The 461,373-nt window shown below is 59.5% G+C and carries 408 protein-coding genes, 13 tRNA genes, 7 rRNA genes, 1 other RNA gene, 10 pseudogenes and 4 riboswitches (2 of these 443 only partly in view); of the genes and pseudogenes, 209 read left to right on the forward strand and 230 right to left on the reverse strand.

Translation table 11 applies throughout. From position 1 onward, the window contains the following. The 5 genes from recR to AARI_RS18395 form a co-directional block, all read right to left on the reverse strand. On the reverse strand, nucleotides 1–97 hold the 5' portion of the coding sequence (recR, locus tag AARI_RS01980; protein WP_013347704.1) for a recombination mediator RecR. 716 nt of this gene lie to the left of the window's left edge; only the first 97 of its 813 coding nucleotides appear in the window; it begins with the start codon at nucleotides 95–97; its stop codon lies off the left edge, out of view. Nucleotides 98–187: 90 nt separating this feature from the next. After that, nucleotides 188–3,715 (reverse strand): DNA polymerase III subunit gamma and tau, encoded by a 3,528-nt coding sequence (locus AARI_RS01985; RefSeq protein WP_065763523.1) that lies wholly within the window; start codon nucleotides 3,713–3,715, stop codon nucleotides 188–190. A gap of 9 nt (nucleotides 3,716–3,724) precedes the next feature. Further along, the gene (gene gluQRS / locus AARI_RS01990) at nucleotides 3,725–4,645 is read right to left on the reverse strand and encodes a tRNA glutamyl-Q(34) synthetase GluQRS (protein ID WP_013347706.1); all 921 of its coding nucleotides are present in this window, start codon (nucleotides 4,643–4,645) and stop codon (nucleotides 3,725–3,727) included. 26 nt (nucleotides 4,646–4,671) lie between these two features. Next, an RNA gene (ffs, locus tag AARI_RS18910) (signal recognition particle sRNA small type) lies at nucleotides 4,672–4,768 on the reverse strand. A 107-nt stretch (nucleotides 4,769–4,875) separates the two neighbouring features. Beyond that, nucleotides 4,876–6,408, reverse strand: coding sequence for an HNH endonuclease signature motif containing protein (locus AARI_RS18395; protein ID WP_013347707.1), 1,533 nt, complete (start codon nucleotides 6,406–6,408; stop codon nucleotides 4,876–4,878). 188 nt (nucleotides 6,409–6,596) lie between these two features. On the opposite strand from AARI_RS18395, the gene AARI_RS02000 reads away from it, so the two are divergent. Both AARI_RS02000 and AARI_RS02005 read left to right on the forward strand, forming a co-directional pair. Further along, nucleotides 6,597–6,684: transfer RNA gene (locus AARI_RS02000), tRNA-Ser, on the forward strand. Nucleotides 6,685–6,815: 131 nt separating this feature from the next. After that, the gene (locus AARI_RS02005) at nucleotides 6,816–7,181 is read left to right on the forward strand and encodes a VOC family protein (protein ID WP_013347708.1); all 366 of its coding nucleotides are present in this window, start codon (nucleotides 6,816–6,818) and stop codon (nucleotides 7,179–7,181) included. A 106-nt stretch (nucleotides 7,182–7,287) separates the two neighbouring features. Here the strand turns inward: AARI_RS02005 and AARI_RS02010 are convergent, their stop codons facing one another. Then, entirely contained in the window at nucleotides 7,288–8,328 is a 1,041-nt protein-coding gene (locus AARI_RS02010) for an isopenicillin N synthase family dioxygenase (RefSeq protein ID WP_013347709.1), read from the reverse strand. A 275-nt stretch (nucleotides 8,329–8,603) separates the two neighbouring features. On the opposite strand from AARI_RS02010, the gene AARI_RS20020 reads away from it, so the two are divergent. Both AARI_RS20020 and AARI_RS02020 read left to right on the forward strand, forming a co-directional pair. After that, entirely contained in the window at nucleotides 8,604–8,906 is a 303-nt protein-coding gene (locus AARI_RS20020; RefSeq protein ID WP_013347710.1) for a type II toxin-antitoxin system VapB family antitoxin, read from the forward strand. 78 nt (nucleotides 8,907–8,984) lie between these two features. Continuing rightward, entirely contained in the window at nucleotides 8,985–9,608 is a 624-nt protein-coding gene (locus AARI_RS02020; protein WP_081461072.1) for a LytR C-terminal domain-containing protein, read from the forward strand. Nucleotides 9,609–9,612: 4 nt separating this feature from the next. Here the strand turns inward: AARI_RS02020 and AARI_RS02025 are convergent, their stop codons facing one another. Further along, nucleotides 9,613–10,302 (reverse strand): DsbA family oxidoreductase, encoded by a 690-nt coding sequence (locus AARI_RS02025; protein WP_013347712.1) that lies wholly within the window; start codon nucleotides 10,300–10,302, stop codon nucleotides 9,613–9,615. Nucleotides 10,303–10,424: 122 nt separating this feature from the next. On the opposite strand from AARI_RS02025, the gene AARI_RS02030 reads away from it, so the two are divergent. Then, the gene (locus AARI_RS02030; RefSeq protein ID WP_157867064.1) at nucleotides 10,425–11,147 is read left to right on the forward strand and encodes a YoaK family protein; all 723 of its coding nucleotides are present in this window, start codon (nucleotides 10,425–10,427) and stop codon (nucleotides 11,145–11,147) included. 64 nt (nucleotides 11,148–11,211) lie between these two features. On the opposite strand, the gene AARI_RS02035 is transcribed toward AARI_RS02030, so the two are convergent. After that, on the reverse strand, nucleotides 11,212–12,618 hold the full coding sequence (locus AARI_RS02035; protein WP_013347714.1) for an amino acid permease: 1,407 nt from the start codon (nucleotides 12,616–12,618) through the stop codon (nucleotides 11,212–11,214). Between the two features lie 186 nt (nucleotides 12,619–12,804). Between AARI_RS02035 and AARI_RS02040 the strand changes: the two genes are divergently transcribed. After that, entirely contained in the window at nucleotides 12,805–13,371 is a 567-nt protein-coding gene (locus AARI_RS02040) for a histidine phosphatase family protein (protein ID WP_041648331.1), read from the forward strand. A gap of 6 nt (nucleotides 13,372–13,377) precedes the next feature. On the opposite strand, the gene AARI_RS02045 is transcribed toward AARI_RS02040, so the two are convergent. From AARI_RS02045 to AARI_RS02065, 5 genes are all read right to left on the reverse strand, one after another. Beyond that, nucleotides 13,378–14,442 carry an alpha/beta hydrolase gene (locus AARI_RS02045; protein ID WP_013347716.1) on the reverse strand — a complete coding sequence of 355 codons (1,065 nt, stop codon included), beginning with the start codon at nucleotides 14,440–14,442 and terminating at the stop codon, nucleotides 13,378–13,380. A gap of 131 nt (nucleotides 14,443–14,573) precedes the next feature. Continuing rightward, on the reverse strand, nucleotides 14,574–16,211 hold the full coding sequence (gene aceB, locus AARI_RS02050) for a malate synthase A (RefSeq protein ID WP_013347717.1): 1,638 nt from the start codon (nucleotides 16,209–16,211) through the stop codon (nucleotides 14,574–14,576). Nucleotides 16,212–16,291: 80 nt separating this feature from the next. Continuing rightward, nucleotides 16,292–17,605, reverse strand: a complete 1,314-nt coding sequence (gene aceA / locus AARI_RS02055) for an isocitrate lyase (protein WP_013347718.1) — start codon at nucleotides 17,603–17,605, stop codon at nucleotides 16,292–16,294. Nucleotides 17,606–18,131: 526 nt separating this feature from the next. Continuing rightward, the gene (locus tag AARI_RS02060) at nucleotides 18,132–18,734 is read right to left on the reverse strand and encodes a HutD family protein (protein WP_013347719.1); all 603 of its coding nucleotides are present in this window, start codon (nucleotides 18,732–18,734) and stop codon (nucleotides 18,132–18,134) included. A 9-nt stretch (nucleotides 18,735–18,743) separates the two neighbouring features. Continuing rightward, a complete protein-coding gene (locus AARI_RS02065; RefSeq protein WP_013347720.1) occupies nucleotides 18,744–19,364 on the reverse strand; it encodes an AAA family ATPase in 621 nt (206 codons plus the stop codon). Nucleotides 19,365–19,600: 236 nt separating this feature from the next. Here AARI_RS02065 and AARI_RS02070 point away from each other — a divergent pair, with 236 nt between their 5' ends. Beyond that, nucleotides 19,601–21,064, forward strand: a complete 1,464-nt coding sequence (locus tag AARI_RS02070) for a helix-turn-helix transcriptional regulator (RefSeq protein WP_013347722.1) — start codon at nucleotides 19,601–19,603, stop codon at nucleotides 21,062–21,064. A gap of 10 nt (nucleotides 21,065–21,074) precedes the next feature. On the opposite strand, the gene AARI_RS02075 is transcribed toward AARI_RS02070, so the two are convergent. From AARI_RS02075 to AARI_RS02105, 7 genes are all read right to left on the reverse strand, one after another. After that, a complete protein-coding gene (locus AARI_RS02075) occupies nucleotides 21,075–21,737 on the reverse strand; it encodes an alpha/beta hydrolase family protein (protein ID WP_013347723.1) in 663 nt (220 codons plus the stop codon). Between the two features lie 54 nt (nucleotides 21,738–21,791). Beyond that, the gene (locus AARI_RS02080) at nucleotides 21,792–22,583 is read right to left on the reverse strand and encodes a hypothetical protein (RefSeq protein ID WP_102598663.1); all 792 of its coding nucleotides are present in this window, start codon (nucleotides 22,581–22,583) and stop codon (nucleotides 21,792–21,794) included. A 167-nt stretch (nucleotides 22,584–22,750) separates the two neighbouring features. Continuing rightward, a complete protein-coding gene (locus tag AARI_RS02085) occupies nucleotides 22,751–23,170 on the reverse strand; it encodes a GNAT family N-acetyltransferase (protein ID WP_013347725.1) in 420 nt (139 codons plus the stop codon). A gap of 29 nt (nucleotides 23,171–23,199) precedes the next feature. Further along, a complete protein-coding gene (locus AARI_RS02090; protein WP_157867065.1) occupies nucleotides 23,200–23,541 on the reverse strand; it encodes a VOC family protein in 342 nt (113 codons plus the stop codon). A 102-nt stretch (nucleotides 23,542–23,643) separates the two neighbouring features. Beyond that, entirely contained in the window at nucleotides 23,644–24,141 is a 498-nt protein-coding gene (locus AARI_RS02095) for a GNAT family N-acetyltransferase (protein WP_013347727.1), read from the reverse strand. 171 nt (nucleotides 24,142–24,312) lie between these two features. Continuing rightward, nucleotides 24,313–26,871: an ATP-dependent Clp protease ATP-binding subunit gene (locus AARI_RS02100; protein ID WP_013347728.1), complete on the reverse strand. Its 2,559-nt coding sequence runs from the start codon at nucleotides 26,869–26,871 to the stop codon at nucleotides 24,313–24,315. Between the two features lie 129 nt (nucleotides 26,872–27,000). Further along, nucleotides 27,001–27,675, reverse strand: coding sequence for a response regulator (locus AARI_RS02105; RefSeq protein ID WP_013347729.1), 675 nt, complete (start codon nucleotides 27,673–27,675; stop codon nucleotides 27,001–27,003). Between the two features lie 328 nt (nucleotides 27,676–28,003). On the opposite strand from AARI_RS02105, the gene AARI_RS02115 reads away from it, so the two are divergent. Together AARI_RS02115 and AARI_RS02120 are read left to right on the forward strand one after the other, a co-directional pair. Next, nucleotides 28,004–29,176, forward strand: coding sequence for a sensor histidine kinase (locus tag AARI_RS02115; protein ID WP_013347731.1), 1,173 nt, complete (start codon nucleotides 28,004–28,006; stop codon nucleotides 29,174–29,176). 353 nt (nucleotides 29,177–29,529) lie between these two features. After that, nucleotides 29,530–30,150: a malonic semialdehyde reductase gene (locus AARI_RS02120; RefSeq protein ID WP_013347732.1), complete on the forward strand. Its 621-nt coding sequence runs from the start codon at nucleotides 29,530–29,532 to the stop codon at nucleotides 30,148–30,150. A gap of 68 nt (nucleotides 30,151–30,218) precedes the next feature. Here the strand turns inward: AARI_RS02120 and AARI_RS02125 are convergent, their stop codons facing one another. Beyond that, the gene (locus AARI_RS02125; RefSeq protein ID WP_013347733.1) at nucleotides 30,219–31,424 is read right to left on the reverse strand and encodes a hypothetical protein; all 1,206 of its coding nucleotides are present in this window, start codon (nucleotides 31,422–31,424) and stop codon (nucleotides 30,219–30,221) included. Between the two features lie 17 nt (nucleotides 31,425–31,441). Next, entirely contained in the window at nucleotides 31,442–31,645 is a 204-nt protein-coding gene (locus AARI_RS19530; protein ID WP_157867066.1) for a hypothetical protein, read from the reverse strand. A gap of 84 nt (nucleotides 31,646–31,729) precedes the next feature. Here AARI_RS19530 and AARI_RS02130 point away from each other — a divergent pair, with 84 nt between their 5' ends. Together AARI_RS02130 and AARI_RS02135 are read left to right on the forward strand one after the other, a co-directional pair. Then, nucleotides 31,730–33,025, forward strand: coding sequence for an NAD(P)/FAD-dependent oxidoreductase (locus AARI_RS02130; protein ID WP_013347734.1), 1,296 nt, complete (start codon nucleotides 31,730–31,732; stop codon nucleotides 33,023–33,025). A gap of 326 nt (nucleotides 33,026–33,351) precedes the next feature. Further along, nucleotides 33,352–34,659 (forward strand): ISL3-like element ISAar23 family transposase, encoded by a 1,308-nt coding sequence (locus AARI_RS02135; RefSeq protein ID WP_013347735.1) that lies wholly within the window; start codon nucleotides 33,352–33,354, stop codon nucleotides 34,657–34,659. Between the two features lie 59 nt (nucleotides 34,660–34,718). Here the strand turns inward: AARI_RS02135 and AARI_RS02140 are convergent, their stop codons facing one another. Further along, complete coding sequence (locus tag AARI_RS02140) at nucleotides 34,719–35,573, reverse strand: NAD(P)H-binding protein (protein WP_013347736.1); 855 nt, start codon at nucleotides 35,571–35,573, stop codon at nucleotides 34,719–34,721. 115 nt (nucleotides 35,574–35,688) lie between these two features. Here AARI_RS02140 and AARI_RS02145 point away from each other — a divergent pair, with 115 nt between their 5' ends. From AARI_RS02145 to AARI_RS02165, 4 genes are all read left to right on the forward strand, one after another. Continuing rightward, the gene (locus AARI_RS02145) at nucleotides 35,689–36,894 is read left to right on the forward strand and encodes an MFS transporter (protein WP_013347737.1); all 1,206 of its coding nucleotides are present in this window, start codon (nucleotides 35,689–35,691) and stop codon (nucleotides 36,892–36,894) included. A gap of 270 nt (nucleotides 36,895–37,164) precedes the next feature. Further along, nucleotides 37,165–37,581, forward strand: a complete 417-nt coding sequence (locus tag AARI_RS02150) for a LexA family protein (RefSeq protein WP_013347738.1) — start codon at nucleotides 37,165–37,167, stop codon at nucleotides 37,579–37,581. Further along, nucleotides 37,571–38,863, forward strand: coding sequence for a Y-family DNA polymerase (locus tag AARI_RS02155; protein ID WP_013347739.1), 1,293 nt, complete (start codon nucleotides 37,571–37,573; stop codon nucleotides 38,861–38,863). The genes AARI_RS02150 and AARI_RS02155 overlap by 11 nt, the downstream gene beginning before the upstream one ends. A 72-nt stretch (nucleotides 38,864–38,935) precedes the next feature. Further along, nucleotides 38,936–40,255 carry a glycoside hydrolase family 3 N-terminal domain-containing protein gene (locus AARI_RS02165; protein ID WP_013347740.1) on the forward strand — a complete coding sequence of 440 codons (1,320 nt, stop codon included), beginning with the start codon at nucleotides 38,936–38,938 and terminating at the stop codon, nucleotides 40,253–40,255. 37 nt (nucleotides 40,256–40,292) lie between these two features. On the opposite strand, the gene AARI_RS02170 is transcribed toward AARI_RS02165, so the two are convergent. After that, the gene (locus AARI_RS02170) at nucleotides 40,293–43,574 is read right to left on the reverse strand and encodes a S8 family peptidase (RefSeq protein WP_013347741.1); all 3,282 of its coding nucleotides are present in this window, start codon (nucleotides 43,572–43,574) and stop codon (nucleotides 40,293–40,295) included. Between the two features lie 353 nt (nucleotides 43,575–43,927). Further along, a complete protein-coding gene (locus AARI_RS02175) occupies nucleotides 43,928–44,416 on the reverse strand; it encodes an FBP domain-containing protein (protein ID WP_013347742.1) in 489 nt (162 codons plus the stop codon). Nucleotides 44,417–44,828: 412 nt separating this feature from the next. Between AARI_RS02175 and AARI_RS02180 the strand changes: the two genes are divergently transcribed. Then, nucleotides 44,829–46,106, forward strand: coding sequence for an ISL3-like element ISAar13 family transposase (locus AARI_RS02180; RefSeq protein ID WP_013347743.1), 1,278 nt, complete (start codon nucleotides 44,829–44,831; stop codon nucleotides 46,104–46,106). Nucleotides 46,107–46,202: 96 nt separating this feature from the next. Here AARI_RS02180 and AARI_RS02185 read toward each other — a convergent pair whose 3' ends face one another. From AARI_RS02185 to AARI_RS02195, 3 genes are all read right to left on the reverse strand, one after another. Further along, nucleotides 46,203–47,024, reverse strand: a complete 822-nt coding sequence (locus tag AARI_RS02185; protein WP_013347744.1) for a hydroxymethylpyrimidine/phosphomethylpyrimidine kinase — start codon at nucleotides 47,022–47,024, stop codon at nucleotides 46,203–46,205. A gap of 41 nt (nucleotides 47,025–47,065) precedes the next feature. Continuing rightward, nucleotides 47,066–47,680: a hypothetical protein gene (locus tag AARI_RS02190; RefSeq protein ID WP_013347745.1), complete on the reverse strand. Its 615-nt coding sequence runs from the start codon at nucleotides 47,678–47,680 to the stop codon at nucleotides 47,066–47,068. Nucleotides 47,681–47,813: 133 nt separating this feature from the next. Further along, nucleotides 47,814–48,521, reverse strand: a complete 708-nt coding sequence (locus AARI_RS02195) for a TetR/AcrR family transcriptional regulator (protein WP_013347746.1) — start codon at nucleotides 48,519–48,521, stop codon at nucleotides 47,814–47,816. A 358-nt stretch (nucleotides 48,522–48,879) separates the two neighbouring features. Between AARI_RS02195 and AARI_RS02200 the strand changes: the two genes are divergently transcribed. The 4 genes from AARI_RS02200 to AARI_RS02215 all read left to right on the forward strand — a co-directional run bounded on the left by AARI_RS02200 (nucleotide 48,880) and on the right by AARI_RS02215 (nucleotide 52,409). Beyond that, nucleotides 48,880–49,590 (forward strand): queuosine precursor transporter, encoded by a 711-nt coding sequence (locus tag AARI_RS02200; RefSeq protein ID WP_013347747.1) that lies wholly within the window; start codon nucleotides 48,880–48,882, stop codon nucleotides 49,588–49,590. A 111-nt stretch (nucleotides 49,591–49,701) separates the two neighbouring features. Continuing rightward, the gene (locus AARI_RS02205; RefSeq protein WP_049862540.1) at nucleotides 49,702–50,352 is read left to right on the forward strand and encodes an ABC transporter ATP-binding protein; all 651 of its coding nucleotides are present in this window, start codon (nucleotides 49,702–49,704) and stop codon (nucleotides 50,350–50,352) included. Beyond that, entirely contained in the window at nucleotides 50,342–51,925 is a 1,584-nt protein-coding gene (locus AARI_RS02210; RefSeq protein WP_049862541.1) for a DUF6297 family protein, read from the forward strand. Before AARI_RS02205 ends, AARI_RS02210 begins: the two co-directional genes overlap by 11 nt. Nucleotides 51,926–51,953: 28 nt before the next feature. Next, the gene (locus AARI_RS02215; RefSeq protein ID WP_013347750.1) at nucleotides 51,954–52,409 is read left to right on the forward strand and encodes a GNAT family N-acetyltransferase; all 456 of its coding nucleotides are present in this window, start codon (nucleotides 51,954–51,956) and stop codon (nucleotides 52,407–52,409) included. Nucleotides 52,410–52,480: 71 nt separating this feature from the next. On the opposite strand, the gene tgt is transcribed toward AARI_RS02215, so the two are convergent. Continuing rightward, nucleotides 52,481–53,779 (reverse strand): tRNA guanosine(34) transglycosylase Tgt, encoded by a 1,299-nt coding sequence (gene tgt, locus AARI_RS02220; protein ID WP_013347751.1) that lies wholly within the window; start codon nucleotides 53,777–53,779, stop codon nucleotides 52,481–52,483. Nucleotides 53,780–53,912: 133 nt separating this feature from the next. Here tgt and AARI_RS02225 point away from each other — a divergent pair, with 133 nt between their 5' ends. Further along, nucleotides 53,913–55,010, forward strand: a complete 1,098-nt coding sequence (locus AARI_RS02225) for an FUSC family protein (protein ID WP_013347752.1) — start codon at nucleotides 53,913–53,915, stop codon at nucleotides 55,008–55,010. Here AARI_RS02225 and AARI_RS02230 read toward each other — a convergent pair. Then, nucleotides 55,007–55,546 (reverse strand): NUDIX hydrolase family protein, encoded by a 540-nt coding sequence (locus AARI_RS02230; RefSeq protein ID WP_013347753.1) that lies wholly within the window; start codon nucleotides 55,544–55,546, stop codon nucleotides 55,007–55,009. The two genes, AARI_RS02225 and AARI_RS02230, sit on opposite strands and share 4 nt — an antisense overlap. A 208-nt stretch (nucleotides 55,547–55,754) precedes the next feature. Here AARI_RS02230 and AARI_RS02235 point away from each other — a divergent pair, with 208 nt between their 5' ends. Both AARI_RS02235 and AARI_RS02240 read left to right on the forward strand, forming a co-directional pair. After that, nucleotides 55,755–57,203 carry an MDR family MFS transporter gene (locus AARI_RS02235; RefSeq protein ID WP_013347754.1) on the forward strand — a complete coding sequence of 483 codons (1,449 nt, stop codon included), beginning with the start codon at nucleotides 55,755–55,757 and terminating at the stop codon, nucleotides 57,201–57,203. 148 nt (nucleotides 57,204–57,351) lie between these two features. Then, nucleotides 57,352–58,128, forward strand: coding sequence for a 3-hydroxyacyl-CoA dehydrogenase (locus AARI_RS02240; RefSeq protein WP_013347755.1), 777 nt, complete (start codon nucleotides 57,352–57,354; stop codon nucleotides 58,126–58,128). A 24-nt stretch (nucleotides 58,129–58,152) separates the two neighbouring features. Here AARI_RS02240 and AARI_RS02245 read toward each other — a convergent pair whose 3' ends face one another. Next, nucleotides 58,153–58,569 carry a hypothetical protein gene (locus AARI_RS02245; RefSeq protein ID WP_013347756.1) on the reverse strand — a complete coding sequence of 139 codons (417 nt, stop codon included), beginning with the start codon at nucleotides 58,567–58,569 and terminating at the stop codon, nucleotides 58,153–58,155. Nucleotides 58,570–58,608: 39 nt separating this feature from the next. On the opposite strand from AARI_RS02245, the gene AARI_RS02250 reads away from it, so the two are divergent. Next, nucleotides 58,609–60,252 carry a recombinase family protein gene (locus AARI_RS02250; protein ID WP_013347757.1) on the forward strand — a complete coding sequence of 548 codons (1,644 nt, stop codon included), beginning with the start codon at nucleotides 58,609–58,611 and terminating at the stop codon, nucleotides 60,250–60,252. Here the strand turns inward: AARI_RS02250 and AARI_RS02255 are convergent. From AARI_RS02255 to AARI_RS02285, 7 genes are all read right to left on the reverse strand, one after another. Beyond that, a complete protein-coding gene (locus tag AARI_RS02255) occupies nucleotides 60,236–60,436 on the reverse strand; it encodes a hypothetical protein (RefSeq protein WP_041648345.1) in 201 nt (66 codons plus the stop codon). The genes AARI_RS02250 and AARI_RS02255 overlap by 17 nt on opposite strands. Then, nucleotides 60,429–60,998, reverse strand: a complete 570-nt coding sequence (locus tag AARI_RS02260) for a hypothetical protein (protein ID WP_013347758.1) — start codon at nucleotides 60,996–60,998, stop codon at nucleotides 60,429–60,431. Before AARI_RS02260 ends, AARI_RS02255 begins: the two co-directional genes overlap by 8 nt. Nucleotides 60,999–61,007: 9 nt before the next feature. Then, a complete protein-coding gene (locus AARI_RS02265; protein ID WP_013347759.1) occupies nucleotides 61,008–61,469 on the reverse strand; it encodes a single-stranded DNA-binding protein in 462 nt (153 codons plus the stop codon). Between the two features lie 85 nt (nucleotides 61,470–61,554). Continuing rightward, a complete protein-coding gene (locus tag AARI_RS02270; RefSeq protein ID WP_231849425.1) occupies nucleotides 61,555–63,300 on the reverse strand; it encodes a type IV secretory system conjugative DNA transfer family protein in 1,746 nt (581 codons plus the stop codon). Nucleotides 63,301–63,317: 17 nt separating this feature from the next. Continuing rightward, nucleotides 63,318–63,857, reverse strand: coding sequence for a hypothetical protein (locus tag AARI_RS02275; protein ID WP_013347761.1), 540 nt, complete (start codon nucleotides 63,855–63,857; stop codon nucleotides 63,318–63,320). After that, nucleotides 63,854–65,410, reverse strand: coding sequence for an ATP-binding protein (locus AARI_RS02280; RefSeq protein WP_013347762.1), 1,557 nt, complete (start codon nucleotides 65,408–65,410; stop codon nucleotides 63,854–63,856). Before AARI_RS02280 ends, AARI_RS02275 begins: the two co-directional genes overlap by 4 nt. After that, complete coding sequence (locus AARI_RS02285) at nucleotides 65,407–66,222, reverse strand: hypothetical protein (RefSeq protein ID WP_013347763.1); 816 nt, start codon at nucleotides 66,220–66,222, stop codon at nucleotides 65,407–65,409. Before AARI_RS02285 ends, AARI_RS02280 begins: the two co-directional genes overlap by 4 nt. 360 nt (nucleotides 66,223–66,582) lie before the next feature. Between AARI_RS02285 and AARI_RS02290 the strand changes: the two genes are divergently transcribed. Continuing rightward, complete coding sequence (locus tag AARI_RS02290; RefSeq protein ID WP_322786097.1) at nucleotides 66,583–68,217, forward strand: ABC-F family ATP-binding cassette domain-containing protein; 1,635 nt, start codon at nucleotides 66,583–66,585, stop codon at nucleotides 68,215–68,217. Between the two features lie 35 nt (nucleotides 68,218–68,252). Here AARI_RS02290 and AARI_RS02295 read toward each other — a convergent pair whose 3' ends face one another. The 4 genes from AARI_RS02295 to AARI_RS02310 form a co-directional block, all read right to left on the reverse strand. Continuing rightward, nucleotides 68,253–69,227: a zinc-dependent alcohol dehydrogenase family protein gene (locus AARI_RS02295; protein WP_041649257.1), complete on the reverse strand. Its 975-nt coding sequence runs from the start codon at nucleotides 69,225–69,227 to the stop codon at nucleotides 68,253–68,255. Nucleotides 69,228–69,298: 71 nt separating this feature from the next. Further along, nucleotides 69,299–70,774, reverse strand: a complete 1,476-nt coding sequence (locus AARI_RS02300; RefSeq protein WP_013347766.1) for an SCO6880 family protein — start codon at nucleotides 70,772–70,774, stop codon at nucleotides 69,299–69,301. A 6-nt stretch (nucleotides 70,775–70,780) separates the two neighbouring features. Next, entirely contained in the window at nucleotides 70,781–72,211 is a 1,431-nt protein-coding gene (locus tag AARI_RS02305; protein ID WP_013347767.1) for a hypothetical protein, read from the reverse strand. A gap of 43 nt (nucleotides 72,212–72,254) precedes the next feature. Then, entirely contained in the window at nucleotides 72,255–72,527 is a 273-nt protein-coding gene (locus AARI_RS02310) for a DUF6112 family protein (RefSeq protein WP_049862703.1), read from the reverse strand. A gap of 189 nt (nucleotides 72,528–72,716) precedes the next feature. Between AARI_RS02310 and AARI_RS02315 the strand changes: the two genes are divergently transcribed. Beyond that, the gene (locus AARI_RS02315) at nucleotides 72,717–73,322 is read left to right on the forward strand and encodes a class I SAM-dependent methyltransferase (protein ID WP_013347769.1); all 606 of its coding nucleotides are present in this window, start codon (nucleotides 72,717–72,719) and stop codon (nucleotides 73,320–73,322) included. Here AARI_RS02315 and AARI_RS02320 read toward each other — a convergent pair whose 3' ends face one another. The 20 genes from AARI_RS02320 to AARI_RS02410 form a co-directional block, all read right to left on the reverse strand. Beyond that, nucleotides 73,323–73,589, reverse strand: a complete 267-nt coding sequence (locus AARI_RS02320; protein WP_013347770.1) for a DUF6112 family protein — start codon at nucleotides 73,587–73,589, stop codon at nucleotides 73,323–73,325. It lies immediately after the preceding gene. Nucleotides 73,590–73,591: 2 nt separating this feature from the next. Then, the gene (locus AARI_RS02325) at nucleotides 73,592–75,205 is read right to left on the reverse strand and encodes a M23 family metallopeptidase (RefSeq protein WP_041648350.1); all 1,614 of its coding nucleotides are present in this window, start codon (nucleotides 75,203–75,205) and stop codon (nucleotides 73,592–73,594) included. A gap of 15 nt (nucleotides 75,206–75,220) precedes the next feature. Beyond that, nucleotides 75,221–75,901, reverse strand: a complete 681-nt coding sequence (locus AARI_RS02330; RefSeq protein ID WP_041648353.1) for a hypothetical protein — start codon at nucleotides 75,899–75,901, stop codon at nucleotides 75,221–75,223. A 42-nt stretch (nucleotides 75,902–75,943) separates the two neighbouring features. Continuing rightward, entirely contained in the window at nucleotides 75,944–77,041 is a 1,098-nt protein-coding gene (locus tag AARI_RS02335; protein ID WP_157867067.1) for a ParB N-terminal domain-containing protein, read from the reverse strand. Continuing rightward, nucleotides 77,034–77,960: a hypothetical protein gene (locus AARI_RS02340; protein ID WP_013347774.1), complete on the reverse strand. Its 927-nt coding sequence runs from the start codon at nucleotides 77,958–77,960 to the stop codon at nucleotides 77,034–77,036. The genes AARI_RS02335 and AARI_RS02340 overlap by 8 nt, the downstream gene beginning before the upstream one ends. A 6-nt stretch (nucleotides 77,961–77,966) precedes the next feature. Continuing rightward, nucleotides 77,967–78,401, reverse strand: a complete 435-nt coding sequence (locus AARI_RS19535; protein ID WP_013347775.1) for a hypothetical protein — start codon at nucleotides 78,399–78,401, stop codon at nucleotides 77,967–77,969. Continuing rightward, nucleotides 78,398–79,129 (reverse strand): DUF2637 domain-containing protein, encoded by a 732-nt coding sequence (locus AARI_RS02345; RefSeq protein ID WP_013347776.1) that lies wholly within the window; start codon nucleotides 79,127–79,129, stop codon nucleotides 78,398–78,400. The genes AARI_RS19535 and AARI_RS02345 overlap by 4 nt, the downstream gene beginning before the upstream one ends. Next, nucleotides 79,126–80,031 carry a bifunctional DNA primase/polymerase gene (locus AARI_RS02350; RefSeq protein ID WP_013347777.1) on the reverse strand — a complete coding sequence of 302 codons (906 nt, stop codon included), beginning with the start codon at nucleotides 80,029–80,031 and terminating at the stop codon, nucleotides 79,126–79,128. The genes AARI_RS02345 and AARI_RS02350 overlap by 4 nt, the downstream gene beginning before the upstream one ends. 1 nt (nucleotide 80,032) lies before the next feature. After that, nucleotides 80,033–81,124: an ArdC-like ssDNA-binding domain-containing protein gene (locus tag AARI_RS02355; RefSeq protein ID WP_013347778.1), complete on the reverse strand. Its 1,092-nt coding sequence runs from the start codon at nucleotides 81,122–81,124 to the stop codon at nucleotides 80,033–80,035. 234 nt (nucleotides 81,125–81,358) lie between these two features. Further along, nucleotides 81,359–82,315, reverse strand: coding sequence for a helix-turn-helix domain-containing protein (locus tag AARI_RS02360; protein WP_013347779.1), 957 nt, complete (start codon nucleotides 82,313–82,315; stop codon nucleotides 81,359–81,361). A gap of 4 nt (nucleotides 82,316–82,319) precedes the next feature. Further along, a complete protein-coding gene (locus AARI_RS02365) occupies nucleotides 82,320–83,627 on the reverse strand; it encodes an MFS transporter (RefSeq protein ID WP_013347780.1) in 1,308 nt (435 codons plus the stop codon). A 78-nt stretch (nucleotides 83,628–83,705) separates the two neighbouring features. Next, nucleotides 83,706–85,292, reverse strand: a complete 1,587-nt coding sequence (locus tag AARI_RS02370) for an ABC transporter ATP-binding protein (protein WP_013347781.1) — start codon at nucleotides 85,290–85,292, stop codon at nucleotides 83,706–83,708. Next, nucleotides 85,289–86,896: an ATP-binding cassette domain-containing protein gene (locus AARI_RS02375; protein ID WP_006822428.1), complete on the reverse strand. Its 1,608-nt coding sequence runs from the start codon at nucleotides 86,894–86,896 to the stop codon at nucleotides 85,289–85,291. Before AARI_RS02375 ends, AARI_RS02370 begins: the two co-directional genes overlap by 4 nt. Then, nucleotides 86,896–87,780, reverse strand: a complete 885-nt coding sequence (locus tag AARI_RS02380; protein WP_006822427.1) for an ABC transporter ATP-binding protein — start codon at nucleotides 87,778–87,780, stop codon at nucleotides 86,896–86,898. The genes AARI_RS02375 and AARI_RS02380 overlap by 1 nt, the downstream gene beginning before the upstream one ends. Continuing rightward, nucleotides 87,777–88,856 (reverse strand): FecCD family ABC transporter permease, encoded by a 1,080-nt coding sequence (locus AARI_RS02385; protein ID WP_006822426.1) that lies wholly within the window; start codon nucleotides 88,854–88,856, stop codon nucleotides 87,777–87,779. The genes AARI_RS02380 and AARI_RS02385 overlap by 4 nt, the downstream gene beginning before the upstream one ends. Then, nucleotides 88,853–89,911 carry a FecCD family ABC transporter permease gene (locus AARI_RS02390; protein ID WP_006822425.1) on the reverse strand — a complete coding sequence of 353 codons (1,059 nt, stop codon included), beginning with the start codon at nucleotides 89,909–89,911 and terminating at the stop codon, nucleotides 88,853–88,855. The genes AARI_RS02385 and AARI_RS02390 overlap by 4 nt, the downstream gene beginning before the upstream one ends. 80 nt (nucleotides 89,912–89,991) lie before the next feature. Continuing rightward, on the reverse strand, nucleotides 89,992–91,056 hold the full coding sequence (locus tag AARI_RS02395) for an ABC transporter substrate-binding protein (RefSeq protein ID WP_013347784.1): 1,065 nt from the start codon (nucleotides 91,054–91,056) through the stop codon (nucleotides 89,992–89,994). A gap of 44 nt (nucleotides 91,057–91,100) precedes the next feature. Continuing rightward, the gene (locus AARI_RS02400) at nucleotides 91,101–92,189 is read right to left on the reverse strand and encodes an ABC transporter substrate-binding protein (RefSeq protein WP_013347785.1); all 1,089 of its coding nucleotides are present in this window, start codon (nucleotides 92,187–92,189) and stop codon (nucleotides 91,101–91,103) included. Then, nucleotides 92,186–93,373, reverse strand: a complete 1,188-nt coding sequence (locus AARI_RS02405) for an MFS transporter (RefSeq protein WP_013347786.1) — start codon at nucleotides 93,371–93,373, stop codon at nucleotides 92,186–92,188. Before AARI_RS02405 ends, AARI_RS02400 begins: the two co-directional genes overlap by 4 nt. 90 nt (nucleotides 93,374–93,463) lie before the next feature. Beyond that, nucleotides 93,464–94,285 carry a siderophore-interacting protein gene (locus AARI_RS02410; protein WP_013347787.1) on the reverse strand — a complete coding sequence of 274 codons (822 nt, stop codon included), beginning with the start codon at nucleotides 94,283–94,285 and terminating at the stop codon, nucleotides 93,464–93,466. 593 nt (nucleotides 94,286–94,878) lie between these two features. Between AARI_RS02410 and AARI_RS02415 the strand changes: the two genes are divergently transcribed. After that, a complete protein-coding gene (locus AARI_RS02415; RefSeq protein WP_231849428.1) occupies nucleotides 94,879–96,039 on the forward strand; it encodes a helix-turn-helix domain-containing protein in 1,161 nt (386 codons plus the stop codon). Nucleotides 96,040–96,140: 101 nt separating this feature from the next. Here AARI_RS02415 and AARI_RS02420 read toward each other — a convergent pair whose 3' ends face one another. After that, nucleotides 96,141–97,316 carry a DNA cytosine methyltransferase gene (locus AARI_RS02420; protein ID WP_013347789.1) on the reverse strand — a complete coding sequence of 392 codons (1,176 nt, stop codon included), beginning with the start codon at nucleotides 97,314–97,316 and terminating at the stop codon, nucleotides 96,141–96,143. A 230-nt stretch (nucleotides 97,317–97,546) separates the two neighbouring features. On the opposite strand from AARI_RS02420, the gene mobF reads away from it, so the two are divergent. After that, nucleotides 97,547–101,092: a MobF family relaxase gene (gene mobF / locus AARI_RS02425; RefSeq protein WP_013347790.1), complete on the forward strand. Its 3,546-nt coding sequence runs from the start codon at nucleotides 97,547–97,549 to the stop codon at nucleotides 101,090–101,092. Nucleotides 101,093–101,155: 63 nt separating this feature from the next. Here the strand turns inward: mobF and AARI_RS02430 are convergent, their stop codons facing one another. From AARI_RS02430 to AARI_RS02440, 3 genes are all read right to left on the reverse strand, one after another. Further along, nucleotides 101,156–102,265, reverse strand: coding sequence for a DNA-processing protein DprA (locus tag AARI_RS02430; RefSeq protein ID WP_322786099.1), 1,110 nt, complete (start codon nucleotides 102,263–102,265; stop codon nucleotides 101,156–101,158). Next, nucleotides 102,217–102,561 carry a hypothetical protein gene (locus AARI_RS02435; RefSeq protein WP_013347792.1) on the reverse strand — a complete coding sequence of 115 codons (345 nt, stop codon included), beginning with the start codon at nucleotides 102,559–102,561 and terminating at the stop codon, nucleotides 102,217–102,219. The genes AARI_RS02430 and AARI_RS02435 overlap by 49 nt, the downstream gene beginning before the upstream one ends. A gap of 607 nt (nucleotides 102,562–103,168) precedes the next feature. Then, nucleotides 103,169–103,525 carry a helix-turn-helix domain-containing protein gene (locus tag AARI_RS02440; RefSeq protein WP_322786100.1) on the reverse strand — a complete coding sequence of 119 codons (357 nt, stop codon included), beginning with the start codon at nucleotides 103,523–103,525 and terminating at the stop codon, nucleotides 103,169–103,171. A 39-nt stretch (nucleotides 103,526–103,564) separates the two neighbouring features. On the opposite strand from AARI_RS02440, the pseudogene AARI_RS02450 reads away from it, so the two are divergent. The 4 genes and pseudogenes from AARI_RS02450 to AARI_RS02465 all read left to right on the forward strand — a co-directional run. Then, nucleotides 103,565–104,553, forward strand: a pseudogene (locus AARI_RS02450) (IS3 family transposase); the annotation flags it as partial. A gap of 91 nt (nucleotides 104,554–104,644) precedes the next feature. After that, nucleotides 104,645–105,727 carry a tyrosine-type recombinase/integrase gene (locus AARI_RS02455; protein ID WP_013347793.1) on the forward strand — a complete coding sequence of 361 codons (1,083 nt, stop codon included), beginning with the start codon at nucleotides 104,645–104,647 and terminating at the stop codon, nucleotides 105,725–105,727. Next, entirely contained in the window at nucleotides 105,693–107,612 is a 1,920-nt protein-coding gene (locus AARI_RS02460; protein ID WP_049862542.1) for a tyrosine-type recombinase/integrase, read from the forward strand. Before AARI_RS02455 ends, AARI_RS02460 begins: the two co-directional genes overlap by 35 nt. A 350-nt stretch (nucleotides 107,613–107,962) precedes the next feature. Further along, a pseudogene (locus AARI_RS02465) lies at nucleotides 107,963–108,208 on the forward strand (integrase core domain-containing protein); the annotation flags it as partial. Here AARI_RS02465 and AARI_RS02470 read toward each other — a convergent pair. The 4 genes from AARI_RS02470 to AARI_RS02485 form a co-directional block, all read right to left on the reverse strand. Then, nucleotides 108,192–108,872 (reverse strand): hypothetical protein, encoded by a 681-nt coding sequence (locus AARI_RS02470; RefSeq protein WP_322786101.1) that lies wholly within the window; start codon nucleotides 108,870–108,872, stop codon nucleotides 108,192–108,194. The pseudogene AARI_RS02465 and the gene AARI_RS02470 sit on opposite strands and share 17 nt — an antisense overlap. A 167-nt stretch (nucleotides 108,873–109,039) precedes the next feature. Continuing rightward, nucleotides 109,040–109,921 (reverse strand): hypothetical protein, encoded by an 882-nt coding sequence (locus tag AARI_RS02475; protein WP_013347796.1) that lies wholly within the window; start codon nucleotides 109,919–109,921, stop codon nucleotides 109,040–109,042. Next, nucleotides 109,918–110,631, reverse strand: coding sequence for an ABC transporter ATP-binding protein (locus AARI_RS02480; protein ID WP_013347797.1), 714 nt, complete (start codon nucleotides 110,629–110,631; stop codon nucleotides 109,918–109,920). The genes AARI_RS02475 and AARI_RS02480 overlap by 4 nt, the downstream gene beginning before the upstream one ends. 2 nt (nucleotides 110,632–110,633) lie before the next feature. Beyond that, nucleotides 110,634–111,338 (reverse strand): hypothetical protein, encoded by a 705-nt coding sequence (locus AARI_RS02485; RefSeq protein WP_013347798.1) that lies wholly within the window; start codon nucleotides 111,336–111,338, stop codon nucleotides 110,634–110,636. A 151-nt stretch (nucleotides 111,339–111,489) separates the two neighbouring features. On the opposite strand from AARI_RS02485, the gene AARI_RS02490 reads away from it, so the two are divergent. From AARI_RS02490 to AARI_RS02500, 3 genes are read left to right on the forward strand one after another with little or no spacing between them, the layout of a single operon-like run. Next, nucleotides 111,490–112,734: a sensor histidine kinase gene (locus AARI_RS02490; RefSeq protein WP_013347799.1), complete on the forward strand. Its 1,245-nt coding sequence runs from the start codon at nucleotides 111,490–111,492 to the stop codon at nucleotides 112,732–112,734. Further along, a complete protein-coding gene (locus AARI_RS02495; protein WP_013347800.1) occupies nucleotides 112,731–113,405 on the forward strand; it encodes a response regulator in 675 nt (224 codons plus the stop codon). The genes AARI_RS02490 and AARI_RS02495 overlap by 4 nt, the downstream gene beginning before the upstream one ends. Further along, complete coding sequence (locus AARI_RS02500; RefSeq protein WP_013347801.1) at nucleotides 113,402–113,962, forward strand: hypothetical protein; 561 nt, start codon at nucleotides 113,402–113,404, stop codon at nucleotides 113,960–113,962. Before AARI_RS02495 ends, AARI_RS02500 begins: the two co-directional genes overlap by 4 nt. Nucleotides 113,963–114,443: 481 nt before the next feature. Here AARI_RS02500 and AARI_RS02505 read toward each other — a convergent pair whose 3' ends face one another. Genes AARI_RS02505 through AARI_RS02520 form a run of 4 tightly spaced genes read right to left on the reverse strand, consistent with a single transcriptional unit; the run spans nucleotide 114,444 to nucleotide 116,944 of the window. Beyond that, complete coding sequence (locus AARI_RS02505) at nucleotides 114,444–114,986, reverse strand: hypothetical protein (RefSeq protein WP_013347802.1); 543 nt, start codon at nucleotides 114,984–114,986, stop codon at nucleotides 114,444–114,446. Then, entirely contained in the window at nucleotides 114,983–115,225 is a 243-nt protein-coding gene (locus AARI_RS19835; RefSeq protein ID WP_041648364.1) for a hypothetical protein, read from the reverse strand. Before AARI_RS19835 ends, AARI_RS02505 begins: the two co-directional genes overlap by 4 nt. 9 nt (nucleotides 115,226–115,234) lie before the next feature. Beyond that, entirely contained in the window at nucleotides 115,235–115,855 is a 621-nt protein-coding gene (locus tag AARI_RS02515) for a hypothetical protein (RefSeq protein ID WP_013347804.1), read from the reverse strand. 42 nt (nucleotides 115,856–115,897) lie between these two features. Then, nucleotides 115,898–116,944 carry a pseudouridine synthase gene (locus AARI_RS02520; protein ID WP_041649270.1) on the reverse strand — a complete coding sequence of 349 codons (1,047 nt, stop codon included), beginning with the start codon at nucleotides 116,942–116,944 and terminating at the stop codon, nucleotides 115,898–115,900. Nucleotides 116,945–117,010: 66 nt separating this feature from the next. Here AARI_RS02520 and AARI_RS02525 point away from each other — a divergent pair, with 66 nt between their 5' ends. Continuing rightward, nucleotides 117,011–117,847, forward strand: coding sequence for a PhzF family phenazine biosynthesis protein (locus tag AARI_RS02525; RefSeq protein ID WP_013347806.1), 837 nt, complete (start codon nucleotides 117,011–117,013; stop codon nucleotides 117,845–117,847). A gap of 21 nt (nucleotides 117,848–117,868) precedes the next feature. Here AARI_RS02525 and AARI_RS02530 read toward each other — a convergent pair whose 3' ends face one another. The 6 genes from AARI_RS02530 to AARI_RS02555 form a co-directional block, all read right to left on the reverse strand. Continuing rightward, a complete protein-coding gene (locus AARI_RS02530; RefSeq protein ID WP_013347807.1) occupies nucleotides 117,869–118,693 on the reverse strand; it encodes a DNA-formamidopyrimidine glycosylase family protein in 825 nt (274 codons plus the stop codon). Nucleotides 118,694–118,717: 24 nt separating this feature from the next. Then, nucleotides 118,718–123,382: an ATP-dependent helicase gene (locus AARI_RS02535; protein ID WP_013347808.1), complete on the reverse strand. Its 4,665-nt coding sequence runs from the start codon at nucleotides 123,380–123,382 to the stop codon at nucleotides 118,718–118,720. 39 nt (nucleotides 123,383–123,421) lie between these two features. After that, nucleotides 123,422–123,724, reverse strand: a complete 303-nt coding sequence (locus AARI_RS02540) for a transcriptional regulator (protein WP_013347809.1) — start codon at nucleotides 123,722–123,724, stop codon at nucleotides 123,422–123,424. Beyond that, a complete protein-coding gene (locus AARI_RS02545) occupies nucleotides 123,708–124,169 on the reverse strand; it encodes a hypothetical protein (RefSeq protein ID WP_013347810.1) in 462 nt (153 codons plus the stop codon). The genes AARI_RS02540 and AARI_RS02545 overlap by 17 nt, the downstream gene beginning before the upstream one ends. 4 nt (nucleotides 124,170–124,173) lie before the next feature. Next, nucleotides 124,174–124,638, reverse strand: a complete 465-nt coding sequence (locus AARI_RS02550; protein WP_013347811.1) for a hypothetical protein — start codon at nucleotides 124,636–124,638, stop codon at nucleotides 124,174–124,176. Between the two features lie 63 nt (nucleotides 124,639–124,701). Next, nucleotides 124,702–125,160: a 23S rRNA (pseudouridine(1915)-N(3))-methyltransferase RlmH gene (locus AARI_RS02555; protein WP_013347812.1), complete on the reverse strand. Its 459-nt coding sequence runs from the start codon at nucleotides 125,158–125,160 to the stop codon at nucleotides 124,702–124,704. Between the two features lie 63 nt (nucleotides 125,161–125,223). Between AARI_RS02555 and AARI_RS02560 the strand changes: the two genes are divergently transcribed. After that, nucleotides 125,224–125,937, forward strand: coding sequence for a phosphatase PAP2 family protein (locus AARI_RS02560; protein ID WP_013347813.1), 714 nt, complete (start codon nucleotides 125,224–125,226; stop codon nucleotides 125,935–125,937). Here AARI_RS02560 and AARI_RS02565 read toward each other — a convergent pair. Together AARI_RS02565 and AARI_RS02570 are read right to left on the reverse strand one after the other, a co-directional pair. Beyond that, nucleotides 125,906–126,877: a D-2-hydroxyacid dehydrogenase family protein gene (locus AARI_RS02565; protein WP_013347814.1), complete on the reverse strand. Its 972-nt coding sequence runs from the start codon at nucleotides 126,875–126,877 to the stop codon at nucleotides 125,906–125,908. The two genes, AARI_RS02560 and AARI_RS02565, sit on opposite strands and share 32 nt — an antisense overlap. Before the next feature lie 96 nt (nucleotides 126,878–126,973). Further along, nucleotides 126,974–128,821: a calcineurin-like phosphoesterase C-terminal domain-containing protein gene (locus AARI_RS02570; protein WP_013347815.1), complete on the reverse strand. Its 1,848-nt coding sequence runs from the start codon at nucleotides 128,819–128,821 to the stop codon at nucleotides 126,974–126,976. 180 nt (nucleotides 128,822–129,001) lie between these two features. On the opposite strand from AARI_RS02570, the gene AARI_RS02575 reads away from it, so the two are divergent. Further along, nucleotides 129,002–130,129, forward strand: a complete 1,128-nt coding sequence (locus tag AARI_RS02575; RefSeq protein ID WP_013347816.1) for a hypothetical protein — start codon at nucleotides 129,002–129,004, stop codon at nucleotides 130,127–130,129. 49 nt (nucleotides 130,130–130,178) lie between these two features. Next, nucleotides 130,179–130,610 carry an acyl-CoA thioesterase gene (locus tag AARI_RS02580; protein ID WP_013347817.1) on the forward strand — a complete coding sequence of 144 codons (432 nt, stop codon included), beginning with the start codon at nucleotides 130,179–130,181 and terminating at the stop codon, nucleotides 130,608–130,610. Here AARI_RS02580 and AARI_RS02585 read toward each other — a convergent pair. Then, nucleotides 130,607–131,488, reverse strand: a pseudogene (locus AARI_RS02585) (helix-turn-helix transcriptional regulator). The gene AARI_RS02580 and the pseudogene AARI_RS02585 sit on opposite strands and share 4 nt — an antisense overlap. Before the next feature lie 213 nt (nucleotides 131,489–131,701). Here AARI_RS02585 and AARI_RS02590 point away from each other — a divergent pair. Both AARI_RS02590 and AARI_RS02595 read left to right on the forward strand, forming a co-directional pair. After that, nucleotides 131,702–132,997 (forward strand): benzoate/H(+) symporter BenE family transporter, encoded by a 1,296-nt coding sequence (locus tag AARI_RS02590; protein ID WP_013347818.1) that lies wholly within the window; start codon nucleotides 131,702–131,704, stop codon nucleotides 132,995–132,997. Nucleotides 132,998–133,118: 121 nt separating this feature from the next. Next, nucleotides 133,119–133,910: an aspartate dehydrogenase domain-containing protein gene (locus AARI_RS02595; RefSeq protein ID WP_013347819.1), complete on the forward strand. Its 792-nt coding sequence runs from the start codon at nucleotides 133,119–133,121 to the stop codon at nucleotides 133,908–133,910. 16 nt (nucleotides 133,911–133,926) lie between these two features. Here the strand turns inward: AARI_RS02595 and pcaC are convergent, their stop codons facing one another. The 7 genes from pcaC to AARI_RS02630 all read right to left on the reverse strand — a co-directional run bounded on the left by pcaC (nucleotide 133,927) and on the right by AARI_RS02630 (nucleotide 140,313). Further along, the gene (pcaC, locus tag AARI_RS19930) at nucleotides 133,927–134,334 is read right to left on the reverse strand and encodes a 4-carboxymuconolactone decarboxylase (protein WP_013347820.1); all 408 of its coding nucleotides are present in this window, start codon (nucleotides 134,332–134,334) and stop codon (nucleotides 133,927–133,929) included. 18 nt (nucleotides 134,335–134,352) lie between these two features. After that, on the reverse strand, nucleotides 134,353–135,150 hold the full coding sequence (locus AARI_RS02605) for an alpha/beta fold hydrolase (RefSeq protein WP_041648367.1): 798 nt from the start codon (nucleotides 135,148–135,150) through the stop codon (nucleotides 134,353–134,355). Continuing rightward, nucleotides 135,132–136,538, reverse strand: coding sequence for a lyase family protein (locus tag AARI_RS02610; protein ID WP_013347822.1), 1,407 nt, complete (start codon nucleotides 136,536–136,538; stop codon nucleotides 135,132–135,134). The genes AARI_RS02605 and AARI_RS02610 overlap by 19 nt, the downstream gene beginning before the upstream one ends. Nucleotides 136,539–136,683: 145 nt before the next feature. Next, nucleotides 136,684–137,262, reverse strand: a complete 579-nt coding sequence (pcaG, locus tag AARI_RS02615; protein ID WP_013347823.1) for a protocatechuate 3,4-dioxygenase subunit alpha — start codon at nucleotides 137,260–137,262, stop codon at nucleotides 136,684–136,686. Between the two features lies 1 nt (nucleotide 137,263). Continuing rightward, a complete protein-coding gene (gene pcaH, locus AARI_RS02620) occupies nucleotides 137,264–138,112 on the reverse strand; it encodes a protocatechuate 3,4-dioxygenase subunit beta (RefSeq protein ID WP_013347824.1) in 849 nt (282 codons plus the stop codon). Between the two features lie 40 nt (nucleotides 138,113–138,152). Beyond that, nucleotides 138,153–139,349 (reverse strand): 4-hydroxybenzoate 3-monooxygenase, encoded by a 1,197-nt coding sequence (locus AARI_RS02625; protein ID WP_013347825.1) that lies wholly within the window; start codon nucleotides 139,347–139,349, stop codon nucleotides 138,153–138,155. Nucleotides 139,350–139,566: 217 nt separating this feature from the next. Further along, on the reverse strand, nucleotides 139,567–140,313 hold the full coding sequence (locus AARI_RS02630; RefSeq protein ID WP_013347826.1) for an IclR family transcriptional regulator: 747 nt from the start codon (nucleotides 140,311–140,313) through the stop codon (nucleotides 139,567–139,569). A 284-nt stretch (nucleotides 140,314–140,597) separates the two neighbouring features. On the opposite strand from AARI_RS02630, the gene AARI_RS02635 reads away from it, so the two are divergent. The 5 genes from AARI_RS02635 (at nucleotide 140,598) to AARI_RS02655 (ending at nucleotide 144,819) form a co-directional block, all read left to right on the forward strand. After that, entirely contained in the window at nucleotides 140,598–141,230 is a 633-nt protein-coding gene (locus AARI_RS02635; RefSeq protein ID WP_157867070.1) for a DUF6318 family protein, read from the forward strand. 175 nt (nucleotides 141,231–141,405) lie between these two features. Beyond that, the gene (locus AARI_RS02640) at nucleotides 141,406–142,617 is read left to right on the forward strand and encodes a thiolase family protein (RefSeq protein ID WP_013347828.1); all 1,212 of its coding nucleotides are present in this window, start codon (nucleotides 141,406–141,408) and stop codon (nucleotides 142,615–142,617) included. Nucleotides 142,618–142,636: 19 nt separating this feature from the next. Beyond that, nucleotides 142,637–143,308, forward strand: coding sequence for a 3-oxoacid CoA-transferase subunit A (locus AARI_RS02645; protein WP_013347829.1), 672 nt, complete (start codon nucleotides 142,637–142,639; stop codon nucleotides 143,306–143,308). After that, complete coding sequence (locus tag AARI_RS02650; RefSeq protein ID WP_013347830.1) at nucleotides 143,308–143,955, forward strand: 3-oxoacid CoA-transferase subunit B; 648 nt, start codon at nucleotides 143,308–143,310, stop codon at nucleotides 143,953–143,955. The genes AARI_RS02645 and AARI_RS02650 overlap by 1 nt, the downstream gene beginning before the upstream one ends. 81 nt (nucleotides 143,956–144,036) lie before the next feature. Next, nucleotides 144,037–144,819 carry an IclR family transcriptional regulator domain-containing protein gene (locus AARI_RS02655; protein WP_041648369.1) on the forward strand — a complete coding sequence of 261 codons (783 nt, stop codon included), beginning with the start codon at nucleotides 144,037–144,039 and terminating at the stop codon, nucleotides 144,817–144,819. Between the two features lie 88 nt (nucleotides 144,820–144,907). Here AARI_RS02655 and AARI_RS02660 read toward each other — a convergent pair whose 3' ends face one another. Then, complete coding sequence (locus AARI_RS02660) at nucleotides 144,908–145,300, reverse strand: VOC family protein (RefSeq protein ID WP_013347832.1); 393 nt, start codon at nucleotides 145,298–145,300, stop codon at nucleotides 144,908–144,910. A 94-nt stretch (nucleotides 145,301–145,394) separates the two neighbouring features. Further along, nucleotides 145,395–146,276, reverse strand: a complete 882-nt coding sequence (locus tag AARI_RS02665) for a lipase family alpha/beta hydrolase (protein ID WP_013347833.1) — start codon at nucleotides 146,274–146,276, stop codon at nucleotides 145,395–145,397. Nucleotides 146,277–146,746: 470 nt separating this feature from the next. Between AARI_RS02665 and AARI_RS02670 the strand changes: the two genes are divergently transcribed. Together AARI_RS02670 and AARI_RS02675 are read left to right on the forward strand one after the other, a co-directional pair. Next, on the forward strand, nucleotides 146,747–147,397 hold the full coding sequence (locus AARI_RS02670; RefSeq protein WP_013347834.1) for an alpha/beta hydrolase: 651 nt from the start codon (nucleotides 146,747–146,749) through the stop codon (nucleotides 147,395–147,397). 49 nt (nucleotides 147,398–147,446) lie between these two features. Continuing rightward, nucleotides 147,447–147,740 carry a DUF6966 domain-containing protein gene (locus AARI_RS02675; protein WP_013347835.1) on the forward strand — a complete coding sequence of 98 codons (294 nt, stop codon included), beginning with the start codon at nucleotides 147,447–147,449 and terminating at the stop codon, nucleotides 147,738–147,740. Between the two features lie 41 nt (nucleotides 147,741–147,781). Here AARI_RS02675 and AARI_RS02680 read toward each other — a convergent pair whose 3' ends face one another. Then, nucleotides 147,782–148,888 carry an ABC transporter permease gene (locus AARI_RS02680; protein ID WP_013347836.1) on the reverse strand — a complete coding sequence of 369 codons (1,107 nt, stop codon included), beginning with the start codon at nucleotides 148,886–148,888 and terminating at the stop codon, nucleotides 147,782–147,784. Between the two features lie 72 nt (nucleotides 148,889–148,960). Between AARI_RS02680 and AARI_RS02685 the strand changes: the two genes are divergently transcribed. Next, a complete protein-coding gene (locus AARI_RS02685) occupies nucleotides 148,961–149,392 on the forward strand; it encodes a MarR family winged helix-turn-helix transcriptional regulator (protein WP_013347837.1) in 432 nt (143 codons plus the stop codon). A 24-nt stretch (nucleotides 149,393–149,416) separates the two neighbouring features. On the opposite strand, the gene AARI_RS02690 is transcribed toward AARI_RS02685, so the two are convergent. The 5 genes from AARI_RS02690 to AARI_RS02710 are packed head-to-tail and all read right to left on the reverse strand — an operon-like array spanning nucleotide 149,417 to nucleotide 152,102. After that, complete coding sequence (locus tag AARI_RS02690; protein WP_013347838.1) at nucleotides 149,417–149,626, reverse strand: DUF1653 domain-containing protein; 210 nt, start codon at nucleotides 149,624–149,626, stop codon at nucleotides 149,417–149,419. Nucleotides 149,627–149,664: 38 nt separating this feature from the next. Next, complete coding sequence (locus AARI_RS02695) at nucleotides 149,665–150,168, reverse strand: MogA/MoaB family molybdenum cofactor biosynthesis protein (protein ID WP_157867071.1); 504 nt, start codon at nucleotides 150,166–150,168, stop codon at nucleotides 149,665–149,667. Next, complete coding sequence (moaC, locus tag AARI_RS02700) at nucleotides 150,146–150,622, reverse strand: cyclic pyranopterin monophosphate synthase MoaC (RefSeq protein ID WP_013347840.1); 477 nt, start codon at nucleotides 150,620–150,622, stop codon at nucleotides 150,146–150,148. Before moaC ends, AARI_RS02695 begins: the two co-directional genes overlap by 23 nt. Next, complete coding sequence (locus AARI_RS02705) at nucleotides 150,615–151,847, reverse strand: molybdopterin molybdotransferase MoeA (protein ID WP_013347841.1); 1,233 nt, start codon at nucleotides 151,845–151,847, stop codon at nucleotides 150,615–150,617. The genes moaC and AARI_RS02705 overlap by 8 nt, the downstream gene beginning before the upstream one ends. 3 nt (nucleotides 151,848–151,850) lie before the next feature. After that, complete coding sequence (locus AARI_RS02710; RefSeq protein ID WP_013347842.1) at nucleotides 151,851–152,102, reverse strand: MoaD/ThiS family protein; 252 nt, start codon at nucleotides 152,100–152,102, stop codon at nucleotides 151,851–151,853. Nucleotides 152,103–152,139: 37 nt separating this feature from the next. On the opposite strand from AARI_RS02710, the gene AARI_RS02715 reads away from it, so the two are divergent. Genes AARI_RS02715 through AARI_RS02725 form a run of 3 tightly spaced genes read left to right on the forward strand, consistent with a single transcriptional unit; the run spans nucleotide 152,140 to nucleotide 154,190 of the window. Next, nucleotides 152,140–153,321, forward strand: a complete 1,182-nt coding sequence (locus AARI_RS02715) for a ThiF family adenylyltransferase (protein ID WP_013347843.1) — start codon at nucleotides 152,140–152,142, stop codon at nucleotides 153,319–153,321. Continuing rightward, a complete protein-coding gene (locus AARI_RS02720) occupies nucleotides 153,318–153,725 on the forward strand; it encodes a molybdenum cofactor biosynthesis protein MoaE (RefSeq protein WP_013347844.1) in 408 nt (135 codons plus the stop codon). The genes AARI_RS02715 and AARI_RS02720 overlap by 4 nt, the downstream gene beginning before the upstream one ends. A 48-nt stretch (nucleotides 153,726–153,773) precedes the next feature. Continuing rightward, nucleotides 153,774–154,190 (forward strand): hypothetical protein, encoded by a 417-nt coding sequence (locus AARI_RS02725; protein ID WP_013347845.1) that lies wholly within the window; start codon nucleotides 153,774–153,776, stop codon nucleotides 154,188–154,190. A gap of 132 nt (nucleotides 154,191–154,322) precedes the next feature. Here AARI_RS02725 and AARI_RS02730 read toward each other — a convergent pair whose 3' ends face one another. Beyond that, nucleotides 154,323–155,279, reverse strand: coding sequence for a helix-turn-helix transcriptional regulator (locus AARI_RS02730; RefSeq protein WP_013347846.1), 957 nt, complete (start codon nucleotides 155,277–155,279; stop codon nucleotides 154,323–154,325). 104 nt (nucleotides 155,280–155,383) lie between these two features. On the opposite strand from AARI_RS02730, the gene AARI_RS02735 reads away from it, so the two are divergent. Then, nucleotides 155,384–155,932, forward strand: a complete 549-nt coding sequence (locus tag AARI_RS02735) for a DinB family protein (protein ID WP_013347847.1) — start codon at nucleotides 155,384–155,386, stop codon at nucleotides 155,930–155,932. Here the strand turns inward: AARI_RS02735 and moaA are convergent. Then, on the reverse strand, nucleotides 155,929–156,969 hold the full coding sequence (gene moaA / locus AARI_RS02740; RefSeq protein WP_013347848.1) for a GTP 3',8-cyclase MoaA: 1,041 nt from the start codon (nucleotides 156,967–156,969) through the stop codon (nucleotides 155,929–155,931). The two genes, AARI_RS02735 and moaA, sit on opposite strands and share 4 nt — an antisense overlap. Nucleotides 156,970–157,101: 132 nt before the next feature. Between moaA and modA the strand changes: the two genes are divergently transcribed. The 4 genes from modA to AARI_RS02760 are packed head-to-tail and all read left to right on the forward strand — an operon-like array spanning nucleotide 157,102 to nucleotide 161,540. Then, nucleotides 157,102–157,872: a molybdate ABC transporter substrate-binding protein gene (gene modA, locus AARI_RS02745; RefSeq protein WP_013347849.1), complete on the forward strand. Its 771-nt coding sequence runs from the start codon at nucleotides 157,102–157,104 to the stop codon at nucleotides 157,870–157,872. After that, a complete protein-coding gene (locus AARI_RS02750; protein ID WP_013347850.1) occupies nucleotides 157,865–158,671 on the forward strand; it encodes an ABC transporter permease in 807 nt (268 codons plus the stop codon). Before modA ends, AARI_RS02750 begins: the two co-directional genes overlap by 8 nt. Next, nucleotides 158,668–160,665, forward strand: a complete 1,998-nt coding sequence (locus AARI_RS19085; RefSeq protein WP_013347851.1) for an ATP-binding cassette domain-containing protein — start codon at nucleotides 158,668–158,670, stop codon at nucleotides 160,663–160,665. The genes AARI_RS02750 and AARI_RS19085 overlap by 4 nt, the downstream gene beginning before the upstream one ends. Continuing rightward, nucleotides 160,662–161,540 carry an NTP transferase domain-containing protein gene (locus AARI_RS02760; RefSeq protein ID WP_013347852.1) on the forward strand — a complete coding sequence of 293 codons (879 nt, stop codon included), beginning with the start codon at nucleotides 160,662–160,664 and terminating at the stop codon, nucleotides 161,538–161,540. The genes AARI_RS19085 and AARI_RS02760 overlap by 4 nt, the downstream gene beginning before the upstream one ends. 88 nt (nucleotides 161,541–161,628) lie before the next feature. Here AARI_RS02760 and AARI_RS02765 read toward each other — a convergent pair whose 3' ends face one another. The 3 genes from AARI_RS02765 to AARI_RS02775 all read right to left on the reverse strand — a co-directional run bounded on the left by AARI_RS02765 (nucleotide 161,629) and on the right by AARI_RS02775 (nucleotide 164,712). After that, entirely contained in the window at nucleotides 161,629–162,528 is a 900-nt protein-coding gene (locus AARI_RS02765; RefSeq protein WP_013347853.1) for a cytochrome c biogenesis CcdA family protein, read from the reverse strand. After that, nucleotides 162,528–163,277, reverse strand: coding sequence for a DsbA family protein (locus AARI_RS02770; protein WP_013347854.1), 750 nt, complete (start codon nucleotides 163,275–163,277; stop codon nucleotides 162,528–162,530). Before AARI_RS02770 ends, AARI_RS02765 begins: the two co-directional genes overlap by 1 nt. Before the next feature lie 328 nt (nucleotides 163,278–163,605). Next, complete coding sequence (locus AARI_RS02775; protein ID WP_049862544.1) at nucleotides 163,606–164,712, reverse strand: TDT family transporter; 1,107 nt, start codon at nucleotides 164,710–164,712, stop codon at nucleotides 163,606–163,608. 71 nt (nucleotides 164,713–164,783) lie between these two features. Here AARI_RS02775 and AARI_RS02780 point away from each other — a divergent pair, with 71 nt between their 5' ends. Continuing rightward, complete coding sequence (locus tag AARI_RS02780) at nucleotides 164,784–165,677, forward strand: LysR substrate-binding domain-containing protein (RefSeq protein ID WP_013347856.1); 894 nt, start codon at nucleotides 164,784–164,786, stop codon at nucleotides 165,675–165,677. A gap of 173 nt (nucleotides 165,678–165,850) precedes the next feature. Here the strand turns inward: AARI_RS02780 and narI are convergent, their stop codons facing one another. The 4 genes and pseudogenes from narI to AARI_RS02800 all read right to left on the reverse strand — a co-directional run bounded on the left by narI (nucleotide 165,851) and on the right by AARI_RS02800 (nucleotide 172,665). Continuing rightward, nucleotides 165,851–166,621: a respiratory nitrate reductase subunit gamma gene (gene narI / locus AARI_RS02785; protein WP_013347857.1), complete on the reverse strand. Its 771-nt coding sequence runs from the start codon at nucleotides 166,619–166,621 to the stop codon at nucleotides 165,851–165,853. After that, nucleotides 166,618–167,316 (reverse strand): nitrate reductase molybdenum cofactor assembly chaperone, encoded by a 699-nt coding sequence (gene narJ / locus AARI_RS02790; protein WP_013347858.1) that lies wholly within the window; start codon nucleotides 167,314–167,316, stop codon nucleotides 166,618–166,620. Before narJ ends, narI begins: the two co-directional genes overlap by 4 nt. Next, the gene (gene narH, locus AARI_RS02795) at nucleotides 167,313–168,950 is read right to left on the reverse strand and encodes a nitrate reductase subunit beta (protein WP_013347859.1); all 1,638 of its coding nucleotides are present in this window, start codon (nucleotides 168,948–168,950) and stop codon (nucleotides 167,313–167,315) included. Before narH ends, narJ begins: the two co-directional genes overlap by 4 nt. Beyond that, nucleotides 168,947–172,665, reverse strand: a pseudogene (locus tag AARI_RS02800) (nitrate reductase subunit alpha). The gene narH and the pseudogene AARI_RS02800 overlap by 4 nt, the downstream one beginning before the upstream one ends. 366 nt (nucleotides 172,666–173,031) lie before the next feature. Here AARI_RS02800 and AARI_RS02805 point away from each other — a divergent pair. The 3 genes from AARI_RS02805 to AARI_RS02815 all read left to right on the forward strand — a co-directional run bounded on the left by AARI_RS02805 (nucleotide 173,032) and on the right by AARI_RS02815 (nucleotide 175,910). Next, nucleotides 173,032–174,114, forward strand: a complete 1,083-nt coding sequence (locus AARI_RS02805) for an MFS transporter (RefSeq protein ID WP_226910602.1) — start codon at nucleotides 173,032–173,034, stop codon at nucleotides 174,112–174,114. A gap of 79 nt (nucleotides 174,115–174,193) precedes the next feature. Further along, nucleotides 174,194–174,736, forward strand: a complete 543-nt coding sequence (locus AARI_RS02810) for a YaeQ family protein (protein ID WP_013347861.1) — start codon at nucleotides 174,194–174,196, stop codon at nucleotides 174,734–174,736. Nucleotides 174,737–174,833: 97 nt separating this feature from the next. Beyond that, a complete protein-coding gene (locus AARI_RS02815) occupies nucleotides 174,834–175,910 on the forward strand; it encodes a glycerophosphodiester phosphodiesterase family protein (protein ID WP_013347862.1) in 1,077 nt (358 codons plus the stop codon). Nucleotides 175,911–176,181: 271 nt separating this feature from the next. Here AARI_RS02815 and AARI_RS19540 read toward each other — a convergent pair whose 3' ends face one another. From AARI_RS19540 to tadA, 4 genes are all read right to left on the reverse strand, one after another. Beyond that, nucleotides 176,182–176,454, reverse strand: a complete 273-nt coding sequence (locus AARI_RS19540; RefSeq protein WP_146040999.1) for a hypothetical protein — start codon at nucleotides 176,452–176,454, stop codon at nucleotides 176,182–176,184. A 42-nt stretch (nucleotides 176,455–176,496) separates the two neighbouring features. Continuing rightward, a complete protein-coding gene (locus AARI_RS02820) occupies nucleotides 176,497–176,889 on the reverse strand; it encodes a hypothetical protein (RefSeq protein ID WP_013347863.1) in 393 nt (130 codons plus the stop codon). Nucleotides 176,890–177,491: 602 nt separating this feature from the next. Then, nucleotides 177,492–177,582, reverse strand: a tRNA-Ser gene (locus AARI_RS02825). A 94-nt stretch (nucleotides 177,583–177,676) separates the two neighbouring features. Further along, nucleotides 177,677–178,153, reverse strand: coding sequence for a tRNA adenosine(34) deaminase TadA (tadA, locus tag AARI_RS02830; RefSeq protein ID WP_013347864.1), 477 nt, complete (start codon nucleotides 178,151–178,153; stop codon nucleotides 177,677–177,679). Nucleotides 178,154–178,322: 169 nt separating this feature from the next. On the opposite strand from tadA, the gene upp reads away from it, so the two are divergent. Continuing rightward, complete coding sequence (upp, locus tag AARI_RS02835) at nucleotides 178,323–178,970, forward strand: uracil phosphoribosyltransferase (RefSeq protein ID WP_013347865.1); 648 nt, start codon at nucleotides 178,323–178,325, stop codon at nucleotides 178,968–178,970. A 36-nt stretch (nucleotides 178,971–179,006) separates the two neighbouring features. Here upp and AARI_RS02840 read toward each other — a convergent pair whose 3' ends face one another. After that, nucleotides 179,007–180,518, reverse strand: a complete 1,512-nt coding sequence (locus tag AARI_RS02840) for a sensor histidine kinase (protein WP_013347866.1) — start codon at nucleotides 180,516–180,518, stop codon at nucleotides 179,007–179,009. After that, nucleotides 180,515–181,255: a response regulator transcription factor gene (locus tag AARI_RS02845; protein WP_013347867.1), complete on the reverse strand. Its 741-nt coding sequence runs from the start codon at nucleotides 181,253–181,255 to the stop codon at nucleotides 180,515–180,517. Before AARI_RS02845 ends, AARI_RS02840 begins: the two co-directional genes overlap by 4 nt. Nucleotides 181,256–181,869: 614 nt before the next feature. On the opposite strand from AARI_RS02845, the gene AARI_RS02850 reads away from it, so the two are divergent. The 4 genes from AARI_RS02850 (at nucleotide 181,870) to AARI_RS02865 (ending at nucleotide 186,228) form a co-directional block, all read left to right on the forward strand. Then, on the forward strand, nucleotides 181,870–182,655 hold the full coding sequence (locus AARI_RS02850; protein WP_013347868.1) for a winged helix-turn-helix domain-containing protein: 786 nt from the start codon (nucleotides 181,870–181,872) through the stop codon (nucleotides 182,653–182,655). Between the two features lie 69 nt (nucleotides 182,656–182,724). After that, nucleotides 182,725–183,252: a SixA phosphatase family protein gene (locus AARI_RS02855; protein ID WP_013347869.1), complete on the forward strand. Its 528-nt coding sequence runs from the start codon at nucleotides 182,725–182,727 to the stop codon at nucleotides 183,250–183,252. Nucleotides 183,253–183,478: 226 nt separating this feature from the next. Then, the gene (locus tag AARI_RS02860) at nucleotides 183,479–184,606 is read left to right on the forward strand and encodes a hypothetical protein (RefSeq protein ID WP_013347870.1); all 1,128 of its coding nucleotides are present in this window, start codon (nucleotides 183,479–183,481) and stop codon (nucleotides 184,604–184,606) included. 8 nt (nucleotides 184,607–184,614) lie between these two features. Continuing rightward, a complete protein-coding gene (locus AARI_RS02865; protein WP_013347871.1) occupies nucleotides 184,615–186,228 on the forward strand; it encodes an ABC transporter transmembrane domain-containing protein in 1,614 nt (537 codons plus the stop codon). Here the strand turns inward: AARI_RS02865 and AARI_RS02870 are convergent. The 3 genes from AARI_RS02870 to AARI_RS02880 are packed head-to-tail and all read right to left on the reverse strand — an operon-like array spanning nucleotide 186,225 to nucleotide 189,949. Beyond that, nucleotides 186,225–186,836 carry a TetR/AcrR family transcriptional regulator gene (locus AARI_RS02870; RefSeq protein WP_013347872.1) on the reverse strand — a complete coding sequence of 204 codons (612 nt, stop codon included), beginning with the start codon at nucleotides 186,834–186,836 and terminating at the stop codon, nucleotides 186,225–186,227. The genes AARI_RS02865 and AARI_RS02870 overlap by 4 nt on opposite strands. Continuing rightward, entirely contained in the window at nucleotides 186,833–189,163 is a 2,331-nt protein-coding gene (locus AARI_RS02875; RefSeq protein ID WP_013347873.1) for a YhgE/Pip domain-containing protein, read from the reverse strand. Before AARI_RS02875 ends, AARI_RS02870 begins: the two co-directional genes overlap by 4 nt. 3 nt (nucleotides 189,164–189,166) lie before the next feature. Beyond that, nucleotides 189,167–189,949, reverse strand: a complete 783-nt coding sequence (locus AARI_RS02880) for a hypothetical protein (RefSeq protein WP_013347874.1) — start codon at nucleotides 189,947–189,949, stop codon at nucleotides 189,167–189,169. A gap of 221 nt (nucleotides 189,950–190,170) precedes the next feature. On the opposite strand from AARI_RS02880, the gene AARI_RS02885 reads away from it, so the two are divergent. The 7 genes from AARI_RS02885 to AARI_RS02910 all read left to right on the forward strand — a co-directional run bounded on the left by AARI_RS02885 (nucleotide 190,171) and on the right by AARI_RS02910 (nucleotide 198,414). Further along, the gene (locus tag AARI_RS02885; protein ID WP_013347875.1) at nucleotides 190,171–192,087 is read left to right on the forward strand and encodes an ExeM/NucH family extracellular endonuclease; all 1,917 of its coding nucleotides are present in this window, start codon (nucleotides 190,171–190,173) and stop codon (nucleotides 192,085–192,087) included. A gap of 327 nt (nucleotides 192,088–192,414) precedes the next feature. Then, nucleotides 192,415–192,663, forward strand: a complete 249-nt coding sequence (locus AARI_RS20390; protein WP_404813066.1) for a hypothetical protein — start codon at nucleotides 192,415–192,417, stop codon at nucleotides 192,661–192,663. Continuing rightward, complete coding sequence (locus AARI_RS02890; protein ID WP_404813067.1) at nucleotides 192,660–193,742, forward strand: ABC transporter substrate-binding protein; 1,083 nt, start codon at nucleotides 192,660–192,662, stop codon at nucleotides 193,740–193,742. The genes AARI_RS20390 and AARI_RS02890 overlap by 4 nt, the downstream gene beginning before the upstream one ends. A gap of 96 nt (nucleotides 193,743–193,838) precedes the next feature. After that, nucleotides 193,839–195,002 (forward strand): carbohydrate ABC transporter permease, encoded by a 1,164-nt coding sequence (locus tag AARI_RS02895; protein WP_013347876.1) that lies wholly within the window; start codon nucleotides 193,839–193,841, stop codon nucleotides 195,000–195,002. Next, nucleotides 194,995–195,882: a carbohydrate ABC transporter permease gene (locus AARI_RS02900; protein ID WP_041648380.1), complete on the forward strand. Its 888-nt coding sequence runs from the start codon at nucleotides 194,995–194,997 to the stop codon at nucleotides 195,880–195,882. The genes AARI_RS02895 and AARI_RS02900 overlap by 8 nt, the downstream gene beginning before the upstream one ends. Beyond that, nucleotides 195,882–197,300, forward strand: coding sequence for a GH1 family beta-glucosidase (locus AARI_RS02905; protein ID WP_013347878.1), 1,419 nt, complete (start codon nucleotides 195,882–195,884; stop codon nucleotides 197,298–197,300). Before AARI_RS02900 ends, AARI_RS02905 begins: the two co-directional genes overlap by 1 nt. A 94-nt stretch (nucleotides 197,301–197,394) precedes the next feature. After that, nucleotides 197,395–198,414, forward strand: a complete 1,020-nt coding sequence (locus tag AARI_RS02910) for a LacI family DNA-binding transcriptional regulator (protein WP_013347879.1) — start codon at nucleotides 197,395–197,397, stop codon at nucleotides 198,412–198,414. A 78-nt stretch (nucleotides 198,415–198,492) separates the two neighbouring features. On the opposite strand, the gene AARI_RS02915 is transcribed toward AARI_RS02910, so the two are convergent. The 3 genes and pseudogenes from AARI_RS02915 to AARI_RS02925 all read right to left on the reverse strand — a co-directional run bounded on the left by AARI_RS02915 (nucleotide 198,493) and on the right by AARI_RS02925 (nucleotide 199,380). Beyond that, nucleotides 198,493–198,566: transfer RNA gene (locus AARI_RS02915), tRNA-Arg, on the reverse strand. 178 nt (nucleotides 198,567–198,744) lie between these two features. Continuing rightward, a pseudogene (locus AARI_RS19090) lies at nucleotides 198,745–199,056 on the reverse strand (GNAT family N-acetyltransferase); the annotation flags it as partial. A 247-nt stretch (nucleotides 199,057–199,303) separates the two neighbouring features. Further along, a tRNA-Arg gene (locus AARI_RS02925) sits at nucleotides 199,304–199,380 on the reverse strand. 317 nt (nucleotides 199,381–199,697) lie between these two features. On the opposite strand from AARI_RS02925, the gene AARI_RS02930 reads away from it, so the two are divergent. The 3 genes from AARI_RS02930 to AARI_RS02940 all read left to right on the forward strand — a co-directional run bounded on the left by AARI_RS02930 (nucleotide 199,698) and on the right by AARI_RS02940 (nucleotide 203,305). Then, nucleotides 199,698–201,530, forward strand: a complete 1,833-nt coding sequence (locus AARI_RS02930) for a phosphoenolpyruvate carboxykinase (GTP) (protein WP_013347881.1) — start codon at nucleotides 199,698–199,700, stop codon at nucleotides 201,528–201,530. A 168-nt stretch (nucleotides 201,531–201,698) separates the two neighbouring features. Then, complete coding sequence (locus tag AARI_RS02935; protein WP_013347882.1) at nucleotides 201,699–202,226, forward strand: PadR family transcriptional regulator; 528 nt, start codon at nucleotides 201,699–201,701, stop codon at nucleotides 202,224–202,226. Beyond that, the gene (locus AARI_RS02940) at nucleotides 202,223–203,305 is read left to right on the forward strand and encodes an alpha/beta fold hydrolase (RefSeq protein WP_013347883.1); all 1,083 of its coding nucleotides are present in this window, start codon (nucleotides 202,223–202,225) and stop codon (nucleotides 203,303–203,305) included. The genes AARI_RS02935 and AARI_RS02940 overlap by 4 nt, the downstream gene beginning before the upstream one ends. 67 nt (nucleotides 203,306–203,372) lie before the next feature. Here AARI_RS02940 and AARI_RS02945 read toward each other — a convergent pair whose 3' ends face one another. The 4 genes from AARI_RS02945 to AARI_RS02960 all read right to left on the reverse strand — a co-directional run bounded on the left by AARI_RS02945 (nucleotide 203,373) and on the right by AARI_RS02960 (nucleotide 207,137). After that, nucleotides 203,373–204,548: a globin domain-containing protein gene (locus tag AARI_RS02945; protein WP_013347884.1), complete on the reverse strand. Its 1,176-nt coding sequence runs from the start codon at nucleotides 204,546–204,548 to the stop codon at nucleotides 203,373–203,375. A 145-nt stretch (nucleotides 204,549–204,693) separates the two neighbouring features. Next, on the reverse strand, nucleotides 204,694–205,152 hold the full coding sequence (locus tag AARI_RS02950) for an RrF2 family transcriptional regulator (protein ID WP_013347885.1): 459 nt from the start codon (nucleotides 205,150–205,152) through the stop codon (nucleotides 204,694–204,696). Between the two features lie 77 nt (nucleotides 205,153–205,229). Next, the gene (locus tag AARI_RS02955; protein WP_013347886.1) at nucleotides 205,230–205,700 is read right to left on the reverse strand and encodes a hypothetical protein; all 471 of its coding nucleotides are present in this window, start codon (nucleotides 205,698–205,700) and stop codon (nucleotides 205,230–205,232) included. Nucleotides 205,701–205,712: 12 nt separating this feature from the next. After that, complete coding sequence (locus tag AARI_RS02960; protein ID WP_013347887.1) at nucleotides 205,713–207,137, reverse strand: phosphomannomutase/phosphoglucomutase; 1,425 nt, start codon at nucleotides 207,135–207,137, stop codon at nucleotides 205,713–205,715. A 176-nt stretch (nucleotides 207,138–207,313) separates the two neighbouring features. Between AARI_RS02960 and AARI_RS02965 the strand changes: the two genes are divergently transcribed. After that, on the forward strand, nucleotides 207,314–209,434 hold the full coding sequence (locus AARI_RS02965; RefSeq protein WP_013347888.1) for a RecQ family ATP-dependent DNA helicase: 2,121 nt from the start codon (nucleotides 207,314–207,316) through the stop codon (nucleotides 209,432–209,434). 30 nt (nucleotides 209,435–209,464) lie between these two features. Next, nucleotides 209,465–210,373 (forward strand): hypothetical protein, encoded by a 909-nt coding sequence (locus AARI_RS02970; protein ID WP_013347889.1) that lies wholly within the window; start codon nucleotides 209,465–209,467, stop codon nucleotides 210,371–210,373. A gap of 390 nt (nucleotides 210,374–210,763) precedes the next feature. Here the strand turns inward: AARI_RS02970 and AARI_RS02975 are convergent. Together AARI_RS02975 and AARI_RS02980 are read right to left on the reverse strand one after the other, a co-directional pair. Further along, a tRNA-Ser gene (locus AARI_RS02975) sits at nucleotides 210,764–210,852 on the reverse strand. 63 nt (nucleotides 210,853–210,915) lie between these two features. After that, nucleotides 210,916–213,003, reverse strand: coding sequence for a prolyl oligopeptidase family serine peptidase (locus tag AARI_RS02980; protein WP_013347890.1), 2,088 nt, complete (start codon nucleotides 213,001–213,003; stop codon nucleotides 210,916–210,918). A 56-nt stretch (nucleotides 213,004–213,059) separates the two neighbouring features. Here AARI_RS02980 and AARI_RS02985 point away from each other — a divergent pair, with 56 nt between their 5' ends. Next, nucleotides 213,060–215,075 carry an FAD/NAD(P)-binding protein gene (locus tag AARI_RS02985; protein WP_013347891.1) on the forward strand — a complete coding sequence of 672 codons (2,016 nt, stop codon included), beginning with the start codon at nucleotides 213,060–213,062 and terminating at the stop codon, nucleotides 215,073–215,075. 47 nt (nucleotides 215,076–215,122) lie between these two features. Here AARI_RS02985 and AARI_RS02990 read toward each other — a convergent pair. Continuing rightward, nucleotides 215,123–215,210: transfer RNA gene (locus AARI_RS02990), tRNA-Ser, on the reverse strand. A gap of 62 nt (nucleotides 215,211–215,272) precedes the next feature. Between AARI_RS02990 and AARI_RS02995 the strand changes: the two genes are divergently transcribed. The 6 genes and pseudogenes from AARI_RS02995 to AARI_RS03020 all read left to right on the forward strand — a co-directional run bounded on the left by AARI_RS02995 (nucleotide 215,273) and on the right by AARI_RS03020 (nucleotide 220,310). Next, nucleotides 215,273–216,250 (forward strand): NAD(P)H-quinone oxidoreductase, encoded by a 978-nt coding sequence (locus tag AARI_RS02995; RefSeq protein ID WP_041649291.1) that lies wholly within the window; start codon nucleotides 215,273–215,275, stop codon nucleotides 216,248–216,250. Nucleotides 216,251–216,455: 205 nt separating this feature from the next. Beyond that, nucleotides 216,456–217,341, forward strand: a pseudogene (locus AARI_RS03000) (IS982 family transposase). 37 nt (nucleotides 217,342–217,378) lie between these two features. Next, nucleotides 217,379–217,570, forward strand: a complete 192-nt coding sequence (locus tag AARI_RS03005) for a YbdD/YjiX family protein (protein ID WP_013347893.1) — start codon at nucleotides 217,379–217,381, stop codon at nucleotides 217,568–217,570. A 153-nt stretch (nucleotides 217,571–217,723) separates the two neighbouring features. Then, the gene (locus tag AARI_RS03010; protein WP_013347894.1) at nucleotides 217,724–218,173 is read left to right on the forward strand and encodes a hypothetical protein; all 450 of its coding nucleotides are present in this window, start codon (nucleotides 217,724–217,726) and stop codon (nucleotides 218,171–218,173) included. 201 nt (nucleotides 218,174–218,374) lie between these two features. Further along, nucleotides 218,375–219,446: pseudogene (locus tag AARI_RS19095) on the forward strand (IS1595-like element ISAar1 family transposase). 21 nt (nucleotides 219,447–219,467) lie between these two features. Beyond that, entirely contained in the window at nucleotides 219,468–220,310 is an 843-nt protein-coding gene (locus AARI_RS03020) for an aldo/keto reductase (protein ID WP_013347895.1), read from the forward strand. Nucleotides 220,311–220,510: 200 nt separating this feature from the next. Here AARI_RS03020 and AARI_RS03025 read toward each other — a convergent pair. From AARI_RS03025 to AARI_RS19100, 5 genes and pseudogenes are all read right to left on the reverse strand, one after another. Then, nucleotides 220,511–220,585: transfer RNA gene (locus AARI_RS03025), tRNA-Thr, on the reverse strand. A gap of 82 nt (nucleotides 220,586–220,667) precedes the next feature. Next, nucleotides 220,668–222,203: an alpha/beta hydrolase gene (locus tag AARI_RS03030; RefSeq protein WP_231849430.1), complete on the reverse strand. Its 1,536-nt coding sequence runs from the start codon at nucleotides 222,201–222,203 to the stop codon at nucleotides 220,668–220,670. A gap of 23 nt (nucleotides 222,204–222,226) precedes the next feature. Beyond that, nucleotides 222,227–223,381 (reverse strand): DNA polymerase III subunit delta', encoded by a 1,155-nt coding sequence (locus AARI_RS03035; RefSeq protein ID WP_013347897.1) that lies wholly within the window; start codon nucleotides 223,379–223,381, stop codon nucleotides 222,227–222,229. Continuing rightward, nucleotides 223,378–224,031, reverse strand: a complete 654-nt coding sequence (gene tmk / locus AARI_RS03040) for a dTMP kinase (RefSeq protein WP_013347898.1) — start codon at nucleotides 224,029–224,031, stop codon at nucleotides 223,378–223,380. Before tmk ends, AARI_RS03035 begins: the two co-directional genes overlap by 4 nt. A 128-nt stretch (nucleotides 224,032–224,159) precedes the next feature. Next, nucleotides 224,160–225,230 (reverse strand): annotated as a pseudogene (locus AARI_RS19100) (IS1595-like element ISAar1 family transposase). Nucleotides 225,231–225,403: 173 nt separating this feature from the next. On the opposite strand from AARI_RS19100, the gene AARI_RS03050 reads away from it, so the two are divergent. From AARI_RS03050 to AARI_RS03065, 4 genes are all read left to right on the forward strand, one after another. Beyond that, nucleotides 225,404–226,561: a trans-sulfuration enzyme family protein gene (locus tag AARI_RS03050; protein ID WP_013347899.1), complete on the forward strand. Its 1,158-nt coding sequence runs from the start codon at nucleotides 225,404–225,406 to the stop codon at nucleotides 226,559–226,561. Nucleotides 226,562–226,632: 71 nt separating this feature from the next. Continuing rightward, nucleotides 226,633–226,950, forward strand: coding sequence for a DUF2516 family protein (locus AARI_RS03055; RefSeq protein ID WP_013347900.1), 318 nt, complete (start codon nucleotides 226,633–226,635; stop codon nucleotides 226,948–226,950). A 132-nt stretch (nucleotides 226,951–227,082) separates the two neighbouring features. Then, a complete protein-coding gene (locus AARI_RS03060) occupies nucleotides 227,083–227,829 on the forward strand; it encodes a phosphoglyceromutase (RefSeq protein ID WP_013347901.1) in 747 nt (248 codons plus the stop codon). A 198-nt stretch (nucleotides 227,830–228,027) separates the two neighbouring features. Beyond that, on the forward strand, nucleotides 228,028–228,330 hold the full coding sequence (locus tag AARI_RS03065; RefSeq protein WP_013347902.1) for a DUF4193 domain-containing protein: 303 nt from the start codon (nucleotides 228,028–228,030) through the stop codon (nucleotides 228,328–228,330). 244 nt (nucleotides 228,331–228,574) lie between these two features. Here AARI_RS03065 and phoU read toward each other — a convergent pair whose 3' ends face one another. Next, complete coding sequence (gene phoU / locus AARI_RS03070) at nucleotides 228,575–229,228, reverse strand: phosphate signaling complex protein PhoU (RefSeq protein WP_013347903.1); 654 nt, start codon at nucleotides 229,226–229,228, stop codon at nucleotides 228,575–228,577. Between the two features lie 236 nt (nucleotides 229,229–229,464). Between phoU and AARI_RS03075 the strand changes: the two genes are divergently transcribed. Together AARI_RS03075 and AARI_RS03080 are read left to right on the forward strand one after the other, a co-directional pair. Beyond that, nucleotides 229,465–230,670, forward strand: a complete 1,206-nt coding sequence (locus AARI_RS03075) for a sensor histidine kinase (RefSeq protein ID WP_013347904.1) — start codon at nucleotides 229,465–229,467, stop codon at nucleotides 230,668–230,670. Further along, nucleotides 230,667–231,347, forward strand: coding sequence for a response regulator transcription factor (locus AARI_RS03080; RefSeq protein ID WP_013347905.1), 681 nt, complete (start codon nucleotides 230,667–230,669; stop codon nucleotides 231,345–231,347). The genes AARI_RS03075 and AARI_RS03080 overlap by 4 nt, the downstream gene beginning before the upstream one ends. Nucleotides 231,348–231,431: 84 nt before the next feature. On the opposite strand, the gene AARI_RS03085 is transcribed toward AARI_RS03080, so the two are convergent. Beyond that, nucleotides 231,432–231,971, reverse strand: coding sequence for a hypothetical protein (locus AARI_RS03085; RefSeq protein WP_013347906.1), 540 nt, complete (start codon nucleotides 231,969–231,971; stop codon nucleotides 231,432–231,434). A gap of 355 nt (nucleotides 231,972–232,326) precedes the next feature. Here AARI_RS03085 and AARI_RS03090 point away from each other — a divergent pair, with 355 nt between their 5' ends. The 11 genes from AARI_RS03090 to AARI_RS03140 all read left to right on the forward strand — a co-directional run bounded on the left by AARI_RS03090 (nucleotide 232,327) and on the right by AARI_RS03140 (nucleotide 246,075). Next, complete coding sequence (locus tag AARI_RS03090) at nucleotides 232,327–232,812, forward strand: CarD family transcriptional regulator (RefSeq protein WP_013347907.1); 486 nt, start codon at nucleotides 232,327–232,329, stop codon at nucleotides 232,810–232,812. Between the two features lie 83 nt (nucleotides 232,813–232,895). Further along, complete coding sequence (gene ispD / locus AARI_RS03095) at nucleotides 232,896–234,158, forward strand: 2-C-methyl-D-erythritol 4-phosphate cytidylyltransferase (protein WP_231849431.1); 1,263 nt, start codon at nucleotides 232,896–232,898, stop codon at nucleotides 234,156–234,158. 87 nt (nucleotides 234,159–234,245) lie between these two features. After that, nucleotides 234,246–235,697 carry a cysteine--tRNA ligase gene (cysS, locus tag AARI_RS03100; RefSeq protein WP_013347909.1) on the forward strand — a complete coding sequence of 484 codons (1,452 nt, stop codon included), beginning with the start codon at nucleotides 234,246–234,248 and terminating at the stop codon, nucleotides 235,695–235,697. Between the two features lie 50 nt (nucleotides 235,698–235,747). Further along, complete coding sequence (rlmB, locus tag AARI_RS03105) at nucleotides 235,748–236,695, forward strand: 23S rRNA (guanosine(2251)-2'-O)-methyltransferase RlmB (protein WP_013347910.1); 948 nt, start codon at nucleotides 235,748–235,750, stop codon at nucleotides 236,693–236,695. 560 nt (nucleotides 236,696–237,255) lie between these two features. Next, nucleotides 237,256–238,781, forward strand: a 16S ribosomal RNA gene (locus tag AARI_RS03110). Between the two features lie 621 nt (nucleotides 238,782–239,402). Further along, a 23S ribosomal RNA gene (locus AARI_RS03115) occupies nucleotides 239,403–242,536 on the forward strand. A gap of 153 nt (nucleotides 242,537–242,689) precedes the next feature. After that, a 5S ribosomal RNA gene (gene rrf, locus AARI_RS03120) occupies nucleotides 242,690–242,806 on the forward strand. The 16S, 23S and 5S rRNA genes sit together here, the layout of an rRNA operon. 192 nt (nucleotides 242,807–242,998) lie before the next feature. Then, entirely contained in the window at nucleotides 242,999–243,208 is a 210-nt protein-coding gene (locus AARI_RS03125) for a hypothetical protein (protein ID WP_013347911.1), read from the forward strand. A gap of 442 nt (nucleotides 243,209–243,650) precedes the next feature. Then, nucleotides 243,651–245,054: an FAD-binding oxidoreductase gene (locus AARI_RS03130; RefSeq protein ID WP_231849432.1), complete on the forward strand. Its 1,404-nt coding sequence runs from the start codon at nucleotides 243,651–243,653 to the stop codon at nucleotides 245,052–245,054. A 108-nt stretch (nucleotides 245,055–245,162) separates the two neighbouring features. Beyond that, nucleotides 245,163–245,239: transfer RNA gene (locus AARI_RS03135), tRNA-Pro, on the forward strand. Nucleotides 245,240–245,439: 200 nt separating this feature from the next. Beyond that, on the forward strand, nucleotides 245,440–246,075 hold the full coding sequence (locus AARI_RS03140) for a hypothetical protein (protein WP_013347913.1): 636 nt from the start codon (nucleotides 245,440–245,442) through the stop codon (nucleotides 246,073–246,075). Nucleotides 246,076–246,080: 5 nt separating this feature from the next. On the opposite strand, the gene AARI_RS03145 is transcribed toward AARI_RS03140, so the two are convergent. Together AARI_RS03145 and AARI_RS03150 are read right to left on the reverse strand one after the other, a co-directional pair. Continuing rightward, nucleotides 246,081–246,443 carry a hypothetical protein gene (locus AARI_RS03145; protein ID WP_157867072.1) on the reverse strand — a complete coding sequence of 121 codons (363 nt, stop codon included), beginning with the start codon at nucleotides 246,441–246,443 and terminating at the stop codon, nucleotides 246,081–246,083. 317 nt (nucleotides 246,444–246,760) lie between these two features. Next, a complete protein-coding gene (locus AARI_RS03150) occupies nucleotides 246,761–247,291 on the reverse strand; it encodes a hypothetical protein (protein ID WP_157867073.1) in 531 nt (176 codons plus the stop codon). A 177-nt stretch (nucleotides 247,292–247,468) separates the two neighbouring features. On the opposite strand from AARI_RS03150, the gene AARI_RS03155 reads away from it, so the two are divergent. Beyond that, a tRNA-Gln gene (locus tag AARI_RS03155) sits at nucleotides 247,469–247,540 on the forward strand. A 48-nt stretch (nucleotides 247,541–247,588) separates the two neighbouring features. Continuing rightward, nucleotides 247,589–247,664 (forward strand) — tRNA-Glu (locus tag AARI_RS03160). A 186-nt stretch (nucleotides 247,665–247,850) separates the two neighbouring features. Here AARI_RS03160 and AARI_RS03165 read toward each other — a convergent pair. Further along, nucleotides 247,851–249,050: an IS256-like element ISAar5 family transposase gene (locus AARI_RS03165; RefSeq protein ID WP_013347915.1), complete on the reverse strand. Its 1,200-nt coding sequence runs from the start codon at nucleotides 249,048–249,050 to the stop codon at nucleotides 247,851–247,853. Between the two features lie 304 nt (nucleotides 249,051–249,354). Here AARI_RS03165 and AARI_RS03170 point away from each other — a divergent pair, with 304 nt between their 5' ends. The 7 genes from AARI_RS03170 to rrf (AARI_RS03200) all read left to right on the forward strand — a co-directional run bounded on the left by AARI_RS03170 (nucleotide 249,355) and on the right by rrf (AARI_RS03200) (nucleotide 257,901). Further along, on the forward strand, nucleotides 249,355–249,870 hold the full coding sequence (locus AARI_RS03170; RefSeq protein WP_081461081.1) for a GtrA family protein: 516 nt from the start codon (nucleotides 249,355–249,357) through the stop codon (nucleotides 249,868–249,870). Nucleotides 249,871–250,389: 519 nt separating this feature from the next. Beyond that, a 16S ribosomal RNA gene (locus AARI_RS03175) occupies nucleotides 250,390–251,915 on the forward strand. Between the two features lie 621 nt (nucleotides 251,916–252,536). Next, nucleotides 252,537–255,670, forward strand: a 23S ribosomal RNA gene (locus AARI_RS03180). 153 nt (nucleotides 255,671–255,823) lie between these two features. Then, nucleotides 255,824–255,940 (forward strand): 5S ribosomal RNA (gene rrf, locus AARI_RS03185). A gap of 334 nt (nucleotides 255,941–256,274) precedes the next feature. Further along, complete coding sequence (locus AARI_RS03190) at nucleotides 256,275–256,562, forward strand: hypothetical protein (RefSeq protein ID WP_146040985.1); 288 nt, start codon at nucleotides 256,275–256,277, stop codon at nucleotides 256,560–256,562. Between the two features lie 295 nt (nucleotides 256,563–256,857). Further along, nucleotides 256,858–257,640: an SDR family oxidoreductase gene (locus AARI_RS03195; RefSeq protein ID WP_013347917.1), complete on the forward strand. Its 783-nt coding sequence runs from the start codon at nucleotides 256,858–256,860 to the stop codon at nucleotides 257,638–257,640. A 144-nt stretch (nucleotides 257,641–257,784) separates the two neighbouring features. Next, nucleotides 257,785–257,901 (forward strand): 5S ribosomal RNA (gene rrf, locus AARI_RS03200). A 129-nt stretch (nucleotides 257,902–258,030) separates the two neighbouring features. On the opposite strand, the gene AARI_RS03205 is transcribed toward rrf (AARI_RS03200), so the two are convergent. The 3 genes from AARI_RS03205 to AARI_RS03215 form a co-directional block, all read right to left on the reverse strand. Further along, nucleotides 258,031–259,098, reverse strand: coding sequence for an ABC transporter ATP-binding protein (locus tag AARI_RS03205; protein WP_013347918.1), 1,068 nt, complete (start codon nucleotides 259,096–259,098; stop codon nucleotides 258,031–258,033). 65 nt (nucleotides 259,099–259,163) lie between these two features. Beyond that, on the reverse strand, nucleotides 259,164–259,943 hold the full coding sequence (gene otsB, locus AARI_RS03210) for a trehalose-phosphatase (protein WP_013347919.1): 780 nt from the start codon (nucleotides 259,941–259,943) through the stop codon (nucleotides 259,164–259,166). A 42-nt stretch (nucleotides 259,944–259,985) separates the two neighbouring features. Then, a complete protein-coding gene (locus tag AARI_RS03215; protein ID WP_013347920.1) occupies nucleotides 259,986–261,449 on the reverse strand; it encodes an alpha,alpha-trehalose-phosphate synthase (UDP-forming) in 1,464 nt (487 codons plus the stop codon). A 399-nt stretch (nucleotides 261,450–261,848) separates the two neighbouring features. Between AARI_RS03215 and AARI_RS03220 the strand changes: the two genes are divergently transcribed. The 5 genes from AARI_RS03220 (at nucleotide 261,849) to AARI_RS03240 (ending at nucleotide 266,768) form a co-directional block, all read left to right on the forward strand. Beyond that, complete coding sequence (locus AARI_RS03220) at nucleotides 261,849–262,715, forward strand: DsbA family protein (RefSeq protein WP_013347921.1); 867 nt, start codon at nucleotides 261,849–261,851, stop codon at nucleotides 262,713–262,715. Nucleotides 262,716–262,888: 173 nt separating this feature from the next. Beyond that, nucleotides 262,889–262,962 (forward strand) — tRNA-Thr (locus tag AARI_RS03225). A gap of 166 nt (nucleotides 262,963–263,128) precedes the next feature. Further along, nucleotides 263,129–264,079, forward strand: coding sequence for a DUF808 domain-containing protein (locus AARI_RS03230; RefSeq protein WP_013347922.1), 951 nt, complete (start codon nucleotides 263,129–263,131; stop codon nucleotides 264,077–264,079). A gap of 113 nt (nucleotides 264,080–264,192) precedes the next feature. Next, nucleotides 264,193–265,839 carry an HsdM family class I SAM-dependent methyltransferase gene (locus tag AARI_RS03235; protein ID WP_041649302.1) on the forward strand — a complete coding sequence of 549 codons (1,647 nt, stop codon included), beginning with the start codon at nucleotides 264,193–264,195 and terminating at the stop codon, nucleotides 265,837–265,839. Further along, nucleotides 265,836–266,768 (forward strand): hypothetical protein, encoded by a 933-nt coding sequence (locus AARI_RS03240; RefSeq protein ID WP_013347924.1) that lies wholly within the window; start codon nucleotides 265,836–265,838, stop codon nucleotides 266,766–266,768. Before AARI_RS03235 ends, AARI_RS03240 begins: the two co-directional genes overlap by 4 nt. Nucleotides 266,769–266,772: 4 nt before the next feature. Here the strand turns inward: AARI_RS03240 and AARI_RS03245 are convergent, their stop codons facing one another. Continuing rightward, nucleotides 266,773–267,390, reverse strand: coding sequence for a GNAT family N-acetyltransferase (locus AARI_RS03245; RefSeq protein WP_013347925.1), 618 nt, complete (start codon nucleotides 267,388–267,390; stop codon nucleotides 266,773–266,775). A gap of 45 nt (nucleotides 267,391–267,435) precedes the next feature. Between AARI_RS03245 and AARI_RS19545 the strand changes: the two genes are divergently transcribed. Both AARI_RS19545 and AARI_RS03250 read left to right on the forward strand, forming a co-directional pair. Further along, the gene (locus tag AARI_RS19545; protein ID WP_157867074.1) at nucleotides 267,436–267,810 is read left to right on the forward strand and encodes a hypothetical protein; all 375 of its coding nucleotides are present in this window, start codon (nucleotides 267,436–267,438) and stop codon (nucleotides 267,808–267,810) included. Then, nucleotides 267,801–267,877: transfer RNA gene (locus AARI_RS03250), tRNA-Val, on the forward strand. Before AARI_RS19545 ends, AARI_RS03250 begins: the two co-directional genes overlap by 10 nt. Before the next feature lie 57 nt (nucleotides 267,878–267,934). Here the strand turns inward: AARI_RS03250 and AARI_RS03255 are convergent. Continuing rightward, complete coding sequence (locus tag AARI_RS03255) at nucleotides 267,935–268,981, reverse strand: LLM class flavin-dependent oxidoreductase (protein WP_013347926.1); 1,047 nt, start codon at nucleotides 268,979–268,981, stop codon at nucleotides 267,935–267,937. 200 nt (nucleotides 268,982–269,181) lie between these two features. Between AARI_RS03255 and AARI_RS03260 the strand changes: the two genes are divergently transcribed. Continuing rightward, nucleotides 269,182–270,852, forward strand: a complete 1,671-nt coding sequence (locus tag AARI_RS03260) for a threonine/serine exporter family protein (RefSeq protein ID WP_013347927.1) — start codon at nucleotides 269,182–269,184, stop codon at nucleotides 270,850–270,852. Here the strand turns inward: AARI_RS03260 and AARI_RS03265 are convergent. Continuing rightward, nucleotides 270,849–271,523: a uracil-DNA glycosylase gene (locus tag AARI_RS03265; protein WP_013347928.1), complete on the reverse strand. Its 675-nt coding sequence runs from the start codon at nucleotides 271,521–271,523 to the stop codon at nucleotides 270,849–270,851. The two genes, AARI_RS03260 and AARI_RS03265, sit on opposite strands and share 4 nt — an antisense overlap. 255 nt (nucleotides 271,524–271,778) lie before the next feature. On the opposite strand from AARI_RS03265, the gene AARI_RS03270 reads away from it, so the two are divergent. From AARI_RS03270 to groL, 3 genes are all read left to right on the forward strand, one after another. Continuing rightward, complete coding sequence (locus tag AARI_RS03270) at nucleotides 271,779–272,069, forward strand: DUF3263 domain-containing protein (RefSeq protein WP_013347929.1); 291 nt, start codon at nucleotides 271,779–271,781, stop codon at nucleotides 272,067–272,069. A gap of 42 nt (nucleotides 272,070–272,111) precedes the next feature. Further along, nucleotides 272,112–272,717 carry a LytR C-terminal domain-containing protein gene (locus tag AARI_RS03275; RefSeq protein WP_013347930.1) on the forward strand — a complete coding sequence of 202 codons (606 nt, stop codon included), beginning with the start codon at nucleotides 272,112–272,114 and terminating at the stop codon, nucleotides 272,715–272,717. A gap of 298 nt (nucleotides 272,718–273,015) precedes the next feature. Beyond that, on the forward strand, nucleotides 273,016–274,653 hold the full coding sequence (groL, locus tag AARI_RS03280) for a chaperonin GroEL (protein WP_013347931.1): 1,638 nt from the start codon (nucleotides 273,016–273,018) through the stop codon (nucleotides 274,651–274,653). 103 nt (nucleotides 274,654–274,756) lie between these two features. On the opposite strand, the gene AARI_RS03285 is transcribed toward groL, so the two are convergent. The 5 genes from AARI_RS03285 to AARI_RS03305 form a co-directional block, all read right to left on the reverse strand. Then, entirely contained in the window at nucleotides 274,757–275,647 is an 891-nt protein-coding gene (locus AARI_RS03285; RefSeq protein WP_013347932.1) for a DUF4031 domain-containing protein, read from the reverse strand. A 43-nt stretch (nucleotides 275,648–275,690) separates the two neighbouring features. Further along, nucleotides 275,691–275,981, reverse strand: coding sequence for a WXG100 family type VII secretion target (locus AARI_RS03290; RefSeq protein WP_013347933.1), 291 nt, complete (start codon nucleotides 275,979–275,981; stop codon nucleotides 275,691–275,693). 113 nt (nucleotides 275,982–276,094) lie between these two features. Continuing rightward, nucleotides 276,095–277,633 (reverse strand): sensor histidine kinase, encoded by a 1,539-nt coding sequence (locus AARI_RS03295; protein WP_013347934.1) that lies wholly within the window; start codon nucleotides 277,631–277,633, stop codon nucleotides 276,095–276,097. Nucleotides 277,634–277,685: 52 nt separating this feature from the next. Then, the gene (locus AARI_RS03300) at nucleotides 277,686–278,393 is read right to left on the reverse strand and encodes a response regulator transcription factor (protein ID WP_013347935.1); all 708 of its coding nucleotides are present in this window, start codon (nucleotides 278,391–278,393) and stop codon (nucleotides 277,686–277,688) included. Nucleotides 278,394–278,451: 58 nt separating this feature from the next. Further along, entirely contained in the window at nucleotides 278,452–278,670 is a 219-nt protein-coding gene (locus tag AARI_RS03305; protein ID WP_013347936.1) for a hypothetical protein, read from the reverse strand. A gap of 252 nt (nucleotides 278,671–278,922) precedes the next feature. Between AARI_RS03305 and AARI_RS03310 the strand changes: the two genes are divergently transcribed. Both AARI_RS03310 and AARI_RS18420 read left to right on the forward strand, forming a co-directional pair. Beyond that, nucleotides 278,923–279,306 (forward strand): cold-shock protein, encoded by a 384-nt coding sequence (locus AARI_RS03310; protein WP_013347937.1) that lies wholly within the window; start codon nucleotides 278,923–278,925, stop codon nucleotides 279,304–279,306. A gap of 3 nt (nucleotides 279,307–279,309) precedes the next feature. After that, nucleotides 279,310–279,921: a DUF3027 domain-containing protein gene (locus AARI_RS18420; protein ID WP_013347938.1), complete on the forward strand. Its 612-nt coding sequence runs from the start codon at nucleotides 279,310–279,312 to the stop codon at nucleotides 279,919–279,921. Nucleotides 279,922–279,997: 76 nt separating this feature from the next. On the opposite strand, the gene serC is transcribed toward AARI_RS18420, so the two are convergent. Further along, complete coding sequence (serC, locus tag AARI_RS03320) at nucleotides 279,998–281,119, reverse strand: phosphoserine transaminase (RefSeq protein ID WP_013347939.1); 1,122 nt, start codon at nucleotides 281,117–281,119, stop codon at nucleotides 279,998–280,000. Between the two features lie 261 nt (nucleotides 281,120–281,380). Between serC and AARI_RS03325 the strand changes: the two genes are divergently transcribed. From AARI_RS03325 to AARI_RS20395, 4 genes are all read left to right on the forward strand, one after another. Next, nucleotides 281,381–282,076 carry a metal-dependent transcriptional regulator gene (locus AARI_RS03325; protein ID WP_013347940.1) on the forward strand — a complete coding sequence of 232 codons (696 nt, stop codon included), beginning with the start codon at nucleotides 281,381–281,383 and terminating at the stop codon, nucleotides 282,074–282,076. A gap of 107 nt (nucleotides 282,077–282,183) precedes the next feature. Continuing rightward, nucleotides 282,184–282,334, forward strand: a riboswitch (cyclic di-AMP (ydaO/yuaA leader). Between the two features lie 4 nt (nucleotides 282,335–282,338). Continuing rightward, nucleotides 282,339–283,385 (forward strand): M23 family metallopeptidase, encoded by a 1,047-nt coding sequence (locus tag AARI_RS18425; protein WP_013347941.1) that lies wholly within the window; start codon nucleotides 282,339–282,341, stop codon nucleotides 283,383–283,385. A 123-nt stretch (nucleotides 283,386–283,508) separates the two neighbouring features. Next, a riboswitch (cyclic di-AMP (ydaO/yuaA leader) is annotated at nucleotides 283,509–283,679 on the forward strand. A 3-nt stretch (nucleotides 283,680–283,682) separates the two neighbouring features. Beyond that, nucleotides 283,683–284,510 carry a C40 family peptidase gene (locus AARI_RS03335; RefSeq protein ID WP_013347942.1) on the forward strand — a complete coding sequence of 276 codons (828 nt, stop codon included), beginning with the start codon at nucleotides 283,683–283,685 and terminating at the stop codon, nucleotides 284,508–284,510. 429 nt (nucleotides 284,511–284,939) lie between these two features. Then, the gene (locus tag AARI_RS20395; protein ID WP_396231223.1) at nucleotides 284,940–285,236 is read left to right on the forward strand and encodes an HNH endonuclease; all 297 of its coding nucleotides are present in this window, start codon (nucleotides 284,940–284,942) and stop codon (nucleotides 285,234–285,236) included. A gap of 37 nt (nucleotides 285,237–285,273) precedes the next feature. On the opposite strand, the gene AARI_RS03345 is transcribed toward AARI_RS20395, so the two are convergent. Continuing rightward, nucleotides 285,274–285,672, reverse strand: a complete 399-nt coding sequence (locus AARI_RS03345; protein ID WP_226910898.1) for an NUDIX hydrolase — start codon at nucleotides 285,670–285,672, stop codon at nucleotides 285,274–285,276. A 200-nt stretch (nucleotides 285,673–285,872) separates the two neighbouring features. Between AARI_RS03345 and AARI_RS03350 the strand changes: the two genes are divergently transcribed. Continuing rightward, on the forward strand, nucleotides 285,873–287,102 hold the full coding sequence (locus tag AARI_RS03350; RefSeq protein WP_013347945.1) for an ROK family transcriptional regulator: 1,230 nt from the start codon (nucleotides 285,873–285,875) through the stop codon (nucleotides 287,100–287,102). A 122-nt stretch (nucleotides 287,103–287,224) separates the two neighbouring features. Here the strand turns inward: AARI_RS03350 and AARI_RS03355 are convergent. Next, nucleotides 287,225–287,298: transfer RNA gene (locus tag AARI_RS03355), tRNA-Arg, on the reverse strand. A gap of 66 nt (nucleotides 287,299–287,364) precedes the next feature. Next, nucleotides 287,365–288,027 carry a hypothetical protein gene (locus AARI_RS03360; protein ID WP_013347946.1) on the reverse strand — a complete coding sequence of 221 codons (663 nt, stop codon included), beginning with the start codon at nucleotides 288,025–288,027 and terminating at the stop codon, nucleotides 287,365–287,367. Between the two features lie 84 nt (nucleotides 288,028–288,111). On the opposite strand from AARI_RS03360, the gene pcrA reads away from it, so the two are divergent. The 4 genes from pcrA to AARI_RS03380 all read left to right on the forward strand — a co-directional run bounded on the left by pcrA (nucleotide 288,112) and on the right by AARI_RS03380 (nucleotide 293,608). Then, nucleotides 288,112–290,490 (forward strand): DNA helicase PcrA, encoded by a 2,379-nt coding sequence (gene pcrA, locus AARI_RS03365; protein WP_013347947.1) that lies wholly within the window; start codon nucleotides 288,112–288,114, stop codon nucleotides 290,488–290,490. A 242-nt stretch (nucleotides 290,491–290,732) separates the two neighbouring features. Next, the gene (gene sucC / locus AARI_RS03370; RefSeq protein ID WP_013347948.1) at nucleotides 290,733–291,905 is read left to right on the forward strand and encodes an ADP-forming succinate--CoA ligase subunit beta; all 1,173 of its coding nucleotides are present in this window, start codon (nucleotides 290,733–290,735) and stop codon (nucleotides 291,903–291,905) included. A 16-nt stretch (nucleotides 291,906–291,921) separates the two neighbouring features. Beyond that, nucleotides 291,922–292,824 (forward strand): succinate--CoA ligase subunit alpha, encoded by a 903-nt coding sequence (gene sucD / locus AARI_RS03375; protein WP_013347949.1) that lies wholly within the window; start codon nucleotides 291,922–291,924, stop codon nucleotides 292,822–292,824. A 280-nt stretch (nucleotides 292,825–293,104) separates the two neighbouring features. Then, complete coding sequence (locus tag AARI_RS03380) at nucleotides 293,105–293,608, forward strand: hypothetical protein (RefSeq protein ID WP_013347950.1); 504 nt, start codon at nucleotides 293,105–293,107, stop codon at nucleotides 293,606–293,608. A gap of 89 nt (nucleotides 293,609–293,697) precedes the next feature. Here the strand turns inward: AARI_RS03380 and AARI_RS03385 are convergent, their stop codons facing one another. The 3 genes from AARI_RS03385 to AARI_RS03395 form a co-directional block, all read right to left on the reverse strand. Beyond that, complete coding sequence (locus tag AARI_RS03385) at nucleotides 293,698–295,230, reverse strand: MFS transporter (protein WP_013347951.1); 1,533 nt, start codon at nucleotides 295,228–295,230, stop codon at nucleotides 293,698–293,700. Between the two features lie 578 nt (nucleotides 295,231–295,808). After that, complete coding sequence (locus AARI_RS03390; protein WP_102598477.1) at nucleotides 295,809–296,045, reverse strand: hypothetical protein; 237 nt, start codon at nucleotides 296,043–296,045, stop codon at nucleotides 295,809–295,811. Nucleotides 296,046–296,255: 210 nt separating this feature from the next. After that, a complete protein-coding gene (locus AARI_RS03395) occupies nucleotides 296,256–299,603 on the reverse strand; it encodes a DEAD/DEAH box helicase (protein ID WP_013347953.1) in 3,348 nt (1,115 codons plus the stop codon). Between the two features lie 206 nt (nucleotides 299,604–299,809). Between AARI_RS03395 and AARI_RS03400 the strand changes: the two genes are divergently transcribed. Beyond that, nucleotides 299,810–300,880 (forward strand): LOG family protein, encoded by a 1,071-nt coding sequence (locus AARI_RS03400; RefSeq protein ID WP_049862551.1) that lies wholly within the window; start codon nucleotides 299,810–299,812, stop codon nucleotides 300,878–300,880. A gap of 62 nt (nucleotides 300,881–300,942) precedes the next feature. On the opposite strand, the gene AARI_RS03405 is transcribed toward AARI_RS03400, so the two are convergent. Both AARI_RS03405 and AARI_RS03410 read right to left on the reverse strand, forming a co-directional pair. Then, nucleotides 300,943–302,046: a VIT1/CCC1 transporter family protein gene (locus AARI_RS03405; RefSeq protein ID WP_013347955.1), complete on the reverse strand. Its 1,104-nt coding sequence runs from the start codon at nucleotides 302,044–302,046 to the stop codon at nucleotides 300,943–300,945. A gap of 55 nt (nucleotides 302,047–302,101) precedes the next feature. After that, the gene (locus tag AARI_RS03410; RefSeq protein WP_013347956.1) at nucleotides 302,102–302,368 is read right to left on the reverse strand and encodes a hypothetical protein; all 267 of its coding nucleotides are present in this window, start codon (nucleotides 302,366–302,368) and stop codon (nucleotides 302,102–302,104) included. Nucleotides 302,369–302,384: 16 nt separating this feature from the next. Then, nucleotides 302,385–302,498, reverse strand: a riboswitch (SAM riboswitch). Between the two features lie 282 nt (nucleotides 302,499–302,780). Here AARI_RS03410 and AARI_RS03415 point away from each other — a divergent pair. From AARI_RS03415 to AARI_RS03430, 4 genes are all read left to right on the forward strand, one after another. Next, on the forward strand, nucleotides 302,781–303,344 hold the full coding sequence (locus AARI_RS03415) for a cupin domain-containing protein (protein WP_013347958.1): 564 nt from the start codon (nucleotides 302,781–302,783) through the stop codon (nucleotides 303,342–303,344). Between the two features lie 137 nt (nucleotides 303,345–303,481). Continuing rightward, nucleotides 303,482–303,898, forward strand: coding sequence for a hypothetical protein (locus tag AARI_RS03420; protein WP_013347959.1), 417 nt, complete (start codon nucleotides 303,482–303,484; stop codon nucleotides 303,896–303,898). Between the two features lie 301 nt (nucleotides 303,899–304,199). Beyond that, nucleotides 304,200–305,186 (forward strand): agmatinase, encoded by a 987-nt coding sequence (gene speB / locus AARI_RS03425; protein WP_013347960.1) that lies wholly within the window; start codon nucleotides 304,200–304,202, stop codon nucleotides 305,184–305,186. Then, entirely contained in the window at nucleotides 305,186–306,829 is a 1,644-nt protein-coding gene (locus AARI_RS03430; protein ID WP_013347961.1) for a thiamine pyrophosphate-binding protein, read from the forward strand. The genes speB and AARI_RS03430 overlap by 1 nt, the downstream gene beginning before the upstream one ends. 93 nt (nucleotides 306,830–306,922) lie before the next feature. Here the strand turns inward: AARI_RS03430 and AARI_RS19550 are convergent, their stop codons facing one another. Beyond that, nucleotides 306,923–307,075, reverse strand: a complete 153-nt coding sequence (locus AARI_RS19550; protein WP_013347962.1) for a hypothetical protein — start codon at nucleotides 307,073–307,075, stop codon at nucleotides 306,923–306,925. Between the two features lie 136 nt (nucleotides 307,076–307,211). Continuing rightward, nucleotides 307,212–308,072: an inositol monophosphatase family protein gene (locus AARI_RS03435; RefSeq protein ID WP_013347963.1), complete on the reverse strand. Its 861-nt coding sequence runs from the start codon at nucleotides 308,070–308,072 to the stop codon at nucleotides 307,212–307,214. A 102-nt stretch (nucleotides 308,073–308,174) separates the two neighbouring features. On the opposite strand from AARI_RS03435, the gene AARI_RS03440 reads away from it, so the two are divergent. From AARI_RS03440 to AARI_RS03470, 7 genes are all read left to right on the forward strand, one after another. Continuing rightward, entirely contained in the window at nucleotides 308,175–308,687 is a 513-nt protein-coding gene (locus AARI_RS03440) for a MarR family winged helix-turn-helix transcriptional regulator (RefSeq protein WP_013347964.1), read from the forward strand. Beyond that, a complete protein-coding gene (locus tag AARI_RS03445) occupies nucleotides 308,674–310,233 on the forward strand; it encodes an MFS transporter (RefSeq protein WP_013347965.1) in 1,560 nt (519 codons plus the stop codon). The genes AARI_RS03440 and AARI_RS03445 overlap by 14 nt, the downstream gene beginning before the upstream one ends. Before the next feature lie 45 nt (nucleotides 310,234–310,278). Further along, on the forward strand, nucleotides 310,279–310,998 hold the full coding sequence (locus AARI_RS03450) for a GntR family transcriptional regulator (RefSeq protein WP_013347966.1): 720 nt from the start codon (nucleotides 310,279–310,281) through the stop codon (nucleotides 310,996–310,998). A 143-nt stretch (nucleotides 310,999–311,141) separates the two neighbouring features. After that, nucleotides 311,142–312,287 (forward strand): CaiB/BaiF CoA transferase family protein, encoded by a 1,146-nt coding sequence (locus AARI_RS03455; RefSeq protein ID WP_013347967.1) that lies wholly within the window; start codon nucleotides 311,142–311,144, stop codon nucleotides 312,285–312,287. 27 nt (nucleotides 312,288–312,314) lie between these two features. Next, nucleotides 312,315–313,493 carry an acyl-CoA dehydrogenase family protein gene (locus AARI_RS03460; RefSeq protein WP_013347968.1) on the forward strand — a complete coding sequence of 393 codons (1,179 nt, stop codon included), beginning with the start codon at nucleotides 312,315–312,317 and terminating at the stop codon, nucleotides 313,491–313,493. Nucleotides 313,494–313,524: 31 nt separating this feature from the next. Further along, nucleotides 313,525–314,982 (forward strand): aldehyde dehydrogenase family protein, encoded by a 1,458-nt coding sequence (locus AARI_RS03465; protein ID WP_013347969.1) that lies wholly within the window; start codon nucleotides 313,525–313,527, stop codon nucleotides 314,980–314,982. Nucleotides 314,983–315,019: 37 nt separating this feature from the next. Beyond that, nucleotides 315,020–315,877, forward strand: coding sequence for a 3-hydroxyacyl-CoA dehydrogenase family protein (locus tag AARI_RS03470; protein WP_013347970.1), 858 nt, complete (start codon nucleotides 315,020–315,022; stop codon nucleotides 315,875–315,877). A gap of 88 nt (nucleotides 315,878–315,965) precedes the next feature. Here AARI_RS03470 and AARI_RS03475 read toward each other — a convergent pair whose 3' ends face one another. Continuing rightward, entirely contained in the window at nucleotides 315,966–316,400 is a 435-nt protein-coding gene (locus AARI_RS03475) for a pyridoxamine 5'-phosphate oxidase family protein (protein ID WP_013347971.1), read from the reverse strand. A 97-nt stretch (nucleotides 316,401–316,497) separates the two neighbouring features. Here AARI_RS03475 and AARI_RS03480 point away from each other — a divergent pair, with 97 nt between their 5' ends. The 3 genes from AARI_RS03480 (at nucleotide 316,498) to AARI_RS03490 (ending at nucleotide 318,971) form a co-directional block, all read left to right on the forward strand. Then, complete coding sequence (locus AARI_RS03480) at nucleotides 316,498–317,583, forward strand: App1 family protein (protein ID WP_013347972.1); 1,086 nt, start codon at nucleotides 316,498–316,500, stop codon at nucleotides 317,581–317,583. A 2-nt stretch (nucleotides 317,584–317,585) separates the two neighbouring features. After that, complete coding sequence (locus AARI_RS03485; RefSeq protein ID WP_013347973.1) at nucleotides 317,586–318,053, forward strand: acyl-CoA thioesterase; 468 nt, start codon at nucleotides 317,586–317,588, stop codon at nucleotides 318,051–318,053. Between the two features lie 63 nt (nucleotides 318,054–318,116). Then, entirely contained in the window at nucleotides 318,117–318,971 is an 855-nt protein-coding gene (locus AARI_RS03490; protein WP_013347974.1) for a siderophore-interacting protein, read from the forward strand. A 330-nt stretch (nucleotides 318,972–319,301) separates the two neighbouring features. On the opposite strand, the gene AARI_RS18430 is transcribed toward AARI_RS03490, so the two are convergent. Both AARI_RS18430 and AARI_RS03500 read right to left on the reverse strand, forming a co-directional pair. Next, nucleotides 319,302–320,135 (reverse strand): DNA-3-methyladenine glycosylase family protein, encoded by an 834-nt coding sequence (locus tag AARI_RS18430; protein ID WP_157867076.1) that lies wholly within the window; start codon nucleotides 320,133–320,135, stop codon nucleotides 319,302–319,304. A 10-nt stretch (nucleotides 320,136–320,145) separates the two neighbouring features. Further along, nucleotides 320,146–320,739 carry a DNA-3-methyladenine glycosylase I gene (locus tag AARI_RS03500; RefSeq protein ID WP_013347976.1) on the reverse strand — a complete coding sequence of 198 codons (594 nt, stop codon included), beginning with the start codon at nucleotides 320,737–320,739 and terminating at the stop codon, nucleotides 320,146–320,148. Nucleotides 320,740–320,820: 81 nt separating this feature from the next. On the opposite strand from AARI_RS03500, the gene AARI_RS03505 reads away from it, so the two are divergent. The 5 genes from AARI_RS03505 to AARI_RS03525 all read left to right on the forward strand — a co-directional run bounded on the left by AARI_RS03505 (nucleotide 320,821) and on the right by AARI_RS03525 (nucleotide 325,929). Continuing rightward, on the forward strand, nucleotides 320,821–321,192 hold the full coding sequence (locus AARI_RS03505) for an ArsR/SmtB family transcription factor (RefSeq protein ID WP_013347977.1): 372 nt from the start codon (nucleotides 320,821–320,823) through the stop codon (nucleotides 321,190–321,192). 2 nt (nucleotides 321,193–321,194) lie between these two features. Then, nucleotides 321,195–322,121, forward strand: a complete 927-nt coding sequence (locus AARI_RS03510) for a cation diffusion facilitator family transporter (protein WP_013347978.1) — start codon at nucleotides 321,195–321,197, stop codon at nucleotides 322,119–322,121. A gap of 120 nt (nucleotides 322,122–322,241) precedes the next feature. After that, nucleotides 322,242–322,991 (forward strand): ABC transporter ATP-binding protein, encoded by a 750-nt coding sequence (locus tag AARI_RS03515; RefSeq protein WP_013347979.1) that lies wholly within the window; start codon nucleotides 322,242–322,244, stop codon nucleotides 322,989–322,991. A gap of 3 nt (nucleotides 322,992–322,994) precedes the next feature. Then, on the forward strand, nucleotides 322,995–325,490 hold the full coding sequence (locus AARI_RS03520; protein WP_013347980.1) for an ABC transporter permease: 2,496 nt from the start codon (nucleotides 322,995–322,997) through the stop codon (nucleotides 325,488–325,490). A 94-nt stretch (nucleotides 325,491–325,584) separates the two neighbouring features. After that, nucleotides 325,585–325,929, forward strand: coding sequence for a DUF6176 family protein (locus AARI_RS03525; protein WP_013347981.1), 345 nt, complete (start codon nucleotides 325,585–325,587; stop codon nucleotides 325,927–325,929). A gap of 75 nt (nucleotides 325,930–326,004) precedes the next feature. On the opposite strand, the gene AARI_RS03530 is transcribed toward AARI_RS03525, so the two are convergent. From AARI_RS03530 to AARI_RS03540, 3 genes are read right to left on the reverse strand one after another with little or no spacing between them, the layout of a single operon-like run. Next, nucleotides 326,005–329,331, reverse strand: coding sequence for an ATP-binding protein (locus AARI_RS03530; RefSeq protein ID WP_013347982.1), 3,327 nt, complete (start codon nucleotides 329,329–329,331; stop codon nucleotides 326,005–326,007). Between the two features lie 3 nt (nucleotides 329,332–329,334). Next, complete coding sequence (locus AARI_RS03535) at nucleotides 329,335–330,021, reverse strand: DUF4194 domain-containing protein (protein WP_013347983.1); 687 nt, start codon at nucleotides 330,019–330,021, stop codon at nucleotides 329,335–329,337. Beyond that, nucleotides 330,018–331,478: a DUF3375 domain-containing protein gene (locus AARI_RS03540; protein ID WP_013347984.1), complete on the reverse strand. Its 1,461-nt coding sequence runs from the start codon at nucleotides 331,476–331,478 to the stop codon at nucleotides 330,018–330,020. Before AARI_RS03540 ends, AARI_RS03535 begins: the two co-directional genes overlap by 4 nt. Before the next feature lie 259 nt (nucleotides 331,479–331,737). Between AARI_RS03540 and AARI_RS03545 the strand changes: the two genes are divergently transcribed. Continuing rightward, complete coding sequence (locus AARI_RS03545; protein WP_102598459.1) at nucleotides 331,738–332,961, forward strand: polysaccharide deacetylase family protein; 1,224 nt, start codon at nucleotides 331,738–331,740, stop codon at nucleotides 332,959–332,961. Between the two features lie 21 nt (nucleotides 332,962–332,982). On the opposite strand, the gene AARI_RS03550 is transcribed toward AARI_RS03545, so the two are convergent. Continuing rightward, on the reverse strand, nucleotides 332,983–336,438 hold the full coding sequence (locus tag AARI_RS03550; RefSeq protein WP_013347986.1) for a TM0106 family RecB-like putative nuclease: 3,456 nt from the start codon (nucleotides 336,436–336,438) through the stop codon (nucleotides 332,983–332,985). Nucleotides 336,439–336,515: 77 nt separating this feature from the next. Next, complete coding sequence (locus AARI_RS03555) at nucleotides 336,516–336,836, reverse strand: hypothetical protein (RefSeq protein WP_013347987.1); 321 nt, start codon at nucleotides 336,834–336,836, stop codon at nucleotides 336,516–336,518. Nucleotides 336,837–336,994: 158 nt separating this feature from the next. Here AARI_RS03555 and AARI_RS03560 point away from each other — a divergent pair, with 158 nt between their 5' ends. Continuing rightward, nucleotides 336,995–337,714 (forward strand): M50 family metallopeptidase, encoded by a 720-nt coding sequence (locus AARI_RS03560; protein WP_013347988.1) that lies wholly within the window; start codon nucleotides 336,995–336,997, stop codon nucleotides 337,712–337,714. Here AARI_RS03560 and AARI_RS03565 read toward each other — a convergent pair. Then, on the reverse strand, nucleotides 337,697–338,875 hold the full coding sequence (locus AARI_RS03565; RefSeq protein WP_013347989.1) for a YihY/virulence factor BrkB family protein: 1,179 nt from the start codon (nucleotides 338,873–338,875) through the stop codon (nucleotides 337,697–337,699). The genes AARI_RS03560 and AARI_RS03565 overlap by 18 nt on opposite strands. Nucleotides 338,876–339,498: 623 nt before the next feature. Here AARI_RS03565 and rpf point away from each other — a divergent pair. After that, entirely contained in the window at nucleotides 339,499–340,245 is a 747-nt protein-coding gene (gene rpf, locus AARI_RS03570) for a resuscitation-promoting factor Rpf (RefSeq protein WP_013347990.1), read from the forward strand. Between the two features lie 112 nt (nucleotides 340,246–340,357). Further along, nucleotides 340,358–341,728 (forward strand): CoA transferase, encoded by a 1,371-nt coding sequence (locus tag AARI_RS18915; RefSeq protein WP_013347991.1) that lies wholly within the window; start codon nucleotides 340,358–340,360, stop codon nucleotides 341,726–341,728. Here AARI_RS18915 and AARI_RS03580 read toward each other — a convergent pair. Next, nucleotides 341,725–342,564, reverse strand: coding sequence for a PaaX family transcriptional regulator (locus AARI_RS03580; RefSeq protein ID WP_013347992.1), 840 nt, complete (start codon nucleotides 342,562–342,564; stop codon nucleotides 341,725–341,727). The genes AARI_RS18915 and AARI_RS03580 overlap by 4 nt on opposite strands. Continuing rightward, nucleotides 342,554–343,420 (reverse strand): tryptophan 2,3-dioxygenase, encoded by an 867-nt coding sequence (gene kynA / locus AARI_RS03585; protein WP_013347993.1) that lies wholly within the window; start codon nucleotides 343,418–343,420, stop codon nucleotides 342,554–342,556. The genes AARI_RS03580 and kynA overlap by 11 nt, the downstream gene beginning before the upstream one ends. A gap of 150 nt (nucleotides 343,421–343,570) precedes the next feature. On the opposite strand from kynA, the gene AARI_RS03590 reads away from it, so the two are divergent. The 4 genes from AARI_RS03590 to AARI_RS03605 all read left to right on the forward strand — a co-directional run bounded on the left by AARI_RS03590 (nucleotide 343,571) and on the right by AARI_RS03605 (nucleotide 347,469). Next, entirely contained in the window at nucleotides 343,571–344,254 is a 684-nt protein-coding gene (locus tag AARI_RS03590; RefSeq protein ID WP_013347994.1) for a CE1759 family FMN reductase, read from the forward strand. 240 nt (nucleotides 344,255–344,494) lie between these two features. Next, nucleotides 344,495–345,280: a 2-oxo-hept-4-ene-1,7-dioate hydratase gene (gene hpaH, locus AARI_RS03595; protein WP_013347995.1), complete on the forward strand. Its 786-nt coding sequence runs from the start codon at nucleotides 344,495–344,497 to the stop codon at nucleotides 345,278–345,280. Next, on the forward strand, nucleotides 345,265–346,074 hold the full coding sequence (locus AARI_RS03600; protein ID WP_013347996.1) for an aldolase/citrate lyase family protein: 810 nt from the start codon (nucleotides 345,265–345,267) through the stop codon (nucleotides 346,072–346,074). The genes hpaH and AARI_RS03600 overlap by 16 nt, the downstream gene beginning before the upstream one ends. 105 nt (nucleotides 346,075–346,179) lie before the next feature. Continuing rightward, complete coding sequence (locus AARI_RS03605) at nucleotides 346,180–347,469, forward strand: cell division protein PerM (RefSeq protein WP_013347997.1); 1,290 nt, start codon at nucleotides 346,180–346,182, stop codon at nucleotides 347,467–347,469. 18 nt (nucleotides 347,470–347,487) lie between these two features. Here the strand turns inward: AARI_RS03605 and AARI_RS03610 are convergent, their stop codons facing one another. Both AARI_RS03610 and AARI_RS03615 read right to left on the reverse strand, forming a co-directional pair. Further along, entirely contained in the window at nucleotides 347,488–348,126 is a 639-nt protein-coding gene (locus AARI_RS03610) for a hypothetical protein (RefSeq protein ID WP_041648413.1), read from the reverse strand. A gap of 104 nt (nucleotides 348,127–348,230) precedes the next feature. Further along, the gene (locus tag AARI_RS03615) at nucleotides 348,231–348,761 is read right to left on the reverse strand and encodes a DinB family protein (RefSeq protein ID WP_013347999.1); all 531 of its coding nucleotides are present in this window, start codon (nucleotides 348,759–348,761) and stop codon (nucleotides 348,231–348,233) included. A gap of 150 nt (nucleotides 348,762–348,911) precedes the next feature. On the opposite strand from AARI_RS03615, the gene purN reads away from it, so the two are divergent. Next, nucleotides 348,912–349,481: a phosphoribosylglycinamide formyltransferase gene (gene purN / locus AARI_RS03620; protein WP_013348000.1), complete on the forward strand. Its 570-nt coding sequence runs from the start codon at nucleotides 348,912–348,914 to the stop codon at nucleotides 349,479–349,481. A 32-nt stretch (nucleotides 349,482–349,513) separates the two neighbouring features. After that, nucleotides 349,514–351,028, forward strand: coding sequence for an SDR family NAD(P)-dependent oxidoreductase (locus AARI_RS03625; RefSeq protein WP_013348001.1), 1,515 nt, complete (start codon nucleotides 349,514–349,516; stop codon nucleotides 351,026–351,028). Nucleotides 351,029–351,195: 167 nt separating this feature from the next. Here AARI_RS03625 and AARI_RS03630 read toward each other — a convergent pair whose 3' ends face one another. After that, nucleotides 351,196–354,216 (reverse strand): alpha-mannosidase, encoded by a 3,021-nt coding sequence (locus AARI_RS03630; protein WP_013348002.1) that lies wholly within the window; start codon nucleotides 354,214–354,216, stop codon nucleotides 351,196–351,198. A 108-nt stretch (nucleotides 354,217–354,324) separates the two neighbouring features. Then, a complete protein-coding gene (locus AARI_RS03635) occupies nucleotides 354,325–354,993 on the reverse strand; it encodes a histidine phosphatase family protein (protein WP_013348003.1) in 669 nt (222 codons plus the stop codon). Nucleotides 354,994–355,202: 209 nt separating this feature from the next. Between AARI_RS03635 and AARI_RS03640 the strand changes: the two genes are divergently transcribed. Then, nucleotides 355,203–355,772, forward strand: a complete 570-nt coding sequence (locus AARI_RS03640) for a TetR/AcrR family transcriptional regulator (RefSeq protein WP_013348004.1) — start codon at nucleotides 355,203–355,205, stop codon at nucleotides 355,770–355,772. Between the two features lie 4 nt (nucleotides 355,773–355,776). Here AARI_RS03640 and AARI_RS03645 read toward each other — a convergent pair whose 3' ends face one another. Further along, a complete protein-coding gene (locus AARI_RS03645; protein ID WP_013348005.1) occupies nucleotides 355,777–357,114 on the reverse strand; it encodes an MFS transporter in 1,338 nt (445 codons plus the stop codon). A gap of 187 nt (nucleotides 357,115–357,301) precedes the next feature. Here AARI_RS03645 and AARI_RS03650 point away from each other — a divergent pair, with 187 nt between their 5' ends. From AARI_RS03650 to AARI_RS20250, 3 genes are all read left to right on the forward strand, one after another. Further along, the gene (locus AARI_RS03650) at nucleotides 357,302–358,039 is read left to right on the forward strand and encodes a hypothetical protein (protein WP_041648418.1); all 738 of its coding nucleotides are present in this window, start codon (nucleotides 357,302–357,304) and stop codon (nucleotides 358,037–358,039) included. Between the two features lie 97 nt (nucleotides 358,040–358,136). Then, the gene (purH, locus tag AARI_RS03655; protein ID WP_013348007.1) at nucleotides 358,137–359,807 is read left to right on the forward strand and encodes a bifunctional phosphoribosylaminoimidazolecarboxamide formyltransferase/IMP cyclohydrolase; all 1,671 of its coding nucleotides are present in this window, start codon (nucleotides 358,137–358,139) and stop codon (nucleotides 359,805–359,807) included. Nucleotides 359,808–360,165: 358 nt separating this feature from the next. Next, complete coding sequence (locus AARI_RS20250) at nucleotides 360,166–360,297, forward strand: hypothetical protein (RefSeq protein WP_013348009.1); 132 nt, start codon at nucleotides 360,166–360,168, stop codon at nucleotides 360,295–360,297. Between the two features lie 104 nt (nucleotides 360,298–360,401). Here AARI_RS20250 and AARI_RS03660 read toward each other — a convergent pair whose 3' ends face one another. The 3 genes from AARI_RS03660 to AARI_RS03670 form a co-directional block, all read right to left on the reverse strand. Then, complete coding sequence (locus AARI_RS03660) at nucleotides 360,402–363,017, reverse strand: ABC transporter permease (protein WP_157867077.1); 2,616 nt, start codon at nucleotides 363,015–363,017, stop codon at nucleotides 360,402–360,404. 296 nt (nucleotides 363,018–363,313) lie between these two features. Continuing rightward, nucleotides 363,314–364,039 carry an ABC transporter ATP-binding protein gene (locus AARI_RS03665; protein WP_013348011.1) on the reverse strand — a complete coding sequence of 242 codons (726 nt, stop codon included), beginning with the start codon at nucleotides 364,037–364,039 and terminating at the stop codon, nucleotides 363,314–363,316. Then, on the reverse strand, nucleotides 364,036–364,635 hold the full coding sequence (locus tag AARI_RS03670) for a PadR family transcriptional regulator (RefSeq protein ID WP_041648421.1): 600 nt from the start codon (nucleotides 364,633–364,635) through the stop codon (nucleotides 364,036–364,038). The genes AARI_RS03665 and AARI_RS03670 overlap by 4 nt, the downstream gene beginning before the upstream one ends. A 225-nt stretch (nucleotides 364,636–364,860) precedes the next feature. Here AARI_RS03670 and AARI_RS03675 point away from each other — a divergent pair, with 225 nt between their 5' ends. Next, complete coding sequence (locus AARI_RS03675) at nucleotides 364,861–366,078, forward strand: NRAMP family divalent metal transporter (RefSeq protein ID WP_013348013.1); 1,218 nt, start codon at nucleotides 364,861–364,863, stop codon at nucleotides 366,076–366,078. 13 nt (nucleotides 366,079–366,091) lie between these two features. Beyond that, nucleotides 366,092–366,901, forward strand: a complete 810-nt coding sequence (locus AARI_RS03680) for a putative hydro-lyase (protein WP_013348014.1) — start codon at nucleotides 366,092–366,094, stop codon at nucleotides 366,899–366,901. 139 nt (nucleotides 366,902–367,040) lie between these two features. On the opposite strand, the gene AARI_RS03685 is transcribed toward AARI_RS03680, so the two are convergent. The 10 genes from AARI_RS03685 to AARI_RS03720 form a co-directional block, all read right to left on the reverse strand. Further along, nucleotides 367,041–367,988, reverse strand: a complete 948-nt coding sequence (locus AARI_RS03685) for an IS481 family transposase (protein WP_049862557.1) — start codon at nucleotides 367,986–367,988, stop codon at nucleotides 367,041–367,043. Between the two features lie 181 nt (nucleotides 367,989–368,169). Beyond that, nucleotides 368,170–369,162 carry an adenosine deaminase gene (locus AARI_RS03690; RefSeq protein WP_013348015.1) on the reverse strand — a complete coding sequence of 331 codons (993 nt, stop codon included), beginning with the start codon at nucleotides 369,160–369,162 and terminating at the stop codon, nucleotides 368,170–368,172. A gap of 378 nt (nucleotides 369,163–369,540) precedes the next feature. Continuing rightward, entirely contained in the window at nucleotides 369,541–370,218 is a 678-nt protein-coding gene (locus AARI_RS03695; protein ID WP_013348016.1) for a GntR family transcriptional regulator, read from the reverse strand. 52 nt (nucleotides 370,219–370,270) lie between these two features. Beyond that, entirely contained in the window at nucleotides 370,271–372,010 is a 1,740-nt protein-coding gene (locus tag AARI_RS03700; RefSeq protein WP_013348017.1) for an acetyl/propionyl/methylcrotonyl-CoA carboxylase subunit alpha, read from the reverse strand. Between the two features lie 8 nt (nucleotides 372,011–372,018). Further along, complete coding sequence (locus AARI_RS03705) at nucleotides 372,019–373,623, reverse strand: 5-oxoprolinase subunit B/C family protein (protein ID WP_013348018.1); 1,605 nt, start codon at nucleotides 373,621–373,623, stop codon at nucleotides 372,019–372,021. Beyond that, nucleotides 373,620–374,378, reverse strand: coding sequence for a LamB/YcsF family protein (locus AARI_RS03710; protein ID WP_013348019.1), 759 nt, complete (start codon nucleotides 374,376–374,378; stop codon nucleotides 373,620–373,622). Before AARI_RS03710 ends, AARI_RS03705 begins: the two co-directional genes overlap by 4 nt. 207 nt (nucleotides 374,379–374,585) lie before the next feature. Continuing rightward, nucleotides 374,586–374,732: a hypothetical protein gene (locus AARI_RS19555; protein ID WP_013348020.1), complete on the reverse strand. Its 147-nt coding sequence runs from the start codon at nucleotides 374,730–374,732 to the stop codon at nucleotides 374,586–374,588. Between the two features lie 161 nt (nucleotides 374,733–374,893). Continuing rightward, nucleotides 374,894–376,576 carry a formate--tetrahydrofolate ligase gene (locus tag AARI_RS03715; protein WP_013348021.1) on the reverse strand — a complete coding sequence of 561 codons (1,683 nt, stop codon included), beginning with the start codon at nucleotides 376,574–376,576 and terminating at the stop codon, nucleotides 374,894–374,896. Between the two features lie 80 nt (nucleotides 376,577–376,656). Then, nucleotides 376,657–376,794: a hypothetical protein gene (locus AARI_RS19560; RefSeq protein WP_157867078.1), complete on the reverse strand. Its 138-nt coding sequence runs from the start codon at nucleotides 376,792–376,794 to the stop codon at nucleotides 376,657–376,659. Nucleotides 376,795–376,911: 117 nt separating this feature from the next. After that, on the reverse strand, nucleotides 376,912–378,372 hold the full coding sequence (locus AARI_RS03720; protein ID WP_013348022.1) for an MDR family MFS transporter: 1,461 nt from the start codon (nucleotides 378,370–378,372) through the stop codon (nucleotides 376,912–376,914). A gap of 148 nt (nucleotides 378,373–378,520) precedes the next feature. On the opposite strand from AARI_RS03720, the gene AARI_RS18445 reads away from it, so the two are divergent. From AARI_RS18445 to AARI_RS03740, 4 genes are all read left to right on the forward strand, one after another. Continuing rightward, nucleotides 378,521–379,114 carry a TetR/AcrR family transcriptional regulator gene (locus AARI_RS18445; protein WP_013348023.1) on the forward strand — a complete coding sequence of 198 codons (594 nt, stop codon included), beginning with the start codon at nucleotides 378,521–378,523 and terminating at the stop codon, nucleotides 379,112–379,114. A 213-nt stretch (nucleotides 379,115–379,327) separates the two neighbouring features. Continuing rightward, entirely contained in the window at nucleotides 379,328–381,550 is a 2,223-nt protein-coding gene (locus AARI_RS03730) for an NADP-dependent isocitrate dehydrogenase (RefSeq protein WP_013348024.1), read from the forward strand. A gap of 133 nt (nucleotides 381,551–381,683) precedes the next feature. After that, nucleotides 381,684–381,959 carry a type II toxin-antitoxin system prevent-host-death family antitoxin gene (locus AARI_RS03735; protein ID WP_013348025.1) on the forward strand — a complete coding sequence of 92 codons (276 nt, stop codon included), beginning with the start codon at nucleotides 381,684–381,686 and terminating at the stop codon, nucleotides 381,957–381,959. Further along, nucleotides 381,946–382,683 (forward strand): type II toxin-antitoxin system RelE family toxin, encoded by a 738-nt coding sequence (locus AARI_RS03740; protein ID WP_013348026.1) that lies wholly within the window; start codon nucleotides 381,946–381,948, stop codon nucleotides 382,681–382,683. The genes AARI_RS03735 and AARI_RS03740 overlap by 14 nt, the downstream gene beginning before the upstream one ends. A 222-nt stretch (nucleotides 382,684–382,905) precedes the next feature. Here the strand turns inward: AARI_RS03740 and AARI_RS03750 are convergent, their stop codons facing one another. After that, nucleotides 382,906–383,400 carry a hypothetical protein gene (locus AARI_RS03750; RefSeq protein ID WP_013348027.1) on the reverse strand — a complete coding sequence of 165 codons (495 nt, stop codon included), beginning with the start codon at nucleotides 383,398–383,400 and terminating at the stop codon, nucleotides 382,906–382,908. Between the two features lie 15 nt (nucleotides 383,401–383,415). Continuing rightward, nucleotides 383,416–383,901, reverse strand: coding sequence for a hypothetical protein (locus AARI_RS03755; RefSeq protein WP_157867079.1), 486 nt, complete (start codon nucleotides 383,899–383,901; stop codon nucleotides 383,416–383,418). A gap of 218 nt (nucleotides 383,902–384,119) precedes the next feature. Here AARI_RS03755 and AARI_RS03760 point away from each other — a divergent pair, with 218 nt between their 5' ends. Next, nucleotides 384,120–385,145: an RNase H family protein gene (locus tag AARI_RS03760; protein ID WP_013348030.1), complete on the forward strand. Its 1,026-nt coding sequence runs from the start codon at nucleotides 384,120–384,122 to the stop codon at nucleotides 385,143–385,145. Nucleotides 385,146–385,218: 73 nt separating this feature from the next. Here the strand turns inward: AARI_RS03760 and AARI_RS03765 are convergent, their stop codons facing one another. Further along, nucleotides 385,219–386,751: a deoxyguanosinetriphosphate triphosphohydrolase family protein gene (locus tag AARI_RS03765; RefSeq protein ID WP_013348031.1), complete on the reverse strand. Its 1,533-nt coding sequence runs from the start codon at nucleotides 386,749–386,751 to the stop codon at nucleotides 385,219–385,221. 134 nt (nucleotides 386,752–386,885) lie between these two features. Further along, entirely contained in the window at nucleotides 386,886–387,791 is a 906-nt protein-coding gene (locus tag AARI_RS03770) for a 2-hydroxyacid dehydrogenase (RefSeq protein WP_041649326.1), read from the reverse strand. Between the two features lie 184 nt (nucleotides 387,792–387,975). Between AARI_RS03770 and AARI_RS19565 the strand changes: the two genes are divergently transcribed. After that, entirely contained in the window at nucleotides 387,976–388,167 is a 192-nt protein-coding gene (locus AARI_RS19565; protein WP_157867080.1) for a hypothetical protein, read from the forward strand. A 43-nt stretch (nucleotides 388,168–388,210) separates the two neighbouring features. On the opposite strand, the gene AARI_RS03775 is transcribed toward AARI_RS19565, so the two are convergent. Then, complete coding sequence (locus tag AARI_RS03775; RefSeq protein WP_013348034.1) at nucleotides 388,211–388,780, reverse strand: YdeI/OmpD-associated family protein; 570 nt, start codon at nucleotides 388,778–388,780, stop codon at nucleotides 388,211–388,213. A 283-nt stretch (nucleotides 388,781–389,063) separates the two neighbouring features. After that, on the reverse strand, nucleotides 389,064–390,362 hold the full coding sequence (locus tag AARI_RS03780; RefSeq protein WP_013348035.1) for a helix-turn-helix transcriptional regulator: 1,299 nt from the start codon (nucleotides 390,360–390,362) through the stop codon (nucleotides 389,064–389,066). A gap of 161 nt (nucleotides 390,363–390,523) precedes the next feature. Between AARI_RS03780 and hxlB the strand changes: the two genes are divergently transcribed. Further along, nucleotides 390,524–391,120: a 6-phospho-3-hexuloisomerase gene (gene hxlB / locus AARI_RS03785; protein WP_013348036.1), complete on the forward strand. Its 597-nt coding sequence runs from the start codon at nucleotides 390,524–390,526 to the stop codon at nucleotides 391,118–391,120. Nucleotides 391,121–391,177: 57 nt separating this feature from the next. Then, nucleotides 391,178–391,801, forward strand: coding sequence for a 3-hexulose-6-phosphate synthase (gene hxlA / locus AARI_RS03790; RefSeq protein WP_013348037.1), 624 nt, complete (start codon nucleotides 391,178–391,180; stop codon nucleotides 391,799–391,801). A gap of 311 nt (nucleotides 391,802–392,112) precedes the next feature. On the opposite strand, the gene AARI_RS03795 is transcribed toward hxlA, so the two are convergent. After that, nucleotides 392,113–392,316 carry an SDR family oxidoreductase gene (locus tag AARI_RS03795; RefSeq protein WP_041648428.1) on the reverse strand — a complete coding sequence of 68 codons (204 nt, stop codon included), beginning with the start codon at nucleotides 392,314–392,316 and terminating at the stop codon, nucleotides 392,113–392,115. 917 nt (nucleotides 392,317–393,233) lie between these two features. On the opposite strand from AARI_RS03795, the gene AARI_RS19570 reads away from it, so the two are divergent. Beyond that, the gene (locus AARI_RS19570) at nucleotides 393,234–393,416 is read left to right on the forward strand and encodes a hypothetical protein (protein WP_157867081.1); all 183 of its coding nucleotides are present in this window, start codon (nucleotides 393,234–393,236) and stop codon (nucleotides 393,414–393,416) included. A gap of 81 nt (nucleotides 393,417–393,497) precedes the next feature. After that, entirely contained in the window at nucleotides 393,498–393,890 is a 393-nt protein-coding gene (locus tag AARI_RS03800; protein WP_197280913.1) for a ZIP family metal transporter, read from the forward strand. Between the two features lie 84 nt (nucleotides 393,891–393,974). Here the strand turns inward: AARI_RS03800 and AARI_RS03805 are convergent, their stop codons facing one another. Further along, nucleotides 393,975–394,658 (reverse strand): Crp/Fnr family transcriptional regulator, encoded by a 684-nt coding sequence (locus tag AARI_RS03805; RefSeq protein WP_013348038.1) that lies wholly within the window; start codon nucleotides 394,656–394,658, stop codon nucleotides 393,975–393,977. Between the two features lie 170 nt (nucleotides 394,659–394,828). On the opposite strand from AARI_RS03805, the gene AARI_RS03810 reads away from it, so the two are divergent. From AARI_RS03810 to AARI_RS03820, 3 genes are all read left to right on the forward strand, one after another. After that, nucleotides 394,829–395,068 (forward strand): heavy-metal-associated domain-containing protein, encoded by a 240-nt coding sequence (locus tag AARI_RS03810; RefSeq protein ID WP_013348039.1) that lies wholly within the window; start codon nucleotides 394,829–394,831, stop codon nucleotides 395,066–395,068. Nucleotides 395,069–395,162: 94 nt separating this feature from the next. Beyond that, nucleotides 395,163–397,166: a heavy metal translocating P-type ATPase gene (locus AARI_RS03815; protein ID WP_013348040.1), complete on the forward strand. Its 2,004-nt coding sequence runs from the start codon at nucleotides 395,163–395,165 to the stop codon at nucleotides 397,164–397,166. A 105-nt stretch (nucleotides 397,167–397,271) separates the two neighbouring features. Further along, the gene (locus AARI_RS03820; protein ID WP_013348041.1) at nucleotides 397,272–397,697 is read left to right on the forward strand and encodes a cupin domain-containing protein; all 426 of its coding nucleotides are present in this window, start codon (nucleotides 397,272–397,274) and stop codon (nucleotides 397,695–397,697) included. Between the two features lie 466 nt (nucleotides 397,698–398,163). On the opposite strand, the gene AARI_RS03825 is transcribed toward AARI_RS03820, so the two are convergent. From AARI_RS03825 to AARI_RS19115, 5 genes are all read right to left on the reverse strand, one after another. Further along, on the reverse strand, nucleotides 398,164–399,039 hold the full coding sequence (locus tag AARI_RS03825; protein WP_013348042.1) for a F510_1955 family glycosylhydrolase: 876 nt from the start codon (nucleotides 399,037–399,039) through the stop codon (nucleotides 398,164–398,166). Between the two features lie 84 nt (nucleotides 399,040–399,123). Further along, nucleotides 399,124–399,729 (reverse strand): DUF305 domain-containing protein, encoded by a 606-nt coding sequence (locus AARI_RS03830; protein WP_013348043.1) that lies wholly within the window; start codon nucleotides 399,727–399,729, stop codon nucleotides 399,124–399,126. 121 nt (nucleotides 399,730–399,850) lie between these two features. Beyond that, complete coding sequence (locus AARI_RS20025; protein ID WP_041648432.1) at nucleotides 399,851–400,360, reverse strand: DUF6153 family protein; 510 nt, start codon at nucleotides 400,358–400,360, stop codon at nucleotides 399,851–399,853. A gap of 63 nt (nucleotides 400,361–400,423) precedes the next feature. Next, complete coding sequence (locus AARI_RS03840; RefSeq protein ID WP_231849435.1) at nucleotides 400,424–402,496, reverse strand: copper-translocating P-type ATPase; 2,073 nt, start codon at nucleotides 402,494–402,496, stop codon at nucleotides 400,424–400,426. A 277-nt stretch (nucleotides 402,497–402,773) separates the two neighbouring features. Next, nucleotides 402,774–403,181 carry a four-helix bundle copper-binding protein gene (locus AARI_RS19115; RefSeq protein ID WP_038992381.1) on the reverse strand — a complete coding sequence of 136 codons (408 nt, stop codon included), beginning with the start codon at nucleotides 403,179–403,181 and terminating at the stop codon, nucleotides 402,774–402,776. A gap of 335 nt (nucleotides 403,182–403,516) precedes the next feature. On the opposite strand from AARI_RS19115, the gene AARI_RS03850 reads away from it, so the two are divergent. Beyond that, nucleotides 403,517–403,783, forward strand: a complete 267-nt coding sequence (locus AARI_RS03850; RefSeq protein WP_041648435.1) for a type I restriction endonuclease subunit R, EcoR124 family — start codon at nucleotides 403,517–403,519, stop codon at nucleotides 403,781–403,783. A gap of 235 nt (nucleotides 403,784–404,018) precedes the next feature. Here the strand turns inward: AARI_RS03850 and AARI_RS03855 are convergent, their stop codons facing one another. Together AARI_RS03855 and cmtR are read right to left on the reverse strand one after the other, a co-directional pair. Next, a complete protein-coding gene (locus AARI_RS03855; protein ID WP_013348047.1) occupies nucleotides 404,019–405,959 on the reverse strand; it encodes a heavy metal translocating P-type ATPase in 1,941 nt (646 codons plus the stop codon). Beyond that, nucleotides 405,956–406,324 carry a Cd(II)/Pb(II)-sensing metalloregulatory transcriptional regulator CmtR gene (gene cmtR / locus AARI_RS03860; protein WP_013348048.1) on the reverse strand — a complete coding sequence of 123 codons (369 nt, stop codon included), beginning with the start codon at nucleotides 406,322–406,324 and terminating at the stop codon, nucleotides 405,956–405,958. The genes AARI_RS03855 and cmtR overlap by 4 nt, the downstream gene beginning before the upstream one ends. A 215-nt stretch (nucleotides 406,325–406,539) precedes the next feature. On the opposite strand from cmtR, the gene AARI_RS03865 reads away from it, so the two are divergent. Genes AARI_RS03865 through AARI_RS03875 form a run of 3 tightly spaced genes read left to right on the forward strand, consistent with a single transcriptional unit; the run spans nucleotide 406,540 to nucleotide 408,253 of the window. Beyond that, nucleotides 406,540–406,785 (forward strand): antitoxin VbhA family protein, encoded by a 246-nt coding sequence (locus AARI_RS03865; RefSeq protein ID WP_013348049.1) that lies wholly within the window; start codon nucleotides 406,540–406,542, stop codon nucleotides 406,783–406,785. Nucleotides 406,786–406,838: 53 nt separating this feature from the next. Then, complete coding sequence (locus AARI_RS03870) at nucleotides 406,839–407,582, forward strand: Fic/DOC family protein (protein ID WP_231849437.1); 744 nt, start codon at nucleotides 406,839–406,841, stop codon at nucleotides 407,580–407,582. Continuing rightward, a complete protein-coding gene (locus AARI_RS03875) occupies nucleotides 407,579–408,253 on the forward strand; it encodes a recombinase family protein (protein WP_013348051.1) in 675 nt (224 codons plus the stop codon). Before AARI_RS03870 ends, AARI_RS03875 begins: the two co-directional genes overlap by 4 nt. A gap of 296 nt (nucleotides 408,254–408,549) precedes the next feature. Here the strand turns inward: AARI_RS03875 and AARI_RS03880 are convergent, their stop codons facing one another. Further along, complete coding sequence (locus AARI_RS03880) at nucleotides 408,550–408,945, reverse strand: hypothetical protein (protein WP_013348052.1); 396 nt, start codon at nucleotides 408,943–408,945, stop codon at nucleotides 408,550–408,552. 251 nt (nucleotides 408,946–409,196) lie between these two features. Here AARI_RS03880 and AARI_RS03885 point away from each other — a divergent pair, with 251 nt between their 5' ends. The 5 genes from AARI_RS03885 to AARI_RS03905 all read left to right on the forward strand — a co-directional run bounded on the left by AARI_RS03885 (nucleotide 409,197) and on the right by AARI_RS03905 (nucleotide 414,347). Then, complete coding sequence (locus AARI_RS03885) at nucleotides 409,197–409,607, forward strand: MobC family plasmid mobilization relaxosome protein (protein WP_231849468.1); 411 nt, start codon at nucleotides 409,197–409,199, stop codon at nucleotides 409,605–409,607. Further along, nucleotides 409,604–411,319, forward strand: a complete 1,716-nt coding sequence (locus tag AARI_RS03890; protein WP_013348054.1) for a relaxase/mobilization nuclease domain-containing protein — start codon at nucleotides 409,604–409,606, stop codon at nucleotides 411,317–411,319. Before AARI_RS03885 ends, AARI_RS03890 begins: the two co-directional genes overlap by 4 nt. A 15-nt stretch (nucleotides 411,320–411,334) precedes the next feature. Then, entirely contained in the window at nucleotides 411,335–412,195 is an 861-nt protein-coding gene (locus AARI_RS03895; protein WP_013348055.1) for a hypothetical protein, read from the forward strand. A gap of 311 nt (nucleotides 412,196–412,506) precedes the next feature. Next, entirely contained in the window at nucleotides 412,507–413,865 is a 1,359-nt protein-coding gene (locus AARI_RS03900; RefSeq protein ID WP_013348056.1) for a DUF3238 domain-containing protein, read from the forward strand. 38 nt (nucleotides 413,866–413,903) lie between these two features. Beyond that, nucleotides 413,904–414,347 carry a hypothetical protein gene (locus AARI_RS03905; protein WP_146041028.1) on the forward strand — a complete coding sequence of 148 codons (444 nt, stop codon included), beginning with the start codon at nucleotides 413,904–413,906 and terminating at the stop codon, nucleotides 414,345–414,347. Nucleotides 414,348–414,507: 160 nt separating this feature from the next. Here AARI_RS03905 and AARI_RS03910 read toward each other — a convergent pair whose 3' ends face one another. The 8 genes from AARI_RS03910 to AARI_RS03950 form a co-directional block, all read right to left on the reverse strand. Next, nucleotides 414,508–414,870, reverse strand: a complete 363-nt coding sequence (locus AARI_RS03910) for a hypothetical protein (RefSeq protein WP_013348058.1) — start codon at nucleotides 414,868–414,870, stop codon at nucleotides 414,508–414,510. Nucleotides 414,871–414,904: 34 nt separating this feature from the next. Further along, nucleotides 414,905–415,654, reverse strand: a complete 750-nt coding sequence (locus AARI_RS18450; protein WP_013348059.1) for a DUF4913 domain-containing protein — start codon at nucleotides 415,652–415,654, stop codon at nucleotides 414,905–414,907. Then, complete coding sequence (locus AARI_RS03920; protein ID WP_231849438.1) at nucleotides 415,651–417,222, reverse strand: type IV secretory system conjugative DNA transfer family protein; 1,572 nt, start codon at nucleotides 417,220–417,222, stop codon at nucleotides 415,651–415,653. The genes AARI_RS18450 and AARI_RS03920 overlap by 4 nt, the downstream gene beginning before the upstream one ends. After that, the gene (locus tag AARI_RS18920) at nucleotides 417,137–417,511 is read right to left on the reverse strand and encodes a GNAT family N-acetyltransferase (protein WP_065763524.1); all 375 of its coding nucleotides are present in this window, start codon (nucleotides 417,509–417,511) and stop codon (nucleotides 417,137–417,139) included. The genes AARI_RS03920 and AARI_RS18920 overlap by 86 nt, the downstream gene beginning before the upstream one ends. 338 nt (nucleotides 417,512–417,849) lie before the next feature. Next, a complete protein-coding gene (locus AARI_RS03930) occupies nucleotides 417,850–418,458 on the reverse strand; it encodes a GNAT family N-acetyltransferase (protein ID WP_013348060.1) in 609 nt (202 codons plus the stop codon). Nucleotides 418,459–418,658: 200 nt separating this feature from the next. Continuing rightward, entirely contained in the window at nucleotides 418,659–419,780 is a 1,122-nt protein-coding gene (locus tag AARI_RS03935) for a hypothetical protein (RefSeq protein WP_013348061.1), read from the reverse strand. Between the two features lie 616 nt (nucleotides 419,781–420,396). Further along, nucleotides 420,397–420,921 (reverse strand): hypothetical protein, encoded by a 525-nt coding sequence (locus tag AARI_RS03945; RefSeq protein WP_013348062.1) that lies wholly within the window; start codon nucleotides 420,919–420,921, stop codon nucleotides 420,397–420,399. Nucleotides 420,922–421,148: 227 nt separating this feature from the next. Next, nucleotides 421,149–421,934 carry a hypothetical protein gene (locus AARI_RS03950; protein ID WP_157867083.1) on the reverse strand — a complete coding sequence of 262 codons (786 nt, stop codon included), beginning with the start codon at nucleotides 421,932–421,934 and terminating at the stop codon, nucleotides 421,149–421,151. A gap of 900 nt (nucleotides 421,935–422,834) precedes the next feature. Here AARI_RS03950 and ltrA point away from each other — a divergent pair. Continuing rightward, entirely contained in the window at nucleotides 422,835–424,244 is a 1,410-nt protein-coding gene (gene ltrA, locus AARI_RS03955; RefSeq protein ID WP_231849439.1) for a group II intron reverse transcriptase/maturase, read from the forward strand. Nucleotides 424,245–424,478: 234 nt separating this feature from the next. After that, a complete protein-coding gene (locus AARI_RS03960) occupies nucleotides 424,479–425,186 on the forward strand; it encodes a hypothetical protein (protein ID WP_013348065.1) in 708 nt (235 codons plus the stop codon). A gap of 23 nt (nucleotides 425,187–425,209) precedes the next feature. Here the strand turns inward: AARI_RS03960 and AARI_RS03965 are convergent, their stop codons facing one another. Both AARI_RS03965 and AARI_RS03970 read right to left on the reverse strand, forming a co-directional pair. After that, nucleotides 425,210–426,487, reverse strand: coding sequence for an ISL3-like element ISAar15 family transposase (locus tag AARI_RS03965; RefSeq protein WP_013348066.1), 1,278 nt, complete (start codon nucleotides 426,485–426,487; stop codon nucleotides 425,210–425,212). 80 nt (nucleotides 426,488–426,567) lie between these two features. Then, the gene (locus AARI_RS03970; RefSeq protein WP_013348067.1) at nucleotides 426,568–427,647 is read right to left on the reverse strand and encodes an IS110-like element ISAar16 family transposase; all 1,080 of its coding nucleotides are present in this window, start codon (nucleotides 427,645–427,647) and stop codon (nucleotides 426,568–426,570) included. A 391-nt stretch (nucleotides 427,648–428,038) separates the two neighbouring features. On the opposite strand from AARI_RS03970, the gene AARI_RS03975 reads away from it, so the two are divergent. Then, complete coding sequence (locus tag AARI_RS03975; RefSeq protein WP_013348068.1) at nucleotides 428,039–428,299, forward strand: LPXTG cell wall anchor domain-containing protein; 261 nt, start codon at nucleotides 428,039–428,041, stop codon at nucleotides 428,297–428,299. 80 nt (nucleotides 428,300–428,379) lie between these two features. On the opposite strand, the gene AARI_RS03980 is transcribed toward AARI_RS03975, so the two are convergent. The 3 genes from AARI_RS03980 to AARI_RS03990 are packed head-to-tail and all read right to left on the reverse strand — an operon-like array spanning nucleotide 428,380 to nucleotide 430,966. Next, entirely contained in the window at nucleotides 428,380–428,922 is a 543-nt protein-coding gene (locus AARI_RS03980; RefSeq protein WP_013348069.1) for a flavin reductase family protein, read from the reverse strand. Then, on the reverse strand, nucleotides 428,915–429,955 hold the full coding sequence (locus AARI_RS03985) for a methionine synthase (RefSeq protein WP_013348070.1): 1,041 nt from the start codon (nucleotides 429,953–429,955) through the stop codon (nucleotides 428,915–428,917). Before AARI_RS03985 ends, AARI_RS03980 begins: the two co-directional genes overlap by 8 nt. An 18-nt stretch (nucleotides 429,956–429,973) precedes the next feature. Beyond that, nucleotides 429,974–430,966, reverse strand: a complete 993-nt coding sequence (locus AARI_RS03990; RefSeq protein ID WP_013348071.1) for a DUF1852 domain-containing protein — start codon at nucleotides 430,964–430,966, stop codon at nucleotides 429,974–429,976. Between the two features lie 122 nt (nucleotides 430,967–431,088). Here AARI_RS03990 and AARI_RS03995 point away from each other — a divergent pair. From AARI_RS03995 to AARI_RS19575, 4 genes and pseudogenes are all read left to right on the forward strand, one after another. Further along, a pseudogene (locus AARI_RS03995) lies at nucleotides 431,089–432,031 on the forward strand (LysR family transcriptional regulator). Between the two features lie 232 nt (nucleotides 432,032–432,263). Further along, nucleotides 432,264–432,354: riboswitch (SAM riboswitch) on the forward strand. Nucleotides 432,355–432,442: 88 nt separating this feature from the next. Next, a complete protein-coding gene (locus tag AARI_RS04000) occupies nucleotides 432,443–433,756 on the forward strand; it encodes an O-acetylhomoserine aminocarboxypropyltransferase/cysteine synthase family protein (RefSeq protein WP_013348073.1) in 1,314 nt (437 codons plus the stop codon). Further along, on the forward strand, nucleotides 433,753–434,976 hold the full coding sequence (locus tag AARI_RS04005) for a cystathionine gamma-synthase (RefSeq protein ID WP_013348074.1): 1,224 nt from the start codon (nucleotides 433,753–433,755) through the stop codon (nucleotides 434,974–434,976). The genes AARI_RS04000 and AARI_RS04005 overlap by 4 nt, the downstream gene beginning before the upstream one ends. Before the next feature lie 210 nt (nucleotides 434,977–435,186). Then, the gene (locus AARI_RS19575) at nucleotides 435,187–435,498 is read left to right on the forward strand and encodes a hypothetical protein (protein ID WP_231849440.1); all 312 of its coding nucleotides are present in this window, start codon (nucleotides 435,187–435,189) and stop codon (nucleotides 435,496–435,498) included. A gap of 65 nt (nucleotides 435,499–435,563) precedes the next feature. Here the strand turns inward: AARI_RS19575 and AARI_RS04010 are convergent, their stop codons facing one another. From AARI_RS04010 to AARI_RS04025, 4 genes are all read right to left on the reverse strand, one after another. Further along, on the reverse strand, nucleotides 435,564–436,082 hold the full coding sequence (locus AARI_RS04010) for a gamma carbonic anhydrase family protein (protein ID WP_041649335.1): 519 nt from the start codon (nucleotides 436,080–436,082) through the stop codon (nucleotides 435,564–435,566). A 148-nt stretch (nucleotides 436,083–436,230) separates the two neighbouring features. Further along, complete coding sequence (locus tag AARI_RS04015) at nucleotides 436,231–436,596, reverse strand: hypothetical protein (RefSeq protein WP_013348076.1); 366 nt, start codon at nucleotides 436,594–436,596, stop codon at nucleotides 436,231–436,233. Nucleotides 436,597–436,598: 2 nt separating this feature from the next. Next, nucleotides 436,599–437,441 (reverse strand): formyltetrahydrofolate deformylase, encoded by an 843-nt coding sequence (gene purU / locus AARI_RS04020; protein ID WP_013348077.1) that lies wholly within the window; start codon nucleotides 437,439–437,441, stop codon nucleotides 436,599–436,601. A 175-nt stretch (nucleotides 437,442–437,616) separates the two neighbouring features. Then, nucleotides 437,617–438,555 (reverse strand): flavin-containing monooxygenase, encoded by a 939-nt coding sequence (locus AARI_RS04025; RefSeq protein WP_231849441.1) that lies wholly within the window; start codon nucleotides 438,553–438,555, stop codon nucleotides 437,617–437,619. Between the two features lie 149 nt (nucleotides 438,556–438,704). On the opposite strand from AARI_RS04025, the gene AARI_RS04030 reads away from it, so the two are divergent. Beyond that, nucleotides 438,705–439,568, forward strand: coding sequence for a bifunctional methylenetetrahydrofolate dehydrogenase/methenyltetrahydrofolate cyclohydrolase (locus tag AARI_RS04030; RefSeq protein WP_013348078.1), 864 nt, complete (start codon nucleotides 438,705–438,707; stop codon nucleotides 439,566–439,568). Between the two features lie 138 nt (nucleotides 439,569–439,706). Here the strand turns inward: AARI_RS04030 and AARI_RS04035 are convergent, their stop codons facing one another. Next, nucleotides 439,707–441,092 carry an MFS transporter gene (locus AARI_RS04035; protein WP_013348079.1) on the reverse strand — a complete coding sequence of 462 codons (1,386 nt, stop codon included), beginning with the start codon at nucleotides 441,090–441,092 and terminating at the stop codon, nucleotides 439,707–439,709. 127 nt (nucleotides 441,093–441,219) lie between these two features. On the opposite strand from AARI_RS04035, the gene AARI_RS04040 reads away from it, so the two are divergent. After that, on the forward strand, nucleotides 441,220–442,119 hold the full coding sequence (locus tag AARI_RS04040; protein WP_013348080.1) for a LysR family transcriptional regulator: 900 nt from the start codon (nucleotides 441,220–441,222) through the stop codon (nucleotides 442,117–442,119). A 32-nt stretch (nucleotides 442,120–442,151) separates the two neighbouring features. Beyond that, nucleotides 442,152–442,508 carry a VOC family protein gene (locus AARI_RS04045; protein WP_013348081.1) on the forward strand — a complete coding sequence of 119 codons (357 nt, stop codon included), beginning with the start codon at nucleotides 442,152–442,154 and terminating at the stop codon, nucleotides 442,506–442,508. Here AARI_RS04045 and AARI_RS04050 read toward each other — a convergent pair. Further along, nucleotides 442,456–443,118, reverse strand: coding sequence for a response regulator (locus AARI_RS04050; protein WP_013348082.1), 663 nt, complete (start codon nucleotides 443,116–443,118; stop codon nucleotides 442,456–442,458). The two genes, AARI_RS04045 and AARI_RS04050, sit on opposite strands and share 53 nt — an antisense overlap. Continuing rightward, complete coding sequence (locus AARI_RS04055) at nucleotides 443,115–444,278, reverse strand: sensor histidine kinase (protein WP_013348083.1); 1,164 nt, start codon at nucleotides 444,276–444,278, stop codon at nucleotides 443,115–443,117. The genes AARI_RS04050 and AARI_RS04055 overlap by 4 nt, the downstream gene beginning before the upstream one ends. 118 nt (nucleotides 444,279–444,396) lie before the next feature. On the opposite strand from AARI_RS04055, the gene AARI_RS04060 reads away from it, so the two are divergent. The 5 genes from AARI_RS04060 (at nucleotide 444,397) to AARI_RS04080 (ending at nucleotide 448,216) form a co-directional block, all read left to right on the forward strand. Then, complete coding sequence (locus tag AARI_RS04060) at nucleotides 444,397–445,170, forward strand: GAP family protein (RefSeq protein WP_157867084.1); 774 nt, start codon at nucleotides 444,397–444,399, stop codon at nucleotides 445,168–445,170. Between the two features lie 69 nt (nucleotides 445,171–445,239). Continuing rightward, nucleotides 445,240–445,737 carry a hypothetical protein gene (locus tag AARI_RS04065; RefSeq protein ID WP_013348085.1) on the forward strand — a complete coding sequence of 166 codons (498 nt, stop codon included), beginning with the start codon at nucleotides 445,240–445,242 and terminating at the stop codon, nucleotides 445,735–445,737. A 102-nt stretch (nucleotides 445,738–445,839) separates the two neighbouring features. Then, nucleotides 445,840–446,679 carry an exodeoxyribonuclease III gene (locus tag AARI_RS04070; protein WP_013348086.1) on the forward strand — a complete coding sequence of 280 codons (840 nt, stop codon included), beginning with the start codon at nucleotides 445,840–445,842 and terminating at the stop codon, nucleotides 446,677–446,679. A gap of 8 nt (nucleotides 446,680–446,687) precedes the next feature. Beyond that, nucleotides 446,688–447,704: a tryptophan--tRNA ligase gene (trpS, locus tag AARI_RS04075; protein WP_013348087.1), complete on the forward strand. Its 1,017-nt coding sequence runs from the start codon at nucleotides 446,688–446,690 to the stop codon at nucleotides 447,702–447,704. Continuing rightward, the gene (locus tag AARI_RS04080) at nucleotides 447,704–448,216 is read left to right on the forward strand and encodes a 2'-5' RNA ligase family protein (RefSeq protein ID WP_013348088.1); all 513 of its coding nucleotides are present in this window, start codon (nucleotides 447,704–447,706) and stop codon (nucleotides 448,214–448,216) included. Before trpS ends, AARI_RS04080 begins: the two co-directional genes overlap by 1 nt. Nucleotides 448,217–448,261: 45 nt before the next feature. On the opposite strand, the gene AARI_RS04085 is transcribed toward AARI_RS04080, so the two are convergent. The 4 genes and pseudogenes from AARI_RS04085 to AARI_RS04105 form a co-directional block, all read right to left on the reverse strand. Further along, on the reverse strand, nucleotides 448,262–449,716 hold the full coding sequence (locus AARI_RS04085) for a catalase (protein ID WP_013348089.1): 1,455 nt from the start codon (nucleotides 449,714–449,716) through the stop codon (nucleotides 448,262–448,264). 178 nt (nucleotides 449,717–449,894) lie between these two features. Continuing rightward, a pseudogene (locus tag AARI_RS20030) lies at nucleotides 449,895–450,388 on the reverse strand (IS110 family transposase); the annotation flags it as partial. Between the two features lie 421 nt (nucleotides 450,389–450,809). After that, nucleotides 450,810–452,087 carry an ISL3-like element ISAar15 family transposase gene (locus AARI_RS04100; RefSeq protein ID WP_013348066.1) on the reverse strand — a complete coding sequence of 426 codons (1,278 nt, stop codon included), beginning with the start codon at nucleotides 452,085–452,087 and terminating at the stop codon, nucleotides 450,810–450,812. A gap of 80 nt (nucleotides 452,088–452,167) precedes the next feature. Continuing rightward, entirely contained in the window at nucleotides 452,168–453,247 is a 1,080-nt protein-coding gene (locus AARI_RS04105) for an IS110-like element ISAar16 family transposase (protein WP_013348067.1), read from the reverse strand. A 539-nt stretch (nucleotides 453,248–453,786) separates the two neighbouring features. Here AARI_RS04105 and AARI_RS04110 point away from each other — a divergent pair. Next, nucleotides 453,787–454,776 carry a YcaO-like family protein gene (locus AARI_RS04110; protein WP_041648459.1) on the forward strand — a complete coding sequence of 330 codons (990 nt, stop codon included), beginning with the start codon at nucleotides 453,787–453,789 and terminating at the stop codon, nucleotides 454,774–454,776. Here AARI_RS04110 and AARI_RS04115 read toward each other — a convergent pair. Then, entirely contained in the window at nucleotides 454,759–456,066 is a 1,308-nt protein-coding gene (locus tag AARI_RS04115; RefSeq protein ID WP_013347368.1) for an ISL3-like element ISAar19 family transposase, read from the reverse strand. The genes AARI_RS04110 and AARI_RS04115 overlap by 18 nt on opposite strands. A 330-nt stretch (nucleotides 456,067–456,396) precedes the next feature. Between AARI_RS04115 and AARI_RS04120 the strand changes: the two genes are divergently transcribed. Together AARI_RS04120 and AARI_RS04130 are read left to right on the forward strand one after the other, a co-directional pair. Beyond that, entirely contained in the window at nucleotides 456,397–457,374 is a 978-nt protein-coding gene (locus AARI_RS04120) for a hypothetical protein (protein ID WP_157867085.1), read from the forward strand. Between the two features lie 324 nt (nucleotides 457,375–457,698). Beyond that, nucleotides 457,699–458,961, forward strand: a complete 1,263-nt coding sequence (locus AARI_RS04130) for an MFS transporter (RefSeq protein ID WP_041648465.1) — start codon at nucleotides 457,699–457,701, stop codon at nucleotides 458,959–458,961. A 65-nt stretch (nucleotides 458,962–459,026) separates the two neighbouring features. On the opposite strand, the gene AARI_RS04135 is transcribed toward AARI_RS04130, so the two are convergent. Together AARI_RS04135 and sdhA are read right to left on the reverse strand one after the other, a co-directional pair. Then, on the reverse strand, nucleotides 459,027–459,809 hold the full coding sequence (locus AARI_RS04135) for a succinate dehydrogenase iron-sulfur subunit (RefSeq protein WP_013348091.1): 783 nt from the start codon (nucleotides 459,807–459,809) through the stop codon (nucleotides 459,027–459,029). Beyond that, on the reverse strand, nucleotides 459,809–461,373 hold the 3' portion of the coding sequence (gene sdhA, locus AARI_RS04140) for a succinate dehydrogenase flavoprotein subunit (RefSeq protein ID WP_013348092.1). Its footprint extends 223 nt past the window's final position; the window shows 1,565 of its 1,788 coding nt (coding positions 224–1,788); its start codon lies beyond the right edge, outside the window; it ends in the stop codon at nucleotides 459,809–459,811. Before sdhA ends, AARI_RS04135 begins: the two co-directional genes overlap by 1 nt.

A 461,373-nucleotide genomic window follows, 5' to 3' on the forward strand; every position in this document is an offset into this window, starting at 1 on the left:
CAAGAATGTGGAAAGCAATGCGCTGAGCCGATTTCGGGCCGATGCCAGGCAAGCGACCGAGCTCGTCGATCAGTTCCTGTACAGCACCTTCGTACACGTGCGCCTACTTTCTACCTTGCTTTAATACCGTGAAATTGTTCCTTGGTACACCCTAGTGTCTCACTGCGACAGTTGGCCGTGGTGCCGGCTACAAGCTTCGCTTGATCTCCACTACATTCCCGTTAACGTCGCGTTGCTCGATAACCATTCCGCCGAGCAAGCGTTCTACCGCAGGAACGCCGATCAGTGCCGAGTCCTCGACCTCGATGTCATCGTCGCTCGGGACGAATTCCTCGGGTTCCTGCACGGGAGCGGGAGCTGGCCTCGAAGCCTGTCCGCCCCAACCGGTAGCCGCTTGGGCAGGCGCTGGCGCACTGGGTGCGTTCTTCGCCTGATCCATCAGCTGCTGGTAGCGGCTCATCCGTCCCAATGGGGCCGGAGCCGATGCGGGTTCCGCCTCAGCCTGCGGCGCACCCCAGCTCGGAGCCGATTCCGGAGTCGCTGGCTGCTGCACCGGGGCACCAGGCTCTTGACGGGGCTGTTCCTGAGGGCGTGGCGCAGCAGGACGCTCAGGCATCGGTGCTGCGGCGGCAGAAGCCACCTCCGGCGAAGCCGGGGCCGAGGATGCCTGCGTCTCAGGTGCAGGAGCCGCCAGATTCTCGAAAGAGCCGGTGGTGCTTCCAGGGTGCAGCGGTGTCGACGACACCGGACGCTCGATATTCGGCATGCCGCCTTCAGCTTGGCGTGCCGTCATGCCAGCGGTCATCCGAGGCTTGGGAGCTACCGGAGGTCCACCGAAATTCCGTGGCGCGCCAGTTGCTGGAGCGGGGGCCACCGGGGAGGGCGGCGCAGCAGCAGCTGGTGCCGCAGCCTGTGGCTGTGGTTGCGCCGGAGGTGCTGGCGGAGCGCTGCCAGCGGGCTGGAAGTACGGGTCATCCGGGTATGGAGACTCGTCAAAGTAGGGCTCATCGGCAGGAGGCGGAACATCCTCGTAAGCGCTGGCGTACCCGTCATGGGCGCGTGGCGCAGGAGCCACCGGTGCCGAGCTAGGCGCGGCAACCGCCGGACGCTGCTGTGGTGCCGGAGCAGCGGCCTGGGCCCTTGCCGCGGCGCGCGCAGCAGCCCCAGCAGAACTTACAGCTTTGGTGAACTTAGTTGGTGCTGGAATTGGCGCCGGGATTGGCCGGCGCTCACCTTTTGGGGAACCACCACCGTTGGGGTTGGAACCACCTTCGGTGAGGACCACTTCCAGTGGCGAACCATGGACCTGGGAGAGGACCCCGGTCAAGGTACTCATCAAATCCGGCCGGTTGCGCAGATTCACGATGGGCCCGGTGTTGCTGAACGCCAAGGTCAAGGTGCGGCCATCGAAGCCTGCCACGGAGCCGTAAGTGGCAACCATGGAATGCAGGACGCGGGAGTTGCCCTGCAGCTGCTGCAGAATCATCGGCCAGGCCTGCTGGAACTTTGCTACCGGTGAGCCGGAACCCTGTGGTGCTTGCTGATGGTCTTGCGGCATTCCGTTTGGAGCAGCCTGCTGCGGTGCGTGCTGCTGTGGCTGGCCTTGCTGACGCTGCGCTTGTTCTTGTGCGGCGCGTTGCTGTGCTTCGCGCTCAGCCTGTTCATGCTGGGCTTGTTCACGCTGGGCTTGCTCTTGTGCGGCGCGTTGCTGTGCTTCGCGCTCAGCCTGTTCATGCTGGGCTTGCTCTTGTGCGGCGCGTTGCTGTGCTTCGCGCTCAGCTTGCGCACGCTGGGCATGCTCCTGCTGAGCATCTACGCCAGGTTGGCTGGCATTCTCAGCTGGCTGTGGCTGTGCGCCAGCTGGTGCTGGTGCTTGTGGTCCACGGTTGGCAGCGGCACGTCGCGCAAATTCGGCCATGGCAGGATTCTGCTTCACATCATCGATGGAAACACCGGTGCCGAAGGACAGATCCTCGCCGCTGGAAGGGTCAGGAACCAAGCTGAATGGGGCTACGCCTTCTGGACGAGCTGCCGGAGTGCTAGGGCCAGGCTGGACCTCGGTGGTTACCGGATGGACATCACCCTTAGGACCCCAAGTTGCGCCCCAGTCGGCAGCTTCGCCGGTGTTCAGCGAAGCTGCGGCTCCTGGATCCAGCGGAGCATTTGGATCACCATCCTCAGCCTGCTGCGGCTGTGCCGAGGCAGCAGGCTGAGCTGAACGCACTGGTTGCGCGGCAGTTGCCGAAGACGAGTTCTCCTCAGATTGCTCAGGGTGCTGGTTTTGAACGGGGGTTGCTTGCGCTGCAGGCTGTTGAGCCTGGGAAGACTGTTGCTGAGGCTGGGCCTGCTCTGGCTGCACCTGGGCGGGCTGCTCTTGAGCAGCTGGCGCGCCCTGGGATTCAGCCGGGGCTCCACCTAGGCGGGACTTGGCTGCAGCCAAGGCCTCGCGTACTGCGGCAGCTCCCTGACGCGCGGCAGCTGGGTTAGGAGCTGCGTTGATTGCGCCAGGAGCACCCGAAGCCTCGTCTTCATCAAGAGCTGGAAGCGCGCCGCCGGTCATCGCGTGGCGTTCCAAGCGATCCAACCGCGCTGCAAAGGAGCTGTCCGAGTTCTGCGAACCTGGCAGCATCAAACGCGCGGCCAGCAATTCCAGATGAAGTCGCGGCGAAGTTGCGCCGGTCATTTCGCTCAGTGCCTTGTTGGTGACATCTGCCCAGCGCGATAGTTCGCCGGCCCCAACCAAACCTGCTTGCAAGCGCAGGGCTTCGAGCTGGTCTTCAGGCACGCCGCGCAAGATCTTCTCCAAGCCTTCTGGCATGGCCTTGGCGATGATCAAATCACGGAAGCGTTCCAAAACGTCTTCCACGAAGCGCCGTGGATCCAAACCGGTCTGGATGATCCGGTCAATGGCGCCGAACAATCCCGCACCATCGGATTCATGCAGTGACAAGGTGACTTCATCGAGCAGCGTGGAGTGCGTGTATCCCAGCAGCGCAATGGCTGTTTCGTAGTCGAGATTCCCGTCCCGGGCGCCTGCGATGAGCTGATCGAGCACCGAGAGCGTGTCTCGGACCGAGCCGCCGCCAGCACGGATGACTAGCGGCAATACGCCTTCGGCTACCTGGACGTTCTCGCGCTCGCAGAGCAACTGCAGATATGCCAGCAGAGCTTCGGGCGGAACCAAACGGAATGGGTAATGATGGGTGCGCGAACGGATGGTGCCAATGACCTTTTCCGGTTCAGTAGTCGCAAAGATGAACTTGATGTGCGCAGGCGGCTCTTCAACAATCTTCAGCAGGGCGTTGAAGCCGGCAGCGGTGACCATATGAGCCTCATCGATGATGAAGATCTTGTAGCGGTCACGGGTAGGAGCGAAGGTTGCGCGCTCACGCAGATCGCGGGCATCATCCACGCCACCGTGGCTGGCCGCGTCAATCTCGATGACATCCAATGAACCAGGGCCGCCATTGGCCAAGTCCACACAGCTAGCGCAGGTACCGCAAGGAACCGGGGTAGGACCTTGCTCGCAATTCAAGCAACGGGCCAAAATGCGGGCAGACGTCGTCTTGCCGCAACCGCGCGGGCCGGAGAACAAGTATGCGTGGTTTACACGGTTCTTCTCCAACGCCGTCATTAAGGGCGCAGTAACGTGCTCCTGTCCGATGACGTCGCCGAACGTATCGGGACGATATCTGCGATATAGCGCTGTACTCACACCGGTTCCCTATCGGTTGCGTGATGCCGGAGGCATCAGCTGTTGGACAATATTCTCTGGATCGACGATCCACGGTTCACGTGGCAGAGCCGCCGGATCGAAAGCTTGTAGAGCTGCCTGCAAACTTGTGCTGGGCAAGCCCAATGACTCTAGCAAAATCGTCACAACGTTGGCTGGAAGCAGGCCTTGTTCGGTGATCTCTTCGAGTGTTACCGCGCCGTCGCGTTTAGCTAATCGCTGGCCCTTGGAATTCAGCGCCAGCGGCACATGTGCGTAGACCGGGACCTCGTAGTCCAAAAGTGTCGCCAAGTAAGCTTGCCGTGGCGCCGAGGAGAGCAAATCATCACCACGCACCACCTGGTCGATGCCTGAGAATGCGTCATCCACGACTACAGCAAGGTTGTAGGCAGGAGCGCCGTCGTTGCGAATCAGGACAAAATCATCAACCGCACCGGTGTAGTCGCCGAACAGTTCGTCATGAACAGAAAATTCGTTCACTTGCGAACGCAGGCGCAAGGCCGCAGGACGATTCTTAGCTTTGGCTTCGCGTTCGCTGGGACTCAGCTCACGGCAGGTTCCCGGGTAGGCTCCGGGGGCTGCATGTGGAGCGCTTCCGGCCTCGGCAATGTCTTTGCGCGAACAGAAGCATTCATAGACCAAGCCGCGATCCTTGAGCCGTTCAACGGCCTCAAGGTAAACAGGAAGGCGGTCGGACTGTCGGAGCATCTCGCCATCGAAGTCCAAACCCAAAGATGCCAATTCATTGATCTGAGTGGTCTCGGCGCCTGAACGTACGCGATCCAAGTCTTCAATGCGCAGCAAGAAATCACGGTCAGTGGAACGGGCGAAAAGCCAGGCAAGGATGGCCGTGCGCAAATTGCCAAGGTGGAGTGGCCCAGAAGGGCTAGGGGCGAAACGGCCAGCGCCCACGTGGACTCCATTCGGCTTGCGTAAAAGTAAAAGACCCCTCATGCACCTGCCAGAGCCCATCTACCCTTGCTACCTTCCGGTCCTGGGGGAGTTCAACAGGATGACACCACACGAGGGGTCACCAAAAATACTACCTGAGGTAGGCGCTTGGATAAAAATCGGCAGGCGTGCGCTTGCTCTCAACTGGCTGACCTCGGATCAAGAATGTTGCTCGCGCAGGAGTTTCGTGCTCAGCCCGTTTCCCTTTCTGGCGGTTCAACCCAGCCCAGCACGCGTCGAACCCTGTCGTCGAGTTGGGCAGTTGGCAGCATGGGCGTCTGTTCCTTTTCGAAATCAAAGTTCTGGACGGTGGTGACGCTGCCGGGGAGCTCAACGCACATCACGCCATTGGGGGAACGCCAATTAACGGACCCATCGGGAAGGTAGGTGGCCTGCCAGCCCATCACGTGCTTGAACATCTGGTGGCGCTTGCACAGCAAATGCGTATTGCTCCGCGTGGTGTGCCCGCCGTTGCCCCAAGCATCGATATGGTCGATCTCCGAAGTCTCTGCAGGACGATTGCACCCCGGGAAACGGCAGACAACATCTCGATGGCGCAACAGATCGCGAAGAGCTTTAGAGGGGCGGTACTTTTCGCGACCGACGTCTATGGCTGCCCCTGACCAAGGGTCGGTGAGCACCTTGATGAATGACGGGGCGTCTTTAGCAATCAACAGAGCGGTGCCCATTGGAATTGGCCCATAGCCTTCCAGATCAGCCAACGCTCGTTTTGGATCAGCCAGCATTTCCAATGCGGGAATCGTGACGGCAACGCGTGCTTTCAACGCAGTACCTTCGGTAGCTGGCCAGCCATCAAGCAGCGCGTCGCAAATGATGTCCAGCCGACGTTGCTGTTCGGTCCGCTCATCGGCCGAATCGAGATTGCGCACTGCATGCCAATTGACCGTGTTGATGATGCTTAGCGCTTTCTCTACCGGCATGTAGAGCTGGATGACGCTCATTCCGTTAGCTTCATGCCAGTAGGTGACCTTTCGATCCTCCGCGCCCTTCTTGTGCCGTTCCTCGATCGGCTTTGGATGGAGTCTTTCACGCATCTTCCGGGCACGTTGGATAATCGCGGAGTCGGTGGCATGCCGGGCTATTGGCAACAGCGTATGCTGCAGCAGCTTCACGTCCTCAGGTGCAAGATCCTGGCAGTGCTTGACGATTTCCTGCGCGGATTTGGTGGTTATCTCACCGATGCTCAGTGCCTCCAAAGTCTCTGCGCAAAGGTGACGCAGTCCCTCGGCGAAGAACAGCTTGTCCTGTGCCTTCTTCTCCGTGGTGCGCATTGCAGCAGCCACCTCGGCAACGAAACATGACCGGATCAATGACTCGTCTGATCGATTCACGCCGTAGTAGTAAGCGGATTGGCCTTCATCGCTTTCCTCGGGTTCCCCCAGCAGAGACTCTTGGGTTCCTTGGCTCACTGCATCGGCGACAGCGTACTCGTAGCTGTCAGCCAGCACAGCTGCCTCGGCCGCATCCAGCATGCTGCGCAACCGTGCGATCGCTTTCAGCCTGTCCAGCCCCTGGGCCGAACTGGTCACCGGGGATTGTTCGTAGAGCCTGGTTGCAGTGGCTGCGATTTGGGTGAAGAGATTATCCTTATCGAGATTCGCGGCCCAGAGGCCATCGACTCCGGGGATGTTCCTTGTCCCCGGAGGACTAATTGGCAGGCGGCGAGGATCATCGCTGCTGTGAAATACCTCTCTTTTGCTCATGTTTATAGTATTGATTCGTCCGGCTGGCCGAGTTTGAAGAAAAATACGAGCTGGTGAAAAGCGTCAAAATCACCGAATTTCAGGGGATGTGCGCCTTGGTGGCGCCTAGGGAAACGGCAAGGTAACGCCCGATTCGTGATTGAGCGAGAATTTAGATATGCTGGATCCTGCTCCACGGAGCAAACTGAGGAGGATTCGCCTAGCGGCCTATGGCGCACGCCTGGAACGCGTGTTGGGTTAACGCCCTCAGGGGTTCAAATCCCCTATCCTCCGCCAATGATAATGTCCCGGCTCGTCGTGAAAACGACGGACCGGGACATTATTTTTTTGCTCCCGCCCAAGTGCTGGCCGAATCTGGCGAGTAGTATCCATGGCAACTGTTCTGCAATTTTCAAGAAGGTATGGCCATGGCGAGTGTATTGGGCGAAATCTGCCTCGATTGCAACAATCCGATGCTCTTGGCGCGGTTTTGGTGCGAAGCGCTGAATTATGAAGTGCTGATGGAAGAAGCTGGACTAGTCAGCATCGGGCCCAAATTCCAAGGTGATGGGGGACTGTCACTGACCTTCGCGCAGGTGCCTGAAACCAAAAGCATCAAGAATCGCCTCCATTTGGATCTGCGTCCGCACAGCACCGCTCAGGCCGATGAAGCCGACCGGCTGCTGTCTCTGGGCGCGAGCTATGCCGATGTGGGGCAGCACGAAGACGAGGGCTGGATCGTGATGGCTGATCCTGAAGGCAATGAATTCTGCGTCCTAGCCGCGAACGACTGAAGCGCTGCGGGTTAAAAGACCGGTCGCGTCGAACCGGCATTTTCTGCCGGCTCGACGCCACGAATCTTGATGGTGCTAGCTCCTGATCCCTGCAGGAGCAGAACATCTAAGCGCTTTTGCGGTTCTTTGCCAGTTCCGGATAGTGGATGGCCGCGGTCTGCGGATGCGCACGCAACCAGCCCTTGAGCACATTCGCGCCGTAGGAAGCCAGCATCGGATTCTCCGGATCATCGGAGACACCGCGAGCTTCGGCCGCCAAGTCGGCTGGCAGTTCGACCTTGTCGATTACTGCATCCAGACGAGGGGAGTAGAAGAACGGTACCGAGTACCGGTCAACACCAGCTGGTGGTGCAATCACGCGGTGGATGGTGGCCATCAGGTAGCCGTTGGTGGCGACTTCGAGCATCTCGCCCAGGTTCACTACCAAGGCCCCTGGAGTAGGTGGCACCTCGATCCACTCTTCCTGGCCGTAGGGCTGCACCTGCAGCCCGCCGACCTGGTCCTGCAGCAACAGGGTGACGAAGCCGTAGTCGGCGTGCAGGCCAACGCCCTGGTTACCCGATTCTGGAACGACATCGCCGGAAACGTAATGCACCAGCTTGCCCATCCATGATGGTGTGTTGGCGAATGGCTCATCGAAGTGATCCTCCGGCAAGCCCAGCCCCACAGCGATGGCCGACAGCAGTTCGTGGCCGGTCTTGTTCATCAGCTCGGCCCACGCCATGGCGCGCTGTTCCAGCTGAGGGAAGTCCTCGGGGAACTGATTGGGGCCCTGCAGGTTCAAGTACGGCTTGTCCTTCGGGACAACCGCCAGGGTCTCGCGTTGTGGTCCGTAGTCGATCTGCTCGCGGGCATCGGCACGGCCTCGGGTGATTTCAGTGCCCATGCGGGTGTAGCCGCGGAACTGGGCGCTATTGCGGTTGTCGAGCTTGATCTTCTGCTCAACTGGCTTGCTGAAGAATTCTGCAATCGTGTCCAGCAGTTCCTGATCCTGTCCAAGCTGGGAGCTGTAGCCCACGATCTGGAAGAAGCCGACGCGGTGCGCAGCGTCGCGAAGCGCGGCAACGAATTCCTCGTTGAACGAGCCGTCAGCGTTGCGCGAGGTAGAAATATCGAGCAGTGGGATCTTGGTGACTACGTTATTCATAAACCTAGAGTGCACCTTGTGACGCGATTGTTACTAGCTAAAGTTACGCCCCGTTCCCCCAAGTTTCCCTTGGCGTAACAATCCTTGCTTTTTCGCGTTCTTCGTTTGAAAATACGCAACCGAGATGTAGCATCTGCCCGAATGTCCAGTGGTGGAGAATATTGCCGCTGGCACCAATCCGAAGCCGGAGGCGAAATTCACCGGCGTTGCAACTGAAATTGCTGTTTGATCTGTATTTCTGGGAGAAGCGGAGAGTTTATCCGTATGCTTGAATAGTGATCTTTCGAGCCGTAGGCGATGGCCGCCCCTATCCTGACCATGGCTATTCCTCGACCCGTGATTGGAGCGAGCTGCCTCCTCAGCAGGTGAAGCTAGCGGATCTTGTCACCACCAAATCCACTCTGGATCTTGAAACATTGCTCTCAGAGGATTCCACTTTCTACGGTGACTTGTTTCCGCATGTCGTGCGCTATCGGGACGTCCTGTACCTGGAAGACGGAATGCACCGTGCGTTGCGTTCGGCGCTTCATCATCGCTCAGTAATACATGCACGCATATTGGATCTGGACGCTAGTTAGATAAGCTAGCGCCACGAGGACGACGATGAGGTTGCCTTCGGGCCAGTGGCTGCCGAAGACTGACCAGAGCAAGGTGGAATGATGCGTGATCGCGAAGACCCGGGGCAGTGGCACGGGGCGCATATTGTTGACGAGCAGGAACTGAGCTTCAGCTCGGATGGCCAGGCTAAGAAGCGTGCTCGCAAACGCCAGAACATTGTTTTCACCGTGATGGCCCTGCTGGTCATCGCAGTATTGACCGGAGCGGTCCTCGTTTTCAATGGAACCTTGAAGCTCGGCGGCGAGCCCACTGCTGCCCAAAGCCCGACTCCCAGTGAAACAAAAATCGAAAACGCCAAGTGCCCGGCGGTCAATTTCAAATATCAGAAACCTGGAGATGTTGAAATACGGGTCCTGAACACGACCGACATTTCAGGACTGGCCAGCGATACCGCGAAAGCACTGGAAGAGCGCGGCTTCAAGATTTTCTCGCTGACTTCCGGTTGGAAATCGCTTGCCGGTACCACCGGGGCGGTCATTGCCGGACCTGATGGCTATGCTCAGGCATTCACCGTGCAGCGCCAGGTCCCCGGCACCGTCTTCATCTATGACGAGAAGAAGTGGGGAAGCCGAGTGGACCTGGCACTGGGCGAGAAGTACGAAGGCTTGGAAAAGGAACGCAAGCTCGATACTTCAGACGGCAAGTTGGTTTGCGCCAAGTAGCCGGTTAGGCGCCTTGCACGTTTCCTGAATGCACTTGCGTGAGCGCATTTGCGAACACCTCGGCAGGCTGCGCGCCGGAGATGCCGTACTTTCCGTCAATGATGAAGAACGGTACTCCGCTGATGCCCAGTTCTCGTGCCTGAGCGATATCCGCGTTGACTTCCTCGGCGTAGGCGCCGGAAGCCAGATTCGTGCGCAGCTCATCGGTATCCAGTCCTAGCTGGCCAGCGAGCTGGAGCAAGGTTTCTTCATCTCCGGTGTTCAGGCCCTTTTCGAAATGCGCAGAAAGCAGTGCTTCCTTCATTTCGTTCCCGGCACCATGCTGCTTGGCGTATTCCAAGACGCGCAGTGCGGTGAAAGAGTTCGCGACCTTCAGATTCTCGAAGTCGTAGTTCAAGCCTTCGCCGGCAGCCTGGGCGGTGACATGATCAAGCATTTGCATGACCTGTTCCTGTCCCAACCCCTTCATCTTGGAAAGGTATTCGGCCTCGCTGCCGTCGTAGTTATCGGGCAGGCTCGGGTCCAGCTGGTATGAATGCCAGTAGACATCCACGTTCTGCGAGTACTCGAAAGACTCGACACCCTTTTCGAAGCGGCGCTTGCCGATGAAGCACCACGGGCAGGCAATGTCAGAGAAGATGTCAACGCGGATTCGCTTGTCCTGCGCGGATGGGGCAGCTGTATTTTCGCTCATGCTGGGATAACAACTTTTGCTCCCCTTGCATTCCGCATTCTCGGCTACCCGGTTCGAGGCGGATAATGGAAGTGGCCTTGCAGGGCACTGCTGGTGTTGATGATCGAGAGAAAGCGGTACAGGTGGCAAAGAACCTTCGGTGGCGTGGAATCCTCTTCGCCGGGACGATTACGGCAATGGCGGGCTTCGTCGACGGCGTCGGGTTCGTCCACTTCGGCGGGTACTTCCTGTCCTTCATGTCCGGTAACTCCACCCGTTCCTCTGCGGCGCTGATGACTGGAGACTTCGCCGGATGGGGCATGGCGATGTCCCTGGTGGGTTGCTTTGTTGGCGGCGTAATCCTGGCAACCTTGATTACCTACCCACTGAAAAAGATGCGCCGCCCGGTGGCCATGTACTTCAGCGCGATGCTGCTGCTTGCCGCAGCCATCTCGGGATACTTCCTGCCGCAGCTGACGGCTTTGCTGCTGGCCGCCGCCATGGGCGTAGTCAACGTTTCCTATTCGCGTTCGGGCGAGGTGTCTTTGGGCCTGACTTATATGACCGGCACGCTGGTCAAGCTGGGGCAAGCACTGGGCGGGGCCATCATCGGTCTGGCTACAGGATCGGATCGCGGCGTCTACCGGCTGCTGTGGACGCGCTACGCCTTGCTGTGGCTGATGATCACCCTCGGGTCCTTGGGTGGAGTGCTGGCCTACTTGCGCTTGGGACTGGGCAGCTTGTGGATCGTCGCGGCCGGCATGCTCATCTGGGCCAGCCTGGCCATGATCCAAGAGCTACGCACGCCGGATGATCCGGACGAACCTTCGGGGCCGCGTGCCGGTACCTTGACCGAGATCAGCTAAATGAACATAAAAGTATGCCTGGCTTAGCTTTATGCGAAGCCAGGCATATTTTATTCGTGGGCGATCAGCCCAGCAGCGAGTCGCTGTCATGCTTGACCGGTGCAGCTGGACGAACCAGCAGCTTGAAGAGCAGGGCGAGCAGCACCAGCCATGCGATGCCGGTGTACAGGGCTACGCGCGTGGCTGGGCTCAGTGCCAGCAGCACTACAACGAAGACCATGAAGACCAACGCGATCCATGCGGCCACGGTGCCACCTGGCACAGCGTATTCCCGGGCGACTGCCGGTCCGCGGCCCGCCGCGGCTTCCTTGCGGCGCATCGCCAGGTACGAGGTCAGAATCATGATCCAGACCCATACGGTAGCGAAGGTGGCAATAGACGCGATGATGGTGAACAGCGCCTCTGGCAACAGGGCGTTGAGCACCACGTCCACCAGCAGCACGACGGCCATGATGACGACAGTCATCCAAGGCACGCCATTGCGCGAGATGCGTCCGAAGGATTTCGGCGCGTGGCCAATTTCAGACATTGCGTAAAGCATGCGTCCAGCACCGAAGGTGTCCGCGTTGATCGCGGAAACAGCTGCGGTAATGACCACGGCATTGAGCACGTGGGCAGCGGCAGGGATCCCCAAGCCGTCGAAGATCTGCACGAATGGCGAGGCCGAACCGTCGATCTGGCGCCAGTCGAAGAGCATCATGACTACGGCCAGCGAAGCTACGTAGAAGAGCAGGATGCGCCATGGCACGGTATTGATGGCCGCCGGTACCGCCTTGGCGGGATCAGCGGCTTCACCAGCGGTGATGCCGATGGTTTCAATGCCGCCGAAGGCGAACATCACCACAGCGAACGACAGCAGCAGGCCAACGAAGCCGTTAGGGAACAGCGTGCCGGCACTCATCAGGGTAGCCAGACCGGTAGCCGTCTCGGTATCGGGTGCGTTGAATCCGAAAATGATCAGGGCGGCGCCGCCAATGATCATGGCGATAATCGCGGTCACCTTGATGGCGGCCAGCCAGAATTCGGTTTCACCGAAGACCTTGACCTTCATCAGGTTGATCGAGGCGATCAGCAAGACGACGGCCAGAACCCAGATCCATTGTGCGACCTGAGGGAACCAGAAGCCCATGTAGATGCCGAAGGCGGTGACATCTGCGATGGCAACGATCGCCATTTCAAAGGCGAAGGTCCAACCGGTGACAAAGCCGGCGAAGCGACCCAGGTACCGCGAAGCGTAGTGAGCGAAGGATCCGGAAACCGGATGCTTGACAGCCATCTCGCCCATGGCGCGCATCACGATGAAGACGGCAGCGCCGCCGATGATGTATGCGAAGAGAACGGCAGGGCCGGCAGCCTGGATAGCGGAGGAGGAACCGTAGAAAAGGCCCGTTCCGATAGCTGAGCCGAGAGCCATGAAGCGGATGTGGCGGGCGGTCAGCCCGCGGGCGAGAGACGCCTTTATTTCGTTCACGATAGTAAAGCTCGGATCTTAGATGGGGTGCGTTGGGTTGGGATGCCCCGCATCTCGGGCAGGGCACAGCCGTGAAGAATCTTATGTGCTTTAGGGTTTTAAGATGCACTATAGTGTCACAGATCTATGGTGAGCTTGGCCACCAGCTTGTATCTTCCGCATTGGTTCCGGTGGGACAATGGCCGTATGAAACTTGGATTCGTCCGCCACGGACAGACACAATGGAACCTCGAAGGCCGACTGCAGGGCTCCAGCGATATTCCGTTGAATGACACCGGCAGGTCCCAGGCCCGCGAAGCTGTGGGCGTACTCGATGGCGGCCAGTGGGATGCGATCGTTTCCTCGCCACTATCGCGTGCCCGCGAGACGGCACAGATCATCGCCGAAGGGCTGGGCCTTGAACTGGGCCCGAGCTATGACCTGCTCATCGAGCGCGACTACGCGCAGGGCGAGGGCATGGTGGAAACCGAAGCGCTGGCCCTGTGGCCAGATAAGCACGGCGGCGGAATCGAACCGCTGGAATCCGTGGTCGACCGCGGGCTGCGCGCCATGGCACAGATTGCGTCCGACTACCCGGGCAAGAACGTTGCGGTGATCTGCCATGGCACCATCATCCGCTACACGCTCTCGCATTTCGCCGGCTACAAGCTGGACACCATCCGCAATGGCTCGGTGGCCATAATCGGCAATGAAACCGGCAAATGGCAGCTCGAATTGGTCAACGACCAGGTGCCTGAACAACTCGCGCGCTAAGCAGCATTAGCTGCTTGCGGGCACGATCCGGCGCACACTGGAAGCCAGCTGCGAATCGCGCTGCCTGTTCTTGACCACCGCAAGCCAGGAGCCCAAGGCCATATAGGCCTTGGAACGGATCTTCGGCGAGGAGAGGAACACATCGTGCAGCGCGCCGGGAAGGCGCACCAGATGCAATTCCCGGCCCAAGTCGATGCTCCGCTGGGCCACGGCCTGGACATTCAATGCCACATCGGCACGGGTGGCGGAATCGTTCCAGCGCGGCAGCAAATAGTCTTCTGCCGAGAGCATCACCAGGGTAGGCATCTGCAAGTCCAGCCCCTTCTTCACCTTGGCCTGCGCATTGAAGACCGCGGAAATGAACCCGGCGGTGAGCTTGAAGCCGTTGACCGGACGCCAACCCAGATCGTAATCCCACTCGCCGGAAAACTGGCTGGAGACCGTACGGGTATAGAACCCGGGATCCACGCTGGGCAAGAAGCGGTGCGGGTTGCGGGTGCTGGCCACCTGCATGATCCGGGCCAAGGCCGTGCGCCCGATTTCGCTGGCCTGGAATTCCAGCCAAGGGCTGTTCAATGCCAGCGCATCAACTTTCTGCGGGTCGGCTGCCGCGTACAGCGAAGCGCTCAACCCTCCGGTGGAATGGGCGAGCAGGACAAAGCGGGTGCCCGGGTGCGCGCTGGAAATGATGCGGTGGGCCGCGTCGAATTCCTCGAAGTACTCCTCCAGATCGGTGGTGAACCCGGGGCTGCTGAGCTCGGCGATTCCGGTTGCCCGGTCCACCGGCAGGTTCCGACCGTAGTGGCGCAGGTCCAGGGCGTAGAAATCGGCTCCGGCATCGGTGAGGAATTCAGCGAGCTCTTTTTGGAAGAAGTAGTCCGACCAGCCATGCACGTAGAGCACCGCGATGCCGCGCAAAGGCGGTGGCAGGCGCAGCGATTTGCGTGCGCGGTGCCGGATCAGCGTCGCGGTGGACCCGTCGGACATCGGCAGCGGACGCTGCGAGAACTGCTCGCCGAGCAGGTCGGGCTGCCAAAGATCTTCGGCCGGGTTCTTGAACTGGAAGGCCATGACTATAGGGTATCCATTTCCGGGCACAAAAAACGGCATCCTCCAGTTGGAATGGTTGCCAACTGGCGAATGCCGTTTCTCGTGGCCGGCGTTCAGGGACGACTGTTTTCTGCCGGCCGGGTCTTTACCACCTAGCCTGCCATTTCCAAGGTGCGTGCCGGCGCATCCAGGTAGCGCAGGTAGGCGTTCTTGGTCAGGAAGGTCGGGAAGTCATCGCGCAGTGCGCACGCTTCGAAGATCTCCACGGCTTCCTCGAAGCGATCGCCTTCGAAACGCTCCAGGTTATCCATGGTCTCTTCGGTCAGCTCCTGCACCCAGCGGCGGGTGATGATCTCGCCCTCATCGGTGATGGCCGACTGGTGGATCCACTGCCACAGCTGCGAACGGGAGATCTCAGCGGTAGCAGCATCTTCCATCAGGTTGCGCAGCGCCACAGCTCCATTGCCGCGCAGCCAGGACTCGATGTAACGGATGCCGATGTCGATATTGTCGCGGATGCCGCGTTCGGTGATCTTGCCGGTGACGCTTTCAACGTTCAGCAGGGCCGGGCCGGACACCTGAACATCTTCACGGGTGCGCTGCAGCTGGTTCGGGTTCTCGCCGAGCACTTCGTCGTAGACCTCGCGGGCCACCGAAACCAGGTCCGGGTGGGCCACCCATGAACCGTCGAACCCGTCAGCGGCTTCGCGGGCCTTGTCCTCGCGGACCTTGCCGAAGGCAATCTCGTTGATCGAAGCGTCCTTCCGGTTGGGAACGAAAGCGCTCATGCCGCCGATGGCCGATGCGCCGCGTCGGTGGCAAGCCCGCACCAGCTGCTCGGTGTAAGCCCGCATGAACGGAGCGGTCATGGTCACGGTGTCGCGATCCGGGAAGACGAATCGCGGGCCGCGGGAACGGAAGTTCTTGATGATCGAGAAGATGTAGTCCCAGCGACCTGCATTCAAGCCCGAGGAGTGCTCGCGCAGCTCGTACAGGATCTCTTCCATCTCGAAAGCAGCGGTGATGGTCTCGATCAGCACGGTCGCGCGAATGGTTCCGCGTTCGATATCCAGCAGGTCCTGGGCCATGTTGAAGACCTCGTTCCACAGCCGTGCTTCCAGGTGGTTCTCCAGCTTCGGCAGGTAGTAGTACGGACCGCGGCCGGCTGCCAGCAGGCGCTTGGCGTTGTGGAAGAAGTGCAGTCCGAAGTCCACCAGTGCCCCGGACATCGGGGTGCCGGCTACCAGCAGGTGCTTCTCTGGCAGGTGCCAGCCGCGGGGACGGACCACGATGGTAGGAAGCTCGGTCAGCTCGTAGCTGTTCAGCTTGTATTCGCGGCCATCGGGTGCGGTGAAGTCCAGTTCCTTGTCCAGGATGCGGATCAGGTTCACCTGGTTCTTGATGACGTTCTGCCAGGACGGCGAGGAAGCATCCTCCATGTCAGCCAGCCACACCTTGGCGCCGGAGTTCAGCGCGTTGATCGCCATCTTGCGTTCGATCGGACCGGTGATTTCCACGCGGCGATCTTCCAGCCCCGGAGCGATCGGAGCGACCTGCCATGAATCATCTTCGCGAATTGCCCGGGTCTCGTCCAAGAACTTCGGATCGCGTCCATTGGCAATGCGGGCCCGGTTGACCTGGCGGCGCTGCATCAATTCGGCGCGGCGCGGTTCAAACGCGGTGTGCAGAGCCGAAAGGAAGTCCAGGGCTTCGCTGGTCAGGATTTGCTCCTGGTAGCGAACGGGGGTAGCGGTAATGGTGATGTTGTTCAGGGTGATTGGGGAGTTCATGGCAGCGTCCTTAAAAACTTGAAAGTGGTGTTGGTGCCAGCCAGCGCCGTTGCCGGCTGGCACCATCGACCCGTCAGGGTCTAATGGAATTGGCCTTCTTCGGTGGATCCCACCAAAGCCAGGGTGGAGGCGTTCGGGTTCAACGCCGTGGAGATTGCGTCGAAGTAGCCGGTGCCGACTTCGCGCTGGTGCTTTGTGGCGGTGTAGCCGGCAGCTTCGGACGCGAATTCGCGTTCCTGCAATTCGACGTAGGCGCTCATGCCGTCCTTCGCGTAGCCCTGGGCCAGATCGAACATCGAGTGGTTCAATGCGTGGAAGCCGGCCAGGGTGATGAACTGGAAGCTGAAGCCCATGGCGCCCAGTTCGCGTTGGAACTTGGCGATGGTGGCATCATCCAAGTGCTTCTTCCAGTTGAACGATGGCGAGCAGTTGTAGGAGAGCATCTGGTCAGGGAAGTCCTTCTTGACCGCTTCGGCGAACTTGCGGGCCAGTTCCAGGTCCGGGGTGCCGGTTTCCATCCAGATCAGATCCGAATACGGGGCGTAGGCCTTTGCGCGGGCGATGCATGGCTCGATGCCGTTGCGGACCTTGTAGAAGCCTTCGGGGGTGCGCTCGCCGGTGATGAACTGCTGATCTCGTTCATCGACATCCGAGGTGATCAGGGTGGCTGCCTCGGCGTCGGTGCGGGCGATGACCACCGAAGGGGTGCCTGCCACGTCGGCGGCCAGGCGGGCCGCGTTCAGGGTGCGGATGTGCTGCTGGGTCGGAATCAGCACCTTGCCACCGAGGTGGCCGCACTTCTTCTCGCTGGCCAGCTGGTCTTCCCAGTGGACACCCGAAGCGCCGGCGGTGATCATGGACTTCATCAGCTCGTACGCGTTCAGCGGGCCGCCGAAGCCGGCTTCTGCGTCAGCGACGATGGGGACCATCCAGTCCTCGACGCTGTGGATGCCTTCGGAGAACTCGATCTGGTCGGCACGCTGCAGTGCGTTGTTGATGCGGCGCACGACCTGCGGAACCGAGTTGGCCGGGTAGAGCGACTGATCCGGGTAGGTCTGGCCTGAGAGGTTGGCATCTGCTGCAACCTGCCAGCCTGAAAGGTAGATGGCTCGCAGTCCGGCCTTGACCTGCTGGACTGCCTGGTTGCCGGTCAGGGCGCCCAGTGCGTTGGTGTAGCCGCCGGTCGGGGTTTCCTCGGTGAGCTGCTTCCACAGCTTCTCGGATCCGCGCTTGGCCAGGGTGTGCTCTTCCTGGACCCGGCCCTGCAGCTTCACGACGTCGGCAGCAGTGTAATCGCGAGTTACGCTGTTCCAGCGAGGGTTGTTTTCCCAGTCGGTCTCGATGGCTGCGATGCGGTTGTCGATCGAGGTTTCGTTGGTGTTCTCGGTAGTCATTGCCTTGGCTCCTTCGCACAAGCTGCGGGTTCATGCTGATCGGTTGGTGATCTTGTGAACTTCTTCGTGACAACTACTTTTCCGCAGGTGCAAGGGGTTCAACAGAGTTTTCAAGGATTAAGATTTGCACTTCTTCGCAGAAGCGGAAATTTTGCACTTCTTGCGGCAAAAGTGAGTCAAAGCATCGAAAAACGTTGAAATTAGCCGAAATCCCTGAGAAGAAGAATGAAACTTACCAGTCTTGTCGCCGGGGTGAGCAAGGAATATGGCCATTCAGGGATTCTGTGATAATCCCTGAATGGCTAGTGGGTTGGCTTTTCTTGGAGGAAGTCAAGTCCGCATGCGCCATTTGTGCCGGTATGGACCCAGTGGAAAACGTGAAGTTTCCGAGTCTGGGGGATTAGCGGGCGGTGCCAGGCGGATGTGAAAATCCGTTGCGGCCAATGGCTGATGGTGTTCATTGGAGCTGATTTTGGGCGCGAAGATTTACGGATCTTGCGAAATCAGCTGATTGAGCTGCGACGGGCTAGGGGAGGTCGAAAGAAACCACGGCCATGAAGCCGCGGCCTGTGATGCGGGGGTCGTCGGCGTCGGAACCAACGACGGTGTCGCGCAGATTCAGCGACTGCTCATTCTCGCCGAGTAAGAGCTTGGCGGAGCCTTGGACCAATACGCCTAGCTGTCCATCAAAGAGATGCTGTTCGCGCTTTTTGGACAGCTCGACAATGCGAACGGTGGGCCGTACCTGCTGTGGAGTGGCAGCTACGTGCACGATGAGCAGTTCCTCGGTGGGCTGGCTCGCCTCGACAGGATTTGCGGTTTCAAATTTCAGCGGACGCAGAGGTTCCAAACCGTGCTGCTGCCCGTCGACATCCAGCTGCACGAAGTCACCGGCGATCAGGGTGAAGACTTGGGCCGAAGGTGCCGGAGTGAAACTTGCGGCCTTCTCGATGGAGCGAATTGAAAGCTGCCAGGTGGCTTCGCGGGGTTCGCTAGGCTGCAACGTACCATCTTGCGCGAGAACGCCGCTGGCAATGAGCCGGACCTGTCCCAGCTCCCACTGCTTCTTGGTGCTCTGCGCCAATTCGAAAATGGAACCTGGTGCAAAAGATGCCTGTGCTTCGCTCATAGTAAGAGTCTACTTGCCGATGACCAGGCGAAGTTGTTCCACTAGCAGGGAGGTGGACAGGGAGGCATCGAGGATTATCCAGCCGTGCAGTTGCGCCAGGCGAAGGTATTCATCTCGGCTTTCGCTGAGATACTCCAGAGTTTCGTGGTCCTTGCCCCGAGAAACGATTCGCTCATAGGCAAGGTGCGGATCAATATCTAGAAGGATAATTCGCGCGCACTCGGTACTTTTGGCCGCCAACCAGGGCAGGAGTAGTCCCGATGGATGGCCGCGCAAGCGCCGAAGCACCAATTGGCAGTACAGGTGCCGGTCCATCACGCTGAGCCCGCCAGAGTGGGCAGCGGAAACCATGTTGCGTGCAACGTTGAAGCCACGGATGGAAGTTTCGAAAAAATCTTGGGTGAAAGTCGGGAACGTGATTCCCGATCTGCGGCAAAATTTGGTAAGCCAGCTGCGGGCGGCGGCATTGGCAAGCCTTCGCGCGCGAATGCGTTCGTTGAGCAGTTGCCGTGTCAGGGCTTCGATGAGGGTACTTTTGCCTGCACCATCTGGGCCGAGGATTACCAAAGTCTGGGGTGGATCGTGGCCATGGCTTGTGGCCGGTAGCGGGCGGGTGGAAATTGCGTGCATGGTGCTCCTTCTTTAAGGTCGTTGTCCTTTCAACGTATGGGTTGCGGTGAAGATTCCGCTCGGTCGCTGTGCGTTTGATGGGAGAAGCGCAGCGAGAGAACAGCGAAGAATCGGAATTATTTGACTCTGAAGCTTTGAAAAACGGCGGACTGGCTGATTTGAAGATGAAGATCTAGAAATTTTCCTGATTCTTGGCGTAGCCTTGTCGTGTGACTGCAACCACATGGAATCGCTCAGTGAATTTTTCCGGCAACGGCGCTGGCAGCGAGGATACAGAACTTGATGCCATTGCTCTGGGGCGGAGAATCCGTTTTCTGCGCAAGAGCAAGCAACTGACCTTGGATGATGTCTCGACGCTGGTTGATACCGCGCCGAGCCAGCTGTCGTTGATCGAAAATGGCAAGCGCGAACCAAAGCTATCGCTGCTCAAGTCCTTGGCCGGGGCCTTGGGCGTGGGAGTCGATGACCTGCTGGGCACTGAACCGCCTTCGCGTCGCGCCGCTTTGGAAATTGAGCTGGAACGCGCCCAACGCGGTCCGCTGTACGAGTCCTTGGGGTTGCCTACCGTTCGTGTGGGAACACGGTTGCCGATGGACGTTCTGGAATCCTTGGTGGGACTTCAGCATGAATTGGAACGCCGCCTCAATGAGCAGGCCGCTACCCCTGAGGAAGCACGTCGGGCCAACACAGCGTTGCGCCATGAGATGCGCCAACGCAACAACTACTACAAGGACATTGAGCAGGAAGCCACCAAGGTCCTCACGGCTGTTGGCCACGATTCGGGACCGCTCTCGCATCACCGTGCAGCGGACATCGCCGAGCATCTGGGGTTCAGCCTGCGCTTCGTGGGGAATCTTCCGCATTCCACGCGTTCGGTCACTGATCAGAAGAACAAGCGCATCTATCTCACGCAGGCGAACCGCTCGGAACACGACCCGCGATCAGTGTTATTGCAGGCGCTGGGGCATCATGTGCTGGGGCATAAGACCCCAACCGATTATTTTGATTTCCTCTCGCAGCGAGTGGCGACGAACTACTTCGCCGCGGCGTTGATGATGCCCGAAAAATCTACCGTGGAATACCTGCAGCGCGCCAAGAACAACCGTGAACTGGCCGTCGAGGATTTGCGCGATGCATTCGCTGTGTCCTATGAATCGGCGGCTCACCGGTTCACCAATCTAGCCACCGAGCATTTGGGAATGACTTGCCACTTCCAGAAGGTCCATGAATCAGGCATCTTGCACAAGGCCTATGAGAACGATCGGGTGAACTTTCCTGCCGACCATACCGGTGCCATTGAGGGCCAGAGCATCTGCCGGTATTGGACCAGCCGTGTCGTCTTCGAGCAGATGGATAAGTTCCGCTCCTTCGAGCAGTACACCGATACCGTTAACGGGACCTTCTGGTGCACGGCGCGTACCGAACGCCATTCCTCGGGGCTGTATTCATTGTCCATCGGGGTGCCCTTCGAACACGTGAAGTGGTTCCGCGGGCGCGACACCAAGGAGCGTTGCCAGTCCACCTGCCCAGATGAGAATTGCTGCCGCCGTCCACCGGCTGACCTGTCCAACCAGTGGTTTGGTAATGCGTGGCCAGCTATGCGCGCCAATACCCACCTGTTGGCGGCCATGCCAACTGGTGCGTTCCCTGGCGTTGACGAAACCGAGGTCTACCGCTTCTTGCAAAAGCAGATGGGCTAGAGCCGCAGAGCTAGTCGGTGTGCTTGGCAATAAAGGCGGTAGCCGCATCAGCCAGCCACGCGCCATCCTGGGCAGCGCTGCGTCCTGAGCGGGCCACCTTGAATGAGTGGTTGCCGCCTTCAAACCAGGAAAGTTCGCTGTGCTGGTTCAGCTTGCTGGCAACTTCTTCCATCTTTTCGGGGGTGGCAAAAGGATCGCGGGTACCTTCCAGGAAGAGCATCGGCAGATCCAGTGGATACAGGTGCTCATCGCGCAGCTTCTCTTCCTTCTTAGGCGCATGCAACGGGTAGCCCAAGAAGATCAGCCCTTGCGCGGGCATGCCCTCGGCAACGGCTAGCGAAGCCATGCGCCCGCCGAAGGATTTTCCTGCAGCGAAGATCGGCAGGCCTTCAGCCATGTTTTCTTCAACCCAGTCGCGGACTTGGCGCCACACGGCTATGGCTGTGGGCGCCTTGTCCGGGAACTTCTTTCCAGCATCCATATACGGAAAATTAAAGCGCAGGACGCTGGCGTCGAGATTTGCCAGGGCCAGCGCAAAACCGGCCATGAATTCATGGTCCTTGCCGGCGCCCGAACCGTGGGCGAGCACCACTACGGCTTTCGCGTTTTCGGCGGGGTCCCAGAGGGCGCTGAGTTCCAGCTCTTCGAATGGAATGGAAAGTTCTTGGGTCATGCTTTCCAGCCTAGGGGGCCGAAGGGCCGGGGGCTGCCCATGACAGGAGAAGTACTACATTTCCCAGTCTTTGCGCAGTGCGACATCCACGTCTTCCCCGTCCCGGGCAACGACCTTGAGCTTCTGGACTTTTTCGCCGGTTGCTGCCTTGCTGTTGATCTTGATCATCATGTTCGAGGAGACAAAGCTGGAGGCAGGCATATCGTAGGTCCCGTCCATCCAGGGGCCGTCGTCGATAGTGACCACCAGTTCCCCGAATGCCGGTGAATGGACCTTCGAGATGTAGGCGTGGGGGTCATCGGGTATGCAGCTGCGGTAGATCTCCAGCTTGGTGATCTCGGCGCCGCAGAATGATTCGTAGGTATCGTTCATGGCCGTAATCCACTGCGTGTATTTCTCATCCGCCCAGGCTTCGCGGTCCTTGGGATCAGCCCCGGTCCTGGCTCGGGAATAGGTTCCCGAATTCTTCCCATCCTCAGTGGAGAACGTCACCGATTCCAGCTCCGGGGAGGCTTCGCCCACGCTTTCAAACATGATTCGACCCATGAGGCGCAGCTCATCTTCACGGGTTTGGTGAGGCTCAGGTGATTGAACGCCGAACTCCATGCTGTTGTCCAAGTAGATGTTGAGGGCACCGGGCTCCGGCGATTCCCACGAAGTCATCAAGTTGTAGGGGTACAAGAATCCCTTGGTCGATTTGATGCCAGAGTTCTCTTTCCACATTTCAATCTTCGAATCGGCCCATGCTTGGCCGGAACTCGGCGAGGCAACAACCGGGGAGCTCTCCGGCGCGGCAGGGGTCGCAGCTTCTTCAGCCAGCGTGGAGGAGGCAGCTGCCGCACTCATGGATTTGGTGGGCGTCGGCGTGGATGGATTGTGCGAAGATCCGGCTGCGGAACAGCCGGCAAGGAACACAATAAGTGCACAGATGGCAAGGACCGACCGAACGCGCAAGAGAACTCCCTAACTTGTCATGAACGGCCAGTCTATACAGGTGAAGTGACGGTTTGGGGCTACTGCGCGAATCTGGCGAAGACCCGGATCACGCCATGCTCGAATTCTGCTCCTTCGGTCAGCCCCATCGACTCGTAGAAAGCCCGCTGCTGCGGCATGTCATCGGTGATCAGCACCAGCTGGCGCACGTGCTGGAATTTTTGCAGCACGGCATCGAACAGGGCACGGCCGATCCCGCTGCGCTGTGCGGAGGGGCGGACCAAGATGTCCTGAACGTAGCAGATGGTTGCGTTATCAGAGATGACGCGGATCAGCCCAGCGAGCTGTTGCTGTTGGTCGTAGGCGTAAACGGCGAAGGTGGAGTTCGACAATGCCTGGATCAGCACTTCTGGATCATCGGTGTACGCGCTCCATCCAACGGAGTCATACAGCGAAAGGATCTGTTCTCCAGGCGGGAGCTTGGTGGTGGACAGTTCCAAATGCGTTCCTTTTGCAAAACAAGTGAGGGCTATTGATCATGCGGGTCGGAAATGCAGAAGACAATACCGTAGGGATCGCGCAGCACGCTCCACCCGAAGTCTGGATCATCGCAGTGCTCTTCGAGCCGGGTGGCACCGGCCTTGACGAAGATCTCGACTTCCCGGGCACGATCGCTGGTGGCCGACAAATCCAGATGGACCCGATTCTTTCCTGCGGTCACTTCCGGCACCTTCTGGAAACCCAGCATCGCGCTGAATCCGGGAACGCGGATCATGGTGAACCCCGGGTACTGTCCCGCGTACTTTCCGCCCAGCACCGCGCGCCACCATGCGGCCGCGGATTGCTCGTCAACTGTATCGAGGGTAATCATGCCGATTTGAGCCATGCACCAAAGCTACCGGGAGTTCTCAGGCTTAGCTAGAGGTCACCGGCAAAATGCGGCCGACAGGGATGGACGGATCACGAGGCGAACCTAGGGAATCGGGAGGAAGCCGGCCTGTGCATAGAGGCGGTGGGCCGCGGGCGAGGTCCCCTCACCGACGCGCAGGCTCAGCGTACGCGCACCCTGCTCTTTGCAGGCGAGCATCGCAGCGGCGATCAACGACCGGCCCAGCTGATGGCCCTGGTGCGCAGGTGCGGTAAACAGATCGATGATGAACGGGCCGGAGAGCTGTTCCTCCCAGATTGATTCAGCAACCACCATGATTGCGCCTACCGCTTTCCCTTTTCGCACGGCCATGAATGATGCGTTTTCCAGGACCTTGCCGTATTCCTGGGTGAAAGTGGATGCCATTTCTTCGCGTGCCTCGGCACGTGAAGCTGCGGCCATACCGGGCGGATAAGCGGTGAAGTAGGCGTCCGCCAGATCCAGTGCGCGGGCAGGATCCAGCGGGAGAAGCTGGGCGTAGGAGCACTCGGGGGAGGAGATGGCAGTGTGCTGCAGGTGAGCCTGCAAAAGGTCTGAAGGCATGGCAATTCCGTTCATGGTTCTTCGAAAAAGGGAAAGCAAGAAGCGCTATGAACGGAACATGGCAACAACCTACCATCGCGCTCGCCGGAGGCTCAATAGGTGCAAAAAACGGGCTTGCCCGGCCCGGACGGCAGTCCAAGCCGGGCAAGCCCGTTTCCCAGTTCTTCTGGATCAGTTGCCGAAGTAGCTCGGCACCTGCTCGCTGTGCGCAGGCGGAGTCGGCATTTCGGCCTTCTTCTGCACGCTCAGCTTGTTAGCGGCGTAGTCCACCAAAACGGTGTCGCCGGCAGCCAGCGAATCATCGATCAGCAGATCGGCGATGGCATCTTGCACCTTGCGCTGCACCAAACGGCGCAGCGGGCGGGCACCGAACTCGGGATCGTATCCTTCGCTGGCCAGGAACTGCACGGCAGCGTCGCTGATTTCCAGCTGCAGTTCCTGATCATTCAACCGGGCCTCGGTTTCAGCGATGACCAATTTGACGATCTGGCTAATCTCGGACTGCGAGAGCTTGGAGAAGAGCAGTACCTCATCCAAACGGTTCAGGAACTCGGGACGCATGAACTCGCGTACCTTGCCCATGACCTTGGCGCGGACCTCGTGGGCCTCGCTGGTGGCGTTGGTGGAGGTGAAACCGAAGTTTCCGGCCTTATTCGCCAAATATTCGCCGCCGAGGTTGCTGGTCATCAGAATCAGCGTGTTGGAGAAGTCCACGGTGCGTCCGGCCGAGTCGGTCAACCGGCCGTCATCGAGTACCTGCAGCAGCACGTTGAAGACATCCGGGTGCGCCTTCTCGATTTCATCAAGCAGGATCACCGAGTACGGGTTGCGGCGAACCTTCTCGGTCAGCTGGCCGGGCTCATCGTGGCCGATGTATCCCGGAGGGGCACCGATCAGGCGTGCGACCGTGTGCTTTTCTCCGTATTCGCTCATGTCGACGCGAAGCAGCGAGTCGGCTGAACCGAACAGGTTGGTGGCCAGGGCCTTGGCCAGCTCGGTCTTGCCGACACCGGTAGGACCCAGGAAGAGGAACGAGCCGATCGGGCGGCCGGCAGGGGACATGCCGGTGCGGTTGCGGCGTACCGCGCGGGCCACGGCAGACACCGCGTCCTTCTGGCCGATCACCGAGGCATGCAAGGACTCTTCCAGCGAAGCCAGCCGGGTCTTGTCATCTCCGGTGATCCGCGAGGTCGGGATGCCGGTGGAGCGGGAGATGACCTCGGAGATCTGGGCTTCATCCACCACGCGGGTGATTCCCGCGTCGCCGGCTTCCTCGGCGGCCGTGATCCGGGCAGTCAGCTCGGTGATGTGGTCGCGCCAGGCGCTGGCATCCTCATAGCGTTCTTCCCCGATGGCCCGGGACTTCTCGCGTTCAGCATCCACCAGCTCCGCACGCAGGGACTGCACGTCTTCGGTATCGCCAGCGGCAATCGAGCGCCGTGCACCAGCAATGTCGATCAGGTCGATCGCCTTGTCGGGCAGCTGACGGTCGGTGAGGTATCGGGCCGAGAGTGCCACCGCGGCCTTCAGAGCCGCAGGGGTGTACTGCACCTGGTGGTGGTCTTCGTAGGATTCACGCAGGCCTTCCAAGATGGCCAAGCTGACTTCCTCGGACGGTTCGGCAACGGTGACCTTGCCGAAGCGGCGGGCCAGAGCGCTGTCCTTCTCCACCTTGCGGAATTCATCCAGCGTGGTGGCGCCGATCAGGTGCAGCTCTCCACGAGCCAAGCGCGGCTTGAGGATGTTAGCGGCATCCATATTTCCGGATTCTCCGGAGCCGGCGCCAACCAGCAGGTGCATTTCGTCGATGAACACCAGGACTTGGCCCTCTGCGTCTGCGATTTCCTCCAGCAGCCCGGTCAGGCGCTGTTCAAAGTCACCGCGGTAGCGCGTTCCGGCCAGCATGCCCGGGAGGTCGATGGAGATCAGGCGGGATCCGCGGATCTGTTCCGGGACCTGGTCATCCACGATGGCGCGGGCCAGGCCTTCGGCGATGGCTGTCTTGCCTACGCCGGCCTCGCCGATCAGTACCGGATTGTTCTTGGTGCGGCGGGCCAGGATTTCGACAACCTGGTCCAGCTCGTCGTCACGGCCGATGACCGGATCGATCTGCCCATCAGCGGCAAGCGCGGTCAAATCAGTTCCGTAGCGTTCGAGCATGGAAACATCTGACTCCTCCGAGCCCTGTTCCTGCCCGCCATTTTGGGCCCGCTGAGCCTGCTCCATGGCAGCTTGCTGCAGGGACTGGCCGGTAATACCGTGTTGCGCGAGCAACTGGCTGACCGGCGACTCCGGGTTGAAGACAAACGCAAGGAAGAGGTGATCCGGGTCGATATAGGTCGAGCCATAGTTTCGTGCCACTTGGTATGCGTCGAAGAGGCTGCGCTGGGCAGAAGAGGAAAGGCGGGTTGGCTTCTCTGCCTTTTCCTGGGACTTGGGCATGCGAGCGATGGCGTCTGCACCTAGAGCATCGATGTCCACGCCCATGGCACCGAGGTGTTCGCCGATTGGTTCGGTGCGCAACAGTGCCATGAGTAGGTGCAGGGAATCAATCTCGTCATGGCCGTGCTCATGGGAGATTGCGGCCGCGGTGGCTACGGCTTCGTGGGTTCGAGCCGAAAGCAGGCGGGTAATGTCGATGGGACGTGCTGCCTGGGCCCGAGCAGAGAGGAACCGAGAGAGGAATTCCTCGAACGAGCCATCTGACGGTGCGCCGAAAAATGCTGGCAAGTGAGCCTCCTTGTAGAAACTTGAGCGGTCTATGCTCATGTTCAACGCATATGGCGCGCAATTATTCCCGCATCATGCGCGCTGAGGTGTGGAAGAGGCTGACTTCACAGGTGGGGTGGGATTCGATGGCTAGTCCCTTGGGATTTCAATAAGTCCCATGCGCGTAGCTGCGACCAGTGCTTGGACTCGGTCGCGAACATCCAGCTTTACGAAGATCTTCGCCATATGCGTTTTAACCGTTGTCTCTGAAATGGCCAACGTTTTGGAAATCTCCGGGTTATTAAGCCCCTTGGCTAGTAGCTTTAGAATCTCAAATTCACGATTAGTGATTCCCAAGTCGTATACGAGTTCCTGAATATCTCCAGAATTATCCCGATACGCTTCACGAACAGCAGAAACTAAATCGGAAGAGACTGACGGCGAAATGGCCGCGGTTCCCTGGTGGACGGCATGGATAGCACGAATAATTTCGTCTGGTTCAGAGTCCTTCACCAGATATCCACTGGCTCCCGCGGTTAATACCGGGACCAAATATTCATCAGAAGAAAAAGCAGTAATAGCAAGGACCGAAGGGCTGTCTTGTACGGATTTGATTATCTTGGTTGCACTAACTCCGTCCATGATTGGCATCTGTAAATCCATGAGAACAACGTCCACATGATTGTCCTTGCAATAGTCGACTGCGGCCTGGCCATTTTCTACAGAATTAACCATTGCAATTCCGTGAGCTGTTGCTAGGATTGTGCCCAACGCGTGCCGAATTAGAGGTTCATCATCGACAATAAGGACCTTTATTTTTTCCATCTGATTCCTTTGTTTCGATGCCTTATAGGCCAACGATCGGCCCGCTCACCTGAAAGTATATAAGTTGATCTGAACTGGGGTTTGTTATGAAGGGTTTGAAAATGCTGGCAGTAGCCGCATTAGTACTGGCACCATTGACCGCTGTGGCAGCTCCAGCATCTGCTGCGACCTCATCCGCTCAGAGCAGCGGCGCCGTGGCGACGCCGGCTGGTTTTGGATCTGCTTTCTCGGAATGGATCTGCAATCGCTATGGCGTCGGCTGCCCATAAAGCAGTGTATTTGACTTGATCATCAGCGCCGGGGGATTATTCGGCATATGAATGGACGAGTGAATGGCACCCTGACCAAGCTCTTCGCTGGTCGGGGTGTCATTGTTTGGACCGGTATTACTGTTCTGGTTGCAGTCTCCAGTAGTGAGTTCGTGACCCTGTTGGAAGAAGGGTTCAGCGGTTCGTCCGACGTCTCGGTTCGAGGCGCGTTGCTGGGGTTGGGGCTCTGCGTGATCCTTGCGCTGGGCCTGCGATGGCCTGCAGTATCCATCGGATTGTTCGTGGCTGTTGCCTATTTCTTCCTCACCGATAGCTCCCTGTTTTTCTGGACTATCGTTTCGTTCATGATATTCTCGTCCCTGGCGGCGACGGCCAGGGCATTAAGTGTTAGGGCCTTGTTTCTGACCTTGTCTGCAGCCTGGATGGTGCAATTCGGTATTCAGTCAGGAAAAGATGCGGTCTTGCTCGTGGCGCTTGCCCCATTGGCGGCAATGGCCTTTTTCCTCACGAGGAATATTTACTTGCTGCGCGAGAAGAATGCTGTTGCCGTGCATCAAATGCAAGCAGTCAGGGAGCAGACGCGCCTTGCGGTCGACCGGGAGCGCAAGAACATCGCACGGGACCTGCACGATATCGTCGCGCATGACATTACTGTTGTGGCCATGCAGTCGAAAGCTGCGAAATTCGCTAACGACGGCCAAAAGGCCCTTGAAGCCCTCGATGTCATCGCCAAGTTGAGTACCGAGACCTTGCATGACCTCCGCCTGATGCTCAATGTCCTTCGTGCTGACGGGACCATGGCGGACTCCCTGACGCAGAATGTTGATAAACCAGCCGCCACGACTGTTTATGCACTGCAAGGGGCTGAACTGTTCGTCCAGCGTCTTAGAGATGCTAATTTCAAGGTGACCTCCGCCACGGACGAAAAAATTTCTGACTTGCCTCGTTCTGCGCAGACCGCGATTTATCGAGTCATGCAAGAAGGTACAACAAATGTGATAAAGCATGGTCTGACTGGTGGAACCTGCACCTTCAATCTCATAGTGAGCGGCTCGGAGGCAATTCTTGAAATTGCTAATCAGATGAGTAATTCAAGGAAGAAGTCCGGTGACCTTCCAAGTGGCGGCACGGGCCTGATTGGCATGGGCGACAGGATGAGTGCGTTTGGTGGAAAGTTTGCAACTAACGCCGAAGATGGGATTTGGAAGCTGCGGGCAAGCATCCCGCTCTAGCCCTTGCCCTCCTACTAAAGTATGATTTCGGATTTTCGCAGGACAGGATAAGTTAGACATGTATCGGTGAAGACCGATCACCAAGGAAGGTACTTGGTGGTGTTTTGCGAGTGGCATCACGAAGGATCCCAAAGGTGATTAAAAGGTACGTTGCATTAGTGAGAACGGACTGATCTTTCATCGGCGCTGTGCCCCCATCGCACGCCGTTGTCCGTCAGCAATGCAACGTACCTTTTATAACTTAACTTCCACTGACTCTACTGAGAGCTGTCTCGCGCCTGGGGTCGGAATGAGCTTGAATGGCGGGGCGTTGAGCCTAGAGAGAGAATTTCCCGTCTTGAAAGCGAGCGAGCATGAGCATCCAGGTAGAAACCAATCACTATGAGTCGTTGACAATTCCTCAGGATGCTGCGGACCAGCTGTTCTTCGATGCTCGTAGTGCGAACTCATTCAGCGATGAACCGGTTTCTGACGAAGTGCTCGATGCCATCTACGAAGCAACGAAGATGGGTCCGACGATGATGAATAACCAGCCGCTGCGCATCACCTGGATTAAGAGTGAGCAGGCGCGTCAGGCCATCGCAGGATCCATGGCCGGCCGCAACGCTGAGAAGGCTCTTTCGGCCCCGGCTCTGGCCGTTCTGTCTTTCGACACCGAATGGCATGAAGAGTTCGAGAATTTCTTCCCTCATGCACCGGAACGCAAGGAAATGTTCCAGGACCTCGCGATGCGCACCGCGGTTGGCAACAATAACGCGTGGCTACAGGCGGGGTACTTCATCATGGGTGTGCGTGCCGCCGGTCTGGCAGCTGGCCCGATGGGCGGCTTCGACAGCACCGTCGTTGACGCAGCGATTAATGCTGAGAACAACCACAAATCATTCTTGATCGTGAATGTTGGCAAGCCAGGGGAGAACGCGTGGCATGATCGCCTGCCACGGCACGATGCATCTTTGGCCACACGCAGCGTCTAATCCATCAGCAAAAACGCCATGAGCGCGATAACTTTAATAGTTCTCGCGCTCATGGCGTTTTTGAAGCGTTAAGCGTCGGCGTCGCTGTCTTGCTGGGAATCGTTCAGGACGTGATCCGAAACCTTGGTCAGCGCACGCTCCAGCGAGGAGCGCAGTGCGACCGGGACGGTGATTTCTTCGTTGATCTCGACAAGGCCTTCGCGTTCAAAGACGCGTAGCAGCGATTCAACCTGAGGGACCACCTCTTCAAGACTGGCAATCAGGTGATGCTGTTCTGCAGGCAGATCATCCTCGCTAGGAACCTGCAGTGCAAACTCGGTACGTGGAGGAGTCGAAGATGCTGCATTGCTCAATACCCCGGCAACCATCTCGGCAATCTGTGCCTTGCCTGGCTTCTGAAGAGTATTAATCAGAATGTGCGAGTAGAGAACCTCCGCGATCAATTCCTTGACCAAGCGTGCTCCTTGGCCGCTGGAAGCCAGCAAGGCATCACTGAGCGACTCGGTTGGGGTCGCATTCGGTGCCTGGTAGCGCAGCATGGCCGTGCCAATCAGCGCATCCCAGTAAGCCGAGAGACGGGGGATATCTGCCAAGGAAGGAACGACCGTACCGTCTTCTGGCTCCCACTCAGACTCCTGTGGAACCTCCGCGGATTCATCTACCTTGACGAATAGTCCGAGTGCGCCGGCAGCGTCTTGCAACGTTGCGCCGGTCAGAACGCCAGCCGGGGTAGTTGGCTTTCCGTCGCCAACCCAGCTGATCAATTCGCGAGCGGCGAAAACGAATGGCATCGATTCCAAGATGCCATTGGCCTCTTCATCTTCGAGGTACGGCGCGACGATGGGTGAATCTCCGGCCATACGCGAGAGGAATTCGAAGGTCTGCTTGAAGTCATCTACGCTGCCGCCGAAATTGGCGGTGGTCCCCAGGAAAGTCAAGTAATGCTTGAGGATCGCGGCGCTGGCTTCCGAAACCTCTTTACCCAGTGAAGTCAGGTGGCCAAGCTGTTCGCCCAAAATGCTGGGGTCCAAGGTTTTGACGTCAACGCTCTTGCGCAGCTGGGCATGTACCGTCAGCAAAGTAGTCAGTCCCTCAAGTGCTGCGCGGGTCTCGCTGGCTGCTTGTCCTTCTTCGTGGAAATGGCGGAAAAGCGAGGACTTGAAAGGCTGAAGAGCTTGGCGTACTTCGGATTCGAAGGGCACGTTACTGGCGCCTGAACGGCGGGCTGGGTGGCCCTGGGCTGGCTTCTTCTTGGCTGGTTTACGTGAGGCCATATGAGTGAGGCAGTTCCTTAGAAATGACTGATCGCTGGGTTTGGCAATTCGCTTCCTTCCAGTTTACGCAGGACGCGCATATCGGGTTGATAGCTTCCAAGAATAGTGACGCCACCTATGGGGAAAGTTCCCATGTATCTCAAAGTATCTGTTGGAAGTTCGGTGGGATTGGATATTTTCTGCAGAAAACACAAAAGTTCCGGTGGTGTGGTGACGCTCACCGTGGAATCATCAGAACGCGTTGATTTTCGACGCAGATCGCGCGACAGTGATCACATACGGGCTCGTGTGGAGAGGCCGTCAAAATGCTTGGAGGTTGGATTGTGGCTGGAGTAACCGTGCCAGATCATGTCGTTGTTGTTGGTGCTGGCTTTGTTGGCTTGTCAACCGCTTGGTACCTGCAGGAAGCTGGTGTTAAAGTCACCGTCGTGGACCGTGGTGGTGTAGCTGCCGGCTCTTCATGGGGCAATGCTGGCTGGCTGACGCCGGCATTGACTTTGCCTATCGCAGAGCCTGCAATTTTCAAGAACGGCCTGAAGATGATGCTCGACCCGGCATCTCCGCTCTACATCCCGTTGAAGGCGGATGCCAAGCTGCTGCGCTTCCTCATCGGCTTTGCTTGGCACTCGACCCCGAGGAAATGGGAAGAAGCCATGCGCGTCTACTCCGAAATCGGAGCAACCGGGCTGGATGCTTTTGACGAAATTGCTCAGGCAACCACTGCAGGGCCGGGTGTGCAAGAGCTAACCAAGCCAGCAGATCCTTTCTTGACCGGCTTTACCTCCTTGAAGGATCGTGACGGGTTGCTGCACGAGTTCGAGATGATTGAGAAGACCGGAGGCGAGGTCGACTACGAATTGCTCACCGGTGATGAACTGCGCGGCATTGAGCCGACCTTGTCCAACAAGGTTGCTGCCGGCGTAGCCATCAAGAACCAGCGCTACCTCAACCCACCAAAGTTCATGGAATCGCTGGCCGAATCCGTAGTCGCCCGCGGAGGTGACATCATCGGCAACTTCAACGTCACCGATGTGCGTGATAACGGAAAATCGGTAACCATCATCGGATCTGAAGGACGCTCGATCACTGCTGATCACGTCGTGCTGGCTACCGGCGCATGGATGACCGACATGGCCAACAAGTTCGGTGTGAATGTCGTGGTCCAGGCGGGTCGCGGCTATTCGTTCACCGTTGAGCCTGAGGACATGCCAACGCACCCGATCTACTTCCCGGCGCAGCGCGTAGCCTGCACCCCGCTGGGTGATCGCTTCCGCATCGCTGGCACCATGGAGTTCCGCGACGTCAACCACAAGCTGGAGCCCAAGCGTATTGAGGCCATCGTCGCCGCTGCGACCCCGGTCTACAAGGGCATCAACTGGGAAAACCGCAAGGAAGAGTGGGTTGGTGGACGGCCATGCACCGCCGATGGCATGCCACTGGTCGGCCAGACTGGCTCTGCGCGCGTCTCAGTCGGTGGCGGCCATGGCATGTGGGGCGTTGCGCTCGGTCCATTGACCGGCAAGATCCTCGCTGCCCAGATCACCGGCCAGCAGGCCCCTTCCATTGCTCGGCACTTCAACCCGCTGCGTAAGGGTTTCTAGGCGTTTCGGTCCACACCCGGAACGAAAAAGAGAACCGGCTTGCGGTGCATCATTTCGATGCACCGCAAGCCGGTTTGTCTTTTGGGGATTCAGGACCACAATTCGCACAAGCGCTTTCGCGCCTCTCTCTGTCGTGAACGAAGGGCAGTGCCACGGGGTATCCCGGCTTGATGGCTGGGGTGCCCTTAAGAGGCTCTTCAGGATTGAGAGTGTAGCCACCTAAACCCAACACCCCGGATCCCGGGCATGTCGTCAATGCATTAAAAAGTCGAGGCCTTCCAGAAGAATGGAAGTTACCACACTAACCATTTCTAGAGACCTCGACTGTGCACCATTCTATCTATACCCCCGCAAATCTCACGACTTTCACCAACCTTGACGGACTGGGACTCACCGCCATCGGGCAGCGCCTCACGCCGAAGAAAGCTGAGATCCTCTGCCAAGTGACCAACCCTGACCCATGGTGCCAAACGTGCGGAACGCCCGGAAATCCACGCGATACCGTCACCCGGCGCCTGGCCCACGAACCGTTCGGATGGCGGCCCACCGTCCTGGTGATCAAGCACCGCCGCTACCGCTGCAACCACTGCCAACGAGTCTGGCGTGAAGACCTCAGCCAAGCGGTAGCGCCACGACAGAAAATCAGCCGGACCGGGCTACGCTGGGCTTTGGCCGGGCTAGTCACCCAGCACCTGTCAGTCTCACGGATTGCCGAAGGGCTCGGTGTCACCTGGAATACCGCCAACGAAGCAGTGCTGGCCGAAGGCCAGCGCCTGCTGATAGATGACCCAACCCGGTTCAACGGAGTCAAAGTGTTGGGAGTTGATGAGCACGTGTGGCGGCATACCAAAAGTGGAGACAAGTACGTGACGGTCATTGTTGACCTCACCCCGGTGAAGGCTGGCACTGGCACCGCACGATTGCTCGACATGATTCCCGGACGTTCCAAGGCCGTGTTCAAGACCTGGCTTGCTGAACGCGGTGAAGCATGGAAAAACAATGTTGAGGTGGTCGCGATGGACGGGTTCACCGGCTTCAAAAGCGCTGCTGCTGAGGAACTGCCCCAAGCCGTAGAAGTCTTGGACCCTTTTCATGTGGTCAAGCTCGGCTCCGAGGCGTTGGACCAGGCCAGACAACGAGTTCAGCGTGAACAATATGGGCGGCGTGGCCGGAAAGATGATCCGCTGTATAAGTGCCGGCGTACGCTGACTACAGGTTTATCGCTGGCCACAGAGAAACAGAAACAGCGCGTTGAAGACCTGTTCAACGTTGCGAAGCACGAGCCTGTGCAATTGGTCTGGAGCGTTTACCAGAGGATGGTTGATGCCTACCGGCAGAAGAAGCCCGAGATCGGGCGGTGGGCCATGGAGCAACTGATCAACGAGATCGGTACGAAGGTGCCCAAGGGTTTACCGGAGTTGAAGAAGCTCGGTGGTACGCTGCGCAGGCGGAAACCGGATGTCCTCGCGTACTTTGATCACGTTGGCAGTTCCAATGGGCCTACTGAAGCGCTCAATGGGCGGTTGGAGCACCTGCGGGGTATCGCTTTGGGGTTCAAGAATTTGGCGCACTATATTGCACGGTCATTGTTGGAAACCGGTGGCTTTAGATCGCGTTTACACCCTGAATCCTGAAGAGCCCCTTAAGATACTCGGTGCGGATCCGAATTTCAGTTCATCGGCAACCAGCCAATTTACTGGTGGCGAGTGGAAGTTCCTTCGAGGATGTGGCGATATCCCTGGGCATAGCTGGGATATTCGAGCTGTAATCCGCTAGCTAACAGTCGAGCATTATCCAGCCGCCGGTCCGCAGCACTACGTGTCGGCGCTTCGGAGGCACCTGGCGGTACGGGTAGGTCGAGTTGCTTGGCAAGGAACTCGTAGACCTCGCCGAGCTGAGCCGGGGCGCTGTCGCTGGCCAGATACAGTTCCGCTGCCTGCTCGCCAAGAGCGGCGACATGGACTATGGCTTGGGCCAGATCATCGCGGTGGATGCGATTGGTCCAGTGCGACTGTATTGGCAGCTGCGCAGTGCCTGAGCGAACTATGTCGACCAGGCGGGTGCGTCCCGGTCCGTAAATTCCAGAGGCTCGCAAAATGGTCACTGGCAATCCGCTGCCGGCGAGCGCGATTTCGGTCTGCGCCAAGACCTTCGAAGTCTCGCGGGTTGGAGCCAACGGCGCGGATTCATCGACCCATTGACCTGCTTCACCGCCCATGACGGCGCTGGAGGAGACGTAGATGAAACGTCGCAGCTTCGGGCAGTCCGCCGCGACGCGGGTAGCCAGCTCCTTGGCCACGTTCAAGTAGCTGCGTTGGTAGCCTTCAGCGTCGCGCGTGACCGGAACGGGGGTCAGTACCACGATGTCGGTTTCCGGGTCGATGGCCGGCCACTTAGCAGGCACGAGCAAGTCCACGCTGTGGCCTGTGAATAGGCCAGGGAGCTTGTCTGCCTGGCGGCGCCAGGCAGTGACCTCATGGCCATGGGCGTGGAAACGCAGTCCGGCTTCGGTAGCGACATCTCCGCAGCTGACCAGTAATACCTTCACGAGACTCCTTGGGTGCGTTGCAGTAGGTGGCGTGAATTCTTCTGCCTCTAGACTAGGACTTTGGCGGGAGTCGATCGAGTTGGCCAACCGTCAAGTGGTCAAAGGCAGGAGGAGCATGGGTGCGTCAGCGCGTTGCGTGATCTTTGCTGCCGTGGCCTTCTTCTCCATGCTCGGCGAGGGCATGGCCGTTTTCGCTTTGACCCTTGCAACGGCAGACGAACTGGGGTCATGGGGCGTCACCGCATTATTCTTGGCAGGGCTGGTGCCTCCGGTGGTCTTTGCTCCTTGGGTGGGGCGCTGGGTGGACGGTTCTGCGCTTTGGCGCGTATGGATCATCAATCTAGGTCTGCACGTGCTGGTATTTGCAGCCATGGCGCTGGCCGGAAGCATCATTGCCAGCTTGGCTTTGTTGTCCGTGGCCAGCGTTTGCGCAGTCGTCAACGGTGCAGTGATCTTCAAACTCATCCCACGAATCCGCGGGGGATTCAGCGTCGCCCGGGCCAGCAGCTTTCTTGTGGTGGCGACCTCGCTGGCCGGCATCATTGCCCCTGCCGTTGCTTCCTTCGTTTTTGCAGCACGTGGCCTGGGTGTTGTGCTGTGGTGCGCGGCGTTAGGTTTCGTGATCCTCGCCGTGGCGGCGGTGCTGCTCTTTTCTTCGCAGCGCTCGAATCCGGATGAAACTGCTGCTTCCGCCGCGCCTACCGCGCCGCATGCGGCCGCTGCTGCACGAAGCACCGCGGTCTTGCTGCACGACTGGCGTCTGCGTGTGCTGTTGCTTCCAATGGCGGCCATTGTGTTGTTCACGGCTGCCGAGGGGGTGGCCGGGGTGTTCTATCTGCGTGAAGTGACCGCCACGGACACCGGGTACGCGGTACTGCTGGGGGCTTGGTCGCTGGGAGCTGTGGCCGGTTCGCTGGTTGGCGGCAACCAGCGGTTTGGCGCGCGCAGCGCGCTGCCGATCCTGCTCGGTGGTGCTGGAGTCGGAGCCGCAATTCTGGTTGAGGGGCTTTGGGCTAATCCTGCGGGTCTGGCTGTGGTCTTCTTACTGGGCGGAGTGGGCAACGGGCTGCATAATACTGGGGTGCGAACGGCGATCTACGACTACGTGCCAGAATCCCGGCATGGTGCGGCGTGGGCCCAGCTTCGGATGATGATCAACATCATGGTTGCGCTGGGATATCTTGTCGGGACCCCGGGGTTGTTTGTTGAGCCTGCCCAGCTGGTTATCGTCTTTTCCGGTGCCGGGACGCTACTGGCTATCGCCCTGAGCCTTGTATTGCTCAAGCGCAGGAACGGACAAAGTCCTATCTCGAATCGATGAGTCGCCGCTACGCAGCATTTCACTCCGGGCTGTTGCCTGAACCGAGCTCAGATCACTGAAATCATGGCTCAGCGCGCGAGCCAGGCATCAGGTAAAGGAGATCCTTCCTTCAACGGTTCCAATAATTTCTGCCACCTCTGACCCGTGGTGTTGAAGTACTGTCTTGCCGAACGCAAACGGGGAGTCCGCTGGAGGTGAAGTGCTGCGCCGCAACACGATACAATCAAGTATTCGAATATTTGTACTAGCTTTCAGCAGGGAGTGGTGGGTGTGGCTGACGAACAAGAAATGATGCCTCCGGGTGCCAGCCATGGACCGGTCCAAGCGGTCTCTGCAATGGGATTCCCCTCGCCAGCCCGCGATTATTTCGACGGCGGCCTGGATCTGAACCGTTTGCTGGTGCGTGACCGGGTTTCCACCTTCATCATGCGCGTCTCCGGCAACGCCATGCAATCAGCAGGAATCCATGACGGCGATGAAGTAATCGTGGACCGTTCGCTCTCCGTGCGCCATGGCTCTGTGGTGATCGTGAACCTCAACGGGCAGATGCTGGTGCGCCGCTGGCAGATCGATGGCCAAGAAGTCGGGCTGCTCAGCGATGAATCGCCGCTGCCTGTGGTGCTGACCGAAGGCGATGAAGTCAACGTTTTCGGCGTGATTACCAGGTGCCTGCATCATGTCCGCTGATCACGTGGCCCTGGTGGACGTGAATAACTTCTACGTCTCCTGCGAGCGGGCCTTCGACTATTCGCTGCGCAATCGCCCGGTTGTGGTGCTATCGAACAATGACGGCTGCGTGGTCGCTCGTTCCCAGGAAGCCAAGGATCTGGGTATTCCTACGGGGGAGCCGTTCTTCAAGGTCCAGCGCTATATGGACTCCCATAACCTTGCGGTGCGTTCGAGCAACTATGAGCTGTACGGCGACATGTCCGCCCGCGTCATGGAATTGCTAGGCCGTTATGGAACCTGGCACGAGGTGTACTCCATCGACGAGTCCTTCGTCGGGCTGGAAGGCAATCTGGAACAGGTGCGCAGTGTTGCCGCCCAAATCCGTGCTGCCATTGACCAGAGCATTGGCTTGCCGGTGTGTGTTGGCGTCTCATCAACCAAGACCCTGGCGAAGCTGGCCAACCATATCGCCAAACACAATCCGGGACTTGGCGGAGTTTGCGTCCAGCAGCTCATGGACCCCGAAGTGCTGGAGAATATTCTGCACCGAGTGCCGGTGACCGATGTCTGGGGAGTGGGCCGCAAGACCGGTGCCAAGCTGGCAGCGATGGGTATTGAATCCATCGCGGACCTGCAGGCAGCTGATCCGCTGGCGATCCGCAAGAAGTTTTCGGTCGTCTTGCAGCGAACGGTCTTCGAACTCAATGGGCAACGTTGCATCGGACCGGTGGAAGAACGAGCGGACCGCGGCCAAGTCATGTTCACCCGTTCCTTCTCCACTCCGGTACGAACCCATGAGGCAATGGAAGAAGTCATGTCGATCTATGCGCAAAAGGCCGCCAGCCGGCTGGCTCGCGAAGGCCGATATGCAGCACTGCTCACCGTGACCGCGGGAACGAGCCGATTCGCCCGGGGAGAAGCGTCCTTCCCGAGCGCACAGGTGCGCCTGCCCCGGCCGACACGGGATCCCATTCTGCTCAGCAAGCTGGCCATTGCTGCGATGCGCGACCTGATGCAGCCGGGAATTGACTACGTCCGCGGGGGAGTGATCCTTTCAGGGCTTAGTGATTCACCCGGAGAACAACAGCTGGATCTCTTTGGACAGAGCACGGATCCGGCTGCCGAAGAACAAGAAAATGTCTCCTCGGTAGTTCAAGATATTTCCGTTCGCTTCGGAGCCAAGTCCATCGGCCTGGGGCATGCAGGAATGGCTAAGAGCCCTGAATGGTCGATGAAACGTGAACACATTTCACAGCGCTACACCACGGACTGGGACGAGCTCTTGGTGGTTCAGGCCTAGGTCCAGCCAAAGGACAGCGCATCGTCGAGTCTTCTTCGGGAACCTCGCAGATTTCGATGGGAAGATGATCGCATGACAACACGTGCCAAGCAGCTCTTGTCAGCCGGAATGCTGATGACGCTGATGCTCGCTAGCTGCAGTGCGCCGAATGCAGGAAAACCGGCTCCGAGCACGCCAACGACCAGTGTCAACATCTCCAGTGGTCCGACGGCTCCTGCGCAGCCAACTGCTCCCAGCCAGACCAGCGCATCTAGCAGCCACCTCGACACGATGCCCACGCAGAGCCAGCAACCTTCACCGCGTGAGCAAGCCGAAGCATTGGCAAACGAACTAAGCGTCAGCGAACAGGCTTCCAGCCTCGTGATGGCTGGTGTCCCGGCGACGGGAGCGAGTGCAGCTGAAATTTCTGCGCTGAAGAAACAGGGAATTTCCAATGTGTTCCTGCGCGGGCGCTCGCAGTTGTCTGTGAAACAGACTTCCGTCAAGGTTCAGCAAATTACGCAGAGCTTGGAAGCCAACGTGCCGGCGGACTTGCCGGTATGGGTGGCTACCGACCAAGAAGGTGGTTTTGTTCGGGTGCAGCAGGGCCCGGGTTTCACCGAACTGCCAACCGCGTTGACGCAGGGAGGCTGGTCCCCCTCGAAGCTGAAACGTGAGCTCGGCGCAGTGGGCAAGCAGCTGGTTGAGGCGGGCATTAACGTGAACCTGGCTCCGGTGGCTGATGTGGTTCCTGCCGAACTCGGCACCGGCAATGCGCCTATCGGCTACTTTGGCCGCGAATACGCCCACGGTGCCACCGCGGTTGCCAAAACGATGGCAACAGTGAATGAAGCGCTTCATTCCCAAGGAGTGCAGCCGGTGGTCAAGCACTTCCCCGGGCTGGGCCGTGTCGCCAAAAACACCGATACCAATAGCGGGGTGGCCGATACGAAAATTGATGCGAACTCCAGTGATCTGCAGCCCTTCGAACGGGCTATCGAGCAGGACAAATCGTGGGTCATGGTTTCCAACGCCCGCTATGCCAAATTAGATGCGAAAAACGATGCACCGTTTTCATCGAAGATCATTACCGGCTTGCTGCGCGAGCAAATGGGATACGAGGGAATCGTGATTTCTGATGACCTCTGTGAAGCCAAGCAGGTGAGTTATCTTCAGGTGGGCGAGCGTGCAGTGAAGTTCGTTGCCGCTGGCGGAACCTTGCCTTTATGCGTGGAATCAGCTCCGGCGATCACCATGGCGAAGGCTCTGGCTGCCGAGGCTAAAGCAGATGGGAAATTCGCGGCCAAGGTAAAAGAAGCCGCCGTGAAGATCCTCGAGGAGAAGCTCAGCGCACGCCAAGCCGCACGGAGACAAATTAAAAGAGTAGGCCCGGGATGCTTCCTTACTCGCTAGGAAGCGTCCCGGGCCTGGTCTTGAGAGGTCGAGAGGCCTACTTCTTGCCCTTCACCTTTCCATCGGTTACTTCCAGCACCTGTGCACGATCGCCACTGGCGTTGTGCATGTGAAGCAGCAGGGCCTTGGAGGCCTTGCTGGAATCAGCAACGGTTACTGGAATCTTGGTGCCCTTCAGATCAGTGAACAGGCTGCCTTCCGCGCCGAAATCAACCTGTGGCTCAGCCACGTTGAACTCGATCCAGTCGGTCTGGTCAACTGGGATCATCGCACCGTTGTCATCGGTGTTGTACCAGGAGTAGCCAAGGACACGGTAGGAGATTTCCTTGGAGTCTTCATCCAGGCCCAGGGCCGAGAGGGAAACTGGCAGGATCGCCACGTTGGTGTCGTAGGTGTTGGTATCGACATCGCCGAGGACACCGTTCACCGGCTGCAGGTCGACCTGTTCTCCGGTAGCCAGGTTGAAGGTCGCAGCCAAATCGAGGTCTACTTCGTCGAATGCCGTGTTGAAGGTGACAAAGTCAGCCTCGCCGTCGCCATTGGTATCGATCTCGACATCCAGCTCGGTACCGCCAGCCAGGTGGGCCCAATTGTCCCAAGTGGAAATGCCGATGTTCAGCTGGCCGTCAGCAATGCCGGTTCGCGGAGCGGTGCTCGATGCGCCAACGTGCTTCAGGTCCATGGAACGGGCAGCAGGGATGTTGTCCAGCGAATCATCGCCGCGTTCGCTTGAAGCGCCCAGCTCGAATGCTCCGAGCAGGGAAGTGACCGAAGTGGCGCCTGCACCAGCGGTGATGTCATTGCCCTTCAGGCTCAGGGTGGTGGTATCCGCGCCCTTCTTCAGCTTCTTGAGCTTGCCTTCCATGTCTGCGCTAAGCTTTGGTGCTGCCTGGACTGGAATGCGCAGGGTAGGAACATCGCTTGCGCTCAGTTCCACGCGGCCGCTAACGTCGGCAACCCAAGCGCGAGCCAGACCCGACTGGGTGGTAGCCATGGTTGGATCGATGGTCTTGGCCCACTGCTGCGGGTCGACGCTCAAAGTGACGTTCAGCTTGGCGCTACCGCCAGCTGGAACCGTAACGCTGTTGCGATCCAGGGTGAAAGTCGCACCTGGGATCGTGGTCGCAGCGACGTAGTTGGCGTCGTAGGTCTGCGCCTTGTCGCTGGTGTTCTCGACGGTGATTTCACGCTTGGCACTGAAGTTCTTCTTGCCATCGACTTCGATGACACCGAAGACCACGCTGGTCAGATCCGCTGCTTCAGAATCGTACGCGAAGGCAGGGGTCTCAAGCGCTGCATCAGCCATGACACGGCCGGAACCAACACGGTTCGGGCCATAGGCGTTCCCGTTGGCATCCTTGATATCGGTTGCGGCGGTGTTCATGATGACGCTCTTAGCCTCGTATGGGCTGTAGTCGCTGTCCTCCAGAACCAATGCCGCGATACCTGCAACCAGCGGGGTTGCCATCGACGTACCGGTCATTACGGCAGTGCCCGTACCGGTACCAACGCCAACCGAACCGATCTGGGTGCCTGGAGCAGCCACATCTGGCTTGACCACGCCATTGGAACCGTGGACGCCACGTGAAGACGAGGAATTCAGCGTATCGGCAACGCCTGATTCGCTGGAGGATCCACCGACGAAATCAGGTGACAAGGTGACCTTCAAGGTGCCAGCTTCAGCTGCCGGACGCAGCTTGTTGGACTCATCCAGGGTGAACTGCGCACCTGGGATGGTCGCGTTGCCAGCGATACCTGCATCGAACAGGTTTAATTCTGCATCCAGCAGGACACCGGTGGCACCGGCGGCTTCAGCATTGTTGAAGCGAACGCCGGAACCACAAGGGAACTCGCCGTTTTCGCTCCACTGCAGCCAAACCCACTTGCCTTCCAATGAACCTGGTTCAAATGCGTCGCAACCGAAAGCGTTATCGGCAGGGGCCATGACGGCCTCGCCGGACAGCGCAGCTGGATCCGCGTTGGTGTAGTTGAAGTTAGCCGAGTACTGGCCCGAGGCTGCTCCGGCAACGTCTTCTGGACCATCGATCTGGATCTTCTCCAAGGTGACATGCGATCCAATGGAGTTGGCCACGGTCAGCGAGGAACGGGAGTTGCCTGGCGAACCGCCGACATCGGTGACATCGCCGGCGTTGCCGGAGGCGACAACCGAAAGGATGCCGGCCGCGCTCAAGGCATCGACAATGTCGTTTTCAGGGTCTTCCGTAGGGGAATGATCGGAACCAAGAGACATGTTGACCACGTCTGCACGGTCGGAGAAATCGCCGTCGCCGTTTGGATCCAGCACGTAGTCCAGTGCCTGGCCCACGACCGAGGAAGAACCGCCGCAACCGAAGACGCGGATGCCGATTAGCTGAGCGTTAGGAGCCGAGCCCGGGCCGACCTTCATCTCTGACAATGCATCGGCATCCAGCGAGGAGTAATCCCCGGTGAAAGTCGATCCATCGGCATTGACGCCGTAGCCTGCGGTGGTGCCGGCAACGTGGGAACCGTGTCCGGCAGCCTGGCAGTCCAGCGGGTTAGAGTCTGGATGAGGGATTGGCTGGTAGGTATCGGCCGAGGAATCAGCGTTGTAGTCATCGCCAACCAAGTCCCAGCCGCCAATGAACTTGTTGCTATCGATCAGACCGGAGTCTGCGCTTGGCAGTTCTTCAGAAGCCTGCGCTTCCTTGTAGCCTTCCAAGGTGCCTGGGCCGCCGAAGCTTGCGTGGGTGTAGTCCACGCCGGTATCCAAGACAGCTACCTTCACGCCGTCGCCGGTCTTGTCCAGGGACTTCCACGATTCCAGAGCACCGGTATCAACTACCGAGCTGCGGTTTGAAGGCTTCTTGGGAACAATGGAGCTGATCTTGGCAACGTCGCTACGCTGTGCAAGCTTTCGCAGGTCAGCGGCATCACCGGTCAGGGCTACACCCTTCAGTGCATTGTGCGTGGTGTAGATGACCTTGGAGTTGGCCTCGGCCGCCAGCTGCTTGCCCTTGGCCTTGACCTCCTTGCCGATCTTCTTGACCTTGGCGGCGTCCTTCTTCTTGCCTGACTTCTCTACAGTCTCGAAGGCGCCATCGCCTTGGAGCTGGACGTAGACAGAGACTTCACCGGTGGCTTTGGCCAGCGGTCCGGAGACTTTCAGGTTGGAAAGTGCTGATGAGCTGGTGATTGGCAAAGATGCGGCGTTTTCACCGTCACCTGGTTGGGGGATTCCTGCTGCGCTTGCCGGTCCTGACAAGGTAACAGCCAATGCAAGTGCAGTGGCTGATCCCAAAATCAGGTGCGGCACCTTCTGCGTGCGGCGAGTGACCATGATTCTCCTAGCTGGGCTGGATAGCGGTACTGCTCCCGTCATGGGCGGCCGATATTAAAGCGGTGCGAGCTTTGAAGATCGTCCGGGGTAAACCTCCGCTGGTGCGTATACCTCTAGCTGGAATCTTAGGTGACCTAGCTCATATATCAAGGGGTTATTGAACAGTTATCTTTGATTAGATACCGTGCTGGCTTGGGTGTTTCACAATAAATTCCGCGCACCACCGCAACAAACCCGCCCAGCAAGGCCTGGTGGGGGTGCATAATTTTTAGAAAAATTAAACACTTTGTTACTCACCAGTTCACTATTTGCTGGGCGGGTCGCAAGGAAATCAGGTTGCTCGAATTATCCGCTTAGAGTCGGCTCAAGAAGCTCTGCACTCGCTCGTCGAGCAGCTCAATGCGCTGGGCAACGACCACCATCGGATCCGGATAGATCGGATTCTTCGGAGGCGGAATGCGCACATTTCGCGAGCACTCGAAGTTCAAGCAGATCAGCGTTCCCAGCGTGTCGCCGTCACGTCCGGCTTGGCCGGCGCGCTTGGTCGTCCACATTCCTACGGCGCAAGGTATGTTCACGTCACGGCACATTTCGCACATGGCGGCGTTGGTCGGCTTGCGGCCGCCATCGGTGGGACGCAGCAGGATGCCGCGGGTTCGGCCAGAGTCATCGGTGTGGAAAAGATAGCCGCGCTGCATCATCTTCGGATCCCGCCAGCCCAGGTACTCCAAGGAGTCCCAGTCGAGGGAGTCGAAGTTTTCGGGCAACGTCAGTTTCTTGGCTTCCTGACGGCTGGCGTTGACGAAGGAAGAGCGAATGGTTTTTTCGGTTAATGGCTGCATGGAAAATCCTCAAATAGTCCGCGCGAACTTTCGGGCGCGCAGAATCATTAGTTTTCAAAAAGAGATGAGGTCTGCAGTGAGTCGAGGAATTAGTGGGTGCAGAAGAATTGCCCAGGGTACAGACCCTAAGCCGAGATTCCGGTTCCAACCCCGTTCGATACGCAGACGAACGGGCAGAGCGTCAAAGTGGCTTGCATAGCCGGCCGCCCTTCCCCGTGGATGTCCACGCATTAATTCTGGATAATTCCAGAACAACCATAACAAGTGCGCTTGGCTTGGGCCAATGGCTTAGCCCACAGTTAAAGCGGCTCTTCAAGTTTTAGCGTGGTGAGCCCGAAAAATAAGTAAGGCCCGCAGTCCTCTGCGAAAATGGATGTTGTCTAGACAAACCATCAGCAAGGAACTACGAGCCGTGTTTAAGGATACCGGTGGAAACGACGCTGCGTCGATTCTTCTCAACCTCACTGACTACCGCGTCATCGACGCAACCCAAGAACCAGCCGGACGACAAGTCCTTATCGAGCCCAAAGCCACAGAGGCAGCCTGTCCAACTTGTGGGGTGATCACCACCCGCATCCACGCCAGACCAGTGCACCGGGTCAAAGACCTCCCAACCGGTGGCAACGACATTAAGGTCCTGGTGCGCAAACGCCGGATGGCCTGCCAAGAGACCGCCTGCGAACGCCGCTCGTTCGTGCAAACCACCGAACAGCTACCGTTGAGGGCCAGAATCACTACCAGGCTCTCTCAAAAGCTCGTGGACGAGATGAGCTGCGAACTGCGAGCCGTGTCCAGGGTCGCTTCTGCGTACCAAGTTTCCTGGCCAACCGTGATGGCAAGAGCGAACATGGTCGGTGAGCTTGTAGGCAACGTGGACCGCATGTTCATCCGCCGCCTCGGTATTGATGAGCACCGTTTTCGTAAGGTCCGCTACGCACGCGGCCGCACCGGGAAAGTGGTCCGTATTGAGCCGTGGTCTATTGTCTTCACCGACCTGGATACCGGAAAAATTCTAGATATTGTGGACGGACGACGCTGTGCAGCGGTGAAGAAGTGGTTGAAGTCCCGGCCACGGTACTGGCGTCAACGAGTACAGTACGTGGCCATTGACATGTCTGCTGAGTTCCGCAAAGCGGTGCGGGAGAACCTGCCGAAAGCAAAGATCAGCGTGGACCATTTTCATGTCATTCAGCGGGCGAATCTCATGATTACTCAGGTGCGCCGGCGTCGCTCCCACGAGGTGCTCCAGCGCCGAGGAAGGGCCGCTGATCCGGCCTACAAGTATCGGAAACTGTTGACCTGCAATTTGGAGAACTTGTCGATTAGGCAAGTTGAGCGGCTGAAGTTGATCCTTGAAGCAGATCCTGAGCTGGGCGTGATTTATGGGATTAAGGAACACGTGCGGGAGCTGTTGAAAACCAGGGATATCCATGATTTTCAATCGAGGTGGGCGGTGCTGGAGAAATCGGTGAAGACAACGAAAATGGTGGAAGCGAAGTCGTTGTTCCGGACGCTGACTGCGTGGAGGCGCGAGTTGCTGGTGTTCATTCGTACGCGGTTGACGAATGCTCGGAGCGAGGCGGCGAACCTGACGGCGAAGAACTTGAAACGGATCGGTCGGGGTTATCGGAATCATGGTCATTACCGGGTCAGGATATTGTTATACACGGCGGGGCTACGGCCGTGCTGAGCATCCTGCACCACGCTTAAACTCGAAGAGCCGTTAAAGCAGTTTGCTGGCCAATTCCCAACGAAATTGGCCAGCAAACTGCGCAACCGCGAACGCTTAGCGGCGTCCGCCCTGCCAGAGCGCATCAAACGGGGTATTGCCAGAAACGCGATTTCGGATGCCTTCAGTAACAAAAGCCTTGGCAGTGCGGGCAGCCTCCAATGGGGTAGCTCCCTTGGCCAGCTCTGCAGTTACTGCAGCAGCTAGCGAACAACCTGCACCTGAGACCGCGACTTCGCCGATCTTCTTTTCACGCAGAACTTCCAAGGTGGTGCCATCGTAGAAGACATCGATGGCATCTTCGCCCGCGATACGAACCCCGCCCTTGGCCAGGACAGCTGCGCCGGAGACCTCATGGATCTTCTTGGCAGCCTCGATCAGATCACTTTCGGTGGTGATCTTGATTCCCGAAAGCTGTTCCGCTTCGAAGTGGTTTGGGGTGACGAAGGTAGCCAGCGGCAACAGGTTTGCCTTGAGCGCTTCGTCGGTATCCAGTGCGTGGCCTGGTTCCTGGCCCTTGCAAATCAGCACGGGATCGAGCAGGACGTTATCCCATTTCTGGGATTTCAGTGCGGTAGCAACGGTATTAATCGTTGCGGGCGAGCCCATCATGCCCAACTTTACGGTCCCCAACTTGTCTTCGTAGCAGGTCTGGATAGCTTCCAGCTGGTCTGCGATGACCTGCTGCTCAACAGGGACGAAGCGATGGTTCCACGAATCCTTAGGGTCAAAGGAGACGATGCAGGTTAAGGCCACGATGCCGTAGGTTCCCAGTTCCTGGAATGTCTTCAAGTCGGCCTGGGCGCCTGCGCCGCCGGTGGCTTCGGACCCAGCGATAGTCAAGGTCATGGCTGGGGAGGCAGTGTTTGTATTAGTCATAGTCTCAATTGTGGATAGTGCGGGTAGGGGAAGGGGCGGGGTTAGCAATGTTGCCAGAAGCTGAGCATGGTTGCTTTGGACCAGCCTTCAGGAAGCTGGTCGGCATGTTCGGCATTGGCTACTAACAGTAGCCAAGGAAGTCCGTGGCCAAAAGCGGCACCCGCGAAGTTAGCGAGAACTGCGCGGCGTGCGGTATCGGGGTCGGCAGGAGCGAAAAGGTCCGGGTCGGTGAGTAGCGCGTAGTTTTCACCGTAATGCATGCGGCCTCGGGCTACCGGGCGGTCGAAGTCAGTGACTTCAACGACGTCATAATTATCCATCGGCGCTTCAAAGAGCCCGGATGTATCTGCGAGCTTGACGACCTGTTCAACGTCATCTGGTTTTCCTGCCAGCAGATGCATGGTGGTCACCGGCTGCCAGCCGGACTCGGATAATGCCGCAGCGGTACTGTCGTTCGGTGCGCCCAAGAAGATCAGCCGCTGAGCGTCGGCCGGTGCGGTCCATGACGCCTCAGGCCAGTAGCGCAATATTTCCACGTCGTCGCCGTCCTGATTGACCGAACGAATCTCATATTGATTCGGAAAGGAAGCAAGACGATCACGCACGGTGGCGTAGTCGTGGGTCCAGCTAGGCAGTTCTCGCGCCATTGGGCTCATAGTGCTGCGTTCTCCTTTTGGTTCGCTAAGTGACCTTCTAGTGGCTATCGGCACCTTCGACTTTACGCCTTAAAACACTGTGATACGGAACTCTGTGTCCGGGGGTCATTCAGTAAGCAGGACGCACTGATTCCTAAGAGGCTTTTTGCTTTCTCAGCGGTACCGGTTTCGGGACCGCAGCTTCAGCAATTTCTGCAGGTCCAGGGTCCATGAGTGCCAGGACATCTTCAAAAAGGGAACGCACTACTGGTAAGCGGCAGAGCACCGCAAACTTGGCCACCACTGGAGCCATGTTCTTCATGAGAAGTCTGGAACGTCGTTGCTGTGGGGACTGGTCGAAGGCCCACGCTGAAAAGACCTGGCGGGAGACCAGTAACAAGAACTTTGGCAAGTCACGGCGGATGCCCAACGGGGGCAGCGGGCGGGACCCGGACACAACCTTCTCCCATAGTTCTAATTCAATGCTTGAAATTTCGTCATTGCTGAGATCGCGTGAGAGCAACAGGCGCAGGAATGGCGGGCCGAAATCGTGGTAGCCGGAAAGTGTTCGTACACCGGCGTCGAGTACTGTGCGGATGTTGGTTTCGAGGGTGTTTCCCTCATCGAGGATTCCAGAGCATTGGTCGTATTGCTCCTTGCGCAGGTTCAGCAGCAGCTGAGCCACAATGTCCTCTTTGGACTTGAAGTAGTAGTACGCATGGGACAGGGAAACCCCTGCGTTTGAGGCAATGGCGCGCATGCTCGAAGCTTTGTAGCCGTCCTGGGCGAAGCACTCCAGAGCGGTCGCTAAAAGCTTGGCTTGGGTCTGACGACCTTTTTCGGTGCGAGGTTGCGTGGTCATGTGGCCTTTTGGACAGGAGAACTTGAATTCGATTCTAGCAATAATTTGAACGCGTTCAAAAAATGAAAAAATTCATGCTGAAGTATGGGAGAGCAGTCACTGTATTATTTGTTTCCTCGATTTTATGGTTCGAAGATTCACAAGTGAGATACCAATTTAACAATTATTTGATTTCTGAAACATGATTGACGGATAAAGGTCAGATCTGTGTACATAGTGATGCATGGGATACTTGTTGCGTAAGTGCTAATACAGCGGGACAGCGCGTAGGCATAGCACCCTCACCCCTTTTAAAACTTGGGCTGGGTTGTGCCCCTTTAGCGACGTTCTGGCGAACCACTTTGACAAGGAAAAATTCATGGGCGACTCCAACGCCGACAACAAACTGATCCGAACCAAGAGTGCGGTATTCGCTTCTGCCGGTTCTCCCTACTTCTCCACGGTCCTCACCATGATGGGTGCGGTCGTGATTCTTTCGAATATTGGCGCTTCGAAAGGCGTCAGCTTCGGACCACTCATTACTGACGGCGGGTTCTTCCTCTTCCCGCTGGCCTACATTCTGGGCGACGTCATTTCCGAAGTCTATGGATTGAAGGCAGCGCGCCGCTCAATTCTGGTGACTTTTGCTTTGGCGTTCTTCGCCGTGTTCTGTTTCTGGGTCATGATCCAGCTGCCCTCGGCTGAGTTCTATGACGGGCAAGAAGCCCTGGAACGGACCCTTGGCCCAATCTGGCAAATTGTCGTTGCCTCCGCTTGCGGATTCCTGGTGGGCCAGCTTGCCAACTCCTGGGTGCTGGTTAAACTCAAGGAACGCTCGGGGGAGCGCGGACTGATTCTCCGATTGATCGGATCCAGCGGCGTGGGAGAATTCCTCGACACCCTGATTTTCTGCGCTATTGCTGCGCCGGTAATCGGCATCGCCGACGCACCCAGCTTCATTAACTATGTCGCGGTGGGCTTTGTCTATAAGACCGCCGTGGAGATTATATTTGTGCCGGTGACGTCAGTAGTCATCAGATGGTTCAAAAAGCGTGAACCAAGCTATGGCGAAACGGTAGCCACCAGCTAATTTTCCAGTGGGCATCATCCGTAAGGGTGATGCCCACTGCTGTACCCAGCGAATAAAGTTAGCGATATGCAGATGGGTCAACGCGCTAAAGGGCAATTAGAAGTACACAGCTTGACCATCGGCTATCCCAACCGCGTGATTTGCAGGCCGATAAACCTGCAACTGGCTCGGGGCACCGGTTTGGGAATTATTGGTGCAAACGGCAGCGGCAAGTCGACTTTGGTGCGCACGATCCTGGGACACCTTCCCCCGATTGAAGGCACCGTCGAATTCCAAGGGCTTCCGGTGGATGACAGCTCGGCACATTTTCGACGTACAGTCGCAGTACAAGTCACCGACGGCGCGTTCTTTGAAGAACTCACAGTGCGCGAACACCTCGAAATGGTGGCCCGCGGACATGGTGTTGCCGAATGGGGCCAAGCGGTCCAAAACGAACTCGACTTTTTCGAATTTTCTACCGTATCCGACCACCTGCCCAATGAGTTGTCCTCTGGTCAACGACGCAAGGTATTGCTGGCGGCCTGCCTGATCAGACCAGCAGAACTGGTGATTTTAGACGAACCGGAACAGCGTCTGGACCTGCGTATCAGGAATAAGCTGTATCAGCGGCTCGCTGCCATCCGCGCAAACGGGACAAGCGTTTTTGCAGTCACCCACGATCCGCTGATGCTGCGAAGCTGCATGGAGCAGGTGCTACTTCTGGATGAAGATGAGGGCCAGCTACTTGATCCGGACTCTGGAGCGCAGTGGCTTGAACGCTGAGAAGGACATGCCCCAGCTCATTGAATTCAACCCCAAGGAACTGCTCGCTCGGGCTAGGAGCCGAAGGAATTTCTCCGAACGCTTCGACAGCTTTTCCGACGCCTATATCTGGGTGCTCAGCGCGCTGGTTGCTCTCGCATATCTATTCAGTGCACTCTTTGGTGTCTTGTTCGTGCTTCTGGGCGAAGGGGTGCCGCACCAAGAACTGCCGACGGCTGTTTGGGGCATGCGGGATCTGTCGCTGGTGCTCTTAGTTCTTGCGGCCTTGGCGATATTCAGGGTCATGCTCTTCATCGGGCCATGCGGGCTCAGCGCCGCTAAAGCCCACTGGTGGTTGCCTTTGCCGATTAGGCTGCGAAACATCCGCAGGTCAACATGGCGCAACGCGGTGCTCGCAGGGCTTTTTGCCAGCAGTTTTCTCGGAGCACTGTGGCTGATCATCATGTTGGGTTTGGCCGGTTCTCTTCAATTGCCAGTAGCGGGCTTGGCGCTGGGTAGCTTTGCGGTGATGGGAATTGGCATTGCCAATGTGGCTACCGTGATTCAAAGCCTGAATATGCACGCTACGGCTCGACGAATCAGCGGTTGGGCGATGTCCACTATTGCGCTGGTCTTGGTCGTGTTGTGGCTGCTGATGATGGGAAAGGCTCAATGGGCGCAGGCACTGGTCGAAGAACTATCGTCCGCGACCTTGAATCAGCAAGTTTGGCTCAACGTGCTTCTGGTCCTTGTAGTGCTCTGTGTTGCGAGCAGCTACTGGGCCTATCGCCAATTTGAGCAGATCACAGGCCAAGCGTTGCGCGCTGCCGGCCAGCAGCAGCAATTCGCCATGGGCACCTTGATGCAGTTAGATTCCCGAGGCCTAGCTGCGCCGGCGCAAACTGCGATTCATCGACGACGTGCACACGGAGCAAGGCTCACGGCCAAACTGCCGGTCGCCTGGCGCATCCTTATACTGCGGTTGCTGCGCGGCGGCCGGTGGCAAGCGACGGCGCTTTGCCTGACTCTGATGCTGCTCCTGGCCGCTGCGGTCCAGCAAATCGCCAACCCGCTCAGCGCCGCGGCTTTCTACTTGCTTTTGTGCGTGGTGCTGCCGCTGAGCATTTCCCGGATTGTTGCACCGCTTTTGGGCGAACAGCAGCTAACCCAGATGCTAGGACTCTCTGAATCGCAACTCGCGCGAGCAGCGACCTGTTTTGCGCTCCTCTTCGCAGCAACAGCACTTGTCTTCCTCACCGGCGGACTGGGAATTCTGGACATGATCCAGATAGTCCATCCCTGGCAATGGGGTGCCGCGCTTTCTATTGCATCCTTGGGCTGTGCAGCAGCGAGCAGCGCACATGCCCAGCGTGGAGAACGCGATTGGGGAACATTGCTTGGCTCAGCATCCAACGAGATGACGATTGCCACCGTACTTTTCTTGGAAGCGGTGACCTACATCCGAGTGGCCGCTACGTTCTCGCCGCTCGTCGTTCTGGTTTTGAATCCGGCGGCAACGATCTCATGGGTGTTGTGGGCCTGCGCGCTGCTCTTGGGCGGAAGCGCACTGCTTCAGATATTCCGAAAGAACTGACGAGTCAGACGGTAGGTAGGCTTGGAACATGACCGTCTCGATTTCCATATTCAAACCCGCCGAGCTGCCGCAACAGCTGTTCTATGCCGTGCTGAAATTACGTGCCGATGTCTTCATTGTGGAACAGCAGTCCTGCTATCCGGACATCGACGGGCATGATCTAGATGAGGACACGGTCCACCTGTGCGCGTTGGAAGACGGAAAAGTGCTGTGCACGGTACGGATCATGGAAATCGGCAGCCCGAGTCCGCGGATTGGGCGAGTTGCCACAGCCAGCAGTGCCAGAGGGCGTGGGCTAGCCGGAGAATTGATGAAACAAGCGGTAGGGCTCTGCCAGCCCCACGCTCAAATCCAGCTCAGCGCACAGACCCAGCTCGAAAGCTGGTACGGGAAATTTGGGTTCCAGCGCTCCGGAGCCGACTATGACGATGACGGGATCATGCATCTGCCGATGATTCGCGACGGCGGAAAAGCCGCGCTCTAAGACAAAGCAAGGCCTCGATTCTGCACCTGGCGGTGACGAATCGAGGCCTTGAACGCTTTATGCCCTGAAGCTTATGCGGTTGCCGGCTTGCCCTGTGGATCTGGCGTGCCAGCGTAGTAGCTGGAAAGCACCTTGTCCTTGAGCTCGAAGAACGTACCGTCTTCGATCGCCTGACGTGCCGACTCAACCAGCGAAACAGTGAAATGTTCGTTGTGAATTGAGATCAGGGTGTGGCTGAGCAATTCTTTGGCCTTGTACAAGTGGTGAATGTAGGCACGGCTGAAGTTCTCGCAGGCATAGCACGGGCAACCTTCCACCAGCGGGGTGAAGTCGCGCTTGTAGCGTGCACCAGAAAGGTTGAAACGGCCCCATGGGGTGTAGAACGCCGAATTGCGTGCCACGCGGGTAGGCGAAACGCAGTCAAAGGTATCTGCGCCATTCTCAATTGCGGTGAAGATATCGTCTGGCTCGGAAATGCCTAGCAGGTGACGTGGCTTGTTCTCAGGCAACTCCTCGGAGCACCAGCCGACGATGGTGCCCAGATTTTCCTTTTCCAGTGCACCGCCAATACCGAAACCGTCAAACGCCATGGCACCAAGATCCTGGCAGGCCTTGCGGCGCAGATCTTCATACTGGGCACCCTGGATGACGCCGAACAGTGCCTGGTAGTCCTTGCCTACGCGCGAATCAGTCAGCGAGAAATGCTCGGCAATGCACCGCTCAGCCCAACGGCGAGTACGTTCAAGGGACTCGACCTGGTAGCCGCGCGAGTTCTGCAAGGTGGTCAGCTCGTCAAAGGCGAACATGACGTCCGCGCCAATCTGGTGCTGCACGCCCATGGAGATTTCGGGGGAGAAACGGTGCTTGTTGCCATCGAGATGGGACTTGAACCAAACGCCGTCTTCATCCACGTTAGCCAGACGCTCCTTGCCCGGAGCAACTGCATCATCGGGGCCGGACTGGTCAACCGATTTCATGTCGATGACCTTCTTGAATCCCGAACCCAAGCTCATGACCTGGAATCCGCCGGAATCGGTGAAGGTAGGGCCCCGCCAGCCCATGAACTTGCCCAAGCCACCAGCCTCATCGAGGATATCGGCGCCTGGCTGAAGGTACAGGTGATAAGCATTGGAAAGTACCGCTTGGGCACCGAGCTGCTCTACCTGCACTGGGGTGACAGCCTTCACCGTTGCTTTGGTGCCAACGGCGATGAACGCAGGAGTCTTGATCTCTCCGTGAGGAGTTCGGATAACGCCAGTGCGTCCTAGCATTGGTGAACCGTCGGTAGCGGTGAGGCGGGTTCCTACTTCAAAACCGAATTCATCCTGGCGGGCATGCGGGGCACTGGGGTCAAAGTTCTTTTCAGGCACGTACCAAGTGTGCCGTATTAACAGCTCGGTGAGGAAAACGACAGCCCTAATGTGCGCCGAAACCTAACGCTTCACAAGGCAAAGCGCGAATAATGAACAGTACGTGTTGTGTCCAACGCGACGAAAGGAAAACGTGGGCCTGGAAAAACTGAAGGACTCGGTTGCGGCACTGGTTAAGCTGGGGCCGGCTCGCAAGGACCACTGGATTGGGCTGCGCACCGGTGTTGGTGTCTTCGCACCGCTGATCACGCTATTCGCGGTTGACCGGTTAGACCTTGTTGTCTTCGCGGTTTTCGGCGCTTTTACCGGGGTCTATGGCCGTGTGGATGGCTATTGGAACCGACTGCGCATGCAGGTTCGTTCCGGAGCCCTGTTCTTCGTAGTGATCGCGCTGGCGTTGGCTGCTTCCTACTGGTGGATTGACCATGCAAACCCCGAGGTCAAGCAGTGGCAGATCGTTGGCGCCACCACGCTGGTCGCCGGAGCATGCTCGGTGCTGGTGGGCTTCATGCGGTTGCGTCCTGGCGGCTCGCTGTTCCACATCTTCGCCTTTGCCGCGATCGCTTCGATCCCTGAACCGGCTCCCTTCGGGGAGGCCTTGTTGGTTTCCGCGCTGACAGTCCTGCTTTCCATCGCCATTGGAGCTGCCGGAGCGCTAGGCCAGTGGGCAAACGTTTGGAAACGAACCCCGTTGCCGCCGCTTTCCGATAACGTCCGCAGAGCGATCTGGTGGGAAGGGCTGTTCTACATCCTGTCTGCCGGCGTGGCAGGCGCCTTGGCCAATACCGTGGGCAGCCGCTTGGAAGCAGGGCACAACTACTGGGCCATGGTGGCAGCGGTAGTGCCACTGGTCGGGCACACCACGACCTTGCGCATCCGCCGCGGCATGCATCGAATGCTGGGCACACTGGCAGGCATGATCTTGATGGCGATCTTGATCTTCCTGAACCCGCAGGTGTGGGTCTTGCTCGCCTTCAACGCACTGTGCCAATTCATGGCAGAGATGCTGGTCATGCGCAATTACTTCTTGGCGCAGATATTCATTACCCCGATGGCGTTGGTCGGCGTCTCGCTGGTCACCGGCCTCAGCGGTGCCGTCATGTACGACCGCGTCATCGAGACGTTGATCGGCTGTGCGGTGGGCATGCTCGGCGTGCTGCTCGGAAGCTGGGTCGGAACGATCCTCAAACGTCGGCGGGGGATTGTTCCAAAACGCGAAACTGAAATTTAGATATTCAGTCCGACATGGGCTAATGCCTGTCGGAGAATATTTTCACGTCCGCCAGCGAACTCGCCCTGGATGTCTGAGCTCAAAGCCTCGCTTGGCGAGAGCCAGGTCAGCTCCAAAGCATCCGAACGCGGGCTGGATTCGCCACGCACCGGCACGATGTAGCACATGGAAACGGCGTGCTGGCGGTCATCGGTCAGACCTGTTTCGCTTGGCGCAGGGAAGTATTCAGCCACAGTGAAAGGCACTGGGGACGCGGGCAGCTGCGGGAGCACCATGGTGCCCAGATCCTTTTCGATATGGCGGATCAAGGCAGCTCGAATGGTTTCCCGGTACATGACTCGGCCAGAGACGAAGGTCCGCAGCATCTGCCCGTCATCATCGCCGGTCAGCAGCAGCCCTACTTCATTGACATAGCCCAGCGGGTCCAAGCGCACGGGAATAGCTTCAACGTAAAGGATCGGCAGGCGCTGTCGCGCCTCGTAGAGGTCCTCTTCGGAGAGCCATCCAGGATATGGGTCAGGAGTGCGCACGTTCATGGTTCTATCTTGGTACACAAACCTCCGACATTCCATGAAGCTGAATCTGTGTTGCGGAACTCACCTCGCAGCCTAGCTGCGACTCTAGTGCGCAACAGCCGTAGGAGATAAAATTGGTTGAGCTATTTCAAGTTTTGTCTGGCAAGATCCTGCGGGCATTCGGATAGCATTTCCTTTTCCCAAATCCTCATGGAAGCAGATTCCTGCCGTGACGAACGCTCCAGAACGATTGAGCAAGCAAAACTTCACCACAATTGCGGTGCTGATTGTTTCCAGCTTTGTAGTGATCTTGAATGAAACCATCATGAACGTGGCCTTGCCAGTCTTGATGAACGAATTCAATGTCACCGCTGATGCAATTCAGTGGCTGTCGACTATCTTCATGCTGACCATGGCCGTCGTTATTCCAATGACTGGCTTCCTGCTGCAGCGAATGAGCATCCACAAGGTCTTCATCCTGGCCATGGGACTGTTTACCGTGGGCACCATCCTGGCAGCGGCCGCTCCGGGCTTGACCGTTTTGCTGGTCGCCCGAGTTATCCAGGCCAGCGGCACAGCCATCATGATGCCACTGCTGATGACTACCATCTTGCACCTGGTGCCGCCAGCACGCCGCGGCGTGCTGATGGGCAACGTATCCATCGTGATCTCTGTTGCTCCGGCTATCGGCCCCACCCTGTCTGGCCTGATCCTGCAGTACCTGTCGTGGCGCTTCATGTTCATCGTGATCGTTCCGATCGCTGTCGTGGCGCTGCTGGTTGGTTCACCGCGCCTGCCTAGGGACGTCGAAGGCGTGTCGACCCCGCTGTCCGTTCCTTCCTTGATTCTGGCAATCCCGGGCTTCGGCGGCCTGGTGTACGCACTGAGCGGCCTGTCGGCCGGGGTGACCCCATTGAACTTGGGCATCCTCATTGGCGCGGTGCTCTGCCTGCTGGCATTCGTCTTCCTGCAGCTGAACCTGCAGAAGGAAGACAAGGCTCTGCTGGACCTGCGTCCACTGGGCTACAAGAGCTTCAGCCTGTCGCTGGTGCTGATGATGTTCTCGATGATCGCCTTGTTCGGCGTGATCATCTTGCTGCCAATGTTCTTCACCAACGTGCTGGGTATTGAAACTTTGACCACCGGCCTGATCATGCTTCCTGGCGGACTGCTGATGGGTATCTTGGCCCCAATGGTCGGCAAGCTCTACGACAAGGTCGGTGCCCGCCCGCTGATCGTCCCTGGCGCTTTGGTGCTGCTGGCTTCGTTGCTGGGCTACGCGATGATCCTTGACGCGGACACCCCGATCTGGCTGCTGGTCGTGCTGCATCTGGTGATGAGCTTGGGATTGGCGTTCATCTTCACCCCTGCTTTCACCACCGCGCTGAATCCACTGCCCCACCACCTGCACTCGCACGGTTCGGCGTTGCTGTCCACCTTGCAGCAGTTGGCAGGAGCCATGGGCACCGCGCTGCTCGTTGGCGTCGTTGCTTCTGCTACCGCCGCGAAGATTGCAGCGGGAACCGATGAGCTCACGGCCATGGTTGAAGGCTTCCAGCCAGGCTTCCTGATTGGCGCTGCCTGCAGTGTCGGCATCGTTGTGATCGGTTTCCTGCTCGGAGGCCGGAAGCAAGCTGTGGCCGCAGAAGCTGAACCTTCAAAGGTTCCAAGCCACTAGGCACTAGCCGCTAGGCACTGAAGAACAAAGACGCCGTTGGACGCTCCCCAGAGCATCCAACGGCGTCTTTGCCTCCAGCGGTTACTTCTGCAGAAAGCAACTGGCCAGTAATGTAGGTCACAAGATTGTTTTCTATAAGGGAGTACACATGCAGTTGCAGGATTCAGTCGCCCTGGTTACCGGTGGACTGTCAGGTCTGGGCCGAGCCACCGCACAGAAATTAGCCAGTCAGGCTAAACATGTACTGGTCCTGGACTTGCCACGGGATGACGGCGATGAAATTTCCGCTCAGATCGGGGCGAATGTCCGTTTCGTGCCAGCCGACGTCACCGACGCTCAGCAGGTTGCCACCGCCATTGAACGCGCCAAGGAACTAGGAACCCTGCGGGTGCTGGTCAATTGTGCCGGCGTGGCAACCCCGGGCAAGGTGCTGGGCCGTGAAGGCGTGCTGCCGTTGGAGCGCTTCTCGAAGGTGCTGGAGATCAACGTCAACGGAACGTTCAACGTCATCCGCTTGGCTGCTGAAGCCATGGCGCACAGCGAGGCGGAAGTCGATGAGCACGGAACTTCCGAGCGTGGTGTCATTATCAATACCGCATCCGTGGCTGCCTTTGACGGCCAGATCGGACAGCCTGCCTATGCGGCGTCCAAGGGCGCAGTAGCTGCCATGACCCTGCCGCTGGCACGCGAACTGGCAAGCCACCAGATCCGCGTCATGACCATCGCTCCTGGCATCTTCCACACCCCGATGATGGCTGGCCTGCCGCAGGCTGCCCAGGATTCCCTGGGTGCCCAGGTGCCGCATCCATCGCGTCTGGGACGTCCGGAGGAGTACGCGGCATTGGTAGAGCACATCGTGGCTAACCCGATGCTCAATGGTGAGACCATTCGCCTTGATGGCGCCATTCGCATGGCTCCGCGCTAGACACCAGCTGCCGGTGCGGCGAGCCTAGAATTCGATGGGCTTGCCGCGCTGCGCGCGGTGTTCTGCATGGCTGATCTGGAAGCGGCGATTCTCAGCCAGGAGGAATACCAGCAAGGCCATGAAGATCCAGACCGCCGAAACCCAAAGCGGGGTCGACTCATGGAACCACCCCTGGATGGCGGCGGCAACCATGCTGATGCCGAAGCCGCTTGCCAGGGCATGGCGGCCACGCTCGGTATGGGCGAAGCCGGCAGCAATCAGGGATACTCCCACCGCCACCAACGCAACTTGCATGGCATGTTCACGGCCGGTCCACCCCGCTGTGGCGAACCACAGCTGCAAAGCGTAAACCATGCTGAATCCAGCGAAGAAACCCAAGGGCGCATCGGTAGCCCAACGCTCGAACTTGGTTCGTGCGGTGTGCTGATTCAGCTGAGGCACGGGATGGAAAGTGCACCTCCTTGAACAAGGAGGAAGCACATGAACACATCGCGACACCAGCCAGGCGTCAATGCTCGTCCAGGCCGGACAGGCCGTTCGACGGTTTACCCGGCCTACGCGCAGACCGGTCCTGAGTCCCCGACCCCGGGGACGAAGCCGATTTTTCTGTATCTGCGGTTGTCGAAGTACCACAAGGACAAGGCCGACGCGATCGAGCGGCAGAGGATCGACTTGACGCGCATGCTCACGGCCGAGGGCGGCTGGACGATCATGGGCGAGTACATCGACAACGACTCTGCAAGCTCCGCAGCGATCAAGACTCGAAAAGGGTGGCGTCAGCTCAACGCTGACATCAAGGCAGAAAAAATAGGGGCCGTTGCATTCTGGAAACTTGATCGAACGAACCGGATCGCTTCGCAGTGCATCGAATGGATCGGCGACTGTCAACGGGCAGGTGTTCAGCTGCGATCGCATCAGGACTCCACAGATGAACTGAACACTGCAACTGCCGGTGCCAAACTGGTGACGGGCATCAAGGCATTGCTTGCCGAAGTCGAGACAGACTCGATGAGTGAACGCCAACTGGCATCAAAGCGGCACCTTGCCGAGGCCGGATTCCATCATGGCGGAATGCGCCCATTTGGGTGGATGCAGGGCCCACGAGTGACGGACGCGATGGGGCGCACTGGCATCAGGTTGATACCTCACCCAGTGGAGCATCAGGCGTTGAAGGATGCGGTAGATCTCGTCCTAGCAGGCAAGAGCCTGGCGCAGATTGGCCGGTATTGGAAGGAGCAGTACGGAATCACCACAGCTTCGGGCGCGTACGTGTACGAGGCAACGATTTACCGATCGCTGGTCTCGCCGCGCATGATTGGGTATCGGATGCGTCAGGTTCCAGAACATCAACGCGGTGTGAAGATCGATCTCCTCGATTACATCGCTCGCGACGCCAGCGGAGAACCGGTGATCTCTCAGGAACCAGTCTGTGACCGAGCAACGTGGTTACGTGTACGGAGACTGCTTGAAGAAGCAAAAACTTCCAAGGCTCGTAAGCCTTGGGGTTCGCACGAGTGGTTGCTGACAGGGCTGATCTACTGCCAGTGCGGTGGGCGGCTGTATGGCCACCAGAAAACCCGCCATCGTGCCAGCGGGGAAAAGCAGGTTGAGTATGTGTATCGATGTTTGACGAATCGGCATCGTGGGGCGGGGAATTGTCCGGGCAGCTGCACGATCAATGCCAACAAGGCCGAAGCATATGTGTTGGGATGGTTCTTCTCACAAATCACCGATGAGGCTCTGGCGAAAGCTCGGGCGAGGCGACGAGCCGCCCGATCTGATGCTGCGGTTGATGATCTTCTCGCCCAACTTGATGAAGCCACGGCAGAGAAGAACGCGTTACTTGCAAAACAAGGCACGAGCGCCTATAAGGGTGCGATGGTGACTGTGCTCTTGGGCCTCATCGAGGATGCGCAGAACCGAATCGACGTACTGCAACGACGCGTCGATGCGGTCGAACTCGATCATCTGGTGATAACGGACGGTCCAGAGGTGATCCGTTCATGGGAGAGCAAGGGAATCAAAGAGAAGCGCAACTTCCTGCGACGCATGATCCAGCAGATCGATGCCCTCCCCGGTCGAGGCACGATTGACCAGCGCATCCAGATCACTCCGGTGGCGTGATCCGCTCAACCAAGGTCGAAGAGTCTAACAACAGAGCGAGATCCTCGATGACCTCGCTCGCTATCGGGTCGGTGGCGCGATGCACCTCACCATCGCGCCACCCAACCCGAAACGCTTCATAGTCGCTTGGTCGGATCATCCCGCGCACCGTGTCAATCGACGGGTAGTCGCTCGATTCAGTCATGATCGTCACCTGCAACATGTCGATAGAACGCTTCTTCTTCGGCTCGTCGCTGCGCGACCTCTGCCAGTACGAAATCCGTGAACTCGTCATCGCGGTCCTCGATGACGATGTCTTCGATTTGCGGTGCCGGTTCTTCGCCAGGCCAGGTGGTCTGCCGTGTCGGGCGATCTCGGTCGAGTCGGGTGCCGGAGGCTGCGACCCAGTCGCGAAGGCGTTGGCGGGCGTCCACGAAATCACGGTGCCATCCCAACGGCGCTGACCCGTTTTGTTCCGGATCGTAGGCACAGAGCCAGTGTAAGTGCAGTGCGGACAGTTCCCACACAAGTTCAGGGTGGTGGTGCCAGAACGGTGGAATCACGCTTGCCGGGAGGCCATAAGTTTTGCGGAGCCAGTCAACCCACCGGTTGAGTTCGAGCCATTCGGCTTCCAAGTCATCGGCACTAAGAAGGTTCCAGTTCACTGGATGCGGCGGACCCGCGGCCTCCAAGTCAGTAGCGGTCAGTTCGAAGTCCTCAATGGTGCTCTCATCCGGATCAATTTCAGGCAAAGGGTGATCGTTCATGGCTGTCTCTCACATCCCCATCGCCGGAGCACCCTGTGACCGGTCCGTTTGTTGCGGAGACTTGAACCCAGGCGTCTCACGGCTTGAACCTTCACGATCGACTGCTTGCGCTCGTGGAGAACGATCGACGTCGTAGCGTGTGCGGGCGGTGTCGTGACCGATCTTTTTGACGACAAATTCGGTGCCTGTGATTTGTTGCCCGTCGCGCTCGTACTCGTAGTCGTGGGTGTAGCCCTCAGCTACGAACTGATCGCCCTTGCTGAAGCGCTCGTAGGCGCGTTCGGCAGTGGCGCGGTACATGACGAGGTTGCCGAAATCCGGCTCCAGCTTGGTGAACGTGCCGTCCTGTTCCCGGCGGTAGTTCTCCTGCCCGAACCGAGCATAGAAACGTGCTTCGCCACGCTCGGTATAGGTGAGTTGCGGGTCTGTCGCAATAAACCCAGAAAGTGATTCTTGGGTACGAATAGCCATGAGAATGCTCCTGTCAGCTCCGGTGACTGCCTGGTGCAGTCGGCCTCAACAGACAGGTGCACGCCTGCTCCCGGTAATTTGCGGGTTATGGGCGTTGTTGGAGGAGGGTTTCGATCTCGGTGCGGTCGGCGCGTAGTGTTTTCGCGTCGTCACGTGTGACCCATGATCGGAGGTTGGTGACGATGGGTGGGGCGCTTCGGAGCATGGTGATTCCGGTACCAAACGGCAGGGTGCGGAGCCGGTCGGGTGGCAGGATCGGGACGCGGCGGATGGAGCGCTGGTTCGAGCGGGTGCCGTGATCTCCGATGGTGATGGAGTCAGTGTATTCGTCGCGCTCACCGATCAGCGTGGAGAGGTCTTGAAGATCACGGGAGTTGGAAGCACCGCCGAGGATGATTTTCACGATCGCGGCATCCCAGATCGCGTTCGCCGCGTTCTCACCCCACTTATCACGTGCCTGCGCCAACGACTGGAGCACCGGCATCGTGGTGATGCCCGTGCCGCCACCTTCGGCCATGAGTGTCGGCAGCGACGGGAGGGGTGCGAGGTTCCCGATCTCATCCAATGCGAGCAGCACGGGCGGGTCGAGACGCGCACCCGCGGAGCGCGCAGCCATGCGCCGTGCGGTCTCGATGAGGTCTTCCACGAGCGCTGCCACCAGCGCCGAGGACGCGCCTGCTCCTGCACCGGTTGCCAGCAAATACAGGGTGCCGGATTCAGTGAGAAACGCCTCGGGATCGAAGTGTTCACCCGCTCGTGGTGTGACGGCGTCGAGCACGCGTGGGTCAGCAAGCGCGGCAAGTGCGAGGGAGACGCCTTGCCAGATGGAGTCGCGGGTGCGCGGGTCGGCGTCGATCATCGCTTCCAGCGATTCGGCCCACCCGGCGGCAGCTTGGCTGCTGTTGGTGAGGATTGCGACGGCTTCGGCCGCAGCGGTGGGGTCGAGCGTCCAGCGGAACAATTCGGCCGGTGGCCGGTTGTCGAGGGCTGCGGCATGGAGGAGGGCTTGGAGGGCGGTGCGGGTTTTCCCTTCCCAGAACCCGCCCCCTTCAACTCCACCTGCCGACAGTCCAGTGCCGGATGCAAGGCCGGTGGCGCGGATCATCGCCGTTAGTGGGTCCTCGCACCCGCGTACCGGTGACCAGCGCAGCCCTGCTGGGAGGCCTTCGGCGAGATGTTGCGGATCGAACACCGCCACAGGGCCGATGCGTTGACGTGCCCTGAGTGTCGCGGTGAGGTTATCTGGACGGGTCGAGGTGGTCACGACCGCGCCGGGAGCATCCAAGATCGCGTTGATCACCACATGCAGGCCTTTGCCGGAGCGGGGTGGGCCGACGAGCAGGATCGAGTCTTCCACGCTCGCCCACACCCGTTTCCCGCGTGAGCGGCCGAGCAAGTATCCGACATCGGAGGGCTTCGGGGCACCTAGGGAGGGGCGCAGGGTACCTGCCCGCTTGATCAGTGCCGTGTCGGAGGCAACGCGAGAGACTTCGCCACTGGTGGCGATGCCTTGCAGTCGTCTCGGGTCAGTCTGCACACTCTGCGAGTGGTGACGCACCTTCGTCCACCCCCACCACACCCCAGCACCGAGAACGACGATCAGGAGTGTGGTGGTGATCCAGTACGCGATGGAGTTGAGCCCGTCAGCCTCTAGCGCAGGTGCTGGGTCGGCTGGATTCAGGAGCACCATGAGGCCTGCGGTGATGCCTGCTTGTGGTTGCGGGGTGCCGGTGAGGAACGCGGCGATCGTGCCCGCGACACGGAGGATCGCGGCGAGGCCTGCCGCCGCGATGAGCAGTCCGATGCCGAGGTTCGCGAGCCCGTCACTCATCGACGCTGCTTGCCGGTTCATGGGTGTCTCACGATCTCGTAGTTCCCGGAGACGCGACCGATCAGTACGACCTCTCCAGTGGGTGACGCATCGAATTGGGCTGTCTCAAGGAGCGCACGAGCATGCCCAGTGTGGGAGGCATCGGTGTGGGTGACGATGATCGCGACGCCGATGTCTTCACCCGGGATGAACCCTTCCGCGGCGACTTCCACAAGCTGTGGGGCGGCCGGAGTCTCAAGCGCTGTTTCTGTGTTCGCAGTTTCGGGTTCGGGGCGGGTGCGGCGGCTTGGGCTGGGGGTGATGATGTCGGTGAATGAGGTCCCGTCAGATTCGTGCACCTCCACTCGCACCGGGGTGCGGCGTTGATCGGTGATGCGGTCCATGATGCGTCCGAAGTCGCTGCGCCGCCACGCAGGCGCAAACGCCTCAGGTGCGAAAAGGGAACCGTCAACCGTGACGATTAACGTGCCTCCTTTTTCCACGGTCACGACCACGAGCGGAAGCGTCACCGGCGGCTGGCCCTGTTGCTGTTGGGCACGAATTTCTCGACGGCTCATACTCCCTCACCACCCCTGTTCAGGCTCAGCGAGGGCGAGGTTTCGTCAGCGTCGATGGACTTCTCACTTTTGGTGATCATGCGGGTGGTGGTGTCGAAGGCGTCGAGTTCTGCCGGGTGGAGCTGATGCTGGATCACGAACGAGCGGTCCTTGATCCGCCACAACCCCTGCCCAGTGCCAAGCCCGGGAAGTAGTTTCTGTTCAGTACCCGTTAAACCCAACGTGCGCGCGGTGATGCCGAGTTGGTCGGATTCTTGCCGGTAGATGATCCGCGTCTCCGCGTTCGCAAGCAGGCTGCTGGCGAGGGCGCGCATGGCGGAGCCGTGGTCGCCGACGTTGTCGAGGTCGGTGAGTTTGTGAAAGATCAGCATGTTCGCGATCCCGTAATGACGGGCGAGCCGCCACTGGGCATCCATGCGTTTCAGCAGTGCTGGGTGGGACATGAGTCGCCAGGCTTCGTCGTAGATCACCCACCGCTGCCCACCATTGGGGTCCATGAGCGCAGATTCCATCCACGCACTGGAGCAGGTCATCAGCACCGAGATCAGCGTGCTGTTTTCTGCGACCCGTGAGAGGTCCAGGCTGATCATCGGTAGCGACGGGTCAAAGGCCACCGTCGATGGCCCATCGAAGAGGCCCTGGAGGTCGCCTGCAACGAGGCGGCGCAGGGCGTGACCGACCATGCGGCCATCTTCAGCGAGCCGCCCATCTTCGTTATCTGCCGGGTCGGGCGTGAGAATCAGGTCAACCACCATGGGCAGGATTGGCACATCGTTACCTGCGACGACGGCGGTCAAGGCAACATCGATCGCGGTGTGCTCCAACGGGGTCAGCGAGCGTTCCAGCACGGTGGCGGCGAGAGCACCGATGAGATCACGACGACGAGAAGCAACCTGGGTGGCCCATTCATGATCCGACAATCCTGAGGGGCGATGGCCTTCATCAAGCGGGTTCAACCGATTCCGCAGCCCGTGGCCCAGAACGATGGCTTGCCCGCCGACCATTTCCGCAACCGGCGTATGCTCACCCTTCGGGTCCCCAGGGACGTAAACGCGGCGACCAAACGGGATCGACCGGGTGTAGAGGCTTTTCGCGAGGGAGGATTTACCGGAGCCGACAATGCCTGCGAGCACCACATTCGGTGCGGTGATCAGGCCGCGCTGGTACAGCACCCACGGGTCATACACGAAGCTGCCGCCCGAGTAGAGATCCTGACCCACAAACACGCCGTCAGAGCCGAGCCCACCTTCGGCAAGGAACGGATACGCACCCGCCAACGCAGCGGAGGTGTCTTGGTGGCGTGGAAGGCGGAACCTGCCCGGCGTGGCCAGCGCCGCGCGGCCAGGTTCACCCGCGGCCGGGAGGTAGCGGGTGCCACGACGTTCAGCACGTTCAACATCTGCGCGCGCTTTGGCTTCGGCAGCCCGTGCCCGGCGTTCTTCGGCGTGGAGAGCCGCGGCGGCATTCCGGCGGGCTTTGCGGTGCTTACGGCGTTCCCCGTCGGGGCCGACGAGCACGGACGTGTGCAGGCGTTCATCAGCGTGACGGTTCACAGCCCCAGCCCCCGACCCTGAATCACAGCACTGATATGCGCGGGGCGGAAGGGGTGGCCGAACGCATCCTCCCGCGCAGACGGCGCACCCGGAGCGTGACGGGCTGGAGGATCGTCAGGCCGTGCCGGTGCAATGTCGGTGGACACACCATCGGGTGTGGCCAGGACGTTGGTGTCGAACGCGGTTTTGCGGAGCAGGCTGACGTGGCCGAGGTGACGGTTTGCGACGAGCACATAGTCGCCGTGTTCAGCAGTCCAATCCAGTGCACCGGTCGGCACGGCGTCGTAGACGTGCCCGTGTGCGAGCGCCGTGTCGGTGGTTTCGTTCCCGTAGTCCCACCCCTGGAGGTGTTGAATGCCTGCGGTGATCCCGTCCGTCTCGATCTGGTCGAGCACCCGGTCGGCGTCCTCGCCTTGGAGGAACACCACACTCACATACCGCTGCACCGTTTCGGCCACCGAAGTAGCGGGGTGCCAGGCGATCCGCCCGGAGGCTTGCGACGCGGCATCGAGTCGGTCATTCGCCGCATCCAGTAGTGACCCGGCGTGATGGAGTTCATCGGAGGCCGCCAACGCGTCCCCGGCACCGATCTTGTGGTCGCCCGCGTCGTTGAAGGCACGGTTTCGGTGCGTGAGGTGGGTGGTGGCGAGCTGGTCGAACACTTGCCGGAGGGAGCGGAGCCCGGAGAGGAGGTCACCGATCACCGCATACGTGTCGGCCGGGTTGTCAAATGTGCGGGTCGCGTGGGCGAGGCCGCGCAACGCTTCGGATGCTTCGGCAGCATCACTGAGGGGGTTATCAAAAGTGGGCATGAGTCTGAACGCCTTTCACAGAACAGTGTCGGAGGGGCGTCAAACAGGTGCGCCAGCTCGCCCCGATCGTCAGTAGACGGCGGGTGTGACGAAGGTGATAGCGGCCTTTCGTGCCGCGTTCTAGATCACCTCTGATTCGTTCGACTTGAGCATGTGAGGAGTCTTGATAGGGTGGAGTCGTGAGCATCTGAACGTTTCCAGACCTGCGTCCGAGGCCGTCTGCCCGGCAGGTTTCGTCACGTCTTCAGGATTCTCTTCATGCCTCACCTACTTCCGACATCTTCGTTCACCGCTACCGGTTCACACTTACGAGTCGACGGCATCTCGTTCTCATACCCAGATCGGCGAGTCCTCACGGATGTGTCGTTTGTCGTATCTGCTGGCGACCGGGTTGGTCTGATCGGTGAGAACGGATCAGGCAAATCCACTCTGCTTCGAGTGATTGCCGGAGCCCTGGAACCAGCGACAGGCGCGGTCACGGTGAACGCGCCAGATAGTCATATGCCCAAGATCGGGCTCCTCCACCAGGAACCGCCGTTCTCAACGAGCGCCACTATTGCCGAAGCGCTTGAGCAAGCGGTCGCCCCCTTGCGTCGGGTAGTGGAAGAGGTGAGCGCGCTCGGAGTTGCCCTTTCATCCAGGCCCGAGGATCAGGCCGCCAGCGACGCGTACGCACACGCCCTGGATACTGCTGAGCGTCTTGGGGCATGGGACGTCGATGCGCGAATCTCGGCGATGCTGACTGGGCTTGGGCTCGATGGCATCGACCGCAACAGGCTCACCGGTTCTCTTTCGGGTGGGCAGCGTGCCCGGCTTGCCCTTGCGTGGCTGCTGTTGAAGGCTCCGGATGTACTGCTGCTTGATGAACCGACAAATCATCTTGACGATGCCGCCACCGCTTATCTTGTCGGCGTGCTGTCCTCGTGGCGCGGACCATTGCTCGTCGCTAGCCACGATCGCACATTCCTTGATGAGGTGGTCACATCACTGCTCGATCTCGACCCCTCACCGATTCCTCACGCAGTCGCAGGCCCGCTGGTTCAAGATGGCACCGGCACCGCCATTGGGGCCACCCGCTTCACCGGTAACTACACTGACTACCTCATCGTCAGCGCCGATGTGCGAAGAGGGTGGGAGCGACAGTATCGAGACGAGCAGGCCGAACTGTCCCGGCTCCGTGCGACCGTCAAGGATCAACAGACGGTAGGCCATGCTGACTGGAAACCACGATCCGAAGTTCGCATGGCACAAAAATTCTACGCCGACCGCAACGCGCAGGTCGTTGCCCGCCGTGTCAATGATGCTCGCGCACGCCTGGAAGAACTCGAAGACCGACAAATTCGGAAACCGCCACAAGAACTCGAATTCATGGGTCTCACCGCTGCCGGGGAACCACACATCGTGGGAGCGCTCGAACCCGTTTTTACCACCGCGAACGTGACGGTGCGGAATCGGCTCACAGCCACCTCGCTGAGCATCAGTCGAGGTGAGAAATGGCTCATCACCGGCCCGAACGGGTCAGGCAAATCAACCCTGCTGAGCCTACTCGCCGGAACCTTGGAACCCAGCGCTGGACAGGTGACCCGCTCCCCAAACGACCGCATACGTTTACTCGCGCAGGAGACCACCCTGCCCGACCCTCACAACCGCGGGCCCGGGCGCACAACGGGACAGACTTATGTGGACCTTGTCGGTGCTGAGCTGGCTGCGAAGGTGCCGCTGAGCACCTTCGGTTTGATTCCCGCCCGTGATCTGAACCGATCCGTGGTCGAACTCAGCGTCGGACAGCAGCGTCGCCTTGCTCTCGCCGCGCTTCTGGCCGACCCACCCGAAATCCTGCTCCTTGACGAACCCACGAACCACTTCTCGCTCAGCCTCGTCACGGCTCTCGAAAACGCGCTCACCGACTATCCCGGAACCATCGTGATTGCTTCGCACGATCGGTGGCTTCGCCGACGATGGACAGGGCGTCAATTCGAGATTCCGGCTCGATAGATGGGCTCCAATAGCGATCGGTCAGCAACGAACTGTTAAGCGTATGAAATCAGCACTTTCCCTGGAGTGACGCCGGACTGATCTGTGAGCATGGCCGGAAGCCCAGACAACGGAACGCTTGCGGCAATTTCGGTATGTAAACGTCCGGCCCGCATGTGCTCAAACACAGGTGTGAACAACGCAGGAAGGCGCTCTCGGGCGTGTGAGTGGATCGTGTCACGCAAACGAAACATCTCCACTCGCTTGCTTTCACCACTGGTAAAGCACTCAGAAGGTAGTGGTTCTCCCGACAATAGACCATAGTGAACGAGTACACCGCCAGGAGCCAGATGTCGCATGAGCGTCGCGCCGAGTTGTCCTCCTACGCAGTCAAAAATGAGATCGAACTTCTTCCCGTTATGTTTCTGTAACTGTTTCGCCCAGTTTGCATGACTGGTTTCGATGACATCGCTCCAGTGGTCACGATTGGCGACGGTGCTTCCGGGTGTGCCGCGGATGATGCCCACTGGTTGGATGCCACGGATGTAAAGAAATTCAGCGAGGTGGCTTGCAATCGTTGTCGTTGCACCAGTAATCGCTACTTGACCTGTTTGATCCGAGCAGTGTTGCTCAACCATGAGCCATGCTGTGAGCGGATTAATATAGGCGAAGCAAGCCTTGGTGTCGGGAATGTCATCGGGCACTGGAACGCACCACGAGTAGGCAGTCAATTTGACTTCTTGCCAGTTCCCAGCAGAACCAATCGGGAGTACTCGTTTTCCCAGAGCCTCAACGGGAACGCCAGGCCCGACGCTTTCGATAATGCCGACACCTTCAAACCCGGGGATGAAGGGGAACTGGGTGCGCGAACCGTACGCGCCAGAAACAGTGACCGCGTCTGAGGGATTTATCGTGCTGGCAATCATCCGAACAGTGACTTCTCCCTCGCCTGGCACGCCAGGATCTGGGATATTGTGCAAGGCTAAGACGTCGCTGAGTATTCCTGGTCTCTCCGCGAGAACCGCCTGCATCAGCACCGTCGCCTCCTACTCAGTTGCCACTCCCCAAATTCTAGTTCAGCACGTCTGAGACTGAGCCTTGGTTAGACGGTGCGCGCGAGCGGGAGGGCTGCGACGGTGAAGGCTTGGGCCTGATGCCCGACAAGGCGACGGGTCTCACACGATGCTTGGATTGCGGCCTGCTCGACGGCTGCGACCGCGGCTTCGAGGTCATCTTGTGAGGGGGCGGAGATGTTGATGAGGCCGGTGTAGCGCAGGATGCCGTGCCCGGAGGTGAGGTCGGCTTCTTGTTGGAGCACGTCCTGGTATTCAGCAGTTTGTCCGGCGTCTTCGATCTGCCCGATCTTCTGCCGCTGCGCCGCGTCACTGATGTATTCGGTCTTCTTCTTCCGAATATCCCGTGCCGCCTGATCCGACCTGATCGGTGTACACACCAGCGAGAACGAGCGCTGAATCCCCGTCGAGAGCAGTATCGGGGCGAGGAACCCCGGATAGACAAGTGAGCGTGGCCATTCGCTGATCCACAACACCGCATGATGCGCCGAGTCCGACCGCAGCTGGTCCCAGGTTTCGGTGACCGCGACCGGACCCGCGGTGGCAAGATCACGGCCCAGGTCACCATGACGTTCCAGCGTCGCGGCGATAGCCGGGTCATAGGCGCTGCGCAGGATGACGGCGATCTCACCGGGGGTGAGCCATTCCGAGGGGGTGAGGTCTGCTGCGCGCAGCGCGGCGACGAGGGTGGTCATTTCCTGCCGAAGCACTGCGGCAGCGCCGCGTAGGCCGCCGCCTGCGGTGCGGATTTGCCGGGCCGCGGTGCGCATATCGAGCGCGAGCGACAACGTGGTGGCATGGCGTTCCCCGGCGGGGCCTGCCCGTTCGATGAGTTCGGCATACGTAGTCGCCGTCCACGAATCGTCGTGGTGGCCGTGGGAGGCCCACCATTCGGCAAGCCCCGACCCGGAATCTGGGAGGGTGCGTTCGAGCACCTGCAAACGCGCGATCCGCCCGGAACGGCAAGTGGTAGCGAGGACGCGGCCCCAGGCGGTGACGCGGCGTTCTTGTTCACCGGGGTCGAGGAGCACGAACGCGGGATGCGAGAGGCCGATGATCGCGGTGAGGGTGTGTTGGTGCGGGTCGTGAATCATCGCTGCCCCCGTTTCTGGGTCCACATACTCCCGCAGCGCGGCGGCGTCACCGGGGAGGGCGAGTGTGCCCGCTGGGCGCGGTTTGACGATACGGCGGCGATACAACAGCTGCCCGATGCTGACCCGCCATACCCATCTGAATCCGACCGGCACCCACTCGATGAGTTTCCGGCCCCCAGCGGGCACCCACGTGAGCACGGCTGCAAGCAGCCAGATCGGTGCGGCGTACGCGATGAGGAGGCCGCCACCGGCATACAGCGCCGCGACGATCGAGAGGATACCGATGGCGAGGGTGATCAGTTGCGGCAGCGACAGGCCAAGGAGGATGCCGCGGCGGGTGAGCCGGGAGAATTTCACCGCCGACAACTCGTAGTCATCGCGGCGACGGTCGTGTTCGTGTTTGCGTGCCATAACGGGTTACTCCTTCGGTTTCGGGGACGACGGCGGTGCCGGTGGTGGTGTCGCCTTCGCAGGTGGCGCGGGCGGCGCAGGTGATGCTGAACGCGCCGTACCAGGTGTTGGCTGTGCCGGGGCATTCGGTGCGGGAGGCGGTGCCGTGTCTTGTGCTGCACCTGCGTGGGCCTCTGCTTGTCCACCGACCGCGGACCCGGCTTTGGGACCAGCGGTGGCGGCTCCCTTGACCACCTGCGCGCCGATCACTGCGGCTGCGGCAGGGCCAGCCGCAGCCGCCCCTGCGCCAGCACTGGCTCCCGCGCCTCCGGCTCCTGCACCCGCGCTTCCAGCTGACGCACCCGCCGAGGTGCCACCGGCGGCAGCGCCCTTCCCAGCCCCAGCGGCCGTACCCGAAGACGAACCACCACCACCGGTCCTTGCTGATGCCGATGATCCACCCCCAGACTTTCCGCCGGAGCTGCCAGCGTCATCAAGAACTTTCTTCGGCCCGTCCCCGGCCGGTTTCGCGACGGTTGGGACGGGACGGTTCATCGCCGATTTCGCTTCCTGCTCACTCGACATCGCGTGGTACATATCAAAGCCGACAAAGGAGATGAACTTGTACGCCATATAGGGTGCGAACGCGGCAATCAGCATGAGCACGATTCCCGCTATCGGGTCCGCAATGGACGCCAAGTCGAGGTCGATGGGGGCAGAGACTTGGGTGATCGCGACGAGGAAGATCACCACCAGCACAAGCTTCGAGGCAATCAGGGCGATGACGAAAGCTGCCCATTTGGTGAACCATCCCTTGGTGGCATCCCAGGATGCTCCGGCCAGGGCAATGGGGGCGAATACGATCGCCACCAATAGGAGCGCTTTGCGGATGAGCAGGCTGAACCAGACGATCGCCGCGGCACTGATCGCAAGCCCTGCGAGGAAGATCGTGATGATCGCCCCCACCCCTGGGGCGGCGATATTGATACCGACAAGCCCCGCGGCAAGCAGGGCGATACGGTCACCCATACCTTCCATCGTGTTGCCAGTGGCCTGCACGATCCCGATCGTGAGCTGATCGGTGATCTCCAACAGCAGTCCGGTGATGCTGATAGCGACAAACGATCCGAGGACGGCTTTGGCGAGCCCGAGGGCGGCGCGGCTGAGGGCGGTGGGATCGCGGCGGATGAGTCCGGTGATCAGTTGCAGACAGAAGAAGATGAGCATGATGAACACCGCCACACCGAAGAGCACGTTGTACACCCCGATATAGCCGGGGTCAGACACGTCCACCAGGGTGGTGGTGTCAAACACGCTCCAGACGGCCTCGAACAGCCATCCGGCGGCTTGGCCCATGGCTTGGGCGAGCCAGTCGAATGGTGCAGAGACGAGGGTGGCGGCCGCTTCACCGGCCACGTCGCACACGTTGGAGATGACGGGGATGTCGCAGATCGCCACCGCACATCACACCCTTCCTAAAAACAGTTGCTCGTGCTGGGGGTTAGACGGACTGGCCGACGTTCCAGAAGAAATTGATCAGCGTCACCGATGCGCCGCAGATGATCGCCGCCCCACAAGAGACGAGGACACCGATCTTCCCGCGACCAGCCAGGTGCGGGTTGCTGCTGTTTGCGCCGAATCCCCACACGATCGCCGACACAATCAGCGCCAACACGCTGAGGATGAGGCCAACGGTCATGACCGCGCCAACGATGGTGCGCAACTGGTTAATGCCCGGAAGCCCGGAACTGTTGGGATCGATATCGATCTGCATCGGCAACAGAGCCGAGAGGACCGGTGTGGCTTCTGCCAGGACGGTGAGGGTGTTCACGATGGAGGCTCCTTCAATCAGGGGAAGCACAGTGCTTCTCCCAAAGCAGGTGCACACCCGTCGCCCGCTGCACGTTCGGGTTTCTCCGTGTGGGAATGAGACGAGAAGGTTCAGGGTTCGTATGCTGAGGAGGTGACCGTAGACCGAGTTCGAGATGCTTACGCCTATAGGGCGAGTGAGTACATTGATCTGCTCGGCTCTATCGATGCCACCGCTACCGAGGATCAGGAACTGGTCGGCGCGTGGTCACAAAAGCGTGATGGACTCATTTTGGACGTGGGGTGCGGCCCTGGGCAGTGGACGAACTTCCTTCATGCCACCGGCGCAGAAGTAGTTGGCATCGACCCCGTGCACGAGTTTGTTGTGGATGCACAGGCCCGTTACCCGCAGGTGGACTACCGGCTCGGTCAGGCCGAAAACCTCGATGTGCCCGATGCGAGTGTCGCAGGGATTCTAGCTTGGTACTCCCTGATCCACACCAACCCAAGCGACCTCGGTGCAGTACTAGACGAGTTTGCCCGGGTATTGCGCCCAGGCGGGAGTCTGCTGCTCGGCTTCTTTGAAGGACCGGAACTCATGCCATTCGACCACGCGGTAACTACGGCGTATTTCTGGCCGATACCCGAACTGACACACCGGCTCGATCAGGCAAGATTCACCGTTACCGAGACACAGACGCGCACTGACGAAGGATCACGCCCTCACGGCGCAATCATTGCCCGAAGGGAACACGTTTAGCTACAAGGTGGAGCCGAGGTTGATGAGCCAATTCACCCAGGTCACTGCGCCACCGGCGAGGACCGCAGCACCCAGCGCAGTCCAGGCCCCGATACGGGCTTTCGATGCTGCACCGTGGTGACCGTTCGCGGTCGCGATCGCCCACGTGACGCCGCAGATGATGAGCATGAGCACGGCGATGATGAGTACAAACGTCAGCAGCGCACCGATCACTGCTGTGAGGCCGCCTGCACCGCCGACGCCACCGAAATCGGGAAACACATCCATGGTCAGGCTCCTTCTTTGACGGTGATGTGGAGGTGGTCGAAATGGCCCCCGGTGATATCGGCGGGGTCGTGCATGCCGCCACCGTGATAGGGCCGCCACCCTTCGACGTCTTGGGCGAGGGACCAGATGCGTCCCTGCCAGATCAGATACTCCACCCCGAGCGTTTCGGCGTGAGTTTTGAGCCAGTTGGTGACCGCCCACCCACTCTCGAGTGACGCCCCGGTAGCGGCTTGGCCGATGCGGTTGCCGAATGTCACATCACAGGCCCGTCCGAGCGGATGCTCGGATCGTGTGCCGGGGCGTGGCGAGTAGCAACCCCAGCCGGTGCCCGCGAAAGCGATTCGGGTGTGGGTCATGACGTGCAGCATCCGGGCCGTGATCTGCCCGCCACTGGTGGGATCATCCACCATGACATCCGGCTCACCGGCCATCCCGCCGGGTGCGGGGGCGTCTCCGCCTGCGGCGCAACCAGGGCCAGGGGTCTGGCCGCCGCCTGTTTCGGTTGCGCCGTGTTCTGACAGCCAGGCGTCCGCGTCAATGGTGTCGCTGCCCGTGCTGCCGGGACGAACCTCGAAATGCAGGTGCGCCCCCGTGGAGCGGCCAGACGATCCGACATCGCCGATGTGGGTGCCTGCGGTGACAGTCTGCCCGGGCGTGACGTGGATGCCGTGCTGCCACATGTGCGCATACGCGGTACGCAGCGCCTGCCCGCTGACGGTGTGCTCGATGATGATCAGTCCGCCGTACCCGCCAGTGAATTCTGCGACCGTGACCCGCCCGTCGGCGGCGGCATAGATCGGGGTGCCGTCGGCCGCGCCGTAGTCGGAACCGGAATGGAAGGAACGCTCTCCGGTGAAGGGGTCTGACCGCCACCCCCACGCACTGGTTCTCGTCCACGTTCCTGCCGGGAGCGGAAACACGATCCGGCTCGTCTCCGGCACCGACCCTGCCTCACCACCAGCACCTGGCGCAGGGCGCGTCAGTGCGGTGAGGATCGCTTCGGCGACCGGCTGATAGTTCTGGTACCGGTCCGGGTAGGCGGACACTTCGACGGCTTGGGCGGCTGCGCCCATATCCATCTGCTGCCAACCGGGAATATCGAGCAGCCCCCGCGGGGAGGGATAGTTCGGCCCCGTAGGCCCGCCATAGAAGGCGCGGGCCTGGTAGGTGGTGTCCATGAGGTCCGCGACCGTGCCCCATCCGGCCTGCGGGCGCATTTGAAACAATCCCAGCGAGTCGTGGTCGGAGCCGTTGCCGTCGTTCGGATAGTCCCCGGATTCGGGGTAGGTGCCGGTGTTCGCCAGTTGCCGGAGCGTGGACTCCGTGAGCGCTGCCATGAGTGCGATGGTCACCCCACGGGTGTCGATCCCGTCGGTTTGCCCGCCGACGGTGTTGATCGTTGCCGCATGGGTGAGCTGTTTCCGGTTCAGGGTGTACCGTTCACCGTTCTTTGTCGTCACGTCGAGCGAGTCCGGGATGGGTCCGACAGTTAAGGACATGCCGGGAAGACACGAGGCTTGCGCGGCGGGGTTCATCACCAGCCCAATGCCTAAGAGCACGACGGTGGGACCAAAGCACACGGCCGCAATGACGAGAGCGGCAAGGATTTTGCGCATACCGGACACCAGCCTTTACGTCAGGGGCTCGTCGACGCGGGACAAGCGCAGCAGACGGCAGTGATCGAAGGTCGGCTGGCAGGTGATGAACATCGTGAACGCCACTGGCCGCGAGGACTCCACCGGCTCCGTACCCCAGATGCCTTCACGGTGACGAGTGCCCGTCACGGTGTACGCAGTCGTGCCCGGGAGGAGCTGGCCGGGTGCGGCTTGGGCTTCGGCATCCGCCCACGCGGCGGGTATGTAGAGGTCGTCAATGGTCAGCCATTGGGACGTCTGATGGGTGCGCAGCTGTGCCCACTGCTCTGGGGAGGGCAGGTAGGTGCGCACGTCAGCGGCAAGCCCTGCGGTCTCGGTCCCGGTGGGATCCCCGACATCGACAATGACCTGCGCATATTCCGAGGACTGGTAACCACTGGCCGTATCCCACGTGAACAGTGCCAGTGCCACGTCACGCGCGAAATCCTCAGCACGGGTGGTGTCGCGAATCTCGTTCGGCCCAGTCTTCGTCGCCGGATGCCGTGGCGACGGGGCCACTGTGTCAGTCTGGCCGCTGGGTTCGGGGTCGAGGCTGCTGGTGTGGGGGCCGCGGATCAGGCCGTAGACGCCGATGCCTGCAAGCACCACGACGGCAAGGGCACCTGCGATGGCCGCGATGAGCACGCGGCGATGCTTCAAAACAGTGGAAGAGTTCATACCTCCCAGGTGCACTACCCGCCCACGAGCGATGGGTTTCAGCTAGGCGATGACCCTCGCCGCAGCATCCTGGGCGACGCGTGCTGTGGTGCGGTGTTCCGCGATCTGGCGGGCGAAGTTCACGGTGCCCTCGATCGTTTCTTGAAACGCCTCGTGTTCCTCATCCGTGAGAGCGTGCGCGATGTCGGCGACGTCGTAGTGCAGCCACCAGGCAGCCATTTCAGACCACATGACCCGGAATGCCCGCACCGGAAACTGCGGCACCGTTCCCTCATCGGGTTTGGGGGCGGGGCGAAGCGGCCTCGGCTTCTGTGTCTTGGTTTGTTCTTTCACCCGGCGCAAAGCTTCTACGGCCAGCCGTTCCAATTCGGCGGCCTTCACATCGGCGGGCGTCTCCCGAAGACTGTGGGCGGCAACCTGCGCGTGATGTCGCACGATCTCATCGACATCGGTGTCGTTGGCGATCCGTTCCAACTCCGCCACCGAAGTATGGGCATTGAGGCGTTGGAATGCTGGGGAGACCGGGGAGCCAGTATCGATGGCGGCAAGCTCGGCACGTGCCCGCTGCCGCACTTCCTCACTCTGATCGGGGTTCTCGGCCAGAGTCTGGAGATGGGCGATGCGTTCCAGCCGCTGCGAAGAGTCCGTCCCGGTGATCAGGCGGGCGGCCTGTTCCCGCGCATCACCCTTCATCCCGTACGGTCCCGGTGACTCACCGGCACCGGCCTGCCCAGGCTGTTTCCCGCCTGTGCCGAACTGCGTCGCTGCCTGTCGTTGTGCGGCTTCTTCAGCCATGATTTCTTTGAGTTCCCGATACAAGGTGGCTTGCTCGGTCGGGGTCAGCGGTTTATGCAGCAGGTTGTCGTCCTGCTCGGCAAGTAGTGCACCGAGCCGGTCCGTTATCCCCGAACGCACCCACACGTTCACGGTCCGCCAACCCAACTGTTTGATCGCCGCCAGCCGCCGCGCCCCGCACACGAGCACCCCGTCGGGGGTGATTGTCACCGGCTGTAAGAGCCCGTCACGCTTAATGGATGCGATCAGTTGCGCGAGATCGCCGTAGTCGGTGCGGTGCCGGGTACCGATGGTGATGGAATCGACGGTGCGTTCCAGGCCGATGAAACCGTTGCGTTCACTCACGACCACCACCCCTGACCGGGATAGACGCCGTGATCGTCAGCACCAGATCGTCATCCCGCAGCAGAACGGGCACTGGTTCACCGATGAGTAGCCGCAGCAACACCCCGCGCCCGTGGGAGGTACCGACATAGACAGGTTCGGGGTTCCCGAGCACCGTGCGCAGCAGCCCGTGCCAAGACGAGGCGGGAAGATCAAGGAGTGCACGAGCGTGTTTGTCACGGCGTAGCGCTTCAAACGCGGTGGCGCGGTTTCCGGCGCGGGCGAGCCGTTCACAGATGTAGTCGATGCTGGCTTTGACGGTGGGTTCGGGCCAGCCAAGCGCGGTGAACAGGGCGACCGTGTCACTTACCGCCGAGACGGCGAGCACCTGCTCACTTTCCGGGGAAACCGGATCATGACCGACCTCACTGTCGTGGTCGTGGTGGTGGAACGCGGGATGGTAATCGGTGAGTGGGTTCTCCCGGTCGCTGAATCGTTCGGCATCATGAAACACCGAAAACTGCGGGCGGCGAGCCTGGTGGGTGGAGCAGAGCATCCCGTTCGCGCGGGCTTCGGCAATGCAGGTGATCTGCACCGCCCGAGTGACCACACCCCAAGGGTCATTAGCCCGCAACACTGAGGGGGTGCGCATCACGTCGAATGCCGCTGAGGCTGCCTCCCACGCATCCAAGCCGTGCTTCCTGGCGAGGGGTGCGTATTTGGTGGCGGTGTAGTCCATGAGCGCAGGAACGTCACGGTCACTGCGCCAGGCGGCCTTACCTGCGTCGTGGATTCGTGTGAGAAGGCTGCGCAGGCCTTCTCCGGTAGTGAAATCTATATGTGCCGCTGCGGTTGTGGTCATGATGGTGGCACCTCCTGACAGACAGGTGCGCACCACCTCCCACAGATCCTGGTCCAGCACGATTGCGGTGCTCGTCATAACGCATCACCGGGCCATCCCCACACCCGACCGCTGTGGTGCCGATACTCCGTGGGGACGGGGGCGACCGAACGCCGATAGTGGTGGAAGCTTGCTGACACGGTTCGAGATCGCCGTTCGTGACGCTGCGACGGTCTGCACCGGGAATCGTCTGATCCGGCGGTGCAGTTCCGCTTCAAAACTGATCCCACGCCCCGCCAGCTGCGCAGTCGATGCCGACAACGCGTCGGACAGGCGCATCCAGGCGACGCTGCGCGGATCGAACCGATCCACACCACGCGCCGTGACCGTTCTGCTCTTCAGAGAAGGATCATTTCGGCGGGCCAGCTCCGACACATCCTCGTGCGGCGACCCTCCAGCCGTACCGGGTTCTGTTGCGCGCGATGTGGTTTGCGGGGGCTCGGTCTCATAAGTGACGTGGGCAGGTTGCTTGGTATTCATGGTGATGTCTCCTGTTCATTCGTGATGGAAAGCTGTTGGGGCAGCCAACGCCCCACAGTCGAGGGGTGCACCCCGAAATGTGTGGCGATGCGCTTGTTAGACCAGCCCTGCTCGCGCAGCCCAGCCGCAACCGCACGCCGGTCCAGCTCACCCGGATCGGGGCTGACTGCCGAGGCCTCATCAGTGGACGGCGGCGTCGCAGCGCTACAAGAGTCAGGAACGGGAAGCCACGCGGCATCCTCCTGGTCGTTATCGCTATCTGCTTCGTCGACGAGTTCCAGGGTGGTCGCGGCGGTGGACGGGAAATTGTTCGGGGCGATCGGGCGCGTGAGGATGACGGTCAGATGCGTGATCGCAAGGAGCACCAGTGGCGGCACTGCGGCAACAGCGGCGGCCAGTAGCCCTGGTACGCCGGCGTCGGCGGCGATGACAGCGTGCAACGCATTCGCGGTCACGGATACGAGCGCACCTGCGGCCAGTAGCATCCACGGATACCAGGCCGCACGGTGACCAGCTAAAGCAACGACGGAGACGGTGGCGACGACGATAATGCCGTCCACGATCAACGGCCACGCCCACGCTTGATCTTCACTAATCCCAGACCTGCGTGCGAGGTCTGCCAGTGCGGTGAATGACAACCAGAACGCGCCAAGGGCGATCAGCACGGTTCCTGCCACGGCGGTGCTCACCGCGAGCCGCCCACCACGCCGCAACATCGGGGTCGTCATGCAATCACCCGGCCCACAGCGGGTTGCGGTGGAGAACGACGCGGTGCCGGTTCATCGCTTGTTGATCGGTGATATGCGGGGTCGGTGGTGCGGTATGCGGAGCGGATCGTGGTGGTGATCTCTCGCGCTCCCAGTCCTGCGTGTGCCGCCGCAGGTCCCAGCACCGCGAGCGTGTCACCAACGGCAGTGTTGTTTTCGGCGAGACGGCACGCAGCCCAGAACAAGCCCAGGTTGCGTTCGCCCTCACCCAGGGCTGCGACCCACTGTCCGAGACGCTGCACATCTAGACCCCGACGCGTTGTCATCTGATCTCGGTGGGTAAGTGCGGGGCGTGGGTCAAGGAAGTTCCGCAGGCGAGACGCATCTACCGGCGAAGGCTCGACCAGGCCGGTGCTTTGCAGTTCATACGGTCTCAAGTGTCCATCGGGCTGGCGCACTTGTGACGGCGGGGCGAGAACATAGCCGCCGGTGCCGCGAAAATCGATATGCGCCATGGGTGCCTGCCACGAAGGCTGCTCCCGCGAGGTACCGGCGGGAAAATAGACGTGTAACCCGCCCGACGGGGTGCGCACCAGAGCCGCCCACCCGTGCACGAGTCCTTCGCGGCGTGCCCGCTGGAACGCCGGGACCCCAGAACCGGTTGAACCGATATCAATGTCTACGACATCGATGCCTGAGGCGGGCCCGGTGGGGATCGCGAGATTCGCGCTCGGCCACCGATCCCACCACGCCGATACCTGGTCCAGATCGTTGGCCGCGTCGTGGAAGCCACGTCTGGTCAGGGGACGTTTTTCACCTGGCACGCATGGAAACACCGGCACCCCGGCAGACGCGAGCGATCGCGCAGCATCCGGCAGCCGCAAATGCTGAATGCGGGCGAGAGCATTGAACACGGTCGCCATGTCACAGCCCCCTCACCGGTTCACGGCTACCTACAGCCGAAGACGGTGACGGTGACGGCTCAGGCAATGGTTGAGGGGCGAATCGCTGACGCGCTTCGCGTCGCGATGTATCCCGCACCAGGCCGGGTGGATCACCAGCGCCGACCTGTGCGGTGTTGAGCTGATCGAGAATCTCGGTCGCGGCCTTCCGCACCCGTTCACCGGCAGCCTGTACGACTTCGACCGGGGAGGAGTCCTTCACGGTGCTGGCCCAACCGGTCACGTACGGGATCGTGTAACCAGTGGTGTCCATTCCATGCGCGGCACCCACCATGAGGGCAACCGATTCGGCCTCCACCTCACCAACCCCGCGATGCCCGGACGCGTCAGGATTATTCGGCCCGTGGAGCATCACATGCGCCAACTCATGCGCCAGCGTCTTCACCTGCGCCGCGGGCGGCATGTTCTCCCGCACCGCGACGGTGTTCGCACCGTAGTCGGTGACCCCGTTCGCGCCGTGGATCATGCCCTCATGCGGCACCCGCAGAACGGTGAATCCGCGCGCCTCAATCTGCGCGGCAATGCCTTCCCAGAGTCCAGCGGGGGCTTCGCCTTCCAACAGCACCGGCATCGGGCGTTCGGGAATCGGCTCACCCGAGGTCTGCGAGACATCCCACACATAAGCGGGTTTCACCCCAACGATCTTCGAACGGGCGACCTCACCCGCTCGCGGTTTCTCACCGCGTTCCAACCTGCGCCACGACGCCGCATCGGCAGGAGTTGCCGAAGCGAATCGGGCGGTGACCGGGGCGAAGATCATGTACCCCGACTGGCCCTTATCCACCTGACGACCCAGAGTTTGCCACTGCCGGAACCCCGCCACATACGACGGCTCAGTAACCTGCACCCGGCCAGCCTCGAACGCACCGAGATGCTGGGACCAGATCAGCAAAATGTTATTGAACGACCGCGACCGAAACCTCGCAGCGAAAGCCATCGCACGCTGCCAATCCTCACCAGTCACGAGGCCATCAACCGCACTGGCCAAGCGCTCCTGCAAACCGTCGAGCTTCGCCTCACGCGCTACTCGTGCTTCCTCCCAGTTCTTCGCCATCGCGTCCGCCTCTCCCAGAAACCTGTAGTCACCAGCCACTGCTGTGAGCAGGGCCTGCGACTACCAGGTACGCCGGGAACACATAAGCGACGAGACGGAAGTCAAAGTACGGGACGACCGCCAGGAACAACACTGAACCCGACAGTCCTTACCGTCCTACCAGCCAAAAACCTGCGCCAGACGGCGGTGTCGAAGAAGACGTCCCGAAGGACACCGGAGATGTCCCGTTCCCGGTCATTTCTCGGAGCGGTGCATCCGGCGATATTCGCTCGGCGTCATACCCACACACTGTTGGAATGCCTCATTGGCGCGGCTCCGACTCGCCCAACCAACCCTGCGGGCGGAGGCATCGATCGTCAAGTGAGTTTCACGCAGGAGGTGGGCCATCTCCTCGACCCGCAGCATCGTCAAATATGCCAACGGGGTCTTGCCGTAGGCCTCGGTGAACACGCGCGAGAGTTGTTTCGGGGATAGATGCACCCGAGCTGACAAGACATCCAGGGTCCAGTTCGTGGCGATGTCACTGGCCAGAGTTGCGCGGGTTTGGTGGGCCTCATCTCTGGCCGGTGCGAAATTTCGGCACCTGGGTAGCGTCGGGCGGGAGTGAGCGCGCTGCGTGCGGCTTTGCCGTATCGGCGTGACCTTCACGAACGGAGTGACCACGTCAGCGATAGCGAACCACAGTGCCTGCATGCGATGGAAATGATGCGCGAATCCGCCATCGATGCTGCGCGCGACGAGTTCGTCCAGCCACGGCATCAACATGCCGGTGCGGTCTTCGCCAAGCCGGAGCACTTGCGAGGGTTCGCTGTAGAGAGCCTTAGTGAACCGCTGCGCATCTAAGCGATCGTGCAGCAGCCAGGCGTGTTGCCAGAACACCTGGTCGATCACATAGTCAGTGTCGAGGTAGATCGTGGTGGCGGTGATGTGACCTTCCGGTTCACTGCCACAGAGCACGTTCGCGCCGAGCACCACGACGTCACCGGCCGTGACGATCCGTTGCCCGAACTCACTGAACAGTAGTGCGCTGCCGTCCCGCACTATGATGACTTTCACGCAGTCGTAGGCGATAGGCCCGATTGGGCGATGCAAGGTGCGAGTTCTCGCCAGAACCGGATGGAATCCATGAGCTGACTCGCCTTGCCTGAACTCATACTGCGCCTTGGCAGACCAGGAGCATGCTGGGTCCATACCATCAAATACGCGCTTCGTCGTCGTGAACGGACTCGGGGGTGACGGCCAGCCGCCTATTTGTGGGACTAAACGTCATCACCAGCACAGTCGCAATAGCGGTGGCAATCAGCGGAACGAGGGGCGATAGCGCATACAAGGCAGTCGCGGCAGTGGGCGCAATGATGAACGTGAGCGCATTGGTGGCGGCGACGAGACCTGCCACGCTGCCTTGTTCTGAGGAACCAACTGCAAGCGACACCCCCGCAGCGACACCAGGGATGGCCATCCCAATGCCCACCCCTGTGATGAACATCGCCACCAGCACCGAGGAGGCACCCCAGTCTGGGACCAGGAATAGGATTCCGATGGCGCTGATGACAGCTCCGACACGGATATACCGAACTGGTTGCCACCGCAGGCGCGTCACAGCGATCGCCTGGCTGAGCAAAAGCCCCACCCCCGCGCATACGAATGCGATCCCCGTGACGAGCACTGCCTGTTCGGTGCCCAGGAATAACCGGTCCTGAACCAGGAACCCGACGAGGATCTGGATGAAGCCCAAAGCGGTGTATAGGCCGAAAGAAACAATCAGATACGGCCGCACCCGCGAATCCGTTGCGGAGACCTTCCGGGGTGGTTTTTCTTGAACAGGTACGGAGGTGCGCTTCATCCAGATAGTGACTATGGCGAGAGTCAGCACTAAGAGGATCGGGACTGCCCACAGCGCGACGGGCAGAGAAAATCCGCCGAGCAGGCCACCGATGATGGCACCTGCGATAGATGATGCGCCGACACCCGCACCGATCGCGGCCATGCCACGCACTCGTTCGGTGGGGTCTGGGGTTATGGAGGCAACATAGGCTTGTGCGGTCGGGAGGACGGCCGCTTCGGAAAGACCGAACCACACCCCTCGGACCAGCAGTAGAACCACGAAAACGACCCCAGCGGAAGCAATCCCAAGAAAACGTGCGTGTGCGACAGCTGCGAAGACCACCATCGCCAGGGTCGCGCTACAGATCGTCGAGGTCAAGATCAGTCGTGCACCGACCCGTTGGGATAGCCGCCCCCAAAACGGGCTGGCGACGGCAACGCACAAAGCCGCAACCGATACCCCGACCCCGATCTGCCATTCAGGCATACCGATGACCCGTGACAACGGTGCGATCAGCGGGTTCATGACCGTCATCGCGGTATATGTCAAGAAGACCGTGACAAAGATGATCGGTATCTGGGATGCTGATCGCCCGCGGGTCTTCATTATGGAATCCGGTTCAGCCGAAACGACCGCGTCGTAACCTGCCGCGGAATCACGGTCTTCAGGTTTCTGCATATCCAGCTCACCATCCGCCCATAACTTCAGCGAACTTTTCCGCGCACCATTCACTGCGGCTCAACAGCGGAAGGGATTTCATTTATTTGTGCCACTGGACTCTCCGAGTGCTATGCGAATCGTCGGCTGCCAGGTTGTCTCGGCATCGCGGTGGGTGACGACGATCTTCGTGCATGGAAGCGCGCGGATCGCCTTGGCGATCTTCGCTTCCGTGGCGGTATCGAGGGCGGAGGTCGCCTCGTCGAGAATGAGGATCGGTGCCTGCTTGAGGAGGGCTCGGGCGATCGCGACTCGTTGACGCTCACCGCCTGACAGTGCGTTTCCGTGGTGGCCTACTGATTGCTGAATCCCGAGCGGTGATTGTTCGATGACTTGACCGAGTGCGGCTTGTTTTGCCGCATGGATGATCTCTTCATCGGTGGCCGATGGGTCGCCGAGACGGATGTTGTCGGCCAGTGTTCCGTCGAACACGACGGGATCCTGCGGCACGTAGCCGATCTGTTTCGCGAGATCTTCGTATCGCATGTCTGTGAGGTCGACCCCGCCGAGTTCGATACGCCCATTGTCAGGATCATCGAACCGCATCAGCAGGGAAAGCAGGGTGCTCTTGCCGCTTCCGGTCGGACCAGTGATGATCGTCGTAGAGCCCTCGGGCACCTCGGTAGAGACCCCTTGCAGCACGGTAATGTGCGAGACATCATTCACTGTCATCGCATGGCCGACGCTCTGGACAGATTTGGTCGGCTCGGGTAAGACCGGGGCCGAGAGCACCGCACGGTACCGGTTGATCGTGGTGCGCAATTCGTTGATCGAGACCCCCGCCAGGGCGAGAGCATCCAAAGGTGCAGATGCACGGGCGGTGAGGATGATGAGCGCCAGTGCGGTAGCCGGGTTCTCCATGGCTGTGGACGCGATGAAGAGGAGGAGACCAGCGAGCGGCAGAATGCTCGCGAGACTAGAAACGAAGGTCGCGGGAGTCGATACTTGATTCGTACGCGCGAGCGCAGCCTCATGCGTGTCCCATGTGTCTTCCAGGCGTGACACCGCACGATCTGGCCCTGCGGCGGTCCGCAACAGTTCGAGATGATCGATGAATTCCAGGGATGCCTCCGTTGCGGCCTGCTCGACAGTGTTTCGGCCTGCGTCTGCACGGCTGAGGGCCCGTTGAGCGAACAGCTGCGCGACGAACGCGATGATCACAAGGCCTGCCACCAGAAGCATGGTGAGAGGGCCAGCGACGATCGCGATACCGACAAGCAAGAGAAGCGGGATGAGCGGCGAGAGAATGAACGTCTGCAGCTGATGGGCGGGAACGCTCATCAGGGCGGGGATTGATTGTCCGGCGACCGTGCCGACAAGAGTTCGGTTCTTCTCGGTGAACCACGAGAGTTTGGCGTGGGAGAAGGCCGCGCCAACTCCTTGGAAGAGATCTCCGGCCAGCCTTGCCCCGGTGAGGTAGCCGCTGCGCGAGACGAGCACGGTGATAAACAGGGCGACGGCCGCAGTCGCGATCACCATTCCCGGTGGCTGGTGCTTTGCGATCGCAAGGGCGAGCACGGTGTAGGCCGTCGCCTCGGCCAGCGCGACGAGTGCCCAGCCAAGTGATATGAGTACCAGTCTGCGGCGAGCCGCTGCAGGAAGGGTCTGGGTGTGCTGCGTGTTCATCGGGTTCCTCCGGCTACCGTGACCGAGTTGCCGGTGAGCTTGAGCTGTGCTGTGGCGCCCTCGGCCAGTCCATGATCGTGGGTGACAATCAAGAGCGTCTTCGATTCCTCCATGACGAATGTGTGTAGCTCGCTGACGAGCCGCCCGCTCGTGTCCTTATCCAGCGCGCTGGTGGGTTCATCGAGCAGGATCACACGGGCATCGGTGAGGAACGCGCGGGCGAGTCCGACTCGTTGACGTTCACCGCCCGACAGGGTGGTCGTCGCGGTATCCAGGGGGAGGTCGAGTTGCGCACGTCGAAGCGCGGTGCTGATCTCATCATCGGTGGCCTCTGGGGTCGAGAGCGCGATATTTTCGCGGATCGTCCCGGAGAGCACATCCCCACCTTGTGGAATGAGTAACACCGAGTCGGGTGACGTCTTCTCGCTGTTCGTCTCCCTGTGGGGGTACCGGATCACGCCGCTTTCGAGCGTTTCCAGCCCGGCAATAGTACGTAGCAGCGTGGTCTTGCCGCTGCCACTGGGGCCGGTTATCGCGGTGACTAATCCTGGTGAGAATGTGTGGGAAAGACTGTGGATGAGTGTGCGGTCGTCCTGACCGATCCGCACGTCGACGAGTTCAAGTCCAGGGTCGTCACTGTGATCGGTTGATCCCGTGACGGTCGGTTCGCGGAGTACCGCTGCGATGCGTTCGGCCGCGGCGCTGCCCGCTCGTACATAGTCCAGGCCATGCCCAAGGCGCAGCGCCGGGGTGACCACGGCGAGCCCGAACAGCAGCATGGCGGCGAGCACTGCCGGCTCTTGGTCGTAGCCGATGGCGTAGGCGATCGCATAGGTTGCGACGGCCTGGAGCAGCGCCACCGCTACGGAAGAGAGTGTCGCGACCCGTCGCACCCAGGCGACCATGTTCTCGGTGAACCGGCGTGCTGCGTCGGCATAGTTGGCGGTTGCCCCGGCCTGTGCGCTGTAAATGCGGGACACGCGAATGCCGCGTGCGTAGTCGTCGACAGCGGTCCTGATGTCCGTCATCACACGGACCGTTTCGGTTCCGTGTTTCGCTGAGCTTCGCGGCACGATGAACAGATAGTAGGCTGCGGCCAGCAGGCCAGGGATCAGCGCAATCAGGGTAAGGGGACCCGCCACTGCGACCAGCAGAGTTACTGTCGCGAGGGGCACCACCGCAAGGGTCGCGATTTCCGCGGGCAGATGTGCGACGGTGTGGTGTAGCGCGGCAATGTCTTCGCCTACCAGACGACGCAGCGCGTCAGCGCCATACCGTGAGACCGTGCTCATCGGCATGTGCGCGAGATGGCGAGCGGTATCGCGCCGTAGCCGTGCGGAGAATCTTGCCTCCCCGTGATGTGCGAGCCACGACGAGACGGACAGGAGCAGGCCTCCAATGAGCCAGCAGACACACGCCGAAATCGCATGCGTCAGTGTCACCGCAGCGACGACCTGCACGGTGAACCATAAGGCTCCGACCATCGTGAGGCCACCAAGCGCGGCGGCGGTAACCGCTGCTGTAAGCACAGGGATCGCGGGGCGCAGTGCGGCCGCAATGGGTGAGGCCGGTGCGGCCGCAGGGTCATTGTTGAGTGCGGGCACTATTCGGTGCCTCCTTCCTTGATCGGAGTTTCCTTGTTCCGATGCCGGTCTCGTCCGAGCGGCACCACCTGCGGGGTTCCTGCGACGGGATCAGGAACGACGAGACAGCGCAGACCGAACACCTGCTCGACCAGGTCGGAGGTCAGTACCTCAGCCGGTGGGCCCTCGGCGACGACACCTCCGTCCTTCATCGCGACGAGATGCGTTGCGTAGCGGGCAGCCTGGTTGAGGTCGTGAAGAACGGCGACAAGGGTGTGCCCGGCAAGGTGGAGGTCGGTGAATAGTTCCATCAGCTCGATCTGATGGGTCAGGTCAAGGAACGTCGTCGGCTCGTCCAGCAACAGGATTTCGGTCTGCTGTGCCAGCGCCATCGCGACCCAGACTCGCTGTCGTTGCCCGCCGGAGAGTTCGTCGACGAGCCGGTCTGAGAGTTCATGGATGCCAGTTGCTGCCATCGCGGTAGAGACCGCCTGCTCATCGTCCGGTGTCCACTGTCGGATCAGTTTCTGGTACGGATACCGGCCGCGAGCGACCAGATCAGCGACTCTGATCCCATCGGGAGCGAGCGAGGTCTGCGGTAGCAGTCCCAACTTGCGCGCAACCTCTTTGGCCTTGTAGGAATGGATGTCTTGTCCGTCAAGTACCACCCGCCCTGATCCTGGTTTCAGGAGCCTGGATAGCCCGCGCAGAAGGGTCGACTTGCCGCATGCATTCGGCCCGACGATCACGGTGAAAGACTCATCGGGAATCGACACCGACAGGTTCTCGTTGATGACGCGCTTGTCATAGCCGATCGTGGCATTCACCGTCCACAGTCGACTTGTCGGTACGGTCAACTCGGCGGTGTTAGCAGTGGCGAGGGGGTGAGTGTCCACTCGTGTCATATGCTTCTCCTTGTTTCACGAATAAGGAGCCAGATTAGGTAGAGACCACCCAGGCTCACGGTGATGAGGCCAACCGGAACAGGCCGGTAGACCTGCGCGATCACGAGCGACAGCAACTGCGCGAGAGACAAGAGCGCGGCTCCCATGAACGCGGACGCAGCCACGGTTACCCCGGGTGTCCGTGTCAATCGCCTCGCGAGCTGTGGCGCGGACAGTGCGACGAACCCGATCGGACCGGCAGCAGCTGTCACCAACGCGGTCGTCGCAACTCCCAGGATCAGCAGCAGCGGGCGAGCAACGGAAGCGTTCACCCCCTGAGCGAGTGCCGCGTCGTCACCAAGTTCCAGTTGTCGCAGAGCGGGAGCCAACATCGTCACTCCGATGAAGACAATCAGGCCCCCGATGATGACGGGGACAAGCGAGTGCCATCCGACGCGACTGAGCGACCCGGCCGCCCAGAAACCGACGCTCATCGCATCGGTGATCTCGGCGCGAGTGATGAGGTACGCGTTGATCGATCCCAGCATCGCGGAAACTCCGATGCCGACGATGATGAGGCGGAAACCCTGCACGCCTCCTCGATAGGAGAGCAGATACACCACGATTGCGGTGAGCAGCCCGCCGACCAGAGCTGCTGCGGCGATGTACCAGTACTGATTCGCGCCGATGACAAGGATTGTGAGCACCACGGCCGTGTACGATCCTGCGTCGAAGCCGATTACATCCGGAGATCCCAGGGGGTTGCGGGTCAGCGATTGGAAGATTGCACCGCCGATCCCCAGTAGCGCTCCGAACAGGATTGCCGCGATCGCGATGGGCAGACGCCATTCCGTCACGATCAGGCGATGGAAGTCATCGCCCTGGCCGAAGAGCGACTGGACAACCTGGGCAGTTGTCAGTGGATAGTCACCGATTCCGAGGGACATCACCGCAACGGTCACCGCAACTACGGCGAGGATCGAGTTGATCGCAATGCTCCGTGCGCTGAATCTCAGCGCGACGGCGCGCTGAGTACGGATTGTGCGGTTCCGGTAACCGAAATCGATCTGTCGTGGGATTTGAATAGTGGATTTCATAGCCCGGATGCCTTTCGCCGGCGCACAAGTGCGATGAGGACGGGGGCACCGATGAGTGCGGTGAGCACGCCGGCCTCGATCTCGCCGGGGCGGGTGATCACTCGTCCCAGCACGTCTGCGATGAGCACGATGGAGGGTGCCGCGAGGGCGGTGTAGGCGATGATCCATCGCTGGTCGGGTCCGGTGAACCAGCGCACGATGTGCGGGACCATGAGACCTACGAACGCGATACCTCCGGTGAGCGCTGTTCCGCCACCTGCGAGGAGCGTCACGGCAATGATCCCCAAAATACGAGTGCGGGTGACGCTTGCTCCGAGTGCGGTCGCTTGGTCGTCTCCCAGCGCGACCGCGTTCAAGGAGCTGCTGATCAGTGCGGCTAACAGGATTCCTACCGCCAGAAACGGGGCAACCGAAGCGGTGTCATCGAGTGAGGCGCGCGAGAGGGAACCCAACCCCCAAGCCCGGAAGGAACGGAACGTCTCCTGATCCATCAGTGTCAGAAACGTTGAGAAAGCTGAGAGGACAGCGGCAAGTGCGATGCCTGCGAGCACGAGTGTGACGGGAGATGAGGCGCCTCGTCCCGCTGACCCGATCAGGTAGACGAGCACCGTGGCAAGGATCGCACCGATGAACGAAAACCAGATGTACCCGGTGATTCCTCCGACTCCGAACAACGTCACGCCAACGACAATGGCGAACCCCGCTCCGGCATTTACGCCGAGAATACCGGGATCGGCAAGCGGGTTGCGTGTGATCGCCTGGATGAGCGCGCCCGAAACACCGAATGCCACACCAGCAGCAATCCCCACAACCGTGCGAGGTACTCGTAATGTCCAGACAATGGAGCTTGCCTCGGAGCTATCTGGGGAGAGTACGACCCGCCAGATCTCGCTGATGGGTAACGGGTTCGCGCCGAATGACAGGCTTGCTGCCAGAACCACCACAAGCAACGCGAGCAGCACAATCACACCCGATATTCGACGGTTGCTTGTTGGGAGGTGCCCTTCTCCCAGCGCACTGCACGCCTCGCGCGCACCTACTAACGAAACAGTCATGACCGATCTTTCGTGTTGTTCAGCTATCGCGGCACCACGGACTGCTAGACCCGTGGTGCCGCGATAGTCCGTGACCCGAGTTAGAACACGTCCGCAATCTGGGGAACGACGCGTTCGACCGCCCAAGCATTGCCGATGGGTCCGCCGCTGGTGATTGCCCACAAGAGATCGCCGCCGTCGTCAGTTTTCGGCGGCAGCTGGACAAACTGACCGGACGATACCGCTCCCAGGTTTTGGAACAGGTCGCGACCTGTCAACTCCTGCATTTCGGCTTCGCTCGCGGCTGCGCTCTGTCCAAGGATGAGGACGTCGGCGTCAATCTTCGATAGAAGTTCATCACTAACCTTGGTATCCGTCACGAATTCCGTGGCGTTCGGGTTCTCGCTGAAACCGAGGTCGGCCAGGAATGCAGCGGGCGCGGAGCCAGGCTGTGAGAAGTACTGCAGTCCGTTTGTTGGGCCGTAGTAGATCGCCCAGGTCGCGGTGAGCCCGTCGAACTCGGGATGATCTGCACGCACTTGCGCGAAGCGTTCATCGTGTTCCGCAATGACAGCTTCGGCCGCGCCGCTAAGGTCTAGCGTCTCACCTAGGACGCGGATCGAGTCCTGCCAGGGAATGATGCGTTGAGACGATTCCGGGCTTGTCACCACCGGGGCTATCTTGGAGAGTTGCTGGTAGTAGTCACGCAGTTCGCCGTAACCGGGCACCCAGCCTACGGTGACGATGAGGTCGGGGTTGCTCGCTGCGATGGCCTCGATGGGGATGTCTTCGCCCATCATGAACTCGTAGGTGTCCAGCTCGGCTGACCCATGCTCTTCGAGGTAGCCGCCCTCGCTTACGAAGTTCGAGGTCAACACAGGCGTGACCCCTAAGGAAAGCAGCAACTCGGTGTCGATCGCGTTCGGGACGATCGCTGCGATCCGCTCAGGGCGCTCCTCGAGGATCGTCTCTCCGTACGGTGATTCGAGCGTCAGAGGGTAACTGGTCTTGCCTTCAGCGGCAGGGAGCAGGCTTGATTCGCTTGCGCCGGGCTCTTCAGGACTGCCGTTGGAGTCCGGACTGGTAGAACAGCCCGCGATGAGCAGTATTGTCGCAAGGGTCGCCCCGATACTGGCAATGACGCGGGAGCGTCTGGTCTTCTTCATTCGTGTTCGCCTTTCTATAGTTCGGAATGTTCATTGGTGGGTGGTCACGAAGTCTTCGTGAGGACATCGGCGATGCGCGGAACGAGATAATCTGCTGCCCATTCCTGTCCGATCGGCCCGCCTACCGTGACCGTCCAAAGTAGGTCTCGGTCGTCTTCGGTCTTCGGTGCCAGCTGGACGAGATGTCCGGACATCACAGCGCCCAGATTCATGAAGAGGTCGTTCTCGGTGACAAGCTCGTGCATCTCTTCGTCACTCGCGTTTACGGTCTGGCCGAGCAAAAGCACATCCGCATCAATTTGCGTCAGCAGTTCATTGCTGACCCACGGGTCACCTACGAACTGTTCCGCTTTTGGGTTGGGAATGAACCCAAGCTCGCTGAGGAAGAGTTCTGTACCCGATCCCGATGGAGACATATAGCGGAGGTTATTTGCGGCCCCGAAGTGGAGAACCCAGCTGGCGGTGAGACCCGCGAATTCCGGGTGTTCATTCCGTATCTCCGCGAAATGTTCTTGGTGATGTGCGATGACTTGTGTTGCTGCGTCTTCGAGGTCGAGCGTCGATCCCAGGAGGCGAAGAGAGTCTTGCCAAGGGATGAGCTGTTGCGACGACGTGTCGGGACTGGTCAGCACTGGGGCGATTGATGTCAATCGGTCGTAGTAGTCGCCAAGGTTGACGCCACTCAACCCGTCTGTCCATCCCACCGCTACGATAAGGTCAGGGTCGCTAGCTGCGATGGTTTCTATCGGAATGTCTTCACCGGATATGAACTCGTAGGTTTCGATTTCTGCTGCCCCGTGATCGTCGAGATAACCGCCTTCACTCACGAGACTTGACGTGAGAATGGGGGTCACCCCGAGGGCGAGAAGCAACTCAGTGTCGATCGCAGTCGGGGCGACCGCTGCAATGCGTTCAGGACGTTCCGGCAGAACAGTCTCACCGAAAGGTGATTCGAGTGTGAGCGGATAGCTTGTTGTCTGCTCGGCCGCTGGCAGTAAAGATGCTTGTTCAGAGGGTCTCGTTGCGGCATCAGATTCGGGCTTTGCCGAGCAACCTGCAGCGAACAAGGAAATGGTGAATACAACACAGATGCTGCTGAGGATGCGAGAATGCTTAGCTTTCGAACGGCTCATGGTGTCCCTATCTGGATTGAGGATGGTCGCGTTCGGGCGACCGGGCTGAGGAAGATGGAAACGAAGAGCACGAGGAGGGGAATGATGAGCGCTCCGCGTAGCCCGGCACGTTCGCCGATGAAACCAAGTAGGGGTGGAGCAACGAGAAACGCGACATATCCGATGACGGTCACGAAAGCAACACGCGTTGCCGGGTTCTCTCCTGACGCCCCAGCCGAGGAGATCGCTACAGGGAACCCGAGAGACGCGCCTAGCCCCCACAACACGACTGCAAATCCCGCCACGAGCGAATTGTCAACAAAAGCAACGAGCGAGATGCCAATAACGGCGCTCAGAGCGCTCGCTCCGAGCACCCAGGCGCGCCCGAACCGTTGAACAACCGGTCCTCCCAAGAACCGTCCGAGCGTCATTGCTGCCGCGAAGACCGCGAAGACCGTCGAGCTGAGCGTCGGATTCAGACCATGCCCGTCGACCATGATGAGGGGTAGCCAGTCGTTTGCCGTACCCTCAGCAAATGCCATTGCCAGAACGATGACTCCGATGAACCAAACAGAAGAGTCGCGCCATACGGCTCGCTCAGCACGGTAAACAGGACTCTTCGGTTTCTGTCGGCGACCAGTCGCGGGTGGTAGGAAGCGTATGCAAACTATCAGGATCAGAACGCCGCATAGCCCGACCGTCAGCAGATGCACGATAACTGAGAAGTCCGCAGCGGTAGCAACAATTCCGAGTATCGCGCCGATAAGGGTGCCCAAGCTAAACGAGCCATGTAGCGCTGGCAGGAATGGTCTGCCAGTGATGGCTTCGACATCAGCGCCCTCTACGTTCATTGCGATCTCGCTACCGCCCATGCTCAGGCCGAACAACCCCAACGCTGCGATGACGACCCCATCGATCTGAGCTGCCGCACCAAGAGCGATGAGGGGCACGCTCACGGCGACGCCCAACGTGCCGAATGCGATCAGTGGCTTCGCGCCAAGTCGTGCCAACAACGGCCCTGAACCGAGAATCCCCACCATCGCTCCGAGCGCCAGGCCGAAAATCACGAGCCCCATCTGCGCGGTCGAAGCTCCGAGCAAGTCGCGAATTGCTGGCGTGCGCGTGACCCAGGAAGACATGGCCAGACCCGGCAACAGGAACAATGCACAAAGCGCCAAGCGGCGTGCCGTGAGGGTGTTTGACATTGACTGCCTTTCTCTTGATTGCTGGGGTGTGTCCGAAAATGACTGAGCGGGTGGGTAGATCGTGGGTGAGGGAAGCGTGTTCGCCCCGACTCAGCTGCCGACGAGTCCTGCCGCACCCCGCTTCCAGTAGCCCGTGAAATCGATATCGGACTTTGGAACAGCGCGTTCTTTGACCAAGAAGCGGCGCATCTTCTGCACCTCGGCCTGTTCGCCAGCGAGCCATGCAAACGGCTCACCTTCTGGCCACCTCAAGTTTTGTATCGCGTTGAGCAACGGGTGCCGCGTGCCAGCATGGCGAGGAATCCAGGAGATCTCGATTCCCTCAGGGGCAATGAGTTCCTGCCGATGATCGTCGTCCGCCACATCAATAAGGACCTGACCACGCGTATCGTGGGGTAGTTCTTCGAGGAGCCGCGAAATAGCAGGAATCGCAGTATCATCACCCGCTACCAGAAACCAATCTCGACCGGTAGGTAGGCTCTGGGTCTTGCCCGGTCCCGCGATATGGATCGGGTCGCCTGGCCGTGTCCGCCGTGCCCAGTCGGCTGCAACGCCGTGCCCATGCAGCACGAAATCAACATCCAGCTCACGCGATTGCGAGTCGTATCGGCGCACCGAGTATGCCCGTGCGAGGGGACGTCTTCCCTCAGCGAACGTTACGCGGCCATCCTCAATCACAGGCAACACAGGCTCGATCTCACCCGGATAAGGGAACAGCAAACGGATATCGTCATCGAACCCCGGTGAAGCAAAAGCGGGCTGTGGTTCCCCCGCGGGCGAGGTGAACTCTCCCAACTGGCCGCCCGAGAGCGTGATCCTTTTCATCCCCGTAGTCACGTCCACCACGCGGCCTACAACAAGCTGACGTAACGCTACTGGAACCAAGCGCAACGTGCGCGCAGACACACTCATAGACGATCTCCTTACAGACCGGGAACAGATCACCCCCACAAGCCTCGATACACATGGGTTCACTAACTAAGTGTATCCTTACTTATGTCCGATGTTTTATCCGTGAGCGCAGAGTTCGCACACTCCGACGCTGGCGCGCGACTTGTGAACGGAGGAACAAGCCCGTGCTGTTCGACCCGCCCCCAGTTCCCGCTTCCCAAACAGTGGCTGTACGCAACACGCGTGACCCCTCCCTCTTATGGGTGCACGCGGGAACCGCCGAGGTTCGTGCAGCGCAACAGCAATACCCGCTGTCTTCTGGGCAGGGCATATGGTTGCCTGCTGGCATCCCTTACACCTTGGAGGTGGGCGCTGACTCAGTCGCATTCCCGATCTTTCCGGCCGCAGGGACTCGCGCACCGACCCTCGACCGGCCACAGCGCATCGACCTACCAAGCAGCTGGTCCGAGTGGCTGATCTACCAGTTCGCACGGAGCATCGGCTATCTTCGTGGCGCGACCTCTGACACCAGCCTCCTTGATCTGGTTGCCGGGTCCCATTACTCGACCCCGAGGGAGGCCGATCGGCCTTTTGAGCAGGTACCACTGCCTCCGATGCCCCGCTCACTTGAGGCTGTGACAGTCGGGCGCTCTCTGCTCCAGAGACCTGATGATCCCGCCGACACCGCAGACCACGCACGGTCGGTCAATAACAGCGTGCGAACCCTGCAGCTTCAGTTTCTGCAAGAAACCGGCCTTCCATTCGTGCGGTGGCGCACGGCTGTACGTGTAGCCGCCTCAGCCGCCTTGATGGATGCTGGCCACACGATCGGCCAGGCAGGCAGGCAGGTCGGCTTTTCCACTCCTGCTGGCTTCACGAGAGCATTCCACACGCGAACTGGAATGACGCCGCGCCAGTACAAGCAGGCGCGGCCTGCCATTGCCCGACGCGACGGCAACTTCCCTGGCACTCTCGGTGAGCTGATGCTGCCCCAACTGCAACCACAGGAGGCTCCAAATGAGGCCTCCCCGCCGCCCATCCCCGCAGCGCAGACCTGGAACCGGATTAATGATTTTCACGTCCTGGTATGGGTTTACCGGGGTACGGCGCGAGTAACGGTCGGCGAACGCACACGCCGACTCCGACGCGGCGACGCCATCTGGCTTCCCGCAGGCGTTCGCAACAGCGTTACTCTTTCACGCGGCGCACTGCTACTCCCTCTCGGATCACGCCACGGCACTCCGGAAACGCGCCTTCCTCGAAACCTCGTCCAGCGGTTCCCAGATGAGGCTGAGCTCTACCTGCTGCACACCTTCGTCGCCAATTACAGCCTTGTTCGCCCTAGGTCGCACGATCCCAACGGGATCACGCACTCATTTCTCAAGCATGCCACGAGGACGCGAGCCCGAGCAGCCGAAGACCCAGCGGGTACTACGCCCGTTTACAAGATCATCCGTGCCGTGCGCAACGATCCGGCGGATCGACGAACTCTCACACAGTGGGCGCAAGTACTCAATGCCGACGCAAGAGACCTCGGCCGCGCTTTCCTCGCGACTACGGGACAAAATTATGTGGCCTGGCGATCGGAGGTACGCATGACCGAAGCACGCCGCTACCTAGAGGAAGGACTGGGGGTCGCGCAAGTATCTCGAAAACTCGGCTACGCACATCCGTCAACATTCACCACGGTCTTCACCCGAGCCCACGATATGTCCCCGCGTGAATATCAACGCCATGGTTGGCAACACACTGACGAATCCCTCATTATCCGGTAGGGTCCTACGCGTGATGTTCGCTGAAGGCTGCCCACCATGTGCCGCGTGCCAGTAGACGCACGGATGCTTAGTTGTAGATAACGATAGAAACGCCGGATATGTCAGTCGCCTAATCCTGTGCAAGAGCGCACCACTGCGATCGCAGTGGTCGCTTGTAGTAGTAGAACGCCGTTCCCAAGGGTCATAAGCTGCTCGTTTGCTGTTAGTTTGTGCCCCACGTCGGTGACCCACCCTCTCGGTAATCCCATCAACCATTCCACGAATTCGGGAGCCGGTCGTGGCTTGTCGAATTCATCCAGGAGTGCGGGAGCGGGAGCGTCATGTCCGGTCACGTGCTTCCATCGCGTAATGGCCGGTGCATATTTTCCCCACTGTCGAATATCTGCTCGACCAGTGTCCACAACGTGTCCGATTCTGCTGGTCTGATCGGTGAGCCATCCGGTCCGTGGAGTGCGAAGTCGATGATCTGGTGTGAGAGTGCAATCGTTCCTCGTCTGGCTTTCACCCGATCCAAGGTCTCTCTGCCGCGAGAGGAGTCCGAAGCCAGCGGGGTTCGGAAGAGTTTGCCGGTGGGCAAGGATGAAGATGCGGAAGCGGTGATGGGGAGCGCCAATGAGTGACGCGGGTAGACCAACCCATTCCGCATTGAACCCGAGGTCGGCCAGATCGCCGAGTACGGAACCAAGCGCGCGAAGAGATCGGGCTGACTCGTCTCCCAGACCCCACGGGTCGGATTCCACTTCGCAAAGGGTTGTGGCCCCCAGGGTTGCGGTGAAGGGGTTGCGTTCGCCATCGGGTGCTCCTTGCGTCGGGGGTCTGGTTGCAGGTGCAGACAGTAGTCCGCGTACGTTCTCGATCACGACCCATTCGGGTTGTAACACCTCGATCGCGGCGGCCATGTTCGCCCACAATCCGGAGCGGGTACCGGGTGCGAGCCCTGCCTGTTTCCCAACGGTGGAGACGTCTTGGCAGGGGAACCCGCCGCAGACAATGTCCACCGAAGGCACAGTCGTCCAGTCGATGGCGGTGATATCGCCGAGGTTTGGCACGTCGGGCCAGTGATGGGAGAAGACGCGAGCGACGGGTTCGTTGATTTCGGAGAACCAGATGGTTTCGGCAATAAATTGGTATTCGACGGCGAGGTCGAGACCTCCGTATCCAGAGAATAATGATCCGACGCGCAGTCGTCGGCCAGTTGTGGAATCGTGCATACGAGGCTCCGGATGATTGGTGAGTTCCAGCCGAAGCCACTCGGTGCTAGCTGCTGGATTGATCACCTGTCAGGTGCACCACGAACACCCCTGTCCTCACCGCCCTTCTTCCCGGCACGCGCGGACCCACATCGCGGAGCCATGCCTCGTCCTCCCGCGCGCTCCACCGTCGAGATCCCCGCTCTAAGGAGCCACGCGTCTTGCAGAAGAGGCGCGAAGCCCGCGAATCCACCCCGAGCTGACGCGGCAGCCGGAGCGGTCACTGAGGCCTACCTGTCGTTCAGGAGGTAGGAGCGATGACGGTTTCGATGCGGGTGATGTCCGCCGGTGACGGCTACAAATATCTGCTGCGCACCGTGGCGGCCGGTGATGGCGATAGGTCGCTCTCGACACCCTTGACCCGCTACTATACCGAGAAAGGATCACCTCCCGGGCGCTGGATCGGGCAAGGCCTCGTCGGGGTCGGTGCAGGTCAACTCAGCACTGGTGACCAGGTGTCCGAAGCACAACTCCAGCTGCTAGTTGGGATGGGCCGTGACCCAGTGACCGGTGACCCCCTCGGTCGCGCCTACCAGTCCTTTACGCCTGTTACAGAGCGCATCGAGCACCGAGTATCAGAGCTGGATGCGTCGTTGTCGCCCGCCGCCCGTGCGGAAGAGGTCGCGCAGTTCGAGGCCGAGGAAACCGAACGTGGCACACGCCGCGCAGTGGCTGGATTTGACTACACGTTCTCGATACCGAAGTCGGCGTCTGTGTGGTGGGCGGTTGCGGACGCAGGGACGCAAGGCTTGATTGCGCAGGCGCATCATGCGGCGATTGCGGAGGTGGTTGCGTTCATCGAACGTGAAGTTGCGAGCACCCGGGTGGGGGCAACCGGCCCCGACGGGGCAGCCGCTCAAGTCGATGTCACTGGTGTGATCGCCACCGCGTTTGATCACTACGATTCCCGTGCCGGTGACCCGCACTTGCATACCCATGTAGTGATCTCAAACAAGGTCAAGACCGCTCAAGACGGCAAATGGAGATCCCTCGACGGCCGTCCTATGCACGCCGCCGTGGTCGCACTCTCAGAACTGCATGAGGCCGTATTCGCTGATCACATGACCCGCACCTTTGGCGTCGAATGGGAGGCACGAGAAATGGGGCGCGACCGTAACCCGGCATGGGCGATCAGCGCCGTGCCCGAGACTCTAGTGTCGGAATTCTCGACCCGTTCCCGCCATATTGAGGTCGAGAAGAACCGACTCATTGAGGCCTATGTGCAAAGGCAAGGCAGACAGCCGTCCACGGCGACGATCTTGAAACTTCGCGCGCAAGCAACCCTTGCAACCCGGCCCGAGAAGCAGGTGCGCTCCCTGTCAGAACTCACCACAGACTGGCGCACCCGCGCAACCCGTCTGCTCGGTAACGACGCACCCCTCTGGGCGCAAGGCGTTGCAGTGAACCCACCTGCGATGCTGTTACGCGCTGACGATGTACCACTCGATACCGTTGCCGAGATCGGTCAAAGCGTAGTGGAGGTGGTGGGTGAGAAGCGGTCGACGTGGCGGCGCTGGAACCTGCACGCCGAGGCATCCCGGCAACTCATGGGCTGGCGCTTCGCATCCATGTTAGATCGTGAAGCGATCACCGGGCTTGTGGTCGATGCCGCCGAGAACGCATCGCTCCGGCTCACCCCGCCAGAACTGGCATCGAGCCCGATCGTGTTCCAGCGAGCCGATGGCACGAGCCGGTTCCGACCAAAGCACTCCACATTGTATTCCTCCGAGACACTGCTACAAGCAGAAGACCGTCTGCTGACACGTTCCCGCACCACTACCGCACCAACTGTTCCTCTCGCAACTGTCGAACAGATCACGCAACGGCCCGATGCTGATGGACGGATGTTGAGCGACGATCAATCGGTAGCACTCGCCGCAATCGCGGTCTCGGGCCGAGGTATTGATGTGCTTGTGGGGGCAGCCGGGGCTGGCAAGACCACCGCCATGAATGCGCTCCGCCGCGCATGGGAACTAGAACATGGCGCTGGTTCCGTAGTCGGGCTCGCACCGTCAGCGGTCGCGGCGCAGGTGCTCGCTGATGATCTTGGGATCGCTACGGAGAACACTGCGAAGTGGTGGCACAGCCACCTCACCCACGGCACCACGTTCACGGCTGGTCAGCTTGTGATCATTGACGAAGCGAGCCTTGCCGGTACTCATTCACTCGATCGCATCACAGGACTTGCCGAAACAGCGGGCGCGAAGGTACTGCTCGTGGGCGACTATGCGCAACTGCAATCCGTAGACGCCGGTGGTGCGTTCGCGCTGCTGGCCGGTGACCGGGACGACGCACCCGAACTGATCGATATTCACCGGTTCACCCACGAGTGGGAAAAGACCGCATCCCTTGATCTACGGCACGGCCGCACCGACATCATCGACACCTACCTCGACCAGGGCCGCATCCACGACGGTGACGAAGACACGATGACAGACGCCGCTTATGCGGCCTGGCGTGAAGACACCGCAGCGGGACTCGTGTCCGTGTTGATCACGGAGACCAATGAGACCGTCACCGCACTCAACAATCGCGCCCGCGCCGATCTGATTCTTGACGGTTCGCTGCACCCAAGTCGTGAGGTGGAACTCAACGGCGGGTCGCTAGCCGGTATTGGGGACACGATCATTACTCGACGCAACGACCGGCGACTACGCACGAAGGACACATGGGTACGCAACGGAGCACGTTGGCAAATCACCCAGGTCCGCGACGACGGCTCACTCACCGTACGAGCCGTCGGACGTCGTTTTGGCGGCGCGCTCGTGCTGCCTGCCACGTACGTCGCAGACCATATTGATCTGGGGTACGCCGTCACGGCACACCGGGCACAAGGAATCACGACCGACACCGCACACACCGTCGTAACCGCGACAACAACGCGGGAAAATTTCTATGTCGCGATGACCCGCGGGCGAAATGCCAATCACGCTTACGTCACGGTCAACCGAGCCGACGATGCTCACAGCCAACCCCACCCAGGCGATAACACCGATGCCACCGCCAGGTCCGTACTCTACGGAGTCATGCAACACGTCGGCGCTGAACTCTCCGCCCGCGAAACCATCACGGCAGAGCAGGAACTGTGGGGCTCGATCGCGCAGCTTGCCGCGGAGTACGGGACGATCGCGCAAGCCGCCCAACACGACCGCTGGGCGGCCCTTCTACATGCGAGCGGCCTCACACCCGAACAGACCGAAGACGTGCTTACTTCCGATGCATACGGTGCGCTATCGGCGGAGTTGCGACGGGCAGAAGCGAATCACCACGATGTTGACCGGCTCCTGCCACGCCTCGTGCAGGCACGCAGCGTCGAGGACGCCGATGACATCGCCTCGGTACTGCATGCCCGACTCATCAAAGCCAGCGCCCGCCCAGCCGGGTCAGGACGGACGCGCAAACAACCCCGCCTGATCGCAGGACTCATCCCACACGCAGACGGAACCATGAGCCCAGAAATGCGGCAGGCACTCAACGAACGACGCGAGCTGATCGAGCAACGCGCCGATGCACTCGTTGACCAAGCCGTCGATGAAGCAGCCGATTGGATGCAGCCGCTCCTCCCGCAAGGTCAGAGCGAGGACATGATGGCTGGTTGGCGGCGGCGTGCACGCGTCATCGCTGCCTACCGCGACCGACACCAAATCACCGCCGGTGACCCACTTGGCCCAATGCCTGAGCGCACTGCGCAGAAGATTGACTATGCCCGGGCACAAGCAGCGGTCAGGCAACTTCGCCCGTCGGCTGAACCGCCTCAGCACCGCGAACCGCGCCGCCAGGTCGGTCGTTCTCTCGGTCTTTGAGGCTTCACATAGAAAAAGGAGGGGATGCCGTCATCGCGGCATCCCCTCCCGAACAGTGAGTGCCTATAATCCTGGCGGTTGCGATGTCACAGCCTGTGACGTTTGCATCGTTTGCGCGAACTCACGTGATTGGCGCAATTCCGACTGGGCGTGCTCGTCGAGCAGCTGGCGTACATCGCCGCTGCCCGTCACGAGCCGTGCGCTCTGGTCCCGTAACAGGCCGTTTGTTCCAGAACTTGCGGCGCTGGTCACCGGCCCTGGTACAGCACCCAGGCTGCGGCCAAGAAGCCTCGCCTGCAACGCCGTATGTAACGTGCCAGAACGTGCACCGGCTTCGACCAAGACTGTCGTTTGAGACAACGCCGCCATCAACCGTCCCCGCGCAAGGAATCGATGACGTGTGGGCGTCGCACCCGGAGGCATCTCACTGACGACAAGTCCGGTATCAGCGATTCTGCCGAGGAGTTCGCTATGCCCGGCGGGGTAGGGGCGATCCACACCACCCGCGAGCACCGCAATCGTGTCCCCACCCGATGCGAGCGCGGCCCGGTGGGCTACACCCTCGATGCCGTACGCGCCACCGGCGACGATGACGCGTTCCTCCTGGGCAAGGTCACCGGCGATTTCAGCCACTACGTGTTCTCCATATGAGGTCGCTGCACGCGCCCCTGTGACTGTCACCAGGTCACTAGGTGGCCGAGCCAAGAACGACGCAGCACCCTGGGTCCACAGAACGAACGGCGCACTATCACCCAGATCATCCACGCTCGCAGGCCAATCCTGATCCCCAGGGATCAGAACGCCGATACCGAGCCGGTCAACCTCTCGGAGCCGTTCGGTGACGGACTCCGCAGAAACTCGCGAGCCATGCCGCTCCCGCCACATCGTGCCATCCACGCGGCCAAGCACAGGAACCATGCTGTCGGCCTCAAGGAGGCGAATAGTTTCAACGGCCCCCACCCGTGTGAGGAGTCGGCCAGTTGTGGAATCGTTTGGCTCCGCAATCATCGACAGCGCCATCCGTGCGGTGCGCTCGTCGGTAGCCAGATCAGCTAGGTTCGCCACGAGTTGGTCCTCTCGGTTGAAGTCACCGAGAAGGTGCGCTCGGCAGCGCACCCGACGCCTCAAGTCACAGACGAAAGCACCTGAGGTTCGGTGCGACGTACGCGCCATTCGTGCGCACGTACCCGAAGTAAAAGAACGACGCTGATTGGCCCCATAATGACGAATTTCGCAGTGTTCCAGTAAGATAACAACACCAGCAGATAGAACCAGCCAGGACCGCCGTCCATGGCAAGCAGGTTGAACAAGCTCGCGAGGTACAAATACGGGAGGGCCAGCAGCATCGCGGGCAGGCCCCACTTCAAACCTCGTCGCGAACGGATCAGGTCAAGCAGGATATTCGTCGGCATGAAGCGACGCAGGAAGTAGCGGGTATGCACGCTGGCGATCCACAGTAGACGGAACATGAGCGCAGTCCTCTCCTTGTCACTGGCGACAAGGAATCAGAACGACTGCTCTGGCCGAGACCAAGAGCTAACTCACCACATCTTGTGGTGTTCAAGCAGGTAGAGGCCGCCACTCCCAGGGTACCGTCTTCCCATGAGCCACGAAAGTGCTACCTCGATGAAGCCTTATCGTCGCACAGCACCCACGCAGAGACGAGCATGAGTTTGCCCCTATCCACCTTGCCAGATAACCACCAGGTGAATTGTGGATAACTTCCCGGACCTCTACCGGGAGATCGTATGCTGGGTTCATGTTCACTTCCGGTTCGGAGGACTACCGCACCTGCGCACAGTGCGGTGCTGATTGCAGCCCCGAACCTTTCGATGCCGGAGGGGACAGAGGTATTCGCATCGCGTTCTCTTGTCAGCAATGTGGCCTTCACAGCATCATCGACCCATTCGAGAACCGCTCGCCTTCTACGTACTGATGCTGACCCATAAACGTAATCTCCGCGAACTAATTAAGTCTGGGTGAATAGTTCTTCAATGCTGGACACACTCCACCTCGATGGCCTCTAGGTGAAAGCGTTTCGCATCTCTCCAACGGCAACAGAATTGGGTTACGGATTCACCCTGGGACGGTGGTTCCGCTTCCACGGGCAAGGTGCATCCGTCGGTAGTCGCTCGGGGTCATGCCCACGCACTCTTGAAAAGCGTCATTGGCGCGGCTTCTACTAGCCCAACCGACCTTGCGGGCCGCAGCGTCGATGGTAAGGCCAGTTTCGCGGAGCAGGTGCGCCATCTCTTCAACCCGCAGCATCGTCAGGTACGCCAACGGAGTTTTCCCATACGTATCGGTGAACACCCGTGACAGTTGCTTCGCGGACAGATGCACCCGTGCCGCCAGTACATCCAGCGTCCAGTTCACGGAAATGTCACTTGCGAGCGTTGCAAGTGAGGCTACCCTCGAATAGTGGACACCCAAGTTAGCGGGATTCGCAGTCCTGCTGGAAGGATGTTCAATATGTCAGATCAGAAGCGACAGCGTCGCTCTTATACCCCGCAATACCGGATCGAGGCCGCGAATCTCGTCATCGACACCGGCAGGTCCATCGCCGCGGTGGCGAAGGAAATCGGAGTCGGTGAACAGACCCTGGGCACCTGGGTCAAAGCTGAGAAAGACCGACGTCGCGTCGACGGGGAATCCACGGGCCCGTTGAACGAGGACGAACGGGCTGAACTGGCACGGTTGAGGCGGGAGAACTTCGATCTGAAACAGGACAACGAGTTCCTGGGAAAAGCAGCCGCCTTCTTCGCGTCGAAGCCTCGAAACAAGAGAAATTCGAACTGATGGACTCGGAGAAGGCCCACTATGCGATTCGCCGGATGGCCAGGCTCCTCGAGGTGACGAAATCCGGGTACTACGCATGGAAGAAACGTCGGCAGACCGGACCATCGAAGAGAGCCAGAGCGCAACGGAGCCTTGACGGGCAAGTCGCAGAGATCCATGCGGACTCCGACGGTGTCTACGGGGCACCGCGGGTGGCAGCGCAACTGGCTCGACAAGGCGTGAGCGCGGACGAGAAGACAGTCGCGGCATCGTTGCGCAGGCAGGGCCTTGAAGGCATCAGTCCGCGTCGGTTCCGGCCGGTGACGACACTGCCTGGAGTGGCGACTCATCACATTCCTGACCTCGTGAAACGGGTCTGGGATCGAGGCGAGTTGGATGCTGTGTGGATCAGCGATATTACGTATCTGCGCACCTGGGAGGGGTTCGTGTATTTGTGTGTGATCCGCGATGGGTGCTCACGTCGAGTGCTTGGTTGGGCGATGGATTCCAGGCAGGATTCCGACCTCGTCGAGCGGGCGTTGAGGATGGCTCATACGCTGCGCGAAATGGTTCCAGGTGACGTCATTTTTCATGCCGACAAAGGAGCGCAGTACACGTCGGCGCAGTTGCATCAGGCGTCTATCGAGCTGGGGCTCAAGCAGTCTGTTGGGCGGACTGGAGTGTCCCTGTTAACCGGCTAATCCACGTTTTATACCCTTGAATTCCCCCGGAAACTCTTGACTTTCCAAAGGATGAGGTCGATGCTCATGTGTCATGAACACCCAGCAAGAGTTGGTTTTGTTGCCTTCACACGGAGCATGGAACCTCCATGGGTCGGCAGCAGCGAGGTTCTCCCAGGCTAATGATTACCTCGGCTATCTGAGTGACCGCAACTACTCTCCAGCCACGACACGAGCCTACGGTTATGACCTGTTGGCGTTCTGCCGCTGGCTACACGAACAAAATCTGACTATCGAAGCAGTTGACACCAACACGCTGATCAACTATTTGAAGTTCTGCAAGCAATCATCCGTACCAGGACGTCCAGGCCCGAATGTAATGACTTTAGACGGTCAAAGAGCCGATGGATATGCACCTGCAACGGTGAATCGCCGGATGGCAGCAGTGTCCGGGCTGTTCACATTCTTGGCGATGCGGGATCCGTGTCTACCCAATCCTATGCCGAAAGGTCAGGAGTCCCGTTGGGTATCTTCCGCCCAGCGTTCCGGGCTTCTGGGGCATCTGGCTACACCAGCTGCCAGGTCGCCGCTACGTGTTCGCGAACCCCGCCGGCTACCAAGATCCTTGGAATCTGACGAAGTCATTGCCCTGTTTCAAGGTCTGCGGACGTACCGGGATCGTGCCATGGCAGGGCTAATGCTCTATTGCGGGCTACGTGCTGGCGAGGTACTTGCCTTGCGGATACGCGATGTGGACATCGGTGGGCGGTGGCTACTGGTGCTGGGCAAAGGATCCAGGGAACGACGAGTTCCATTAGACGTGGACGTCGCCGGAGTCATCCAAACTTACCTGCTCGCTGAACGCCCGGAATCGGATGAGCAACGGCTATTTCTCGTTGCCAAAGGAGCCAACCGCGGCCTGCCCTTGACAGCAGCTGGCCTGCGTACGATCTTCCGGTACCACCGCGAAATTTCAGGGGTTCCTGACGGCCACCCACATGCATTGCGCCATACCTTCGGCAGTGCCTTAGCAGCTTCAGGGGTGGACCTGTCCATCATGAGAGAGCTCCTGGGGCATGCCCACGTGAACACGACCGCCCGCTACATCCACCTTGTTCCTGCCCACGTGAAATCAGAATACGATGCCGCGATCAACCGCCAAAAACAATCACATTGAACCGCCTCTGGATCTCGTTGGCGCTTACCGCACCTACTTATCCTCCACTCACCGCGGGTCGGAACCGTATTTTTCAGCAGCAAGAACGTTCATGCTCCGATATTCAGACCCGGCGAAGTGGAGCCAAGAGCCGCTGGAGCGGCGGCTGGAGGAGAACAGCAGCACTAGAGCTTTCATCCTTTATCTGATGGTCACCAAAAGGATCCGCGGGGACTTCCCGTATCTGCTTGAGCGGAAATTAGCCAACATCTTCGTTGAGGTCCAGGGAACTGATTACGAAGATGATCTCAGATTTTTCTCTGCTCAAGCCCGCAAGGTGGGGTTCAGCGAACGCGTCAGTGCGGCGATGACGACCAGCGTCATCGCTAAGATCCTGCTGCGGACTCAACAGCCACTTACACAGATCACGAGTGCTGATTTAGAGGAATTTGAAACTTGTTGCCGAGCCCGAGAAGCCCAGACCGGCATGTCAGCCCGTCCATTACTCGTGCTGAGTTCTTCAACCCGCCAGGTCTTGTTCCATGCACACCTGCTTGCCAATCCACCTCTGAGCAGGACCCAGCGGGTACCGCTCAAGGATAGGGTCGGCGCAGTGAACGGTCCCTTTGCACAGTTTCTTCTGCGGTATTTGGAACGTAAGGAAGTGACCTGCACTAGGAAAACGGTCAGTAGCCTGGCAACACGATTAGCGCATTTCGGGCAGTTCGTCACCGAAGCAGATCCATCATTAGCTTCACCGGCTGAGCTAACTCGTCGTTCTCATATTGAACCGTATCTGGTGTCTTTGCCTCGAAGCCCCAATACGAAGAGCTCCGGCACGCTTTCCGTAGCGGAACAATCACGACGGGTCAGGGCTGCCGGTAACTTCTTACGTGAAATTACCGAGTGGGGATGGCCCGAAGCTCCTCCACGGCAGTTGTTCTTCCGTTCTGATGTTCCTAGGCTTCCTCGGCCACTGCCACGTCATTTGCCCCCGGATGCCGACCGGCTCCTAGCCCAAGAGCTCCTGGCCTCGGACTATCGTCAGGCTGCCGATGCGCTGCTGCTTCAACGAGCGTGCGGGTTGCGCATTGGCGAGTTGCTGGACTTGGAACTGGACTGTGTTCATGAGATTCCCGAGGCAGGGACTTGGCTGAAGATTCCGCTGGGAAAGATGAAGACCGAGCGTATGGTTCCGCTGGACCCGGACACCCTGGCTTTGGTTGATCGCATCATCGCAGAACGTTCGCCGGGCCAGCCGTTGGCTCATCCACGCACGGGGAAGCCCGCCCAGTTCCTTTTCACTCATCACGGACGCCGGTTGGGAGAAAGCGCTGTTCGGCTCGAACTAAACCGAGCTGCGCAAGCCGCCGGCCTGGGAAAGATCACTCCTCACCAGCTTCGTCATACTTATGCGACTGCGTTGATCAATGCCGGGGTCACCCTCCAGTCCTTGATGGCTCTCTTGGGCCATGTCTCAGCGGAGATGAGTTTGCGCTATGCATCCTTATTCGATTCAACTGTCCGCACCGAATACGAGCGTGCTTTGGACTTGGCGAAGTCACGCATCGGATTACCTGACCTGAAAGAACACCGTTCGCTGCTTCCGTTGAGTGATGTTTCTGTTGGCTCTTGGCACGATACCGCGACAATTAAGTCACGGCTTGCTGGCGGGCATTGCCTGAGGTCCCCAGCCCAGCAGGCGTGCCAGTATGCGAATATATGCGAGCACTGTCCGAGCTTCCGCACTGAGGATTCGAATCTTCCAGTGCTCGAAGCACAACGTAAGGACGCTCTGATCTTGGCGCAGGACGCAAAACGCCGAGGCTGGGACAGCGAGGTGCAACGGCATGAAGCATTGGTGACTCAATTGGATCTGCTCATCGAGAGGACACGCACGGCGTGAAGCGAAGCGAGTCTCAACGAGTTGTTGATAAGGCCCTGCTGACATTGCGAATGCAGGGACGTACGGTGACGTTTCGGGCGGTAGCTGAACTCGCTGGGCTTTCCCGTTCCACGCTCTATCGTTCTGCTGGGCTTCGTGAGCTGATCCAGGCGTGCCGAGAGGGATCCGCGCGGCTAGGTGGCCGTGCGATTTTGCTTGGATCTCCTGCTCGGGTTGACGTGTTCGGTTCGGGTTCTTGGAATCAGGGGAAGCCGCTCCTGCAGAGTGATGACCGGGCGTGCAACAGGGAGTGCAGAGAAAAATAGAATTAGCCGGATAAGGCGTAGCCTAGCTATTTTTTAGCCGGTTAATGTTGGGATAACGCGATGTCGGAGTCGTTCTGGTCGTCATTGAAGACTGAGTTCTTCGAGCGGCGAGTCTGGCAGACTCGGGCTGAGGTGATGCGGGAAGTCGCTCGGTGGATCGAGGTGGTCTATAACCGGCGGAGGTTGCACTCGGCGTTGGGGATGGTTCCGCCGGTGGAGTTTGAGGAGAAGTTCCGGGCTGGCCAGAGTGCTGGTCCGGTTCAGGAGGAAGCGTCTACGCAGGCTGCGTGACGTGGTTCACGTGTCCACGACTTGCGGGGAAGCTCACAAGCGTTTGGCGGGCTTCGTTCCTGGCGGGAGCGAATCGTCGGTACCGTGGCAGGGTCGGACGGGAGTGCGCCCGCTGGGTGCGGGACTGACGCATCGGCGAGACACTCACGAACGGGGTCACCACATCAGCAATCGAGAACCAAAGTGCCTGCATTCGATGAAAATGAGCACCGAACCCGCCATCGATGCTGCGAGCGACGAGTTCATCTAACCACGGCATCAAGATTCCGGTGCGGTCCTCGCCGAGCCGGAGTACCTGAGCAGGATCGCTGTAGATGGCCTCAGTGAACCGCTGCGCATCCAAACGATCATGAAGTAGCCACGCGTGCTGCCAAAACACCTGATCGATCGCATAATCAGTGTCGAGATAGATCGTCGTCGTAGTGATGTGCCCTTCTGGTTCACTCACGCACAGGACGTTCGCGTTCAGCACCACAACATCACCGACCGTGACGATTCGCTGCCCAAACTCGCTCAACAGCAACGCACTGCCATCCCGCACAACGACCACCTTCACACAGTCGTACGCAACTGGCCCCACCGGGCGATATAACGTCTGGGTGCGCGCCAGAATCGCGTTAAGTTGTTTCTGATTTGATGTATAAATTACCGGCTCGCTCATCATGCAGATCTGCGGTCTGGGTAGCCCAGGAGGTGGGTAGAGAAGTTCTGGTCCCGAACGCTAAAATCTTTGACGACATGGTTGCTGCAGAAGAGTGATTCTTCTGAGTAAATTTCGTTCCTTTGCCGCGCCAAGTGTGAGGCTTGGTTGACTAACAACAAGTTGTCTAGTCACGTGCTCGATGGGATATCGGTGCGAGCAAATCTGAAGACCGCGAGACCAACTACTGCACCTGCCCACAGTGTGAGTGTGACGAGTGCAACGAGGCTGCTGAGGCTCGCCGTCAGTGAGGCGCTGGTACCGAGGACGGCAAGAGGGTTACTCCCGATAATGTCGGGCACCAAGCCGAATGGCAGGTAGAGCGTTGGATTAATTCCGCCGAATATGAGAAGTGCGAGGGGTCGGAGGATGCTCTCACCGACAATGACGGCAAAAATTACACTGACCGTCGCAACTTGATTACGAACGAGCAGTCCGAGTCCGAGCCCAAGTAAGGAGTAGGCCAGGAGCGCGATGATGCCACGAGCCCACACAGTGAGAAGTTCAGGCATCTCTATGAGCAAAGGTTCGCCCTGCACGGCTAGTCCGATTGCCAAAACCCCTCCTCGAACAACGATGAGGACGATCGCCGCTGCGAATGCTGTTGCTGCGATAGCCGTCGCTTTGGTGAGGATGAGTTTCGCCCGGAGAGGTTGATGGAGAGCCGCGTTGGTGACTGACCCTCGCCGGAATTCTCCTGTGATCGTGAGCGCGCCAAACAGAGTTGCTGCAATTACGGGCAGGCTCGTACCAATGCCTGTGTTTCCGAGTACGTCGCTGATGAGCACCTGAAAGGGTGAGCTTGCAAGCGTGAGTGCGGCCAGTTGTTCGTCACTAAATTGGTCCGCATTAGTTGCGTTCGGGATGACCTCGTTGAGTGCGATAACTCCATCAATGAGGCTGGGGAGAAACGCGAGAAGCAGCCCAACGAGCAGTGCCTCAAGAAGAACGAGGGTGAGGAGAATCTTGCTAGTCAGTGAATAGCGGATGCGGAGTAGCTCGCTTGTGATCATGAGTTCTCCTGGTTCATGTGGCGGAGTGTGTCGAGGTAGAAAGCTTCGAGATTGGCCCCCGTGGGTAGGTCGCTGAGAGTGACCTGAGCAGAGATTTTCCCTCCGGTGATGATGACGATGTCGTCGATGAATCGTTCGAGTTCATTCAGGACATGGCTGGTTACCAGTACGGTCGCGCCAGTTTTCGCGTATTCACTCAGCAGGTTTCGAAGCCAAATCATTCCTTCTGGGTCGAGGCCGTTGGCAGGTTCGTCAAGAATGAGGAGACGAGGGTTCGCTAACAGCGCGAGAGCAAGGCCGAGTCGTTGACGCATTCCTTGCGAGAATCCGCGTACCTTTCGGGTGGCAGCATCAGTCAAGCCGACCTCGTCAATGACTTCTGTAATTCGCCCCTGATGGGTGTGGGTTGCTGCCGCTGCGATTCTGAGGTGCTGCACCGGGGTCAGGCCCGGGTGTAAGCCTGAGTTCTCAAGCAGTACCCCGACCGATGATCCCGGTTGCGTGAGCATCCGGAATGGGTGACCCGCGAACAGTGCAGTGCCCGCCTCGGTATTTGCGAGCCCCAGGGCAACCCGCACTGTCGTGGTTTTCCCTGAACCGTTCGGTCCCAGAAATCCCGTGACTCGGCCAGGAGTCGCGGTGAAAGATACCGCATCTAACACCTTTCGGGTCCCGTAGCTTTTTGTGAGGTTCTCAATGACAAGCGGCATCTTCAATTCTGATTCTCCTGTTCGGACTGTGAAACTTTGACGAGCGCGATAATCCAGGGCACCAGCCACAACGCGACAGCGCTTATCACGCAGAGTGCGAAGAGCCAAAAACTCGAGGCCCAAGTGCCCGTGACGATGAGTACGATGCCAAGGGTGCTTGTCCCGTATTTTTGTAGGGGCGCGGATCGTGCGAATTCTTTCGTGACCTCGGCGGTAAAGGGCAGCGGCCCGTCATAGTCTGGGCCGCCAGGTGGATAACCGATTCCGATGGCGACCAGCAGGAGACCAAGCCCCAGAAACACCGTCCCAGTGATCGAAATACCCCACGGTTCCAAGAGACCGATCAAGCCGGCATATGCAATGAGAGCAAACACGGTCAACCCCGAGAGAAACCAGTTCAGGAACCGCCTCAGTTGAGTAGCTGTACCGTAGAAGAGGGGTGAGCGTAGCTGAGGAAATTGCCGAACCATCAGCGGCACCACGCAGATAAGCGCGCTCACGATAAGAAGAGCCAACGCGAACATCAACCCAGACGGCGCGAAAGCTCCAGCCCAATCAGCCTGTGGGCTTTCTGCCTTCCACCCGAACAGTGGCAGCAGCATTGTCACCGCTGAGATAGTCAGTACTCCTCCAAGAGACACGGCAGCGCCAGCCCAGGGGATGATGCTGGTAGCGGCATCACGGCGTCTTACAGAGTGGTTGGTCATGCCTTCTAGTCTTCAGAGGCTTTGGCCTGTGCACATCTGCCTCAAGACAGAGATGTACGTCGTTCTCGGTAGCGGAGCTGTTCACGGTGAGCTGTGAAGATCTGCCCTCCGACAGAGGCACCGCACGACCTCCTCGAACAGAATGGATCGTATGAACTCTTCGCTGCCCCAACTGACTGGCCTCGATCCCAAGCCTGCTGAGCGCTCGCGAGTCCTGACCGTGACGATTGTTGGCGGACTGAGCGTGTTGGTCGGTGGGTTCTACATCTGGGCGATCCAGCTCGCTGCACAAAGCGACGCTCAACTCGTGACGCCCCAGGTGTGGGCATATGTTGTCTGGGCGGCAGGTACCGTGATCGCAGCCGGGCTTTTGTGGTGGCACCAGCGGTACCCGATTATCGTGTTCGCAGCAGTCTTCGCCCTGCATCTCACGGGGGCAGTGCTCCTCGGTAACGGGGGTCTCGGCGGTGTTGCGTTGCCGTTGTGGTTCAGCGTCTACGCGCTTGCCGCGTTCGCGCGCCCCCGCATTGCCTTGACCTTGGTCGCCGGGGCGTGGATCATCGCAGCACTCGTGCAGTTTCTGCTCGCCGCAGCTGCCGGGCTGTCCCTCACCGCGCCAGAGGCGGTGGTTGCGGCGCTTGGTCAGGGATTCTTTTTCGTCGCCTGCTTCATGATTGGGCTTGGGATGCGCGCCCAACGGCATCGCGCCCGAGACGCGGCAGAGCGTGCCGAGTTAGCCGAGGCTCGCACGCGGGCTGAAACCGCCGAAGCCATCTCACGAGAACGCAACCGCATGGCCCGAGAACTGCACGACCTCGCGGCCCACCAGATCATGGATGTGCTGCTCACCACCCGCGCGGCCCTGCTCACCGACCCACACCCTGTCTTGGAATCGATCGAACATAGAACTGCCGAGGCCTTGGACAACGTCCGATCTGTTGTCGGTGCGCTCAGAGAAGCAGATGCTGACACACCAGATCAACCGCTCGCCGACGGTGCAACACACGTCATTACCCAGGTAGCACGTGAGCGGAACCTGCACGTGGAGCACAACATCCAGGCCGTGCATGAACCTCCACCCGCGTTGATCGCCACGACTCTGAGTGTGCTCACTGAGGCACTCGTGAACGCCGCCACGCATGCGCCCGGCATGCCCGTAACCGTCACTCTGCACAGCAATATTGACGCAGTCACCCTGCACGTACGAAACTCACTGGCTCCGCATGCAATAACTACCGAATCCGATCCACCGGATTCTGGATACGGACTTATAGGAGCGGCAGAACGCGCCCACATTCTCAATGGATCTGTAACAACCGGAATTGATACGAACGGTGACTGGGTGCTCTCGCTGACCTTGCCGCACCTGCACAACGCAGCGGAGGTGAGTCAATGATCACCGTACTCATTGCTGATGACCAGCCCAGTGTTCGCCGTGCCTTGCGCACATTTCTTGAAACCCAGCCAGATATCAAGGTGATCTCTGAAGCATCGAGTGGACCTGAAGCGGTCACACAGGCCAGAATACGTCGCCCTGACGTGGTGCTCATGGATGTGAGAATGCCCGCAGGCGACGGCATCACCGCAACCGCAACGCTTGCAGGCCCCGACGCCACCGACCCGATCCCAGTTGTTGTCATCACTACGTTCGATCTTGACGAGTACGTGTTTGGGGCTCTTGAAAACGGGGCCATCGGTTTCCTGCTCAAAGATGCGCCCCCAACGCATATCATCGATGCGGTTCGTGCTGCTGCAACCGGCGAAGGGCTCGTCGCACCAGCGGTCACCCGACGAGTGATCAGCGAGTTCGCTCGCCGCCGAGCCCCGGCTGCCCGCGAGTCAGCTGATGCGGATCTCACGCCGCGCGAACGTGAAGTACTGGCTGCACTCGCCGAGGGAAGCAGCAATGCCGAGATCGCTGAGCAGCTGTTCATCGAGATCGGCACGGTGAAAACCCACGTTTCCAGCATCATCCTCAAACTCGGTGTACGTGACCGAGTTCAAGCCATCGTCTGGGCCTACCAGCATCACGGATGGCAAACCAAGCTCGAAGGAGAAGACCCATGACATCGACACCCCAGACTCAGTCACGCCCATCACGCACGGGGGCGATCATCACCCTCGTCATCGGCGCAATCCTGACGATCACCGGCCCCATCTTCGGTGTGCTTGCAGGAGCCTTCTCAATGGTTCCTGCCGCAATAGAAGTCGGTGACAACACCGCAGAGATTTCACCGAGCGGTATCGTGGCCCTCGACGCTGAAGCATCAGTCTTTCTGCTCGCGCCCGTCGCAGAACTCGAACATCTCAACCACGATATATGTTCGGTGACGGGGCCAAACGGTGAAGCAGCACCCGTCTCATTTGCGCCAGCCAGCGCGCTCAACACGCTCGTCAACGGGCAACGTTACGAATCATTCGCGCAAGTCACCGCTGCCACAACAGGACCACATGACATCACGTGTGACACAGATAGTATTCCTGTTGTTGCAGTCCCGCCGTTTACCGGCCTCTTTGGAACATTTGCATGGTGGTCGATCGGTGGGCTCGCTGTCTCCCTGATCGGTGTTGTGTTAGTCATCATCGGAATTGTCCGCGTGGCACGAAAACCATCCATACAGTAATACTTCAAACCCAAAATACCGGGGCACTCAAGCAGCCCCACCAACACTGAGTGATTCTACCGGCGGAGTTGAAGTTTCAAACGTATCTGTTTTGCTAGGGATTCGCTGAAACCGCTGCTAGTCAGAACATTCACAAAGCATTGCACCATCGATAGAGGACCCGTCACAGCGCATTGGACACACCGGGCGGAGGCCTTGCCAACTTGCCATCGGTCGTGAAGTTTAGTCATGACTGACCCCATTAACCAGCCGCTTCAACTCTTTGATGCACGTGGGCTACGAGGCCGCAAGTGAGGTGATAAAGGTCGGGTACACTTTTGTTGTAGACTCGGGTGTACTTTCCATTGGGTGCTGAGGCACGCATAATGACTAGTACACCCCGAGATATGGCTCTCGAGTGGGAGTTCAAGCGGGCGCAGCTTGATGGCCGATGCCCCTAGGAAAACCTTCCTAAGGGCATCAGCGTTAAGGTTCCTATTGCTTAGGAACCTAGCTTTCGGACGTAAAAGCAGTCGGGGAAGCGAGTTGAGGCGGGTACCCATCCTTCAGACGCTGAAGGTAATGGTCGCAGCGAAAAAATAGATACTCTCTTGACTTGCCAGTTGTTGTTATCGAGCTCAAGAACATGTTCGCCGTGCAGCGATTTGATGAGTTTCCAGTTTTGCTTGCCAGCAGCATTGATCTGCTCGATTTCTTTATCCCGTGAAACAGGGCCCACGATACGGATGGCGGGGGATTCCTGAATCGCATCGGCTCGACGGCTATCAAAGCGCTGCTGGGCCGCTTGGCGGGAGATGCCAAGTGCGTTACCGATCTTTGCCCAACTTAGCCCCGACTCTTGAGCGGCAGATACTGCCTGCGCCTGTAGCAGCGCAGATACGCGAGCAATGTCACCAAATGTAGCTACTGAATGCAAGAAGATCTCGGGTGATTGGTCGGATTCTTCAGCTGGCAGCGCTGCGCCCATCGCGGCGGCGAGCTTTGAAAGCTGTACCGAAAGCGCGGCATCTGATGCGAGGCTCACTGTTTGTCCTTGTCTGCGGGACGCCAGGCGTTCGTCCGGGAAGCAGCATTGGATTTCTGGATGAGCATTGCAACGAAGCCGACCAGGCCGGCAATAAGTGCGATCCATCCTGCCACGCTGATAATGAAACCTGGGAGCCCGAGCCCGACGAGCGCAGCGAATACAACTAGAAATATGCCTAGTATCAGGAGGATCAAGAGGAGAGTTCTTGTATTGCGAATCTTTGTCGATGTTGTCATGCGTCAATGCTACGTTGACACTACTGTAATGTCAAGTATTCGTTGACGCTTGAGTTGTGTGATGTATTTGTGACAGGTTGAGCAGGGCACCGCGGTAAACTTAAGATCCAAGCCACGGGGTGCACTTTCCATTGGGGGCTGATGCACGCAATATAAAGCCAACAGGGCAGATATCGTGGCCAGCACTGCAGAACCTGCGGTGAGGAAGCTGGATGCCAGGGTAATTGCGCACGCCATCAGGGCAACTGCAGCAGTAGCGATGATGGCGACCTTGCGTTGCCTGCGAGCTGAGCGCTGGTCGCGGCGTAGCGAAAACGCTGCGCTGAGAATCAGTGCGATGGCTATTGCCGGCCACAGAATCGATTGCACCAAACTGGGATCGAGCAGGTTCTGCCGGCTGCGGCCATCCAGGCCGAAGGAAAAGGCCAGCGAGGTGCACAGCAGCAGTACCGACGAAGCGCCAAAGAGGTATGAGCGGACCTTGTCAAAGGGTTCTACCGCAGGGTTGGGCCGAAGATCCGGTGCCGCGTAGGGCAATTCGAAGGTCGGTTGCCGGGACCCGGCGGTCAGCGCCTCCTGAGCGGACTCCACGAGTGATTTAAGTTGCGGGGTCGGCTGTTGCTCGGCCATCTTTCTTCCGTCCTTATAGGTCACCGGATAATAGGCTCCAGCCTATGGCAATTCACCGCCGTTGAGAAGCGCTGAGGATAGTTGCGGAGATTCCAGCAACTGCTGTTCCGAGCTGAAACTACGCTCAATGCCGGTCAAGGGGTCAGTGAAGGAAATCGTGTGCGCCAGCAACTGCAGCGGACGCTGGTAATCGTCGGGAGCCAAGTCCCATAGACGTGGGTAGAAAGCATCATTGATGATGCCCAGGCCCAAGGAAGCCAGGTGGACGCGCAGCTGATGGGTCTTTCCTGATCGCGGTTCCAGATCCATCAACGCAACTTCCAAGCCCGCATGGAAGCCGCTGCTTGTGCCGATCGCTTCGACATTGATCAAGGTCTGGGCGTTCGGGTGGCCATCCTCGACCACCGAACGCAGCTGGCCCTTGACCTTGGTCATCCGATTTTCAAAGGCCAGTGGCATCCCAGCGAGCAGCTCTCGCAGCTCGGACTGAGACTTGACCTGCGAATGCTCGCCGTTGGGTTGCAGCACCCGTCCGGTTTCCAGGCCTTCGCCCGGTTGCAAAGCGACAACCGCCTTGTATCGCTTGGCAATTTCACGGCGCTCGAAAAGCATCTGGTAGTCGCCGCGGGTCTGCGGATTCACCGCGAACAGAATGACTCCAGCCGTGGCCCGGTCCAGCCGGTGCATCGGCACCAAGTCATCAATGCCGGTCTGGTTGCGCAAGCGAACCAGCGCCGATTCCTGGATGAAGCGCCCACCTGGAGTGGTTGGCAAGAAATGCGGCTTGTCCACGACCAACAGGTGCTCATCTTGATGCAAGATTCTTGCTTCAAAGGGAATCGGTGTTTCTACCGGCAGAGACCGGTAGTACCAAATGAATTCGTGCTCTCCCAAGGGCGTCTGGCGGGTGAGGGGAACCCCGCCCAAGCCGACGATTTGCTGATCATCGAAGCGGCGCAGGATGCCTTCTGGATCAACGTGGCCGAAGCGCTCCAGCAAGTACTCGGCGACAGTTGCCCACGAACCGGTCCGCGGAAGACGCAGACGAGTTGCATTGACGCCGTTGCGAACGGGAAGCGGGGATTGCATAGCCATAAGGGCTATTCTCCCATCTTTGCCACAGGGGTGCAGGACTGCGCCTGCTAGGTTGGTTCAATGGTTCTGCGTAATTACAGCGAAGTCGATGTCTTTTCCCCCACTGCATACCGCGGCAACCCCTTGGCTGTCGTCCACGATGCACAAGGGCTGACCAGCGAGCAGATGCAGGGCTTTGCCAAGTGGACCAACTTGGCCGAGACGACGTTTCTGGTGCAACCGGAGAATCCCGCCGCCGACTACCGGGTGAGGATCTTCTCGGCCACCCAGGAATTCCCCTTTGCCGGGCACCCGACGCTGGGTTCCGCCTTTGCCTGGCTGAAGGCCGGAGGCGTGACGAAGGACCCGGGACGCATCATCCAAGAATGCGGTGCGGGGCTGGTGGAAGTGCGCGTTGAGCAGCAGCGGCTTTGGTTCGCTGCCCCGCGATTGACCCGCTATGAACCGGTTGCCGAATCGTTGGTGCAGCGCATTGCCGAGATTTTGGGGGTATCCCGGGAACGGATCCAAGACACTTCGTGGCTGGTCAACGGCCCGGAATGGATCGGAGTGCGCCTAGCCAGCGCGCAGCAGGTGCTTGAGCTGGCCCCTGACCCCAACGCCCTGGGGGAGCTGTCCATCGGGGTGGCAGGCCCGCATCAACCGGGAGCTGAAACTCAATTCGAGGTGCGTGCCTTTGTCGGCGGGGACCCGGTCTGGGAAGATCCCGTCACCGGCAGCCTCAATGCGGGGCTGGCCCGCTGGCTCACCGATTCCGGGATGGCCCCTGAGCGCTACGTCGCCGCACAGGGCACCGCTATCGGCTACCAGGGCCGGGTGCATATCCGCGTCGAGAACGGTGGCATCTGGGTGGGCGGCGATGTCTCCAGCTGCGTGCAAGGCGAAGTGGACCTCTAGTTCTGGATTGGGGGCGGCCGTTTAGCCTGCCGGCTGGCAGGAAGGGCACAAATAGCAGTCCCGTTCGATCCCGGTGGGCGTCGAGGCGATGCGCAGCAGCTCAATGCGCGTTCCGCAGCGCAGGCAGGGCTTTGCGGCCCGGCCGTAGACCCACAAGGGGTCGCGGGTACCTGGCTGCCCGGTGGTCACCCGTCGTGGACGGTCCTTGTTCACCACCAGCAAGCGATGGGCCAGATCGATCAGCGCAGGAAGATTCTGGACCTCGCGTACCGCGGTAAGCGGATGCACTCGGCTCAAGAACAGGATCTCGCTGCGGTAGACGTTGCCCACCCCGGCCATGATCCGCTGGTCCAGCAGTGCTTGGCCGATGCCCAGCTGCGGTTCGGCCCGCAGGTTTTCCAGCGCCACTTGCGCATCCCAGTCGACTCCGAGCAGGTCTGGACCCAGGTGGCCCACCACATCGGCCTCCTGCTCTGTGGGCAGCAGCTTCACCTGGGCGATATCGAAGCCCACTGCTGTAATCCGTGCTGTTTGAAGTACCACTCGGGCGGTGTGGGCTGGGCGTTTCCAGCGTTCGCCCGGTGCGTAGAGATCCCAGCGGCCTTCCATCAGCAGATGGGAATGCAAGGTCAGCGCAGGCTGAGCGAAATCCGGATTCGCACGAGCTGGCGGCTGCAGCCGCATCAGCAGATGCTTGCCCCGGGGGATGACCTCGCGCACCTCATACCCGGCAACATCCACGGTAGCCAGGGCCGGGACGCGCAAATCGGAGGCCAGCAGGACCTCGCCGGCCAGGGCCTGGTGCAGCCGGGCGGTGGCACGGTAGACGGAATCGCCTTCGGGCATGGGGAGCGCTCCTTGATCGGTGGGTCAGCGGCGGAAACGGATGCCTTGGGGTGTGGAATAGAACCCGGCTCCCTGCAGCGCGATGCCAACCGGATGGTCCTGCACCGGCTGTCCGTCCACCGTGGCGATGGCTATCTTGTCGACCTGGGCGGTGCGCAGCGTGGCCACCAGCTGCATGGCAATGATGTTCCATGCCGGTTCGGAAAGCTCGCCGAAAGTCAGCACGGTGCGTCCGCCACGCTCCAGATAGAGGCTCAGGGCCCCATCGAGCAGCCCGACGATTGCGCCGGCCTTGCGCCCGGGGCGGTGCCCGGTTTCGGTGGCAGGCCAAGCCAGCGCCGCGCCATAGGGGTTCGCCGGATCGGTGGAAGCCAGCACCGTGGCCACCGGCTGGCGCCGCGGGTCATCGGCCAGCTGGAATCCGCGTAGCCGGTCAATGGTGGTGGAGGTGGAGAACTGGGCGGCGCCGAGCTTCTCGACGAAGTAGCCGCGCCGGGCATGGCCAGCTTCTTCCAGCTTCGAGAGCACCCGGTAGAGCTGGCCGAAGCCGCCGGGCACCGACTCGGCGGCCACCGAGCCGCGGGTGAGCACCCCGTAGCGTTCCAGCATGATTTCCGCGGTGGCGTGGGCGCTGATCGTGGGGTCCGCTACCGGTGCGGGCAGCAGCGACCAGCGGGCCGCGCCGCGCGAGCCGCGCGCCGGCCCGCCGGCTTGTTCCCGGGCCAGCCGGTTCAGTCCGGACAGGCGGTTCAATCGTGCGGCGCGGGCCCGAGGTGCAGGCTTGGCGATTTTGTGCGCGGTGCTTCCGCCGGCCAGGTAGCCGCGGATCGGCGCCATGGTATCCGGTGAAATGTACCCGGCCCAGAACAGCCTCCAGCAGGATTCGGCGACCTCGTGGCTGCTGGCCGCCGGCTCATCGCTGCGGTGGATGCGTCCGGCCAGTTCCTCGGCGAAGTAGGCGCCGGTGGACTCGAAGGCCTGGAGTACGCGCAGGTCAAGAGCCTGCAGCGTGCTGGCATCGGGCTGGGGAAGGCTCAGCGCTGCATGCTCGGCTGTGTGCAGCGACAGCCAGCCGTCCTTGCCGCCGGCGGCTCCGGCTCCGCAGATAAGGATGTCCCCGGAGCTGCACAGCTCGTCCAGCCAGGAATTCTGGTAGCCCTTCATCCTTGCCGGGAGCACGAAGGATTCCAGGGCGGAAGCGGGGACCTCGGCGCCGGCGAGCTGGGCAACGATTTCATAGGCGCCGTCGGCGCCCTGCAGCGAAGAACCGATCTGCTGCCAGGCTGGCAGGAAGCGCCCGTAGGTGTCCTGGTCCACCGGTTCCACCTCGGCTCGCAGCGCGGCCAGCGAACGGGTGCGGATGGTGCGCAGGACTTGGACATCGCAGTATTCATCACCGCTCACGCCAGCGGGAACGATCTCCAATGGACGGAACGCTCCCAAGGACAAGCGTCCAGCGGCTACCAGCTGGTCGAGCACCGGGCGCAGGACGGCCACGCCGAGTCCCAGCTGCGCGGCCATTTCACCAATCGTGAAGGGACCATGGGTGCGGGCGAATCGAGAGGCCAGATCTTGGATTGGTGAGGCTGCTGGCTCCAGGAATGCCGCAGGGATGCCGGTTGGCAGGGGCGTGCCCAGCGCATCGCGCAGCTTGCCGGCATCTTCGATTGCCGCGTAAGCCAGTTCTCCTGATTGGCGCAGGGTGAAAGCGCGGCGGGTAGAGACCAGGGCTTCGGCATGTGCGCGGGCGCTGTCGATATCCAGTGCCGTTTCCTCGTCGGCGGGATCGCGCAGCCTTTGCGCCAGTTGTTCAGCGCTCAAGGGACCGAGCAGGCGCAGCAGATCTGCGCAGCCTTCCATGCCGGCCAGACGCCGGTTCGGCGCCAGATGCTGCAGCTGCTCCTGCAAGGTTGCAATGACCTTGGGATCCAGGACTTCGCGGACATCGTTGCGCCCGAGCAATTCGCCCAGCAGCACCGGATCCAGGCTCAGGGCGGCGGCGCGGCGTTCGGCCAGCGGCGCGTCGGATTCGTAGAGGAACTGCGCCACGTAGCCGAAAAGCAGGGATTGGGCGAAGGGCGAAGGCAGTTCGGTGGTGACTTCCACCAGGCGGATGGCCCGCGAGGAGATGCTGGAGAGGATCCTGGACAGCGCCGGCAGATCGTAGACATCATTCAGGCATTCGCGCACGGTTTCCAGGATGATCGGGAAGTCCGGGTAGTTGCGGGCCACATCCAGCAGCTGGCTGGCACGCTGGCGCTGCTGCCACAGCGGGGTGCGCTTGGTCGGGTTGATCCGCGGCAGCAGCAGCGCGCGGGCGGCGCATTCGCGGAAGCGGGAGGCGAACAACGCGGAATTGGCCACCTGCGAGGTGACCACCTCGATGATCTCGTCGGCTTCGAAGGCGAAGAGGTCCGCCCCGGGCGGCTCATCGTCCATGGCGGGGATGCGCAGCACGATCCCGTCGTCGGCGGCCATCGCGGAGGCGTCCAGCCCCCAGCGTTCGCGGACCCGCGCGCCGACGGCCAGCGCCCACGGGGCGTGCACGGCCAAGCCGAACGGGGAGTGCAGGATGACCCGCCAGTCGCCCAGCTCGTCGTGGAAGCGCTCGATCACGAAATTCTGGTGGTTGGGCACCTGGCCGGTGGCCCGGCGCTGCTCGTCCAGGTAGTTGAGCAGATTGTTCGCGGCGAACGGATCCAGCCCGCTGCCGTGCAGCACTTCGGCCGCTTCGGCGCGTTCGCTGGCCAGCAAGCTGGTGGTGAATTCGCCCAGCGCCGCCCCGAGTTCCACCGGGCGTCCCAGCCCGTCGCCGTGCCAGAAGGGCAATTTGCCCGGCTGGCCGAAAGCCGGGGTGACCAGCACCCGATCATGGGTGATGTCTTCGATGCGCCAGCTGGTCGCACCGAGCGCGAAAATGTCTCCGACGCGGGATTCATAGACCATTTCCTCGTCCAGCTCGCCCACGCGCTTGGGAGCTTTGTCATCTTCGGAGCCGGCCAGGAACACGCCAAAGAGCCCGCGGTCGGGGATGGTGCCGCCGGAAATCACGGCCAGGCGCTGGGCGCCGGGGCGGGCGGACAGGGTTCCGGCATCCCGGTCCCAGATCAGCCTCGGCTTCAGGGTGGCGAATTCATCCGAAGGGTACTTGCCCGAGAGCATGTCCAGCGTGGCCAGGTAGGCGCTGCGCGGCAGCTGCTGGTAGGGCGCGGAGCGGCGTACGGTGTCGAACCATTGCTCTACGTCCAAGTCATCCATGGCTACTGCGGCCAGGGTCTGCTGCGCCAGAACATCCAGCGGGTTGGCCGGGATGACCATCTTCTCGATGGCTCCCTGGCGCATGCGGGTAACCACCAAGGCGGTGGAGAGCAGGTCGGCGCGGTGCTTGGGGAAGAAAATGCCCTGGGATACCGAGCCGACCTGGTGGCCGGCACGGCCCACACGCTGCAGTCCGGAGGAGACCGAGTTGGGGGATTCGACCTGGATCACCAGATCCACCAGTCCCATATCGATGCCCAACTCCAGTGAACTGGTGGCGACCACGGCCCGCAGCTTGCCCAGCTTCAGATCTTCTTCGATCTGGGCACGGGAGTCCTTGGATACCGAGCCGTGGTGGGCACGGGCCAGTAACGGAGCTTCCGGGTGCGCGGCAGCGGTGGAGCCGGCCTGGGCCATCAGCGCGGCGGGGGTGGAGGTGGAAGCATTCTCGGCGCTGAATCCCTCGCGTTCGGCGTAGATTTCGTTCAGCCGTCCGGTCAGCCGCTCGGCCAGCCGGCGGGAGTTGGCGAAGATGATGGTCGAATGGTTGTCCAGCACCAGATCCACCAGCTGGTTCTCCACATGCGGCCAGATGCTCGCCGACGCCGTGGGGGAGGAACCCGGACCCAGATCATGCGCTCCGGCCGCGGAAGGCAGGTCGGTCATGTCTTCCACCGGGACGCGCACCGCCAACTCCCATTTCTTGGTGGACGGCGGGCGCACGATGTTCACCGGGGCGGAGCCGGCCAGGAAGCGGGCCACTTCTTCGGGCGGCTCGACGGTGGCAGAGAGCCCGATGCGCTGGGCCGGGGCGGGCAGCAGCGCGTCGAGCCGTTCCAGGGACAGGGCCAAATGGGTTCCGCGCTTGGTACTGGCAATCGCGTGGACCTCATCGATGATTACGGTGTGCACCTCGGCAAGGGTCTTGCGTGCCTGGCTGGTGAGCATCAGGTACAGCGACTCGGGCGTGGTGATCAGGATTTCGGGCGGGTCCTTGAGCAGCTTGCGCCGGTCATTTGCCGGGGTGTCTCCCGAGCGCACTCCCACCGACACCGACGGCTGGGACAAGCCCATTTCGTGCGCGGTGGCGCGGATGCCAGCGAGCGGAGAACGCAGGTTGCGCTCCACGTCGACCCCGAGGGCCTTCAGCGGAGAAATGTAGAGCACCTTGGTGCCATTGCCCGTTGGATGATCGGCATCGGAGTCCATCCCCGGCAATGTTGGAGCGTCAAGTTCCGCGTGGTGCAGCCGGTCCAGTGCCCAGAGGAACGCGGCCAGGGTCTTGCCAGAGCCGGTTGGCGCGATGACCAGGGTGTGCTTCCCGTCCGAGATGGATTCCCAGGCGCCACTCTGGGCAACGGTGGGCGCGGAGAAGACGTCGGTGAACCACTTGCGGGTGGCTGCGCCGAACCGGGACAGGACATCGCTCATGGAATCGATACTACGGTCTGCGAACGACAAGATCGGCCATTATCCGCCCGCCGTGATCTCCCGCAGGGCCGCCACATGGCTGACATAGGCCTGGCGTCCGGATTTGGTCAGCGAAACGCGCATATGGCTGCGCCCCAGCTTGGTGAACCGCTCGATGCCGATATACCCGGCATCGGCGAGCTGCTTGAGGTGCTTGCTCAAGACGGAGTCGGCGACATCGAGGATGCCGCGAAGGTGCGCGAATTCTGCCCACTGCACCGGGGCGAGGCTGGCGCAAATGCGCAGCCGGATGGGTGCATGGATCAGCTCGTCGAATTGCGCATTGCTAGATGGCTTGTTCATTTCCATCCTTGATGCGGGATTTGATGGTTTCGCGGCGCATGATCCACAGGGAACCGGTGAAGACAGCGGCCAATGCGAGGAATTTGGGTATCGCGAACAGCCAAGTCTGGGGAATCCAGAAGGTGCACAATTGCAGGGCGAGCATCATGAACAGCATGACAGCGATGTATTTGCCCGAGTGCCTCAATGCGGGACGGCGCTTGGGCCGCTGGCGCGACCAGTAGGCGTACCAGGCGATCAATGGCACAAAGAGCACCGGCGACCAGTACCAAAGGGCGATGTCGATGACTCCGTAGAGCGAAAAGATTGCCGCCGTGACGAGGCCCAGGACAATCATGAATGCCCCGGGGGCTTCGGTGGCGCTGACGGTGCCGCTCGCGGCTTCTTCGGCCGCGGCGAGTTGGGAAGCGGCTTCGCGCTCCGAGGGGATCTGCGAATTGTTCACCTGGCTAGCCCGCCATTTCCTGGGCATCTTGCACACGGTCCTTGTCCCATGCCGTTTGCGCGGCGGAAAGCAAATGCCATAAGGCGGTGCAGGAGACGACTAGTTTCGCACCGATGCTCCAAGGGTCCTCGGCGACCCAAAAGCGCAGGCACATCACGATCATTGACGCCAGGAACGCGTACCAGCCGTAGGTTGCCGAGCTGCTGAGCAAAGGGCGCATCGTGGCGCGGCTGCGCATAATCATGTAGTGCACGAGGGCTGCAACGACAGCCACCGCGAATAACCCCAGAGCCATCTTTGGCGAAAGGACATGTTCAAGACTCATCGCGATGCTCCCGAGCACCACGTACACGAAGAGGGTGGCCCGGGAAGAAGTGCCGGCAGCGACCATCTTGTTCGAGGCCTGGTCCGCGGAGGCCAGGCGCTCCGCGGCGGTCAGCTTGTCGATTCGTTCTTGCCCATCAGCCATGATTTCCCCACTTTCCGTTATGGAAAGTCTTGTCTTTCCAAGTTGGAAAGTCAAGGGAATGGCTTAAACGTGATGGTACTTCCCGCCTGCCAGGATGTCCTGCGCGCGGTAGAGCTGCTCGGTGAGGATCAAGCGCACCAGCTGGTGCGGGAAGACCAGCTTCGAAAGCGACCAGATGAAATTGGCCCGCGCATGCACGGATGCGTCCACGCCGTACGCGCCGCCGATGATGATCACGACGTTGCGCGAAGCATCAATCGGGGTGCGCAAAGTATTGGCCAGCGCGGGGGAGTCCACGTTCTTTCCGCGCTCGTCGAGCAGCACCACGAAATCGCGGTCATCGATTTTCGCCAGGATGCGGGCGGATTCCTCGGTGCGGGCAGCATCGTTTTCGCGCGAAGAATGGTTCAGCAGCTGCCAAGTGAGGTTGAAGGGCTTCTTCAGCCGCTTCTCGTAGCGGGAAATTCCCTCGTCCACCCAGGATTCGTGTTTCTTGCCAACTGCCAGCACCTTGATTGTCATGCTTCCATTGTTCCGCATCCATTGAGTTCAGCGCTTCGCTCCCGTCCCGATACGATGGAGTGCATGCGATCTTCTTGGTACTTCCGGCAAGGTGGACGGTCCCGCGGCACTCAGGCGTTGTGGATGGTCTTCGGCCTGATCGTTGCCATGTTCTACTTCACCCGCCGTGTGCTGGTGTCCCTGCATGCAGGCGGCTGGGCCCGGGATCTGGATGAGCCGGTCTACCGGTGGATCGCGGAGAACCAGTCGCCCTTCCTGTTCTCTGCCTCGGATTTCCTGTATTTCTGGGGATCAACCCCGGGCATGATCATGATCATGCTGGTGATCATCGCGCTGCTGAGTTGGAAGACGCGCAGCTTCTGGCCATTGGCCACGGTGGCATTCACCGCGCTGGTCTCGGTCCTGCTGACCGTTATTCTCAAGACAAGCCTCCAGATGCCGCGTCCCCAAGGCGTTCCCGGAGGCCCGGCGCCGCCGCAGACCTTTTCGTTCCCCAGCGGGCATACGCTGAACTCGGCGGCGCTGATCGGCATCTCCTGCTACCTGGCGATCGTCTACGGATTGCGCCGCTACGCCTACCTGATTTCCATCGTCGCGGCGCTATTCGTCCTGGCGATGGGCGCTTCACGCATCTACATCGGACACCACTGGGTTTCAGATGTCCTGGTGGGGTTGCTGATCGGCGCCGCGTGGGCCGCGGTGGTGGCGATCTTGCACTACTACTTCGTGCCGCGTCCGCGCGTTACTAGCTCAGTACGCGGATCGGTGCGCCGCTAGCCCATGCGCGGATGTCTTCCACCGCGTCGCGGTAGAACATCTCGAACTGCTCGATGGTCACATAGCCGATATGCGGAGTGGCAATCACGCCCCGGGTAGCGGCCAGCCGGTCCTTGGCCGGCAGCGGTTCCACGTCGAAGACATCCACGGCGGCCAGGTGCAGCTGCCGGCTGTCCAGTGCGTCGATGAGCGCGTCGGTCTGCACGATCCTGCTGCGCGAGGTGTTGACCAGGATGGAATCGGGACGCATCCACGCCAGCTGCTTGGGTCCGATGACCCCGGTGCTGCGCTCCGAGAGCTTCAGGTGCACGGTGACGATGTCGCTGGTGGAAAACAGCTCGGCTTCGGAGACCAGCTCCACGCCCACTTCGGTGGCGCGGGCCTTGGTGAGATTCTGGCTGTAGGCGATGACCCGCATGCCGAAGGCCAAGCCGACCTTCGCAACCTTCGCTCCCAGATTTCCCAGGCCGTAGACGCCCAGGGTCTTGCCGGACAGGCCCAGTCCGAAAGTGGTCTGCCAGCCCGTGCCAGCGGCCAGCGGGCGGTCCGCGGAAAACAGCTCCACGTCCAGTCGGCGCGCGGCGCTGAGGATCAGCGCCCAGGTGTGCTCGGCGGCATCGGTAGCCACATAGCCGGTGTGGCTGACCACGATGCCCTGGTTCTTGGCAGCCTGCAGGTCGATGGATCCGTTGCGGCGGCCGGTGGTGACCAGCAGCTTCAGGTTGGGCAGCGCAGCCAGCCGGGCGGCCGGGAAAGGCGTGCGTTCGCGCATGGCGACGATGGCGTCGAAGGGCTGCAGCGCCTGGACGACGGTACTGTCCTCGTGGCCCAGGTGCTCGGTGAAGACCGTGACTTCGGCGTCCAGGGCGACGGCGAGGCCGTCGAAATCGGCCAGCGAGCGGGCCACGTTGTGGTAATCATCCAGGATTGCAATGCGCATGGATTCATCCTAGGCACCTGCAGCCGATGCTGTCCCACTGCGGGCGTAACAAAAAGCTGGTGCCTGCCCATGCAGGCATCAGCTCGAAGGATGACGCTACCCGATGACCGTGAAATCCAATTCCTCGGTGAAAGAACGCCCATGCACGTCGGTGGCAGTCACCGTGGCGGTGTGCGCCCCGACGGAGAGATCATCTGGCAGTTCCAAGCGCCACAAGTGGCTTGTCTTCTCGGCGAAGCCGCCGCCATGGACGAATTGCTCGGCGATGGCCGCCGGATCCGAGTACTCGGCGCCTGACAGCGGGCGTTCGCCGGCCATTTTCTGCGTCCGCTCGGCCGCAACCGGGTCCTGTCCGTCGATGGAGACCTCGACAGCGGAGCCGGTGCTGCCCATCCAGAAGTTCGTGGTCAGCCAGGTGTCCTCGGCCAGTCCCTGCCGGCTCACCGCCAGCGGGTCATCCAGGGCCGGAACCGTGCCGCGCTCCTTTTCCAGATTCTCCTCGTACCACTGCCGGTACGCCGGGGTGTTCAAACCCAGGGACATCTGCTTGCTGGAATCTCCACCGGTAACGGTGAAGCTCTCGGTGATCTTGGTGTTCTTGATATCCAAGGTGAGCACTCCAGGAGGGGTGCCGTCGCGCTGGATGGAAGTCGGGTAGCCGTTCTCGGTGACCCGGCCGTCGTACCACTGTCCCGAAATAGCCGGGACGGTCAGATGGGTGAAGGGCAATCCCTCTTCACCGACTTTCTCGCGCCAGCCATCCATCAGATCACCGGCACGCAGGTTCTCGGACATGTGGGTGTGCCCGCCCAAAGCGATGACTTCGCGTCCGTCAAGCAGCTTGTAGATCTCCTTGAGCTGCTTGGTGGAGTGCTCATCGCTATAGAAGAATTCAAGCAGGGGACTGTGCCCGGCCAGCACGATGGCCTTGTTCTTCGGAACCTCGGCAAGGTCCGCGCGCAGCCATTGCAGCTGGCGCTTGCCCAGACCGTAGGTGTAGTCGCTCTTCTTGGCCGGAACCGCAGTGGGGTATTCAATGGTGCTCAACGCAATGACATGCGTTTTGCCGGTGTCATAGGAGTAGTACTCCGGGCCGAACTGGGCGCGGAAGGAATCGAACTCGTGCTGGCCGTCCAACGAGTCGTAGTCAATATCGTGGTTACCGGGCAAGAAGCGAGCCGGTCCGTTGAGCATGGACGCCAGCTCGCGGGTCTGATGGAAGAAAGTCAAGTCATCTCCCACGAGGTCGCCGATGAACAAGGCGCCGCAGCCGGTGTAGTCGGTGCGGGCCGCCAGATCGGCGAAAGCGCCTTCCCTGGCGTACTCGACTTCCTGCTGGGTATAGGTCTGCACATCGGCACCGATGACGCAGCTCTGCTCGGGCGATTGCGTGGCGCTGCTGGCCACCAGCGGGAAGTTGACTGCCTCGGGCAGCGGCCCGGTCGGGGCGATGCCGTCGTACTTCAGGTCCGGGGAGCCTTCAGGCAGGTGGGTGTAGAAGAATTGGGCGACGTGGTCGTCGTCGACCGGAACCTGGAATCCGCGTGGCTGGGTGAGGAACGCGGTCATGTTGTTGTATGCCGGAAGTTCGTAGCGTCCCTGCCCATCGGTGGCCACGACGTCGCGGCCGTTGGAAACCGTGACGTTCGGTAGGCCAGGCTCGTTGGCATCCTGCGTGGAGTTCTTGTTGCGATCCTCGAAGACCACTCCGTCGAGCGTCTCTTGCGCGGTGCCGCTGCGGCCAGTTCCTGCCGGGATCACCTCGACTGACCCGCGGTAGGTCGAGGAGCTCCAGTCCGCGGCGGACTTGGCTGCCGGCACTGCCTCGAGTTCCGGGGTGGCGCCGATGAATGCGGTGGAAGCTGCAATGGCAACTAGGCTTCCGGCGGTGAGATGCAGTGGGGTGAGATGATTGGTTTTGCCGGGTCGAGCGAAGATTTTCACGAACGTTCCTCCGGGTGGGGACAATCTGCCGGCCCCTTGGCCGGCCGTCTTCCACGGTCGCCAATGGCAGGTGAATTGCAACCCCTGTTCAGGTAATGTCTAATAATCGATCCCGTAAATAGTTATCGACTGTCTTGGCGGGATTTACTGTTTTCGAACCAGTGAAATGAAGTGGCGCGGATGGAACTAGTGCAGGCGCTCATGGCAGGCGCGCGCGGGCGCAGGATGCTGTGGGAGTTCGCCACTGCCAGCGAAGAGAAGCTGCTACCGGCGTTCGGGGAGCATCCGCTGCATGCGGCGATGTTCTACGCCGCGTATCACGTAGCGGTAGAACGCGGCGAAAGCGTTGGCCTGTTTGGCGCGGATGAATCCAGCATGCCCGAAACCAGCGTCCAGCAGATCGCCCGGCGCCTGGACAGCACCACTTTGGTTCCGGCCACAGCAGCGCTGCTGCAGCAAGCGCTGGTCCGCTCGGTCGACAGTGCCCGCTATTGGCAGGAACCGGATGGGGAAGACACCCTGCTGGCGTTGCCGGAACTGGCCGCGCCGCTTGAGCGCGTGGCCCGGCACTTGGCGGACAGCGGGCTCGCGGCCGGGTGGATGGATCCCGTGGATCTGCGCAACCAATTCCAGGTCGAATTCGACCAGCATGACCCGCAGGGCAGGACGCAGGCTCCCGGCAGCAATGCCCTGGGCCTACTGCAGGAGTGGAGGGCCGGCATCCTGGCGACCGAAGCCCGCGATGCCGCCGAAATGAGCAGCACCCCGCTGGGCAGCTTCAGCGGGGAATGGTGGTCCAAGCCCAGCAGCCGCCTGCCCTCCACTACCGGTGTGTTCCCAGACCGGGAGCCAGTGGGCCTGAGCTGCGTGGAGGACGGTTTCGGATGGGAGCAAGCCAGCGTCAGGTTCACGAGCGTGCCTCCCGCAGCCAAGGTGCTGGAGATCGCCACGGCCGAGGACTGGATCCGGCTCTGCCGCGAGCACGGCATCGAGGTCACCGCGCACAAGCGCCACGACTGGTACCTGTCCACCGGGCGCGACGGCGCATGGAAGATCCCCGACTGGCTGGCCGTGGCGCGCGATTACGACGGGGTGCATCTGGGTATCGGCGCCTATCTGGCGCTCGCCGGGCAGTGCCTCGACATCGATGAAGAATACGCCAGCGTGATTGCCGGGTGGGACCCGGACCAGACGTTCTGGTTCACCGATGAGCTGCGGTGCTACGGGCCGGCCCGGGAATGGATCTGCAAGGACGCCAACAACGAGGATGCACGGTGGTTGCCTGCTGGCAATGACCCAAGTTCATGAGCCGTCACGGGCGCAGTAGCCAGCCCGGGTTTCTGGTGCAATGGGTTCCATGAGTGAAACGACAAACGATGAACTGGCCGCGGCTACCGAAGTCATCTTGCAGCTGCGCTGGTCGGACCAGGATGCTCTGGGACATGTGAACAATGCGCGCATCGTGACCCTGATGGAAGAAGCCCGCATCCGCTGGACGCGCGAGGACGGGACAACAGGCCGTTTCGAATTCGGCACCGTGGTGGCATCGATCCAGATCGACTACCTGCGCCCGCTGTACTACCAGCCCGAGATGCTCATCCGCATGGGCATCAGCCGGCTGGGCAACAAGTCCTTCACCGTGCGGGGCATCGGTTACCAGGACGGGCAGCCGGTATTCGACTCGACCACGGTCATGGTGCCGCTGGCAGCCGATGGCATCTCGTCGCGCCCGCTCAACGAGCTGGAGCGCAGCTGGCTCGGCAAATCGCTGATCCCAGCACGCAGCTAGGCTTCGGGCACCGGTCCCTGGCCGTTGAGCAGCGCGGCCAGATCGCGCAGCTTCGCTTCGGAGTCCGAGCCTGGCTCGGTGGTGTAGATGAACAGGGTCTGGTCCGGTGCCCCGGTCACGTCCAAGGCCTCGTAGTTGACCTCCAGATAGCCCACCTGGGGATGGTTGAACCGCTTGATCCCGTCCCGCCGCTCGACCACCCGGTGATCGGCCCACCAGGTGCGGAACTCTTCGCTGTTCATGGACATCTCTCCGACCAGCTGCGCGAGCAGCGGATCATGCGGATGGCGCCCGGCATCCAGGCGCAAGGTGCCGACCATCGAGGCGGCGATCTGCTCCCAGTCGGCCTAGCGCTGCCTGGCTTCGGGATCCAGGAAGGCCCAGCGGATCAGGCTGCGGTGGCGCACCGGCTTGACCAAGAAGTCGGTGAGCAGGCTGGCGGCCAGCGCATTCATGCCCAGCACCTCGGTACGCCGTCCGCGGATGAAGGCCGGATGCCCGGTGAAGGAATCCAGCAGCTGATGCAATGAGGGGCGTACCCGCTGGATGCTGCTCGACGGGTTGTTGCGCCCGGAACCGGAGACCGAGCGGGCCAGATTGAACAAATGCCCGGCCGCCGTCTCATCCAGTTCCAGGGCCGTGGCCAACGCGCCGAGCACGGATTCGGAAGGGCGCTTGTGCCGGCCCTGTTCCAGCCGGGTGTAGTAGTCGGTGCTCACGCCGGCCAGGACCGCAACCTCTTCGCGGCGCAGGCCAGGCACGCGCCGCCGGGGACCGCCATCGCCTGCCGGGCTGACCAGGGCCCGCCGTACCTTGAGGAATTCGCCGAGCTCGGTATTGGAATTCATCCCTGCATTCCTTTCATCCGCGGGCCGCATCGCCCCGGTCTTATCCTAGCCCTGCGTGCAGTGGCAGCCAGCAGCCAGAACTATCCTAGCCCTGCGTGCAGTGGCAGCCAGCAGCCAGAACTATCCTAGGAATGCCATACCCCGGATCAATGCGCCACGTCCCACGGCCCCTGGAGCCGTGCAATGGTGGTGGACTATTAATGCCACTGCCAATGACACTGCCACCATCGCCCAGGAGCGCACATGCCCAAACCCGCCGATAACCTGCCAACCCGCGAATCGACTCCAGCAGCTGCGGGAGCACCGCGCGAACCGCTGCTGGAGCGGGCCGTGCAGCGGCCTGCCGGGATCCGCGCCCTGCTGCGCGACTTGGGCGGGACGTATGCCAGCAATGGCGTGATCGGGCTGGTTTTCTCCGCCTCCGGCCCCATCGCGGTCACCCTTGCGGTGGGTGTCGCTGGCGGGCTGTCCCAAGCCGAGATGGCCTCCTGGGTCTGCGGGATCTTCCTTTCCGCCGGGTTGGCGACCATCGTGATGTCCCTGCTCTACCGCCAGCCGCTGGGATTCGCCTGGTCCATCCCCGGCACGGTGCTGTTGGGCCCTTCGCTGCAGCACCTGTCCTTCCCCGAGGTGGTCGGGGCCTTCTTCGTCTCCGGGGTGCTGGTCCTGGCCTTGGGCGCTACCGGGGTGGTGCGCCGGATCATGGCGGCCATTCCCATGCCGATCGTGATGGCCATGGTGGCCGCGGTGTTCTTGCGCTTCGGCACCGATATCGTCTCTTCCACCCAAGCCAACCCGGTGGTGGCCGGACCCATGGTGCTGGTCTTCGTCCTGCTCGCCGCGGTGCCGGCGCTGGGCAGAAGGCTGCCCCCGGTGCTGGGCACGCTGATCGCCGGGGTCATCGCGGTGGCCGCCAGCGGCCAGTTCGCGTTGGACGCAGCTGGTGGGCCCGTGCTGGCCACTCCGGTGTTCACCGCTCCGGAATTCACCTGGGCTGCGCAGCTGGAACTTGTGGTGCCGTTGGCCATTACCGTGCTGATCGTGCAGAACGGCCAGGGCGTAGCGGTGCTGCGCTCTGCCGGGCACCGTCCCCCGGTCAATGCCTTTGCGCTGGCCTCGGGCGGGTTCTCGATCCTGAATGCATGCTTCGGCGCGGTGTCCGCCTGCGTCACCGGGCCGACCAACGCGTTGCTCACATCATCTGGGGAGAAGCACCGCCAGTACACCGCGGCGGTGGTCTATGGCCTCCTGTCCCTGCTCTTCGCCCTGTTCGCTCCGACGCTGACGCGCTTCATGCTGGCCACCCCCGAGGCTTTCGTGTTGGCCTTGGGAGGCATCGCCATGCTCAAGGCCCTGCAGCAGGCCTTCGTGACGGCCTTCGCCACCAAATTCACCCTGGGCGCCCTGGTGACGTTCGTCGTGACGATTTCCGGCCTGGACCTGTTCAATATCCATGCAGCGTTCTGGGGCATCCTCTTCGGCTATGCCGCCTCCCGGCTCATGGAACGCACGGACCATGCAACCGTTTCCGGGCCATAGCGCGGATACCGGATCCGTTGCGCGGATAGCCCGCACGCTGGGCAGCTGGCAGTTCGTGCCGAGCCTGCGAGCTGGCCTAAGCTGGCGGTAGCTTACATCGATCTTTTCGGACAGGACGGGCATGGCCACGGGCAGCATGTATCGGGTGGGAGTACTGGGCCACGGGGCGATCGGCTCCGTGGTGGCGGAGCAACTGGCAGCCGGGACGGTGCACGGTGCCCAGCTCGAAGGGGTGATCCTGCGCCGTCCGCAAGCCGGGCTGGAGCATGAGCAGCTGAGCTGGGAGGCGGCCCTGGAGCGCTGCGACCTGGTGGTCGAATGCGCGGGCCAGCAAGCCCTGCGCGAGAATGCGGTGTGCATCCTGGCCTCCGGGGTTGACCTGCTGGCCAGTTCCATGGGAGCGCTGGCTGACCCGGAGTTCGCCGCGCAAGTGCAGGCCGCCGGACCGGGACGCTTGTCCAGCACTGCTGGGGCCATCGGCGGATTGGACCTGCTGGGCGCGGCTGCCCGGATGGGCGGCATCGACCAGGTGCTGGTGACGACGCGCAAGCTGCCGGCCATCTTGGTGCAGCCGTGGATGGATGCGCAGCTGCGCGGTGAATTGGAGCAGGCCGCCGGACCGGTAGAGGTATTTCGCGGTCCAGCCGCGGCAGCGGCCCAGGACTTCCCGAAGTCATTGAATGTGGCCGCGGCGGTGGCGTTGGCTGTGGGGGATTGGGATGCGGTGACAGCCAGATTGATCGCCGACCCGGAGGCAGGCCTGACCGAGCACCGCATCGAGGCGCGCGGCCCAGCCGGCGAGTACAGCTTCTCGATCAAGAACCACCCCTCGCCACGCAACCCGCGCACCAGCGGTATCGTCCCGTGGGCCCTGCTGCACTCGATCCGGCAAGCCGCGGCGGCGCGCCGCTAGCGGCGCGGTGTCACCGCTAGTCTCCTTCGGCTGCCGCGTACTCCTCCAGCACCTTCTTGCCGATCTTGAACGCCACGTTCGCTGCCGGAACGGAGCAGTAGATGGCGCATTGCAAGAAGACTTCCTTGATTTCTTCGGGAGTCATGCCGTTGCGCAGGGCCGCGTGCACATGCATTTCCAGTTCTTCCCAGTAGCCGCCGGCGATCATTGCGGTCAGCGTGATGGCGCTGCGGGTAGTGTGTGGCAGGCCGTCGCGGGTCCAGATGGTGCCCCATGCGTAGCGGGTGATCATTTCCTGGAATTCGTCGGTGAACTCATTCGAGTTCCTGGTGGAACGCTCAACGTGCTCGTTGCCCAGCACCTGGCGGCGTACCTCCATGCCGGCATCGTAGGTATCGCCGGGAAGGCGCGGTGAATCAGCCATTTCTGCAGGTCCTCGCTTCTAGTTGGACAGCAAGAACTCGGCCAGCAAGGCCGCGGTCTCTTCGGGAGCTTCGGCCGGAGCCAGGTGGGAGGCCGAATCGATGACCGCCATGGTTCCGCGGGGTGCATTTTCGGCGATGAACTCCGCATCTGCCGGAGGGCACACCTGGTCCTGTGCGCCGTTGATGGCAATGATCGGGTCGCTGGTTGAAGCCAGCTGCCCGCGCACGTCGAATCCTGCCAAGGCGCCGCAGGCGTGGGCGTAGGCGAAGCGGTCAGCGTCCTGCAGGCTGTGCAGCAGCTCGGTGCTGATCACCGGTTCCTTCTCGATGAATCCCGGTGCGAACCAGCGCTCGGCAGAACCGGCGACCATGGTCGGGGTGCCGGCCTTGGCGACCAGCTCGGCACGGTCGGTCCATCCTTCGGGGGTGCCGATCTTCGCCGCAGAGCAGATGGAGGACAACGCATTGAAGAAGCCGGTGTGGTCCACGGCCAGCTGCAGGGCGGTGGCCCCGCCGACCGACACTCCGGCGTAGTACAGCTTGCTGCCCTCGGAGATGACGCCGTCGGCACGCAGCGCCTCGACGGCCTTGGTGACGCCGGTAGCCAGTTCGGCCAGCGAGAAGGCTTCGGTGGACGGCTTGCTTTCGCCGTGCCCCGGAAGGTCCCAGGCGATGACCTGGAACTTGTCCTTGAGGTACGGCAAGGCCGGGGCCCACAGCGGCAGGGCCGCGGTGCCCAGCGAGGGGCCGACGATGAGGGTGGGAAGTGCCTTGTCGGTGTGCAGCAAGGAGGGGGTTAGTTGCGGGACTGCCATGATTCCTTCCGTGCCGAGTAATCGGCGAGTACGGTTTCGGTGAAGCGATCCGCGGCACCGAGGTAGCCAGCTGGATCAAATAATTCGTAGAGGTGCTGGTCGCCCAGGTCATGCACGGAGATTTCCAGGCGCAGCAGATCGCGCAGGGAAATGCCCTCGTCGAGGCTGCGGCGCACCAAGGCCTGGATGGCCGGCTTGCCGCCGACGACCAGGGGTGCCAACACGGTAGCCACGCGTTCGGAAAGAACTGCGTCTCCGCCGAGGGCAAGGTTCCGTTCAATGGCCTGGTGGTTCACGCTCAGGCCGTTGGCCAGGAAAGCGCCGTGCTGTGCGGCGCCGGCGGCAAGCCGGGCGAGTTCGCGCAGGGCACTCCATTCGGCGTGCCAGCCGCCATCGGGGCGTTCATCCACCGCGGTGCCGGCAGCAGTGAACAGGGTGGAGAGCAATCCGGGGGCGCTGAATGCCGCATTGCGCAGCAGTACCGAGCGCACCGGGTTCTGCTTCTGCGGCATGGCCGAGGAGCCGCCCTTGCCGGCCTCGCGAGGTTCGGACAGCTCGCCGATTTCCGGACGGGAGGCGGTGAGCACATCAGCGCCCAGGGTCCCCAGCGCGGCAATGGCCGCACCCAGCGCGGAGCCAAGCTGGAGAATCGGCATGCGGTTGGTGTGCCAGGGCGTTCCCGGATCCTCCAGACCCAGCAGGGCCGCCAGATCCGAGGACAGCGACTGGCTTGTGGCCGTTGTCTCCGGCTGGCCGGAGAGCAGCTGCTCCAGGGAGGCGAGCGTGCCCACCGCACCGCCCCATTGCAAGCGCAGCTGCCGCGCCGCGGCATCCAGCTGATGCTCGGCATCCAGCACGGCCGAGAGCCAGCTGGCCGCTTTCCAGCCCAAGGTGGTGGGCAGCGCATGCTGGGTCAGCGAGCGGGCAATGCACACGGTCCCGCGGTGGGCCTGCGCCAGGGCAGACAACCCGCCAGCGGTGCTGCGCAGATCTGCCAGCGTGAGCGTGAGCGTCTTGGACAGGACCAGCATCAGCGCTGTGTCGATGATGTCCTGGCTGGTGGCACCGCGGTGCAACGCGGTGCCCGCAGTTGCCGCGGCCCCGTCGTGCTTGAGCAGGTCGCGCATCATGCCCAGCAGCGGGATGAGCGCATTGGCCCCATCCGGTGTCCTGGAGGCCAGCAAGGCCAGGTCGTAGCGGTCCACGCTGGCCACCTCGCGCACGGCCTGCGCATCCTGGACGCTGCACAGGTCGGCATCCGCCTGGACCTGCACCCATCCGGCTTCGGCATCTAGCATGGCTTGGACGAAAGACGCATCGCTGGCCAGGGCCGCGGCCGCAGTTCCTGCCCAGGCGGGGGCCAGCACGCCGTAGTCTGCGCCATCCATTCGGTGCCTCGATTCTTAGCTGTTGAGCGTATAAGCCGTCTATCTAGAACTGTAGTGCCCGGCAACGGGCAACACCCCGCCGGGCGCTCCAACGCCCGTAACAGTGCGGGCGCTGGGGCAATCCAGCGGGGTGTGGCGGTGGCAACTAGCTCTCGCGCGGGTAGGAGAGGAACACCGTTTCGTTCCCGCCTTGCAGGCGGATATCGAAGCGCAGCGAGCCGTCGTCTTCGCGAGCAGCAATCAGCGTTGCGCGTTCTGCTTCGCCCAGCGATGACAGCAACGGGTCGCTAGCCAGCGCTTCGGTGTCCTCCGGCAGGTAGATGCGGGTGAACAGGCGATTGAGCAGGCCGCGGGCGAAAACCGCGAGCATGATGAACGGGGCCTTGCCCTCTTCGGTAGCGCCCGGGTTCACGGTGGTGAAGGTGTAGTGCCCGGCGTTATCCACCGCCACCCGTCCCCAGCCGGTGAAGGTGTAGCCATCGCGCACCAGCGAACCTTCGCGGGACACTACGTTGCCGTGCTCGTCGGCCTGCCAGATTTCCAGCAGGGCGTCCGGGATGATCTCGCCGTTGCCGTCACAGACAACCCCGTGCAGGCGCACCGAGTTCGGATGTGCCTGGTTGACCAGCTCATTGTCCTTCTCGAAGGGCAGCGCATAGCCGTAGAATGGGCCGATGGTCTGCCCCGGGGTGGGGGTGAGCTTCAGTTCTGGTGCCTGAGCCATGTTAGTGATCTCCCTCTTCATCTTCCATCCAGGTGCGGTTCGAGCCGGTGAGCACGATGTCCCAGTTATATCCGGTGGCCCATTCGTGGCTGGTGATCGAGTGGTCGTAGGTGGCGACCAGGCGGTCGCGGGCATCCGCGTCGGTGATCGACTGGTAGATCGGATCCAGAGCGAACAAGGGATCGCCCGGGAAGTACATCTGGGTGATCATGCGCTGGGTGAAGTCGGTGCCGAACAGCGAGAAATGGATATGAGCCGGACGCCAGGCGTTGTGGTGGTTCTTCCACGGATACGGTGCCGGCTTGATGGTGGTGAAGGAGTACTCGCCGTTCGGCCCGGTGATCGCCCGGCCTACGCCGGTAAAGTTCGGGTCAATCGGAGCCGGATGCTGGTCGCGCTTGTGGATGTAGCGCCCGGCGGCGTTGGCCTGCCAGATTTCCACCAGCTGCCCGGCCACCGGGCGGCCATCGCCATCGAGCACGCGGCCGGCCACCACGATGCGCTCGCCGATTGGTTCGCCGTTGTGCTGGATGGTCAGATCCGATTCCAACGCGTGCACGTCACGCTGGCCGAAGGCCGGTGAATGCAGCTCAATGGTTTCCGGATCCACATGGTGCAGGTTCTTGGTGGGGTGGCGCAGCAGCGAGGAGCGGTAGGGCGCGAAGTCTACGCGCGGCTGGATCTCGGCTTTCTTGCCGGCCAGGACTTCTTGCCGGTAGGCCTCGTGGATGCCGGTGATTTCACCGCTGATTTCCTCCTGGCTGGCGGTGGTGGCTGCCGGATCAAGAGCGTGGGAATTCTCGAAGGACTCGGCTCCGGTGCCGTCCTTCTGTGTGGTTTCGGTGCTCATTGCAGGCTCCTTGCAAAGGGTTGGAGAGGTCAATAGAAGATCAGGAGTGCGGCCAGCCGGTGTAGGATTCGGCCAGGTACTGCTGGCCGAACCGCGAGGAGGTGACCGTTTCCAGCTCGCCCAGGGCGCGCTTGGCCATGAACGGGTCCCCGCCTACCGGGGTGTGCAGCATGGAGGTCATCCAGTAGGAGAAGTTCTGCGCCTTCCAGACCCGCTTCAACGCAAGGTCCGAGTAGCCGTCCAGCAGCTGTTCGCTGCCGGTGGAGAAGTAGGAATCCAGGGCCTCGAAGAGCACCTTCACATCGGCGAAGGCCAGGTTCAGCCCCTTGGCGCCGGTGGGCGGGACGGTGTGCCCGGCATCGCCGATCAGGAACAGGCGCCCGTGGGAGAGCGGTTCGCGCACGAAGGAGCGGAAGCTCAGCACGGTCTTGTCGAAGATCTCGCCGGTTTTCAACTGGAAGTTATCTGGCCCGTCCACGCGCTTTTGCAGCTCGGCCCAGATGCGGTCATCGCTCCAGGCGTTCACGTCTTCGTTCGGGTCGCATTGGAAGTACATGCGCTGCACGGTTTCGCTGCGCTGGGAGATCAGCGCGAAGCCGTGTGGCGAATTCGCGTAGATCAGCTCCGGGGCGGATTTCGGTGCCTCGGTGAGGATTCCGAACCAGGCGAAGGGGTAGGCGACCTTGAAGTCCTTGCGCAGCGTTTCGGGCATCTGGCGGCGGGCGAAGGAGCGCGAGCCGTCGGCGCCGACGATGACATCCGCGTGCACCTCGAAGAGGTTGCCCTGCGCATCGGTGAAGCGGAACTTCGGGGTGGAGGTCTCCATGTCCAGGATCTCGGTGACTTCGCAGGAGTACCGCACGTCGCCCTGGTCGCGTTGGCGTGCCGCGGCCAGGTCGACGAAGACCTCGTTCTGCGCGTACAGGGTGACGGTGGCGTCGACCAGGTCGCGGAAGTCCAGCGGGTGGGATTCGCCGTTGAAGCGCAGGTCGATGCCGGCGTGCTCGTCGCCGTGGGTTAGGACCCGTCCATCCACGCCGGACTCGGTGAGCATCTTGACGGCCTGGGCTTCGAGGATGCCCGCGCGGTGGGTGTTGCGGATGGCCTCGTGGTCGCGCATTTCCACGACGATGTTCTCGATGCCGGTTTTGGCCAGCAGATGCGAAAGCATGAGCCCGGCTGGACCGCCGCCGATGATGCCGACCTTGGTCTTGAGGATGCGTGGATTCTGAACCATGGACCCTGCCTTGCTGTCGTCTGGACCAGAAGCCGAGCGCCCGGCTGCGTTGCCGGACCGATGCATGTGGTCTAAGGAAGTAAGAAGAACTTCCATCAGGATGCGGTGCATGCGACCCGGCAGACAGGCGCATTCTCAATGAATGAGAATAATTGGTTGCGTATCTATGCCGCACCGGTCAAGCGCAACAAGGTGCTGGCCTTGCAATTTCTGGTCGCTAGATGTTGTCGAGGCGCAGTGCGCGAGCGATGCCCCGGGCTGCGGTGCGTAGCGCCAGAGCTGCGGACTGCAGTGTTCCGGAGTCGCGGGGAACAACCACCGAAATAACCGCAACCTGATAGCCTGCCTCGTCGAGGATCGGGGCGGCGGCACCGGTGGTTTCCGGGTCGATGAATCCGTCGAACGAGGCGAACCCGTTGCGCCGGATTTCCGCCATTTCTGCGCGGAGTTCAGGATGGGCGTCGGTCATCAATTCGTGGTGGCGTTCCAGGAACCCGTGAATGGTTTCCGGCCGCGAAAAGGCCAAAAGTGCCATGCCCATCGAGGTTCGGTGCACAGGCATGCGTCCGGCGACATTCGCCTGATTGACAACGGAGCCCGGCCGCGAGAGACGCTCGATGATCAGCACCTCGTCCTGGTGCAGTACCGAGAGCTGGGTATTTTGCCCCAGCAGCTGGTTGATGTCCTCCATGAACGGCAATGCCGCGGTGCGAAGGTCCTGGGTGGCAGCGCTTCGATTGGCTAATTCCCACAGGCGCAAACCCAGCCGCACCTGGCCAGACCCGTCTCGCGCCAGCAAGTCATGGGATACCAATTCATCGAGCAACCTGTACATGGTTGCTTTGGGGATGTCGGCACGCCGGGCCAGGCTGCTGACGCTGAGCGACTGATTGTTGAGATCAAACGAACTCAGGATCCGAACCAAGCGGTCCAGCATAGAGTCCCCACTGGGCGAATTGGCCATGGAACTATTTTAGGGCAGTGGCTGCTTCCCTTCTCCTGCAACCAGGTGAGCGGCTCTGCGCTTTAGTGCAAGCAGGGTTCGCTATCGCGCCGAATTTCCCTTGTTCATCCAGAGTTAACGTGGAATTTTTCCAGCGATTCTCATTGAGAAGAGTAGCCAAAATGTTATTTGAATAGTGGTCGTATTATCGAAATGCTTGATGTAATGTCGTTTTCGAATGCGGAATAAACTCCAAGAAGGCGGCGGCAATGGTTCGGAATCATCAAGTAAAGATTGCAGCTTTGATGGCTGCATTGACGCTGGCAGCCAGCGGTTGCGTCAGTGCATCCCAGGGAGGGGCCGGTGATCCTTCTGCTGGCACCGTGTCGCCCACGCCGAGCTCCCCGGAGCAAGATGCCAAAGTTCCGCAGCGCCCGGCGGTCCTCAGCGAGAAAACCGAGGAAGGGCTGCAAGGTGCCATGGAGTACTGGGTGCAGCTGCTGAATTATTCGGTGGCGAGCGGTGACACCGCCGCACTCAAGGGCTTCTCGGCAGCGCACTGCACCTTGTGCCAGGAGCTAATCGCCCAGACCGACCAGGCCTATGCCAATGGCGGAAGCATTGACGAAGGCGAATTCAGGGTTATTGAAACCATGAGCACCCTGGACAAGTATCAAGCATCGCCGGGCGAGCCCAAGGTTGTGTTTGCCAGCTTTGGAATAGAGCGAGCCGCTGGCCAAGTCCTCGGTGCAGATGGAAAGGTGACCAGCGAAATTGAGCCGGTTTCCTGCATGGATTTTGAAGAAAATTGGGATGAGATCGCTTATGACGAGGATGGAAACTTCATTGGATCCATTTGCTCGCTAGCTGTGCAGGATCCGGCGTTCGACGAGTCTTCCGGATGGCAGCCGCTAAATGTCGCGATTAACGCGCAATAGCAATATTCGCCTTGGAGAGTGCCCTGGCTGCTTCGGCAGCCGGGGCATTTTTGTGCGGGGAACCGGGTGGACCGCGATGGAAATCTATTGAGGCTGCGGACATCAACTGCTAAAGTTCATTATACGAACATAAGTTCACGATGTGAACATACCGCAGCGATGGAGCAGTGAGACGATGCAGCAGGCCTACCTATACGACGCAATCCGCACCCCCTTCGGCAAGATCGGCGGCGCGCTGTCCAGCCACCGCCCCGATGACCTGGCCGCCCACGTGGTGCGCGAGCTGGTCGCCCGTTCTCCCAAACTGGATGTCGCGGATATCGACGAGTCGATCTTCGGCAACGCCAACGGCGCCGGTGAGGAAAACCGCAATGTGGCCCGCATGGCCACCCTGCTCGCCGGGTTGCCGACCTCGCTGCCGGGCACCACGATGAACCGCCTGTGCGGCTCCTCGCTGGATGCCTCGATCGCAGCTTCCCGCCAGATCGCCACCGGCGACGCGGACCTGGTCCTGGTGGGCGGCGTCGAATCGATGAGCCGTGCTCCATGGGTGCTTCCCAAGACCGAGCGTCCTTTCCCGATGAGCAATCTGGAGCTGGCCAACACCACCCTGGGCTGGCGCCTGGTCAACCCGGCCATGCCGGGGGAGTGGACGGTATCGCTGGGCGAGGCCACCGAGCAGTTGCGCGAGAAGCACGGCATCTCCCGCGAAGACCAGGATGAATTCTCTGCGGCATCGCACCAGCGGGCCGCGGCCGCCTGGCAGGCCGGCAAGTACGACAACTTGGTAGTTCCGGTTCCGCCGGCGAACAAGCGCGGTACCGAAGTCACCCGCGACGAAACCATTCGTGCCGATTCCACTGCCCAGACCCTCTCCAAGCTGCGCACCGTATTCCGCACCGGAGAGAATGCCACGGTGACCGCGGGCAACGCCTCGCCGATGAGCGACGGCGCCTCGGCGGCCTTCATCGGTTCCGAACGCGGCGGCGAATTGCTGGGCGCCGCCCCGATCGCCCGCATCGCCTCCAACGGCGCTGCCGCGCTGGATCCGCAGTTCTTCGGCTTCGCCCCGGTGGAAGCCGCCAACAAGGCTCTGGCCAAGGCCGGCCTGAAGTGGTCGGATATTGCCGCGGTCGAGCTGAATGAGGCATTCGCGGCCCAGTCACTGGCCTGCATCCGGGCCTGGGACATCGACCCGGCCATCGTCAACGCCTGGGGCGGGGCCATCTCCATCGGCCACCCGCTGGGGGCCTCGGGCCTGCGCATCCTGGGCACCGTCGCCCGCCGCCTGGCAGAATCCGGCGAGCGCTACGGGCTTGCCGCGATCTGCATCGGCGTCGGCCAGGGCCTGGCCGTCGTTGTCGAGAACATCAACGCAACCAAGTAGCTTTTAGAAAGGCAGCATCATGGCACCACGCATTGCCACCTCGGCCGCGGACGCCGTCGCCGAGATCACCGACGGCGCCACCGTCCTGATCGGCGGCTTCGGCAACGCCGGCCAGCCGATGGAACTGATCGACGCGCTCATGGACTGCGGCGCGAAGGACCTGACGGTCGTGAACAACAACGCCGGGCAGGCCGACGCCGGCCTGGCCCTGCTGATCAAGGAACGCCGGGTCAAGAAGATCATCTGTTCCTTCCCGCGCCAGTCCGACTCCTGGCACTTCGATGAGGCCTACCGGGCTGGGGAAATCGAGCTGGAGCTGGTACCGCAGGGCAACCTGGCCGAGCGCATCCGCGCCGCCGGCACCGGCATCGGCGGGTTCTTCACCCCCACCGGCTACGGCACGCTGCTGGCCGAGGGCAAGGAAACCCGCGTGATCGATGGCAAGGGCTATGTGCTGGAAACCCCGATCCACGCCGATTTCGCGCTGATCAAGGCGCTGAAGGCCGACACGCTGGGCAACCTGGTGTACCGCAAGACCGCGCGGAACTTCGGCCCGATCATGGCCACCGCGGCCAAGGCGGCCATCGTGCAGGTGGACGAGGTCGTCCAGCCCGGAGCCATCGATCCGGAAAACGTCATCACCCCGGGCATCTTCGTGGATACCGTGGTGGAACTGGGAGGACAGAAGTAATGACCACCACCGAAGCAAAGCTCACCCGCGATGAAATGGCGCAGCTCGTTGCCGCCGACATCCCGGCCGGAGCCTTCGTGAACCTGGGTATCGGCCAGCCGACCAACGTCTCGAACTATCTCACCAAGGAGCAGGGCGTCACCCTGCACACCGAGAACGGCATGCTGGGCATGGGCCCGGTGGCTACCGGCGAGGACATCGACCCGGATCTGATCAATGCGGGCAAGATCCCGGTCACGCAGCTGCCCGGTGCCTCCTTCTTCCACCACGCGGATTCCTTCGCGATGATGCGCGGCGGCCACCTGGATGTGTGCGTACTCGGCGCCTTCCAGATCTCCAAGGATGGCGATTTGGCCAACTGGCACACCGGTGCCGAACGCGCCATTCCTGCCGTGGGCGGCGCCATGGACCTGGCTATCGGCGCCAAGGCGACCTGGGTGATGATGAGCTTGTTCACCAAGGCCGGTGAATCCAAGCTGGTTGAAACGCTGAGCTATCCGGTCACCGGGCTGGGCTGCGTCTCGCGGATCTACACCGAAGTGGCCGTCTTCGAGCTGCGCGATGCCAAGGTCTTCGTGCGCTCCACCCATGGCATCAGCTTCGAGGAGCTGGCCGCCAAGGTCCCGGTGGAACTGACCCAGGCCTAGAAGACCCAGTAGATTAGTGGGGTGCGCATCCGAGTCCCGGAAGTGCACCCCCGCAATCATTTCCAGCGCGCAAGGAGCACGGTGAGCGAGCAGGCAGCAACAACCACATCGGTCCAGTCCCTGGCCCGCGGCTTGGCGGTCATCAGCAGCTTCGATGCCGATCACGCGTCAATGACCCTCTCCGAGGTCGCCGGGCGGACCGCCCTGTCCCGGGCCACCGCCCGGCGGTTCCTGCTGACCCTGGTGGAGCTGGGCTATGTGCGCACCGACGGCAAGCATTTCGAGCTGACCAGCAAGGTCCTGCAGCTGGGGTACTCGTACCTATCCAGCGCCACCTTGCCGCAGCTGATCGAACCGGTACTTGAGGAACTCTCGGCTGCTGTGCATGAATCGGCCTCCGCTTCCATCCTGGACGGATCGCAGATCGTCTATATCGCCCGGGTGCATACCCGTTCGATCATGCGCGTGGGCATTTCGGTGGGCACCCGCTTCCCGGCGGCCAACACTTCCATGGGCAGGGTGTTGCTGGCCTACCAGCCTGAAGAAATCAGCGAGGCGGTGATCGCCGCCGGCGTGCATTCGATGACCGGGCTGGGGATCGATGACCCGGATCAGCTACGCGTTGAACTTCAGCGGATCCGTACCCAGGGCTATGCGGTGGTGGACCAGGAATTGGAGATCGGCCTGCGCTCGGTGGCGGTGCCGGTATTCAGTGCCGATGGCACCGTGGTCGCCGCAATGAACGTGTCGATGAGCGTGCGCCCCGATACTACGCAGAGCGCTGAACAGGCAGCCGAGGTGGTTTTGCCGCAGCTGCTCGAAGCTGCCGCGCAGGTACGCGAAGCCCTCGCCGCCAGCCGCTAGTACCCGCCGGGGTCAGGCGGTGGCCGGATCCCATTCGATGCCAGCACACGTGGTGATCGCGGCGAGCCGCGCAGGCCAGCACCAGTTGCTAGGGCTCGCGCACGTCCCGGCGGATCGGGTGCCCTTCGGGTACCTGCACCAGCACGATTCTGGTGCCGTCGGGATCCTGGATCCACGCTTCGATCAGGCCCCAGTCCTCCTTGCGCGCCTCGCGCTGCACCGTCGCACCGCGGGCCGTCAACTGTTCCAGCTCTGCCTGCACGTCGCGCACCTGCAGCCACAGCACCAGCGTGGACGGCTTCCCTGGCGGCCGGTGCCCGGAGACTTCTAGCAGGCCATTGCCCAGGAAGAACACCATTCCCGGCTGCTGTGCCGGACCGAATTCCCGGGCAACGGCTAGTTGCAGCACATCTCGATAGAACTGCTGGGTTGCGGCCAGGTCAATTGGCCGCAGCAGCACCCTGCTGGAAAGTACGTCCATGCCCACCAATCTAGTAGCTGGCTGGCGCTCTGCCTAGGTGCGAGCCAGGCGCATCCCGGCATCGGCGCGGACGCCGGGATGCGCCGATTCCCGCTTACAGGTAGCAGGAAGGGCGGTAGCCCGGATCGGCCGGTCCGTCCGTGGACAGGGCGTTGAGCACCCAGCGGTGGACGACTGGATCAACTGCCACGCCGGCGTGCCCCGAGACGTCCAGCGGGCACTTGTCCTGGAGCAACACGTTGGTCACCCGCGCGCTATTTCCCTGGAGGAACTGGGACTTGTACGGCATGACGACCTCGTCGTACTTCGTGGAAATGACCGTGTAGTCCGGGCCAGCGACGGTATCGCCGATGGAATTCAGCTCGGTCATGAACTCGCTGCCCGCCACCTGGTCGGCGCAGGCATCGCAAATCCAGCCAGCATAGTTACCGGCAATCTTGACTCCGGTAGCGCTCGGCACCAGGATCCCCTGGGTGCCGTGGCTCGATGGGGCGATCGCCACCAATTCGTTGACATGCTTTGCTCCGCCCATGTGGCCCATGTACCAGCGGGGCATCATTCCGCCCTGGCTGTGCCCGACAATATCCACCTTATTGGCGCCGGTGGCCTGGCGTACGCGGTCAATGAAGTCGCGCAGTTCGGCTGCCGAGTCGGGGACATGCGCCGCACCCGAGATGCCGTTTTCCAAGCCGTAGTTCAGTGCGAAAACGCAATATCCGTTGCGCTTGAGCTTGGGGGACAGGGAGATCCAATTGACGTCCATGGTGGTAAAGGTCCCGTGGACAAGGACTACGGGATAGGGATGTTCTGCATCGGGTGCGCAATCCCAATCATTAGCCCCGGATGGGCTGATGTTCAGGGACGAAACTGTTTCGGCTTGTGCGGTGCTTCCCGCGCTCGGCATGATGGCCGGGGCGGTGAGCGTTGCAGCGGCCAGGCACAGCGCGCCCAGAACGGAAAGTATGCGTCGTTGCATGGCGGTCCTTCGAGTAAAAGATGGGAGACACTTGCTACTGGCCGGTAGTAACACGAAATGATCACAGTAATTTTGGTTTCTGTCTAGGGTTTTCTGGTGACAAGGTTTTGCGTGAAGTAGGATGCGTTCCCTCCAGATTGCGCGAATTTTCCATGGAATGCCCGCAAGCCTTCGCACTAGCTTGAACCCTGCTTTATGTCGGAGTTATCCATGGTGACTAGCTGGTTTTTGGGGGTCGCTTGTGGTGGCCGGCAGAAGGGCAAGCGGGACTTGGGTGCGATTCGCTTCAGGAATTCCGTGCAGGTGCGACGCGGGGCAATGTGACGGGTTGATGCAAAGAAATTTACTTGTATCTTCAATCAAATACAGTATGCTTGGGGTATCGGATCTTGTTCCGGAGCGCCGCCGCGAAGGCTGTGATCCCACCACCGGGCACCGCCCGCAATCAACTTTTGAGGAGTTGGCCTGCCATGAGCAACCTGTTGAGCGATGTGCGTTCGGGCAATTGGAGCAGCACCCCGGAATCCGGCGCCATGCTGGTGTTCCTCCATGGCTTCGGCTCCAATGAGCACGACCTGGGCTCGCTGTCCGAACCGCTGGGATTGGATCTGCCCTGGGCTTCGCTGCGCGCTCCGCTGGAATTGGGCCATGGCGGGGCCGCCTGGTTCCAGATCACCACTCCGGGCGTCCCCGATGCGGCGCCGGTTCAAGCGGCTACCGCGGCCATCTGGGCCTGGATTGATGCCAACGTGGACCCCGCCACCAGGATCATCCCGGTAGGTTTCTCCCAGGGCGGGCTGATGGCCAGCCAGCTGCTGCGCACCCGGCCCGAGCGGGTGCTGGCCACCACGATCCTGGGCGGCTTCGTGCTGGGCGGGGCCCAGCCCGCTGACGAAATCATCGCCGCGCAGCGTCCAGCAGTGTTGTGGGGCCGTGGCACCGAAGACCGGGTCATTGCCCCGGTCGCCATTGAACGCACCACCAAGTTCCTGCCCGAGCATTCGACCCTGACCGCCCGCACCTACCCGGGGTTGGCCCACGGGATCAACATGGATGAACTGAACGACGTCCGCAGCCATATCACCGCGCAACTTGACCTGATACCGCTGGGCAAGTCCTGAAGCGCGGCTGGCGGGCAGCAGGGCCCGCCGGCCGGGATAACCTTGTGCCATGGACAATGTTGAGCAAGCACTGGGCAGAATCCGCGCGGCTATCGAGAAGCTGCACCTCGCAGCGGCCCAGGACCATGACGCGCAACGCGCCCATGCGGCGCGCTGGCTTGATGGCCTCTTCGAGGATGTCGAAAGCCGAGAGCAACTGCGAGAGGCTGCCCGGAAGGCCTTGGAGCTCTACCGCGGCGGCATGGGGTCCTTCCAGGATGTGGGAACCGCGGTCATGGATGACGCGGTGAGCGGACTGCGCCGAGCCTTGGGTTCGGCGCGCTCCTGGCTCTTGCGCAGCTAGGAACGGCATCCGGCAGGGAACAATACCCGCGGCGCGTTCCGCTACGCGGCGACGGTTTCCTCGACGTCCCGGATCTTGGCATTTTCATCGGCTACGCGGGTTCTGCGCACGCTCCAGGCGTGGGTCAGGATGACCAGCAGGATGCCGGGGACCAGCCAGAGGATTAGCCGCAGGATGTCCATGCCGATGGACTGCTCGGGGAAGTAGACCAGGGTCTGCACCGCGTGCAGCCACCCGGCGCCATTCCAGAAGGTATTCAGCGCACCGTAGAATCCGGGCTGCATTTGGGGCTGGAAGATGCCGCCGGAACTGGTGAAGTTCAGTGCGACGAAGCACAAGGTCAGCGCCGGGGTGGTCCAGTGGCGCAGCAGCGGATGCAAGCCCAGGCCCAACAGGGTGATGCCGGCGGCGTAAACCCAGGAGATCAGCCAAATGCCCGCGTAGTGATCCTCGATGATCCGGTAGACCGGGCCCGCGACCAGCACTGCGATCGTGGCAACCACCGCGGCGGCAACCGCTGCCATGGCGAAGCGCACGGGCAGCTTGACCTTGCCCATGAACCCGGCCAGCGGCACGGCGCTGGCGTAGCCGCCAATGCTCAAGGCGACCAGCAGGAAGAACAGTCCCTGCCCGGTGGTGTCCTGCTCGCCGGTGGGCACGACATCTTCGATGCGCAATGGCTGGCCCTGTTCGTAGGCCACGTCTGAGAAGATTTTCTGGGCGATATTCGCCGAAGTTTCCGACGCGGCGCTGGAGCTGTAAAGCGTTGCCGTGCCGCCGCTGGTTTCGTAGGCGGCCACGAGCTCGCGCTGCTCGACCAGTTCCCGTGCCTGGTCCGCATCGGCGACGGTGCGCACGTTCAATGCCCCCTCGGACCCATCCTGCAGGGTCTGGGCGAAAACCTTGGCCTGCGCAGAATCGCCCACCACTGCCACCTGCACGTTGTGCGGACTGGGTGCATGGAAGGCCCCCAGGTAGAACAATCCCATGATGGCGCATAGGAAGAACGGGATCAGCATGGTCAACACCAGCTTTCCCCAGCCCAGCGGTGCCGGCTTGGCTGCGGGGGACTTCTTTGCGGCCGGGTTGACGGCATGCTTAGAAGCGGGGGATTGGCGCGGGGCGTTGTCGGTGAGAGTCATCAGCATTAAAGAATACTCCTAATGTTGCATCATGCAACATTAGGTGTCCGGCAAAGCCCTGCGTACTAGACTCGGAACATGGGCAAGGAACAGCGGGAAGCCGACATCCAATCGATCTTCCACCATATGCAAATGATTACCCGACGTGCCAATACGCGCTCCCGCCAGCTGGCCGAGCCGCTGACACTCGTGGAGCATTCGCTGCTGCGCTTCATTGCCGATACTCCCGGAACCCGGGCCACCGACATTGCCGAGGCGTTCTCGCTGAACCGCTCGACAGTCTCCCGGCAGGTCGGCACTCTGCTGGATTTAGGATATATCGCCTATGACGATGCGGAATCCGGGCGCGGCCGCGTATTGGAACTGACTGAGGTGGGCCGGGAGCGGCTTCAGGCTTCCGCCGCAGTGCACCGCGCTGCGGTAACCGATCGTCTAGATGGCTGGAGCGAAGAGCAGATATCGGCCTTTGCCGAGGCGTTGGAACGCTATAACGTTGCCGACTCGCAGTAGGCGCAGGAAAATCTGCAACTTGCCCTAGGCAATCCTGGCGAAACGCGGGCCGTTGTAGCCATCGCGCTCAACGTGTTCTGCAAACATCTCCAGCGGCCGAGCCCAGAAGCTGTAGTCATCGTAGAGCTTGCGGTAGAAGACCAGCGGCTCCTCGGTCTCGCTGTGCTTTCCCACGGCCAGCACCTCGTAGCGCTGTCCCTTGAAGTGCTGGTAAATTCCGGGTTCGATGCTCAACCTGGTGGCCTTTCTGATCAATCGTGATTCTAGAAAACTTATCGCGGGCCGTGCCCAGTGCCGCCGCTGCGCTGGACCAGCAGGTGCTCCAGAATCGGATCCAGGACGGCCAGCCCGTCTTTTACCCCGCCGGTGGATCCGGGCAACGTGATGACGAAGCTGTTGCCGGAGAATCCTGCAACCCCGCGGGTAATGATGGACAGCGCGGTGGAGGCTTCTCCTCGCCGGCGGATGGCCTCGATGATTCCGGGCAGCTGGACATCCAGCAGCGGGGCAACCATTTCGGGGGACTGGTCATCCGGTGAGACCCCGGTCCCGCCGGTCACGATCACGACCTGCGCGTCGTTGGCCAGCAGGTCATCCACGGCAAAACGCACCGGCTGCCCGTCGGCCACCACCGTCGGCTCGCCGGTCTCGAAGCCGCGCTCGGACAGCCACCGGGTGATCAGCTGACCGGTCTTGTCTTCGGCGGTGCCTGCTGCGGCGCTGGTCGAAGCAACCACCACGGCCGCCGTGCGGCTAGTCTCCACGAACCCAGTCACCGCTCTTGCCTCCGGACTTGGCCAATACCTTCACCGAGCGGACCTCGGCGTGCTTGTCCACGCCCTTGACCATGTCGTAGAGGGTCAAGGCGGCAACGCTGGCCGCGGTCAAAGCTTCCATTTCCACCCCGGTGACCCCCTTGGTGGTCACCTGGGCGGTGACGCGCACCGCGGATTCCTCGGCGGTGAAATCTATGGACACCTTGGAAATCGGCAGCGGGTGGCACAGCGGAATCAGTTCCCAGGTGCGCTTGGCCGCCATGATGCCAGCGACCCGTGCGGTGCCCAATGCCTCGCCCTTGGGCAGGTCTCCGGTCATCAGCATCGGGACAACATCCGGGCGAGTAGCGAAGATGGCTTCGGCGGTGGCCACGCGCTTGGTGACGGCCTTGTCGCTGACATCGACCATGTGGGCGCTGCCGTCTTCGCGCAGGTGGGTGAGTTTCTCAGACATTCATGCTCCAAGTTTCGATGCTTTGGCCGGCAGCCAACTGGCTGACGCCTACCGGGATATGCACCAGCGCATCGGCGCGGGCCAGATCGTGGACCAGGTGGGATCCCGGATCCAGGATGGTGACCTGGCCATCGCGGATCAGCGCTCGGCGCACCTGGTGCTTGTGCTCGGGGGAACTGGCATCGGCCGCCAGCGGGTAGTGCCGGGGCAAAGGCTCTGGCAGGGCATTGAGCTGTCGCAGCAGCGGGGCCAGGAACAGCTCTGCCGATAACAGGGCGCTGACCGGGTTGCCCGGGAAGCACAGTACCGCCGCCTTGGGCAGTTGGGCGAAGCCTTGCGGGCCGCCGGGTTGGATGGCCACATGATGGAAAACCCCTCCTAGCGGCGACAGTGCTTGGCGGACCACCTCATAGGCTCCAGCGCTGATGCCGCCCACGGTTACGATCAGGTCAACTTGTTCCTGCAAGGCATCGATGGCCAGGGTGAAGCGTTGCGGATCATCGGGCAGCTGCAAGGTGCGCACCTGCACCTGGTAGCGGCGCAACCAGGCTGCGAGCATGGGTGAATTCGAGTCCGGGATCTGGCCTTGGGAACACTGCCCGTCGCTGAGCTCGTCCCCTGTAGTGCACACGGCCACCTTCAAGGCCCGGCGCACCGGTACTTCGCGCAGCCCGCTGGAAACCAGTGCGGCAATCATGGTCGGGGTCAGCCGGGTTCCAGCCTTGGCCACCAAGGCGCCAGTTTCGAGATCAACGCCGGCGGGACGGATGAAGCGGCCCTCGGCGCTGGGGGCCGAGAATTCCGCGTGGCCGCTGGGGGTGCCAACGCCGGCACGAACCAATTCCGGGAAAGCGCCAGAGCCGCTTTCCTCGATGGGGATGACAGTGTCAGCACCCAGCGGGATCATCGCACCTGTCATCACCGGACTGACCGTGCCTTCAGCCAAGGGTATTTGCCGGTCGCCGGCGGCAGCCGTGAAACCCAACGGCAAAGAGATGGGGGAGCGGAGCGAGGCTGCTGCCAGATCCGCGCTGCGTGCAGCGTAGCCATCCATCTGCGAATTGGTGAACGCAGGGATGGGCAAAAGGGCGTTCTGGTCCTCGCTGAGGATTCGATCGATGGCCTCAGGGCTATCGATGCGCAGCACTTCGCTGTCCAAGCAGGCGAAGACCGGGGACAGCAGCTCTTCAAGTTCCGCGCGATGGCTTTCCAGGGTGCAGGACATGGACTATCCGCCTGCGAACGGCGGCAGGACATCCACGGTCAGATCGTCGGCCGTGCCCAGCTCGCCGGCATCGCGGCGCACCACGCCGTTGATCAGGAAACTTCCGGCGCGCAAAACCTGGGCCATGTCAGGTCCGTAGGAATCGATCAGTTCGCTACGCAGCTTGGCGAGTGTATCGGGGCGTTCCCAGCTCTCCTGCTCGCAGCCCGCTGCTGCCGCCGCGGCAGCGAAGTAGCGTATCGTAATCTTCGACATGACTTCATGCTATCGCGTCTAGGCGATAAGGAGCACGATGAAAAGCGAACGCGATTTTCCCGCGCTTGTGGCCCCCGGGCCGCCACTGAGCGAGGAACGGGTTGCACGAGCTGCACGCCAACTCTCGCTGCCCGGATTCGACCAGGCCGCGCAGCGCCGGCTGGCCGCCGCCCGGGTGCTGGTCATCGGCGCGGGCGGACTAGGCAGCGCCAGCGTCCCGTATCTGGTCGGGGCAGGGGTAGGCACCATCGGCATCGTGGATGATGATCTGGTGGAGCTATCCAACCTGCACCGCCAGGTCACGCATACCACCGCAAATATCGGCTTGGCCAAGACCGCTTCCTTGGCGCAGGCCGCCACGGCGCTGGATCCCAACGTGAAGATCATCGAGCACAATCTGCGACTGGATTCATCGAACGCGCTGGAGATCTTTGCGAATTATGACCTCGTCATCGATGGCAGCGACAACTTCCCGACCCGATACCTGTCCAATGACGCCGCGCAGCTTTCGGGCATCCCGCTGATCTGGGGATCGATCCTGCAGCATCATGGACAAGTTTCCGTGGCCTGGCATGAGCACGGCCCGGGTTACCGCGACCTGTTTCCGGTCCCGCCTGCCCCGGGCACCGTGCCGGATTGCGCGGCCGGGGGAGTGCTTCCCGGATTGTGCGGAACTGTCGGTTCGCTGCTGGCTACTGAAGCCTTGAAGCTGATCGCCGGAATCGGCACCCCGCTGGTGGGCAAGGTACTGATCTATGATGCGCTGGCCGCCAGCACCCGCACCCTGGAATACTCGCGCGACCCGCAAGCACCGGAAATCAGTGAACTGATCGATTACGTGCTCTTCTGCTCGGGAACACTGCCTGAGGCTGAGGGGATTGATGCCGAGTCGCTCGCCGAATTGCTGGCCGGAACTGACGCACCAGTCTTGTTGGATGTGCGCAATGATGACGAACACGCACAACAGCACATCACCGGTTCCTTGCACCTTCCACTGCCTGAATTGGAGGCCGCCATCGAATCCGGTACCGAGCTGGAACAGATCCCCGCACAGGTGACGGTCTACTGCGCCCGTGGTCCGCGTTCACAACGCGCAGCCTCCTTGCTCGCCAGTCGAGGCATTAAAACCAACTATCTTGAAGGCGGGCTTCCCGCATTGGCCGCAGTGGAACCGCAGCTACTGGCCAAACCCGCAACAACCGAAGGAAACCGCTCATGAGCTACGCGCTGATCACCGAAGAACCTATCGATGAGGCCGCAGTCCGCGCTGCCGTGCAGTCCGACACTGCCGGCGCGCTGGTGATGTTCCACGGAATTATTCGTAATCACGATGGTGGCCAGTCGGTGAATTCCCTGGACTACTCGCATCACCCGCAAGCGCAGGAATTCCTGGAGAAGATCATCGCCGAGGAGGAAGAGCGCACCGGCCTGAAGGTCTCGGCTGTGCACCGCGTAGGTCCGCTGAAGATTGGTGATGCCGCGTTGGTGGCTGCCTCTGCAGCCGCGCACCGCAAAGAAGCCTTCGAAGCCATTGAGAACCTAGTGGAACGCATCAAGGCCGAGGTCCCGATCTGGAAGAAGCAGCACTTCACTTCCGGCAGCTCCGAATGGGTTGGGCTTTAGACCCGGTATTGCCTAAATTATGCAACTAGTGCAAGGCGGGACTTTTCAGTGACTGACTATCGTCTTGGCATAGGGAGCAAGACCGACTACAGGGAAGTCATTCCGAGAGAAATTCCTCGCAATGAATTCCTGGTATCCAGGCTTCGACAAGAATGTTTGCCGCTTCCGGACACGGATACGGCGATCTTGGCGATGCAACGCACACTGGGACAGCCGACGCAGAAGACTCTATCCAAACAGGACATACGCAAGCTCACTGTTGGCTACCTCCTTGCCTTCCGTGATGTTGAGCTGGCACGGGCCAGCCAGAACGCAGCAATATCGAATGTTGCCAGCGCGCTCCTCGCCCTCCACTATGAGTCGACAATAGGGAAGTCAGTAGACGACGTCTTGTTAGCGATTCATGCTTATTTTTGGCTCGGCAACATCACCGCAGAAGCCTTGCTGGAATCTTTGGAGCATTAGTTCTGTTTCGGACTCGACGCCCGTTTATCTCGCACTGACCGCTGACTGCATCGACGCGCTGTCGGCGAAGGTCGAGAATGGCGGGATGGGGATCACTTTGAGCAATTACTAGGTCCAGTAGCGAGTCTATTCCTAGCTGGGGTTCTGATAGGCAAGATTGGACGACCAAGAATCGAGCAGCGCGCTTAGTTCCTGCGGTTGCACATCGCTGATTCTTGCCTCACTCATCGCCAGCCCGAACGCAGCCCAGCGCAGATCCATATTCTCGGTGCGCACAAGGCAGCTGTTCGCGTCGATCTGCTTGATCTGGAACCATCGGCCGATGAGTGGCTCCAGCTTTTCGGAGCTTGCGTGAATCCGAGCGCTCATCTCTTGTTGACCGCTGCCGCGCAAGGCTGCACGGACAAACCCCGCGGCATCTCCACCTGGCACTGGACGGGGAGTGAACCGCAATGCTCTTGGCGAAGGGTTCTGTGCGCGGTCCACGCGGAAACTGCGCCAGTCATCGCGGTCCAGATCAAAAGCCACCAGATAGTAGCGGTTTCCCACGTTCACTAGCTGGAGTGGTTCTACGCGGCGCGAGGTTGCGGCGCCCTTGGCATCCTTGTATTCGAAGGCGATTCGTTCATGATCGCGGCAGGCCTGGGCCAAAGCCACCAGTACCGTTGGATCCACTGGATCAGCTGTACAGGACTGGGAATTGAGCGGGACAGTGCTCGCGGTCAACGCCTGGGCCCGCTTCCGGAGCCTGGCCGGAAGCACTGGAACCACTTTTCCCATGGCCCGCAGCGCTGCCTCGGCCAGAGCGGAGGACCCGCCGTGCACGGTGGACTGCAATGCGACCACCAGCGCCACGGCCTCCTCGTCGTCGAGTACTAGTGGAGGCAGAGCAGTGCCCGAGGCGAGCTGGTAACCACCACCTACTCCGCGATCGGCCTGCACCGGGTAGCCCAAGTCGCGCAGCCGGTCGATATCCCGGCGAACGGTGCGCAGGCTGACATCAAGACGCTGGGCGAGCTCGTCTCCGGACCAATAGCGATGGGTCTGCAACAGCGAGAGCAAGCGCAAGAATCTGGTGCTGGTACTCATGCAGCAAGTCTGCCTTGATTTAGGACAAAAACTGGCACTTTTCAGTTCTATTCTGTTTATTACCAGCTGGAAATACCGGCCTCAGCTTATGCCAGGAGGCAATCATGAGCACCATGGCCATCACCAACACCGCCACCCTGAGCGGGGAACGCGCCGACCTGTTCCAGGCTCTGGCCAACGCGAGGCATTTTTTGCGCTTCACTGCCCAGGGGCTGAATGATGAGCAGGCCTCAAAGCGCACTACTGCCAGCGAGCTGACCCTTGGCGGGTTGATCAAGCACGTGACCGGCGTGGAAGAGCAGTGGCAGGAATTCATCGTCAAAGGTCGTGCGGCCATGGCCTGGGATGGAGCGGATTTCAGCCAGATGCCGCCGGAGGCGATCGAAGCCTTCCACAACGAATTCCGCATGCAGCCCGGCGAAACCTTGGAAGCGCTGTTGGAAAGCTACACGCAGGTTGCCGACCGCACCGACGCACTGTTGGCCAAGGTGGACCTGGACACCGTGCATGAGCTGCCTTCAGCTCCGTGGTTCGTCGACACGCACTGGTCCGTGCGGCGCACCTTGCTGCACATCATTTCCGAAACCACCCAGCACTCAGGACATGCGGACATCATCCGCGAATCCCTAGACGGACAGAAATCGATGGGCTAGCCGCCGATATAGGACATTTCGATGCGTTTGCGATTGCCCGGGGTCAGCGCTGCGCGCAGCTCCGAGTAATTGTCATCGCGCTTGCGCCAGTGGCCGGTCAACGCCTTCGCCAAGTCCTCATCGCTGATTCCGTCACGCATCAGCTGGCGCAGGTCATAGCCCGAACCGGCAAACAGGCAGGTGTAGAGCTGGCCTTCGGCCGAGACGCGAGCGCGTGAGCAGTTGCCGCAGAAGGCATTGGTGACACTGGAAATCACGCCGATCTCCCCGGCCCCGTCCTTGTAGCGCCAGCGGTTGGCGGTCTCGCCCGGTTCGGTCTTGGTGACTGGTTCCAGCGCCCATCGTTCGTTGATCATGGAGACCACTTCAGCAGATGGGAGCACTTCATCCAGCTTCCAGCCATTGGTGGTGCCGACGTCCATGAATTCAATGAAGCGCAGGATGTTCCCGGTGCCGCGGAAATGCTCGGCCAGCGAAAGGATCTCGCTGTCATTGACCCCGCGCTTGATCACGGTGTTGATCTTCACCGGTCCCAGGCCGACCTCGCGGGCCACCTGGATGGCTTCCAAGACCTTGGAGACAGGGAAATTCACGTCATTGATGGCTTTGAACTTTTCATCATCCAGCGAGTCCAGCGAGATGGTGACGCGGTTCAGGCCGGCTTCTTTGAGGGCAGGTGCGAGCACTGGCAACGCCGAGCCGTTGGTGGTCATTGCCAGGTCAATGCGTTTGCCTTCGGGCGTGCGCAGGTTGGAGAGCATTGCCACCAGATCCACGATGCCGCGGCGCAGCAATGGTTCGCCACCGGTCAGGCGCAGCTTGGTCACGCCAAGAGAAACCGAAATGCGAGCCAGACGCTCAATCTCTTCGAAACTCAGCAGCTCCGAGCGCTCGCGGAATTGGAAGTCACGGCCGAAAATTTCCTTGGGCATGCAGTACACGCACCGGAAATTGCAGCGGTCCGTGACCGAAATCCGCAAGTCATGCAGGGGCCGAGAACGGGCATCCAGTATTTCCCCTGCCAATGGAGCTTTCATGCTTCCCAGCTTAACCCGGTTGGGTCCTAGGCGATAGGGAGTCGTCTGAAAGCGCAAATCAGTGCGTAAAATAAGCCGGTAGACCTCAGCGCGGTTGTAGCATGGGCTTAAAGCACAATTTCTGGAGAATTCATGCGCGTACGTTGGCCGCTGGCCCTTCGCTGCACGGTGCTAGCCGCCGTGGCCGGGTTGTCCCTGACTGGCTGCTCGGCGAGCGGCAACAGCACCGGGGAACCAATCACCATTGCGGCAGCAGCCTCCCTGCAAGGTGCCTTCGAGCAGATCTCCGAAGAATTCACAGCCGAACACCCCGAAGTGCAGATCTCCAGCATCACCTATGACGGCTCTTCTACCCTGGCCACGCAGATCCTCGAAGGCGCCAACGTGGATGTCTTCGCTTCGGCCGATGAACGCAACATGTCAGAGGTAACTGAAGCCGGGTTCGGCCACGAGCCGGTGATCTTTGCCAGCAACACCTTGGTGATCGCCGTGCCGCAGGATAACCCGGCGGATATCGATTCCCTGCAGGACCTTTCACAGGCCACTATGGTGCTGTGCGCACCACAGGTACCCTGCGGCGCGGCTTCGCAGCGGTTGCTTGAAGCCAGCGGCGTGCAAGTCACCCCGGCTAGCCAAGAACAGAATGTCACCGCGGTGCTGCAGAAGGTGGCCGCCGGTGAAGCAGATGCCGGGCTGGTCTACGCCACCGACGTACTCGATGACGGGAACGTTGCGGCGATCGTGCCCGATGGGGCAGAAGACATTGTGAACACCTACCCGATCGCAGCACTGGGTGAAAATCCTGGAGCGCAGGCCTTCGTGGATTTCGTGAGCAGCGAGCGCGGCCAGCAGATTCTGGAGGAGCACGGCTTTGGTACCGGTGCCGCGCAGGCTAATGGCTAGCGATACCGGGGTACGGGTTCCAGGCTTCGCCATTGCACCGGCATTGCTGGGCGTGGCACTGCTGGTGCTTCCGCTGCTCGCACTGATTTCGCGGGCCAGCTGGTCCACGCTGGTGGCCGATGCCACCAGTGAAGAAGCGCTCGCCGCACTGTGGCTGAGTTTGCGCACCGGGGTGGCCGCCACCGTGCTGTGCGTGTTGCTCGGCGTGCCACTGGCGGTATTGATGGCCCGCAGCTCCACCCGCGTAGCCCAGCTATTGCGGGCCTTGATCGCCGTCCCGCTGGTGCTGCCGCCGATGGTAGGCGGCGTCGCACTGCTCTTCCTGTTCGGGCGCACCAGCCCCATTGGCCAGTTCATTGATTCCATCTGGGGGATCTCCCTGCCATTCTCCACCGCCGCGGTGGTGATTGCACAAAGTTTCGTTGCACTGCCATTCCTCGTGCTCTCCGTGGAAGGATCGCTGCGGGCCGCCGGCGCCGGGTACGAACAAGCAGCCGCCACCTTGGGCGCAGGGCGCTGGATGGTGCTCACCCGCATCACCCTGCCGCTGGCCGCCCCGGGCCTGGTCGCCGGCATCATCCTGTGCTTCGCGCGGGCCATCGGCGAGTTTGGCGCCACCGCGCTATTTGCCGGCAATGCGCCGGGTGTCACCCAGACCATGCCGCTGGCCATCTACACTGCATTCAACGGTGCCGGGGCCGGACGAGACTCGGCTGTCGCACTCTCGCTGCTGCTGCTGGCCACCGCAGTTCTGGTGCTGCTGCTGGTGCGTGCCTGGCGCCCGGGAGCACTGAAATGACGCTCAAGGTAAACCTGCAGGTGCCGCGCACCGGATTCGACGTGGACGTTGAATTCGCGGTGCCCGCCGGCAGCACGCTGGCAATGATGGGCCCCAGCGGTTCGGGCAAGTCCACCATCGTCCACGCCATCGCCGGGATCCAGAAGATCACCCGGGGGCGCATCGAACTGTCCGGCACGGTGCTGGCCGATGCGAAGCTGCACCGTCCGCCGCACCTGCGCGAAGTCGGGCTGCTGGGCCAGGACCCGCACCTGTTTCCGCACCTGGACGCCTTGAAGAACATTGCCTTTGGCGCCCGGGCCGGGGGACTGGAGAAGTCCGCGGCCACGGCCGCCGCCAGCGAATGGCTCGCGAGACTGGGACTGGAAGAAATCGCCAGCCACCGGCCCGAGGCACTGTCTGGAGGACAGCGGCAGCGCATCGCCCTGGCGCGCGCCCTGGCCGCCAAGCCGAAGATCCTGCTCATCGACGAACCCTTCGCTTCGCTGGATGTCGAGGCCGCCATGGACATGCGCGCCCTGGTGCGCGAAGAGCTGGCACGCACCGCAACCAGCGCCATCGTGGTCTCGCATTCGGCCGCCGATACCTTGGCGCTCGCCGATGACCTGCTGGTGCTTGAGCGCGGACAGATCATCCAGCAGGGCACTGTGGCCGAGGTTTTTGCCGCCCCGGCCAATCGCTTTGTGCGCGCCGTGGTGGCCACGCTGCCCGCGCAGCACCCGATAAGCATTCAGGAAGAGCCAATCATGAGCACCGGAAATGACCCCATAGAACTTGAAGTGCACCGTTCGCGGCTGCTCTCGCAGGTGGTGCCCGTGGCCCCGCAACGGATTGCGGTGGCCGGCGGTTTCACCGCATTGCATGGTGCAGTGCTGGCCCAGGATGTTGCCTCAGCGCACCCGCTGCCGCTGTGGGACAACTCGGCCATGGATGGCTACGCGGTGCGCTCGGCCGATACCGCAACTGCTCCGGCGGCGCTGGATGTGATCGGTGAAGTGCCGGCTGGAAGCGGCTGGAATCCGATGCTGGAGGCAGGCCAGTGCGTGAAAATCATGACCGGTGCCCCGATCCCGTCGGATGCTGACGCAGTGGTGCGCATCGAGGACACCTCGGCCGCGGTTGATGGCTGGGATGTGAAGACCGTGCAGGTCAATGTGCAGGTTCCTGCTGGCAAGGACATCCGCCGCAGCGGGGAAGACAAGAATGCCGGGGAACCGATGGCCTACGCCGGCGAGGAACTGACCGCGGCCCGGCTCTCAGCCTTGGCCGCAGCCGGATCCAGCACGCTGCAGGTGCGCACCATGCCCAAGGTGGCGGTACTGATCACCGGAGCAGAATTGCGTACTCCCGGCCAAGCGCTGACGCGCGGGCAGATCCCGGAAACCAACTCCTTGCTGATGGCGGGGCTGCTGGCAGAATCAGGAATCCAGGCCACTACCGTAGTGCACTGCGTCGATGACATTGAAGCAGTGCACGAGCAGCTGGTGATCCTTGGCGCCACCCACGATGCCGTGCTCAGTACCGGAGGAGTGGGACCGGGCGCCTATGACGTCATGCGCCAAGCGCTGGAAGCAGAACCCCAAGTGCAGGCGGTGCGGGTGAAGATCCGTCCGGGCCAGCCGCAGTGCGCCGGGCGGCTGGCAGCAGGCGCGATGGTTTTCGCCCTGCCGGGCAACCCGGTCAGCGCCGCGGTGAGCTTCGAGCTGTTCGTGCGACCATGCCTGCGTGCCATGCAGGGCCACCGCGACGTGCTGCGTCCTACCTTGCGAGCAGTGGCCGCGGTAGGTTGGCGCGCCGCCGCTGGACGCGTCCAGGTCATCCCGGTCGTATTCGAACATGGAGAGCAGTTGCGTTGTGCCCCCGCAGTCCAAGCGCAGAGCATTTCCCACTCGGTAGGCGGCTTCGGCGCGGCCCAGGGCTACGCCCTGGTCCCGGCAGGGATCACCCAGGTCAATCCCGGCGATGAGGTCGAAGTCCTGAGGATGGTTCCATGAGCAATTCGAACGCCATCGGCTTCGACGCCCTGGTCCTTGCCGGGGGACGAGGCACCCGCTTGGGCGGTGCGGGCAAGGCGGAACTGCAATTGCATGGCCAGCGCCTGGTGGACCGTGTGGTGGCAGCGACCCGCAAGGCGGGAGCCGCCCGAGTTATCGTGGTTGGCCCGGATACTGCGGGAACCAAAGCCGACTGGGTAGTGCGTGAAGACCCACCATTTGCCGGTCCCTTGGCGGGCATTGCCGCGGGGCTGAAGGAACTCAGCAGTGAAACCGCGAGCGAATGGACCATGGTCCTGGCCTGCGATTTGCAACGCCCGGTCGCGGTCTCCACCGCATTGACCAAGAACTTCGAGCGGCGGGAGACTGATGGCCTGCTACTGGTTGACGCCCAAGGCCACACCCAATGGTTGGCTGGCATCTACCGTACGGCGGCTTTGGCTTTGGCCTGCGATGAACTTGGCGAGAACCTCGTCGACGCGCCGGTACGGCGCGCATTGAACCAGCTTCACCTGGCACAAGTTCCGGTGGATGATGAAACCAGCAGTGATATTGATACCCCGCAGGCGCTGGAAAGTGCCCGCCGCAACGAAAGGACGCGCATGGCACAGCACCTGCCACCCGAAGCATTGAACGAATGGCTGGAAGCCGCAGCCAAAGAACTGGGCCTAGATGCCGGTGGCGTAGATATCGCCACCGTGCTGGATGTTGCTAAACATGTAGCCCATGAGGTTGCCCGCCCTGCTGCTCCGTTGAGCACCTTCCTGCTTGGGCTGGCCATGGGCAACGGCAAGGGCGACCTGGACGGGCTCTCGCAGCAGCTGGTCTCGCGAGCCCACCGCTGGGCGGACGAGCATCCTGAAGGCATTGCCTAAGTCACGCTCCAGGTTATCCAAGTGCAGCTTTGAAAGCTGTCTGCAACTGGTTGCAACGATGCCGGCGCGATAGCGGCCGCATTCCCGGCTAGGATTCCTGGCGGTCTTCGTCCTTGGACTGAGCCTGGCCAGGGGCCAATTCTTCGGGCATGGTTGGCTTTTGCGCGGATTTTCTGCCGCGCCGCATCCAGCCCCAGAACACGATCACGGCGAGAACTACAAGCGCTGCAACATCAACCATGGGGCTCGATAGCGCAGCGCTGTTTCGCTGCAGCCAATCCTGCACTCCAATTGGCACCAGCTGCGGTGCTGAAATCAGGCCGTTGGTCAGCCAGAAGATCACGCCAACCACGATGAGCAAGCTGCCGGTGAGTATTGAAACGACGTGCAGCTCGCGGCCGAAAACCTTCGTGGTGCGGCCGCGCAGGTTGCTGCGGCCGTTCGCGCCGAGTCGATTCCAGATGCGCGCCAGGACGAACATCGGCACCACCATGCCAGCGCCGTATACAGCCAGCAGCACGCCCCCGGACACCGCGTCGCCCTGGACAGCGGCCAAGGTGAGCATTGCGCCGAGGATCGGTCCAGCACAGAAGCCCGAGACGCCGCCGACAGCACCCAAAGCCAAGGTCTTGAGCAGGCCCTTGCCTCCGCTGGCGCGATGTTGCAGCTTGGAGAATCCGGGAATCCAACGCGAAAGGTCGAATCCGAATCCAGCGAAGTATATGATGCCCATGGCAATGAGCATCAGCGAAGCGATCAAGACGATCAGCTCCCGCTCGGTAGCAAGGAACAGCCCCACTGCTCCCACGCCCAAGCCTGCCGGCACCAGGACCAGGGCGAGGCCGAGGTAGAAAACCAGCCCGTGGAGATACAGGCGGGGCCCACTTCCCACAGTGGAGGCGAAGAATGCCGGCAGCAGCAGCGCACTGCACGGGCTGAGCAGCGCCAGCATGCCTCCGAGGAACGCTGAGAGCAGGCCGATATCCATTAGCTTGCGTCCTTGGCAGCCAAGGCGGCCTCGATCTTGTCGATGAATACGCTCTTGGGCTGGGCGCCCATCACAGGTTCGCCATCAACCAGGAATGCCGGGGTCGAATAGACTCCCAGCTGCAGGCCGAGCTGCGCATTGGAATCGATCATCTTTGCGGCTTCCTCGGACTTCACGTCGGTGGTGAACTGCTTGGTATCCAAACCGAGATCGGCAGCGAGCTTGGCCAGCGATTTTTCGCTCAAGCCCGAACCCTTGCGGCTTTTGCCGTCGGCAAAGAGCTCGTCATGGTATTCCCAGAACTTGCCTTGCTTTGCCGCCGCGTAGGAAGCCAGCGCGGCCCGCTCCGAATCATCGCCGAAGATGTTCACATCGCGCCATTCTACTCGGACCTTGCCTTCTTTGGCGTAGTCAAGAATCAGTGGCAGGGTTTCGCTAGACCACTTTGCGCAGAACTTGCACTGGTAGTCAGAGAAGACCACGACTCCCACTGGTGCATCAACCGGACCGGCGGCCAGCAAATCATCGGGTGAGCGCAGCTCGAACTGAGAAAGATCAGGGGCTTGCTCCGTAGCGTCCGCCGGGGTTTCAGTCTGCTGGCTGATTGGCTGGTCCTTCGGCGTGGCCGGCCCATCGGAGTTGATATCGCCCAGGTTCAAGGCAACAAATACCAGTGCGGCGATGGCCGCCAAGGCCATGGCCAAGCCGATCCAACGCCGTTTCGGCTTCGCTGTGCTGCTGTTCTCCATGTGTTCTCCCTGGTGTCCAGACTCTGCGGAGCCTGCGCCTGCCGCAATCTTCTTTGAACCGGCAATTGGTCTTGATTGCACATTTAATAGCTATTGGTGATGGGCGTTTTCATAGAACTTAATGCCCAGTTGACGATCATTGTATATGTTGGTTCTATGTGTTTTACATGAGGTCTCAGTGGAACTGGCCTCGGCGGTGGATCGCGGCGGAACGGGCTTTTCCCGTACAGGATTTTCATATGAAATGGCCCTGCCAGGAACCCGGTCTTTGCCGGGACCACGCATCCGGAGCCTTGGCTCCGGATCAGCGCTAGTGCCAGCAGGGGATTCAGTTAGCCGGTGCTGGTGATTTCGCGAGGAATGGGTGGCGCAACGAGGCGATGGCGCAGACGGTCCAAGTTGAGAGCAGCAGAATCCAGGCTCCAATTCCTACTGCCGAGTATCCGTTGCTCTGCAGGCTGTGTCCGAGGTTCAGCGCGCCAAGGGACAAGGTTCCCACTGGGAAGGTAAGAGCCCACCATCCAGGGGAGAACGACATCTTGTTGGCTATCCCGAAAGTTGTTGTGGAGACGGCGAAGATTACTACTGGGATCGCTGCGCAGAGCATCACGATGCCGTAGACGTTGGCGACTGCCTGGATGCCAGGCATTGCTTCTGGCAGGATGAATCGGTGCATCTGCGAGCTAATTGCTTGCGCTGCTGCGGTGGACTGGCCGACTACTCCCAGCGGAATCCAAGAAGACGCTGACAACTCGGCGGGAATGCGATCCACGCGTGCATGGTGGCAGTAGGCCGCGGCGAAAATGATGATCCCGAGCATCAGGGAAGTTACGAAGCAGAAGATCAGGACGGCCAGCAGAGTTGCTGCGAGAACCGGCGAGTCGAGCTTTGCAATAAACGGTGCGCCACAGGTAGCCGAGACCATGAGCGGAACAACTGCCAGGCCCCACGCCGGGCGCGGCTCAGCATTCCGGCGCCGTATCAGCGCCAAGCTGAAACCGAAGGTGGTGATTAGGCCAAGGGCCGTACCGATAACCCAAAGCGCGCCGTCGACTCCCCATGAGACGGTGGTGAACTGTGGTGCCCAGTCAGCAAGCACCGTGGCGGTGGCGGATCCAATGGAGAGGATGCCCATCGAAACCATGCCCCACGCGGAAGCTCCCACACCATGCATCGAAGCTGCCCATGCGCCGGTGGTGCGCAAGCAGCGGATGGCGAAGCCGATCGTGAAAATTACCGCAAACGCCCAGCCTGCCACGAGAAAAAAACGGGCCAGATCGGCGCCGAGAGTTGTTTGGCCGGCATGCAGCTGGGTTAGCGTGCTGGCAATTCCCGTGCCCATGACCGCTCCCCACCAGGCAGGTCCCAAAGGGAAGCGTGGCGAAGGGTTGGTTGTGGGAACAATGAGCTTTGTTTCTTCTATCGTGGGGTTCATGTTTCCCAGTATTCTCCGGCCAATAACATCCCGGTAGACGCCAATCTTGCAGGATGGCATATGCTGTGGATATGTCGGATTGGCCTGAGCTCAGTTCCCTTGAAGTGCTAGTGGCAGTTGCTGAGCATGGAAGCTTGTCCGCTGCTGCGCGCGAGCTGCACATGGAGCAACCCAATGTCAGCCGTTCCATCTCACGTCTTGAACGGCGGCTGAACCTGGCATTGCTGCGTCGCTCGACTACGGGCTCGCGCTTGACGCCTGAGGGTTTGCTATTTGTCGAGTGGGCGCGTGAATTGCTTAGCTCTGCGGACTCGCTGATGCGCAACGCGCGGGCTTTGGGCAATGACAACTTTGGCGAGTTGAAAATTTCTGCCAGCCAGACCATTGCCGAGTATTTGCTGCCACGGTGGCTTTCATCATTGCGTGTTGCCCTGCCGAATACTCAGATCAGTTTGCGGGTAAGCAACACAACCGATGTCCTGAACGAATTGCACACAGGCGTATGCGGTCTCGGATTTGTCGAAGGCCCGGTTGCCAAAGAATCAACGCATTCGGCATTTGTGGGAGAAGACCGGCTGGTGCTCGTGGTGGCTTCCTCGCATCCGTGGGCGGACAGGGACTCGGTTCAGCCTAAAGAAATCATGGATTCCTGCCTCATTGCCAGGGAATCAGGCTCGGGGACCCGGAAAGTCCTGGACGAGGCGCTGAAGGCACCGGTTGTCCCGCGCATTGTGTTGGAAAGCAATGCCGCGGTGCGAGTTGCCGTGCTTTCGGGAGCCGGTCCGGCTGTGCTAAGCCGCTTTGCGGTAAGCGATGCGGTGGCAGCAGGCACGCTTGTCGAGCTGCCCATTGACGGGGTTCAGCTCCAACGCCGGCTCAGAGCGGTATGGACCGGACCTCGGCAGCTGACCGGGGCCGCTGAAAAACTAGTTGGCATCGCCATAGCCAGTTCGCGCACCATCTAATTGGTGCCGCAACGCCAAGCTTTCGCCATGGGCCTGTTTCCCGGCAAACCTGGAATAGGCCTATAGCCCCGGCGCCAGCATTGCCGCTGCAGGCAACCAGGCAAGGCCTATTCCAAAACCACGGATATGAGCCGAGGCCCTTGTGCACCGCAGTGCCGCTTTCTTCAGGCGCATTAGCGGTTGGAGCCGCGCTTGCCTCGCGGCTGCGGAGCGGCAACCGGATCCCAGCCGCGGCGCACCGGACGCGAGCCGGCGCCGCGCGATTCATCACGCGAGCGGTAGACGATATACGGGCGGAAAAAGTACGGGATCGGCGCGGAGAACACGTGGACCAGCCGGGTGAAAGGCCACAGCGCGAACAGCACGCACGCGGTCGCCACATGCAGCTGGAAGAACAGCGGAACCTCCACCATCATTTCCGGATGGGGCTGGAAGATGATCATCTGGCGGATCCATGGCGAAATGGATTCGCGGTAGGAATAGCCCGGCCCGAAGACCTGGTAGACCAGCGTGGCCAGCGTGCCGAAGCCCAAGGTGGCTCCGAGGAAGACGTACATGACCTTGTCCATGACCGTGGTGGCCAGGAAGACCGGGCCGACGGTACGGCGGCGGTAGATCAGGATGATCAGGCCCGCCACGGTCAGGATCGCCGCTGCCGTACCCATCCAGGTAGCCCCGAGGTGGTAGATGTGCTCATTGACGCCAATGGCGTAGAGCCATTCGCGGGGAATCAGCAGGCCCACCACGTGTCCGGCGATCACCATCAGGATGCCGAAGTGGAACATCGGCGACCCCCAGCGCAGCAGGCGGTTCTCATAGGTCTGGCTGGACCGCGTGGTCCAGCCGAACTTGTCGTAGCGGTAGCGCCAGATATGCCCGACGATGAATACCACCGCCGCGGCATAGGGCAGCACCACCCACAGCAGAATCGCTGATGTACTCATCCGTTCCCCCTCGGGCTGAATGGCGGTAGATTTCCCAAGAATGACAATCCGACCGTTTCAGTCGGAGGGCCCTCGCTGACCAAGGCCAGCACCCGCTCTTGGGTTTCCTGATCCACTGGCGGCAGCGACAGCGTGATGCTGCGGATCAATCCAGCCCAGTGGCTGCCCATGGATTCCAGTGCCGTGCGCAGCACTTCGATGCCCTCGATATGCGAGGACAGCAACGCCTCGGCAATCGGGTCATCGCAGCGCGCCGAGAACTCCAGCACCGCCGGCAGGTAGTCCGGCAATTCATCGGCATCGAATTCCCACCCGGTGGCCCGGTAAGCCTCCAGGAAGGTGACCAGGGCCGTGCCGCGCTTGCGGGTGTCCCCGGTGGCGAAGTAGCTCAGGTACAGGCTGCATTTGCGCTTCAAATCGAAGGTCTGCACGTACAGGCGCTGCACCTGCGTAGATCCCAGCGACCGGGAGGCTTCAATGAAGTCGGCCAACAGCTGGGCGATCGGCGCCGGAACACTGCCCAGGTGGGTTTCGAGCTCATCGAGCCGCGCGAACCACTTCTGGTCGGGGTAATCGAGTAGCAGCGAGGCGAGCGTGTGCACCCGGGCGCGCTCAGCACGCTTCATGGCCACCGGCTCCAAGGTGCCGGCAAGCTTGCGGCGCGGGGTTGCGCGGTTGAACAGTCGCGGGATCATTTGCCATCCTCTGGTGGGAACAGGCCTTCAGGGGTGCCATTGCCATCCCAGTTCAGCAGGTTGACCCGGCCCGGGGTGGAGGGACGGTCCGAAGTCTGGCGGTTCTTCAACGACTGGAAGTTCTCCACCGCCACCGGAACCGACTCGCCCGAAGAGGAGCCGAACGGGCCGGCCCCGCCCATGCCAGGACCGCCCTCGAAGTCCAGCGAGCAGCCCATTTCCTCAAGGTCGTGGGCCTGCTCGGCGTGGGCCGGCGGAATGACATAGCGTTCCTCGTACTTGGCGATGGCCAGCAGCCGGTACATCTCCTCCATCTGCGGCCCGCTCATGCCCACCGCTTCGGTGATCGACTCGTCGCGGCGATCGGACATGGACACCCCGCGCATGTAGGAGCGCATGGCGGCCAGCTTGCGCAGCGAGAGGTCCACCGGGGCGGTGTCGCCCGCGGAGAACAGCTCGGCCAGGTAGCCGATCGGGATGCGCAGCTTGTCGATGGCGGCAAAGAGGTTATCGGCATCTTCGCCGTCATTGCCGGTATTGGTGACTACGTCCACCACCGGGGACAGCGGCGGGATGTACCAGACCATGGGCATGGTGCGGTATTCGGGGTGCAGCGGCAGCGCGATCTCGTAATCGCGGATCAGCTTCCAGATGGGGCTGGCCTGGGCCGACTCTATCCAGTCCTCGGGAATGCCACCGGCCCGTGCCGCCTCGATGACCGCAGGATCGTGCGGATCAAGCAGCACGCCGCGCTGGGCGTCAAGCAGATCGTGCTCGTCTTCGACGCTGGCGGCCGCGGCTACCGCGTCGGCATCGTAGAGCACCAGGCCCAGGTAGCGCAGGCGTCCCACGCAGGTTTCGGCGCAGACCGTGGGCAGGCCCACCTCGATGCGCGGGTAGCAGAACGTGCACTTCTCGGCTTTGCCCGTGCGGTGGTTGAAATACACCTTCTTGTACGGGCAACCCGAAACGCACATGCGCCAGCCGCGGCAGGCGTCCTGGTCCACCAGCACGATGCCGTCCTCGGCGCGCTTGTACATCGCACCCGAAGGGCAAGAAGCGACGCAGGAAGGGTTCAGGCAGTGCTCGCAGATGCGCGGCAGGTAGAACATGAAGGCCTTCTCGTACTCGGCCTTCACCTCTTCGCTCATCTTGGCCAGCAGCGGGTCCTGGTCCATGGTCTCCAGCGAACCGCCCAGGTTGTCATCCCAATTGGCGGACCAGCCGATCTTCATGTCCTTGCCGGTGAGCAGCGACTTCGGGGTGGCCACCGGGGTGTGCTCGCCGGAGGGCGAGTTCAGCAGCATGTCGTAGTCGTAGGTCCATGGCTCGTAGTAGTCGTGGATCTCGGGCAGCTTCGGGTTGGAGAAGATGCGGCTGAGCTTCTTGAAGCGGCCGCCATCGCGCAGCGTCAGCCGTCCGCGCTTGTTCAGCGTCCAGCCGCCGCGCCACTTCTCCTGGTCTTCGTAGGTGCGCGGGTAGCCGACCCCGGGACGGGTTTCGACATTGTTGAACCACACGTATTCCACGCCGGTGCGGTTGGTCCACGCCTGCTTGCACGTCACCGAGCAGGTGTGGCAGCCGATGCACTTGTCCAGGTTCATCACCATGGACATCTGGGCCATGACCTTCATCGGTACTGTACCTCCTGGTTGCGGCGGCGGATCGTGGTGACCTCATCGCGCTGGTTTCCGGTGGGGCCGAGGTAATTGAAGGCCCAGGCCAGCTGGCCGTAGCCTCCGATCAGATGGCTTGGTTTCATCAGGATGCGCGTGAGCGAATTGTGGATGCCGCCGCGCTTGCCGCTGGTTTCGGCCAGCGGCACGTCCACGGTGCGGTCCTTGGCGTGGTACATGAACACGGTGCCCTCTGGCATGCGGTGCGAGACGATGGCACGGGCCACCACCACGCCGTTGCGGTTGTAGGACTCGATCCACTCGTTATCGCGCACCCCGATCTTCGCCGCGTCCTGCGGCGACATCCAGATGGTGGGGCCGCCGCGGGAGAGCGAGAGCATGAACAGGTTGTCCTGGTACTCGGAGTGGATGGACCATTTGGAGTGCGGGGTCAGGTAGCGCACCGCTACTTCGGCATTGCCCGACTCGTGCATGCTGGTGGTGCCCAGCTTCGCGTCGTTGAACAACCGGTGCATGTCCAGCGGCGGACGGTAGATCGGCAGATTCTCGCCCAGCTCCGACATCCAGTCGTGGTCCAGGTAGAAGTGCATGCGCCCGGTCAGCGTGTGGAATGGCTTCAGATGCTCCACGTTGATGGCGAACGCGGTGTAGCGCCGGCCGCCGTGCTCGGAGCCGGACCACTCCGGGGAGGTGATCACGCTGCGCGGCTGGACCTGCACATCGTGGAAGGAGATCCGCGAACCCTCATGCTCTTCGGAGAGGAAGGCCATCTTCTGCCCGGTGTGCTCTTCGAGCTGCCGGAATCCGGTGGTCGCCAGGCGCCCATTGGAGGTGCCCGAGAAGGCGAGGATCATCTCGCAGGCCTTCTTGTCGGTATCCAGCAGCACCGAGCCGGTGGACGAGACGCCGTTGAGGTGCTTGAGCGTTTCGATCTCCGGGGCCACCTGGTAGTTGATGCCCTTGGTGACCATGCCCAGCTTTTCGGTCAACGGGCCCAGGGTGCTCCACTGCGCGTAGAGGTTCGGGTAGTCGCGCTCCACGACCTTCAGCTTGGCCATGGTCAGCCCCGGCACCAATGGCGCGCCCTGGGCAACCTGGCCCTTGACGGTGGCCATGGCATCGGGGGTGTCATGCTGCAGTGGGGAAGCGACCAGGTCCTTGCGCTTGCCCAGGTGCTTGGCGGCGTACTGCCCGAAGCGCTTGGCCATCTGACCGAATAATTCGAAGTCGGTCTTGGTCTGCCACGGCGGGGCGATGGCAGGGTTGAAGGAGTGGATGAACGGGTGCATGTCCGTGGAGGACAAATCGTACTTCTCGTACCAGGTGGCGGCCGGGAAGACCAGGTCGGAGAACAAGGTGGTGCTGGTCATGCGGAAATCCGCGGTGGCCAGCAAGTCCAGCTTTCCTTCCGGCGCTTCATCATGCCAGGCCATGTCCACCGGGCGGTGGCCTTCAGCGGCTTCCGGGGCGCGCACCGAGGCGTCGGTGCCCAGAAGGTGCTTGAGGAAGTACTCATTGCCCTTGCCGGAGGAACCGAGGATGTTCGCGCGCCAGATCAGCGCCACACGCGGGAAGTTCTCCGGTGAATCCGGGTCCTCGCAGGCGTAGGCCAGCGTCTTGTCGTTCAGCGAATCCACCACATGCTGCGCCGGGTCCTTGCCGGCCGCTTCAGCCTCGTCCACCAGATCCAGCGGGTTGCGGTTGAACGTCGGGTAGTCCGGCATCCATCCGCGCTTGATCGAATCGACCAGGCAGTCCGCGGTGGTGCGCCCGTCGAATTGGCCCTTGGCCAGAGGGGATGCCAGCTGGTTGGCCGGCAGCCCGTCGTAGCGCCACTGGTCAGTGGCCAGGTACCAGAAGGCGGTGCCGATGGTGTGGCGCGGTGGGCGGTTCCAGTCACCGGCCGAAGCGTATTGCTGGTAGCCGGTGAGCGGACGGACCTTTTCCTGGCCCACGTAGTGGGCCCAGCCCCCGCCATTGACGCCCTGGCAACCGGTCATCATGGTCAGCGCCAGGAAGGTGCGGTAGATGGTGTCGGAGTGGAACCAGTGGTTGGTGCCGGCCCCCATCAGGATCATCGAGCGGCCGCCGGATTTCTCGGCGGTGTCGGCGAATTCGCGGGCAATGCGGATGGCTTGCTCCGGCGGGACACCGGTGTGCTCTTCCTGCCAGCCCGGGGTGCCCGGGGTGCTGGCATCCATGAAGTCCGCCGGCCACTGGCCAGACAGGGATCCGCGGCCCACGCCGTACTGGGCGAGCATCAAGTCGAAGACCGTGGTCAGCGTCTTGCCGGCGAGCTGCACTACCGGCACTCCGCGCTGCACCACTCCCGAGCCTCCGGCATGCTCCTGCCCGGCTCCGGAGTCAGGTCGAAGCGCGGAAGGCTGATCTCGACTGCTGCGCCGTCCCAGTTTTCCAGGTCCATGACCGACAGGGCAGGGGTGATGTCTCCCAGGTCGAGGTTCCATTGGCCCTTGTCCTTCTCGGAGTACCGGTGTCCCAGGGTGCCGCGGGGAACGCGGGCGGTGCCGCTGGTATCCAGCAAGGCGGGCTTGAAATCGGCATTGTCTTCTGCCTCCAGGCCCAGGTCTGCCGCGGTGAGGAACTTGCCGGGCACCGGGGTGCCGGTAGCCGTATCGATTTCCACCAGGAAGGGGGAATCGGTGTAGGTGCGCATGTAGTCCTCGAAAGGTTTGGTGCGCTTTTCGACGTAGTGTTCCTTGAGGATCACATGGCCCATGGACAGGCCCAGGGCCGCATCGGTGCCTGGCTGCAAAGCCACCCACTCGTCGGCGAATTTGGTGTTATCGGTGTAGTCCGGGGAGACCGTGACGACCTTGGTGCCCTTGTAGCGCGCTTCGGCCATGAAGTGCGCATCGGGGGTGCGGGTGACCGGGACGTTGGAACCCCACATGATCAGGTACTGCGAGTTCCACCAGTCAGCGGATTCGGGCACGTCGGTCTGGTCGCCGAAGACCTGCGGGCTGGCCACCGGCAGGTCGGCATACCAGTCGTAGAAGGAGAGCATGGTGCCGCCGATGAGGTTCATGTAGCGCGAACCGGCGCCGTGCGAAACCATGGACATGGCCGGGATCGGGGAGAAGCCGGCAATGCGGTCCGGACCGTACTTCTTCACCGAGTAGACCTGGGCTGCCGTGGATATTTCCAGTGCTTCATCCCAGGTGGTGCGGATCAGCCCGCCCTTGCCGCGGGCTTTCTTGTAGCGCTTGGCCTTGGTTGGATCCTCGACGATCGATGCCCAGGCATCTACGGGATCCGGATGCGCCTTCTTGGCTGCACGGTAGAGGTCGGCCAGCACGTCGCGGATGTAGGGGAAGCGTACGCGCGTTGGCGAGTAGGTGTACCAGCTGAACGCCGCACCGCGAGGGCAGCCACGCGGTTCGTACTCCGGAGAGTCAGGTCCTACGGAAGGATAATCGGTCTGCTGGGTTTCCCAGGTGATGATGCCGTCTTTGACGTAGACCTTCCACGAGCAGGAGCCGGTGCAGTTCACTCCGTGAGTAGAACGCACCACCTTGTCGTGCGACCACCGGTCGCGATAGAAGACGTCGCCCTTGCGTCCGCCGGAGAGAAACATTGCTCGCAAATCTTCACTGGTTTCACCGCGGCGAAGGAACTTTCCCATCGAGAGCAGTGAATCAGCAAGTGGTCCGTCGGTTGCCGGCTGTGTGTGGTTGGGCCGATCGCTCATTGCTGGCTCTTTCTAACTGTGGCTAGTCCTCCAAGCTTCGTCTTTTGGGTGTGAACTTTCAAGAGCGTTTTTCAAATTTATCCTTAATATCTTTCCCAGTCACGGCTTAGATAATCTACTGCCACGTCACTTCCATTTCTATGGCGGAGAGGAATAGACTGCGATTCGAAAGGCCGATTGGCCATGGACCGACCCATTGCCCGTGGAGGGTTTCAATGAGCACAGGAACCACAGCAGCAACCGATATGCAGGGCCCCGACCTTCGTGGGGGATTGTTCCAATTAGTGCTGGCCACCCTTGCCAGCGCCGTGGGTTTCTGGGCATGGATGCTCATTTCCCCCAATTCAGCGTTTCTACGCCGAGGGAATGGACCTCAGCGAGGGGCAAGTCTCCTTGATGCTGGCCACTCCGGTGCTGGTGGGCGCCCTCGGGCGTATCTTCACCGGTGCGCTGACCGACCGGTTCGGTGCTCGGAAGATGTTCACCGTCGTGCTCCTGGCGACGGTGCCGGCGGTATTGCTGGTGGCGCTCGCCGGTAGCATTGGAAGTTTCGCGCTGCTGATCATTGCCGGCACCTATTTGGGCGTCGGCGGGTCGATTTTCGCCGTTGGTGTTCCCTTTGCCAGCGCCTGGTACCCGCCGCATAAGCGTGGTTTTGCCAATGGCGTGTTCGGCATGGGCATGATCGGCACCGCCATTTCAGCGTTCCAGACTCCGCGGCTGCTGCAGAGCTTCGGATACTGGGGAACGCACCTGTTCCTCGCCGGCCTCTTGGTAGTGACCGCCGCGCTGGTCTGGTTCCTCATGCGCGAATCCCCGGCGTGGAAGCCGAATAACCAGCCGCTGTTTCCCAAGGTCTTCGGTGCGCTCAAGTTGGCCATCACTTGGGAGATGGCCTTCCTCTACGGCATTGTCTTCGGCGGCTTCGTTGCCTTCTCGACCTTCCTTCCCAAGTACCTGATGACCATCTACCCGGAGAATGTGGATCCGATTGGTGCCGGTACCCGTACGGCGCTCTTCGCTCTCGCCGCGGTGATCGCGCGCCCGATTGGCGGCGTGCTGGCCGATAAGTTCGGACCGAAGATCATTGCACTGATTTCCCTGGCCGGCATCGTGTCGCTGGCCTACATTGTCGGACAGCAGCCTTCCGAAGGCATCCTCACCGGCGTCACCTTCATCCTCATGGCATCGGCCATGGGCCTGGGCATGGGCGCGGTATTCGCCTGGATCGGTCCATCGACGCCTCCGGAAAAGGTCGGTGCCGTCTCCGGGGTGGTCGCTGCCGCTGGCGGCTTGGGCGGTTATTTCCCTCCGCTGGCAATGGGCATGACGTACCATGCAGAGACCAATTCCTATGCGTTGGGCCTCTGGCTGCTGGTACTCGTGGGAACTTTCGCCCTGGTGGTCGCGGGCATGCTGCGCGGCACCAGGGGCCGCGGCGGCATGTAGTGCGCAGCCGCGCAGGCAAGGCTCCTGCGAGCAACTAGGGGTCAGTCGGCCCAGCCTGTTCACGGTAAACTCGTGAACTATGGCTATCGGCGCGACTATACACACCTTTGAAGTTCAACTTGCTGATGTAGATCGTGGGGTTTACGAGGATCTTTCGTTGCGTGTTGCGCAGCATCCCTCGGAAACCGATGCCTACATGGTCACCCGGGTGCTGGCCTACTGCCTCGAATTGGAAGAAGGCATCGCATTCTCTGCCGGAGGCGTTTCCACCGGGGAGGAGCCAGCCATTCTGGTCAAGGACCTCACCGGACTCATTACCGCTTGGATCGAAGTAGGCGCTCCGGACGCGCAACGTCTGCATTTGGGCAGCAAGCGCGCCGATCGTGCCGCTGTCTATACGCACCGCGACCCCGCCAAGCTGCTGGCCACCTGGCGCGGAAAAACCATTCACCGTTCGCAGGATATCGTGGTGCGTTCTTTCGACTCCAAGTTCATCGACGCCGCCGCGCAAGCGCTGACTCGCCGGAATACCATGTCCCTGTCGGTAACCGAAGGCCAGATCTATCTTGAGCTGAACGGGACGAATTTGGAAACACAGATCAGCACGCATGAGATTGAGTAGAAAAGCTTAATCTCTGATTCAACTGAGAGTGAGCTCGCTGTCACCAGCGTGCAGAAGCATCGTCGGTGTCCACCAATGACACCGACGGAAGTGCTCCATGAAACTGCGCAATATCACTTTTGGCACAGCAACCCTGGCTTTGGCCGTCACCATGGCAATGCCGGCTGTCGCCGCCCAGATCGAACCAACCGGCGCTGACCCGCTGCTGATCGGCCACCGCGGAGCTGCAGGCGTGGCACCGGAGAACACGCTTCCTGCAATCAAGGCAGGCAGCCAGTCCGGCGCCGAATTCACCGAAATCGACGTGCAGCTGTCCAAGGACGGGGTTCCGTTCATCTTCCACGATTCCACCGCATCGCGCACCACGAACATCGCCGAGGTTTTCCCTGAACGCGTGGACGACCCCATCACATCGTTCACTTGGGACGAACTGCAGCAGCTCGATGCCGGCTCATACTTCTCAGAGGAGTTCGAAGGAACCAAGATCCCGCATTTCGATGAGGTTCCAGGCGCTCTGACCGATGACACCGGCGTCTTCATCGAGATCAAGGATCCAGCCAAGTCCCCAGGGGTGGAAAAGCTGGTTGCCGACGCATTGGCTCAGAATCCTGAATGGAAGGAGCTTGCCGACGCGAACAAGATCGAGGTGCTTGGTTTCGACGCCGTGTCCAACCAGCGCTTTGCCCAGATCGCTCCGGAAGTTCCACTCCAGCAGCTATCCGGCACGGTTCCGTCCGTTGCGGAACTGGCCAACTACGCCAGCTATGCGGACTCCTTCGGCACGAGCTACCGCACGCTTGATGCGGCCGGTGCACAGCGTGTGAAAGACGCAGGCTTGGGCCTTGGCGTCTATACCGTGAACGCCGACGCGGCAGCTGACGAAGCGCTGGCCCTGGGCGTCGAGCGAATCACCGGGGACTTCCCGCAGCAGATCAACCGCCACCTGGATGGCCAGAAGATCTTCCCAGCCAATAATGGCGTGATCATTGCCGACTCCATCAACGATGTTCCAGGCAGCGACACGACCCCTGAGAAGGGTGAACACGTCATTCTGGAGAATACCGGCAAGCGCACCATTGATGTCAGCGGAAACATTCTTCGCGATGCAGCCAATAACATCTTGGAAATCGGCGAAGGCTACGAGCTTGAGCCAGGCCAGAAACTGCGCGTTTAGTCGGGCCCTGGCACCAAAAGCGAGGATGCGTTCTACGTTGATGGCGCTGGCATCCTGAACAACGGCGGCGACTCGCTGGCGCTGTGGGATGCCAAGGGCAAGCTCGCAGATACTTTCGCGAACTAGTTCCAGGCAAAGCAAAACCCCGGGAATCATTGATTCCCGGGGTTTTCTTGGCGGTGACGGGTACAACAATCCCCACGATTTGAATGATCCTGGCGATTGTTGCCAAGTCTTTTTGAAATTCAAGAGTCGTAAGACCGGAAGAAGACTATTTTCCTCGGCCTTCTACCGCGCGGACTGCTTCAACCAGGGACGCGCTTGGATTCGACTTTCTATAGTCGCGGATTTGCTTGATTTCATTTTTCGAATGTTTTGTCGAGCCCCGTTCAGGGCCCTGAGCGTTTGTGGCTGTCGACGGTAAAAGCAAAACCAACAATGCGGCTACCGCGAGCCCTGCAGCAATTTGCCACGCGCTCATAACCAATGCAACGGTAGCCAAAATTGATAAAGTGGCCGATCCGAAGAGACGAAAATTCTTCATCTTTCAGTTCCTTCCGGTTGTGTCATTAGTGTAGGAGGCGGGCTATTTCCACACTTTAGGGCAAGCGCCAACGATTCCTGGGATTCCCGCAAGCTCTGCAACTAGTGAAGCAAGGGCCGTGACGGCAGCCTCACCCTTTTCGGCTGCGGTTCCAGCCCCGACGAGTAGTTTGGCAGATTTCCAAACACCGCCTAATTCTTTGATGAGCGCTTTTATCCTTATGAGCTTCACAGCAGGTACAGCGAACCCAAGTACCGCTGTTCCAAGAGCTTGAGCGCATTTCGCAGTGTTGCCCCAGTCGATTCCGGCCGCCTGCGCTAGCTCGAATTTCGAAGAATTGTTCTGCTCCGCAACGTTTACTGAGTTGAGATACTGTTCCAGAGCCTTGTCAGAAACTAAGGCGGAGTCGGGAATTTCTTCCATGACTTCCAGCATGTCGACCACTTCGGAAAATCTGATTCTTGAGGGTCTGTGATGGCTTGGGGTGCGGTCGTTGACAATGTTTCTTGGGTGCTCGCCGAAGCTGGTGTGACTATTCCAAATGCTGCGAAGGCCAAACTCACGACAACGGTACAGGCGATTGAAGCTTTAAAATTTCTTGCCATTTGAAGACCTTTTAATTCGTGTGCTCTATCTGTGGCATCGGAGCAATGCTGCACTCCCCAGCGAGGTGGAGGGGCAGTCCGCCAACGATGATCCGCAAATCTTAGAACAATTTAAAACCGTAGTTGCGAGAAATAGGGCAAGTCAACCATTTAATCCGCATACTTTAGTAGGAGGGGGGTGCGCGATCAGAGCAATTTCTGTGTCACCTTCACTACAAAATCTCAGGGGAACTAGAGCGCAAGGCGAGGTCGCAGAGAGTTCGCCCATGGAATCAGCCAGAATAGATGTTGCCCACTGACGAATCTGATGCAGGAGCATATAAGACGGCCTCAATGAATACCTTCTCGGATTCTTGTTGCACGACCGGTCGTTCGGGGTATGGCAAAGACCCCGAAGTCCTTGATAATTCAAGGGCTCCGGGGCCTTGGCTCTGGCGGTGACGGTGGGATTTGAACCCACGGTACGGGGTTACCGTACACAACATTTCGAGTGTTGCACCTTCGGCCGCTCGGACACGTCACCAGACCTGATAACTCTATAACGAACATCAGGTGAAAACAAAAACGGGAGCCGGATTTTTGGCCTGAAGTGTTCCGAAACACATCAAAGCCGGAAATTAGGCTCGCTTGCCGCGGAAGAACTCACGCAGCAGCTCTGCGCACTCCTCTTCCTTCACCCGCGAGTAGACCTCGACCCAGTGGTTCAGCCGAGGTTCCCGGACGATATCGAAGACCGAGCCGCATGCTCCGGCCTTCTCGTCCCAGGCGCCGAAGACCAGCTTGGGGATGCGCGAGAGCACGATGGCCCCGGCGCACATGGCACAGGGCTCGAGTGTCACCACCAGCGTGCAGTCCGAGAGCCGCCAGCCGTCATCTTCGCCTTTGGCTTCCAGAGCCTTGACGGCGTTGCGGATGGCAACCACTTCGGCATGGGCCGTGGGGTCGTTGCCTGCCTCGCGCTCGTTGCGGCCGGTGGCCAGAACTTCGCCGGCGGGGGAGAGGATGACTGCGCCGATGGGCACGTCATCGGTGGCTAGCGCCGCGCGCGCTTCGGCCAGAGCCAGGTCCATCCAGGTTTCAAATTCGTGCACCATAGTATTTTCACTTTACGTGTTTTTCCTTGTCCGCAGGGCCGTTCCAGTGTGGTGCACCGCGCACTGTGCAGAAGTTTGCTGTTTCGTTGGGCACACCAGAGTGATTTAAGGGCGGGAAAACGGGGATTTCTCTCGAGTTGGGCGAGGCGGTGCTGATAGATTTCTACTTATGCGCGTACAGGTAGTCGACCACCCACTGGTGGCACACAAGGTTTCGGTTCTTCGTGATAAGAACACCCCATCCTCCATTTTCCGCCAGCTGACCGATGAGCTGGTCACGCTGCTGGCATATGAGGCCACTCGCGAGGTGAAGACCGAAAGCGTCCAGGTGCAGACTCCGGTTGCCACCACTATCGGTACCGCCATCGCCAAGCCAACCCCGCTGGTAGTGCCAATCCTGCGTGCTGGCCTGGGCATGCTCGAAGGCATGACCCGTCTGGTTCCAACCGCAGAGGTTGGCTTCCTGGGCATGGCCCGCAATGAGGAAACCCTCGACATCATTACCTACGCCGACCGCGTGCCAAACGATCTGACCGGCCGCCAGGTCTTCGTGCTCGACCCGATGCTGGCCACCGGCGGCACCTTGGCTGAAGCCATCAAGTTCATCTTCGACCGCGGCGCAGATTCGGTGACTTGCATCTGCCTCATCGCGGCTCCTGAGGGCGTTGCCCGCCTGGAAGAAATCCACGGCGATGACGATCGCGTGCACGTGGTGCTCGCGAACCTGGACGAGAAGCTCAACGAAAAGTCCTACATCATCCCAGGTCTGGGCGATGCCGGTGACCGTCTTTACGGTGTAACCCCGCCGATTGCCTAACTGGCAAAGATGCGATGTGCCCAAGGGCTGCGGTGATTACACCGCAGCCTTTGGCATTTCTTCAGCGATTTCCGGATCGATCAGCGGCAAGCGGACCTCGAAGACCGTGTCACCTGGTTTGGATGCCACGGTGATCTTGCCGCCATGGGCTTCGACGATGCTCTTGGCGATCGGCAAGCCCAAGCCGGTAGTGCCATCGGAGCCTGAGCGGGCCTTGTCAGCACGGGTGAAACGCTCAAAGACTCGTGGCAGGAATTCCGGTGCGATGCCTTCTCCGGTGTCGTGCACCCTCAGGATTGCTTCATCGGTCTGATCATCCTGGTCCACCGACACCGTGACAGTGTTTCCGGCAGTGGTGTGCTTGCGGGCGTTGGCCAGGAGATTGGTGATTACCCGACGCAGGGAGGCTGAATCAGCATGGATGATGGTCTGCGGCGTCCGGCAGTCGAAAATCCAGTGATGGTCGCTGGCGGTGAGCTTGAAGTCTTCAGTGATATCCGCAGTCAGTTCGCACAAGTCCACTTCACTGCGTTTGAAGGCATTCTCTTCGTCCAAGCGAGCCAGGAGCAATAGGCTTTCCACCAGCGAGCTCATGCGCGCGCTTTGCTGCAGTACCCGGTCCACCGAGCGTTGTCCGTCGGGGGAGAAGTGCTCGGTAGCCGAGAGCAGCTCGGTGTAGCCGCGGATCGCTGAAAGCGGGGTGCGCAGCTCGTGCGAAGCGTCGGCGACAAACTGGCGCATCTGGGCTTGGGACTTTTCGCGGGAGGTCAGTGCGGTTGAGACATTGCTGATCATCGCGTTCAACGCATTGCCGACATTGCCCACTTCCGTGCCGGGAATTGCATCTTGTGCAGGCACTCGCTGGGCTAGATCCACCTTGCCTGAATCAAGTTCTTCTGCAGCAACCGAAGCAGCCACCGTAGCCACGCGTTTCAGCGAAGCCAGCGAGCGTGAGATCAGCCAGGAACCAGCCAAACCGGCACCGGCAATCAGGATCAACGCAATGAACAGCGTTAGCCAAGCCATGCCGCGCAAGGCCAGATCGGTGCTGTGCAAGGGCAGGCCGACAATCAAAATGCCGTTGGAACCTGAATCCTTGACGGCGACCAGATAGTAGTCGCCCACGGTCAAATGCGCGCGAACCGGCTTGAACGGCCCGCCTTCACGCAGCGTGCTCAGCTCAAGATCCACCATCGGGATGGCGTCTTCCTGGCTCAGCTGTTCCAAGACGCCGGTGCGTTCATCGAGCACACCGCCGTTGAAGACATACTTGTCGACGAAGCGGGCGGTCAGCGTGCCGGCGGCTTGGCCGGGAGCATCAAGCCGAGAGTTCACCGCTGGCGCGCCCTGCGAATAATTCAGGGCGCGTTCGGTGGCCAGGCGCAGCTGGCTGTTGAGCTGGTCCATCAAGGTCTGGCGCATGCCGGCGTTATAGAGCAGGCCGAGCAAGACGGACACAGCGGTTACCGAGGTCAGCAGGATGAGCAGCAGCTTGCGCTGGAGCGCATGCGGAGAGCTCACCTTGGTATTCGGGGAGAAGAAACTCATGCCGCCGGCTTCAATACGTAGCCGACGCCACGCACGGTATGGATCATGGGTTCTGCATCAACATCGATCTTCTTGCGCAGGTAGGAGATATACAGCTCGACGATGTTGGCCTGGCCATCAAAGTCGTAGTGCCATACGTTATCCAGGATCTGCGACTTGGAAACCACGCGGCGGGCGTTGTTCATCAGGTAGCTGAGCAGATCGAATTCGGTGGCGGTCAGCGAAATCTCGCGGCCTGCCCGGGAGACATCATGCGAGTCCGTATTCAGCACCAGGTCACCAACGACCAATTCGGCGGAGTCGGCGGTGGCCGCGCCGGAACGTTCCACCAGGCGGTGCAAGCGGATCAGGACCTCTTCGAGGCTGAAGGGCTTGGCCACGTAATCGTCAGCTCCGGCGCCCAAGCCTTCGATGCGATCTTCCACCGCGTCCTTGGCGGTGAGGAACAGAACCGGGATTTCGGGGAAATGGGTGCGTACCTTGCGCAGGACCTCGGGGCCGTCAAAGCCTGGCAGCATCCAGTCCAGCACCAGAACATCTGGAGCCAATGAGCGGGCGGTAGCTACGGCCTCTGGTCCGTCGTGGGCCATTGTGGCTTCCCAGCCCAGCATGCGGGTTCCCATGGCGACCAATTCCGCAAGCGAAGGTTCATCATCGACCACCAGAACTTTGATTGCTGTGCCATCGGGATGGGTTAGTCGAGGCAGCTGCGAAGGGGAAAATCGAGATTCATTCATGTATTCAGCTTCTCCTATTGCCTTGGGCCGAGAATATGTTTTAGCTGTGTGCCAGCTATGACTGCAAGTCGATTTTATGCGGGAGAAACCCGAACCGATAGTGGTTAATTTGGTCAACCCCGAGTAAGGGCGAATGTTTGGAGTGTGGACGGTCTATAGCGCTGAATGGATATTCGCACCTCGGAATGGAGTGGGCGCAATGTCCAGAATTCGGCAGATTGTTGAACATATTGTTTAGTTAAGCGCTTAGGTATTCAAGAATTGCCTAAAGTGTCTTATGTCACGTTTGGGAAGATGTGTCTCACTATGTGGACGCGGGCGTTCATTGTTACTTGCAAGTTGCCAATGTTACGAGGAAACTAGAGGTGTGAGTACGGCGCAGAACAGTAAAAGCAGTTCGAGAGTCATCCTCGAATTGTCCGGAATTGTTGCCAACGAATGCTCGGCGTCACCGGCCTGCAAGTCGAATTATGCGTGATTAGTAATTCCGAATTTGGAAGACGGTGACGGGAAACCCAACTGCTGAACGTGGACGAAGGCCGCGAACAGCGCAAGCAAAACCCGAAGCATGAGCGCCAAACCACTTGGCCTTCGCACTAAAAGAGGAAAAGATTATGTCGGCTGGATCCGGATACGTCCACGTTTCAATTCGCAATGCACAGAACCGCGCAGCTGCTGCGCAGCGTGCAGCTTCTGGTAACTATGCTCCAGCGGGCTATCGCCCACTGCGCGCAGTTTCCACCGCTCATGAAACTCGTGAACCGATGCATTCGTCGACCACTGCTCCAGTGCAGTCAACTGGACAGCCAAGTACTGATACCTCCGCCCGAGGATTCGTGCTCTACGTGGGTTTGGATGAAACCACCGCGCAAGCACAGGGCACTTCGCTGGGCAAGCTGGCCACTCAGGTACGCGCTTTCTTGGCTACCTTGTCTCCGCAGGCGCAGACCCACGCTGCGGTAGCGCTGGCTCCAACCAGCGCGCAGGGTGATCCAATTGACGTCGTCCGCCAGGCCCTGGGCGACCCAACCGTATCGCGTCGTCCACGCGCCGAGGCTCGTCCATCGACCCCACGCCCATCGGGTGTGCTGATCGACCTGTCGCGCCGCGAAGTGTACCTGGATGGCGAAACCCTGAACCTGACTTTCAAGGAATTCGAGCTGCTGAACTTCCTGGTGGAAAACGGCACCCGTACCGTTGGCCGCGAAGAACTGCTGGAAAACCTGTGGCGCAATGCCGAAGAGGTCCCTAACGAGCGCACCATCGACGTGCACATCCGACGCCTGCGCTCCAAGCTGGGACGCCTGGCGAACACCGTACGCACCGTGCGCGGCCAGGGTTACCGCTTCTACGAGCACCCAGAAGTTGTCGTCTGGGCCGCCCCGGAATACTCCATCTAGCATCAGCGCATGGCGATGGCGGGTGAATCAAGTTCGGTTCACCCGCCATCGCTGTCTTAGGCTGGGAGAATGAACACCATGCATTCTCGCAAGCTCATCTTGATGCGCCACGCCAAAGCCGACTACCCGCTAGGCGTCTCGGATCACGACCGGCCGCTGGCCGCACGCGGACACCGTGAAGCGCCTGCTGCCGGAGCTTGGCTTGTGGACAATGAGCTGATCCCTGATTACATCATCTGCTCTGACGCGCTGCGTGCGCGTTCCACCTGCGCCTGGGTGCTCTCCGAGCTCGGGGAAAAAGGGCCAACCCCCTACATCGACTCACGGATTTTCAGTGCCGGCACCGCCCAGCTGTGCTCCATCATCAACGAGGTTCCCGATACCGTCAGCAACTTGTTGGTCATCGGGCATCAGCCCATTCTCCAGGAATTGGCCCTGCGCCTGGCATCGCGAGACTCGGATGAAGAGGCTGTCTACGAACTGGCGATGAACTACCCGACCCTCGGTACCACGGTGCTGGAAACCAGCCATCCCTATTCCCATTTGGATGCCCGTGATGCGCGCGTTACACATTTCATCGCACCCCGGCCTGCATGAGAGAAGTCTCATCAAGTTTTTTTAAAGTACTAGTCAACACGTAAATAGACGATGATCTGCCGTTATGAGAAGCAGATGATAGCTCTCTCATCGAATACACCTCATAGACTCATGAGCCGTTCACTTTGAATTAACCATTGCTCGTTTCACTGGTAATTGTTGGCCCAACAGCCAACGCCGCCAAACCGCAATCGCGGGTCGGAAATAGTGAAAGAGGAACAGGCAAATGGCTATCATCGCAGAATCGCTTCCAACGCAGTCCGCCGCAGCACGCAACGAGGTACAGCAGCAGATCGATGCCCAGCGTGCCCGCACCATTCGTGCCGCCTACACCACTCGTTTTGCCGCTGCCGAGCTGCAGCGCAACCCGCAGGACTTCGAAATCGTCCGCCGCGCCAACATGGTGCCACGCTCCGGAGACGTGGTCATCGCCAATGTCGCCGAATTGGGCAAGCACACCCGACTGCAGTCCCCGGTCTCCCGCCGCCAGCTGATGTTCGTCGGACAGGAAATCATGGTCGCCTACGGCCACCGCTACGCACCGGACCAGTTCCTCGCCCACGTGCCAGACAATCTGGGTCCGTGCCAGCTGGTCGCCGGCGGCGGCGTGGCCAGCGAGGTCATCGAGCAGCACGCATCGATTGACAAGGCCACGCAGCTGGAACCAGTGGGCCTGCTGATGCGGCAGGGCAAGGTCGTGAACCTGCTGGACTTCGCGCCGCTGAGCATCGAGAACGAATCGCCGCGGGCCGCGCAGATCGACGCGCCACGCCCGCCGGTCATCGCAGTGCTGGGCACCTCGATGAACTCCGGCAAGTCCACCACTCTGGGCTGCCTGGTCAACGGCCTGGTCAACTCCGGCATGCAGGTTGCCGCCGGCAAGGCCACCGGAACCGGCGCAGGCAACGACCCGAACCTGTTCACCGATGCCGGCGCCTTCAGCGTCTGCGACTTCACCGACTTCGGCTTCCCGACCACTTACCGCCTGGACTACGAAACCGTGCGCGACCTGCTGGTCGCCATGATCCGCGAGCAGAGCGCCACCGGGGCCGGCACCGTAGTCATCGAAATCGCCGATGGCCTCTTCCAAGGAGAAACCTCGCGCCTGCTGCGCGACCCGATCTTCACCGCGCAGGTGGATCGCGTGCTGTTCAGCGCCCAGGACGCTCTGGGTGCCCAGGCTGGCGAACGCATCCTGCTCGATGCGGGCCTGGACGTTGCCGCGGTTTCCGGGGTTCTCACGGCCTCCCCGCTGGCTGCGATGGAAGCGCAGGCGCAGCTGGCCACCCCGGTAATCGGCACCTTCGACCTGTGCCAGGCCGAGGTTGCCGCCGCCCTTCTGCCAACCCGCTAGGAGCCAAGATGCTGGACCAGAAGATCGCCGTTGCGCCGCCGGCGCAGCCTGGGCGCCTGCCGGCACTGGTAGCGCCCGGGCGGCGGATGCTCCTGGCCGGACTGCTCAGCCTGGGCATTCTCGCTGGACTGCTCTCGATTGCCATTGGCTGGCTGATCGGGCAGCTCTCGGCCAGCATCAGCCTGGGAGCTCTTGGCGCGGTATTGGGCTTGGTGGCATGCTTCTTCCTGGCCAAATACGCTGAACGGGTGCTGGCCGAGAAGCTTGGCCAGCATTATGTGGCCCAGCTGCGCCGCGGACTGGTCACCCATGCCTTGCGCAGTGCGCGCGGTCCGTCCATGGGCATCACCATTGCCCGGTCCACCAACGACCTGTCCTCGATCCGCAATTGGATTGTGCAGGGCATGGTCCCGCTGGTAGCCGGTTTGCCGTTGCTGGCAGTCAGCGGCGCGGGCCTGTGGTTCCTGCATCCGCTATTGGCCCTCAGCTTGGCTGCGACCCTGGTGCTTGAAGGCATTTTGCTGGCGGCTTTGGCCGGCGGGACTTTCCTGAGCGCCAGGACCTTGCGCCGGCACCGTGGGAACCTGGCATCGCGCATTGCCGATACCGTGGCCGCCCGTACCGCGATTGCGGCCGGCGGCGGCGTGGAGCGTGAAGTGCAAAGGGTGCAGGACGCTTCGCAGAAGGTGATCGATGCTTCGGTGCATCGCGCCCGGTTCGCCGCAGCCCTGCGTGGCGGGGCGCTGGCCATTCCGCTGTTGGGTACCGCGCTGGTTGTGGCGGCAGCCTCGATGGCGCAGCTTCCGGCAGCCGCCATGGCGACCGCCCTGACGCTGATGGGAATTTGCGCTGGAACGCTGGGCGAGTGGGGCCGCGTGGTGGAGTATCGGCAGAATTACAAGGCGGGCCGGCGAATTATCGCTCCGCTGCTGGCCGAGCAGGACCGCTGGCAGGCCCGCGAAGAGACCCCGGCAAGCACCCGCGATGCCAAGGAACTGATGCTTCAGCCTTCCTCGGTGCGCATCCAGGTGCCTGCAGGGATGGCGGACCAGTTTTCCACGCTGCGGGCCCAGCCCGGCGAGCGAATTGCGCTGCGCGGAAGCCAGAGCCAATGCGCGGCGTTGCTTTCGGCCATCGCTACTGGCAGCCTGGTGCACGGTGCCGACCCGCAGGCCGGGGTGTGGATCGCCGAGGGGCGCAGCGAGGACCTGCCTGCTACAGGCCGCCGCAAGCTCGTGGGCTCCGCATTGGATTCCATGGTTCCCGAGCGCGGAAGCGTCGCCCGTGCGCTGCGGTATCGCCATCCGGGCGCTTCGCTGCGCAAGGCCGTGGCGCTGGCTGAAACCTGCGGCTTGAAGATGGCCGATTTACCTGGTGGAGAAGAAACCCGCCTGCGCCGCGGTGGCGAACCGCTGAATTCAGCACAGCAAGCGTCGTTGCTGGTGGCACGAGCGCTCTTGCGCGAACCGCCGTTGCTGGTGGTTGATTCGCTGCTGGCCCGCTTGCCAGATGACGCCTATGGAGACGTGGCCGAACTGCTCAACGGCTATCCCGGGGTGCTGCTCTTCAGCGCCGGACTGCCTGGCATCAAGGAGACGGCCAGCTGGGAATCGCAGGCCTAGGATCCGGCTGCCGGCCGGGTAGGGCGAAGCCCATCCACGGTGAGCAGCACGGCACGCACCGTTTGCTCGCGATCCAGGCCGGTCCGTCCCGAGGCGCGCATTCGGGCGGTAAACAGGGCGGCACCGAAAATGCTGGTGGCTACCGATAGCTTCTGGTCCGGTTCGAGCACGACGAGGCGTTCGAGGACCTCGATGATCAGCCCGGTTACCTGCGTGTGCAGCGGGGTGTCGGCGAGCGCGTTGGTGGTGTCCGCGTTCAGCTGCTCCTGCATCCACAGATGGGCGAAGGATGGGTAGTTGGCCACGAAGTCCATGGAGAATTCCAGCATCTGCCTCAGCGCAAGGTAAGGGTCTTCCCCGGAGGCTGCACGTGCCAGCTCGCCCATGAGCTTGTGCGCCCCGTAGCTGAGGATCTGGCTGACCAGCTCGTTTTTGGAGCCGAAGTTGTAGTAGACCGTTCCCTTGGAAACGCCGGCCGCGGCCGCGATCTCGTCCACCGAGACGGACTCGGGGGAGCGCGATCCGAGCAGCTTCATGGCCGCTTCGAAGAGCTTTTCCTTCGAATCCGTGGCCCGCACACGGCGGCGTTGGCCCGTTGGCGTTGTCATTCTTTCAGCTCCGGTTGCAGTGTTTTCAAGCTCCAGGTCTTGTTCTTGCGGACCGCAAGCATACTTAAGGCTAGTCCAATGGCGGTGTAGAGCAGCAACGAACCGGCAACCGATGGCAGCACTCCAAGATCCGCGCCGTACATCAGGTGGCGCATGCCGATCACCACATTGCTCATTGGCAGGATCCGGTGCAGCAGGTGCAGCGAATCAGGCAAGGTTTCCCAGGGGAAGGTACCGCCGGAGGTGACCAGCTGCAGGACCATCAGCACTAGCACCACGAACTTTCCAGCGGTGCCCAGCAGCGCGAAACAGCCCTGGATCAGCGCACTGAAGCACAGTGCAGAACAAGCCAGCAACGCCCAGATCAGCCACGGGTGGGCGGCATGCAGTCCCAGCCCGAATCGCACCACCGCGTAGAGCAAGCTGGTTTGCAGCACTGCGATGGCGGCGAACGGCAACCAGCCGCCGATGGAAATTTTCCAGTTGCTGCCGTTGGAAGCCAGAGCGCGCTTGGTCATCGGGCGCATGACCTGGGTCAGGATCAGCACGCCGATAAAGGTCGCCAAGGTCATGAAGAAGGGAGCAAGGCCCCCGCCATAGGCCTGGGCTTCGGCTTGCTTGCTATTCGAGACAGCTACCGGATTGCCCATGACATCGGCCAGCCGCTCACTGGTGGACTTGTCGGGATTCGGAACCTTCCCGGTGCCGTCCTTCAGCCCGGTGGCTAATTCATCTGAACCTTCTTGCAGGTCATGGGTTCCGTCCGAGAGCTCGCCAACACCATCGGAGAGCTGCACCAGTCCGTCGTGCAGGGATCCGGTGCCGGCCAGCAGCGTGCCGGCGCCGTGATCCAGTTGACTTGCGCCGTCAGCCGCGTCGGTGGCGCCGTTCAATGCGGCCTGCTGGCCCTTGGCCAGGGTCTTTGCCCCGGTGTTGGCTTCGGCGGCGCCGGAGGCGAGCTTCGCCGAGCCTTGGGCTGCCGAGTCGATGCCCTTCACGAGTGCAGGCATGGCGTTATCCAACGCCTTGGTGCCATCAGCAAGGGTGCCCAAGCCGGTAGCCAATTGCTGGTTTCCCTCGGCTACCTGCGCTGATCCGTCGGCGAGGGTGTGCAGCTGCGTTTGCAGGGTAGATAACTCGGTATTGACCTGGGTAACTTTGTTGTCCAGGGCATTGCTGAGCGTGGAATTCTCCACGCTTTGGCTGACCGTGCTCTGGATGGAATCGGCCTGCTCCTGGGTGAGCGCGCCACTGCTAACAAGTTGGTCCAGGCGCTGCTGCGTATCTGCCTTGACGCTATCCAGCTGCGTTTTCGTGTTGGCCTGCAGCTGGTCGATTACCGCAATGGCGTCATCTGCCGTGCTGGCCAATTGCTGATTGCCGTCTGCGACCTGCTGTGAACCGGCAGCAAGCTGATCGGCGGCCTTTTTGGCGCTGGCGGCGCCCTTGTCCAGTTTCGAGACGGAGCCGGGAAGGGCTTGGGTCTTCGTCTTCAAGGTGTGCAGACCATCGCTCAGCTCTTTGCTGCCGTCGGCCAGCTGCGCGGTGCCTGTGGCCAATTCGGCGCTGCCGTCGCGCAGCTGGGTTTGGCCGTCGACCAGTTTGCCCAACCCTCCGGATAGTTCGGCGGTGCCATCCTTCAGGGTTTTGGTGCCCGAGTTCAGCTCGGTGCTGCCATCCACCAGCTTGGTGGTGCCATCGGTCAAGGTGACCACGCCATCGCCGAGGCGAAGGGTGCCATCGTAGAGCTGCCCGGCGCCGTCTGCGGCTTCACCCATCGAATCGTGGATGTCCACGAATCCCGCGATCATCGCCGAAGCCGTCTCGGTTCCCACTTCCTCGGCGACGGAGGTGCGCACCGTGGTAGCCAGCGTTTTGGCGAAGTTGGAAACCATGAAGTTATTGGCATCGTTGGTCAGCAGCTCGATATTGGCCTGTTCGGCATCTTCGAAATCGCCCGGCGAGACCAAGGCTGCGGAAAAGTCCTCGGGCAGGATCAGCGCAAATGCGTACTGGCCGGTGGCCACGGCCTGCTCGGCTTCCGTCTTGGAATCCAGGTGCGCCCAGCTGAAGGTGCCGTCATCTTCCAATTCCTCGACGACGTCGTCGCCGACTCGGGTTCTCTCGCCGTCTTGCTCGGCGCCTTCATCCAGATTGACCACGGCGGCCGTGACCTTGTCGAGGTTCCCCTGGGGATCCCAATTGGCGTAGAGGTAGAGCGCCCCATAGAGCAGCGGGACGCAGGTGACCGCGATCAGCGCCAGCTTGGGCAAGGTGCCGCGGCTCATCCGCTTGAGCTCGGAGAGGGCAAGTCGCAAAGTTGTCATGGGCTATTCCTTTGCTTCGCACTGAACAGCGTCAGCAAGTTCGTCGGCTGGGAGGAAGATGTCGTGGTTTTCCGGGCTGTCTTCGTTCACGGCCAGGGGGTCCAGGCCCAGGTCCAGTTCTTCCTGGATGAACCCGGTGGATGGATCGGACAGCTGGAGCGCTGCGGGTTCCGGAGCATCGGCTTGCCCAGTTTGCTGGTCCCAGTGCCGAGGCGGCCGGCTGACGATTGCCAGTACTGCGAATTCCCGATGCGAGGAAGCGAAATTCTCCAGCGTCTCAAGCCAATGCTCGTCTTCCAGGTCGTGCCGGTCCGGTGAATCGACGATGAGCAATTCAAGACAGGGATTCTCGGCAGCCAGCAGAAGCTGGAGTTCGAAGAGGCGGCCTGGATCGATGGCATCGATCCAGCAATTGGCGATGTCGCCGAATCCATGTTGCGCCATCCATTTCCTCGCGCCGGGTTTGCGCCAGCTCGGCCCCGGAATCAATCCCAGGTCTTCTGCGACAAGATCGCGAACCTTCAAGTGGGATTCGGGTTCATTGATCCCCGGAGAATCGACCAGGGCGCTGTGCCTGCGCAGGGATCGCATCTTCGGATCTGCGTTCCAAGCCACCACTCCGGAGCTGGGTTCCATGCGTCCGCTCAGAACGAGGGCCAGCGCGGTACGGGAAATCTGCGGCTCGGCTACGAGCAGTTGCAGTTCACCTCGTTGCAGTTGAACGGAGGTGGGCGCCACGAGCTGGTCGTGGCGCCCCTTGACGGTAATGGAATCTGCGGTAAGCACAGTTAAAGACTAATTGAACTGACCGGTCAGTTCAATTAGTGAAAAGATTCTTTTAATCACTACTAGACGTAAAGCGTTTGATGCCTTTGGATGGCTGTTGGGCAAGTCACGAAAAAGCGGGGCAGAGTTCAGGAGCAGTTAATGGAACTTTGCTTACCTTGGAAGCAGGCCCATGCATGCGGCAGGGTCGCCGCGGATTGAATATCTACATAGGGAATAACATGATCAATAGACGTCCCACGCGCATCGCTGCGGCGGTGCTGGGAACCGCGCTTGCGGTTTCGAGCTTCTCGGTGGCACACGCCGACACTGCCGAAATCACGCCCATCGAGCAGATCCAGGGAACCGGGGGCAGTTCGCCCATGGCTGGCCAGGATGCAACGGTGCGCGGCGCTGTCACCGGAGCCTATGCCGAGGGTGGATTCCGGGGCTTCTATGTGCAGAGCGCTGGCAGCGGCGTAGATCCCTCGGGCCAGGCGAGCTCGGCGATCTTCGTTTATGCGCCGGACGAGGTCTCCTCGGTGAACGTCGGCGACCACGTCCAGGTTTCTGGCGAAGTCTCTGAATACTATGGCTTGACCCAGCTCAAGGCCGGCAGCGTAGCTGTGCTCGATGAACCCGCGGAAAGCGTCAAGCCGTTGGCGATTCCGCTGCCGAGCAGCGATGCCGAGCGCGAGCGCTTTGAATCCATGCTGATCGAACCGCAGGGCGAGTTCACCGTCTCGGATAACTACTCGCTGAACCAGTACGGCGAGCTGAGCCTGGCCATGGGCACCAGCGAAATCCTGCCCGGCGAACGGCTGCTGCGCCAGCCAACCGATGTCTTCCGGCCGGGCAGTGCCGAGGCAGAGGCCCTTGCCGCAGAAAACGAACAGCGCTCGATCGTGGTCGATGACGGTGCCACGCTGAACTTCGCCACCAGCAAGAACAAGCAGATCGCCCTGCCGTACATCGATGCGCAGCAGCGCGTTACGGTAGGCGCTGACGCAACCTTCATCGCCCCGGTCATCTTGGATTACCGCTACGATACGTGGCGTTTGCAGCCGCAGGGCCAGGTGGTTGGCGCCGACGATGGCGATATCGCAGTGAACTTCGAGCAGCTTGAAAGCGATGCTCCGCAAGAGGTGGGCGGCAACGTCAGCGTTGGCAGCTTCAACGTGCTGAACTACTTCACCACCACCGGCGACATGCTCGATGGGTGCTCGTACTACACCGACCGCGAGGGCAACCCGATCAACGTCCGCGGTGGTTGCGATGCGCGCGGCGCGGCGACCGCTGAAAGCTTTGAACGACAGCAGTCCAAGATCGTTTCTGCACTAGGCGAGTTCACCGCAGATGTCGTGGTCCTGGAGGAAATCGAAAATTCCGCACGCTTCGGCCAGAATCGCGACGCTGCCCTGGCTAACTTGGTCAACGAACTGAATGAGGAAGCTGGTGACGAGGTTTGGAGCTACGTTCCAACCCCATCGGTTGTACCCGCTGATGAGGACGTGATCCGCACCGCGATCATCTATCGCGATAAGGCGGTGAAGCCAATCGACGAATCGGTCATCCTCGACGACCCGGCCTTCTCGAACGCTCGCGATCCACTGGCCCAGGCCTTCCAGCGTGTTGGCGGAAACCAGAATACCCGCTTCCTGGTCGTGGCCAACCACTTCAAATCCAAGGGCTCGAATCCTGATGACGGATCGGGCAACGCCGACAAGGGCGATGGCCAGGGGGCCTGGAATGTAGCCCGCGTTGCCCAGGCCGAAGCCCTGGTCGGCTTCGCGGATGAGCTGAAGAAGCTGCGCAACACCGACCAGGTGCTGCTGGCGGGCGACTTCAACTCCTACGCAGCTGAGGATCCAATGCAGGTTCTGATTGAGGCCGGCTATGTGGACCTCGGTGCGGCAGCTGATTCCCAGAGCTACCTCTACGACGGATTTGTCGGCTCGCTGGACCACATCTTCGCTTCAGAGAAGCTGGCGGGCAAGGTGACTGGAGAAGATATCTGGAATATCAACGCCATCGAATCCGTGGGCTACGAATACAGCCGCTACAACAACAACATCACCAACCTGTTTACGGCTGACCAGTACCGCTCGTCGGATCATGATCCGGTGCTCGTCGGGCTGCAGCTGGATAAGAAAAACTGACTTATCCCACTCACTGGGTGGCTGGGAATTCTTCTTTTCTGAAGAGCGCCTGGCCACCTTCTTTTAACTCATTCCAAGAAATCTGAATGGGTTCTGGCTGCCGTTGGCGATTTCTTTGGGGGAAAGGCTTGACAGAAAAGTTCCATCGTGGAGAATTGTTGGAGAAGATTTGTGAGAGCGCTCACAAAATGTTTGGCAGAGTCGCTTTCATCGTTTCAGGCATCCAGGAAATCGCAGGGATTTTCTTTTTTGTCGTATTTTGAGAGCGCTCTCAAAACTAGTTGGCGCTCGCCCGCTCGCACGATTCATATCCGAAATGGAGTCACCGTGAAACCCTCACGCAAATCCCCGCTGGCACTGGCTGCGGTCGTTGCCGGAAGCATCGCATTGGCAGCAACCGGCTGCGCAGCCGACGCAAGCAAGGAAGCCCAGCCGGCCTCGGCCGATAACCCGGTCACCCTGACCGTGACCACCTTCGGCACCCAGGGACTGGACCCGCTGTACGAAAAGTACGAGAAGGAAACCCCGGAATCACCATCGAAGCCACCAACATCGACACCGGCGGTAATGCACTGACCGACTGGAAGACCAAGCAGGCCGCCGGGGCCGGCTTGCCGGATGTCCAGGCCGTGGAAGAAGGCTGGCTGGGCCAGGTGATGACGGTTTCCGATTCCTTTGCCGATCTGCGTGAATACGGAGCTGATGAGGTTTCCGGCGACTGGGTTGACTGGAAGGTCAAGCAAGCCACCGATCCAGATGGCCGCATCATCGGCTACGGAACAGACATCGGCCCCATGGGCATCTGCTACAACGCCAAGCTCTTCAAGGACGCTGGGATGCCAAGCGAGCGCGAAGAAGTCGCCGAGCTGCTCGGCGGCGAAGATGCAACCTGGGAAGACTTCTTCAAGGCAGGCGAAGAGTACGCGAAGAAGTCAGGCAAGGCCTTCTACGACCAGTCCGGTTTCGTCTGGAACGCCATGGTCAATCAGCTCGAGGAGGGCTACTACAAGGCTGATGGAACCCTGAACATCGAGGGCAACACCGAGCTGCGCGAGCGCTGGGACCTGCTCTCCGATGCCGCGTCCAAGGGCTTGTCTGCCAACCAGACCCAGTGGGATTGGGGCAAGGGCCAGGCCTTCGTTGACGGCTCCTTCGCTGTCATGCCTTGCCCCGGATGGATGCTGGGCAACGTCAAGGGCAAAGTTGTCAGTGCCGGCGGGGACTCCAGCGCAGGCTGGGACTTCGCCGACGTCTTCCCGGGCGGCCCGGCCAACTGGGGCGGCTCGTTCCTGACCGTTCCGACTACCTCGGAGCACCCGGCCGAGGCAGCCAAGCTGGCCCAGTACCTGACCACTGCCAGCTCGCAGGCCACCGCTTTCGAGCAGGCCGGCGCCTTCCCTTCGAATCTGGAAGCGCAGAAGTCCGATGCGGTGACCGGCGCGAACGAGATGAGCGAATTCTTCAATAGCGCCCCGGTGGGCGAAATCCTGGGCAACCGCGCCGACGGCGTCCAGGCCCAGTACAAGGGCCCGCAGGATTCGGTCATCCAGGAGCAGGTCTTCGGCCCGGCAATCAAGGCAATCGACGCTGGCAGCGACAGCGAGACCGCCTGGAACAAGGCCCTCTCCACCCTGCAGGAACTGGAAATCAAGTAATCCCGTAGCCCGCTTCAATTCCAGGCAAGGGCCGCGGCACGCAACGAGGTTGCGGCCCATGCCTGGACAGCTACTGCAGCAGGAAAGATGCCACTGATGAGCACCACAACACACGATGCCCCGGAACAAGACCGGGACGCCAGCGCGCCCAGTCCGCAGCCCCAGCGTTGGAACAAGGGGAACAATGCTCCGGCCGGGGCTAAGCCGGCCGAGACCAGGGACGAGCGCAAGACGCGCCGCCGGCACCTTCGCGGGCGGTGGGATTTCAAGTACTCCCCATATCTCTACATCTCGCCTTTCTTCATCCTCTTCGGCCTGGTGGGCCTGTTCCCCCTGATCTACACGTTCGTCGTCTCGATCAATGACTGGGATCTGCTCGGCGGAGCAGGAGCCTGGATCGGCCTGGAAAACTACAAAGCCGAACTGACCTCTCCGCTGTTCTGGAATTCCCTGTTCAACACCTACAGCATCTTCCTGCTTTCGGCCATCCCGCAATTGGTGATCGCGACGTTCATCGCGGCCATGCTGGACCAGAACATCCGCGCCAAGACCTTCTGGCGCATGAGCGTGCTGGTTCCCTACGTGGTCACGCCGGTGGCCGTCACACTGATTTTCTCCTCGGCATTCGACGAGCAATATGGCGTGCTGAACAACCTGCTGGCCGCCGTGAATATCGACCCGATCGCGTGGAAGACCGAGGTCTTCCCGTCGCATATGGCTATTGCGACCATGGTGAACTGGCGCTGGACCGGCTACAACGCGCTGATCCTGCTGGCAGCCATGCAGGCGGTGCCACGCGAACTGCATGAATCGGCGGCCATCGACGGAGCCGGCGTGATCCGCCGCTTCTTCTCGATTACCTTGCCCAGCATCCGCCCCACGATGATCTTCGTGATCATCACTGCCACCATCGGCGGCCTGCAGATCTTCACCGAACCCAAGCTGTTCAACCCCAGCAGCTCGGTTCCAGGCGGCCCGGACCGCCAGTACCAGACCACGGTGCTCTACCTCTGGGACCTAGCATTCAATCGCGGGGACTTCGGACGCGCTTCGGCCGTGGCCTGGATCCTCTTCCTGATCATCATCGTGATCGGCGTGATCAATTTCCTGATCTCCGGATCCATCGCTTCGTCGGCCGACAAGAAGTGCGCCGGCAGCACTGGCAGAACCCGAGCAGCACGTCGGGCAGCTGCCCGAGCCGAAGCCAAAGCAGCAAAGCCGGCCAACGGAACGCAGAGCGGAAGTGCAGCAAATGAGTAATGCAACAGTGGAACGCCCGGCGCGCCAGGTCCGTGCGCCCCAGCGCCGCGGCAAGAACTTCTCCATGGACCGCCGTCCTGGCTTCCTCACCTACGGAATCCTGCTGGCCTTCCTCATCGGCAGCACCTACCCGCTGTGGTACTCGTTCGTCATCGGTTCCTCCACCGGTGCGGTGTTCGCCTCGGCGTACCCGCCGCTGCTGCCAGGCGGCCAGTTCTGGACCAATGTCGCCGAGGTCCTGGACTCCGTCGATTTCTGGGCGGCCCTGGGCAACAGCATCATCGTCTCCTCGGTGATCACCTTCTCGGTGGTTTCCTTCTCCACCCTGGCAGGCTACGCGTTCGCCAAATTGCGCTTCCGCGGACGCCAGGGGCTGCTGGTCTTCGTGATCGCGACCTTGGCCGTGCCCACCCAGCTGGGCATCATCCCGATGTTCATGATGATGAAGCAATTCGGCTGGACCGGTTCGCTGGGAGCCATCATCATCCCGACCCTGGTCACTGCCTTCGGCGTATTCTTCATGCGCCAATACTTGGTGGAGAACATCCCCGACGAGCTGATTGAAGCGGCGCGAGTGGATGGAGCCTCCATGATCGGAACCTTCTGGCATGTCGGGGTTCCAGCGGCTCGCCCGGCGATGGCGATCCTGTCGCTGTTCACCTTCATGACCGCCTGGACCGACTACCTGTGGCCCATGCTGGTGGCACCGCAGAACCCAACCTTGCAGGTGGCGTTGAGCCAACTGCAGTCTGCCCGATACGTTGACTACACCATCGTGATGACCGGGGCCCTGCTGGCCACGATCCCGCTGCTGGTGCTCTTCATACTTGCAGGCAAACAACTTGTATCCGGAATTATGGCAGGAGCTGTAAAGGGCTAATGATGAACCACCTATCCCAAAAATTCGCGTGGCCTAAGGAATTCTTGTGGGGCTCGGCTACGGCTGCGGCCCAAATTGAAGGCGCTGGCCATTCCTACGGCAAGGAAGATTCGGTCTGGGACGCCTTCGCCCGCAAGGAAGGGGCCATCGCAGGAGGTGAGAACCTCGAAGTCGCAGTGGACCACTACCACCGCTACCGCGACGATGTGCAGCTCATGCGCGAACTGGGCCTGGATTCCTACCGGTTCTCCACCAGCTGGGCTCGCGTGGTCCCCGGGGGCCGCAACGTCAATCCCGAAGGCCTGGATTTCTACTCGCGACTTGTCGATGAACTGCTGGAAAATGGCATCCTGCCATGGCTGACCCTGTACCACTGGGATCTGCCCCAGGCGCTGGAAGAGCACGGCGGGTGGACCAATCGCGAAACCTCGTACAAGTTCGTGGAATACGCAGAGGCAGTCTATGAAAAGCTTGGCGACCGGGTGAAGCACTGGACCACCTTCAACGAACCGCTATGCTCCTCGCTGATCGGCTACGCCGCCGGCGAGCACGCCCCGGGACGCCAAGAACCTGAAGCGGCGCTGGCAGCGGTGCACCACCAGCATCTGGCCCATGGACTGGCCACCAGCCGCCTGCGCGAATTGGGTGCCGAGCAAATCGGCATCACCTTGAACCTGACCAATGCGGTCCCGAACGACCCAACTGATCCGGTGGACTTGGAAGCAGCGCGCCGCATCGACGCACTGTGGAACCGCATGTATCTGGACCCGATCCTGCGCGGATCCTACCCCGAAGATTTGCTCGAGGACGTCAAGGGACTGGGACTGGCAGAAGTCATCGAACCCGGTGACCTGGAAATCATTGCCCAGCCCATCGATTTCTTGGGCGTGAACCACTACCACGACGACAACGTCTCGGGCCATCCGCTGCCCGCAGGCCAGCCAGAAGCCGTAGTGCCTACCGATTCGCCGAAGTCTTCACCATTTGTCGGCAGCGAGTACGTGACCTTCCCAGCCCGCGATTTGCCTCGCACGGCGATGGGGTGGGAAGTGAATCCGGAAGGGTTGCGGGTGCTGCTGAACCGGCTGAACCAGGACTACGGCAATATCCCATCGCTGTACATCACGGAGAATGGGGCTTCCTACACCGATACGGTCACGGAAGAAGGAACCGCCGAGGATACCGAGCGTGAAGAGTACATCCTCAATCACCTGGACGCCGTGGCTCGCGCGATGCAAGACGGAGTGGATATCCGCGGCTACTTCGTCTGGTCATTGCTGGATAACTTCGAGTGGGCTTGGGGATACGCCAAACGCTTTGGCATAATCCACGTCGACTACCAGAGCCAGGTGCGAACTATTAAGAATAGTGGCCGGACCTACGCAGGGTTGATTGCTGCAAATCGTACAATGGCATAACATCTGGACCTTGATGGTCCGCGGCTGCTTCTGGTGCCGCGGGCCATCATCGTGTTCCACCGGCGGATTACTACAAGACACTTGGGCATAGATCATGAGCATGCACGACGCGCGGAATCCAAAACCAACCCTCGAATTGGTGGCAGAACATGCCGGCGTTTCCCGGGCCACGGTATCGCGCGTAGTAAACGGGTCAGACCGGGTGAAGCCAGCAGCTCGCGCGGCAGTCGAATTGGCCATTCGCGAGCTGAACTATGTGCCTAACCGTGCTGCCCGCTCCCTGGCCCAGGGCAGGACCAATTCCATTGCCCTGGTGATTCCGGAAAATACTGCGAAATTCTTCGCCGACCCGTACTTTGCCAAGGTCGTGCAGGGAGCGGCGCAGTACTTGGCCGATACGGAATTCATGCTCACGCTGCTGCTGTCCACCGAAGCGGATCCGGTGAAAACCACCAGGTACCTGCAAGGCAGCAATGTCGATGGCGCCTTGGTGCTCTCGCACCACGCAGATGACCGTTCCTATGCCGACCTGGGCTCTGTGCTGCCCATGGTGTACGGCGGGCGAACGATGAGCACCGATCAAAAGGATATCTACGTAGTAGATGTCGATAACGTTGCCGCCGCACGGCAGGCGACCGAGGTCATCATCGATCGCGGACGCACCAAGCTGGCAATTATTGCAGGACCTCAGAATATGGGTGCCGGGCTCGACCGCTTGATTGGATTCAAGCAGGCAGTTGAAGAGGCCGGGCTGGAACCTGTCGCCATTGAAATTGGCGACTTCACTCCGGCCAGCGGGCGGCGGATCATGCGGCAATTGCTGGATGCGGACGTTCGCGTGGATGGGCTATTTGCCGCCAGCGCGCAGATGGGCTTTGGCGCCCTGCAAGCGCTCGGGGAGGCTGGGATGAAAGTTCCAGAAGATATTTCGGTAACGTCGGTTGACGATGATTCCTTCGCACGAAATTCCACGCCGCCGTTGACAACCATCGCTCAGAATCCAGAACGCCAGGGTGAAATCATGGCGGAGCTATTGATCAAGCGCATCAACGGAGAACAGGTTCCTGCATGGAGCATCGTCGATACCCGTTTGGTGCTGCGAGCTTCCCACTGATCCACGTGATGGCCAGCGCGGGTCCTGGCCTGTAGTTAACAAAAAATTCCCACTCAGTTGAGTGGGAATTTCAATTTGTGCGCCCAAAGGGATTCGAACCCCTGACCTTCTGTTCCGTAGACAGACGCTCTATCCAGCTGAGCTATGGGCGCATATTCATTTGTTTGCCGCCTTGACGACTTGAATAACTTTACACGAGTTTTTCGTGGAGGAAAAACCAAAGTCGCTAAAAGTGCCATGATTCACAAAATTGCTAGTCGTCTCCGGGTTTCGAAGGGCAACGGTGGCTGATTAATCGTGCAGTATCGCTTGGTAGAGATTGTGGTCTTGCTAGCGGCCGTTGATCTTCAGATAGTTGGGCGCCATGCCGATTTGGGCGAAGCCGTTCTTTTCCAGAACGCGTTGCGAGCCGTAATTGTGCAGCAGTGTGCTGGCTTCCATTCGATGCAGCCCTAAATCGTTGCGGGCCATGGAGAGCAATGCAACCACAGCCTGGGAAGCCAGGCCTTGTCCGCAGTGCTCCTTCTCGATCCAGTATCCGAGGCTGGCGCTTTGAAAAGCTCCGTGTACCACCGAGGTGATATTGAACCGGCCGATGAGCTCATCCTGATCGAAAAGGCCGAAGGGATAGGCCAGCCCGCTTTGCCGCGCACTCGCGGACGCTGCGAGATTTGCCGCCTGCCATTGTTCGGTAAAGAACTCTTCGGGGTGTGCCGGTTACCACTGTTCCAGGTGTGTGCGATTGCGCGTGTAGGAGCCGGTAACCTGTTTTGCGTCGGAGACTTCCAGGAGGCGCAGCCTGAGCTGATCCGGTAAGGCAATCTGCGGCATTGGGGATTCCTTGTGGGGAAACAAAAAATTCCCACTCGACTGAGTGGGAATTTTGAATTGGTGCGCCCAAAGGGATTCGAACCCCTGACCTTCTGTTCCGTAGACAGACGCTCTATCCAGCTGAGCTATGGGCGCATATTCTGTTGTTTGACTCGTTCTCACGAACCTCGAATAACTATACAGCCGGTTTTCGCACTGTACAACTCGACGGGCAAAGCTAGTGCTTAAAGATGAACAGAAGGTTATATGAAGCCATTGAAAGGGTACCGGTCTACGTGACCTTCATCACACATTTTCAATCATTAATCGTGGTAGACCCCCGGAATTTCGGGAATTTCCCTCGCAGTGCCCTCCGAGTAATGCTTTCATGAGGTTTCGATCACACAGCAACAGCAGTGAGCGCACCATAGCCTTGATTTATTGCAAGTTCAGCCCAATGGAGGGAATGGATAATGAGCACGAGCTCGGATCAAAACGTTATCAGCGCAGCACCTACTTCACACGAGAAGTTGGCATCCTGGGTTGAGGAAGTTGCCGCACTGACGAAGCCGGATCGTGTTTATTGGGTTGATGGGTCAGCTGAAGAAAATGATCGCCTGACTGCCGAGCTGGTTGAAGCTGGCACTCTGGTCAAGCTGACCGACCCGAACTTCCCTAATTCCTACGCTGGTTTCTCGGATCCCAAGGACGTGGCCCGAGTTGAAGAGCGCACCTTCATCTGCTCCGAAAAGGAAGAAGATGCCGGCTTCACCAATAACTGGGAAGACCCAGTAAAGATGAAGTCCATGCTCAGCGGCTTGTTCGATGGCTCGATGCGCGGACGCACCATGTACGTCATCCCATTCGTTATGGGTCCACTGGATGCAGAGCAGCCAGCCTACGGCGTTGAAATCACCGACTCGGCCTACGTGGTCGCCTCGATGCGCATCATGGCCAAGATCGGCGATGAGGTTCTGCGCAAGATGGAAGCCGAGAAGGCTTTCTTCGTTCCTGCACTGCACTCGGTTGGTGCCCCGCTGGAACCAGGCCAGGAAGATGTTGCCTGGCCATGCAACGAAGACAAGTGGATCGTGCACTTCCCTGAAGAGCGCGCCATCATGTCCTACGGTTCGGGCTACGGCGGCAACGCGCTGCTGGGCAAGAAGTGCTACTCGCTGCGTATTGCCTCGGCGATGGCCCGCGATGAGGGCTGGCTGGCAGAGCACATGCTCATCTTGAAGCTGATCAGCCCTGAGAACAAGGCTTACCACATCGCTGCTGCCTTCCCTTCGGCCTGCGGCAAGACCAACCTGGCACTGCTGGATCCAACCATTGAAGGCTGGAAGACCGAGACCCTGGGCGATGACATCAACTGGATGCGCATCGGCAAGGATGGCGAGCTTCGTGGCGTTAACCCGGAGTACGGCTTGTTCGGCGTGGCACCGGGCACCGGTTGGTCCACCAACCCGAACGCGATGCGCGCAATCACCAAGGGCAACAACATCTTCACCAACGTGGCGCTGACCGATGAAGGCGGCGTCTGGTGGGAAGGCATGACCGACGAGGCTCCAGCGCACCTGATCGACTGGTTGGGCAACGACTGGACCCCGGAATCGGGCCGCGTGGCAGCGCACCCTAACTCGCGCTTCTGCACTCCGATCGACCAGGTCGACATGCTCTCCGCTGACTACTACTCGCCTAATGGCGTGAAGATCGATGCAATCCTGTTCGGTGGCCGCCGCAAGACCACCATCCCGCTGGTCACCGAGGCACGCAGCTGGACCAACGGCATCTTCATGGGCTCGACCCTGTCCTCGGAAACCACGGCTGCTGCCGCGGGTGCCACCGGCCAGGTCCGCCGCGACCCAATGGCGATGCTGCCATTCATCGGCTACAACGCCGGCGACTACCTGAACCACTGGGACAAGATCTCCGCAAAGCTCAACCCAGAGCAGATGCCAAAGATCTTCTTGGTCAACTGGTTCCGCCGCACTGCTGACGGTGGCTTCGCATGGCCAGGCTTCGGCGACAACTCGCGTGTGCTGAAGTGGGCTGTAGAGCGCATTGAAGGCACCGCGGACGCCAAGGAAACCGTCATCGGCAACGTGCCGACCGGTGATTCCCTGGATCTGACCGGCCTGGACGGTTTCACTGCAGCTGACGTTGAAGCAGCAGTAGCGGTCAACAAGGACGAATGGGCAACCGAGGTCGAAGGCATTGAAGAGTGGTACGCCAACTTCGGCGATGCGCTTCCAGCCTCGCTGCGCGCAGAGCTCGACGGCCTGAAGGCTCGACTGGGCGCCTAGTGAATTTGGATCTCTGATAGATCCGCACATGGCAACGCCCCGGCAACTGGAATTCCAGTTGCCGGGGCGTTGTCGTGTCATGGCGAAGAATGGTCACAATCTGGGTACAGTTTCCACACGCCGGATCAAAGTGGGTGCAAAATCAACTATTTATGAAAAGATGACTCTATGGTTTTGGCACGATTGATTCTCGGGCTGCTGTGCTTGTCGCCCATGACTGGTTACGAGCTCAAGAAGCACTTTGACTCCTCTATTAACCACTTCTGGAATGCAGATAAGGCGCAGATCTACCGCACCTTGGCTCAGCTGGTGGACAAGGGCTACGCCACCGTGCGTACTGTTGCGCAGTCAAATTACCCGGACCGCCAAGAACACCACATCACTGAAGAAGGCCGTGCAGCCCTAGCGCAGTGGCTGTCTTCCGGTGCAGTTCAGTCGCCCGAGCGTGATCCCTTCATGGGGCAGGTGTTCTTTGCCGCGGAACTTGAACGCGACGAGATTCAGGACCTCCTTGCAGAGCGCCGCCAAGCCACACAGCTCATCCTTGATGACTATCTATCCCAGCGTGAAGGCATTGACATGCGTGCCGCCGCGGACCGGCGCAGCTTCCTCATGGCTGCCACTCTTGACCATGCAATCCGACAACAAGCCGCCGAGCTCGAATGGCTCGACGCGGTATTGGAGTACTTGCCATGACTTCAGCCAAAGACCAGAACAAGACCCCTGCAAAGACGGTGGCACGCGATGCAACCGATTACCCCGAAGTGCATCCAGGACGCCAGCACCAAAGCCAACGTCCCGCTCCGACATTGGTTTTCCTGCACGGAGGCAACGTCGGAAACTGGAGCTGGGACCCCCAGGTTCTGGCCTTTGGCGACTACAACATCCTGACCCTTCATCTGCCGGCTTTCGGCGCCCGGTTTGAAGAGACCTGGGACGGCATGGAATCCGCTGCTGACGATGTCGCAGCCTTGATTGCCGATGAGGTATCTGAAGGTGGGGTGCACCTGGTAGGAATCTCCCTGGGCGGTGTCATTGCATTGCATGTAGCCGCGCGGCATCCCGAACTCATTGAGTCGCTGATGATTACCGGAACACCAGTGACAGGTGTGGGGCAAGCGGCCAAGGCTTTCCAGCGGATGCAGCTGAAGCTGATTGGCAGTGAGTGGTTCTGGCGCTTCCAGGCTGGCGCCTACGGCATGGTGGATGATGAGCGCGAGCTCTTCACCGAGCATGGCGTGAAGCTGAAGCCTGAGAACATGCGCGCCATCATGGATGAAATGGATCCAGGCGGACTGCCGGATAAGCTCAGTTCCTACCAGGGGCCGATGCTGGCCTTGGTCGGTTCCAAGGAGCCAAAGCTGGTGCAGAAATCATTTGAGGCGCTGCGCGCAACGCTTCCGCAGGCCATCACCCGCGTGGTTCCCGGGATGCACCACCAGTGGAACATTGAGAATCCAATCCTGTTCAACTCAGTGTTGCGCAAGTGGGTCTCGGAAACCGGCCTGCATCAGATCCTCGTTGATCCGCAGGCTGTGAAACCGGGGCGTGCTGCCAAGGTGGCATCCGAGGAGCAGGAAGGTGCTGCCGCTGAAGGCCAGCAGCCCGATGCTGATAAAGCTGCGCCGCCAGCGCAGCCCTCTAGCCAGAAGAAGCCAGGGAAGATTGCCGGACGGCTGGATCCGCGAAGGCTGGATCCGAAGAAGTTCGAGTTTATGAAGAAGCCCCAGCCGCCAGCGGGCAAGCCGGACAAATCGGTGGATGGCGATAACTGAAGATAAATAAGTGCTGCAGGTGAATTCCCCATGATTTCACCTGCAGCACTGTTCTACGACCTGGAGATTAGGCGGCAGGCCATACGTCCGGACCGAAGACCTCGTAGTGGATGCGCTCGGCTGGGATGCCGGCTTCCAATGCCTGGGTGCGTGCCGCGTGCATAAATGGCAGCGGGCCGCACAGGTACACCTGGGCATCCTCGGTCAGTGCTTCGGTGAGGTTCATGTAGCCGGACTTGGCGTTCAGGCCCTCTGGCAGTTCGCCGCGTTCGAACCAGGTGCTGATGCTCGCTTCCGGCAGCTTGCTGATCGATTCGAGCATCTGCTCGCGCAGTGGCCATGCACCGAATTCCTGATCGGCGTGCAGCACGGTGATCTTGCGGCTTGAACCGTTGGCGGCCAAGGTCTGCAGCGCGGCGGCGCTAGGAGTGCAGCCGATGCCGGCGGTGGCAATCACCAGCGGAGAACCATCGTTTTCGATGACCAGGTCGCCATATGGGTTCGACAACTCAACGACATCGCCGATCTTCAGATCGTTGTGGATTGCTGGGGAGAACTCGCCGTTCACGTCCAGCTTCACGGTGATGGTGCGGAGGTCGGTCTGCTCGATGTTATCGCTCAGGGTGTACTGGCGAACCTGGCGTACGCCGTCGGTCATTGGCATGCGTACCGAGACGAACTGGCCCGGCTTGGCCACGGTGGCCGGGGTGGAATCGGCTGGCTCGAAGCTGAAGGAAACCGAATCGACACCGGTTTCGGTGCGCTTTACGAGCTTCCACGGGGTGTAGATCTCGGCGTTGGCCTGCTGTGCGTACAAGCCCTTCTCGATCTTGATCAGCGCGTGGGCCATGAGCCAGTAGACCTCGGTCCAGGCTTCGGCGATTTCCGGTGTCAGCGCGTCGCCCAGATCTTCAGCGATGGCATCGAACAGATGCTTGTAGACAATCGGGTACTGCTCCTCGACGACGCCCAAGGAGGTGTGCTTGTGGGCTACGCGGGCCAGCATGGTCTCCGGGGTGGTCTCCGGGTACTTGACCAAGTAGGTGGCGAAGACTGCGATGGAGCCGGCCAAGGCCTGCTGCTGGGTGCCGTTCTTCTGGTTCGAACGGGAGAAGATTCCGTCGAGCAGTTCCGGGTGGGCAGTGAACAGGCGGTTGTAGAAGTTCGGGGTAATGCTGGAGATGCGCTCTGCAATGATCGGCAACGTTGCTTCGATGACAGGGAACGACTTGGTGGACAGCATCGGGTCTCCTTGGGAGTAGGGGATAACTTGTATCTGAGATACAAGATTTATGATTCATTTCTACGCCCCGTAGAAAAGGAATGCAAATTTACTTCGCCATATGACCGTCCAGAGTGGTTAACCTCACTTTGCGGCCGGCAGGGTGCTAGGCGATATCGCGCACCGTCGGGAAGGGGAGCGCCGTGAATGCCGCGGCAGGTGAGGTAGGACAGATGTCCTGGATTTTCAGTGCATCCAAGGAAGCATAGAAGGCTTCCCGAGCCTGCCTGAACACTGCGCGCAACCGGCAGTTGCCTGCCAGCGGGCAGTTGGATTGGGCATCATGATCGGAGCAATCCACGATGTCGGTGCGCTTGTCCAACTTGCGCAGCAAACCGCCGAGGGAAGATTCCAAGGCTGCACCGGTGAGCATGGCACCGCCATTGCGTCCACGCGTAACCTGCAAAATTCCCAAGGTGCGCAATTCCAAAACGGCCTTGGCCACGTGGTTGTACGGGACTCCGACAGACTCGGAAATCTCTCGGCTGGTCAGCTGCCCGGTGCCAGGTGTTGCCAGAACCATGATGGTCCGCAAGCACACGTCGGTGAAGGCACTGAGTTTCATAATGCCTACTTTACGTCGAAAACGCATTTCGGGGTCAGCATAGTGACTATGCTGACCCCGAAAATACCAGGTACTGCTTAGAGCGCGTTAGCCCACAGAGCTTCTGCGGACTCCGCGGCTGGATCCTCGAAGACCCATTCTCCGCCTGGCTCGGCTGGCATGGTGTACGGCTGGACAATGGCCAGTGCCGCACCTACGCGGTGCTCGGCGACGATGTGGATGGCGTCCTGGTCGTTCTCCTGGAGCAGGACATCCGAAGCGATGGCGATCGCCAGGAAATGGGTTCCCTGCTGGTTGAGCACCTGCATCAGATCCGAAGCCATGGCCTCGGTGTCGATGTCGGCTTCCGGATCCTCGGGATCATCCGTTGGGGGAACAGCGATCAGACGCAGCTCTGGCTCGTCTTCGCCTTCCTTCGGCTCCAGCGCGATGGCGAAAGGCAGGAACACTCCCTGCTCTTCAAGCTGTTCGCGGGCTACGCCCAAGGCGGTGCCCAGGACCTTGTTCAGTGCGTCTTTGACGCCCTCATCTAGTTCTTCGAGCTTCATGTCTTCCCCTTGCTAGTTGGCGACGTTGGTTTCACGCACGATAGCCAAAACGGCATCGCGAATGGGCTCAATGATTTCTGCGGTGCGGCCTTCGCCGTTGAAACGCAGGAAAGGTTCGGTATTCGATGGGCGCAGGTTGAACCACCAGCTGCCATCGGATGCCGAAATGGTGGTGCCGTCCATGGTCAGCACGTCAACCGGCTGTCCCTCGAAGTGGGCAACAACCCGGGCAGTGGCCCCGGCCTTGTCCTCGACCTCGGAGTTGATTTCGCCGGTGGCGGCATATGGCTCGTACTCGGCGCCCAGCTCGGAGAGCGGCAGCTGCTGCTCACCCAAGGCAGCCAGCACATGCATGGCAGCAAGCATGCCGGTATCGGCATTGTAGAAGTCACGGAAGTAGTAGTGAGCGGAATGCTCACCACCGAACACCGCACCCTGGGTGGCCATCTCGGCCTTGATGAAGGAATGGCCCACGCGGGTCATTACCGGGGTTCCGCCAGACTTGGTGACAAATTCAGGCACAGCCTTGGAAGTGATCAAGTTGTGGATGATGACCGGTGACTGCTCGCCTGCTGCCTGTACCCGGGCGATTTCGCGCACGGCGACCAAAGCGGTGATCGCTGAAGGCGATAGCGGCAAGCCACGCTCGTCGATCACGAAGCAGCGATCGGCATCGCCGTCGAAGGCCAGGCCCAGATCGGCACCATGTTCCAGCACTGCGGCCTGCAGGTCCTTGAGGTTTTCCGGCTCCAGCGGGTTGGCTGGGTGATTTGGGAAGGTGCCGTCCAGCTCGAAGTACAGCGGGACGATTTCCAGCGGCAATCCTGGTAAGACGGTATCGCCGAGAACTGCCGGAGTGGTCAGGCCACCCATGCCGTTTCCGGCATCTACGACGATCTTCAGCTGGCGCATGGAGGACAGGTCCACCAGCTCTCGCAGGTAGGCCGCGTAGTCGGCAAGGACATCGCGCTCGCTGATGCTGCCCTGCGGGACATCGCCGGAGACCGGAAGTCCCTCGTCCAAGTACTGCTGGGCCAGGTCGCGGATATCGAACAGGCCGGTAGCCGAAGAAATCGGGCGTGCGCCGGCCTTGGACATCTTGATGCCGTTGTACTGGGCTGGATTGTGGCTGGCGGTGAACACCACGCCAGCGGCATTGAGCTTGCCCGAAGCGAAGTACAGCTCGTCGGTGGATATCAATCCGAGCATGATGATGTTTGCCCCGCGGTAAGTGGCGCCACGGGCGAAGGCCTGGGCGAACTCACCCGACGAGGGACGCATGTCCCCGCCAACCAGTACGTCCTTGCCGGACAAGGACAGCACATCGACGAAGGCTGCGCCGATAGCCTCGATTGCCTCGGCATTCAGGTTTTCGCCAACTACGCCGCGTATGTCGTAGGCCTTAAAGCTCTGCTTAAGATCAATTTCTTCACTCACGCCTTTCAGCCTACCGGTTTGACTGATTCAATTCATTGAGAACTAGGCGATTACCGATGGGAAATGCCTAACATTTCAGCTTAATCACTCACTTCGCATCGCGCCTTGCCGATGCACATCCACATTTAGCGGTTGCTGCGTACTAAAACGTGGGCGGGAACTGAAATACTGGTGGCATGGATGGCTCAACGCAAGTGAATCTGAAAACGCTAGCGCTGCAAAAACTGCGCGCACTGGTGCAAAACCCCGACGCCCAGTTTCACGACGGCCAATATGAATCGATTAGCGCCCTAGTGGCCGAACGCCGTCGTGCCCTGGTGGTGCAACGCACCGGTTGGGGCAAGTCCGCGGTGTACTTCATCGCTTCGCTGTTGCTGCGCGAACAGGGATATGGCCCAACCCTGATTGTTTCGCCTTTGCTCGCCTTGATGCGGGACCAGGTTGCAGCCGCGGAACGCGCAGGCGTGAGGGCTGCGGCAATCAATTCAGCCAATGTGCTCGAATGGCGGGAAATTCTCGAAAAGCTGCAGCGCGATGAACTCGATGTACTCCTGGTTTCTCCCGAACGCTTGAACAATCCTTCCTTCCGCGAGCAGCAGCTGCCGATGCTGATGCAGCGTCTGGGTCTGTTGGTAATCGATGAAGCGCACTGCATTTCCGACTGGGGCCATGATTTCCGTCCTGATTACCGCCGCATCCGCGATCTGATTGCCCAGTTGCCTAAGGGGCTGCCAGTTTTGGCGACTACCGCAACTGCGAACAGCCGAGTTGTTCAAGACGTTGCCGAACAGCTGGGCGGAGGCACCGAGGAGGTCTTCACCCTGCGTGGCACACTGGCCCGCGACTCGCTGCGCCTTGGCGTTTTGCGTTTGGCCTCGCCGCGCATGCAGTTGGCTTGGCTGCTTAGCCATATCAATGATTTCAAGGGATCGGGCATCATCTACACCTTGACGGTATCTGCCGCTGAGGACATCGCCCGATTGCTTAAAGATGCCGGCCATGAAGTTGCCGCTTACACCGGGCGCACCGATCTAGAAGAACGCGAACGTCTCGAACAGGCGTTGAAGAACAATGAAGTCAAAGCCTTGATTGCCACCAGTGCCCTGGGCATGGGGTTTGACAAGCCTGACCTTGGATTCGTCTTGCACATCGGTGCGCCCAGCTCGCCGGTGGCTTATTACCAGCAGGTGGGCCGTGCTGGACGTGGAAGCATCAATGCAGATGTTCTGTTGTTGCCCGGTCCGGATGACTCCGAAATCTGGGAATACTTCGCCACCAGCTCCATGCCCGATCAGGTTCGCGCCACGCAGGTGCTCGAAGCTTTGACTCGGGCTAACGGCGCGATGAGCGTCCCGGCCTTGGAAAGCGCGGTGAATCTTCGCCGCTCGCCACTTGAATTGCTGCTGAAAGTTCTGGCGGTGGACGGTGCCGTGGAGCGCGTCGCCGGAGGTTGGATGCGTACCGATATGCCTTGGGTCTACGACGCTGACCGCTATAAGCGAGTGGCGCAAAGCCGAATCCACGAACAGAATCTCATGGTCAGCTACGAGAACACTCGCGGATGCCGCATGCAGTTCCTGACTGATGCCCTAGATGACCCGAAGTCAGCTCCATGCGGCCGTTGCGATAATTGCGCTGGCGTTTGGTTTGACGACCATATCCCTGATGATTCGAAGGACAGCGCGCAGGCAGCACTTGGCCGAGTGGGAGTTCCCATTGAGCCACGCAAACTCTACCCATCGGGTTTGGACCGCTTAGGTCATACCCTCAAGGGCAAAATTCCAGTTGATGAGCAGGTCGCTACCGGCAGAGCGCTTGCCCGCTTAACCGACTTGGGGTGGGGCAATCGTTTGCGCCAGGTATTTGCCGATCCCACCGACAACCCGATCGACAAGGCCATGTTTGATGCTTGCGTCAAGGTGCTGGCCGAATGGAACTGGGAAGAACGTCCGGTGGGTGTGGTGGCCATGCCATCGAATAAGCGCCCTCAGCTGATCACTTCCCTTGCCCAGGGATTAGCGGAAGTCGGACGGCTGTGTTATCTGGGGCAGCTCGCATATCGTGCTGGTGGACCGCAGAATGGTCCGGGTGGAAACTCTGCGTTCCGTGTCGCTGCCGTTGCGGATGCTTTTGAACTTCCACCGCAGCTTGAAGAACTCATTGCCAATGCACCGGGTCCGGTGCTGCTGGTCGATGATTTGGTGGATTCCCGTTGGTCTATGGCAATGGCCGGCAGGGCATTGCGGATAGCTGGCGCACCCGGTGTTATGCCTTTCACTTTGGGCGTAGCAGGGTAATCGCACAGTTAAACAAAGTAGTCTGGAGGTATGGAGATTATCATCTGGCTCGTTGTCCTCATTGCAGTGATTGCCCTGGGCTACTTCGGTCTGCAAGCGCTTCGCAAGAAGAATACTGCGCAAATCGCTGAAGCGATTTCCCGTGAGGCGGCGCAGGAGGCAAATGCGAAGCTGGATGATGCTTCACGCAATTCGGTGTACCGCAATTTGGCCAAGGGCGATGTCAGGGGTGCGGTTAAGGATTTCCGGGCCGCTACCGGTGAGTCGGTCAAGAATTGCGTGATCGCTGTACGCAGTCTTGATAAGTATCCGCAGTCCGCTCCTGCCAAGGAACTGCCCAGCGATGACGCGCAGATTAAGGCCTTGAGCGACAAGCTCGAGGCTCAGGTTGAGCGCGAAGACCGCGAAGCGGCTGGTGCTGCTGATGCGACACCAGCATCTGCTGATGATACTTGGGTCGTTCCCCAAGAATGGAGCGAGCAGTTTGGGTCCTTGGAGGAACCAAGCGCAACGCATTTCAAGATGGCATTTGAGCTTGATGGCGAGAGCCGCGAATTTTCCAGTGAGCAGTTGCCACCGAATGAATACGACCAGCTGTTCTCGATGTTGCGTGACTCGAACTTTGAAGAAGCGGCAAAGATTCTGCATGGTTACACCGATCTGCCGGTTGACGACTTGGAGCGCATGATTGCGGCTTCTCCGATGTCTGGGGCTAACGCCAACGGCAATGTTGCAGATTTCCGTTTCGAAGGCCAAGGCCCAGATGGGCCAGTGCACTTTGATGCCGCTGAACTTCCGGAATCCGAACGCGAAGCGCTCTTCGACGCAATCGCTGATACTGATCTGGATCGCATGTCGGAAATTATTGTTCGCCATACTTCGCTGCCAGAAGATATCGTGCAGAACATGCTGCGATCTTTCGTGAAGCGCGACGACTAGAACCAATAACGATGAGCCGCTTGAACCCGCTGAAATTCCGCGGATTCGAGCGGCTTTTTCGATCCCGGAAAGTATCTGGAACGGCTTCCTTCGCGGTGGTGAGTCGCGTGTAGCGACGCGGACAGCCAGCGGTAAAAGCTAGCTGGGGCTGTCCCGCAGTAAGCACATTAACATGTCGCTTCGGTGTAGCTACTGGAACCTTGCTCGCGTTCTGTGCTGGTTCTGCTGCCTGCGTGCTGGGGAATGGCGATCAGAATGTTTGCGTGCCTCGGAGACGGTATTTCGCCAGGATCCTGCCAGAAGAGATGAAGCCGGGGGATACGCCTGTCCCGGTGGGGTCATTTCGTGACTAAGACGCAAAAAAACCCCTAGATGACTAGGGGTTTTTCGCGGACACGGGGGGATTTGAACCCCCGGTCGAGTTTTAGCCCGACCCTTCATTAGCAGTGAAGTCCATTCGGCCGCTCTGGCACGTGTCCATCCGCTGTTTCCAGCAGATTCTAGCTTACCTGAAGACAGGCGCGTGTTCCAAAACGAGACTGCTAACGCACCTGTCGCCATAGGAATTCGTAGCTGGTGGCCAGCATTTTTGCGGTTGACTCGTTGTCGGTTGAACCGGCATGCCCACCGCTTTCTGGCTCGTGATACCGCACATTTTCAATGCCCATGTCCATCATCTTGGCCGCCATGATGCGCGCTTGGGATGGTCCCACCCGGTCATCAGATGTTGTCGTCCAAATCAATGACGCTGGATAGTCATCAGCAGCATGGTGCTGGTCGCTTAACCGGTGGACTGGGGAGAATGTGCGCAGGAACTTCCAATCTTCTGGCACATCAGGGTCGCCGTATTCTGCAATCCATGAATGTCCGGCAGCGAGCTGGGTGTACCGTTTCATATCCAACAGTGGAACGCCGCAGGAGATAGCGCCAAAGAGCTGCGGGTAGCCGGCAATCATGTTGCCCATCAGCAATCCGCCGTTTGACCGTCCCGTCGCCGCGAGATGCGCGCGGGTGGTAACCCCGCGGGCGACAAGATCTTGGGCAATGGCGGCAAAATCTTCGTACGCTCGGTGACGGTTTTCGCGCAGTGCGGCACGATGCCAATCTGGACCATATTCGCCTCCGCCGCGGATGTTGGTCATGACGTAGACCGGCTTGCGTCCGTCGCTTGTGCGATGAGAGAGCCATCCTGTGCCCATAGCCGCCGCGTACCCCGGGGTCATGCTGTGTTGGAAACCGCCGTAGCCGTCCATCAGCACGGGATTCATGCCATCGAATTCCAACTCGCGGTCTGCGACCTGGAAGTAGGGAACCCGGGTGCCATCTGCGGAAGTCGCGAAATGCTGGGTGACCTCGAAGCCTTGAGCATCAAAGCGATCTGGTGACTTCTTGATCGCTACCGCCTGTTTTCCAACTTGTCCGCGCAATAAGGTCGTGGGAGTGGTGAAGCCGGTGATCGTCATCCAATAGTCATCGCCATGCGCTTGGTCTTCATCATCGACAGCGGCTACCGAGACACTGAGCATCCGGTCTTCCAAAGGCATCTCGGACTGCGCGAAACCGGCATTCAGGTCAATGATGCGTACCTGAGATGCGACATCGTGCAACACAGTAAGCAACAGGTAGTTGGCGGTGAAACTCAAAGATTCCAAAGCCGTATGCGCATCCGGCGTGAAGACTACCTGGTCCACTGCTCCGGTATCCAGGAACACTTCCAAGGAGGCGATGGCCAACGCGCCAGCGGGGATGAGCTGGCCCTGGTGCTCCCAATCGGTCCGCGGGGCAAACAGGACCCATTGGCGGTGCAAGCTCACCGATACGTCAGTGGGTACCTGCAGCTCCCGATGCACGCCATCGATGAACACACCGGTCTTCGAATTGTAGAAATCAATTGCATCGGTGGTGACGATTCGCTGGTAGCCAGGCGTTGAATCATAGTAGCCGAACGCTGCGACATGCTCTTTGCCGACTTCAAAGATGATTGGAGCAGCTTCAATGTCCATGCCGCGGCCTACCTTGCGCAACGTGCTGGCATAGGTGGAACGAGTGGTGAATTGATCGCTGCTGGCCGTGCCGACCAACAGCGTGTCCGGGTCAATCCATGAAGCTTGGGTCTTGGCGACGGGCAAGTCGAAACCGTCTTGCACAAATGTTTTGGATTCCAAGTCGAATTCGCGAATCCGCACTTGGTCGCCACCATCGGGGCTCAACCGAACCAACGCACGGCGGTACGGCTCGTTATTGTCCGGGCGAAGCAAAGCTGAACCGGCAAAGTGCCATTCGCGGCCCTCGGCTAGGGCAAGCGCATCGAGGTCGAGCAGGATCTCCCACTGAGGTTCGTCGGTGAGGTAAGACTCCCAATCGGTGCGGCGCCACAAACCCAATCGGTGCTGTGAATCGCGCCAGAAATTGTAGTAGTGCTCACCTCGCTTATTCACCATGGGAATGCGATCTTGCGCGTCGAGTACAGTGTTGATCTGTTGGACGCTTTGACGGAAAGCGTCGTCGTAAAGTTCAGCCTCGGTGCGTTCGGTGTGCTGGCGTACCCACGCCAGTGCCTTCTCGTCGTGAGTTCCTTCAAGCCAGGAATATGCATCAGCGGTCGCAGTATCAGAAACATGCTCAGTCATGGGCTTAGTCTATGCGCCTCGCGTTCGCCCTGCCCGAAAGGTAATACCCTAGGACAGTGAGCACCTCGACGCAGAATCCCAAGAATGAATTCAACCTGGCTATTGTCGGGGCCGGTCCGCGTGGCACGAGCACAGTGGAGCGCTTGGCTCATCTGGCTAACAACCTTGAACGGACCGCCAACCGAATCAATATCACTGTTTTCGACCCGTACCGTCCCGGATCCGGGCATGTGTGGAGCCCGAAGCAGTCCGAGCATTTCTTGATGAATACTCCTGCTTCTTTCCCCACTGTGGCACCCGAGCGCACGAGTGATGAACCGGGACTGAGTTTCCGGCAGTTTGTTGCCCTGCACGGAGACGGGCGTCGCCTGAGCGAGGAGCATGCCAGGATGCTTTCCCAGGTTGAGGCGGGCACATATCCTTCACGGGCGCTCTATGGCGAGTATCTGGAACACGTGTATGACAGCAGCGTGGCGTTGCTCGCTGCACATGAGAGCTTCAGTGTTGAGCATCTTGCTGCCGAGGTCATCGGTGTCAGGCCGTTGGGCAACGGCTACCAGCTGGACTACCGCACTGCACAGGGTGAAGGCGAAGCTGCGCAGAAGACTTTTGACGCAGTGGTGTTGGCACTCGGGCACCAAAGCGCGGAACTCAACCCATGGCAAAAACAGCTGCAAGAAGCCGCGCAACAAGCCGATGCAACGTACCTGCCGCCGAACGTGCCGGCAGATTTGGATTACAGCCTGTTCGCTGAAAGCCAGCCAGCACTGATTCGCGGCTTGGGGTTGAACTTCTTCGATGGCATGGCGGAGCTGACTCTGGGGCGCGGGGGATTGTTCCGCGAAACTGGCAAGGAACCGGGGCACCGATTGGAATACATCGCTTCGGGCCGTGAACCAGAATTGGTTGTTGCCTCGCGGCGCGGTACCCCGTACTGGGGTAAACCTGTTGTTGAGCAGTTCATTCCGGAAGAAATCTCCTTGCGGTATTTCGATGTTCCAGAACTGATTGGCCAGCTGGCTGAAGCGCGTGCCACGAATCCTGCGGCCACGTTGGTCTTCTCTCGCCATATCTGGCCGAAGCTGCACCGTGACATCCTCTTCGCGTACTACAGCACGTGGGCCGAATCCTGCGGTGCGCCCGAGGGGTTCTCAGCAGAAGAGTTCATTGAGCAGCTCGATGAGCTGCTGACTGCGGAGCACCGTGAAGGCAGCCAAGTCTGGTTGGGTGAATTGCGAAAGTTCATCGCGCAGATTCCAGAATGCGAATGGCTGGACGTGCCAAAGCTCGCCAAGCCATTCGACGAGGTGGGCTTCGGGTCGGATGCCGAGTACCAGCAGGCAGTGCGAGACTATCTCGTTGATAATGCCCGGCACAGTGTTGGTGGACTCAAGGACCCGCTGTCCTGCGCGATCATGACGATGAACGCTGGACGCATGCTGATCAAAGAGCTCGTTGTCACCGGGGTAATCGACGAGCAATCGCGCATCGAAGAGATCCAAGCGCACTTCGAACCACTGGTTGAGGGATTGTCCTCCGGGCCGCCCCTGGAACGCATTGAACAGCTGCTGGCATTATCCCGAGCTGGGCTGGTCAGCTTTATCGGTCCCGAGCCGGAATTCGGCTTTGACGAAGTCTCGCAAATGTTCACGGCCTCCTCGCCGTGGGTCGATTCAGAGGTATACACCGCGCGAACGATGTGCGAAGCGATGATGCCAAGTAATCGAGTGTTGCAGAATGATACGCAGTTGATCAGGCAGCTGTTGAAGGATCATGTAGCGCGAGCCCATACTTGGCGTAACGAAGAAGGCGAAAGCCTGCCAGGTTCCGGTTTCGACGTTGTCGGTGAGCCATATCGTCTTGTAAACAATGAAGGATTGGCACATCGTGGCATTTTTGTCCTGGGGGTGCAGCTTTCCTCGGCTCAATGGGGGACCGCTATTGCCGCGCAGGCGGGAAATATGAAAAATCCGGCAGCTCAAACCTTGCACGATGCGGCAAACGTGGTCAATGAAGTGGCACGTTTAGCCGGGCTGCAGGGCAAAGAAGCGTTGAGCGCGGCACAGGATTAAACAATTTGGCGGGCCGATCCATGGATCAGCCCGCCAAATTTGAAACGCGGATGGTATGGGATTTGAACCCATGAGACGGGGTTGCCGCCTACTGGTTTTCAAGACCAGCTCCTTCGGCCGCTCGGACAACCATCCAACCCCAAAAAGTATACGGCATGAACCCCGGTTGAAAGGAATTGAACGCCATGAACGACGTTATGAAGGCCTATATTTACAACGGATCCGGTGGGCCGGAAATCCTTGAATTAGTGGACCGTCCAGTGCCGAGCCTGGCCTCTGGGGAAGTGCTGATCAAAGTTGAAGCTTTCGGATTGAACCGTGCCGATGTGCAGCAACGCAAGGGGGTGTACCCGCCACCTCCTGGAGCTAGCGACATCCCCGGATTGGAAGTTTCCGGGCGCATCGTAGAAATCGGTGACGGCGTAAGCGGGTGGAAAACCGGGGCGCGTGTAGCGGCTCTGCTTGCTGCCGGCGGATACGCACAATACGTAAATGTTCCCGCAGAGCTGCTCATTGAGGTTCCGCAATCCGTTTCGGATATCGATGCCGCGGCCTTGCCAGAAGTCGCTGCCACAGTAGTCTCGAATCTCTTTGTCGAAGGCGAGCTGGCGCAAGGGCAAACTCTGTTGCTCCACGGGGGTGCCGGGGGTATCGGGTCCATGGCGATACAGCTTGCCAAAGCAGCCGGAGCTCGCGTTATCGTCACTGCTTCATCGGCGCAGAAACTGGAGTATTGCTGTGCTCTGGGTGCCGAGGAAGGCATTAATTATCGCGAAGAGGACTTTGCCGAGCGCGTTAAGGAGATCACTCAGGGCCAAGGCGCAGACCTGATCTTGGACGTCGTGGGTGCCAAGTATCTGGCGCAGAACCTCAAATCGCTTGCGGTAGGCGGGCGGCTGGTGGTGATCGGGTTGCAAGGCGGCGCGAAGGCCGAGGCGAATCTGGGACTGCTGCTTGCCAAACGCGCCCAGATCATTGGTACTACCTTGCGTGCCCGTCCGGTGCACGAAAAGGAAGAGATTATCCGGCAGACCATTACCCGGGTGATACCGCTGCTGGAGAAGGGCCAGCTGGCCCTGAACGTAACTAAAACCTTTGACTATTCCGAAGTGAGTAGTGCTCATGAATACTTCGATTCGGGAAAGCATACTGGGAAAATCGTCATTAAAGTTTAATGCTTCAGGGCAACCAGTTGTAAAGTGACTGAATAGTCCTCCATGCGTGAGCCATCCAATAATTACTAGTTACGCACATCACCCGCACTGTTCCCTAGATGAGTAAGTCCTAAACTACTCCAACACAAAAGACCTCCTGAAACAGATCAAAAAATCTGGTCAGGAGGCCTTTTAACGTTTGACGGAGAGTGTTAAGAATTATGGTGTGAACAAAAACCTAAACACTCTCCTGACAACACTTTACGTGTTCATCACCGATCCTGCCCACCAGGCCATGCCGCGGACGGCGGCAATTACTCACTGACGCTGAACTGCTCTGCTTGGCCGTGGCCCAGCACTTGCTGCACGGGGACGCTTCCGAATCCCGGTGGATCCGCTACGCCCGCACCCATCTGACTGGCATGTTCCCGCATATTCCCCAGCAATCCGGATACAACAAGAGGATCCGCGCCGCCGCTCCCCTGGTCTCCTACACCCTGACTGTCTTGGCTAAAGATGTCCCCACCTGGAACGACGTGCTGCGCCTTCTGGATTCCACCCCGGTGCCCTGCGGCCAGTCACGCGAAACGGTGAAACGCTCGAACCTGGCCGGACAGGCCGGCTACGGGTACTGCGCATCGCATTCACGGTATTTCTGGGGCTTTAGGCTTTATCTGATCTCCACCCCCGATGGCATGCCCGTCATCTGGGGGTTGGCCAACCCGAAGATCGGCGAGCGTGAAGCGATCGCCGCGATGCTCGATGCCAGTAGCGACCTGGTCTGTGACGGGCAGGTCATCCTGGCGGACAAGGGCTTCGCGGGCAAGCAGTTCGAAGCGTTCATCACCGAGGACCTCAAGGCGCATTTGCTGCGACCGGACCGGAAGGATGAGAAACCGCGGTTCGGGGACTTCGGCGGGATCCGCCAGTGGGTCGAGTCGATCTTCGACACTCTCAAGGGGCAGCTGGGTTTGGAACGCCATGGGGCTCGCACGCTGGAGGGGGTGATGGCTCGGGTAGCGTGCAAGCTGTTGGCCATGGCGGCCGGGATCTGGCATAACTGGAAGATTGACGCCCCGCGCAAGCGTTCGCTGGTCTCGTATGACCACTGAATCCGCGGGGCGATCATTAGGAATTAATCATCTAGCCATGGCTACGCTTTTCGAACGCCTGGGGCAAGCCAAGAAGTTTGTCGACGGAGTGCTCGGTGCCGACAAGTACCAGCACTACCTGGAACACCACGAACGCAATCATCCCGGCGCCAAGCCGATGACCGAGCGCGAGTTCTGGAAGGACTACACCGACTGGCAGGAAAAGAACCCCGAGGGGCGTTGCTGCTGAACCCGACTGGAACCGGCCGTGAGGGCCATCCGCGACAGCGGATGGCCCTCACGGCCGGTTTCGTTTTATGTCGACTGCCTTGCCGGGAACACTGCGGTGATCCCGGTAGGCTAGAACCAGTAATCCATCGGAAACCACCGGCAGAGAAGTGTAATGGCGTTCTTTTCACGACTGCGCGCTGAGCGTGCTGCTACTCGCGAACTTGGCGAGGGCGTCTGGCGTCGCGCACATGACCGTTTCCAGCGGTCATTGGACCGGGTCTTCCAGGTGGTTGAAGGCATCACCGATGACCAGGTGTACAACGAGCTCGTCAAGGAAGCCAACGAGATGGCAGTGCTCCTGCCGACCGTGCGCCAGCTATGCTGCGCTGCGCAGCGGATCACCCCGAGCAATGACGACACGATTCCGCAGCTGACCTCGGCGGCGCACCGTTCGCTGACCAAGGCGGCCAACGATTTGGCTACGACCGCACAGGTGATCGCGATGATGCGGATGCAGGCGGAAGCCGGCCAGCCGATCGACATCGAAGCCGTGCGCCATCGCGCCAAGCTGGTGGAAGAAGACGTCAGCCGGGCGGCGCAAATGCTCGCTTCCAGCGAATAATTGGGTTTTCCCGATCGCTGGCGTGGTTTTCCACCGCGCAGTACTCATCAGTGAACTAAATTGGTTGCATGACCCAAACAATTTCTGAAAAGGGGTATCCATTTAGTGGCCGATATCAGGAGTACGATCAGAAGCTAAGAAACTCCCGCGCTGCGTCAACAGCCGGGAGCATGGACTACACACCGTGGAGGGGTGTTCGTCATGACTCAGCCTACCCCTGGATCGACAGGAAACCGACCGCTGGCCGGGCGGGACTACCCGGCAGATCTTGCCCAGCTGCTTGCTTGGTTTTCCGACGATGAATCCTGCGTGGACTACTTGCAGTGGCTACGCTGGCCGGAGGGGATCTGTTGCCCTCGATGCCTTAGCGCGTTCGTGAACAACGAGCCAGATAATCGCTTTCGCTGTAAGAAGTGCTGGTACCGCTTCTCTGCTACCGCTGGCACCATCTTCGACAAGACCCGCACGCCGCTGACTGTGTGGTTCCAAACCGCGTGGTTGATGACCGCAGGAAAGACGCGGAGTCTGCGCGGCGCATCTGCACCGTGTGCTGCCAATATCTTCGTATCAGACTGCCTGGAGCATGCTGGGCAAGTTGCGTAGTGTCATGAGCACGCAAGACAGCTCGTTGCTCTCTGGGCGGGTCGAAGTCGATGAAAGTTTCTTCGGTGGCCATCGCCCTGGTCGCACAGGACGTGGTGCGGCAGGAAAGACTCTGGTGGCGGGCGCGATTGAAATTGCAGATGATGGGTGGGGGCGAGCGCGGTTGGCGATCATCCCTGATGCTTCGGCTGCATCGTTGCGTGAGTTCATCGCCGCGAATATTGCTCCTGGCTCCACGATTGTTTCTGACGGGTGGAGGGGATATGGAAACGCGGTGGAAGGGTAAGCGCATGAACCGGTGAGTGTCTGGAAATCAGGGCTTGAAGCGCATGCTTCGCTGCCGGCAGTGCACCGATTGTTTGCGTTGGTGAAAAGGATGATCGAAGGGACTTACCAGGGCTCGGGCAGCGTGGGGCACTTGCAGGAGTATCTGGATGAGTTCGTTTTTCGGTTCAACCGTAGGCACAGTACCCATCGGGGACTTGTGTTCATGCGCTTGCTCGAGCGCGCAGTGAAGCGAGGTCCAGTGACCTATCGGAACCTGGTGCGTAAGCCGGAGCCGAAGGCGGTTCATCCTCGTGGTGTTTCCGGACCGCATGCCCTGCCCGGGTCGATGGAGCGGGAGGCCTCGGAGCGGCCGTGGCGATCACCTCGGGCAACGCTAGAATAGCGTTTTTCCTTCGGCCACTAAATGGATACCCCTTTTTCTGAATTGAAGTTCCTTGACGGAAACACCATCGACCAGCTTGGCTACGGCGTCTGGAAGGTCGCCGACGCCGACGCGGAAGTGGTCGTTGGCAAGGCAATCGACGCTGGCTACCGCCACATCGACACCGCACGCATCTACGGAAACGAAGCTGGAGTAGGCCGTGCAGTGGCCGCCAGCAATGTGCCGCGCGAAGAACTGTTCATCACCACCAAGGTCTGGAACTCGGACCAGGGGTTCGAGAAGACCATGGCCGCTGCGGATGCTTCGCTTCAGCGTCTTGGCCTGGAGTACGTTGACCTGTACCTGATCCACTGGCTGCAGCCGAAGCGCGGCACCTACGTGGATACTTGGAAGGCACTGATCCAGTTGCAGAAGGACGGCAAGGCCAAGTCCATTGGCGTTTGCAACTTCACCAAGGAAGCACTCGAAGAGCTCTACACCGAAACCGGGGTCCGCCCGGTCATCAACCAGGTCGAAACCCATCCATACTTCCCCCAGAACGAGCTGCGTTCCTACGAAGCCGAGCACGGCATCCTGCACGAATCGTGGTCACCGCTGGGCCACGGCGGAGAACTGCTGAGTGACCCAGTATTGGTGGATATTGCCAAGAAGCATGACGCATCGGTGGCGCAGGTAGTCATCGCCTGGCATCTTGCCGTAGGCAATGTAGTCATCCCGAAGTCGACCACCGATTCCCGCATCGTCGAGAACTTCGAATCATTGAACGTGAAGCTGGACGAAGAAGACCTGGCAGCCATCGCTACCCTGGATCGCGGCGCCGAAGGCCGCATCTCGGCTGACCCTGCCACCGCTGACTTCGAGTAGGCACAAAGCCCTAACAGCAGGTCCTTGGTTTGATTTGTTGTCAAGGGTCTGCTTGCGTATCCCGAGGCGCCGTCGAGGAATTCATGGGTTGCGGATGAATTCCGCGGGGTGAAAATCCATGGGGCAGCTGAAAAGATCCGCTGAAGATAGCGAAAACCCCGGAATCACGAGTCACTCGCGATTCCGGGGTTTCCTTCACATGGAGCCCCCTGCCGGATTTGAACCGGCGACCTGCTCTTTACGAGGGAGCTGCTCTACCCCTGAGCTAAGGAGGCCTGTACCTGCAAACAGGCACCACGTCACTTTATCCGAGGAATTGTCTGAACGTCAAAACGGCGATGACATCATCAAGTCCAATCAGCAGCGGGTGCCGGCTTCGGGGACTTTGCCGTCGATCAGGTACTCATCCACAGCTTTGGTAATGCACTCATTGGAACGCCCATATGCGGTGTGGCCATGGCCTTCATAGGTCAGCAGGGTCGCGTTATCCAGCTGCTTGGCGAGGGCCTCCGACCACTTATAGGGGGTGGCTGGATCGCCTACGGTGCCGATGACCAGAATCTCATTAGAGCCCGGGGCATCGAGGATCTCAGGAGTGCCGGTGGAATCGTAATCCCAAGCCTCGCAAGTGATACTGCCATAGGCCAAATACTTGCCTAAGGTCGGAGCCATGCGCATCAGCTCCGTTGCTTCGTCCTGCATTGTTTCTGCGCTGGAATCCATTGGACGGTCCAAGCAATTGATGGCAGTGAAAGCATCGGACGAATTCGAAGCGTAGGTGCCATCGCTCTGGCGGTCTGCAGACAGATCCGCAAAACCGAGGATCATATCCACATCAGCGTCATTGATGGCAGCATTCATCGCATCGGTGAGATAGGACCAGCTGGAATCGTCATACAGCGGCAAAACGAACCCGTTGACGAAATCGATGATCGGAACGACGCGCCCATCGCTGGCGGTCATCGGCTCGTTCTCCACCTGCGCAAAGAACTGCTGCAGCTGCACCTTGGCCTCTTCAACAGTTCCGGTGAACGGGCACGCATCGCTTTCCAGACAGCTGGCGAGCCAGGCGTCGGTTTCCTTCTCGAAGCCAACCGCCTGGGCCAAGGTCACTTCGGCAGCTGGCAACGAAGGATCCATGGCTCCGTCCAGCACGAAACGCCCCACATTCTGCGGGAACAGATCAGCATAGGTGGCGCCTAGGAATGTTCCGTAGGAGACACCGAGGTAGTCCAGCTGCGCATCACCGAGCACCGCACGGATCACGTCCATGTCCCTGGCTGCCGATACGGTATCGACGTGGTCGAGCAGTTCGCCGGTATTGGAGGCGCAGTCAGCCGCATAGTCCTCGGTGCTCTCGATGATCTCGTGCTGGTCTTCAGGAACCCACGCACGGAGGTTTTCCTGGCGCCCCTTATCGGTTTCGGCAGCGCTTTGGCACGTGACCGGGGAGCTTTCGCCCACGCCTCGAGGATCGAAACCGATGACGTTGTAGGCCCGCTGCAGGTCATTGCTGAACATGCTCGGCACGGTGGAGGACACCATGTCCAGTCCAGAACCGCCGGGGCCACCGGGATTGACCAGAATATTGCCCGTCGCCCCGTCCACGGCGCGGCGGTTCAACGCAAGGTCGATGCTCTGGCCTTCTGGGTTGGCGTAGTCCATCGGGACCTTGATGGTGGCGCATTCGATGATGCTGCCGCACATTTCCCAGTCGAGCTCCTGGGTGTAGAAGGATTCCAGCCCTTCGGGCGCACTCGATTTTGCCGCTGGCTGCGAGGACTGGGCGTCTTCGGGCTGCGAATCCGCGGTGCTCGAGGAGCAACCAGCCAGGCCCATGGCCAGAGCAGTTCCCACTGCGGCCAAGCGCATCATTGGTGAGCGTGCAGGCACTTTTAGTGTCTCCTTGAGAGGGTTTAGCGGCGTCCAGGCTGTGGAAGCAAACGTGTCATGAGTGCTTCCAGCGCCATGAGCTGGTTGACGTTTGCAGCCAGGCGGCTGCGGGTTTCATTAATGGCATCGAGCTGGGCCAGGGACTTTTCGCTGGACTGCGCCGCAGCGAAACGCTCGAGCTTCTCACGAAGGTGCTCGTTGATCAGTTCAATATCGGCATGCAGCTGGATGCTCAAGACATCGCGGAAGAACGTGGTGAGATCCGTGAGGGTCCGGTCCAAGGCGTCGAAAGCAGTACGACGGGCAAAACGCTTGGCATCATCTTCCAGCGCCTTGAATTGTCCGCGCAGGCCAGCAGGGATGTTCTCTTCCAGGCCCAAGCCGTTGGCATGGCGCAGCTGGGCAATCTTGTTCTGCAGGTCGGTGCCGGTGATGTTTTCCGCGCGTTCGCTGGCCAGCTTTGAAATTTCTGCCGCGGCGGCCATGGCCTGGGGCAGGGTCGTGGTGCGCAAGGGCAAGGTGACGACCTTTTCACGCTGGATGCGTGCCTGTTCGTCACGGGCCAGCAGGCGGGCCACGCCAATGTGGGACTGGGAAACGCGTGCGGCAAACATCGCCTGTTCCGGTTCCAAGCCATCGCGGCGCACCAAGAGGTCGGCGACGTCCTGTGCAGCAGGAACCGAGAGGTTGACCGCGCGGCAACGCGAGCGGATGGTCACCAGCACATCGGCAGGGGAAGGAGCGCACAGGATCCAGATCATCTTGGCTGGAGGCTCTTCAATGGCCTTGAGCAGCACGTTGGTGCTGCGCTCGGACATGCGGTCAGCGTCTTCAATGATGATGATGCGCCAGCGGCCGGTGCCTGCACTTTCCTGGGCGCGGGTGATCAGATGGCGCACATCAGCGATCTGGTATTCGAATTTGTCGGTGGAGACGAAGGAGACATCCGGGTGTTCGGAGTTCATCACCATCTTGCAGTTGGCGCACTGCCCGCAGCCGGCCGGGGTCTGGGTGCACTGCAAGGCTGCCGCAAAGGCCCGCGCAGCGGTGGTGCGTCCGGAACCGGGAGGGCCGGTAACCAACCAGGCATGCGTCGGATTGCCTCGGTCAACCTCAGCGGTCAACGTGGAGATAACACGCTCCTGGCCGGCGAGGTCTGCGAATACCGGCCGAATCACAACAGACCTGCCAAATGCTCGACAATCGACTGGTGGAGTTGTTCCACGCTCGCGGTGGCGTCCAAAACCAGGTAGCGCTGCGGATCTTGTGCCGCTAGTTCCAGGAAGGCGTTGCGGATGCGCTCGTGGAAATCATCGGGCTCAGCCTCTAAGCGGTCGGAGTCTTCCACGCCACCGCTCGCGGCGATCCGCCGGGCACGTCCGTGCTCGGCAGAAATATCAAGAATGATGGTGACATCGGGCTTCAACCCGCCGGTGGCAAAGTCATTGATCGAGGCAACGGCCGCAAACCCGAGTTCGCGGCCCATGCCCTGGTAGGCCAAGGAGGAATCAACAAAGCGGTCGCAGATGATGTGGGTGCCAGCCTCCAAGGACGGGCGGATTACCTGCTGGACGTGCGCGGCGCGCGCGGCAGAATAGATCAACGCCTCGGTACGGGCATCGATTTCGCCGTGGCCATGTTCAAGCACCAGGGAACGCAGCTCTTCACTGATCTGGGTTCCGCCCGGTTCGCGAGTAGTGCGCACCGTGGCTCCACGGGACTCCAGCCACTGCTGGGCCATGGCAACCTGCGTGGTCTTCCCAGCGCCGTCGCCACCTTCGAAAACGATGAATAAGCCACGGGTCGGGGCACTAGATTCGATACTCACCCCACTAGCCTATCCAAGGACATATCAAGATGTGCGCTGCAACGGCTGTTTGGACAGTGAAAAGCGCCCAGTGTGATGAATTCAATTAAATGAAAAGGGGTATCCATTTAGTGGCCGGAGGAAAAACGCTATTTTAGCGTTGCCCGAGGTGATCGCCACGGCCGCTCCGAGGCCTCCCGCTCCATCGACCCGGGCAGGGCATGCGGTCCGGAAACACCACGAGGATGAACCGCCTTCGGCTCCGGCTTACGCACCAGGTTCCGATAGGTCACTGGACCTCGCTTCACTGCGCGCTCGAGCAAGCGCATGAACACAAGTCCCCGATGGGTACTGTGCCTACGGTTGAACCGAAAAACGAACTCATCCAGATACTCCTGCAAGTGCCCCACGCTGCCCGAGCCCTGGTAGGTCCCTTCGATCATCCTTTTCACCAACGCAAACAATCGGTGCACTGCCGGCAGCGAAGCATGCGCTTCAAGCCCTGATTTCCAGACACTCACCGGTTCATGCGCTTACCCTTCCACCGCGTTTCCATATCCCCTCCACCCGTCAGAAACAATCGTGGAGCCAGGAGCAATATTCGCGGTGATGAACTCACGCAACGATGCTGCCGAAGCATCAGGGATGATCGCCAACCGCGCTCGCCCCCACCCATCATCTGCAATTTCAATCGCGCCCGCCACCAGAGTCTTTCCTGCCGCACCACGTCCTGTGCGACCAGGGCGATGGCCACCGAAGAAACTTTCATCGACTTCGACCCGCCCAGAGAGCAACGAGCTGTCTTGCGTGCTCATGACACTACGCAACTTGCCCAGCATGCTCCAGGCAGTCTGATACGAAGATATTGGCAGCACACGGTGCAGATGCGCCGCGCAGACTCCGCTTTTTCCTGCGGTCATCAACCACGCGGTTTGGAACCACACAGTCAGCGGCGTGCGGGTCTTGTCGAAGATGGTGCCAGCGGTAGCAGAGAAGCGGTACCAGCACTTCTTACAGCGAAAGCGATTATCTGGCTCGTTGTTCACGAACGCGCTAAGGCATCGAGGGCAACAGATCCCCTCCGGCCAGCGTAGCCACTGCAAGTAGTCCACGCAGGATTCATCGTCGGAAAACCAAGCAAGCAGCTGGGCAAGATCTGCCGGGTAGTCCCGCCCGGCCAGCGGTCGGTTTCCTGTCGATCCAGGGGTAGGCTGAGTCATGACGAACACCCCTCCACGGTGTGTAGTCCATGCTCCCGGCTGTTGACGCAGCGCGGGAGTTTCTTAGCTTCTGATCGTACTCCTGATATCGGCCACTAAATGGATACCCCTTTAAATGAAATGTAGTGAAATCCATCGGCGAGCGTCGCTGGTACAAGCGTAAAGTTTTTTCCATGAACCCCCGCAACGCAGATTCAGCCAGAACTCCCGCCTGGGATCCGAAAACTTTGCTCGTTGCCGGAGGGCGTCCAGCCCACGGCTATGACGCTCCGGTCAACCATCCAGTGACCTTCACCTCCACCTATCATTCCAAAGGCCAAGCCGCACCTGGCGAACGCGTCTATGCCCGCTTCTCAAACCCCACCTGGGATCCTTTTGAGCAGGTGCTCGGCGAGCTCGAAGCAGCAACTCTTCCCGCTTTGGTGTTCTCCTCGGGGATGGCGGCTATCGCCGCCGCACTGAGCATCGTGCCGGAAGCTGGCGTGCTGGTCATGCCCCGGCACTCCTACAACGGATCACTGGCGTTGAGTTCTGAACTGCAGGAGGCCGGACGGCTCAGCATTCGCCCGGTGGACATCGCCAATACCGAAGAAGTACTCGCCGCCTTGGATGGCGCCGATGTGCTCTGGGTCGAATCTCCCACCAACCCCATGCTCGAAGTTGCCGACCTGCCTGCCTTGCTGGCGGCAGCGAAAGCTAAGAACACCGTGAGCATCGTGGATAACACCTTTGCCACTCCGCTGCTCCAGCAGCCGCTGAACCACGGGGCCGACCTGGTGGTGCATTCAGTAACCAAATACCTTTCAGGACACTCGGATGTGATCATGGGCGCGCTGGTCACCAGCGACGAGCAACTGCACAGCCGCCTGCACGGGTACCGGACCCTGCATGGGGCCATTGCCGGGCCGATGGATACCTTCCTCGCATTGCGCGGTGTGCGCACCATGTCGGTACGCATTGATCGTTCGCAGTCCAACAGCCAGGTGCTGGCCGAAAGGCTCGCGGACCATCCCAAGGTGCAGGCAGTACGCTACCCGGGTCTGCCCAGCGATCCGGGCCATGAGCGGGCTGCGAAGCTCATGGGCGGTTTCGGTTCGGTGATCGCCCTTGAAGCCGGAAGCAGCGCGCAGGAGGCCGACCGTGTACTGGACGCGCTCAAGCTGATCACCGGCGCCACCTCGCTTGGCGGCGTGGAATCCCTGGCCGAGCGACGCGCCCGCCATGCCTCGGAACCAGCCAGCGTGCCAGCCAGCCTGATTCGGCTCTCGGTGGGCATTGAAGATGTGGAAGACCTCTGGGCTGATCTGGATCAGGCACTGGAACAGCTCTAAGGCGCATCGGTTCGTATTTCCCGCGCGTGGCACAGTGTTTATCAATTGCGCCAAAAAGGTAGAGTGAAAGCATGAACATGATGTACGCGGCCCAATTGATTGAGTACTACTTGATGATCGCTCTGAGCGTCGTCATTGTTGCGCTCGCCGTCTGGGCCCTGGTTGATTGCCTGCGCCGTGGCGCGGACCGCTTCGCCCAGGAAGGCAAGCGCACCAAGGGATTCTGGCTGGGGATGACCGTCGCCAGCACCGCGGTGGCCCTGCTCGGCGTGTTCAGCCAGGGCGGCATCGGCTTCCTGCAGCTGATCGGTGCCTGCATCGCCTGCGTATACCTTGCCGACGTCAAGCCTGCTGTCAGCGGCAAGGGCGGCGGCTGGTACAACTACTAGCCGTCAGCCAACTCACCTGGGTTTGAACGAAGACCTGCAATCCGCCACTGGTCCGATTGCAGGTCTTCGCACTTTGACCTCGGGCCTTAACTTTCGTACGAGCAGGCTTGCACATTGGTTAGGATGTATTACATGAGCCACACTTTGATTTTGCTTCGCCACGGACAGAGCGAATGGAACGAAAAGAACCTGTTTACCGGTTGGTACGACGTATCGCTGACCGAGAAGGGCCGTGCCGAAGCTGCACGCGGCGGCCAGCTGCTGACCGAAGCGGGCTACAAGCCTGAGGTGCTTCACACCTCGTTGCTGACCCGCGCGATTGTTACCGCAAACCTGGCATTGGAGGCCGCTGGCCGATCGTGGATCCCAGTGAACCGCGACTGGCGCCTGAACGAGCGCCACTACGGTGCGCTGCAGGGCAAGGACAAGGCGCAGACCTTGGCCGAATTCGGCGAAGAGCAGTTCATGGAATGGCGCCGCAGCTACGACACCCCGCCACCAGCACTGGATGATTCCTCGGAATTCAGCCAGATCAACGATGAGCGCTATGCAGCGTTGGGCGATTCCGCTCCACGCACCGAGTGCCTCAAGGATGTACTGGACCGCATGCTTCCGTACTGGGAGAACAACATCAAGGCTGATCTGTCGGCAGGCAAGACCGTGATGGTCACCGCCCACGGCAACTCGCTGCGTGCGCTGGTCAAGCATTTGGATGGCATCAGCGATGAAGACATTGCTGGTCTGAACATCCCTACCGGCATTCCGCTGGTCTATGAGTTGGATGACAACTTCCAGCCAATCACCAGGGGCGGAACCTACTTGGATCCAGAGGCTGCTGCCGACGCTATTAAGGCCGTCGCCAACCAGGGACGCAAGTAAGACACGCTTTTCGGCGGTACCGAAGCTACTGGCTACCATTCAGTAGATTTCGGTACCGCCGTTTTCTCATTAACCCCGAGGTAACGCCAAGCATCTGGCTGTGAGCGAAACAACTGCGCTCGATTGTATTTTTGGCATTAGTATGCTGTAATCTCCTATTTCGAATAGGCTCAATGGCTCACGTTAGGAATGCAATTCGTGGCAACTGATTACGATGAAGTCCGCCCAGACGTTGCTGAGGCACGTAAGGCTTCTCTGGATGCGGTTAAGTCCGCAAACGCACCGGACGCCAAGTCGGTGGTGCGCGAGCTCGACGAGACCGACCACACCGATGGCATGGACCTGCCAGGCGCAGATCTGTCCAACGAGGAACTGACCGTAACGGTCGTTCCGCAGAAAGACGACGAGTTCATTTGCGGCTCGTGCTTCTTGATTCGCCACCGTTCGCAGCTGGTACGCGAAGAAGGCAATGTAGGATTCTGCGTCGAGTGCGAAGGCTAAAAGCCCGCTAGACGCTGGCGCCATGAGCGCGCCAACAACCTGCGAGGGCAGTTCACCGATCGGTGAACTGCCCTCTGCAGGTTTAACGAGCTTCCAGCCTGGTTCCTGCTTCCCAGACGGTGCCAGGGGCATCGGAGAACTGCGCGCGCTTCTCATCTTTGGGAAATGCAAAAAGCGCCTGCCATCCGGCGAGTACCGGATGGCAGGCGCCAAAGCTGGAGTACGGGGCCTGGGAGCCGGAGAATTAGATCTCGGTTGGATCCCATTCGCCGGTTACCAAGTAGGTGACCTTGCGAGCCACGGACACGCCGTGATCGCCGAAGCGCTCCAGATAGCGGCTGGTCAACGAAACATCCACGGTGGTCGGCGCGTTGGAGTCCCAATCGTCGGCTGCAACCTGGGTGAAAACGCTGGAGTGCAAACGATCCAGCTCATGGTTCAGCTCGATGATTTCGGTCGCGATCTGCAGATCGCGGGTGTCCAGCAACCGCGCAACGGCCTTGGCGATATCAATATCGATCTTTGCCATCTGTGCAAAGGTGCCGGAAATCTTTTCCGGGATGGCTGGGTTAGGGAACCGCAAGCGGGTCAGCTGCGCTAAGTGCCGTGCCAAATCGCCCATGCGCTCCAGCGACGCGCTCATGCGCAGCGAGCCGACGATCATGCGCAGGTCGCTGGCTACCGGGCCCTGCAAGGCCAAGGTATCGATAGCTCGTTCATCGAGCTGGTTCTGCAAGAAGTCGATCTTCGCGTCCGCCGCGATAACTTCCTGAGCTAAATCAACGTCAACAGTGGCTAGCGAATCCCACGCGCGATCCATTGCGACTGCGACCTGGTTGGCCATCTCAATAAGTTCTTCGCCAATTTGCTGTAGATCTGCCTGAAATACCTTACGCACAGCAGTTCCTTTCGAGTTTTCTGTTTCCATGCCGGATCGCCGGCCGCCAAGGCAGCCAGCTGCCCAAAACAGTTTTGTGGCATGGTGGAGGGTCTTACTCCAGCCTGTCAGCGGGTGATTAACGAATATGCCACGGAAAGTGAACGTTTGGTGAACAGCGCGCCGAAAACGACTAAAACACGTCATTTAGGGCTGAAGGCACCCGCAGGTGAAGCTAGTCTAAAGGTGTGAACGAAGTGATCTCGACTCTTATAGCCGGCATCCTCGGCCTGGCTCTGGGGATCGTTGGCATTATTGCCTTCCGACTCTCCCAAGCCCGTTCTTCCCGGCTGCCGCAGGTCGACGAGCCGGTGCTCCCCGAAGGAGCGGCCGCCGTGCTCTCGGTAATCGGGCGCGCATTCGTGATCCTCGATGACGTCGACGGGGTAGTGCGGGCCAACCCGGCCTCCTATGCCTATGGGCTGGTGCGCGGGCACACGCTGGTGCACAACGAGCTGCTCACGCTGGTCAGGCAGGTTCGTGCGGACGGGGTGATCGCCGAGAGCCAGTACGAGCTGCAACGTTCCACGCTGGGCGCTGGACAGCTGATTGTCCACGTGCGTGTGGCACCGCTGGGCGATGAATACATCTTGCTGCTGGCCGATGACCGCACCGAAATCACCCGTACCGAAGCAATGCGCAACGACTTCGTTGCCAACGTCTCCCATGAGCTGAAGACGCCGGTTGGCGCGATCGGGCTGCTGGCCGAAGCCATCACCGAAGCGGCCGACGATCCCAAAGCCGTGCGCCGCTTCTCCACCCGGATGGACAAGGAATCTCGGCGGCTGGCCGCACTGGTCCAGGACATCATCGAACTTTCGCGCCTGCAGGCATCCGATGCCATCGTGCAGGGCCAGGAAGTGAATGTCGATAGTGTCGTGGCCGAAGCGGTGGACCGCAACCACCTGATTGCCGAAGAAAAAGGCATCACCATTACCGTGGGCGGCCATCTTGACGAGCCGATCCTCGGAGATGCGGACCTGCTGATGACGGCCATACGCAACCTGATCGACAACGCCGTGCGCTACTCGCCGGAGAACACCACGGTGGGAGTAGGCATCCGCCAGCGCGATGGCTACGCCCAGATTTCAGTCACTGACCAGGGACCTGGCATTTCGGCTGAAGAGCAAGAACGCGTCTTTGAGCGCTTCTACCGGGTGGACTCTGCACGCTCGCGGCAGACCGGCGGAACCGGGTTGGGGCTGAGCATCGTCAAGCACGTGCTGGCCAACCACGGCGGCGAAGTGTCGCTGTGGTCGCAGCCAGGCCACGGATCCACATTCACCATAAGACTTCCCCTAGCGGATGAAGAACCGGCGACCAGCAATGCGCCTGCCGGCCCGAAGATGAAGGAACGAACGATCGAGGACTCGGCCTCCGATCGTGAAGGAGGACGCCGATGACCCGCATATTGATCGTTGAGGACGAGGAATCGCTCTCTGACCCGTTGTCCTACCTGCTAGAACGCGAGGGGTTCGAGGTTCGGATTGCCGACGACGGACTCAAGGCCGTGACCGAGTTCGAACGCCATGGCGCCGACCTGGTGCTGCTGGACTTGATGCTGCCCGGGCAGCCAGGCACCGAGGTGATCCGCCAGATCCGCCTCAACAGCCAAGTTCCGGTCATCATGCTCACCGCCAAGGACTCGGAGATCGACAAGGTGGTCGGGCTGGAGCTGGGCGCCGATGACTACGTCACCAAGCCGTACTCTTCACGCGAACTGCTTGCGCGCATCCGCGCGGTGCTGCGCCGCCAGGGTGAAGGCGAGGAGCTGATCAGCAATGTGGTCACTGCCGGCCCGGTTCGCATGGACGTGGAACGCCACGTGGTCTCGGTGGAGAACACCGAGGTCTCCATGCCGCTGAAGGAATTCGAGCTGCTGGAAATGCTGCTGCGCAACGCCGGTCGCGTGCTCACCCGTGGGCAGCTGATCGACCGTGTCTGGGGCAGCGACTATGTGGGGGATACCAAGACCTTGGACGTGCACGTCAAGCGCCTGCGCTCCAAGATCGAGGCCGACCCGGCCGTTCCCGAACGCTTGGTGACCGTGCGCGGTCTGGGCTACAAGTTCGTGGTCTAGAACCACACCAACGCTGGTACGGCAAAAGCCTCGGTGAGAATCTTTAGATTCTCGCCGAGGCTTTTGTTTTGGTTCGTATGAAGCTTAGTGACCCGAGGTGGAGTGGGTCTCTTCTGGAGTCAGGTGCTCAGTAACCGAAGCATCTGCACCGCCTGGTACGAAGTCGCGGTACTCAGCCAAGGTGCCGTCTACAACTGGAACGCTGAACTCTACCTCTTCACCGGAAACGGTGAAGACGGAATCAGCATGTTCGCCAGCGCGAATGCCCAGGTTCTTGATGATCTGTTCGTTCTCGTCGTCTTCAAGCTTGACGGTGCCATCTGCAGGAACCGGGATTGAAACAGGCGAGGCACTCTCAGCCTTGACCGACAGGGTCAGCGCGGAATCTCCGGCGTTCACTACGGTGCCGATCAAGCGAGCTTGAGTGTCGTCGCTGTTGGTAACGAACATCAGGTTGCGAACCTTTGCGTCTGCGACATCGACGTTGACGCCATCGCTGGCGGCGTAGTCGGTGTTGGTGGCCTGCTCGTTGATGGCGCCACAGCTGGTGACACCGAATGCCAGGGCAGCCACAGCGAGGGACGCGGCAATGCGACGTCCAGCGGTCATGCGTGCGGTGATCACGACACTAACTCCTCGGTGAGAAAAATGAGTTGCTTCGGTTCGTGGTCTCTTGAACCGGATGACCCTAGGGCAGGGACGATCGCGAAAGCTGGACCACGATTACCTCTAAGCCTAGCCGTTTTTCGCTCAAAGACGCGATTTAGCGACGTGCAACACACACATTTCGACAACTTGTAGACAACCACCGCTGGGAAAGGGTGAGGTGTGCAGTTGGTTGCCCTACCTTCTTCATAGCATGTTTCTCTTGCAAGTGGAAGAGGTATTTCCGCATGAATTCGGGGTTATATGGGGCGCAGGCGCAAGGTTCCGAACGGTAGACATGGTAGACTGGGAGGTGGGAAAGGGGTTTATCCACATGGTTTTTGAGGTTGGCGAGACTGTTGTCTACCCGCATCACGGTGCCGCAATGATCGAAGAGATCAAGATGCGCAAGATCAAGGGCGAAGAGAAAATGTATCTCAAGCTCAAGGTGGCTCAGGGAGACCTGACTATCGAGGTTCCAGCTGAGAACGTTGATCTTGTCGGCGTACGTGACGTGGTAGGTCAGGAAGGCTTGGACCATGTGTTCGATGTCCTTCGTGCTGAATTTACCGAAGAGCCGACCAACTGGTCGCGCCGCTACAAGGCAAATGTCGAGAAGCTTGCTTCCGGCGATGTCATCAAGGTTGCAGAAGTAGTTCGCGATCTGTGGCGTCGAGAAAACGACCGCGGTTTGTCAGCAGGCGAAAAGCGCATGCTGGCTAAGGCTCGCCAGGTATTGATCAGTGAATTGGCTTTGGCCAAGGATCTGGACGAGGCCAAGGCTGAAAGCCTCTTGGACGAGGTACTGGCTTCGGCCTAGCCCCTTCTAATTACGCATCGCCGTGAAACGCTCCCAAGCGTTTCACGGCTTTTGGCGTTAACGCAGACTCTTGGCGAACTGGCTTGCACGCTAAGCTGGACGCTGTGAAGCAAAGCGAAACGCAAAATTCGAGCCTGATCCTCGTGGCCGCGGGAATGGGGACCCGACTGGGGGCCGGCATCCCTAAGGCAATGGTTCATGTGGCCGGAAAATCCCTGGCCCAACACGCTGTGGAGCGAATCCTCCAGGTCCCGCAGATCACCGAAATCATCGTGGTGACCCCGCCGAACGACAACCGCTTGGCAGCCACCATGGAACAGTACGGAGCCAAGGTGCGTACTGTCCCCGGCGGTGCAAGCCGGGTTGCTTCTGTCCGAGCCGGCCTAGCTGAAGCCAGCTTGGCAGCCGCCAATATCCTGGTCCACGACGCTGCGCGGGCATTTACCCCAGCCCAAATATTTGCCCAGGTGCTTGAAGCACTGTCTGCCAAAGAATGCAGCGCGGTCATCCCGGCACTGAAGGTCACCGACACCATTTCCGTAGTTGAACGTGATGCGGCCGGGGGACACGAGATCATCACGCAAACCCCGGATCGTTCCACCCTGCGTGCGGTACAAACCCCGCAGGGCTTTGACGCGCAGTTATTGCGCGATGCGCACGCCCAGCTCGATACCTATACCGAAGCCGAACTGGATAAGGTCACCGATGACGCCTCGATCGTGCGCGCCTTCGGAGCCAAAGTGCAGGTGGTGCCCGGATCGCAGCAGGCAATGAAAGTCACCCACCCTGAAGACCTGGACACCGCCAGCAAACTTGCCAGGCCTGAAGCTGAGGCCAACGGAGCAGCGAAGGAAGAAAATATGATCCTGCCACGAGTCGGCAACGGAATCGACGTTCACGCAGTCAGCGAAGACCCAAGCCGCCAGATGTGGCTAGCTGGCCTGCACTTCCCTGAAGACATCGGCCTGTCCGGCCACTCCGACGGTGACGCGGTAGCCCACGCGGCCTGCGATGCACTCTTCTCCGCAGCCGGAATTGGAGACTTGGGTACCCACTTCGGGGTGGATCGACCGGAATTTGCCGGGGCCAGCGGTGTGAGCCTGATTGCAGAAGCCGCCCGCCTGGTGCGGGAGGCCGGGTTCGAGATCGGCAACGTCGCAGTGCAATTTGTCGGACGCCGACCGCGCTTCGCCGCACGCCGCGAAGAAGCCAATAAAGTGCTCAGCGACGCTATCGTTGCCCCAGTCAGCGTCACTGCGACCACCAGTGATGGACTGGGCTATGAGGGGGAAGGCAAAGGCGTGACTGCCTACGCCACCGCCCTGGTCTATCCGGTTTCGCACTGACCCGGCACACGGTGCTCTGGAGCCCGGATCAACGAGAGCGTCACAAGTGAAGCACAAAGGGTGCATCCATCGGATAACCTTAAAGGCGTGAGCCTGCGATTCTATGACACCAAAACAGCATCTGTACGCGACTTCCAGCCATTGGCTGAAGGCGAAGTCAAGCTGTACTACTGCGGCGCCACCGTGCAGGGCATGCCGCACGTGGGCCATGTTCGCAGCGCCATCGTCTTCGACGTACTGGTGCGCTGGCTCGAATACCGCGGCTTCGCGGTAACCACCGTCCGCAATGTCACCGACATTGACGACAAGATCTTGGAGAAGTCGGCGAATTCCTTTGCCGAGGACTTTGAAGCGGACGCGCATTACCGGCCTCGCGAAGAATGGTACGCCCTGGCCTACCGCTTCGAGCAGGAGTTCGCCCGGGCATACGAAGCACTGGGAGTACGCCGTCCCACCTACGAACCACGGGCAACCGGGCACATCACCGAAATGCATGAGCTGATTTCCCAGCTCATTGAGCGCGGCCACGCCTACCCGGCGGCCGACGATTCGGGAGACGTGTACTTCGATGTTCGCTCCTACGAGCAGTACGGTGCACTGACCCGCCAGAAGATCGATGACATGCAGGACGCTCCGGACTCGGATCCGCGCGGCAAGAAGGACCCCCGTGACTTCGCGTTGTGGAAGGGCCTCAAGGACATCGATCCACCCACCGCTTCCTGGCCAAGCCCATGGGGCCGAGGCCGTCCAGGCTGGCACCTTGAGTGCTCGGCGATGGCCGGCAAGTACCTGGGCAGCGAATTCGACATCCATGGTGGCGGACTGGACCTGCGCTTCCCGCACCACGAGAACGAGATGGCCCAGTCCAACGCAGCCGGCCACGGCTTCGCCAATTTCTGGATGCACAACGGCATGGTCACCTACGAGGGTGAAAAGATGTCCAAGTCCATTGGCAACACTATTTCTCCTGAGGAAATGCTTGCGCTGGCCGATGCCCGCGTGGTGCGCTACTTCCTGGGCCAGGCCCAGTACCGTTCGATGCTCGACTACCGTCCGGATTCGCTGACTGAAGCAGGGGCCGCAGTAGAGCGCATCGACACCTTCATTTCCAACGCGCGCTACCGACTGGGCGCTGCCGCCGAAGCGATCGCAGCCACCGAAGTTCCAGAAGCTTTCGGCACCGCGATGGACGATGATCTGAACGTGCCAATGGCATTGGCCGCACTGCACGAAACCGTGCGACTGGGCAATGCGTCACGGGATAGCCGTGATGACGCAGCCACGGCCAAGGCATTGGGCCAGGTTCTGGCCATGACCCAGGTGCTTGGCTTGGATGATGCCGGTAGCCACGAATCCCAGGATTCTTCCGCAGAGCACGCAGCCCTGGACCAGCTGGTCCAGGCCCAGTTGGCTGAACGCGCGAAAGCGCGCGCTGCAAAGGACTGGGCACGCTCCGATGCCATCCGCGACGCACTGGGCTCCGCTGGCATTACCGTGGCGGACTCGGCCGACGGCGCTCGCTGGACTCTGGACGACTAGTCGCGAACACGCGCGGCACCAACGAACTCAAAACTAAAGGACATGAACCAATGAACAAAAAGGGCCCAACCAAGGGTAGTGGTGGCAAGGGACGTCGTTCCCTCGAGGGCAAGGGCCCGACCCCCAAAGCGGAGGACCGCCCGTACCACAAGGCTTACCGTGCCAAGCAGCTTTCCGAGCGCTCGGCCGCCAAGCGCAGCACCGGTCGCCAAGCAGACCGCATCAAGGTGAACGCTGAATTCGTTACGGGCCGTAACTCCGTGGTGGAAGCACTGCGCGCTGGCATCCCTGCCAAGGCATTGCACGTAGCCATCCGCATCGATGTTGATGACCGCGTTCGCGAATCCCTGAAGCTGGCTGCAGAACAGGGCATTCCGCTGATGGAAGCTTCCAAGCCTGAGCTTGACCGCATGACTGATGCCGCGATTCACCAGGGCATGGCCTTGCAGATTCCGCCATATGAGTACAAGGACGCAGTTCAGCTGGCAACCAAGGCCATCAAGGACTTCGACAAGGGTTACACAAAAACCCAGCCACTCTTCTTGGCGCTGGACGGAATCACCGACCCGCGTAACCTGGGTGCCATTGTCCGTTCGGCTTCGGCCTTCGGTGCTGACGGCGTCATCATTCCAGAACGTCGCAGCGTGGGCATGACCGCTTCAGCCTGGAAGACCAGTGCCGGTGCAGCGGTTCGCGTACCAGTAGCCAAGTGCAACAACCTGACTAGCGCCCTGAAGGAAATCAAGGCTGCAGGCATTTTCGTTATTGGCCTGGATGCCGGTGGCGACATGGATCTTCCGAACTTCGAGTTGGCAACTGGCCCGCTATGCATCGTGGTCGGTTCCGAAGGCAAGGGCCTATCCCGCCTGGTTCGCGAAAACTGCGATGCCATTGTTTCGATTCCTATCGACTCAGCCATGGAATCGCTGAACGCGTCGATGGCCGTAGGCATTTCGCTTTACGAGGTTTCGCGTTTGCGTGCCGAACAGGCGAAGTAGCCTTTAGAGGCAGAGGAAGGGTCGTGGCTTGCTATAGCAAGTCACGACCCTTTTTAGTAACGTGACCCGCTTCATAACAACAAGTTTCCGTTGTTTTTGACGGGAATTAAGGTTTGAACACAGAATTTCCGCGTGATCACGGGGTTTTTGAGCATGGGAGAGCGGCAATTGGCCGATTTTGCGTGCCTCTGGAATCCGTGTACAGTTTTATCTCGCACCGCTGATCCGGACGGCCTGAAAAGGCGCGAAGGAGTCGGCGGGGTGAACAAGACGGAAACGTCGAGTTGACAACGGTCAACTTGGTGGTAAGCTTGTAAAGTTGCTCCGGAGCGAAGCAGCCATCGAAGGTCTGGTGGTTGTGGTGTCGAGAGTGTTTGTTGTTTGAGAACTCAATAGTGTGCCAAGTTTGTTGATACCGAATATTTATTTTATTTGGTGAATACATATTATTTGCTTGAGGCATTGCACCCCCGTGTGATGTGCTTGAGTGTTTTATTATTCGCCAGGACTTCATCGATTCTTCCCTTATTTTCCGAGGGGTTTCGGTGGCTTTTTATTTTTTTATGGAGAGTTTGATCCTGGCTCAGGATGAACGCTGGCGGCGTGCTTAACACATGCAAGTCGAACGATGAAGCCCAGCTTGCTGGGTGGATTAGTGGCGAACGGGTGAGTAACACGTGAGTAACCTGCCCCCGACTCTGGGATAAGCCCGGGAAACTGGGTCTAATACCGGATATTACCTCTTGCCGCATGGCAGGTGGTGGAAAGATTTATCGGTGGGGGATGGACTCGCGGCCTATCAGCTTGTTGGTGAGGTAATGGCTCACCAAGGCGACGACGGGTAGCCGGCCTGAGAGGGTGACCGGCCACACTGGGACTGAGACACGGCCCAGACTCCTACGGGAGGCAGCAGTGGGGAATATTGCACAATGGGCGAAAGCCTGATGCAGCGACGCCGCGTGAGGGATGACGGCCTTCGGGTTGTAAACCTCTTTCAGTAGGGAAGAAGCGAAAGTGACGGTACCTGCAGAAGAAGCGCCGGCTAACTACGTGCCAGCAGCCGCGGTAATACGTAGGGCGCAAGCGTTATCCGGATTTATTGGGCGTAAAGAGCTCGTAGGCGGTTTGTCGCGTCTGCCGTGAAAGTCCGAGGCTCAACCTCGGATCTGCGGTGGGTACGGGCAGACTAGAGTGATGTAGGGGAGACTGGAATTCCTGGTGTAGCGGTGAAATGCGCAGATATCAGGAGGAACACCGATGGCGAAGGCAGGTCTCTGGGCATTTACTGACGCTGAGGAGCGAAAGCATGGGGAGCGAACAGGATTAGATACCCTGGTAGTCCATGCCGTAAACGTTGGGCACTAGGTGTGGGGGACATTCCACGTTTTCCGCGCCGTAGCTAACGCATTAAGTGCCCCGCCTGGGGAGTACGGCCGCAAGGCTAAAACTCAAAGGAATTGACGGGGGCCCGCACAAGCGGCGGAGCATGCGGATTAATTCGATGCAACGCGAAGAACCTTACCAAGGCTTGACATGTGCCAGACCGCTTCAGAGATGGAGTTTCCCTTCGGGGCTGGTTCACAGGTGGTGCATGGTTGTCGTCAGCTCGTGTCGTGAGATGTTGGGTTAAGTCCCGCAACGAGCGCAACCCTCGTTCCATGTTGCCAGCACGTAGTGGTGGGGACTCATGGGAGACTGCCGGGGTCAACTCGGAGGAAGGTGGGGATGACGTCAAATCATCATGCCCCTTATGTCTTGGGCTTCACGCATGCTACAATGGCCGGTACAATGGGTTGCGATACTGTGAGGTGGAGCTAATCCCTAAAAGCCGGTCTCAGTTCGGATTGGGGTCTGCAACTCGACCCCATGAAGTCGGAGTCGCTAGTAATCGCAGATCAGCAACGCTGCGGTGAATACGTTCCCGGGCCTTGTACACACCGCCCGTCAAGTCACGAAAGTTGGTAACACCCGAAGCCGATGGCCTAACCACCTTGTGTGGGGGGAGTCGTCGAAGGTGGGACTGGCGATTGGGACTAAGTCGTAACAAGGTAGCCGTACCGGAAGGTGTGGCTGGATCACCTCCTTTCTAAGGAGCTAACCATTATTGGTTGCCCGTGTCTGTGCCCGAGTGTGGTGCAGGCGGGTTGCTCATGGGTGGAATATCAATGGACTCAGTACTGGAAAGCGTGCACGCTGGTGTCATCCCAATGTGGGTGGTGCGTTCGTGTGCGGGGTACTGGCTGTGGCTGCAGGGTGTTTGCGCATCTGCGAGTACGCGTTTGGGGAGTCTTTGGCTTCTTGGGTGCTGGAAAGCGGTGTGCGGGTGTTGTGCGGTTTGTATGGTTTGGCATGCTGTTGGGTTTTGAGGCAACAAGCCTCCGTGCCTGTGGGTTGGGTGTTGGTCGGGTTCTCCGCTTTGTGTGGGGGGTTTGGCTGGTGCGTGGCTTGTGGGTGGCGGGGTTCTTGGTGTTTCGGTGTTTGTCCTGTGTTTGCTGCAGGTGCGCTGGTGTGGTGGCGGTTTTGTGCTGTTGCCCGGGTGTGCTTGCGGGGGTGCGGGGTTGTTGTTTGGGAACTGTATAGTGAACGCGAGCATCTTGCAGATGAGATGAGCTTGGGGTCCTTTTCCTTGGATCCTTGGGTGTTTGAGTCTTGTCTGCGTGATTTTGTTAGATTGTTTTATTGCTCAATTCTGAGAACTTTGATTTGTGTTGAAGTTTTTAAGGGCGCACGGTGGATGCCTTGGCATCAAGAGCCGATGAAGGACGTGGGAATCTGCGATAAGCCTGGTGGAGTCGATAACCGGACGTTGAGACCAGGATTTCCGAATGGGGGAACCCCGCACCATGTTATGTGGTGTGACCTGCAGCTGAATGTATAGGCTGTGTGGAGGGAACGCGGGGAAGTGAAACATCTCAGTACCCGCAGGAAGAGAAAACAATAGTGATTCCGTTAGTAGTGGCGAGCGAACGCGGATGGGGCTAAACCGGTTGGTGTGTGATAGCGGATAGGCGTTGCATCATCGGGGTTGTGGGGTTGACATGTACCAGCGCTATCTTGCTGGTGGGATGAGGTGCAGGCGTATAGGTGAATCGGTTGGAATGCCGGACCAGAGAGGGTGATAGTCCCGTAGGTGTAATGCGTGTCTGCCGTTCTAGTGTTGATACCCGAGTAGCACGGGGCCCGTGAAACCTTGTGTGAATCTGCCAGGACCACCTGGTAAGCCTGAATACTACTTGATGACCGATAGTGAATCAGTACCGTGAGGGAATGGTGAAAAGTACCCCGGGAGGGGAGTGAAATAGTACCTGAAACCGTGCGCTTACAATCCGTTAGAGCCTGGGACTTGTTCCTGGGTGATGGCGTGCCTTTTGAAGAATGAGCCTGCGAGTTAGTGTTACGTCGCGAGGTTAACCCGTGTGGGGAAGCCGTAGCGAAAGCGAGTCTGAATAGGGCGTTTGAGTGGCGTGATCTAGACCCGAAGCGAAGTGATCTACCCATGGCCAGGTTGAAGCGCGTGTAAGAGCGTGTGGAGGACCGAACCCACTTCAGTTGAAAATGGAGGGGATGAGCTGTGGGTAGGGGTGAAAGGCCAATCAAACTTCGTGATAGCTGGTTCTCCCCGAAATGCATTTAGGTGCAGCGTTGCGTGTTTCTTACTGGAGGTAGAGCTACTGGATAGGCGATGGGCCCTACAAGGTTACTGACCTTAGCCAAACTCCGAATGCCGGTAAGTGAGAGCGCAGCAGTGAGACTGTGGGGGATAAGCTTCATAGTCGAGAGGGAAACAGCCCAGAACGCCAACTAAGGCCCCTAAGCGTGTGCTAAGTGGAAAAGGATGTGGAGTTGCTGTGACAACCAGGAGGTTGGCTTAGAAGCAGCCACCCTTGAAAGAGTGCGTAATAGCTCACTGGTCAAGTGATTCCGCGCCGATAATGTAGCGGGGCTCAAGCACACCGCCGAAGTTGCGTCATTCAAATATTTGCCTGGCTTTTGTTGGGCGTTTGGATGGGTAGGGGAGCGTCGTATAGCGGGTGAAGTCGCGGTGGAAACCAGCGGTGGACGCTATACGAGTGAGAATGCAGGCATGAGTAGCGAATGACGGGTGAGAAACCCGTCCGCCGAATGATCAAGGGTTCCAGGGTTAAGCTAATCTGCCCTGGGTTAGTCGGGACCTAAGGCGAGGCCGACAGGCGTAGTCGATGGACAACGGGTTGATATTCCCGTACCGGCGAAGGACCGCCCATACCAAGCTGTGGATGCTAACCATGATGGATCATGGCTGTTGCGGCCTTCGGGCTGCTGGTTGTGTGATGTGGTGGGAACCGATGCAGTGAGGTCAGCGTATTAACAGGTGTGACGCAGGAAGGTAGCCGAGCCAGGCAATGGAATTGACCTGGTCCAAGGGTGTAGGAAGAGTGGTTGGCAAATCCGCCGCTCAGATATTCTGAGACCTGATAGGCGCCCGCTTTGGCGGGTGATTCGGTGATCCTATGCTGCCTAGAAAAGCATCGGCGCGAGGTCCAAGTCCGCCCGTACCCCAAACCGACACAGGTGATCAGGTAGAGAATACTAAGGCGATCGAGAGAATCATGGTTAAGGAACTCGGCAAAATGCCCCCGTAACTTCGGAAGAAGGGGGGCCTGCCTCGTGATCGGCTCTTGCAGCTGTGAGCGGGTGTGGGCCGCAGAGACCAGGGGGAAGCGACTGTTTACTAAAAACACAGGTCCGTGCGAAGTCGCAAGACGATGTATACGGACTGACTCCTGCCCGGTGCTGGAAGGTTAAGAGGACTGGTTAGCACTTTGGTGCGAAGCTGAGAATTTAAGCCCCAGTAAACGGCGGTGGTAACTATAACCATCCTAAGGTAGCGAAATTCCTTGTCGGGTAAGTTCCGACCTGCACGAATGGAGTAACGACTTCCCCGCTGTCTCAACCATGAACTCGGCGAAATTGCAGTACGAGTAAAGATGCTCGTTACGCGCAGCAGGACGGAAAGACCCCGAGACCTTTACTATAGTTTGGTATTGGTGTTCGGTGCAGCTTGTGTAGGATAGGTGGGAGACTGTGAAGCTTGGACGCTAGTTCAGGTGGAGTCATCGTTGAAATACCACTCTGGCTGTACCGGTCACCTAACTTCGGACCATGATCTGGTTCAGGGACAGTGCCTGATGGGTAGTTTAACTGGGGCGGTTGCCTCCTAAAATGTAACGGAGGCGCCCAAAGGTTCCCTCAGCCTGGTTGGCAATCAGGTGTCGAGTGTAAGTGCACAAGGGAGCTTGACTGTGAGAGTGACAGCTCGAGCAGGGACGAAAGTCGGGACTAGTGATCCGGCGGCACCTCGTGGAAGGGCCGTCGCTCAACGGATAAAAGGTACCTCGGGGATAACAGGCTGATCTTGCCCAAGAGTCCATATCGACGGCATGGTTTGGCACCTCGATGTCGGCTCGTCGCATCCTGGGGCTGGAGTAGGTCCCAAGGGTTGGGCTGTTCGCCCATTAAAGCGGTACGCGAGCTGGGTTTAGAACGTCGTGAGACAGTTCGGTCCCTATCCGCTGCGCGCGTTGGAAATTTGAGAAGGGCTGTCCTTAGTACGAGAGGACCGGGACGGACGAACCTCTGGTGTGTCAGTTGTACTGCCAAGTGCATCGCTGATTAGCTACGTTTGGAAGGGATAACCGCTGAAAGCATCTAAGCGGGAAGCCTGCTTCGAGATGAGATTTCCATGCACCTTGAGTGTGAGAGGCCCCCAGCTAGACCACTGGGTTGATAGGCAGGATGTGGAAGCAAGGACTAAAGACTTGTGGAGCTGACCTGTACTAATAGGCCGATGACTTTCAACACACAATATTTACAATATTTTACTGGCATGATCATTATGCTGTTCGCGTTCACTATACGGTTACGAGACAACAACCTCAAACCGAAAAATACATGGCTTTTGCATGACACCGGAAAACATGACCAAGATGATTGGTTTGTGTGCTTCGTGATTGTTACGGCGGTCATAGCGTGGGGGAAACGCCCGGTCCCATACCGAACCCGGAAGCTAAGGCCCACTGCGCCGATGGTACTGCACTCGTGAGGGTGTGGGAGAGTAGGTCACCGCCGGACTTAACTTGAGTTGAATGGTTTGAGGCCCTGGAACACAATGCGTGTTCCAGGGCCTCACCTGTTTAACCCGCAAGACAGGTTGCTGGGATGGCTTGCTGGTTGGTGGGGGTCAGGCGTTGATGCTTGGCCTCTTTCCGCTATTTAAAACAGGGCTACTGTTGACATGGTTTGTGGTAGTCCTATCATCGAAGTATGGTCGAGAAAGCATCGCATCTGTCCGCAGGTTCGGCGATCGCATCGATAGTGTTTGCAGTTATTGCTATTGGAATCGCCTTGCTTACATTGAACATACCTTCAACCTCCATCAGAGTTCTGCTGATCGTGGTTGCTATCGCGTTAATTGCAGCTGCCGGCGCAGCCACTGCAATTACCTTGCGTAGAATCAAGCAGCCCAAGAACTGAGCAGAAGATCGAGCTTCTTCAGCACCTCCCCGCACGTGGATTGCAGTAGGCATTCGTTTTACTGGACCTGGGCCTGGCATTTGGATTCTCTTCACTTGAAGGCAGCTCACTATGTCCCGAGAAAATACTCGAGAGCATTCACGGACGGCACCGAATTATCCGTACCTAGCAATCTAGGGTGACCACTTTTGCGTTCGTTTTGTCAGCGCACTAAATCAAGACTTCTCTCGCGTGGACTGCCCGCGTCCGGGTTCTGAGCACCTGATCGAGATCAGTCTCGCAAATTTGGGGAGAACATCTCACGGATCAACGGTATTGCTATGAATCTCCTTGACCTCCAGCTCGGCTGTAAGGCACTGCGATTCCAACTGGATGCCTATTAGGCGAAACCTGGTCATCTAGTTCCACCGAAACTATTGAAGCGAGTATTCTCGGATTGACAGTGCCTACTGAACTAGCGGAGAAAACGATGTCCGATGCATATAGCGATTTAGTTGAAACCCTAAGGCGCGAGTTGCCTGAAGACTCGATAGTTCTATCAGACAGCGTCCTACGGGAGAATTCACGCGACTTCGGCCAAATCTCCGGTGAGCCCGTGATGCCTTTGGCAGTCGTTTTCCCTACCGAGGTCGGCCATGTGCAAGCGGTTATGCGTGTGGCAACCGCTAATCGGATTCCTGTAATAAGCCGCGGTGCCGGCACTGGGGTCTCAGGCGGCGTTCATGTTCAAGGCGATGCAGTCATTCTGAACCTGAGCAAGATGGACAAGATCATTGAGATTCGTCCGCACGACGAAGTGGCAATCGTTGAACCAGGCGTTATCAACCACCATTTAAATACTGCCGTCGCCCAATTTGGACTGATGTACGCGCCGGATCCGGCAAGCTACAAGATGTCCACCATTGGCGGAAACATTGCCACGAATGCTGGCGGCCTTCGGTGCGCCAAGTATGGCGTGACCCGCGAATCGGTTCTTTCCTTGGACGTGGTGCTAGCTGACGGAAGACTAATTCGAGTCGGGAAGAATACATTCAAAGGCGTTGCCGGATATGACCTTGCCGCGCTTTTTACTGGATCTGAAGGCACCTTGGGCGTCGTAGTGCGCGCCTTCGTACGATTGCGATATCTTCCTGTAGACGAACGTGATCTAAGTATGGTGTTCCCTTCTCTTGAAGCCGCGGTCGAAGGCGTACAGCAGATTGCAAAGTCCCGCATTCAGCCAGCAATCTTAGAGTTAATCGACTATTCGACTATTTGTGTTTTAGACCAGCAATACTCCACCGACTATGCATCATTGGGTGGAGCAATGCTTTTAGTGCGATTGGACGGCTACGGGGCTGAACGAGAAGAAGCAGCAGTTCGAGATGCATTCATGAGTAGTGATGTGCAGTTAAGCAAGAGCGGCGATGCGGCAGCGACCCGCCTTATCGAGATGCGTCGGACTAGTCGTGGGGATACGAAGGACGACGCCTACCGAACAGGCGAAGACGTAGCAATACCTAAGAGCCGCATGGTCGAGTATGTGCACCGACTCCAAGACTTGGCTCGCGAGGAAAATGTAAACATGCGGATGATCTCCCATGCTGGCGACGGCAATTTGCATCCGACGTTCTTCGTTGACCCTACTGAAGGGGAACAACTATTGGCGCGACTGCACAGAGCAGTCGAAGGATCAGTTAAGGAAGCTCTGGCGTTGGGCGGTACGATCACCGGCGAACATGGTGTCGGGCTGATCAAGAAAGACTGGCTAGCGTGGGAGCAATCCGACGAAGTGCTGCAACTGCAACATCAAATCAAAGCGCTGCTGGATCCCCTCAATATCCTGAACCCGGGCAAGGCTATATAGGTAGGCAAAGTAGGTCGTAACTGTGGGTCCATGAACCGGCCGCAGCGCGCCTGGTCACTCCTTGGCGCGTGGTAAAGCACGGGTGTAGAGTAAAAAAGTGTCTAACCGCGGGATATGGCGCAGTTTGGTAGCGCGCGTCGTTCGGGACGACGAGGTCGCAGGTTCAAATCCTGTTATCCCGACCAATTTGATACGTGAAGACGCTTACTCGAAACAGTGAGCAGCAAAAGAGAGCCATCACTGGCTCTCTTTTGTCTACCCAATGCCAGACTCAGCCCTATTGATTCAGTCTATTCAGACGTAAAGTTAAGTCCGTCATAGGCGGCGAGATACCTCGTCGGATCTGTTGACAGTTCAAGAAATGGGTTCATAATGATGCGCACACGTGGAGCAACCAGAACACCATCATTCGAGTAACGAAGATGGCCTCAACAACGAGGCCCTGCCTTCGGACGCTCAAGCCTTTATGCGGTTGCGACGGCATATTCAGCATCTTGGCAGTGCAGTTCGACGGCTAGTCATGCAGGACGGTGATATTGCCATGGATGCTGACAATAAGAATCTGCGCACACGACCGTCAAGGTTTCTTGGTGGCAACAAAGCGGTATCTCAAGATCAACGTGAGTTCGACAGACCAGAGGTCAGCAATCTAACTATTGAAGATATGGCTAAGAGTGTGTTCCTCGCAGCACTTGAGCGAGCCAAGCCCTGGAGGTTGGTTGCGGCAGGTGAGCTTGACCCCGGCATCCTCGATATCCCGGAATCACTGCAGGATTACATGCGGTCAGATGACGGCCTGGCCCTTCTTGAATTTTGGCACGAAACCCTGCATGGCTCGTTCGATGGTGATTTTCGAGAGTTTGAAGGATGGATTCTATCCGGGCGAAATTTTGACAGCTCGGAATCGAGCGGTTTGCTCGAACTAGCCGATCTCATCGATGGATGGATTGCCTACCTGCGGAAACTTATGCTCCAAGGCACCCAAGCTGAAGGCCAGAATGATGACCTGGGGTCGAACTGACTCAACTAGCCCTTCTTCTTAGATGACTTTCGTGGAACATTCTTCGCAATTGGGGATGACCCGCTGCGACGCTTTATCTCTGCGGGCGGCTTGTTTCGAAGTAACTTGTCTTGCTTTCGATTCTCGCTGACAGAAGTCAACACCTTGTTGCCAGTCATGCCATGGGTCTTATGTCGACTATCGCTATGCTTCAGCTGAACCAGCCAATCACCCATACTTGCAATGAAAGAGGATTTTCTGCGCCCTAGAAAACGAATAGCAAAAACGATGATGAGTAGGCCAAACGCTACGAACAGACCCTTCTTGACCCAACGCCAAGTAGTGTCATCGTCCGGCCCAAACCAGATGGCGCCAATCATGGTTGCCACCAGGAGTCCAACGGCGGTCACTGCAAATATGTAGAGTGGCCACAAAAAAGAAGCTGCGAACAGCCGACGGGGACATGAAATGATCCGCATCGCGGCCGGCTTTAGGCTGAGTCTTAGTCATCTCTTGGCTCCTTTGCCAGAGTTACCGAATACATGTTGAGTAGTTCGGTCGCCACGGCTTGAAACCCTAAGGAGTCAGGCTACAACCGCCCTCTGAATAGATTCACGATTTCCTAGTTGTTAGGTGATATTTCTACCCTCAGGATATGTTCATGAAACACCCAGATCAAGAGTTGAAACCCGCGAAATATCAATCGTTATGCGTTTGACGCCGTCAGTAGGAATTTCCGCGCAGTGTCGTAGCTGCACCCGACTCGCTGGGCGATGTCACGGATGATGAACCCTTGCTTCCGCAACCGAAGAATTTCTCGTTCTTTTGCGGGCGTGAGTCCCCGCTGCCTGGTTTGGATACCCCGCTCGGCTAGAAGCCGGAGCAGAGTTGATTTAGCAATGCCATGCTCTTTGGCGAGGTCGGTTGACTGCTCGCCCGCTTGATAACGCTGCCCGATAGCCACCAATTCATCCGACGAAAACCGATCGGCGATGCGGTAACGCCGAGAGTGGCGCTCGCTCTGGCTCGCTCTTGGCCGAATTTCCCCCGATTTCAGCCGCTGGAGTGCTCGTGCTGCGGTAGAGAGCCGATCCATTTTGCGGTGCGCCTGCTTTGAATACCCCGCCAGCACCTCGACCAAGGTTAAAGCAGGCCACTCGTGCCCCGCTTCTGATCTAAAGCCTAAGGACCGCGAACCAGCGGTAATGGTGAGAACGAAGGCTGTAGTGCGTTTCAAGAACCTCAGTGACTGCAACGCTGATATCCAGAAATCAGACAAAGAGCTGCAGATCACTCGAGGATCTTGGCTTTCGATGTGCGCTCCGGGATTTTTTTAGGTATAGTTATATCTCGTGCTAAGGCATTCATTGAAGGGCAGCTTCGGCTATTCCTTCAAATGAAGGCCAAGTCACATTGGGATATGGTGTAATTGGCAACACAACGGTTTCTGGTTCCGTCATTCTAGGTTCGAGTCCTGGTATCCCAGCGCTTCGCCAAAGCAATTTGGTGAGCTGAAGATTCGTCTTCAGCATACGGCCCCATCGTATAGCGGCCTAGTACTCCGCCCTCTCACGGCGGCAACACGGGTTCGAATCCCGTTGGGGTCACCATCAAATCGCGGAACTTCGGTTCCGCGATTTTTTTATGCCTAAAACTAGTAGCGTGGTTATTCCAGTTCCGCTGCTGCCCCTCAACGTGTAGCGAAATGTAGGGTGCAATCTACTTTCCGGGCTATAGGCAATAAAGTGTGTCTGGCCCGGGCGTGTTCCCGGGCCAGACAACCTTAAAACCCTGCTCTAGTAGATATTTCTCATCCAACCACTGCGAATGAATTGCCCATCCTCAGCGCTGGGGCCGGTGCCATAAAGCTCTGGGCCGATTGGTGCTTCATCAACCATGTGCTGCGCCTTCTTCTTCGCTTCGGGAGTGTAATGCTCCGGACGCAACAGTGTCCGCAAGGCCGGGCGGTTTCCTTCATCCGCATGAGTCCAGCAGAACCACTCGCACGCCCGCCGGCGATGCTCAATGGGCATCCCGCGGTGATAGAAAATCATGGCCCGGATGCCGGAATTCACCGCACCTTCAATCATGTTCGTCGTCGCGTTGATTCCCAAGCCGTTCAGGTCCTTGTCCAGGTAGGTGAACAGATGCCCGCGTCGCAGGGCTTTGTTCATCGACTCGTAGGCGCTGCGTAGCCGATCGTGGGTGTACCACCACTTGCGGTTGCGTCGCAGGCCCCGCGGCCAGGCACCGGACCAGTCAGCAGCGTAGGTGCGTTCATTGATCAGCTCGTGGTTTTCGGCATGCCACGCAGCGAAGGCGGCAATCCATTCTGCCGCAGCTTCCTGGGTCCGGATTTTCGTGAGTTTCAGGCTCAAACGACGTAACGACTTCCCTGCAGGCAAACGCGGATTCAGGGTCAGGTAGGTGCGCACGTTGCGCTGGATATGCACCAAGCAGCGTTGAATTTTCACGTTCGGCCAGAACTCTTTGAGCGCTTTCATCAAGCCTGATCCGCCGTCGGTCACCGCGACTTTTGGTTCGGGGAAATGCTGCAGCAACACGGTCCACGCCTCGGCTTTTTCGCGGTCGCACCACTGCCATCCGATGACACGTCCGTGAGCGATGGCGATCAGCAGGCACCAGCCTTGGCGCAGATAGATGCCGTCGACTTGGATCTCGTCGAAGACCTCGCCGGTGTGATGCAGGTAGGGGTGCACGTTCCAGCACCAAGCGGTCTGATGCCGGAAGGTGCGGCCGGTTCCGCCGCCGAATTCGGCTTGGGAATGTTTGCTCATCAGCCAGGAGACGAAGCCGGTGAGTTGGTTGCGGGCGGTGGTGTCTTCGCGTTTGAAAACGGTGCTGGCATTGCAGGTGATGCAGCGCCAGCGCTGGGTTCCTTTGGAGGTGGTTCCGTTTTTCTTCAGTCGGGAATGACAGATAATACAAGTATGGGATTGTCCAGTAAGCTTCACACTTATGGATTCAATACCCATGTGAACCTTGATCCTGCCCCGGCTTTCCGGGGCAGGATCAGGTTTTCAGACACACTTTATTGCCTATAGCCCTACTTTCCCGATTACCGACTTTGGGACTCAACCGGATTCGGAACACGCGAAGGACAAGTTGTCATTTTATTGGCCCTGATTCAACAAAACGGTTGATACCTACTTGCCTGCAGGATTGCCCCATCTCTCGTCGGTTTCGTTCAAGCCACAGCCATCACTTTTGATAAAGGTTCCAGGCATTAATCAGCCATCCCATTGTTCCAGCTGCGGGGGAGGAGCCTAAACTTGGCGCATGACTGGAATCCCTGTGGGTGATAACAACTATGAACCTCACGGGCTGGGGCATAGAAGCCGATATAGACAGGGCAAAAGAGCAGCCTATTTCTTGGGGGTTGGCGGTTTCTGCTTCCTTCTGACACTAGCCGTGAACTATGGTCTCAAGTTCACGGTCCTTGGAGAACATCCAACAACAGCTTTTCTGCTGGCTAACGGTGTAGCGACTACCGTCTCCTACTACTTGTCGCGACGTTTTACGTTCGGCGATATCATGCACGGACTGAAACGCGTCCAATTTATAAAATTTTTCATCATGTCGGTCATCGCCGTAGGAATTACTTCGGCGCCGGTCTATGTCTCACGCTGGATATTCGGATTCACTCAACCCCACGTATCTTTCTTAATGCAAGAGGTTGCCGACTTTGTAGCCGGCCCCATAGTAGGCACGCTTTTCGGAATGATCTTCCGTTGGTGTGCCATGAAGAAATTCGTTTTCGTCGATACGATCCACCGACGCACGGAAATACGCTGATTGGGGTTGTAGAAGCGTGACTCGAAGCGATCCCGAATCGCCATTCGAGCACCGTACGAAAAGCAGATAGAACACCCGTTTTCGGGCTGTAACCACCGTCACCCTTAAAAGCGTCCTTTCGATTTGTGCGTATGGAAAAACGTGTGTATAGTTTTTATCTGTTGCCGGAACGGAAACAACACGGAATCTACCGATTGTTTACCCGGCAGCCAATCACTTTTCACTGAAGGTTTCCAGCCGATTTTGATCGGACTGCGGATTCTGGTAAGTTGGAAAAGTTGCTCCGCAGCGAAGCAGCCATCGAAGGTCTGGTGGTTGTGGTGTCGAGAGTGTTTGTTGTTTGAGAACTCAATAGTGTGCCAAGTTTGTTGATACCGAATATTTATTTTATTTGGTGAATACATATTATTTGCTTGAGGCATTGCACCCCCGTGTGATGTGCTTGAGTGTTTTATTATTCGCCAGGACTTCATCGATTCTTCCCTTATTTTCCGAGGGGTTTCGGTGGCTTTTTATTTTTTTATGGAGAGTTTGATCCTGGCTCAGGATGAACGCTGGCGGCGTGCTTAACACATGCAAGTCGAACGATGAAGCCCAGCTTGCTGGGTGGATTAGTGGCGAACGGGTGAGTAACACGTGAGTAACCTGCCCCCGACTCTGGGATAAGCCCGGGAAACTGGGTCTAATACCGGATATTACCTCTTGCCGCATGGCAGGTGGTGGAAAGATTTATCGGTGGGGGATGGACTCGCGGCCTATCAGCTTGTTGGTGAGGTAATGGCTCACCAAGGCGACGACGGGTAGCCGGCCTGAGAGGGTGACCGGCCACACTGGGACTGAGACACGGCCCAGACTCCTACGGGAGGCAGCAGTGGGGAATATTGCACAATGGGCGAAAGCCTGATGCAGCGACGCCGCGTGAGGGATGACGGCCTTCGGGTTGTAAACCTCTTTCAGTAGGGAAGAAGCGAAAGTGACGGTACCTGCAGAAGAAGCGCCGGCTAACTACGTGCCAGCAGCCGCGGTAATACGTAGGGCGCAAGCGTTATCCGGATTTATTGGGCGTAAAGAGCTCGTAGGCGGTTTGTCGCGTCTGCCGTGAAAGTCCGAGGCTCAACCTCGGATCTGCGGTGGGTACGGGCAGACTAGAGTGATGTAGGGGAGACTGGAATTCCTGGTGTAGCGGTGAAATGCGCAGATATCAGGAGGAACACCGATGGCGAAGGCAGGTCTCTGGGCATTTACTGACGCTGAGGAGCGAAAGCATGGGGAGCGAACAGGATTAGATACCCTGGTAGTCCATGCCGTAAACGTTGGGCACTAGGTGTGGGGGACATTCCACGTTTTCCGCGCCGTAGCTAACGCATTAAGTGCCCCGCCTGGGGAGTACGGCCGCAAGGCTAAAACTCAAAGGAATTGACGGGGGCCCGCACAAGCGGCGGAGCATGCGGATTAATTCGATGCAACGCGAAGAACCTTACCAAGGCTTGACATGTGCCAGACCGCTTCAGAGATGGAGTTTCCCTTCGGGGCTGGTTCACAGGTGGTGCATGGTTGTCGTCAGCTCGTGTCGTGAGATGTTGGGTTAAGTCCCGCAACGAGCGCAACCCTCGTTCCATGTTGCCAGCACGTAGTGGTGGGGACTCATGGGAGACTGCCGGGGTCAACTCGGAGGAAGGTGGGGATGACGTCAAATCATCATGCCCCTTATGTCTTGGGCTTCACGCATGCTACAATGGCCGGTACAATGGGTTGCGATACTGTGAGGTGGAGCTAATCCCTAAAAGCCGGTCTCAGTTCGGATTGGGGTCTGCAACTCGACCCCATGAAGTCGGAGTCGCTAGTAATCGCAGATCAGCAACGCTGCGGTGAATACGTTCCCGGGCCTTGTACACACCGCCCGTCAAGTCACGAAAGTTGGTAACACCCGAAGCCGATGGCCTAACCACCTTGTGTGGGGGGAGTCGTCGAAGGTGGGACTGGCGATTGGGACTAAGTCGTAACAAGGTAGCCGTACCGGAAGGTGCGGCTGGATCACCTCCTTTCTAAGGAGCTAACCATTATTGGTTGCCCGTGTCTGTGCCCGAGTGTGGTGCAGGCGGGTTGCTCATGGGTGGAATATCAATGGACTCAGTACTGGAAAGCGTGCACGCTGGTGTCATCCCAATGTGGGTGGTGCGTTCGTGTGCGGGGTACTGGCTGTGGCTGCAGGGTGTTTGCGCATCTGCGAGTACGCGTTTGGGGAGTCTTTGGCTTCTTGGGTGCTGGAAAGCGGTGTGCGGGTGTTGTGCGGTTTGTATGGTTTGGCATGCTGTTGGGTTTTGAGGCAACAAGCCTCCGTGCCTGTGGGTTGGGTGTTGGTCGGGTTCTCCGCTTTGTGTGGGGGGTTTGGCTGGTGCGTGGCTTGTGGGTGGCGGGGTTCTTGGTGTTTCGGTGTTTGTCCTGTGTTTGCTGCAGGTGCGCTGGTGTGGTGGCGGTTTTGTGCTGTTGCCCGGGTGTGCTTGCGGGGGTGCGGGGTTGTTGTTTGGGAACTGTATAGTGAACGCGAGCATCTTGCAGATGAGATGAGCTTGGGGTCCTTTTCCTTGGATCCTTGGGTGTTTGAGTCTTGTCTGCGTGATTTTGTTAGATTGTTTTATTGCTCAATTCTGAGAACTTTGATTTGTGTTGAAGTTTTTAAGGGCGCACGGTGGATGCCTTGGCATCAAGAGCCGATGAAGGACGTGGGAATCTGCGATAAGCCTGGTGGAGTCGATAACCGGACGTTGAGACCAGGATTTCCGAATGGGGGAACCCCGCACCATGTTATGTGGTGTGACCTGCAGCTGAATGTATAGGCTGTGTGGAGGGAACGCGGGGAAGTGAAACATCTCAGTACCCGCAGGAAGAGAAAACAATAGTGATTCCGTTAGTAGTGGCGAGCGAACGCGGATGGGGCTAAACCGGTTGGTGTGTGATAGCGGATAGGCGTTGCATCATCGGGGTTGTGGGGTTGACATGTACCAGCGCTATCTTGCTGGTGGGATGAGGTGCAGGCGTATAGGTGAATCGGTTGGAATGCCGGACCAGAGAGGGTGATAGTCCCGTAGGTGTAATGCGTGTCTGCCGTTCTAGTGTTGATACCCGAGTAGCACGGGGCCCGTGAAACCTTGTGTGAATCTGCCAGGACCACCTGGTAAGCCTGAATACTACTTGATGACCGATAGTGAATCAGTACCGTGAGGGAATGGTGAAAAGTACCCCGGGAGGGGAGTGAAATAGTACCTGAAACCGTGCGCTTACAATCCGTTAGAGCCTGGGACTTGTTCCTGGGTGATGGCGTGCCTTTTGAAGAATGAGCCTGCGAGTTAGTGTTACGTCGCGAGGTTAACCCGTGTGGGGAAGCCGTAGCGAAAGCGAGTCTGAATAGGGCGTTTGAGTGGCGTGATCTAGACCCGAAGCGAAGTGATCTACCCATGGCCAGGTTGAAGCGCGTGTAAGAGCGTGTGGAGGACCGAACCCACTTCAGTTGAAAATGGAGGGGATGAGCTGTGGGTAGGGGTGAAAGGCCAATCAAACTTCGTGATAGCTGGTTCTCCCCGAAATGCATTTAGGTGCAGCGTTGCGTGTTTCTTACTGGAGGTAGAGCTACTGGATAGGCGATGGGCCCTACAAGGTTACTGACCTTAGCCAAACTCCGAATGCCGGTAAGTGAGAGCGCAGCAGTGAGACTGTGGGGGATAAGCTTCATAGTCGAGAGGGAAACAGCCCAGAACGCCAACTAAGGCCCCTAAGCGTGTGCTAAGTGGAAAAGGATGTGGAGTTGCTGTGACAACCAGGAGGTTGGCTTAGAAGCAGCCACCCTTGAAAGAGTGCGTAATAGCTCACTGGTCAAGTGATTCCGCGCCGATAATGTAGCGGGGCTCAAGCACACCGCCGAAGTTGCGTCATTCAAATATTTGCCTGGCTTTTGTTGGGCGTTTGGATGGGTAGGGGAGCGTCGTATAGCGGGTGAAGTCGCGGTGGAAACCAGCGGTGGACGCTATACGAGTGAGAATGCAGGCATGAGTAGCGAATGACGGGTGAGAAACCCGTCCGCCGAATGATCAAGGGTTCCAGGGTTAAGCTAATCTGCCCTGGGTTAGTCGGGACCTAAGGCGAGGCCGACAGGCGTAGTCGATGGACAACGGGTTGATATTCCCGTACCGGCGAAGGACCGCCCATACCAAGCTGTGGATGCTAACCATGATGGATCATGGCTGTTGCGGCCTTCGGGCTGCTGGTTGTGTGATGTGGTGGGAACCGATGCAGTGAGGTCAGCGTATTAACAGGTGTGACGCAGGAAGGTAGCCGAGCCAGGCAATGGAATTGACCTGGTCCAAGGGTGTAGGAAGAGTGGTTGGCAAATCCGCCGCTCAGATATTCTGAGACCTGATAGGCGCCCGCTTTGGCGGGTGATTCGGTGATCCTATGCTGCCTAGAAAAGCATCGGCGCGAGGTCCAAGTCCGCCCGTACCCCAAACCGACACAGGTGATCAGGTAGAGAATACTAAGGCGATCGAGAGAATCATGGTTAAGGAACTCGGCAAAATGCCCCCGTAACTTCGGAAGAAGGGGGGCCTGCCTCGTGATCGGCTCTTGCAGCTGTGAGCGGGTGTGGGCCGCAGAGACCAGGGGGAAGCGACTGTTTACTAAAAACACAGGTCCGTGCGAAGTCGCAAGACGATGTATACGGACTGACTCCTGCCCGGTGCTGGAAGGTTAAGAGGACTGGTTAGCACTTTGGTGCGAAGCTGAGAATTTAAGCCCCAGTAAACGGCGGTGGTAACTATAACCATCCTAAGGTAGCGAAATTCCTTGTCGGGTAAGTTCCGACCTGCACGAATGGAGTAACGACTTCCCCGCTGTCTCAACCATGAACTCGGCGAAATTGCAGTACGAGTAAAGATGCTCGTTACGCGCAGCAGGACGGAAAGACCCCGAGACCTTTACTATAGTTTGGTATTGGTGTTCGGTGCAGCTTGTGTAGGATAGGTGGGAGACTGTGAAGCTTGGACGCTAGTTCAGGTGGAGTCATCGTTGAAATACCACTCTGGCTGTACCGGTCACCTAACTTCGGACCATGATCTGGTTCAGGGACAGTGCCTGATGGGTAGTTTAACTGGGGCGGTTGCCTCCTAAAATGTAACGGAGGCGCCCAAAGGTTCCCTCAGCCTGGTTGGCAATCAGGTGTCGAGTGTAAGTGCACAAGGGAGCTTGACTGTGAGAGTGACAGCTCGAGCAGGGACGAAAGTCGGGACTAGTGATCCGGCGGCACCTCGTGGAAGGGCCGTCGCTCAACGGATAAAAGGTACCTCGGGGATAACAGGCTGATCTTGCCCAAGAGTCCATATCGACGGCATGGTTTGGCACCTCGATGTCGGCTCGTCGCATCCTGGGGCTGGAGTAGGTCCCAAGGGTTGGGCTGTTCGCCCATTAAAGCGGTACGCGAGCTGGGTTTAGAACGTCGTGAGACAGTTCGGTCCCTATCCGCTGCGCGCGTTGGAAATTTGAGAAGGGCTGTCCTTAGTACGAGAGGACCGGGACGGACGAACCTCTGGTGTGTCAGTTGTACTGCCAAGTGCATCGCTGATTAGCTACGTTTGGAAGGGATAACCGCTGAAAGCATCTAAGCGGGAAGCCTGCTTCGAGATGAGATTTCCATGCACCTTGAGTGTGAGAGGCCCCCAGCTAGACCACTGGGTTGATAGGCAGGATGTGGAAGCAAGGACTAAAGACTTGTGGAGCTGACCTGTACTAATAGGCCGATGACTTTCAACACACAATATTCACAATATTTTACTGGCATGATCATTATGCTGTTCGCGTTCACTATACGGTTACGAGACAACAACCTCAAACCGAAAAATACATGGCTTTTGCATGACACCGGAAAACATGACCAAGATGATTGGTTTGTGTGCTTCGTGATTGTTACGGCGGTCATAGCGTGGGGGAAACGCCCGGTCCCATACCGAACCCGGAAGCTAAGGCCCACTGCGCCGATGGTACTGCACTCGTGAGGGTGTGGGAGAGTAGGTCACCGCCGGACTTAACTTGAGTTGAATGGTTTGAGGCCCTGGAACACAATGCGTGTTCCAGGGCCTCACCTGTTTAACCAGTAGTAGGGGTCAGGCTGTGATGCTTGGCCTCTTTCGTTATTTAAAACAGGGCTTGAAAAAGACTCCCCTGAGGCTGTAGGCGCAGAGGAATATGCGCCAAAGATGTGTACAGAACACCCGCGCGCAGGGACTTCTAACAAGATCGGGTCGATAGATTTCCAAGTCCTCGGTCTGGGATCCTGCTAGGATCTTCCAAAACGGAGATAGCGGCCCGATGACTGTGAGCAGTCATCTAAACGGGAGAGTTGGGCAAACATGTTGTTCATGAGCTTTCTAGCATCCATTGGGCTCGTGGCCTCCACATTCCTGCTTGGGTTATTCTTTGCCGGTCTGCACGAGACCCGGGCAGAATCCGAGAGCACGAGCACGACTTCAGTGGCTTTCACCGCACTTGTAATGCTTTTTGTGGCCGTATGCGCCGCATTCATTCTTGTTGAGCCTGCACTGATTAACCCGTTGTGGTTGCAATACACGTTGATGGCAGGAGCCCCGTTGGTGGTTGGCTACGCTATGCGCCGGGCGCTGGCCCGGAGCATGGATCGCAGCCAGTAGTAGCAATTGGTCTATTTGAGGGATCCGTCGGCAGCGCCAGGGGACGTTCTCGTTTATTTAGGTTCCAGGCTGGTTGTCGGAGCTGCAGGGTTACGTGGTTTTGGGAAGTTCTTCGTTTCTATTTGGCGCAGACCACCCAAGCGCTGTTTTAGGTTAGCTGCTAATCGATTGCCTTAGGCATCGTTGTTCAGGACCCCAATTGAAATAGGCATATTGTGGGATATGAGCGAGGTTGTAACTGTCTGACTTGCTGTGACTCGACTCGTCTTGCGACTACGAAAGAGGATGACCGAACGTGAGAACCTATGTAGTTACTGGTGCTGCTTCTGGAATTGGTGCTGCCACCGCTGAATTGATTCGGGAACGTGGACACAAGGTCATTGGCGTAGGTTTGCGCGACGCTGATGTCACCGCCGACTTGTCGACAGCAGAAGGACGGCAAAGCGCCGTGAGCCGCACTCTGGAGCTTTCTGAGGGGAAGATCGATGCGGTTATTGCAGCCGCCGGCATCTCTGCGCCTAAAGCTGTGACGGTGGCAGTAAACTTCTTCGGCGTCACCAACTACCTTGAAGGTCTCCTACCTGCATTAGCCCAGGCGCAATCGCCACGTGTTGCGGTGGTTTCCTCGATGGCATCGATACAGCAGAACTCCGCGGAGCTGGTTGAAGCCTTGCTTTCGGGCGACGAAGAACAGGCCCTGGCCATTGGCGCTTCGTTGGAAGCCGAGGGACCACGTGCTGGATATCTGAACTATCCCTCCTCGAAGCGTGCCTTGGGCCGTTGGGTTCGTCGCGAATGCATTACCGAAAAGTGGGCCGGTGCCGGCATTCCTTTGAATGCCGTGGCCCCTGGCACCGTGATCACTAACATGACTCGCGAGCTGTTGTCTACGGATGAAGGTAAGGCAATGGTGGACCAGAACGTGCCAATGCCATTGAACTACCACTCCGAAGCGGTGGTCATTGCCAAGCTGTTGCTGTGGCTAACGAGTGAAGAAAATACTCACGTTACTGGCCAGACAATCTACTGTGACGGCGGTGCCGAAGCCACCCTGCGTGGCGATGACATCTGGGCCTAAGTCCTGGTGCTGCCTATGGCGAAGAACACTGTCGCTCACCTGCTTTGAATTGGCGCAGTACTTAGTTGCTTGATATAGTTATGGAGTTATCGCAATTGCGACGGACACCGTAGTTTTCCCATGGTTATCCATGAGGTATAGAGTTACGGCGACCATAGCGTGGGGGAAACGCCCAGTTCCATACCGAACCTGGAAGCTAAGACCCACAGCGCCGATGGTACTGCACTCGGGAGGGTGTGGGAGAGTAGGTCATCGCCGGGCATAATTTGCCGAAGGCCCCGAACTTAGTTCGGGGCCTTCGATGATTAACCGGAGCAACGAACTCCAAGAGCAAAACAATGGCGACGTGGAAGTTCATTCCACGTCGCCATTGGGATAAATCAGCTAATGCTAGGCATCTGCCAAACGCAAGCCGCTTTCCGTATCAAACATGTGCGCATGCTGCAGATCGGGAGCAATGTTGATGCGCTGTCCACGTGCGGGTGGAGTGCGTCCATCAACGCGGACTACAACCACCTGAGTTTCACCAGCAAGCTCTGCTGAGCCGTAGATGTATGCATCGGCACCAAGTTCTTCAACAACATCAACAATCAGCTCAATGCCTTCGCCCGGGCCGACCAATTCGATATCTTCAGGACGGAATCCAAGGGTGGTTCCACCCTTGGAGCCTGGAGCGTCGATGAGCGTTGAACCGAAAGCGATCTTTCCATTTTCGGACTGCAGCTTCACCAGGTTCATGGCAGGGGAGCCGATGAAGCCAGCGACGAAGACGTTGCGCGGGCGATCGTAGAGCTCACGTGGGGTGCCTACCTGCTGCAGCTCGCCATCCTTGAGCACGGCTACGCGGTCACCCATGGTCAGTGCTTCCACCTGGTCGTGGGTAACGTACACGGTGGTGACACCGAGGCGTCGGGTCAACGACGCGATCTGGGTACGGGTCTGTACGCGCAGCTTGGCATCGAGGTTGGACAGTGGCTCATCCATCAAGAAGACCTGAGGTGAACGAACGATGGCACGGCCCATGGCTACGCGCTGACGCTGGCCGCCGGAAAGTGCCTTTGGCTTGCGGTCCAGGTACTTCTCCAAGTCAAGGAGCTTGGCTGCCTCCAGGACGCGCTTCTTGCGCTCTTCCTTGTCGACGCCCGCGATCTTCAAGGCGAAGCCCATGTTTTCGGCGACGGTCATGTGCGGGTAAAGTGCATAGTTCTGGAAAACCATTGCAATGTCGCGGTCCTTAGGCGGAACGTTGGTTACGTCCTTATCGCCAATGAGAATCCGGCCGGAGTTTACTTCTTCCAGGCCTGCGAGCATGCGCAGGGTGGTGGACTTACCGCAACCCGAAGGGCCAACGAGGACAAGGAATTCTCCATCTTGGATTTCCAAGTCGATTGCGTCGACGGAAGGCACAAGTGCGCCAGGGTAAATACGGGTGGCCTTTTCAAAGGTCACAGTTGCCATGATGACAATCCTTTCACGGGCAGGTACGTGCCCGACGATCCGTTGTGAAAGTGAATTGGGACACTTTAGTGTCGCATGAAAATCAGAATATTCAAAAGGTCTGGCAATTCAGCAGGGGATGGAATAGAATACGTCGCGACCGTGGGGCCGGCTCCCACCTTGATGCCCAAATCTGCCGAGCCCAGAACCTTGAATCCGTTTTCGTCTGTCACATCATCGCCGACAAACAGGACTGCCTGGACATCGAGAACTTCACGCAGCCATTGCAGGCTTTGGCCCTTATCCCCGTGGTGGACCGTGGCTTCCAACACCGCTTTGCCTTCAAGCAGCGCTACGCCGTCTAATTGCTGCAGTGCTGACTTCGCTTGTGCCAAAGCCTTAAGCGCCGTATCGGGCGCTGCTTGACGCACATGCAGGACCGTGGCTGAGGGCTTGTGCTCCACGGTGACATTCGCATGAGCTGCAGCGATCTGCTCCAAACGCCCGGTGAGTTCCTTGAGCAGTTGTAGCTGCTTCGTGGACAGCGGCTCATCATGCCAAAGTGCGCCCAAATGCTCAGGCAGTAATCGTTCGGCACCGTGCGAGCCGATGCAGATCTCCGGACGTGGTTCGGGATAGGCCTGATTCAAGGACTGCAAATTACGTCCAGACACTACCGCGGTGTAGACCCCGGGGCTGGTGGCCAGCTGCTCAAAGGCAGCCGCCGATGCCGGCAATGGCCGGGCATCTTGCGGCCGGTCAACCAGTGGCGACATCGTTCCATCAAAGTCCAGGGCCACGAGCACTCGCTCGTGTGCGGCGAAATCGGCCAGGGCGGCATGCAGGGCAGGGGCAAGTTCAGGCAACGAAGCTCCTCATCTATATGAATGAATCCTTGCGGAAACCTATTAGCGAACGCTTCCGTGCACGGAAGAAGCCGCGTTGATTTCGGCCAGCGCGGCCAAGAAATCGTTGGACCATTTCGAGACGTCATTCACTGCCAGCTGGCGATTCATCCGTTTCATCCGGCGTTCCTGCTCGGATTCATTCATCTGAACGGCTTCAACGATCTTGGCCTTCATCCCATCGATATCGTGGGGGTTGACCAGAACCGCCTGCGGCAGCTGATCGGCGGCACCGGTGTACTCGGAGAGCACCAGCACGCCGCGTCCGTCCTGATGGGCCGCCACGAACTCCTTGGCCACTAGGTTCATGCCATCACGCAGGGCAGTAACCAGCAGGACATCAGCCGCCAGGTACATGGCGATCATTTCGCGCAATGGGTAGGACTGGTGCAGGTAGCGCAAGGTGGTGTGGCTTAGCGTGTCATGCTGGCCGGTAATCTGGCCGACCATGAGCTCGACCTGGTCGCGCAGCTCCATGTAGCTTTCTACGTTCTCCCGGCTGGGGCTCGCCACTTGGATCAGGCAGACGTCTCCGGCACGCAGCGTCTGGTCCGTGAGCAGCTCGCCGTAGGCCTTCAGGCGGTGGCGGATGCCCTTGGTGTAGTCCAGTCGATCCACCCCGAGCATGATGGTCTTCGGATTGCCCAGCTCATGGCGGATCTGCGCGGCCCGGGCAATGATTTGCGGGTCGCGTGAGAGCTTGGCGATGGTCTTGGTGTCAATGGAAATCGGATGCGCGTTGGCTCGGCACAGATTCTGCATGTCGCTATCTGCTGGGGGAGTAGCCACATCACCCTTGGTGGAGTAGCCAGTAAACCGGCGCAAGCAACGCAGGAAATTCGAGGCATCGGTTTCACGCTGGAAACCCACCAGATCAGCACCTGCCAAGCCCTGCAAGATTTGGGTGCGCCAAGGCAGCTGTGAAAATAAGCTGGCTGCGGGGAAGGGGATATGCAGGAAGAAACCGATTTTCAGATCCGGGCGTGCCAGCCGCAGCATCTGCGGCACCAGCTGCAGCTGGTAATCGTGGACCCAGACAGTGGCATTCGGCGCAGCAATTTTCAGCACCGCATCAGCGAATCGCTGGTTGATCTTCTTGTACCGGTCCCACCATGTGCGGTGGTACTCCGGGGGAACAATGACGTCGTGATACAGCGGCCACAGGGTCGAATTCGAGAAGCCCTCGTAGTAGAGCGAAAGGTCATCTTCATCCAGGGGGACCGGAACCAGATGGATCTCATCCTTGTCGAAGCTCTCCAGCTCTTCGCCGATACCACCGTGCCATCCGACCCAGGCGCCTTCAGAAGATGCCATCACCGGTTCCAAGGCAGTAACCAAACCGCCGGGCGAACGCTGGAATCCTTGCGTCCCATCCGGGTTGGTAATGCGGTCCACGGGAAGACGATTGGCTACGACTACGAAATCGTAGGAATTTTCTGTTTTTGGATTCAGCGCTGGGATACCCACTGTAAACCTCCTGGTTTGTTCGATCTGGTTCACCGGCGTGGGGCAGATTCGTCGGTTCTAAGTGAATGACTTCTCGATATGGTTCGTCGCTCTTGGTATTGAGCCTAGTGAAAACTAACTAGTAAAGGAACGACAGGCTAAGTTTTGCCGTCATATGACCAGGTTTCTGCTTTTGTGCCGTTGCTAACACGGAACTGAAGAAAAGGGGGAGCATTTGCGATGATAACTTGGTTTAATGCTCAAGTACATGGTTCTGGGCACTTTGGGCGCTGTATGCGAAAGATATGTGTGTCCTGTGAAGGTGCGCGAATCTTGAGTTTTCAAGGATACTGGGCATCGGAGTTGGCTAAGCTTGACTTCAGATGACAGTTTTCCGCTGACCAAGGAACTACCAAATTTATGTCTACGAATAATCCGCGCCCGTCGAAGGCCGAACGTACTGCGAGTGCTCGCGAAAAGGCAGCACAGATGCGTGCCGCCCAGGAGGCAGCTGCGAAGCGTAAGTCGCTTTTCGTGAAGCTGGGCGTATTGGCCGCAGTCATTGTGGTAATCGCGCTGGTCGTCACTTTGATCGTGCAGAACAACAACGCCAAAATTGAAGACAGCGGCGCAGTTCCGCAGGGCGGTACCGCTGCTGGCGGCATCATGGTCACCTCGGCCGACACTGTCGCTGAGAAGACCATCGACAAGGTGGACATCAAGAAGCTGGAAGCACCGGACGAGGCTCCAGCTCCGGCAACCCCACGCGATCTGACGGTCGCTGAAAAGGGCGAGCCGATCAACATCGCCTTGTACGTTGATGTCAATTGCGTTCACTGTGCAGACTTCGAAGCCACCTATGGCGACCAGATGCAACAGTGGCTGGCTGACGGCAAGGTCACCATTGAGTACCGCAACGTCGGCTACCTGGACCGCGGTTCGGCAACCAACTTCTCCTCGCGTGCAGCCAATGCACTGGCTTGCGTAGCGGATGAAAGCCCAGCTGCATACTTGGGCTTCGTCAAGGCACTGTGGGGCCACTACCCAGAGGGCGAAATGAAGAACGCCGAGCTGGCAGACATGGCGATCCAGAACGGTGCTGCCGAATCGGTTGCCGACTGCATCGACGATGACAAGTTCCGTCCATTCGTCAAGTACGCCACCACGGCTGGCCAGTACGATGGCGTAGCCGGCACCCCATCGATCTTCGTCCAGGGCAAGGAAGTCGACCTGGCGAAGCAAGACTTCCCAACCGCAGTCGAGGAAGCAATGGCTGCTAACAAGTAAGCAAATCCAGCCCAGGTCTGGACAAACGTCCGAGATTCGGTAATATTCCATATTGATCTCGCACTCTGTCCGATGGGAAGGAAGCCAAAGTTGGCTTCCTTCCCATCGACATTTAACCTGCAGCTTCCCCAATTCGCAGTGACGTAGGGTTTTCGGATATTCTTATCCGGTACGCCCCCTTAGCTCAGCTGGCCAGAGCGTCTGTCTTGTAAACTGAAGGTCACCGGTTCGAATCCGGTAGGGGGCTCTGTCTTGGTCTTGGGCCAGCAGTTGGAACCGTGTCCGTGAATCCTCATGGCGCGGTTTCTTTTCTTTAAACCACACAGCGTGCTCGATTCAACGTCGTGCCTGTAGCAGGGGCCAAGACCTCGCCGGTAGAATTCTGCGCAGAACCTATATTTGAGGAGCCGACCATGGCCGGAGGCCTTGCAGCACTATTGGACGACGTTGCGGCGTTGGTGAAAGTCACCGCTGCATCCCTCGATGACATCGCATTGGGAGCCGGCAAAGCCAGCACCAAGGCGCTGGGCGTCGTTGTCGACGATGCGGCAGTAACCCCGCAGTATGTGGACGGAATTTCTCCCAAGCGCGAGCTGCCGATCATCTGGAAGATCGCAAAGGGCTCGCTGCGCAACAAGCTGCTGTTCATCTTGCCAGTGGCTTTGCTCTTATCCACTTTCGCTCCTTGGGCGCTGACCCCGATCCTGATGCTCGGTGGGGCCTACCTGGTCTTCGAAGGCGCCGAGAAGCTGATGGAAGCTTTCGGCTGGATCAAGCATCATGGTGTGGAACTCGAAGGCAAGGACCGCGACGAGAAGGCCATCATCGGCTCCGCAGTCCGCACGGACCTGGTGCTCTCCGCCGAGATCCTGGTGATCTCGCTGAACGAGGTGGCGGACCAGCCGTTCCTGATGCGCACCGCAATCCTGCTGGTCGTCGCCATCATGATGACCGTCGTGGTCTACGGGGCGGTGGGCCTGATCGTGAAAATGGACGATATCGGCCTGCGTCTGGCCGCCAAGCCGCGCGAGCTCTCGCAGAAGATCGGCCGCGGCCTGGTCAAGGCGATGCCAATCGTCATGTCCGTGCTGAGCAAGGTCGGCGTGGTTGCAATGCTCTGGGTGGGTGGCCACCTGCTGCTGGTCGGCATGGACGAACTGGGCTGGCATGCCCCATACGGCTTCGTGCACCACATGGAACTGCTGGTCCACGACGCTACCGGCCAGGCCGGTGCCGTACTGGGCTGGCTGGTGAACACCGCTTTCTCCTGCCTTGCCGGATTCATCATGGGCACCGTGATTACCGTCATCATCCTGGGTATCAAGAAGCTGCGCCACAAGGGCAAAGCCGAAACCGCCCACTGAGTCCAAAAAACTGCGGGATGCCCGCACACGTAGAATGGACAAGTTGCACCCCCCCGGACTCGGTCTACCAGTCCAGCCAAATTGTCTGGCCTGCGTGGAAAGATCGATGCGTGTTGAGTAAAGAATTGAACGACCAGGCCACCGCCCGCCATGCGCGCGGTGCCTACTTCACCCCAGAACCCGTAGCCAGCTTCATGGCGCAGTGGGCGCTGGGCCAGCAGGGATCCAGGGTCCTGGAACCTTCCTGCGGTGAAGCGCAATTCCTTGCCGCCGCGCATTCGGTGCTCGATGAGCAGCGCGAGCAGCTGGACATGCTGGGTCTGGAGCTGCACGAGCCATCGGTGCAGGCAGCCCGCCAGCGGATGCGCGCGGCTGGGATCAATGCGCGGATCGAACAGGCCAACTTCTTCGAAGTCTCCGGCCACGGAGATTTTGATGCTGTTATCGGAAACCCTCCCTATGTGCGCTACCAGCTGCACCGAGGCGCCGACCGGCAGCTCTCGCGCGCCGCGGCCAAGGCCTCGGGCGTGGAGCTGAACGAACTTGCCAGCATCTGGGCGGCTTTCGTCGTGCACGCCACCAGCTTCCTTGCCGTCGGCGGCCGCCTGGCCCTGGTACTGCCTGCGGAGCTGATGTTCGTGAACTACGCCGGACCGGTCCGCCAAATGCTGCTTGAACGCTTCGCCGACGTGCACCTGGCAGTTTTCGAAGAACGCCTGTTTGCCGATGCACAGGAAGAAGTGGTGCTGCTGCTTGCCAAGGGGTACCGCGAAGGGGCCAGCGGTTCCTTCAACCTGCACCAATTCCGCAATGCCCAGGATCTGCAAACCCTCGGCGAAGGCGTGCGCCACACCCCGGTGCGCATGAGCGACCGCTGGACCGGTTCATTGGCAGGTCTTGAAGCCCAAGGGATCCTGGCCACGGCGCTGGCCGCCGGCCGGATGGCGCCGTTGCAGTCCTGGGGCGAGACCTCGCTGGGAGCTGTCACCGGCAATAACAAGTGGTTCACCCTCTCCGCCGGGCAGATCCATCAGCTGGGGCTGGTGCGCGAGGACCTCATCCGCATCTCGCCTCCGGGCTCGCGCCACCTGCGCGGGCTGGAACTGAGCGAGGAAGACTGGGAAAAGCTCACCGAGCATGGGGCTGCCACCTACATGTTCCGTCCCGCAGCGGAACCCAGTGCCGCCGGGGCGCGCTTAGTGGCCAGCGGTGAGCTGCAGAACGTTGACCAGGCTTATAAATGCCGGGTGCGCTCGCCGTGGTGGCGGGTACCGGTCCTCTCGGTCCCGGACCTGTTCATGACCTATATGAACGCAGATACCCCGCGGTTGACCGCCAATGAGGCTGGAGTGCACCACATCAACTCGATCCATGGTGTGTACCTCGGCGCTGATGTCCGCCAGCTGGGCCGGGAGCTGCTTTCGGTTGCATCGCTCAATACCCTGAGCATGCTCGGCGCTGAAATGGTGGGCCGCTCATATGGCGGGGGCATCTTGAAGCTGGAACCGCGTGAAGCCGACCAGCTGCCGGTCCCGTCAATCGACCTGGTGCAGCGCCATGCCAAGCGGTTGCGTTCCATCAAGCCCACGGTGCGCGAATTGCTGCAGCAAGGGCGCAAGCAGGAAGCCACGGACCTGGTCGACAACGTGGTGCTCAAGCAGATGCTCGGGTTGGACCGCGCAGCCGTTGCCGCGGTCCATGCCGCGCGAACAAGCATGCTCGAACGCCGAAAGGCCCGAAGCAAAGCAGTGAAGGGATGAACGTGGCTAACCCCGTGGTTGAAAAGACCCTGGCCTTTGCCGAATTCGATACCACCTTGATGTCAGCGGCCAAGGATTCGCCCTGGCTGAACAACGGGGCAGTCACCGAGGCATTCAACCCCTCCTTCAGCGTGCTCGAACGCCTGCTGAGCATCCCGGTACGCAATAAGGCGGTGACCCGCTCCGGCCGCTTCGCCCAGGGCGTTGATGCGTGGCTGGCCCACGAACTGCGCCGTGCCGGATTCGATGCGGATCTGGTCTGGCCGCGCCCGGAGGCGCCCCGGGTCCTGTCCAGCGACATCCTTGAGCTGCTGCGCAAGCTTCCCGAGCGCCTGGCCGACGAGGTCCACGAATCCATCATGTCGGGCAAGGCCGGCAGCACCGATGCGCGCATACTGGGCCGCGCCTACATGAAGCAAACAGATGTGGTGATGACCCATTGGTCTACCGGCCCTGAGCTGCTGCTGAGCACCAAGGCCATGACCTCTTCCTTCGGCAAGAACCTGGCCAACCGCTACGAGGAAGCCTATGGAGATGCGGCTAACCTGCGCGCACGCTACCCGCTGGCAGCTGTCGGGTTCTTCTTCGTCCAGCGCGCCACGATCTTGGAATCCGAGCCGGCCGCCTTCCGCCGCACCGTGGACATGATCCGCAAGCTGCGCGATTTCGGCGACGGCTTTGGCTATACCGCTACCGGCCTGCTGCTGGTGGACTGGGATGACACAGCAGAAAACCCGGAAGTCAAGTGCGTCCATGCTCCGGTGCCTGCAGATATCGCAGCCCCGCAGTTCCTCAATGCCATGGTTGATGCGGTCCTGAAAGTCACCCCGATCGACCTGCACGAGGCCGCGCGCGCTCGCCGAGCTGGCGAAGTCGCCCCGCTGCCGGGGCACGACGCAGTCGATGAGCAGCAGGACGCCCTGTTCTAGGCAGTCACATCACCGGGACCGGCGAAGCTGAGTCATCGGAGCCGTAGCGGGCAGCGTGCGGGTAGGCCAAGGCCGGAGCCAGGGTGAAAGGTGCGCTAGGCGCCGGTGCTTGGGACAAGCGAATCGCGACTTGATCTTCGCTGGCCTGAGGCAATTGCGCGGCCCACTGCCAAGCGGCTTCGGTAGCCCGGTAGATGAACTTCAGCTGCCCCTCGTGTTCGAAGCTGCGCTCGCGCTCCCAGAGCTCGGATCGTTCGTAGAACGCCCACGAAGCGGGGTTCTGCGAATCTATAACGCTGATCGGGGTTCTGCCCGCACGCAGGGCGTGGGCAAGGCGCAGCGAGGTTACATGCTGGCGGATACCCAGCCGACGGTAATCGGCGCGCACGGCCATGCAGCCCAGCTCTACGGCGTTCATCGAAGAGGTCGGGGCAACGATGGAATCATGCACCAGGCCAGCAGCGACCAGGGTGCCCTGGTCGCGCACGGTCACCAACAGCGACAGGCGATCGAATTTCTGGTTCCAGCGCTGGTCTACAACGGTGTACAGGGACGCTAATTCGGCGCGCTGGGCTGGCTGAACGCATAGGGATGACAAGGAAAAGTTCAGGTTTTCAAACACTGGGGTACGGTCCTAAATTCTAAGAACGAACGAAAGATAAGGCTTTTGCACGGTGGAGAAAATCCACTGCGCGGTTTCGTTGGCCTTGAGGGGACCGATGCCGGCGGCTTCCGGCAACTTCCTTGTAGGGTCCAGTTTGAGCTCGATGAGCTAGAAAAATTATGGAGTCTAAAGTGCCCTTTTGACAAGTGGAGATGGGTACTTTTAAGTGAATCGCAAATAAACTATTTGGCGCTGATTTTCTGCTCTGGTCAACCAACGGATTATCTTGTCCCTGATGGCTGGTTTCAGCGCATTTGCGGTGTGTTTTACAACCGGTTTGCGACAACCGGAACCGGAACCGATTTGGAGTCAGGTCCGCTGCCCGGTAAGATTGCATACGCACTTGGCTTGCAAGTCAGAGCGCAGATGGATCTTTAGCTCAGTTGGTTAGAGCGTTCGCCTCACACGCGAAAGGTCGCTGGTTCGAGTCCAGTAAGATCCACCAATCACGAAAGCCACCGCGTCGCGGTGGCTTTCGTGATTTCCGGCTCAATTTCGGCGCTTAGCTTCCCAGCAGCTGGTGCACCCGGGGCTTTACTTCTTCGCCGAGCAGCTTGATGCTCTCCATCATCACCTCGTGCGGCAGGGATCCGGCCGAATATTTGATGTCAACGCGGGATAGCCCTAATTGCGTGGTCACCTTGGCCATCTTCTGCGCCACGGTCTGCGGGCTGCCTGCCATCATGGCGCCTTCAGGGCCCATGGAAGCCTGCAAGCGCATTTTGCTTGCCGGTGGCCATCCGCGTTCGGCGCCCAGACGGTTCATGGTGCGCTGGTAGTGAGGCCAGAGCGTTTCCAGGGCTTCTTCGTCGGTCGATGCCACCAGGCCATGGAAGTGCGCAGAGATGGGCAGCTGTTCCTGGCCGAATTCCTCCAGCGCGCGGCGGTAGAGGCTGGCCAATCCCTCGAATGCCGAAGGCTGCCCGCCAATGATGGCCAAGCACAGGGGCAAGCCGTGCCGGGCGGCGCGGACCACCGACTGCGGGCTGCCGCCGACGCCCACCCAGGTGGTGAGCGGACGGTCTTCCAGCAGCGGGTACACCTGCTGGTTGCGCAGAGCCGCACGGTGCTTGCCCTGCCAGGAAACCGGTTTTCCGTGGCGCAGCTTGGCCAGCAGGTGCAGCTTTTCTTCGAACAGGTCCTCATAGTCCTCGAGGTCCAGGCCGAACAGCGGGAAAGACTCGATGAAGGAACCGCGGCCGGCGATGATTTCGGTTCGTCCATTGGAGATCGCATCCAAGGTCGCGAAGCGTTCGTATACGCGCACCGGGTCGTCGCTGGAGAGCACGGTCACCGCGGTGCCCAGTTTGATGCGCTGCGTGATGCTTGCTAAAGCGGCCAGTACGACTTCGGGGGAGGAGATGGCATAGTCATCGCGGTGGTGCTCGCCGACGCCGAAGAAATCGAGATTCGAGGCCTCGGCCTGCTGCCCTTCGGCGATGACGTTTCGAATCACCTGGGCATGGCTTAGCGGGTTGCCTTGGGCGTCTTCGGTGATGTCACCGAAGGTCTCGGCGCCGATTTCTGGCAGGGGGAGTTTGGTGCTCATCAGATCCTCCGGTTTATATGCAAACACATCTAACTTCTGACTGGTTCAACCGCAATCGGCCCTCCGATATTCCAGCAAGCAGAAAAGCACCTAAATGTGTTCGGGGATACCATCGGAATTCGCCACGTTCCCGACAACTTTTCATGCACGGGTTGTATGGTGAATCCATGGGAAAAACTTTGGTTCAGGGGGCGTGATTCGTGGCATATCGATCTGACGAGGAGCGGTCCACCTCGTCGAATGCCGTGGGTGAGGATCCGGCTCCGATAGCTGGTGCCATGCCACGCATTGTCACTAGCGAAATCAATATGGGCTTCCATCCGGAAGAGCCTGTCGAAGAACCGCTGATGGCGTCCGAACTGCCGCTGAATACTGCGGTTAGTGCCAATGTGGCGGCTGCTGATGCCACGGATATCGAGTGGCGCACCGGACAGGTGCACACCACCGATGAGGGCATCACCCTCATGCCTACCCGAGCCAACCCCGTGGCTCGCCGGCTGCTGGCGAAAATGTGGATCTCCGATGCCCCGCCAACCGAGGCGCTGAACATTGTCGAGCGCCTGCAAGGCACCCCCTATGCCAATCCCAAAATCAACGTAGACCAGGACGCTTCAAACCGGCGCACCATGGAGTTCGCGCTGGACTTGGGCGAGACGTTGATCCGCTATGGCGCAGGCGCCTTGGAAGTGGAAACCAGCGTGATCGCGGTGACTGCGGCCCTTGGCCTCAGCCACCTGGATGTGGATATCACCAACCAGTCCTTGCACCTGAATTACAGCCCGCCAGATGGCGAGAGCTACTCGGTCTTGCGCGTGGTGCGTTCCTACACCTCGAACTACGCAGGCATGGTCCTGGTGCACGAGCTGGTCTCGGACATCATCGCAGGCGGAGTTTCACGCACCGCTTCAGCTGCGCGGCTTAAACAAATCACGCGCAAGCCCAAGCCGTTCCCGCGTTGGATCGCCGCTACCTCGCGTGCGGTCTTTGCCGCCGCATTCGTGCTGTTCATCGGCGGCTCATGGGCGGGGGCGCTGGTGGCCATGGTTTCTTCCAGCCTTGTCACCCAGATCAGCCGCTATGGTTCGCGCTGGCGCGTGCCCGAGTTCTTCACCATCGCGGCTTCGACATTGACGGTAACGGTCATTGCCCTGCTCGGCCACCAATTCCATGCGCCGCTGGACCCGGCATTGGTGGTTTCTGGCGGTATCTTGCTGCTGCTGCCATCGGGCAGATTCGTTTCGGCGCTGCAAGATGCCATCAACGGCTTCCCGGTCACAGCGGTGGGACGCTTGTTCTCAGCCAGCTTGATCTACGGGGCAATCCTCTGCGGCATCGCTACCGCTCTGGTGATCTCGGATCTGCTAGGCGGAGAAAAGGTCGACGTGCATAAGATCGTCCAGACCGAGTATCCAACCTGGCTGCTCGTGGTCTTGGTGGGCGTGGCCATCGTCGCTGGCGCGGTCACCGAGCAGAGTGCCTTGCGCTTGCTGCTGCCGACCGCCGGCATCGCAGTGGGCGGTTATCTGGTGATGCTGCTGGCCGAAAGCATTGGCCTGGGCGATCGCGCCACCCCGGCGCTGGTTGCCACTGTCATTGGTTTCGCCGCGCGCTTCGCAGCAGACAAGCTTCGATCCCCGCAGTTGGTCTTGGCAGCTCCCGCGGTTATGTTCCTGCTGCCGGGTTTGATGATCTTCCGCGCCATGTACGGCATCGTCATCAACGTGGATGAGACCGCGGCCGGGCTGGTGGAGATGTTCAACGCCATGGCAATCATGCTCTCCATCGCTGGAGGCGTCGTTTTCGGAGACACCCTGTGCCGCCCGCTGACTTCCAATGCTCGGCGCGAACGGCGGCGGATCCGCCGCCGCTAGGCTTTCGGCAATGACCAATCAATCGGCTTCTGTCCCTTTTCGGACAGGAGCCGATTGATGTTTGAGAAGGGTTTGGAGCCGAAGAAGCCACGCGAGGCTGACAAAGGCGAAGGGTGGGCGCTATGCAGCTGCTCTGCGTTGGGCAGAGCCTGCGAGAGCTTCTGGGCGTGCTTGCCCCACAGCAAGGCCACCGGAGGGTGCGGGAGTTCATTGAGCGCCTTGAGGATGCTCTGCACTATTGGGGACCACCCGAGGTTCTGGTGGGAGCCGGCATCCCCGGCGGTAACGGAGAGCACCTGGTTCAGCAGCAGCACTCCTTGGGAAAGCCACGGGCTCAGATCCGGGTGCGGGACCGGGGCGATGCCCAGATCCGCCTGCAACTCCTTGTAGATATTGGACAAGGAGCGGGGCAGGGGACGAACCTGCTTGTTGGCCGCGAAGGCAAGTCCATTGGGATGCCCGGGCGTCGGATAAGGGTCCTGGCCAATAATTAGGACCTTGACCTCAGACAATGGCAGACTCAGTGCGCGGAACATCACCTCTGGCGCTGGCAGGATCTGTTCACCGGCCGCTGAGCGGGCAGCTAGAAGCGACGCCAGGGACTTGAGCAGTGAGTCCTGCTCCTGGAGCGCCTGAACCCAGTCTGGCGCGATAAACCCGAGGTCGGCCATTGATTTCGCCCCATGGTAAAAAGGGAAATCCGAGGCTTCGTAAACGGGCAACGGGGCTGGCCCAGGTGCGTCGAAAAGTGCTGGCTGCAAATCGTCCATAGAGTTAATTGTGCCGTTTTTCTGGCGTGCCTGTGCTCGGCCACACGGCGTTAGGCAAGCGGATTGGTTAGAATATCGGTGGTATGTCTGCCGAAGGCGGATTGCATGCATAACTGAAACCCGAGAAAATCGAACTAAGGATCGAGGTGAGAGCGTATGGCTGAAAATGAATTGCTGGTGGATTTCGTGATGAACCCGGATTCAGAATTGGACGAACGTTCGCAGCAGATCCTCACCTTGGAAAAGTTGTGGTGGAAGTATGCCGGGGCCAAAGAACAAGCCATTACCAAGCAATTTTCGATGTCGCCGACGAATTACTACCAGTTGTTGAACCAGCTGATTGAAACCGACGCGGCACTGGCCTACGACCCGATGTTGGTCAAGCGCCTGCGCAGAGCACGTTCCACAAAACGTCGCGTGGGCGGTAAGGTCGGCACGGGAAGATAACCCTGCCTGCCGTGACCAATCAGACCTCGAGCAAGGACAAGAATGACCAACTACCCGCGTGACGAATTTGATCGCGTTCCGGAATTCAGCACCCGTGTGGGCTCGCACCACGCCCACGGATGGGCGCAGTCCGCCGCGTCGAAGTCAACCGGTGGAAAATTGCGCTGGGTAGTGCTGACCGCTGTGCTCGTGCTGGTGATCGGTGCCCTGTCCTTTATCTTTGGTCCGCAGCTGAAGGAAACCCTTGCCACTTCCACTGGCAGCGAATCGTCGCAGTCCCAGGAAGAGACCCCGCAGAGCTCCGAGGAAGCTACCCCGAGCGAAAGCGAATCGCCATCGAGCACCATCGATGATGAAGACGTGCTCTACGGCCAACTGATCGGCGTGTATAACGCTGCAAACATCGCCGGCTTGGCCACCGCAGGCGAAGACGCCATGACCGAAGCCGGATTTACCAGCATCGTGGCCGACAACTGGACCAAGCCAGCCGAAGTTTCGGCGGTTTATTACATGTCTGAGTCCTACCGGACTACTGCTGAAAAAGCTGCCGAAGTCTTGAAAGTCGAGGAAGTTTTGCAGACTACCAACATCCCGAACCGAGTCACCGTGGTTTTGGGCACCGATGACACCTTGGGGCTAAACGAATAATTCGTTCATAATTCCATTCGCTTACAGCCGATCAGCTTGCACTCGCCATGCGAGAGTGCCAATATTTGTATTAGCACTCTCGTGTTGTGACTGCTAACGCTGGTCGGTTTTGGCGTTCCTAGGGGAACTTCAAGAAGCACCAGGAAGCGTACGCAACGCGTGGAGCGTGGAAAATACCTCAGATAGCGAGAGCTGAAACGGCTGCTGGCCCGATGCCACGCCGCTCCACTCGTCCGTCGCGGGCGCTGTCTGTCGGTTGCATTTTCGCAAAATCGTCCCGAAAGGACCGTACGCCACAATGGCTAAGATGATTGCATTTGACGAGGAAGCACGCCGCGGACTAGAGCGCGGCCTGAACACCCTTGCTGACGCGGTAAAGGTCACCCTAGGCCCACGCGGCCGCAACGTCGTTCTGGAAAAGAAGTGGGGCGCCCCTACTATCACCAACGACGGTGTATCCATCGCTAAGGAAATCGACCTCGAAGATCCTTACGAGAAGATCGGCGCAGAGCTGGTCAAGGAAGTTGCCAAGAAGACTGACGACGTCGCTGGCGACGGTACCACCACCGCAACCGTACTGGCACAGGCACTGGTCAAGGAAGGCCTGCGCAACGTTGCCGCAGGTGCTGACCCAATCGCACTGCGTCGCGGTATCGACAAGGCTGTAGAAGCTGTCACCGCTGAACTGTTCGCCGCTGCGAAGAAGATCGAATCCAAGGAGCAGATCGCTGCTACCGCTTCGATCTCCGCTGGCGACAAGGAAATCGGCGGTCTGATCGCTGAAGCTCTCGACAAGGTCGGCGAGCAGGGCGTCATCACCGTTGAAGAGTCCAACACCTTCGGTCTGGAGCTTGAGCTGGCTGAGGGCATGCGCTTCGACAAGGGCTACATCTCCGCTTACTTCGTTACCGATGCTGAGCGCCAGGAAACCGTTCTTGAGGATCCATACATCCTCATCGTGAACTCGAAGATCTCCTCGGTCAAGGACATGGTTACCTTGCTGGAGAAGGTCATGCAGTCCAACAAGTCGCTGCTGATCATCGCCGAAGATGTTGAAGGCGAAGCACTGGCTACCCTGATCCTGAACAAGATCCGTGGCCTGTTCAAGTCTGTTGCTGTCAAGGCTCCAGGCTTCGGCGACCGCCGCAAGGCCATGCTGACCGATATCGCCATCCTCACCGGTGGCCAGGTTGTTTCCGAGGAAATCGGCCTGTCCCTGGACAACGTAGGCCTGGAAGTCCTGGGTACCGCCCGCAAGGTCGTTATCACCAAGGACGAAACCACCATCGTTGAAGGCGGCGGCGAAGCCGACGCAATCGAGGGCCGCAAGTCCCAGATCGCAGCCGAGATCAAGAACACCGACTCGGACTACGACCGCGAGAAGCTGCAGGAGCGCCACGCAAAGCTCTCCGGCGGTGTCGCTGTGCTGAAGGCTGGCGCGGCTACCGAGGTAGAGCTCAAGGAGCGCAAGCACCGCATCGAGGATGCTGTGCGTAACGCCAAGGCAGCTGTTGAAGAAGGCATCGTCGCCGGTGGTGGCGTTGCACTGATCCAGGCTGGCGCTGCTGCATTCGAGAAGCTGGTTCTGGAAGGTGACGAAGCAACCGGTGCGAACATCGTTCGCGTTGGCATCGAAGCACCTCTGAAGCAGATTGCACTGAACGCTGGCATGGAGCCAGGCGTCGTGGCTGACAAGGTCAAGGGCCTGCCTGCAGGTCACGGCCTGAACGCTGCCACCGGTCAGTACGTGGACCTGCTGGAAGCTGGCGTCAACGACCCAGTGAAGGTAACCCGTTCGGCTCTGCAGAACGCAGCATCGATCGCTGGCCTGTTCCTGACCACCGAAGCTGTTGTCGCAGAAAAGCCAGCTCCTGCTGGCGCTGCTCCAGCCGGTGGAGATGACATGGGTGGCATGGGCGGCATGGGCGGCTTCTAAGCTTCCCGCCGCAAGGCACCAAGCAATCATCGCGCCGATGGCCCGGATTCCTTTTCACAAGGTATCCGGGCCATCGGCCGTTTTGCCTCGAAGAGGCGTTGAACTAGAGCCAGCTTCGCAGCAATTCCAGTTCATTGCTCAGATTGATGCGCGCACCGGGCTCCCAGCGCTGGATACCGGCGGGCGTGCCGTAGATCTTGTCTTTCTCCAGCAGCCCTGTGAGGATCTTGCTGCGTCCTGATGCGAGCAGGGGGCGAGGCAGATGCTCGTATTCCTTGTAGATAGCTTCCGCGTAGCGTTGATAGGCGACCGTGGGGCGTGCAAGGACCTCCAGGTCGGCATCGCAGAGGATATTTCCCAAGCGGTCGGTATCTGCCGGGGAATGCCCGGCGGTGAGCATGATGAGGTCACTGACTTTCGAGACTGCCCCGGGGGAGAGTACTCCCCACAGCCGTTCGCGGGCTAATATCGCAGACTTGAATTCGTCTTCGCTGGTTCCTTCATACACCGCATCATGGAACCAGGCAGCCAGTTGAAGCAGCATGAGCTCTTCCGGATCGGTATTGTCCTTGGCCAGCCAATCGAGTGCTTCGAGCACCGAGAGCAGGTGCACCCGGTCGTGATAGTGCCGATGGGACTGGGACCAGCGCTCCAAGAGCTCAGAGCCGAGCTGGGGCTCGGTAGGCAAGGTACGCGCCCAGCGGCGGGAGAGGATCGTTCCCAGCTTCTCGGGCCGGTATTTGGCCGGTATCCGTATCCCAGAGCTGAGCAGGGCGCGGACCAGTTCGCCTCCCGAGACTTCCTGAGCGCCAGCCGCAACTAGGCGGTCGTAGTGTTCGCGCGGAACATCGTAGTGGTCGCGGTCAAACGCCCGACGGGAGATTTCTTGTTGTTCAGCGAACTGATGCAGTTCAGCCAAGGAGGTATCCGACACCAAATGGGCAAAGAGCGTGCCATGGGCAGGCCAGCGCGGCGGGTCAATCAGAATACTCATAGGGCTAAGCCTACTGATCAACCGGCCGTTGCGCCTGTGCGTTTCAATACCGGAACAATGAGGTGTTGACCTGCTCGACCTCTTCGTACTGCATGGATGCGTGGTTCAGGGCCGTGGCAATGCTGCTCAGCGCCTCCTCGATCTGCACATGGGTTGACCTCCATTCGGCCACGATTGACTGGAAGGAGGCAGCTGCAGAACCCTGCCAGGTACTTTGCAGCTGGTCGAGATTCATCTGCATGGTCGAAACCTCATGACGCAACCGGTCAATGGTGTTCATGACGGCCTGGGACTTAACCTGCATTTCGCCGGTATTGGTGGAGAACGTACTCACTGAAATCATCCTTTCCAAGATGAGTGACTTGATCACTGATGCATTCACCCTAGAAACACCACACCCCGTGCTGGCGGCGGCCAGCACGGGGTGTGGATAAAAGCTAAGCGCCGTTAGTCCTCGATATCGTCGACTTCCGGTTCCTTAGGTTCGCGAAGCGGTTCATATGGCAATGAAATCGACATCGTCGCTCCACCGCCGGGGGTGTCTGCCAAGGCCACCGAGCCGCCATGCTGCTGGACAATGGCCGCAACGATCGCCAAGCCCAGGCCGGAACCTCCGGTCTCGCGTTGGCGCGAGCTATCCGAACGGTAGAAACGTTCAAAAATGCGCTTGGCATCTTCAGCAGGGATTCCTGGTCCATGGTCGCGGATTTCGACCACAGCGTCCATCGTTCCTGCGACCAGCGAGCGTACACCGACAGCGACTTCCAGCGGGCTGCCTTCCGGAGTGTAGCGCAGGGCATTGGTGATCAGATTAGCGATCACCTGGCGAATGCGGGCATCATCGCCGACAGTGCTTGCCGGACTTGGACGATCGGAGACCAGGCCGACAAGTTTGACGGTACGGTCCGGTGCACGGACCTTGGTGTCTTCCACAGCGTCCTGCCCGAGCACCAGCAGGTCCACTGGCTGTTTTTCCATGGGTCGCTGTTCGTCCAAGCGGGCGAGCATCAACAGGTCTTCAACCAGGCGGGCCATCCGCTTGGATTCGCTTTCAATGCGGCCCATTGCCGAGTCCATGGCTTCGGGCTCTGCCAGTCCGCCATATCTGTAGAACTCCGAGTAGCCCTGAATGGTCACCAGCGGGGTGCGCAGCTCGTGGGATGCGTCTTGGATGAAGCGGCGCATCTTCCGTTCGGAAGCTTCGCGGTCGTTGAACGCCTTTTCAATCTGGGCCAGCATGGCGTTGAGCGAGCGGGAAAGCCTGCCGACTTCGGTTTCTGCCGGGTAGTCCTTAACACGCTGGGATAGGTCGCCATCGGCGATCATCGACGCGGTGCGTTCCACATTAATCAGCGGTTTGAGTGAACGCCCGGTCAGTCCGTAGGCGATCATCGACATCAGCAGGGCAGTGAGCGTGCCGGTGGAGAGCACCAGCACGGCGGTTTGATTGACAGTACGGTTCACATTGTCCAGCGGCATGGACAGGAACAGGTTCAATTCACTGCTCTTGAGCGGAATCATGACCGTACGCCAACCCGCGGAGGTCGGAAAAGCGCCAGGAACTGTCGCAGGGGAGTTCGGGTGAGCTGCCAGCTGCTGAATTTCTTCCATATTCAATAGCGGCAGGTCGGTGCCGTTGGAAGGCCCGACCCGCGAACGCGGCATCACGTAAACGATTTCGCCGTCCTGGTCGCGGATATCCGCGTAGGCGCTGCTCAAGCCGAGCAGCGTGGCATCGACATCCAAGGCGTCGTGGCTGCCGCTGTCCTCGTTCAACGAGTACAGGTAGGCCTTGTTCAGACCGTAAGCCATTGTCGACTTAGACACGTTCAACTGCTTATCGATCTGATTGGTCATCGCGATCCTCAGCGTATGCGCTGAACCGACTGCGGTAGCGAAGATCGCGACGATCATCAGACCCAGCATGACCGTGACCAGCTTGGTCCGCAACGAGGTGCGGCGCCACTGGGCTCGAAATGACTTCATAAGGTGACTTTACAAGGCCTTCAACTATTGGCTCGGACCGATACTCATGCTCTTAGCGGCGATCCGGGGTGCGCATCAGGTAGCCGACACCACGCTTGGTCTGGATAAGCGCAGGCCATTCAGGGCGGTCAACCTTGCGGCGCAGGTAAGAAATGTAGGACTCAACGATCGATGCGTCGCCGTTGAAGTCGTATTCCCAGACGTGATCCAAGATCTGCGACTTGGACAGCACTCGGTTTGGGTTCATCATCAGGTAGCGCAGCAACTTGAATTCGGTAGGGGAGAGGTCGATGATCTCCCCGGCACGGCGCACCTCATGGGCGTCGTCATCCAGTTCAAGGTCGGCAACGGAAATGGTCGCGTTCTCGTCCTCGCCGCTGGCGGTACGACGCAGCACGGCACGGATGCGGGCTACGACTTCGTCCAGGCTGAATGGCTTGGTGACGTAGTCATCGCCGCCAACAGTCAGACCAGTGACCTTGTCGCTGGTGTCATCGCGTGCGGTCAGGAACAAAACTGGGAAATGGCGGCCGGCGGCACGCAGCTTCCTGGTGATGGTGAAACCATCCATGTCCGGGAGCATGACGTCCAAGACGGCCAGATCTGGTTCGTCGGCTTCAACGGCGGCAAGAGCTTCGCGTCCATTGGCAGCAGCAACGACTTCGAAGCCTGCAAAGCGCAGGGAAGTGGAAAGCAGTTCGCGGATGTTTGGCTCGTCGTCGACAACGAGAAGTTTTGCCTCAGCAGTTTTTGGACTCATGAACCCTAGTTTGCCGAAGAAGTCTGGGAGTCTGCTGGGCGAAAGCTGAGGCGGTTGGTTAGTTGCTTCGGCGTCGGGCGACGTTTCCGAAAATCACCACGGCGGCCAGGATGAATGCCGTGGGCAAACCGAAACGGGCGCAGAGCATCAATAGGGGTGGGATAGCGATCCCCTGGAAGTAGAAGACCAGGATTCCAATCAGGGCCAAGGCCGAGAGGACAGCGATGGCAATCGCCAAACGCGAAAGGAAGGACATGGTTTTGGATGAAGCGCTCACGCTACCAAGTTTAGCCGTGGAGGCTGTGCCTGTACGCAGAATCCGAAGAATGGCCGGTAAGATGAATTCCCCGTGCCAGAGATGACATAATCTTAGGTAAAGGACTTGAAGCGTTTCGGCAGTTTGAGCACCCGGCAAGAAATATAGAAGAATTCCGGTAGTGGCTCCGCGGGAACGCACATATGAAAATGCATGGCGCTGAGCAGGCCTCGGCTATGCAGCTTAGTTAAAGAACGAACGAGGTAAGCGATCATGCCTAGCGGCAAGGTTAAATGGTACGAAAAGGCCAAGGGTTTCGGTTTCATCACTGCCGAGGACGGCAAAGAGATCTACGTCAATGCTGCAGCGTTGCCCGAAGGCGTGCATGACCTGCGCCCCGGAACCCGACTGGAATTCGGCGTTGCCGAAGGCCGGCGTGGTCCGCAGGCACTGAGCTTGCGACTGCTGGAAGAAGCACCGTCGGTCGCCCGCGCCAAGCGCAAGAAGCCGGAAGCGGAGGCTGTGCTGATCGAAGATCTTATTAAGCTGCTCGACAACGTTTCCAATAGCTTGCACAAGGGGCGTTATCCTGAACAGGCATATGGCAAGAAGGTTGCTACCGTACTTCGTGCGGTAGCCGACGATCTGGACGCATAAATAATGGCCCGTAAACCCAAGTTGGACACCATCCTCGCCGAGGCAGTGGATACTGCTCGCGGTGCGCTCGCAGAAATTGCAGGCGTGTCGGAAATCGGCGAACACCTAGGGGTCACGGCGGAAGGTGAGCGACTTGTCACCCATCGTTTTGTCTCCCATAAAAAGGGATACCAAGGATGGACCTGGTTTGCCACACTTGCACGGGTGTCTCGGGCTAAGTCCAAAGACCTGACGGTGTGCGAAGTCGGCATCATCGCCGGAGAGCACTCGCTGCTTGCTCCAGCATGGGTGCCGTGGGCAGACCGCTTGGCCAAGGAAGAGATTGAAGCGGCTAGCGCTGAGGAAGCCGGTGAAACCTCTGGCGAGGATACCGGAACCGCGGCTTCAGCAGAACGCGCTGAGACTCAACCTGACGCTGCAGTGGCTGAAGATTCCACTTCAGCCACTGAGAAGCAGCCTGAGTCGGATGAGGCAGAAGATGCCGAAAGCGACCAGGAGACGGTTCAGACTCATAAGTCTCCAGCCCGACGCCAGGTGCGCCGCCGCCGGACCGCACAGCGCACCGCAGCCCGACGCCGGGCAGCGCAACGCAATCGGACGCGCAAAGAAAACTAGGCAGTAAAAAGCAAAGACCTTCGCCCAACGATGTTGCATCGTTGGGCGAAGGTCTTTGACGTTAAATCGTGAAGCTCTAGAGCTGCTCGATCACGTAGTCGATGCACTTGAGCAGCGACTCAACGTCATTTGGCTCAATCGCAACAAAAGTTGCGATACGCAACTGGTTGCGTCCAAGCTTGCGGTAAGGCTCCACATCGACCACGCCATTGGCACGCAGCACCTTGGCGATTGCCGAAGCGTCCACTGAATCTGCGAAGTCAACAGTTGAGATGACGTTGGAGCGGTGAGCAGGGTTGGCAACATAAGGGGCGGCAATTTCGGATGCCTCGGCCCATGCCTGGATCTTGCCGGCAGATTCCGCAGTGCGTGCTGCTGCCCACTTCAAACCACCATTGGCGTTGATCCACTTGATCTGCGCATCCAGCCCGACCAACGTGGTCAGCGACGGGGTGTTGTAGGTCTGGTTCTTCAGCGAGTTATCCAGAGCGGTCTTCAGATTCAGGAAGTCCGGGATCCAACGATCGGTAGCTGCGATTTCTTCGATGCGGGCAATGGCAGCAGGCGAAACGAAGGCCAGCCACAAGCCGCCATCCGAAGCGAAGTTCTTCTGCGGGGCGAAATAGTACACATCGGTCTCGGCCAGATCGACATCCAGTCCGCCGGCGGCGCTGGTGGCGTCAATGACGACCAACGCATCGGCATTCGCACCAGCAACACGCTGGATCGGTGCGGCAGCGCCGGTGGAAGTCTCATTGTGAGGCCATGCGTAGAGGTCTACATCCGCTTCGGCGACTGGTTCGGGCACGGTGCCAGGCTCGCCAACAATGATTGAGGAAGCTTCCAGGAATGGAGCCTTGTCGGTAGCCTTGGCGAATTTTGAACCGAACTCACCGAAGGACAGGTGCTGTGCCTTGGAACGGACCAAGCTGAAGGCCGCTGCATCCCAGAACGCGGTGGAACCGCCCACGCCTAGCAATACTTCATAGCCTGCTGGCGCGTTGAACATTTCCTTCAAGCCGTCCTGCACCGAGGCGACGAGGTTCTTGACTGGAGCCTGGCGGTGGGAAGTGCCAAGCAGCTCGGGGCCAGCATCGACGATGGCCTGAACCTGTTCTGCACGAACCTTGGACGGTCCGGCGCCGAATCGACCATCGGCAGGCAGAAGGTTTTCTGGAATTTTGATATCCGTGCTCATCGCGCTCCTCTTGTAGCGATAGATTGAAGTGCCGTAGGGGCCACCCATCCCCAAGGTCGGGAATATTGATAGGTAGCTTTGGCGTTTCAATAGACATCTTCGCAAATAGCGGGGGTTCGTGAGAAAAGCGCGTCGGTCGGTTACGCCGAGGGCATGGCGGGTTACAGCGCTTTCTGTCACTCAGACCAAGTAGAGTGGGATATCGACGCTAGGTAATTTTCAAGCGAACTTTAATTGTTGTGACTTCCAGGAGCGGCTACAGTGTCTGACCTTATCGATACAACTGAGATGTATCTGCGCACCATTCTTGAGCTTCAAGAAGAGGAAATCGTGGCCTTGCGTGCCCGAATTGCAGAGCGTCTAGGCCACTCCGGCCCTACTGTGTCACAGACGGTCGCCCGCATGGAACGCGATGGCTTGGTGATCGTGTCCACCGACCGGCACCTGGCGTTGACGGAGAAAGGTCACGAATTGGCTACCGGCGTGATGCGCAAGCACCGCTTGGCCGAACGCCTGCTCTCGGACATCATCGGCTTGGATTGGGAATACGTCCATGACGAAGCATGCCGCTGGGAACACGTGATGAGTGAGCGCGTCGAGCGCCGACTGTTTGATCTCTTGGGCAAGCCAACAGTGTCGCCGTACGGGAACCCAATTCCGGGGTTGGAGGTGCTCGGCGGCCCCAACGTGGGCGAGATCTCACACGATGTCGAGAACCTGGATGACGCGTTGCTCTCCGGAAATATCGGTCCCTTGGCGATTGAACGCCTCGCTGAACCGATCCAGACGGACCCAATCCTGCTCGGACAACTGAACGAAGGCGGTATCCGCCCCGGCGCGATCGTCACTCTGGAACGCGCCGATGACTATGTCGTCGTGCGTGTGCAAGGCATCGAAGGCGCATTGGAGCTGCCAGTTGAGGTCAGCGCACACGTATTTGTAAAGTCTCAGAAATGATAACGAAATTGTAACTTTCTGTGTTGACAGGTAACGTTAAGCATTGGTGCTAGCGGTCTAGCTAGTTCCATCCATTTCTGGTGCGACCGCCTAGTGTTGCCCTGCGCCAGAAACGGTCACCAAATTTTGAGGGCAATAACGGGGGACCCACTTTCCGGCGTGCAAACGCCTTGGGGTGAAGTTCTGCGACAAGCAGGCCGGCTCATTCTCCAGAGCCGAACCCGACAGCTAACTTCGTAGGCGCAACAGTGAGAGGAATGTTTTGGTAGAAACCAAGACTGCGGGACGTCGTCGCGTTGCAGACGTTGAAGTGGATGTGATTGCAGAAGTCACTGCTTCGGCTACTGAGCGCACCGGCGGGCGCCGGGCAGCACGAGCTGCTGCCACCGTCCCGATGATTGCACCGGCCAAGCCGGTTCATGAAGATTTCGTTGGTCGCCGCTTCGACTCCGTGCACCGCTACGGTGTTGCTCCAACCCAGAGCATGCTTGCTGCGACGGATGTGGCCAGCAATGTTGTTCTACTTCCAAATGCTGCTCCAGCATCTGCCAGCAAGCCGAAGCCGGTTGAAGCCGCTGGCAATGTAGCGTTCATCGCGAGCTTTAAGTCCAAGGTCCAGAAGACAGCTCACCGTGGGTTTGCCCATAAGGTTGCAGCAGTAGCCGCAGTTTCGGGCTTGGCACTAGCGGCCGTAACCCCACAGCTTTCCGGAAACTCAGAAGAGCAGAAAGCTGTTGAAGTAGCTGCACAGCGCACCGCAACGTCTGCAGTTGTAGATGTCACCGCACCAAGCAGCAACGCGGAACTTTCTGTGGAACGCGCGGCTTTGTCCTCGGAATTGAACACCGAGGTCGCCAAGGAAGAAAAATTCGCTGAGGTCATGACCGCTTCGGGCGGCAGCATTACGGCGATCAAGGACACCTCAGGTTTACTCGGATCGCCAGTTACCACGCAGCGAATCACTTCGAGTTTTGGTCACCGTAAGAACCCAACCGGTGCCGGATACATGATTCACAGCGGTACCGACTACGGCGTGCCAAGCGGTACCAAGGTATACGCAGCCGCAGATGGCATCGTGACCGTTTCTGGCTGGGCTGGACACTCCGGCAACCGCATCACTCTCGATCACGGCAACGGTCTTGAGACCGGTTATAGCCACAACAGCAAGTTGGTTGTGAAGGTCGGGCAGAAGGTTAAGCGCGGCGACGTCGTTGCTCTAGCCGGCAGCACCGGCAACTCAACGGGGCCACATGTGCACTTTGAAGTGATCGTAGATGGTCAGTTTAAAGACCCAGCAGGTTGGTTATAACGACGTTCGTCACCATTCCGTGATCAAAACGTGACATTTCAAAAATCTTCCTATAAGCTTGAACGCGTGCCATGGGGAACCCTGGGCAACGTTGCGTGAGAACCGAGCACTGCCAACACGCAATGAGCAGTTATACACAACTCGTACGGCAGTGGCGGGGGAACCAACATCGGGTCGTTAGTTTTGGCTAACAACCCTAGGGGTGAAGTGGATAGAGAAGGAAACTTCGAGTCCACCGAGGTAACTCCACTTCGAACCCGACAGCTTACCTCGTAGGTATCAAGGAGAGGCAATACTTTGACCAAGAGTCATGCACATGGACGTCGCCGTGCCGACGTACCACGCACCAATTCGCTACAGGCGATTTCACAGGCCGTAGCGTCCAACGCAGGCTCGGTGGGTCGACAGGCTGCCGTTGTAGCTGCAGCATCCGGCTTGATCGTTACTTTGGGCGTGCCAGGACAGGCAACCGCACCACGTGACGTTTCCGCATCGCCAGTTGACACCATCAACCCAGAGCGCGTTGCAGTCAAGGCAGTAAAGGTAGCTGCCGACAAGAAGGCTGACATCGCTATCGAGCGCGCTAGCTTCACCGCTGAGGAGAAGCCAGAGCCAGTTGTCATTGCAGTTTCCAATGACATCACCCCAACTACCCGTAGCAACAACTCGGGCAGCTCCGATTCGATGGCCCCAATGACTCGCCAGAGCCGTTCGGGTGGCCAGGAATCGGCTCCACAGCAGAAGGCTCAGCCAAAGGCTGAAACCACTGTTCAGAGCTCCAACCTTTCCGGCATTGCAGCAACCGCTGCCAAGTACGTTGGCGTTCCATACGTCTGGGGCGGCAACGGTCCAAGCGGCTGGGATTGCTCCGGCTTCGTCAAGTACGTTTACGCACAGCACGGCATCAACATTGCTCGCGGCACCTCGGCTATCCTCGGATCCGGCCAGTTTGTTCGCACCAGCAACCCTAAGCCAGGCGACTTGGTATTCCAGAATGGTGGCGGCCACGTTGGCATCTACCTGGGCGGCGGCCAGATGATTGGTGCACAGAACCCAACCGTGGACACCATGATCCACTCGGTTTCGCGCAACCCACTGTACGGCTACTACACCCTAGCTGGCTAAGTACAAAAGCTTTTCATAGGCCATCGGATGAGAAAGACATCCGATGGCCTATGTTCGTTTAACCAGATGAACAAGGGGCATCAAAGCGATGAAAAGAAGACAATTTCTTCGCTAGGTACTCACCAATGAACCGACCCATCGCATAGGCTAGCGCTTAGAGACACTCCGAGCAGAACGCGAGCTCCATCAATGCCAGATGGCGGCCATCGGTTCATGAAGGTAGTACGAGCAATGCGAACACTAGTATTAAACGCAGGATACGAGCCATTAGCCGTTGTGACATTCCGTCGAGCTCTAGTGCTTGTTATGAGCGATAAAGCGAGCATTGTGCTCCAAGATGATTTCTCACCCATCCGCAGTTCCCATGGCGAGTTACCAAGGCCCACGGTCATTGTTCTCAAACGTTATGTACGACGCCCCCACAGGGACATGCTTCATGTCACCCGTAGGGGCGTTTTGCGTAGGGACGCCTTTACCTGCGCTTATTGCGGCAAATCCGCCAATACTATTGATCACGTCATTCCGCGAAGCAGGGGAGGGCAGAACACCTGGGAGAACTTGGTTGCTGCATGCCTGCACTGCAATAGCAGGAAGGCGGACAAGATGCTCTCGCAATTGGGCTGGCAATTACGTATCACCCCGCACCGTCCGAGAGTCGCCGGCCACCTCGTTTCGGGGTTGCAACATGTCGATGCAGCATGGAACGAGTACCTACACGCGAGCTAGAGACCAACGGTAAGCTGCGTGAATAGTTTGTTGCGACTTACGCCTTGGCTCGTGCAATGGCCAGGGGCAAGACATGGTCGCGCAATAGCGGGGCCAGATCGTCGCGCTCCAAGGCCTGCTGTGGATCAATCCACAGCAGCTCTTCCAATTCAGCCAACGGCGTGAGCGCCCCGTCGTAACGAGCGCTGTATAGCGACGCATGGATCAGGGTATCTGCTTCGTTGGCGGCTGGTCCTGTCCATTCACCATCGAAGTGCAGTTGCTCGGCCGTAAAATCGATGCCAAGTTCTTCACGAATTTCTCGAATGATAGTTTGTAACGCAGTTTCCCCGGTTTCTGGCTTCCCGCCGGGTTGCATGAACTTCGTTGTTCCACGTTTCCGAACCAGGAGTATTTCTCCTTGGTTGTTGATTAAACAGGCCGCTGAGATCGTCAAATTTTTCCTCACTAAAACACAATATCGCGTGTTTATACGAGTTAGAGATGGTAACGTGCTTAAATGGATCTCCAACGTTTTTAGTTCTAAGATGTCATGGTTATTTTACTCGCAGTAGCTAACCGAAACTTTGACTGACTATGGGAAACGTTGGAAATGAAAGATCGATCCATCAACTTTACAGATCAATGGAGCAATTTATGCGACGGGGTACAAATTTAGGACGCTTGGGAGACTTCAACCAAGCCGTAATTCTCGAGTCAATTCGACGGGCTGCAGAAGGAATTAGCCGCGTCGAACTGGCTGGTTCCACTGGTCTGTCTCCACAGACCATTTCCAACGTAGTCCGCCGCCTGCTGGATGATGGAATTGTCCGAGAAGACCGCACTATCGTTTCCGGCCCGGGAAAGCCTCGCACCGTTCTGGAACTTGAAGGCAACCGCCTCGTTTCTATCGGTATCCATCTTGACCCTAGCGTTCTCACCTTCGTCGCAATGAACCTGCGCGGTGAAGTTTTGCGCGAGCGTCGCATTGAAGTTCCCAACCTTGAAGTTGCTACCGAGACCGTACAGCTCATGGCTACCACGGTGAAGGAACTCATTGCTGAAATCCGCGTGCCAAAGAAGCATATCGTGGGTGTCGGCATCGCAGTTCCAGGTCCGGTAAACGTTGAAGAAGGCGTTGTGCTGAACCCGCCATTGCTCGACGGCTGGGCAGATGTTGAACTGGTGAACCCGCTGCGCAAGCTCTTGCGTCTGCAGGTCATCATCGAAAAGGACACCATTGCATCGGCAGTCGGTGAACTTTGGCAGGCCAAGGAAGAGAAGAATAACGACTTCGTCTTCGTCTACTGCGGTCACGGCTTCGGCGCTGGTCTAGTGCTCAACGGCGACGTCCACCACGGTTCGAGCAATAACGCCGGCGAAATCGGCCATTACTCAACGGGCTACAAGTCGGTGAAGTGCGAAGAATGCGGAGCGGATGACTGCCTCGCTGCCGGCACTTCGTACGAATTCATCGCGGCTCAGGCCAAGGAACGCGGACTGGAACTGCCAAGCTTTGAAATCGTCGGCCCAGAACAGCGCGCAGCGGGAATGAACCGCCTCTACGAGCTGGCTCATGAAGGCAACAAGGTCGCCAAGGACTTGGTCATCGAAGCAATGGTCAAGGTAGGCGAAGTAGCCGGCCAGCTAGCGAACTCGCTGGATGTCCGTGAAGTTGTCCTCGGAGGCCCGCAGTGGGACAAGGTCCGCGAACTGGTCGCTGACGAGGTCAACGATGCCATCGGTCGCCGCTTCGCTTTGCGTGGCGTGCATGAAATCGAGATGCGCACCTCCGAGCTCGGCTCCAATGTTGGTGCTATCGGTGGCGCCTGCGTCGTCATGGATGCTTCGCTGTCGCCGAAGGCGACCGCACTGCTGCTTCGATAAATTCAGCTCAAGATAAAATACAGAAGGGACGTTCCATCGGGAACGTCCCTTCTGTATTTATCCCTGTAACTACAAAATGAGCCTTGTTTCCAATCAACAGAATGGAAACAAGGCTTCAGTTGTGCCCCTGGCCGGAATCGAACCGACGGCCTACCCTTTAGGAGAGGGTCGCTCTATCCTACTGAGCTACAGGGGCTTGGGCGTGAAAACACCAACAACACTATCTTACTAGGATGTCAGGGTGTAATTCTCACGCCCTGGCTCAGTCGGTACCCTCGCGAATTGCAAGCATCTTTGCCTTGAGCGCGCGATTGGCGCGCACAGCGCCCAGGCCCAGAACCAGGCCAGCAGTAATAATGAACAATGCCCACCGGGTAGTGGTGAGAATCGACGCCAGTACGACGGCGCTTTCGCTCAGTTCTCCGGTGAACAGTGCATCAATAGCGAAGTTCTCCCAGATATCAATCGCGGCAAAGCCCAAGGGGGCAATCCAGGCCAACCATCGTGTCTGGCGGTTAGGAATCCAGTAGATGAATAGCAGCATGGAGAAAATAGCGGTAAACATTGGGAAGAGGAAGCCAGCGGTCTTGTGCAAGTAGTTGAGCTGTCCAACAGCGTCATCATCCATGGCGTTGCGCAGGGCCTCAATATCGCCAAGTGTGTACCCAAAAATCCGCTGATCAGGCATCGGCAAGGAACCACTGAGGTCTTGCATCTGAACCAAGGTCAGCAGGTGGTAATACACGAATAATGCAACACCGATGATCAAGCCCACCGAAATTAACAACATCGGGTTCGACTTGTTCTCGTGGGAGGTGCTTTGCACCTTGCCTGACCTCGCATTCGATTCAATCCGCTGATTTTGCAGCTGCTCGAATTGATTCGGCTTGCGATATTCCTTGCTTTTCCTGACCTTCTTTGCCATATCTTCTATTATGCCCGTCCGGCAGCGTCCGCTTTTCCCCACACACTGAAAAGTGTCCGGTGCTCCACGTAGACTGGCTACATCATGGATTTTCTTTTTGATGATTTTGCCCCGGACACCACACAGCAGGTCATGCCCAGCGCTGAAGAACTTTTAGTCGGTATGAACCCGCAGCAGGAAGAAGCCGTGCGCTATGCCGGTGGACCATTGCTGATTGTGGCAGGTGCCGGTTCTGGAAAAACTCGTGTGCTCACGCACCGCATTGCTTATCTCATGGCAACCGGTCGCGCTCGGCCACACGAAATTTTGGCGATCACCTTCACCAATAAAGCCGCAGCCGAGATGCGTGAGCGAGCCGCGGAACTCATTGGTGAGGATCAGGCGAAGAAGATGTGGATTTCTACTTTCCACTCCTCATGCGTGCGCATTTTGCGTCGTGAAGCTGCCACCATCGGCATGAAATCGAATTTCTCGATCTATGACTCCACTGACTCATTGCGACTGATTACCCTCGTGGCAAAGTCTTTGGAAATTGATCCGAAACGCTTCACCCCGAAGGCGATCGCGCATAAGATCTCGTCATTGAAAAATGAACTGATTGACGATGAGGACTATGCCTCAACAATCAATGCCAATGATCCATTTTCGCGAGCAGTCTCTGAGGTATACCGGGGCTATACTCGTCGCCTGCGGGCAGCGAACGCCATGGACTTTGATGACCTGATTGGGCAAGTTGTCTACATGTTCCGCGCGTTCCCACGCGTGGCAGACAATTACCGCCGCCGTTTCCGCCATGTGCTCATTGACGAGTATCAGGACACCAACCATGCCCAATACTCCCTGGTGCGTGAGCTCACCGGGGTAGAAGGGGATACGACTCCTGGCGAATTGACCGTCGTGGGCGACTCGGATCAGTCGATTTACGCTTTCCGTGGTGCGGACATCCGCAACATCATCGACTTCGAAAAGGACTACCCGAACGCGGCCACCATCAAACTGGAACAGAACTACCGTTCCACGCAGACAATACTGTCGGCGGCAAATGAGGTCATCAAGCGAAACCCGGACCGCAACGATAAGAAGCTGTGGACTGCCAGCGGCGACGGTGAGAAGATCACTGGCTACGTTGGAGAATCCGAGTCGGATGAAGCTCGCTGGATTGCTGAAGAAATCTTGCGCTTGAATGACGACGACGAAGTCCGCCCCGGTGACGTAGCGATCTTCTACCGCACTAACGCTCAATCGCGTGCGCTGGAAGAACAGCTGATGCGTGTGGATCTGAAGTACCGGGTTGTTGGCGGAACCCGCTTCTATGACCGCAAGGAAATCAAGGACGCATTGGCCTACCTGCGCGCCTTGGTGAACCCTGATGATGACATCAACGTTCGCCGCATTCTTAATGAACCCAAGCGCGGCATCGGAGACCGAGCCGAAGGTGCTGTGGCTGCCTTGGCTGAACGTGACCGCATCTCCTTTATGGACGCATTGCGGCGGTCGGATGAAGCACCGGGCCTAGGCACCCGAGGCATCAAGATGACCGCGGCCTTCGTTTCGATGATGGATGACCTGAAGACCGTAGCTGAAGGCTCTGGTCCTGCGGAGGCTCTTGAGGCCGTTCTGGAACAGACCGGATACTTGGAGACTCTTCGGCTCTCCTCGGATCCGCAGGACGAGTCGCGTGTGGAGAACCTTGCTGAATTGGTCGCTGTGGTCCGCGATTATGTCAATGACGAGCCAGAAGGTGGTCTTGAAGGATTCCTGGAGCGCGTTGCGCTGGTGGCAGATGCCGACCAAATTCCAGAGGCTCCGAGTGACGACGAGGGCGCGGCCATGGCTGCCCAAGAAGGCGTGGTCACTTTGATGACCCTGCATACGGCCAAGGGTTTGGAATTCCCCGTAGTCTTCCTGACTGGCATGGAGCATGGGGTCTTCCCGCACCAGCGGTCGATGACCGACGAGAAGGAACTGGCCGAAGAGCGCCGCTTGGCCTATGTTGGCCTGACCCGCGCGCGCGAACGCCTGTATCTGACCCGTGCCGAGCAGCGCAGCCTCTGGGGACAGGCCCAGTACAACCCTGCGAGCCAGTTCTTGGAAGAAGTCCCAAGCGAGCTGATCGATTGGAAGCGTGAAGGATCTGGCGGCGGAATGGGCTTCGGCTTCGGCAACACAGCGGTGAATTTCGCCACGAGCAGATACGAACGTGGCAGCCACTGGGGTGCTGGTTCAGGTACGGTGCAGCCCACTCGCGGACATAACGCTGCTCCGATTTCCAAGAAACGAGTTGTGCAGAACAAGGACATAACAATCCCCGAAGTTGGGCAAAACGTTAAGCATTCCTCGTTTGGCTTGGGCACTGTTATTGCTTTAGAGGGTGCAGGTGACAAGACTGTTGCCAAGGTGCAGTTCCCGGACTCTGAGAAGAGGCTGTTGCTGCGTTATGCACCGCTAGAAATCGTGGACTAGATAACAGACTTTTAGTGTTTTCTAGGTCACATCTTGATGGTTTCCGGCAGTCTTCGCGAGTTTCTCTACACGCTGTAAAAGTGGGAAGTTTGCGAAAGTCGGGATAGTCTGAGAGGTGCGCACGGGCTACGGCGCCTAACGACGTCCCGATAGTTGCGGTGCGCTCTCTTTGGCATGGCATGGATTTCGGTCTGTGGCCGTGTCGCGAGTCAGCATGAACTTCGAACGAAGGACACAAACCCGTGGACCTGTATGAGTACCAGGCGCGCGATCTATTCGAGGCACACGGCGTTCCCGTGCTTGCCGGTATCGTCGCTTACACCCCGGAAGAAGCCAAAGCCGCAGCCGAGAAGATCGGCGGCGTTGTTGTAGTTAAGGCACAGGTCAAGGTTGGCGGCCGTGGCAAGGCTGGCGGCGTCAAGGTTGCTAAGACCGCTGACGAAGCTTTCGAGCACGCTTCCAACATCCTCGGTATGGACATCAAGGGCCACACCGTAAACAAGGTCATGATCGCTCAGGGTGCCGACATTGCTGAGGAGTTCTACTTCTCGGTACTGCTGGACCGTGCAAACCGTAACTACCTGGCCATGTGCTCGGTAGAAGGTGGCATGGAGATCGAGGTGCTCGCAGTTGAGCGCCCGGACGCCCTGGCAAAGGTTGCAGTCGACCCAATCGTTGGCATCGATGCCGCGAAGGCCGCTGAAATCGTTGAGGCGGCTAACTTCCCTGAAGAACTGCGTGCCAAGGTTGCAGAAACCATCCAGAAGCTCTGGGTTGTATTCAAGGAAGAAGACGCCACCCTCGTCGAGGTCAACCCACTGGTGAAGACCGGTGCCGGTGACATCGTTGCGTTGGACGGCAAGGTTTCCCTGGATGACAACGCATCTGAGGTTCGCCACCCAGCTCACGAAGAGCTCGAGGACAAGGGCGCAGCCGATCCCCTGGAAGCAAAGGCAAAGGCCGCTGGCCTGAACTACGTCAAGCTGGACGGCGAAGTGGGCATCATCGGTAACGGTGCTGGCCTGGTCATGTCGACCCTGGACGTTGTTGCCTACGCTGGCGAGAACCACGGTTCGGTCAAGCCTGCTAACTTCCTTGACATTGGTGGTGGCGCATCGGCTGAGGTCATGGCTAACGGCCTTGACGTCATCCTGAATGACCCACAGGTCAAGTCGGTCTTCGTCAACGTCTTCGGTGGCATCACCGCATGTGACGCTGTTGCAAACGGCATCGTTGGCGCGCTGAACACCCTGGGTGATGCAGCGAACAAGCCACTGGTTGTCCGCCTGGACGGCAACAACGTTGAAGAGGGTCGCGCCATCTTGGCCCAGGCCAACCACCCGTTGGTAACCCTGGCAGCAACCATGGATGAGGGCGCCGACAAGGCTGCCGAGCTCGCCAACGCAGCGAAGTAAGAGGGATAAGCGAACAATGAGCATTTACCTGAACAAGGACTCCAAGGTCATCGTCCAGGGCATCACCGGCGGCGAAGGCACCAAGCACACCGCCCTGATGCTCAAGGCTGGCACCAACATTGTTGGCGGCGTTAACGCCCGCAAGGCCGGCACCACCGTGACCCACGGTGAGCAGGACATCAAGGTTTACGGCACCGTGGCTGAGGCCAAGGCCGAGACCGGCGCTGACGTATCGATCGTCTTCGTGCCACCTAAGTTCACCAAGGACGCAGTCGTTGAGGCTATCGAGGCTGAAGTTGGCCTCGTTGTAGTCATCACCGAAGGTGTTCCAGTACAGGACTCCGCTGAGTTCTGGGCTCTGGCACAGTCGAAGGTTGACGCCGACGGCAACCAGATCACCCGCATCATCGGCCCTAACTGCCCAGGCATCATCACCCCAGGTGAAGCACTGGTTGGTATCACCCCGAACAACATCACCGGCAAGGGCCCAATCGGCTTGGTTTCCAAGTCCGGTACCCTGACCTACCAGATGATGTACGAACTGCGCGATCTGGGCTTCTCGACCGCAATCGGCATCGGCGGTGACCCAGTCATCGGCACCACCCACATTGATGCACTGGCTGCTTTCGAAGCTGACCCAGAGACCAAGGCCATCGTCATGATCGGTGAAATCGGTGGCGACGCTGAAGAGCGCGCAGCTGATTACATCAAAGCCAACGTCACCAAGCCAGTAGTTGGCTACGTGGCTGGCTTCACCGCTCCTGAAGGCAAGACCATGGGCCACGCAGGCGCCATCGTTTCCGGCTCGGCTGGCACCGCCCAGGCCAAGAAGGAAGCACTGGAAGCTGCAGGCGTCAAGGTAGGCAAGACTCCTTCGGAGACTGCCGTCTTGCTGCGCGAAGTTTTCGCAGCTCTCTAAGCTGTCGCTGAACTGAAGCTGATAACCGGAAATATTTTCCGGGAATGAACGGCCGCCGTTTTTCCTGAACCATCAGGAGAAATGGCGGTCGTTTCGCTTTTAATAGGAATCTACTAGTCAAGCCGTCGCTGGACTAATATGATGATTGGAATAATTGAGTTCTAGGACTTAAAGAGAAGGATTGCAGACGATGCGCGGAAGCTACTGGGCGGCGTTTGCGTGCCTATCTCTGGCATTGACTTCTTGTACAAGCCCAGGATCCAGTAAAAGTGAAGGGCCATTGCCTTTGAACCCTGATTCAGCAAGTTCTTGCGATCGTCCGTACATTGCCAGCGAGGGCGAACTGCGTGGTGCACCGCAACTGCTCCGAGTCGACCAGTTCTATGACCAGGACATGCGCCATACTTTGGTGGACGCATCTGTTGGCTCCTCTGTCACCTTCAGTCCTCGTCCTGACTGGAACAATGTCAATGAAGTGCTCACGGCGGCCGGCGCCGTCTCCGAAACCACTGTCGTAGAACGGCCCTATGATGCAAGCGAAGGGCTGGAATCGTTGATCAGAAGCTCCGAGCAGTCTGCGGGGCTCGTGGGATACGCGGCAGCGCGCCCGGTGACCTACACATATAGCGTTCAATGCCTCAACGATCAGCAAAACGACTATAGGCTCGTTTTCGATACTTGGTCCGAGACTGAATTCGGAATTCTTGACTGCGAGCTGAGGCTAGATGCGAAGGCGCAATGGGCTGCACAAGCAACCTACGATTCCTACTGCCAAGCCTCATAGCCCTTTAGCCGGGTGAAACGATAGTGGGGCCAGTTCCGCTTGGAACCGGCCCCACCATCGCTCACAACCCCATTGAGAGGCTATCTAGCCTAGGACTGAGCAGCCTTGGCGTCTGCAATCTCCTGCTGATAGTTCTCTTCGAGCGCAGGAACCTGCTCAAAGAGTTCTTCAACATCAAGGTCCGGGTTCTCTTCCTGAGTTTCAACCAGCTCGATCGCTTCAGCTTCGGAGGCTACCGACGGCAACGAGCCAGGTAGCGGCTTGCGAGCAGATTCACGCAGGTAGCAGACAGCAATGAAACCTGCGACCGAAGTGCCCATGACCCAGAAGGCGGGGGCCAGCGAGGACTTGGTCATGGTGACCAGCGCTTGCATGATGAACGGTGCGAAGCCGCCGAAGATGGCGACGGCAAAGTTGTACGAGATGCCCATGCCGCCGTACCGCGAGGCGGTCGGGAACAGCGCAGGCAACGACGAAGCGAGGTTGGCAACGTAGAAAGTCACTGGGACGGCCAGCAGTGCAAGGCCCGCAAGGGTGGACCAGATCTGGCCATGCATCATGAGCAAGAATGCGGGAACGGCCAAGACTACGGACGAAATCGAACCAATGAACAGGACCTTGCGGCGGCCCACGCTATCGGAGAGCTTGCCAGCCAGCGGGATGCACAAGGACATTCCCACCAAGATCGGCAGAGTCAGCAAGTTGCCGTGGACCGGATCGTATTCCAGCGTCTCGGTCAGGTAGGTAGGCATGTAGCTGGTGAGCGCGTAGCCAGCGGTATTGGCGGCCGAAACGAGCACGAAGCCGGTAAGCAGCTCGCGCCAGTACGACTTCACCAAGTCGATGACGCCCTTCGGCGCATCGGCAGAGTTCCTTGCGTCTTCGCTCGCGCGATTGGCCGCTTCCTGAGCTTCCTTGAAGGCAGGGGTGTCCTCGATTTTCGAACGGAACCACAAGGCAATGACACCCAGTGGAAGGGCAACCAGGAATGGAATGCGCCAGGCAAACCCTTCCATGACATCTGCGCTCAGCGTCAGCTGGAGGATGGAAACGAAAGCAGCACCGAGAGCGAAGCCCATGTAGGAGCCGAGGTCCAGCAGCGAGGCATAGAAGCCACGGCGCTTATCTGGAGCGTATTCGGTGATGAAGGTAGTTGCTCCGGCGTACTCGCCGCCGGTGGAGAAGCCCTGAACCAGCTTCAGTGCGACCAAGAGAATTGGCGCTGCCACACCCCATGTCGAGTAATCCGGAAGGATGCCGATGCCGAACGTGGCCAAGGCCATCATGAGCAGGGTGAACACCAAGATTTTCTGGCGTCCTACGCGGTCACCCAGCTGGCCTAGTATTACGCCGCCAAGCGGGCGGGCAACGAACGTCACGGCAAAGACGCCGAGGCTGAAGAGGGTTTGAATTGCCGGCTCGACTGTGTCGGGCATGAAGAGCTTGCCGATGATCACTGCCAGGTAGCCGTAGACGCCGACGTCGTACCATTCCATCAAGTTGCCAACGACGGTACCGCCGATAGCTTTCTTGAGCATCGAATCGTCGACAACGGTAACGTCTTCTACCTTCAAGCGGCGTTTTCGCAGGAACCGCTGCTTCCGTGAGTTTCTTGCTTCCATAGTTTCACTCCTCATATCTTTCTTGATCTTGTCGCAGTGCCAGCGACCGTCTTCATCCGCATAGTGAGGAGCAAAATCGCTGCTCTTTGAAGCTGGTTGCGGCCGCCATGTGACTCATCGAAATCGATAGATTTCTACTCAAGAATCCGGTGAAAAACCTGCTTCGAGCGACGAAACGCTTAAGCGAACAATCATTAAGTTTACCAAAAATCGCATTAATGACCTGATCGAAGGGCACTCCTGAGCCGAGGGAACACCAGTGATGACAGTGGAATTGGTGTTGGGGTGAGTGCCGAATACCCACGTAAGCATGGGGTAATCGAGCAATTGGCGACGGCTCGGTCAGATACGGGCAAAAAGTTGAAACTGTGGCCAAGGACTCGAAAGATCAGAGGCCGAAATTTGGCGGTTCTTGGCGAAAACCGCCCATCCTAGAGAAGAATTCCAGGGGTAGAAATTGTTGCCAGAGACCACCATAAGGCGGTGTGCTGAACGGCTGTCTTGAACGCCGTGTGCCGAGGGTACAAAAATGCCCCAAAGCTGCCGGTGGGCAACTTGGGGCATGTAGTTGAAGAGTGCTAGCCGCGTAGGCCGACTGCAGCTTCAGTATCGACTCGTAGGAATGAAGAGCCGATAGCAGCGAAAGCGCCTGGAATCAGTAGCATTCGGTGCTTTGGGTTGTAGAAAATCTCTTCGAGCGGAGAGGCTAAAACTCTGCGAATCTTTTCCAAGAGCCGGTCGTTTTCCAAGGACAGGCTTTCCTGCTCGGTTTGAATCACCACACGATCTTTATCGATACTCACCGATGCGCTCATCCAGTCATCATCGGGGGTACTGAGAGTCTCCGATTTAATCAGGGACACGGTTATTACCGCCTTTGTCGTTCGTATCGCCCTGACGAGGATCCGCCTGGGCTACTGTCCGACAAGCACACCAAGTGTGGCGTAGCGCACATCGTCGGACATTTTGAATATACAGGGTATTACTGGAAGATGCCTGCTAAAACAACAGATTTAATCAACCTGTTACTCAAGCAATCCTCGGATATCTTGGGCGGTCAGAGCCTTGGAGAATCCGTCCGCCTCATCCATGACGGTAGAGATCAGCTTGCGTTTGCTCTCCTGCAAGGCCACGACCTTCTCCTCAATGGTGCCCTGCGAAATCATGCGGTACACCATGACCTGGCGGGTCTGGCCAATACGGTGCGTACGGTCAATCGCCTGGGCTTCCACTGCTGGGTTCCACCAAGGGTCAAGCAAGAAGCAGTAGTCGGCCTCGGTAAGGTTCAGCCCGAAACCACCAGCCTTCAGCGAGATCAGGAACAGCGGTGCTTCGCCTTCCTTGAACTGCTCGATGACCTTTGCGCGGTTGCGGGTGTTTCCATCCAGGTACACGAACTTCACGCCGCGTTCGGTCAGCTTGTCGGCCAGCACCTTCAGGTATGAAGTGAACTGGCTGAAGATCAGCGCGCGGTGTCCTTCGCCGACCACATCATCGAGCTGGTCGAAGAGTGCTTCAAGCTTTGAACCGGTGACATCTGAGAGTTCTGGATCCACCAAGGAAGGTTCCAAGGCCAGCATGCGCAGGTGCGTCAAGGACTGGAAAATAGTGAATCGATTGCGATCCAAGTCCTCAACCAAGTGCAAGATTTTCTGGCGTTCACGGTTCAGATGCGTGTCGTAGACGTGCTGATGCTCTTCGGACAGGCGCACCAGTACTTGCTGCTCCTGCTTGGCTGGAAGGTCCAGGACCACAGATTCCTTGGTGCGGCGAAGCATGAATGGCTTGATCCGACGCTGCAGCAGGGCAAGGACATCGCGGTCGCCCAGGACCTCGATTGGTCGAGCGAACTGGCGATTGAAACGTGTGGTGTTCAAGAACAACGCTGGTGCCACAAGCGAGAGCAGTGCACCAAGCTCGGAGAGGTTATTCTCCATCGGCGTACCGGTGACAGCCAGCTTGAAGTTGGTTTGCAAATTGACAGCGGTACGGTGTGCCTTGGTGGACTTGTTCTTGACGAACTGAGCCTCATCGAGGATCAAGCCGGCAAAGCGCTGCGCCTCGTAAATCTCGTCATTCAGGCGCAGCAGGGTGTAGGTAGTAAGAATGACATCGTAATTCTCGGCTAGCTCCTGCAGCTTTCGCGCTGAAGGCAAAGTACCTTCGACGCTGACAACCCGCAGCGACGGTGCGAACTTGTTGATTTCCATTTCCCAGTTGGAAACAACCGAGCTCGGGGCAACCACTAGGAACGGCAACTGGGTGCGCTGCGTCGCAGGCAGCTGGGCGCAGGCCTGCGGGTCAGCCCAGAGCTTGTGGGCATGCAGGATCAGGGCGATCGTCTGCAAGGTCTTACCCAAGCCCATGTCATCGGCGAGGATGCCGCCAAAACCGCCTTCATACAGACGGGAGAGCCAATGGAATCCCTCAACCTGATAAGGGCGCAACTGGGCGTTGAGCGTATCGGGCACTTCAGCATGGTGCGCTTCGGCGACTTTGAGCAGCGAGCGCATGCGTGCGATAAACAGATCGGCACCATCGATGCCTTCGGCCATCTCATCAAGCTCTTCAAACAACGAGATCTGGAAGACCGTCAGCTTCAGGTCTCCCTCCTTCGGCTTGTCATTCATTGCCTGAGCTTCGTCCACTAGCGCTTTGAGCTTGGCGAACATCGGGTGATTCAATGAGAACCAGGTGTTATCAGGCAAGCGAAGCTTCATCCGGCCATTGCTCATGGCCTCGACAATCTGCGCAAAGGGAACTTCATGGTTGCCCACGGTGATCAACAGGCCAAGATCCAGCCAGTCGGTGCGTTCGTGGTTCACGGCGTTGATCTTCAGCTGGGGCAGCTCCCGCAGCTGGCGGAAAGTTGGACGCGACCCCTTCTCAAGCAGCTTGATCCCTGGAAGCTGTTCCAGTTCGGGCAGGATTTCAGTGACGAAATCTATGGTGTCATCGCGGGCATAGAACTTTGGCGACAGGCTGGGATTGCCGCCTTCTTCATGAGCTTCGAAGACTTCATGCACAGCGCTTCGAAGCAGTTCCTCGGCCTCGAAGTCGTATACCTCTTGATCGCTGGGAATACCCGGATAGCGGATCTCGAAGTCGACCGATGCGGTGTCGTTAGGTTCATCCTTCTCGTTGAACTCCCGCTTGTACGCCACGGTGACCTGAACGTACGGAGGGTTCAGAACCGGCAGCTCCAGCTCTTCGCTCGTGCTTCTCAGCTCGAAACGCCGAGCCAAACGAGGGTAGGAGGACTCGAAGAAATTGTTGATCTCAGACTTTGGCACGGTAACTGGCCTGCGGTCAACGTACCAACGCCGATGCGCGTCAGGGATCGGCTCGAGACTTGGTGCAAGCCAAATTTCATCAGGCTGGGCCAGCTGAGCGTAGAAGCCATGCTCGGCAATGACACCGCTTGGAGCCTCAGGTTCAAGGACCAGATCCTGATTGGCAATGTGCAGGACTCCGTCCAACTGCAGGTGCTGTTCGTTCAACGAAGCACGCATGCTGAAGCTGGCTGGATCAACGATGCGCACGCGCTGCTCATTGCGGGTGGTGATCAGCGGGATGCCCAGCTCATCGGCCTGTTCGAGCAGTGGCCAGAGCAGGTCAGAGGCGTACTCATCCAAAAACAGCCAGTCTTCATCGACTTTGAACTGCAACTGGGTATCGCTGCGGGCCATCGAGGCAAAACGGGTAAACCAGTGGTGCTGGGCACGCAGCAAGTTCCAGCCGTAGGTCTTGAAGCCTAAGGTCGTCCAGCGAAGCTGGCCGCGAACCCAACGGCCCTCGGTATTGCGCACCATCGGGCGAACACCCAAGCGGAAACGCTTATTGCGGGTCGGGTGGGGGATGGTGCCAGTTGGCATCCACTGTTGCTGCTGGGTGGTGTCCTTTGAATCAAAGAGCAGGAACTGAAGGGCCATCGGCACCACAGCATCGTGCTGGGAACCGAGCAACCCGTCGGCAGGACCAGGTTCGGATTCTTCAAACCAGGAATCTATTTGTTGGGACCAAACGGTGTTCAGCTTTTCTTCCTGAGCCGGCAAAGTTCGCGGTTGTGAAGCGATCTTGTTGGAGATGATGGCCAGTGCGGCGATATGCGAGCAGATGCCAGGCGCGTCGCAGGTGCACTCGCAGGAATCGATCTTCCACTCTTCGTTGTCCAAGCGCACTTGAATCATCGGAGCGTACTCTTCACCGGACTCGGTGACGGTACCTTCGATTTGTTGGGCGTCTTCGTCGAATTCCACGTCAACCACGGAATTTTCTTCTGCAGCCAGGGTCTTTCCGTAGAAGAAAGGCGCGTTGCCCAGAAAAGCCAGTAAATGGCGGGCATCAATGGTTGGTGGAACAGATTCACTCATCCTCTCATCGTTTCACGTTCAGGGCCGTGGTGAAAGTTGAAGAGCTTTTCTGTGAATAATCACTATCTGTGACGTAGCGTGTAGCTATGTCCCAAGTGTGGCCCTACCTTCCAGCACGAGCGGTGAACATAACATCGCTCGTTGAGTTCGATCGGCTTGCAGCCGAGGCGTTGGCATCTCACCGCGCCCGCGGGAAAAATTGGCGCGTGCACCGCGTTGATCTGCGCGAACGGGATACCGTGCTCAAATCCCTGGACCTTTCCGAAGCACTGTTCATTGATTGCCAATATTCCTCCCAAGGCCAGCAGATCGTGCAAGCCACCGGCGGTCTATGCATGAGTTCGGGGTCCGAGCTGCCCTTTGAAACTGGTGCCCGGGATTTGTATTCAGCCGATGAGCTGTACTCGGGAATTCGGACCCAGACCTACGAACATGTGCCTGATGCGAAGATCTACGCGTACTCGCAACAGCATGTCGCGGTGAACGGCAATAGCGATGACAGTGCGCTGTCCAAGACGTTGCATGATCACCATATTGGCCAGGCGCTGGTCTCAGCGGTGTATGAAGGCATGTTCCAGGACACTCCGATCATCGGGGTGATGGGCGGCCACGCGATGAACCGCGGCACTGTCGAGTACGCGCGAGCTGTAGAGCTGGGGCGGATGATTACCCGGGCGGGCTATGCGGTGGCTACCGGCGGTGGGCCTGGCGCAATGGAAGCGGCCAATGCTGGAGCGTGGTTGGCTGACTATGAACCAGAGGACATCACTACGGCGTTGCGGATGCTGGCCGAGGCGCCGGATGCGATCCACCAGCGTACCGGTTGGGCAAGAACTGCGTTGATGGTCAAAGAACGCTTCCCCAGCCAGCGCCAGTCCCTTGGCGTGCCGACCTGGTTTTACGGTCATGAGCCGCCGAACCTGTTCGCCACCGGGATTGCCAAGTTCTTCACCAATTCCATTCGCGAAGCTATTTTGCTGGAGCAATCCAATGGAGGGCTGGTTGTCCTGCCGGGGGCCGCTGGCACGGTGCAGGAAATCTTCCAGGACGCCTGCGAAAACTATTACGCCACTGGGGCCCGAGTGGTGCCGATGGTGCTCATTGGCAAGGACTACTGGACCAAGGACCTGCCGGCGTGGCCGTTGCTGCAAGCACTGGCCAAGGAGCGGGTCATGGAGCAGAAGATCGCGCTAGTGGATACGGCCGAAGAAGCCATGGCGTTCATCGAATCCATGACGACGCTGCGCCGGCGCACCCGGCATCCACAGGGCAGCTGAATCAGGCATGGAAAATGCCGGTACAGGCGAAGCTGTACCGGCATGCGCAAGGTGTCGGGCCGCTAGCTGACGCTGACGTCGAAGATCAGGCCCAAGCAATAGGTGACGGCAGCCGCTCCCCAGCCGATGGCCAGCTGGCGCAGGCCTCGTTTGAATGGGGACGCGCCGGAGAGCAAGCCGACGATGCCGCCGGTAATCATCAAGGCGATGCCAACCAGCACCACGGAGATGATGACTGCGCTCAGGCCGGATAGGCCGAAGATATAAGGCAGGATCGGCACAATAGCGCCGGACGCAAAAAGGAAGAACGAGGTAGTGGCCGCTCCGGTCGCCGATCCCAGCTCTTCATGTTCTTTTTCAAGTTCTGCGCTGCGGCCTTCTGGGTTCAACGAGAAGCCGGGATTGCAGTCACAGGTGAACATGCCCATGCGTTCGGCCGCACGGTGCTCGGCATCCTCATCGCTCATTCCTCGGGCCTTGTAGATCAGCAGCAGCTCGTTGGCATCGAGGTCCAGGTTCGGGGCTGCAGTGAGCGTGACCTGGGTTGGGCGCGAAGCGGTCAGCAGCTCGCGCTGGGAACGTACTGAGACGTATTCGCCAGCGGCCATGGACAGCGCACCGGCCAGCAAACCAGCAACGCCGGAGAACAGCACGAAGGTTGCCGAGACACCGGTGGCGCCGATACCCATGATCAGCGCCAGGTTGGAAACCAGCCCATCGTTGGCACCGAAGACCGCGGCGCGGAAGTTGCCTGAAAGACGTGCGCGGCCAGCGGTAGCCAGCGCACGGACTACTTCCTCGTGGACCTGTTCGTCGGCTGCCATCTGTGCGGTGGCATCCTTGTCATCACGGTAGGGGGAGCTGCTTTCCGAGCGCTGGGCCATGGCCAGCACGAACACCGAGCCCAAGTGCAGTGCCAGGAAACGCAGCATGGTGCGGCGCAAGGATGGACGAACGTCTTTGACGTGTCCGCCGAGCTTGGTCCGCCAGTGTTCTTCGTGGCGTGTTTCGGCTTCGGCCAGGCCTAAGAGGATCTGCCGTTCCTGCCCGGTTTTCTTCTCCGCGAGGGCACGGTAGATGGCCCCTTCGGCGATTTCGTCGGCGAGGTATTGCCGCCATCGCTTAATCTGAGTTTTGCTTGGTTCGCTTGCTGAGTGCTGTGACATCGTGAAGATGACTCTCCTAGTACATGGAGTTTCCCAATGAAACCCGTGGGTCGGATCAGCTACCCAGTTTAGTCAGGGCTCCGTTGCTTGGGAATTTGGCAAGGCTAAAAGCAAATTTCTTGCCTGCAGGATCTGCGATTGCTGGCACTACGAGCAGCAAATTTGATGTTTCCGGGTCGAAGATCGGCCGTCTCACGCCCCGGGCAAGGAGTCGTTCAAGCCGCAGCGGATCCGCTACATATCGGATATGCCAGTGGCCTTCGGCTTTGAACTGCACCTGTCCGGTCTGGCGGTCGATGATTGGCAGGATTGGATACGTCATGGGGCTGCATCTCTCTGGCGAGCTCTTGCCCGTGCAACTGTTGATGCGCGGACCGCTTCCTCATCCGAACCACCCATGAACTTGGGGTTGGTGTGCGGCCAGTCGGAGCTTGGCGCCGCATCTCGTGAAGCAACAATTCTGATGCTACTGCCGGGGTGGGGACTTGAAGAAGTCATGGGGCGAAATATGACTGCCGCTTCGCTGCTGGAACCAGATGCAGTCGGCACACCAGGCCATCGAGCTGTTCACGACTCATAGGCAGTTCCCTAGGCATCTTCGGTGGGGTGAACGGGGCAGAATGAATGCCGATAGAGATCACCGCGTGTTTACCATTGGTAAACTTGCTCCGCAGGCCTTGAAACCGAAATGGATTGGGCTTTGCCGCTATGAGAATCGTCGATGGAGCCAAACGATGAAAACCTTGCCAGTTGAACCAACCGGTGCAGCGATCAATATTGGCGCGCGGCTGCGCGGGGTGCGCCAAACCCAGCGCATGACCATTGACCAAGTCGCCGAGCTTTCGGGACTGACCAAGGGCTTCCTCTCACGCGTCGAGCGCGACCTGACCAGCCCGTCGGTCTCGACCCTCTTGCGGCTGTGCGAAGTACTGAGCATTGAAGTCGGTACGCTCTTTGAAGTTCCGGAAACCAAACTTGTGCGACTGGAGCAGGCTCCTCGCGTTTCCCTCGGCGGTGATGGCATCACGGAGCAGCTGGTTACGCCTCGCAGCGAAAAGCGGGTGCAGATGATCCGTGCCGAGATCGCGCCGAAGGGCACCGGCGAAGCGGAACTGTATTCGGTGGATTGCGAGCTGGAAGTGCTGCATGTGATTGGCGGCAGGTTCGTGCTCGTATTACCTGATCAACGAGTGGAACTCGAAGCTGGCGACACTATAACTTTCCCCGGCCGTGAGCCGCACAGCTGGGAGAACGAGTCCGACCAGACCGCCGTGGTTACCTGGACGCTGATTCTCTAGTTGTCCGTCTCCAGCTTCTGTTCTGGAGGTGGGACAGTCCCTGCGCAGCCTTGCGTTGGCTGGTGGGCCGGCAAACCGCGTATTCTAGAAGCATTGCGTTGATTTGGGCGCTGGGATCGATAAGTGATGGGAGAGGTGTGAAAACACGGGAACCGACCACAACGCATGACCAATTGCGCAGCATCAGCTGGTGGGCTTCGATACTTTTCGGTGTCCTTGTCGGCACCACCCTGACCTGGATCCGCACCCAGCGCAATTTCTTTTTCATCGGCGCTGCGATTCTGGCGATCGTGATCGTGACCATCGGGGTGCGCACGATTCGCCGCCGCGCACGCTTCCCACTGATGGCCCAAGCGCATACCTCGTGGGTCTATATGTTGTGGACCGGGGTCTTGCTGATCTTGGCTGGACCAGTTCAGCTGGTGTACGTAGCCGATGATCTTTCTGAACTGACTATCAAGTCACTGATCATGTCCGCAGGTTTTTGCCTAGGTATCCATGAGGTCGATCGTGCGCTGGTTAAAGCCAGCAAGAAGCACTCTGACGAGAGCTGATCATCTTCATTGGGCGAAATAGCCTGAAATATAGTCAAAACTCCAAGACTTTGGCACCACGCGCTGGAAGTGCTTGCCCAGCAGAATCGTAGTTCTGCCAGCTGAACGCCAAGAACATAGTTGAAGCGAACGCCGCCACCCAATCCCGGGTGGCGGCGTTCTACATTTCTCCTGGATTCTTGTGGCGGAGGAAGCCTGATCTTGACGTGATCCAGCAGACAAAATAGCATAATAGAAAACTGAAGTTTCGTATTAGACAACTCTGGCTTTTGTGCTGTTGTGTCTTGGGGAGGAAGTTGCGATGAAGGAAATCCGTATCGAGGAAAATGGTCGTCTAGGGCCCATCAATGCTGCGATGATTCCGCGCTATGCAGGAGGCGGCACCTATGCCCGGCTTCCACGACTGGACCAAGTGGAGAAAGCCGACATCAAGATTGTCGGAGTGCCGTTTGATACCGGTGTTTCCTATCGTCCCGGTGCCCGCTTTGGTGCCAACCACGTACGTGAATCCTCGCGCCTGATCCGCCCCTACAACCCGGCGACAGATACCTCGCCGTTTGCGCAGAGCCAGGTGGCTGACGCAGGGGACATGGCGGTTAACCCGTTCAATATCAATGAGGCCATTGAAACCATTGAACACGAGGCACTGGAACTGACCAGCGATGGCTCCACCCTCGTCACCGTTGGTGGCGACCACACCATCGCGCTGCCCTTGCTGCGTGCCGCTTCGCAGCGCGCTGGAGCACCAGTTGCCATGCTGCACTTCGATGCGCACCTGGATACGTGGGATACCTACTTCGGCGCTGAATATACGCACGGCACTCCGTTCCGCCGTGCTGTTGAAGAAGGCATTTTGGACACCGAAGCAATCTGCCATGTCGGCACCCGCGGTCCGCTATACGGCAAAAAAGACTTGGAAGATGACAAGCGTTTCGGCTTTGGCATCGTGACCAGCTCCGATGTCTACTACCAGGGCGTACGTGAAATCGTGGACAAACTGCGCGATCGCATTGGCAATCGCCCACTGTACATTTCGGTGGACATCGACGTGCTTGACCCGGCTCACGCCCCGGGCACCGGCACCCCGGAAGCCGGCGGCATCACCAGCCGCGAATTGCTTGAAATCCTGCGCGGTTTGCGTGGGCTGAACATCGTTGGTGCAGATATCGTTGAAGTCGCTCCGGCCTATGACCATGCAGAGCTGACCGGTGTGGCGGCCTCGCATGTCACCTATGATTTGATCAGCCTGATCAGCGACTTCCGTGCCAGTAAGGGAATGAATAGCTAATGAATGAGCAACCTCAACGCAATGGCGGGGACCTGGTCATCGAGACCCTCACCGCACTCGGTGCTAAAACCGTGTTCGGCATCCCCGGGCAGCACGCCTTGGGCCTCTTCGATGCGCTCTCGCGCTCAAGTTTGGATTTCATCTCCTCGCGCGTCGAGAACAACTCGGCGTTTGCCGCCGATGGCTACTCCCGCGCGACTGGCGAAGTAGGTGTCCTGTTCCTGTCCACCGGCCCCGGCGCATTGACCTCGCTGGCGGGTTTGCAGGAGGCCTATGCCACCGGTGTGCCCATGGTCGTCATCGCCAGCCAGATTCCATTGGACGGCTTGGGTGCTCGGCGCAAGGGCATGCTGCACCAGCTCGATGACCAGAAGGCCTCGGCCGCCAACGTCACCAAGTTCCAGCAGACCGTGCATCACGCTTCGGGGATCCCCTCGGCTATCCAGGACGCGTGGGCACGCGCGATCACCGTGCCGATGGGACCAGTCTGGGTTGAGGTGCCACAGGATGTCCTGCTCGCCCCGGTCATGGTTCCTCCGGTACAAGATGCTCTGGCCGAAGCCTATCCGCACCCGCCGCGTGAAGAATTGATTCGTGAGGCCATGCGCTGGCTAGCCGATGCCAAGCGGCCAGCGATCATCGCTGGCGGCGGGGTACGCCGTGCTGGCGCCCAAGCGGAACTGCTGGCCGTGGCCGAGGAACTGCAGGCTCCAGTGCTGTGCAGCCCTGGCGGCAACGGAGCCTTCAGCTGGGACCACGAACTGTCCCTGCAATCCTGGGCTGAAGACCGCTTTGTCTCGGAAGTCATGGAAGACGCCGACGTGCTGATGGTGATCGGTTCGGCTCTGGGCGAGGTGACGAGTAATTACTTCACGCTCGAACCGCGTGGCAAGATGATTCAGATTGATGCCGAACCGCGTGTCCTGGAATCCAATACCCCGGCCTTGGGCATCCGTGCTGATGCACGCGAAGCGCTGAAATTCTTGGATGAAGAGATGCGCGCGACCGGCTTCAAGGCCCAGGCTTCCTGGCATGGGCAAACCCCACAGCAGGTAGTAGCCCAAACGCTGGCAAAGGTGCAGGGCCGCCTGGATGCGCAGGACTTGGCCAAGGAACGGAAATTCATGGCGGACATCCGTGCCGCTGTTCCTTCCGAAATGCAGACCTTCTGGGATATGACCATCGCTGCCTACTGGGGATGGAGCTGCTGGGACGCCAAGGACGGTGAGTTCCACTCCGCCCAGGGCGCTGGTGGCCTAGGCTTCGGATTCCCCGCCGCAATCGGTGGGGCCATCGGTTCCAAGCAGCGCGTGCTGGCCGTCAGCGGGGACGGTTCGTCGATGTACTCCATCGCCGAACTGGCCACCGCCAAGCAGCATCAGGCGCCGGTCACATGGCTGATCGTTGATGATGGCGGATATGGCATCCTGCGCGAATACATGGAAGGCGCCTTCGGGAAGGCGACTGCCACCGAGCTTGCCCGTCCGGATTTCGTGGCGCTGGCACAATCCTTTGGCATCCCTGCTCAAGCCGTCGAGCCAGAAGACATCGGAACCGCGCTCGCCGAGGCCCTGAAGTCTGATGGGCCGAACGTCATTGTGGTGCGCACGCTGCTGAAGATGTTTGCGCCAACCCACTTGTAAAACAGCCAAGCACGAAAGCGGCCTCGGATCTGTTGCTCTGATGAACAATGAATCCGGGGCCGTTGTGGTTATTGGAAAAGCGAACAGTTCCTATCAGTGGGTGAAGTGGAATACCACGCCGAAGAGTACTGTCGAAACGCCCAAGCTAATGCCGATGAGCAGTGGCTCCCAGTCCAAGGACTGTGCTGCCAACATCACTGCGAAGGAAACAAAAAGCAGAACTGCTCCGATTCCTCCCAGGATCACCCCTCCGCCTCCATGATGCCGCACTGCGGAGTGTGCGGTCCGGTGAAATAGTGGTTCCATGTCGCCATAGTACGTCCGAAAGTAGCCAAAGCCGAGAGCTAGGGCGAACTACTTTGCTATTGTCAGACTTGTTGGCTTAGATGCTGGCCCGCAGCTGATGAATTTGTTCGGCGGCGGCTGCTAGCGAAGGGTAGTTGGCGCCTGGTCCTTGGGCGATGAACCCTGGACATTGGTGATCTGCCAGGCCCGGTTGTCCGTAGGACAGTCCGCGGAAGGTCCCCTTGGCCATGCGTATCAAGTGCGCTCCGGCAGCCACATCCCAAACCTTGGTATCGAACCCGATGCTGGCATCGCACCACCCAGCGGCAACATGGGCTAGTTCCAAGGCTGCGCAGACCTTGCGCCGCACGGTGGCGAAGTCCTGGATCCATTGGCCAAAGATCTTCATCGACAGCTCACCGTCTTTGAGCATGGATTCGGCACCCGGATAATCTGTCATCAGATTGGCCCGGGATTGTTCCGGGCGAGCACTTGGTTCAAGGCGCCGTTCGTTGAGGAATGCGGCAGTGGAGTTAGCGGTGAATTCTTCGCCAGAGATCGGGTCAAGGACTACCGCAGCGAGCAGTTGACCATCGACGGCCGCTGCAATGGAGATGCAGAAGAATGCCACGCCGTGAACGAAATTGCTGGTGCCATCGATCGGATCAACGATCCACTGCACTTTTCCGGATGCGGGCAGTCCTTGATCTCCGGAGACCTGTTCTTCGCCCAGTACCCACGAATCCGGTTGAGCGGACAGCAAGGAGGCGGTGATCAGTTGCTGGCTGCGCCGATCGATGTCGGTGACCAGATCGTGAGCGTTGCTCTTATGCTCTGCCTGGACATTTGCACGGAAGGATTCACGTAGCAATACGGCGGCCTGGCGAGCTGCCTTCAGGGCCGCAAGGCGTAATTCTTCGGCGAAATGTGGGCTGGTTTGAACTTGACGATCATTCACAAATCCAGCTTACCGTCGTGGCAATTAAGAAAAACGTTGACCAAAGAAACGATTCGAACTTAATGTGAGTGGAGACAGCAAAAGATAGGCAGCCAATAGAACGTGGACAAGTCTTCAAATACCCAAGCAGATTCACAGATTAAGGGCTTGCTCGACGAACTGGCCCGCAGCTCGCGGATCCTTCGGGTGTTCTCACATATGGATCAGACTGATCCCGAAGTATCCAATGCTTCCCACCATGTGCTCAAAACCCTTAATTCCCGAGAACCCACCCACGCTGCTGACCTCGCCCAGTTCCTCGGGATCGGCACCGCAGCGATGAGCCGGCACCTGGCTGAACTGGAAGATTCTGGCCTAGTCGCTAAGCGGTCCAGCAAAATTGACGCCCGGCGGCACGTGCTCTGGGTGACTGAAGCAGGCCGTGCAAAGCTTGAATTCCGTGACCGCCTGCGCCTGGAACGCATGAGAGGACTGCTTCCGGATTGGGATCCGGAGCGTCTGACGCAGATTTCGCAAGCGTTAAGCGAACTGAACGACACGATGATGCGTGGCATCCATTCCCAGCGCACCGAGCAGTTCGGCACGGCAGGAGAAGCAGAGCATGGACAAGAATAAACCGGATGGCGAACGCCCAATCGACCTGACCGAGGTAGCCGCCGACCGCCCGCAGATGAAGCAGCAAGAGGTGCTTAAATCCATCGTCGGCGTCTTGGCCTCGTTCTTCGCTGCCATGCTGGCGGCGACCATTGTCTCCATTGCGCTGCCAACCATCATGGATGTCCTTGGCGGTACGCAGACGGACTTCAACTGGGTCTTGAGTACGACCTTGCTGGCTAATGCCGCGACTACTCCCATCTGGGGCAAGATGGCCGACCTCTTCGATAAGAAGAAGCTGTTGCAGGTAGGGATCTTGGTATTTGTGCTCGGCTCCTTGCTGGCTGGACTTTCCTGGTCCATCCCGGTGCTGCTGTTCGCCCGAGTGATTCAGGGCATTGGCATGGGCGGTTTGACGGCGATGGGCATGGCGGTGATCGGAACGGTCATTCCGCCACGAGAAAGAGGACGCTATTCAGGGTATTTTGGTGCGGTCATGGCGGTATCCACCGCTGCAGGGCCGTTGCTCGGCGGGTTCATTGTCGACTCGCCACTGGGCTGGCGCTGGTGCTTCTTCTTCGGCATCCCAATCAGCTTGCTCTCCATGGTGTTGATTCATCGGACCCTGCATTTGAAGCACGTCAAGCGTCCTGTGCATATCGACTGGGTCGGTGCCGTACTGCTGACCTCCGCCGTCTCCATCTTGCTGATTTGGGTCTCCTACGTAGGGAAATCAGATTATTTCGGCTGGAATTCGTGGCAGACCTACACCATGGTCTCCTCGGTTCTCCTGCTGACCACCATATTGCTCATGGTTGAGTCCAGGGTGCGCGAACCGATCATTCCGCTGAAAATCATTTGTACCCGAACCACGTCTTTGGCAATTATGGCTTCGATTGCAATAGGAGTGGGAATGTTTGGAACTGGTGCTTTCATTGGCCAGTATTTCCAGATTGCGCGTGAAGCGACTCCGACCATGGCCGGTCTCATGACCTTGCCGATGATCGCCGGAAATTACTTTGGATCCGTTTTCTCGGGCCAGATGATCACGCGTTTTGGCCGATGGAAAATCTACCTGTTGATTGGTTCGATCCTCAACGTCGCGGGACTTGGCCTGCTGGGCATGATGCGCCACGATACCGAATACTGGCTGTTGGCCTGCGGCATGTTCCTCAACGGTGTGGGAATGGGCTTCATGCTGCAGAATTTGGTGCTCTCCGTGCAGAATACGGTGAAAGTTACCGATATCGGTGCGGCAAGCTCTTCGGTCGCTTTCTTCCGTTCAGTAGGCGGTTCGGCTGGCGTGGCGGTACTTGGTGCCTTGCTTTCGCGTAACGTCGCCGAGTTGATTGCCAAGTCTCCGCTGGTCTCAGGGCAACCGTCCTCGCCTTTGGCCAATGAAGATTCGCTGAACCTTTCGGGTATGCCAGATGCGCTGCGCCAGGTGGTCGAAGCAGCCTATGGAGAGGCGACTGGGATTGTCTTTGTCGTTTCGGCGGCTGTAGCGGTGGTTGCCTTCGTCTGCATTCTGCTGATTAAGGAAGTCCCGCTGCGCCAGACCATTTAATGGCAATTCCTTGTCGCTGGGGCGAATCGGGATAAGCTTCAGACTATGAGTAGCATGCAACCGATTAAGCAGAAGGTCTCTTTGACCGAGCAGGTGACCACGATGATCCGCGCGGCCATCGTTGCTGGCGAGATGACTCCAGGGGAGCACTACTCAGCCATTGGAATTTCTGAAAAGCTTGGAGTCTCCCGGACTCCAGTGCGCGAAGCCCTGCAACTGCTGGAAAAAGAAGGCATCGTTACCGTAGCCAAGAACCGCGGGGTTCGTGTCAACCAGATTTCCCTCGAAGACATCGTGGAGGTTTTCCAGCTGCGCTTGGCAATTGAGCCTCCGGCCGCCGCTCGCGGCGTACGCAATGCGACCGATGCGGATATTGAACATCTCAAGTCCCTTCACGCACGAATGCTGGAAATCGGTGAAACCGGCGATGGTCGAGCAACCCTGGAAGCGGATAAAGCATTCCACCTTCATCTTCTGGGGCTGGCCGGAAATTCCAAGCTCGACAGCGTGGTGGGGGAGTTGAGAAACCTTGTCCTAGCGCATGGGCAGACTACCGTGCCCTTTGCCCGCTCCAGCCAGGATTTGGCCGGAGATCGGGAAGAAATCATGGAAGCTATTGTGGCAAAAGATGCCCAGGGTGCAGCGGCGGCGGTTCGGGATCACGTTTTGCGTACCGCCCAGATGCTGATCGCTTCGGTTTGTTCCCGCACGCCGGGGTTGGATCCGGAGCCGTTTTTGGAACGCTTGGACGCCTTGATTTCCTAGGTGGAGAAGCATTGCCAATTCCTGGGCGATGTGTGGATACTATGAAATATTTTGCATTACCTTGTCAGGGTGATCTGTGCGACATAGAGTAGCATGCAACATGTAACTAATAATTTGTGTGTGGAACGAAGGTGTCGAAGCAAATGAGCCAACCGCTAGAAGGGGTCAAAGTCATTGACCTTTCGCGCATCCTGGCTGGGCCGCTGTGCACTATGACGCTGGCGGATTTCGGTGCTGAAGTCCTCAAGGTGGAAAACGGGGCAGGTGACGAGACCCGCAGCTGGAAACCCCCGGTCAACGCGCAGGGCGTCAGTACCTATTACTGGTCGGTGAACCGCAATAAGCAGGCAGTGATTGCCGACTTTGCCGATGCCGCTGACCTGCAGGCGCTGCGTGAATTGATCTGTGAAGCAGATGTGCTGGTGGAAAACTTCCGTCCCGGGGTGCTGGCCAAATTCGGGCTGGATTACTGCAGCTTGCATGAGCTGAATCCGAAGCTGGTCTATTGCTCCATCTCCGGCTTTGGTGAAAAGCAAGGCGCAGCCTTGCCCGGCTTCGACTTGCTGGTGCAGGCTGTTGGCGGACTAATGAGCATCACCGGAGAACCAGAGGGGACCCCGAGCAAGGTGGGGGTTGCACTGGTGGACGTCTTGGCGGCGCAGAACGCAGTCACCGGAATCCTGCTGGCCTTGCGAGAACGCGATGCCAGCGGCCAGGGGCAACGAGTGAGCGTTAATCTGCTCCACTCATTGCTGGCAGGACTCACTAACCAGTCCAGCAGCACGCTGGCTACCGGAAAATCTCCAGCACGCATGGGCAATGCGCATCCAAGCATCGCTCCATACGAAACCTTCGCCGTACAAGACGGAGTGGTGGCCATCGCGGTGGGCAATGATCGCCAATTTGCTGCTCTTGCCAGGGAACTGGGCCAGCCCGAACTTGCTGATGATCCCAGGTTCAGCAGCAACAGCGCACGGGTGGCCCACCGCCAGGACCTCAAAGCCATTATCGAGGCAGCTACCGCACAAGATACCGCAGTGCACTGGGCACAAACCCTCATGTCCGCCGGGGTGCCAGCGGGCAAGGTCAATTCCATTGCTGAGGCCATCGAATTTTCCAAGGAACTGGGATTGGACCCCGTTGCGATCATCACCGACCCCGCTACTGGCGAGACGACCGAGCAGATTGCCAGCCCCATTGGACTCTCGCGCACTTCTGCTCAATATCGCAGCATCCCGCCCGCCCATGGACAGCACCAAGAACTTCTTAACACCCTGGCAAACCAGTAATCAATAGAACTTTAAAGGAGAAATATCGTGAGCACCGCAGAACGCCTTCTAGACCCAGCGGACCTGATCAACTTCGATTCACTGCTCTCGGCAGAAGAATTGGCCCTGCGCGGCACTGTGCGCGGTTTCGTCAAGGAGCACATCAAGCCGAATATCGCCAAGTGGTACAACGACGCGGTCTTCCCACTTGAAATCGTCCCCGAGATGGCCAAGTTGGGCCTGCTGGGCATGCACCTTGACGGCTACGGATGCGGTGGACGCTCCGCGGTGGAGTACGGCATCGCCGGTGCCGAGCTTGAGGCTGGCGACTCCGGGCTGCGCACCTTCGTCTCGGTTCAGGGCTCGCTGGCCATGAGCGCGATTTACAAGCACGGCTCCGAAGAGCAGAAGCAGCAGTGGCTGCCCAAGATGGCCGCCGGTGAAGCCATTGGCTGCTTCGGCCTGACCGAACCAACAGCCGGATCCGACCCTTCGAGCATGACGACCTTTGCCCGCCGCGACGGCGATGACTGGGTAATCAACGGGTCCAAGCGCTGGATCGGCTTGGCAAATGTCGCACAGGTCGCGGTGATCTGGGCGCAGACTGAGGAAGGCATTCGGGGCTTCGTGGTGCCAACCAATACCCCTGGCTTCACCGCGACCCCGATTGAGCAGAAGCTCTCCATGCGTGCCTCCATCCAGTGCGAAATCGAGATGGTCGATATGCGCCTGCCTGGCTCGGCAGTACTGCCCAATGTTGTGGGCCTGAAGGGCCCGTTCTCCTGCCTGAACGAGGCTCGCTACGGCATCCTGTGGGGTTCGATGGGCGCAGCCCGCGATGCCTTTGAAGATGCCCTGGCCTACTCCCAGGAGCGCCTGCAGTTCGACAAACCGCTGGCTGGCTACCAGATGACCCAGCAGAAGCTGGTGGACATGGCGTTGGAAATCAACAAGGGATTCCTGCTGGCCCTGCACATCGGCCGGTTGAAGGATGCTGGCAAGCTGGACCTGCACATGATCTCCGTGGGCAAGCTGAATAACTGCCGCGAAGCCATCGCAATCTGCCGCGAAGCGCGCACCATTCTTGGCGGCAATGGGATCACCTTGGACTACTCGCCGCTGCGCCATGCCAACAACCTGGAATCGGTGCGCACCTACGAAGGCACCGACGAAGTCCACACCCTGATCCTGGGCAACAAGCTCACCGGTGTCCCGGCCTTCCGCTAAACCGCGAAGCCAAGGAAGACGAGAAAAACCAATGAAACACAACGGAACTATTGTTGCCTTGCAGCAGTACCTCAATGGCAATTGGGTTCCCGGGCAGGGATCGGGCATTTCAACCCAAGCCGCCGTCGATGGCACCACGGTGCTGGCCGAGGGACTGGCCGCCAGCCACGAGCAGGTGGCTGCCGCCTTCGACGCGGCGCACCAAGCAAAAAAGTCCTGGGCATCGACTCCCATGGCTGCCCGCGGAGCCATCTTGGCCAAAGCCGCCGGCTACCTCAAGGAGCACAGCGAGAGCTTCGGCGCAGAGCTGGCAGCAGAAGAAGGCAAGACCCGCGCAGAAGGGACAGGCGAAGTTCTGCGCGCCGCGCAGATCCTGACCTACTATTCCGGTGAAGCAGAGCGCGCGGCAGGCACCGTCTTCCAATCCCCACGCGCTGGGGAACAGATCTTGGTAACCCACAAGCCACTAGGCGTAGTCGGGGTGATCACCCCGTTTAATTTCCCAATCGGAATTCCCGCCTGGAAGATTGCCCCGGCCTTGGTCTTCGGCAATACCGTGGTGTTCAAGCCAGCCAGTTTGGTGCCGTTGCTGGCGCTGCGCTTCGTGCAGGCCTTGGAATATGCCGGTCTGCCTGCCGGGGTGCTGAACCTGATCATCGGTCCAGGCGCCCTGGGCGATGCGATTATCGCAAACGAGTACTTGAACGGACTGACATTCACCGGGTCCACAGGGGTAGGTCGCAAGCTCTGCGCCGCAGGGGCCGCGCGCGGCATTCCGGTGCAGGCAGAGATGGGCGGCAAGAATGCCTCGGTGGTGCTCGCTGATGCCGACCTTGATCTGGCAAGCGAGCAGGTGCTCTTCGGGGCGTTCCGTTCCACCGGCCAGAAGTGCACGGCCACGAGCCGGCTGATCCTCGACGAAACGATTGCCGACGAATTCTTGGACAAGCTCACCGTCCGCTTAGACCAGTGGGTGACCGGCGATCCGCTGGATCCATCGGTGCATATGGGGCCGCTGGTTGATGCCAAGTCGGCAAGATCTGCAGCACTGGGGGTTGCCCAAGCACTGGAACAGGGCGCAACGCTTCACTATCGTGGGCAAGCCCCAGAAACTCCCAGCTTCTTGGCGCCAACTATTTTGGAACTTCCTGCAGGGAAGGCTGGACGAGCCAACTGCGCCTGGCGTGATGAATTCTTCGCACCGATCTTGTCCGTGCAAAGGGCCAAGGGTCCGCAGGAAGCCTTCGAGGCTGCTGAAGATTCGGAATTCGGATTGAGCCTTGCGCTGTTCACCTCGAATCTTGCGTTGGCTCTGGAAGCGCAGCAAACTCTCGACGTGGGCATATTGCATGTAAATTCGGAATCGGCCGGTGCCGACCCGCATGTGCCTTTTGGCGGTGCGAAGGCTTCTGGATACGGACCGAAGGAGCAAGGGGCAGCAGCTCGCGAATTCTACACGCACACCACGACGACCTACCTGCGCGGCTGAGCTACGGCAGGCAGGACGGCAAAGAAGGAAATGACCAATGACGATTGAAAATATTTTGGTGATCGGCGCTGGAACCATGGGCCGGCAGATCGCGATGAGTTGTGCGCTGGGTGGCTACACCACCGTGCTGCAGGATATTTCTGCCGAGGCGTTGAGTGCAGCACGCACCGAGCTGGAAGGGTGGGCTGCTAGTCGGCTAGCCAAGGGAAAGCTCGAGGAAGCCACGGTAGCGCAGGCGTTGGCACGCTTGAGCCAAAGCACCGATTTGGCGCAAAGCGCTTCAAATGCGGATCTGGTGATCGAAGCCGCCGTGGAGCGTCTGGACATCAAGGAACAGATCTTTGCTCAACTCGGCCAGCACGCTCCCGCTCACGCGATCCTGGCCACGAACTCCTCGACTCTTCCATCCTCCAAGGTGGCAGAAGCCAGCGGCCGTCCACAGCAGGTGTGCAATATGCATTTCTTCAATCCGGCATTGGTGATGAAATGCGTTGAAGTGGTCCGCAATGAGCAGACCAGCGACGCAACAATCGCGGCGGTAACCGCAGTTGCCGACCAGCTGGGGAAGAACCCGGTATTGGTGAACAAGGAGATCCCGGGCTTCATCGCCAATCGCATGATGGGGGCTATCAATGCCGAGGCGCTGAACCTGGCCCACGCGGGAATTGCCAGTATTGAAGACATCGACACCACTGCCAAGACTGCCTTGGGCCATCCGATGGGTCCGTTTGAGCTGATGGACATGGTGGGCTTGGATGTTATTGATTTCATTGCCCAGGCGACGTATGCCGAGACCGGAGACGAGGCAGACCAACCGCACCCGATGATCACCGACAAGGTGGCTGCAGGAAAGCTGGGACGCAAAAGCGGTGAAGGGTTCTACCCGTACTCATAAGCATTCGACAGCATACGGCAAAGGCCGCTTAGCTACCCCAAAATCCGGGGATAGGTAAGCGGCCTTTGCAATGCTTAACAACTTTGAACTACTCAGCGACCTCTGGCTGTTCGCCAAGTTCAAAGTGGCGTCCAGAAATGGAATCCACATTGACTCGAATCCAGAAATCCTTCTGAGTCGGGATCCAAGGCGTGACGCCGCTTTCGCGGGCCTCTTGGATATCGGCTTCGTGATCCAGCACTTCAGCGCTGCCGTGTACGACGACCGACCAGGCTTCATCGGAGAGGATGCCATCTACTTCGAAAGCGATCTTTTCATTGATCGACATGGCAGCAAGTTTATTTCCCGGGGAGGTGCGCAAGAAGAGCTTGCCGTTGTGCACCGCGTAGTTCACCGGAACGATATCGATTAACCCTGCCGCCACAGTTGCTACGCGTCCGTGCGCGGAATGCGAGAGCAACTGCCACGATTGGTCCTCGTCCAAGACAAGAACCGGACTGTTGAGTTCGTGTTCGAATTTCATAGCACTAGTTTTCTACTCTTTGTAGAAAAAGGCAAGGGGCAAAAGACACAAGTTGTCGTTTTCCCAAGTCCACCGCTTGACGTGAAAGACTGGGAGCATGAGTCATATTTCGACTGATGGCGATGTCCGGCATGTAGCTTCGCGGATAGAAGACGGAGTGCATCGATGGCGTGCACGGCGTGCCCTGGCTAGCGGCCACGAAACAGTGATCCTGCCCTACGTGGGGTACGGCTCAACGGGGCCCAATGGCAGTTGGATCCGCGTCCTTGCCCGCGTGGTCCTGGCCAGGCCGGGGGCATTTGAAGCTGGGCAGCATCAAGCCCAAGTGATTGCCGATGGAATCCGCGGCTTCCGCAACTTCATCTCTCCGATCCTGCCCGGAGGGAAAGTCCGTATCGACGTTGGCAATCAGCATTTCGAAGTCGAAGCTGACCGCGGCGGTGTCATCGATGTGAAACTGATGGTGGACCTTCCCGCCGGCTGGAATGAGATCAGGCTGCAAGCTCACGATGGTGATGATGCTCAGGCGAAGATCCTCGTGATCGATCAAGCTCAAAAGTTTGGCGTGATCAGCGACGTGGATGACACGGTTGTGGTCACTGCATTGCCCCGTCCCCTGCTGGCGGCGTGGAACTCCTTTGTGCTCTCCGAACATGCGCGCGTTGCGACTCCGGGGATGGCGGTGATGCTGCAGAAGGTGCTGCTTGAGCACCCGGGATCCCCGACTATTTATCTTTCTACGGGCGCATGGAATGTTGCACAGACCTTGCAGCGCTTCATTTCGCGCAATTTGTTCCCCAGAGGGCCGTTGCTGCTTACTGACTGGGGTCCGACGGACCGTTCTTGGTTCCGCAGCGGAATGCAGCACAAGGTTGATCAGCTGCGACGATTAGCCGAGGAATTCCCGGATATGTCGTGGGTTCTCATCGGTGATGACGGCCAGCACGACCCAGCGATCTATGCGGAATTCGCGCGCCGCTATCCGGAATTGGTGCGGGCCATCGTTATTCGCCAGCTGACGCCTTCCGAAGCGGTGCTCGCTGGTGGCCGTTCACATGAACTGCGCCGAACCACCCCCGAGGTGCCATGGGTCTACGAGCCAGATGGTGCTCGTATCCTGAAGCAGCTGGCCAAGCTGGGGATTGTCAGCACCGAAAGCGTGAATTTGTTGAAGGACGATTAGCTATGGCTGAAGCTACCCTGCGGGTGCAGATCCCGATGCGCTGGGGTGATATGGACGCTTATGGCCATGTCAATAACGTCAATCTGATTAGGCTGATGGAAGAAGCCCGCATCGCTGGCTTCGGCGTCCCCGGTGGAACCGGCGCACCTGGGGTGACGCCTCAGGCAGAGATCTTCTCCGCGGTGCCGCAAGGAACCCAGATCCTGGTTGTCGAGCATCGCGTGCGCTATTCCCGTCCACTTGAATACCGCAACATTCCGGTGAACGTTGATCTCTGGGTTGCCAACATCAAGCCTGCCAGTTTTGATATCTGCTACGAATTCCGCGACCCGGTAGCTGACTATCTGTGTGTTAAGGCTTCCACGACCTTGGCCTACTTCGATCCGGCAACTTCTCGGGTGCAGCGTTTAAGCCCCGAGCAGCGGGCCGGGCTCAGTGCATATGAAGGGGCCGGCACCTTCTCGAAGTAACCTCTTTTCCACCTGTCAATTAGGATTGATCTATCTACCCTTATTAGGACAGGAAGTGGTTTTGTGTCTCAGCCAACTGGTGGTGGCCCGCAAGCTGGAGGTCGTCCGGCGCGCCCTCAGGTCGTATTACAGGTCCTCAAGCGCGAGGAAATCGCTCCTCATCTGGTGCGACTGACTCTTGGCGGTCCGGGGATGAGCGACTTCGTTGATAAGCCGGTGACTGACCGCTACGTGAAATTCCTGTTCGCCAAGCCCGAGCTGGAACTCGAACTGCCCTATGACATGGAGGCATTGCGCGCGCAATTGGCACCAGAAGACATGCCGGTTCGCCGCACCTACACCGTGCGTCGCAGCGACCTGCAGGCAAGCACCATCGAAGTTGATTTTGTTGTGCACGGTGATGAAGGCCTAGCCGGTCCGTGGGCACGCGACGCGCAGATTGGATCCTCCATCTGCTTCTCTGGTCCCGGTGGAATGTTTGTCCCCAGGGACGAGTTTGATTTCCATTTCTTTGCGGGAGATGAAACCGCTATTCCGGCCATCGCTGCCTCTTTGGAAGCCATGTCTGCGCAGATGACCGGGCTGGTGATCATCGAAGTTGCTGATCAGGCCGATGAGATGCAATTGCAAGCACCTGCCGGCGTGGAAGTCCGCTGGATTCACCGCAATGCTGCATTCACCCCTGAAACGACCATCTTGGATTCGTCTGTCCGGCAGATTCCTTGGCCGGGCGGACGGGTGCAGGTCTTCGCTCACGGTGAGCGCGAGGTCATGAAGAAATTGCGTGCCTATTTCTATGACGAGCGTGGCGTTGATCGTCGCGATATGTCGTTGTCTGCCTACTGGGCCTTTGGTCGTGCCGAAGATGCTTTCCAAGCTGAAAAGCGTACCGAGGTAGGCAAAATTTTCGCTGACTAGCCTACTGGCGCCGCCTGTTCGGCATGATTAGTCACACCTAATCTAAATGTCGAAAAATTACGTAATTAGCCCTTGACGTTATTAGTGGTTCTTGGGTTATGCTTATTCCAGAGCTTCTCCCGTGTGTGGTCGGGAGAAGCGTCAAGCTTGACCGATAATAATCGGCTAGTTCACCGCCTATCGAGGGTGCTCTCCTCGAAGCGGTGTATGGCGTAGCCGGCTTGAATTAGGGGAATGGGAATCTGCTGACCTGCTCAGTCGGCCGATTCATCAGAAAAGGGAACTTGCCAGGATTGCACACCTTGGTAGGTTCCCTTTTCGTGCGTTGAGCTAGCTGGCGTCAAAGGACCAAAGCAGCAATGTAGCTAAGGAACCCGTGCCAACTGGAGGCGGAGAAACGGCCAGGCCGCTATCGTGAAGCTTTCTAAGAGCACGGCGGACGACAAGATCTGATTCGAGGAAGATCTCCGGATCCCTCAGCCCCCGCAATGCGACATAGTTCCGCGTCCACGGGCCTACTCCACGTAGCCCTTGGAGCTCATCCAAGAATTCGGGGCCATTCGAAAGCAGGAGCTGGCCATGGGCTTGGAACCAGGCGGCTACCGTATGAAGCGTCGTTGCCCGCGCAAGAGGGCAACGGATGATCTCTCGCAATTCCTCGGGCGTGCAGGCGGCAGTAGCGCTGGCAGTGGGGAAGGCTCGAAGGCCTGAACTATGCAGCTGGCCCAATGCGCCGACATAGCGGCTGCCCAGGGTACGCGCCGCCGCCAAGGAAATCTGTTGTCCGATGACCGTGGTGGCTAGAGCCTCGAAGTGATCCGGGTAGCTAATCAAGCGCAAGGAAGGGAAAGCGGCAGCTAGCGATCGGTAGCAAGAAATGGCGTTCAGCGCCTCGTAGGAATCGCTGGTGTCTTGCTGCACGCCGAACCAATAATTAATGACCTCCGAGATGTGCAGACTAAATTCCGTTGGCGCGTCGTGGGAGAGCCGAATACCTGAGGGAGTCAGCTCCAAGGTCACTTCGACGAGCCGGCCCTTCACCTGCAGTACGCGTTGGAGTCGGGCGGCAGGCTCGTCCAAGCGCTCCTGGACAGGAAGCGAATGCAGCTTCAAGACCGCCAGTGCATGGCTTACATCCAATGTCCCCGTCGCGGGCAGGTGCATATCCATCATTTCAGGCCCAAATGCCTGAAGAGCCGCGGCGGTGGGAGCCAACCAGATGGGTGTCCACCATGCCGATTGCTTCCATTAATGCGTACATGGTCGTTGGGCCGACAAATTTGAATCCGCGCTTTTTCAGTTCCTTGGCCAGCGCCTTGGATTCTGGGCTTTGTGTCGGCACTTCAGAAAAAGAATGCGGAGCTGGTGTCTGCTCTGGTTTGAATGACCATACGAAGTCCGGCAGCCCGCCCTCTTCCCGCAACATCAAGGTTGCTTCAGCATTGGCGATTGTGGCACGGATTTTGAGCCTGTTGCGCACAATCCCGGCATCGTTCATCAATCGCTCAAAATCATCTTCGGTGAACAATGCGACCTGCTCCGGAGCGAATCCAGCGAAGGCTTGGCGGAATGATTCTCGTTTGGAAAGGATGATGGCCCAGGACAGGCCTGACTGGAAGCATTCAAGGCTGAGGCGTTCGAACAAGCCCGCTTCGGACGTGATTGGCATGCCCCATTCTTGGTCGTAGTACGTACGGAGCATGTCATTTGATGCTGCCCAGCGTGGTCGTGCCAATCCGTCTTTGCCAACGATGAGATCTTCAGTCATATTTTCATCTTGCCATTCATCAGCAATCGCGTCAGATCATGAAGCGTTTCATTTAATGGCAATCTCACCTATGATCGTTATATGGCGATAATAGAGTCAAATGTCGATGTATTGGAAGTGCGTAGCAGTAAGCTGCAACTTGCCGCGCTCTTCCACGCCCTGGCAGACCCCACGCGGCTGCTGATCTTGGAGCATCTGCATACCGGGGAGCACAAGGTCAAAGAACTGACCGAGCACTTGGGCCTTGCCCAAAGCACCGTCAGCGCCCACCTTGCCTGCCTGAAAGACACCGGCTTGGTGAACGTCAGAAGCCAGGGGCGTTCCAGCATTTATTCGCTGAGCCAAGGCGAAGCGCTCGACGCCTTGACCGACTCTGCCATGGCACTCATTGCCAAAGACCTGGCACCTCATCATTGGCACGAAGCCCACAGCACCGATGAAGCAGGAGGCTGAGCATGGGACATAATCATTCCCACGGGCACTCCCACGATCATTCCGCAGCGAATCGAACCCGCCTGGCTTGGGCCTTTGCCATCACCGCACTGATTCTGATCGCAGAAGTCATTGGCGCAATCATCACCAATTCGCTGGCTTTGCTGGTGGACGCGGCACATATGCTCACCGATACCCTCGGACTTTTGCTTGCGCTGACCGCCGCCAACCTGATCATGCGCAAGCCAACGACCAACCGCACCTGGGGATTCCGCCGTGCAGAAGTCCTTTCTGCCACCTTCCAGTCAGCATTGCTGCTGGCAGTGGGCGTCTACGCGGCAATCGATGCAGTGCGCAGGCTCTTCACCCCAGCAGAAGTCCAACCCGCCGGATTGCTGCTCTTTGGCATCATCGGGCTGCTGGGCAACGTTATTTCCATGTGGATCATTTCCGCAGGAAGAGACAGCAACCTGAACATGCGTGCGGCCTTCCTTGAAGTCGTCAATGACGCCTTGGGATCGGTGGCCGTGATCATCGCTGCGGTAGTTATTTCTTTCACCGGCTGGATGCGCGCAGATTCCATCGCGGCTCTGGTGATCAGTGCCCTGATTGTTCCACGCGCAGTGAAGCTGCTGGGCGAAACAACGCATATCCTGCTCGAATCCACGCCAAGGGGATTAGATCTGCTTGCAGTTCGCGAGCACTTGGAAGCCTTGCCGGGAGTGATCGCGGTACATGACTTGCATGCCAGCCAGATCGCCTCCAACCTGCCGGTGCTCACCGCCCATGTGGTGGTTGAAGACTCCTTCTTCTCCGCCGGGGTAGCAGGTGGACTTCTCCGGGATTTGCAGCAGTGCGTGGCAAGCCATTTCACGGTGAGCATTGAGCACTCGACCTTCCAGATTGAGCCGGCATCTCACCGCAGTACCGAGCATGAACACGGCTGCTAAGCGCGTCTCTGAAGGTGGAGCTCAACTTCCGGCTAGCTCATACCTTGGTATGACGTACCCCGGCAAAGTACGTCCTGCTGGTGGATGCACGGTTGGCTAGGGATTTCATAGTCTTTTACTATGACTTCTGAAACTCTGTCGAAAACTGAATATGCGGTCGCAGCACGCGGCCTGACCAAGACCTACGGACATGGCACCACCCGAGTTGAGGCCCTTCGAGACGTCAACGTCTCCTTTGAACGATCACGCTTTACCGCCATCATGGGCCCGTCGGGGTCTGGCAAATCCACGCTGATGCACTGCTTAGCGGGTCTAGACAGCGCAGACTCCGGCGAAATTATCATCGGCGGCAAGAACCTGCTGGATTTGAGCGATGACCAGCTGACCGAAATGCGTCGCGAACAGATTGGCTTTGTCTTCCAATCCTTCAACCTCGTACCAACCATCAGCGCCAAGGACAATATCTTGCTGCCGATGTCGCTTGCCGGCAAGAAGCACGACCGCAACTGGTTCAACACCGTCATTGACGCGTTGGGGTTGGGCGATAGGCTGAACCACAAGCCGCATGAGCTCTCCGGCGGCCAGCAGCAACGCGTTGCCGTGGCCCGAGCCCTGCTGACACGACCAGAAGTTGTCTTCGGTGATGAGCCAACCGGCAACCTCGACTCGCGCACCGGTGCAGAAGTGCTCTCCTTGATGCGTACTTCCACCCGTGAGATGGGACAGACCATCATCATGGTGACCCACGATCCGGTGGCCGCGTCTTATGCAGACACTGTGCTGTTGATGAAAGACGGCATTATTGTCGGATCCATCCAGGAGCCAACCGTGGCTACCGTGACCGAGGCGCTCGCCTCCCTGGCGGAGTAATCAATGCTGCATGTAGCCCTTTCGAACATCAAGACCTATGCGCGGCGCTATATTGCCGTCATCCTGGCCGTAGCCATTGGCACCGCATTCCTAGCCGCTACCCTGTCGGTGAATTCCTCTACCCAAGCAACCTTGAAGAATTCGCTGGGCGACGCCTATAAGAATGCGGATCTGGTGGCCTATCCCGATTGGGACTTGGCTTCCGACGGGCAAGATCCCACCGCCTTGAGCCTGAAAGATGTCAAAGAAGTCCAGAACCTGTCCGCGGTAACCACGGCCTACGGGCTGGGGTATGTCGATGGACTGCTGCGCACCGCAGATGACAGCTATGGCGTTTCGATGCAGCCGGTGGACCCCGATCAAGGGCTGGGCGGCATGGAATTGCTCGAAGGCCGTGCACCACAGGGATCAAACGAGATCATCATCGATGCTGCCCACGCCAAGGACATGGGAACGTCCATCGGTGATGTTGTGGCCCTGGAAAATGGCGCCGCCTCAGCAGAGAACTACACCATCGTCGGCATCCAGCGTTCAACCACCAACCCGCGGACTTCAGCCTATGCTTTGGCCGGCATGAGCGAACAAGCGTGGAAGCACTTTGCCGGAGAACAACCGCTAATCTCGGAAATCGTCGTCAACACCGATGGCTCTGAAGCGGCTTTGCAAGAACAACTGGAAAAGCTGTTTGCCGACAAGAAAATGACTGACATTGCCGTGATGAGCGCCGATGAAAAGGTGCTGAACGAGGTTGCCCAGCTCACCGGCGGTACCGATCAGCTCAGCGTGATCCTGCTGGTCTTCGCGCTGATTGCGCTGGTAGTCACCGGGCTGGTCGTCGTCAACACCTTCGCCGTGGTGATTGCCCAGCGCACACGCGAGCTGGCACTGCTGCGCATCTTGGGTGCCAAACGCAAGCAGATCCGAAGCTCCGTACTCATCGAAGCCCTGGTCATCGGCATTCTCGCATCCATTCTCGGCGTATTGCTGGCCGTCGTCCTGATGTTTGGACTGATCCAGCTGCTGCACGTGTTGGTGCCAGAAATGTCCTATGCGACATTGGCCCTGACTCCGCAGGGACTGGCCATTCCAATTCTCGTCGGTGTGCTGATGACCGTCATCGCAGCGAGCCTTCCGGCCCGACGGGCCATGAAGCTTGCGCCGCTGGCCGCCTTGCGTCCCTTCGATGCTGCCAGCGTGAAGAACCGTGCAGGCAAGGCCCGAATCATTTTCGGCATACTGTTCCTGCTGGCTGGTGCAAGCTTGCTGGCATATGGCGCATTCAAGGGGGATCTGATCATTGCCTTCCTGGGCGGTCTGGTTTCCTTCCCAGGGATCTTGATGCTGGCCTCCCTCTTCGTCCCGAGCAGCGTGTCCGGGATTGGCAAGGCAGTGGCGGGCAAGTCAACTGCCGGAAAGCTTGCGGCCCTGAATGCGGTGCGCAACCCGGGGCGAACCACCGCGACAGCAACTGCACTGCTCATTGGCGTCACTTTGGTGTCCATGATCATGGTCGGCGGCCAGACCGCCAAAGCCAGCTTGAACAACGCGGTGGCCGCAGAATTTCCGGTGGACATGATGGTCTCCTTCTATGACCGGAAGGTTTCGGATTCCGAGATCAAGAGCATGCTCGAAAAGATCGGTGAAGTCGAAGGGATCACCGCTGGCTCCAGCTTCACCTCCGCATACGCAGACGTGGATATGGGAACCGGAGAAATGTACAACTCAGAGATCATGTCCGTTGATCCTGAAGGTTTCGCCGAAGTAGCGCTGGACCCGGACATCGTGCCGGCTGACGGAGAAATCGTTTATGTGCTGAGCAATCCGGAAAATCCGACGGTGAAAATTGGTGATCAAACGCTGAAGGTGAAGAAGACCGAGGCGATGCTCTCAGGCAATATCGTCACCGAGCAGACATTCGACAAGCTGGAAGTTGAAGAAGCTAACCAGTACACGGGGATTTTGCTCAAGGTGGATTCCGACGTCCGCGCCTCGGCAGTCAACGACTTGGTCACGAAGATTTCTGCGATCACCGGCGTTGAGTCCTCGATGATCAACGGTGGCCTGGTCATGAAATCGATGTTCTCCCAGATCATCGACGTGCTGCTGATGATTGTCTCGGCTCTGCTGGCGGTAGCTGTACTCATTGCCCTGATCGGTGTGGCCAACACCTTGAGCCTGTCGATCCTGGAACGCACTCGGGAGAACTCCCTGCTGCGTGCCTTGGGGCTCAAAAAGAAGCAACTGCGCGGGATGCTGGCAACAGAAGCCGTACTGATAGGTGGGGTTGCGGCCTTGCTCGGCCTGGTCCTTGGTGTTGTCTACGGATTGCTGGGCGCCCGCTCGGCGCTTGCATCCATGGGAGAGATGACTTACGAGATCCCATGGTTGCAGCTCGCGCTGGTCCTGCTGATCAGCATCGTGGCCGCACTACTGGCTTCGGTAACTCCCGGCCGGCGTGCAGCGAAGCTGTCACCGGTTGAGGGATTGGCTGTTGAATAGCCCGTAGCCGGCGCATGGGAATGGTTCTGAAGCCTAGGCTTTCAGGACCATTCCCATTTTCGGTGGTCATAGCAATACGCAATAGGCTATTGATATGAATATTGAACTCACTCGATTCAGGGTACTGCCTGGCAAAATCTCGGTGGTCAACGAATGGCTGGATTTCTTGAACAGCAACATGCCTGCGGTACTTGAAACCTTGGAAGGTGAAAAGATGTATGTCGAGACGATCTTCAGTGAAACTTTGGATGGTGTCGATTACCTGTATTGGTACAGCATCCAAGGTGAAGGCGGCATCGCCGTACAGGGCTCTGCACATGAAATCGACAAGGTGCATTTGCAGTACTGGAAGCAGTGCATCGATCCGGATTTCGCACCGCAAGAACTCGCCCCACGAGTCGTGATGATCCCAGAGCGCGTTCAGCACAGCATGGCGTAGTAGCGAACAGTCAAAAGCAAGAGGTCCAGAACTCGCCGAAGCGAGTTCTGGACCTCTTGCATCTGTTCTGGGGAACTAGCTGCGCAGGGTAATCGTCGTAGCCATCGCGGGGGAGCGACCAGTGGTCACGAAGCCCGAAATGTTTGAACCGGGGTGCTTGATGATGTCGGTGATGGATCCCAGATGGCGGCTCAGATCGATCTTGTCTTCTGGGGCAGCGAGCACCAGATGGAAACCGAACTCCTGCAACGCACGTATGCCTGCTGCGGCATATTCTGAGTTGGCCTGGATGAACGCTTCATCAATCATCACGGTGCCGTAGGAAGTGAACCCGGCCGAAGCAAAGCCCAGCTGGTAAGCCAAAGCAGCACCCATGATGAAGGACGTGAAGCGCTGGCCTTCACCGCCGGAGAGCGTTCCTGGCTCCAAACCAGTCTCGACCTCGCCATTGGATTTGTGCTCATTGCAGCTAATCATTACATGCTGGCGGACATCGAGTACGGTCGATCGCCAAGAGGCCATCGCCGGGTCGCTAAGCGCGGTGACCAGAGATTCCAAAGCTTGGTACGAACTGGCCAACGTGGACTCGTCCTTGGTGGTGTAAGCCTCCTGCAGGGCATCCTTCAATTCCTTGCGGAAGGTACCTGCCTCAACAGGAATTGATTGAGTCGCTTCCAAGCGGAGAACTGATCCATGCTCAAAAGTCACCTCGGACAGAATCTGGTTCAACGGCTTGATGCGTTCGGAAATCATCCGGCGCTCTTCATCCAGCAACTGCAAGAGATCGCTGAAGCGTTCATAAGACCGGTTTGCGAAGTATTCACGGAACTGCGCCTCATGATGCGGAAGGCCGTCAGCCACAATCTGGTCATGCAGCTGTGCATAGTGCCCAGCAGCTTCAGCGGTGGTGCCGTGCGTCTGGGCATGAGAGGTGCCGAATTCACGGGCAAAGCGACGGAAAGTGTCGCTCAGCGTGCCGCCAATTTCCTGACGCTGCGACTGCAGCGAGTTGACTTGGCTTCCCAACTGGAGCTTGACCTCAGCGAAGGCTTCGCTGATCTCTTCACTTGCAGGGCAGTTTCCGGACACAACTTGCTGCAGAACCGGTCCAAGAAGCTGATGCTGGCGCAACGCATTTGGAATGTTCTCTTCCCAGCCGGACGCCAAATCATCGCTGTTGGACAGGACTTGCTGGGCACGCTGGACCTGTAGCTCCAGATCCGAAATGCGTGAACGAACCAAAGCAAGCTCGCCTACCAGCGTTTCAGCCTCAGCCTTGGCCGCTTCAATCTGCTGGCGCACCCTGGACGAATCTCCGGAGAGCGCCAACGCATCGCCGAGCTTCTGTTCGCTGCGACGCAAAGCTTCCAACGCTTTGGAAGCATCGAGCTGGGCAAAAGTCCGCTCATCAGAAATGAGCGCCTGCAAGAGCTGGGCTTTGGCAACGATCTTATTCTTGGCAGCACTGCGCTCATCGGCGGCTTGCTGGGCCTGCACGATCTTTTCGTCCAACCGGGTGGCCTTGGACTGCAGCTCGGCAATCTTGGACTCATTGGTGAAGCCCAAAAGGTACTCTGAGGCAGGCAGCGTGCGGGTATCGCGCTCGAAGCTTCCAGCACCGGTCTTGATGGTACCGGCCGGGGTGATGGCTTTGGGATGCACATGCATGGCCGCATCGTTTTCCACACAGGCCAGCGGGTAATCTGCGGTGATCTTCGCTTTCAACCAGCTACCGGCTTCGCCGGGTGCAAAATCAAGTTTGGTCACCAGATCTGCTGGGCCTGCTTCGGCATCGCGTGGTTTCTGGGAAATGTCGCTCCACCGTACCCGGCCCAAGCCATCGAGCTGATCAATGGCATGGGTGACTTGAGCGAGGAATTCTCCGGGAACCAGCAAAGTGCGGGCCAAGGAGTGCAAAGCTTTTTCGGCGGCCAGACGCCACATGCCAGCTTCGGCAGATACATCCATGAGCTCACCAGCGAATGGAAGTTGGTCTTCTTTCAACGCGCAGGCAGATGCGATGGCGCGGCGGGCAGCGATTGACCGATCATCGATATTGCTTGCACGCCGCTGGTATGAGCGGATCTGCTCAGCCAAGGTTTCTGCACGCTTGCGCAAATTGACCAGCGAAGCCATTGCCTCATACTCAACGGTCTGTGCGTCATGAGTGATTGAACTGAGCTGTTGCAGGGTGCGGGCCGCGTTGGCCCGCAGTTCATCGAGTCCGGTGGCCGAGAAGTCAAAGGCCAATCCAGCATCCGTCGCCTGCTGCTGCAGGGTGCGGATGATATTTTCCTTTTCGCTCAAGGACTTGCGCGCCACATCGGCTTCGCGTTCCAGCAGCATCAACGATGCAGAACCGGCGGAGTCATGAGCCGCTTCCAGGGACTGGAGCTGATCATCGAGTTCGTCTTTGCGCTGGCGCAGTGAGGCCTCGTCAGCTTTGAACTTGGCGAGGTTAGATTCGTGGGAGTCCAGATCATTACGCAAAACGAGCTGGCGCACCTGAGCTTCAAGGGTGTGGACTTCGCTTTCCAGCAACTGCTGCACCGAGTTGATCTGTTCAGCTAGCGAACGGTAGGCCTGATCCTGCTGCGGCACTTGAGCCAATACGTCTCGCTGCGCGCGGGCGGTATCCAACTGCCGGTAGATGCCACGCAGGTGGGCGAAGTCTTCCACAGCCGCAGCAGCGGCTTTCAATGTCGCTGGTTCTTCCAAAACCTCGTAGCGGAAGAATTGGTTGACTCCCTTGGCCAGGCCCTTGCCATTTTGCAAGGTGCGCAGCAGCGCGAAAGCCTTGTCGCTTTCCACCCCTAGCCGGCGGCGTAAGCGTTCGATAAACGCCTTATGGGTATCGAATGCTTCACTGGGGGCCAGCGCTTTGGACAACGAAGTCACGGTGAAACGACGTGGTCCGTGGTTTTCAAGCTCCGAGATATCGATCTTTCCCTCGCACAGCAGATAGTGCTTGGAAACCTGTCCTTCCAGACCAGCATCGGGCAGATCGAAGACCGCACCTGCGGTCACAGTATTGCCCATGCCGTCGTCGTAGCTGAGCACGATTGCGCTCCAGGTCGCGCCCGGACGCTGGTATACGGTTCCGGCGCTGGTCTTGAACTTGCGCCCGCGCATATAGGAGAACGTCGTGCGGCGGTCCTCACGCGTTGCCGCATCATTGGCTGACTCATTCAGGCGCGGGGTCGCGAAGAAGAGGTGGCCCATGGCATCAAAAAGAGTGGATTTGCCTACGCCGGGATGACCTGTGACCAAAGTGCCAGCACGGTCTACGGCCAGATCATGCAATCCGTGAAAGGTACCCCAATTTACAATCTGCACTCGGCTCAAGCGATGCTGGCCTGGGTTCAGGGCTCCACCCAGTGGGAGAGTCATTTCAATGCTCATCGGTTACTCCTGCACCAACTCGGGGGTCTGCTCTGCTAGGCCTTCAGCGTCATCACCTGACAGATTGAAGGCCGGGTCATTAGCATCGATTGCCGCAATATAGCGCGGAATGTCTTGGATATTGGTGATCGGCAATGCCATCGCCAGGGCTGGGGAAATGCGGAACTCATTTTCCAGCTCGGTCCCAGTGAGCAAACGCAAGGCTTGCAGACGGGTAATCGCAGCATCGCAGGACTCGGCGAAGCGCTTGTCATCGCGGTCGGTAGCTTGGCGGTGTTCTGCCAAGACCTCGTGCATACCTGCACGCGAGATCACGGCGTCACTTCCACTGCCCGAATGCTGTTCGAGCAGCAGACGCAGCCGCAAAGCCAGCAGTGTTTCATCACGCTTCAGCGGGCGCCGCGGAGCGATAGGAGAGGTATGGACCTGTTCGATCTGCACCGGGGTGAGCATGGCGATTTTGCGGTCCATATCAAGGCTCAATGCCAAGAAAATTTCAGCGAAGTAATCGCTGATGCTCTGTTGCTGATCCAGCAATAGCTGCCATGCAGCGGCATCCACAGAACCATCAAGGTAGGGGCCGCGCAGCAACCTGACCAGTAGCTGGCGAAGCGGCAACGTGAATGTTCCGGTGTCGCCGTCAAACAGTGGTTCGGTGATCGGTGCGGCATATGAATCGCTCTTGGTCATAGCGGCTCCTTCGTAAAGCTTAATGCGGGCAGTATGGCGGTTCGCATGGAACCATCGAGTTGTTGGAAATCGATGTTCAGCAGTTCGCTTTCGTTCAACGATTCGCCGTTGGTGCGCCCGATTTCCACCAGAGCGCGAATGGTATTCAAATGCCGGTGCTCGGCATCCAGAGTTTCAAAGACGGCATCCAACCTAATCGCACCGGAGCCGGAGCAATTCAGGTTCCGAGTGATGGATTCACGCAGCAACGGCAGATCTGCCTGGGGAGTGGACGGATTACGTACGATATCCGCTTCGCTGAATTCCGGGGCTTGCGCCAGGGGTGGGGGAGCCACGTGCTCTGAGGGGTCGTAAATGCCCAGACCGGTAAGGGTGACAAACTGCGGGGCGAAAAGCTCCATAGGGGTTAATCCGCTTCGTGGCTTGAGGCTAGCGGACTTGCTGATCGCCAGTTCAGCTTCACGCACTGCTTGCCGCAGCAGCTCTGCTTGCTTGTAATCCTCGGACTGTACGAATGCGTGTAATGATTCGGAGAGCTTGCCATACGAAGCATGGACTTCAGCTGCCTGGCGCCGCAGTTCACGCAACAGATTCGTGAGGATTTGGCGTTCTGGAGTCTCCAGATCATCTACGAAGTCGCGTTCGAGAACTTCGGCCAATGCGGCACGGAAACGCTGCTGCGCGTCGGGAGAATTCAGGAATTCAGTAAATCCGCTGAAGGTTTCACCTTCGGCGGTGGAACGCAATTGACGATCTGCTTCAAGAACTTGGCCCACAGCTACGCCTTTGGCGGTGGAAGCGTCCAGAATGCCTTCTCGCAAAGAGTGGAGCATATCTTGGACGCCATCGCGCATGCGGCGGAAATCCGCCGGCAAGCTGGACGCCAGATCCAGTACGGAGCGGGTCGCCGATAAGGCTGTGGTGCGTGAAAGCACAGCAGGATCATCCCCGCTGCGGAGCTGATCGATTTGGGCCTGGCGCAATGCGATTTGGGATTCGAGGGCGCGAATACGCGCTTCGGGGTCCGGGTCTGTCTCGTGCGCGAGGGACTCTAGCGAAGAGAGTAAAGTGTTCAGGCGCGATGAGTTCAGGTGCGAATCATCGGTGGAAAAATCGGCGAGGAAACGCAGGGTGCGCAAAGTTTGCGCGCTCGGTTCATAGATGAACCGGCCATCGATCAGCGGGCGCGCCAGGATTCCTTGTTTTACCCATGTCTCGGCGAAGTCCTGCGCCGAGTATGAGGACGGAATCTGGTCATCGCTTTTACGTGCTTGCTTTAAGAAAGAATCCAACGAGGCATGGAACAGTTCCAATGCGACTCGGGAACGATCTGCGGTGAATTCTGCACGAATGAATGCCAACGCCCATGGTTGTGCGGTCAGAAGCCGATACGCTGCCGAGCTTTTGAACTGCTGGGACTGAAGCCACAAACTATTCGCGCGGTGCGAGGGCTGCATGTACTTCCTTGATCTTTGAGACGCGTAACCAATCAATTCTAAATCATTGGGCTCTGTTCAAAATGTGAGCTCCCTAAACGTTGAATGTAAGACGCAGCTCCCGCCAGAGAAGTCATCGCAAAGGCTGTTGCCCGAAGCACTTCCTGTGTAGTGTCGAAATTACTAGATGACAACACGTTTTCCACCGGATTAGATAGTTCCGTGGAGGTCACGGAGGTCGAGGGTAATGAGGAATCTACGACTAGCAATTGCTCTCGGGTTGACGCTCAGCGTTGCTGGATGCAGTGCAGCAGAAGATTCATCGAACCCGGCGCCGGATCCTGCTGCCGTCCAAAAGGCCGAGCAAGAAAAGGCGCGCGTAGAGAACGTGAAAGCTGAGATTAATCGGCTAGCAGATGGATATGACTACGACGGCGCAATCAGACTTGCGAAGAAGGATAGTTCCAAAGCACTGAACCAGATGGTCGGCGGTCTCGAAGATGAGAAAGAGCAAGTTTCAGCTTGGGAGGATCCAGATCAGATACCCCATCTGTTCTTCCACTCGCTGGTAGTTGATCCCGAAAGAGCTTTTGACGACGGAAGCAGTTCCCAGGGATACGCAAACTATATGGTGACTCAAAAGGAATTTACGGCCATTCTGGAGTCGTTGTATGCGCGTGACTATGTGCTGGTCAATCCGGAAGATTTTGCCTCCGTTGATGACGACGGGAAGATGGAATATCGAGACATCATGCTTCCCAAGGACAAGAAGCCGTTGGTCCTGTCCGTCGATGACCTGAGCTATTACGAATACATGGAAAATGATGGATTCGCGAGCAAACTAGTGCTGGATGGCGATGGGACGGTCCGCAACGAATACGTGGATGCCCAGGGTGAAACGCAGATCGGTGCTTTTGATGTCACCACGATGGTCGATGACTTCATTGCCGAACATCCAGATTTCACCTATCGCGATGCCCGTGGCCTTATTGCAATGACTGGTTATAACGGTGTGTTTGGCTACCGCACTTCCGCTAGCCAATACCCGGAGAGTAAAACTCTGAAAGCTGACCAAAAGGATGCCAAGGAAATTGCCGAAGCAATGAAGGACAGCGGTTGGGTATTCGCATCTCATTCGTGGGGTCATATCGCCACCGGTACAGTCAGCATGGGCCGGCTAGAACGGGATACGAAGCTGTGGAAGGACGAAGTGCAGCCGCTCGTGGGAAAAACAATGCACTACATCTATCCCTTCGGCTCGGATATTGCCCAGACCCAGAGCTACTCCGGGGCCCGCTATGAGTTTTTCAAAGACCAGGGATTCAAGTACTTCTACGGCATCGATGGGACCATTCGCTCATGGATGCAGCAAGGCGATAACTACCAGCGGCAGATGCGAATCAATGTTGACGGATTGCAGATGGCCAAAGAACAACGCGGTGACCGTCCCGTCCTTGAAACGTTCTTCAACGTCCAGGACGTGATTGATCCAGCCAGAAAATGACTGGACCAACCGGCCTGCAAATCACAATGCCATGAATGCACCTAGCTGTGAGAGTGTCGATGGGTTCGAAGGCAAGTAGTCGGTGAGCGCCTCACTGCGCACAATGATGGCTTTCCATTGGCCTCGCGAAATCGCGACGTTAACGCGATTGCGGTTCAGCAGGAATTCGATGCCACGCGACGCGTCGGCGGCACTGGAGCATGCCATGGTGACCAGCACGATGGGCGCCTCCTGCCCTTGGAACTTATCGACGGTTCCCACCTTGACTGAGGACAGCCCTTCGGCTTCGAGCACCTCGCGCACCAAATTCACCTGGGCGTTGTAGGCGGCAACCACCAGAATGTCGGCAACGGTTAGAGGGCGCGCGGGCTTGCCTGCGCCGGGGCTCCACATCATGCCCAAATGTTCGCGAACCAAACGGACAATAGTTTCGGCTTCTTGCGGACTGCTGACCGTATTGCCCCGATGCTCAACGAATACCGTCTCGACCCCGGCCGGTGTACCTTCGAGCAACCGCAACCCGGCAGCATCTGCCGAGAATAGCTGATGGTCGTAGCTCAAAGCGGAAACTTTGGCACAAAGAGCTGGGTGCATTCGCCAAGAAGCTGCCAAGAAGTAGCCCAGCTCGCCGGGCAGTACCGGTTCGCCGCCGGAGAGCCAGCCCAGCGCCGATTCATCGACTGGCTGCGGATGAGTGCCCTGAGTGACTTGTGGCAATTGCTGGGGATCGCCGAGCAGGAGCAAATTGCGGGCTGCTCGCGAAACGGCCAGTGTATTGGCCAATGAGAACTGCCCGGCCTCATCAATGACCAATAAATCAAGGCTGCCTTCGGGAACCTTCGATCCGGTGAGGGTCCATGCAGTACCACCGATGAGCGCCCCGTCAGCAGAGCCCAGGACTTCAGACAAGGAATCCTTAGAAGTACCAGACCACGGAACAGGGTCATCATGTTTGACTTCTTTGGCTACGACATCCGGATCGACACCTGCCTCGACCGCCTTGCGTAAAACGTTCTCAACGACCGCGTGCGATTGGGCCACCACACCAATCTTCCAACCGTGCTCAATGAGCTCTCGGATCACATGCGAAGCGACGAAGGTCTTTCCGGTGCCCGGAGGCCCCTGCACGGCAAGATAAGAATTATCCAAGTCTTTCAACGTTTGGACCACAGCAGGATAGATCTGCGCCTGCCCATCGACAAGGGACGGCTCAACCGGGGCCGACAGGGTTTTCAAGCGCGGCGGAATACGTCGCAGGATGTCGATTCCTGAACGTTCTGGCAGGACCGGCACGGTGGCACCGACCCGTTGGGCGATCTCCTTGAGCGCGGCATCGATGCTCATCGTCGCCAACGGCTTATCTGGTGTCAACGCACAGGGAAGCGCACCATATTCAGGGATCTTGGCACTGGATTTTTCTGCGATGGTAATCCAGCCTTCGCCCAGCTCAACGACGGTGGCGTTGAAGGCGCCGCCGCGCACCGAGTCGTCGACTTCCATGCCCTCGGGCAACGGAGCATCGAACATGGCGAATACCGAGGAGCCGGGGGAGAGCAAGGAGCCTTCGGCCAGCGTTCCATTCAACCTGGTCACGCGGGTGTAAGTACGGGCACGAGCAGTGGCCTTGTGCCAATCTTCAAGAATTTCTCCGGTGTCCACAATGAACACGCCTCGGACATCGCTCCAATCATCCATCGGCACGGACAACCGATCAAAGTGTTCCCACCAGAACTGTTTCTTTTCACGACGGTTGTAGCCGGTTGCCGCAGCAACCATGGCGATTGCGCGGTCATCGTCGCTTAGCGCCTGGCCATGGGGAAGATCCGCAAGATAGTTTTGCAGGCGAAGTTCTTCGGGTGTGGGCTCATATTCCTCGCCTGCTGCGGGAGGTTCGGGCATATCCGCCAGCGTCCCGGGGGCTTCATCGCTGAGCGAAAGCAGCCAATCACGCAAGCGCAGGGTGGAAAGGCAGTCGTATTCGTTGTAATCGGCAATCGATTCAAGGATGGCCTCGGCCGCAGCAGGATCCGGTGAATTGCGGGCCTGCATGTACTGGGCGTAAGCAACCACCGAGGCCCCGGCATCGGTGACGTCGCCGGAACGAAGATGCTCTCCCATATACAGCGGTTCGAGCTTCTTGATGGAGTAGGAACGGGTCGAAACCACCAAAGCATTGCGCACAGTCTCGTAGAGATCAACGAGCAAGTTTTCCCGCAGCCACTGATCAACCTCGTCTTCGCCAGCAATGTGCACCTGCGAAAGTTTGCGCAAGGCAGTTTTCTCATAGGGGGCGTAGTGGTACACCTTCATATGGGGGAACCGCTGCCGGCGCTCTTCAACATAGGCGATGAAATCCAAGAACGCTTGGCGTTCTTCTGAACGGCTATGGGCCCAGAACGGTTTGAATACCGGCTCATTGGTGTCATATTCGATGACGCCGAAGAGGTACTCCAGCCCCCACGAACCGTCGGAAGGATCCTGATATAGCGGATCCCCCTCAAAATCGAAGAAGATATCGCCTTGATCTGGACGTGGCAATGACGAGATGGGTTTTTCGTTTTTCACCCGGTAGGAGACGCCTTGGACGCTGCCATCTGTTTTGGCCAGGCCCAATTGCATTTTTGCCTGCTCGGTGACACGTTGCAGGGATGTGCCTGGTTCAGCTTCCAGCTGCGCGAGCTGATCAATGGTGTAGATGCCACGGGTCCGGAGTTTTTCGCGCTGCACCATCGACATTCCTGCGACCAGCAACAGATCACGGGTCGCCAGGGATTGCTCTTCGCAGAAATCGCAGCGACCGCATAAGCGCAGGGCATCGGAATTCCACTGGGCCGGCTGATCTCCTGCAAGGTGGTTGCGCACCATCTTCAAGAAACGCTCACGCTGGGCGCGGAAGACTGGGAGCACCTCGTCGACCCGATGCACCGAATGTGTGCCGTCGCCCAGTACAAGGGTTGCTGAAGAGGATACGGGTAGGCCTTCGGCCAGCATTTGGTCTGCGTAGGCCGCGATCTGGAGCAAGGCACTGACCCGAGCATGGCGTGCAAGCTTGGTATCCCAAACGGCCCAGGTGCCATCCTGGTCGCGGACCAAGAAGTCAGCAAAACCAAGGAATTTTCCGTCAAAGAACGTGGCCTGGAAAATGACGTCGGCACCGCTGCGAAGCACCTTCATGGTCTCTTCATGGGCGGCCCGAAGCCCAGCTTGGGACATCTTTGGGCGGTCCGTGAATTGCTTGACTCCCGTTCCGGCTATCGGATCATATTCGCCGTAGGTAGCTATCAGTCCTTTGAGGACGTTCTGCTCATGAGCATCACCGAGCGCCGCAGTGCGTTCCAGCATTTCGTCTCGTACCCCATCGGGCCGGGGGCGTCGGCCGAGTTTCACGTCCAGAAGGTAAAGCGATTGGTAATTGCAGTCAACAGAGATGGACAGGTCACTGGCAGAGAAGATGAACTTATCCTCTAAAAAGAACACGGGGCCTGAGCCTTTCGTTGACTTGATTCTTACCTAGTCAACGTAGCACCAGACCCCGACAGATTCACTGTTCCCGCTTAGGAGAGCTCCTCTTGATTTTTGTCAGAACCACCGAGCAGAAGTGAAAGGATGGCAACGCCAGCGGTCACCGAGTTCACGGCCGGCCATGCACCTATTTTCTTGGCTAGCGGATGGGACGCACCGAAGCCACCGAGGTAGGCGCTGATCAAGGCGATGGCTTTTGTCGTTCCAGCGTCTTTCTTCCATAGCAGGAAGGCACCGGTACCAGCTGTGCCGAGCACTACAGCGGCTAGCGGACGCTTCTTGGTGGCGCGACCGGTTGCGTATCCGCCCAGCAGGCCGGTGACGGCCAGAGCGGTTGAAGCGATGCGAGACATGGGACTCCTTCAGAGATATTGCGAAGTATTTCTCTTTGCAGACTATGCCCAGCACCTGTGATGTTTCCAAGAAAATCGGGACATGTACTCACCAGTCGCAGGGGAAGCAATGGAGCTTGCAAGAATGAGTACTACCGAAGGCCACTAAGGAGACAAGCATGAATCTGGATATTGCCCAGGCTTGGGAGCGGCTCTCGCAGCCGGTGAACGTGGCTTTGACACAGTGGCAGTGGTTGATCGTCGCGCTCGTGATTCTGCTGTTGGTGGTGCCGCGGCCGATGTGGCGCATTACCGGGTTGTACAGCACCCTGGTTCATGAGCTCGGCCATATCGTTGCGGCCCTGTTCACCGGAAGATACGTTGCCGGGTTGCGGTTGGGGTGGGACCATTCGGGCGAAGTGCGCAGTGTTGGCCGAGGCAAGCTCTCTGTGATCATCTCGGGGGTCTTCGGATATCCAGCGCCATTGTGGGTTTCAGCCGTGATGTTCTGGGGGATTGCTTCTGGCTATGCCGGGCGGGCACTAGGGATTTATGCGTTGCTGTTCCTCGTTGCACTGATCTTTGTGCGCAACTGGCCAGCATTTGTTGTTTGCATTATCAGCGCAGTAGTTGCGTTGTCGGTGGTTTTCTATGCACCTGTCGAGGCGTACCTCTACCTTGCTTTACTCATTGCCGGTTTCTTGCTGCTGGCCGGTCTGAAAGATTTCGTGAAGCTGCTTTCGGTGCACATCTGGCGGCGTCGGGATCTCGCGCAGTCCGACGCGTATTTGATCGCAGAGGCGACCGGAACCTTTGCTACGTTGTGGCTCTTGGCGATTAGTTCCTTGGGCGCGGGCGGTCTGCTGTGGGCAATGCTGAGCCTATTTAGACTCTTCTGAGTTCCTGCGTAGAACGCGTTTGCCGTTCAACCGACCAGCAGTCCACGCTGCCACGGCGACCAGCCCCATTGGAAGCAGTTTGGTCTTTCGCTTTGGCCCTGAAACAGGGTCCATCTCCATATCTTCGAGCGGATCCCCGCCGTGGTTGATGCGGACTTCCTGCGCGTGGACAAGATCCTTATATGCCGCCAATTCCTGCTTGGCAATCAAAGTGTCGTCGCGTAGCGGAAGCAGGACATCATCGACCGCCTGGGCACCGGTACGCAGCTGGCGCAAACGGATGAATTCAATATCGACCGATGCACCAAGGAGCAACGCGATATTACTGATCCAGCAAGCCAAAACCAGGATGATCACGCCACCGATGGTTCCATAGGTAGCCGAGTAACTGGCGAACTGTGAGACATAAATACCGAATCCAAAGACCGACAGCCCCAGGATTACCAAAGCCGTCAGGGTGCCAGGTGAAAACCAGCGGAATTTCCTAGGTTTGACGTTGGGAGTGAAGTAATACAGCAACGCTAGAACCAGCAACAGCATGATGAGCAGGATCGGTGGTTTCGCGATGTTGAGCATGAGGACGAAACCGTCACCCAAACCAAAAATGTTGCCGATTCCTCGTGCCACAGAGCCAGAAGCCAGCACGAGCACTAAGGTGACGACGGCAACGAGCATGATCAGCACGGTAATCAGGAACATCTGTGGGCGGCGCTTCCACTGCGGGCGGCCTTCGGGGGCACCATATAGCCGGTTCAGTGCGCGGCTAAATGCAGTGACGTATCCAGAAGTGCTCCACAGGGCACCGAGCGAACCAGCGAGAATTGTCCAGAACGTGCCGCCAGCTTGAGAGGCCAAGCCTTCGAGCAATTGTTCGGCAGTGTCGAGCAGCTGTTGCGAGTCGCCACCGGACGATTGTCCGCTTGCGCCAAGGCTTTGCTCGAGCAACTCCATAATCCACTTGGTGCCGCTTTCGCTGGCGCCGGCCAATGCCAGAAGCGAGATCAAAGCCAGCAAACCGGGGAACATGGCAAGAACCATGAAATAGGAAAGGGAAGCGGCTACATCTAGTCCGTCGTTGCGAAAGAATTCCCGCAATGCTCGGGGATAACAGTTCAGAGATTCCTTGAAGCGGTCTTTGGTCTTGCCGTTTTGATTTGGCATTGAGTTCCCCTGTCTGACTGATGAAATCAAACCTACAGCCCTAGCTTTATGAAACACATTACCGAAGGACAATTCAGTTGACAGGGTGTGTGAACCTTGCGGTGTGTTCATCGTCGGGAAAATTCTGGAACGGTGGTTGCGCCATGGAACTTCTCGCCCGAAAATATGGCGCAGATGCTCTGGAAAACTTTGTCTCCAAAGCGCGAACTCGGGACTTATAGGGAGCGCAAAGGCATCCTCAAAGGAGCTGAATACAGCCCGTGAGTGGATTGAAAGCTATATCACAAAGTTCTGACCATTATCCACTTTTGAAAAGTAACATTTTTGCTACTTGATGTGGGGGTGAGGACGGATTCGGGGACTGATTTAAAAATTTTTTCCGACCGATTGACCTGTGTTTACGGGGTTTCTGGGCGTTCCCTGAGTTGCGAGGGGGCTGGGGTGGTGGGTTATGGTCTTTCATAACGTTTCGATAACACTCGCAGTGTTATGGGGAAACAGGTACTGCCGGGACTTCCAAACCGCTCACCAGGGCAGTATTTAATCAAAGTCGAAATGCGACGCTGAGCGGTGCACGAAGATGGTCTAGGAAGACTTGAGCGCGGGAAGAGCACTGGAGAATCATGATCCAGCAGAAGACCAAAAACTTGATCCGTCGCGGTGGAGCCTCGCTGGCCGCCGTTGCAGTTGCAGGCACCGCAATCGTGGCCGCTTCCGCACCAGCAAACGCTGCAAGCACCTGGGACAAACTGGCTCAGTGCGAGTCCGGTGGTAACTGGTCAATCAACACCGGCAATGGCTACTACGGTGGCCTGCAGTTCTCGCTGGCTACCTGGAAGGGCTTTGGCGGTTCGGGCATGCCACACCAGGCATCGAAGGCAGAGCAGATTCGCATTGCAACCAAGGTCCAGGCCTCTCAGGGCTGGGGCGCATGGCCAGCATGTACTGCGAAGCTGGGCATTAGCGGTTCCCCTTCGGGCTCCTCGACTCCGCAGAAGCAGGCTCCTAAGCAGCAGGCCGCTCCGAAGCAGCAGGCAGCACCAAAGCAGGCAGCACCAAAGCAGGCTGCACCAAAGCAGGCTGCACCAAAGCAGGCTGCACCTAAGCAGCAGGCTCCTGTCCAGAAGCAGGCTCCAAAGCAGCAGGCAGCTCCTAAGCATGCTGCTCCAGCACCAAAGGCGCCAGTGTTCAACATTGACGTAACCGATTCGGGCAAGGACTACACCGTCAAGTCTGGCGATACCCTGGCCAAGATTGCTGACCAGCTTGGTGTCAAGGACTGGCGTGGCCTGTTCGTCTTGAATGATGACCAGCTGGCCAACCCAGACTTGATCATGGTTGGACAGACTCTGAACGTTCCATCGAACTAATTTCGCAGAGCTTCAGGAAACCCGCAGTGCTTCAAATTGAAGCACCGCGGGTTTCCTGCTCTTAAAAGCTGCCTATATATAGGTGAGATCTTCACGGTAGTAGGCTTGGCGCATGTTCTCAGCAGATGATGAGCGCCAGTCAGTAGAGAGCATCCTGGGAACTGGGTTCTATGATCACCAGTTGCTCGGGATGGGGGATCTCGACTCCGTATCCGGCCCACCAGTTTGGTGGGGCGGTCCGTTGAACGTGGAGAGGCTCGCCGCCGGCTCGGTGAGCTTGGTTTGCGCGGCGCTCGACGCCCTGGCTGGCGCGGAGCTAAAACTAGCTTCATCGACTCCAAGCATCGGTGCTGCTTTCGGATCCTCAAGCCACCTGCGCATTGAGGGGCAGAGGACGCAGGGCTTCGCGCAATATTCGGGATTCTATCGGTGCATGGATGGCTGGATCAGAACCCACGCCAATTATCCTCATCATGAGCGCGCACTTCTAACAGCGTTGGGCATGGCTTCAGGATCCGGGATCGAGGATGTGCTCAGGCATCTTGGTGCCAGGGAAGCCCAGGAACGTATTGTTTCGGCCGGTGGTATCGCCGCTGTGGTCCGATCCCGTCAACAGTGGCTCAATTCAGCAGAAGGCAGTGAGTCCGGCCGTGGGCCTTGGGCGCAATTCAGCTTGCGTGAGGCAAGTTCAACGTCGTCGTGGACATATGGCCAGCGGACAGAGATGCCGCTTCAAGGACTGAAAATCTTGGACCTTACCCGAGTGATCGCAGGGCCGACTGCAAGCAGAACACTTGCCGCCTTCGGGGCGCAGGTTTTGCGCTTGGACGCACCCCAGCTTCCGGAGCTTGCTTGGCAGCATGTGGATACCGGCTTCGGCAAGCGCAGTACGCTCCTAGATTTGAAAAGCGCACCCGGGCAAGCACGGCTCCATGAGCTGCTGGGAGAAGCCGACGCGCTGATCTTGGGGTATCGGCCGGGTGCGCTGGCCCGTGCAGGGCTTGGGCTGGATGAATTGCGTGAACGGTACCCGGATTTGATCGTGGCTGAACTAAGCGCATGGGGCTTCGAAGGCTCGTGGGCGCAGCGGCGCGGGTTCGACAGCATTGTGCAGGCCGCAACCGGTATTTCGCAGGCTTGCAGTGATGCCGGGCATCGCCCCGGTGCTCTTCCCGTGCAGGCGCTTGACCATGCCACTGGGTATGGGCTGGCCGCGGCGGTCATTGCCTTGGTGCGTGCACGTCGTGTCCAGCGGCAAACTGGTTCGGTGCGCTTCTCTCTAGCGCGCACAGCCGATGCCCTGTTTGCCTTTGACGCTCCGCACCCGCCCGTGCAGTCTTTGGGCGAGGTGCAGCTGCGGCGGATGAGCAGTTCCTATGGCGAACTTGAATACGTCGGTCCACCGTTCAGCGTTGCTGGTCGAGAGCTGGACTTTGCCAAGCCGCCGCCGGTGTATGGACAAGATGAGCCAGTCTGGAACTAGCTGTCCAGAAGCGAACGGGCAAACGCCGATGCTGGTTCTTGCAGGGCCTCGGATAATGCCATGAAGCGCTCGCGGCTTTCGGCGCCGGGCCACTGTGCCGGCAGCATGAACTCGGGCAACCCGGGATCCAGGTAGGGCAGGGCCCGCCATGAGTCGATCATGGTGACGTAGCCCCGGTAGGCGTTGGGCGGGGCGATGTCCTGGGCATCCACGGCTGCAGTATTTTCCAGGAACGCTTCATGCAGCGCGGCGAGGCGCTGGAGATCCCACCATGCTCCGGCAGCCTGTTGCGGCGTCCCCGGGAAATGCGGTTGCTGAGCGGTAAAAAGCGTCGCATGGTCCCTGGCACCCAGGGCGCTGAGCACCGCTGTTACTTCTGCTCGCAGGTACTCCGGGAAAATCCAGAGCCCGGCTGAAGCCATGCCTCCGCCCAGCTGCAAGAAATGCTTGCGTATTTGATGGCGCAGAGAACGCAAGGCCTCGGGCAGCGAATAGGCCACCAGGCACCACGGGTCGGTTCCTGACATTTGCCGCGGGGTGAATATTCTTCGGGCCCCACGCTCGAACATCTGTTGCGCTGCGTGTGGAACGTGCAAGCTGGAAGCCTGCGAGGCTTCCAGCACCTGGCGATCGATCAGCCGCGAGATCGCAGTTTGCGCTGCTGGGACCGAAACTCCGGCGGCATGAGCCAGCTCCACGATCTGGGTGCGGGCCACGCCAGCTGCCTCATGTCGTACATAGAGACCGGTAATCGTGCGGATAATCGAGGTCGCACTTCCGGTGCGGGCCTCGAAATCATCGAGGCTCAGTGCCGAGAGGGAAGTATTACTTGCCAATTTCGGTACGCACCGCGAACAACTCGGGGAAGAAGGTCAGGTCCAGGGCGCGCTTGAGGAAGTCGACGCCCGAAGAGCCTCCGGTGCCTCGCTTGAAGCCAATGGTGCGCTGCACAACGCGCATGTGGCGGAAACGCCAGGCCTGGAAGTTATCCTCGACGTCCACCAAGTCCTCGCAGGCCTGGTAGAAGCCCCAGCGGGTGTCCTCGGATTCGTAGATGTCCTTGAATACCGGGACCAGCGCTTCTTGGAATGCCCATGGCTTGGTCACGTCGCGGGAGAGCACTTCTTCGGGTATGGCGTAGCCGTGGCGGGCCAACGCGGCGAGGAAGACGTCGTACAGTCCTGGCTCGTGAAGCAACTTGGTCAGTACCTCGTGGGCCTTTGGGTCTGCTTCGTGGACCTTGAGCATGCCTTCGTGCTTGTTGCCCAGAATGAATTCGACGGCGCGGTACTGGAAGGACTGGAATCCGGAAGAAGAGCCGAGGAAGTCGCGGAACTGCGCGTATTCGCGAGGGGTCAATGTTGCCAGTACGGACCACTGTTCGGTGAGGGTCTTTTGGATGTGCTTGACACGAGCAAGGCATTTCAGCGCCTTGCCGAAATCGTCGACCTCCAGCAGGCGGCGGGCCTCCAGGAGTTCGTGGAGCATGAGCTTCAGCCACAGTTCGCTGGTCTGGTGCTGGATAATGAACAGCATTTCATCGTGATGCTCGGGAACGCTGACCGGGTGCTGTGCTGACAGGATGCGATCCAGGTCGAGGTAGCTGCCGTAGGACATGGTGTTTTTGAAATCCGTGCGGACACCGTCTTCAATGTCGCGCTGATTCTCGGTCTGTGGCTGGTGATTGCTCATAGGCAGAGAATATCAATAAAGTTGCGACCGTCATAATAGTGAAAATCTGTTCTGGGGCTCGGAACCAGCTGAGGGCCGGTGTTGGGAATACCCTCAGTGCCACCGCTGTTGATACATGCATACGCATATAAACAGTGAAGGGTAGAAGCAATGGGCAAATCAATAGTTGTCATCAGCGGCGGCTTGGGCACTCCATCGAGCTCCTCGCTGCTGGGCTCGCGAATCGGGCAGGATATTGCTGATCAGCTTGCGTCAGCCGGGGTGCAAACTCACGTGCGCAATGTTGAACTTCGCGAGCACGCCAGCGACATTGCCAACAACATGCTCACCGGATTCGCCGCACCGGGCCTGCAGGACGTCATCGATGCAGTGACAGAAGCAGACGTGCTGGTTGCCGTGACCCCGGTGTTCACGGCCTCGGTCTCCGGCCTGTTCAAGTCTTTCCTTGATGTCTTGGACCCTAAATCCCTGAGCGGCAAGCCGGTGGTGCTGGCCGCCACGGCAGGAACCCAGCGTCATCAGCTGGCTATCGACTACGCCATGCGCCCGATCTTCTCCTACCTCCGGGCGCACATCATGTCGACAACCATATTTGCCGCGTCCGAAGATTTCGGTGGCCAAGGGCTCTCCGGAACGCTCTCGGATCGCGCTCGCCGGGTTGCGCGGGAAGTTGTTCTGGCACTGTCACTGAGCGACGGGACCTCATCGACTGGCACGCAATTGAGCGATACTCGTTCCATTGCTCCCTCGGTGAGTGAATTTGCTGATCCAGACGATGAGCTCAGCTCACTGCCGTTTGAATCCCTGCTGGCAAACCTCAAATCCGGCTCCTGAGACACTCTTGCTTCGACTGCCTGATCCCACCGCCTGCAGTTCGGACCTGCCGCAGGCGGTGGGATCAGTTTTGATGCACTGTGCAAACTGGCAGCCCCTTCATAAGTAGGCGAAAATGTTAGTACGATGTGCCATCATTCTCGAAGCTCGGTACGATCAAGAACCGTGAGCCAGGTCATTTCTTCGACATTGTGACAGCTCCAAAAGGTTTGAATTAAGAAGCGAAAGGTGTAGCCGCCGATGCTATCCGAGGAAACAATCACGGCCATTGCCGATGAGCTGGTCCAAGCTGGCCAGACGCGCACGCCCGTGCCACGTCTGACTGCCCGTTACCCAGAAATGACGGTTGAAGATTCCTATCGAGTTCAGAATCTGTGGCGCCAGCGCTCCGAAGCCGCCGGCCGTGAGTTGGTTGGCCGCAAGATCGGTCTGACCTCCCGAGCCATGCAGATGGCTACCGGAATCACCGAGCCGGACTACGGAATCATCTTCGATGACATGGTCTACGATTCCGGAGCAAAGCTGAAGTGGGAAGACTTCACCGGTGCACGAGTCGAGATGGAACTGGCATTCAAGCTCAAGAAGGACATCGAAGGTCCACGAGCGAACATCTTCGACGTACTCGAAGCTACTGAATATGTCATTCCTGCGCTGGAAATTCTTGATGCCCGGGTGGAGATGGAAGGCCGCACCATTGTGGACACCATCAGCGACAACGCGGCCATGGGCGCCATGGTGATTGGCGGCAATCCGGTCAAGCCGGAAAATATTGACCTGCGCTGGGTCTCGGGCATCTTGTTCAAGAACCAGACTGTTGAAGAAACCGGCGTCGCAGCCGGTGTGCTGAACCATCCGGCCGCAGGCGTCTACTGGCTGGCCAACAAGATTGCCCCGCACGGAGACAAGCTCAAAGCCGGAGAAATCATCTTGGCTGGCTCCTTCACCCGCCCTATGTGGGTCAACGCAGGAGACACCGTTTTTGCTGATTACGGACCGCTAGGAACTGTCACATGTCATTTCGAGTAGAACCAGATTCATCGCTGAAAGACGCGCTCAAGGACGCGGACCACTCGTTGGCCGGCGTCTGGGTGTGCTCCGCTTCGCCGCTGATTGCTGAAATCTGCGCGGGCGCGGGATTCGACTGGCTGTTCATCGACGCCGAGCATTCGCCCAACGACCTGCAAAATGTCCTGGCCCAGCTGCAAGCGGTACGCAGCTACCCAGTAGTTCCTGTGGTCCGCCCGGCGGTCAACGACCCGGTGCTCATCAAGCAGTACCTGGATCTGGGCGTGCAATCGCTGATCATCCCGATGGTCAATGACGCCCAGCAAGCCGCCGCCGCGGTAGCCGCCTGCCAGTACCCGCCTAAGGGCGTGCGCGGCGTCGGGTCGGCACTGGCTCGCTCAGCTCGTTGGAACCGCATTCCCGAGTACCTGACCCGTGCTGATGAAACCATTACCATCATGGTGCAGATCGAAGCGGATGAAGCAGTACGCAACGTTGAGGAAATCGTTGCCACGCCGGGCGTGGATGGAATCTTCATCGGGCCTTCGGACCTGGCTGCTTCCATGGGAGTCATTGGCCAGCAGAGCCACCCAGATGTGGTCGCTGCCGTGCTCAAGTCCATCAACGCCGCCAAGGCCGCTGGCAAGTACGCCGGGGTTAACGCCTTCGACCAGAAGAGCGCCCGCGAATACATGGACGCCGGCGCGGACTACGTCGGTGTAGGCGCCGATGTGGCGCTGCTAGCCCGTGCCACCGAAGCACTGGCTGCAAGCTTCAGCTCCGAAGCCCAAAGCAAGGCCCCGCAGAGCTACTAGCACCGGTTTTCTAGGCAACCCTTCAGCTCATCATTGCGCGTCGATCGAGGTCGGCCGGCGCCAATGATGGCAACATTGAAGTTGATGAGCCGCGAAAAGAAACCCATGAAGACAGTGATGTTGCGCCTGCGCAACGGCTGGCCGATGCCCCTGGCGTTGCAGGGGGTCTTCGAGATCCTGCAATCAGTGGTCTTCTGCCTTGCCCTGATCGCCCTGCCATTGATTGCCGTCTACTTCAGCGGCGGGTTCCTCGAAGACTCATTTGAGACCATTTTGCAGTTCGCCGGATTCATCTGGCTGCTCATCCACGGGGTGCCCGTGGAGATCTTGAACCTCGGCCCCGAAGCTGACCCCAGCTCGGTGACCGGATGGGCCACGCTGATCCCACTGGGACTATCGCTGTTGCCTTTCCTCTTCTGCCTGCGGGCAGGACGCCGCATCGCTCGCGCTTCCTACACCGACCAGCTGTGGCAGGGGTTGCTTGGCGCATTCGTAGCCTATGGCGCCATCGGCACCGGTATCGGGTTCTTGGCGAATAATGCTTACGCGCAGGTCAATATCCTCGCCGCGGCATTCATCCCGTTGATCATTGCCCTGGTGGGCCTGATTATCGGCGCTCGACGCGAGGCGGGGTCCTGGGCCCGGCTTTTCGGAGTCGATACCGCCGCATATATCCAGCGAGTTTCACCGCACCGCCGCTGGGCAGGCTCCTACGTGTGGCATGTAATCGTTGCCGGATTCCTCGGATATGTGGCCGCCGTGGGAATCTCCGGATTGCTGCTGACCATTAACCTCGGCGTGCATTGGACAGATGTCGCCAACGTATCGCAGGAATTGCGTCCGGGCCCCATCGGTTCCGCGACGTTGACCCTGGTGCAGCTGTCCTATGTCCCTAATGCGGTGTTCTGGGTCTTGTCATGGATCAGCGGCGGCGGTTTCAGCATTGGCACCGGCAGCACCCTATCCACCTTGGAAACCACCGTCGGCCCGCTCCCATCGATTCCAATGCTCGCTTCGCTGCCTTCAGGGGAAGTGGCGCATCAGTGGCTCTTCCTGCTGATTCCGGTGGCTGCAGGCATCGTGGCCGGCTGGTACTTCCTGCGCGTGGGCGAGAACCACCTCGAAGACTGGTTCGCCCGCCGCATTCCATTCAATTCTCTGTCGCTGGCCGCCTCGACCGCATGCTTGGCAGTGTTTACGGGCATCGTCACCGGACTGCTGAGCCTGATTGGCTCCTGGATGTCCTCTGGCTCCCTGGCCATCGGCCGGCTGGTGGAGATCGGCCCTAATATGTGGGCGACCGCAGGTGCCCTGGCCCTGCAAATCGGCGTGGGCACCGCGATCGGCTACTTGATTGCACCGCTGTTCGAGACCGACCCGGTACTCGAAGGCTAGCGTCGCGCCAGCAAACTCCTAGGTCAGGCTGGCCAGAACCAGCGGATCGGCTTCGGAGCGATTGATGGTGATCGTGCCAAGTTCCTTGGCCGTTGCTTCTTCCATCACCAGCAGCACCGCATCGTTCTCGGAGATTACCTGGATGTCTTCAGCCTTGATATCCGGGTGCTCAGCGCGAAGCCCAGTCATCGAGTTCTCCACGGTCACAGAACTGATACCGGCAGGCAGCAGATAGGTGACGACCTCCAGGCTGTTCTCTCCGCCATCGACCTTCAGCGGAACACCGTTCTCCACCACGTAGTCCATGGTCGGGCAGGTGGTGCCAGCGATTTCAAAATCGCCATCTTTCTGTTCCGGTTTCGGTATGGTCACCATGCACAGCTGGCCCTCGTTGCCTACAGCAACATAGTGCTTGCCGAAATCTGAAGTGGCCAACAAGTGGCGGGTTTGCGCGTCGTAGGAGTCGGTGTCTTCAAAACCTTCTGGAAGCTTGTCGCCATCGCTCTGCGTTTGCGCCAGAAGCGGCAGGAATTCTTCAGCCGAAGGAACGGGAAGAGAAGATTCTTCGGTCTGCGGAGCGCTAGCCGAACACGCGTTCAAGGACAGGAGTCCAGTGAGAGTCAATGCCGCAATTTTTCCCAGATGTGCCTTTGGCATCACTGCCTGGCTCCTTACATAGAACTGTTGTGAACGTACGCCAAGAAGTCTAGCCAAAGACCGGACCACCTTCCATTTAGCCAAATTGCTTGTGTCGAAAGCGATTAGCTGGTTTCTGCCGTCAGATCCCACAGGTGATGGACGATGTCATGCCAGGCATACTGATTCAACGTCTCTACGGTGAATGCGGCACCGTTTGAGCGCAGCCCGCGACGGGAATACTGCGTGGGATCGATCGCTGAGAGTTTCGCGACGTATTGGGTGGCGCCTTCGCGCAAGCGTTCGGCGACTTCACCAGCCGTCAAAGAATTGTAATTGCCTTCATCAGCGGCCTGATCCTGATCCCAGTTGGGGAAGGTCGGGTCCTCTTGTTCCAGCATCAGGTTAAAGCGCCCCACCATGACTTGCAGCATTTCGGCTACGTGGGCAACATACTCCTGATCACTCCAACGGGCAGGGTTCGTACGGGTCTGCGCATCGGGGCGGGCCAGGACCTGGATGTAGCGGTCGACATATGCCGGCAGCTGGACGATGACATCGGATAGGCTGATATTTCGCACGTCGTAGGCGCACTGCTGGCACACAGTTTCCAGGACAACGGTCCAGTTCTTCTGGTCAGGAACTATCTGGCTCATCAAAGACCTCCAAGTCGAATCGCCGATATGAAGCCCAGTCTATGACTGCAGCTGTGCAGCGGTGCGCGAATATGACATCTGCACTCAAAGTGCGTGCAACATTGCCACCGCGATGAAGCGCAAGCCCCGGAGAACCGTAGAATTGAACGCATGCGCATTGTGGTTTTGGTTTCAGGCACCGGTTCTAATCTCCAAGCAGTTATTGACGCAGTGGCCCAAGGCCAGCTGCAAGACGTTGAGATCGCGGCGGTCGGTGCAGACAAGCACGACACCTACGGTGTGCAGCGTTCTGCCGAAGCTGGCATTGAGACCTTTGTCGTGAACTTCAAGGACTTTGCTGACCGCGGAGATTGGAATCATGCACTGACCGAAAAGTGCCTGTCCTACGCCCCGGACTATGTTGTTTCTTCGGGTTTCATGCGCATTGTCGGTGAAGAATTCATCAACGCATTTGACGGCACCTACATCAACACCCACCCTGCGCTGCTTCCGTCCTTCCCCGGCGCCCACGGAGTGCGTGATGCCCTGGCCTATGGCGTGAAAGTTACCGGCTGTACTGTGCACATTGCCGATGCCGGTGTTGATACCGGTCCCATCCTGCGCCAGGAAGCGGTCGCCATCGAGGCAGATGACACCGAAGAGAGCCTGCACGAGCGCATCAAGGTCGTTGAACGGCGCCTGCTCATCGCGACCCTGGCTGATTTGGCCCAAGGAAAATAATTCAATGCCCACCACGTAAAATTGGTGGGGAGATGACTGAGAAAACACCGTCGCCTGAACTGGCGGCTGAATCCGAACTTTTTTCCGAGGCGGAACTAGCCACGACGCTGAAGGTCCTGTCGGTGGTGCACCAGCTGGATTCCGAGGATGAACGGCATATTGCCGTACGCCGGGCGACCAGCAACATGTTCAAGGCCGCCAAGCGCTACCGCAAGTCTCAAAAGCGCGCTGAGATCAGTGCCGCTGACCGGTCCGTGATTGAACGGACCGCAACCGGTTCGCCGCAGCGGCTCGATGATGAAACGCTCGGCCTGGACCTGAGCACTTCAACCGAAGGCGAAAGCGCCGGCGAATTCCGCAAGCCCCGTGGCTGCTACATCTGCAAAAAGCGCTACACCACCGTAGATGCCTTCCACCATTACCTCTGCCCGGAGTGCGCTGCCGAGGGACGTGAACGCCGCGACGCCCGTGCAGATCTGCGTGGCAAGCGCGCATTGCTGACCGGCGGACGAGCCAAAATTGGCATGCATATCGCCCTTCGCTTGCTGCGCGACGGCGCGCACACCACGATCACCACTCGTTTCCCCAAGGATGCAGCCCGGCGCTTCACTGCGCTGGAAGACAGCGCCGAATGGATTCACCGACTTCGCATTGTCGGAATCGATCTGCGTGATCCTGCCCAGGTCATTGACCTAGCGGACAAAATGGCCGCAGCCGGCCCGCTGGATATCCTGATCAATAATGCGGCACAGACTGTGCGCCGCAGCGCGAACTCCTACCAGCACTTGATCGAATCCGAACAGCAACCACTGCCAGCTGAACTGTTGTCCCGCAGCGAGGGACTGGAACTGTGGGGAGAAGCAAACCCACCGGCTGAACACCCCAGGGCACTGGCCAGTGCCTTCCAGCTGCAAGACTCAGCGCTCCTGGCCTCACCGGCCGAAAGAAGCTATGACGCGCAGCAACTGGCTGAGCTTGCCATGACGGCCGGATCAGCCAGCATGGAACGTATTGCCCAAGGACGGGCCATCGATGCCGGAGGGCTGGTGCCGGATGTTGTTTCTGAAAATTCCTGGACCCAGAGACTCGGTGACGTCGATGCCTTGGAGATGCTGGAAGTTCAGCTGTGCAACGTGACTGCACCATTCTTGCTGGCCTCGCGGCTGCGCCCGGCCCTGGCCGCCAGCAAGGCGCGGCGCAAGTACATCGTGAACGTCTCGGCAATGGAAGGTCAATTCTCCCGCCGCTACAAGGGCGCCGGGCATCCGCACACCAACATGGCCAAGGCTTCGCTGAATATGCTGACCCGCACCAGCGCAGAGGAAATGCTGAACAGCGACCGTATCCTGATGACTGCCGTGGACACCGGCTGGATCACCGACGAACGTCCCCATGAAGCGAAGATCCGAAAAGTCGCCGCAGGATGGCATGCCCCGCTGGATTTGATTGATGGGGCAGCCCGCGTGTACCAGCCGATCGTGGACGGGGAGCGCGGCATCGATTTGTACGGGTGCTTCCTCAAGGACTACGAGCCATCACCCTGGTAGGAAGACACAGGTACTCTGCGCTGAATTCATTGCCGCAGAGCTCTTGTGCCTAGCGGCGTTGCAGCTGCAGAACAAGGCACGGATTCCTGGGAATCAATACCCTGGCCAAAAAATGGAACCGGGCCGGCGCGCGAAAAGGCGTGCCGGCCCGGTTCCCCACTTTTGAATTACTTCGCCAACGCGAAGCGCAAGGTGCGCACCTCGAAAGCGCCCAGCTTCAGCGGCACAGCACCGTCGTCAAGCTCAACGCTTTGCCCAGCCAGCTCATCTTCCAGCAGGCTGACGGTCGCTGCCGAGCCGAGCTGTGCATTGACCATCAGGCTGCCGTGTGCGCGGCGTCCCAAGGACTCGTAGACGCGCACCACCAGATCGCCGGAGCGGTCCGCGGCCAGCTTCACGCTGGAAATGACCAGGCCTTCACCGGAGAGCGAAACCAGCGGGTCTACACCCTGCGCGCCTTCGATGACCTGCTCGGCGCTGTTGAGCAGCGCACCGGCTTCGGTAGCCGCGGCCACGTCCGCGCCGATGACCAGGCCATAGCGGTGGGTCTGCACCCCTTGGTCGGTTTCTGGATCCGGGAAGCGCGGGGCGCGCAGCAAGGACAGGCGCATGGTCGTGGTGACCTGTGCATCCTTGGCGTCACGGGTGACATCGAAACCGTAGATGGAATCATTGATCAGCGCAGCGCCGAAGCCCGGTTCCTCAGCCAGTACGAACCGGTGCATCGAGGTCTCGAACTTCGCCGCTTCCCAACTGGTATTCACATGCGTCACGCGCTTGTGATAGCCGAACTGGGTTTCTGCAATCGCATGCTCAGCGCGGATATCCAGCGGGAAGGCGACCTTGAGGAACTTCTCGGCCTCATGCCAGTCGGTGCTCTGCGAGATCTGCACGGTGCGCGAGCCCGGAGACAGCGACAGTTCCTGAACCAGCGTGGAGTTCGAGAAGCTGCGGGCAATGGTGATCACCTGGCTGCCATCCTCGCGTGCGGACAGCTCCAGACTCTCGAGGCCACGCAGGTCGGTGACCTGGTTGCGGTAGTACTTGTCCACATCCCAGGCATCCCACATGTTCGGGAAGTCCTGGTGCAACTGCAGCAGGTTTGCTTCCTGGCCTGCGGCGATGGTTTCACGGCCGGTAGCCAGGTCCACGGCGGAGGTGATCAGGCCCTGGGCATTGACCCTCACGCGGACAACCGAGTTATCCAGTACGTAGCCGCCATCGGCGGCAATCGCCTGAACTGCGGTGCCAGCAGGTGCCTGGACCGGCTTGGCCTGGCCGAAGGCCAATGCATTGCGGGTGAACGCAGCGCCATTGAAGGCAATCGGGGTGGAACCTGCACCGGCCAACTGCTGCTGGGCGGCGAGGATCAGCGCCTGCGCCTGCTCGATGATCTGGGCGTAGCGGGCCACGACTTCACGGTGCACCCAGGCAATGGAGGTGCCCGGCAGGATGTCGTGGAACTGGTGCAACAGCACGGTTTCCCACAGCTCATCAAGCTGCTCGTACGGGTACGCTGCCCCGGCGTACACGGACGCGGTGGCAGCCCACAGCTCGGCTTCGACCAGCAGCTGCTCGGTGCGGCGGTTGCCCGCCTTGGTCTGGTGCTGGCTGGTCAAGGTGGCGCGGTGCAGCTCCAGGTAGAGCTCGCCCACCCAAACCGGCGGGTTAGGCAGTTCGGACTTGGCCCGGTCGAAGAAGTCGTTCGGGTGCTCCCAGCGGACCTTCGCGCTGCCTTCCAGATCGGCCAGGCGCTTGGCCTTGCCGGTCATCTCGCGGGTGGTGCCGCCGCCGCCATCTCCCCAGCCCACCGGGGCGATGGAGTTGTTGGTGACTCTGGCTTCGCGGAATTGGCGTGCGGCCTTGGCGACCTCTTCACCCGAGAGCTGGGAGTTGTAGGTATCCATCGACGGGAAGTGGCTGAACATGCGCGAGCCGTCGATGCCCTCCCAATCAAAGGTGTGGTGCGGGAACTTGTTCTGCTGGTTCCAGGAGATCTTCTGGGTGAAGAACCATTCGAATCCGGCACGGCGCATCAGCTGTGGAAGTGCAGGGGAGTAGCCGAAGGAATCGGGCAGCCAGACACCCTTGGAGGTGATGCCGAATTCGTCGCGGAAGAATTTCTGGCCGTATAGGAATTGGCGGACCAGGGATTCACCCGAAGGCATCACGGTGTCCGATTCCACCCACATGCCGCCCAAAGGCAGGAAGCGCTCTTCTGCGACGGCCGTCTTCACCCGGTCCCAGACCTCGGGGCGGTGGGTCTTGAGCCACTTGTACTGCTGGGCGCTGGACATGCCGTAGAGGAAGTCCTCTTCGTCGCCCAGCAGTTCCACCATGGAAGAGCAAGTGCGCGAGACCTTGCGGATGGTTTCACGCAGCGGCCACAGCCAGGCCGAGTCGATGTGCGAGTGGCCGATGGCGGAAATTTGGTGGGCGCTGTGCTCAGCCGGTGCGGCCAGCACGCCGGCCAGCTGATCGCGGGCAGCCTGTGCTGTCTCGGTAATGCGCTGCAGGTCAAGCACGTCCAAGGCATTGTCCATGGCCTGCAGGATCTGCATCTTGCGTGGGCCGGCTGGCAGCTGTTCTTGCAGATCCAGCAGGACGTCCAGATCCAGTGACAGTTCGTGGACCGCTGGCTCGAAGACGGCCAAGTCCATGCGCCGGGTGGTGTACAGGCGGCGCGAGGATGAGGTGAGGATATCGCCCTGCTCGGTGGGCAGGAACGGATGGTAGTCGAGCAGGACCGGGTTGGAAGCAGCCTCCAGATACAAGTCGATGACTTCGTCGCCGGTGGCTTCGGCGGCAATCGGCACCCACTGGTTGCGCGGGTTGATGGCCTTGATGGTGATGCCATCGGGACGGTAGACCAGGCCCTCGCATTGGAAGCCGGTCATATTCACATCGAAGCCCAGGTCGATGACCGCTTCGACGCGGCGTCCGGCCCATTGGGCGGGAACTCGACCCTGCAGATGGAACCACGTGGTGCCCCACGCAACACCCCATGCGGTGCCAACCTGCGTTGGCTGGTAGTCCAGGGCAAGGCCTTCTGCCGGAGTGATCGGTTCGCCTGGCAATTCATGCCACGACAGCTCCAATGGCATGGTTTCCGAATATATCGCTGGAAGAATACGTTCGGTCAGAACGCGGCGGACGCGTCCGATAGTCAACGAATTGTCGTCGTGCATGAAGGCCTTCCGGTTGTGCGCTCAGCAGAAATTGAGCTCCCTAGCCAGACTACCGAAATATCTCACGCTGAGTTGGTGCAACTCGCGATCCAGCGATCAATGGCGTACTCAAGATGCGCCTTCTTCGCCACCGGTAACGTCCTCGGTGAGGACATCGCGCACGAAGTCGCCGCCGAGCGGTTTCGGGTTCCATCGATCCAAGCTCCATTTTCCGCCGATGCCCAGCTCCAATAATGCGCCGCCGGTGTTTTCGATGAACAGCTCTGAGGCATCGGCGGGCGCCATCCTGGTGGCCCACGCGCTGAAGACGCGAATGGCCGCACCATGGCTGAACACCGCTGCGGTGCCGGAATAGTCCTGGGCCCGGGCGATGGTTTCCAGCGCCTTGGAATAGCGTTCAATGAAGTCATAACCGCTGGGACCACCGGGCATCTTCTGCTCCCAGCCGCCGTGCATCCAGGTGTACAAACACGTGGCGTAGGCATGGTGGGATGGCTCATCGGCAAGCATCTCCAAGGTGCCAGCGGAAATCTCTTCGAGGCCGTCAATCACCTGCAGGCGCTGGCCGGAGGATTCGCTCAGTGGCCGGGCGGTGAGCTGGGTACGGTTCAGCCTCGAAGCATAGATGGATTGCAGCTGGCCCTCGGCGAAAACCTGGGGCAGGGCCCTGGCCTGGCGATGCCCCAGGGGAGTCAGCCCTGCACCCGGATAGGCGGTATCGAGCTGCCCTGCGACATTCGAAGGGGTTTGTCCATGCCTGATGAGCTGAAAACGCATAGTAGGGTGCTTCCTTCGCCTTGAACGCTGCTGATTTCAGAAATATCACGGTTTCAAGTGATGCGGAATGAGAAGGGGCCGGAGAAGACGCAGAAACTTTTGATCTGGAATGATAATTTCCGCTTCGTCAGGGCAGGGGCCGTCCGCTATCGTGAAGTCGTTGGGTCGCAAGACGCGCCCCGAAATATCATTCAGAACGGAATCCGCTCATGCGTTCAGATGCTCTTCGGCGACGTGAGAACATTCTTCGAGTCGCTCGTGAATTATTTGCTGAGCATGGTGCTCAGATTGCGATGGAGACTATCGCCGAGGCCAGCGGCGTAGGCATTGGCACCCTCTACCGCAACTTCGCCGACCGGACTTCGCTGGTTGAAGAAGTCACCCTGGGCACGCTCAAGGATGTTCAAATTGCTTCCCAGCTTGCCGTTGAAGGTCTCGAAGCGGATGACACCGGAGCGTGGGATGTACTTCTTGATACGCTGATCCATCAGAATCTTGGAGCGCTGAGTGAAGCGCTGGGGCTGCAACTGCCAAAGAAAATCAGCGCTCGGGTACTGGAAGTCCAGGCCTCGGCTGCCCTATCGCTCAACGCCGCCTTGGAGCTGGCCAAGAACGCGGATCTGGTCCGCCAAGACATCTCTGGAATAGACCTGATTGCCACCATCGGTGCCATGACACGTCCGCTCTCGCGGTCTTTCAGCAAGAGTGCTCCGGGGCTGGAAGAACGAATCGTGCAGATCATGCGCGATGGGTTGCGTCCGCAAGCTGCGCAGCAATAGCGGCTCAGTCCAACCTCATGCCGCGGGTTTCCGGCGCGAAGCGGGACATGAAGAGCACGGCAAGCAGCACCAGCACGGTCGCGCCGGCAAACAGCCAGCCCAGCCCCACGACCGGCCACAGGGCGGCGAAGAGCAGTGGCCCGAAACCTGCAGCAAAGCGCGACATGGTTGAAGCCCAGCCGAAACCGCTAGCCCGCAATTCGGTGGGGTACAGCTCGGAAACATACGCGTAGAGCACCGGGATGGCCACCTGGACCACCACGCCAAAGACCAGCACCCAGGCGATAGCAGTCGCCGGAACCTGCAGATTCTGGGCTACGACAATGAGCACGATGCCGGAGATCGGGGCGGAGATCGCAAGCAGCCATTTGCGGCCTACGCGTTCCACCAGCAAGGCGGCAATGACCACGCCCACCAGCCCCATCAGCGCCATGACCGCGGTGGCGAAGAATGAGGTGGACTGGGCCATTCCGGCCTCGGTCAAAATCGATGGCAACCAGGTCAGTGCCAAGTAGTAGACCAGCAAGATGGTCATGAACAGCAGCCAGCTGGTGGCGGTGATCTTCCACGAGTACTTCCACAGCGACGCGACCTGCTCCCACCAGCGCGGAGCCTTGGGCAGCTGAACGGGTTCAATGACGTAGTCGCGCTTGTCCGCTCCGGTGCGTTCCACGAGCTGGTCGATAACCGCCCGGGCTTCGGCATCCCGGCCCTTGGCTGCCAGGAACAGCGGGGATTCGGGCATTGAACGCCGGACCAGGTACACCATGAATGCAGGCAGGATCATGACCGCCAGGATCAGCCGCCAATTATCGGCGGTGGCCATCACCCAACCCGAAACGAAGAACGAGAGGGCCGCGCCTACCGGCCACCAGCCGTCCATGGCCGTGAGCACTCGTCCACGCAGCTTTGAAGGGGTGAACTCGCCGACCAGTGCGTAGTCCACCGGGATGCACCCGCCCAGGCCGACCCCGGCCAGGAAGCGGAAAGCGACGAAGAAACCGAAGTTGGGGGACAATGCGCCCAGGATGGTGAACAGCGAGAACATCAGGAGTGTCAGGCTGAAAGCGTTCTTCCGCCCGTACCTGTCCGCGATCCCGCCCCAAAGGAACGCACCCAGTGCCATGCCCACCAGGTTGGAGGTGCCCAGCAACGCCGCGGTGGGACGATCAAGTCCCCACTGCTCGGCAACCAGCGGGATCAAAGCGCCGTTGAGCGTCACGTCCCAGGCATCGAACATGAACCCAAGGCCGCCAATGATGAAAATGGTGCCTTGCACCTTCCATTTGAATGGCAGCTCTTGCACGATCGAGGTGCCAGAAGGCAGGGGCGCAGAAGACACGATGGTGCACCTTTCGGTGTGCGAGCAGAAATGGTTTGTACCGCGTGAAGCATAGCCGAAAACTTTGCTGCACCAGTAGCGCTGTACGCTTCTTTGCTTCTCGCGTCAAGGCCTGTTGTTAGTGCGGACAAGGGGGTAATCTCTGGACATGGGAGTAGATTGGACCGCTCTCGAAGAGGCTATACGGGTGACTGCCCTTCGACACGCCGCGGAAGTGATAGCTGGACACCCGGACCAGGATTTCTATGCCATTGCCTTGCATGGGGTCAGTACCGAAGAAAGCGAAAGCATTGGGATGCCGTTGCTGGCGTTGAACTCCGTGCAGGCCCTGGAACGCGACCGGCTCTCCGAATCCCGCGAACAGCTGGTGGAGCGCGGCGAAGACACCGATGAGCCTGCTGACTACGAGGATCGCCCGGATGCCGAAGGCGAGGGAGGCCTCGAACCAGAAGCCGTCACATTGGAAGCAGATTCCATGGTCATCACGGAAACCGATGACGAGGATGAAGAGTCCTTTGACGATGAAAGCGCAGATGGCGAAGACCTGGACGAGGTCTTGGCATCCTTGGAAGCGGATCTGGAAGAAGACGACGCGGAAAGCTTCTATTCGGACAAGTGGGAACCAAGTGATTGGCACTGGTCATCCATTGATTTATGCGAGGATCCCGCGGCGACGCTGTGGTCTGAAGCAATGACCAAGCAAGCTGCCCGCGAGGGGTGGGAGCCGACCGTCAAACGCTACTATCACACCTTGGTTGCGGTCGCGCGTTCCTTGCGCGAAGAATTGAATGAACGTACCAAGGCGGATCTGGTGGTCTACGTGGCAGATGAGGAGCATGCCGAGAAGCTGCTCCAGCTTTGCCTCACTGACAAGCAGCTGTCCACGTACTTCCCGCAGCTTTCTTCATTGCCCGAAGGGGCCTGACACGAACTGAATGTCCGGCGCCATCCTTGGTTAGAATGAAGGTGGTGGCCAATGCGCTGCCCGCCCCATTCATTCTCACCGCCGGGAGAAAAATTTCGTGAGTAAGACCGTGCTGGACAAAGTCGCTATCCGTCGCGCACTGATTTCCGTCTACGACAAGACCGGTTTGGAGGAGCTGGCCGCTGGCCTGCACGCCGCAGGCGTGCAGCTGGTATCCACCGGCTCCACAGCCAAGAAGATCGCTGCCGCTGGAATTCCCGTGACCGAGGTCGAGCAGGTGACTGGCTCCCCGGAAATGCTCGATGGCCGCGTCAAGACCCTGCACCCGCGCATCCACGGCGGAATCCTTGCAGACCGCCGCGTCACCGAGCACATGGACACCCTCTCCTCGATGGAAATCGAGCAGATCGACCTGGTGGTCGTGAACCTCTACCCATTCGTGCAGACCGTTGCCTCGGGCGCATCCCAGGATGAAGTTGTGGAGCAGATCGACATCGGCGGCCCGGCCATGGTCCGCTCGGCAGCGAAGAACCACGCGGCCGTGTCCATCGTGGTTGACCCGGGTTTCTACCCGCAGGTGATCTCCGCAGCCGCCGAGGGCGGCTTCGACTTGAAGACCCGCCAGCGCCTGGCAGCCAAGGCCTATGCCCACACCGCAGCCTACGACACCGCAGTTGCTTCGTGGACCGCAAGCCAGTTCCTGGATGAGGACGGCGACGGCGTCATCGACTGGCCAGCCTACGCTGGCGTGGCCCTGCAGCGTTCCAACGTGCTGCGCTACGGCGAGAACCCGCACCAGCAGGCTGCCCTGTACGTGGATGAAGCAGCCCCGGCCGGCATCGCCCAGGCTGACCAGCTGCACGGCAAGCCAATGAGCTACAACAACTACGTGGACGCAGATGCCGCACTGCGTGCAGCATTCGATTTCGAGAAGCCAGCGGTCGCAGTGGTCAAGCATGCCAACCCTTGCGGTGTGGCAGTGGCCTCCGATGATGCTGCTGATCCGATCGCCGACGCGCACCGCAAGGCCCACTCGACCGACCCGGTGTCCGCATTCGGCGGCGTTATTGCCGCAAACCGCACGGTAACCAAGGAAATGGCCGAAACCGTCAAGGACATCTTCACCGAGGTCGTCATCGCCCCGGACTTCGAAGACGAGGCAGTGCAGATCCTCTCGGCCAAGAAGAACATCCGCCTGCTGGCACTGCCAGAAGGCTACGGACGCAACAAGAACGAGTTCCGCCAGGTCACCGGCGGCATGCTGGTCCAGGTAGGCGACAAGATCGATGCACAAGGCGATAACCCGGCTAACTGGACCCTGGCTGCAGGCGAAGCCGCCGACGCCGCAACCTTGGCTGACCTTCAGTTCGCGTGGAGCGCGGTTCGCGCCGCGAAGTCCAACGCGATCCTGCTGGCGAAGGACGGTGCAGCAGTTGGCATCGGCATGGGCCAGGTCAACCGCATCGACTCATGCAAGCTGGCTGTCGAGCGCGCCAACACCCTCGGCGTGAAGGTCGAGTCCGGAGCGGATGCTGCCGGTGGCGCGGAGAACGCCGACTCGGCTGCTTCCGAGCAGCGCGCCCAGGGGGCAGTTGCTTCCTCGGATGCGTTCTTCCCCTTCGCTGACGGTCTGCAGATCCTGATCGATGCCGGCGTGAAGGCTGTTGTGCAGCCTGGCGGCTCGGTGCGCGATGAGGAAGTCATCGCAGCTGCGAACGAAGCTGGCATCACCATGTACTTCACCGGTGCACGCCACTTCTTCCACTAGGAACACTAGGTAGCAAGTCGTATAGACCTCAGGCCATGAACCCTCCACGGGTTCATGGCCTGAGGTCCTTTAAAGTGACAATGCTATTGAATCCTGGCACCGAGCCAGGCGAAATTCTGATGCGTAATCGTCGCCAGGTTCATGGTCCCCGCTTCTACTCCTCGGCGCAGTCCTCGAGCGCCAGGTGGATGGCACAGGTGGTAATCACGGCCCAGATCTTGGCAGCGCTCTGGCCTAGCTCGGTTTCGGGTCCCTGCAATAGTCTTGCCCGAGTGTGTTTTGGAATGTGTGGTGACCCGGTGCATGCAAGGGTGCCGGGCTGCCGAAAGACGCTGATTCGCCGCTGTTTGGCAAGCTCATGCCGGCACCGGGCCAGGGTTACGGCAGCCCCGACTCGGTGGCCGAGGTTGTGGCCCTGTTGGCCAGTGAGAAGGGCCTCTTCACGACTGGCACCGAAACCGGCAGTGAAGACGGAACCCAATCCAAGTGATCCGCCGGGGCAAAGCCTCAGCCCAGAGCACTCAAAGGCCCGAGGTTCAAGAGTTGTTGAACCTCGGGCCTGGAGTGTTTCAAAGGGTGGCTTAGCCGATCCGGCTAGGCCAGCGTCCTGTGCCGCAATACGTGCAGCCGTCCCTTGGTCAGTAGCCACGCCATCGCCGAACCTGCACAGGGGACTACTAGCAGCATGATCGCCAACTGCGTCCACGGAATGATTAGCGCCATGTCCCTGAAAAGCAATTGCAGCGTCCCTGCGGCAACGATGCCGGCCATGATTCCAAACAACGTGCCGAATATGGAGGTTAAGAACAGCTGGGCCGCTGACAGAGACTTGCGCAGCCGTGGATCCGCGCCGATGCTGGCCAAGACCGAATGGTCTTCGCGCCCATCGGCCAACGCCAACCCGGCGGTAATGCCTGTAGCGCTGAAGGTGACCAAAGCGGAGAGACCGACCAGTTGCCACAAGGCGGTGGCTACGCTGGAGTTCGGGCCAGTTTCCAGCTTTTCTGGTCCGTAGTTTTCTCCTGCCGCTTCAGCCAGTGCGACTAATAGCGTGTCGTTGACGGCATCACTGGGAAGTTCACCCAGGGATAGCAATACCAACCGCTCATCGTAAGGCATCCCAATTCTTGAGGCAGTCTCCGGTGAAATGACCGCGTAGTACGGAATGGGCTTGGCCGGTTCTTCAACGGTGGCCAGCAAGGGGAAACTGCTTTGAGGACTGAATGAAGCACGCTGCGAAGACCATTGCTGGGAGGCATCTGCCGATTCTTGGGGGTCTGCGTCGGCGTCGTAGGAAATCAACGTTGTTGTCTCGTCCTCGTTCAGATACACCGGATTGCTAATCACCGCCCCGCCCGCCCTCAACGTTTGCAGCGCTTCACTGCTAGGTTTTCGTCCGAGCAGAGCTTCTAGTATTTCTTCACCACCGACGACGATGGTGGGAAGGCTGCTAAAACCTGAATCGGACGCCATGGATCCGTGGCAACGCCAATCTTGCAGATCAACAGGTTTCCCATCGGGAGCTACGAAGCATTGATGTCCACTAGGTTCCATAAGAGCCCACGTCGAACAATGCGGAGAATGCAGGATTCCATCGAGCTCAACGGAGTCTGGATCCAGCCTGGTGCATTCCCCCTGGTCGATAGCACCCGGAATAGTTTGGGCACTAGTGCGTGGTCCCAAAGCCTTGACCGCAGCATTCGACACATCCTCGGCGTTGATCCTTCTCGTGGTGAATGGGTCGGCAGAAGCCATCTTCACGGAGCCGACGGCGCTCGGCGAATATTCCTGCACCGACAGCGGCAACGCCATCTGGTTGAGGTTGTAACTCCACTGGTAATTTTCGTTCTCGCTGTGCGAGGCACTCGACCAGTAGATCAACAGCGCACTCGATAGCGTTGCAGCGGCCAGCACTGCGGCCACGGCGGGAACGGTTCTTCCTGTATTCCTAGCCGAATCACGGGTTGCCAAACGCAGCGGCAGCGGAAGCCAAGCGGATTTTGCGGCCACTAGCCTGAGCAACGGGGCGCTGAGCAAGATGAATGCGCTAATCAGTCCGATGCTTCCCGCAATGACCAGGACCAGTGCAAGATAACTGCGAAGTTCAAAATCTTGGATGATGCCAAAGACGGACAGCGAGGCTGATAACGCTAGCAACAGGATCGAAAGTGCCAGCCAGAGGATACCGCGCCGAAGATTCCTGCGACTGTGGTTGCTCGTTGTCCGGCCTGACCTCAGGGCATCATTCAAAGCTTGTTTCGCCACCGCACGGGCGGGAACGTAAGCGGATACCAGGCCGGCGATGGGCGCCAACAGGATGACTCCGAGCATCAGCGGCCAGGGGATATGCAGCCAGAGCTGGTTTTCTCCGCTGCGGAGTTTGAGAAGAACCCAGGCAATGCCCACGCCCGTCCCCGCCAATGCTCCGGCAACTCCACCGATGAGGCCCAGCCATAGGCCGCTGGCAGTCACCACCGATTTGAGGGTGCCCGCTTCGGCACCTGTTGCCGCTAGCAGGGCAAGGTCATGCCGCTGTTTGCGTGTTCCTACCGCGAACGCGGCGCCAGCCAGCAGCGCCACTTCCACCATCGCCAGCGTGGCAATCAATGCGCCAGTCGCGATGAGGTCGAGGCCATTGCCGCTCGGCGCATCCGCGAAGCGATCCTCGGGTGCTCCAATTTGTTCGGCTGTCGGCGGATTGCGCAGCAGTTCAGCAGAGGTGAGAATTGCTCCGTGCTGGTTCAGCTCGGTAGCCAGCGCCCAGGTGGCAGGTTTCTGCCCGAGAAGGTAATACATGGTTTCATTGGGCCCGGGCGCAAAGTTCTCCGGCATGTCGCTCTCAGCGGCAAAGAACGTGGGAATCGAATCATTGGTACTGCTATCGCGTACCGTGCCGACCATGGTGAAATCCCCTGCATTGTTCGAGAACTGGTCGCCTAGCTGCAGGTCGAATCGCTGCATGAAGCCGGGGGTTCCCAGGGCTTCCCTGTTGCCGGTGGCTGCGCGCCCTTCGAGTAGGTTGTATTTCCCATCGAAAGCAGGGTTCAGGACGTCTCCAATGACCGCATTGAAACTCAACGTTGCATCCCCGCGTTCGGTCGCCAGCGGGCTGGAGCTCAGTGGCAGGACGTCGTAGTCGGAGACTACCAGATCTTTGAAATCATCAAGCGTTCCGTTGCGTTGTTCTGGTTCTGCTTCAGAATCGCTCATAACGCTGCTCAAGTCGCCTTTGGGGCCTTGGGTTAAGCTGGCAAGATCCGAGTATTGGAGGCTGATGCGGCCGGCACTCTGGCCTAGTTCGGTTCTTATAGTTTCTTCGGTGCTGGGCATCTTGCTGAATCCGGCGACAAGCGCTGCCGAAATCATCAAGATGGGCACAGCGATGAGCGCCGCAATGAGTGCTGAGCGGCCACGATTTCTCCTGATATCCAGCCACGCTATGCGAAGCGCGAGTTTCAGTTGCTGTTTTTTGTCGCCGTGTTGTGGTTCTAAATTCAGTGGCATGATTAGTTCGCGGGAAGCTCCAGCAGCACCGTCGGATCATAGGATTGCGCTGCCTGGTCCACGATTTTTCCGTCCTTGAGAAAATGTACCCTGTCGGCCCACCCGGCATGTCTGGCTTCATGGGTCACCAGGACGACTGCGCATCCGGCATCTGCCCGTTGGCGTAGTACTTCCATGATTCCGTCGCCAGATGCAGTATCTAGCGCGCCGGTCGGTTCATCGGCCAGAATTAGGCGGCGCTCGCCAACTATGGCCCGGGCGATAGCGACCCTTTGCCGTTGGCCACCGGAGATTTGGTCCATGAAGCGGTCCGCCAGTTTGTCGATCCCCACGGAGCGTAGTGCGTCCATGGCTTGTCGACGGGCTTTACGAAAAGGCACGCCGTCCAGCTCTCTGGGCAATGCGACATTTTCAACCGCCGTCAAAGACGGCACAAGATTGAAATCCTGAAAGACGTACCCGATGGCGCGCCGGCGCAGACGGGCCAGGTCATTGATGTTCAGCGCGCCCAATGGCGTGTTTTCGACGTAGATTTCACCGCTAGTGGCCTTGTCCAAACCGCCGGCCAGAGTCAGCAACGATGACTTGCCAGAACCTGAGGGGCCCATCACCGCGACAAACTCGCCAGCAGAAACGTCTAGGTCGATATCCCGCAGGGCTCCCACGGACGTCGCTCCACTACCGTATGTCATACAGATTTTGCGAAGCTGGAGTACCTGATTGCTCATCGCGTCACCTCTTTCGAGTCATTGAGCGCTTTTGCTGCGTGGACGGCAGGATTTTTCGAAGTGCGGAAGCGGTGCTTCCTCAGCCATCCTTCACAGTGATCGAGCCAGCGGATTTCGGCCTCGGCGGCAAAGACCAATGAATCCAGCACGAGAATCCATGCAACATCGTGCGAGTCGTTGGAGTCGAACTTCGTTGCTTCGCGACGCTGCCGGGTGTAGGTCTGCAAGTTGCGCATCGAGGCGGTGCGCTGCGCCTGCAGGAGTTTTTCCACGTCCACACTGTCCAGGGTCATTGCCAGGGACAACTTGATGGCCAATTCGTTGCGGGGCGGGTTTGTTGCGACGACGGGATCTGCAAACCACTGGGAAACCTCGGCCTTGCCTGCCGTGGTGATTCGGTAGAACACGTGGCCCTCCCCGTCATCCCCGTCCTTGAGGGCCAAGCCGTCGCGCTCCAAACGGTCAAGTGTCGTGTAGACCTGGCCGATATTCAACGGCCAGGTGGAACCTGTGCGTTCTTCGAACTCGCTGCGAAGCTGGTATCCATACATCGGCTGGTCGTGTAATAGGGCAAGAAGAGAATGTCGGATAGACAAGAGACCTCCGGAGGATGCGATGGGTACGCGAAATGATTGCATACTGAGTATACGTTAAATATAGATACTGAGTATGCGTATTTAATTCGCTGGAATCATGTCTATTGCGAAATGGGCAAATATTGTTCAACAACATCTTGCCAAGGTTGTTCAACAACCTGTAAAGTCTTGTCCATCACATTGACCTTGTGACGGTTGTCACCACTATCGCATTGGAACGTCATCATGGCACTTCCTGAGTCAACATCCCAAAGCAGCAAGGCGCGGCGCACGGCGCTCCTAGGCGCCATGTTCCTGATGGCCACCAGCGCCATCGGCCCCGGCTTCATCACCCAGACTACCGAGTTCACGGTAAAGATCGGCGCGGCCTTTGCCTTCGCCATCGTGGTCTCCATCCTCGTGGACATCGCTGTCCAGCTCAACGTCTGGCGCGTCATCGGCGTCAGTGGCATGCGCGCCCAGGAACTGGGCAACAAGGTCCTGCCCGGCATCGGCTGGGTACTGGCCGCGCTCGTGTTCATTGGCGGCATGGTCTTCAATATCGGCAACATCGCCGGTACCGGCCTTGGCCTGAACGCCATGCTCGGACTGGATGCCAAGATCGGTGGCGCGCTCTCCGCCGTCGTGGCAATCCTGATCTTCCTCTCCAAGAAGGCCGGAATGGCACTGGACCGCATCGTTGTGATGCTCGGTGCCATCATGATCCTGCTGATGCTCTATGTAGCGATTGTCGCCGCGCCTCCGGTAGGAGATGCGATCCGCAACGTGGTGCTGCCAGAGAAGATCGACTTCCTGATCATCACCACCTTGATCGGCGGCACCGTCGGCGGCTACATCACCTACGCCGGCGCGCACCGCATGATCGATTCGGGCACCTCCGGCGTCGAGCACGTCAAATCGATTTCCAACATCTCCACCCTGGCGATCATCGTCACCGGTGTCATGCGAGTGCTGCTGTTCCTGGCGATCCTCGGCGTCGTCGCCGGCGGTGTCGCATTGACCAGCGACAACAAAGCCGCTGAAGCGTTCGGCCACGCCGCCGGCCCCATCGGCATCCGCGCCTTCGGCGTGATCCTCTGGGCCGCTGCACTGACCAGCGTCATCGGCGCCGCCTACACCTCGGTTTCCTTCATCACCAAGCGCACCACCCCGGAGCGCACCCGCAACCTGATCACCTTGGCGTTCATCCTGGTCTGCGGCATCATCTTCATGTTCCTGGGCAAGGCCCCAGCGACCCTGCTGATCTTCGCCGGAGCCTTCAACGGCCTGATCCTTCCTGTGGGCTTCGCAGTACTGCTCTGGGTCGCATGGCGCCGCCGCGACCTGCTCAATGGGTACAAGTACCCGAAGGGCCTGCTGGTCATCGGCGCACTGACCTGGGTCCTGAGCGTATACCTGGGCTGGAACTCGCTGTCGGGTCTGGCAGCCCTCTGGAACGGCTAGGGAAAGAAGAGTCATGAAGAACTTCAAGGATATGGAATTAGCTGAGCGGGCGGCGATGTCCCCGCGCGAGGCCCGCGAGCTCTTCCGCGCCGGGCAGGTACTGCCGACCGCTGGAATCAGCGCCGGCTACGCGCAGGCGAATCTGATGATCGTTCCGCAGGAACTGGCCTTCGATGTATTGCTCTTCGCCCAGCGCAATCCCAAGTCCTGCCCCATTCTCGGCGTGCTGGAAGCCGGGCAGACCAGCAGCGAATTGCTGGCCGGGGGAGATATCCGCACGGATGTCCCCAAGTACCTGGTGTACGAAAACGGGATCAAGGTCGCTGAACCCACCGATCTGGGGGATTACTGGCGCGATGACCTGGTGACGTTCATCGTGGGCTGTTCCTTCACCTTCGAAGCGGCGCTGATGGAAAGCGGCATTTCGGTGGCGCACATCGACCAGGGCGTCAATGTCCCGATGTACAAGACCAACCGCCGCTCGGCAACCGCCGGCGCCATCTCCGGTCCCATGGTCGTGTCCATGCGTCCCATCCCCGCCTCGCAGGTCGCCGACGCGGTGCGCATCACTTCCCGGTACCCGGCGGTGCACGGCGCGCCAGTGCACATCGGCAATCCAGGGGAACTGGGCATCGAGGATCTGGCGGCCCCTGACTTCGGGGATGCCGTGCAAATCCCGGAAGGGAGCATCCCGGTGTTCTGGGCGTGCGGGGTGACCCCGCAGGCAGCAGTCATGGAATCACGCCCGGCATTGGCCATCGGCCACGCTCCGGGGCATATGCTCATCACCGACATCAGGGATACCGAATACCAGGTTCCCTGATCCCGAAAGCTGAACGCGGCGGCCATCCCCCAAAAGGCCGCCGCGTTCTTTATTTAATGGTGTGATGTCTCAAGACACCGGTGACACTTCTGTATCAAGACATCGGTAACACTCGGTGTCTCAGGACATCGGTAACAGTTCAGACTGGATCAGGCATGTTTTGGAACCTCACCGTGGCATGCCTCAAACTCAAATACTTCACGCCTTGCGGGAATGGGTAATCGAATTTCGCGACCAGTTCACCATTTATGCCCAGCACCATCAAGTCCGTCGGGTCCCAAACCACGTTCACCATGGTGGAACGCAGCAGCTTCCCCAGATAAATCTCAACCCCGGCAACCCGCAGACATCTGTTCTTATTGGCCCGAAGTACCTGGTTTCCGCTCTCACCCGTATGTTCGGAAGGCAGGGTGCCGCTGAGCTTGACCGGCTCCGGAGGGGTTCGTGCAACAGCCATCCGCTGAGCTTCACGTTCACCGCCAGCTTGGAGGCAAACAGCTAGCGCGGCCTCGCTCGGTCCTGGTTTCGTGCTCAGTTCCTTCCATTGCCCAATTTCCAACGGCTCAGCTACGGCCGTGGCATCCCACGCTTCTTGCGGAGTCATTCGCTCTTCCAAGGACTGGTGTCCGCGTTGGGTGTTATAGGCCTGGTCGAAAACATCGAGCTGCGCCTGCAGCTGGATTAGATCAGTGGCGAACGGCTGCTTCTTCAGCCATTTGAACAAGGTCGAATGAAACCGCTCGTTCTTGCCCTGGGTAGTGGGTTTGTAGGGCTTGCCGGTGATCGTGGCGATGCCCAGCCCGTTGGCGTAGGCGACCAGTTCGCTTAGCACTCCACGACGGATGGGGTTCAGCGCATCACCATTATCGGTGAGCAGCCTTTGCGGCACGCCGCAGGCTTCAATGCCTTTGCGGAAGACCTTCACCGCGTCTTTGCCTTCGGTCTGGGCTCGTTTGCGGATTTGGTAGAAGGTTTTGCGGCTAATGCCGTGTTCCTCGCAGAAGGCGGTGACCGCGCCTCTGGGAGCGTCTTGTGGCCATCGGGCGATGGCTAAGCGTATTGTCGAGTTGACTGGATCATTTTTCACACTTTCCAGTTCATCAGCCCGCGTGCTGGCCATGAAGCCGGCAGGCGGGCTGTGTACTTGGAGGGTGTTAAATTTCCGGTAGAAGTGTCACCACTTTAAACGTGGAAGTGTTACCGATGTCCTGATACAGAACTGTTACCGATGTCCTGAGAGAAAACATTCTTTATTTAATGGCGGAGCGCTATTTTTGCTGCTCGGCCCAAGCCTGGACTTCTGCGACAAGTGCCTGCTTGGACTGCTCATCCAGGAACGAGGATTCGAAAGAGTTCTTCGCCAAGGTGGCCAGCTGCTCGGAGCTGAAGCTGAATTGCTCCATCAAGGCATCGAAGTTGGCATCCATGTAGCCGCCGAAGTAGGCCGGGTCATCGGAGTGCACCGAGACCTTCAGGCCCTTGGCAAGCATCTGCGGCAGGGGGTGTTCGGCCATGGTGTCCACCGCACGCAAACGGATGTTGGACAGCGGGCAGACAGTCAGCGGCATCTGCTCATCGACCAGGCGCTGCACCAGCTGCGGATCATCCAAGCTCCGGATGCCGTGGTCGACGCGCTGTACCTTGAGCAGGTCCAGGGCCTGCCAGATGTACTCGGCGGGGCCTTCTTCGCCCGCATGCGCCACCACATGCAGCCCATGGGCCCGGGCGTAGTCGAAGACTTCGGTGAACAGCTCCGGCGGGAAACCGACCTCCGAGGAATCCAAGCCGATGCCATCGATGTCATGCTTCTGCTCAACCAGCACCTTCATCAGCTCCATGGCTTCGGAAGCCGGGGCATGGCGCCAGAAGCAGGCGATGAGCTTGCTGGACAACTCCCAGCGTTCCAGTCCGTCGGCCAAGCCTGCACGGATCCCTGCGATGACTTCGCGCAGGTCCAGGGCACCGCCGATGTGGGCCTGCGGATCGAAGAAAAGCTCGACGTGGCGTACGCCTGAGTCGTGGGCCCGCTGCAGGTACGCGACGGTGATCTCGCGGAAGTCCTGCGCGGTGCGCAGCACGGCCATGTTCGCATAGAACAAGTCCAGGAAGGACTGCAGGTTGGTGAACTGATATTGGGCACGCAGTTCTTCGATGGACGCGTAGGGCAATTCGATGGAATTCTTCTTGGCCAGGGCCATGATCATTTCCGGCTCCAGGGTTCCTTCCAAGTGGACGTGCAATTCAGCGACAGGCAATTTCACGGGCGATGGCCTTCCAAGCAGGGAACGGATGCGCCGCTTGCGAGGATAAGGCCCCGGAACCGGCAAGGTATTCGTTAAACCATACGGTGGCTATCTATGCGCCTTCTTGGAAAGTGCGCGGCGCTTAATTCTTCGATTCAGGTCGCGCTGGGGCCCTGCAGGGAAGGGATGCTGCAGGAGCCCAGGGAGCGTCGACTGCACAAAGGCGCGTCAAAAAGCTGAACTGACGGGGCAGGAGAGCGCATGTTCCAGTTCGGAACCCTGCTGGCCCAAGCCGATAGGGCTAATTCCCGGCCTCGACGCACCGTGCCGGTGGCCATGGACGCGGTGAGATGAACATCGCAGGCAAATTGGCCTTGCTGGTGCCTTGGCTGAAGCTCAGGAAGAACGCTGGTGAATATGGCTGAGCAATTCGGCTTCAGCGGTATCGAGGTAGCTGCGCAGGGTTTCGGCAGCTTCCATCCGCTTGCCATCGCGCAATAGCGCGAGCAAGGTGGCATTGCGCTCTACATAGTGCGAATGGAAATCCGGGGCATCGCTCATGGCATGGAAGACCAGGCGCATGCGAGCCAGCACCCGACCCATGAGTTCCTGGAGAAGCGCGCTGTGCGAGGAACGCACCAGCTGCTTGTGGAAGTCCTGGTTGGCGCTGGCCATGCGCGCCACGTCGCCGGCCGCGAGCCCGGCCCGCGCCTGGGCGATGATCCGCTCCAGCGCTTCCAGGTCCAGCTCCGGGCCCCAGGCCAGGCATGCCGGCTCGATGGTCCGGCGGACCGCATAGATTTCACGCACGTCATCGGCGTCAGGGGAGGCGACAAAGACCCCGCGGTTGGGGATGCGGGTGATGATCAGTTCGCTGTTGAGCAGGGTGAAGCTTTCGCGCAGGGTATTGCGCGAAAGCCCCAGGGATTCGGCCAAGGCCTGTTCGGAGAGCTTGTCGCCAGGCAGCAGTTCGCCTTCGGCAATACGCCGGCGCAGCTCATCGGCAGCCCACACGCCGCTATGCGCGTGCGGTGCTTTAGCTGGGCGGGCGGCGGTAGTGCTGGTGGCATCCATGCTTCCAATTTATCCCATCTGCCCTGCGGTTTTATCCGCCAGGGCGGCGATGCTAATTGATTGTGCCCAAGGTATCGCCGCGACGAACTCCGGTACCCACGCTGATGCTGGCCGCAGTGAATATTCCGGCACGGTGTGCGGTAACAGGGGATTCCATCTTCATGGCCTCGATAATGGCCACGCTCTGGCCGGCTTCCACGCTTTGCCCGTCTTCCACGGTGAAGCGCACCAGGTTGCCGTCCATGCTGCTCTGCACCGCGGAGGCATCTTGTTCGCCAGCCTCTTCGCCCTGCGCGGCGGCAGCCGCTCCAGCGCCCGAGGAGTTGCGCAGCGCATTGGTCATCGCCGCTGGCAGTCCCAGCTGCACGGCCTTGCCATCGAGTTCGATGGTGATCGTTTCGCGGCTGGTGTCGCGCTGGTCCAGATCCATGTCATCGCTGCCTTCCACCTCGTTGAGGAACTCGTCCTCGATCCAGGTGGTGTACACGCCCAGGGACTGGCCTGTGAACGCCTCATGATTGATGATGCTGCGGTGGAAGGGCAATACCGTGGGGACCCCGGCGATGTTGATTTCTTCCAGTGCCAGACGGGCCCGGCGCAAGGCCTGGTCGCGGTCCGCGCCGCGCACAATCAGCTTCGCGATCATCGAATCGTAGAACGGCGGAATGATCGATCCGCTGCGCACACCGGTATCCACACGCACCCCGGCACCGGTGGGAGCCTCGAAGCGTTCGATGGTGCCCGGTGCTGGAAGGAAGCCGCGGGCCGGATCCTCGGCATTGATGCGGAATTCGAAGGCGTGGCCGGTTGGCTTCGGGTCTTCGCTCAGCGATAGCGGCAGCCCATCGGCAATGCGGAACTGCTCGGCAACCAGATCCACGCCGGCGGTTTCCTCCGTGATCGGGTGCTCCACCTGCAGGCGGGTGTTCACTTCCAGGAAGGAGATCAGCCCGTCCTGGGCCACCAAGTACTCCACGGTACCGGCGCCCACATAGCCCGCTTCCTTGCAGATGGCTCGCGCCGATTCGTGGATGCGGGTGCGCTGCTCGTCGCTCAAGAATGGTGCAGGAGCTTCTTCGACGAGCTTCTGGTGGCGGCGCTGCAGCGAGCAGTCGCGGGTGCCGATGACCACGACGTTGCCGTGGGTGTCGGCGAGGACCTGGGCTTCGACGTGGCGCGGCTTGGACAGGAAACGCTCCACGAAGCATTCGCCGCGGCCGAAAGCCACGGTGGCTTCGCGGGTGGCGGATTCGAAGGACTCGGCGATGTCATCCATCGAGTGGGCGATCTTGATGCCGCGTCCGCCGCCGCCGAAGGCAGCCTTGATGGCCACCGGCACACCGTATTCCTCGGCGAAGGCGCGCACTTCGGCGGCATCCTTGACCGGTCCGTCGGTGCCCGGGGCCAGCGGAGCGCCGGCGCGGACCGCGATCTGGCGCGCGGTGACCTTGTTGCCCAGGGCTTCGATGGCTTCAGGCGAGGGGCCGATCCAGCTCATGCCGGCATCGATGACGGCCTGGGCGAAGCTGGCATTCTCCGAAAGGAAGCCGTAGCCCGGGTGCACCGCATCGGCGCCGGAGTGCTTGGCGATCTGGATGATCTTCTCGATGTTCAGGTAGGTGTCGGCGCCGGTGGAACCATGCAGCGGGTACGCTTCATCGGCGCGGCGCACGTGCAGCGCGTCGGCATCCGGATCCGAGTAGATGGCGACCGAAGCGATGTTCGCGTCGGTGGCTGCCCGGGCAATGCGGACCGCGATTTCGCCTCGGTTGGCGATGAGAACTTTTTTCATGACAATCCTTAGGCTTCAGCGGCCGGTTGGCCGGCAGCGGGATGGAGGAGAAATCGAATGCTGCTTCCCGGGGGAAGCTGCGCGGCTGCGCTCAAGTCTTCGGCGATGACGGTGGCGATCACCGGATAGCCGCCGGTCACCGGATGATCGGCGAGGAACAGTACCGGCAAGCCGGAGGGCGGGACCTGCAGCGAGCCTCGGGCCACGCCTTCGCTGGCCAGCTCGCCTGCGCGGATGCGCTGCAGCGGTTGCGCGCCGGTGCCCAGGCGCACGCCAACGCGGTTGGACTCGCTGGTCGCTTCCCACACCTGGCCGGTCAGCTGGGCCAGTCCTGCCGGGCCGAACCAGTCAGCGCGCGGACCGGCCAGCACCCGCAGCGTGTACACTCCCTGGGCATCGGGGACCGGAAGCGTGCTGGGCAGGGAATTGCCGACGATGTGCCCGATGCGCGGACGCTGTACCGGAAGCACGCCACCGGATGCCAGCGGCGCCGGGCCCACCCCGGAGAGGGTGTCGGTGGACAGCGAGCCGAGGACCGGTTCAAGCCCGATCTGCCCGCGCACCGCCAGATAGCTGCGCAACCCGCGGCCGCCCGAGGTGACCGTGAGGCGCTCGCCGTGCAGCAGGGCGAAGGGCGTATTGCCCGCGACCTGGCGTTCGGTGCGCACTTCATCGTCGGCGGCCGGGGTGATCCACAGGTCGGCTTCGGCACCGGTATGAGCCAGCACCTGGTCCTGCTCGGCTTCGAGCGTGATGCGGCTGCCCAGGTTCTCGATGACTGCGTGGTTGACCGGGTTGCCCACCAGGCGGTTAGCCTGGTGGAAGGCTGCTGGGTCAGCCGCGCCGGCCACGCCGACGCCGAGATTGCCGTAGCCGATGCGCCCGGCATCCTGCAAGAGCGACTGCAGGCCGGAATCGATGATGCGCAGTGCGCTGCTTCCGTCCGCGGCGGGCTGCGCTGGCGCGGACGCGGGGGTTTCGCGTACCGCGATCTTCTGCATGGCAGGGGTGAACTTCACGGTGTCCTGCGGGCGGATCAGCGCCGGGTTCTCGCGCTCCAGGTCCCACATCTGCACGTCGGTATGCCCGATCAGCTGCCAGCCGCCGGGGGACTGGCGCGGGTAGACGGCCGAGTACTCGCCGGCGAGCGCGACAGCACCGGCTGGCACCTTGGTGCGCGGTGTTTCGCGGCGCGGCACGTTCAGCTGCTGGTTCTGGCCAAGCAGGTAGGCGAAGCCCGGGGCGAAGCCGTCGAACACCGCACGCCAGGCCTGGGTGCTGTGCGCGGTGATGACCGCATCAATGCTCAGCCCAGTCAGCTCGGCGACGGCAGCGAGATCTTCGCCGTCGTAGTGCACGGGAACGTCAACGACCTTGCCGATGGTTTCAGCCGCCGTGCCGAAAGCCAAGGTAGGCAGCAGGGTGCGGGCACGCTGGGCTTGTTCGGCATTGGAGAATTTGAGCAGTACGGTCTGTGCCGCGGCCAGCAGGTCGCGTTGGCCCTCCAAAGGGGACGCTTCCAAGGCAGCGTTCAGTGCGAGCACCGCATCCAGAGAGTCGAGGTCGACGAGCAGGTCGTGGGAGCCGGCGTGGTGGATGGCGCGGATGCTCACGCGAAGCTCCGGATCTGCACGCCGGCATGTTCCAGTCCTGCGCGCACGGCGCTGGCCATGGCCACTGCACCGGCAGTATCGCCGTGCAGGCAGATGCTCTCGGCTTCCATCTTGATGGTGCTGCCGTCCACGGCAACAATGGTGCCTTCGGTGGCCAGCCGGACCATGTTCTCGGTGACCTGCGCGGGGTCGTGCAATACGGCGTTGGATTCGCGGCGGGAGACCAGGGTGCCCTCGGGGGTGTAGTTGCGGTCGGCGAAGGCTTCTGCGACGCCGCGCAGGCCAGCGGCTTCGGCCTTTTGCAGGGCGACAGAACCTGGCAGCAGCAGGACCGGCAGGTCGGCGCCGAAGGCCTTGATGGCATCGATGACGGCCTGGGCATGCACCTGGTGGTGCACGATGGTGTTGTACAGGGCGCCGTGCGGCTTGACGTACTTGATTTCGCTGCCTGCGGCGCGTGCCAGGGCTTGCAGGGCTCCAAGCTGGTAGAGCACGTCATCGGCCAATTCGGTGGCCGAGCAGTCCAGGAAGCGGCGGCCGAAACCGGCTAAGTCGCGGTAGCCGACGTGGGCTCCGATGGTGACATTGGCGCTGACGGCATCGCGGCAGGTCTGGGCGATGGTGCTGGGGTCTCCGGCATGGAAGCCGCAGGCGACGTTGGCTGAGGAAACGGAGGTGAAGATGGCGGCGTCATCGCCCATCTTCCAGTTGCCGAACGACTCGCCTACGTCTGAGTTCAGGTCGATGAATGCCATTGTGATCCCCGTCTCGTGAAAATGCCTTGGTAAAAGAATGCCTTACTTTCCCCAATTGTTCAACAATCCTAGGGGAGGAAGTCTTGGCAAGCGCTCTCACCCGGTGGCTGACTGCCCGGATCGGCTCAGGCAACGGCAAAGCCCGGGGCGGGAATTCACGCGGAATTCCGGCCCCGGGCCTGCGTTATGCGTCAACGGCGGCTGCTATCAGTCTTCGTTGTCGCCATCTTCTTCATGTCCAAAGGGAATCGGCGCGTTCTGCGCCTCGTCTGGATCTGGTACCTCGGTGTTCTTGCCGTGGGGATTCGGCGACTTGTCCGGACCAGTGGTTTCGTCGTGATGTTCCGCTGCCATGATTCCTTCCCTTCATCAGTACTAGATTTTCTCAAGCCAGCTAATAATTGCTGCTTGCCCACAGCCTAGCGGTGATTGCATGCAAACTCCGGAGGATTCAGCGAACTATCATGTTCGCCCGCCGTGGAATCGCAATCAGCAGCCGGGCTGACACCGCGATCCTAGGACAAGCCCACGGCATTGCCCTGCTCATCGACATCCATGTGCATCGCCGCAGGCAGCTTCGGAAGCCCCGGCATCGTGGTGAGCGCACCGGTGATGGCGACGATGAAGCCGGCACCGGTTTTCGGAATGATTTCCCGGATCTGCAAGGTGAATCCTTCGGCGGAGCCCAGCAGCTGCGGGTCATCTGAGAAGGAGTACTGGGTTTTGGCAATGCATACCGGAAGATCCTCCCACCCGTTGGCGTGGATCTGCTCCAGCATCAGCTTCGCTCGTGGCGAGTAGTCGACCCCGGCGCCGCCGTAGATTTCCTGGACCAGCATCAGGATCTTCTGTTCAACGGGAAGTTCCAGTGCGTAGAGCGGGGCGAAATTATTGGGCGCTTCGATGGCGCGCAGCACCACGCGAGCCAATTCCTGGGCCCCGGCACCGCCTTGGCCCCAGACATCAGCCACGGCGCAGGCGATGCCGTTGGCCGCCGCCCACTGGGTGACCACCTGGAGCTCGGCCTCCGTATCGGCGGTGAACCGGTTGACGCCGATGACCGGTTCGACACCGAATTTGCGCACAATCCCCACGTGCCGGGCCAAATTGGCCAGGCCTGCGTTCACGGCCTCGGTGTTCTGCTGATCCAGCTGGTCCTTGGGTAAACCGCCATGCATTTTCAGGGCGCGGATCGTGGCGACCACCACCACGGTGGCAGGCGGGCATTCGGCATAGCGGGCCTTGATGTCCATGAACTTCTCGGCGCCCAGATCCGTGCCGAACCCGGCCTCGGTCACCACGACGTCGGCCAGCGTGCGCGCGGTGTTCGTGGCGATGGCCGAGTTGCAGCCGTGCGCGATATTGGCGAACGGGCCGCCATGGATCAGTGCGGGGGTACCGCCAATGCTCTGCACCAGGTTGGGCTTGAGCGCATCCTTGAGCAATAGCGTCATCGCTCCAGCAGCACCCAAATCATCGACGGTGACCGGCTCCTTGGCATAGGTGTAGCCCAAGGTCATTCGGCCGAGCCTGGCGCGCAGGTCCGCCAACCCGGTGGCCAGGCAGAAGACCGCCATCACTTCGGAAGCCGCCGTGATCTCGAAACCTGCATCCCGTGGCATTCCATCGGCTGGCCCGCCCAGTCCAATGACGATATTGCGCAAAGAGCGGTCGTTCATGTCCATCACGCGCTTGAAAGTAATGCGCCGCGGATCGATGCCCAGCGCATTGCCCTGCTGCAGGTGGTTGTCGATCAATGCCATGAGAAGGTTATTGGCGCTGGTGATCGCGTGGAAGTCCCCGGTGAAATGCAGGTTGATTTCATCCATGGGCAGTACCTGGGACTGGCCGCCTCCGGTGGCCCCGCCTTTCATCCCGAAGCTGGGCCCCACCGAGGGTTCGCGCAGTGCGATCATGGTTTTCGTCCCCGCAGCTGCCAGGGCATCGCCCAGGCCCACCACCATGGTGGATTTTCCTTCCCCGGCCGGCGTGGGGGACATGCCGCTGACCAGCACTACCTTCCCCATAGGCGCACTGGAATCCAGCAGTGCCGGGTCGATCTTGGCCTTGTACTTGCCGTAGGGCTCTACTGCTTCCTCGCAGATCCCCGCGGCGGCGGCGATCCGGGATATTGGCTGCAGTGTTGCACGCGCTGCAATTGCTAGATCGCTCATGTCGGACTCTGGCGTCATTGCCATCCTGCGTCCCCTTATCTGGCTGGGCCGGTATCCCGGAAGAATGGGGAAGACCTGAGGTGCTGGAATTCCCCGATTGGGCTTCAAGCTACCATCTTGAAGGCGAAGCGAGAAGGCTGCGCTGGGCGGAACTCGTTGGGCAGAACCTGGAATAGTGCCTTGCCGGGAACTGGCTGGGGCGGCAGCAGCATGGTCCTGAAGCCCGAGCGGAGGAATTCCACTTGGAATTCCTCCGCTCGGGCTGAATGCTGTAATTATCCAGGGCGACTGCCGCTTTGACGGGCGCCAGCGCCCGGACGAATCCGAGCCTTCAGGGCCAGCATCGCCGGAGCATTGCTTCAGTGATTAGCGTGCGAATTCTCGCCCTTGATCATGAAGGCGAAGACGATCCCGATCGTGGCCAGCACGGCGCCGACGATGAACGAGATATGCGCGCCAGAGAACAAGGCCTCGGCCAGCTCGGACCCGGCGTCCAGCTGGACCTTTGACAGCAGCGACATCACGGTCACGAAGACCGTGGTGCCGATGGCGCCGCCCAGCTGCTGCGCGGTATTGAAGATCGCCGAACCGTGGCCGAACAGGCGCGGATCCACCGAAGCCATCGCGGAGGACATCAATCCGGTCATCAGCAGGGCCAAGCCGATGGAGAAGACGATGTGGCAGAGCATGAACATCCACAGCTCGGTCTGCGCGGTGACAGTGGTGTACATCCACTGACCGGCGGCCAGGAACACGGCGCCGGGGATCAGCACCGGGCGCGGACCGCGCTTGTCGTAGATCCGCCCGAAAATCGGCGAGGCGATGGCCTGCGCCAGCCCGCCGGGAAGCAGCATGATGCCGATCTGCAGCGAGTCGATGCCCTGGCCGGATTCCAGCAGGATCGGCACGATCATCAGCGAACCGAGCAGGGTGCCGAAGGCGATCATGATCATCGCTATCGCGAAGCTGAAGCTGCGCGAGGCAAACGGGGCCAGGTTCAGCAGTTCACGGCCGCTGGCGGCTAATTTGACCTGGCGGATGATGAACAGGGCCAGGGCCACCAGGCCGATGGCGAAGCTGGCGATCATCATTGCGGAGTTATCTGCGGCATGCTCGATGCTGGAAATGCCGTACACCAGGAACCCGAAAGCCAAGGCGGACAGCAGAACCGAAGCGGAATCCACCTTGATCTTGCGTGCGGTGGAAGGGATCTTGAAGAAGATGGCGCCCAGTACCAAGACCGCCACGGCGATCGGCAGCATCAAGATAAAGATGTAGTGCCAGTCCAAGGCGTGCACGACGGCACCCGAAGCGGTCGGCCCGATGGCCGGGCCCACGCCGATGACGATCGAGTTCAGCCCCATGACGGTGCCGCGCTGGCGGACGGGCACCAGGGCCAAGGTGGTGGTCATCAGCAGGGGCAGGATGATGGCCGTTCCAACGGCCTGGATGATGCGCGCCAGCAGCAAGAAAGCGAAGCTCGGCGCCAGGACCGCGATGGCAGTGCCCAGGATGAAGCTGAGGATCGCGAAGAAGAACAGCGACCGGTGCGCGAAGCGCTGCAGCAGGTATCCGGTGGTGGGGATGACTACCGACAGGGTCAGGAGGAATCCGGTGGTGAGCCATTGTCCGGTGGATGCCGAAATGGACAGATCCTGCATGATGCCAGGCAGTGCCACGGTGAGCACGGTTTCGTTCAGGATCATCATGAACGCGGCCAGGGCCAGGGAGGCGATGATGCCGGTCAGGGCTTTGCCGGTGGGCTGCCCGGCGGGCGCGGCTCCTGGCTTTGCGCTGGTTGCAGCGGGTTTTGTCGTCATGGATTCTTCTTCCTCTGGGGTGCCAACCGCTAAATACTGTCACACTCTGCCACTTTCTCGTAAGCAAATCTGGCAGACTGTGACAGGAAACAAATTCGGTGGACGTAGCCCGCGCGGCGCGGGCGGCAAGTGATCATTGGAGAGCACCATGGGGATTCGCGAGGACCGCAAGGCGGCCACCCTCCAGGCAATTCACGCAGCGGCCCTGGAGCTGGTGGAATCCCACGGCCTGGACTCGGTGACCGTAGGGCAGATTGCCGCCCGCGCCGGCATTTCCGAACGGACGTTCTTCCGCTATTGCGACTCCAGGGAAGCGGCCATCGTGCCCGCCCAGCATGAGCTGATCGACGCTGTGGCCGGATGCGAGATTGCTCCCGGGTCCACGAGCGCGCAGATCTTCCGCCTGCTCGCCGGCGAATGCCGCAGGATCCTGGTCGCGGAGATCCGTGCCAGTGAATACCGCCGCATTTCCCGGTTGATTGTCATCGAGCCGAAACTCCTGCTAGCCATCACCCGGCAGGAGCAAGCCTTCTCGGCAGCCACCGCGCAAGAGCTGCGCCGTCGCGGCCTGCTGCCGGCCATGCCTGCCCTGATGATCGGCGAAACCCTGGCTGTCCTCTGGCGCGTGGCCTGGCAGTGCTTCGGCCAGGCGGAGCGGGCCGGGCAGCCTGCGGATCCGGTTGAGCTCTTCGATGCGGCGATGTCGGAACTGTCGGGGTTGGCCGTGGCTGTGTCCGAATAGCGGATAACTATCTTGAGTTATCGTCGATTAACTTAAATGTGACGAACTGCTTGCGCGCTGTCCAGCCCGGCATTTCGGCGAATATCAGGGATTGCCGCGCGTATTTCTCGGTGCCTTAAAGTGTGGTGCAGAGCAAAATCAGGTAGATTTGGAACGTTGAGTTCAGGGCGGATAACCCCGCTTCCGCACGACGTTCAGGGAGACGCCACACCTATGGCAAAGATTATTTACACCCATACCGATGAAGCGCCGATGCTGGCGACCCACTCGTTCCTGCCAATCGTGGAGGCCTTCGCCTCGACCGCTGGTGTGGAACTTGAGACCCGCGACATCTCGCTGGCCGGTCGCATCATCGCTACCTTCCCGGACTATGTGACCGAAGAGCAGCGCATTTCCGATGCTCTGGCAGAACTTGGCGAACTGGCCAAGACCCCAGAGGCCAACATCATCAAGCTGCCGAACATCTCGGCTTCGATCCCGCAGCTGAAGGCTGCTATCGCCGAGCTGCAGGCCGCCGGCTACGCACTGCCTGACTACCCGGACAACCCGAGCTCGGATGAAGAGACCGACATCCGCGCCCGCTACGACAAGATCAAGGGTTCGGCAGTGAACCCAGTGCTGCGCGAGGGCAACTCGGACCGCCGTGCACCGCTGAGCGTGAAGAACTACGCCCGCAAGTACCCGCACTCCATGGGCGAATGGTCCGCTGATTCGAAGACCAACGTCGCCACCATGGGCGTCGACGACTTCGCAGCCAACGAGAAGTCCGTCGTCATCGACGCGGACAAGAAGATCTCGATCCGCTTCGTCGGCGAAGACGGCGAAGTCAAGGTCCTGAAGAAGCCATTCGACGTGCTGGCCGGCGAAGTCATCGACGGCACCGTCATGCACGCCGCAGCGCTCTCCGAGTTCCTGAAGAACTCCGTAGCCCGCGCCAAGGAAGAAGGCGTGCTGTTCTCGGCGCACCTGAAGGCCACCATGATGAAGGTTTCGGACCCGATCATCTTCGGCCACGTGGTCAAGGCCTACTTCTCCGAGCTGTTCGACACCTACGGCGACGAGCTGGCAGCAGCCGGCCTGAACCCGAACAACGGCCTGGCAGCCATCATCGGCGGCCTGGACGAACTGTCCGACGAGGTCCGCGCCGGCGTGGAGAAGCTGATCGCCAAGGGCCTGGAAGAGGGCCCGGAAGTTGCCATGGTCGATTCCGACAAGGGCATCACCAACCTGCACGTTCCATCGGACGTGATCGTTGACGCTTCGATGCCGGCAATGATCCGCCTGGGCGGCAAGATGTGGGATGCCAAGGGCAACACCGCAGACACCCTGGCTGTACTGCCGGATTCCTCCTACGCAGGCATCTACCAGGTTGCCATCGACGACTGCCGTGCCAACGGCGCCTACGACCCAACCACCATGGGCACCGTGCCAAACGTCGGCCTGATGGCACAGAAGGCCGAAGAATACGGCTCCCACGACAAGACCTTCGAAATTGCCGGCAACGGCCACGTGCAGATTGTCGACGAGAACGACACCGTGCTCATCGAGCACCAGGTCTTCGCTGGTGACATCTGGCGCGCCTGCCAGACCAAGGATGTAGCCATCCGCGACTGGGTGAAGCTGGCCGTGAACCGCGCTCGCGCTTCGGCCACCCCGGCAGTGTTCTGGCTGGATGAGAACCGCGCGCACGACGCAGTGCTGATCGGCAAGGTCAACGAGTACCTGAAGGAACACGACACCGAGGGCTTGACCATCAAGATCCTGTCCCCAGTCGAGGCTACCCAGTACTCCATTGACCGCATCCGCAAGGGCGAGGACACCATCTCGGTGACCGGCAACGTGCTGCGCGACTACCTGACCGACCTGTTCCCGATCCTGGAACTGGGTACCTCGGCCAAGATGCTCTCGATCGTTCCACTGCTGGCTGGCGGCGGCCTGTTCGAGACCGGTGCCGGTGGTTCGGCTCCGAAGCACGTGCAGCAGCTGGTGAACGAAAACCACCTGCGTTGGGATTCGCTGGGCGAGTTCATGGCCCTGGGCGCTTCCTTCGAGCACCTGGCTGTCAACAACGACAACGCTCGCGCCCAGGTTTTGGCAGACACCCTGGATGCTGCGACCGGCACCTTCCTGCTGGAAGACAAGTCGCCTAAGCGCAAGGTCGGCGAGCTGGACAACCGCGGCAGCCACTTCTACCTGGCCAAGTTCTGGGCTGAAGAATTGGCCAAGCAGGACAAGGACGCTCAGCTTGCGCAAGCATTCTCCGCCGTTGCCAAGGCACTGGACGAGAATGAGGAAGCCATCGTTTCCGAGCTGGCTGCCGTACAGGGCCAGGCCGTGGATATCGCTGGCTACTACCGCCCAGACGAAGCCAAGACTGCAGCAATCATGCGCCCAAGCGCATCGCTGAACAAGGCTCTGGAACTGCTGACCAAGTAGTCTCTTAGATCCCAGTCCGTCGGCCCCAATCCTCGATGAGGATTGGGGCCGACGGCGTTAATATGCTATAAGTCAAATGACACCATTGTTGATACTCTATGTATTAATATGTATTTATTGCTAACATGGTGTCATGGCAACGACTCATCCTCTAAGAATCTCTTCTACTGTGGCAGCACGCAAAGGAATAGGATTCATTACGACTCAGGCTCAGGAACGCCCGGTGACTTTGACGAGCCACGGAAAGCCTGTTGCAGTTGTCATGAGCGCCGCCGAACGTGATGAACAGCGCCGGCTTCTACGCGAAGTTGAGTTGAAGGTGCTGAGCATGGCGGCCAACCTCGTCGCTGACCGTTCGGCAATGTTGACGACGGATCAGGCTCGGGAGAAGCTCTTTGCCTCCGATTGATGAGCTACCACAACAGCAAGCTGAAGTTGTATTCACCGAAGAAAGCATTGACTGGCTGATCGAAAACGTTGTTGCCCCGCAGCGGGAAAACGTGATGGACACGATCGTTTCGCTGTTCGCTGCTCCACAGGGCAAGCACCCTCTTTCACATCAGAACAAGACAAACTTGGTCGGCTTCAACACGGTTGAGGCGGCGCAAAGAGAGTTCCGCATCATATATAGGGTGAGCGTGCGTGAAGGCGTTGGCCTGATTGAAGTCATAACAATCGGTCATCGACGTGACGATGAGGTGTATGTTTACGCGCACGACCTGATTCAATCCGGCAAACTCAGCGAAGCAGAACAAACCCAGATCTGGGATGCGCTGACGCTGATCGATGACACCAAGGCACGTGTCGGTTTGGAAGATTGGGACTATAAGGAGGAACCGGCTCCTGAAGGGCTCATTAAATCGGCTGTTGCTGCAGGGGCGCTCGACGAGGACTTCGCCAGAATACTGTCGAAGGACGAAATTGTCGTTGCCATGTCAGCGGCATGGGTAAACGGCGAAGTGAACCACGAAGCTGCCATTGCCGCAGCTCTTGGGCGCATCGCAACAAGCACTCGACCAGACCGCATCTTGGCGAGTAGGCGCGAGCCCAGATGCGGGGCAATCATGCCCAAGCTGAAAACACCGTGCATCCGTGTGAAGGGGCATGCTGGTGCCCATCGCGGACACAGGTAACCTGAACCAAACTTATCCGCACCCTGGGTCCTTTAGCATTCGGAACTTGATCATCGAATCGAAGCAATTGATCGCCACTCATGACAAAGAGCGGCGATCAATGAATTTAATGCGGCAGATAAAATGTCTCGTTGGTCAGTTCATGCCAAATCGGAAGTTCGACCAGAGCGGTGAAATCCTCAAGGAATCGTTTTGGTGAAAGGATCCAGTAAATAACCTGTTTCACGGTTCTGCTGGCGTTTCCGCCAGCGGCACCGGGAAGTTCGTGACGACACCATGTTCGGTGCATTGCGCGGTCCGGGCCAGTAACGCCGCCACGATCTGTCGGTCCCGCGCCGGATCGTGCACGATTTTGCCTTTCTTGTTCGCGAAGTCGCGGTAGTCGATGACCAGCAGCGCCATCCCGTGTTGCGGAATCAACGCCGCCTTGCGGGCATCGTAGAGCGAGCGCTGCGGTCCGCGGAGCATGGCGGTGGAAGTCACCTTGCTGTCGAAGAACGGGACAGCTTCCGAATGCTGCCGCTCGTGGTACTCCACCACCAGGCCCAGCTCCTCGAAATAGCCATCAATCGGCAACGTCTTGCGTTTGTCGTTCTTCAGAGACGGGTCGCCCCGCAGCCAGTCAAAGGATTGCTGACCGATGCACGGCAGGCCCAATGTGTCGGAGCACGGCTCCAGCACATAGTGCTCATCGCGCTTTTCCGGTTTGGCCGGCACCGGGGATACTGCGGGTTACGGACGATAGGTCGGCGGTGCCGGGAAGCGGCGGTGGCTGCCCCACCCGAGTTCCCACCCCTCGGAATCATCGAAGTAGTCTGCATACGCCACCGGCAATTCGTCGAGTCGGGTGACCTGCGAGAGCAGCTGAGCGTACCAGCGCACGTAGTCCAGGTTTCCGGTCTCGCCCGGGGTGCTGCGTTGTAATGAGGGCATGGCTTCGAGGATTGCTTCTGCGACGCTGACCCGGCTGACATCCTCGGGCATCTGCACGTCGTTGTTGAAGACATTGGCCCCTGCGGTGCTGTAGACGCAGGATTCCTCAGAATTGAACGGGTCGCCGAATTCGTCCTCGGGGTTCCAATCGGTGACGTTGTGGATGACGATCCGCCACGCGGTGCCCGAGGCATTGATGCCGGGCAGGATCCGCAGCCCGAGGTAGCCCAGCCGGTGAAGCAGGCCGACTGCTTCCATGATTCTGAGGGGAAGTTGCGTGTCCACTGTGCTCCTTGCCGTGGGATGATGTCGTAACCCTGATCATGCCATGGCGCACCGACATTTCGGCCTGGCGATCGGGCGGGCGCGAGACCGAGCTCGCCGTGACCCCGGCCCTTCGAATGCCGGACGCACGGCGGTCCGATGCCCAGACCCGGGGCTAAATCGTAGGTGCCAGTCGATAGGATCGCCTGGCGTCACCAAAACAGGCAGTAGGAATCTCAATGCTGGTGTCAGTTCCAGGTCCGCAGATGCCCGTTGCGCTTGAACCGGATGGCGTGCGGAGATTGGCCGGCGCACAGCGGCAGCCGCCGCCTTCACGGCTGATCGCCGTTCTCGAACGTTCAGCGTTCATTCGAGATGCCCACGGGAAGAAGCAGCAGTACGTTCCATTTGCGGAGCGGATTGTCGAGGAAAAGCACCTCGCCCAGCGAAGCACGCACGGTCTCCACTTCGATTTTTCACTGACCTTGTGCGATTTCGTGAACCGTCCATTGCTGACTCTCACGGGTACTGCTGTCAACGGGGAATTGGACCAGGCCATCCTGCAGGCTATCGCGGAGTTCTCCGGTACCTGCAAAATCTCGCAGCCGTCATCGATCGACCTGTTGGTCCCGGACCATGACGACCTCGGATTGGCAGAATTATCGCTGAATCCCGTTTTCTGTCTCAATCCGTCGTGGCAATTCGGGCTGAATCTGGGCGTTGACAACGAGGCCAACAGCCAGGCGCTGGCCCCGCTGGTACAGGACTACACGGCGAACCTTCCAGTCATTGCCTATACGGACGGTTCGGTGCCGCGGAACAGGAAGTTCCGCAGCGCTGGAGCGATGGTGACCTCGCAAGGACATTGGGCCTGCGCAATTTCGCCGAAGCACTACGTCCAGGACACCCTGCTGGCAGAAACCACAGGCGCCCTGCTGGCGCTGACCCACGCCCCGCTCGAATCGGACCTGACCATTTTCAGCGACAGCCGTGCCCTGATGAAAGCGGTCAATGATCTTGTGCAAGGACGGCAGCGCACTGTGAAAGTCCATCATGAGCTGCGCGAGAGTCTAGAACTTCGTACCGGGCGCACCCGCGCCCGCTGGGTTCGCGGACACGATGGAAATCGGCACAACGAAGCTGCCAACCGGATGGCCATCCTGATGTCGCGGCATTTCAGCGCCCGGATCAATCCGCACCTGACACAGTCGATGATGACCCAGATTGTGCGCGAGGAACTGTCCCAGCAGGCACTCGCGGCATGAAACATGCCGCGGCCTGCGGCCGGGGCCCATGAGCAGGTGAGCTACCCCGCCAGCTCGGTGCAGCACCCGGCCGCTACAGCCCCCGCCCGGCCTCCCAGAGATTGTCCGAGGTGCCGGTTAGCAGCGAATTCAACGAGACGGCTTGGGCATCGGTGAAGGAAGCAATGTAATCAACGATGGCCCGGGCCTGGCCCAGCCGCTGGATTTCATGCGGGCCGGACTGCGAGAACAGCTCTGGGGTGCTCTCGCGCAGCTGGCGGTATTCCTCGGTGGTGGCTTCCACCGAGTCCAGCAACCGTCGCGGTGCACGCCCTGCATCCTCCGGATCGTTGAGCCAGGTGTTGAAGCCTTCTGCCAGGGAACGGATAATTCGCGTTTGCCCGCGCTGGTATACCGCCAGATCTGAACGGTCCAAGACGAAGCGGGAATGGACAAACTTGAGTACCACGACGTCATGCCACGCTTCATCGCTCAAGCGGATATGGCCGCTGCGCACGTTAGGCGTGCGTTCAACGGTGATGGATTCCTGCAATCGGTCAATCCATCGCCGGGTGAAGGCGGTAACCGCACGGTCTGCCTGCAGGCCGCCGTCGTAGGGAACTGCGAGCAAGCCATCGACGAGGTCATGGCCGACCCGTTGCACCGAGGCGCGGAATGCTTCAGATTTGGCAATCCAGGGATCCTTGGCCAGGACATGGCGCCACGTAATTTCCAGCGCATGGCCCGGTTGCCGTTGGTCCAGTTCTGGAGCCTTCAGGGCTTGGAAGCGGACGGAGTTGTCCAGCCACGCTCGCAGTTCAGCGGAGACGCTGGTGTATTGCAAAATGCCAGCTCGATAGAAATCATCGAGGTCATGAACCGCGTATGCGATATCGTCTGCGATATCCATAACCGAGCTTTCCAGCGTCTGCTGGTATTTTCCGATGCCCGGGAAGACCGACAGGACGTCGTCCATTTCCTCGGCCTCGATATCGTAGGCCGAATACTTCATGGCGCCAGCAGCCGGATTCGCGCCGACGCCGCGGGGGAGCAGCTCCGGGGCGACCGGGGCCTGGCTGCGCCATTCATTGCGCGTCCAGGGGTATTTGAGCACTGCTGCGCGAACCGCGCGGGTCAGGTTCATGCCGCGCGGTGTGGCATCGCAGCTGTCCAGGGCGGTGAGGATCCGGAAGGTCTGTGCATTGCCTTCGAATCCATCGGGAAGCCCCAAGGTATCGCGGGCGACCCGGTCGAGTTCCTGCTCTCCCAGATGCCCGAAGGGAGGGTGGCCCAGATCGTGGGCCGCTGCCGCTGCTTGGACAACTACCGGGTCGCACCCTCCTAAGTCGGAGATTAGTCGCCTAGTAGGTTCGTCACTACGCCGGAGGCTGATGGCAATGGAACGCGCCACCGCGGAGACCTTAAGCGAATGGGTCAACCGGTTATGGACCAGGGTCCCTGAACCAGCCTGGGGAATCACCTGCGTCACCGAGGACAAGCGGGAGAAGTACGGGGAGAAGCGGATACGCTCAATATCAATGCGGAACTCATCTTCACCGGTGCGATTCCGCTCGACGATAGCGCGGTCGCGGCCGCCGGTCTGATGTGTCTGTGCTCTAGTTTCCATCGTATGACTAGCCTAGGCGAAAGGCCGCGAGATACCACGGGATTGTCATGCGAGTTCTATAGCGGAACTGCCTCTACCACCAATCCCCTCCGCGGGTTCCTACTGAAATAAGGCGCCTAATGAGGGCAATAAGATCAGCGAACGAGATTCAGTGGTGTCTGACCCGAAGAAAGCAACTGAACCTGTCGAGTTGCTAGTTCTGAAACCAATTCCACGAACTGTCCTGTATCGCCAGCCATATGCGGGGTGATGATGCATCCCGGGGCGTTCCACAGCGCGTGGCCAACCGGCAGCGGTTCTGGGTCGGTAACGTCCAATGCAGCACGCAGTCGCCCGGTCTCCAGCTCTTTAATCAGAGCTGCCGTGGCAATGATTGGTCCTCGCCCAACATTGACCAATAGAGCACCGTCGCGCATCCGATCCATGAACTCCTTGCCAATCAGTCCTTGGGTTTGGGGCGTATGGGGCAAGGCGCAGATGACTATTTCCGCTGAGGGCAATAGCTGATGCACGTTTTCAATGGAGACAACGTCGATCCCGCCGTTGATGGTGCGCGCTGTGCTGGCAACTCCCGTGATCTGTGCAGGCTTGAATGGCTTGAGTCGTTCGATGATGGCTGTGCCCACGCCTCCAACGCCAAGTACTACAACATTCGATCCGTGCAGTGATGAGGTCCAAAGCCGCGACCAGGATTCTTCCGTCTGGAGCTGATAAGCCCTGGGAAGTTCGCGCAGTGAAGCAAGAATCAATGCCAGGCAATGCTCCGCAGTTGAGTCTTCAACTGCGCCCTTGGAGTTTGAGAGCGCCACATCCTCGGGCAAATGATCCAGCACCCATTCGTAGCCGATGGATAGCAAATGGACGTGCTTCAATCCAGCAATTCTGCCCACCCTCATTCGGTGCGATGGATCCAGCGGTCGCTCGGTAACGAGCACATCAGCCGCTGGAGGCTCGCCATCGTTGATATTCCACAAGACGGGTTCGACCCCGGGAATCTGCATGCTGTCGACCAAGCTCTGCCACGGAACTAATACACGCAAACCATGAATCCAATCGTGAGATGAGATATTGCCGGGGGTGGCCCGGGCTTTGAATTCCACCGTACCAAGGCGCTGGATGAAATGATCAGTTCCGCGTCCAACCTGATTTAGAAGGCGGATCATTTCTCGGGACCAATTCCCGGGAACTTTGTCCTGCGTCTAAACTGGCGATATGACTCAGAGTGTGAAGAAACCCCAACAGGCCGGACTGGGAATGACGACAGGAGCAATGTTCATCGCGTGGACCTTGGGCCTTGTCGGTGTAGTCATGCTGATTCTTGGAGGGGCCACTGCAGCCGCGCTAGTCATTCTTGCGGCAGCGATTCTGCAAGCAGGCGCCATGATCGCCGAAGCGATATACCGCTCCAGAAGCTAGCGCTCAGCAGCACCATCCGCGTAGTGCCGTACCGGAGCAAGGATCAGCCTTCTGGACCCTGCTCAAGTTCTGCAACGAACCGTGCCAAGCGGGCAGTTCTCGTCTTCTCCGTTCGGGCAATCATCAGCTGATGCAGGATGTGATAGCGCGGTTGGGATTTCAAGGCCGCAAAGTTCTTGGCCGCCACGCTCGAGCGATCCAGCGCTTCTTGCAGGTCCGGGGGAACCTGGGCGGTGGCCTGGCCTTGGTACGCGCGCTCCCACCGTCCATCTTCCTTGGCCTTCTGGATTTCCGCGAAGCCTCGTGGCCGCATGCGGCCTTGATCAATTAATTCCTGGGCGAATTCAGTGTTCTTCTGCGACCAGACAGAGTTCTTCCGGCGGGGAGTGTAGCGCTGGAGGAAGGTCGTGTCATCGCGTTTGCGGCGGATGGCATCGATCCATCCGCTGCAAAGCGCCTCGGGCAATGCTTGTGCGACAGCGAGCGAGGTGGGGGAAGTCGTTCCCTTCTTTGCCACTACCAGCCAAACGCCATCGCTGGTTTCTTCGTGTTCGTCGAGCCAAGCGCGCCAAGCGGTGACATCAGGAAGAATCAAAGTATCTTGTGGATCCATGGAATTTATCCTGCACCTCGTTGCCCATAGTTGCTAGTGCCTGGACTCGCCGTCGGGATGGTGCCTGCCATTGCTTGCCCGAAGCACGGCGGAACGTGGCCGGAGACCGTGGAGCAATTTCCTGCTCCGGAACAACATGAATCGACACGCCACGGATCATGGCGAGTAGCGCGGTCAGCCGTCGGCCGGCCATAGCGATGAGGGCTCGAGTGCGGCATTTTCCCTGCACCAGTTTGTATCCGCAGTCCTGGTCATCGCCAAGCCCAGCATCAATGCCGGGAGGCTAAGTGGAGCTTGCCACACCATGGCTGTGCGCCAGCGCGACAGCTTGGGCGCGGGAGCCGACGCCCATCTTCTTGAAGAGATTGCGCACGTGGAATTTCACCGTGTTCTCGCTGATCCCCAGCGCCTGCGAAATAGCCCGGTTGCGCTGCCCCGCTGCCAGAAGCTGCAGGACCTCGAATTCCCGGCCGCCCAGGCTCCATTCGGCGATGTCCGCCGCGTCTGACGGAGGGGCGTCCAGCGGGAGCCTCACCGAGACTTCCGTGCCCCATCCGCCCATGACCTCGATCTCGATCAGCCCGTTCAACGCCTCCACGCGCCGCACGAGGCGGTCCAAGGCCGCCGCGGAGGGATCGATGCCGCCGCGTGCATCGTCGCGGACGTTGATCAGCAAATTCTCACCGTCGCAGTCCCACTGCACCCGGATCCGCTGGATGTCTTCCTGCTCCATCATCGCCAAGGCCAGGCCGCGCACGATGGCCCGGGCGGCATGAGCCACCTCGCCGGGCAACGCCCTGCCGTTCTTGGGCGGCTCGACGAATTGCAGGTCCACGCCGCTCAAAGTGGTTAACGGGCGCAGGTCATCGCGCAAGCGGGTGAAAGCCGAAGCAACCGGTTCCTCCACGATGCTATTGGTGCGGTCATCCACGGTCTTGAGCCCGACCAGGGTCTTGGCCGCAAGGTCGATGGCGGCAACGCGCGCGGCCGCATCGTCCAATTGCGTGGAGCGCAAGGTCGCCAGCAGGATATCGAGGCTCGTCGCATACTGTTCCACCAGCTCGCCGGTGACCCGGACCCGCTCTGCTGAGACCGCGCGCGATTCGCGCAGATAGGACGGAGGGGCATCGGCCACCTTCTCGCGGATCCGGTTGGCGGCCAGATTCCACAGGTATTCGACCAACTCGGGCTGGCCACCGGCGGGGCGGGGCTCGATGAGCACCAGCAACGCATTGCTGGGCGGGTAGCGCAGGGCGAGGATATCCCGCGGAGCTCCGCCGATCTCGGCACGCTCGCTCCAGCGGTTCTCACCGGGATGGGAACCGCGGATCCGATCCAGTTCCGCTATGCCCACCAGATCCGTGATGCGCTGGTCGCCGGCGAGCTTCCTGGGCCTATCGGTGCACTCCTCGGTGAAAATGGCCAGGGCCGCGCAACGGATTTCCGGAGCCAGAGCATCACGCAGGCGAACGGCGATCTGCGGCAGTGCAACCGTGGCCAGCAGCGCGATCGATTCGAGCACCCCTGGTGCCGGTTCGGCAGCTTGCAGGCCAGGGGCGAAAGAGGAGTCCAGAATGCTCATGCAGGCCAGTGTATCGCAGCTCGGGGGACCAGCCACTATCCGAAAGGATAGGTTCAACTGCCTGTAAATGGCGTAGCGGCCACCCCTTTCTGGCCGGAGAATTGACTCATGCCCATCAAAGCCTATCCGGTCCGCCGGGAGGCGCTGTCGAAAGGAATGGCATGAACACCATGGCCGAACCCCTCACCGAAGCGATATCCCAGCAGGACGTGCTGGACACCATGGACCTGGTCCACTCGGAGATCGAGGCAACCGTGCGGGGCGTGAAGCCGCAGCAGGTCATCGAGCTCGCTGCGCAGCTGCGCGCGGCACCGAGGGTGTTCGTCGCCGGCGCCGGGCGCAGCGGGCTGGCCCTGCGCATGGCGGCGATGCGCCTGATGCATCTGGGCCTGGCCGTGCACGTCGCCGGGGATGCCACCACGCCGGCCATTGCCGAGGGGGACCTGCTGCTCGTGGCCTCCGGATCCGGAACCACCGCAGGCGTGGTCCAGAACGTCCGCACCGCCCAACGGGTCGGTGCCCGGATCGCGGCCATCACCACCGATCCATCCAGCCCCATCGGGTCGGCCGCCCACGTTCTCGTAGAAGTCCCGGCCGCCGGGAAAACGGACCACGGATCGTCCATTACCCGCCAATACTCCGGCAGCCTGTTCGAGCAGGCGCTGTTCCTGATCACCGAAATCGTGTTCCACACGCTTTGGAGCGCGGATGACGCCACCGCCCAGCAGCTGTGGCAGCGCCACGCGAACCTGGAGTAGACCGGTGCTTTGGCGCCAATACCAACCCACCACCAATAACCCCTGAAAGGGACCATCATGAAAATCCAAGTTGCCATCGATCTGCTCAGCACCGCCGAAGCGCTGGAGCTGGCAGGAAAAGTCGCCCCGTATGTGGACATCATCGAGCTGGGCACCCCGCTGATCAAGGCCGAAGGGCTGTCGGTGATCACCGCCATCAAGCAGGCCCACCCGGACAAGACCGTCTTCGCGGATATGAAGACCATGGACGCCGGGGAACTGGAAGCGGATATCGCCTTCGCCGCTGGCGCGGATCTGGTTTCCATCCTCGGAGCCGCCGATAATTCCACGATCGCCGGCGCGGTCAAGGCCGCCACCGAGCGCGGCAAGGGCATCGTCGTGGATCTGATCGGCATCGCTGACAAGCCAGCCCGGGCCCGCGAAGTTGCTGCGTTGGGTGTCCAGTTTGTCGAATTCCATGCTGGCCTGGACGAGCAGGCGCAACCGGGCTACGACCTGGATGTGCTGCTGAGCGCTGGCGCGGCATCCCAGGTGCCATTCTCGGTGGCTGGCGGCGTTAGCATCAGCACGATTGCCGACGTCCAGAAGTCCGGCGCGCAGGTAGCCGTGGCCGGCGGTGCCATCTACTCCGCCGAAGACCCGGCTCAGGCAGCCAAGGAACTGCAGGCCGCGCTGGTCTAGACGCGATTCCCCGTGGGGGTCGTGAACCCGATCGGACCGAGTAAGACCACCGATCCTAGTGTTCACAATGTCCAGAGGCACTACAGTTAGCAGGACCTTGGCTAGAGACTGCTCGGATAGTTCTGGGAAAGCCCGGCTCCAGGCATTGGCTCTGCTGGTCAGAGCCATTGGCGCCCCCACCGAGAGCAGTGAATAATCGGCATCGTTCACATTGGGATGGTGGCGCGAAAGCGTTAGCCGGTGGACGTTAAAGCACTCCAGAGGCCGGGATAATATCCCGGCCTCTGGAGTGCAGGAAAGTGTTCCGGGGACTAGTAGAGCTTGTTGGCTCCACCATCTGCCATGAGAGTTTGGCCGGTGACGTACTTGGCGTCATCCGAGAGCAGGAACGCGACCACCGGTGCGACGTCAGCTTCCGGATCGCCGAAGCGGCCCAGCGGAACCTTGGCCAGCGACTGCTTGTACAGGTCTGGGAAGGCCTCGCTCCAGGCCTTGACGCCGTCGGTCAGCGCCATGGGGGAGGCCAGTACACCCGATAAGTAAATAACCGGCTAAGTGAGGGGCAACCAAGCCCCTCACTTAGCTATATCCCCAGCACACCAAGGACAATAAAACCTATGACTAGCGACCCCAGCATCTGGGAAAGAAACCTGCAAGCGGACACTGAGCGGTTGCAGAAATCGGGCGTGGCGGCCTCCGCCGCCAGCTCCCCCGGCCGCCGCGCTCAAACCTTACCCCCGGTACCGAACCTCTGGGACGTTTTCACTCACCAGGGCAAACCCTATCGAGTGATGCGGTTACAGCCCGGAGAGTACCCAGGCCACCCTATCCAGCCACATCAAGCCGTAACCGCTCTCATTCATACGCCCACCGGAACCCCACAAATTCACGGACAGGCCACCGCCCGCACTTAGTGCACGTGGTCTGGGAGGACGAGAAAGGGGAGACCTACGGGACGTGGCTGCCGCACTTGTCGGTCACGTTCGATAATCTTCCTCCGTACCCCACGACCGAAGGACAGCAACCCTGACTCGCAACGCCTCAGAGATTTTCGATGACCTCAAAGCCCTGGCCAACGAGCTGGAAGACCTCGCCGCTACCGGACGCATCACTATGAGCATCGACTCATGGAACAAAGACTATCCCGACACGAAACCAGCCGTCGCCCAAGCCCTGGCAGCGCTACAGGTCGCAATCAACGCTACATGCTGGATGGAAACCCTACCCGCCGCCGGCCCAACCGACGCGAAACCGGGGCAACGCGGTTAAGCCTCCTTCCCACCTGTGCACAGCAAAAGCCCAATCGCTGCGCTGCTTTTCCTGCACCGACGTGGACAGCAGGAACCAAACGACCACCCGCACACAAGCCACAAGCTGCGGTACCTGAGTTCGCCTACGACAGGGGATCATGGCTCATGCACGGCATCTAGCGATGAGCACGGAAGCGACAAGAAAAATGGGAGGTACGCAGAAAATGCGGCAAAGTAAAGCAGGCAGAGTCAGCGAAAAGCACGCGCGCCGTACTAACCAAGAACTCCAAGCGCTCAGCGAACCACCGATGAACGATCCCATCGAACACCTCATTGCCAAAACCGAATTCGACTCCGGAGCTTAAGACCAAATAAGCAAAGCCTTCACCTTGATTCTGGCCGGGGTAGCAATTTTGTTCGCGGGCGGAAGCCTCGCTGGCGTTGTCTTGATCGACGGCGCCATCATCGGCATCGCCTTGTCCGCCGGCGGGGCGGCAGCCCTCTTGATCGCGATCGCGCTGTCGATCGAGCTTCTGTTCGTCGCCGCCTCCACAGCGGGATCCGCGCGCGCGGGCGGCGGCTCCCTCGGCACCGCGATCGGTGTCGGCGCCTTCGTTGCGGTCATGATGCCTATCGGCGCGGTGCTCGGCGCCGTCGTCTTCGCCGGTGTCTCAGCCCCCGTGCTGATCGCAGGCCTCGGCTTTGGTGCCGCCGCCCTGCTTTTCACCGCCGTCGCAGAGCTGTTGGTCGAAGCCTACGAAATCAAAGAGAGCACCGGCACCATCGCGATGGCAGCCGGCGGCTTCCTGCTATTTCTCATCCTCATGATGCTGATGTGACCATGCTTACGCACCCGAGGACGGGGCAAGCCGCATACGGGCCCGGTCGCACGCCACCTTTAGCCAAGCCATGGCGATACCGGTCTATCGAGGTGTGGCTACGCGTTCGAGCCCATCAATGTCGAGAATCGTGACATCACGACGCCCGTGGAGTTCGATGACACCGGAGGCGGAGAGCGCGGCAAGGCGTCGGCTCAGAGTTTCTGGCGTGGTGCCCAGATAGGAGGCGATTTCGTACTTCGCCAACGGCAGCCACACTGTGGGCACGCCGTCTCGGATGCTGCCGGGCAGATCCAGCAAGTAGGCCGCGATGCGGGCACTGACATCGCTGGAGGTGATGGCGGCCAGCAATCGCTCGACGGAGGCGAGCCTGTCGGACAGAGTCCGCATCATCCGCAGACCGACATCAGGGTAGTCGCGCAGCAGGGCCGAGAGGTCGGTGTGATCGAAGACGCACATCCGGCTGTCTTCCAGCGCGACGACGAGGTCATTGGGCAGGTGGCCGGTCAGGAAGGCCCGTTCGCCCACGACATCACCGTCGGTCACCGTGCGCAGGATTTGTTCCTGGCCATTGGCCGCCGCATGGCTGACCTTGAGCTGTCCGCTGTGCATCACCAACAGACGCGACACCGACTGACCTGGCGAATAGACCGTCTCTCCCTTGGCAACATGCACCGGGCGGACGAACTCCGCGACCCGCAACTGCTCCTCGCGGGTGAGTCCTTGGAAGATCGGCACGCGGCTGACGCACAAATCATCTACAGGCATGTGGCAAGTCTACCGGAGTCGGCATCGGCGCCGCGGGACCGGACCGCGGCAGCGGCAGCGACGCCTCGGTAGCAGGCGCGCACCGAACATGATCTATGTCAAGGAGTTCCGGGCGCCGCAAACCTATCATGAAGGTACCAATAAGGAACACATCACGAAAGGGGTCAACAATGGCCACCCCCACCACCCCCACCACTCACACCGTCCTGAGAGCGGAGGGATTCTCCTGCCCGTCGTGCGTGGCGAAGATCGAGAAGCAGGTCGGGCGACTCAAGGGTGTCGAGAACGTGAAGGTCCACTTCGCCTCCGCCCGCATCGAGGTCGACCATGACGCCGAGCGCATCTCCGTGGATGACCTCGTCGCCGCTATCGCCAAAGCCGGCTACAGGGCCGCACCGTCTGCCTTCTGAGGCCAACGGCCCCCGCGGGCCGCCTGCGGACATCCTTCCGACATTCCACTCTGCCGGTCTGCTGGCACGAGACCCAGAAAGGTCGTACCCGAAAGTGAACAGGCTCCAAAAATGGGTCTATGGGAACTGGTCAGTCCCCGTCGTATCCGGCGTGCTCATCATCATCTCCTTCGCCATCCAGCGGCTGGCCGGGGGTGTCGCCAACCTCACCGTCAGCCCCCAGTGGTGGCTCGACGCCGGGGCCCACGCCACTCACGCCAGCGCGGCTTTCACCCTCGGGGATGTCTTCATGATCGCCGCGGCCGTGGTTGCCGGCTACGGGATCGTGGCGAAGGCGGTGCGCGCGCTGATCGCCAAGGTCGTCGGCATCGACCTGCTCGTGTCGGTTGCGGCTATCGGCGCGGTCATCATCGGCAACTTCTGGGAGGCCGCGGCGGTCACGTTCCTGTTCGCGATCGGCCACGCGCTGGAAGCTGCGACCCTGAACAAGACCCGCTCGGCACTGGCCGAACTCGTCGCCGTCGCCCCGGATTCCGCGATCGTTGTGCGCGATGGCGAGCAACAGGAGATCCCTGCCGGGCAAGTGAGAATGGGCGAGATCGTCCTGGTCAAGAACGGTGCGAAGGTCCCCGTGGACGGCCAGGTCGTCTCCGGCACCGGTGCCATCGACGAGGCCTCCATCACCGGCGAGTCCATCCCGGTGGAGAAAACTAAAGGCGGGCAGGTCTTCGCCGGCACCGTCTCCCGCGGCGGCTTCCTACAGGTCCTGGCCACTGGCATCGGCGCAGATACCACCTTGGCCCGCATCATCCACCGTGTGGAAGAGGCTCAGGACGCCAAGGCCAAGACCCAGGCCTTCATCGACCGGTTCTCCACGTGGTACACCCCCGCCGTCATGGTCCTGGCCCTGGTGGCCGGACTTATCAGCGGAGACGTGGTGCTGGCCCTGACCCTGTTGGTCATCGGCTGCCCGGGCGCCCTGGTGATCTCCATCCCGGTCGCCATCGTGGCGGGCATCGGCCGCGCCGCGCGCAACGGCATCCTCATCAAGGGCGGCGAGTTCCTGGAGACCTCCGCGAAGATCACGGCGGTCGCCGTGGACAAGACCGGCACCCTCACCGAGGGCAAACCGCAGCTGACCGACGTCATCATCCTGGATTCCACGCTCGACCGTACGGAGGTGTTGCGCTGGGCCGCGGCAGCTGAGGCCGGCTCCGAACACCCACTGGCCCGCCCCATCCTGGAGACCGCCCGCGAGGAGGGCGTTGCCCCGCAGGGCATCCCCGGCGCCGTCACCCCGGTCCCCGGCAAGGGCATCGTGGCGAACGTCAATGGCCGCCAGGTGCTGATCGGCAACCCGCCGCTACTGGAGCAGTACGGCATTGCCTCGGGCATCGCCGAGGCTGCGCAGGCCGCCCAGGACCTGGCCGCCGCCGGGAAAACACCTATGATCGTCGCTGTTGACGGGAGGGTGATCGGCGTCGTCGCCGTCGCGGACCAGATCCGCCAGGACGCACCGGAGATGGTCGCGCGACTGCACCGGGCCGGCGTCGAGAAGGTCGTCATGCTCACCGGTGACACCCGACCGGTGGCCGAGGCCGTCGGCAAAGCCACCGGGATCGACGAGATCCACGCCTCCCTGCTCCCTGAGGACAAGCTGGACGCTGTCACCGAGCTACAGCGCCAGGGCCACACGATCGCGATGGTCGGTGACGGCGTCAATGACGCTCCGGCTCTCGCCACCGCGAACATCGGCGTGGCGATGGGTGCGGCAGGCTCGGCCGTGGCCGTGGAGACCGCGGACATCGCCCTGATGGGCGACAACCTGCTCAAGCTGCCCGAGGCCATCGGCCTGGCCAAGCGAACCGTGAACGTGATGAAGCAGAACATCGCGATCGCCCTGATCACCGTGGTGCTGCTACTGGCCGGAGTCTTCGCCGGCGGAGTGACCATGTCGATCGGCATGCTCGTCCACGAAGCCTCCGTGCTCGTGGTGATCGCCAACGCGATGCGGCTGCTGCGAAACACCCGAGACTCCACGACGATGCCAAAGAGTGAACGCACCATCGGGACAGCTGCGGAGCAGGTGGCCGCCTGACGCCCATCCCGGGGCAATGGACCCACCCCGGACACCGGGCACCTCCAAGACTCAAAACAACCACGCAAACACCAAAAACAACACACGAAACAGAGGAGACCGACCATGAGCGAAAAGAACTTCACCCTTGGCGACAACGTCGAGCATTTCACCATCGAGGACGTGGCCAGGGATAATCCTGACTTCCGGAAGGTGCTGTGGACCGGAGAACACACCCAGATCGTGGCGATGACCATTCCGCCCGGTGGCGAGATCGGAGACGAGGTCCACGAACACACCGATCAGATCCTGACCTTTGTCTCCGGAACCGGCGAAGCCGACCTCAATGGCCACACCCACCCCATCGATGCCGGTGACCAGTGCGCGGTACCCGCCGGTGCCCAGCACAACTTCCGCAACACCGGCGACGAGCCGCTGGTGCTGTACACCATCTACAGCCCACCCGAGCACGCTACCGGCGCCGTATTCGCCACCCGGGAAGAGGCTGACGCCGCCGAAGCCGCCGGTGAGGACGAACCGCCCCGGTCCTGACCGCCACCGCCACCGCCACGAAAGACCCACCCGGGACGTCGACGACGCGCCACCCAGTCCAGATCAGAAGGAGTGCGTCCTAGCAGACGACGGGCATAGGGACGTGCGCGGGTGCCCAGAAAATGAAGAAGTACACGTGGCCGGATGGAGAGCGCCGCGAGACCCGAGAGGAGAAGTCCCCACTTCTGGTTGGCAAGTACGTCGGCGATGTGGCGGACTTGGTTGGTCGAGCCAATTAGGAAGCCTATTGGCTGTTCATCGTCACTCACGGCGACAAGGGCAATCCCGAATCGTTCGGTGAGGAACGTTTTCATCCAACGACGTACGAAGTGGTTTCCTAAGTGGGGGAATAATCCATCTGGAAGGTAGCGGATCATGTCCGAGGCCATCCTGCTCAGGTCTTGTTCTGTGGCATCTCTGATGACCACAGGTGAGCCGGTGCCGGGATTCTTTGAGGTTATTCGGTTCATGGGGTTTTCTCGGTGAAAGTCGCTCCGTCGTCCGTGGAGTGTGAGATACCCGTACTGGTGGCCACCCAGATCCGCACCTGTCCGCCATCGTCGCCGGTGGCGGCAATGGCAGCCGGTTGCCCGGTGACGACTCCACCAGTCTTTTGCCAAGTGCGTCCGGCATCGCGGCTGAGCTGCACCGCACCATCCGGTTCCACTCCGACGGCGACCGATTTGCTGGCAAAAGCGGTCAGCAGCAGGACCGGAGCGTCTTGGGGTAAGGTCCAGGTTTTCCCGCCATCTTCAGAACGGTGTACTCCTTGTTCGGTGGTGGCCAGCACGACTTGGGACAGCGGGCTTCCGGCGAGATGATAGGGCTGGATGCCGGCATCTATGGTGTTCCATGTGACCGTGTCATCGGTCACCCGCAGTGTGCCGTCAAAACCGATGACGCTCTCGCCGGTGACGGCCAAGGCGTGGAAATCGGATTTGCCTTGAAGAGAGAGCGGTTCCCACGTGGACCCGCCATCAGTTGATCGGATCAAACCCGCCGGGTCGGGCAGACCGGTCTCAGCCGACGGGTGCCCGGAAGCGTAATACTCGTCTTTTCCGGCGGTGGCGAATCCCATCAGGTCAATGGTGGGCCCGATTTTCTGCGGTTCGTCAGCTGTGGCATCGAAGAGTCCCTCATGGGTGGCCAAAAGGATGCGCCCGGAATCCGGGTCAACGCTCATGCCGTGGACGTGGCTGAAGACTGCGACGCTGGCAGCTTCTTGCGCAGCGGGTCCTTCGCTGATTGACTGCGTGCAGCCCGTGAGTAGGACCATAGAGAGCGCGGCGACGGACAAGACTGCGCGTTTTCGAGCGCGCAAAAGTGAGTTCTGTGTAAGCATGGTGGTTCCTTGAATCAATCAGAAGTGCTGCTCAGATGGGTCAGGGGAGTCGGCACCCTAGGCAGCAGCGGCAACGTGGAGTCTTTAGAGGTCGGCTAGCAGGGTCTTCATGGCCTGAATTTCGGTTCCCTGGCTGGAGACAACATCCTTAGCCAGCTCGACGGCTGCAGGATTCGATCCGTTGGCGACTTCGTCCTCAGCCATAGTGATGGCCCCCTCATGGTGGGCGATCATTTGGGTCAGGAACAACCGCGAAGCTTCGGTGCCCTGGGTGGCTTCGAGGTTGGAAAGGTCCTCCGGGGTCATCATCCCGTCCATCTCATGGCTTCCGGACATCTTCATAGGCTCGCCCCAGGTCTGGAGCCAGTCGTTCATTTTCTTGATTTCCGGCCCCTGGGCGGCTTTGATGTCCTGGGCAAGCTCGGTAACCCGGGGATCCAGGTTTTTCTTGGCCAGCATGATGTCGCTCATCTGGACAGCCTGTTCGTGATGAGGCGTCATCATCTGCGCGAACATGGCATCGGCACTATTGTGGTCGGCTGCAGCATCGGAGGCCGACGGCGGCATGCTGCCATGATCCATGCCGGACATAGTGCTTTCAGGTTCGGTGGTGCCAGCGTCGGTGGAGCATCCGGACAGGACGAGCGCTGCTGCAAGAGCGGTTGCCGAAATGGAAGTCAGGCGTTTCATGTGGGTATTCCTTCAAAGTGTTCTCAAACGGGGTATCCATCAATATCCGGCCAAGACGGCACACAAGGGTGAGCACGAATAGCCGGAGCTCTCCCCGGTATGGGGAAAGCGGCCGGCGTTTTTATGTGCGACTGATAGAGAGTTCGATGAGTGAGGGAGTCCACGGCAACCGGTTTGCCGGTGCAGGCATGACTGGCGGGGCGCGCAGCCCCTTGCCAGGAATAATGAACCAACGCTTAGGAAGAAACCACAAGACGGCCAGGACAATGACTATGAGTACGCACATGGCAGCCATGAGATGATGTTCGCCATTGCATGGCCCGTAGCAGGTACTATCTGCCTCGCCACCGACCGTCCCATCTGTGGCCATTACGGCTGGACCGTGATCGTGGGAGACTGCTTGGTGCGCAGAGGCCGCGCTCAGACCAGCAGTATCTGGCGCTTGGTGGGACGCTCCTAAGACATGCATCCCCAAGATTCCGAGGATGATTCCGGCCAAACCCAGCATAAGAATAACCGGGCGGCGGCCAGCAGGATTGCCCGACGCAGGGACAAGCAGAGACAGGAAACGACGAGGCGTCATAACCTGATTCATCGCATCCTGCCTTTCCACCAGAGTGAAGGTTTTCATCTCAAGGGTACTGGCGCATCCTGTGCCCGACAAAAGAAAGCGCTTGAAACTGGTCTAATGTGATTAATGTATGGTGTCTGGATCGAGATTGATGCGTCGCAGCAATTGGGCGTTGAGCGCGACCACGATGGTGGACAGAGACATCAGGATCGCTGCGATGGCCGGAGAGATCGACACCCCAGCAAACGCCAGTGCTCCGGCAGCCAGCGGGACCGCAATCACGTTATAGCCGGTGGCCCACGCCAGGTTCTGGATCATCTTGCGGTAGCTGGCTCTGGATAGTTCCAGCATAGACATCACCGCCCGCGGGTCGTTGCCGGCCAAGACAACCCCCGCCGATTCTATTGCCACATCGGTGCCGGCACCGATGGCAATGCCAACCTCGGCCCGAGCCAGTGCTGGGGAGTCGTTGACCCCGTCCCCGACCATGGCCACTTTCAGGCCGCGGGCCTGCAGCTCGGCAACCTTCTTATCCTTGTCCTGGGGCAGGACTTGGGCGAAGACCTCGTCGATGCCCAGCTTTCCAGCCACTGCTTCGGCGACCTGCTGCGCATCACCGGTGATCATCGCGACTTTGAGGCCCCGGGACTGCAACGCGGCAACGGCCTGGCGGGAATCGGCGCGGATCTCATCTTCCAAACTCAGGGCACCAATCACTTGCCCAGCACGAACCACGTGGAGTACGGAGGCGCCTCGCTCGACCCAAGGCTGAGTCTGCTCCTGCAGTTCTCGCGGGATCGTCAGGGCTTGGGAGTCAAGCAAGTTCGGTCCGCCGATCATGATGTCGGCTCCACCGACGTTGGCGGTCACGCCACGCCCGGTCAGCGAGGTAAATTCGGTAGCAGTCGGAATCCGGATGTCTCGGGCCCGGGCCGCTGCGACGATAGCCCGGGCCGAGGGATGTTCGCTGTCCGCCTCAACTGCGGCCGCCAGTGCCAGCAAGTCGTTATCGCTGAGACCAGGGGCTGTGGAAATGCCGGTCAGAGCAGGCTGGCCCAGAGTTAGAGTGCCGGTTTTGTCGAAGAGGACCACATCGATGGTGCGCATCCGTTCCAAGGCCATGCGGTTCTTGATCAGCACTCCAGCCCGTGCCGCCCGTTCGGTGGAGATCGCGATGACCAGTGGAATGGCAAGGCCCAGTGCGTGCGGGCAGGCGATGACCAGAACGGTGACGGTGCGGATAACCGCCTCGTTGGGACTGCCCAGGAGCACCCAGGTGAGGAAAGTGATGATGCCGGCGCTAAGAGCGAAGTAGAACAGAAAAGCCGCTGCACGGTCCGCTAGCGCTTGGGCTTTCGAGGAGGAGGCCTGGGCCTCAGAGACCAGACGCTGGATTCCGGCTAGAGCGGTATCTGACCCGACGGCTGCCACCTTGATGCGCAGGGAGCTGTCCGTGGCCACAGTGCCGGCCACTACGCTGTCTCCGGGACCTCGCGGTACGGTCTTGGATTCGCCGGTGATCATCGATTCGTCCAGTTCCGCTTGGCCTTCGGTGATTTCCCCGTCAGCAGGCAGTCGGCTACCGGAGCGGACCAGTACGATATCGCCGACGGATAGATCGCTGATTCGTACTGTGTCCGTGCCCTCTGCGGTGACGCGTTCGGCTTCATCAGGTAGCAGTTCTGCCAGAGCATCTAGTGCGCCGCGCGCCGAGCCTAGGGCGCGCATCTCGATCCAGTGGCCCAGAAGCATGATCACTACCAGCAGGGCCAGTTCCCACCAGAAGTCGAGGTTGAAGTTGCCGATGCCTAGCGTGGTGATCCACGAGGAGAGAAAGGCGATAGTGATTGCCAGCGTGATCAGCAGCATCATTCCAGGCTGCTTGCTGCGCAGTTCTTTCCAGCCGCCCTTCAGGAAGGGCAGTCCTCCGTAGAAGAAGATCACCGATCCGAGCACCGGAGCGATCCAGACGGCGCCGGGGAAGTCCGGGATCTGATAGCCGAAGAGGTGGGCGAACATCGGGCTGAAAATTACCACCGGGATTGAGAGTGCCAGGCTCAACCAGAACTTATTCTTGAACATCGCGGTACTGTGTCCTGCGTGCTCGCCGTGGCTGTGGACGGCGTGTTCATCGTCAACTGCCGAATGCGCATGGCCAGCCGGCGTCGCCTGGCCATGAGTCGGCTGTTCAGACATCGGGTGTCCCGTGTGACTGTCTTTGGATGCGAGAGTGCGACCCCCGTGTCCAGGGGAGACTGAGTGGCCGTGTTCCCGGTTCTCCGGTGCGTGGTTCATGATGGCTTCCCTCCTGGACCCCCGAGGGCGGCCTCGAATTCTCGTCTGAATACGCCGGCCCTAACACTGGGGGCAACCGCCCGTTAAGTCCCGCGTAGGTTCAGAATATACCCCAAGGGGGTATAAATCGAGTTTTCTGGCAAGACTCATCTGTCCACTCGTGCCCAACAACAGACGCTTAGCCGATGGCCGCCAACAGCAGGGCACAAGCTTTTTCGCACCGGCGGCAAGCTTCAGCGCAGACCTGGCAATGCTCGTGCATGCCAGCATGCTTCTCGCATTCGGTGGCACACTGCTGGCAGGCTGTCCGGCAGGCTTCAAGCATTGCCTTGACTGCCGATGGGTTCTGGCCGGTTTGGCGAGTCAGAACGTTGACGGTGGCGTTGCAGATATCGGCGCAGTCGAGATTGGTCCGGATGCAGAGACGCAACTCGGCGACCATGTCTTCGGCCAAGCACGCGTCGGCACACGCGGTACAGCTCTGGGCGCATTCGAAACAGGCGGCGATACAGTCCGCAAGCTTCTGAAGGACCGGGTCATTGGGTTTGTTGGGGTGGGTTTTCAGCATGGAGATGATGTGACTCATTGATTTTGCTCCTTAGTCTCGATGGATACCGCGGACGCTACCACTTTGAGATCGTGAACTGAAGCCTTTAAGCAACTTGTACAGTAGCGCAACAAACACGACCCCGCATGAGCGTCGGATACACAAATTTCAGCGATGGCGCATAGCCGTTTCCTTACCGTTAATGCAGCATCGTTTCCAAGAGTGAGTATGTCTGCTGCCGGGGTATCGGAAAGGTTATGGATCGAGTCCACGAGCAGTACCACCGGTCAGCTTAAGCACCGCCAAGAACCGTAAATCTTGGTGCCGAGGAAGAAGAAATTTGCAACTATATAGCTTCTCGGGTCCAGGGTCCGGTGACTGCATACTTGGAAGCCCAGCGGGAGAAGGAACTGGGCGAGATCATCGCTGTGGAGAATTTGAAGCCGGAAGAAACAGCCCAGTTCATCGATGCTGCGTTCCGTGAGGGAAGCATTCGGGCCTCGGGAACAGCGATCACCAAGGTCTTGCCTCCGGTGTCTCGTTTTTCAAAGGAGAAGAACCATGGGGAGAAGAAACGGCGGGTGGTGCAGAAGCTTGGGGAGTTCTTTGAGAGGTTCTTTGGGTTGGTCTCGAAAAGATAGGGATGGCTGAGGTCGGACGGTGGCGCACTGACCGTCCCATAATCGATCGTTTTTGACCAGACAACCAAGAACCAGGAATCCCCGGCGTATGACTGTTAGTTTCAATTGGCGGTTTATCACCGTTAAAAATGGAGCATCGCACAGCACCACCCACTTTGGTTTTAGATGGTTGAAGGCGGGGCGCTAATTTCCCGGTGGAAATAGTGCCCCGCCTTCAACGGCAACGAAACCAGCGCTAATGCAGGACGTTGCCCGGCTGCTGGGTGAGCTGCTTGCGGTGGATACGGGCAGCGCGAAGGCCGTTGGCAATCACGATGACTTCTGCGACCTCGTGAACCAGCACTACCGCGGCTAATCCAAGCACTCCGGTAATAGCCAAGGGCAGCAGGACAACGATGATCGCCATTGACAGGACGATGTTCTGATTCATGATCGCTCGGCCCCGTCGGGCATGGGACAAGGCTTGCGGGATCAGTCTCAAGTCATGGCCGGTGAAGGCTACGTCGGCTGATTCTATGGCGGCATCGGCACCGGTAGCGCCCATCGCAATCCCCACGGTAGCGCTAGCCAAGGCAGGGGCATCGTTGATCCCGTCACCGATCATCCCTGTAGGAACCTGCTGCACCGACGAAGCGATTTCACGGGCCTTGTCTTCAGGTCGCAGTTCGGCATGAACGGTGTCTATACCGGCGATTGAAGCCAGCGCGTGGGCAGTACGGGAGTTATCGCCGGTGAGCATCACCACGTCGATTCCCTGGTTATGCAGGTCTCGAATTGCCTCGGCCGCTTCAGGGCGTAGTTCATCGCGCACGCCGATCACGCCAATGACCTGCTCTGCACGGGTGACCATGACGCAGGTTTGCCCGGAGGCCTCCATGGATTCAACAGCGGAAGCAAGCGATCCTGGGGCAATCCATCGAGGACTGCCGACCCCGACCTGAACACCATCCAGGACGCCGGTAATGCCGTGTCCTGGCTCTTCGTTAACCGCCGCTGCCTCCGGGATCGCGGGTACTGCTGCGGTGATGGCCGTAGCTAGAGGGTGGGTGCTGTGCTGTTCCAGGGCGGCAGCAACGGCGAGCACCTCTTCGCGAGTCGCATCATCAACGGTCTGGACTTGCGTGACCACTGGCTGATTGCGTGTGAGTGTTCCAGTTTTATCTACCGCGATGCGGCGCAGGGAACCAAGCCGTTCGAAGGCTGCTCCGCTTTTGATGATGACACCGAACTTGCTGGCAGCTCCGATGGCGGAAACAACGGTGACAGGAACGGCGATGGCCATCGCGCAAGGCGAGGCTGCGACCAGCACGATCAGTGCGCGGGTGATCCAGGTTTCGGGATCGCCGAAGATCGCTCCAAGCACAGCAACCAGTACGGCCAGGACGATGACACCGGGAACCAGCGGGCGGGCAATGCGGTCAGCGAGCCGTGCCCGTTCGCCACGTTCCGACTGGGCTTGCTCGACCAGGCTCACCAACGTGGTCAGGGAGTTGTCCGTGCCGTTTGCCGTTGCAGTGACTACTAGCGCGCCGGATGAATTGATGGAACCAGCAGCAACCTGGTCGCCTACGGTTACTTCCACGGGAATTGATTCCCCCGTGATAGCGGAGGTGTCCAAGCTGCTTGATCCTTGGCTGACCACGCCATCGGTTGCCAAGCGTTCACCAGGCTTCACGCGCAGGGCATCGCCAATCTTGATCTCTGCAGCACTGACTGTGACCGGTATGCCGTCACGGATGACGGTGGCCGTTTCCGGGACGAGCTTCAACAAAGAGCGCAGGCCCGAGCGTGCCCTGTCCATGGCTTTGTCTTCCAGGGCTTCGGCAATGGAATACAGGAATGCCAGGGCTGCGGCTTCTTCGACATAGCCGAGGATGACCGCGCCGGTGGCGCTGATGGCCATCAGCAGCCCAATGCCGAGTTTCCGTTTCGTGAACAGTTTTTGAAGGGCACCGGGAACAAAGGTAAAAGCGCCCAGCAGTAGGCCGATCCAAAACAGCACCAAGGCCACGATGGCGGCGCTTTCGCCGTGGGTGCTCCATTCAAGGACGAGCCCAGCGAGGAAGAAAACGCCTGAGGCTATGGGGACGAGCACGTGCCAATCCCGCCACCAGGGCAGTTCCTCTTCGAATTCTTCGGTGGGTTCCGGTGAATCGCAACCGCAGGCGGAACTCATGCTTGCTCCTCGTGTTCTCGATCGGCGCTGGTGGCGCAGTCAGGGCAGGAAGAGTCCAGGCAAGGTACTTGATCATCGACGGCCAACGTCACGTCAACCAGGGCGCTCAGGGCGGTGGTGAGGTGAGGATCGGTGATTTCGTACCGGGTTTTGCGGCCTTCCATTTTCGCCACGACAATTCCGCAGCCGCGCAGGCAGGTCAGATGGTTTGAAACGTTCGCACGGCTCAGCCCCAAGATTTGGGCAAGTTCCGCTGGGTATCCGGGTTCGTGCAGCAAGGACAGGAGGATGCGTGACCGGGTGGGGTCGGCCATGGCACGGCCAAGCCGGTTCATCGCAGCGATCCGTGATTCAATGTTCATCATACGATGTACTGTACAGCACTTGATGTACTAGTGGCACCGCCCAAAATCGGTCGTTTTCGGGTCGTCTTGCCTGGCACTCACTTTTCCAGTGACACGCTGCGGCGAGGCGGCCCGAAACTTATGCCCGGAACCAAAACCAACCGAAACTATCTATATACCGTTTTCGGGCGATTTGGTAAAATGGAGTAGGACGATTTTCTTGGAAGGAGCCGGTGATGGCCGAGAAGTTTGATATTGAGGAACGGTGGCCGGAACTGTTTGCGCAGCTCGACGCTAACCAGCGCAATGCGGTTCGGCAGTCGCTGGCTGCGGCCTGGCATGAGGGATGGGTTCCGAACCGCGAGGACGTTGAGAATTTGACTGACGAGGCCCGTGGCGTGATCGATGAGGCGGAGTATTTGCGTCGTGTTGACGCGGCGGCTGAGCGTCATCGGTCCGGTGCTCATGTGGTGGCTAAGTGACGGAATTTGATACTTGGGAGTCGTATTTCTATCCTCCGCCGGATCATACGACGATGCGGAATCTGCTTGGTGAGCGTGACCCGGCGGTGTTGGCCCAGAAAGAGTATGGTCGCACTGCTTGGCGACAGCGTCAGCTCAACGCTGATCCCTCCCTGGTTGCTCACTCGTACGATGCTGAGCACCTGCGTGCGATCCATCGGCACTTGTTCCAGGACGTTTATGAGTGGGCGGGGGAGTACCGCACTCAGAACATGCTTAAGAGCGGAACGATGCGCGGCTTTGCTGATGTGTATTCGGGCGAGATCGATCGCTACCTGGCTGATGCTCAGCGTTTGGTGGCGCAGACCGATTGGGGCCGGTTGGACCGTGAGCAGTTCGGTGTTGCGGCGGCCAATGTTTTCGCTCATGTGAATCAGGCCCATCCATTCCGGGAAGGCAATGGGCGCTCCTCAAAAGTGTTCCTGGAACATGTGGCCCAACAGTCCGGTTTTACGTTGGATTATGCGCGGGTGAGCCCGCAGGTGTGGAACCAGGCGTCAGAGTTCAGCCGCCCGGATATTGGCCAGTACGACGTGGTTCCTGATTCGCTGGTGCCGGTGTTCCGGCACATCGCGGTTGAGCGGACTGCGACGGCAACGCCAGGGGTCGACCCGGCGGCACTGGCCCACTCACCACTGAGCGCCAGTTATCCCAAGACACCGAGCCGGAGCGCTCCTACGGGGCAGCAGTCCCCGCCCCGCGGCACTGCTCGGCCTGGGCGCGGCTATGGCACCAACGGACCAGGAGTAGGACGATGAGCCATGTTATTGGATACGCGCGGGTGAGCACCAGGGAACAGAATCCCGAGGCCCAGGAAGCGGAGCTGCGAGCGGCCGGGGCAGCCCGCGTTTATGTTGATCACGGTGAGTCCAGCCGGTTCGAGGACCGGCCGCAGTGGATCGCCTGCCTGGACCATCTGATGGATGGCGATACCCTCATCATTCGCGCGCTAGATCGCATCGCGGGCAGCGAACTGATGGCGATTGAAATCATCCGGGACTTGGGCCGCCGCGGCGTACACATTAAGAGCCTTACCGAGCCCTTCCTGGATGTTGATACGTCCACGCCTATGGGTGAGGCCATTGTGGGCATCATGGCCGTGCTGGCCCAGCTTCGCATCTCGACGATTCGAGAAAACACGCGGCGCGGTTTGGCCCACGCGCGAGCCCAGGGCCGTGTCGGCGGACGCCCGTCGGTGATGACAGTGGAGCGGACCGAAGCCGCGGTGAAAATGCGCGCCGAGGGGCAGAGTATCGCGCACATCGCCAAGGTGCTCGGTGTCGGGTCGTCGTCCGTGTCCCGGGCACTGGCCCGCATCGAAGATGAACGCGCAGCGTTCACCTCGATTGTTGATGGAGTCCTGTCCGATCACGTACCCGACGGGGCACCGCTTGACGGTTCAGACCAAACTTCTGCCTCCCCCCGATAAATGCCGACCTGCACACCACAGACCCCCGTCCAGGGTGCGGCGTAGCCGCATCACGCAGTGACGCGAAGCGCCCTTGACGGGGGTCTGTGGTGTGCAATCATTTGGGCATCGGGGGGAGGGGAACCACCACCACCGAGACCGTGCACGGGCCGCGATATTCTCACTGCAACATATCGACGTAAAGGTGACTTGCGGCCGGTGTGCGGGCGGTCAGCCAGGGTCCCGCTGTCCACTTGTGGGCGGGACAAGACCGGAGGAAATATCTTGTGCCGTCCACAGGTGGTCAGGGGGCTAGATTACGAACCCGACGATGATTCTTCGACGCCCTGTGGGGCGTCTTTTTCATCGGAAACTGAATCGGTCTGCGCGGCAGACTTCTGCCCAGTTTTACGTGTGGAACGGCGACGGGCGCGAACCTTCTTGTCCGGCTCGGCGTAGCCGATTTTCCGCAACTCCTCGACTGACCATCCGGCCGTTATTGCGGCGTTGAACGCCTTGACGTCCTCGCGCTCGGCATCACCAACTCGTTTCGCAATTTGGGCTTGAAGCTCGGCAAGTTCTCGGGCCGTCTCCTCGCGCACATCTGCGAGACTTTGGCGCGCTTCTCCAACCAAGCGGATGGCGCTAATTCGATCTTCCTGGGCACGCCGCGCGCGCTCCACTGCTTCTTCAATACTCGGTTCCTTAGCCATGCTTTCATCGTACGGAAGATGCACGGGCGCGTCGATGTTTCGTCGGCGTAAAGTAGAAGTCGCGGCGGAGCCGCAACCGATCGCGTCTGCCAACGCGAGAAAATGGAAACGGTTTCCCGAACGGAGGAACGGAGCAAGCTATAGACTTAGGTTTCCTAAGTCGCTTTGTCCTCGACTTCGTGTCGAGGATGGGGCACACTGGAAGTGTGGTCCCCGCACAGGGCGGGGTCGCTGCGTTGGGCCGAAAGAAGGTGATCGGGTTGGGTGACGAACAGACTCCCGCAGGTCGCTTGTTCGCGCGCCGACGTCGTGCCAACGTCGAAGGCGGTCGGCAGCACCATCACAAGGTGAAGGTGACGCCGGAGGAAGAAGGCATGCTGCTTCGGCTGGCCGAGGCGCAGCACGTGACCATCCCTCGCCTCCTCGTTGAGTCGGCTCTGGCATCGGAGGCGTCCGAGACTCCCACGGAACGAAAGCAGGCGATGGCGGAACTGTTCGCATTGCATCGTCTGTTGGCGGCCATTTCCAACAACGTGAACCAGATCGCTCGACATGCGAATGCCACCGGCGAGGTGCAGCCTGCTACCGTTTCAACGTTGGCTAAGGTTCGTGAAGTTGCCGAACGTATTGATGCGGCAATTGATGGGTTGAGCTTGTCATGATGCCGAACATTGTGCGTGGTGATCGCATGGCCGGTTTGATGACTTACCTGGCTGGTCCGGGGCGTTCCAATGAACACACTGAACCGCACCTTGTAGCCGGTGATCCGGCCGTGATGGCTTGGCACGATGATGCTGAGTTGAGTCGTGATGCTGCTCTGGCAATTGCTCGACACCTCGACCGTCCGCGCAAGGCCTACGAGGTAGAAGTTAACGGCGGTCACGTCTGGCATTGTTCCCTGTCGCTGCGTGCCGATGAAGGTGCGCTGTCCGATGAAAAGTGGAACGAGATTGCCAGCGACTTCGTGAAGGCCATGGGCTTCGACGACAACGAAGGAACCAAGGCACCGTGCCGCTGGGTTGCCGTTCATCACGGAGTGTCAAAGAACGGCAACGACCACATACACCTGGCCGTGAATCTGGTCCGCGAGGATGGCACCAAGGCCTCTGTCCATAATGACTTCCGCCGCGCGCAGGCCGCCGCGCGTGCTCTTGAAGTAGAGCATGGTTTGGAACCGTTGGAATCTGCCCAGGCTCAACGCGCTACCCGCGGTTATGACCCTGCCGAACGCGAAGCCCAGGCACGTTCCCGCGCCCGGGCAAAGTACGAACGTACCCGTGCCAAGCAGGGCACAAAGTCTCCATCGTGGGAGAACCTTTCCGGGGCCGACCGTAAGGCGCACATCGCTGCCGAGCTGCGCACTGACCAGCCTCGTTTCCTACTGTCTTTGAAGGTGCGGGCCGCCTCGACTGCAAGTAACAGTGAAGCGGAATTCGTGCGCCGCATGCGCCGTGACGGTCTGCTGGTTCGCGCTCGGTTTGCCGACGGACGAAGCGACGTTGTGACTGGCTATTCGGTGGCAGAACGTCCCGAGGCCGGAGAACGGCCGATCTGGTACGGCGGGGGACACCTTGGCCGTGATCTGACGCTGCCACGGTTACGTGATGGCTGGCCCGATACTCCCACCGGAGCAACCGAGGCCGCGGCCGAATGGAACGCTGCGAAGCGCGGCCGCCGCGTGGTCGCTCCGGGCCGCGAAGCACACGAACCCAATCCGGAATTGTGGGATCAGCGCAACGCTGAACTGCGTGAGCTGGTGGACCGGCTGCGCGCTGTTCCAGTCGATGACCGTGACACCTGGGCGACCGTGGCACGCCAAACCTCCGGTGCCTTGGCCGCCTGGTCTAACGCGACCGAGAGCACGCCCGGAGACCTCGCTGCCGCTGCCGAAGCGCTGTCTCGTTCCGCGCAAACGTATGAACGTACCGTAAGCCCCCAAAAGGCCGGCACCGTTGCCCTGTCCGGTACAGCGATGCTCTTGGCTAGCGCCGCCCATGGGGGACAGGGCACTGTCGCCCAGGCGGCAATGGTGCGCCAGCTCTTGCGTCTGACCCAGGCAGTGCATGACGCCTGTGTGGCTGGCAAGCAAGCACGGCAAGCGAAGCTGTTGGCTGAGGACACTCGCGCGCGGCTGGTCCGCGTTCGTGATGCCATGCCTCAGGTGCCTACTACGGCCAAGGGCAACGGCGGTGCCACGGCAACCATTGAACGTCCGCGCACGCTCGATCCCGAGGCGCAGGCCATGCTTGACCGGTTGCATGCTGGGCAGGGTAAGCCCGCCAGCGCGGCGGCTTCACCCATCCCCAACAAGATCGAGCCAGCCAAGACCCATCAGACCACCAAGCCGGGTACGGACCGCGGCCCGGAACGATAGGAAAGGGGGCCGATCATGGCCGAGGAATCAGATGGAATTGAGGAAGCCTTCGAAGGCCAATTGAGAGTCCTGGTCACCGCTGCCGGGCAGATTGGCGAACGGATGGCCAGAGCCCGCGAGGATGCATTGCGTCGAGCGCAAGCGGCCAGCGAGCAGGAAGCGCGCGAGCTGCAATCCCGGTTTGCCGCAGAACAGCGTGCCGCCCGGGTGGAGATGAGCAATGTTCATCGCGCCGAGTGGTGGGATCGGGCCACACCGGAACAGATCGGCCACACGTACCAGGTGGCCCGCGCCTGGTCCAAGGAAGAACCCGAAGCGGTTCGAGCTGAGCAGAGAATGCGCGATGAACTGCGCACCCGCTACTCGGTCGATGTCGACAATGCGGGAGCGGACCCCGAGGCAGTTCGCCAGGCGGTCCAACGCGAGCTGGCCAGGTCTGAGCATGACCGGGCGGCCGCGGCCGCCGAACAGTCGCGCTCCGAGCAGGAACGAGCCGAAGCGCAACGGCTGATGACCATGGCAGACCAGGACGAGCGCCGGGCTGAGGAATCCCGGGCTGCTGCCGTACATGAGCCGGACCCCGAGGAACGCGTGCGTGCCGCCGCCGAAGCTGAACAGCGCGAAGCACAGGCGGACCGTGCCAGAGAGGATGGGCGCACCGTTTACGACAGCGCCGAGCGGCGCGCAGGGACCGCCCAGAGTCTCGAAGCCCAGGGTATTGACCGCGAGGTGGTGGCCACGCGCATGCGGGCTGACGTCAGTCAGGGCAAGCCTGCCACCGAGGCCGTCAAGGGTGCCGGGAAGGCCAAAGCACCTAAGGCCCGCAAGACCCGCGGTCATGGCACCCAAGTCCAGCGATCGGGCTTGGATCGGTGAGAACAGAAACGATTTGCAAAAAATTTTTGGGGCAGTGCCTGTTAGGTACTGCCCCAAAATATTAATCGTCTTACTGGTAGCCTCAGATGTTCATAGGTGTAGGCAGAACCTTCATTATCATTCTGTTTCTAGATAATCCAAGTCCATTGAATGTACTTCAATTAAGATTTCAAGTTTCGAGCTCTCTGGAATCATTGAATTTATGAAGAAACTCATCTACTGGATACCTGCTAGGCGGCTGTTTCCTTCAAAGTCATAAAGCAGTAATTCATGCTTCTTGATATAAGGTCAAGCCAAAAAGGGGAGGACCTATGAACAGCTCTGTGCATCGAACGAAAACAGTTGTCTGGGGTGTGACGATGTCTCTAATGCTAGGGGCAATCGCAGGACCGGCATTTGGGGCGGAGCGGCTAGTGGCACCATCAACTGCTACCGACTCAGATCAGAATGCTCTGAACAGTGTGATACCAGGGATAGGAGTGGGGACTCCTGCTCCTCTTCCGTTTAATTTTTCGGATCTCGGCGCAATGACCGTTGCTAAATCAAGCATCAGTCTGAAAGATCCAGCTGGTCAAAATATTGCTTTAAAAAAGATCGATGGAGACGGTTCCGGGGAAGACTTCTATGAAGGCTTGACGAAGAATGGCAAAAAAGTAGAAGTTCAAGTGCTGTCTGAAACACAGACCGCACCATTGGCAGATCCGGAGACCCTTGGAAGCCCCGATGACCCCATTGACGAGGTCCCAGTTTCCGGCGAGTCAGATGGCTATGAGGTGGAGGCGACCTCGAAAGTTGTCTCCGCGGCTGACTTCAAACCGGTGCTTGCTATCGCTAGTACGGCCACAACTGTGACCATTGCAGCTCCAGCCGGAACCGCAGTAAAAGATGTAATTTCCTACGATTCCTCTGGCATCGTGGTGGCTATGCCAGCGAGCAAAAGTGAAAATAGTAATGGCTCCATCACGCTTCCTCGTGCTGAAGCGGCTGCAATGTTTGGTGTGGAGACCGAACAAGGAGACGAGACGACCCAACTGACGATTCCTATTGCCACTCCCGCGGCTGCGAAAAAGAATCAATGGACCGAGTTCTACTACACGACGTTTATTCCTGAGAAGTATGTAGATGTCCCTGCGGCATGCAAGGTCACTTCAAATAGCTGGAACGTTACGAAGCACAACGGCAACAACAGGTCATGGAAGAATCTGAAGAACGGAGCAGCCTACGAATCCTATAAAACCGTAGCTGGCATCAAAGTCGACTGGTCTCGTGGCAAGGTCTATAACGTTGCGCAGGTTTCTATTTCCAAGGGTTACGACAAATCAGGAAACCTCAAGAAAAAGAAGCAAGCAAGCGCACGGGGTATCAAGACTGAACAGATGCAGCGATCATCCAGTTACGTCTACTGGAGGATGCGTCATCAAGTTTCTAACCCTTTATGCCCCGGGGCGGGAGCGATCCGTTACACGGGCGCTGTGAAAATGTACCGGTCCGGCACGATGAAAGTTAGCTTCAACCGAGTTCAGGTCCCGAACCATGAAATGTATGCACGCACCAACCTCCGTGGGAACTGGACCAACATCCACAGGCTCAAGCGGAAATCTTTCGCTTGCTTAGCTATCCCTTGCGGAAATAATGCATACGGCCGAACTGTGAAATTGAAGATCAATTGAACTACAGCTAAAAATAATATTTTGAAAGGTCTTACGAGTTGGAAAATTGCGTTAAAGAACGTCTTAACTCACAGATGCTATCGCTGCCGATATTTATTCTCATTGCATTCACTGTTGATCTGATCTCATACATGTCTGAAGCTACGCCGCTAGGGTACACGACGTTGTGGGCTGGCGTTCTTGTTCCTTTTACCGCCATTTTGATCTTTGCCACCGTACCGACCTTGATCAAGAAGACTCGTTCCGTGGTGCGTGATCTGATCGGTGTCTTCCTCGGTGCGACACTGTTTGGCGTAATTGCCAGTCTTCCCATCTGGAGTTCGACAGCAGGACAAAGTGATGTTGCTCGGGGAGACTACGCATCAGGCGTGATGCTGTCACCGATTCTGGGATTGATCGTCGTAGCGATCTTTGCTGTTTCCTCGGGATTTTTTGAATACCTATTGCATCGACGTATTCGGACCCGCAGCACGAAAAGGTAGATCCTTCGCTAAGGGTGAGCTGAACCAGATAGCCCCTGAACTACAGCTTTATTGACGCCCTTGGAAATGATTGCATCGTTGACGTAGAGACCCGGTTCTAAGCAACTGGCACTAGACAGGGACCGCGTCTACCCGGTGCGGTCCATGTTCGCGCTGCTTGCTACGTTGAAGGTGATGGCATCGGTTCCAACCGGCGTACGAGCTTCACCAACAAGCCCAACGCCAGGAAGTCGATAAACAGCGCTCCAAGGCCAGCGGGCACAGTCCAGAGCCATAGCCAGGCATTCGTCTGTGCGTGTGGGTACATCGCAGAAATCAGGATGGAGGGAGTGCTGATGATGGCCAGGGCCACGACGGCGGCGGGCAAGCTGGCCACCAGGGCCTTGGCGGAGCCAGCAGGAACGTTCTCAGAGGGCATGACGTGTTTGAAGGTATTGCGGCCCAAGCACCATAGCGCCGTGAGGCTGGTGGTCAGCAATGACCACCAGAGAGCATATCCAGCGACTTGTACTGCTTCGTTCATGGTGTTTCCTCACTTTCAGATGATTCGTTGAAAACTAGCCCTGCCATTCTTCGGCGGGTGGTTCCGGTTCCTCCTCCCGAGATACGTCGTCCTTTGGTTCGTGGACTTGGCGTTGGTCAGGGAACAAGCCCTCCGGCGGAGCTGCATAGGGCAAGGGCTGCCCTTTTTTGGACTTGTTTTCGTCGGCGTCCGCTGCCGAGGAAAACGGCCCGTCCGGGTCCAGCAAGACCGCCATATGGTGGTCTGCGTGGTCGCGCCACCACACGCTCATGCCGGTGCTGGGGTCCATGCGCAGGTGTTCCCAGGAACGCCATAGCGCTTCCAGACGGATCACTGCCTCGTCGTATTCCCACCACCGGGCAGCCCAGACCCGCGAGCGGCCGTTGATCGCCCGGCGATAGACATTGCGCAGGTACTCACGGACAAACTCATCGACGGAACCGTAGTAGAGGGTTTCCTCCGGTTCCGCCTCGCCATCGTCGTCCTGGGCTTCGTCGGCTGCCTCGTTGGCCTCGACTTGTTCGGTCACGGCGGCCTCGGCCGCCTGGCCAGCTCGCTCCCTGAGGGATTCCAAGAGCTTCTCAGTCAGGGCTTCGTCGACCGCGGCCGTGGCCACGTTATTGACCTGCTTGCGGACCGAGGCCTTGACCGCCGCATCGACGTATTCACCGGCAAGCCCGCCAATGTCGAGCCCAAACACCCGCCCAGGTGAGCGGGGTGTGTCGGCGGCAGCGGAAGGTTGCCCCTCGTTTTCGGTGTATTCGTCCTCTCCCCAGTCGCTCATGATGCGTCCTCCGTTCTCAGTGCGGATTCAACCACCGAGAGTTCCTTCTCGGCTTCGAGAATCGTTTTCTCGGCTTCGGGATCATGGGCCAGGATGGACGCCCGCACGGCGTCAGCGTGCGGTCCAGCCATCCACGGCTGCGTGCGGATCAGCGTGGGCCGGTTGCCCGAGGACAGCACCACAGCGCGTCCCTTGGGCATGGCAGCCAGGTCGTCGACGTCCAGGATGCGCTCACGGTGAAGCTGCTGCGATACGGTGCGCTGCCCGCGCCCATACGAGGTGGAGGAAGTCAGACGGTCATAGTCACCGATCATGCGGGCAAGGTCTTCGAGGAAACTGCCGTCATGGGTGGTGCCACCGCCGCCATAGACGCGGATATTCGATGCGCTCCACAGCTTCTTCATCCCGGATTCACCCCACACCTCGACGCCCTGGGACCAGCTCTGCAGAATGGTCATGAGGATGATTCCGCGGGAACCATAGTGGCTGTAGAGGTTCGGCAGATCGCGCCACCGGCAGACGTTGGCGGCCTCGTCGAGCACTCCCACCAGAGGAGTCTTTAGCCGGCCCCCGGCAGACCGGGCGGCCAGCTCCTCGGCGGCTTCCACCACGGCGACTGTGAGCGCGGTGACCAAGGGGCCCGCGGTGCCGCGGCCTTCCTTGGACAAGGAATAGAGCGTGCCCCCATCACGAACGAACCCCGCCGGGTCAAAATGCGGCCGAGTATCGGCCGCCCCGCGAGGGGTCACCCAGGTGGAGACCTGGCGATTGGTCAGGCACGAGGCCATCTGCTGCGCCGTGCCATACACGCCGCCGCGCTGCTTTTCGGGTGCGTCAATCACACCGGCCACCTGATCGGCGGTCAACGCAAAGCCATGTTCTCGAAGAACCTCCACCGCCGTGTCATCGGTGGGACGAGTCAGCCACGTGTACACGTCGGTAATGGCCCGGTGATCCAATGCGGCAGCCAGCAACAGACCGGCCAAAAGGTCCTGGCCTGCCGGGTCGAAATAGGCATCGGTCTTAGCGCCGGGGTCACGAGAGCCAGAGGCGAAGTGCTCGGCCAGCTTGGCCGCGCGCACTTCGTCAGTGACATACGAGAGCGGATTCCACCACCAGTTCGGTTCTTCCAAGGCAATCGACTGGGGATCAAAGACCCACACCGGGCCAGTCTTGGCCCGCACGTCCCTCGTGGCGTCCACGACGTCGCGTTTATTGGAGGTCACCAGGACGCCGCCTGGCGCATCGAGGATCGCCGGAACCGCGCGACTTGTCGTCTTACCTGTACGCGGACCCCAAATGTCGATGTGCATATCCTCCCAGGAGCCATGCAGCGGTGCTCCACCGCCGACGGTCCGGCCAATCGGCACACCGCAGGAGTTCTCGACGCCCAGCCGCTTGGCCGAAGCCTGCGCAGCCTTGGATGTCAACGATTCAATGTCCTTGCCCCGACCCATGTAGGACGCGGCACGGTCCACGCGGCTACGGCCCTTGCGCATGCGGCGAAGCGTCAAGCCGAAGAGCACCGCCAGGACGATGACAACAAGGCACAAGTGGTTGCTGGGCATCGAGAACTATCTTTTCTCCCGCACATACGTCAACGGCACGACGCATAAGCTCAGCTGCCAGACCTTGACCCCGGGCAGCGACCTCGGTAGCCACACGCCCGATGCGCCAGCCATCTTCCTCCGCCAGAACCCTCAAAGTCGCTAGGACCTTATTATCGCCTTCGGCCCAAAGCATGCGGGCGTCCGGCTCAACGTCCCTGCCATCCAACTCGTCATATGCCGAGCCCTGCTCGACGACAAAGACATCCGTTCGCAGCTTCAACACCGAATACAAACTCAGGGAATCCATTTCGGCAGCACTGGCCTTGAAATTTAACAGACATCTTCTTTCGCCCTTCGGTCCCACTAAGGACTCTGTAGAACCTCACCAGCAGCGGTATCCAAGGACCGGATGTGGAATATGGAAAGCTGGAGGGATTGCAGTATTTTTCGGCTTCGTCAATCGACGGGCCGACTTCTAGATCCTATAATCTTTGTGCTTTTCCCCCTGCTTTGGTGACCCAACACGGAAATGCAATCGGCTGTTTCTGACGTATAGACGGGACTTCGGCCAACGTATCCCGCGTACGGTTCCACGATCTGGCAGACGAACTCTAGATCCTGTTACTTTCAAACATGGATTGAGAATCAGCGTTTTTTCGCGAGTCGCAAGTCCAGCCCGCTGCGAATTTGCGGCCATTCCGAGGCAATGATCGAGAAGATGACGGTGTCGCGCAGTGAACCATCGGCCATGCGGCTTGTCGCGCGCAGCACGCCGTCCTGTTTTGCGCCAAGTCGAGCTATCGCTTGACGAGACTGCATGTTCATCCAATGCGTACTGAATTCCACGGCAACGCAATTAAGGGTTTCGAACGCGTGGCCGAGCAGTAGTCTTTTGCTGTCCGGATTCGTTCCGGTTCCCTGCGCGCTGGCGGCGTTCCAGGTGTAGCCGATTTCCAGGCGTGGCAGTTCGGCGTTGATGTCGCAGTAGGTGGTCATGCCAATGATCTTGCCTGGTTCGCCGGTAGTCGGGTCGTTCAAACGAGTCGTAAACGGAACCATTGAACCTTCGCTTTGCATGGCTAGACGACGCTGAATCTCGTCATACATTTCCTCGGGGCGAGGTACGGAGGTGTACCAAAGGTTCCACAGTTCGCCATCGGATGCCGCTTCGACAAGTCCGTCGTGGTGATCCTCGCTCAGGGGTTCGAGAGTGACATATTTTCCGTGGAGTGTTATCGGGGCGATCCTAGTCATAGGGCAAGGTTACCTTCTCGGAAAGCAACTTCGATTTAGCGCGATTCAGCCCCAAAGTAGAACGACAGCGACGCGACCTGTCAGCAGCCGGCGATCGAACCTGCGTTAGATTCACCTATGCGATCGTGATGCCTTAACCAGCCCTTTTCACGATGTCCCGCAGAGCGTTCGGCTTGCGGGCCTGGGTCTGCCAAGCAGATCTAGACCTCCAGGATCCCATCCTTCGCTTCACGAATGTCGGGGAGTGCATGTGTGTCGAGGTCTTCCATGAATTCAAGACTCGCGTATCGGTCGAACTTGATGCGTCCAGCATCGTCAAAGACTCTGATCCTGCGGCGGATCCAGCCCGCGGGAAAATACGGGTGGCGACAGGTCACATGAACTTCGGATTCAGGCCATTCTCCGATGGTTTCCACGTGTGTTTCTTGGACGCCATCAGCGAGCGGGGCGGTAGTTCCATCTGCTGCGCGCCAATAGGCGTCAGCGTCGGCAAACTGATCCGTTAGCGCCTTCACAGCTTGGGTCTTCTGGGCATCAGTCAAGCTCACGCGTTTCCAGTGCGTCCCGGCGATCTCGGAAAGGTCGACTCGTGCAGAATCGTGTCTCGGTCCATAAGAATCGTAGTCAAGGCCGAGCTGTTCCGACGCAACGAGGGTTCCCCATCCTTGGGGAACAAATTCCCTAAATTTCACATGCTCGGGTATTTCGTCGACCGTACCTATTACCATCGCCGTACATCGGTACTCATAGCTGATCGTGTCGGAGTCATGGTGGGCTACCGGCGGCGACGGGTTCACGAATAGCACATGACCGTGCTCGTCCTCGCGGACGGCGTTGACGTACCGGTCGACTTCCAGCGTTCGTTGGACCTGACCTGGCAACAGGATTTGCAATGTCGATGGAGCAGCCCAGTCCGCCGGCAGCTCGCCGCCCCGATAGTTGTCGTCCGTTTGTTCGACTATGGATGTACTCGTCCATAGTCCGGCGCTTGTTGCTCCCACGACGGTGGTTTCCTCAGTGCGAACAAAACCCAGTGAACCGTCCACACCAATCCTTACAGCGACCACGACGGTGGGGCTGTGTAAAGCCGGGTAGTCGATTTCCTGCCCATCGGGGCCGCTTTGGTACAGCACCCAGAGGGCGTCGGTCGCCGCACAAACGGAAACATCTGGGGCCAGAATTCCCGTGTCAAGATCCGGCCACGTGAGGAAGAGATCCGGCATGGCTTCTCGGCGGACCAGGGCCACGGGGCGTGCCTCGTCGATATAAAACGTTGTCGTGCCAATGGTGGTTCGAGGCAGGGCGGACATCAGGTCTGTCATGACCCGATGCTAACAGCCACTCGGCTAACGTCGTAACGCCCGAAAGCCTCCCCGTCGGCTTCAACAGATTTCTAGATATCAGGTGGGGAGCTTTTCTTTGGAGGAATCTCGCCTTACTCACAAGGCGAATACCCATCGGGCACATACATCAATTTATCGTCCCGCAGAGCGTTCCCCATAGGGTGCGATGAAGAAGGTAAACGTTGTGCTGTGTTTGAATGAAGTATGAAAGCTTCGAGTAAGGCCGTTTGCCTGACAATAGGACTCCTGCTGACTTTCGCAGGAGCAGCAGGTAGTTTCGTGATGTTCTTGCAGCCATGGCGGAGCTGTCCTGAGATTGATGACAGTTCTGCGGGCTGCCCTGCGACATCAAGCGACACAGCTTTACTTGGGCTTGCCATAGCTGTATTTTTCTTTGGCATAGCGTTCTTGATCATGTCCAGGAAGCCAGAGCGGATTCCGCTCGACGCCGCCGGCCCCTTTGGGAAACTCGACTAAAGTCCGAGACCGAGTCGCATCAGCAATTGGGCGGCGCTCTGCATCTACCTTGCACCGTCCCAGTTGAGGTTCCGCTTGCGGGGGTCGCGCTGGTCGTTTCCCTGAGTAACTGGCGCTATCAGGGAGCAGGGTCTGTCGAAGCAGGCTGTGATGCCGGGTGCTCAGGAACCTCGGGATACAGCTCTGGCGGCAGGCCCACCGTGAATCCGTCGTCGCGGACGAACGTGCCGTTTATGTCGATCGCGCGGGAAACGTTATTGCTGCCGTCTGTCAATTGGACGGCCACGCCACTTCCCATCTGTTCTCCAATTACCACAGTGACGTTCTGTGGGGTGATGCCCCGTTCGGCTAGGATTTCCCGCGTCTTGGCGACCATTGAATCGTCCAGAACGCCACCCGGGAACGGCGCAGTCACTCGGCATACCCCGTCCCGATCGGCGGCGTAGGCGGCAGACACCAGGCCCTTGCCGGCTTGCTCCAGAGAACCAACCGGCTTACGTCCATCGCAGGTATCGCCCGAGTAATCCCGGAATACGGAACACCCCGTCAAGACGCCTGCGCAAAGCACCAAACCGACGACGCCCAATCCAGCTGACTGGTACTTATTCGGGAATCGCCCGCTCCACCGTTCAAATTTGATCATGCAGACCATTATTGCCGAACCATTTCCAGACGCCGTGCTACCGCTCCGTGTTACTGGGCCTCGATTGATGGCAAGGTCAACGCACTTCAGCTTCCGTCAATGACCAACTGGTCCTGGGCGACCCGGTGAAGGTTCCTCTTAAGGACACGGAGTTGTTGTGCAGACAGTCTGTGGATTCGAGATCGATTGAGACTATTCGCTGTCACGAAGTCACCGAGAGAGGGAGATCAGAGTTCGTCGAAGTAACGTTCCTCGGATCCAGGAAGCAGCCGATGCGACGCAATGCAGAATCTCTCGTCCCAATCGTCTGGCCTGTGGGGCCACGCCTCAACCAGCCATTTTGGCGGCTTGGTCGAGTAGCCGACAGTGACTCTTTTAGCTTGCAGGTCCCAGAACGACGCGTCCGGATCAAACAGGCGAACCCCTTCTAAATACAGGTATTGAAAGGGGCGGGCCTTCGAAGCCAGCACTATCCCCTTGAGGGATCCAATAACGGTGAAACTCACGACCTCGGGCCACCCGCCAGCAGGTGCAACGACCTCTATGCTCCCCGATTGATTGATTTCGACCTCGTCCAGTTGGGTAAGCCGGTCCCATGCCATAAGATCTGCAGCACCCTTCACGCGTTGCAACAGGACCTTGCGTACTGTTTTCGCCATGTGCCTGAGCAGATCGGGAGTTCCGCCTTCGATCTCCAGATCTTGCAGATGAGGAGAAGCAACGAGTTGCTCGGTGACTCCTTGCGCGTATGGCATGATCAATCGGGTCAAGGCCATGACCTCATTTCCCGAACCGCCATAGGTCAGTATGCCATCGCACTGATGAATGATTAGCGATGAGAGCAACGGCAGGTTCTCAATCCCCGCCAAGTCAATGTTGCCACCATCATCCAAGTTAATTGAAACAACTTGGACATCCGGCGCTATGGCAACGACCTCGTCCGCGAACAGTCCAGTTTCGGGTAGTTGGCGAATGATGGCGAAACGAAGCCGTGCATCGGAATTCTGGGACATTCGGACTTTTCCGACTTTGTTGTTCCAAATCAGCCCTGAAGCCGATTCATGCCTAACCGACATGCCTGCCCTTTCCTGTTTCATTCGGTTTTTACGCTGCTTCGGCACGACTATTACTAATCGCCCCCCAGATCTCACGAACTATGTTGCTGTCCCCGGGTAGCATGCACCTCTAAGCCTGCCGAGATCGCCTTGACCCGGCCCAGCCTGGTCCTCAAATACAGGATCAAAAGCCAGATTACAGCTGCGATGGGCTAAATCTTGATGTCAGGAGTCGTGAGTCTCGCTCGGGTTTCCACTTCAGATTTGCTCCAACCATGTACCGGTTAGAGTTCCCCTTGCGGGCGGCAGTGCTGTGGACTATGAACAGAAATGCTGAGGACTTCGGAAACTGACACGAACCCCGGCGACACGCCGGGGTTTTTTGTGTACGCCCAGCATGGGCATTTACTTGGAGGTGAAAGTCCTCTGGCCGGGAAGATGGTTTAAGGCCTAGCTGAAGGCAACTGCGTCACCGCGAGGTGGGGTGGGAAGGAAGCCGGAGGCAAACCTCTGCACCGAGGAACACGAATCACATGTGAGGCATGTCTGCCGGGGTAAGCCAGCGCAAGATGGTGAAGCCCGCTCCATCGAAACGGCAGATGTGTATATGTGGCGGGCGCAGGGAGAAAGTGAATGCTCTTATCTGGGGAGGTCTGTCCCAGTGCACCACCAGTCTTCTGACTGGGTGGGGCGGTTCTGGCCGAGAGGTCAGTAACTGATGGGGCAGAAGTCAGCAGAGGTCATAGTACCTGCCTAGGAATCGCGTCGGGTGAGGAACCTGATCGTTTGCCTGAGACCCATTGTGGTTGATGAGGGAGGCAGGGAAGGGCTGAACGCTGGGAATTGATGGACTGAAGCATGAGTTCTCGTGCTCACGTGATTATCGCAGAAAACCCACGGACGTGGTGGGGCAGAGAGGGGACGGTACCGGTGAATCCGGGAGAGTATTTTCTTGCGTGTAGCGTTGAGCCGGCGGCTGATGGGAAAGACATCAGGGATCAACAAGTTGATCTGTGGGAGCAAGTGTTCTCGCGCGGTAATTTGTTGATTGCATTGAAACGTGTTGAGCGGAATAAGGGTTCTGCTGGTGTTGATGGGCTTGAAGCGCATGAATTGCGTGATTGGTGCCGTGAGCATTGGATCGAGACTCGGAAGTCGCTTGATGCTGGAACGTATGCGCCGTTGCCGGTGCGTCAGGTGATGATTCCGAAGCCTGATGGTGGGGAACGGATGCTGGGTGTTCCGTCTGTGTTGGATCGGTTGATTCAGCAGGCTCTCGCGCAAGTGCTTTCCCCGATTTTCGATGAGGGGTTCGCACCGATGTCTTATGGATTTCGGCCGGGCAAAAGCGCCCATGACGCTGCTTCGATGGCTCGTAAGGTTATTGAGCAGGGGTATCGGTGGGTTGTGGAGGTTGATCTGGATGCATTCTTTGATCGGGTGAACCATGACGTGCTGATGTCCAGGGTTGCGCGGAAGGTGAAAGACAAGCGGGTTCTGAAGCTTGTTCGGAAGTATTTGACGGCTGGGATCATGGCGCAGGGTGTTCGTCGGGAAACGGTGGAGGGCACTCCGCAGGGGTCGCCTTTATCGCCGTTGCTCTCGAATATCATATTGGATGATTTTGATCAGGAGTTCTGGTCGAGGGATCACCGTTTTGTGCGGTATGCCGATGACATCAGAATTTTTGTGAAGTCGAAACGTGCTGCCGAACGGGTGTTGGGTCAGGCGACGAAAGTCCTTGAGCAACGTTTGAAGTTGAAGGTGAATCGGCAGAAATCAGTGATCAATCCGGCGAGTGTTGCAACGTTGCTGGGTTTTGGTTTCTACTTCGTCAAAGGTTCGAAGGTCAGGATCAGGGTTGCTCCGAAGGCGTGGATACGCATGAAGGAGCGGATTCGGAGGTTGACTTCTCGGCGGTGGAGTGTGTCGATGGACTACCGTATCGAGCAGTTGAATCGTTTTGTTCGGGGTTGGATGGGTTATTTCCGGTTGTCGATGACGGCGGATAAATTTGCCACACTCGATCAATGGTTTAGACGTCGGTTGCGTCAGATCCGCTGGGTTGAATGGAAGCGTCCTCGTACTCGGGTGGCGAATCTTCGTCGTCTGGGGATTGTCAAGGATAAGGCTTACCAGTGGGGAAACAGTTCACGTGCGTATTGGCGTGTGGCGAAGTCCCCGATTCTTCATCGTGCCTTGCCAACTTCTTATTGGGAGGAGTTGGGTGTGCTGTTCTTTCGCCGTGCTTGGGATCGTTTTCAGTGACTTGGCGAACCGCCGGATGCGGGCCCGCATGTCCGGTGGTGTGAGAGGCGGGGGCTAGACACCCCCGCCTACTCGATTATGTGCTCGTTTAGAGCTCTGCTGCTGGTGTGGTTTGGTCGGCCTTTTTGCGAGGCCGGCGACGGGATGGTGAGCCAATTTTGTTCAGCTCGGTTTGCGTCCATCCCTTCTTCAATGCAGCGGCGAAAGCTTGCTTTTCGGCGGCCTTGGCTTACGGTGACGGAATCAGCTGCTTCGGCAGAATCTGACGCTACATCTGAGCTCACTGATGAAGTTAGTAAGTCGGCCAAGGCCACTGACGAAGCCAGTGAGGCTCGGGTTGAGGACTCAAATGAGGCCCCAGCGTCCGAGCCAGCCTCAGAAGCAACCGAACCGACGCCAGCTCGGGTGCAGGAGGAATCGAAATCCGTTAATCCGGAAGTCAAGAGTGTGGCTACCGTACTCCCCGAATCGCCGAAGCAATCATCAAACAGTTTCGGCCTGGTTTCCAGCGATGACCGCTGGGACGAAATCAACGCTCTCTTACCTGAAGGTTCCGAAGACTGGAGCGACGAGCAATGGGAAGTGTTTGTCGAGACCGAAGCTGGGGAAGAGTACTTTCGACAGCTCAATGAACTCCTAGAGGAAGAGTACCCCGTCGAGGATGACTTTGAACTCTCCGAGGAGGAGCAAGCCTTCTGGGACTTAATCCTCGATACCCTCCCACAGGACAGCCTTGAATGGGATGATTCCGAGTGGGAAGAGTACTTCCGCAGCGACGCTGGCCTTGAGTTCATCGAGCAGCTGTTGCCAATCATCGCTGACAGTGTAGAAACCGATGAAGATGCAGCTGATCTTCAAGCCTTCCTCGAAGAAGTCTTTGCCGATGATCCTGAGCTACGTGCGTACTACCTCGAAATGTACTTGGGGATTACAGGCTCTTAAAAGTTAAGCGTGGTGCAGGATGTTCAGCACGGCCGTAGGCCCGCCGTGTACAACAATATCCGAAGCCGATAATGACCATGATTCCGATAGCCTCGACCGATGCGTTTCAGGTTCTTCGCCGTCAGGTTCGCCGCCTCGCTCCGGGCGTTGGTCAACCTCGTTCGTACGAACACCAGCAGCTCCCGCCGCCAGGCGGTCAACGTGCGGAACAATGTTTTCGCCTCGGTCATTTTTGTGGCCTTCACTGATTTCTCCAGCACCGCCCACCGGGACTGGAATTCATGGATATCAGCGGTTTTCAGCAGTTGCCGCACGTGTTCCTTGATTCCATAGATCACTCCGAGTTCCGGGTCTGATTCAAGGATCAGCTTCAGCCGTTCCACCTGCTTGATCGACAGGTTCTCTAAGTTGCAGGTTAGTAGCTTCCGGTACTTGTAGGCCGGATCCGTGGCCCTGCCACGGCGTTCGTGCACTTCGTGGGAACGGCGGCGGCGGACCTGGGTGATCATCAGATTCGCCCGGGCGATCACGTGGAAATGGTCCACGCTGACCTTCGCCTTGGGCAGATTCTCACGCACCGCTTTGCGGAACTCGGCAGACATGTCGATCGCGACGTACTGCACCCGTTGGCGCCAATACCGTGGCCGGTTCTTCAACCACTTCTTTACCGCTGTTCCGCGGCGTCCGTCCACGATATCCAGGATCTTTCCGGTGTCCAGATCGGTGAAGACGATGGACCACGGCTCAATCCGAACGACTTTCCCGGTCCGGCCAAGGGCGTAGCGGACTTTGCGGAACCGGTGCTCATCGATGCCCAGGCGCCGGATGAACATCCGGTCCACATTCCCGACGAGTTCACCGACGGTGGTCAGTCGGGCCATGACCGTTGGCCATGACACCCCATGCGCTGCGGCGACCCGGGACACGGCTCGCAGTTCGCAGCTCATCTCGTCCACGAGCCGTTGGGAGAGCCTGGTGGTGATCCGTGCGCGGAAGGGCAGTTGCTCGGTGGTTTGCACGAACGAACGGCGTTCGCAGGCAGGTTCTTGGCAGGCCATGCGGCGTTTGCGTACCAACACCTGCAGGTCGTCACCGCCGGCGGGCAGGTCCTTGACCTGGTGCACCGGCCTTGCTTGGATTCGGGTAGTCAGTACCCCGCAGGAGGGGCAAGCGGCTTCGGTTTCGATGGGCTCAACAAGTACCTGCCGTCCGGCAAGTTCCTGAGTCACGGTGATGACGCGGTAGTCGGTGAGGTTCAACAGAATCGACGCAGCATCGATTCGGCCGGTATCCTTGATCACGGCTCGTAGTTCCTTGCGTATGAATTGTTTTAGTCAACATCCATTTTCGCAGAAGGGACTGCGAGACTCTTCTATATCTGTCAAGCCGTCAGCGGTAGCACTTCCGCAGATTCCAGAATCTTGTATATTCGGCGTGCCAAAAACCGCTTGATGCATCTACGGATCTCTTTCAACGTCTTGCCTTCCGCCGTGCGTTTGACCACGTAGGCCCGGGTCTCCTCGTCATGGGTCATCCGTACCATCGCAGCGGTATGCAGGGCCTTGTTCAACCGCCGGTCACCTCGACGATTGAGCCGGTGGCGCACCGTGTTCCCTGAAGATGCAGGGATGGGATTCACGCCCGCAAGAGAAGCGAATGCAGCCTCCGAACGCAACCTGCCCTGATGGGACCACGCGGCCACGCAGACCGCCGCCACCACCGGACCGATACCGGTGAGCTCAAGTAGTTCCTTGCCTTCGCTGAGCTTGACCAGCTCAGTCATCTGAGTCGTGTTTTCCTTGATATGCGTGTCCAGTTCACCGACGCGTCGGGCCAACCGCACGGCTTCGGCACGGGCAACCTGCGATTCGATGGTTTCCTCCCGGCTCCGCCACCCCGCTACCTCGAGGAACTGAGTGCTGCTCAAGGGTTTGCGGGCATCGATGCCAAGCGAGGTCACACGCAGCAGTGCGGTGAGCGCGTTGACGTATTTCGTACGCTCCACAGCCAGCATGTCACGGGCCGTCACCAGCACGCGCAAAGCAGCGCGGGCACCGTCATTGAGTCGCGGAACACGCAGCTTCTGCACCTCGATGGGTAGCGCGGCGGCAGCCATGCGCTGGGCATCCAACGGATCAGTCTTACCCACGCCGCGCCCGGCTTTCTGGTAGCCGCTAGGTGCTTCGGCGACCGTGTAGCCGGCATCGGTGACCGCACCGGTGACTACGGCACCGTAGGAGGCTGTCCCTTCAATTATCCACAGGGTGCTGGCATCGGCTCCGGTGCGCCTGCCGACCCAAGCGATAGCGCGTTTGATGCTGGAACTGGTGGCGGGAAAATCCCTGGTTTCCACGTGTTCGCCGGTATAGGTGATGATGGAATAGACATGCTTACGGGCGTGGGTATCCACTCCGATGATATAGGAGTAGGTCTTGGCAACGGTCTGCGGGAGGATAGTCATACGGCTTGGTACTTTCTTCTTTTCACGGACAGGATCTTCGGCCGTGCGGCCGGTACCAGTCCGGGAAGGAAGTCACCGTTGGAGCAACACTGTGATGGGTCACACCCTGATAGGTGGACATTCTTCTGATCAGGCTACCGAGGTGGGCCGGGTTGGCGCCGGCCGCCCAACAACGTAGACAGACAATTCTCGCAAACGACACCTCAGGGGTCAGCCTTACTTTGAGTCATGCCCACGTCGGAGGGAAGCCTGGCATCTACCCTGCCAGCTGATCCCAGACCAGCCACTACAAGACTCACAGCCTTACTTCTTTTTCGGGTCACCACGCTAAAAATCGAAGAGCCGGATTACACCGGAAACGACGGATGGTTCAACTGGTGGCTCCGAAACTGTGGACGAACCTGAGGTTTCAGAAAGCGAACGACCCGTTGCTGACGCTGAAATCAAGCCCGTAGGTTCAATCGGCAAGACAATCGTTACCAAGGCGCAAAAGGCAAGCAAGTCCACTGAACCCGTAGCGGTTGTTGAGGCCTCAGCGCCTGCACTGGCCAACACAGGTTTTGATGGTTTCTGGGCTGCTGGGGTTGGGATACTGCTAGCCATTGGCGGTGTGGTATTTATTGCCCGCTCACGCAAGGCTTCTGCGAAGTAGCTTAAGCCGATAACGGTCCCGTAATGCAGCTGACGCTGGGAAGCACCAAAGGGTGGTTCCCAGCGTCAGCTATTTGTGTATCAGTGGCCCAGATGCGAGCCGGAATTCAAGTGGTGCCACGAACGGTTGTGGTAAACCAATGCGTCACCAAGCTCGCCTGGTTGGGAGTCGCGTGCAATGTGTGACTGCAGTCCGCGAGCCACGATGACCGTTGAGGTCCCTGCTTGGATGCGTTCCACAACCTCGCACCGTACCCAAGCGCGGACGTTATCAAAGACAGTTTCGCCGGTGCTCAAACGAGTCCATGTCTGGTCCTGGGCAAAACGATCTACCCCGCTGGTAGCACCCAACTTAGCCAGCTCAATGTCATGCACATCCAAGGAATGAACGACGACCGTCTGAGCGCGAGAGAGTCCGTCAGAGGCAGAGGAGAGCGCCGAAATTGAGAAGACTAGCAATGGCGGATCTACGCTGATGGAGGCAACCGATGTTGCGGTGAGGGCAACTGGGCCCTGGCCAGCATCGGCAGTGATGACACTGACCCCACCCGGGTGCCCTCGAAAGACTGCTTTGAAGTCTTCTGCGGGCAGGGAGTCGGTTGCGTCTATCGAGACTTTAGACACTGGCACCGACGAGCTCCTCGCGCAGGATTCCGGCTCCGGCGTTTAAAGCACTGAGCTTTGCCAGCGAGACATCGCGAGGGAATGGAGCCATGCCACAGTTGGTGCTGGCAATGAGCTTGTCTGCGTCAACAAATTCCAGCGCCTTACGTAGGGTCTGTGCGACTTCTTGTGGGGTCTCAATGGCAACATTGGCTACGTCGATGGCACCGAGCATGACCTTCTTGCCTCGAACCATCTCAACTACTTCAAGCGGCACGTTGGAATGGTGAGATTCCAAAGAAACGGTGTCGATGGTTGAAGCCTGCAACAGTGGGAAGGACTTCTCATAATGGCGCCACTGAGCGCCCAGAGTGGCCTTCCAATCGTTATTGGCCTTGATGCCGTAACCGAAGCAAATGTGCGCAACGGTTTCTGCCTTCAAACCTTCGCAAGCACGCTCCAGCGCTGCGATGCCCCAGTCAGCAACTTCATCAAAGAAGACATTAAAGGCTGGCTCATCAAACTGGATGACATCCACGCCGGCTGCTTCGAGTTCCCTGGCTTCTTGGTTCAGGATGGTAGCGAACTCCCAAGCGAGCTTTTCGCGACTCTGGTAATGAGCATCATACAAAGTATCAACCATGGTCATCGGGCCAGGCAGAGTCCACTTGATGGGCTTGTCGGTAAATGTGCGAAGGGCCTTTGCGTCCTCGACAAAAACTGGCTTTTCGCGTTCCACGGCACTAACGACGGTAGGCACGCTCGCGTCGTAGCGGTTGCGGATTCGCACCGTCTCGCGCTTTTCAAAATCAACACCGCTCAGGTGCTCGATGAATGTGGTTACGAAGTGCTGACGGGTCTGTTCTCCATCACTAATGATGTCGATGCCACGCTGGGTCTGTTCGAGGACCGCAGCACGCATGGCGTCTTGCTGGCCTTCGCGCAATTGCTCGCCTTCAAGCTTCCATGGGGACCAGAGCTTTTCAGGCTCGGCAAGCCAGGAAGGCTTGGGTAGGCTGCCGACAATTGACGTGGGGATAAGCGGGGAAGTCATACGTTATCTTTCGGATTCTTAGGCGACAGGAGTCGGGTAGGAAGAGGACCACTGATCGAGCAGTTGGCGATTCGGGATGATGAAGTGCTCTTCGGTGAACTTGCCTTGGATCTTGCCCAACTGAGTTCGTTCTTCGCGGTCATAAAAGACACGGGTGGGGGAGAAGTCCTCGGCGCCCAGGCTCGGGTGGTACACGGAAGGTGCTGCCGAATTGGCGTTGTAGATTTCCGGACGGTAGATCTTCTGGAACGTCTCCATGGTGCTGATGAGGCTGATCAGCTGAAGGTTCGTGTAGTCATTGAGCAGGTCGCCGCGGAAGTAGAAAGCCAATGGCGCAACAGCGCCCGGCGGCATGAAGTAGCGGACGCTCAAGCCCATTTTCCCGAAGTAGGCATCGGTCAATGAATTTTCGTCCTGGTGGTATTCCAAACCGAGCACTGGATGGCTGTTGCCGGTGCGGAAATAGGTCTTGGAAGTCGAGACGCTGATGCAGATCACCGGCAGCTGGGCAAAACGTTCACGGTATGCCTGTGAGTTCAAAAAATGTTGGAAGAGCTGTCCGTGGAGATCGCCAAAATCTTCTGGAAGCACCGGAGCTCCGCTGTCATTACATGAGGCTGGAAGCACAACGCTGAAGTCGTAATCGCGGACATAAGAAGAAAAATTATTGCCGACCATGCCCTGGGACCGAGTGCCGGTGAGTTTATCCACGATCGTGGTTTCAAGCACTTCTAAAAGAGGAAATTGCTTGTCGGTATTATCGGCAGAAAAATGCACATTTGCGGAAATGATTTCCAATTCCAGAGAATAACGGTCGCCCTGGGGATTGTCCCAGTGAGCCAAGGAATTGAACCGGCGGTTGATCATCGTCAGGGCATTGCGCAGGTTCTCTTCGCGGCGCTCTCCGCGTGCCAAATTAGCGAAGTTTGTCGTGGTTCGCGAATTTGTCGAAGGGGAGTAATTCTCGTCGAATCTGGTGGTGCTAATGCTGAAATTTAATGCGTCTGCCATGATGGCCAATCTGTATTTGGGAGGCCTGGGCAGGCCGAGGGGAAGTCGATGCGTCAATCATGCAGGGAGATTCTTGATATCGGGTAACTCGATATAACTATGGATTCATATAGACTCTGGCTATGGTACAGGGAACAAATGGATTGACGCTGCAGCAACTTCGCTATTTCGTGGCGGTCGCCTCGGAGGGGTCGATCTCGGCTGCCGCCGACCTCATTTACGTCGCGCAGCCCAGCATGTCCTCAGCGATGAAGGAACTTGAATCACGGGTGGGGCGCACCTTGCTGATGCGCTCGGCCAGGGGAGTGACACTCACCGCCGAAGGCGCAGAATTCCTGGGCTACGCCCGGCAGGTGCTCGAGCAGGTGGAGCTTCTTGAACATCGATATCTCGGCCGACCCTCAGCCCGGCGGCTGCTGGGCGTCTCGACCCAGCACTACTCCTTTTCGGTGGATGCCTTCGTGCGGATGGTGCAGGCCAGCGGGGCCGAGGAGTACCAGTTTTCGCTGCGCGAGACCCGCACCGAGCAGATCATCGAGGACGTGCGCACGCTGCGCAGCGACATCGGGATCCTGTACCGCAACGACTTCAACCGGAAGGTCATCGACAAGCTGCTGCGCGAATCCCGGCTGGTCTTCCACCCGCTGTTCCTGGCCGATCCGCATATTTTCATCTCGCGCAGCAACCCGCTGGCCACCCGTACCCAGGTCACGCTCGAAGACCTCGAAGACCTGCCCCGGCTGACCTTCGACCAGGGGGCGAACAACTCGTTCTACTTCGCCGAAGAGGTGCTCTCCACGCGCTCCAGCCAGCGCGAAATCCAGGTCTCGGACCGCGCCACCATCTTCAACCTCATGATCGGCTTGGGCGGGTACACGATCTCCACCGGCATCATCAGCGACGAGCTGGACCCCCTCCATCGTGGCCATCCCGCTGGCCATCGAGGAGCGCATCGAAATCGGCTGGATCGACCACGCCGCCATCCCGCTCACCGACCAGGCCCAGCGCTACCTGCAAGAAGTGCGCACCGTGGTCGCCAGCTTCGGGGTAGAAGTGCTCGGCTGAGCCGCCAGTGGCGTAACTCCCGGTCACCGAGCACCGGCACATCGTCACAAACTTCCAGCAAAACCTCTACATCACGCCGATTCATCTCAAAACTTCGCGTCATAAAGTGCTGCCGGTCACCGCGTCATCATGACAACGAGAAGTCATATGAAGCCTGGCGGCCTTGTATGAAGCCGGCCGCCCGATAACGCTTGCACCGTTTGCGGCCCATGGCCAACCATGGAGGAACAACAAACCATCAAGAGCGACTAAGAGATCTGGCTCGTTGACGTCGCAGCAACCATCGGGAAACCGAAAGGTGCTAATGCCAGGAACGATGGAGCAGTTCCGAACGCGTTTTTGCGTACTGTGCTTCGTGCCGCCGCACGATGCCAATCGGTGCACTCCCTCGCAGAGAAACGAGGAGGAGCCATGAGCCAGGAAACCGACGCGGTGCACGCAGGGTACCGCCCGAGCGGAGACTTCCGCCCGATGCTGCCGCCACTGCACAATTCCGCGGCCTACCAATTCGCATCGCATGCCGAAGCGATCGAGAAGTTCGCCCTGCGCCAGGCCGGCTTCACCTACTCGCGCACCGGCAACCCCACCGTCTCGATTCTCGAACAGCGCGTGGCCGCCCTGGAAGGCGGGGCCCACGCGGTGGCCACCGCCACCGGGCAGGCCGCCGTGGCCCTGTCCCTGCTTGCCCTGACCCAGGGACCCAAGCACATCGTGGCCTCCTCCTCGCTCTACGGCGGCACCGTGGACCTGTTCACCGACACCTTCGCGGACTTCGGGATCCGCGTCAGCTTTGTCGACCAGGCCGATCCGTCCGCTTGGGCCGCTGCCATTGAGTCGGACACCCGGGCGTTCTTCCTGGAGTCGGTCTCCAACCCGCTGTGCACCGTGGCCGACATCCCGGCCATTGCGGCGATCGCGCACGAGCGCAACATCCCGGTGGTTGTCGATAACACCCTGGCCACGCCGCTGAATGTGCGCCCGCTGGAACTCGGTGCGGATATCGTGGTGCACTCGGCCACCAAGGGATTGGCCGGGCACGGCTCGGTGCTCGGCGGGGTAGTGGTGGATTCGGGAACTTTCGACTTCTCCGATTCCTCCCGCTGGCCGCAGATCGCCGCCCCGCGGGTGCGGCTGAATGGCACGTCGCTGCTTGAGCGCCACGGACCGGCCGCCTACGCGATGCTGGTGCGCTCCAAGTTCCTGCACGACCTGGGCCCGACCCTGGCCCCGGCCAGCGCCCAGGGCATCCTGGCAGGCATCGAGACCCTGCCGGTGCGCGCCGCCCACGTGCAGCGCAGCGTCACCAGGCTGATCGACGCGCTTGCCGAGTATCCGGGCATTGCCGCCATCCACCACCCGTCGTTGCCCGAGCACCCCAGCCACGAGCTGGCCCGGGCGCTGGCGCCGAAGGGCACCGGCTGCGTGCTGGCCATCGAGCTGGCCCACCCATCCCTGGTTTCCCCGGTGATCGACGGGCTCAAGCTGATTTCCCTGGCCGCGAATGTGGGGGACACCCGCACCATGGTCTCCCACCCGGCGACCATGACGCACTGCCGGCTCTCGGAGCAGCAGCTGGCCGACGCCGGCCTGAACACCTCCACCCTGCGCCTGTCGGTGGGATTGGAAGACCCCGCCGACCTGCTCGCAGATATCACCCAATCGCTGGATCTTGCATTGGCCGCAACCCAGGCCACCGCCGGCACCAAGGAAGTGAGTTTCGCATGAGCGGCTTCAACACCCTGGCCGTGCACGCCGGCCAGCACAAGGATCCGCACACCGGTGCGGTGATCCCGCCGATCTACCAGACCAGCACCTTCATCCAGGACGGCATCAACGTGCTGCGCGCCGGGCACGAGTACTCGCGCGGCTCCAACCCGACCCGCAACGGCTTCGAATCCCAGCTCGCCGCGCTGGAAGGCGGCGCCGCCGGCTTCTCCTTCGCTTCGGGGATCGCCGCCGAAGACGCACTGCTGCGCGCAGTGCTGGAACCGGGCGACCACATCATCCTGGGCGCCGACGGCTACGGCGGCACCAACCGGCTGATCTCCAAGCTGCACGGCAAATGGGGGATCACCTCTTCCGCGGTGGACATCACCAACCTGGATGCGGTGCGCGCCGCGGTGCGCCCGAACACCGCGCTGCTCTGGGTGGAGACCCCGTCCAACCCGCTGCTGGGCATCGCCGACCTGGCCGGCTGGGCAGCCATCGCGGCCGAGCACGGCGCCCTGCTGGTGGTGGACAACACCTTCGCCACCCCGTACCTGCAGCGGCCGCTGGATTTCGGCGCCCACGCGGTGGTCCATTCCACCACCAAGTACATCGGCGGGCACTCCGATGTGCTCGGTGGCGCTGTCATCGTGGCCGACCACCTGCACCGCGGGCAGAGCCTGGCCGAAGCCGTGGGCTACCAGCAGTTCGCCGGGGGAGCGGTCTCCGGTCCGCAGGATTCCTACCTGGCCGCCCGCGGGCTGAAGACCCTGGGCCTGCGCATGGAACGCCACGGGGCTACCGCCTCCACCCTGGCCCGCTGGCTCGATGACCAGCCCGAAGTCACCCGCGTCTACTACCCGGGACTGGAACGCCATCCGGGCCACGAGCTGGCCAAATCCCAGTCCGCGGCCGGCCGCGGCTTTGGCGGGATCCTCTCCTTGCAGCTCTCTGATGAAGCCGCCGCCCGCGCCTTCGCCCAATCCATGGAGTACTTCCAGCTCTCGGTCTCCCTGGGCGGGGTGGAATCCCTGGTCTGCTATCCGCGCGAAATGACCCATGCTTCGCTGATCGGCACCCCGCTGGAAATCCCGGCCAACCTGGTCCGCCTCTCGGTGGGCATCGAGGAAGCCGACGACCTGATTGCTGATCTGGAACGCGGCCTGGCCGCCGCCCGGGCGACCCAGCCGGTACACAAGCCCGCCGTCGTGCGCGAGAAGGCCCTAGAAAACGCCTGATCATTTCGGTCCGCGATGATCGGGCGGCGCGCCCCTTCCCTGGAGAATAGTAGTTGGGGAAGGGTGGAATCATGATCGGAATTCTCAATCGGCTCATCGAGCATATCGAGGCTCAGCTACGCGCCGAGATCAACCTCGCTGACTTGGTCTAAGGCACAAGTCCGAGCACTCCGGGCAGCCTATCGAGGCTGTTCCGATCCCGGGTGCAGCATGCCGGCGCAGAGGTGCGAAACGGATCATCTGGATCCGTGGGAGAAGGGCGGGCGCACTGATATCAAGTCTGCGGTGTTGAATTGCTTGATTCACCATACGGCCAGGCATTGCGGGTTGTTCCAGGCGGTGAAGATCCCTGGGAGCCGGCCGATGGTGCTGTTGCCGCCGGGGTTGGATCCGGCGCAGAATTTGCGGATCAACACCTATTTCATGACTCCGGCCGAAGGGTTGGAGGCCGAAGCATTGGCGGAGGAGACCACGGTGAAGTGGCGTGCTGGGTTGCTGGACGTCGAAATCGCCCAGCCATGAGCAGCACGCACAATGCTTAAAGCGAAAGGTCCTGGAAGCAGTGCGCTTCCAGAACCTCGCAAACTCTAGGCGTTGGCTTCCAGATGCTTGGCTGCCAGCACGAGATAGTGATCAGCGTTGGTCTTCAACCCGGCGACTTCTTCATCGCTCAGTTCGCGGCGGACCTTGGACGGAACACCTGCAACGAGGGAACGCGGCGGAACCTGGGTGCCTTCCAGCACCAGTGCACCTGCAGCAACCAGCGACTGCTCGCCGATCACCGCGCCGTTCATGATGGTCGCGCTCATGCCCACAAGGCAGCCGTCACCTACGGTGGCGCCGTGCACCACGGCCGAGTGGCCCACCGAGATGCCCGCACCCAGGGTGCAAGGAAAACCCTCATCGGCGTGAAGCACGACGTTGTCCTGCAAGTTGGTGCCTTCACCCACACGAATCGGCGCCGAATCGCCGCGCACGGAGACGCCATAGAAGGCGCTGGCACGGTCAGCCAGCTCGACATCGCCGCTCAAGGTGGCGGTAGGTGCTACGAAAACGTCCTGGCCGACCTTCGGGGTCGCGCCGTCAATGGTAATGATGTGCGTCATTTCACCTACTGTAATGGCCAAGCATTGCAACGGCGAGTTCGCTACCGAAGATCTCAAGTCCGCGTGCGGGCCGCGGCCGGTAGCGCGCGCTGCCATTCCAGGTCCTCCTCGGCGGCTCGCAAAGTCGGGCCCAGTTCCTGCGCGGCTGCTAGCAGCAGCTGGCTAGCCGGTACCGGTGCGGCGAAAGCCACCTGCGCAAAAGGCCCTCGGCGCCGGTGAACACCTGCGTCCGATGCGCGTCGTGGGCACCATCTAGCGCACTGTCCGGCTGCGCCCGCCAGAACGAGCGTGCGGTGTCCGAATCTCGGCACAGCGCATAACTGCTGCTCATGGCCAGAGGGTAAGCCAGCGGATCTCCGGCGAGAGATTGCCGGTAGCGCGGCCGATGGTGCTCTGGCAGCTGCGGCGCCTGGGCCTTCAAGGCCTTGCGGCGCTTGCCAGATGCCCTGAGCAAAGGCCAGCACGCCGAGGCGGCAATCAGCAGGGCGACGACGGCTATTGCTGCATAATCCATGCCTACGAGAAGACGATGGTGCGCTGGCCGTCGAGCATCACGCGATGCTCAGCATGCCACTGCACGGCGCGGGTCAGCGTCCGGCCTTCCACGCTGCGCCCTAGCTCAACGAGCTGCTCGGCGGTGCGAGTGTGCGAGACGTGGGTGACTTCCTGGTCGATGATCGGACCTTCGTCGAGGTCCGCGGTGACGTAGTGCGCGGTGGCACCGATCAGCTTCACGCCGCGTGCATAGGCCTGGTGGTACGGCTTGGCGCCCTTGAAGGAGGGCAGGAAGGAGTGGTGGATGTTGATGACCCGGCCTTCCATGCGCTCGCACAGCGAATCCGAAAGGATCTGCATGTAGCGGGCAAGCACCACCAGTTCGATGCCGTAGTCCTCGGCGAGCTTGAGCAGCTCAGCCTCGGCCTGGGACTTGTTCTCCTTGGTCACCGGCAGATGCACGAAGTCCACCCCGTAGAAGTCGGCCATCGGCTTCAGATCCAGGTGGTTGGAGACGATCACCGGCACATCGATGGCCAAGGTGCCGGCACGCTGGGCGAACAACAAGTCATTGAGCGCATGCCCGGCCTTGGAACACATGATCATGGTGCGGGTGCGCTTGGCGCCATCGTCCACACGGAGGGACATGTGGAAGTCATCGCGGATGGGCGCGAGCCCCGCGCGGATCTGCGCCAGCGACTGCTCGGTGGCGACCTCGATGCGCATGAAGAAGGTGCCGGTCTCCGGCGAGAGGAACTGCTGGGACTCGGTGATATTGCAACCGGCACCCAGCAGACCTCCGGAAATGGCGTGGACGATGCCAGGGCGGTCGATGCAAGATAGGGTGACGATGTACTGGTTCATGGATTCTAAGGTAGCGCCCGCCAGCGATGTTCTGCCAATTCCGTGAGCTACGTTGCGCTCACCGGCATCCGCTGCACATAGCGCGCGGCCGCCAGCGCCGCCTTCCTCCCAGCCCGGGTAGCACCCAGCGTCGAAGCCGAGGCGCCATAGCCGACGAAGAACAGCCCCGGCACCTCTACCGCCGCGACCCCGTCCTCCAGCAGGATGCCGCCGGCCGCGGTGTGTGCAGCTTCAGGTCGCGCAAATGCCGGTGGGCATGGCGGAAACCGGTGGCCCACAGGATCGCATCGATCTTCTCGCGCGACCCGTCGGTGAAGACCACCGCCTCTGATTCCAGATGGTCGATCTTCCCGCGCGAGACCAGTGCACCGGAAACGATTCCTGCACGCATCGCCGGCGTGAGCAGCAACCCGGTGGTGCCCACCACCGACTTCGGCGGCAGTCCCGCACTGGTGCGCTCGTTGACTTGGCGCTCCACTTCCTGGCCCCATTCGGCTCCGGTGGGAACCTCGCGCCAGTCCGGTGCGCTGCGCGTGGACCACAGGGTATCCACGCCGGCAGCGCGCAACTGCACGATGAACTGGGTGGCACTGGCGCCGGCCCCGACCACCAACACGCGCTGCCCGGCGAATTGCTGTGGGGAGACGAAGCCATTTGTGTGCACCTGCGGACCATCGAAATGCCCGGGGTAGACCGGCCAGAACGGATTGGACCAGGTTCCGGTGGCGTTGATGATGGTGCGCGCCCGGTAATCGGCATCGGCGTGCACCACGAAGTGCTCGCCGTCCTGCTGCACCGAGGTCACCGGTGCGCCGTGGCGTACCGGCAACGCGAAGCGCTGTTCGTATTCCGCATAGTATTCGGACACCACGTCCGAGGCCGGTCGGGTGGAATCCTGCACCTCAAGCGGGAAATCGGGCAAGGGGTGGATATGATGCGCGTCGCCCAGCGTGAGGGTGTCCCAGCGGTGCTGCCAGGCCCCGCCTGGTGCAGGGTTCGCGTCGAGCACCAGGAAGTCGATGCCGCGCTTGGCCAGATGGTAGGCGGCGGCAAGCCCGGCTTGCCCTGCGCCGATCACGATTGTCGAGTACACGCTCAAGGTAACCCTGCGCACTTCAAAGTCATTCCCGAAGCCATTTTCGCTACACTGGAACGCGTGACTGGCGTTAGGTGGGTAACCACCAGGGAGCTAATCGTGCGAGCCGCGCGCCTGGGTTTGCACACCACCCGCCTTGGGAACAGGGCACCTACGGAAGGAACAGCGTGAGCGCACGCATTCTCGACGGCAAGGCCACCGCGGCCGCCATCAAGCAGGAACTGGCCGAACGCGTTGCCAAGCTCAAGGCTGCCGGGCACACCACCGGACTGGGCACCATCCTGGTTGGCAACGACCCGGGCTCGGCCTGGTACGTCGGCGGCAAGCACAAGGACTGCGCCGAAGTGGGCATCGAGTCGATCCGCGTGGACCTGCCCGAGGAAACCACCCAGGACGAGCTGCTGGCCAAGGTGCGCGAGCTGAACGAGAACCCGGACTGCACCGGCTACATCGTGCAGCTGCCGCTGCCCAAGCACATTGATACGGACGTGATCCTCGAAGCCATGGATCCGGCTAAGGACGCCGACGGCCTGCACCCGATGAACCTGGGCCGCCTGGTCGCCAACGTCAACCGCCCGATGGCCTCCCCGCTGCCATGCACCCCGCTGGGCTGCGTGGAGCTGCTGGCCCGCCACGATATCGACCTGAACGGCAAGCACGTGCTGGTCCTGGGCCGCGGCGTGACCATCGGCCGCCCGGTCGGCCTGCTGCTGACCCGCCGCGACGTGAACGCGACCGTCACCCTGGCCCACACCGGCACCACCAATCTTCCCGAGCTGCTGGCCCAGGCCGATGTCGTCATCGCCGCCGCCGGCGTGCCGCACATCATCAAGGCCGACGCCATCAAGGAAGGCGCGATCGTGCTGGACGTGGGCGTTTCCCGCGTTGATGGCAAGGTCACCGGCGACGTTGATCCGGCTGCTGCCGAGGTCGCGTCGTGGATCTCGCCTAACCCGGGCGGCGTGGGTCCGATGACCCGCGCCATGCTGCTGAACAACGTGGTCGAGGCCGCAGAACGCAACGCCAAGTAAAACAGCCCATTGGGCATGAGAAATGGCCTGTTCCCACTTTGGGAACAGGCCATTTGCATCGGGGAGGGCATTCGCGCTTCTGGAAAAGAGCGGTGGCCCGTCCCCAGAGGGAACGGACCACCCCTAGAGGCTTGGTTTCTAGACGTCTTGGGTCGCCTTCACCGCATCAGCACGGCGCTTGTCGAAGACCAGCGCGCCGACTTCCTGCTCGGCCTGGTTGCGGAAGGACAAATCGATGCCCGAACGGTCGCGGATCATGCTCACCGCGGTGAATGAAATCGCGACGACGATCAGCAGGTAGACGGCTACCGCGGTGGTGCCGCCGGTCGCCTGCACCAGCGCCTGGGCGATGGTCGGGGCGAACGCGCCGCCGACGATCGCGCCGATCGCGTAGGAATTCGATACGCCGGAGAAGCGTACCGACGCCGGGAACAGCTCCGAGTACAGTGCCGCCTGCGGGCCGTAGGTCAGCCCCAGCCCGATGGAGAACAGGCCGAAGGCCGCATACAGCAGGACCAGCGAGCCCGAGTTCACCAGCGCGAAGACCGGGAAAAGGGAAGCGGCAAGGATGATGAAGCCCAGCTGGTAGGTGCGCTTGCGCCCGATCCTGTCGGCGAGGTATCCGGCCACCAGGGTCATGACCAGCCAGACGGCGGCGCCGAAGGCCACTGCGATGAGCACGTCGGTGCGCTCCAGCCCGACAGGCCCCTCGGGGTTCGTGGTGTAGGCCTGGAAGAAGCCGCCGGTGGTCATGTAGCCTGCGGCGTTGTTGCCGGCGAAGACCAGCGCGGCAATGAGCACCAGTGGCCAGTGCTTCTTGAACAGCACCAGGATCGGCACGGCGGTCTGGGCCTTGTTCTCGCTGATTTCCTCGAAGACCGGGGACTCGTCCACCGAGCGGCGCACGAAGTAGCCCACGGCGATCAGCACGATCGACACCAGGAACGGAACGCGCCAGCCCCATTCGAGGAACGCATCGCCGGGGGAGATCACCCCGGTCATCAGCGCCATGGTGCCCGAGGCCAGCAGCATGCCCAGTGGCACGCCCACCTGCGGGTAGGAGCCTGCGCGGCCGCGGTGGCCGTCGGAGGCGTGCTCGACGGCCATCAGCACCGCGCCGCCCCATTCGCCGCCAGCGGAGATGCCCTGCAGGATGCGCAGCAGCAGCAGCATGATCGGCGCCCAGATGCCTGCGGTCTCGTAGGTCGGCAGCACGCCGATCAGCGTGGTGGCTGCACCCATCAGCGCCAGGGTCAGGACCAGCATCGCACGGCGGCCGATCTTGTCGCCGAAGTGCCCGGCCAGGAATGCGCCCAGCGGGCGGAAGAGGAAGGACAGGCCGACCGAGGCGAAGGAGATCAGCAGCGCGATGTCCTGGCCAGCTGGCTCGAAGAACAGCTGGCTGAAGACCAGGCCTGCTGCGGTGGCGTAGATGAAGAAGTCGTACCACTCCACGGTGGTTCCGATGACCGTCGCGAAAGCTACGCGGCGCTGGTTGGCCTTGGCGGCCTTGGGTTGTGTCATAGTGCTTCCCTTGCGAGTGGTACCGAGACGTCAATCACTGGCACCTGAGTTTTGGGTCACTCCAGTGTGGCACCCCTCATAGGTAAGGTAAACTTCAAATATCTGCAAAACTTCTGAAGGTCGGCTTATGTATTCGATGCGCCATCTGGAAATCATGGCTGAACTGCCCGTCCACAGCACGCTCGGTTCGGCGGCCAGCGAATTGAGGATCTCGGAATCGGCCTTGTCGCAGGCAATTACCGCCATCGAGAAGCATGCCGGGGAGACCTTGTGCCTGCGCCGCAAGGCCCACGGGATCCGGCTCACCGCTTCGGGGCAGCACTTCGCCGCCATGGCCCGGAAGATCCTTTCCGATGTCGGTGAATTGCGTGCAACATTCCCGCAAACCGAAGGAGCGCTGCGCGGACCGGTGCGGTTCGGCTGCTTCGCTTCGCTCTCGCCGCACCTGATCCCGGCCACGCTGGAGGGGTTCGACCACCCCGAGGTGCAACTCGATGTGCGCGTGGGTACCCACGAGGACTTGCTGCCGGCCCTGCGCGAGGGCGAGATCGACGTTGCTTTCGTCTACGACCTGCAGCTGCCCGCCGATATCGACAAGCAGCAGATCTACCAGACCGAGATGCAGGTGGTGCTGCATCCCGAGCACCGGCTGGCCAAGCTCGCCCGGCCGCTGGAACTGGCCGACCTGGTCGACGAATCGCTGATCATCTACGAGTCCGACCCGAGTACCGAGCACCAGCAGCAGCTCTTCGCCTCCCAGGGCTTGCAGCCTAGGATCGCCGCCTCGGTCCCGCAGATGATCCTGGTCTCCGCGATGGTGGGCCGCGGCCTGGGCTACGGGCTGCTCATGCGCCGCCCGAACAATGCCGAGGTCTCCATCGAGGGCCGCCCGCTGGCCTTCCGCGAGCTCAAGGCTCCCAACTACCCGAATGCGGTTGTGGCCATCACCCCGCGCGGGGTGCGCATTCCCGCGCGCGTCCAGGCGCTGATCGACCACTGCACCTGCGCAATGGCTGAGTCCTGGTAGACGCGAACACCTGCAGCGCGCATAATGGCCACATGATTGGCACGTGGCAGGCCATGGTCATCGACTGCGAGGACCCCGATGCACTGGCCGGATTCTATGAACAGCTCCTCGGGATGGTGCGCATCGACAACGAGCCCGACTGGGTTTCCATTGGCGATGCACCGGACCATCCTGCGCTCGCCTTCCAGGCGGTCAGCCCGTACGTGGCCCCGCAGTGGCCCGGGCATGTCCACCCGCAGCAGGCGCACATCGATGTGAAGGTCAAGGATCTGGACCTGGCCGAAGAGCAGGTGCTGCACCTTGGTGCGCGCTGGACCGGCGAAGGGTCCAAGACCTTCAGGGTCTATCTGGATCCGCAGGACCACCCGTTCTGCCTGGTGAGCTGGTAGCCGCATAGGCGATCTTCGCCGCCTGCAGCCGGGTCGAGACTCCGAGCTTGGCCAGCACCTGGGAGACATGCGTCTTCACGGTGCTCTGCCCGATGCCCAGCCGCTGCGCCAATTGCGGGTTGCTCAGCCCTTCGGCCAACCCGTCGAGCACCTCGCGTTCCCTGCCGGTCAAGCCATCAGGCAGCTTCGCGGTGCCGGGCTCCGGCGCCAGCGCCCGGGCCAGAATCCGCGAGGTCACCTGCGGATCCAGCACCGATTCGCCGCGGCCGGCGGCACGCACGCCCATGATGATCGCCTGCGGTTCGGCGCTCTTGAGCAGGAACCCATGCGCCCCGGCCTGCAGCGCGCCAAAAAGGTACTGGTCATCATCGAAGGTCGTGAGCACCACGACGCGGCAGCTGCCATGCAGCGCCTTGGTGGCCTCGATGCCATCGAGCACCGGCATGCGCAGGTCCATCAGGATGACGTCGGGGGATAGGGCACGGGCCATGGAAATGGCCGATCGCCCGTCGGCCGCTTCGCCCACGACTTCCAGGTCCTCCGCGGCCTGCAATACCAGCCGGATCCCCATCCGCACGGTGGCATGGTCATCGACGATCAGGACTTTCATGGCTTCTCCATTGCTTCGGCTGGGCCCGGGAATTCGACGTGCACCGCGAAGTCCGGGCCGGTGCGCACCTCGAACCGCCCATCGAGCGCGGCGACTCGGGTCCGGATATTCTCCAGCCCGGTCCCCGCTCCGGGGGCGCGGCCGGCGTCCTGGCGCAGCCCGTTGCTCGCCGTGATCGCCAGGCCCTTCTCCTGGACCACGCTCAGTTCCAGGGTAGTGCCCGGCGCATGCTTGGCATGGTTGACCAGCAGCTCGCAGACCGTGCGGTGCGCGGCGGTATGCACCGCCGGGCCGAAGCGCTGCGGATGCGCCACCCGGTACTCCCAGCGCACCGGGCTGCCGAATCCGGCCACCAGCTCGGGCAGATCCTCGATCCGCGCCTGCAGCGCAGGGCCCCCGGCATGCAGCATCCGCACCATCGCGGCCATGTCTTCCAAGCCGGACACCGACTCATCGCGGATGCTCTGCAACGGAGCCCGCACCTCCTGGGGTGCGGCCGGAAGCAGGGCGCCGGAGAGCAGGGCGATTGACGAGAACCTGGCCGAGAGCACATCATGCATCTCGCGGGCCAATGCTGTGCGCTCCTGGACGCGGGAAAAGTCGTGCTCGGCGACCAGCTGGTCCTCGCGGGCATCGGCCGCCGACTGGACGGCCTGCGCCCGCTGGGCTTCGGCATTGGCCAGCTCCTTGGCGGTGCGCACATTCTCCGCCCAGAGCATCGGGGTGAACAGGATGAAGCCGGCCATGAGCAGGGCCAGCACCACTTCCTGCGGATTCCGGGTGCCTAGCCAGGTGGCGATGGCCAGCGAGATGGCCGCCAGGCACAGCAGCGCCAGCGCCACCGTTCGGGTGCGGACCGAACCGAGCAGGAACAACCCGAAGACGCACTCGAAGACCAGGAAGTATCCGCCGATGCTGCCCACGGCCAGCAGGCCGGCGCCGGCGAGCAGCATGGCCACGGAGCTGGCTACGAGAAAACGGCGACGGACCAGCACGGCGGCCAAGCCGATGAGCAGCAGGACGATCCATTCGTATCCGCGGATCGCGAACCATGGGGGATTGGCCAGTCCCGAAAGATGCAAGATGGCGGTGAGCACCAGATAGGTGCCGACGACCTCGGGTTCCTTGTCTCCGCTGCCCATCCGCCGAATGAAGTTCATGCTTCCAGCATCCCCGAACTGGCTGCCCGCCGGTATCCCCCTTAAGGAGGAGAAAGCGCAGCCCACTGGCCGATACCGCGAATCGGCAGGCCGCGGAACAGTGGAAACCATGGACATCATGACGAGCAATCCCGAACTATCCCTTCTCATCCTGGCGCTAATCGACTCGACCAGCATCGGCACCCTGGTCATTCCGCTGTGGCTGCTGCTTAGGGGGCGCCACGAAGCCATTGCCAAGGTCCTGGCCTACTTGCTGGTAATCGCCGGGTTCTACTGGGTCATCGGGGTGCTGCTGCGCAGCGGGTTGCTGCTCATCGATCCCGGCATCTTCGAGCACCGGTTCTTCCGGCTGGCCGGAATGGCGGTCGGGGCGCTGATGATCATCTGGGCGCTCACCTACCGCACCGATGCGCAGAAGGAAGCCAGCGCACGGAAGAAAGCCATCGCGCATAGCGGCGCGGCACTTGAAGGACCGGCACCGAGCCCGGCGGACGCAACCGGCCAGGTGCCGCGGCGCTTGCGCAGCCGTTTGGGAACTGCGCTGGATACCCGCACCGGGCTGATTGCCCTGGCCCTGTTCGCCGGCCTCTTGGAACTTCCCACGATGCTTCCCTACCTGGCCGCCGTAGGCGTCATGCAGGGCGCCGGCTGGGGCACCGGCCTGCAGCTGCTTGCGCTGATCGGCTACTGCTTGGTGATGATCGTCCCGGCGTTGGTGCTGGTTGGCGCCCGTGCGCTCGCCGGCCCGCGCATCGAAGCCTGGCTGCAGAAGATGGGTACCAAAGCCTCGGCCTACGCCCAGGAAACCCTTGGCTGGGTGGTGGGCATCGGTGGATACCTGCTGATTCGCGCATGCCTTTCCGGGCAGGATCTGCACAGCTTGCTCAGCTAGCCACGCTGTGGGCGAAAGGGCACGGTTCCAATTGGCTTGAAGCGGGGTAATGATGCGAGAATTGACGGCATGGAACCTCTAGGCAGCAGCGCGAAGCAGGGCAGGAAAGTCACCCTGAACGCATCAACTTTGGCAATGTCCGTCATGGTCATCGTCCTTCTGGTGGCAGTGGTATTCGCTGCCAACTCCAATGAGATCGTCGGCTGGTTCGTTGTCGTCATCTCCGCCGGTTGGCTGCTGCTGGCCGCATTCATGATGTTCGGCCTCAAGCGAGGCGCGGACAAGATCAACAACTCGCTGCGCGAAGCCACCGCGGCGGCTACCCCGCGCGCCCAGCCAGGCACCGTGGTGGTTGACGAGTCCACCAGCCAGCGCGACATGAAGCTGGACCACTCGTTCAAGATCGTCCAGGTCCAGGCCCGCGTGATTGCCGAGCAGCGCGAGGCGAAGGGCGAGGACTACGAGGGCATGATCGACCGGGCGCTGGAGACAATACAGATGACCGCGACGAATGCGCGGGACATGATCAAGCCGGCCAAGCCGATGGATGGCGAAATCATCGACTAACCGATCCGGGCAACGCGCAAGCGTTGCCCTTTTTCGTTGCGCATGTTCCGGCGCAGGCCAGATCAGCGCGTAATCGAACACATAATTTTGTAAGGTGGAACAGTGATACCTACCAGTGTGGAAATTCTCAACAAGGACGCCGGCGCACTGCGCGTCGCGTCGGTCAACGTCAACGGCATTCGCGCCGCCTACAAGCGCAACATGGCGGACTGGATCGCCGCCCGTGACGTGGACATCCTGTGCCTGCAGGAAGTACGCGCACCGGACAAGATCCTGCGCGACCTGATTGGGGAGGGCTGGCATATTCTGCATGCCGAGGCCAAGGACAAGGGCCGCGCAGGCGTCGCTGTGCTCTCTCGCACCGCGCCGGTAGCCGTGCGAGAGCACATCGGCGAGGACTACTTCGCCGAATCCGGCCGCTGGGTCGAAGCGGACTTCGAAGTCAACGGCGAGGTCTTCACCGTCGTCTCGGCCTACGTCCACTCCGGCGAGCTGGGCACCCAGAAGCAGGAGGACAAGTACCGCTTCCTGCAGCGCATGAACGTGCGCCTGGTCGAACTGAAGAATGAGAAGGACCACGTGCTGGTGGTGGGCGATTTGAACGTCGTGCACACGCAGAAGGACATCAAGAACTGGAAGCCGAACCATAACAAGCGCGCCGGCGTCATGGACGAGGAAATCGCCTACTTCGACGGATTCTTCGGCCCTCAGATCGGCTACAAGGATGTGGCTCGCGAACTGGCCGGCGACGTGCAGGGACCGTACACCTGGTGGTCCTTCCGCGGACAGGCCTTCGACAACGATGCCGGTTGGCGTATCGACTACCACATGGCCACCCCGGCACTAGCCGCCAAAGCCATCAAGTCCCACGTAGACCGTGCCTCGGCCTACGATTTGCGCTTCTCCGACCATGCACCGCTGGTCGTCGACTACCAGTTCTAAGGAAAACCATGGAAACAACCCGTCCCCGCGTACTTTCAGGAATGCAGCCTTCGGGAGATTCGCTGCATCTTGGCAACTATCTGGGCGCATTGGTCAACTGGGTCAAGACCCAGGATGACCACGAAGCATTCTTCTTCATCCCGGATATGCACGCGATTACCACGCCGCAGGACCCGGCCGAGCTGCGGGCCCGCACCCGCAAGACCGCCGCGCAGTTCATCGCCGGCGGCATCGACCTGGACAAGTCCACCCTGTTCGTCCAGTCGCAGGTTCCCGAGCACGCTCAGCTGGCGTGGGTCTTCAACTGCATCACCGGTTTTGGCGAAGCCAGCCGCATGACCCAGTTCAAGGACAAGTCCTCCAAGGGCGGCGCGGATGCCGCCAGCGTCGGGTTGTTCACCTACCCGGTCCTGATGGCTGCAGACATCCTGCTCTACCAGCCGGAAGGTGTTCCCGTGGGCGATGACCAGCGCCAGCACGTGGAGCTGGCCCGCGACCTGGCCAAGCGCTTCAACCACCGTTTTGGGCAGACCTTCACCGTCCCGGAGGCGTTCATCCCGAAGGAGGGCGCGCGCATCTACGACCTGCAGAACCCGACCTCCAAGATGTCCAAGTCCGCCGAGTCCCCGGCTGGCCTGATCAACGTGCTCGACGAGCCGAAGCTGATCGCCAAGCGCATCAAGTCGGCCGTGACCGATGCCGGGTCCGTCGTGGCCTACGACAAGGCTGAGAAGCCAGGGGTATCGAACCTGCTGGATATCCTGGCCGCGGTGACCGGAAAGCATGTTCCGGAGCTGGTCAACGAATTCGAGGGCAAGATGTACGGGCATTTGAAGGTGGCTGTGGCAGAAGCTGTCGTGGAGCGCCTGACCCCGATCCGTACCCGCACCTTGGAACTGCTGGATGATCCTGCCGAACTGGATCGCCTGCTGCTGGTTGGAGCGACCAAGGCGCGCGAGGTCGCGTCGAAGACCGTTGCCGATGTCTACCAGAAGGTCGGCTTCCTGCCACCGCTGGGAATCTGATGGCTTTCGAGTACACCCTGGGCGTAGTGATCCCGGTGCCGCAGCCGCACCGGGAGACCCTGCGCGCGTGGCGCCAGGAATACGGGGGAGAGGCCACCGGGCCGATCGCCCCGCATATCACCTTGGTGTCCGGATCGTACCTGAATTCCTGGGAGAAGGCGGCGGCCCAGGTGCGCCGGGTGGCAGCCACTGTGGAGCCCTTCAGCATCCAGCTGGGTCCGGCTCGAACCTTCCGGCCAGCCAGTGACGTGGTTTTCCTGCCGCTTGAAACCGGCGCCGATGAATGCTGGGCGCTGCACCGGGCGCTGCTGGGCGACGCACTGAGGCACGAATCAGCTTTCGCCTACCATCCGCACCTGACCATCGCGCAGAACGTGCCCGCGGAGCAGTTGGACGCCGCGCAGGCAGCGCTGGGCGGGACGCGGCTGTCCTTCACCGCCGATCGCATCCAGCTATTCGATACCCGTGGCGGGGAGTGGAACTTCAGCGAGGAAATCGCTTTGGGGACCTAGAAAAAACGCCAGCCCTAGGGCTGGCGTTTTTACACTCGCGGTGCGTTACTTAGCGCGCACGATAGCTTCGATCTTCGCCCCGGTGTCCGCATCGATGTTCTTCCAGTAGTCGATCGCGTTGGAGAGCACCGGTTCGATCACCCCGTCCAGGGCCCCGGTGACGGTGTTGACCAGCTCGGCACGCTGGGCATCGTCCATGACCTCGCGGACTAGAATGCCAGGCTGGACAAAGTCCCCATCGTCTTCGCGTAGCGTGTAGGCCTCGCGGACCAGCTCGCCGTCGGACTCGAAGGAGTTATCCACCGGACCGGTTTCATCACTCCAGGAATCCTCGAAGGAGTTTGGCGCGTAAACACAACGATCCCCGGTGTGGTCGAAGGTCATATTGCCTTCAAAATTATAGGAGTGTACCGGGCATTTTGGCTTGTTAACCGGCAACTGCTGGAAGTTGGTGCCGATGCGGTAGCGTTGTGCATCAGCGTAGGCAAAGTTGCGGCCCAAAAGCATCTTGTCCGGGCTCATCCCCATGCCGGGAACCATATTCCCCGGGGAGAATGCTGCCTGTTCAATCTGCGCGAAGAAGTTCTCCGGATTACGATTCAACGTCAGCGTGCCGACCTTGATGCGCGGGTAGTCCTTCTTGGACCAAACCTTGGTCAAATCAAAGGGGTTGTACCGGTAGGTCTTGGCTTCTTCGTACGGCATGATCTGCACATACAGATCCCACTTCGGGAAGTTGCCGGCCTTGATCGCATCGAAGAGGTCGCGGCGGTGGAATTCGGCGTCGGAGCCGGCCAATGCTTGGGCCTGATCCCCGCTCATGGTCTCAAATTTGTCCGACTGTTGGTTCAGGAAGTGGTATTTCACCCAGAACTTCTCGCCGGCAGCGTTGACCCACATGTAGGTGTGCGAGCCGTAGCCGTTCATTTCGCGCCAGGTCTTTGGCAGTCCACGCTGGCCCATGATGTAGGTGACCTGGTGGGCCGATTCTGGATTCTGCGTCCAGAAATCCCACTGCATAGTGCCATCGCGAAGCCCGGAATCTGGCAGGCGCTTTTGCGAGCGGATGAAGTGCGGGAACTTCATTGGGTCGCGTAGGAAGAAGACTGGGGTGTTGTTGCCGACCAGGTCGAAGTTGCCTTCGGTGGTGTAGAACTTCATCGAGAAGCCACGCACGTCGCGCCAGGTATCCGGGGAGCCCAGCTCGCCGGCAACGGTGGAGAAACGCATCAGGGTTTCGGTTTTCACACCCGGCTGGAAGAGTGCTGCCTTTGTGTACCGGGAGATGTCTTCGGTAGTTTCGAATTCGCCGAAGGCTCCTGAGCCCTTGGCATGCGGGCGGCGTTCGGGAACATTCATTCGGTTGAAGTGCTGCAGGGTTTCAGCCAGGTGGTGGTCGTGCAGCACGATCGGGCCGTTGGCACCTACCGTGAGCGAATTGCGGTCGCTGACCGCCGGAATTCCTGCCTGGGTTGTTGAGCGTGGTTCGTTGCTGGCCATTATTGCTCCTTAGCATGTGCAGTCGGATAGGCGCGAGTACGGGTTAAGTGCCAAAATGAACTGCTCCCCGAAAGTTGGACTGTAAAAGTTAACTACTTTCGGGGAGCATTTTCATGCATGCACGAAGCACATTATCCGAGTACCAACGCGAGCAACATGTTGACCTCTTCGAGCATCTTGCGACTTGGAGGATTTGAGCGTTACTCAAAGGCTTACGAGTGTCAATTCCGAGCAAAGTTACACGTAGGAGCGCGGCGAGCACGTTGACGTATTTTCTACATTCCAAGGCCGGCATGTCAAGTGCGGTGACCAGCACTCGTAAGGCAGCACGGACACTGTCATTGAGTCGCGGAATAAGCAGCTTCTGCATGTCCACCGTCAAGGCCGCTACTGCCATTCTCTGGGCGTCTAAAATATCAGGCATTGCTCACACCGAGCCCGGATTTCACATAGCCGCTAGGTGCTTCAGTGCCATATAGCCGGTGTCAGTGTCGGCACCGGTGCGCTTGCCGGGCCAGGCGTTAGTGCGTTTGAAGTCTGTAGCGGTGGTTGGGAAGATACGCGTTTCGAGATGTTCGCCGGTGTTGCTGATGATGGCGTAGACACGCTTTTCGTGTGGGTGTCCACGCCGATGATGTACGAGTATGTTTGGGCGACGGTCTGGGGGAGCAATTCTCTGGCCCCTAGCTACTCGATTAAGCAGAATTCTCAGGGGACGTCGCTGACCGTGCTATCCGGACACATCAGTGACACTTCCACAAGATTTTTTAGCGATTATAAACCGGACAGCCTACCTGGATTTCTAGGAATATGACTGGACCGTATGGTTTGTACTTCTAGAATCCATGATTAACATCAAGGAATCGCCCAAGTCAGTATTGATGTGGATTCAACACAGAAAAGACATCAAAATTAAAAACCCCTTGTATATCGTTCCGAATGTGATAATCTTCACTTGGTCCTGACTTGCGACACATGAGATAACGAAAGGTAGGGGCCCGCCATGGGTGGAACTCGCTCGGAAAAAACAAAAATGATAGTTGATTTCGAAGAGGAATATGGGCTCTTAAAAGTTAAGCGTGGTGCAGGATGTTCAGCACGGCCGTAGGCCCGCCGTGTACAACAATATCCGAAGCCGATAATGACCATGATTCCGATAGCCTCGACCGATGCGTTTCAGGTTCTTCGCCGTCAGGTTCGCCGCCTCGCTCCGGGCGTTGGTCAACCTCGTTCGTACGAACACCAGCAGCTCCCGCCGCCAGGCGGTCAACGTGCGGAACAATGTTTTCGCCTCGGTCATTTTTGTGGCCTTCACTGATTTCTCCAGCACCGCCCACCGGGACTGGAATTCATGGATATCAGCGGTTTTCAGCAGTTGCCGCACGTGTTCCTTGATTCCATAGATCACTCCGAGTTCCGGGTCTGATTCAAGGATCAGCTTCAGCCGTTCCACCTGCTTGATCGACAGGTTCTCTAAGTTGCAGGTTAGTAGCTTCCGGTACTTGTAGGCCGGATCCGTGGCCCTGCCACGGCGTTCGTGCACTTCGTGGGAACGGCGGCGGCGGACCTGGGTGATCATCAGATTCGCCCGGGCGATCACGTGGAAATGGTCCACGCTGACCTTCGCCTTGGGCAGATTCTCACGCACCGCTTTGCGGAACTCGGCAGACATGTCGATCGCGACGTACTGCACCCGTTGGCGCCAATACCGTGGCCGGTTCTTCAACCACTTCTTTACCGCTGTTCCGCGGCGTCCGTCCACGATATCCAGGATCTTTCCGGTGTCCAGATCGGTGAAGACGATGGACCACGGCTCAATCCGAACGACTTTCCCGGTCCGGCCAAGGGCGTAGCGGACTTTGCGGAACCGGTGCTCATCGATGCCCAGGCGCCGGATGAACATCCGGTCCACATTCCCGACGAGTTCACCGACGGTGGTCAGTCGGGCCATGACCGTTGGCCATGACACCCCATGCGCTGCGGCGACCCGGGACACGGCTCGCAGTTCGCAGCTCATCTCGTCCACGAGCCGTTGGGAGAGCCTGGTGGTGATCCGTGCGCGGAAGGGCAGTTGCTCGGTGGTTTGCACGAACGAACGGCGTTCGCAGGCAGGTTCTTGGCAGGCCATGCGGCGTTTGCGTACCAACACCTGCAGGTCGTCACCGCCGGCGGGCAGGTCCTTGACCTGGTGCACCGGCCTTGCTTGGATTCGGGTAGTCAGTACCCCGCAGGAGGGGCAAGCGGCTTCGGTTTCGATGGGCTCAACAAGTACCTGCCGTCCGGCAAGTTCCTGAGTCACGGTGATGACGCGGTAGTCGGTGAGGTTCAACAGAATCGACGCAGCATCGATTCGGCCGGTATCCTTGATCACGGCTCGTAGTTCCTTGCGTATGAATTGTTTTAGTCAACATCCATTTTCGCAGAAGGGACTGCGAGACTCTTCTATATCTGTCAAGCCGTCAGCGGTAGCACTTCCGCAGATTCCAGAATCTTGTATATTCGGCGTGCCAAAAACCGCTTGATGCATCTACGGATCTCTTTCAACGTCTTGCCTTCCGCCGTGCGTTTGACCACGTAGGCCCGGGTCTCCTCGTCATGGGTCATCCGTACCATCGCAGCGGTATGCAGGGCCTTGTTCAACCGCCGGTCACCTCGACGATTGAGCCGGTGGCGCACCGTGTTCCCTGAAGATGCAGGGATGGGATTCACGCCCGCAAGAGAAGCGAATGCAGCCTCCGAACGCAACCTGCCCTGATGGGACCACGCGGCCACGCAGACCGCCGCCACCACCGGACCGATACCGGTGAGCTCAAGTAGTTCCTTGCCTTCGCTGAGCTTGACCAGCTCAGTCATCTGAGTCGTGTTTTCCTTGATATGCGTGTCCAGTTCACCGACGCGTCGGGCCAACCGCACGGCTTCGGCACGGGCAACCTGCGATTCGATGGTTTCCTCCCGGCTCCGCCACCCCGCTACCTCGAGGAACTGAGTGCTGCTCAAGGGTTTGCGGGCATCGATGCCAAGCGAGGTCACACGCAGCAGTGCGGTGAGCGCGTTGACGTATTTCGTACGCTCCACAGCCAGCATGTCACGGGCCGTCACCAGCACGCGCAAAGCAGCGCGGGCACCGTCATTGAGTCGCGGAACACGCAGCTTCTGCACCTCGATGGGTAGCGCGGCGGCAGCCATGCGCTGGGCATCCAACGGATCAGTCTTACCCACGCCGCGCCCGGCTTTCTGGTAGCCGCTAGGTGCTTCGGCGACCGTGTAGCCGGCATCGGTGACCGCACCGGTGACTACGGCACCGTAGGAGGCTGTCCCTTCAATTATCCACAGGGTGCTGGCATCGGCTCCGGTGCGCCTGCCGACCCAAGCGATAGCGCGTTTGATGCTGGAACTGGTGGCGGGAAAATCCCTGGTTTCCACGTGTTCGCCGGTATAGGTGATGATGGAATAGACATGCTTACGGGCGTGGGTATCCACTCCGATGATATAGGAGTAGGTCTTGGCAACGGTCTGCGGGAGGATAGTCATACGGCTTGGTACTTTCTTCTTTTCACGGACAGGATCTTCGGCCGTGCGGCCGGTACCAGTCCGGGAAGGAAGTCACCGTTGGAGCAACACTGTGATGGGTCACACCCTGATAGGTGGACATTCTTCTGATCAGGCTACCGAGGTGGGCCGGGTTGGCGCCGGCCGCCCAACAACGTAGACAGACAATTCTCGCAAACGACACCTCAGGGGTCAGCCTTACTTTGAGTCATGCCCACGTCGGAGGGAAGCCTGGCATCTACCCTGCCAGCTGATCCCAGACCAGCCACTACAAGACTCACAGCCTTACTTCTTTTTCGGGTCACCACGCTAAAAATCGAAGAGCCGGAATATGACTTCTTCCTGGACGAAGATTCGCAAGAAGTGGAAAGCCAGTTAGCCGTCAAGGAAGGGGCAAGTAACTGATTTTCCGATCGAAAATTGTATCGGCGCCCACGGTTAGTCGTGGGCGCCGATCTGATACAGAGCGAAGTCATGCAACTTCGACAGCTATATCTATAGCAACCCAGGCCATTTTTAGGATGGGGTTCAAAGTCGAAATGTGTGTCCTTAAGAGTGTCGAGAATCTTGAGTTTAAAGCATGGCGTGCTCACCTTGTAGGCGACGACTCAGAGATCCTTGAACAGTCGGGTGGCAAGGGTGCTGGGGACCAGGCGGAAGCTAGTGCCTTGTTTGAGCTCCTTGAACATGCGGCAGCGGTAGGAGTGCTACCCGGCAGTGGGTTGAAAAGAGTAGATTACGACTTTAGTTATTCTTCTCTGGACGATCCCCTCGTGAGATATGCTGCTCAGTCCAGGATTGCAAATGGCGTTAGTTTTCGCAGAGTTTCAAGCGAGTATGGTTTTACCCAAGAAACTCAGATATTTCCCGCTGCTGCAGTTGACATGAGTTCAGTGGACTATGCGGGTTGCGAAAAGAAGCTTTCCGCGTATTCGTCGTCATCGGGTTATGCGGCAGGTACAGACATACGCGACGCGCTTCTCCATGGAATTAATGAGGTGATTGAGCGGGATGCCACAGGGAATGCATTAATTGAGTCCTGCATCCATAAACGCAGTTTTGACTCGTATTCAGTAGTCGGTGATTCGTACCTAGACGAACAAAAGAAGCTAATTGAGAAAGCTCTTTGTGATCACATTTATTTGACGGAAATAGAAAGTATTGGGGGACGCACAGTTGCGGCATTTTCTGAACGGCCGTATTTGGGAAAGCGACTCGTTGGTTTTGGAACTAGTCTCAATATAATGTATGCCGCAGAACGCGCGCTTGAGGAGATTATTCAAGAAATGTCGGCAAATGAAAAAGGGGAAACTGTAGTTGATGACGGCGGAAACCCCGATTTCAAAGTACTTAATAGGTTTCCAAATCTTTTACATGCTGCAAATTTGGACCATCCATTTTTGATTCATAAAACGAGCGAGAAAGATTTCTCATCTGGAACCTCCGATTATTCGCGTACGGACAATAATTTAATAAGACAGATTGAAGGCTCTTCAGGATTGAGGGTGTAAACGCCGTCTAAACCCACCGGTCTCCAACAACGACCGGGCGATATAGTGCGCCAGATTCTTGAACCCCAACGCGATACCTCGCAGATGCTCCAACCTGCCATTCAAAGCCTCGGTAGGACCATTCGAACTACCAATATGATCAAAGTACGCGAGAATGTCCGTCTTCCTCCTGCGCAGGGTGCCGCCGAGCTTTTTCAGCTCCGGCAACCCTTTCGGTACCTTCGTGCCAACTTCGTTGATCAGTTGCTCCAAGGCCCACCGTCCGACCTCGGGCTTCGGTTGCCGGTAGGCATCCACCATCTTCTGATACACGCTCCAGACCAATTGAACCGGCTCATACTCCGGCTCCTTGAACAGGTCTTCAAGCTTGGTCTTCTGCTTTTCCGTAGCCAAGGATAGTCCCGTGGTCAGCGTTCGCCTGCACTTGTAAAGCGGGTCATCCTTGCGTCCTCGACGCCCATGTTGCTCACGTTGAATCCGTTGCCGGGTCTGGTCCAGCGCCTCGGAACCTAGTTTGACTACATGGAATGGATCCAACACCTCCACCGCGTGGGGTAGCTCCTCGACGGCAGCTGTTTTGAAGCCGGTGAAACCGTCCATTGCGACGACTTCAATGCCCTGTTTCCATTGTTCTTCTTGATCAGCCAGCCAGGTTTTGAATACAGCTTTGGATCTTCCAGGGACCATGTCGATCAGTCGTGCGGTACCGGTGCCGTCACGCACCGCGGTGAGGTCCACAATCACGGTGACGTATTTGTCGCCGGTTCGGGTATGCCGCCAAACATGTTCATCGACTCCCAGCACTTTGACCCCGTCGAAGCGGGTTGGATCATCAATCAGTAAGCGTTGACCTTCAGCCAGCACAGCCTCATTGGCGGTATTCCAGGTGACGCCGAGGCCTTCGGCAATTCGGGAGACTGACAAGTGGTGGCAGACCAGTCCAACCAGCGCCCAGCGTAGCCCGGTCCTGCTGATTTTCTGGCGTGGCGCTACTGCTTGGGACAGCTCTTCACGCCAGACTCGTTGGCAATTGGCGCAACGGTAGCGGCGGTGTTTGATGACTAGGACAGTGGGACGCCAGCCCAATGGTTCGTGGGCGAGGCGGCGGGTGACGGTATCGCGTGGAATGCCTGCTGCTCCGCAGGTTTGGCACCAAGGGATCGGGTTGGTGACGTGGCAGAGGATTTCGGCTTTCGCTGCGCTCAGGTGTTGCCCGATTGCGGTCAGTCCCAAGCCGTCAAGATTGGTGAAAGTGGTGAGGTCTGGTGCGGTGAAGGTAGGATTGAGCAACGTCGAGGTCTTTCGAAAATGGCTAGTGTAGTAACTTCCATTCTTCTGGAAGACCTCGACTTTTTCGTGCTCGGCGACATGCCCGGGAATCGGGGTGTTGGTTTCAGGTGGTTACACTCTTATTCCTGAAGAGCCAGATTGAAGAGGCAGGTTACAAGGTATACGGGAGAATAGTTTGGAAGGATGTATATTCTTCAGCCCTTGTGGTTCAAGTGATGATTCCAGGAGCGGAACGATTTAACCAAATTAAATTTGGTTATCCGATTGAACCAACGGGGAGATTGAGGACACAAGAAATATTGAAGTTCTTTAGACATAGGAGTGAAAATAGTGCCGATTAGTTTCGATCCTGTTGAAGTGGCGCGTAAAATTCAATTAACAGGTGAGGGGCGGTGGGGGGATCGAGATATAATAATGCGGGCCGCAATTCCATGGTATGAAAAAACTAATGTACCAGAGGCTGACATTATGAAAGGTGCTGCTCACCCTGTCGCGCAAGCAGCCGTTGAGTCCAGTAAACTCGGCGAGAAAGAAAGTTTTCTGGAGCATTTAGAGGTTATTTTTACCCCGATTAAATATCGAATTGAGTCATTGGAATGGAGAAGCCTTCTACAGGCTGATCATGCGAATGATGGTTTTCTTGATGATGCGGTAAGGAATCGTACAGGAAAGGAAATCCTAGCCCCGGATGCGATGATTGCCAATTTCGAAAAGTCAGTTCATCACCTGATCGCTTACGGTGGTGCTATGGGTGTAGATTCTCTTTTCTACCTGAATCGAGTTAGGTTTATTGATTCATCAGAGTTTGTCGGCGGGAGCTGGGGGGATCTGGTTGGGCTAGCCTACTTCGGACGTGATACATTTTCTTCACCGTATGTGGGTTCGGCTTCAATACTTCATGAGGCGTTACATTCTAAGGCCCAATATATCGCTCGAGGTTTGTTTCGATACCAACTTGACGAAAATGCAGATGAAAATATAGAAATTCCTTGGTGGACTACTAAGAATTCAAGAACTTACTGGAATTTATCAAGATCTTTTGACGCGTTTCATGTTTATTCGCATATTTCGCTCTTGCATGCATCAGCGTTCATTACCGAGGGGTCAAAGGAATCATTGAAGCTTTGCCAAGTAGCCTCGTTTAGAGCAGCGTTTCTATCTTCACTTTTAGCCAGGGCGTCAAGCAATGAACTCGACGAAGAGCGGCGTGAATTAGTTGCTTGGCTAACACCGCTCGCTATTAAGCCATTTGGTTTAACGGATGAGGCTCGTGCAATAATTGCGAACCCCGGTAGATTTGAGCGTTGAAATAATGAATGCACATCGAGAGGACGAATATCAACAAGGCGACTTTGATGTTGTAGCTTTACGTAGGTTCGATTTAATGAAAGTCGTTGCCCTGTGCCGCTTTGCGCTCGAGCACGATACCTTATATGAAGTATACGCAAAGCGTGCCGTTGACTACTTACACGCGGAAAGCCTTGTCCAGTACAACTCTTGTGTCAATCACCAGGACGCGCGAGACAGACTGCATAGGTCCTTGCTAGATTCTCCTTGGCCACCAATCGATAAATAGTCGGGTTAACGAAAATGCGCTTAACGCACCTGAGAAAAGTTAGACGTTCACAAATAATGATGACTAGCGGGCTTCTAGCATCATTTTTAGGCACTCAAGTTCTAGATGGGGCCGTTTCTGGAATGGTTGCGCTTGGTGTATTTCCTGTTATTTGGATTCCTTTGTATAAGACGCTTACCGAAGTCGAGGATGCACTAGCCGTGGTCATCGCTCCAATCATTGGGAAAAAAGTCCCTGGGCGAGTGTTAGTGTTTGCCGAAAGTTGTGACGTAATTCTTTCGATTGCGTTATTGGTTTGCATTTTAGTTTTTCCACAGACTATGGTCGCCGCGCTCATTGTGTATCTCGCCTTCGTCTCGATTCTGCCGCTTTTGGTTGACCTGGCTGAAGAATTCTATTTAAACGATCTTGGCCAAGTAGATTCCACTGCCGCCATTCGTGGCAACACGATGATTGCCGTTGGCACTATTATCTGTGGAGCAGTCGTTGGAAAGTCTCTTGGTGCACTAACTGCAACCCAAGGAATTATTATCGGCGTGACTGTCAATATTGTGTTGTCCATCTGTGCCGTGGTCTTACGTACAGCATCTCGTTCCCAATTCGAGCCGGAACATGAAGTAGAAAATATGTCGCACAAGGAATCGTTGAATGCGGCGCTAAGAAATCATTTCTTCCCGACAAGAGCGAAAGTGCTCGTAGACGGTGGAATTCTCTCGCCGTGGGTTTCCGGTGTTGCGACCATCGCGTCCGCCGTTACCGGTATCTATGTCCTACTTTGGATTTCAGGATCAGGGCAGGCGGGTCCGACTCGTTTGAGCCTTCTTTTTGTACTTGTTGGAAGTCTTTCAGCCGTCTTGCCATTGATATCCGGGCGCATTATGAAGGGCCCATCTCAACGTGTGATGAGATATTTGAGAATTTTATCTGTCCTGGGTATTTTGGGTTATGGGAGTACTTTGATCGTGGCTTTGTTGTATTCTCAACTTGGAATCGATCGTTTGTGGGCAGCGCCAGGCATAATAGTTGCTACGGCTACCGGTGGCGCCATCACCTTCACGGTTTCTACGCTGCGTCAAATGTCCCTTGAACGAGCTCGTTTTAAGGCGATGATAGGTTGGGTTTTCTCCATCGCAGCGCTATGTGGTCTTGCTGCTTCCTGGGTGGCCTATGCATTGAATGCAGTCGGTAACCCTGTTTTAGTTCTGGTTCTAGCGACACTGTCATCGACTTGCTTGGCATTGATTTTTAGTGCGGGGAAGCTACCGGCGAAACCTGACGAAGAGGCTGAAACGATGGTCGACGAGGAAAGATCTAATTAGTCTCCGCGACGTCCAGGGCAAAGCAAAGGGCCCGAACCATTTGGTTCGGGCCCTTCAGCGCTGTCTTAGACGGTGCGCGCCAGGATTGCCTGCTTAACCTCGGCGATAGCCTTGGTCACCTGGATGCCGCGTGGGCAAGCCTCGGTGCAGTTGAAGGTGGTGCGGCAGCGCCACACGCCTTCCTTGTCGTTCAGGATCTCCAGGCGCATGTCGCCTGCATCATCGCGCGAGTCGAAGATGAAGCGGTGTGCGTTCACGATCGCAGCTGGGCCGAAGTACTGGCCATCGGTCCAGAACACTGGGCACGAGCTGGTGCACGCAGCACACAGGATGCACTTGGTGGTGTCGTCGAAGATCTCGCGATCTTCAGCGGACTGGTAGCGTTCCTTGGTTGGCTCGTGGCCCTTGGAGATCAGGAATGGCATGATCTCGCGGTAGGACTGGAAGAACGGTTCCATGTCAACGATGAGGTCCTTTTCAAGGGGCAGGCCCTTGATGGCTTCAACGGTGATTGGCTTGGTGGTGTCCAGGTCCTTGAGCAGGGTCTTGCAGGCCAGGCGGTTGCGGCCGTTGATGCGCATGGCATCGGAACCGCAAACACCGTGGGCGCAGGAGCGGCGGAACGACAAGGTGCCGTCCTGTTCCCACTTGACCTTGTGCAGGGCGTCCAGCACACGGTCGGTGCCGTACATGGTCAGCTTGAAGTCTTCCCAGTATGCATCCGCGGTGGCCTCTGGGAGGTAGCGACGAACGCGCAGGGTGATGTCGAAGCTAGGGATTTCTCCGCCGCCGCCAACGCCTGGCTTCAGGTCGATCTTTGACGGTGGTTCTGGCAGTTCGGTGCTCATTAGTACTTACGCTCCATTGGCTGGTAACGGGTAAAGACCACAGGCTTGGTCTCCATGCGGATGCCCTTGATGTCTTCGGTGACAGCGTCTGCGTCACGGTAGGACATCGAGTGCTTCATGAAGTTCTCATCGTCGCGGTCTGGGAAGTCCTCGCGGTAGTGGCCGCCGCGGGATTCCTTGCGGTGCAATGCAGCAACGGTGATGACCTCGGCCAAGTCGAGCAGGAAGCCCAGCTCGATGGCTTCGAGCAGATCCAGGTTGAAGCGCTTGCCCTTGTCCTGGATGCTGATGTTCTTGTAGCGGATGCGCAGATCTTCGATCACGTCGCGCGCTTCCTTCAGCGAACGCTCGTCGCGGAATACCTGGACGTTGGCGTCCATGGTCTCCTGCAGGGTCGAACGCAGGTCCGAGACGCGCTCGGTGCCGTTGCCCGAGAGCACGCCTTCGATCTGTGCGGTGACGAATGCTTCCGGGTTCTGAGGCAGCTCGACGAAGTCGGCGGTCTTGGAGTACTCGGCAGCGGCCACGCCGGCGCGCTTGCCGAACACGTTGATGTCCAGCAGCGAGTTGGTGCCCAGGCGGTTCGAACCGTGGACCGATACACAAGCAACCTCGCCGGCAGCGAACAGGCCAGGAATGACGGTGTCATTGTCCTGCAGCACTTCGGTGTTGATATTGGTTGGCACGCCGCCCATGGCGTAGTGCGCGGTTGGGTACACAGGCACTGGATCGGTGAATGGCTCGACACCCAGGTAGGTGCGGGCGAATTCGGTGATGTCAGGCAGCTTGGATTCGATGTGCTCTGGTTCCAAGTGGGTCAAATCCAGCAGCACGTAGTCCTTGTTAGGACCGCAGCCGCGGCCTTCGCGCACTTCGTTGGCCATGGCGCGGGCCACGATGTCACGTGGTGCCAGGTCCTTGATGGTCGGTGCGTAGCGCTCCATGAAGCGTTCGCCATCCGAGTTACGCAGAATTGCGCCTTCGCCACGTGCACCCTCGGTGAGCAGGATGCCCAGGCCGGCAAGGCCTGTTGGGTGGAACTGGAAGAACTCCATGTCTTCCAGTGGCAGACCCGAGCGGAAAGCGATGGACATGCCGTCACCGGTCAGGGTGTGAGCGTTCGAGGTGGTCTTGAAGACCTTGCCCGCGCCGCCCGAAGCGAAGATGACCGACTTGGCCTGGAAGACGTGCAGTTCGCCGGTAGCCAGGTCGTAGGACACGACGCCGGCAACGCGCTTCTGCTTGTAGGCGGTGCCGTCCTCGCGGTAGGCATCCTCTTCGACCATCAGCAGGTCCAGCACGTAGTACTCGTTGTAGAACTCGACGTTGTGCTTGACGCAGTTTTGGTACAGGGTCTGCAAGATCATGTGGCCGGTACGGTCAGCTGCGTAGCAGGCGCGGCGTACGGCGGCCTTGCCGTGGTCGCGGGTGTGGCCGCCGAAGCGGCGCTGGTCGATCTTGCCCTCTGGGGTGCGGTTGAATGGGAGGCCCATCTTTTCCAGGTCCAGCACGGCGTCGATGGCTTCCTTGGCCATGACCTCTGCTGCATCCTGGTCAACCAGGT

This window comes from Glutamicibacter arilaitensis Re117 (assembly GCF_000197735.1).
In the GTDB taxonomy this organism is placed as follows: Bacteria; Actinomycetota; Actinomycetes; order Actinomycetales; family Micrococcaceae; genus Glutamicibacter; species Glutamicibacter arilaitensis.

Coding starts and splice junctions, on each gene's coding strand:
- AARI_RS18395 (WP_013347707.1), bottom strand. CDS start 6,408: ATGAGCAAAAGAGAGGTATTTCACAGCAGCGATGATCCTCGCCGCCTG.
- AARI_RS02005 (WP_013347708.1), top strand. CDS start 6,816: ATGGCGAGTGTATTGGGCGAAATCTGCCTCGATTGCAACAATCCGATG.
- AARI_RS02010 (WP_013347709.1), bottom strand. CDS start 8,328: ATGAATAACGTAGTCACCAAGATCCCACTGCTCGATATTTCTACCTCG.
- AARI_RS02020 (WP_081461072.1), top strand. CDS start 8,985: ATGATGCGTGATCGCGAAGACCCGGGGCAGTGGCACGGGGCGCATATT.
- AARI_RS02025 (WP_013347712.1), bottom strand. CDS start 10,302: ATGAGCGAAAATACAGCTGCCCCATCCGCGCAGGACAAGCGAATCCGC.
- AARI_RS02040 (WP_041648331.1), top strand. CDS start 12,805: ATGAAACTTGGATTCGTCCGCCACGGACAGACACAATGGAACCTCGAA.
- AARI_RS02045 (WP_013347716.1), bottom strand. CDS start 14,442: ATGGCCTTCCAGTTCAAGAACCCGGCCGAAGATCTTTGGCAGCCCGAC.
- aceB (WP_013347717.1), bottom strand. CDS start 16,211: ATGAACTCCCCAATCACCCTGAACAACATCACCATTACCGCTACCCCC.
- aceA (WP_013347718.1), bottom strand. CDS start 17,605: ATGACTACCGAGAACACCAACGAAACCTCGATCGACAACCGCATCGCA.
- AARI_RS02060 (WP_013347719.1), bottom strand. CDS start 18,734: ATGAGCGAAGCACAGGCATCTTTTGCACCAGGTTCCATTTTCGAATTG.
- AARI_RS02065 (WP_013347720.1), bottom strand. CDS start 19,364: ATGCACGCAATTTCCACCCGCCCGCTACCGGCCACAAGCCATGGCCAC.
- AARI_RS02075 (WP_013347723.1), bottom strand. CDS start 21,737: ATGACCCAAGAACTTTCCATTCCATTCGAAGAGCTGGAACTCAGCGCC.
- AARI_RS02080 (WP_102598663.1), bottom strand. CDS start 22,583: ATGAGTGCGGCAGCTGCCTCCTCCACGCTGGCTGAAGAAGCTGCGACC.
- AARI_RS02090 (WP_157867065.1), bottom strand. CDS start 23,541: ATGATTACCCTCGATACAGTTGACGAGCAATCCGCGGCCGCATGGTGG.
- AARI_RS02095 (WP_013347727.1), bottom strand. CDS start 24,141: ATGCCTTCAGACCTTTTGCAGGCTCACCTGCAGCACACTGCCATCTCC.
- AARI_RS02105 (WP_013347729.1), bottom strand. CDS start 27,675: ATGGAAAAAATAAAGGTCCTTATTGTCGATGATGAACCTCTAATTCGG.
- AARI_RS02120 (WP_013347732.1), top strand. CDS start 29,530: ATGAGCATCCAGGTAGAAACCAATCACTATGAGTCGTTGACAATTCCT.
- AARI_RS02125 (WP_013347733.1), bottom strand. CDS start 31,424: ATGGCCTCACGTAAACCAGCCAAGAAGAAGCCAGCCCAGGGCCACCCA.
- AARI_RS02130 (WP_013347734.1), top strand. CDS start 31,730: ATGCTTGGAGGTTGGATTGTGGCTGGAGTAACCGTGCCAGATCATGTC.
- AARI_RS02145 (WP_013347737.1), top strand. CDS start 35,689: ATGGGTGCGTCAGCGCGTTGCGTGATCTTTGCTGCCGTGGCCTTCTTC.
- AARI_RS02155 (WP_013347739.1), top strand. CDS start 37,571: ATGTCCGCTGATCACGTGGCCCTGGTGGACGTGAATAACTTCTACGTC.
- AARI_RS02165 (WP_013347740.1), top strand. CDS start 38,936: ATGACAACACGTGCCAAGCAGCTCTTGTCAGCCGGAATGCTGATGACG.
- AARI_RS02170 (WP_013347741.1), bottom strand. CDS start 43,574: ATGGTCACTCGCCGCACGCAGAAGGTGCCGCACCTGATTTTGGGATCA.
- AARI_RS02175 (WP_013347742.1), bottom strand. CDS start 44,416: ATGCAGCCATTAACCGAAAAAACCATTCGCTCTTCCTTCGTCAACGCC.
- AARI_RS02185 (WP_013347744.1), bottom strand. CDS start 47,024: ATGACTAATACAAACACTGCCTCCCCAGCCATGACCTTGACTATCGCT.
- AARI_RS02190 (WP_013347745.1), bottom strand. CDS start 47,680: ATGAGCCCAATGGCGCGAGAACTGCCTAGCTGGACCCACGACTACGCC.
- AARI_RS02195 (WP_013347746.1), bottom strand. CDS start 48,521: ATGACCACGCAACCTCGCACCGAAAAAGGTCGTCAGACCCAAGCCAAG.
- AARI_RS02200 (WP_013347747.1), top strand. CDS start 48,880: ATGGGCGACTCCAACGCCGACAACAAACTGATCCGAACCAAGAGTGCG.
- AARI_RS02215 (WP_013347750.1), top strand. CDS start 51,954: ATGACCGTCTCGATTTCCATATTCAAACCCGCCGAGCTGCCGCAACAG.
- AARI_RS02230 (WP_013347753.1), bottom strand. CDS start 55,546: ATGAACGTGCGCACTCCTGACCCATATCCTGGATGGCTCTCCGAAGAG.
- AARI_RS02240 (WP_013347755.1), top strand. CDS start 57,352: ATGCAGTTGCAGGATTCAGTCGCCCTGGTTACCGGTGGACTGTCAGGT.
- AARI_RS02250 (WP_013347757.1), top strand. CDS start 58,609: ATGAACACATCGCGACACCAGCCAGGCGTCAATGCTCGTCCAGGCCGG.
- AARI_RS02255 (WP_041648345.1), bottom strand. CDS start 60,436: ATGACTGAATCGAGCGACTACCCGTCGATTGACACGGTGCGCGGGATG.
- AARI_RS02260 (WP_013347758.1), bottom strand. CDS start 60,998: ATGAACGATCACCCTTTGCCTGAAATTGATCCGGATGAGAGCACCATT.
- AARI_RS02265 (WP_013347759.1), bottom strand. CDS start 61,469: ATGGCTATTCGTACCCAAGAATCACTTTCTGGGTTTATTGCGACAGAC.
- AARI_RS02270 (WP_231849425.1), bottom strand. CDS start 63,300: ATGAGTGACGGGCTCGCGAACCTCGGCATCGGACTGCTCATCGCGGCG.
- AARI_RS02275 (WP_013347761.1), bottom strand. CDS start 63,857: ATGAGCCGTCGAGAAATTCGTGCCCAACAGCAACAGGGCCAGCCGCCG.
- AARI_RS02285 (WP_013347763.1), bottom strand. CDS start 66,222: ATGCCCACTTTTGATAACCCCCTCAGTGATGCTGCCGAAGCATCCGAA.
- AARI_RS02295 (WP_041649257.1), bottom strand. CDS start 69,227: ATGCAGGCGGTTCTCGCGGAGAGACCAGGAATACTCAGCGACGTCTTA.
- AARI_RS02300 (WP_013347766.1), bottom strand. CDS start 70,774: ATGGCACGCAAACACGAACACGACCGTCGCCGCGATGACTACGAGTTG.
- AARI_RS02310 (WP_049862703.1), bottom strand. CDS start 72,527: ATGCAGATCGATATCGATCCCAACAGTTCCGGGCTTCCGGGCATTAAC.
- AARI_RS02320 (WP_013347770.1), bottom strand. CDS start 73,589: ATGGATGTGTTTCCCGATTTCGGTGGCGTCGGCGGTGCAGGCGGCCTC.
- AARI_RS02325 (WP_041648350.1), bottom strand. CDS start 75,205: ATGCGCAAAATCCTTGCCGCTCTCGTCATTGCGGCCGTGTGCTTTGGT.
- AARI_RS02330 (WP_041648353.1), bottom strand. CDS start 75,901: ATGAACTCTTCCACTGTTTTGAAGCATCGCCGCGTGCTCATCGCGGCC.
- AARI_RS02340 (WP_013347774.1), bottom strand. CDS start 77,960: ATGACGAGCACCGCAATCGTGCTGGACCAGGATCTGTGGGAGGTGGTG.
- AARI_RS19535 (WP_013347775.1), bottom strand. CDS start 78,401: ATGAATACCAAGCAACCTGCCCACGTCACTTATGAGACCGAGCCCCCG.
- AARI_RS02345 (WP_013347776.1), bottom strand. CDS start 79,129: ATGACGACCCCGATGTTGCGGCGTGGTGGGCGGCTCGCGGTGAGCACC.
- AARI_RS02350 (WP_013347777.1), bottom strand. CDS start 80,031: ATGGCGACCGTGTTCAATGCTCTCGCCCGCATTCAGCATTTGCGGCTG.
- AARI_RS02355 (WP_013347778.1), bottom strand. CDS start 81,124: ATGGCGAAGAACTGGGAGGAAGCACGAGTAGCGCGTGAGGCGAAGCTC.
- AARI_RS02360 (WP_013347779.1), bottom strand. CDS start 82,315: ATGGACCCAGCATGCTCCTGGTCTGCCAAGGCGCAGTATGAGTTCAGG.
- AARI_RS02365 (WP_013347780.1), bottom strand. CDS start 83,627: ATGCAGAAACCTGAAGACCGTGATTCCGCGGCAGGTTACGACGCGGTC.
- AARI_RS02370 (WP_013347781.1), bottom strand. CDS start 85,292: ATGAACACGCAGCACACCCAGACCCTTCCTGCAGCGGCTCGCCGCAGA.
- AARI_RS02380 (WP_006822427.1), bottom strand. CDS start 87,780: ATGACACGAGTGGACACTCACCCCCTCGCCACTGCTAACACCGCCGAG.
- AARI_RS02385 (WP_006822426.1), bottom strand. CDS start 88,856: ATGAAATCCACTATTCAAATCCCACGACAGATCGATTTCGGTTACCGG.
- AARI_RS02390 (WP_006822425.1), bottom strand. CDS start 89,911: ATGACTGTTTCGTTAGTAGGTGCGCGCGAGGCGTGCAGTGCGCTGGGA.
- AARI_RS02395 (WP_013347784.1), bottom strand. CDS start 91,056: ATGAAGAAGACCAGACGCTCCCGCGTCATTGCCAGTATCGGGGCGACC.
- AARI_RS02400 (WP_013347785.1), bottom strand. CDS start 92,189: ATGAGCCGTTCGAAAGCTAAGCATTCTCGCATCCTCAGCAGCATCTGT.
- AARI_RS02405 (WP_013347786.1), bottom strand. CDS start 93,373: ATGTCAAACACCCTCACGGCACGCCGCTTGGCGCTTTGTGCATTGTTC.
- AARI_RS02410 (WP_013347787.1), bottom strand. CDS start 94,285: ATGAGTGTGTCTGCGCGCACGTTGCGCTTGGTTCCAGTAGCGTTACGT.
- AARI_RS02415 (WP_231849428.1), top strand. CDS start 94,879: ATGCCCCGCTCACTTGAGGCTGTGACAGTCGGGCGCTCTCTGCTCCAG.
- mobF (WP_013347790.1), top strand. CDS start 97,547: ATGACGGTTTCGATGCGGGTGATGTCCGCCGGTGACGGCTACAAATAT.
- AARI_RS02430 (WP_322786099.1), bottom strand. CDS start 102,265: ATGGCGCGTACGTCGCACCGAACCTCAGGTGCTTTCGTCTGTGACTTG.
- AARI_RS02435 (WP_013347792.1), bottom strand. CDS start 102,561: ATGTTCCGTCTACTGTGGATCGCCAGCGTGCATACCCGCTACTTCCTG.
- AARI_RS02455 (WP_013347793.1), top strand. CDS start 104,645: ATGAACACCCAGCAAGAGTTGGTTTTGTTGCCTTCACACGGAGCATGG.
- AARI_RS02460 (WP_049862542.1), top strand. CDS start 105,693: ATGCCGCGATCAACCGCCAAAAACAATCACATTGAACCGCCTCTGGAT.
- AARI_RS02470 (WP_322786101.1), bottom strand. CDS start 108,872: ATGATGAGCGAGCCGGTAATTTATACATCAAATCAGAAACAACTTAAC.
- AARI_RS02475 (WP_013347796.1), bottom strand. CDS start 109,921: ATGATCACAAGCGAGCTACTCCGCATCCGCTATTCACTGACTAGCAAG.
- AARI_RS02480 (WP_013347797.1), bottom strand. CDS start 110,631: ATGCCGCTTGTCATTGAGAACCTCACAAAAAGCTACGGGACCCGAAAG.
- AARI_RS02485 (WP_013347798.1), bottom strand. CDS start 111,338: ATGACCAACCACTCTGTAAGACGCCGTGATGCCGCTACCAGCATCATC.
- AARI_RS02490 (WP_013347799.1), top strand. CDS start 111,490: ATGAACTCTTCGCTGCCCCAACTGACTGGCCTCGATCCCAAGCCTGCT.
- AARI_RS02495 (WP_013347800.1), top strand. CDS start 112,731: ATGATCACCGTACTCATTGCTGATGACCAGCCCAGTGTTCGCCGTGCC.
- AARI_RS02500 (WP_013347801.1), top strand. CDS start 113,402: ATGACATCGACACCCCAGACTCAGTCACGCCCATCACGCACGGGGGCG.
- AARI_RS19835 (WP_041648364.1), bottom strand. CDS start 115,225: ATGACAACATCGACAAAGATTCGCAATACAAGAACTCTCCTCTTGATC.
- AARI_RS02515 (WP_013347804.1), bottom strand. CDS start 115,855: ATGGCCGAGCAACAGCCGACCCCGCAACTTAAATCACTCGTGGAGTCC.
- AARI_RS02520 (WP_041649270.1), bottom strand. CDS start 116,944: ATGCAATCCCCGCTTCCCGTTCGCAACGGCGTCAATGCAACTCGTCTG.
- AARI_RS02525 (WP_013347806.1), top strand. CDS start 117,011: ATGGTTCTGCGTAATTACAGCGAAGTCGATGTCTTTTCCCCCACTGCA.
- AARI_RS02530 (WP_013347807.1), bottom strand. CDS start 118,693: ATGCCCGAAGGCGATTCCGTCTACCGTGCCACCGCCCGGCTGCACCAG.
- AARI_RS02535 (WP_013347808.1), bottom strand. CDS start 123,382: ATGAGCGATGTCCTGTCCCGGTTCGGCGCAGCCACCCGCAAGTGGTTC.
- AARI_RS02540 (WP_013347809.1), bottom strand. CDS start 123,724: ATGAACAAGCCATCTAGCAATGCGCAATTCGACGAGCTGATCCATGCA.
- AARI_RS02550 (WP_013347811.1), bottom strand. CDS start 124,638: ATGGCTGATGGGCAAGAACGAATCGACAAGCTGACCGCCGCGGAGCGC.
- AARI_RS02555 (WP_013347812.1), bottom strand. CDS start 125,160: ATGACAATCAAGGTGCTGGCAGTTGGCAAGAAACACGAATCCTGGGTG.
- AARI_RS02560 (WP_013347813.1), top strand. CDS start 125,224: ATGCGATCTTCTTGGTACTTCCGGCAAGGTGGACGGTCCCGCGGCACT.
- AARI_RS02565 (WP_013347814.1), bottom strand. CDS start 126,877: ATGCGCATTGCAATCCTGGATGATTACCACAACGTGGCCCGCTCGCTG.
- AARI_RS02575 (WP_013347816.1), top strand. CDS start 129,002: ATGGAACTAGTGCAGGCGCTCATGGCAGGCGCGCGCGGGCGCAGGATG.
- AARI_RS02580 (WP_013347817.1), top strand. CDS start 130,179: ATGAGTGAAACGACAAACGATGAACTGGCCGCGGCTACCGAAGTCATC.
- AARI_RS02590 (WP_013347818.1), top strand. CDS start 131,702: ATGCCCAAACCCGCCGATAACCTGCCAACCCGCGAATCGACTCCAGCA.
- AARI_RS02595 (WP_013347819.1), top strand. CDS start 133,119: ATGGCCACGGGCAGCATGTATCGGGTGGGAGTACTGGGCCACGGGGCG.
- pcaC (WP_013347820.1), bottom strand. CDS start 134,334: ATGGCTGATTCACCGCGCCTTCCCGGCGATACCTACGATGCCGGCATG.
- AARI_RS02605 (WP_041648367.1), bottom strand. CDS start 135,150: ATGGCAGTCCCGCAACTAACCCCCTCCTTGCTGCACACCGACAAGGCA.
- AARI_RS02610 (WP_013347822.1), bottom strand. CDS start 136,538: ATGGATGGCGCAGACTACGGCGTGCTGGCCCCCGCCTGGGCAGGAACT.
- pcaG (WP_013347823.1), bottom strand. CDS start 137,262: ATGGCTCAGGCACCAGAACTGAAGCTCACCCCCACCCCGGGGCAGACC.
- pcaH (WP_013347824.1), bottom strand. CDS start 138,112: ATGAGCACCGAAACCACACAGAAGGACGGCACCGGAGCCGAGTCCTTC.
- AARI_RS02625 (WP_013347825.1), bottom strand. CDS start 139,349: ATGGTTCAGAATCCACGCATCCTCAAGACCAAGGTCGGCATCATCGGC.
- AARI_RS02630 (WP_013347826.1), bottom strand. CDS start 140,313: ATGGCCAATTCGCCCAGTGGGGACTCTATGCTGGACCGCTTGGTTCGG.
- AARI_RS02635 (WP_157867070.1), top strand. CDS start 140,598: ATGGCTGCATTGACGCTGGCAGCCAGCGGTTGCGTCAGTGCATCCCAG.
- AARI_RS02640 (WP_013347828.1), top strand. CDS start 141,406: ATGCAGCAGGCCTACCTATACGACGCAATCCGCACCCCCTTCGGCAAG.
- AARI_RS02645 (WP_013347829.1), top strand. CDS start 142,637: ATGGCACCACGCATTGCCACCTCGGCCGCGGACGCCGTCGCCGAGATC.
- AARI_RS02650 (WP_013347830.1), top strand. CDS start 143,308: ATGACCACCACCGAAGCAAAGCTCACCCGCGATGAAATGGCGCAGCTC.
- AARI_RS02660 (WP_013347832.1), bottom strand. CDS start 145,300: ATGGACGTACTTTCCAGCAGGGTGCTGCTGCGGCCAATTGACCTGGCC.
- AARI_RS02665 (WP_013347833.1), bottom strand. CDS start 146,276: ATGCAACGACGCATACTTTCCGTTCTGGGCGCGCTGTGCCTGGCCGCT.
- AARI_RS02670 (WP_013347834.1), top strand. CDS start 146,747: ATGAGCAACCTGTTGAGCGATGTGCGTTCGGGCAATTGGAGCAGCACC.
- AARI_RS02675 (WP_013347835.1), top strand. CDS start 147,447: ATGGACAATGTTGAGCAAGCACTGGGCAGAATCCGCGCGGCTATCGAG.
- AARI_RS02680 (WP_013347836.1), bottom strand. CDS start 148,888: ATGCTGATGACTCTCACCGACAACGCCCCGCGCCAATCCCCCGCTTCT.
- AARI_RS02685 (WP_013347837.1), top strand. CDS start 148,961: ATGGGCAAGGAACAGCGGGAAGCCGACATCCAATCGATCTTCCACCAT.
- moaC (WP_013347840.1), bottom strand. CDS start 150,622: ATGTCTGAGAAACTCACCCACCTGCGCGAAGACGGCAGCGCCCACATG.
- AARI_RS02705 (WP_013347841.1), bottom strand. CDS start 151,847: ATGTCCTGCACCCTGGAAAGCCATCGCGCGGAACTTGAAGAGCTGCTG.
- AARI_RS02710 (WP_013347842.1), bottom strand. CDS start 152,102: ATGTCGAAGATTACGATACGCTACTTCGCTGCCGCGGCGGCAGCAGCG.
- AARI_RS02715 (WP_013347843.1), top strand. CDS start 152,140: ATGAAAAGCGAACGCGATTTTCCCGCGCTTGTGGCCCCCGGGCCGCCA.
- AARI_RS02720 (WP_013347844.1), top strand. CDS start 153,318: ATGAGCTACGCGCTGATCACCGAAGAACCTATCGATGAGGCCGCAGTC.
- AARI_RS02730 (WP_013347846.1), bottom strand. CDS start 155,279: ATGAGTACCAGCACCAGATTCTTGCGCTTGCTCTCGCTGTTGCAGACC.
- AARI_RS02735 (WP_013347847.1), top strand. CDS start 155,384: ATGAGCACCATGGCCATCACCAACACCGCCACCCTGAGCGGGGAACGC.
- moaA (WP_013347848.1), bottom strand. CDS start 156,969: ATGAAAGCTCCATTGGCAGGGGAAATACTGGATGCCCGTTCTCGGCCC.
- modA (WP_013347849.1), top strand. CDS start 157,102: ATGCGCGTACGTTGGCCGCTGGCCCTTCGCTGCACGGTGCTAGCCGCC.
- AARI_RS02750 (WP_013347850.1), top strand. CDS start 157,865: ATGGCTAGCGATACCGGGGTACGGGTTCCAGGCTTCGCCATTGCACCG.
- AARI_RS19085 (WP_013347851.1), top strand. CDS start 158,668: ATGACGCTCAAGGTAAACCTGCAGGTGCCGCGCACCGGATTCGACGTG.
- AARI_RS02760 (WP_013347852.1), top strand. CDS start 160,662: ATGAGCAATTCGAACGCCATCGGCTTCGACGCCCTGGTCCTTGCCGGG.
- AARI_RS02765 (WP_013347853.1), bottom strand. CDS start 162,528: ATGGATATCGGCCTGCTCTCAGCGTTCCTCGGAGGCATGCTGGCGCTG.
- AARI_RS02770 (WP_013347854.1), bottom strand. CDS start 163,277: ATGGAGAACAGCAGCACAGCGAAGCCGAAACGGCGTTGGATCGGCTTG.
- AARI_RS02775 (WP_049862544.1), bottom strand. CDS start 164,712: ATGAACCCCACGATAGAAGAAACAAAGCTCATTGTTCCCACAACCAAC.
- AARI_RS02780 (WP_013347856.1), top strand. CDS start 164,784: ATGTCGGATTGGCCTGAGCTCAGTTCCCTTGAAGTGCTAGTGGCAGTT.
- narI (WP_013347857.1), bottom strand. CDS start 166,621: ATGAGTACATCAGCGATTCTGCTGTGGGTGGTGCTGCCCTATGCCGCG.
- narJ (WP_013347858.1), bottom strand. CDS start 167,316: ATGATCCCGCGACTGTTCAACCGCGCAACCCCGCGCCGCAAGCTTGCC.
- narH (WP_013347859.1), bottom strand. CDS start 168,950: ATGAAGGTCATGGCCCAGATGTCCATGGTGATGAACCTGGACAAGTGC.
- AARI_RS02805 (WP_226910602.1), top strand. CDS start 173,032: ATGGACCTCAGCGAGGGGCAAGTCTCCTTGATGCTGGCCACTCCGGTG.
- AARI_RS02810 (WP_013347861.1), top strand. CDS start 174,194: ATGGCTATCGGCGCGACTATACACACCTTTGAAGTTCAACTTGCTGAT.
- AARI_RS02815 (WP_013347862.1), top strand. CDS start 174,834: ATGAAACTGCGCAATATCACTTTTGGCACAGCAACCCTGGCTTTGGCC.
- AARI_RS19540 (WP_146040999.1), bottom strand. CDS start 176,454: ATGAAGAATTTTCGTCTCTTCGGATCGGCCACTTTATCAATTTTGGCT.
- AARI_RS02820 (WP_013347863.1), bottom strand. CDS start 176,889: ATGCTGGAAGTCATGGAAGAAATTCCCGACTCCGCCTTAGTTTCTGAC.
- tadA (WP_013347864.1), bottom strand. CDS start 178,153: ATGGTGCACGAATTTGAAACCTGGATGGACCTGGCTCTGGCCGAAGCG.
- upp (WP_013347865.1), top strand. CDS start 178,323: ATGCGCGTACAGGTAGTCGACCACCCACTGGTGGCACACAAGGTTTCG.
- AARI_RS02840 (WP_013347866.1), bottom strand. CDS start 180,518: ATGAGTTTCTTCTCCCCGAATACCAAGGTGAGCTCTCCGCATGCGCTC.
- AARI_RS02845 (WP_013347867.1), bottom strand. CDS start 181,255: ATGAATGAATCTCGATTTTCCCCTTCGCAGCTGCCTCGACTAACCCAT.
- AARI_RS02850 (WP_013347868.1), top strand. CDS start 181,870: ATGTCGGCTGGATCCGGATACGTCCACGTTTCAATTCGCAATGCACAG.
- AARI_RS02855 (WP_013347869.1), top strand. CDS start 182,725: ATGAACACCATGCATTCTCGCAAGCTCATCTTGATGCGCCACGCCAAA.
- AARI_RS02860 (WP_013347870.1), top strand. CDS start 183,479: ATGGCTATCATCGCAGAATCGCTTCCAACGCAGTCCGCCGCAGCACGC.
- AARI_RS02865 (WP_013347871.1), top strand. CDS start 184,615: ATGCTGGACCAGAAGATCGCCGTTGCGCCGCCGGCGCAGCCTGGGCGC.
- AARI_RS02870 (WP_013347872.1), bottom strand. CDS start 186,836: ATGACAACGCCAACGGGCCAACGCCGCCGTGTGCGGGCCACGGATTCG.
- AARI_RS02875 (WP_013347873.1), bottom strand. CDS start 189,163: ATGACAACTTTGCGACTTGCCCTCTCCGAGCTCAAGCGGATGAGCCGC.
- AARI_RS02885 (WP_013347875.1), top strand. CDS start 190,171: ATGATCAATAGACGTCCCACGCGCATCGCTGCGGCGGTGCTGGGAACC.
- AARI_RS02895 (WP_013347876.1), top strand. CDS start 193,839: ATGAGCACCACAACACACGATGCCCCGGAACAAGACCGGGACGCCAGC.
- AARI_RS02900 (WP_041648380.1), top strand. CDS start 194,995: ATGAGTAATGCAACAGTGGAACGCCCGGCGCGCCAGGTCCGTGCGCCC.
- AARI_RS02905 (WP_013347878.1), top strand. CDS start 195,882: ATGATGAACCACCTATCCCAAAAATTCGCGTGGCCTAAGGAATTCTTG.
- AARI_RS02910 (WP_013347879.1), top strand. CDS start 197,395: ATGAGCATGCACGACGCGCGGAATCCAAAACCAACCCTCGAATTGGTG.
- AARI_RS02930 (WP_013347881.1), top strand. CDS start 199,698: ATGAGCACGAGCTCGGATCAAAACGTTATCAGCGCAGCACCTACTTCA.
- AARI_RS02935 (WP_013347882.1), top strand. CDS start 201,699: ATGGTTTTGGCACGATTGATTCTCGGGCTGCTGTGCTTGTCGCCCATG.
- AARI_RS02940 (WP_013347883.1), top strand. CDS start 202,223: ATGACTTCAGCCAAAGACCAGAACAAGACCCCTGCAAAGACGGTGGCA.
- AARI_RS02945 (WP_013347884.1), bottom strand. CDS start 204,548: ATGCTGTCCACCAAGTCGTTCCCTGTCATCGAAGCAACGTTGCCGATC.
- AARI_RS02950 (WP_013347885.1), bottom strand. CDS start 205,152: ATGAAACTCAGTGCCTTCACCGACGTGTGCTTGCGGACCATCATGGTT.
- AARI_RS02955 (WP_013347886.1), bottom strand. CDS start 205,700: ATGAAGCTCGAAGAACTAGATGAGGGCGTCAAAGACGCACTGAACAAG.
- AARI_RS02965 (WP_013347888.1), top strand. CDS start 207,314: ATGGATGGCTCAACGCAAGTGAATCTGAAAACGCTAGCGCTGCAAAAA.
- AARI_RS02970 (WP_013347889.1), top strand. CDS start 209,465: ATGGAGATTATCATCTGGCTCGTTGTCCTCATTGCAGTGATTGCCCTG.
- AARI_RS02980 (WP_013347890.1), bottom strand. CDS start 213,003: ATGACTGAGCATGTTTCTGATACTGCGACCGCTGATGCATATTCCTGG.
- AARI_RS02995 (WP_041649291.1), top strand. CDS start 215,273: ATGAAGGCCTATATTTACAACGGATCCGGTGGGCCGGAAATCCTTGAA.
- AARI_RS03005 (WP_013347893.1), top strand. CDS start 217,379: ATGGCTACGCTTTTCGAACGCCTGGGGCAAGCCAAGAAGTTTGTCGAC.
- AARI_RS03010 (WP_013347894.1), top strand. CDS start 217,724: ATGGCGTTCTTTTCACGACTGCGCGCTGAGCGTGCTGCTACTCGCGAA.
- AARI_RS03020 (WP_013347895.1), top strand. CDS start 219,468: ATGGATACCCCTTTTTCTGAATTGAAGTTCCTTGACGGAAACACCATC.
- AARI_RS03050 (WP_013347899.1), top strand. CDS start 225,404: ATGAACCCCCGCAACGCAGATTCAGCCAGAACTCCCGCCTGGGATCCG.
- AARI_RS03055 (WP_013347900.1), top strand. CDS start 226,633: ATGAACATGATGTACGCGGCCCAATTGATTGAGTACTACTTGATGATC.
- AARI_RS03060 (WP_013347901.1), top strand. CDS start 227,083: ATGAGCCACACTTTGATTTTGCTTCGCCACGGACAGAGCGAATGGAAC.
- AARI_RS03080 (WP_013347905.1), top strand. CDS start 230,667: ATGACCCGCATATTGATCGTTGAGGACGAGGAATCGCTCTCTGACCCG.
- AARI_RS03090 (WP_013347907.1), top strand. CDS start 232,327: ATGGTTTTTGAGGTTGGCGAGACTGTTGTCTACCCGCATCACGGTGCC.
- rlmB (WP_013347910.1), top strand. CDS start 235,748: ATGAACAAAAAGGGCCCAACCAAGGGTAGTGGTGGCAAGGGACGTCGT.
- AARI_RS03125 (WP_013347911.1), top strand. CDS start 242,999: ATGGTCGAGAAAGCATCGCATCTGTCCGCAGGTTCGGCGATCGCATCG.
- AARI_RS03165 (WP_013347915.1), bottom strand. CDS start 249,050: ATGGGTATTGAATCCATAAGTGTGAAGCTTACTGGACAATCCCATACT.
- AARI_RS03170 (WP_081461081.1), top strand. CDS start 249,355: ATGACTGGAATCCCTGTGGGTGATAACAACTATGAACCTCACGGGCTG.
- AARI_RS03190 (WP_146040985.1), top strand. CDS start 256,275: ATGAGCTTTCTAGCATCCATTGGGCTCGTGGCCTCCACATTCCTGCTT.
- AARI_RS03205 (WP_013347918.1), bottom strand. CDS start 259,098: ATGGCAACTGTGACCTTTGAAAAGGCCACCCGTATTTACCCTGGCGCA.
- AARI_RS03220 (WP_013347921.1), top strand. CDS start 261,849: ATGTCTACGAATAATCCGCGCCCGTCGAAGGCCGAACGTACTGCGAGT.
- AARI_RS03230 (WP_013347922.1), top strand. CDS start 263,129: ATGGCCGGAGGCCTTGCAGCACTATTGGACGACGTTGCGGCGTTGGTG.
- AARI_RS03240 (WP_013347924.1), top strand. CDS start 265,836: ATGAACGTGGCTAACCCCGTGGTTGAAAAGACCCTGGCCTTTGCCGAA.
- AARI_RS03255 (WP_013347926.1), bottom strand. CDS start 268,981: ATGAGCACCAAACTCCCCCTGCCAGAAATCGGCGCCGAGACCTTCGGT.
- AARI_RS03265 (WP_013347928.1), bottom strand. CDS start 271,523: ATGGCCGACCTCGGGTTTATCGCGCCAGACTGGGTTCAGGCGCTCCAG.
- AARI_RS03270 (WP_013347929.1), top strand. CDS start 271,779: ATGGCTGAAAATGAATTGCTGGTGGATTTCGTGATGAACCCGGATTCA.
- AARI_RS03275 (WP_013347930.1), top strand. CDS start 272,112: ATGACCAACTACCCGCGTGACGAATTTGATCGCGTTCCGGAATTCAGC.
- groL (WP_013347931.1), top strand. CDS start 273,016: ATGGCTAAGATGATTGCATTTGACGAGGAAGCACGCCGCGGACTAGAG.
- AARI_RS03285 (WP_013347932.1), bottom strand. CDS start 275,647: ATGAGTATTCTGATTGACCCGCCGCGCTGGCCTGCCCATGGCACGCTC.
- AARI_RS03295 (WP_013347934.1), bottom strand. CDS start 277,633: ATGAAGTCATTTCGAGCCCAGTGGCGCCGCACCTCGTTGCGGACCAAG.
- AARI_RS03300 (WP_013347935.1), bottom strand. CDS start 278,393: ATGAGTCCAAAAACTGCTGAGGCAAAACTTCTCGTTGTCGACGACGAG.
- AARI_RS03310 (WP_013347937.1), top strand. CDS start 278,923: ATGCCTAGCGGCAAGGTTAAATGGTACGAAAAGGCCAAGGGTTTCGGT.
- AARI_RS18420 (WP_013347938.1), top strand. CDS start 279,310: ATGGCCCGTAAACCCAAGTTGGACACCATCCTCGCCGAGGCAGTGGAT.
- serC (WP_013347939.1), bottom strand. CDS start 281,119: ATGAGCACGGATATCAAAATTCCAGAAAACCTTCTGCCTGCCGATGGT.
- AARI_RS20395 (WP_396231223.1), top strand. CDS start 284,940: ATGCTTCATGTCACCCGTAGGGGCGTTTTGCGTAGGGACGCCTTTACC.
- AARI_RS03350 (WP_013347945.1), top strand. CDS start 285,873: ATGCGACGGGGTACAAATTTAGGACGCTTGGGAGACTTCAACCAAGCC.
- AARI_RS03360 (WP_013347946.1), bottom strand. CDS start 288,027: ATGGCAAAGAAGGTCAGGAAAAGCAAGGAATATCGCAAGCCGAATCAA.
- pcrA (WP_013347947.1), top strand. CDS start 288,112: ATGGATTTTCTTTTTGATGATTTTGCCCCGGACACCACACAGCAGGTC.
- sucD (WP_013347949.1), top strand. CDS start 291,922: ATGAGCATTTACCTGAACAAGGACTCCAAGGTCATCGTCCAGGGCATC.
- AARI_RS03385 (WP_013347951.1), bottom strand. CDS start 295,230: ATGGAAGCAAGAAACTCACGGAAGCAGCGGTTCCTGCGAAAACGCCGC.
- AARI_RS03390 (WP_102598477.1), bottom strand. CDS start 296,045: ATGAGCGCATCGGTGAGTATCGATAAAGATCGTGTGGTGATTCAAACC.
- AARI_RS03395 (WP_013347953.1), bottom strand. CDS start 299,603: ATGAGTGAATCTGTTCCACCAACCATTGATGCCCGCCATTTACTGGCT.
- AARI_RS03405 (WP_013347955.1), bottom strand. CDS start 302,046: ATGTCACAGCACTCAGCAAGCGAACCAAGCAAAACTCAGATTAAGCGA.
- AARI_RS03410 (WP_013347956.1), bottom strand. CDS start 302,368: ATGACGTATCCAATCCTGCCAATCATCGACCGCCAGACCGGACAGGTG.
- AARI_RS03415 (WP_013347958.1), top strand. CDS start 302,781: ATGAAAACCTTGCCAGTTGAACCAACCGGTGCAGCGATCAATATTGGC.
- speB (WP_013347960.1), top strand. CDS start 304,200: ATGAAGGAAATCCGTATCGAGGAAAATGGTCGTCTAGGGCCCATCAAT.
- AARI_RS03430 (WP_013347961.1), top strand. CDS start 305,186: ATGAATGAGCAACCTCAACGCAATGGCGGGGACCTGGTCATCGAGACC.
- AARI_RS03445 (WP_013347965.1), top strand. CDS start 308,674: ATGGACAAGAATAAACCGGATGGCGAACGCCCAATCGACCTGACCGAG.
- AARI_RS03450 (WP_013347966.1), top strand. CDS start 310,279: ATGAGTAGCATGCAACCGATTAAGCAGAAGGTCTCTTTGACCGAGCAG.
- AARI_RS03455 (WP_013347967.1), top strand. CDS start 311,142: ATGAGCCAACCGCTAGAAGGGGTCAAAGTCATTGACCTTTCGCGCATC.
- AARI_RS03465 (WP_013347969.1), top strand. CDS start 313,525: ATGAAACACAACGGAACTATTGTTGCCTTGCAGCAGTACCTCAATGGC.
- AARI_RS03470 (WP_013347970.1), top strand. CDS start 315,020: ATGACGATTGAAAATATTTTGGTGATCGGCGCTGGAACCATGGGCCGG.
- AARI_RS03475 (WP_013347971.1), bottom strand. CDS start 316,400: ATGAAATTCGAACACGAACTCAACAGTCCGGTTCTTGTCTTGGACGAG.
- AARI_RS03480 (WP_013347972.1), top strand. CDS start 316,498: ATGAGTCATATTTCGACTGATGGCGATGTCCGGCATGTAGCTTCGCGG.
- AARI_RS03485 (WP_013347973.1), top strand. CDS start 317,586: ATGGCTGAAGCTACCCTGCGGGTGCAGATCCCGATGCGCTGGGGTGAT.
- AARI_RS18430 (WP_157867076.1), bottom strand. CDS start 320,135: ATGCACCTGCCCGCGACGGGGACATTGGATGTAAGCCATGCACTGGCG.
- AARI_RS03500 (WP_013347976.1), bottom strand. CDS start 320,739: ATGACTGAAGATCTCATCGTTGGCAAAGACGGATTGGCACGACCACGC.
- AARI_RS03505 (WP_013347977.1), top strand. CDS start 320,821: ATGGCGATAATAGAGTCAAATGTCGATGTATTGGAAGTGCGTAGCAGT.
- AARI_RS03510 (WP_013347978.1), top strand. CDS start 321,195: ATGGGACATAATCATTCCCACGGGCACTCCCACGATCATTCCGCAGCG.
- AARI_RS03515 (WP_013347979.1), top strand. CDS start 322,242: ATGACTTCTGAAACTCTGTCGAAAACTGAATATGCGGTCGCAGCACGC.
- AARI_RS03520 (WP_013347980.1), top strand. CDS start 322,995: ATGCTGCATGTAGCCCTTTCGAACATCAAGACCTATGCGCGGCGCTAT.
- AARI_RS03525 (WP_013347981.1), top strand. CDS start 325,585: ATGAATATTGAACTCACTCGATTCAGGGTACTGCCTGGCAAAATCTCG.
- AARI_RS03530 (WP_013347982.1), bottom strand. CDS start 329,331: ATGAGCATTGAAATGACTCTCCCACTGGGTGGAGCCCTGAACCCAGGC.
- AARI_RS03535 (WP_013347983.1), bottom strand. CDS start 330,021: ATGACCAAGAGCGATTCATATGCCGCACCGATCACCGAACCACTGTTT.
- AARI_RS03540 (WP_013347984.1), bottom strand. CDS start 331,478: ATGCAGCCCTCGCACCGCGCGAATAGTTTGTGGCTTCAGTCCCAGCAG.
- AARI_RS03555 (WP_013347987.1), bottom strand. CDS start 336,836: ATGTCTCGCATCGCTTCAACCGCTCTGGCCGTCACCGGCCTGCTGGGC.
- AARI_RS03560 (WP_013347988.1), top strand. CDS start 336,995: ATGAATCTGGATATTGCCCAGGCTTGGGAGCGGCTCTCGCAGCCGGTG.
- AARI_RS03565 (WP_013347989.1), bottom strand. CDS start 338,875: ATGCCAAATCAAAACGGCAAGACCAAAGACCGCTTCAAGGAATCTCTG.
- rpf (WP_013347990.1), top strand. CDS start 339,499: ATGATCCAGCAGAAGACCAAAAACTTGATCCGTCGCGGTGGAGCCTCG.
- AARI_RS18915 (WP_013347991.1), top strand. CDS start 340,358: ATGTTCTCAGCAGATGATGAGCGCCAGTCAGTAGAGAGCATCCTGGGA.
- kynA (WP_013347993.1), bottom strand. CDS start 343,420: ATGAGCAATCACCAGCCACAGACCGAGAATCAGCGCGACATTGAAGAC.
- AARI_RS03590 (WP_013347994.1), top strand. CDS start 343,571: ATGGGCAAATCAATAGTTGTCATCAGCGGCGGCTTGGGCACTCCATCG.
- hpaH (WP_013347995.1), top strand. CDS start 344,495: ATGCTATCCGAGGAAACAATCACGGCCATTGCCGATGAGCTGGTCCAA.
- AARI_RS03600 (WP_013347996.1), top strand. CDS start 345,265: ATGTCATTTCGAGTAGAACCAGATTCATCGCTGAAAGACGCGCTCAAG.
- AARI_RS03605 (WP_013347997.1), top strand. CDS start 346,180: ATGAAGACAGTGATGTTGCGCCTGCGCAACGGCTGGCCGATGCCCCTG.
- AARI_RS03610 (WP_041648413.1), bottom strand. CDS start 348,126: ATGCCAAAGGCACATCTGGGAAAAATTGCGGCATTGACTCTCACTGGA.
- AARI_RS03615 (WP_013347999.1), bottom strand. CDS start 348,761: ATGAGCCAGATAGTTCCTGACCAGAAGAACTGGACCGTTGTCCTGGAA.
- purN (WP_013348000.1), top strand. CDS start 348,912: ATGCGCATTGTGGTTTTGGTTTCAGGCACCGGTTCTAATCTCCAAGCA.
- AARI_RS03625 (WP_013348001.1), top strand. CDS start 349,514: ATGACTGAGAAAACACCGTCGCCTGAACTGGCGGCTGAATCCGAACTT.
- AARI_RS03630 (WP_013348002.1), bottom strand. CDS start 354,216: ATGCACGACGACAATTCGTTGACTATCGGACGCGTCCGCCGCGTTCTG.
- AARI_RS03635 (WP_013348003.1), bottom strand. CDS start 354,993: ATGCGTTTTCAGCTCATCAGGCATGGACAAACCCCTTCGAATGTCGCA.
- AARI_RS03640 (WP_013348004.1), top strand. CDS start 355,203: ATGCGTTCAGATGCTCTTCGGCGACGTGAGAACATTCTTCGAGTCGCT.
- AARI_RS20250 (WP_013348009.1), top strand. CDS start 360,166: ATGCCGGCACCGGGCCAGGGTTACGGCAGCCCCGACTCGGTGGCCGAG.
- AARI_RS03660 (WP_157867077.1), bottom strand. CDS start 363,017: ATGAGCGATTCTGAAGCAGAACCAGAACAACGCAACGGAACGCTTGAT.
- AARI_RS03665 (WP_013348011.1), bottom strand. CDS start 364,039: ATGAGCAATCAGGTACTCCAGCTTCGCAAAATCTGTATGACATACGGT.
- AARI_RS03675 (WP_013348013.1), top strand. CDS start 364,861: ATGGCACTTCCTGAGTCAACATCCCAAAGCAGCAAGGCGCGGCGCACG.
- AARI_RS03680 (WP_013348014.1), top strand. CDS start 366,092: ATGAAGAACTTCAAGGATATGGAATTAGCTGAGCGGGCGGCGATGTCC.
- AARI_RS03695 (WP_013348016.1), bottom strand. CDS start 370,218: ATGGATGCCACCAGCACTACCGCCGCCCGCCCAGCTAAAGCACCGCAC.
- AARI_RS03700 (WP_013348017.1), bottom strand. CDS start 372,010: ATGAAAAAAGTTCTCATCGCCAACCGAGGCGAAATCGCGGTCCGCATT.
- AARI_RS03710 (WP_013348019.1), bottom strand. CDS start 374,378: ATGGCATTCATCGACCTGAACTCAGACGTAGGCGAGTCGTTCGGCAAC.
- AARI_RS19555 (WP_013348020.1), bottom strand. CDS start 374,732: ATGGCAGCGGAACATCACGACGAAACCACTGGTCCGGACAAGTCGCCG.
- AARI_RS03715 (WP_013348021.1), bottom strand. CDS start 376,576: ATGGCAATGACGCCAGAGTCCGACATGAGCGATCTAGCAATTGCAGCG.
- AARI_RS03720 (WP_013348022.1), bottom strand. CDS start 378,372: ATGACGACAAAACCCGCTGCAACCAGCGCAAAGCCAGGAGCCGCGCCC.
- AARI_RS18445 (WP_013348023.1), top strand. CDS start 378,521: ATGGGGATTCGCGAGGACCGCAAGGCGGCCACCCTCCAGGCAATTCAC.
- AARI_RS03730 (WP_013348024.1), top strand. CDS start 379,328: ATGGCAAAGATTATTTACACCCATACCGATGAAGCGCCGATGCTGGCG.
- AARI_RS03735 (WP_013348025.1), top strand. CDS start 381,684: ATGGCAACGACTCATCCTCTAAGAATCTCTTCTACTGTGGCAGCACGC.
- AARI_RS03760 (WP_013348030.1), top strand. CDS start 384,120: ATGCTGGTGTCAGTTCCAGGTCCGCAGATGCCCGTTGCGCTTGAACCG.
- AARI_RS03765 (WP_013348031.1), bottom strand. CDS start 386,751: ATGGAAACTAGAGCACAGACACATCAGACCGGCGGCCGCGACCGCGCT.
- AARI_RS03775 (WP_013348034.1), bottom strand. CDS start 388,780: ATGGATCCACAAGATACTTTGATTCTTCCTGATGTCACCGCTTGGCGC.
- AARI_RS03780 (WP_013348035.1), bottom strand. CDS start 390,362: ATGAGCATTCTGGACTCCTCTTTCGCCCCTGGCCTGCAAGCTGCCGAA.
- hxlB (WP_013348036.1), top strand. CDS start 390,524: ATGAACACCATGGCCGAACCCCTCACCGAAGCGATATCCCAGCAGGAC.
- hxlA (WP_013348037.1), top strand. CDS start 391,178: ATGAAAATCCAAGTTGCCATCGATCTGCTCAGCACCGCCGAAGCGCTG.
- AARI_RS03795 (WP_041648428.1), bottom strand. CDS start 392,316: ATGGCGCTGACCGACGGCGTCAAGGCCTGGAGCGAGGCCTTCCCAGAC.
- AARI_RS19570 (WP_157867081.1), top strand. CDS start 393,234: ATGAGCACGGAAGCGACAAGAAAAATGGGAGGTACGCAGAAAATGCGG.
- AARI_RS03805 (WP_013348038.1), bottom strand. CDS start 394,658: ATGCCTGTAGATGATTTGTGCGTCAGCCGCGTGCCGATCTTCCAAGGA.
- AARI_RS03810 (WP_013348039.1), top strand. CDS start 394,829: ATGGCCACCCCCACCACCCCCACCACTCACACCGTCCTGAGAGCGGAG.
- AARI_RS03820 (WP_013348041.1), top strand. CDS start 397,272: ATGAGCGAAAAGAACTTCACCCTTGGCGACAACGTCGAGCATTTCACC.
- AARI_RS03825 (WP_013348042.1), bottom strand. CDS start 399,039: ATGCTTACACAGAACTCACTTTTGCGCGCTCGAAAACGCGCAGTCTTG.
- AARI_RS03830 (WP_013348043.1), bottom strand. CDS start 399,729: ATGAAACGCCTGACTTCCATTTCGGCAACCGCTCTTGCAGCAGCGCTC.
- AARI_RS20025 (WP_041648432.1), bottom strand. CDS start 400,360: ATGAAAACCTTCACTCTGGTGGAAAGGCAGGATGCGATGAATCAGGTT.
- AARI_RS03840 (WP_231849435.1), bottom strand. CDS start 402,496: ATGTCTGAACAGCCGACTCATGGCCAGGCGACGCCGGCTGGCCATGCG.
- AARI_RS19115 (WP_038992381.1), bottom strand. CDS start 403,181: ATGAGTCACATCATCTCCATGCTGAAAACCCACCCCAACAAACCCAAT.
- AARI_RS03855 (WP_013348047.1), bottom strand. CDS start 405,959: ATGAGTTCCGCCTGCGGTTGCGATTCACCGGAACCCACCGAAGAATTC.
- cmtR (WP_013348048.1), bottom strand. CDS start 406,324: ATGATGAACATTGAATCACGGATCGCTGCGATGAACCGGCTTGGCCGT.
- AARI_RS03865 (WP_013348049.1), top strand. CDS start 406,540: ATGGCCGAGAAGTTTGATATTGAGGAACGGTGGCCGGAACTGTTTGCG.
- AARI_RS03870 (WP_231849437.1), top strand. CDS start 406,839: ATGCGGAATCTGCTTGGTGAGCGTGACCCGGCGGTGTTGGCCCAGAAA.
- AARI_RS03875 (WP_013348051.1), top strand. CDS start 407,579: ATGAGCCATGTTATTGGATACGCGCGGGTGAGCACCAGGGAACAGAAT.
- AARI_RS03880 (WP_013348052.1), bottom strand. CDS start 408,945: ATGGCTAAGGAACCGAGTATTGAAGAAGCAGTGGAGCGCGCGCGGCGT.
- AARI_RS03890 (WP_013348054.1), top strand. CDS start 409,604: ATGATGCCGAACATTGTGCGTGGTGATCGCATGGCCGGTTTGATGACT.
- AARI_RS03895 (WP_013348055.1), top strand. CDS start 411,335: ATGGCCGAGGAATCAGATGGAATTGAGGAAGCCTTCGAAGGCCAATTG.
- AARI_RS03900 (WP_013348056.1), top strand. CDS start 412,507: ATGAACAGCTCTGTGCATCGAACGAAAACAGTTGTCTGGGGTGTGACG.
- AARI_RS03910 (WP_013348058.1), bottom strand. CDS start 414,870: ATGAACGAAGCAGTACAAGTCGCTGGATATGCTCTCTGGTGGTCATTG.
- AARI_RS18450 (WP_013348059.1), bottom strand. CDS start 415,654: ATGAGCGACTGGGGAGAGGACGAATACACCGAAAACGAGGGGCAACCT.
- AARI_RS03920 (WP_231849438.1), bottom strand. CDS start 417,222: ATGCCCAGCAACCACTTGTGCCTTGTTGTCATCGTCCTGGCGGTGCTC.
- AARI_RS18920 (WP_065763524.1), bottom strand. CDS start 417,511: ATGGATTCCCTGAGTTTGTATTCGGTGTTGAAGCTGCGAACGGATGTC.
- AARI_RS03930 (WP_013348060.1), bottom strand. CDS start 418,458: ATGACTAGGATCGCCCCGATAACACTCCACGGAAAATATGTCACTCTC.
- AARI_RS03935 (WP_013348061.1), bottom strand. CDS start 419,780: ATGACAGACCTGATGTCCGCCCTGCCTCGAACCACCATTGGCACGACA.
- AARI_RS03945 (WP_013348062.1), bottom strand. CDS start 420,921: ATGATCAAATTTGAACGGTGGAGCGGGCGATTCCCGAATAAGTACCAG.
- AARI_RS03950 (WP_157867083.1), bottom strand. CDS start 421,934: ATGTCCCAGAATTCCGATGCACGGCTTCGTTTCGCCATCATTCGCCAA.
- ltrA (WP_231849439.1), top strand. CDS start 422,835: ATGAGTTCTCGTGCTCACGTGATTATCGCAGAAAACCCACGGACGTGG.
- AARI_RS03970 (WP_013348067.1), bottom strand. CDS start 427,647: ATGACTATCCTCCCGCAGACCGTTGCCAAGACCTACTCCTATATCATC.
- AARI_RS03985 (WP_013348070.1), bottom strand. CDS start 429,955: ATGACTTCCCCGCTTATCCCCACGTCAATTGTCGGCAGCCTACCCAAG.
- AARI_RS03990 (WP_013348071.1), bottom strand. CDS start 430,966: ATGGCAGACGCATTAAATTTCAGCATTAGCACCACCAGATTCGACGAG.
- AARI_RS04000 (WP_013348073.1), top strand. CDS start 432,443: ATGAGCCAGGAAACCGACGCGGTGCACGCAGGGTACCGCCCGAGCGGA.
- AARI_RS04005 (WP_013348074.1), top strand. CDS start 433,753: ATGAGCGGCTTCAACACCCTGGCCGTGCACGCCGGCCAGCACAAGGAT.
- AARI_RS19575 (WP_231849440.1), top strand. CDS start 435,187: ATGCCGGCGCAGAGGTGCGAAACGGATCATCTGGATCCGTGGGAGAAG.
- AARI_RS04010 (WP_041649335.1), bottom strand. CDS start 436,082: ATGACGCACATCATTACCATTGACGGCGCGACCCCGAAGGTCGGCCAG.
- AARI_RS04015 (WP_013348076.1), bottom strand. CDS start 436,596: ATGGATTATGCAGCAATAGCCGTCGTCGCCCTGCTGATTGCCGCCTCG.
- purU (WP_013348077.1), bottom strand. CDS start 437,441: ATGAACCAGTACATCGTCACCCTATCTTGCATCGACCGCCCTGGCATC.
- AARI_RS04035 (WP_013348079.1), bottom strand. CDS start 441,092: ATGACACAACCCAAGGCCGCCAAGGCCAACCAGCGCCGCGTAGCTTTC.
- AARI_RS04040 (WP_013348080.1), top strand. CDS start 441,220: ATGTATTCGATGCGCCATCTGGAAATCATGGCTGAACTGCCCGTCCAC.
- AARI_RS04045 (WP_013348081.1), top strand. CDS start 442,152: ATGATTGGCACGTGGCAGGCCATGGTCATCGACTGCGAGGACCCCGAT.
- AARI_RS04050 (WP_013348082.1), bottom strand. CDS start 443,118: ATGAAAGTCCTGATCGTCGATGACCATGCCACCGTGCGGATGGGGATC.
- AARI_RS04055 (WP_013348083.1), bottom strand. CDS start 444,278: ATGAACTTCATTCGGCGGATGGGCAGCGGAGACAAGGAACCCGAGGTC.
- AARI_RS04060 (WP_157867084.1), top strand. CDS start 444,397: ATGACGAGCAATCCCGAACTATCCCTTCTCATCCTGGCGCTAATCGAC.
- AARI_RS04065 (WP_013348085.1), top strand. CDS start 445,240: ATGGAACCTCTAGGCAGCAGCGCGAAGCAGGGCAGGAAAGTCACCCTG.
- trpS (WP_013348087.1), top strand. CDS start 446,688: ATGGAAACAACCCGTCCCCGCGTACTTTCAGGAATGCAGCCTTCGGGA.
- AARI_RS04080 (WP_013348088.1), top strand. CDS start 447,704: ATGGCTTTCGAGTACACCCTGGGCGTAGTGATCCCGGTGCCGCAGCCG.
- AARI_RS04085 (WP_013348089.1), bottom strand. CDS start 449,716: ATGGCCAGCAACGAACCACGCTCAACAACCCAGGCAGGAATTCCGGCG.
- AARI_RS04105 (WP_013348067.1), bottom strand. CDS start 453,247: ATGACTATCCTCCCGCAGACCGTTGCCAAGACCTACTCCTATATCATC.
- AARI_RS04110 (WP_041648459.1), top strand. CDS start 453,787: ATGGGGTTCAAAGTCGAAATGTGTGTCCTTAAGAGTGTCGAGAATCTT.
- AARI_RS04130 (WP_041648465.1), top strand. CDS start 457,699: ATGATGACTAGCGGGCTTCTAGCATCATTTTTAGGCACTCAAGTTCTA.
- AARI_RS04135 (WP_013348091.1), bottom strand. CDS start 459,809: ATGAGCACCGAACTGCCAGAACCACCGTCAAAGATCGACCTGAAGCCA.